421 protein-coding genes, 4 tRNA genes, 2 pseudogenes and 2 riboswitches (2 of these 429 cut by a window edge) are annotated in these 455,043 nt (G+C 57.9%); of the genes and pseudogenes, 199 read left to right on the forward strand and 228 right to left on the reverse strand.

The genetic code is table 11. The features are described 5' to 3' along the window. A protein-coding gene (locus ACIPIZ_RS00720; protein WP_401163310.1) for a LysR family transcriptional regulator crosses the window boundary here: on the reverse strand, nt 1-443 show its start. Its footprint begins 793 nt before the window's first position; 443 of the gene's 1,236 nt are visible here — the first part of the coding sequence; the start codon lies at nt 441-443; its stop codon lies off the left edge, out of view. A 155-nt stretch (nt 444-598) separates the two neighbouring features. On the opposite strand from ACIPIZ_RS00720, the gene galB reads away from it, so the two are divergent. The 6 genes from galB (at nt 599) to ACIPIZ_RS00750 (ending at nt 4,822) form a co-directional block, all read left to right on the forward strand. Then, nucleotides 599-1,333, forward strand: a complete 735-nt coding sequence (galB, locus tag ACIPIZ_RS00725; RefSeq protein ID WP_401163312.1) for a 4-oxalmesaconate hydratase — start codon at nt 599-601, stop codon at nt 1,331-1,333. Then, a complete protein-coding gene (locus tag ACIPIZ_RS00730; RefSeq protein WP_401163314.1) occupies nt 1,330-2,046 on the forward strand; it encodes a 4-carboxy-4-hydroxy-2-oxoadipate aldolase/oxaloacetate decarboxylase in 717 nt (238 codons plus the stop codon). The genes galB and ACIPIZ_RS00730 overlap by 4 nt, the downstream gene beginning before the upstream one ends. A gap of 2 nt (nt 2,047-2,048) precedes the next feature. Further along, a complete protein-coding gene (locus ACIPIZ_RS00735) occupies nt 2,049-3,176 on the forward strand; it encodes a 4-oxalomesaconate tautomerase (RefSeq protein ID WP_401163316.1) in 1,128 nt (375 codons plus the stop codon). 342 nt (nt 3,177-3,518) lie between these two features. Then, on the forward strand, nt 3,519-3,737 hold the full coding sequence (locus ACIPIZ_RS00740; RefSeq protein ID WP_241091093.1) for a hypothetical protein: 219 nt from the start codon (nt 3,519-3,521) through the stop codon (nt 3,735-3,737). A gap of 199 nt (nt 3,738-3,936) precedes the next feature. Beyond that, nucleotides 3,937-4,206 carry a hypothetical protein gene (locus ACIPIZ_RS00745; RefSeq protein WP_064389996.1) on the forward strand — a complete coding sequence of 90 codons (270 nt, stop codon included), beginning with the start codon at nt 3,937-3,939 and terminating at the stop codon, nt 4,204-4,206. A gap of 154 nt (nt 4,207-4,360) precedes the next feature. Beyond that, nucleotides 4,361-4,822 (forward strand): hypothetical protein, encoded by a 462-nt coding sequence (locus tag ACIPIZ_RS00750; RefSeq protein ID WP_401163319.1) that lies wholly within the window; start codon nt 4,361-4,363, stop codon nt 4,820-4,822. A gap of 43 nt (nt 4,823-4,865) precedes the next feature. Here the strand turns inward: ACIPIZ_RS00750 and ACIPIZ_RS00755 are convergent, their stop codons facing one another. Both ACIPIZ_RS00755 and ACIPIZ_RS00760 read right to left on the reverse strand, forming a co-directional pair. Then, entirely contained in the window at nt 4,866-5,276 is a 411-nt protein-coding gene (locus ACIPIZ_RS00755) for a hypothetical protein (RefSeq protein WP_064389998.1), read from the reverse strand. Nucleotides 5,277-5,471: 195 nt separating this feature from the next. After that, nucleotides 5,472-6,377: a LysR family transcriptional regulator gene (locus ACIPIZ_RS00760; protein ID WP_401163320.1), complete on the reverse strand. Its 906-nt coding sequence runs from the start codon at nt 6,375-6,377 to the stop codon at nt 5,472-5,474. A 94-nt stretch (nt 6,378-6,471) separates the two neighbouring features. Between ACIPIZ_RS00760 and ACIPIZ_RS00765 the strand changes: the two genes are divergently transcribed. From ACIPIZ_RS00765 to ACIPIZ_RS00785, 5 genes are all read left to right on the forward strand, one after another. Further along, nucleotides 6,472-7,638, forward strand: a complete 1,167-nt coding sequence (locus ACIPIZ_RS00765; protein ID WP_401163322.1) for an MFS transporter — start codon at nt 6,472-6,474, stop codon at nt 7,636-7,638. 58 nt (nt 7,639-7,696) lie between these two features. Next, nucleotides 7,697-8,323 carry a TetR/AcrR family transcriptional regulator gene (locus ACIPIZ_RS00770; RefSeq protein ID WP_064390001.1) on the forward strand — a complete coding sequence of 209 codons (627 nt, stop codon included), beginning with the start codon at nt 7,697-7,699 and terminating at the stop codon, nt 8,321-8,323. A 198-nt stretch (nt 8,324-8,521) separates the two neighbouring features. Then, complete coding sequence (locus tag ACIPIZ_RS00775) at nt 8,522-9,793, forward strand: OmpP1/FadL family transporter (protein ID WP_401163324.1); 1,272 nt, start codon at nt 8,522-8,524, stop codon at nt 9,791-9,793. A 136-nt stretch (nt 9,794-9,929) separates the two neighbouring features. Next, nucleotides 9,930-11,039, forward strand: a complete 1,110-nt coding sequence (locus tag ACIPIZ_RS00780; protein WP_401163326.1) for an efflux RND transporter periplasmic adaptor subunit — start codon at nt 9,930-9,932, stop codon at nt 11,037-11,039. After that, a complete protein-coding gene (locus ACIPIZ_RS00785; RefSeq protein ID WP_401163328.1) occupies nt 11,036-14,125 on the forward strand; it encodes an efflux RND transporter permease subunit in 3,090 nt (1,029 codons plus the stop codon). The genes ACIPIZ_RS00780 and ACIPIZ_RS00785 overlap by 4 nt, the downstream gene beginning before the upstream one ends. A gap of 52 nt (nt 14,126-14,177) precedes the next feature. Here the strand turns inward: ACIPIZ_RS00785 and ACIPIZ_RS00790 are convergent, their stop codons facing one another. Beyond that, nucleotides 14,178-15,092: a LysR family transcriptional regulator gene (locus ACIPIZ_RS00790; protein WP_105706429.1), complete on the reverse strand. Its 915-nt coding sequence runs from the start codon at nt 15,090-15,092 to the stop codon at nt 14,178-14,180. Nucleotides 15,093-15,305: 213 nt separating this feature from the next. Between ACIPIZ_RS00790 and ACIPIZ_RS00795 the strand changes: the two genes are divergently transcribed. After that, nucleotides 15,306-16,637 carry a nucleobase:cation symporter-2 family protein gene (locus ACIPIZ_RS00795; RefSeq protein WP_034154086.1) on the forward strand — a complete coding sequence of 444 codons (1,332 nt, stop codon included), beginning with the start codon at nt 15,306-15,308 and terminating at the stop codon, nt 16,635-16,637. Nucleotides 16,638-16,667: 30 nt separating this feature from the next. Next, entirely contained in the window at nt 16,668-17,177 is a 510-nt protein-coding gene (locus ACIPIZ_RS00800; RefSeq protein ID WP_401163330.1) for a nucleoside deaminase, read from the forward strand. A gap of 75 nt (nt 17,178-17,252) precedes the next feature. Here the strand turns inward: ACIPIZ_RS00800 and ACIPIZ_RS00805 are convergent, their stop codons facing one another. From ACIPIZ_RS00805 to ACIPIZ_RS00815, 3 genes are read right to left on the reverse strand one after another with little or no spacing between them, the layout of a single operon-like run. Next, nucleotides 17,253-18,254 (reverse strand): NAD(P)H-quinone oxidoreductase, encoded by a 1,002-nt coding sequence (locus tag ACIPIZ_RS00805; RefSeq protein WP_064390007.1) that lies wholly within the window; start codon nt 18,252-18,254, stop codon nt 17,253-17,255. Next, complete coding sequence (locus ACIPIZ_RS00810) at nt 18,255-18,587, reverse strand: carboxymuconolactone decarboxylase family protein (RefSeq protein ID WP_034154073.1); 333 nt, start codon at nt 18,585-18,587, stop codon at nt 18,255-18,257. An 11-nt stretch (nt 18,588-18,598) separates the two neighbouring features. Then, a complete protein-coding gene (locus tag ACIPIZ_RS00815; protein ID WP_401163333.1) occupies nt 18,599-19,837 on the reverse strand; it encodes an NAD-dependent succinate-semialdehyde dehydrogenase in 1,239 nt (412 codons plus the stop codon). A 221-nt stretch (nt 19,838-20,058) separates the two neighbouring features. Between ACIPIZ_RS00815 and ACIPIZ_RS00820 the strand changes: the two genes are divergently transcribed. Next, nucleotides 20,059-20,985: a LysR family transcriptional regulator gene (locus ACIPIZ_RS00820; protein ID WP_401163335.1), complete on the forward strand. Its 927-nt coding sequence runs from the start codon at nt 20,059-20,061 to the stop codon at nt 20,983-20,985. A 77-nt stretch (nt 20,986-21,062) separates the two neighbouring features. On the opposite strand, the gene ACIPIZ_RS00825 is transcribed toward ACIPIZ_RS00820, so the two are convergent. The 3 genes from ACIPIZ_RS00825 to ACIPIZ_RS00835 all read right to left on the reverse strand — a co-directional run bounded on the left by ACIPIZ_RS00825 (nt 21,063) and on the right by ACIPIZ_RS00835 (nt 24,012). Further along, complete coding sequence (locus tag ACIPIZ_RS00825) at nt 21,063-21,314, reverse strand: DUF2790 domain-containing protein (RefSeq protein ID WP_401163336.1); 252 nt, start codon at nt 21,312-21,314, stop codon at nt 21,063-21,065. A gap of 255 nt (nt 21,315-21,569) precedes the next feature. Further along, on the reverse strand, nt 21,570-22,691 hold the full coding sequence (locus ACIPIZ_RS00830) for an SMP-30/gluconolactonase/LRE family protein (protein ID WP_401163339.1): 1,122 nt from the start codon (nt 22,689-22,691) through the stop codon (nt 21,570-21,572). A gap of 187 nt (nt 22,692-22,878) precedes the next feature. Further along, nucleotides 22,879-24,012 (reverse strand): aminotransferase class V-fold PLP-dependent enzyme, encoded by a 1,134-nt coding sequence (locus ACIPIZ_RS00835; protein ID WP_401163340.1) that lies wholly within the window; start codon nt 24,010-24,012, stop codon nt 22,879-22,881. Between the two features lie 127 nt (nt 24,013-24,139). Between ACIPIZ_RS00835 and ACIPIZ_RS00840 the strand changes: the two genes are divergently transcribed. The 4 genes from ACIPIZ_RS00840 to ACIPIZ_RS00855 all read left to right on the forward strand — a co-directional run bounded on the left by ACIPIZ_RS00840 (nt 24,140) and on the right by ACIPIZ_RS00855 (nt 28,401). Further along, nucleotides 24,140-24,751, forward strand: coding sequence for a dTMP kinase (locus ACIPIZ_RS00840; protein WP_064390013.1), 612 nt, complete (start codon nt 24,140-24,142; stop codon nt 24,749-24,751). 84 nt (nt 24,752-24,835) lie between these two features. Continuing rightward, nucleotides 24,836-25,951: an aromatic ring-hydroxylating dioxygenase subunit alpha gene (locus ACIPIZ_RS00845; protein ID WP_150648039.1), complete on the forward strand. Its 1,116-nt coding sequence runs from the start codon at nt 24,836-24,838 to the stop codon at nt 25,949-25,951. A gap of 75 nt (nt 25,952-26,026) precedes the next feature. After that, nucleotides 26,027-27,598: a gamma-glutamyltransferase family protein gene (locus ACIPIZ_RS00850; protein ID WP_401163343.1), complete on the forward strand. Its 1,572-nt coding sequence runs from the start codon at nt 26,027-26,029 to the stop codon at nt 27,596-27,598. 110 nt (nt 27,599-27,708) lie between these two features. Further along, nucleotides 27,709-28,401, forward strand: a complete 693-nt coding sequence (locus tag ACIPIZ_RS00855; protein ID WP_064390016.1) for a GntR family transcriptional regulator — start codon at nt 27,709-27,711, stop codon at nt 28,399-28,401. Here ACIPIZ_RS00855 and ACIPIZ_RS00860 read toward each other — a convergent pair. The 5 genes from ACIPIZ_RS00860 to ACIPIZ_RS00880 all read right to left on the reverse strand — a co-directional run bounded on the left by ACIPIZ_RS00860 (nt 28,398) and on the right by ACIPIZ_RS00880 (nt 35,648). After that, nucleotides 28,398-29,624: an amidohydrolase family protein gene (locus ACIPIZ_RS00860; RefSeq protein WP_401163346.1), complete on the reverse strand. Its 1,227-nt coding sequence runs from the start codon at nt 29,622-29,624 to the stop codon at nt 28,398-28,400. The two genes, ACIPIZ_RS00855 and ACIPIZ_RS00860, sit on opposite strands and share 4 nt — an antisense overlap. Continuing rightward, complete coding sequence (locus ACIPIZ_RS00865) at nt 29,621-32,092, reverse strand: ATP-binding cassette domain-containing protein (protein ID WP_401163349.1); 2,472 nt, start codon at nt 32,090-32,092, stop codon at nt 29,621-29,623. Before ACIPIZ_RS00865 ends, ACIPIZ_RS00860 begins: the two co-directional genes overlap by 4 nt. Before the next feature lie 5 nt (nt 32,093-32,097). Next, on the reverse strand, nt 32,098-32,967 hold the full coding sequence (locus ACIPIZ_RS00870) for a branched-chain amino acid ABC transporter permease (protein WP_105706443.1): 870 nt from the start codon (nt 32,965-32,967) through the stop codon (nt 32,098-32,100). A 3-nt stretch (nt 32,968-32,970) separates the two neighbouring features. Then, nucleotides 32,971-34,164, reverse strand: coding sequence for an ABC transporter substrate-binding protein (locus ACIPIZ_RS00875; RefSeq protein WP_105706445.1), 1,194 nt, complete (start codon nt 34,162-34,164; stop codon nt 32,971-32,973). A gap of 149 nt (nt 34,165-34,313) precedes the next feature. Continuing rightward, nucleotides 34,314-35,648 carry an MFS transporter gene (locus tag ACIPIZ_RS00880; RefSeq protein WP_401163352.1) on the reverse strand — a complete coding sequence of 445 codons (1,335 nt, stop codon included), beginning with the start codon at nt 35,646-35,648 and terminating at the stop codon, nt 34,314-34,316. 280 nt (nt 35,649-35,928) lie between these two features. On the opposite strand from ACIPIZ_RS00880, the gene yddG reads away from it, so the two are divergent. Both yddG and ACIPIZ_RS00890 read left to right on the forward strand, forming a co-directional pair. Then, nucleotides 35,929-36,867 (forward strand): aromatic amino acid DMT transporter YddG, encoded by a 939-nt coding sequence (yddG, locus tag ACIPIZ_RS00885; RefSeq protein WP_401163354.1) that lies wholly within the window; start codon nt 35,929-35,931, stop codon nt 36,865-36,867. 188 nt (nt 36,868-37,055) lie between these two features. Further along, nucleotides 37,056-37,619, forward strand: a complete 564-nt coding sequence (locus tag ACIPIZ_RS00890) for a hypothetical protein (protein ID WP_401163356.1) — start codon at nt 37,056-37,058, stop codon at nt 37,617-37,619. Between the two features lie 8 nt (nt 37,620-37,627). Here ACIPIZ_RS00890 and ACIPIZ_RS00895 read toward each other — a convergent pair whose 3' ends face one another. The 4 genes from ACIPIZ_RS00895 to ACIPIZ_RS00910 all read right to left on the reverse strand — a co-directional run bounded on the left by ACIPIZ_RS00895 (nt 37,628) and on the right by ACIPIZ_RS00910 (nt 42,712). Beyond that, nucleotides 37,628-38,779: an MFS transporter gene (locus ACIPIZ_RS00895; RefSeq protein WP_401163358.1), complete on the reverse strand. Its 1,152-nt coding sequence runs from the start codon at nt 38,777-38,779 to the stop codon at nt 37,628-37,630. A gap of 140 nt (nt 38,780-38,919) precedes the next feature. After that, nucleotides 38,920-40,155, reverse strand: coding sequence for an aromatic ring-hydroxylating dioxygenase subunit alpha (locus ACIPIZ_RS00900; RefSeq protein ID WP_122661934.1), 1,236 nt, complete (start codon nt 40,153-40,155; stop codon nt 38,920-38,922). Nucleotides 40,156-40,264: 109 nt separating this feature from the next. Then, nucleotides 40,265-41,611 carry an MmgE/PrpD family protein gene (locus ACIPIZ_RS00905; protein ID WP_401163359.1) on the reverse strand — a complete coding sequence of 449 codons (1,347 nt, stop codon included), beginning with the start codon at nt 41,609-41,611 and terminating at the stop codon, nt 40,265-40,267. A 141-nt stretch (nt 41,612-41,752) separates the two neighbouring features. Next, nucleotides 41,753-42,712 carry a LysR family transcriptional regulator gene (locus ACIPIZ_RS00910; RefSeq protein WP_007913217.1) on the reverse strand — a complete coding sequence of 320 codons (960 nt, stop codon included), beginning with the start codon at nt 42,710-42,712 and terminating at the stop codon, nt 41,753-41,755. Between the two features lie 367 nt (nt 42,713-43,079). On the opposite strand from ACIPIZ_RS00910, the gene ACIPIZ_RS00915 reads away from it, so the two are divergent. The 8 genes from ACIPIZ_RS00915 to ACIPIZ_RS00950 all read left to right on the forward strand — a co-directional run bounded on the left by ACIPIZ_RS00915 (nt 43,080) and on the right by ACIPIZ_RS00950 (nt 51,763). Further along, nucleotides 43,080-44,114 carry a glycine betaine/L-proline ABC transporter ATP-binding protein gene (locus ACIPIZ_RS00915; protein ID WP_401163361.1) on the forward strand — a complete coding sequence of 345 codons (1,035 nt, stop codon included), beginning with the start codon at nt 43,080-43,082 and terminating at the stop codon, nt 44,112-44,114. Between the two features lie 50 nt (nt 44,115-44,164). Further along, a complete protein-coding gene (gene proW, locus ACIPIZ_RS00920) occupies nt 44,165-45,118 on the forward strand; it encodes a glycine betaine/L-proline ABC transporter permease ProW (RefSeq protein ID WP_401163364.1) in 954 nt (317 codons plus the stop codon). Between the two features lie 43 nt (nt 45,119-45,161). Continuing rightward, nucleotides 45,162-46,184 carry a glycine betaine/L-proline ABC transporter substrate-binding protein ProX gene (gene proX, locus ACIPIZ_RS00925; protein WP_163030252.1) on the forward strand — a complete coding sequence of 341 codons (1,023 nt, stop codon included), beginning with the start codon at nt 45,162-45,164 and terminating at the stop codon, nt 46,182-46,184. A gap of 88 nt (nt 46,185-46,272) precedes the next feature. Beyond that, the gene (locus ACIPIZ_RS00930) at nt 46,273-47,340 is read left to right on the forward strand and encodes a GlxA family transcriptional regulator (protein ID WP_401163366.1); all 1,068 of its coding nucleotides are present in this window, start codon (nt 46,273-46,275) and stop codon (nt 47,338-47,340) included. Between the two features lie 126 nt (nt 47,341-47,466). Further along, on the forward strand, nt 47,467-48,783 hold the full coding sequence (locus ACIPIZ_RS00935) for an NAD(P)/FAD-dependent oxidoreductase (RefSeq protein WP_401163367.1): 1,317 nt from the start codon (nt 47,467-47,469) through the stop codon (nt 48,781-48,783). A 132-nt stretch (nt 48,784-48,915) separates the two neighbouring features. Next, a complete protein-coding gene (locus ACIPIZ_RS00940) occupies nt 48,916-49,818 on the forward strand; it encodes a dihydrodipicolinate synthase family protein (RefSeq protein ID WP_401163368.1) in 903 nt (300 codons plus the stop codon). A 1-nt stretch (nt 49,819) separates the two neighbouring features. Next, nucleotides 49,820-51,310 (forward strand): aldehyde dehydrogenase, encoded by a 1,491-nt coding sequence (locus ACIPIZ_RS00945; protein ID WP_401163371.1) that lies wholly within the window; start codon nt 49,820-49,822, stop codon nt 51,308-51,310. A gap of 204 nt (nt 51,311-51,514) precedes the next feature. Further along, complete coding sequence (locus tag ACIPIZ_RS00950; RefSeq protein WP_401163373.1) at nt 51,515-51,763, forward strand: hypothetical protein; 249 nt, start codon at nt 51,515-51,517, stop codon at nt 51,761-51,763. Between the two features lie 222 nt (nt 51,764-51,985). On the opposite strand, the gene ACIPIZ_RS00955 is transcribed toward ACIPIZ_RS00950, so the two are convergent. Next, nucleotides 51,986-52,996 carry an NAD(P)-dependent alcohol dehydrogenase gene (locus ACIPIZ_RS00955; RefSeq protein ID WP_401163376.1) on the reverse strand — a complete coding sequence of 337 codons (1,011 nt, stop codon included), beginning with the start codon at nt 52,994-52,996 and terminating at the stop codon, nt 51,986-51,988. Between the two features lie 155 nt (nt 52,997-53,151). Between ACIPIZ_RS00955 and ACIPIZ_RS00960 the strand changes: the two genes are divergently transcribed. After that, nucleotides 53,152-54,078, forward strand: a complete 927-nt coding sequence (locus tag ACIPIZ_RS00960) for a LysR family transcriptional regulator (protein WP_401163377.1) — start codon at nt 53,152-53,154, stop codon at nt 54,076-54,078. Nucleotides 54,079-54,141: 63 nt separating this feature from the next. Here ACIPIZ_RS00960 and ACIPIZ_RS00965 read toward each other — a convergent pair whose 3' ends face one another. From ACIPIZ_RS00965 to ACIPIZ_RS00985, 5 genes are all read right to left on the reverse strand, one after another. Then, nucleotides 54,142-55,101, reverse strand: coding sequence for an EamA family transporter (locus tag ACIPIZ_RS00965; protein ID WP_401163380.1), 960 nt, complete (start codon nt 55,099-55,101; stop codon nt 54,142-54,144). 257 nt (nt 55,102-55,358) lie between these two features. Then, nucleotides 55,359-56,471, reverse strand: coding sequence for an alkene reductase (locus ACIPIZ_RS00970; protein WP_064390035.1), 1,113 nt, complete (start codon nt 56,469-56,471; stop codon nt 55,359-55,361). Nucleotides 56,472-56,641: 170 nt separating this feature from the next. Next, complete coding sequence (locus ACIPIZ_RS00975) at nt 56,642-58,876, reverse strand: molybdopterin cofactor-binding domain-containing protein (RefSeq protein WP_401163382.1); 2,235 nt, start codon at nt 58,874-58,876, stop codon at nt 56,642-56,644. After that, nucleotides 58,873-59,346, reverse strand: coding sequence for a (2Fe-2S)-binding protein (locus ACIPIZ_RS00980; protein WP_064390037.1), 474 nt, complete (start codon nt 59,344-59,346; stop codon nt 58,873-58,875). Before ACIPIZ_RS00980 ends, ACIPIZ_RS00975 begins: the two co-directional genes overlap by 4 nt. Then, entirely contained in the window at nt 59,343-60,581 is a 1,239-nt protein-coding gene (locus ACIPIZ_RS00985; RefSeq protein ID WP_401163385.1) for a c-type cytochrome, read from the reverse strand. Before ACIPIZ_RS00985 ends, ACIPIZ_RS00980 begins: the two co-directional genes overlap by 4 nt. 337 nt (nt 60,582-60,918) lie before the next feature. On the opposite strand from ACIPIZ_RS00985, the gene ACIPIZ_RS00990 reads away from it, so the two are divergent. Then, on the forward strand, nt 60,919-62,118 hold the full coding sequence (locus tag ACIPIZ_RS00990) for an MFS transporter (protein WP_401163387.1): 1,200 nt from the start codon (nt 60,919-60,921) through the stop codon (nt 62,116-62,118). A 94-nt stretch (nt 62,119-62,212) separates the two neighbouring features. Beyond that, nucleotides 62,213-63,136 carry a LysR family transcriptional regulator gene (locus ACIPIZ_RS00995; RefSeq protein ID WP_064390039.1) on the forward strand — a complete coding sequence of 308 codons (924 nt, stop codon included), beginning with the start codon at nt 62,213-62,215 and terminating at the stop codon, nt 63,134-63,136. Nucleotides 63,137-63,146: 10 nt separating this feature from the next. On the opposite strand, the gene ACIPIZ_RS01000 is transcribed toward ACIPIZ_RS00995, so the two are convergent. From ACIPIZ_RS01000 to xylA, 4 genes are all read right to left on the reverse strand, one after another. After that, a complete protein-coding gene (locus ACIPIZ_RS01000) occupies nt 63,147-64,283 on the reverse strand; it encodes a sugar ABC transporter permease (protein WP_016986081.1) in 1,137 nt (378 codons plus the stop codon). Continuing rightward, nucleotides 64,284-65,840, reverse strand: coding sequence for a D-xylose ABC transporter ATP-binding protein (gene xylG / locus ACIPIZ_RS01005; protein ID WP_401163390.1), 1,557 nt, complete (start codon nt 65,838-65,840; stop codon nt 64,284-64,286). A gap of 155 nt (nt 65,841-65,995) precedes the next feature. Further along, a complete protein-coding gene (gene xylF, locus ACIPIZ_RS01010; protein ID WP_064118124.1) occupies nt 65,996-66,997 on the reverse strand; it encodes a D-xylose ABC transporter substrate-binding protein in 1,002 nt (333 codons plus the stop codon). A 149-nt stretch (nt 66,998-67,146) separates the two neighbouring features. Further along, nucleotides 67,147-68,463 carry a xylose isomerase gene (gene xylA / locus ACIPIZ_RS01015; RefSeq protein WP_401163392.1) on the reverse strand — a complete coding sequence of 439 codons (1,317 nt, stop codon included), beginning with the start codon at nt 68,461-68,463 and terminating at the stop codon, nt 67,147-67,149. Nucleotides 68,464-68,638: 175 nt separating this feature from the next. On the opposite strand from xylA, the gene ACIPIZ_RS01020 reads away from it, so the two are divergent. The 8 genes from ACIPIZ_RS01020 to ACIPIZ_RS01055 all read left to right on the forward strand — a co-directional run bounded on the left by ACIPIZ_RS01020 (nt 68,639) and on the right by ACIPIZ_RS01055 (nt 82,294). Then, the gene (locus ACIPIZ_RS01020) at nt 68,639-69,826 is read left to right on the forward strand and encodes a XylR family transcriptional regulator (protein ID WP_105706474.1); all 1,188 of its coding nucleotides are present in this window, start codon (nt 68,639-68,641) and stop codon (nt 69,824-69,826) included. 171 nt (nt 69,827-69,997) lie between these two features. Next, a complete protein-coding gene (locus tag ACIPIZ_RS01025) occupies nt 69,998-71,128 on the forward strand; it encodes an alkene reductase (protein ID WP_401163393.1) in 1,131 nt (376 codons plus the stop codon). A gap of 81 nt (nt 71,129-71,209) precedes the next feature. Then, entirely contained in the window at nt 71,210-72,214 is a 1,005-nt protein-coding gene (locus ACIPIZ_RS01030; protein WP_401163395.1) for a LysR substrate-binding domain-containing protein, read from the forward strand. Nucleotides 72,215-72,282: 68 nt separating this feature from the next. Beyond that, complete coding sequence (locus tag ACIPIZ_RS01035) at nt 72,283-73,179, forward strand: serine hydrolase domain-containing protein (protein ID WP_401163397.1); 897 nt, start codon at nt 72,283-72,285, stop codon at nt 73,177-73,179. A 385-nt stretch (nt 73,180-73,564) separates the two neighbouring features. Further along, complete coding sequence (locus tag ACIPIZ_RS01040; protein WP_401163398.1) at nt 73,565-75,232, forward strand: hypothetical protein; 1,668 nt, start codon at nt 73,565-73,567, stop codon at nt 75,230-75,232. A gap of 126 nt (nt 75,233-75,358) precedes the next feature. Further along, nucleotides 75,359-77,467: a hypothetical protein gene (locus ACIPIZ_RS01045; protein WP_401163400.1), complete on the forward strand. Its 2,109-nt coding sequence runs from the start codon at nt 75,359-75,361 to the stop codon at nt 77,465-77,467. Nucleotides 77,468-78,114: 647 nt separating this feature from the next. Continuing rightward, nucleotides 78,115-81,393 carry a P-loop NTPase fold protein gene (locus ACIPIZ_RS01050; RefSeq protein WP_401163402.1) on the forward strand — a complete coding sequence of 1,093 codons (3,279 nt, stop codon included), beginning with the start codon at nt 78,115-78,117 and terminating at the stop codon, nt 81,391-81,393. A gap of 145 nt (nt 81,394-81,538) precedes the next feature. Continuing rightward, nucleotides 81,539-82,294, forward strand: a complete 756-nt coding sequence (locus ACIPIZ_RS01055) for a hypothetical protein (RefSeq protein ID WP_401163404.1) — start codon at nt 81,539-81,541, stop codon at nt 82,292-82,294. 159 nt (nt 82,295-82,453) lie between these two features. Here ACIPIZ_RS01055 and ACIPIZ_RS01060 read toward each other — a convergent pair whose 3' ends face one another. After that, nucleotides 82,454-83,980, reverse strand: a complete 1,527-nt coding sequence (locus ACIPIZ_RS01060; protein WP_401163407.1) for a TIR domain-containing protein — start codon at nt 83,978-83,980, stop codon at nt 82,454-82,456. A 451-nt stretch (nt 83,981-84,431) separates the two neighbouring features. Between ACIPIZ_RS01060 and ACIPIZ_RS01065 the strand changes: the two genes are divergently transcribed. Continuing rightward, nucleotides 84,432-84,650: a hypothetical protein gene (locus ACIPIZ_RS01065; protein WP_025109715.1), complete on the forward strand. Its 219-nt coding sequence runs from the start codon at nt 84,432-84,434 to the stop codon at nt 84,648-84,650. Between the two features lie 421 nt (nt 84,651-85,071). Here ACIPIZ_RS01065 and ACIPIZ_RS01070 read toward each other — a convergent pair whose 3' ends face one another. From ACIPIZ_RS01070 to ACIPIZ_RS01100, 7 genes are all read right to left on the reverse strand, one after another. Beyond that, nucleotides 85,072-86,490, reverse strand: coding sequence for a hypothetical protein (locus tag ACIPIZ_RS01070; protein ID WP_401163410.1), 1,419 nt, complete (start codon nt 86,488-86,490; stop codon nt 85,072-85,074). Between the two features lie 6 nt (nt 86,491-86,496). Continuing rightward, nucleotides 86,497-87,684: a caspase family protein gene (locus ACIPIZ_RS01075; protein WP_339464171.1), complete on the reverse strand. Its 1,188-nt coding sequence runs from the start codon at nt 87,682-87,684 to the stop codon at nt 86,497-86,499. A gap of 1 nt (nt 87,685) precedes the next feature. After that, entirely contained in the window at nt 87,686-88,891 is a 1,206-nt protein-coding gene (locus ACIPIZ_RS01080) for a hypothetical protein (protein WP_025109719.1), read from the reverse strand. Between the two features lie 611 nt (nt 88,892-89,502). Further along, nucleotides 89,503-90,798 (reverse strand): hypothetical protein, encoded by a 1,296-nt coding sequence (locus ACIPIZ_RS01085; RefSeq protein WP_339464170.1) that lies wholly within the window; start codon nt 90,796-90,798, stop codon nt 89,503-89,505. Between the two features lie 34 nt (nt 90,799-90,832). Then, nucleotides 90,833-91,804 carry a TniB family NTP-binding protein gene (locus ACIPIZ_RS01090; RefSeq protein WP_025109720.1) on the reverse strand — a complete coding sequence of 324 codons (972 nt, stop codon included), beginning with the start codon at nt 91,802-91,804 and terminating at the stop codon, nt 90,833-90,835. Further along, entirely contained in the window at nt 91,801-93,681 is a 1,881-nt protein-coding gene (locus tag ACIPIZ_RS01095; protein ID WP_025109721.1) for a DDE-type integrase/transposase/recombinase, read from the reverse strand. The genes ACIPIZ_RS01090 and ACIPIZ_RS01095 overlap by 4 nt, the downstream gene beginning before the upstream one ends. Continuing rightward, nucleotides 93,674-94,342: a hypothetical protein gene (locus ACIPIZ_RS01100; RefSeq protein ID WP_152974163.1), complete on the reverse strand. Its 669-nt coding sequence runs from the start codon at nt 94,340-94,342 to the stop codon at nt 93,674-93,676. The genes ACIPIZ_RS01095 and ACIPIZ_RS01100 overlap by 8 nt, the downstream gene beginning before the upstream one ends. Before the next feature lie 252 nt (nt 94,343-94,594). Here ACIPIZ_RS01100 and ACIPIZ_RS01105 point away from each other — a divergent pair, with 252 nt between their 5' ends. Both ACIPIZ_RS01105 and ACIPIZ_RS01110 read left to right on the forward strand, forming a co-directional pair. Further along, on the forward strand, nt 94,595-95,575 hold the full coding sequence (locus tag ACIPIZ_RS01105; RefSeq protein ID WP_157836059.1) for a hypothetical protein: 981 nt from the start codon (nt 94,595-94,597) through the stop codon (nt 95,573-95,575). After that, nucleotides 95,559-96,512 (forward strand): DNA-binding protein, encoded by a 954-nt coding sequence (locus ACIPIZ_RS01110; RefSeq protein ID WP_401163415.1) that lies wholly within the window; start codon nt 95,559-95,561, stop codon nt 96,510-96,512. Before ACIPIZ_RS01105 ends, ACIPIZ_RS01110 begins: the two co-directional genes overlap by 17 nt. A 142-nt stretch (nt 96,513-96,654) precedes the next feature. Here ACIPIZ_RS01110 and ACIPIZ_RS01115 read toward each other — a convergent pair whose 3' ends face one another. Further along, entirely contained in the window at nt 96,655-97,767 is a 1,113-nt protein-coding gene (locus ACIPIZ_RS01115; protein WP_339464167.1) for a site-specific integrase, read from the reverse strand. A gap of 69 nt (nt 97,768-97,836) precedes the next feature. On the opposite strand from ACIPIZ_RS01115, the gene ACIPIZ_RS01120 reads away from it, so the two are divergent. Beyond that, nucleotides 97,837-98,706, forward strand: a complete 870-nt coding sequence (locus tag ACIPIZ_RS01120) for a DNA-binding protein (RefSeq protein ID WP_401163417.1) — start codon at nt 97,837-97,839, stop codon at nt 98,704-98,706. Nucleotides 98,707-98,892: 186 nt separating this feature from the next. Continuing rightward, nucleotides 98,893-99,657 (forward strand): hypothetical protein, encoded by a 765-nt coding sequence (locus ACIPIZ_RS01125; RefSeq protein ID WP_401163418.1) that lies wholly within the window; start codon nt 98,893-98,895, stop codon nt 99,655-99,657. Between the two features lie 529 nt (nt 99,658-100,186). Here the strand turns inward: ACIPIZ_RS01125 and ACIPIZ_RS01130 are convergent. Both ACIPIZ_RS01130 and ACIPIZ_RS01135 read right to left on the reverse strand, forming a co-directional pair. Beyond that, the gene (locus ACIPIZ_RS01130) at nt 100,187-100,813 is read right to left on the reverse strand and encodes a hypothetical protein (RefSeq protein WP_401163420.1); all 627 of its coding nucleotides are present in this window, start codon (nt 100,811-100,813) and stop codon (nt 100,187-100,189) included. Between the two features lie 5 nt (nt 100,814-100,818). Then, the gene (locus ACIPIZ_RS01135; protein ID WP_401163421.1) at nt 100,819-101,292 is read right to left on the reverse strand and encodes a hypothetical protein; all 474 of its coding nucleotides are present in this window, start codon (nt 101,290-101,292) and stop codon (nt 100,819-100,821) included. 853 nt (nt 101,293-102,145) lie between these two features. On the opposite strand from ACIPIZ_RS01135, the gene ACIPIZ_RS01140 reads away from it, so the two are divergent. Further along, complete coding sequence (locus tag ACIPIZ_RS01140; RefSeq protein ID WP_401163424.1) at nt 102,146-106,111, forward strand: NACHT domain-containing protein; 3,966 nt, start codon at nt 102,146-102,148, stop codon at nt 106,109-106,111. A 180-nt stretch (nt 106,112-106,291) separates the two neighbouring features. Here the strand turns inward: ACIPIZ_RS01140 and ACIPIZ_RS01145 are convergent, their stop codons facing one another. From ACIPIZ_RS01145 to ACIPIZ_RS01160, 4 genes are all read right to left on the reverse strand, one after another. Beyond that, on the reverse strand, nt 106,292-106,816 hold the full coding sequence (locus ACIPIZ_RS01145) for a DUF3833 domain-containing protein (protein WP_401163426.1): 525 nt from the start codon (nt 106,814-106,816) through the stop codon (nt 106,292-106,294). Nucleotides 106,817-106,859: 43 nt separating this feature from the next. Then, nucleotides 106,860-107,417 carry a lipocalin family protein gene (locus ACIPIZ_RS01150; protein ID WP_401163428.1) on the reverse strand — a complete coding sequence of 186 codons (558 nt, stop codon included), beginning with the start codon at nt 107,415-107,417 and terminating at the stop codon, nt 106,860-106,862. 127 nt (nt 107,418-107,544) lie between these two features. Beyond that, complete coding sequence (gene umuC, locus ACIPIZ_RS01155; RefSeq protein ID WP_401163431.1) at nt 107,545-108,825, reverse strand: translesion error-prone DNA polymerase V subunit UmuC; 1,281 nt, start codon at nt 108,823-108,825, stop codon at nt 107,545-107,547. Beyond that, nucleotides 108,812-109,243, reverse strand: coding sequence for a LexA family transcriptional regulator (locus tag ACIPIZ_RS01160; protein WP_008077459.1), 432 nt, complete (start codon nt 109,241-109,243; stop codon nt 108,812-108,814). The genes umuC and ACIPIZ_RS01160 overlap by 14 nt, the downstream gene beginning before the upstream one ends. A 335-nt stretch (nt 109,244-109,578) precedes the next feature. On the opposite strand from ACIPIZ_RS01160, the gene ACIPIZ_RS01165 reads away from it, so the two are divergent. Together ACIPIZ_RS01165 and ACIPIZ_RS01170 are read left to right on the forward strand one after the other, a co-directional pair. Continuing rightward, nucleotides 109,579-109,878 (forward strand): hypothetical protein, encoded by a 300-nt coding sequence (locus ACIPIZ_RS01165; RefSeq protein WP_401163433.1) that lies wholly within the window; start codon nt 109,579-109,581, stop codon nt 109,876-109,878. A gap of 170 nt (nt 109,879-110,048) precedes the next feature. Continuing rightward, nucleotides 110,049-110,414, forward strand: a complete 366-nt coding sequence (locus ACIPIZ_RS01170; RefSeq protein ID WP_401163435.1) for a histone-like nucleoid-structuring protein, MvaT/MvaU family — start codon at nt 110,049-110,051, stop codon at nt 110,412-110,414. 161 nt (nt 110,415-110,575) lie between these two features. Here the strand turns inward: ACIPIZ_RS01170 and ACIPIZ_RS01175 are convergent, their stop codons facing one another. From ACIPIZ_RS01175 to ACIPIZ_RS01185, 3 genes are all read right to left on the reverse strand, one after another. After that, nucleotides 110,576-111,250 (reverse strand): HAD family hydrolase, encoded by a 675-nt coding sequence (locus tag ACIPIZ_RS01175; RefSeq protein WP_401163438.1) that lies wholly within the window; start codon nt 111,248-111,250, stop codon nt 110,576-110,578. Between the two features lie 86 nt (nt 111,251-111,336). Then, a complete protein-coding gene (locus ACIPIZ_RS01180; RefSeq protein WP_007917639.1) occupies nt 111,337-111,519 on the reverse strand; it encodes a hypothetical protein in 183 nt (60 codons plus the stop codon). A gap of 156 nt (nt 111,520-111,675) precedes the next feature. Beyond that, on the reverse strand, nt 111,676-111,996 hold the full coding sequence (locus tag ACIPIZ_RS01185) for a hypothetical protein (protein ID WP_401163440.1): 321 nt from the start codon (nt 111,994-111,996) through the stop codon (nt 111,676-111,678). A gap of 228 nt (nt 111,997-112,224) precedes the next feature. Here ACIPIZ_RS01185 and ACIPIZ_RS01190 point away from each other — a divergent pair, with 228 nt between their 5' ends. After that, complete coding sequence (locus ACIPIZ_RS01190; protein ID WP_401163442.1) at nt 112,225-112,461, forward strand: hypothetical protein; 237 nt, start codon at nt 112,225-112,227, stop codon at nt 112,459-112,461. A gap of 264 nt (nt 112,462-112,725) precedes the next feature. Here the strand turns inward: ACIPIZ_RS01190 and ACIPIZ_RS01195 are convergent, their stop codons facing one another. After that, a complete protein-coding gene (locus tag ACIPIZ_RS01195) occupies nt 112,726-113,787 on the reverse strand; it encodes an SDR family oxidoreductase (RefSeq protein WP_401163444.1) in 1,062 nt (353 codons plus the stop codon). Between the two features lie 160 nt (nt 113,788-113,947). Here ACIPIZ_RS01195 and ACIPIZ_RS01200 point away from each other — a divergent pair, with 160 nt between their 5' ends. Then, nucleotides 113,948-114,871, forward strand: coding sequence for a LysR family transcriptional regulator (locus tag ACIPIZ_RS01200; protein WP_401163446.1), 924 nt, complete (start codon nt 113,948-113,950; stop codon nt 114,869-114,871). On the opposite strand, the gene ACIPIZ_RS01205 is transcribed toward ACIPIZ_RS01200, so the two are convergent. After that, the gene (locus tag ACIPIZ_RS01205) at nt 114,868-116,007 is read right to left on the reverse strand and encodes a porin (RefSeq protein ID WP_401163448.1); all 1,140 of its coding nucleotides are present in this window, start codon (nt 116,005-116,007) and stop codon (nt 114,868-114,870) included. The genes ACIPIZ_RS01200 and ACIPIZ_RS01205 overlap by 4 nt on opposite strands. Nucleotides 116,008-116,395: 388 nt before the next feature. Here ACIPIZ_RS01205 and ACIPIZ_RS01210 point away from each other — a divergent pair, with 388 nt between their 5' ends. Genes ACIPIZ_RS01210 through glyA form a run of 3 tightly spaced genes read left to right on the forward strand, consistent with a single transcriptional unit; the run spans nt 116,396 to nt 120,203 of the window. Next, a complete protein-coding gene (locus tag ACIPIZ_RS01210) occupies nt 116,396-117,718 on the forward strand; it encodes an MFS transporter (RefSeq protein WP_401163450.1) in 1,323 nt (440 codons plus the stop codon). Between the two features lie 3 nt (nt 117,719-117,721). Next, nucleotides 117,722-118,900, forward strand: a complete 1,179-nt coding sequence (locus tag ACIPIZ_RS01215; RefSeq protein ID WP_401163452.1) for a M20 aminoacylase family protein — start codon at nt 117,722-117,724, stop codon at nt 118,898-118,900. A gap of 40 nt (nt 118,901-118,940) precedes the next feature. Beyond that, nucleotides 118,941-120,203: a serine hydroxymethyltransferase gene (gene glyA / locus ACIPIZ_RS01220; protein ID WP_401163453.1), complete on the forward strand. Its 1,263-nt coding sequence runs from the start codon at nt 118,941-118,943 to the stop codon at nt 120,201-120,203. Between the two features lie 77 nt (nt 120,204-120,280). Here glyA and ACIPIZ_RS01225 read toward each other — a convergent pair whose 3' ends face one another. Next, complete coding sequence (locus ACIPIZ_RS01225; RefSeq protein ID WP_007910382.1) at nt 120,281-121,630, reverse strand: MFS transporter; 1,350 nt, start codon at nt 121,628-121,630, stop codon at nt 120,281-120,283. Between the two features lie 100 nt (nt 121,631-121,730). Here ACIPIZ_RS01225 and ACIPIZ_RS01230 point away from each other — a divergent pair, with 100 nt between their 5' ends. After that, nucleotides 121,731-122,606, forward strand: coding sequence for a LysR family transcriptional regulator (locus ACIPIZ_RS01230; RefSeq protein WP_401163456.1), 876 nt, complete (start codon nt 121,731-121,733; stop codon nt 122,604-122,606). Between the two features lie 30 nt (nt 122,607-122,636). Here ACIPIZ_RS01230 and ACIPIZ_RS01235 read toward each other — a convergent pair whose 3' ends face one another. Beyond that, nucleotides 122,637-123,509 carry a LysR family transcriptional regulator gene (locus ACIPIZ_RS01235; RefSeq protein ID WP_305443738.1) on the reverse strand — a complete coding sequence of 291 codons (873 nt, stop codon included), beginning with the start codon at nt 123,507-123,509 and terminating at the stop codon, nt 122,637-122,639. 150 nt (nt 123,510-123,659) lie between these two features. Between ACIPIZ_RS01235 and ACIPIZ_RS01240 the strand changes: the two genes are divergently transcribed. The 7 genes from ACIPIZ_RS01240 (at nt 123,660) to ACIPIZ_RS01270 (ending at nt 131,644) form a co-directional block, all read left to right on the forward strand. After that, nucleotides 123,660-124,781, forward strand: a complete 1,122-nt coding sequence (locus ACIPIZ_RS01240) for a muconate cycloisomerase family protein (RefSeq protein WP_401163458.1) — start codon at nt 123,660-123,662, stop codon at nt 124,779-124,781. A gap of 25 nt (nt 124,782-124,806) precedes the next feature. Beyond that, nucleotides 124,807-125,097 carry a muconolactone Delta-isomerase gene (gene catC / locus ACIPIZ_RS01245; protein WP_092281235.1) on the forward strand — a complete coding sequence of 97 codons (291 nt, stop codon included), beginning with the start codon at nt 124,807-124,809 and terminating at the stop codon, nt 125,095-125,097. A gap of 49 nt (nt 125,098-125,146) precedes the next feature. Continuing rightward, nucleotides 125,147-126,082, forward strand: coding sequence for a catechol 1,2-dioxygenase (catA, locus tag ACIPIZ_RS01250; RefSeq protein ID WP_401163460.1), 936 nt, complete (start codon nt 125,147-125,149; stop codon nt 126,080-126,082). 130 nt (nt 126,083-126,212) lie between these two features. Continuing rightward, nucleotides 126,213-127,622 carry an alginate export family protein gene (locus ACIPIZ_RS01255; protein ID WP_401163461.1) on the forward strand — a complete coding sequence of 470 codons (1,410 nt, stop codon included), beginning with the start codon at nt 126,213-126,215 and terminating at the stop codon, nt 127,620-127,622. A gap of 47 nt (nt 127,623-127,669) precedes the next feature. Further along, a complete protein-coding gene (locus ACIPIZ_RS01260) occupies nt 127,670-129,376 on the forward strand; it encodes an arylsulfatase (RefSeq protein WP_401163464.1) in 1,707 nt (568 codons plus the stop codon). Then, complete coding sequence (locus tag ACIPIZ_RS01265) at nt 129,360-130,277, forward strand: formylglycine-generating enzyme family protein (protein ID WP_401163466.1); 918 nt, start codon at nt 129,360-129,362, stop codon at nt 130,275-130,277. Before ACIPIZ_RS01260 ends, ACIPIZ_RS01265 begins: the two co-directional genes overlap by 17 nt. 29 nt (nt 130,278-130,306) lie before the next feature. Continuing rightward, nucleotides 130,307-131,644 carry an MFS transporter gene (locus ACIPIZ_RS01270; protein WP_401164218.1) on the forward strand — a complete coding sequence of 446 codons (1,338 nt, stop codon included), beginning with the start codon at nt 130,307-130,309 and terminating at the stop codon, nt 131,642-131,644. 25 nt (nt 131,645-131,669) lie between these two features. Here the strand turns inward: ACIPIZ_RS01270 and ACIPIZ_RS01275 are convergent, their stop codons facing one another. The 12 genes from ACIPIZ_RS01275 to ACIPIZ_RS01330 all read right to left on the reverse strand — a co-directional run bounded on the left by ACIPIZ_RS01275 (nt 131,670) and on the right by ACIPIZ_RS01330 (nt 141,991). Beyond that, nucleotides 131,670-132,314, reverse strand: a complete 645-nt coding sequence (locus ACIPIZ_RS01275) for a trimeric intracellular cation channel family protein (protein WP_401163468.1) — start codon at nt 132,312-132,314, stop codon at nt 131,670-131,672. Nucleotides 132,315-132,320: 6 nt separating this feature from the next. Further along, the gene (locus ACIPIZ_RS01280) at nt 132,321-133,577 is read right to left on the reverse strand and encodes a M20 family metallopeptidase (RefSeq protein WP_401163471.1); all 1,257 of its coding nucleotides are present in this window, start codon (nt 133,575-133,577) and stop codon (nt 132,321-132,323) included. A 52-nt stretch (nt 133,578-133,629) separates the two neighbouring features. Further along, entirely contained in the window at nt 133,630-134,058 is a 429-nt protein-coding gene (locus ACIPIZ_RS01285; RefSeq protein WP_401163472.1) for a MarR family winged helix-turn-helix transcriptional regulator, read from the reverse strand. A gap of 151 nt (nt 134,059-134,209) precedes the next feature. After that, the gene (locus ACIPIZ_RS01290) at nt 134,210-134,851 is read right to left on the reverse strand and encodes a 3-oxoacid CoA-transferase subunit B (RefSeq protein ID WP_401163474.1); all 642 of its coding nucleotides are present in this window, start codon (nt 134,849-134,851) and stop codon (nt 134,210-134,212) included. A gap of 8 nt (nt 134,852-134,859) precedes the next feature. Then, nucleotides 134,860-135,552: a 3-oxoacid CoA-transferase subunit A gene (locus tag ACIPIZ_RS01295; RefSeq protein WP_122598243.1), complete on the reverse strand. Its 693-nt coding sequence runs from the start codon at nt 135,550-135,552 to the stop codon at nt 134,860-134,862. A gap of 252 nt (nt 135,553-135,804) precedes the next feature. Next, nucleotides 135,805-136,383 carry an S-(hydroxymethyl)glutathione synthase gene (gene gfa, locus ACIPIZ_RS01300; RefSeq protein ID WP_401163476.1) on the reverse strand — a complete coding sequence of 193 codons (579 nt, stop codon included), beginning with the start codon at nt 136,381-136,383 and terminating at the stop codon, nt 135,805-135,807. A gap of 65 nt (nt 136,384-136,448) precedes the next feature. After that, nucleotides 136,449-137,558: an S-(hydroxymethyl)glutathione dehydrogenase/class III alcohol dehydrogenase gene (locus ACIPIZ_RS01305; protein WP_007910335.1), complete on the reverse strand. Its 1,110-nt coding sequence runs from the start codon at nt 137,556-137,558 to the stop codon at nt 136,449-136,451. Between the two features lie 325 nt (nt 137,559-137,883). Next, nucleotides 137,884-138,258, reverse strand: coding sequence for a helix-turn-helix transcriptional regulator (locus ACIPIZ_RS01310; RefSeq protein ID WP_110718385.1), 375 nt, complete (start codon nt 138,256-138,258; stop codon nt 137,884-137,886). 79 nt (nt 138,259-138,337) lie between these two features. Next, nucleotides 138,338-139,321, reverse strand: coding sequence for an LLM class flavin-dependent oxidoreductase (locus ACIPIZ_RS01315; RefSeq protein WP_401163479.1), 984 nt, complete (start codon nt 139,319-139,321; stop codon nt 138,338-138,340). Nucleotides 139,322-139,363: 42 nt separating this feature from the next. Continuing rightward, nucleotides 139,364-140,170, reverse strand: coding sequence for a sugar phosphate isomerase/epimerase family protein (locus ACIPIZ_RS01320; protein WP_401163480.1), 807 nt, complete (start codon nt 140,168-140,170; stop codon nt 139,364-139,366). A 16-nt stretch (nt 140,171-140,186) separates the two neighbouring features. Continuing rightward, the gene (locus tag ACIPIZ_RS01325) at nt 140,187-140,987 is read right to left on the reverse strand and encodes a TIM barrel protein (RefSeq protein ID WP_366299563.1); all 801 of its coding nucleotides are present in this window, start codon (nt 140,985-140,987) and stop codon (nt 140,187-140,189) included. After that, nucleotides 140,984-141,991 (reverse strand): LLM class oxidoreductase, encoded by a 1,008-nt coding sequence (locus ACIPIZ_RS01330; RefSeq protein WP_401163483.1) that lies wholly within the window; start codon nt 141,989-141,991, stop codon nt 140,984-140,986. The genes ACIPIZ_RS01325 and ACIPIZ_RS01330 overlap by 4 nt, the downstream gene beginning before the upstream one ends. 167 nt (nt 141,992-142,158) lie before the next feature. Between ACIPIZ_RS01330 and ACIPIZ_RS01335 the strand changes: the two genes are divergently transcribed. Continuing rightward, complete coding sequence (locus ACIPIZ_RS01335) at nt 142,159-143,040, forward strand: LysR family transcriptional regulator (protein ID WP_401163485.1); 882 nt, start codon at nt 142,159-142,161, stop codon at nt 143,038-143,040. 81 nt (nt 143,041-143,121) lie between these two features. Here the strand turns inward: ACIPIZ_RS01335 and ACIPIZ_RS01340 are convergent, their stop codons facing one another. From ACIPIZ_RS01340 to ACIPIZ_RS01355, 4 genes are read right to left on the reverse strand one after another with little or no spacing between them, the layout of a single operon-like run. Beyond that, the gene (locus tag ACIPIZ_RS01340; protein ID WP_401163487.1) at nt 143,122-143,523 is read right to left on the reverse strand and encodes a DoxX family protein; all 402 of its coding nucleotides are present in this window, start codon (nt 143,521-143,523) and stop codon (nt 143,122-143,124) included. Nucleotides 143,524-143,541: 18 nt separating this feature from the next. Further along, complete coding sequence (locus tag ACIPIZ_RS01345; protein WP_401163489.1) at nt 143,542-144,213, reverse strand: alpha/beta hydrolase; 672 nt, start codon at nt 144,211-144,213, stop codon at nt 143,542-143,544. Continuing rightward, entirely contained in the window at nt 144,206-145,048 is an 843-nt protein-coding gene (locus tag ACIPIZ_RS01350) for a DODA-type extradiol aromatic ring-opening family dioxygenase (protein ID WP_401163491.1), read from the reverse strand. Before ACIPIZ_RS01350 ends, ACIPIZ_RS01345 begins: the two co-directional genes overlap by 8 nt. Nucleotides 145,049-145,067: 19 nt before the next feature. Next, nucleotides 145,068-145,697: an NADPH-dependent F420 reductase gene (locus ACIPIZ_RS01355; protein ID WP_007910316.1), complete on the reverse strand. Its 630-nt coding sequence runs from the start codon at nt 145,695-145,697 to the stop codon at nt 145,068-145,070. Nucleotides 145,698-145,806: 109 nt separating this feature from the next. Between ACIPIZ_RS01355 and ACIPIZ_RS01360 the strand changes: the two genes are divergently transcribed. Beyond that, complete coding sequence (locus tag ACIPIZ_RS01360; RefSeq protein ID WP_401163493.1) at nt 145,807-146,706, forward strand: LysR family transcriptional regulator; 900 nt, start codon at nt 145,807-145,809, stop codon at nt 146,704-146,706. 72 nt (nt 146,707-146,778) lie between these two features. Here ACIPIZ_RS01360 and ACIPIZ_RS01365 read toward each other — a convergent pair whose 3' ends face one another. Further along, nucleotides 146,779-147,732, reverse strand: a complete 954-nt coding sequence (locus ACIPIZ_RS01365; protein ID WP_401164220.1) for an alpha/beta fold hydrolase — start codon at nt 147,730-147,732, stop codon at nt 146,779-146,781. A 145-nt stretch (nt 147,733-147,877) separates the two neighbouring features. Here ACIPIZ_RS01365 and ACIPIZ_RS01370 point away from each other — a divergent pair, with 145 nt between their 5' ends. The 3 genes from ACIPIZ_RS01370 to ACIPIZ_RS01380 all read left to right on the forward strand — a co-directional run bounded on the left by ACIPIZ_RS01370 (nt 147,878) and on the right by ACIPIZ_RS01380 (nt 150,497). Beyond that, nucleotides 147,878-148,786, forward strand: a complete 909-nt coding sequence (locus tag ACIPIZ_RS01370) for a LysR family transcriptional regulator (protein WP_401163494.1) — start codon at nt 147,878-147,880, stop codon at nt 148,784-148,786. 140 nt (nt 148,787-148,926) lie between these two features. Further along, a complete protein-coding gene (locus ACIPIZ_RS01375; protein ID WP_401163497.1) occupies nt 148,927-149,721 on the forward strand; it encodes an SDR family NAD(P)-dependent oxidoreductase in 795 nt (264 codons plus the stop codon). Nucleotides 149,722-149,741: 20 nt separating this feature from the next. Beyond that, entirely contained in the window at nt 149,742-150,497 is a 756-nt protein-coding gene (locus ACIPIZ_RS01380; RefSeq protein ID WP_401163499.1) for a hypothetical protein, read from the forward strand. 84 nt (nt 150,498-150,581) lie between these two features. On the opposite strand, the gene ACIPIZ_RS01385 is transcribed toward ACIPIZ_RS01380, so the two are convergent. From ACIPIZ_RS01385 to ACIPIZ_RS01395, 3 genes are all read right to left on the reverse strand, one after another. Further along, nucleotides 150,582-151,196 (reverse strand): nitroreductase family protein, encoded by a 615-nt coding sequence (locus tag ACIPIZ_RS01385; protein WP_401163501.1) that lies wholly within the window; start codon nt 151,194-151,196, stop codon nt 150,582-150,584. Nucleotides 151,197-151,264: 68 nt separating this feature from the next. Next, entirely contained in the window at nt 151,265-151,618 is a 354-nt protein-coding gene (locus ACIPIZ_RS01390; protein WP_007910304.1) for a putative quinol monooxygenase, read from the reverse strand. 70 nt (nt 151,619-151,688) lie between these two features. Continuing rightward, nucleotides 151,689-151,886, reverse strand: coding sequence for a 4-oxalocrotonate tautomerase family protein (locus ACIPIZ_RS01395; RefSeq protein WP_007910302.1), 198 nt, complete (start codon nt 151,884-151,886; stop codon nt 151,689-151,691). A gap of 167 nt (nt 151,887-152,053) precedes the next feature. Here ACIPIZ_RS01395 and ACIPIZ_RS01400 point away from each other — a divergent pair, with 167 nt between their 5' ends. Further along, complete coding sequence (locus ACIPIZ_RS01400) at nt 152,054-152,956, forward strand: LysR family transcriptional regulator (protein WP_401163504.1); 903 nt, start codon at nt 152,054-152,056, stop codon at nt 152,954-152,956. 32 nt (nt 152,957-152,988) lie between these two features. Here the strand turns inward: ACIPIZ_RS01400 and ACIPIZ_RS01405 are convergent, their stop codons facing one another. Then, nucleotides 152,989-153,888 (reverse strand): LysR family transcriptional regulator, encoded by a 900-nt coding sequence (locus ACIPIZ_RS01405; protein WP_007910298.1) that lies wholly within the window; start codon nt 153,886-153,888, stop codon nt 152,989-152,991. A gap of 144 nt (nt 153,889-154,032) precedes the next feature. Here ACIPIZ_RS01405 and salA point away from each other — a divergent pair, with 144 nt between their 5' ends. The 4 genes from salA (at nt 154,033) to ACIPIZ_RS01425 (ending at nt 158,999) form a co-directional block, all read left to right on the forward strand. Next, entirely contained in the window at nt 154,033-155,316 is a 1,284-nt protein-coding gene (gene salA / locus ACIPIZ_RS01410; RefSeq protein ID WP_401163508.1) for a salicylate 1-monooxygenase, read from the forward strand. Between the two features lie 71 nt (nt 155,317-155,387). After that, entirely contained in the window at nt 155,388-156,326 is a 939-nt protein-coding gene (gene catA / locus ACIPIZ_RS01415) for a catechol 1,2-dioxygenase (RefSeq protein ID WP_401163510.1), read from the forward strand. 43 nt (nt 156,327-156,369) lie between these two features. Continuing rightward, complete coding sequence (locus tag ACIPIZ_RS01420) at nt 156,370-157,518, forward strand: NAD(P)-dependent alcohol dehydrogenase (RefSeq protein ID WP_401163512.1); 1,149 nt, start codon at nt 156,370-156,372, stop codon at nt 157,516-157,518. 29 nt (nt 157,519-157,547) lie between these two features. Continuing rightward, on the forward strand, nt 157,548-158,999 hold the full coding sequence (locus ACIPIZ_RS01425) for an aldehyde dehydrogenase (RefSeq protein WP_305443679.1): 1,452 nt from the start codon (nt 157,548-157,550) through the stop codon (nt 158,997-158,999). A 51-nt stretch (nt 159,000-159,050) separates the two neighbouring features. On the opposite strand, the gene ACIPIZ_RS01430 is transcribed toward ACIPIZ_RS01425, so the two are convergent. The 5 genes from ACIPIZ_RS01430 to ACIPIZ_RS01450 form a co-directional block, all read right to left on the reverse strand. Next, the gene (locus ACIPIZ_RS01430; RefSeq protein WP_401163513.1) at nt 159,051-159,683 is read right to left on the reverse strand and encodes a hypothetical protein; all 633 of its coding nucleotides are present in this window, start codon (nt 159,681-159,683) and stop codon (nt 159,051-159,053) included. Between the two features lie 182 nt (nt 159,684-159,865). After that, complete coding sequence (locus ACIPIZ_RS01435) at nt 159,866-161,386, reverse strand: MFS transporter (RefSeq protein WP_122598217.1); 1,521 nt, start codon at nt 161,384-161,386, stop codon at nt 159,866-159,868. An 11-nt stretch (nt 161,387-161,397) separates the two neighbouring features. After that, the gene (locus tag ACIPIZ_RS01440) at nt 161,398-162,588 is read right to left on the reverse strand and encodes an efflux RND transporter periplasmic adaptor subunit (protein WP_401163515.1); all 1,191 of its coding nucleotides are present in this window, start codon (nt 162,586-162,588) and stop codon (nt 161,398-161,400) included. Then, nucleotides 162,585-164,093, reverse strand: coding sequence for an efflux transporter outer membrane subunit (locus ACIPIZ_RS01445; RefSeq protein WP_401163516.1), 1,509 nt, complete (start codon nt 164,091-164,093; stop codon nt 162,585-162,587). Before ACIPIZ_RS01445 ends, ACIPIZ_RS01440 begins: the two co-directional genes overlap by 4 nt. 95 nt (nt 164,094-164,188) lie before the next feature. Next, the gene (locus ACIPIZ_RS01450; protein ID WP_401163518.1) at nt 164,189-164,809 is read right to left on the reverse strand and encodes a TetR/AcrR family transcriptional regulator; all 621 of its coding nucleotides are present in this window, start codon (nt 164,807-164,809) and stop codon (nt 164,189-164,191) included. 292 nt (nt 164,810-165,101) lie between these two features. On the opposite strand from ACIPIZ_RS01450, the gene ACIPIZ_RS01455 reads away from it, so the two are divergent. Continuing rightward, nucleotides 165,102-165,554, forward strand: coding sequence for a MarR family transcriptional regulator (locus ACIPIZ_RS01455; protein ID WP_401163520.1), 453 nt, complete (start codon nt 165,102-165,104; stop codon nt 165,552-165,554). A gap of 155 nt (nt 165,555-165,709) precedes the next feature. Here ACIPIZ_RS01455 and ACIPIZ_RS01460 read toward each other — a convergent pair whose 3' ends face one another. Next, nucleotides 165,710-165,994: a helix-turn-helix domain-containing protein gene (locus tag ACIPIZ_RS01460; protein ID WP_401163522.1), complete on the reverse strand. Its 285-nt coding sequence runs from the start codon at nt 165,992-165,994 to the stop codon at nt 165,710-165,712. Nucleotides 165,995-167,309: 1,315 nt separating this feature from the next. On the opposite strand from ACIPIZ_RS01460, the gene ACIPIZ_RS01465 reads away from it, so the two are divergent. Next, entirely contained in the window at nt 167,310-167,591 is a 282-nt protein-coding gene (locus tag ACIPIZ_RS01465) for a hypothetical protein (RefSeq protein ID WP_401163523.1), read from the forward strand. A 264-nt stretch (nt 167,592-167,855) separates the two neighbouring features. On the opposite strand, the gene ACIPIZ_RS01470 is transcribed toward ACIPIZ_RS01465, so the two are convergent. The 7 genes and pseudogenes from ACIPIZ_RS01470 to ACIPIZ_RS01500 form a co-directional block, all read right to left on the reverse strand. Further along, nucleotides 167,856-168,371, reverse strand: coding sequence for a cupin domain-containing protein (locus ACIPIZ_RS01470; RefSeq protein WP_105706479.1), 516 nt, complete (start codon nt 168,369-168,371; stop codon nt 167,856-167,858). 278 nt (nt 168,372-168,649) lie between these two features. Beyond that, the gene (locus ACIPIZ_RS01475; protein ID WP_064390105.1) at nt 168,650-169,036 is read right to left on the reverse strand and encodes a putative quinol monooxygenase; all 387 of its coding nucleotides are present in this window, start codon (nt 169,034-169,036) and stop codon (nt 168,650-168,652) included. An 8-nt stretch (nt 169,037-169,044) separates the two neighbouring features. Continuing rightward, nucleotides 169,045-169,173, reverse strand: a pseudogene (locus ACIPIZ_RS01480) (LysR family transcriptional regulator); the annotation flags it as partial. Nucleotides 169,174-169,343: 170 nt separating this feature from the next. Then, nucleotides 169,344-170,060 (reverse strand): SDR family oxidoreductase, encoded by a 717-nt coding sequence (locus tag ACIPIZ_RS01485; RefSeq protein ID WP_401163525.1) that lies wholly within the window; start codon nt 170,058-170,060, stop codon nt 169,344-169,346. A 309-nt stretch (nt 170,061-170,369) separates the two neighbouring features. Then, a pseudogene (locus ACIPIZ_RS01490) lies at nt 170,370-170,789 on the reverse strand (AAA family ATPase); the annotation flags it as partial. A 229-nt stretch (nt 170,790-171,018) separates the two neighbouring features. Beyond that, entirely contained in the window at nt 171,019-171,759 is a 741-nt protein-coding gene (locus ACIPIZ_RS01495) for an NAD-dependent epimerase/dehydratase family protein (protein WP_401163527.1), read from the reverse strand. 135 nt (nt 171,760-171,894) lie between these two features. Next, nucleotides 171,895-172,365: a MarR family winged helix-turn-helix transcriptional regulator gene (locus ACIPIZ_RS01500; RefSeq protein ID WP_401042016.1), complete on the reverse strand. Its 471-nt coding sequence runs from the start codon at nt 172,363-172,365 to the stop codon at nt 171,895-171,897. A 293-nt stretch (nt 172,366-172,658) separates the two neighbouring features. On the opposite strand from ACIPIZ_RS01500, the gene ACIPIZ_RS01505 reads away from it, so the two are divergent. After that, on the forward strand, nt 172,659-173,612 hold the full coding sequence (locus ACIPIZ_RS01505; RefSeq protein WP_401163529.1) for a PDR/VanB family oxidoreductase: 954 nt from the start codon (nt 172,659-172,661) through the stop codon (nt 173,610-173,612). Between the two features lie 36 nt (nt 173,613-173,648). Then, nucleotides 173,649-174,722, forward strand: a complete 1,074-nt coding sequence (locus tag ACIPIZ_RS01510) for a Rieske 2Fe-2S domain-containing protein (protein ID WP_401163531.1) — start codon at nt 173,649-173,651, stop codon at nt 174,720-174,722. Between the two features lie 59 nt (nt 174,723-174,781). Here the strand turns inward: ACIPIZ_RS01510 and ACIPIZ_RS01515 are convergent, their stop codons facing one another. The 13 genes from ACIPIZ_RS01515 to ACIPIZ_RS01575 form a co-directional block, all read right to left on the reverse strand. Continuing rightward, nucleotides 174,782-176,413, reverse strand: a complete 1,632-nt coding sequence (locus tag ACIPIZ_RS01515; protein ID WP_401163532.1) for an arylsulfatase — start codon at nt 176,411-176,413, stop codon at nt 174,782-174,784. Nucleotides 176,414-176,451: 38 nt separating this feature from the next. Further along, the gene (locus tag ACIPIZ_RS01520) at nt 176,452-177,246 is read right to left on the reverse strand and encodes a cyclase family protein (RefSeq protein ID WP_064390111.1); all 795 of its coding nucleotides are present in this window, start codon (nt 177,244-177,246) and stop codon (nt 176,452-176,454) included. Further along, the gene (locus ACIPIZ_RS01525; RefSeq protein ID WP_401163534.1) at nt 177,224-178,225 is read right to left on the reverse strand and encodes an NAD-dependent epimerase/dehydratase family protein; all 1,002 of its coding nucleotides are present in this window, start codon (nt 178,223-178,225) and stop codon (nt 177,224-177,226) included. The genes ACIPIZ_RS01520 and ACIPIZ_RS01525 overlap by 23 nt, the downstream gene beginning before the upstream one ends. Nucleotides 178,226-178,234: 9 nt before the next feature. After that, a complete protein-coding gene (locus ACIPIZ_RS01530; protein ID WP_401163536.1) occupies nt 178,235-179,218 on the reverse strand; it encodes a fumarylacetoacetate hydrolase family protein in 984 nt (327 codons plus the stop codon). Next, nucleotides 179,215-179,796 (reverse strand): cupin domain-containing protein, encoded by a 582-nt coding sequence (locus ACIPIZ_RS01535; RefSeq protein ID WP_401163539.1) that lies wholly within the window; start codon nt 179,794-179,796, stop codon nt 179,215-179,217. Before ACIPIZ_RS01535 ends, ACIPIZ_RS01530 begins: the two co-directional genes overlap by 4 nt. A gap of 13 nt (nt 179,797-179,809) precedes the next feature. Continuing rightward, nucleotides 179,810-181,057 (reverse strand): MFS transporter, encoded by a 1,248-nt coding sequence (locus ACIPIZ_RS01540; RefSeq protein ID WP_401163541.1) that lies wholly within the window; start codon nt 181,055-181,057, stop codon nt 179,810-179,812. After that, complete coding sequence (locus ACIPIZ_RS01545) at nt 181,047-183,521, reverse strand: RND family transporter (protein WP_401163544.1); 2,475 nt, start codon at nt 183,519-183,521, stop codon at nt 181,047-181,049. The genes ACIPIZ_RS01540 and ACIPIZ_RS01545 overlap by 11 nt, the downstream gene beginning before the upstream one ends. A 4-nt stretch (nt 183,522-183,525) precedes the next feature. Then, nucleotides 183,526-184,629 (reverse strand): WD40/YVTN/BNR-like repeat-containing protein, encoded by a 1,104-nt coding sequence (locus tag ACIPIZ_RS01550; protein WP_401163546.1) that lies wholly within the window; start codon nt 184,627-184,629, stop codon nt 183,526-183,528. Nucleotides 184,630-184,689: 60 nt separating this feature from the next. Beyond that, complete coding sequence (locus tag ACIPIZ_RS01555; protein WP_401163547.1) at nt 184,690-186,078, reverse strand: DUF1329 domain-containing protein; 1,389 nt, start codon at nt 186,076-186,078, stop codon at nt 184,690-184,692. Between the two features lie 12 nt (nt 186,079-186,090). Beyond that, entirely contained in the window at nt 186,091-187,788 is a 1,698-nt protein-coding gene (locus ACIPIZ_RS01560) for a DUF1302 domain-containing protein (protein ID WP_122598199.1), read from the reverse strand. A 57-nt stretch (nt 187,789-187,845) separates the two neighbouring features. Then, a complete protein-coding gene (locus tag ACIPIZ_RS01565) occupies nt 187,846-188,982 on the reverse strand; it encodes an FAD-dependent oxidoreductase (RefSeq protein WP_401163549.1) in 1,137 nt (378 codons plus the stop codon). A 134-nt stretch (nt 188,983-189,116) separates the two neighbouring features. After that, on the reverse strand, nt 189,117-189,479 hold the full coding sequence (locus ACIPIZ_RS01570; RefSeq protein ID WP_401163551.1) for a Rieske (2Fe-2S) protein: 363 nt from the start codon (nt 189,477-189,479) through the stop codon (nt 189,117-189,119). Between the two features lie 14 nt (nt 189,480-189,493). Then, a complete protein-coding gene (locus ACIPIZ_RS01575) occupies nt 189,494-190,435 on the reverse strand; it encodes a VOC family protein (protein ID WP_401163553.1) in 942 nt (313 codons plus the stop codon). A 257-nt stretch (nt 190,436-190,692) separates the two neighbouring features. On the opposite strand from ACIPIZ_RS01575, the gene ACIPIZ_RS01580 reads away from it, so the two are divergent. The 4 genes from ACIPIZ_RS01580 (at nt 190,693) to ACIPIZ_RS01595 (ending at nt 194,866) form a co-directional block, all read left to right on the forward strand. After that, a complete protein-coding gene (locus tag ACIPIZ_RS01580) occupies nt 190,693-191,655 on the forward strand; it encodes a LysR family transcriptional regulator (protein WP_150648083.1) in 963 nt (320 codons plus the stop codon). Nucleotides 191,656-191,714: 59 nt separating this feature from the next. Then, entirely contained in the window at nt 191,715-192,872 is a 1,158-nt protein-coding gene (locus ACIPIZ_RS01585) for an alpha/beta hydrolase family protein (RefSeq protein WP_401163556.1), read from the forward strand. A 186-nt stretch (nt 192,873-193,058) separates the two neighbouring features. Next, entirely contained in the window at nt 193,059-194,408 is a 1,350-nt protein-coding gene (locus ACIPIZ_RS01590; protein ID WP_401163558.1) for an amidohydrolase family protein, read from the forward strand. An 11-nt stretch (nt 194,409-194,419) separates the two neighbouring features. Beyond that, entirely contained in the window at nt 194,420-194,866 is a 447-nt protein-coding gene (locus ACIPIZ_RS01595) for a heme-binding protein (protein ID WP_401163560.1), read from the forward strand. Here the strand turns inward: ACIPIZ_RS01595 and ACIPIZ_RS01600 are convergent. Continuing rightward, on the reverse strand, nt 194,851-195,786 hold the full coding sequence (locus ACIPIZ_RS01600; protein WP_401163562.1) for a LysR family transcriptional regulator: 936 nt from the start codon (nt 195,784-195,786) through the stop codon (nt 194,851-194,853). The two genes, ACIPIZ_RS01595 and ACIPIZ_RS01600, sit on opposite strands and share 16 nt — an antisense overlap. A gap of 189 nt (nt 195,787-195,975) precedes the next feature. Beyond that, the gene (locus tag ACIPIZ_RS01605) at nt 195,976-196,224 is read right to left on the reverse strand and encodes a CsbD family protein (RefSeq protein ID WP_401163564.1); all 249 of its coding nucleotides are present in this window, start codon (nt 196,222-196,224) and stop codon (nt 195,976-195,978) included. Between the two features lie 191 nt (nt 196,225-196,415). On the opposite strand from ACIPIZ_RS01605, the gene ACIPIZ_RS01610 reads away from it, so the two are divergent. Next, nucleotides 196,416-197,228, forward strand: coding sequence for a DUF1206 domain-containing protein (locus tag ACIPIZ_RS01610; RefSeq protein ID WP_401163566.1), 813 nt, complete (start codon nt 196,416-196,418; stop codon nt 197,226-197,228). Between the two features lie 77 nt (nt 197,229-197,305). On the opposite strand, the gene ACIPIZ_RS01615 is transcribed toward ACIPIZ_RS01610, so the two are convergent. The 4 genes from ACIPIZ_RS01615 to ACIPIZ_RS01630 form a co-directional block, all read right to left on the reverse strand. Beyond that, the gene (locus ACIPIZ_RS01615) at nt 197,306-199,708 is read right to left on the reverse strand and encodes a TonB-dependent receptor (RefSeq protein ID WP_401163568.1); all 2,403 of its coding nucleotides are present in this window, start codon (nt 199,706-199,708) and stop codon (nt 197,306-197,308) included. A 67-nt stretch (nt 199,709-199,775) separates the two neighbouring features. Beyond that, nucleotides 199,776-200,726: a FecR domain-containing protein gene (locus ACIPIZ_RS01620; RefSeq protein ID WP_177430982.1), complete on the reverse strand. Its 951-nt coding sequence runs from the start codon at nt 200,724-200,726 to the stop codon at nt 199,776-199,778. Then, on the reverse strand, nt 200,723-201,232 hold the full coding sequence (locus ACIPIZ_RS01625; RefSeq protein WP_105706534.1) for a sigma-70 family RNA polymerase sigma factor: 510 nt from the start codon (nt 201,230-201,232) through the stop codon (nt 200,723-200,725). Before ACIPIZ_RS01625 ends, ACIPIZ_RS01620 begins: the two co-directional genes overlap by 4 nt. 93 nt (nt 201,233-201,325) lie before the next feature. Then, complete coding sequence (locus ACIPIZ_RS01630) at nt 201,326-202,222, reverse strand: helix-turn-helix domain-containing protein (protein ID WP_401163571.1); 897 nt, start codon at nt 202,220-202,222, stop codon at nt 201,326-201,328. A 162-nt stretch (nt 202,223-202,384) separates the two neighbouring features. Here ACIPIZ_RS01630 and ACIPIZ_RS01635 point away from each other — a divergent pair, with 162 nt between their 5' ends. From ACIPIZ_RS01635 to ACIPIZ_RS01655, 5 genes are all read left to right on the forward strand, one after another. Further along, nucleotides 202,385-203,743 (forward strand): glutamine synthetase family protein, encoded by a 1,359-nt coding sequence (locus tag ACIPIZ_RS01635; protein WP_064390134.1) that lies wholly within the window; start codon nt 202,385-202,387, stop codon nt 203,741-203,743. A gap of 160 nt (nt 203,744-203,903) precedes the next feature. Further along, nucleotides 203,904-204,992: a polyamine ABC transporter substrate-binding protein gene (locus ACIPIZ_RS01640; RefSeq protein WP_401163573.1), complete on the forward strand. Its 1,089-nt coding sequence runs from the start codon at nt 203,904-203,906 to the stop codon at nt 204,990-204,992. After that, nucleotides 204,989-206,290 carry an NAD(P)/FAD-dependent oxidoreductase gene (locus tag ACIPIZ_RS01645; RefSeq protein ID WP_401163576.1) on the forward strand — a complete coding sequence of 434 codons (1,302 nt, stop codon included), beginning with the start codon at nt 204,989-204,991 and terminating at the stop codon, nt 206,288-206,290. The genes ACIPIZ_RS01640 and ACIPIZ_RS01645 overlap by 4 nt, the downstream gene beginning before the upstream one ends. Nucleotides 206,291-206,542: 252 nt before the next feature. After that, a complete protein-coding gene (locus ACIPIZ_RS01650; RefSeq protein WP_064390137.1) occupies nt 206,543-208,198 on the forward strand; it encodes an intermembrane transport protein PqiB in 1,656 nt (551 codons plus the stop codon). A 16-nt stretch (nt 208,199-208,214) separates the two neighbouring features. Continuing rightward, entirely contained in the window at nt 208,215-208,769 is a 555-nt protein-coding gene (locus ACIPIZ_RS01655; RefSeq protein WP_064390138.1) for a membrane integrity-associated transporter subunit PqiC, read from the forward strand. Nucleotides 208,770-208,775: 6 nt separating this feature from the next. Here the strand turns inward: ACIPIZ_RS01655 and xerC (ACIPIZ_RS01660) are convergent, their stop codons facing one another. Continuing rightward, the gene (gene xerC / locus ACIPIZ_RS01660) at nt 208,776-209,621 is read right to left on the reverse strand and encodes a tyrosine recombinase XerC (RefSeq protein ID WP_236708317.1); all 846 of its coding nucleotides are present in this window, start codon (nt 209,619-209,621) and stop codon (nt 208,776-208,778) included. Nucleotides 209,622-210,067: 446 nt separating this feature from the next. Between xerC (ACIPIZ_RS01660) and arnB the strand changes: the two genes are divergently transcribed. The 12 genes from arnB (at nt 210,068) to ACIPIZ_RS01720 (ending at nt 223,737) form a co-directional block, all read left to right on the forward strand. Then, nucleotides 210,068-211,216, forward strand: coding sequence for a UDP-4-amino-4-deoxy-L-arabinose aminotransferase (arnB, locus tag ACIPIZ_RS01665; protein ID WP_401163579.1), 1,149 nt, complete (start codon nt 210,068-210,070; stop codon nt 211,214-211,216). Further along, nucleotides 211,213-212,229 carry an undecaprenyl-phosphate 4-deoxy-4-formamido-L-arabinose transferase gene (arnC, locus tag ACIPIZ_RS01670; protein ID WP_401163581.1) on the forward strand — a complete coding sequence of 339 codons (1,017 nt, stop codon included), beginning with the start codon at nt 211,213-211,215 and terminating at the stop codon, nt 212,227-212,229. The genes arnB and arnC overlap by 4 nt, the downstream gene beginning before the upstream one ends. After that, a complete protein-coding gene (gene arnA / locus ACIPIZ_RS01675) occupies nt 212,226-214,217 on the forward strand; it encodes a bifunctional UDP-4-amino-4-deoxy-L-arabinose formyltransferase/UDP-glucuronic acid oxidase ArnA (protein ID WP_401163582.1) in 1,992 nt (663 codons plus the stop codon). The genes arnC and arnA overlap by 4 nt, the downstream gene beginning before the upstream one ends. After that, nucleotides 214,217-215,101 (forward strand): 4-deoxy-4-formamido-L-arabinose-phosphoundecaprenol deformylase, encoded by an 885-nt coding sequence (gene arnD, locus ACIPIZ_RS01680; RefSeq protein WP_401163584.1) that lies wholly within the window; start codon nt 214,217-214,219, stop codon nt 215,099-215,101. Before arnA ends, arnD begins: the two co-directional genes overlap by 1 nt. Then, on the forward strand, nt 215,098-216,750 hold the full coding sequence (gene arnT / locus ACIPIZ_RS01685) for a lipid IV(A) 4-amino-4-deoxy-L-arabinosyltransferase (protein WP_150648094.1): 1,653 nt from the start codon (nt 215,098-215,100) through the stop codon (nt 216,748-216,750). Before arnD ends, arnT begins: the two co-directional genes overlap by 4 nt. Beyond that, nucleotides 216,747-217,091, forward strand: a complete 345-nt coding sequence (arnE, locus tag ACIPIZ_RS01690; protein ID WP_401163586.1) for a 4-amino-4-deoxy-L-arabinose-phosphoundecaprenol flippase subunit ArnE — start codon at nt 216,747-216,749, stop codon at nt 217,089-217,091. The genes arnT and arnE overlap by 4 nt, the downstream gene beginning before the upstream one ends. Then, complete coding sequence (arnF, locus tag ACIPIZ_RS01695) at nt 217,088-217,492, forward strand: 4-amino-4-deoxy-L-arabinose-phosphoundecaprenol flippase subunit ArnF (RefSeq protein ID WP_401163588.1); 405 nt, start codon at nt 217,088-217,090, stop codon at nt 217,490-217,492. The genes arnE and arnF overlap by 4 nt, the downstream gene beginning before the upstream one ends. Next, complete coding sequence (locus tag ACIPIZ_RS01700; protein ID WP_401163589.1) at nt 217,489-218,868, forward strand: UDP-glucose dehydrogenase family protein; 1,380 nt, start codon at nt 217,489-217,491, stop codon at nt 218,866-218,868. The genes arnF and ACIPIZ_RS01700 overlap by 4 nt, the downstream gene beginning before the upstream one ends. Nucleotides 218,869-219,220: 352 nt before the next feature. Next, the gene (locus ACIPIZ_RS01705) at nt 219,221-220,399 is read left to right on the forward strand and encodes an MFS transporter (RefSeq protein ID WP_401163591.1); all 1,179 of its coding nucleotides are present in this window, start codon (nt 219,221-219,223) and stop codon (nt 220,397-220,399) included. A gap of 156 nt (nt 220,400-220,555) precedes the next feature. Continuing rightward, nucleotides 220,556-221,242: an HPP family protein gene (locus tag ACIPIZ_RS01710; RefSeq protein ID WP_064390156.1), complete on the forward strand. Its 687-nt coding sequence runs from the start codon at nt 220,556-220,558 to the stop codon at nt 221,240-221,242. 233 nt (nt 221,243-221,475) lie between these two features. Then, entirely contained in the window at nt 221,476-222,582 is a 1,107-nt protein-coding gene (locus ACIPIZ_RS01715) for an enoyl-CoA hydratase/isomerase family protein (protein ID WP_401163593.1), read from the forward strand. A gap of 3 nt (nt 222,583-222,585) precedes the next feature. After that, nucleotides 222,586-223,737, forward strand: coding sequence for an acyl-CoA dehydrogenase family protein (locus tag ACIPIZ_RS01720; RefSeq protein ID WP_127927788.1), 1,152 nt, complete (start codon nt 222,586-222,588; stop codon nt 223,735-223,737). Nucleotides 223,738-224,128: 391 nt separating this feature from the next. Here ACIPIZ_RS01720 and ACIPIZ_RS01725 read toward each other — a convergent pair whose 3' ends face one another. The 6 genes from ACIPIZ_RS01725 to ACIPIZ_RS01750 form a co-directional block, all read right to left on the reverse strand. Then, a complete protein-coding gene (locus tag ACIPIZ_RS01725; protein ID WP_401163595.1) occupies nt 224,129-224,902 on the reverse strand; it encodes an enoyl-CoA hydratase in 774 nt (257 codons plus the stop codon). Nucleotides 224,903-224,918: 16 nt separating this feature from the next. Then, a complete protein-coding gene (locus tag ACIPIZ_RS01730; protein WP_064390162.1) occupies nt 224,919-226,046 on the reverse strand; it encodes an acyl-CoA dehydrogenase in 1,128 nt (375 codons plus the stop codon). A 142-nt stretch (nt 226,047-226,188) separates the two neighbouring features. Continuing rightward, nucleotides 226,189-227,382 (reverse strand): acetyl-CoA C-acyltransferase, encoded by a 1,194-nt coding sequence (locus ACIPIZ_RS01735; protein WP_401163597.1) that lies wholly within the window; start codon nt 227,380-227,382, stop codon nt 226,189-226,191. 12 nt (nt 227,383-227,394) lie between these two features. Continuing rightward, nucleotides 227,395-228,156: an SDR family NAD(P)-dependent oxidoreductase gene (locus ACIPIZ_RS01740; protein WP_122661857.1), complete on the reverse strand. Its 762-nt coding sequence runs from the start codon at nt 228,154-228,156 to the stop codon at nt 227,395-227,397. Between the two features lie 18 nt (nt 228,157-228,174). Continuing rightward, complete coding sequence (locus tag ACIPIZ_RS01745; RefSeq protein ID WP_122661856.1) at nt 228,175-229,839, reverse strand: AMP-binding protein; 1,665 nt, start codon at nt 229,837-229,839, stop codon at nt 228,175-228,177. Nucleotides 229,840-230,105: 266 nt separating this feature from the next. Then, nucleotides 230,106-231,122, reverse strand: coding sequence for an AraC family transcriptional regulator (locus tag ACIPIZ_RS01750; RefSeq protein ID WP_401163600.1), 1,017 nt, complete (start codon nt 231,120-231,122; stop codon nt 230,106-230,108). A 291-nt stretch (nt 231,123-231,413) separates the two neighbouring features. Here ACIPIZ_RS01750 and efeU point away from each other — a divergent pair, with 291 nt between their 5' ends. Genes efeU through efeO (ACIPIZ_RS01770) form a run of 4 tightly spaced genes read left to right on the forward strand, consistent with a single transcriptional unit; the run spans nt 231,414 to nt 235,637 of the window. Next, nucleotides 231,414-232,259, forward strand: coding sequence for an iron uptake transporter permease EfeU (efeU, locus tag ACIPIZ_RS01755; RefSeq protein WP_105706568.1), 846 nt, complete (start codon nt 231,414-231,416; stop codon nt 232,257-232,259). Nucleotides 232,260-232,267: 8 nt separating this feature from the next. Next, a complete protein-coding gene (efeO, locus tag ACIPIZ_RS01760; RefSeq protein WP_401163601.1) occupies nt 232,268-233,467 on the forward strand; it encodes an iron uptake system protein EfeO in 1,200 nt (399 codons plus the stop codon). Nucleotides 233,468-233,485: 18 nt separating this feature from the next. Beyond that, nucleotides 233,486-234,784 carry an iron uptake transporter deferrochelatase/peroxidase subunit gene (gene efeB / locus ACIPIZ_RS01765; protein ID WP_064390174.1) on the forward strand — a complete coding sequence of 433 codons (1,299 nt, stop codon included), beginning with the start codon at nt 233,486-233,488 and terminating at the stop codon, nt 234,782-234,784. Nucleotides 234,785-234,812: 28 nt separating this feature from the next. Next, on the forward strand, nt 234,813-235,637 hold the full coding sequence (efeO, locus tag ACIPIZ_RS01770) for an iron uptake system protein EfeO (RefSeq protein ID WP_122854898.1): 825 nt from the start codon (nt 234,813-234,815) through the stop codon (nt 235,635-235,637). Between the two features lie 122 nt (nt 235,638-235,759). On the opposite strand, the gene pssA is transcribed toward efeO (ACIPIZ_RS01770), so the two are convergent. Continuing rightward, nucleotides 235,760-237,103 (reverse strand): CDP-diacylglycerol--serine O-phosphatidyltransferase, encoded by a 1,344-nt coding sequence (gene pssA, locus ACIPIZ_RS01775; RefSeq protein WP_064390178.1) that lies wholly within the window; start codon nt 237,101-237,103, stop codon nt 235,760-235,762. A gap of 204 nt (nt 237,104-237,307) precedes the next feature. On the opposite strand from pssA, the gene ACIPIZ_RS01780 reads away from it, so the two are divergent. Both ACIPIZ_RS01780 and ACIPIZ_RS01785 read left to right on the forward strand, forming a co-directional pair. After that, nucleotides 237,308-237,871, forward strand: coding sequence for a TetR/AcrR family transcriptional regulator (locus ACIPIZ_RS01780; protein WP_064390180.1), 564 nt, complete (start codon nt 237,308-237,310; stop codon nt 237,869-237,871). 55 nt (nt 237,872-237,926) lie between these two features. Continuing rightward, nucleotides 237,927-238,406, forward strand: a complete 480-nt coding sequence (locus tag ACIPIZ_RS01785) for a nuclear transport factor 2 family protein (protein ID WP_105706580.1) — start codon at nt 237,927-237,929, stop codon at nt 238,404-238,406. Nucleotides 238,407-238,528: 122 nt separating this feature from the next. Here the strand turns inward: ACIPIZ_RS01785 and sfnG are convergent, their stop codons facing one another. Continuing rightward, nucleotides 238,529-239,611 carry a dimethylsulfone monooxygenase SfnG gene (sfnG, locus tag ACIPIZ_RS01790; RefSeq protein ID WP_401163606.1) on the reverse strand — a complete coding sequence of 361 codons (1,083 nt, stop codon included), beginning with the start codon at nt 239,609-239,611 and terminating at the stop codon, nt 238,529-238,531. Between the two features lie 335 nt (nt 239,612-239,946). Here sfnG and ACIPIZ_RS01795 point away from each other — a divergent pair, with 335 nt between their 5' ends. Continuing rightward, a complete protein-coding gene (locus ACIPIZ_RS01795) occupies nt 239,947-240,726 on the forward strand; it encodes a TSUP family transporter (protein ID WP_064390185.1) in 780 nt (259 codons plus the stop codon). Here the strand turns inward: ACIPIZ_RS01795 and nudC are convergent. From nudC to ACIPIZ_RS01810, 3 genes are all read right to left on the reverse strand, one after another. Next, complete coding sequence (gene nudC, locus ACIPIZ_RS01800; protein ID WP_105706589.1) at nt 240,694-241,524, reverse strand: NAD(+) diphosphatase; 831 nt, start codon at nt 241,522-241,524, stop codon at nt 240,694-240,696. The genes ACIPIZ_RS01795 and nudC overlap by 33 nt on opposite strands. Before the next feature lie 6 nt (nt 241,525-241,530). Continuing rightward, nucleotides 241,531-242,343, reverse strand: a complete 813-nt coding sequence (locus ACIPIZ_RS01805) for a crotonase/enoyl-CoA hydratase family protein (RefSeq protein WP_105706590.1) — start codon at nt 242,341-242,343, stop codon at nt 241,531-241,533. Nucleotides 242,344-242,537: 194 nt separating this feature from the next. Continuing rightward, nucleotides 242,538-243,308, reverse strand: coding sequence for a class I SAM-dependent methyltransferase (locus ACIPIZ_RS01810; protein ID WP_401163608.1), 771 nt, complete (start codon nt 243,306-243,308; stop codon nt 242,538-242,540). Nucleotides 243,309-243,467: 159 nt separating this feature from the next. On the opposite strand from ACIPIZ_RS01810, the gene ACIPIZ_RS01815 reads away from it, so the two are divergent. The 4 genes from ACIPIZ_RS01815 to pncA all read left to right on the forward strand — a co-directional run bounded on the left by ACIPIZ_RS01815 (nt 243,468) and on the right by pncA (nt 245,981). Next, entirely contained in the window at nt 243,468-244,001 is a 534-nt protein-coding gene (locus ACIPIZ_RS01815; RefSeq protein ID WP_064390192.1) for a tetratricopeptide repeat protein, read from the forward strand. Between the two features lie 62 nt (nt 244,002-244,063). Continuing rightward, the gene (locus tag ACIPIZ_RS01820) at nt 244,064-244,549 is read left to right on the forward strand and encodes a sigma-70 family RNA polymerase sigma factor (RefSeq protein WP_371920143.1); all 486 of its coding nucleotides are present in this window, start codon (nt 244,064-244,066) and stop codon (nt 244,547-244,549) included. Then, complete coding sequence (locus tag ACIPIZ_RS01825) at nt 244,546-245,304, forward strand: anti-sigma factor (protein WP_122854901.1); 759 nt, start codon at nt 244,546-244,548, stop codon at nt 245,302-245,304. Before ACIPIZ_RS01820 ends, ACIPIZ_RS01825 begins: the two co-directional genes overlap by 4 nt. 50 nt (nt 245,305-245,354) lie before the next feature. Beyond that, on the forward strand, nt 245,355-245,981 hold the full coding sequence (gene pncA, locus ACIPIZ_RS01830) for a bifunctional nicotinamidase/pyrazinamidase (protein WP_064390194.1): 627 nt from the start codon (nt 245,355-245,357) through the stop codon (nt 245,979-245,981). 88 nt (nt 245,982-246,069) lie between these two features. Here pncA and ACIPIZ_RS01835 read toward each other — a convergent pair whose 3' ends face one another. Further along, nucleotides 246,070-247,371, reverse strand: coding sequence for an ATP-binding protein (locus ACIPIZ_RS01835; RefSeq protein ID WP_064390195.1), 1,302 nt, complete (start codon nt 247,369-247,371; stop codon nt 246,070-246,072). A gap of 4 nt (nt 247,372-247,375) precedes the next feature. Then, a complete protein-coding gene (locus ACIPIZ_RS01840) occupies nt 247,376-248,077 on the reverse strand; it encodes a response regulator transcription factor (protein WP_064390196.1) in 702 nt (233 codons plus the stop codon). 202 nt (nt 248,078-248,279) lie between these two features. On the opposite strand from ACIPIZ_RS01840, the gene ACIPIZ_RS01845 reads away from it, so the two are divergent. From ACIPIZ_RS01845 to ACIPIZ_RS01860, 4 genes are all read left to right on the forward strand, one after another. After that, nucleotides 248,280-249,437 carry an efflux RND transporter periplasmic adaptor subunit gene (locus ACIPIZ_RS01845; protein WP_064390197.1) on the forward strand — a complete coding sequence of 386 codons (1,158 nt, stop codon included), beginning with the start codon at nt 248,280-248,282 and terminating at the stop codon, nt 249,435-249,437. A gap of 15 nt (nt 249,438-249,452) precedes the next feature. Continuing rightward, nucleotides 249,453-252,548 (forward strand): multidrug efflux RND transporter permease subunit, encoded by a 3,096-nt coding sequence (locus ACIPIZ_RS01850; RefSeq protein WP_401163611.1) that lies wholly within the window; start codon nt 249,453-249,455, stop codon nt 252,546-252,548. A 137-nt stretch (nt 252,549-252,685) separates the two neighbouring features. After that, nucleotides 252,686-253,327, forward strand: coding sequence for a DUF1345 domain-containing protein (locus ACIPIZ_RS01855; protein ID WP_150648106.1), 642 nt, complete (start codon nt 252,686-252,688; stop codon nt 253,325-253,327). A gap of 194 nt (nt 253,328-253,521) precedes the next feature. After that, nucleotides 253,522-253,980, forward strand: coding sequence for a hypothetical protein (locus tag ACIPIZ_RS01860; RefSeq protein ID WP_064390200.1), 459 nt, complete (start codon nt 253,522-253,524; stop codon nt 253,978-253,980). Nucleotides 253,981-254,029: 49 nt separating this feature from the next. On the opposite strand, the gene ACIPIZ_RS01865 is transcribed toward ACIPIZ_RS01860, so the two are convergent. Continuing rightward, complete coding sequence (locus ACIPIZ_RS01865; RefSeq protein ID WP_401163613.1) at nt 254,030-256,393, reverse strand: autotransporter outer membrane beta-barrel domain-containing protein; 2,364 nt, start codon at nt 256,391-256,393, stop codon at nt 254,030-254,032. Between the two features lie 334 nt (nt 256,394-256,727). After that, nucleotides 256,728-259,817, reverse strand: coding sequence for a hypothetical protein (locus tag ACIPIZ_RS01870; RefSeq protein WP_401163614.1), 3,090 nt, complete (start codon nt 259,815-259,817; stop codon nt 256,728-256,730). Nucleotides 259,818-260,051: 234 nt separating this feature from the next. Between ACIPIZ_RS01870 and ACIPIZ_RS01875 the strand changes: the two genes are divergently transcribed. The 5 genes from ACIPIZ_RS01875 (at nt 260,052) to ACIPIZ_RS01895 (ending at nt 265,371) form a co-directional block, all read left to right on the forward strand. Beyond that, the gene (locus tag ACIPIZ_RS01875) at nt 260,052-261,080 is read left to right on the forward strand and encodes a LacI family DNA-binding transcriptional regulator (protein WP_401163616.1); all 1,029 of its coding nucleotides are present in this window, start codon (nt 260,052-260,054) and stop codon (nt 261,078-261,080) included. Between the two features lie 149 nt (nt 261,081-261,229). Next, nucleotides 261,230-262,012: a sugar phosphate isomerase/epimerase gene (locus ACIPIZ_RS01880; protein WP_105706609.1), complete on the forward strand. Its 783-nt coding sequence runs from the start codon at nt 261,230-261,232 to the stop codon at nt 262,010-262,012. Then, nucleotides 262,005-262,976, forward strand: a complete 972-nt coding sequence (locus ACIPIZ_RS01885) for a sugar kinase (protein ID WP_401163619.1) — start codon at nt 262,005-262,007, stop codon at nt 262,974-262,976. Before ACIPIZ_RS01880 ends, ACIPIZ_RS01885 begins: the two co-directional genes overlap by 8 nt. 105 nt (nt 262,977-263,081) lie before the next feature. Then, the gene (locus ACIPIZ_RS01890; protein WP_401163621.1) at nt 263,082-264,380 is read left to right on the forward strand and encodes an MFS transporter; all 1,299 of its coding nucleotides are present in this window, start codon (nt 263,082-263,084) and stop codon (nt 264,378-264,380) included. Nucleotides 264,381-264,393: 13 nt separating this feature from the next. After that, nucleotides 264,394-265,371 (forward strand): 2-hydroxyacid dehydrogenase, encoded by a 978-nt coding sequence (locus ACIPIZ_RS01895; protein WP_401163623.1) that lies wholly within the window; start codon nt 264,394-264,396, stop codon nt 265,369-265,371. Between the two features lie 143 nt (nt 265,372-265,514). Here ACIPIZ_RS01895 and ACIPIZ_RS01900 read toward each other — a convergent pair whose 3' ends face one another. The 4 genes from ACIPIZ_RS01900 to ACIPIZ_RS01915 all read right to left on the reverse strand — a co-directional run bounded on the left by ACIPIZ_RS01900 (nt 265,515) and on the right by ACIPIZ_RS01915 (nt 271,139). Next, nucleotides 265,515-266,702, reverse strand: coding sequence for a pyridoxal phosphate-dependent aminotransferase (locus ACIPIZ_RS01900; RefSeq protein WP_253483627.1), 1,188 nt, complete (start codon nt 266,700-266,702; stop codon nt 265,515-265,517). A gap of 41 nt (nt 266,703-266,743) precedes the next feature. Beyond that, a complete protein-coding gene (locus tag ACIPIZ_RS01905) occupies nt 266,744-268,369 on the reverse strand; it encodes a methyl-accepting chemotaxis protein (RefSeq protein ID WP_105706622.1) in 1,626 nt (541 codons plus the stop codon). A gap of 295 nt (nt 268,370-268,664) precedes the next feature. Beyond that, a complete protein-coding gene (locus ACIPIZ_RS01910; RefSeq protein ID WP_401163626.1) occupies nt 268,665-269,804 on the reverse strand; it encodes a glycerate kinase in 1,140 nt (379 codons plus the stop codon). Between the two features lie 216 nt (nt 269,805-270,020). Next, nucleotides 270,021-271,139 (reverse strand): sugar diacid recognition domain-containing protein, encoded by a 1,119-nt coding sequence (locus tag ACIPIZ_RS01915; protein WP_064390211.1) that lies wholly within the window; start codon nt 271,137-271,139, stop codon nt 270,021-270,023. A gap of 171 nt (nt 271,140-271,310) precedes the next feature. Between ACIPIZ_RS01915 and ACIPIZ_RS01920 the strand changes: the two genes are divergently transcribed. The 3 genes from ACIPIZ_RS01920 (at nt 271,311) to rarD (ending at nt 274,888) form a co-directional block, all read left to right on the forward strand. Next, the gene (locus tag ACIPIZ_RS01920; RefSeq protein ID WP_401163628.1) at nt 271,311-272,621 is read left to right on the forward strand and encodes an MFS transporter; all 1,311 of its coding nucleotides are present in this window, start codon (nt 271,311-271,313) and stop codon (nt 272,619-272,621) included. Between the two features lie 178 nt (nt 272,622-272,799). Next, the gene (locus ACIPIZ_RS01925) at nt 272,800-273,813 is read left to right on the forward strand and encodes an aldo/keto reductase (protein WP_122854911.1); all 1,014 of its coding nucleotides are present in this window, start codon (nt 272,800-272,802) and stop codon (nt 273,811-273,813) included. A 193-nt stretch (nt 273,814-274,006) separates the two neighbouring features. Next, nucleotides 274,007-274,888: an EamA family transporter RarD gene (gene rarD, locus ACIPIZ_RS01930; protein WP_064390214.1), complete on the forward strand. Its 882-nt coding sequence runs from the start codon at nt 274,007-274,009 to the stop codon at nt 274,886-274,888. Nucleotides 274,889-275,014: 126 nt separating this feature from the next. On the opposite strand, the gene hppD is transcribed toward rarD, so the two are convergent. Next, the gene (gene hppD, locus ACIPIZ_RS01935; protein WP_016984437.1) at nt 275,015-276,091 is read right to left on the reverse strand and encodes a 4-hydroxyphenylpyruvate dioxygenase; all 1,077 of its coding nucleotides are present in this window, start codon (nt 276,089-276,091) and stop codon (nt 275,015-275,017) included. Between the two features lie 245 nt (nt 276,092-276,336). Next, nucleotides 276,337-277,284 (reverse strand): DMT family transporter, encoded by a 948-nt coding sequence (locus tag ACIPIZ_RS01940; RefSeq protein WP_401163630.1) that lies wholly within the window; start codon nt 277,282-277,284, stop codon nt 276,337-276,339. A gap of 77 nt (nt 277,285-277,361) precedes the next feature. Between ACIPIZ_RS01940 and ACIPIZ_RS01945 the strand changes: the two genes are divergently transcribed. The 3 genes from ACIPIZ_RS01945 to ACIPIZ_RS01955 all read left to right on the forward strand — a co-directional run bounded on the left by ACIPIZ_RS01945 (nt 277,362) and on the right by ACIPIZ_RS01955 (nt 280,485). Then, entirely contained in the window at nt 277,362-278,234 is an 873-nt protein-coding gene (locus tag ACIPIZ_RS01945) for a LysR family transcriptional regulator (protein WP_401163633.1), read from the forward strand. A gap of 114 nt (nt 278,235-278,348) precedes the next feature. Beyond that, entirely contained in the window at nt 278,349-279,884 is a 1,536-nt protein-coding gene (locus ACIPIZ_RS01950; RefSeq protein ID WP_105706639.1) for an EAL domain-containing protein, read from the forward strand. A 235-nt stretch (nt 279,885-280,119) separates the two neighbouring features. Further along, on the forward strand, nt 280,120-280,485 hold the full coding sequence (locus tag ACIPIZ_RS01955; protein ID WP_105706642.1) for a histone-like nucleoid-structuring protein, MvaT/MvaU family: 366 nt from the start codon (nt 280,120-280,122) through the stop codon (nt 280,483-280,485). 219 nt (nt 280,486-280,704) lie between these two features. Here ACIPIZ_RS01955 and ACIPIZ_RS01960 read toward each other — a convergent pair whose 3' ends face one another. Continuing rightward, nucleotides 280,705-281,223: a DUF4946 domain-containing protein gene (locus tag ACIPIZ_RS01960; protein WP_122661734.1), complete on the reverse strand. Its 519-nt coding sequence runs from the start codon at nt 281,221-281,223 to the stop codon at nt 280,705-280,707. A gap of 137 nt (nt 281,224-281,360) precedes the next feature. Here ACIPIZ_RS01960 and gloA point away from each other — a divergent pair, with 137 nt between their 5' ends. After that, on the forward strand, nt 281,361-281,882 hold the full coding sequence (gloA, locus tag ACIPIZ_RS01965) for a lactoylglutathione lyase (protein WP_064390220.1): 522 nt from the start codon (nt 281,361-281,363) through the stop codon (nt 281,880-281,882). Between the two features lie 267 nt (nt 281,883-282,149). Here the strand turns inward: gloA and ahpF are convergent, their stop codons facing one another. From ahpF to ACIPIZ_RS01980, 3 genes are all read right to left on the reverse strand, one after another. Beyond that, nucleotides 282,150-283,712: an alkyl hydroperoxide reductase subunit F gene (gene ahpF / locus ACIPIZ_RS01970; RefSeq protein ID WP_401163637.1), complete on the reverse strand. Its 1,563-nt coding sequence runs from the start codon at nt 283,710-283,712 to the stop codon at nt 282,150-282,152. Between the two features lie 124 nt (nt 283,713-283,836). Then, complete coding sequence (ahpC, locus tag ACIPIZ_RS01975) at nt 283,837-284,400, reverse strand: alkyl hydroperoxide reductase subunit C (protein ID WP_007912224.1); 564 nt, start codon at nt 284,398-284,400, stop codon at nt 283,837-283,839. Nucleotides 284,401-284,537: 137 nt separating this feature from the next. Further along, entirely contained in the window at nt 284,538-285,476 is a 939-nt protein-coding gene (locus ACIPIZ_RS01980) for a site-specific integrase (protein ID WP_064390222.1), read from the reverse strand. 177 nt (nt 285,477-285,653) lie between these two features. Here ACIPIZ_RS01980 and ACIPIZ_RS01985 point away from each other — a divergent pair, with 177 nt between their 5' ends. Further along, nucleotides 285,654-286,670, forward strand: a complete 1,017-nt coding sequence (locus ACIPIZ_RS01985) for a DNA-binding protein (RefSeq protein ID WP_105706645.1) — start codon at nt 285,654-285,656, stop codon at nt 286,668-286,670. On the opposite strand, the gene gorA is transcribed toward ACIPIZ_RS01985, so the two are convergent. Continuing rightward, nucleotides 286,667-288,025 (reverse strand): glutathione-disulfide reductase, encoded by a 1,359-nt coding sequence (gene gorA / locus ACIPIZ_RS01990; RefSeq protein WP_105706646.1) that lies wholly within the window; start codon nt 288,023-288,025, stop codon nt 286,667-286,669. The two genes, ACIPIZ_RS01985 and gorA, sit on opposite strands and share 4 nt — an antisense overlap. Nucleotides 288,026-288,152: 127 nt before the next feature. After that, entirely contained in the window at nt 288,153-288,992 is an 840-nt protein-coding gene (gene galU / locus ACIPIZ_RS01995; RefSeq protein ID WP_053120371.1) for a UTP--glucose-1-phosphate uridylyltransferase GalU, read from the reverse strand. A gap of 257 nt (nt 288,993-289,249) precedes the next feature. On the opposite strand from galU, the gene ACIPIZ_RS02000 reads away from it, so the two are divergent. Further along, the gene (locus ACIPIZ_RS02000) at nt 289,250-289,435 is read left to right on the forward strand and encodes a hypothetical protein (protein ID WP_401163640.1); all 186 of its coding nucleotides are present in this window, start codon (nt 289,250-289,252) and stop codon (nt 289,433-289,435) included. A gap of 145 nt (nt 289,436-289,580) precedes the next feature. Continuing rightward, on the forward strand, nt 289,581-289,862 hold the full coding sequence (locus ACIPIZ_RS02005; protein WP_205895503.1) for a hypothetical protein: 282 nt from the start codon (nt 289,581-289,583) through the stop codon (nt 289,860-289,862). Nucleotides 289,863-289,865: 3 nt separating this feature from the next. On the opposite strand, the gene ACIPIZ_RS02010 is transcribed toward ACIPIZ_RS02005, so the two are convergent. Both ACIPIZ_RS02010 and ACIPIZ_RS02015 read right to left on the reverse strand, forming a co-directional pair. Further along, complete coding sequence (locus ACIPIZ_RS02010) at nt 289,866-290,096, reverse strand: hypothetical protein (protein ID WP_064390226.1); 231 nt, start codon at nt 290,094-290,096, stop codon at nt 289,866-289,868. A gap of 71 nt (nt 290,097-290,167) precedes the next feature. Next, nucleotides 290,168-290,524, reverse strand: a complete 357-nt coding sequence (locus ACIPIZ_RS02015) for a hypothetical protein (protein WP_401163643.1) — start codon at nt 290,522-290,524, stop codon at nt 290,168-290,170. Nucleotides 290,525-290,734: 210 nt separating this feature from the next. On the opposite strand from ACIPIZ_RS02015, the gene ACIPIZ_RS02020 reads away from it, so the two are divergent. The 5 genes from ACIPIZ_RS02020 to ada all read left to right on the forward strand — a co-directional run bounded on the left by ACIPIZ_RS02020 (nt 290,735) and on the right by ada (nt 293,460). After that, a complete protein-coding gene (locus tag ACIPIZ_RS02020) occupies nt 290,735-291,037 on the forward strand; it encodes a DUF1883 domain-containing protein (protein WP_016984992.1) in 303 nt (100 codons plus the stop codon). 25 nt (nt 291,038-291,062) lie between these two features. Continuing rightward, nucleotides 291,063-291,236 (forward strand): hypothetical protein, encoded by a 174-nt coding sequence (locus ACIPIZ_RS02025; protein ID WP_401163645.1) that lies wholly within the window; start codon nt 291,063-291,065, stop codon nt 291,234-291,236. A 93-nt stretch (nt 291,237-291,329) separates the two neighbouring features. Next, nucleotides 291,330-291,521, forward strand: coding sequence for a hypothetical protein (locus tag ACIPIZ_RS02030; RefSeq protein WP_241091084.1), 192 nt, complete (start codon nt 291,330-291,332; stop codon nt 291,519-291,521). Nucleotides 291,522-291,639: 118 nt separating this feature from the next. Further along, nucleotides 291,640-292,320, forward strand: a complete 681-nt coding sequence (gene alkB / locus ACIPIZ_RS02035; RefSeq protein WP_082355456.1) for a DNA oxidative demethylase AlkB — start codon at nt 291,640-291,642, stop codon at nt 292,318-292,320. Between the two features lie 72 nt (nt 292,321-292,392). After that, a complete protein-coding gene (gene ada, locus ACIPIZ_RS02040) occupies nt 292,393-293,460 on the forward strand; it encodes a bifunctional DNA-binding transcriptional regulator/O6-methylguanine-DNA methyltransferase Ada (protein WP_122661730.1) in 1,068 nt (355 codons plus the stop codon). A gap of 48 nt (nt 293,461-293,508) precedes the next feature. Here ada and ACIPIZ_RS02045 read toward each other — a convergent pair whose 3' ends face one another. Beyond that, nucleotides 293,509-294,492, reverse strand: a complete 984-nt coding sequence (locus ACIPIZ_RS02045) for an MDR family oxidoreductase (RefSeq protein ID WP_105706650.1) — start codon at nt 294,490-294,492, stop codon at nt 293,509-293,511. Between the two features lie 187 nt (nt 294,493-294,679). Here ACIPIZ_RS02045 and ACIPIZ_RS02050 point away from each other — a divergent pair, with 187 nt between their 5' ends. The 11 genes from ACIPIZ_RS02050 (at nt 294,680) to ACIPIZ_RS02100 (ending at nt 305,072) form a co-directional block, all read left to right on the forward strand. Then, nucleotides 294,680-297,127, forward strand: coding sequence for an autotransporter (locus tag ACIPIZ_RS02050; RefSeq protein WP_401163648.1), 2,448 nt, complete (start codon nt 294,680-294,682; stop codon nt 297,125-297,127). Between the two features lie 98 nt (nt 297,128-297,225). Continuing rightward, complete coding sequence (locus ACIPIZ_RS02055) at nt 297,226-298,290, forward strand: NAD(P)H-dependent flavin oxidoreductase (RefSeq protein WP_401163650.1); 1,065 nt, start codon at nt 297,226-297,228, stop codon at nt 298,288-298,290. Nucleotides 298,291-298,461: 171 nt separating this feature from the next. Continuing rightward, nucleotides 298,462-299,229: a molybdate ABC transporter substrate-binding protein gene (gene modA, locus ACIPIZ_RS02060; RefSeq protein ID WP_236431927.1), complete on the forward strand. Its 768-nt coding sequence runs from the start codon at nt 298,462-298,464 to the stop codon at nt 299,227-299,229. A 1-nt stretch (nt 299,230) separates the two neighbouring features. Further along, nucleotides 299,231-299,911: a molybdate ABC transporter permease subunit gene (gene modB / locus ACIPIZ_RS02065; protein ID WP_064390234.1), complete on the forward strand. Its 681-nt coding sequence runs from the start codon at nt 299,231-299,233 to the stop codon at nt 299,909-299,911. Nucleotides 299,912-299,914: 3 nt separating this feature from the next. Continuing rightward, complete coding sequence (gene modC / locus ACIPIZ_RS02070) at nt 299,915-300,994, forward strand: molybdenum ABC transporter ATP-binding protein (RefSeq protein WP_064390235.1); 1,080 nt, start codon at nt 299,915-299,917, stop codon at nt 300,992-300,994. A 72-nt stretch (nt 300,995-301,066) separates the two neighbouring features. Beyond that, the gene (locus tag ACIPIZ_RS02075) at nt 301,067-302,104 is read left to right on the forward strand and encodes a DNA topoisomerase IB (RefSeq protein ID WP_064390236.1); all 1,038 of its coding nucleotides are present in this window, start codon (nt 301,067-301,069) and stop codon (nt 302,102-302,104) included. 144 nt (nt 302,105-302,248) lie between these two features. Further along, entirely contained in the window at nt 302,249-303,886 is a 1,638-nt protein-coding gene (locus tag ACIPIZ_RS02080) for an ATP-binding cassette domain-containing protein (protein WP_253483598.1), read from the forward strand. Between the two features lie 71 nt (nt 303,887-303,957). After that, nucleotides 303,958-304,188 (forward strand): hypothetical protein, encoded by a 231-nt coding sequence (locus ACIPIZ_RS02085; RefSeq protein WP_105706661.1) that lies wholly within the window; start codon nt 303,958-303,960, stop codon nt 304,186-304,188. A 120-nt stretch (nt 304,189-304,308) separates the two neighbouring features. After that, nucleotides 304,309-304,539, forward strand: a complete 231-nt coding sequence (locus ACIPIZ_RS02090) for a hypothetical protein (RefSeq protein ID WP_008082703.1) — start codon at nt 304,309-304,311, stop codon at nt 304,537-304,539. Between the two features lie 111 nt (nt 304,540-304,650). Continuing rightward, a complete protein-coding gene (locus ACIPIZ_RS02095) occupies nt 304,651-304,935 on the forward strand; it encodes a hypothetical protein (RefSeq protein ID WP_401163653.1) in 285 nt (94 codons plus the stop codon). A gap of 8 nt (nt 304,936-304,943) precedes the next feature. Further along, entirely contained in the window at nt 304,944-305,072 is a 129-nt protein-coding gene (locus ACIPIZ_RS02100) for a hypothetical protein (protein WP_268949757.1), read from the forward strand. A 52-nt stretch (nt 305,073-305,124) separates the two neighbouring features. Here ACIPIZ_RS02100 and ACIPIZ_RS02105 read toward each other — a convergent pair whose 3' ends face one another. The 5 genes from ACIPIZ_RS02105 to ACIPIZ_RS02125 all read right to left on the reverse strand — a co-directional run bounded on the left by ACIPIZ_RS02105 (nt 305,125) and on the right by ACIPIZ_RS02125 (nt 309,834). Next, entirely contained in the window at nt 305,125-307,563 is a 2,439-nt protein-coding gene (locus ACIPIZ_RS02105; protein ID WP_401163654.1) for an FAD-dependent oxidoreductase, read from the reverse strand. Then, on the reverse strand, nt 307,557-307,949 hold the full coding sequence (locus ACIPIZ_RS02110; RefSeq protein ID WP_122854929.1) for a hypothetical protein: 393 nt from the start codon (nt 307,947-307,949) through the stop codon (nt 307,557-307,559). The genes ACIPIZ_RS02105 and ACIPIZ_RS02110 overlap by 7 nt, the downstream gene beginning before the upstream one ends. A gap of 261 nt (nt 307,950-308,210) precedes the next feature. Further along, nucleotides 308,211-308,561 (reverse strand): hypothetical protein, encoded by a 351-nt coding sequence (locus ACIPIZ_RS02115; protein WP_241091083.1) that lies wholly within the window; start codon nt 308,559-308,561, stop codon nt 308,211-308,213. Between the two features lie 95 nt (nt 308,562-308,656). Beyond that, nucleotides 308,657-309,313, reverse strand: coding sequence for a hypothetical protein (locus ACIPIZ_RS02120; protein ID WP_122854930.1), 657 nt, complete (start codon nt 309,311-309,313; stop codon nt 308,657-308,659). Between the two features lie 443 nt (nt 309,314-309,756). Beyond that, nucleotides 309,757-309,834: transfer RNA gene (locus tag ACIPIZ_RS02125), tRNA-OTHER, on the reverse strand. Between the two features lie 253 nt (nt 309,835-310,087). Here ACIPIZ_RS02125 and ACIPIZ_RS02130 point away from each other — a divergent pair. The 3 genes from ACIPIZ_RS02130 (at nt 310,088) to ACIPIZ_RS02140 (ending at nt 312,281) form a co-directional block, all read left to right on the forward strand. Continuing rightward, the gene (locus tag ACIPIZ_RS02130) at nt 310,088-310,297 is read left to right on the forward strand and encodes a hypothetical protein (protein WP_016774031.1); all 210 of its coding nucleotides are present in this window, start codon (nt 310,088-310,090) and stop codon (nt 310,295-310,297) included. A gap of 161 nt (nt 310,298-310,458) precedes the next feature. Next, nucleotides 310,459-311,901: an ATPase domain-containing protein gene (locus ACIPIZ_RS02135; protein WP_401164224.1), complete on the forward strand. Its 1,443-nt coding sequence runs from the start codon at nt 310,459-310,461 to the stop codon at nt 311,899-311,901. 23 nt (nt 311,902-311,924) lie between these two features. Continuing rightward, nucleotides 311,925-312,281: a response regulator gene (locus tag ACIPIZ_RS02140; protein WP_401163657.1), complete on the forward strand. Its 357-nt coding sequence runs from the start codon at nt 311,925-311,927 to the stop codon at nt 312,279-312,281. Between the two features lie 196 nt (nt 312,282-312,477). On the opposite strand, the gene ACIPIZ_RS02145 is transcribed toward ACIPIZ_RS02140, so the two are convergent. Beyond that, nucleotides 312,478-312,888 (reverse strand): response regulator, encoded by a 411-nt coding sequence (locus tag ACIPIZ_RS02145; protein WP_401163659.1) that lies wholly within the window; start codon nt 312,886-312,888, stop codon nt 312,478-312,480. A 252-nt stretch (nt 312,889-313,140) separates the two neighbouring features. On the opposite strand from ACIPIZ_RS02145, the gene ACIPIZ_RS02150 reads away from it, so the two are divergent. Then, nucleotides 313,141-313,866, forward strand: a complete 726-nt coding sequence (locus ACIPIZ_RS02150; RefSeq protein ID WP_401163661.1) for a hypothetical protein — start codon at nt 313,141-313,143, stop codon at nt 313,864-313,866. 44 nt (nt 313,867-313,910) lie between these two features. On the opposite strand, the gene ACIPIZ_RS02155 is transcribed toward ACIPIZ_RS02150, so the two are convergent. From ACIPIZ_RS02155 to ACIPIZ_RS02200, 10 genes are all read right to left on the reverse strand, one after another. Continuing rightward, the gene (locus tag ACIPIZ_RS02155) at nt 313,911-314,141 is read right to left on the reverse strand and encodes a hypothetical protein (protein ID WP_401164225.1); all 231 of its coding nucleotides are present in this window, start codon (nt 314,139-314,141) and stop codon (nt 313,911-313,913) included. Nucleotides 314,142-314,322: 181 nt separating this feature from the next. After that, a complete protein-coding gene (locus ACIPIZ_RS02160) occupies nt 314,323-314,829 on the reverse strand; it encodes a lysis system i-spanin subunit Rz (protein WP_401163664.1) in 507 nt (168 codons plus the stop codon). Further along, entirely contained in the window at nt 314,829-315,251 is a 423-nt protein-coding gene (locus ACIPIZ_RS02165; RefSeq protein ID WP_401163666.1) for a cell wall hydrolase, read from the reverse strand. The genes ACIPIZ_RS02160 and ACIPIZ_RS02165 overlap by 1 nt, the downstream gene beginning before the upstream one ends. 51 nt (nt 315,252-315,302) lie before the next feature. Next, entirely contained in the window at nt 315,303-315,638 is a 336-nt protein-coding gene (locus ACIPIZ_RS02170; RefSeq protein ID WP_401163667.1) for a hypothetical protein, read from the reverse strand. 5 nt (nt 315,639-315,643) lie between these two features. After that, nucleotides 315,644-316,906, reverse strand: a complete 1,263-nt coding sequence (locus ACIPIZ_RS02175) for a hypothetical protein (protein ID WP_401163668.1) — start codon at nt 316,904-316,906, stop codon at nt 315,644-315,646. Nucleotides 316,907-316,929: 23 nt separating this feature from the next. After that, complete coding sequence (locus ACIPIZ_RS02180) at nt 316,930-317,610, reverse strand: hypothetical protein (RefSeq protein ID WP_401163671.1); 681 nt, start codon at nt 317,608-317,610, stop codon at nt 316,930-316,932. After that, the gene (locus ACIPIZ_RS02185; protein ID WP_401164227.1) at nt 317,610-317,915 is read right to left on the reverse strand and encodes a hypothetical protein; all 306 of its coding nucleotides are present in this window, start codon (nt 317,913-317,915) and stop codon (nt 317,610-317,612) included. The genes ACIPIZ_RS02180 and ACIPIZ_RS02185 overlap by 1 nt, the downstream gene beginning before the upstream one ends. 15 nt (nt 317,916-317,930) lie before the next feature. After that, nucleotides 317,931-321,494 carry a phage tail protein gene (locus tag ACIPIZ_RS02190; RefSeq protein ID WP_401163674.1) on the reverse strand — a complete coding sequence of 1,188 codons (3,564 nt, stop codon included), beginning with the start codon at nt 321,492-321,494 and terminating at the stop codon, nt 317,931-317,933. 206 nt (nt 321,495-321,700) lie between these two features. Then, nucleotides 321,701-322,261 (reverse strand): tail assembly protein, encoded by a 561-nt coding sequence (locus ACIPIZ_RS02195; RefSeq protein WP_401163677.1) that lies wholly within the window; start codon nt 322,259-322,261, stop codon nt 321,701-321,703. A gap of 72 nt (nt 322,262-322,333) precedes the next feature. Then, nucleotides 322,334-322,732, reverse strand: coding sequence for a hypothetical protein (locus tag ACIPIZ_RS02200; protein WP_401163679.1), 399 nt, complete (start codon nt 322,730-322,732; stop codon nt 322,334-322,336). A 116-nt stretch (nt 322,733-322,848) separates the two neighbouring features. On the opposite strand from ACIPIZ_RS02200, the gene ACIPIZ_RS02205 reads away from it, so the two are divergent. Together ACIPIZ_RS02205 and ACIPIZ_RS02210 are read left to right on the forward strand one after the other, a co-directional pair. Then, entirely contained in the window at nt 322,849-323,463 is a 615-nt protein-coding gene (locus ACIPIZ_RS02205) for a hypothetical protein (RefSeq protein ID WP_401163682.1), read from the forward strand. Between the two features lie 457 nt (nt 323,464-323,920). After that, nucleotides 323,921-324,148: a hypothetical protein gene (locus tag ACIPIZ_RS02210; protein ID WP_401163685.1), complete on the forward strand. Its 228-nt coding sequence runs from the start codon at nt 323,921-323,923 to the stop codon at nt 324,146-324,148. Between the two features lie 92 nt (nt 324,149-324,240). On the opposite strand, the gene ACIPIZ_RS02215 is transcribed toward ACIPIZ_RS02210, so the two are convergent. The 21 genes from ACIPIZ_RS02215 to ACIPIZ_RS02315 all read right to left on the reverse strand — a co-directional run bounded on the left by ACIPIZ_RS02215 (nt 324,241) and on the right by ACIPIZ_RS02315 (nt 340,985). After that, nucleotides 324,241-325,005: a C40 family peptidase gene (locus ACIPIZ_RS02215; RefSeq protein ID WP_401163688.1), complete on the reverse strand. Its 765-nt coding sequence runs from the start codon at nt 325,003-325,005 to the stop codon at nt 324,241-324,243. Nucleotide 325,006: 1 nt separating this feature from the next. Continuing rightward, the gene (locus tag ACIPIZ_RS02220; protein ID WP_401163691.1) at nt 325,007-325,756 is read right to left on the reverse strand and encodes a phage minor tail protein L; all 750 of its coding nucleotides are present in this window, start codon (nt 325,754-325,756) and stop codon (nt 325,007-325,009) included. 9 nt (nt 325,757-325,765) lie between these two features. Then, on the reverse strand, nt 325,766-326,104 hold the full coding sequence (locus ACIPIZ_RS02225) for a phage tail protein (protein WP_401163694.1): 339 nt from the start codon (nt 326,102-326,104) through the stop codon (nt 325,766-325,768). Further along, on the reverse strand, nt 326,104-329,154 hold the full coding sequence (locus ACIPIZ_RS02230) for a phage tail tape measure protein (protein ID WP_401163697.1): 3,051 nt from the start codon (nt 329,152-329,154) through the stop codon (nt 326,104-326,106). Before ACIPIZ_RS02230 ends, ACIPIZ_RS02225 begins: the two co-directional genes overlap by 1 nt. Nucleotides 329,155-329,181: 27 nt before the next feature. After that, nucleotides 329,182-329,454, reverse strand: a complete 273-nt coding sequence (locus ACIPIZ_RS02235; RefSeq protein WP_401163699.1) for a DUF1799 domain-containing protein — start codon at nt 329,452-329,454, stop codon at nt 329,182-329,184. Between the two features lie 47 nt (nt 329,455-329,501). After that, nucleotides 329,502-329,882: a phage tail assembly chaperone gene (locus tag ACIPIZ_RS02240; protein ID WP_401163700.1), complete on the reverse strand. Its 381-nt coding sequence runs from the start codon at nt 329,880-329,882 to the stop codon at nt 329,502-329,504. 3 nt (nt 329,883-329,885) lie between these two features. Then, entirely contained in the window at nt 329,886-330,542 is a 657-nt protein-coding gene (locus ACIPIZ_RS02245) for a phage tail protein (protein WP_198759866.1), read from the reverse strand. A gap of 73 nt (nt 330,543-330,615) precedes the next feature. Beyond that, entirely contained in the window at nt 330,616-331,032 is a 417-nt protein-coding gene (locus tag ACIPIZ_RS02250; RefSeq protein WP_401163703.1) for a phage tail terminator-like protein, read from the reverse strand. Then, nucleotides 331,029-331,625, reverse strand: coding sequence for a hypothetical protein (locus ACIPIZ_RS02255; RefSeq protein ID WP_401163706.1), 597 nt, complete (start codon nt 331,623-331,625; stop codon nt 331,029-331,031). The genes ACIPIZ_RS02250 and ACIPIZ_RS02255 overlap by 4 nt, the downstream gene beginning before the upstream one ends. Next, nucleotides 331,622-331,990, reverse strand: coding sequence for a hypothetical protein (locus ACIPIZ_RS02260; RefSeq protein ID WP_401163709.1), 369 nt, complete (start codon nt 331,988-331,990; stop codon nt 331,622-331,624). The genes ACIPIZ_RS02255 and ACIPIZ_RS02260 overlap by 4 nt, the downstream gene beginning before the upstream one ends. A 59-nt stretch (nt 331,991-332,049) precedes the next feature. Beyond that, nucleotides 332,050-332,379, reverse strand: a complete 330-nt coding sequence (locus ACIPIZ_RS02265; RefSeq protein WP_098963834.1) for a helix-turn-helix transcriptional regulator — start codon at nt 332,377-332,379, stop codon at nt 332,050-332,052. Nucleotides 332,380-332,472: 93 nt separating this feature from the next. Next, nucleotides 332,473-332,976 (reverse strand): DnaT-like ssDNA-binding protein, encoded by a 504-nt coding sequence (locus ACIPIZ_RS02270; protein WP_401163712.1) that lies wholly within the window; start codon nt 332,974-332,976, stop codon nt 332,473-332,475. A gap of 57 nt (nt 332,977-333,033) precedes the next feature. Then, complete coding sequence (locus ACIPIZ_RS02275) at nt 333,034-333,627, reverse strand: hypothetical protein (RefSeq protein WP_401163714.1); 594 nt, start codon at nt 333,625-333,627, stop codon at nt 333,034-333,036. 45 nt (nt 333,628-333,672) lie between these two features. Further along, entirely contained in the window at nt 333,673-334,635 is a 963-nt protein-coding gene (locus ACIPIZ_RS02280; protein WP_008076958.1) for a major capsid protein, read from the reverse strand. A 12-nt stretch (nt 334,636-334,647) separates the two neighbouring features. Then, on the reverse strand, nt 334,648-335,376 hold the full coding sequence (locus ACIPIZ_RS02285; protein ID WP_401163717.1) for a hypothetical protein: 729 nt from the start codon (nt 335,374-335,376) through the stop codon (nt 334,648-334,650). 84 nt (nt 335,377-335,460) lie between these two features. After that, complete coding sequence (locus tag ACIPIZ_RS02290) at nt 335,461-336,054, reverse strand: hypothetical protein (protein ID WP_401163719.1); 594 nt, start codon at nt 336,052-336,054, stop codon at nt 335,461-335,463. 51 nt (nt 336,055-336,105) lie between these two features. After that, nucleotides 336,106-337,191 carry a minor capsid protein gene (locus ACIPIZ_RS02295; RefSeq protein WP_401163722.1) on the reverse strand — a complete coding sequence of 362 codons (1,086 nt, stop codon included), beginning with the start codon at nt 337,189-337,191 and terminating at the stop codon, nt 336,106-336,108. Next, nucleotides 337,166-338,584, reverse strand: a complete 1,419-nt coding sequence (locus tag ACIPIZ_RS02300) for a DUF4055 domain-containing protein (RefSeq protein ID WP_401163724.1) — start codon at nt 338,582-338,584, stop codon at nt 337,166-337,168. The genes ACIPIZ_RS02295 and ACIPIZ_RS02300 overlap by 26 nt, the downstream gene beginning before the upstream one ends. Next, nucleotides 338,581-339,882, reverse strand: a complete 1,302-nt coding sequence (locus tag ACIPIZ_RS02305) for a terminase large subunit domain-containing protein (protein WP_401163726.1) — start codon at nt 339,880-339,882, stop codon at nt 338,581-338,583. The genes ACIPIZ_RS02300 and ACIPIZ_RS02305 overlap by 4 nt, the downstream gene beginning before the upstream one ends. Then, a complete protein-coding gene (locus ACIPIZ_RS02310; protein WP_401163729.1) occupies nt 339,869-340,330 on the reverse strand; it encodes a DUF2280 domain-containing protein in 462 nt (153 codons plus the stop codon). Before ACIPIZ_RS02310 ends, ACIPIZ_RS02305 begins: the two co-directional genes overlap by 14 nt. Before the next feature lie 31 nt (nt 340,331-340,361). Beyond that, a complete protein-coding gene (locus ACIPIZ_RS02315) occupies nt 340,362-340,985 on the reverse strand; it encodes a putative metallopeptidase (RefSeq protein WP_401163731.1) in 624 nt (207 codons plus the stop codon). Here ACIPIZ_RS02315 and ACIPIZ_RS02320 point away from each other — a divergent pair. After that, the gene (locus ACIPIZ_RS02320) at nt 340,971-341,543 is read left to right on the forward strand and encodes a hypothetical protein (RefSeq protein ID WP_401163733.1); all 573 of its coding nucleotides are present in this window, start codon (nt 340,971-340,973) and stop codon (nt 341,541-341,543) included. The two genes, ACIPIZ_RS02315 and ACIPIZ_RS02320, sit on opposite strands and share 15 nt — an antisense overlap. 267 nt (nt 341,544-341,810) lie before the next feature. On the opposite strand, the gene ACIPIZ_RS02325 is transcribed toward ACIPIZ_RS02320, so the two are convergent. Together ACIPIZ_RS02325 and ACIPIZ_RS02330 are read right to left on the reverse strand one after the other, a co-directional pair. After that, nucleotides 341,811-342,158 carry a hypothetical protein gene (locus ACIPIZ_RS02325; protein WP_401163735.1) on the reverse strand — a complete coding sequence of 116 codons (348 nt, stop codon included), beginning with the start codon at nt 342,156-342,158 and terminating at the stop codon, nt 341,811-341,813. After that, complete coding sequence (locus ACIPIZ_RS02330; protein ID WP_315448032.1) at nt 342,155-342,493, reverse strand: MFS transporter; 339 nt, start codon at nt 342,491-342,493, stop codon at nt 342,155-342,157. The genes ACIPIZ_RS02325 and ACIPIZ_RS02330 overlap by 4 nt, the downstream gene beginning before the upstream one ends. Between ACIPIZ_RS02330 and ACIPIZ_RS02335 the strand changes: the two genes are divergently transcribed. Beyond that, a complete protein-coding gene (locus tag ACIPIZ_RS02335) occupies nt 342,492-343,022 on the forward strand; it encodes a hypothetical protein (protein ID WP_401163738.1) in 531 nt (176 codons plus the stop codon). The two genes, ACIPIZ_RS02330 and ACIPIZ_RS02335, sit on opposite strands and share 2 nt — an antisense overlap. Before the next feature lie 54 nt (nt 343,023-343,076). Here the strand turns inward: ACIPIZ_RS02335 and ACIPIZ_RS02340 are convergent, their stop codons facing one another. The 9 genes from ACIPIZ_RS02340 to ACIPIZ_RS02380 form a co-directional block, all read right to left on the reverse strand. Continuing rightward, on the reverse strand, nt 343,077-343,337 hold the full coding sequence (locus ACIPIZ_RS02340; protein ID WP_401163740.1) for a hypothetical protein: 261 nt from the start codon (nt 343,335-343,337) through the stop codon (nt 343,077-343,079). Nucleotides 343,338-343,494: 157 nt separating this feature from the next. Further along, nucleotides 343,495-344,172, reverse strand: coding sequence for a hypothetical protein (locus ACIPIZ_RS02345; RefSeq protein ID WP_401163742.1), 678 nt, complete (start codon nt 344,170-344,172; stop codon nt 343,495-343,497). Next, nucleotides 344,169-344,753 (reverse strand): recombination protein NinG, encoded by a 585-nt coding sequence (locus ACIPIZ_RS02350; protein ID WP_401163745.1) that lies wholly within the window; start codon nt 344,751-344,753, stop codon nt 344,169-344,171. Before ACIPIZ_RS02350 ends, ACIPIZ_RS02345 begins: the two co-directional genes overlap by 4 nt. Further along, entirely contained in the window at nt 344,750-345,220 is a 471-nt protein-coding gene (locus tag ACIPIZ_RS02355) for a hypothetical protein (protein ID WP_122855066.1), read from the reverse strand. The genes ACIPIZ_RS02350 and ACIPIZ_RS02355 overlap by 4 nt, the downstream gene beginning before the upstream one ends. After that, nucleotides 345,213-345,440, reverse strand: coding sequence for a hypothetical protein (locus tag ACIPIZ_RS02360; protein WP_095111697.1), 228 nt, complete (start codon nt 345,438-345,440; stop codon nt 345,213-345,215). Before ACIPIZ_RS02360 ends, ACIPIZ_RS02355 begins: the two co-directional genes overlap by 8 nt. Continuing rightward, nucleotides 345,437-346,234 (reverse strand): hypothetical protein, encoded by a 798-nt coding sequence (locus ACIPIZ_RS02365; RefSeq protein WP_401163748.1) that lies wholly within the window; start codon nt 346,232-346,234, stop codon nt 345,437-345,439. Before ACIPIZ_RS02365 ends, ACIPIZ_RS02360 begins: the two co-directional genes overlap by 4 nt. Further along, a complete protein-coding gene (locus ACIPIZ_RS02370) occupies nt 346,221-347,192 on the reverse strand; it encodes a phage replication protein (protein ID WP_401163749.1) in 972 nt (323 codons plus the stop codon). The genes ACIPIZ_RS02365 and ACIPIZ_RS02370 overlap by 14 nt, the downstream gene beginning before the upstream one ends. 179 nt (nt 347,193-347,371) lie before the next feature. Beyond that, nucleotides 347,372-347,794 carry a phage regulatory CII family protein gene (locus tag ACIPIZ_RS02375; RefSeq protein WP_401164230.1) on the reverse strand — a complete coding sequence of 141 codons (423 nt, stop codon included), beginning with the start codon at nt 347,792-347,794 and terminating at the stop codon, nt 347,372-347,374. Nucleotides 347,795-347,876: 82 nt separating this feature from the next. Then, entirely contained in the window at nt 347,877-348,089 is a 213-nt protein-coding gene (locus ACIPIZ_RS02380; RefSeq protein WP_323150726.1) for a Cro/CI family transcriptional regulator, read from the reverse strand. Between the two features lie 52 nt (nt 348,090-348,141). Between ACIPIZ_RS02380 and ACIPIZ_RS02385 the strand changes: the two genes are divergently transcribed. Beyond that, the gene (locus tag ACIPIZ_RS02385) at nt 348,142-348,837 is read left to right on the forward strand and encodes a LexA family protein (protein ID WP_401163752.1); all 696 of its coding nucleotides are present in this window, start codon (nt 348,142-348,144) and stop codon (nt 348,835-348,837) included. 79 nt (nt 348,838-348,916) lie between these two features. Here ACIPIZ_RS02385 and ACIPIZ_RS02390 read toward each other — a convergent pair whose 3' ends face one another. Continuing rightward, nucleotides 348,917-350,023, reverse strand: a complete 1,107-nt coding sequence (locus tag ACIPIZ_RS02390) for a hypothetical protein (protein WP_401163755.1) — start codon at nt 350,021-350,023, stop codon at nt 348,917-348,919. Between the two features lie 4 nt (nt 350,024-350,027). Next, the gene (locus ACIPIZ_RS02395) at nt 350,028-351,212 is read right to left on the reverse strand and encodes a hypothetical protein (protein WP_401163757.1); all 1,185 of its coding nucleotides are present in this window, start codon (nt 351,210-351,212) and stop codon (nt 350,028-350,030) included. 289 nt (nt 351,213-351,501) lie between these two features. On the opposite strand from ACIPIZ_RS02395, the gene ACIPIZ_RS02400 reads away from it, so the two are divergent. Both ACIPIZ_RS02400 and ACIPIZ_RS02405 read left to right on the forward strand, forming a co-directional pair. Further along, nucleotides 351,502-351,753, forward strand: coding sequence for a DUF1654 domain-containing protein (locus tag ACIPIZ_RS02400; RefSeq protein ID WP_401163759.1), 252 nt, complete (start codon nt 351,502-351,504; stop codon nt 351,751-351,753). 417 nt (nt 351,754-352,170) lie between these two features. Beyond that, nucleotides 352,171-352,365 carry a hypothetical protein gene (locus tag ACIPIZ_RS02405; protein WP_401163761.1) on the forward strand — a complete coding sequence of 65 codons (195 nt, stop codon included), beginning with the start codon at nt 352,171-352,173 and terminating at the stop codon, nt 352,363-352,365. A gap of 419 nt (nt 352,366-352,784) precedes the next feature. Here the strand turns inward: ACIPIZ_RS02405 and ACIPIZ_RS02410 are convergent, their stop codons facing one another. Continuing rightward, entirely contained in the window at nt 352,785-353,123 is a 339-nt protein-coding gene (locus ACIPIZ_RS02410; RefSeq protein ID WP_073474143.1) for a hypothetical protein, read from the reverse strand. A 182-nt stretch (nt 353,124-353,305) separates the two neighbouring features. Here ACIPIZ_RS02410 and ACIPIZ_RS02415 point away from each other — a divergent pair, with 182 nt between their 5' ends. The 10 genes from ACIPIZ_RS02415 (at nt 353,306) to ACIPIZ_RS02460 (ending at nt 358,187) form a co-directional block, all read left to right on the forward strand. Further along, the gene (locus ACIPIZ_RS02415; RefSeq protein WP_122855054.1) at nt 353,306-353,542 is read left to right on the forward strand and encodes a hypothetical protein; all 237 of its coding nucleotides are present in this window, start codon (nt 353,306-353,308) and stop codon (nt 353,540-353,542) included. Further along, the gene (locus tag ACIPIZ_RS02420; protein WP_401163764.1) at nt 353,539-353,790 is read left to right on the forward strand and encodes a hypothetical protein; all 252 of its coding nucleotides are present in this window, start codon (nt 353,539-353,541) and stop codon (nt 353,788-353,790) included. Before ACIPIZ_RS02415 ends, ACIPIZ_RS02420 begins: the two co-directional genes overlap by 4 nt. Next, nucleotides 353,787-353,981: a hypothetical protein gene (locus ACIPIZ_RS02425; RefSeq protein WP_401163767.1), complete on the forward strand. Its 195-nt coding sequence runs from the start codon at nt 353,787-353,789 to the stop codon at nt 353,979-353,981. Before ACIPIZ_RS02420 ends, ACIPIZ_RS02425 begins: the two co-directional genes overlap by 4 nt. Continuing rightward, nucleotides 353,978-354,103: a hypothetical protein gene (locus ACIPIZ_RS02430; RefSeq protein WP_273915394.1), complete on the forward strand. Its 126-nt coding sequence runs from the start codon at nt 353,978-353,980 to the stop codon at nt 354,101-354,103. Before ACIPIZ_RS02425 ends, ACIPIZ_RS02430 begins: the two co-directional genes overlap by 4 nt. Nucleotides 354,104-354,259: 156 nt before the next feature. Continuing rightward, nucleotides 354,260-355,387: a hypothetical protein gene (locus ACIPIZ_RS02435; protein WP_401163770.1), complete on the forward strand. Its 1,128-nt coding sequence runs from the start codon at nt 354,260-354,262 to the stop codon at nt 355,385-355,387. Between the two features lie 55 nt (nt 355,388-355,442). Further along, nucleotides 355,443-356,432 (forward strand): RecT family recombinase, encoded by a 990-nt coding sequence (locus ACIPIZ_RS02440; RefSeq protein ID WP_401163772.1) that lies wholly within the window; start codon nt 355,443-355,445, stop codon nt 356,430-356,432. Then, on the forward strand, nt 356,432-357,094 hold the full coding sequence (locus ACIPIZ_RS02445; RefSeq protein WP_105706799.1) for a lambda exonuclease family protein: 663 nt from the start codon (nt 356,432-356,434) through the stop codon (nt 357,092-357,094). Before ACIPIZ_RS02440 ends, ACIPIZ_RS02445 begins: the two co-directional genes overlap by 1 nt. Before the next feature lie 2 nt (nt 357,095-357,096). Beyond that, nucleotides 357,097-357,339 (forward strand): hypothetical protein, encoded by a 243-nt coding sequence (locus ACIPIZ_RS02450; protein WP_401163775.1) that lies wholly within the window; start codon nt 357,097-357,099, stop codon nt 357,337-357,339. Further along, a complete protein-coding gene (locus ACIPIZ_RS02455; protein ID WP_401163777.1) occupies nt 357,336-357,800 on the forward strand; it encodes a hypothetical protein in 465 nt (154 codons plus the stop codon). The genes ACIPIZ_RS02450 and ACIPIZ_RS02455 overlap by 4 nt, the downstream gene beginning before the upstream one ends. 75 nt (nt 357,801-357,875) lie before the next feature. Further along, nucleotides 357,876-358,187: a hypothetical protein gene (locus ACIPIZ_RS02460; protein ID WP_282382033.1), complete on the forward strand. Its 312-nt coding sequence runs from the start codon at nt 357,876-357,878 to the stop codon at nt 358,185-358,187. 28 nt (nt 358,188-358,215) lie between these two features. Here ACIPIZ_RS02460 and ACIPIZ_RS02465 read toward each other — a convergent pair whose 3' ends face one another. Then, nucleotides 358,216-358,896, reverse strand: coding sequence for a hypothetical protein (locus ACIPIZ_RS02465; protein WP_401163780.1), 681 nt, complete (start codon nt 358,894-358,896; stop codon nt 358,216-358,218). Nucleotides 358,897-359,135: 239 nt separating this feature from the next. On the opposite strand from ACIPIZ_RS02465, the gene ACIPIZ_RS02470 reads away from it, so the two are divergent. Beyond that, the gene (locus ACIPIZ_RS02470) at nt 359,136-359,330 is read left to right on the forward strand and encodes a hypothetical protein (RefSeq protein ID WP_401163783.1); all 195 of its coding nucleotides are present in this window, start codon (nt 359,136-359,138) and stop codon (nt 359,328-359,330) included. Between the two features lie 51 nt (nt 359,331-359,381). Here ACIPIZ_RS02470 and ACIPIZ_RS02475 read toward each other — a convergent pair whose 3' ends face one another. Together ACIPIZ_RS02475 and ACIPIZ_RS02480 are read right to left on the reverse strand one after the other, a co-directional pair. Further along, entirely contained in the window at nt 359,382-360,080 is a 699-nt protein-coding gene (locus ACIPIZ_RS02475) for a hypothetical protein (protein WP_401163784.1), read from the reverse strand. Nucleotides 360,081-360,166: 86 nt separating this feature from the next. Beyond that, nucleotides 360,167-360,523, reverse strand: a complete 357-nt coding sequence (locus tag ACIPIZ_RS02480) for a hypothetical protein (RefSeq protein WP_401163786.1) — start codon at nt 360,521-360,523, stop codon at nt 360,167-360,169. Nucleotides 360,524-360,572: 49 nt separating this feature from the next. Between ACIPIZ_RS02480 and ACIPIZ_RS02485 the strand changes: the two genes are divergently transcribed. Next, complete coding sequence (locus tag ACIPIZ_RS02485) at nt 360,573-361,394, forward strand: hypothetical protein (RefSeq protein WP_401163788.1); 822 nt, start codon at nt 360,573-360,575, stop codon at nt 361,392-361,394. Here ACIPIZ_RS02485 and ACIPIZ_RS02490 read toward each other — a convergent pair. Beyond that, nucleotides 361,331-362,908, reverse strand: coding sequence for a hypothetical protein (locus tag ACIPIZ_RS02490; RefSeq protein WP_401163789.1), 1,578 nt, complete (start codon nt 362,906-362,908; stop codon nt 361,331-361,333). The two genes, ACIPIZ_RS02485 and ACIPIZ_RS02490, sit on opposite strands and share 64 nt — an antisense overlap. Before the next feature lie 193 nt (nt 362,909-363,101). Between ACIPIZ_RS02490 and ACIPIZ_RS02495 the strand changes: the two genes are divergently transcribed. Genes ACIPIZ_RS02495 through xerC (ACIPIZ_RS02515) form a run of 5 tightly spaced genes read left to right on the forward strand, consistent with a single transcriptional unit; the run spans nt 363,102 to nt 366,618 of the window. Further along, nucleotides 363,102-363,425: a hypothetical protein gene (locus tag ACIPIZ_RS02495; RefSeq protein ID WP_401163790.1), complete on the forward strand. Its 324-nt coding sequence runs from the start codon at nt 363,102-363,104 to the stop codon at nt 363,423-363,425. A gap of 49 nt (nt 363,426-363,474) precedes the next feature. Next, on the forward strand, nt 363,475-364,683 hold the full coding sequence (locus ACIPIZ_RS02500) for a DNA-methyltransferase (protein WP_401163793.1): 1,209 nt from the start codon (nt 363,475-363,477) through the stop codon (nt 364,681-364,683). Nucleotides 364,684-364,734: 51 nt separating this feature from the next. Beyond that, a complete protein-coding gene (locus ACIPIZ_RS02505; RefSeq protein WP_401163796.1) occupies nt 364,735-365,334 on the forward strand; it encodes a hypothetical protein in 600 nt (199 codons plus the stop codon). 44 nt (nt 365,335-365,378) lie between these two features. Beyond that, a complete protein-coding gene (locus ACIPIZ_RS02510) occupies nt 365,379-365,585 on the forward strand; it encodes a DUF4224 domain-containing protein (protein WP_056785291.1) in 207 nt (68 codons plus the stop codon). A gap of 1 nt (nt 365,586) precedes the next feature. Further along, nucleotides 365,587-366,618 carry a tyrosine recombinase XerC gene (gene xerC / locus ACIPIZ_RS02515; protein WP_158958858.1) on the forward strand — a complete coding sequence of 344 codons (1,032 nt, stop codon included), beginning with the start codon at nt 365,587-365,589 and terminating at the stop codon, nt 366,616-366,618. Nucleotides 366,619-366,700: 82 nt separating this feature from the next. Here xerC (ACIPIZ_RS02515) and ACIPIZ_RS02520 read toward each other — a convergent pair. The 8 genes from ACIPIZ_RS02520 to ACIPIZ_RS02555 all read right to left on the reverse strand — a co-directional run bounded on the left by ACIPIZ_RS02520 (nt 366,701) and on the right by ACIPIZ_RS02555 (nt 371,628). Next, a tRNA-Leu gene (locus ACIPIZ_RS02520) sits at nt 366,701-366,787 on the reverse strand. 195 nt (nt 366,788-366,982) lie between these two features. After that, nucleotides 366,983-367,056: transfer RNA gene (locus ACIPIZ_RS02525), tRNA-Cys, on the reverse strand. A 46-nt stretch (nt 367,057-367,102) separates the two neighbouring features. Beyond that, nucleotides 367,103-367,178: transfer RNA gene (locus ACIPIZ_RS02530), tRNA-Gly, on the reverse strand. Nucleotides 367,179-367,238: 60 nt separating this feature from the next. Continuing rightward, nucleotides 367,239-367,799 (reverse strand): CDP-diacylglycerol--glycerol-3-phosphate 3-phosphatidyltransferase, encoded by a 561-nt coding sequence (gene pgsA / locus ACIPIZ_RS02535; protein WP_064390243.1) that lies wholly within the window; start codon nt 367,797-367,799, stop codon nt 367,239-367,241. A 32-nt stretch (nt 367,800-367,831) separates the two neighbouring features. Then, nucleotides 367,832-369,655, reverse strand: coding sequence for an excinuclease ABC subunit UvrC (gene uvrC / locus ACIPIZ_RS02540; RefSeq protein ID WP_064390244.1), 1,824 nt, complete (start codon nt 369,653-369,655; stop codon nt 367,832-367,834). Nucleotides 369,656-369,657: 2 nt separating this feature from the next. Beyond that, nucleotides 369,658-370,299 (reverse strand): UvrY/SirA/GacA family response regulator transcription factor, encoded by a 642-nt coding sequence (gene uvrY / locus ACIPIZ_RS02545; RefSeq protein ID WP_105708999.1) that lies wholly within the window; start codon nt 370,297-370,299, stop codon nt 369,658-369,660. A gap of 127 nt (nt 370,300-370,426) precedes the next feature. Next, nucleotides 370,427-370,870, reverse strand: a complete 444-nt coding sequence (locus tag ACIPIZ_RS02550; RefSeq protein ID WP_401164232.1) for a GNAT family N-acetyltransferase — start codon at nt 370,868-370,870, stop codon at nt 370,427-370,429. Further along, nucleotides 370,867-371,628 (reverse strand): carbon-nitrogen hydrolase family protein, encoded by a 762-nt coding sequence (locus tag ACIPIZ_RS02555; protein ID WP_236431105.1) that lies wholly within the window; start codon nt 371,626-371,628, stop codon nt 370,867-370,869. Before ACIPIZ_RS02555 ends, ACIPIZ_RS02550 begins: the two co-directional genes overlap by 4 nt. Nucleotides 371,629-372,243: 615 nt before the next feature. On the opposite strand from ACIPIZ_RS02555, the gene ACIPIZ_RS02560 reads away from it, so the two are divergent. Continuing rightward, nucleotides 372,244-373,320 (forward strand): 3-deoxy-7-phosphoheptulonate synthase, encoded by a 1,077-nt coding sequence (locus tag ACIPIZ_RS02560; protein ID WP_105708996.1) that lies wholly within the window; start codon nt 372,244-372,246, stop codon nt 373,318-373,320. 67 nt (nt 373,321-373,387) lie between these two features. Here ACIPIZ_RS02560 and ACIPIZ_RS02565 read toward each other — a convergent pair whose 3' ends face one another. Continuing rightward, nucleotides 373,388-374,566: a hypothetical protein gene (locus ACIPIZ_RS02565; RefSeq protein ID WP_236708314.1), complete on the reverse strand. Its 1,179-nt coding sequence runs from the start codon at nt 374,564-374,566 to the stop codon at nt 373,388-373,390. A gap of 338 nt (nt 374,567-374,904) precedes the next feature. On the opposite strand from ACIPIZ_RS02565, the gene ACIPIZ_RS02570 reads away from it, so the two are divergent. The 10 genes from ACIPIZ_RS02570 to ACIPIZ_RS02615 all read left to right on the forward strand — a co-directional run bounded on the left by ACIPIZ_RS02570 (nt 374,905) and on the right by ACIPIZ_RS02615 (nt 387,967). Then, nucleotides 374,905-375,783: a lipase family alpha/beta hydrolase gene (locus ACIPIZ_RS02570; protein WP_401163800.1), complete on the forward strand. Its 879-nt coding sequence runs from the start codon at nt 374,905-374,907 to the stop codon at nt 375,781-375,783. 97 nt (nt 375,784-375,880) lie between these two features. Continuing rightward, on the forward strand, nt 375,881-376,162 hold the full coding sequence (locus tag ACIPIZ_RS02575; protein WP_007912303.1) for a peptidylprolyl isomerase: 282 nt from the start codon (nt 375,881-375,883) through the stop codon (nt 376,160-376,162). Between the two features lie 133 nt (nt 376,163-376,295). Next, the gene (locus tag ACIPIZ_RS02580; RefSeq protein ID WP_064390250.1) at nt 376,296-378,164 is read left to right on the forward strand and encodes an extracellular solute-binding protein; all 1,869 of its coding nucleotides are present in this window, start codon (nt 376,296-376,298) and stop codon (nt 378,162-378,164) included. Continuing rightward, on the forward strand, nt 378,164-379,225 hold the full coding sequence (locus tag ACIPIZ_RS02585) for a microcin C ABC transporter permease YejB (RefSeq protein ID WP_064390251.1): 1,062 nt from the start codon (nt 378,164-378,166) through the stop codon (nt 379,223-379,225). Before ACIPIZ_RS02580 ends, ACIPIZ_RS02585 begins: the two co-directional genes overlap by 1 nt. Beyond that, nucleotides 379,225-380,247 carry an ABC transporter permease gene (locus tag ACIPIZ_RS02590; protein WP_064390252.1) on the forward strand — a complete coding sequence of 341 codons (1,023 nt, stop codon included), beginning with the start codon at nt 379,225-379,227 and terminating at the stop codon, nt 380,245-380,247. Before ACIPIZ_RS02585 ends, ACIPIZ_RS02590 begins: the two co-directional genes overlap by 1 nt. 9 nt (nt 380,248-380,256) lie before the next feature. After that, nucleotides 380,257-381,837: an ABC transporter ATP-binding protein gene (locus ACIPIZ_RS02595; protein ID WP_105708994.1), complete on the forward strand. Its 1,581-nt coding sequence runs from the start codon at nt 380,257-380,259 to the stop codon at nt 381,835-381,837. 163 nt (nt 381,838-382,000) lie between these two features. After that, nucleotides 382,001-383,416: a sigma-54-dependent Fis family transcriptional regulator gene (locus tag ACIPIZ_RS02600; protein ID WP_064390254.1), complete on the forward strand. Its 1,416-nt coding sequence runs from the start codon at nt 382,001-382,003 to the stop codon at nt 383,414-383,416. A gap of 285 nt (nt 383,417-383,701) precedes the next feature. Further along, nucleotides 383,702-385,093, forward strand: a complete 1,392-nt coding sequence (locus tag ACIPIZ_RS02605; RefSeq protein WP_064390255.1) for a GntP family permease — start codon at nt 383,702-383,704, stop codon at nt 385,091-385,093. 7 nt (nt 385,094-385,100) lie between these two features. After that, nucleotides 385,101-385,874, forward strand: coding sequence for a 3-hydroxybutyrate dehydrogenase (gene hbdH, locus ACIPIZ_RS02610; RefSeq protein ID WP_064390256.1), 774 nt, complete (start codon nt 385,101-385,103; stop codon nt 385,872-385,874). Nucleotides 385,875-386,011: 137 nt separating this feature from the next. Next, nucleotides 386,012-387,967 (forward strand): acetoacetate--CoA ligase, encoded by a 1,956-nt coding sequence (locus ACIPIZ_RS02615; RefSeq protein ID WP_401163805.1) that lies wholly within the window; start codon nt 386,012-386,014, stop codon nt 387,965-387,967. Between the two features lie 6 nt (nt 387,968-387,973). On the opposite strand, the gene ACIPIZ_RS02620 is transcribed toward ACIPIZ_RS02615, so the two are convergent. Beyond that, nucleotides 387,974-389,080 (reverse strand): PilT/PilU family type 4a pilus ATPase, encoded by a 1,107-nt coding sequence (locus ACIPIZ_RS02620; protein ID WP_064390258.1) that lies wholly within the window; start codon nt 389,078-389,080, stop codon nt 387,974-387,976. 131 nt (nt 389,081-389,211) lie between these two features. Here ACIPIZ_RS02620 and ACIPIZ_RS02625 point away from each other — a divergent pair, with 131 nt between their 5' ends. Then, nucleotides 389,212-391,749, forward strand: a complete 2,538-nt coding sequence (locus tag ACIPIZ_RS02625) for a PAS domain-containing sensor histidine kinase (protein WP_064390259.1) — start codon at nt 389,212-389,214, stop codon at nt 391,747-391,749. A 51-nt stretch (nt 391,750-391,800) separates the two neighbouring features. Continuing rightward, nucleotides 391,801-392,076 (forward strand): peptidylprolyl isomerase, encoded by a 276-nt coding sequence (locus tag ACIPIZ_RS02630; protein WP_007912322.1) that lies wholly within the window; start codon nt 391,801-391,803, stop codon nt 392,074-392,076. 100 nt (nt 392,077-392,176) lie between these two features. Here the strand turns inward: ACIPIZ_RS02630 and ACIPIZ_RS02635 are convergent, their stop codons facing one another. From ACIPIZ_RS02635 to ACIPIZ_RS02675, 9 genes are all read right to left on the reverse strand, one after another. Beyond that, the gene (locus ACIPIZ_RS02635; protein ID WP_122660662.1) at nt 392,177-393,112 is read right to left on the reverse strand and encodes a sugar kinase; all 936 of its coding nucleotides are present in this window, start codon (nt 393,110-393,112) and stop codon (nt 392,177-392,179) included. Between the two features lie 157 nt (nt 393,113-393,269). After that, nucleotides 393,270-394,484: an amino acid deaminase gene (locus tag ACIPIZ_RS02640; protein ID WP_401163807.1), complete on the reverse strand. Its 1,215-nt coding sequence runs from the start codon at nt 394,482-394,484 to the stop codon at nt 393,270-393,272. A 42-nt stretch (nt 394,485-394,526) separates the two neighbouring features. After that, entirely contained in the window at nt 394,527-395,291 is a 765-nt protein-coding gene (locus ACIPIZ_RS02645) for an IclR family transcriptional regulator (RefSeq protein WP_105708989.1), read from the reverse strand. Nucleotides 395,292-395,447: 156 nt separating this feature from the next. Beyond that, entirely contained in the window at nt 395,448-395,837 is a 390-nt protein-coding gene (locus ACIPIZ_RS02650; protein WP_003225452.1) for a RidA family protein, read from the reverse strand. Between the two features lie 30 nt (nt 395,838-395,867). Beyond that, entirely contained in the window at nt 395,868-396,665 is a 798-nt protein-coding gene (locus ACIPIZ_RS02655) for an amino acid ABC transporter ATP-binding protein (protein ID WP_105708988.1), read from the reverse strand. Then, the gene (locus tag ACIPIZ_RS02660) at nt 396,662-397,324 is read right to left on the reverse strand and encodes an amino acid ABC transporter permease (RefSeq protein ID WP_016984341.1); all 663 of its coding nucleotides are present in this window, start codon (nt 397,322-397,324) and stop codon (nt 396,662-396,664) included. The genes ACIPIZ_RS02655 and ACIPIZ_RS02660 overlap by 4 nt, the downstream gene beginning before the upstream one ends. Before the next feature lie 9 nt (nt 397,325-397,333). Next, nucleotides 397,334-397,996 carry an amino acid ABC transporter permease gene (locus ACIPIZ_RS02665; RefSeq protein ID WP_003225455.1) on the reverse strand — a complete coding sequence of 221 codons (663 nt, stop codon included), beginning with the start codon at nt 397,994-397,996 and terminating at the stop codon, nt 397,334-397,336. 51 nt (nt 397,997-398,047) lie between these two features. Continuing rightward, nucleotides 398,048-398,896, reverse strand: a complete 849-nt coding sequence (locus tag ACIPIZ_RS02670; protein WP_253483431.1) for a transporter substrate-binding domain-containing protein — start codon at nt 398,894-398,896, stop codon at nt 398,048-398,050. Between the two features lie 381 nt (nt 398,897-399,277). Further along, entirely contained in the window at nt 399,278-399,526 is a 249-nt protein-coding gene (locus ACIPIZ_RS02675) for a type II toxin-antitoxin system Phd/YefM family antitoxin (protein ID WP_122660657.1), read from the reverse strand. A gap of 249 nt (nt 399,527-399,775) precedes the next feature. On the opposite strand from ACIPIZ_RS02675, the gene ACIPIZ_RS02680 reads away from it, so the two are divergent. From ACIPIZ_RS02680 to ACIPIZ_RS02705, 6 genes are all read left to right on the forward strand, one after another. Continuing rightward, nucleotides 399,776-400,207 (forward strand): co-chaperone YbbN, encoded by a 432-nt coding sequence (locus ACIPIZ_RS02680; RefSeq protein ID WP_105708984.1) that lies wholly within the window; start codon nt 399,776-399,778, stop codon nt 400,205-400,207. 174 nt (nt 400,208-400,381) lie between these two features. After that, nucleotides 400,382-401,536, forward strand: a complete 1,155-nt coding sequence (gene wecB, locus ACIPIZ_RS02685; RefSeq protein WP_064390267.1) for a non-hydrolyzing UDP-N-acetylglucosamine 2-epimerase — start codon at nt 400,382-400,384, stop codon at nt 401,534-401,536. Beyond that, the gene (nrfB, locus tag ACIPIZ_RS02690) at nt 401,533-403,707 is read left to right on the forward strand and encodes a cyclic di-3',5'-guanylate-activated glycosyltransferase NrfB (RefSeq protein ID WP_401163811.1); all 2,175 of its coding nucleotides are present in this window, start codon (nt 401,533-401,535) and stop codon (nt 403,705-403,707) included. Before wecB ends, nrfB begins: the two co-directional genes overlap by 4 nt. Next, nucleotides 403,704-406,865, forward strand: a complete 3,162-nt coding sequence (locus ACIPIZ_RS02695) for a phage receptor (RefSeq protein WP_401163812.1) — start codon at nt 403,704-403,706, stop codon at nt 406,863-406,865. Before nrfB ends, ACIPIZ_RS02695 begins: the two co-directional genes overlap by 4 nt. After that, complete coding sequence (locus ACIPIZ_RS02700) at nt 406,865-407,743, forward strand: DUF4434 family protein (RefSeq protein WP_401163815.1); 879 nt, start codon at nt 406,865-406,867, stop codon at nt 407,741-407,743. Before ACIPIZ_RS02695 ends, ACIPIZ_RS02700 begins: the two co-directional genes overlap by 1 nt. Beyond that, a complete protein-coding gene (locus ACIPIZ_RS02705; protein ID WP_401163817.1) occupies nt 407,727-408,803 on the forward strand; it encodes a diguanylate cyclase in 1,077 nt (358 codons plus the stop codon). Before ACIPIZ_RS02700 ends, ACIPIZ_RS02705 begins: the two co-directional genes overlap by 17 nt. A gap of 18 nt (nt 408,804-408,821) precedes the next feature. On the opposite strand, the gene ACIPIZ_RS02710 is transcribed toward ACIPIZ_RS02705, so the two are convergent. The 5 genes from ACIPIZ_RS02710 to cobW form a co-directional block, all read right to left on the reverse strand. After that, a complete protein-coding gene (locus tag ACIPIZ_RS02710; protein WP_401163820.1) occupies nt 408,822-410,381 on the reverse strand; it encodes a transporter associated domain-containing protein in 1,560 nt (519 codons plus the stop codon). A gap of 398 nt (nt 410,382-410,779) precedes the next feature. Beyond that, nucleotides 410,780-411,517, reverse strand: coding sequence for a VWA domain-containing protein (locus ACIPIZ_RS02715; RefSeq protein WP_401163821.1), 738 nt, complete (start codon nt 411,515-411,517; stop codon nt 410,780-410,782). After that, the gene (locus ACIPIZ_RS02720; RefSeq protein ID WP_401163823.1) at nt 411,436-412,446 is read right to left on the reverse strand and encodes an ATP-binding protein; all 1,011 of its coding nucleotides are present in this window, start codon (nt 412,444-412,446) and stop codon (nt 411,436-411,438) included. The genes ACIPIZ_RS02715 and ACIPIZ_RS02720 overlap by 82 nt, the downstream gene beginning before the upstream one ends. A gap of 237 nt (nt 412,447-412,683) precedes the next feature. Then, nucleotides 412,684-416,532: a cobaltochelatase subunit CobN gene (gene cobN, locus ACIPIZ_RS02725; protein ID WP_401163825.1), complete on the reverse strand. Its 3,849-nt coding sequence runs from the start codon at nt 416,530-416,532 to the stop codon at nt 412,684-412,686. 3 nt (nt 416,533-416,535) lie between these two features. Further along, a complete protein-coding gene (gene cobW, locus ACIPIZ_RS02730; protein WP_105708975.1) occupies nt 416,536-417,609 on the reverse strand; it encodes a cobalamin biosynthesis protein CobW in 1,074 nt (357 codons plus the stop codon). 98 nt (nt 417,610-417,707) lie between these two features. Continuing rightward, nucleotides 417,708-417,920, reverse strand: a riboswitch (cobalamin riboswitch). A gap of 919 nt (nt 417,921-418,839) precedes the next feature. Continuing rightward, nucleotides 418,840-419,062: riboswitch (cobalamin riboswitch) on the forward strand. Between the two features lie 121 nt (nt 419,063-419,183). On the opposite strand from cobW, the gene ACIPIZ_RS02735 reads away from it, so the two are divergent. From ACIPIZ_RS02735 to cobM, 4 genes are all read left to right on the forward strand, one after another. Beyond that, nucleotides 419,184-419,381: a CbtB domain-containing protein gene (locus ACIPIZ_RS02735; RefSeq protein ID WP_064390276.1), complete on the forward strand. Its 198-nt coding sequence runs from the start codon at nt 419,184-419,186 to the stop codon at nt 419,379-419,381. 11 nt (nt 419,382-419,392) lie between these two features. Next, nucleotides 419,393-420,094 carry a CbtA family protein gene (locus ACIPIZ_RS02740; RefSeq protein WP_064390277.1) on the forward strand — a complete coding sequence of 234 codons (702 nt, stop codon included), beginning with the start codon at nt 419,393-419,395 and terminating at the stop codon, nt 420,092-420,094. Next, nucleotides 420,091-420,504: a cobalamin biosynthesis protein gene (locus tag ACIPIZ_RS02745; RefSeq protein ID WP_105708974.1), complete on the forward strand. Its 414-nt coding sequence runs from the start codon at nt 420,091-420,093 to the stop codon at nt 420,502-420,504. Before ACIPIZ_RS02740 ends, ACIPIZ_RS02745 begins: the two co-directional genes overlap by 4 nt. An 81-nt stretch (nt 420,505-420,585) precedes the next feature. Continuing rightward, nucleotides 420,586-421,332, forward strand: a complete 747-nt coding sequence (cobM, locus tag ACIPIZ_RS02750) for a precorrin-4 C(11)-methyltransferase (RefSeq protein ID WP_401163829.1) — start codon at nt 420,586-420,588, stop codon at nt 421,330-421,332. 162 nt (nt 421,333-421,494) lie between these two features. Here cobM and nfuA read toward each other — a convergent pair whose 3' ends face one another. From nfuA to ACIPIZ_RS02765, 3 genes are all read right to left on the reverse strand, one after another. Continuing rightward, nucleotides 421,495-422,079: a Fe-S biogenesis protein NfuA gene (nfuA, locus tag ACIPIZ_RS02755; protein ID WP_007912592.1), complete on the reverse strand. Its 585-nt coding sequence runs from the start codon at nt 422,077-422,079 to the stop codon at nt 421,495-421,497. A 57-nt stretch (nt 422,080-422,136) separates the two neighbouring features. Continuing rightward, a complete protein-coding gene (locus ACIPIZ_RS02760; RefSeq protein ID WP_401163831.1) occupies nt 422,137-423,159 on the reverse strand; it encodes an acyltransferase family protein in 1,023 nt (340 codons plus the stop codon). Nucleotides 423,160-423,343: 184 nt separating this feature from the next. Next, nucleotides 423,344-425,650, reverse strand: coding sequence for a fatty acid cis/trans isomerase (locus tag ACIPIZ_RS02765; RefSeq protein WP_122660644.1), 2,307 nt, complete (start codon nt 425,648-425,650; stop codon nt 423,344-423,346). A 156-nt stretch (nt 425,651-425,806) separates the two neighbouring features. Here ACIPIZ_RS02765 and metH point away from each other — a divergent pair, with 156 nt between their 5' ends. After that, complete coding sequence (gene metH / locus ACIPIZ_RS02770; RefSeq protein ID WP_401163834.1) at nt 425,807-429,517, forward strand: methionine synthase; 3,711 nt, start codon at nt 425,807-425,809, stop codon at nt 429,515-429,517. A gap of 56 nt (nt 429,518-429,573) precedes the next feature. On the opposite strand, the gene ACIPIZ_RS02775 is transcribed toward metH, so the two are convergent. Further along, a complete protein-coding gene (locus ACIPIZ_RS02775; RefSeq protein WP_401163836.1) occupies nt 429,574-435,759 on the reverse strand; it encodes an NEL-type E3 ubiquitin ligase domain-containing protein in 6,186 nt (2,061 codons plus the stop codon). 179 nt (nt 435,760-435,938) lie between these two features. Here ACIPIZ_RS02775 and ACIPIZ_RS02780 point away from each other — a divergent pair, with 179 nt between their 5' ends. Further along, nucleotides 435,939-436,157, forward strand: coding sequence for a DUF2970 domain-containing protein (locus tag ACIPIZ_RS02780; RefSeq protein WP_105708968.1), 219 nt, complete (start codon nt 435,939-435,941; stop codon nt 436,155-436,157). 6 nt (nt 436,158-436,163) lie between these two features. On the opposite strand, the gene ACIPIZ_RS02785 is transcribed toward ACIPIZ_RS02780, so the two are convergent. Next, complete coding sequence (locus ACIPIZ_RS02785) at nt 436,164-437,237, reverse strand: ABC transporter substrate-binding protein (RefSeq protein ID WP_122854956.1); 1,074 nt, start codon at nt 437,235-437,237, stop codon at nt 436,164-436,166. 524 nt (nt 437,238-437,761) lie between these two features. On the opposite strand from ACIPIZ_RS02785, the gene ACIPIZ_RS02790 reads away from it, so the two are divergent. Together ACIPIZ_RS02790 and ACIPIZ_RS02795 are read left to right on the forward strand one after the other, a co-directional pair. Beyond that, nucleotides 437,762-439,420 carry a nitrite/sulfite reductase gene (locus ACIPIZ_RS02790; RefSeq protein ID WP_105708966.1) on the forward strand — a complete coding sequence of 553 codons (1,659 nt, stop codon included), beginning with the start codon at nt 437,762-437,764 and terminating at the stop codon, nt 439,418-439,420. Beyond that, on the forward strand, nt 439,404-439,898 hold the full coding sequence (locus ACIPIZ_RS02795; protein WP_008080464.1) for a DUF934 domain-containing protein: 495 nt from the start codon (nt 439,404-439,406) through the stop codon (nt 439,896-439,898). Before ACIPIZ_RS02790 ends, ACIPIZ_RS02795 begins: the two co-directional genes overlap by 17 nt. Before the next feature lie 62 nt (nt 439,899-439,960). On the opposite strand, the gene sohB is transcribed toward ACIPIZ_RS02795, so the two are convergent. Next, the gene (gene sohB, locus ACIPIZ_RS02800) at nt 439,961-440,992 is read right to left on the reverse strand and encodes a protease SohB (RefSeq protein ID WP_064390285.1); all 1,032 of its coding nucleotides are present in this window, start codon (nt 440,990-440,992) and stop codon (nt 439,961-439,963) included. A gap of 206 nt (nt 440,993-441,198) precedes the next feature. Here sohB and ACIPIZ_RS02805 point away from each other — a divergent pair, with 206 nt between their 5' ends. Together ACIPIZ_RS02805 and ACIPIZ_RS02810 are read left to right on the forward strand one after the other, a co-directional pair. Continuing rightward, nucleotides 441,199-441,909, forward strand: a complete 711-nt coding sequence (locus ACIPIZ_RS02805; RefSeq protein WP_064390286.1) for a histidine phosphatase family protein — start codon at nt 441,199-441,201, stop codon at nt 441,907-441,909. A 50-nt stretch (nt 441,910-441,959) separates the two neighbouring features. Then, nucleotides 441,960-442,277 carry an SCP2 sterol-binding domain-containing protein gene (locus ACIPIZ_RS02810; protein ID WP_007912567.1) on the forward strand — a complete coding sequence of 106 codons (318 nt, stop codon included), beginning with the start codon at nt 441,960-441,962 and terminating at the stop codon, nt 442,275-442,277. Nucleotides 442,278-442,436: 159 nt separating this feature from the next. On the opposite strand, the gene ACIPIZ_RS02815 is transcribed toward ACIPIZ_RS02810, so the two are convergent. From ACIPIZ_RS02815 to ACIPIZ_RS02850, 8 genes are all read right to left on the reverse strand, one after another. Next, nucleotides 442,437-444,011, reverse strand: a complete 1,575-nt coding sequence (locus tag ACIPIZ_RS02815; RefSeq protein WP_253483398.1) for an ABC transporter ATP-binding protein — start codon at nt 444,009-444,011, stop codon at nt 442,437-442,439. A 1-nt stretch (nt 444,012) separates the two neighbouring features. Further along, nucleotides 444,013-445,035, reverse strand: coding sequence for an ABC transporter permease (locus ACIPIZ_RS02820; RefSeq protein WP_064390288.1), 1,023 nt, complete (start codon nt 445,033-445,035; stop codon nt 444,013-444,015). Beyond that, a complete protein-coding gene (locus tag ACIPIZ_RS02825; RefSeq protein WP_064390289.1) occupies nt 445,035-446,099 on the reverse strand; it encodes a microcin C ABC transporter permease YejB in 1,065 nt (354 codons plus the stop codon). The genes ACIPIZ_RS02820 and ACIPIZ_RS02825 overlap by 1 nt, the downstream gene beginning before the upstream one ends. Continuing rightward, complete coding sequence (locus tag ACIPIZ_RS02830; protein WP_401163843.1) at nt 446,086-447,927, reverse strand: extracellular solute-binding protein; 1,842 nt, start codon at nt 447,925-447,927, stop codon at nt 446,086-446,088. Before ACIPIZ_RS02830 ends, ACIPIZ_RS02825 begins: the two co-directional genes overlap by 14 nt. 226 nt (nt 447,928-448,153) lie before the next feature. After that, entirely contained in the window at nt 448,154-450,808 is a 2,655-nt protein-coding gene (locus ACIPIZ_RS02835; RefSeq protein WP_064390291.1) for a TonB-dependent receptor, read from the reverse strand. 118 nt (nt 450,809-450,926) lie between these two features. Further along, nucleotides 450,927-451,430 (reverse strand): RES family NAD+ phosphorylase, encoded by a 504-nt coding sequence (locus ACIPIZ_RS02840; RefSeq protein WP_064390292.1) that lies wholly within the window; start codon nt 451,428-451,430, stop codon nt 450,927-450,929. After that, entirely contained in the window at nt 451,427-451,903 is a 477-nt protein-coding gene (locus ACIPIZ_RS02845; RefSeq protein WP_177330956.1) for an antitoxin Xre/MbcA/ParS toxin-binding domain-containing protein, read from the reverse strand. Before ACIPIZ_RS02845 ends, ACIPIZ_RS02840 begins: the two co-directional genes overlap by 4 nt. A gap of 270 nt (nt 451,904-452,173) precedes the next feature. Beyond that, nucleotides 452,174-455,043, reverse strand: partial view of a TonB-dependent receptor gene (locus ACIPIZ_RS02850; RefSeq protein WP_122660637.1) — the 3' portion only. The gene runs 52 nt beyond the window's last position; only the last 2,870 of its 2,922 coding nucleotides appear in the window; the start codon falls outside the window, past its right edge; its stop codon occupies nt 452,174-452,176.

A 455,043-nucleotide genomic window follows, 5' to 3' on the forward strand; every position in this document is an offset into this window, starting at 1 on the left:
AGCGATTGGCCGCAGCCATTTTCCAGCACTTTCAGCGTCGAACTGACCGCAGGCTGACTCAGCCCCAGCAGGTTGGCCACTGTCTGCATATGCTGGGTTTCACAGAGTTTGACGAACACTTGCAGGCGTCGCGCCTGGAACAGATAAAGCGGTTCAACCGCTGCTTTCTCACCTTGGCCGAGCAATGTCGGCACGCTCCCAAGCTCCGCCAATACCCTTCGCGCACGGGGTAGCAAGCGTTCACCGAAATCGGTCAGGCGCATACCGTTGGCGTGGCGCTCGAACAGCATCACGCCCAGCCGTTCTTCGAACTCGGAAATGGAACGGGTGACCACCGATTGCGCCCGGTACAGCGCGATTGACGCCTTGGAGACGCTGCCGTGATCAGCCACGCGGACGAAGGCGCGCACGTGCATCAGGCTCGGCGGTTCAAGGTTTTCCATGGGCAAGGGCTCTGCGGGTCGGCGAATTCGACGACTATGCCGCCGCTATTTTCGAGTGGCAATAAAAAAAACGCATACCTCGAACACTCGAACGCATTACTCCGTCGGTGGGGTGCGATGCGATGCTCTTTCGCAACGCAAGAGGAGAATCCGCAATGATCGATTCAACCAAAAACGCGCTGGTTGTCAGCGCCCACTCAGCCGATTTTGTCTGGCGTGCCGGTGGCGCCATCGCCCTGCATGCACAGCAGGGGTACCACGTTCACATCGTCTGCCTGTCGTTCGGCGAGCGCGGCGAATCCGCCAAGCTGTGGCGCAAGGGCGAGATGAGCGAAGACAAGGTCAAAGCCGCACGTCGCGAAGAGGCTCAGGCCGCCGCCGACATTCTCGGGGCCAGTGTCGAGTTCTTCGATATCGGCGATTACCCGATGCGCGCCGACAAGGAAACCTTGTTCCGTCTTGCCGATGTGTTCCGCCGGGTGCAACCGGAGTTCGTCCTCAGTCACTCGCTCAAGGACCCGTACAACTACGATCACCCGCTGGCCATGAACCTGACCCAGGAGGCGCGCATCATCGCCCAGGCCGAAGGCTATAAACCGGGTGAGAAAATCGTCGGCGCACCGCCGGTCTACAGTTTCGAGCCGCACCAGCCCGAGCAATGCGAATGGCGCCCCGATGTGCTGCTCGACATCACTGATGTCTGGGACAAGAAGTACGCGGCCATCCAGTGCATGGCCGGGCAGGAGCATTTGTGGGAGTACTACACGCGCGTCGCCCAGCAACGCGGTGTGCAAGCCAAGCGTAATGTCGGGATCACCTCAACCCGCAACATCGTCTATGGCGAGGGTTACCAGAGTATTTTTCCGCGCGTCACGGAGAATCTGGGATGAGCGAACATATCGGCAAAACTGGCGTTGTCGTGCGCAATATTCAGCGCGCCGAAGCAGCGCTAATCGATGAGTTGAAACGCTTCGGCGTGGCGACCATTCATGAAGCGCAGGGTCGCAAAGGCCTGTTCGCGACTTCGATCAGACCCATTCAGCAGGGCACAGTGATCACTGGTTCAGCCATCACGGTACTGGTCGCCCCGGGTGACAACTGGATGTTCCATGTGGCCGTCGAACAATGCCGGCCCGGCGATATTCTCGTGGTTGCACCGAGTTCGCCGTGCACCGACGGCTACTTCGGCGACCTTTTGGCCACCTCGCTCAAGGCCCACGGCGTTCGGGCGCTAGTGATTGATGCGGGCGTGCGCGACACCCACACCCTGCGCGAAATGGGCTTCCCGGTCTGGTCCCGTGCGATCAGCGCGCAAGGCACAATTAAAGAAACCCTGGGCTCGGTCAACCTGCCGCTGGTGTGCGGCGGGCAACTGGTGCACCCGGGTGATGTGGTGGTCGCTGATGACGATGGTGTGGTGGTCGTGCGACGCACCGAGCTGCAGCAAGTCGTCGAAGCCAGTCGCGCCCGCGCCGACCTGGAGGAACAGAAGGCCCTGCGCCTGGCCAAGGGCGAACTGGGTCTGGACATCTACAACATGCGCGCGCGCCTGGCGGAAAAGGGTTTGCGTTACGTCGACAGCCTTGAAGAACTGGGAGACTGAGCATGGCGCAGACCCGCATTCCCTGTCTGCTGATGCGCGGCGGTACGTCGAAAGGCGCTTACTTTCTGGCCGACGATTTACCGCACGAGCCTGCGCTGCGAGACCGCGTGCTGCTGGCGGTGATGGGCTCGCCGGATGCGCGGCAGATCGACGGCATTGGCGGCGCTGATTCACTGACCAGCAAAGTGGCGATCATCAGACCGTCGAGCCGCGCGGGTGCCGATGTCGATTACCTTTTCGCCCAGGTACTGGTGGATGAGCCGCGTGTCGATTACGGTCAGAACTGCGGAAACATCCTCGCCGGTGTTGGTCCGTTCGCCATCGAGCGCGGGTTGGTGGCAGTGACAGCCGATGTCACCCCAGTGCGGATCTACATGGAAAACACCGGACAGATCGCCATCGCCCATGTGCCAACGTCTGATGGTGAGGTGCGCTACGACGGCGACGCGCGTATCGACGGCGTGCCGGGGCAGGCCGCACCGCTGATTGTCGAATTCGAGGATGTCGCTGGCGCCAGCTGCGGCGCCATGCTGCCGACCGGCAACGCCCGGGACGTGATCGACGGCGTCGAAGTGACCTGCATCGATAACGGCATGCCCGTGGTGCTGATCAACGCGCAAGAGCTTGGTTGCAGTGGCTATGAGAGTCCCGCGCAACTCGACGTCAATGCTTCACTGAAACAGCGTCTGGAGTACATCCGCCTGCAAGCGGGGCGGCGCATGAACCTGGGTGATGTGAGTCAGCGCAACGTGCCGAAGATGTGCCTGATTGCACCGCCGCAGGTAGGTGGTGCAATCACTACACGCAGTTTCATTCCCCATCGCTGCCACACCAGCATTGGCGTGTTCGGCGCGGTCAGCGTGGCTGCCGCCTGCTTGATCAAAGGCAGTGTGGCGGCGGTCATGGCGGTGGCGGAGGAGGGCGAGGTGAAACGCCTGTCGATCGAACATCCGACGGGCGAGTTCACTGTGGAGTTGCGCTTGCAGGACGAGCGATTGCTCGGGTGCGGACTGATGCGCACGGCTCGGTTGCTGTTTGATGGCCTCGTCTGCATTCCATCATCGGTCTGGAGTGGCAAAGCCGTTGGTCAATCAGGAGAGTGCTTCTCGCAAGTACGCGTAAAGAGCTGAAAAAACGCGCAAGCCATCCACCCATGTGGAGCAGGTCGCGGGTGCCCAGAAACGACAAAGCCCTGAATAGTCAGGGCTTTGTTGTATGCAGTGGAAGCTCGGCGGGTGAGTCGCTTTGATCTGCCAGCCCCTGTGAAAGCTCGTTGATCGATCGCCACCTTCTTTCTGTCGACCATTTTTGTCGAACTCATCGGCTCCCGACACTCGACAGCCACACTCAAGCACCTGATTGTGAGTCCCGGGCTTTGGATACTGGTACCGGCAATGATTGCGACCGGTGCAAGTGGAGTGTTAATGAGTCGGAAACGACAAGGACGACTGGTCGCTTTGAAGAAGAAACGCATGCCATTCATTGCCGCCAATGGCCTGTTGGTTCTGCTGCCGTGCGCCATAGTGCTTAATCAATGGGCGTCGGCGGGAAGCCTGGATACGCGTTTTTACTTCGTGCAGGTAATCGAACTGATCGCAGGGGCCACCAATCTCGCATTAATGGGGATGAATATGCGTGACGGCCTGCGCCTCAGCGGCCGACTGCTGCGGGTTGCACCTCACAGACAGTAAGCTGAATACTTGCTTCCGTTTGTTTTAAAAGCTGGGGCGAAATCTGCCATTCGTGATCAGCTGCTATCGGCCAGAAGCAGCCTGTCATAAGCGAAATGTTTCGGCCCCGGAGCGGTCATTTGCTTTTGCCTATCCAACGTTTTGTATAACCTCGGGAAATTCGTTTCGAACCCCGCATTGCAATATCCAGGTTCCCGATATGCAGACAGACCAAAACAGACTACTCGCCCTCGCATTGCTAGAGATCAAGACTTTACTTGTTGATTATCTGGGTAGCGTTGTAGACGCCCCGACGAATGTTCGCGTGGCGGCGCATATTGCCTATGCACTTCATAACGAGGCGGAGGCTGTTTACACCAATGCTGACTTTGCGCTCGACGACGCATCCCAAAAAATCGCTGCGATCGATCAAATTTTAGGTGCCACTGACGGCGCCGCGCTATTGGGCAGATTTGATGTCGAAACCTAAGTCATTCCAGATAATGCTAAACCAGGATGACTGCTTTTGGCCGATCTCTGCCTGTCGTGAGGGCCGTAATCGGCCCAAAACGGAGCCTCCAAGCAAGAATGTTTGCGTCAGCTACGCTATTCCACCAAGCACGATACTGAAAGCGAGGATTGGGATGACAGTTGGCCGCAGAGATGATCTAGCCTATTCCATCCTGTTAATCACTCCGGTTCTCCTTTACGCCAGTATAGGTGCGAACCCGCTGTATACAGGCAGTGGTTACCTTGTTGCAGTCCCCGCAGCCGTGTTCGTACTGGGCTCGATTTTTCGAACGCCTGCCCTGTTTCTGACTGGTACGACAGCCGCGGCGGTGGCCACACTGTCGATCTACATGAACATCATCGCCAGCCTCGACCACCCCGAAGGGTTGTTTGGGCTCGGGCATGTGTTCTCAATGCCCGGCATGTTGGTTGGTGCATCAGCGTCGGCCTGGCTGTTGAGATACCGCGTGAAAGCAAGTTTGCCGTGGATCGTCGCGGGCATTGGCTTTCTGGGAACTGCCTTGGGATTCATAGTCGCCCAGATGGTTATGTGCAACACCCTGATGTGTTGCGGACCGCTTTCATTTGGGGGTTAACACAGGAACCGAACTTCCCCTTCTGGCTGAAAGCAGGCGGGTATTACCTTGTTTCAGCTACGCCAGGAGGCCAGCTTTCATAGAAAGAGCCGCCTACAGGTATCGGGTTGCCATCCATATGGTATGCGGCCCATGCCAGTAGGTGTGCCATGCGTTCGGCAGCAACTGGCGACAGTCTGCAATATCCTCTGACTTCGTCTAGCCGTACTCGGCAAACATCGAGGTGGCGTCGAACCCCGGAAAATCCGCCAAGATAGAGATAGAACTCGTCGAGAAGGATACCCACGCCTGGAACACCATAGGTGCCGGCCACACCTGGTGCCTCCTCATATATGGCCTTCACATCATGGCCTTCCAAGGTCGCGACAGCGGTTAGTACATCGCAAAAAGTATCTTTCATGCTGTTGCTGACCCAGAGGTCATAGCTGTTGCCGATAATGATGGGCGCGCCCATGAGTCTTACTCTGATTTCGATAATGGAATGCTGAAGAAGAGACGGATTCAGCCATGTCGCCAATTTTCAATAGGCCGTCTCCGCTCCGATTATTATCGTTTTGGGCTGGAAAAGGCCATGCGTGGGCGGCTGCTCTTGGCCGAAATCTGTCTTTAACGACAGCCATCAACTTCACGAGTATCCGCAAATATCAGCTTACGCCCCGGCTGACATCCGGTGATGCTCGAGCAAGAAGTCCACAAACAACCGCACCCGCGCCGGCATCGCCGCGCCACCAACGAACACCGCATGAATCGGTTCCTGGTCTCCGGGGTTCCAGGCCTCCAGCAGCGCAATCAGCTCGCCGCGCTGCAGATCCTCTTTCACGCTGAACTCTCCGATACGGGCAATGCCGGCACCGACTCGGGCGAATTGTGCCAACGCTTCACCACTGCTGCATTCGATGTTGCCGCTGACCTTCAGGGAAAACGCTTTGCCATCGCGGATAAATGGCCAGTTGGGTTCGGCACGCTTGAAATTGAAGCGCAGGCAGTTGTGCTGTAGCAGGTCTTCCGGTTCCTGCGGGACGCCGTGGCGCTGCAGATACTCGGGCGATGCCACCACGACCTGGCCGGTGGTGCCAATCCTGCGTGCGGTCAGCGGGCTGTCGGGCAGATGACCGAAGCGCACCGCGACGTCGGCCTGCCCGCCGAGAATGTCGACCACTTCGTCGCCGAGGGTGAGGTCGACGACGATGTTCGGGTAACACGCGCTGAAGGCTGCGACCAATGGAACGATGGCCAGGCGTCCATGACCAAGGGCGGCACTGACCCGCAATCGCCCCTTGGGCACGCCTTGGTCGGCGATGGCGTCTTCGACCTCGTCCATGTCGGCGAGGATACGCCGGGCGCCGCGCAGGAACGCTTCGCCCTCGGCCGTGAAGGTGATCGCTCGGGTGGTGCGCAACAGCAGGCGAGTGCCAAGCCGTTGCTCGGTACGCGCGATGATCCGGCTGACTGCCGAAGGTGTCAGGCCTAGCGCACGCGCGGCGGCCGACAGACTGCCTTCCTGCGCCACGGTAGTGAACACGCTCATTTCACCTGACCTGCCGTTGAAATCCACTTGTGCCTCCTACGCAAAGGTGATTGCCAAAAACGCTATCTACCGCCTGAAATGGCGGGATCGTAGCATTGGCAGCATAGATGAGGAGCTTTTCATGCGTATCAATCCACCACTTGTTGCACTCGCCATCGGTGCCTTCGGCATCGGCGTTACAGAATTCGCCCCCATGGGCATGTTGCCGGGTATCGCTGCGGATCTGGGCGTTTCCATTCCCGCTGCCGGTTTGCTGGTCAGTGCTTATGCGCTAGGCGTATTGCTCGGCGCACCACTGATGACCCTGACCACCGGCAAGATTCCACGGCGCTATCTGCTGATCGGGCTCATGGCGATTTTCACCCTGGGTAATCTGATGTCAGCGTTGGCCACCGATTACTACAGCCTGATGGTCGCCAGGGTCGTGACCTCACTGAACCACGGTGCTTTTTTTGGCGTTGGCTCCGTCGTCGCCGCTACCCTGGTCGCCCCGGAAAAACGCGCCGGGGCAGTGGCGGCGATGTTCATGGGCCTGACTCTGGCGACCATCGGCGGTGTGCCGCTGGCTGCCTGGTTTGGCGAACTGTTCGGTTGGCGCACGGCGTTCTGGGGGATTACCGGTCTGGGCGTGCTGACCATGGCCGCGTTGTGGTTCGCCTTGCCCAACGTGCGGGCGCCGCAGAGTGTCGGCGTCATGGCGGAAATTCGCGTATTGGGGCGAGGCCCGGTGCTGGCCGCGCTGGCCCTGACCGTGGTCGGCTCGAGCGCGATGTTCACCGTCTTCACCTACATCGCGCCGATCCTCAGCAGCGAGACCCATGCGTCCACCGCCTTCATCACCGCCATGCTGATGCTTTACGGTGTCGGGTTGACGCTGGGGAACATGTGGGGCGGCAAGGCTGCTGACCGCTCGATAGATCGCACCCTGATCGTCTCGTTGAGCGTACTGATTGTCGTCTTGTTGGCGTTCACCGTACTGATGCGATGGCCGCTGCCGGCCGCCGTGGCCATCTTGATCTGGGGTATTGCCAGCTTCGCCCTGGTGCCGCCGCTGCAGATGCGTGTCATGGAAGCGGCGAAGGACGCGCCCAATCTGGCCTCGGCGGTGAACATCGGCGCCTTCAATTTCGGCAATGCGATTGGCGCGGCGCTGGGCGGTGCGGTGATCAGCAGCGGCTTGGGTTATGCGGCGATCTCCCTGGCCGGCGCGGCAATGGCGGGCCTGGGGCTGCTGATGGTTTTGGGGTTTGCGTGGCGTTCCAGAACGGTTGAAGCTGCAGTCGTGTAACACGTTCAACAATGCTCGGCGAGTTGTCAGTATTCGAGAGGATGAGTAAGCTGCCCCCATGAATCAGCCATCCCTATCTGCCTCCTCGCCGAGCACTCGCGGCCCCGCCGAACACGACATTCGTAACCAGATTGTCGCCGCGGCCAACGAGCATTTCAGCCAATACGGCTACGGTAAAACCACGGTTTCCGACCTGGCCAAGGCCATCGGTTTTTCCAAGGCCTACATCTATAAATTCTTCGATTCCAAGCAGGCGATTGGCGAGGCCATTTGCGCCAACTGTCTTGGGCAAATCGCTGCGGCAGTCGAACAAGCGGTTAATACCGAGGCGATTTCAGCCACCGAGCGTTTGCGCAGGTTGGTGAAAACCGTGATCGCTACGGGCGTGGACCTGTTCTTCAATGATCGCAAGCTCTACGACATCGCCGCGTTTTCCGCTTCGGAGCGCTGGAACAGTGCCCAGGTGTACGAGGCGCAGATCAAGGCCTTTATCTTCGACATCGTGCGCCATGGTCGAGAAGCGGGGGAGTTCGAGCGCAAGACCCCGCTGGACGAGACCGTCGAGGCGATCAATCTGGCGCTGCGACCTTTCGTCAATCCGCTGCTGTTGCAACACAATCTGGATTTGATCGAGCAAGCGCCCACGCTGACCACCAATCTCATCCTGCGCAGCCTCATGCCTTGACCCATCGCTGAGCAAGGTTTTCAGGCGATTCGAGTCAAACGACATCCCCTCATTACGTTTCCTGCCCAACGGCACATCAGTGCCGGGAGGGCATTGAATTTAGTCTTAAGTGACCATTGACTGAATAGGTCACATGGATAATATGGTTTCGCTGTAGTGCTAGATGTTCTATTCCAGTGATCTCCATAGAGTCCAATAATGAAAAAAACAATGCTCAAGAGCCCCGTGGGCCTGGCCTTCGTACTTGCGTCTTCCAATTTGTTTGCCGGTGGCTTTGCACTCAACGAACAAAGCATCAGCGGGATGGGCTCCGGTTTTGCCGGGCGCTCTTCTTCAGCCGAAGACGCCAGTACGATCTACGGCAACCCGGCGGGCATGGCGCGGCTTAAACGAGAGCAGGTCAGCGTGGGCGCGGCGACGCTGTTCGCCAAGTCGGATATCAGCCGGACGCGCAGTACGTTCGGCGGCAATGAAGATGGCGACATGGTGCCGACGACCACCGTGCCCATGGGGTATTACGTCAAACCGATTGATGACCACTGGGCATTCGGCGTCGGATTTTATGTACCGTTCGGGCTGATCACCGACTACGGCAGTGGTTATGCCGGGCGCTATTACGCCAACAAGAGCGAAGTCACCACGCTGACTTTCCAGCCGACCATCAGCTACGCCTTTAACGAAAAAGTCTCGATCGGTTTCGGCCCGACCATTAACCGTATCAGCGGCGAGATATCGGGCATGGTCCCCAATCCACTCAGCCCGGGGCGTAATGACGGCAAGCTGAAAAGCACCGGCGATGACACCGCGCTGGGCTTCAACGCCGGCGTGCTGGTGCAGGCAACAGACCGGACCCGCCTGGGGCTGACCTATCACTCCAAAGTCAGTTACCACCTGGATGCGAAAACCAAGGTCACCGATGGCATCTTCAGCGTGCTGGGCGTCAGCGGCCGCAGCTATGACGCATCGCTGGACGTGGACACGCCGGAGTCGGTGGATTTTTCGGTCACGCATCAATTCAATAACGACTGGACGCTTTATCTGGGCAGTACCTGGACGCGCTGGAGCCGCTTCAAGGAGCTGACGATCGAGAACAGTGGCTTGCCGACGTTGCTGAGTGGCCAGTTGGGGACGATCAGCGAAGAGCAGAACTGGCACGACACCTGGGCTCACGCGATCGGTGCGGCCTATCAATTGAATAACCAATGGGTGCTTCGTGCCGGTTTCTCGGTTGATCAGTCACCGGCCAACAACACCAATCGGGGGCCGCGCATTCCGACGGGCGACCGCAAGGTGCTCAGCGTCGGGGCAGGCTGGACGCCCATGGAAAATGTCACGATCGACCTGGCTTATTCCTACCTTTGGGAGGAGAGCGTCGAGGTTAACGACACCTCGGCATCGAGAGGTGCCTACAGTGCCAGATACAAGAACAGTGCGAGCGGGCTGGGGACTTCGGTGAGCTACCGTTTTTAGTCGGGCCTGTCAGTCGATTTGCAGGCCGATATTGCTGATGGTCAGGATGCAGTTATTTCTCATATAGTGACTATTGACGATAATGGTCACAAGACTGAGAATATGATGATCATCCTATTCCTCAGTAAGGGAATCTATGCGCCGGCTCCGACCTTTCCCCATTGCCGCATGCTTGTTGCCTCTCGCCCTGAGCGCCTGTGGCGAATCTTCCAGCGTTGCAGATCCCCGCACACAGGCGCCACTGGTCAGATCCGCTGCCGTTCAAGCATCAGCCGATGTCGCTCGCTCTTTCACCGGAGTGGTCGCGGCGCGTGTTCAGGGCGACCTGGGGTTTCGCGTTTCGGGCAAGGTGCTCGAACGTTTGGTGGATACAGGGCAGGCCGTCAAGCGCGGGCAGCCGCTGATGCGTCTCGACCCGATCGACCTCGGACTGCAAGCGCGGGCGCAGCAGGCGGAGGTCATAGCGGCTCGCGCCCGCGCCAAACAGACAGCCGACGACGAGGCTCGCTATCGCAAACTGGTCGGCGTTGGCGCCATTTCGGCATCAGCCTACGACCAGTACAGAGCCGCCGCGGAGACGGCAAAGGCGCAGCTCAACGCCGCGCAAGCGCAAGCGGACGTAGCGAGTAATGCTTCAGGTTATGCGTTGCTGGTCGCTGATGCGGATGGCGTGGTGGTGGAAACGCTCGCCGAGCCAGGACAAGTGGTCAGCCCGGGACAACCGGTGGTGCGCCTGGCGCGCGCAGGTCAGCGTGAAGCCATCGTGCATTTGCCCGAAACCCTGCGTCCGGCAGCCGGCTCCACCGCACAAGCGAACCTCTACGGGGTCAATTCAGCGGCGGTGACGGCAAAACTGCGGCTGCTTTCGGACTCCGCAGACCGCACGACGCGCACATTCGAAGCGCGCTATGTGCTCGAGGGACCGCTGGCCAACGCACCAATCGGTGCGACCGTGACCCTCAGCATTGCCGACGGCGCCACTCAGACACAGGCGTTACAAGTCCCCATCGCCTCTGTTTACGACCCGGGCAAAGGACCCGGTGTATGGGTGATCGCCGGAACACCGGCAACAGTGACCTGGAGAGCGGTTCAGGTGCTGGGGTTGAGTGATGATTCGGCACGCATCGCCGGCGATCTCACTGCCGGTGAGCAGGTTGTAGCGTTGGGCGCCCATCTGCTGCGCGATGGCGAAGAAGTACGATTGCCGCAGCAGAGCGAAGCCAGCGTTGCCGGGAGTCGCCCATGAGCCAGGGGCGCTTCAACCTTTCGGCCATCGCCGTGCGCGAGCGGGCGATCACGGTGTTCCTGATTTTTCTGATCGCTGTTGCAGGGACGTTGTCGTTCTTTAAGTTGGGACGTGCGGAAGATCCACCGTTTACGGTCAAGCAGTTGACCGTGATTACCGCGTGGCCGGGCGCGACGGCGCAAGAGATGCAGGATCAGGTCGCCGAACCCCTTGAAAAGCGCCTGCAAGAACTCAAGTGGTACGACCGCTCGGAAACCTATACCCGTCCGGGACTGGCGTTCACGATGGTGTCGTTGCTCGATAGCACGCCACCCGCGCAAGTGCAGGAAGAGTTCTATCAGGCACGCAAGAAACTCGACGATGAAGCCATCAGGCTGCCGTCCGGTGTGATCGGTCCGATGGTCAACGATGAGTTTTCCGACGTGACCTTCGCGCTGTTCGCCTTGAAAGCCAAAGGCGAGCCGCAGCGCTTGCTGGTGCGTGATGCGGAAGCCATGCGCCAGCGTCTGCTGCATGTGCCGGGGGTGAAGAAGGTCAACATCATCGGTGAGCAAGCCGAGCGCATCTACGTTTCGTTTTCCCATGACCGCTTGGCGACCCTCGGCTTGTCGCCGCAGGACATCTTCGCCGCGCTGAACGGTCAGAACGTGCTGACGCCCGCCGGCTCCATCGAAACCCATGGGCCTCAGGTGTTTCTGCGTCTGGACGGTGCTTTCGACAATGTGCAGAAAATTCGCGATACGCCGGTCTCCGTGCAGGGGCGCACGCTCAAGCTCTCTGATGTGGCCACGGTTGAACGCGGTTACGAAGATCCTGCCACCTTTTTTGTGCGTAATAACGGCGAAGACGCGCTGCTGCTGGGTGTGGTGATGCGCGAGGGCTGGAACGGTCTGGATCTGGGCAAGGCGCTGGATGCGGAAACCGCGCGGATCAATGCAGAAATACCATTGGGCATGACCCTCGCCAAAGTCACCGACCAGGCAGTCAATATCGACTCGGCGGTCGGCGAGTTCATGGTCAAGTTTTTTGTCGCGCTGCTGGTGGTCATGCTCGTGTGCTTTCTGAGTATGGGCTGGCGAGTAGGCGTGGTGGTCGCCGCAGCTGTGCCGTTGACCCTGGCGATCGTGTTCGTGGTGATGGCCGCCACCGGCAAGAATTTCGATCGCATCACCCTCGGCTCATTGATCCTCGCGCTCGGGCTGTTGGTCGATGACGCGATCATCGCCATTGAAATGATGGTGGTGAAAATGGAGGAGGGCTACGACCGCATCAAAGCGTCCGCGTATGCCTGGAGCCATACGGCGGCGCCGATGCTGTCCGGTACGCTGGTGACCGCAATCGGGTTCTTGCCGAACGGTTTTGCCCAGTCCACTGCCGGCGAGTACACCAGCAACATGTTCTGGATCGTCGGCATCGCGCTGATCGCTTCCTGGGTTGTCGCGGTGGCGTTCACCCCGTATCTGGGCGTGAAGTTGTTGCCGGACATCAAGAAGGTCGAAGGTGGCCACGCGGCGATCTACAACACGCCGAATTACAACCGCTTCCGCCGGCTGCTGACTGCCGTGATCGCGCGAAAATGGCTAGTGGCAGGTACGGTGGTCACGCTGTTTTTCGTCGCCGTGCCAGGCATGGGCCTGGTGAAGAAACAGTTCTTCCCAACCTCCGACCGCCCCGAGGTGATGATCGAGGTGCAAATGCCCTATGGGACTTCGATCGAGCAGACCAGCGCCGCCGCCGCCAAGGTCGAGGCCTGGTTGCACAAACAGGATGAGGCGAAAATCGTCACGGCCTATATCGGCCAGGGTGCGCCGCGTTTCTTTTTGGCGATGGCGCCGGAATTACCCGACCCCTCGTTTGCGAAAATTGTGGTGCTTACAGACAGTCAGGAAGCACGCGAAGCCCTCAAGTTCCGGCTGCGCGAAGCGGTTGCAGAAGGGCTCGCGCCGGAGGCCCGTGTCAGGGCAACACAAATTGTTTTCGGTCCTTATTCGCCGTTCCCGGTTGCCTACCGGGTGATGGGGCCTGATCCGGCGAAGTTGCGCGACATCGCCGAGCAAGTCCGGGGCGTGCTGCAAGACAGCCCGATGATGAGAACCGTGAACACCGATTGGGGACCGCTGACCCCGACATTGCATTTCAGTCTCGATCAGGACCGTCTGCAAGCCGTGGGGTTGACCTCGAATGCGGTCGCCCAGCAATTGCAGTTTCTGCTGAGCGGAGTGCCGATCACCGCGGTGCGCGAGGATATTCGTTCTGTGCAGGTCGTCGGGCGCGCCGCTGGCAATATCAGGCTCGATCCGGCGCAAATCAAGGGTTTCACCTTGGTCGGCGCGACGGGACAACGCATTCCTTTGTCGCAGATCGGCGAGGTCGATGTACGCATGGAAGATCCGATTCTGCGGCGCCGTGACCGCACGCCGACCATCACCGTGCGTGGCGACATTGCCGAAGGCTTGCAGCCACCGGATGTATCGAGTGCGATCATCAAGCAGTTGCAGCCGATCATCGACACGCTGCCGTCCGGTTACCGCATCGAGCAGGCGGGTGCCATCGAGGAGTCCGGCAAGGCGGGCAAGGCGATCCTGCCGTTGCTGCCGATCATGATCGCCTTGACGTTGCTGATCATCATTGTGCAGGTGCGTTCGATCGCGGCGATGATCATGGTCTTCCTCACCTCTCCATTAGGCTTGATTGGCGTGGTGCCGACGCTGCTGATCTTCAATCAGCCGTTTGGCATCAATGCGCTGGTCGGGTTGATTGCGCTGTCGGGGATCCTGATGCGCAATACGCTGATTCTGATCGGGCAGATCCATCACAACACGCTGGAAGGGCTGGACCCGTTCCACGCCGTGGTCGAAGCCACGGTGCAACGTGCGCGACCGGTCCTGCTGACGGCAATGGCGGCGATCCTGGCCTTTATTCCCCTGACACACTCGGTGTTCTGGGGGACGCTGGCTTATACCCTGATCGGCGGCACGTTCGTCGGTACTATCATGACGCTGGTGTTCCTGCCGGCGATGTACTCCATCTGGTTCAAGATTCGCCCTGCTAACAAGGCTCAGACTGAAACAGTCAGATTGGCGTAGCTAAAAAAGCCCTTGATCGAGGCCCGCTTTCGCGGGCCTCTTCGTTCCCACGTCAAAGCGTGGTGATCTGCCCATTGCGATCCAGTTCATACACCTTATTGCCCTGCAATTTCTCCTTCAGCCACCGCTCCGCTTTACCCAGCGGCCGTTGCCGCGCCCAGAGCAAATCCACACCAATCTGCCAGTCGGTATGCGGATACGCCGAGAGCTGCAGTTCCACCAGTTCCCCCTTGGCCAGTTCACGCTGAACAAGCTGCCGGGGCAGGGTGGCCCAACCGAGCCCGGCGCGGACCATTTCCAATAACGCCAGATAGCTTTCCGCCTGCCACAACTGGGTCGAGCGCAGGTATTCGCTGCTCGGCAGTTTGCTCGCGTGGGCGCTGAAGGCCAGGCGCCGGTGGACGTGCAGGTCGTCGAAGCTGACGTTATCGAGTTGCGCCAATGGATGCTCGGGGTGGCAGACGTGCAGCATGATCAGTTTGCCCAGTTGCTGGAACGCCAGTTCCTTGGGGTAGCCGGGCTGCGAGAACGCCACGCCGAGTACCGCTTCGCCGCTGCTGACCAGTTCGCTGACGTCGCCGTACACCGGATGGCGGATGATCAGGTCGACGAAGGGGAACGCGGCTTCGAAGGCTTTGAGCACCGGCATGATCGGGCCGTATGGCGTTTCAATCGCCAGTGTCAGGCTGGTTTCGACGTTGTCCGAAAGGCAATCGGCGTGGGCTTCGAAGGTCATGCAGCGTTCGAGTACGGCTTCGGCCTGCACCAACAATTTGTGGCCGCTGGCGGTGAGAGCAGGGCTACGGTTGCTGCGATCGAACAGGTCGACGCCAAGGTCGGTTTCGAGGTTGGCAATCGCCGCGCTGATGGTCGATTGGGTCTTGCCCAGTTTGCGCCCGGCGGCGGAGAACGATCCGCTTTTGACCACTTGGACGAACATCAACAGTTGATCGAGTGAGAAGCGCAAGCGGTGGACTCCCGGGTCGAAGATGGGGGTTGAAAGCAGGTAACGAATGCCAGATTCGTGCCATCGAAAAAAACGATGGTTGCTAATTTGTTTCATCGTAATAAACGTTCAAATATGCCCTCGCGTCAAACGATCTCCGGGGCGGATCTATCCTTCAAACGCCCCTGAGCGCCCGCGATCTCAACAGATGCCGCACCTTCAGGAGCGTGTGAAATGACCACACAACGCATTCATCCGGTGGACGAAGTTTTGCCACTGCGACAGTTGTTCACGTTTGGCTTGCAGCATGTGCTGGTGATGTACGCGGGAGCAGTGGCGGTGCCGCTGATTCTCGGCAGTGCGATGGGGCTTACCTCGGCGCAGGTGGTATTGCTGATCAATGCCAACCTGTTGACCTCGGGTGTGGCGACGTTGATTCAGACCCTCGGCTTCTGGAAATTCGGCGCGCGGCTGCCGCTGATTCAGGGCTGCTCGTTCATTGCCCTGGCGCCGATGATCATGATCGGCAAGGAATTCGGCCTCAGTCAGATATTCGGTGCAGTGATCGCCGCTGGCTTTATCACCATTGCCCTGGCGCCGGTGTTCAGCCGTTTGCTGCGCTTTTTTCCGCCGGTGGTGATTGGCAGTCTGATCACCATTATCGGCATCTCGCTGATGCCGGCGGCGGCGATCTGGCTGGGCGGCGGCAATCCCGACTCGGCGGATTTCGGCAATCCGGCGAACTTGTTGCTGGGGCTGGCCACGGTCAGCGTGACGCTGGTGATCTATGCCAAATGCAAGGGCTTCCTCGGCAACCTCAGCGTGCTCATTGGCCTGTTCGTCGGCAGCCTGATCGCAGCGGCTTGTGGCATGACTCACTTCAACCGGGTCAGCGAAGCGGCGTGGTTTGAACTGAGTGCGCCGATGGCCTTCGGCGCCCCGGAATTCGCGCCGGTGCCGATTCTGATCATGACCCTGGCGATGCTGGTGATCATGGCCGAGACCACCGGCAACTGCCTGGCGATTGGCAAATTGACCGGCAAACCGACCACGCAACAGACCCTCGGCAACGCATTTCGCGCCGACGGCTTGTCGACCATGCTCGGTGGCTTGTTCAACAGTTTTCCTTACAACGCCTTCACCCAGAACACTGGTTTGATTGCGCTTTCCAACGTCAAAAGCCGCTTCGTCGTGGCCGCTGCCGGGGCAATCATGGTGTTGATGGGTTTGTTCCCGAAACTCGGCGCGCTGATCGCCGCGGTGCCGACGCCGGTGCTCGGTGGCTGCGCGATCGTGATGTTCGGCATGACCACGGTGGCGGGGATTCAGGAACTGTCGCGGGTGCAATTCGAGGGCACGCGCAACGGCATTATCGTCGCCGTATCGGTGAGCGTCGGCGTCCTGCCGATGTCCTTTCCGGCGCTGTTCGAACACGTCGGGCCGACCCTGAAACTGGTGCTCGACAGCGGGATATTCCTCGGAGCGATCACCGCCATCGTCCTCAACATCCTGCTCAACAACGATAAAAAATCGACCGAAACCATCGGCGCTGAACTGGCCGACTGACTTTTGTTTTCCACTGCCCAGGAGTTACCCATGAATCAATTCACTCAGCTCATCCCGGCCGGCGTCAGCGAGCTTGATCTGACGTTGCTGCGCCAGACCATCGCCTTGTCCGAGGCATCGAAGCAACGCGGTCGCCATCCGTTCGCGGCATTGGTGGCCGATCGCAACGGCAAGGTGATTGTCGAAGCGGGGAACAACTCGATGCCGCCGCAAGGTGATCCGACTCAGCACGCGGAGTTGGTGGCGGCCGCCGCTGCGGCAAAACTGCTGTCGCCGCAAGAGCTGGAACTGTGCACGCTGTACACCAGCGCCGAACCTTGCTGCATGTGCGCCGGCGCAGTTTATTGGACCGGGATCGGGCGGGTGGTTTATGCCTTGTCGGAGCATGCGTTGCTGGGGTTGACGGGCGACCACCCGGAGAACCCGACGTTCTCGCTGCCGTGCCGCGAGGTGTTCGCCAAGGGGCAGCGCAAGGTCAGTGTGGTGGGGCCGATGCTGGAGGGGGAGGCGGCTGAACCGCATAAAGGCTTCTGGTCTTAAAGAAGCATCACTTTCTCAACGGAAAAAAGGTGCCCGTCACAGGCACCTTTCAGTTTTATCTAGAGATGAGCAGCACTAAACCAGGTCATCAGGCTGCATCGTCAAAATGATTTTCCCGACGTTTTCGGAAGACTCCATCCGGCGATGCGCATCGGCAGCCCGCGCTAGCGCAAACGTGCTATCGACAACCGGCTCAAGACTGCCGGCACCCTCGAAGCGATCCAGCCAGTGCTCGCGAAAGCGTTTGATCATGGCGTGCTTCTCCGGTTGCGTGCGCGACTTCATCACCGTGCCGATGATTTGCAAGTGGCGGTAAAGAATGTCCTCCAGTGCCACGGTGACGTTGCCGCCACCGCCGAGAATTCCCACCTGAACCAAGCGGCCGCCGCGTGCAAGGGACGCGATGTTGCGGGCGAAGTAGGGCTCACCGATAAAGTCGATGATTACATCGACGCCGCGCCCCTGGGTTTTGTCGGCGATCACTTCAGCGAAGTCCTGCGTCTTGTAATCGATCGCCACGTCAGCGCCCAAATGCTCGACACGCGCCAGCTTGCTACCTTCGGTTGTCGCATACACCGTGGCGCCGGTGGCGTAAGCCAACTGCACCGCAGCAGACCCGACGCCGCCGGCGGCCGCGTGAATCAGCACCGAATCGCCAGCCTTGAGCCGAGCCAGATGCATCATCGCTTCATGGGCTGTGACGAAGACCTCGGGTATGGCTGCCGCGTGTACATAGTCAAGCTGCGCGGGGATGTGCATGGCCATGCGGTAGTCGATGCGGGCCAGCTCGGCGTAGGCACCGCCGCCGACCACGCCCATGACTCGATCTCCGACCTCGAACCCGGTCACCGCGCTACCTTTGCCGATCACTTCGCCGGCGATTTCCAGGCCGATGATCAGCGAGTCACCGAAATTCGGATGGCCGTACCCGCCGGTCCGGTGAGTCAGATCCGCACGGTTCACCCCGGCGGCATAGACACGTACCAGCAGGTCGTCAGGACGGACTTCAGGATCGGCGACCTCGACGAGTTCGAGGACGTCTGGCGCACCAAATTCTCTGATGTTGATGGCTTTCATTCAGTTGTTCTCCGTTTCGCTGAACGTGGCGTTGGCGATAGCAGACGCAGTGATGGCGCCAGGGAAGCCCACATAGAAAGCCAGGTGCGTGATCGCTGCCGCCAGTTCGTCTTGGGTTACACCGTTGCCAGCCGCGCGGCGTAAGTGAGCAGGCAACTCTTCCGAGTGACCAGCGGCAATCAATGCCGCCACGGTGATCAGGCTACGGTCGCGTGGGGACAGCGCCGGGTCACTCCAGATCTGCGGATAAAGCGTCGAGTCGACGAATTGCGACAGCTTTGGCGTGAACGCGCGCGCGGCTTCGCGAGGACTGCTGAAATTGAGCTTGGACATGGGCGAGTTCCTTAAACCTGGCTGATGAATTTGTGGGTGAGATAGTGCTCGATGCCTTCAATGCCACCTTCGGAGCCGTGACCGCTTTCTTTCATGCCGCCGAACGGGAGCTCGGTCGCGACGATGCGATATTGGTTGATCCCGATCATCCCGGCCTCCAATCCGTCGGCGACGTCAATGGCCGTGCGCGCGCTGGAGGTGAACGCGTAGGCCGAAAGTCCGTAGGGCAAGCGGTTGGCTTCTTGCAGCCCATCGGCCAGCTCATCGAACGGCATCAGTACGGCGATGGGGCCGAAGGGTTCTTCGTGCATGACGCGGGCGTTCATCGGCACATCTGCCAGAACGGTGGGCTGGAAGAAGTAGCCCTCGCCTGACAAGGCTTCGCCACCGACCAATACCCGTGCACCTTTCTCGACGGCATCGGCGACCAGTTCTTCCATTTTTGCCAATTGCCTTGGGTTGGCCAAAGGTCCGACCTGAGTATCCGGATGCAGGCCGTCACCGATTCTCAGGGCTTGGGTCGCAGCGACAAAGTGATCGACAAAGGCTTGATAGGCGCCACGCTGGATCAGAAACCGAGTGGATGAAATGCACACCTGCCCGGTGCCGCGAAAGCGGTTGGCGACGCCTTCGACGGCGGCTTTTTCAATGTCGGCATCCTCGAACACCAGCACCGGTCCGTGTCCACCGAGTTCAAGGGTGATGGGCTTCACGCCTTCGGCAGCGCGTGCAGACAGCAGGCGACCGATGGGCACTGAGCCGGTGAAGGTCACTTTGCGAATGATCGGCGAGGCGATCAGATGGCTGGACACTTGATCCGGTACGCCGAAGACCACTTGCAACACACCCTCTGGCCGGTTAGCCGGGACCACACGGCCATCGATACGCCGGGCGCTTTCGGCGAACCATTCGAAATACTCCGCCGCACGGGTCACTTCATCCAGGCTTTCATTCAGCGGCTTGCCTTCCTCCAGGGTCATCTGCGCGGCAATCTGCGGTGCACGTTCGAGGATTAGGTCGGCGGCACGCTTGAGGATCTTGGCGCGTTGGTCAGGCACGGTCTGGCGCCACTGCTCGAAGCTCAGGCGAGTCACTTCCAAGGCGTGATCAAGATCGCCTGCGGTGGCGAGCGGGACGCGGCCGATTTCCCGGCCGGTCGCAGGGTTGACGACAGCAGCGGTATTGCGCCCTTCGGCACTGATCCATTCACCACCGATGAAAAGATAAAGCGGGTCGTAGGAAGTCTTCATGATGCGCCCTTCAGTTGGTTGTCAGAGATTCGTAAGAAACTCGGCGCCGGTTCAGGCAGCCTGTGCAACCAAGTCTATGGAACGAGGGGTCATTGATTTAGACGGGCCAAAGGGAATCATTGTTGTCGCCAGAGGTAATATCGAGCCGCGGGCCGAACGTGTAGCATCCAGAAAAAGTGCGCGCTATCACGGGTAAGCGTCAGATCTACAGGAAGGTCGCGATGGATAAGCTTTCGAACATGTCGGTGTACATAAAGGTTGTCGAGATGGGCAGTTTCACGGCCGTGGCCAATCATCTGGATTCCACCGTCGGTAACGTCTCGCGTGCTGTCTCTGCGCTGGAAAACGTGCTCGATGCGCGCCTGTTGCAACGCTCGACCCGACGCCTGTCGGTCACCGATGCGGGCCGACGCTTCTATGAGCGCTGCACGAAGATTCTGGCTGATCTGGAGAGTGCCGAAGCCGAAGCCAGCAATGCCGCGCTGGAGCCTCGGGGAACACTGCGGGTGCATTGCGTACCCGGGCTGGCTCGGCATCTGGTTACGGGGGCGGTGCTGGAGTACCGCGAGCAATTCCCGGAGGTGACCGTGGATTTATTGCTCTCGCAACGCATGCCAAACCTGTTGGAAGACCAACTGGACGTCTCGATCCTGATCGCCCGCGCGCTCCCTGATTCGGCGTATGTCAGCCAGAAGATCGGTGTCAGCCATTGTGTGCTGGTGGCGTCGCCAGATTACCTGGCCCGGCATGCGCCTCCCGAGACGCCAGAAGACCTGCGTGATCACCAGTGTCTGCTGTTGGGCACCGTCGACTATGTGCGGGATGAGTGGCAGCTGAAGAGCAAGGCCGGGGACGCGACATTTGTCCCGACAGGGCCAAGTTTTAGCGTCAACGATATGGATGCAATGGCGCTGGCCATTCGAGAGGGTGCCGGGATTGGCTTGCTGGCCGGGTTTACGGCCATCGACGATTTGCGTTCCGGCAAGCTAGTGCGGGTTTTGCCTGACTACCATACCTATGAGCGTAACGTGTACGCCGTCTATACCTCTCGGCAGTTTGTCGATGCAAAAATCACCCGGTTTATTGAAACGCTGAAAGATCGGGTTGGCAGTCAGCTGGCCGCCACGGCCAAAGAACTGATCGATTGAAATACTGCGGAGCAAAAAAGCTATTTGCGCCTCGATGAAACAACGCTTCGAGGCGCAATGATCGGCGAACAGCTGACTTAGCCCTGGCTGCAACGGCCCATGACGTTATAGGCCAGTACGTGGCGTTTGCCTTGCGAATCCTGGTAGGTCATGTGCGTCGGTACCACTGCGCAAACATCCGGCACCGGTTCTTCAGAGATGACCTTGGCGACATCCAGATGGGTACCGTAGCGATATTGCTCGACATGTTGGGCCTTTGCAGAACCGTCCTGTGCTGCTACCACAGAGCTGAAGCCCAAGAGTGCGACGATAATCATTGCCGTTTTCATGATGTGATTTCCTAAAGTAAGTGTGATGTTGCTGGCAGGACGAACTTTAGGCTTGAGGGTTTTGCGCAAACAGGCGTGAATCCGGGAAAGACTTTTATCAATTCCGAACACAATCTTGGGGTGTCTGACGCTAGGGCGTTTCACCGGGTCCGGCAAGGCGGAGACAGTAACCGCGATTGAATACCGCACATCCTCGGATGCGCGGCAGACTATCGTTTCGACACTCACGAAACTATCGCGAAAGGAACCTCGCTTTTACAACGCAAACGTAGTCCCCCGAGTATTCACAAACAGCGAATAGATCGAGTGACTGCTGGCCATGAACAACCGATTGCCTTCGCGTCCCCCAAAGCACAAATTCGGGCAACGCTCAGGCAGCGAAATATGCCCGATGGCCTTGCCCTGCGGATTGAACACGCGCACGCCGTCGAGTTTTTCCAGGTCGGCCTTGGGGTCGCCATTGCCGCCCCAGCCGCACCACAGATTGCCCGCTTCGTCGCATTTGATGCCGTCGATGGCGGCATAGTCCAGCCCTTCGATGTGCTTGCGGCGTTCGCCCAGTGTGCCGTCGTCCTTCACGGCAATCGCCCAGATCAAGCGATTGGGCTTGGCGCGACCTTCGACGACGTACAGGGTTTTTTCATCGGGAGAAAAGCACAGGCCATTGGGGCCGTTGAGGTCGTCGATGACCCGCGCAACTTTCTTGCTCTCGCCGTCGATGCGGTACACGGCGTGGGGTTGGCTCGGGGTGATCTTGTGGCCTTCATAGTTGTTGCCGGTCTGGAACGGCGGGTCGGTAAACCAGATCGAGCCGTCACTTTTGCAGACGATGTCGTTGGGCGAGTTGAAGGGCTTGCCGTCGAAGCTGTCGGCCAAAACGGTGATCGTGCCATTGGCTTCGGTGCGCGTGATGCGCCGGCCTTCGCTGGTGGTGGTGGAGCCTTCGCAGACGATCAGACGTCCCTGGCGATCCCGGCACATGCCGTTGGAGAAGTTGGAGTGTTCGCGGTACACGCTGAAGGTGTCGGTGATTTCGTCCCAGCGCATGATGCGATTGTTGGGAATGTCGCTGACCAACAAATAGCGGCCATCACCGACCCAGACCGGTCCTTCGGCCCAGCGCATACCGGTGGCAAGTTTTTCAACACTGGCGTTGAAAATACGCAGCTCCAGGAAGCTGTCGTCGAGGATATGAATCAGCGGGTCAGGGTAGCGCTGACTCAAGGGTTCGGCGGCCTCGGAGATTCGGGCTAGTGCGGTGCTGCCGACGGTGGCGAGCGTGGCGGAAACAGCGAGAGACTTTTTCAGGAAGCTGCGGCGGGTATTGCCTGGCGCTCGGTCGAGGCTTGCAGGCGTGGCGGACAGGGATGAGGCCATGTAGCGATCTCCGTGGTTTTATTTTTTTTCGGGGAGACGTAGTAATACCTTGTGATAGGACATCGTACAAGTTGTTCGTTGCGCGACGCCAATGGGCGTCGGTAGCGGTGGAAAGCCAGTGAGCATCATGACCTCCACCGTAGAATTGGCATGCGATAACTTCGTGTCCTGCGGGCAAGGACAGCTTTTAGTCAACCATCACCTCATCCAGTGCCTGCTCAAGCAGGCTGACCGTGCGCTCGATATTCTGCAGCTTCTCCAGCCCGAACAGACCGAGGCGGAAGGTCTGGAAGTCGGCCGGCTCGTCGCACTGCAACGGCACGCCGGCCGCGATCTGCAGGCCGTGGTGGGCAAATTTCCTGCCGCTCTTGATGTCGGCATCATCGGTGTAGCTCACCACCACGCCAGGCGCCTGAAAGCCGACTGCGGCCACGCTTTTGAAGCCCTTGCCGGTCAACAGCGCACGCACCCGATCACCCAGCGCCTGTTGTTCATCGCGAACCTTGTCGAAGCCGTAGGCTTGCGTCTCTTTCATCACCTCGTTGAAGCGCGCGAGGGAATCGCTGGGCATGGTCGCGTGATAGGCATGTCCACCCTGTTCGTAGGCCTGCATGATCTGCAGCCACTTTTTCAGGTCGCAGGCGAAGCTGCTGCTTTGCGTCTGTTCGATACGCTCAAGCGCCGCAGAACTGAACATCACCAGCGCGCAGCAAGGGGAGGCGCTCCAGCCTTTCTGTGGTGCGCTGATCAGCAGGTCGACGGCGCATTGGTGCATATCCACCCAAATCGTGCCGGAGGCGATGCAGTCCAGCACAAACAGACCACCCACCGCATGCACGGCGTCGCCGACCGCTCGCAGGTACTCGTCGGGCAGAATAATCCCGGATGAAGTTTCAACGTGGGGCGCGAAGACCACTTTCGGTTTCTGTGCGGCGATGGCTGCCAGCACTTCGTCCAGCGGCGGCGGGGCGTAGGCTGCCTGGCGCCCCGGCTCGACCGGCCGGGCTTTGAGAACTTTAGTGTCCGCCGGGATGTTGCCCATATCCAGAATCTGGCTCCAGCGATAACTGAACCAGCCGTTGCGTATCACCAGACATTGCTGGCCAGTGGCGAACTGTCGCGCCACCGCTTCCATGCCGAAGGTGCCGCTGCCCGGAACTACCGCCACCGCTTCGGCGTGGTAGACCTGTTTCAGGGTCGTGGAAATATTCTTCATCACGCCTTGGAAGGACTGCGACATGTGGTTCAGCGAGCGGTCGGTGTAGACCACGGAGTACTCGACCAATCCTTCGGGATCGATGCTCGGATAGAGCTTTGACATGGTGACTCCTTTGGCAGAGAGGTAAATATCATTGGCAAGCAAGTGTAGGCAAAGGGCAGGGAACAGCTCATTGATTCGCGCAAATGAGGTTAGAGTGCTTGGCAATGTCTCAATCGTTGCGTGAACCATGAAGCTGCCGCTGTTTATTTCTCTGGATGGGCCCAAGGGCACCGGCAAAACCACACTGCTGGAGGCCGTTACCGCCGCGCTGCGGGCAGACCAGCATAAAGTCATCCGGCTCTGCGAGAGAAAAAGCGATCCCTACCGCGGCGAAACCATGGCCCTGGTCAACCAACTCGCCAGACATCCTTCGCGGGATCTGGAGTGGGCGGTGTGTCAGCGCCTCGCGGATAGCCGTCGCTGGATTTCTGAGCGGGTGCTGCCCAAACAGCCGCTGGACAGCATCATCCTGATCGACCGCTGGTATCCGTCAGATGCCGCATTTCGCCACAGCGTGCCGTTTGCCGAGATTCTGCAGTTGAACATGCAGCGAGGCGTGCGCGTGCCGGATCTGCACGTCGGCGTTGTCACCGCACCTGATATTTCATGGGCGCGGGCAACGGCACGCTCGCGGGGACTGGGCGGCACGGTGATCCAGAAACACGCAGAGCACGTTGTGTGTAGCGAGATGTTCGAAAAAGCGGTTGCCGATCACGGCTGGGTGTTGTGCCGTAACGAAGGAACCATCGAAGCCGCGACGACTCAGGTAGTTGCAGAGATCTATAAGGTGCTTGGCTGATTGTCGCTGCCCAGGCGCTGGTTGAATTTGAATTTCAGGTTTCTCTGATCTGAGCTAATTGTACTGACGGATCCCACGCCCCCCATGCTTACAAACCTCTGGTATGTCGTTCTCCCATCGTCACAGTTGACTGATGGACTGATGCCGGTTCGATTGCTCGGACAACCGTTCGTGGCGTTCCGCGATGACGCGGGTGTCGCTCACCTGCTCTCGGATATCTGCGTGCATCGCGGCGGCTCGCTGTCCGCCGGCAGCAAAGTGGCCAACAGCGTGCAGTGTCCCTATCACGGCTGGCGGTTTGGCGGTGATGGTGTCTGCACGCAGATACCGGCGCAGCCCGACCTGCGGATTCCCGCCAAGGCCCGCGTCGATGCGTACCCGACGCTGGAGCGCTACGGTTGGATCTGGGCGTTTTTAGGTGATCTGCCGGAGTCTGAGCGTCCACCGTTGCCGACGCTCGACTGGATCGACGATCCCGCCATCCGCGTGGTCTCGGGCCACTTTGACTGGCAGGCCAGTTGGGACCGGATTATCGAAAACGGTCTGGACTTCGCGCACGCACCGTTTGTCCATGGCTCAACCTTCGGCGATCCGGATCATCCCGAGATTGAATCATTCGAGGTCGACAGCGATGCATGGAGCGGTACCGCCCAGATGCTCATGCGCAGGCCAGCACGCAAAGGGCTGCTGCGGCGCAAATCCTCCACCGAGTTTGTCAGTGTGGTCACCGTTCCGGGTTTCCATTTGTCCGGGCCGTGCACAACGCTTGAACTTGAGTTACCCAACGGCTGGCGGATCTACATCGTCTCGGCCCACGTGCCGATTGACGCCAATCGCACGCGCACCTGGTGGATGATGGGCAGAACGTTCCTGCGCTCGCGACTGCTGGATCGTCGGTTCATTGCCAGCAATATCCGCATCTTCGAACAAGACCACGTCGTGCTTAAAAACGTGCGGCCCGAGCGCGTGCCGGACTCCTTTCAGCAGGAGGTGTCGTTGAAATCCGACGCACTGCAGATTGCATTCCGCAAAGACGTGCAGGCACTGGAACAGCGCGGCTGGCGCATCGATGAAGAGCGTCTTGCGCGAACCTTCACCGGGCGCAAGGCCTGCGCAGTGCCCAGCCCTGAACGTGGTCAGATTCGCGCTTGGGCGATCGAGCCGATTCCGCTTCTGGACATCAGCCAAGAAGAGGAATGACTGTTCCTGAGGGCATACATCTTGCTTTGCTAACAAAAACTATTCCGATAGCTAGCAAAGAGAGAGCCTGCAACCATGATCGCAACCTCCAGTCGTGCGGTGATCTGTACGCCTCATGCCGAAGCCAGCGCCGCCGGCCTGCGGATTCTTGAAGCGGGCGGCACGGCCATTGATGCCATGCTCGCGGCCAGTGCCATGCTCGCCGCAGTGTTCCCGCACATGACCGGGCTGGGCGGCGATGCCCTATGGATGATCCACGACAAACAAGTGCGCACCATCGTGGGGATTGGCCAGGCCGGGCAACGTTTGCCGGAGGGCGGAATCATCACCGTGCGCGGTCCGGCATCGGTGGCCAGCACAGCAGGCGCGCTGGCGAGTTGGCAGACCGCCGCCGACATCAGTCGTCACCAGTGGGGCTCACGACTCGGTTGGTCTGATCTGTTGACAGACGCCGCGAGCGTGGCCGATGCCGGTATCGAGGTTTCGCGATCGCAACTGTTCTGGCAAACCCTGCGGCGCCCGCTGATCGAGCAACTGCCGGACCTGCATCGGCTGTGCAAGCGCGATGGGCAGTGGCTGCGCGAGGGCGATACCCTGCGCCAACCCGAACTGGCCAACACCCTGCGGCATCTGGCCAGACATGGCGTCGAGGATTTCTATCACGGCGAACTGGCCGAAGCTTTCGGGGCAGCCTTTGATCGCTTGGGCTGCGGCTTGACGGCGGCCGATCTGGCGGCGACCCGAGCGCCGGAAGTCGCACCGGTCTCGGTACGCTATCGCGCTGGCCGCCTCTACAATGTCGCGCCGCCATCCCAAGGTTTGTACACGTTGCAGGCCATGGCCGCGCTGCAACACAAGCCGCTGGCAGACGTTGGCAACGGCAGCGCGCTTTACTATCACTATCTGGTCGAAGCCATCAAACAAGGCTTGCTGCGGCGCAATGCGCAGCTGTGCGATCCGCTGAGCCAACCGTGGGATTTCGCCGCCAGCCTGGAGGACGCGCAGATTCAGGCGTATGCCGCTGCCATCGATGACCGGCGTGCCGCGCCGTGGAACGAGCCGGGGCGACCTGCCGATACCGTGTGGATGGCCGCGACCGATGCCGAAGGGCGGACGGCCTGCCTGATCCAGAGCCTGTTCCATGACTTCGGTTCGGGCTGCATGCTCGGCGACACCGGTGTGTTGTGGCAGAACCGCGCGGCGGGTTTCAACGCCAACCCCGAACACGTCAACGGCTGGGCGCCCGGCAAGCGTCCGGCGCACACGCTCAATCCTTCCTGCTATCTGGGTGACGATGGCCGCCGCTGGTTCTTCGGCACCCAGGGCGGCGATGGCCAGCCGCAGACGCAAATGGTCCTGGCGACGCAACTGATCGACTTTCAGCAGCCTGTTGACCAGGCGCTGCTGACCCCGCGTTTTCTGCTGGGTCGCAGCTTTTTCGACAGCACGGACAATCTCAAACTGGAAGGCGATATGCGCGCCAGCACCATTGAAGGCCTCGGCCTGCTCGGGCATGCGGTGGAGATCATTCCGGTGCGCAGCCCCATGACCGGCCACGCCGGCATTATCGCTATTGATGCCGAAGGTCGGCGCAGCGCCATGCATGATCCACGGGGCGAGGGCACGGGACTCGGCCAGGTGGACTGACCTTTGCTATGGGCATTTGCCGGGCTCCGGCGGCTGGCGGATAATGCCGGCCATTGCCCGCCAACCGCAGATGTGTGGATTGGCCGGCTTTCTGGACAACAGAGGTAAGGATGGGCTTGAGCACTGTCACCGCCAAACAGCTTGAGGTGCAACGTATCGTCGATGCGCTGTTCAGCGCGATCGCCCAGCATCGACTGCCGCCGGGCACTCGACTGATCGAAGCGCAAATTGTCGAAACCCTGCAAGCCAACCGCAATCACGTGCAGGTAGCGTTGCAGCGTCTGGCGATGCAAAAAGTGGTGACCATCGAAGCCAATCGCGGCGCCATGGTCGCCCAGCCAACGGCACGTGAAGCACGAGATATTTTCAGTGCGCGTCGCGCCATCGAGCGGGCGATTGTCGAGGCGATCACACCGGCAACCATGCGCAAGCAACGGCAGCGCATCGCCACCCACATGAACAACGAACGCAAAGCCACCAACGACACTGATCGCCGCGCCATCGTCCGCGAGCTCAGCGAGTTTCACCTGCTGCTTGGCGAGATCAGTGGCAATGCCGTGCTCAGCGACATCCTCGCCAACCTGATGGTGCGCAGTTCATTGATCGTCGCGCTGTATCAGCGCAATGACGTGCCATCCTGCGCTTCCGATGAGCACCAGGAAATCATCACCGCGCTGGAAAATGGCGATAACGAAAAAGCCGTGGCGGTCATGATCGAGCATCTGGATGAACTGGAAGCGCAGTTGGCGCTGGATGAAAGTGTGCCTGCCGAGTTCAACCTCAAGCAGGCGTTGATTGATTAAGTCGCTTTCATCAACGTTGCCGCCGGCCGGCTGAACGTCTGGCGTCCGCCCTTGAAGCCCATCAGCGGTGCGCTGATTTCGGCGATCACCGCCGCTGGCGAAGGCGCGTCGAACACAATGAAATCGGCGCGGCAACCTGGGCGCACACCGTAATCCTTCAATCTGAGCAGCGCGGCCGACTCGCTGGATACCCACGCCAGGCATTGCAGCAATTCCGCCACCGTACCCATCTGGCTGACGTTGGCGAACAGGTTGGCCTGACGGATCAACGACGCATCGCCATACGGGGTGAACGGGTTGCCGATGTTGTTGGTGGAAACCGAGCACCTCACACCGCACGCGTGAAGATGCGCCAGCGGCGCCAGCCCTCGGGGTTTGTTGTGAAACGCCTCGCGGCCCAGCAAAAACAGATCGGTGCTTGGCAGGCAAGTCACCTGCACGCCAGCTTTAGCCAGATGCAGAGCCAGCACCGTCAGTGGCTCACGGGGCAGCGTCGACAGCTTGGTCGCGTGACCGATGGTGACGCGACCACCCCAGCCGTGCAGCTGCGTGCAGCGTGCCACTTCCATGACCGTCATGCCCTCGCTGTTCAGGTCGAAATCCAGGTGCAGGTCCAGGTCGCAGTCGTAGCGCACTGCCAGTTCGAACAGACGCTGGATCTGCCCATGCGGGTCGCTGTCCATGTAGGGGCAGCCGCCAAGTACGGTGGCGCCGCTTTCCAGAGCCTGGCAGAGCAGGGCTTCAGTTCCCGGATTGTTCAGCAGGCCCTCTTGCGGAAATACACAGATTTCCAGGCTGATGGCCCAGGCGTAATCCGCCTGCAAACGGCGAATCGCGTTGAATCCGGTCAGGCCAATCTGCGGGTCCAGTTCGACATGGGTGCGCATGTGCGTCGTGCCTTGCACGATCGCCTTGTCCAGCACCTGCGCACCGCGCTGATAGACATCGTCTTCGGTGAACTCGGCTTTCGCCGCGCGGGTTTGCGCGACGGCTTCGGCCAGCGTGCCTTCCTGCAGATGACAGCGCTGCATGATGCAGGCCTTGTCCAGATGAATATGGCTTTCGATCAGCCCCGGCAGGACCAACCGGCCTTGCAGGTCAAGGGTTTGCCAAGGGCTGACGGTCGCGCTGAAGCGGTCGACAAAGTAGCCGTTCTCGACGAAAAGCTCAGTCACGCGATGATCGCTACCCAGTCGCGCATTGATGATTTTCAGAGCGCTCATGCGCTGGCCCCTTCACCCAGATAAGCGGCTGCCAACGCTTTATCGGCGCGCAGTTCGGTGGAGCCGGCGGCTTTGACAATGGTCCCGGTTTCCAGGACATAAGCGCGATCTGCCACTTGCAGCGCGAGGTTGGCCATTTGATCCACCAGCAGGATGGTCACGCCCTCGTCGCGCAGGGCGGCCAGTGCGTCGTACAACTCGCCGATCATCGCGGGCGACAAACCCAGTGACGGCTCATCGAGCAGAAGAATGCTGGGCTTGGCCATCAGGCCACGACCCACGGCGACCATTTGTTGTTCGCCCCCGGAAAGCAGGCCTGCCGGGTTGTCGATGCGGTCGCGCAGGCGCGGAAAGCGTTTGAGGATGGCTTCGATTTCAGCCTCGGCATCGAAGGACTCGCGGCGCGAATAGCCACCGAGCAACAGGTTGTCGCGCACACTCAGGTGAGGGAAGACCTGACGGCCTTCCGGCACCAGGGCCAGACCTTTGGCGGCGATCGTGCTGGCGCTGGCCAGTTCGATATTTTCGTTGTCCAGCACAATGCTGCCGCTGGTGGCGCGATGCAGACCGGCCAGACACTGCAGGATGCTCGATTTGCCCGCGCCGTTAGCGCCGAGAATTGCCACCAGTTCACCGGGATTGACCAGCAGGTTGACCTTGTCGACCACGGCTGAGGCGCCGTAATCGATCACCAGATCCTGCACGTACAATCGCGCATCGCGGCTGCCGTTCCAGGCTTGCGCGCGCGGTGTGGCTTGATACTCGGTACCGCCCAGATACGCCGCGATGACCTGCGGATTTTGCCGGATTTCAGCCGGCGGCCCCGACGCAATCGGCTTGCCGGCGTCGAGCACCAACAGCTGCTCAGACACCGACATCACCAACGCCATATCGTGCTCGACCAGAATCACTGTCAGGCCAAATTCCGCCAGTTTGCGCAGCAATAAGGCGAGATCATCGGTGTCACGACGACTCAGGCCCGCTGCGGGTTCATCCAGCAACAACACCGCAGGCGCCGTGGCCAGTGCGCGGGCGATTTCCACCAGGCGACGATCGACATGAGGCAGATCCTCGGCAGCAATATTCACTTCGCCGCGATAGCCGACCAAGGCCAGTAAATCCAGGGCCAAGCTGCGTTGCTCGGTGGTGGACAGGCTGAACGGCCAGCCCATGCGTCCCTGCTGCATCGCCACCAGAAGGTTGTCCATGACCGACATTTCGCCGAACAGCAAAGTCGTCTGATAGGTGCGAGCAATCCCGGCCCGGGCGCTCTTCCAGGCAGGCAGCCCCGCCAGCGGTTGTTGCAGTTCGATCTGGCCAATGTCCGGCACATAAAAACCGCTGATCATATTGAGCACAGTGGTTTTACCGGCGCCGTTAGGGCCGATGATGCTGGTGATGCTGCCAGCCGGTGCATGCAGGCTGACGTGTTGCGCCGCCTGCACGCCACCGAAGCGAATGCCGATATCGCTGACGCGCAATCCGCAATTCGGGCCACGGCTGCGTAGATGCGCGGCAATGCGCTGCTGATTTAACTGCGTGGGTGGCAGCAAGCGAACCGGTTTGCTCCAGCGTCGGGCGAGGGCGCCCAGCAGACCGTTGGGTGCGATCCACAGCACCAACAGCAGCAAAGTGGAAAAGATCAGCAAGCGATACTCGGCAAAATCCGACAGCAACTCCGGCACCAGCACAATCAACAGCGCGCCAATCAGCGGCCCGAACAACCGGCCGCTGCCGCCAACAATCACCGCCAGCACAAACAGAATCGACTGCGAAAACGGAAAGGATTCAGGGTTGATGAACATCAGCAGCGGCGCGAGCAAGCCGCCCGCCAGTCCGGTCAAAGCCGCCGACAAGGCAAACGCCAAGGTCTTGCTGATCACCGGATTGAAGCCCAGCGAGCGCGCGGCAATTTCCGAGGCTTTCACCGCGAGCATGGCTTTGCCCCAGCGACTGTGGCTCAGGCGCTGAAAAAAGAGCAGGGCGCCAATCATCAGCGCCGCCGCCAACAAAGCAAGGAAGATTGACGGGTCGAGGCCGGCAAATTCCGGCATCGGGATGCCCATCAAACCGTTGGAGCCACCGGTGACGTCACGCCATTCGATCAGGCTGTGATGCACCACAAAGGCAAACGCAATGGTGATCATCGCCAGATACGGACCGCTAACGCGAAGGGCAGGAATTGCCAACAGCGCGCCAATCACCCCGGCCGCCACACCAGCGATCGGCAGGGCCAGCCATAACGGCCAACCCGCCAAGGTCAGCAGTGCCGAGACATAGGCACCGATCGCATAGAAGGCGATATGGCCAAAGGAAATCTGCCCGCTGAGGCCGATCAGAATATTGAGGCTCACGCCGACCACTGTCGCCAGCGCGCACAGGGTAAAAACCAGCAATGAGTAGCTGTCGAGTGTGAACGCCATGACGCCACACGCGACAGCGAGTAGGGCGATGAGCAGAGTAGGCATGCTTTTCATACTTTCACCAATGCCTGGCTGCCGAACAGACCGTTGGGACGAATCGCCAGCGCGACGATGACCAACGCAAAGGTAAAGATCTGCGTGAAGGCCGAGCCGAAATACATCGTGATCAGCGCTTCCGTCAGACCAAATAACAGGCCAGCCGTGAAGACACCGCCGGCACTGGTGATGCCGCCGAGAATGGCCACGGCAAAGGCTTTGAGGCCGAACAACATGCCCATTTCCGCGTTGACGCTGAACAGCGGCGCAATCAACAAACCGGCCACGGCTGCAAATACCGTGGAAACCGCAAAGGCAATGGCGACCACCCGATTGACGTTGATCCCCATCAGCATTGCTGCGCGGGGATTCTGCACGCAGGCTTCCAGCACTTTGCCCAGCCGGGTGTAACGCCGCACCAGATACAGCGCCAGGGCAATCGCCGCGCCTGCCAGTGGAATCAGCATTTGCAGGGCGCCGACGTTGCTGCCAAACAGCTCGACATTCAGGTTGGCCAGACTGCTTTCAAACTGGCGCGGCTCCTTGCCGAAGGTGAACAGCGCGAGGTTGTCCACCAGAATTCCTCCGGCCACCGTCGCCATCAGCCAGGCCTGTGAGCCACGACTGTGGAAGGGCCGTACCAGCCAGCGTTCAATTGCCAGGCCATAGAGCGCACAGAGCAACAATGTCAGCGGCAGGGCGAGCCACAGCGACCAGCCCCAGTTAATGCAAAAGGTGTAGCCCAGCACCGCGCCGACCATCATGGCGCTGCCTTGGGCAAAATTGACGGTGCGCGAGACGACGTAGGTCAGGTGAAACCCCAACGCCAGCAACGCGTACATGCTGCCGAGGCCAAGCCCGGAGATGATGGCGGCGGTGTACATGGCTTACTCCTCAGGCTTGAGCGGCACGATCTGGTCGTTGACGAAGTGCGTGAACAGGTAATCGTCCGGGCCTAACGCGTCATGCTTTGCTGGGGTAAAGGGTTGCTGGTAGTGCTTGATCAAGCCGGCGTAGTCGCTGATGGCGTAAAAGCCGTCGCGGATCGCCTTGCCGTCGGTACTGCCGGCTTTTGCCATCGCCAGAGCGGCGAGGTGCAGACCGTCGTACGCATTGGCAATGCCGACCGCTGGCGTCACGTCGGCCAGCGTCTTGATCTGCGGGTAAGCCGTTTTCAACGCGGCCAACAAGGCGTCGCCCTTGGCGCTGTTGTGCTCGGTGAACACGTAGGTCTGGATGAAATGCACGCGCGATGCATTCGGCCCGGCCAACTCACCAAAACGACCACCGGCCGGCCCCCAGTGCGAGACGACCGGCACGTCCCAACCCATGCGATCCAAAGACTTCACGACTTGCGCGGAAGGGCTGACGTTACCGACGAGGAGGAGGGTGTCTGCACCGGCGTTTTTCAAGCGGGTCAGTTGTGGCACGACGTCCAGATCGCTGTCCTGAATACGCTCGACACCGGCGCTGGCCATGCCACGTTTTTCCAGGGCGCGCTTGAGGCCAGCCTCGTTGGACTCGCCCCACGGGTTGTTGATGAGGATCATCCCCGGCTTCTTCATGCCGTGGTCGACGCCGTATTTCACCAGGGCTTCATCGACCAGCTCATCGACGGCGGAAACCCGGAATACGTAGTTGTCGGCGGCGCCGTTCTCGGTGATTTTCGTGCCCGCCGCCCAGATGCCCATGAACGGCACTTTCATCTGGTTGACCAATGGCACGATGGCCAGGGAAACCGGCGTATCGAGGCCACCAAACAGCACCGCGACTTTTTCGCGCTGGACCAGTTCACGAGCGGCGAGGATGCCCTTGGACGGGTTGCTTTCATCGTCGCGACGGACCAGTTCCAGCGGGCGCCCGAGCACGCCGCCACTGGCATTGACCTCATTGATGGCCATGGTCAAACCGCGAGTCAGGGCTTCACCGGACTTGGCCGACTGCCCCGAAAGCGCGGCGACCAGACCGATCTTGATCGGCGGCTCGGCCGCTTGCGCGCCACCGGACATGGCCAGGTTGAGCGTGACTGCCGCAGCCACGGGAAACAGCAGACGCTGCAGGTTTTGAAGCCGAGTAGCCATAGTTGATCCTCCTGATTGCTAGCAGTTATAAAATTATTGCTAGCAAGTAGGGTGCCACTCAGTCTGGCTATCAAAACTCCGGCTTTTGCAGCGTTGTGTGGCGAGTTGGCGCTCCAAATGGAGGCGTTCTGCACCACGCGGAAGCGCGTTTATTGCTGCGGCGCTGGCTCACCACTCAAGGCATCGACCATGGGCGGATGCTCCTGCACAGCCTGTCGCAAGTCTTCGGTCACCCGCAGCTCAGCGCCCGTCGGCGAGAACGTTGCCGCCGCTGCGAACGGCGCGGGATTGGCCGGGACCGGGCGTTTGCCACGTCGCCACAGAAAGAAAGTGACCATGCACAGATTGACCAGTGCGAAGACCCAGAACAGACCATTGGCGCCGAAGGAATTCATCACCGGCGAAATCATCATCGGACTGATCGCCGAACCCAGCGAGTTGATCAACAGCAAGCCCTGAATCATCGGCACCAATGCTTCGGCAGGCGCACGGTCGGCGGCATGGCTGACGGCAACCGGGTACAGTGCAAACACGCCGCCACCGAGCAGAAACAGCATCACCGCGAGCATTGTCGCGGACAACGGCAACAGCACGATCACCAGCGATAACACGGTGCACGCCACCGTCAGAATCGTCAGCACCTGCAGGCGATCCTTACGGTCGGACCAACGCCCGACCGGGTATTGCAGAAGCATCGCGCCGAGGATGGTCCAGGCCATCATGCTGCCGACTTCACTGACATTCAGCCCGGCGCGTTGCAGGTATAGCGGCAGCAAGGTGTAGATCGCCGCGATGGTGACACCCGAGCCGAAACAGCCGACCAGCCCGGTCGGCGTCACGCCCAACAGTTGTCGAGGCTTGAGCGGTTCCACCTGATCGAGCAGCGGCGACACGCGCGGCAGGATCACGATCGGCAGCACCGACAACGACGCGAGCATGCCGGCAACCATGAACGGTGCGCTCTCGCTCAACCCGGTGATTTTCCCCAGCGCTGCCTGGCCCAGTACACCGGCGCCGTACAAGACGATCATGTACAACGCGAGCAAGCGCCCGCGAATCTTCGCGTCGCCCGCCAACAGCAGCCAGCTTTCGATCACCAGAAACACGCCGACCGTGGCCCAGCCATTGATCAGGCGCAGCGCGAACCAGCCCCAAGTGTCATAGAACAATCCCTGCAGCAGGATGGTCACGGCGATCAGCGAAGCAAAGCTGCCGTAGGCGCGGATATGGCCGATGCGCAAAATCAAGCGGTCATTGAATACGGCACCCAGGGTCAGCCCGATGAAGTAGGCCGATGAAACGACGCCGATCATCGTCGCTGAAGCACCGGCAGCGTCCAGTCGAAGGGTGGTCAGCGAAGACAGAAAGCCGTTGCCCAGCGCAACAATGAACAGCCCGAGCAGGGGCGCCAGCGCCATGGCCAGCAAACGCGGAGACATAAAAACCTCAAGAGATCGAACAGCGCAACGTGCGCCTCTGCGCATGCGATTGCCAAGCCGGGGTGTGTGGTGCGGGTGCCCGCCGAACGGGCAGGGCGGTTGGGTACGCTGCGGTCACCAGATCCGGCGACTGCGAGAGCGCGCGGGATTCTAAGGCTTGTACGGAATTTTCCAATGGCTGTTTGCTGCGACAGTTGGACGCAGGTCAATCAAGGCTGAGTCATAACGACAGCTCATCGTTTGCAGGGCAAAAATGTTCCTTTATTGATCCTCTTTCGCTGGTTAGCTTGTGCGGTCGAGTTGCCATTTTGTGCCAGGAGTCATGATGCTGATCAAAGGTGAGCGGGCCGCCACAGCGTGTGGTTTGGTGGCGATTGTTTTGTGGAGTACCGCCGCCGGATTGATCAGGGGCGTCAGCGAGCACTTCGGCCCGCTGGGTGGCGCTGCGATGATTTATTCGCTGGGCGCCATGCTATTGCTGGTATTTCTCGGCCGCCCGCGGATTCGTTCGACATCCAGACTCTATCTGCTGCTCGGCAGCGCATTGTTCGTCGCTTATGAGGTGTGCCTGTCGTTGGCGCTGGGTTTCGCCAGTGATCGCCATCAAGCCATCGAACTGGGCGTGGTCAATTATCTGTGGCCGTGCCTGACCGTGGTGCTGGCGATCGTCATGAACGGGCAGAAAACCCGCTGGTTCATCATTCCAGGCTCCGCGCTGGCGATTTTCGGCATCTTGTGGGTGGTCAGTGGCGAGGGGTTGTCGCTGCCGGGGATTGTGCGCAATGTTCAGTCCAACCCGTTGAGCTACAGCCTTGCATTGACCTGTGCGATCACCTTTGCGCTGTATTGCAATGTCACGCGTCGCTATGCCGGCGGGCAGAATCTGGTGGTGCTGTTTTTTGTGCTGACGTCCTTCGTACTGTGGGGGAAGTGGTACGTGAGCCAGGAACTGATTCCGCCATTCACTTGGGAAAATTCCCTGGAGTTGCTGGCTGCCGGAATCGCCATGGCCGGCGGTTACGCGCTGTGGAACATAGGCATTCTGCGGGGGAACCTGACCTTGCTGGCGACCGCGTCCTACTCTGCGCCCGTGCTGTCATCGGCGTTCGCCGCACTGTGGCTGGGCGTCAGTTTGCAGATGCAATTCTGGCAGGGCGCTGTTCTGGTGACGGTGGGCTCGCTACTGTGTTGGCAGGCGACCCGGCAGCACAAGGTTTCCCAGGCAACTCCGATCAAGGTCAGCGTGGGCGAACCCCCTCACTGAAAGAGACCTTAGCGGTCACCCCTTGCCTGATGCTAAATTGCGGCTGTCACAAGTCTCCCGCAGTTGAGTCTCGACAGGCTCAGAGAAATTCAGTGTTGATGCTCTTTTATGTGCAAAAGAAGCTGGCCGAAGCAGGCCAGAAAAACGCCAGTGCAATGGCTGATCAATAGTGGGGACTGAAATTTAGAATGCGCCGCTTAATAGCTCATGGATGTGTTGTTGTCAGTGTTGCGATGCTGTGTTCAGGATGTACCTCCTATGCGACCGTGCCGACAATCAACGAGCGAGCCGGAAATGGAACACAGGAAATCATCTCCAGCTTCAGTTACGAAATAGACTCTCCCTGGAAAAACAGTCGCCTTGGCAAAGACGCCTATGCGCTGACAAAGAACATGATTCCAAATGCACAGGATCTCAGCTCCAGCCCCACAGCCTCGAGCCGCCCTGCACTGGAAATAAAAATCTCGGAATTTTCATTGGGTGGCGCTTGCACGCAAGAGTATTTGACGGGGTTGAGTTTTGGTTTGATTCCGAGTTGGTGTACAAGGCCCGACCTGTTCAAGTTTGAGTTCATTCTGAATAAAGAAAACGGCGTTTGCAGGCAAAAAACCTATTCAGTAAACGCCACAACGGTTTCACATCTCGTGGTGATTCCATTTGCACTGTCGCAGCCCGACAAGCGACCACTGACCCTTTATCAGGCTTCGCTAAAAGATTTCCTTCAAGCAGATCAATGTTCCAAAGGCTTGTGACCAGCGCATCAGGCTTTCAAAAATCTCGCGGCGTAACTGACAAACAACAGCAGCAATACCAGCCCACCCAGTGCGATAACCAGCGAACTGAGGTGCGCAACCATGCCGATAAATGCCGGCCCCATGAGAATGCCGGCATAGCCCATGGAGATGATCGCCGGGATGGCGGTGCGCTGGGGCATGCGCTGTTGCCGGCCCGCCGCGGTAAACAGCACCGGGACAATGTTCGAGCATCCGATACCGACCAAGGCATAGCCCAGCAATGACGCCTGCCAGCTCTCGAACACCAGCGAAACCAGCATACCTGCCGCCGCGCAGATCCCGCCCAGCGCCACCACGCGAACGCCACCCAGTCGGCTGACGATGGCGTCTCCGGTCAGGCGCCCGAGCGTCATCGCCGCTGCAAAACTCGCATAACCCAAGCCTGCATAGCTGGGTTCCATTTCGCGTTGCGAGGCAAGGAAAACCGCGCTCCAGTCGAGCATGGCGCCCTCAGTCAGGAACACAATGAAGCACAGGCAGCCCAACAGGAGCACGATCCCTCGTGGAATTGCCAACAACGGGCCATCTCTCTCGGTACCATAGGGCAGCAAACCTGGCGCAGCCTTGTACAGCGCGGCAAGGATGATTGCCACCAGGCACAGCACGGACAGCAGTGGATTCAGTCCCAGGCTGAGCATCGCCGTCATGGCCCCGGCACCGGCGATGCCACCGACACTGTAGAGCCCGTGGAAACCTGATTGCAGGGTTTCGCCGCTGTTCTTTTCAACAATGATCGACTGGATATTGATTGCGCAATCGAGCATGCCCATGCTCGCGCCGAACCCCAGTACGGCAAGGGCCAGCCCCGGCAGCCAGGTCAGATGGCTGAGCATCGGCAGCACCGAACACAACGCGAGCGTTGAGCAGATGATCACTGGCCGGCAGCCAAAACGTGCGGTCAGGTAACCGGCAAATGGCATGGCGACGATCGAGCCGATACCAAATCCCAGCAACAACAGGCCCAGTCCACCGTCGTCCAGCCCCGTGCGCGCTTTGACTAACGGCACGAGTGGCGCCCAGGCCGACATCACGATGCCGGTGATCAAGAATATGATGCGGGTCGACACGCGTTCGCCGTAGTTTGCATAAGTCGCCACGGATGATGTCGGGGTGTTCATTGAGGCGGACATCCTTATCGGTGTCTCCCGGTTTTTTTGGCTACAAGCCGGAATAACAGCTTTTCGAAGCAAAAGAGTCCCTTCCAGCATCCGTCGGGATGCTGGAAGGGAGGAGGAGTGGAACTGGTGAGGAGAACGGATCAGCCAACAGACTTCAAAGGGATGGGGCCTTTGAGCCGATCCATCATGGTCGCGCAGTACCAGTCATCGAACTGACAAACGCCGGTCTCGGCGGTTTCCGAATAAGGACCCGGTTCGTACGACGGCGATGTCACGCCCCGCTGGGTGCCCTCGACCAGCGTGCGGTCCTGATCGTTGGTGGCAATCCAGACTTTGGTCAGGCGATCGATATCGTAGTCAACGCCTTCCACCGCCGTGCTTGGAACCAGCCACTTGGTGGTGACCAATGTTTCCGTAGCGCTGATCGGCAGCACGCGAAAGCTCAACGCGTGGTCACCGAGGAAGTGATTCCAGGTGGAGGGGTAGTGGAAGTACAGCAGCGCGCCGATGTCCGCTTCAGAAGTCTTGTCCAGGCGCCCGGCAACGGCCGGCTTGCCATCCATGGTGTAGCTGACGGCACCGGATGACAGCGGAATACGGGTCATGCGGAACTGGCCGTTGATATCCATCACCAAACGGCTTGGCAACCCGGCGCTCTCGCACTTGGACCAGTAAGCCGAGAGTTCGGGATCATCTTCGCCACTGACGCCACCCACCGACAGGTTATCGACGAACGAGTGCAGCAGCTCCGGGTGTGAGCCGTCACAGTGGTAGCACTCGCGATTGTTTTCGAAGACCAGTTTCCAGTTGCCTTTCTCGACGATGTTCGACTCGAACGCCACTTTGCAGTTTTCAAGGTAATGCGGCGCGATGAAAGGGCTTACGGCTTTGCGGAATCCTTCGAAGTCCGGAGCCTTGGCGGCCACGCAGACGTAAATGTAGGTATCAACGATCTCGCAGTGAACGCTTTTCAGACTGTATTGGGATTTGTCGAAATCCTGGCCCATGTTGCCGGCGAACAACAGGTTGCCATCCAGCTCGTACGTCCACTTGTGATACGGGCAAACCATCTTCGCCACTTTGCCGTGATCGGCTTCGCAGATTTTCGCGCCACGGTGACGGCAGGCGTTATGGAACGCCCGGACCTCGCCGTCTTTGCCGCGTACCACTGCAACGGGATAGTCCCCGATCTGCAGGGTGAAATACTGCCCCGGTTTGGTGATTTCAAAGGTGTGGCCGGCGAAAATCCAGTCCTTGTGCCAGATCTGCTCAAGATCCTGGCGGTAAACGCTTTCACTGCTGTAAAGAGCGCCGGGCAGCGAGTGCCAGGGTTTGCGTTGTGCGATCAGGTCAAAAACGCTTTCTTTATTGTTCATTTTTATCCTCCCATAGGCGACATGGTTCTCAGCCTATATGGCCTAGGACAGACGCCACAAACGACATTTGCTGTGGGCAATTCATGCGTTGGCGTTATCGATGAGGGCCTCACCGGAGTGGCGGAACGGCGTGAAAAATCGCTTCCAGGGCAGTAATGGCACAGGGCGACTGCGCAATGTGTTGGATCGCCGCTTTCACCGCAGCGCTGCGCTCCACACCCAGGCCGCTGGCGAACAGATCAAATTTCCGCCCCAGCTCTTCAGCGCTGAGGGCCGTTTCGGGATCGCCACGCGCGGCGGTGACCGCACTCACCAGCACGGCACCGTTTTTCAGGGTGATGGTCAGTCGCGAGAGGATTTCGTCGGGGAAGCGAGCGGAGATATCAGCGGCTTCGACGACTTCGATACGGCGGCTCAGTGCCAGAATATCTTCGGCAAAAATCGCCGCCCCGGTGACTTCTTCCGGACCGACCTTGCCCCGGACAATCAGTGCGGCCAGCGGGAAGGCGAGGGCGTACTGCGCCTGGTCGGCATCACTTGGTGTATGGCCCTGCAAACACATCGACTCGTAGAACGTTTCCACGCGAACGGTTTCTATCGAGTCGGCATCGAGCTGTGGATTTTCCCGCTGCAGTTCGAGCATGGCGGTCAGCGCCGGTTGCGCCCAGCGGCAGACTGGCCAGGGTTTGAAGTACTGGCTGTCGATCTCCCAGCGTGTACCGATATCGGTCCAGTATTCAGCGACGGTGACGTCTTCAACCGTTTCTGCCGGTGCACCGGTGATGCCTTCCCGGGCCATGAGCAGGGCGTTCAAACCCGCAAATGCACCTGCGCCGTGGGCATCGCGCAGCATCGTCGGCGCGTGTATCAGGCGCATCATCGGGCAGCGTGCGCTGAAGTACTCGGCGATGCCCAAAGCGTGGCGAAACGTCGGTTCATCCAAGCCCAGCAAGCGCGCGCCAGCGCAGACAACACCGAGCGCGGAAAAACCGCCGGATGCGTGATAAGTCGGCGAGGTCGCCATCAATGCGGAACCGGCCCGCAGCGCCGTTTCATAACCGATGCACAGAGCGGTGAGCAGTTCATGGCCGCTGATCGACTGACCTCGATGATGCAGCGCATCGGCGAGGGCAAGCACCGCAGGAACAACAGTGGCACCGGCGTGGCCCTTGGATTTGAAGTGGCCTTCGTGGGCGTCGAGGCTGTCAGCACTGAAACCTCCGGCCCAGGCTGCGCCGAGTACGTTGACGCGCTGTCCGGCAAAGATCAGACGACTGCTATAAGCGCCCGCCGGGTAATGCAGTTCGGCAAAACGCCGCATGGCGCTGCTGGTGTCATTGCTGGCCGCGCCGGCCATGACGCCGACGATGTCCAGCAAACTGTTCTGCACAATTGCACGAGTCTTGAACGGGGCACCGAGGAAATCAAAGTCGCGACAGAATTCGAAGAGTGACATTCAACAATCCCTTCCTGTGAGTTGAGCCGAGCCGATCATGGTCGGCGCGGCTCAACAATGAGCCAGGGGGAGGGTGCTGCTCTAGCAACATTTTCGTCGGGCTATTGATAACCAAATCAGCCGACGCCTGTGCGGACTGAATTAACGGCGGGGAAACTTCGCCAGAATCCATTCGCGAAAACGCCGCAGCTCGTCTTCGTTTTCGGAGCTTTCGCGACAGCTCAGGTAGTGCCAGCTGTTGCGCAACTGCACCTGTTGCTCGATCGGGCGCACCAGCAAGCCTTGCTGCACCAACCCCGTGACCAGGTGATTCCAGCCCAGCGCAATGCCCTGATGGGTCAAGACCATGCTGATAAGCAGGTTGTAGTCGTTGGCGTTGAAGATCTGCGGGCTGTTCGGCGGACGATCATCGATATCGATGGCCTGAAACGCCAGCCACACGCCCCAGTCGACATGCTCGGCAACTTGCGAGCGGCCGTAGGGACTGAGGTTGAGCAATGCCGAATCACGCACGCCTTCGATCGTCGAAATTTCCGGGTGCTTCTCCAGATACTGCGGGGTGCACACCGGGTAAATCACGTCGTGGCACAACGGGTAGCTTCTATAACCGTCACGGATGCGCGAAATCTTGGTGATGAAGATGTCCGGCTGGACACCGGGTTCCATGGTCAGAAAGTTCTGCGTGGTGATCAAGTTGAGCTCGATGTCCGGGCACTGGGCGAAGAACTCCTGCAGATGATTCGACAGCCACAGCGCGGAAAAGGCCGGCGAGCAACAGACGGTCAGAACCTTCTTGGTCGACTGGCTGCTGCGGATGCGTTCGGCAGCCTGGGCGATGTTGACGAACGAAAGTTGCGCGGCATCGAAGAACACCGCGCCGGCGGCCGTCAGTTCCACCGCACGGCCGACCCGGGTAAACAGTTGCGCGCCCAGGTAGCTTTCCAGCTCACGGATCTGCCGGCTGATCGCGGCTTGGGAAACGCACAGTGCCTCCGCCGCACGGGTGAAGCTTTCGTATTTGGCCGCGGCCACAAATGCCTTCACAGCCCTCAAGGACGGCATTTTCAGCAGGATGGTGTCAGGGTCGACATGCTTGCTCATTCGTACACTCTCCTAACGATACAGCTCCCCAACGAAGCGCGAGGAGGGTAACGGAACCGTCCGCCGTGGGCTATGCCGGCGTCGCTGCGGGGATAGACCCGGTCGCTCAGGGCACGAAAGCGGCTGTTACTCGCCACCGTCGCCATCTCCGATAACCTGACGTTATCAAATTGTCCCTGTAAATGTAGTTGGATTAACCGGGGTGATGCTAATAGATTTGAAACATCCCTTTTTCCTGGGACCTCAAAAATAATAAAAGGAAGCCCGTCGTGAAGACATCTATTCATTACCGCTGCCGCTTACAATTATTTTTGCTCGTTTGCCTGTCGCTTAATGCGAAAGATGCACGATGCGAAGGAGGCAAGGTATGACAAGTTCCGACGAGATCATCTGCGTAAAGAATGTTTTCAAAGTCTTCGGTACGCAGCCAGCACTTGCCATGAAAATGGTTAAAGAAGGCGCGTCAAAAGCTGAAGTGTTTAAAAAGACCGGTCAGGCGATTGGTGTTTTTGATGCCAACTTCTCTGTTCGCCGTGGCGAGATTTTCGTCATCATGGGTTTGTCCGGCTCGGGCAAATCGACCATGGTCCGATTGTTCAACCGGCTGATCGAACCGACGTCCGGGCAGATCTTTCTCAATGGCAAGGAAATCACCGGCCTGGGCGACAAGGACTTGTTGCAAGTTCGCCGCAAGGACATGGGCATGGTTTTCCAGTCGTTTGCTTTGATGCCGCATATGAGTGTCATCGACAACGTCAGCTTCGGCCTGGAAATCAGCGGTGTCAGCGAAAAAGAACGCTATTGCCGCGCGATGGGCGCACTGGAGCAGGTCGGGCTTTCGGGGCAGGAGCTGAGCTTTCCCCACCAACTCTCCGGCGGCATGCAGCAACGCGTCGGTCTGGCCCGCGCGCTGGCCAACGATCCCGCCATTCTGCTGATGGACGAAGCCTTCTCGGCACTTGATCCGATGATTCGCAGCGAGATGCAGGGGGAGCTGATCAAGCTTCAGGCCGAGCAGGACCGCACGATCATTTTCATCTCCCACGATATCGAAGAAGCGGTTCGCATCGGTCACCGCATTGCGATCATGGAAGGCGGGCGCGTGGTGCAAATCGGTACGCCGCGTGAACTTCTGTGCAAGCCGGTGAATAAATATGTGCGTGATTTCTTTAATGGCTTCGACACCAGTCGCATTCTGAAAGCGGGCGATATAGCGCAACAGGATTGCAATGTCGCTTATATCCCTGGCGGGCAAACACCGATTAAAGCGGAAGCGTCTCTGCGCGACATCTTTCATCTTGTTGCTGCCTCGGCAACGCCCATGCCGGTTGTGGATGAAGTTGGGCTTTATAAAGGCTCTATTTCGCAAGGCCATCTTTTGAGCTGCCTGTGTAACAGCTGAACTGCGAATAACCAGAATTGATACGCCGTTTCTGAGTGCGAGGTAGCATCATGTCAGACTTCAACTTTTTAGATCCCTTTCAAAGTCTCAATATTCCTTTGGGATCCTGGGTGGAAACCGCCCTTAAATACTTGGTGCATAACTTCAGGGAAGTGTTTCGCTCGATCCGCTGGCCAGTCGATCAAGTGCTCGACGGTGTCCAGTGGGGATTACTGTCGGTTCCGCCCACGGTATTCATCATCATCGCCGGACTGATCAGTTGGCAGATTGGCGGCAAGCGCATCGCCATCTTCAGCGTCGCAACCCTCACCGGGCTCGGACTGATCGGTGTGTGGAACGATGCAATGGTCACGCTGGCCCTGGTGCTGACATCACTGCTGTTTTGCGCGGTTATCGGCATCCCGCTCGGCATCCTGTGCGCACGCAGTGATCGCACGGAAATGATCATTCGCCCAGTGCTCGACGCCATGCAAACGCTCCCCGCATTCGTCTATCTGGTGCCGGTGGTCATGCTCTTCGGCATCGGCAACGTGCCGGGTGTGATTGTCACCATCATCTTTTCCGTTGCACCGCTGGTGCGGCTGACCAACCTCGGCATTCGTCAGGTTCCGGCCGACAAGGTCGAAGCGGCGCGAGCGTTCGGCTGTACGGCCACGCAAATGCTGATGAAGGTGCAGTTGCAGTTGGCGGCGCCGACGATGATGGCCGGCCTCAATCAGACGCTGATGTTGTCGCTGTCGATGGTGGTGGTCGCCTCGATGATTTCGGTGGGCGGTCTGGGCTTGATGGTGTTGAGCGGCATCGGTCGCCTCGACATGGGCCTGGCCAGCGTCGGCGGTGCCGGGCTGGTGCTGCTCGCGGTATTCCTTGACCGACTGACCCAGGCAATGGGTGAGCGCAGCAGCGATCTGGCCAGCGGTCAGCGCTGGTATGAAAGCGGCCCGGTGGGGCTGGTCATGAAGCTGAAGAAAAAGAAGAACGTTGCACGTCCAGTGACGAATTGAGTTGGCCTGCTCACCCCATTAAAAATTCCAAGCGTGGTGAAACATGAAACTGACAAATCTCAAGAAAAGCGTGGTTGCGAGCCTGGTGGCTTCGGTGTTTGGCACCTTGCTGTGCTCGGCGGTTTACGCGGCCGATGCCAACAAACCCGGTGCCGGTGTTTCGATTACGCCGATCTTCCCGACTATCGCCGAAGAGCGCTTTCGCGGTGAAGTAGTGATCGCTGGCCTCAAGGAACTGGGCTATGACGTCAAACAGCCGAAAGAAGTCGACTACCCGGCGATGTTTCTCGCGCTGTCTTACGGCGATGCGGATTTCACCGTGCATGAATGGGAACACCTGCACCAAGCGTTTTATGAGAAGGCCGGCGGCGATGATGTGATGGTCAAGGTCGGGCAAATCATGAAGGGCGTGCTGCAGGGCTACATGATCGACAAGAAGACCGCCGAGGCTTATCAGATCAAGGATCTGTCAGACCTGAAGAAACCCGAAATCGCCAAACTCTTCGACAGCAACGGTGACGGCAAGGCTGACCTGACAGGCTGCAACCCGGGGTGGGGCTGCGAAATCATGGTTGAGCACCACATGAAAGCCTACGGTCTGGGGCCCACCGTGGTCGACAACCGCGGCTCGTACTTCGCGTTGATGGCGGACACCATTGCGCGCTTTCAGCAAGGCAAGCCCGTGCTGTTCTTCACTTGGGTTCCGCAGTGGATCGCCAGCGTATTGGTGGAAGGGCGTGATGTGGTCTGGTTGCCGGTGCCGTTCACCTCGCTGCCGGATGGCAAGGAAAGCAAGGACACTTTCCATGATGGCAAGAACCTCGGTTTCCCGGTGGACACGGTCAATGCCGTCATGAACAAAGAGTTCGCCGAGAAGAACCCGGTGGCGCGCAAATTCCTCTCTGAAGTCAGCATCCCTACAGCCGCTGAAAGTGCGCAAAACCTGCGCATGCAGAACGGTGAAAAGTCGCTGGCCGACATCAAGCGGCATGCCGCGGAATGGATCAAGGCCAATCAGCAAGCCTATGACGGCTGGTTGAGTGACGCCCGAGCGGCAGCGAAGTAATCGGTGCAACTACGGGTTGGCGGCGGGCCGTGCCAGTCGCCAAACCAACGGGTTGTCGTTTCAAGTGAAGGTGAGCGGGTGACGCAAGATGGAAACGTTCCAGAGTCCGTTGAAACAACAGAACACCGGATTTCGCCAATCCACCGTGATGTCGGGCCATGAACGTGTGGTGCGGGTGGCGTTTATCCTGCTCGATCATTTTTCGTTGACGACGCTTTCAACGTCGATGGATGCCCTGGCCACTGGAAACCTGATCAACGGCGAGACGATTTACGAGGTATCCACTTACTCCGTTCAGGGCGGGCTGGTTGAAAGTGATATCGGCGTGTCGCTGGCCTCGCAAAGGCTGGTCGCAGAAGGCTTCAGTCATGATGCAGTGATTGTCGTCGGAGGCCAGCGTGTGAGGCTTGCCACGCAGCCAGTGCTGCGCCGAGTGCTGAAGAAGTCCGCGAGCAAAGGGATCGTCGCCGGTTGCTGGAATGCCGCGTTTTATCTGGCTGATGCCGGTTTGCTAGAGACTGGGGACTTTGCTTGTCACAGCGACAGTTGCGGCCTGATTCATGAATATTTCCCGCAGTTGAACGTTTCGACTCGCGAGTTTGTTTGCACACAGCGCCGAGCCACTTGCGCCAACGCTCATTCGGCGCTGGATATGACCCTGGCGATCATGCAGGAACTGGGCGCGCGCAACGATGCGGCACTGGTCGATGAAATAAAACGGGTTCACCAACCTGGACAAGCTCACCCGAAGTTTGCGGCAAACGCCGACAGCCTTCGCTGCTCTTCGATTCCAAAGCCTTTGAATATCGCGCTCGACTTGATGGAAAAGAACATTGAGGAACCGCTGGAAATCGATGTAATCGCCAGCCAGGTCGGCGTGTCACGCCGGCAACTGGAAAGAAGGTTTGCCCGTTACCTGAATGCGGCACCGAATCGCTACTACCTGGAGCTGCGTTTGACTCGGGCTCGGCAATTGATTGTGCAAAGTGACCGCTCGTTGACGGATGTGGCACTGGCCACCGGGTTTGTCAGTTATCCGCACTTCTATAAACGCTTCAAGGACCTGTTCGGCTTACCGCCCATGACCTTCAGGGATTATTACTACGCCAACGACTATGCCAGTAGCGGACGTTATGCCGTGGCGGCCAATTTTTAGAACAAACAGTTAATCGTCACTGTTTGCGCAAGTGCCAGTTTTGCAAGTTTCCGGATCAACGCCACTGCGTGCGTTTGCTTTGTGCCGCGTGCGTTTTGCAACTTCAACGATTAACGGTTCAACACTATGAAAGTCAGTTCATTACCCGCCGATGATGATAGTTGTGGCTGGTTTCACTTGAGCAAGCCACGCAGTCCCGAGCCGGCTCACCGCGGGCACCGTTCAGCCCGCTGGGTGATCATCGGTGCCGGCTTCACGGGTCTGGCGTGCGCGCGGCAACTGGCGTTGAATTTTCCCGACGACGAAGTGCTGCTCATCGAAGCGCAGGAAGTCGGACTGGGCCCGTCGGGGCGTAATGCCGGTTTTGCCATTGATCTTCCCCATGATATTGGCGCTGAGGATTACATCGGTGACATCGCGCTTGCACGCACCAGTTTGAAACTCAATCTGGCCGGCCAATCGATACTTCGCGAGCTGGTCGATCAATACCGTATCGAATGCCAGATGAGAGCTTGCGGCAAATATCAGGCGGCGGTAGAGACCCGCGGTATTGCCGTCCTCGATGCCTATCGCCGGGGCCTGGAAAAACTCGATCAGCCTTTTCAAATGATTGATGCCGATGAGTTGCCCGAACACTTGGGCACGCGCTTTTACCGCAAGGCATTGTTCACCCCGGGGGCGGTGCTACTGCAACCGTCCGGGCTGGTGAAAGGCCTCGCCGACAATCTGCCATCGAACGTCACGCTGTATGAGCGCACGCCGATTCTGGAAGTGGAGTACGGCGCCAAGACTGTCCTCAAGCACGCTCACGGCAGCATCACTGCCGACAAGCTGATTCTGGCGAACAACTCGTTCGGCATGCGTTTCGGTTTCCTGCAAGGGCGCATGTTGCCGATCTACACCTACGCCAGCATCACGCGGCCGCTGACTGAAGAGGAACAGGCGCGCCTTGGCGGTAAACCGTTCTGGGGCGCCATTCCGGCGGATCCGTTCGGCACCACGGTGCGCCGCACCCCGGATAACCGCCTGCTGATCCGCAACAGTTTCACCTTCAACCCGGATGGTCGCAGCAACAGCAAATACAACGAACGTTTCGTGCGCCGGCACAAGGCGTCATTCGATCAGCGTTTCCCGATGTTGCCGGACGTGACGTTCGACTACACCTGGGGCGGCGCCTTGGCCATGTCCCGCAACCACAACGGCTTTTTCGGTGAACTGGCGCCCAATGTTTATGGCGCGCTCGGATGCAACGGTCTGGGCGTCACGCGCGGAACCGTCACCGGCAAGTTGCTCGCGGACTGGCTGGCGGGGCAGCGCGACCCACTGATTGATTTCCTGTTGCAGGCGCCAGGGCCCAACAGCAACCCGCCAGAACCGTTTCTTTCGCTGGGGGTGAACATGAACCTCAAGTGGGGGCAGTACCGCGCCGGGAGAGAAAGCTGAGTCTGCGTTGACTAGTCGCTGAAGCCTCGTCGCTTTGCTGCCGTCCTGAAGGCTTGCGCCGCCAATAACCACGGTCTGCCCGGCATGCCGTCGGGCGCACGGATTGAACATTGAACCACTGGAGAAAACGCTATGAACTTTGACGGAATTTTTACCCCTGCCATTACCCCGTTGTCCGCTGATGACCAGATCGACTATTCGGCGTTCTCCGAGGTGCTCGAATACCTGATCGAATCCAAGGTTCACGGCATCGTTATCGGCGGCTCCACCGGCGAGTATTACGCGCACACCGCCGAGGAGCGCGTGGCCGTGGCCGAGCGTGCCAAGGATGTAATTCGTGGGCGCTTGCCGCTGGTCATCGGCACTGGCGGCATTCGTACCGAAGACTCGGTGTACTTCGCCGAAAAAGCCAAGTCCCTCGAAGCGGACGCCATTTTGGTCGGTTCACCACCGTATGCCTTGCCGACGCAGAAGGAAATTGCCGCTCACGTGCTCGCCGTGGACAAGGCCGCCGGGCTGCCGATCATGTTGTACAACTATCCGTCGCGGATGGGCGTGGCGATGGGCGACGAGTTTTTCCAAGCGATTGCCGGCTGCAAGAACATCGCCGCCATCAAGGAAAGTTCGGGCGAGATGAGTCGCCTGCACCGTCTGGCTCATGCCCATCCGTCGATCCAGTTGTCTTGTGGCTGGGATGATCAGGCTTTGGAGTTCTTCGCCTGGGGCGCGCGCAGTTGGGTGTGCGCCGGCTCGAACTTCATCCCGCGTGAACACATTGCGCTCTACGAAGCCTGTGTCCTGGAGAAGAACTTCGATAAGGGCCGGCGGATCATGTCGGCGATGCTGCCGTTGATGGATTTCCTCGAGAGCGGCAAGTTCGTGCAATCGATCAAACATGGCAGCGAACTTAGCGGCCTGCGTGCCGGCGGGGTCCGTGCGCCACTGCAAGCGCTGGAGCCTTCCGAGAAGCAAACGCTGGAAGGCGTGATCAAAACCCTGCAGAACAACGTCGCGCGTATCGTCGAGGAGGCTTGAAATGGCAGACCTGCTGAGCAAAGAGCAATACCTCGAACTGACTGCGAAACTCGAGTTTCGCAATCAAGCGTTCATCAATGGGCAGTTCTGCGCCGCCAGATCGGGCAAGACATTCACCACAACCAACCCGGCTACCGATCAGGTGCTGACTGAGATTGCCGCGTGCAATGCCGACGATGTCGATGCAGCGGTAGCGGCGGCCAAGGAGGCCTTCGCCGACGCACGCTGGCATTCACTGGCGCCGTCGGCACGCAAATCGGTATTGCTGCGCTTTGCTCAGTTGCTGGAGGACAACGCCCACGAACTGGCGGTGCTCGAAAGCCTGGACAGTGGCAAGCCGATTCGTGAATGTCAGAACATCGACGTGCCGGAAACGATTCATACGTTGCGCTGGCACGCTGAGCTGATCGACAAGATCTACGACGCTACGGCGCCCGTCGGCTCGGGTGCAGTGACCATGGTGGTGCGCGAGCCGATCGGGGTTGTCGGCTTGGTGCTGCCGTGGAACTTCCCGCTGCTGATGCTCGCCTGGAAAATCGGCCCGTCGCTGGCAGCAGGTTGCTCGATCGTGGTCAAACCGGCCAAGGAAACCACCTTGAGCACTTTGCGCGTCGCCGAACTGGCGCATCAGGCGGGGATTCCCGCCGGTGTCTTCAACGTCGTGCCCGGGGGAGGGAAGGAGGCGGGCGAGCCGTTGGGGCGTCATCCTGACGTGGCCATGGTCAGCTTCACCGGTTCAACCGACACCGGGCGGCTGTTTCTCAAATACTCCAGCGAATCGAACCTCAAACGTATCGTGCTGGAATGTGGCGGCAAGAACCCGGCCGTGGTGATGAATGATGTCGAAGACATCGATGTCGTCGCTCAGCATGTAGTAAACGGCGCGTTCTGGAACATGGGTGAAAACTGCTCGGCCTCGTCGCGGCTGATCGTGCACGCCGACATCAAGGATGAACTGTTGCAGCGTGTGCAGGTGCATCTGGGCGATTGGAAAATGGGCGACCCACTCGATCCTGAGAACCGCTTGGGTTCGATGATCAGCAAAGCGCATTTCGAGAAAGTCCGTTCTTACCTTGACGTTGCCCGCGACGAGAACCTCAGCGTGTTGGTGGGCGGCAAGACCGCCAAAGACATCTTCGTCGAACCGACCATCGTTGATGGCGTGAGCCGCGATAGCCGTCTGTTCCAGGAAGAGATCTTCGGCCCGGTGCTGAGCGTCACCACGTTCCAGACCGTCGACGAAGCCATTGAACTGGCCAACGACACGGCCTACGGCCTGGCGGCATCGGCTTACACCGGCAACCTGCGCCATGCGCTGAAACTCTCGCGCGGGATCCGTGCCGGGATTGTCACGGTGAACTGCTTTGGCGAAGGCGACGCCTCTACGCCATTCGGCGGCTACAAGGAATCGGGGTTCGGCGGGCGCGACAAGTCGATCTGGGCGCACGACCAATACACCGAAATCAAAACCATCTGGATTGACGCATCCTGACAGCAACTTCGCCGCAAGAAGCCGGATCGCCCCGACCACTGGATTGAGTGGCGGGGCGATTGCCCCATACCGTTAACCAATCCATGAACTGGAATTGTTGGTGACCACATCAGCAGAAAGCTTTCAGTCATCCGCTTTTCGTCAGACATTTTGAACCTAACTCGAAACCGCTGGCTCAACCGGGAAATATTCGGGGTGGGCGAAATGAACGCGTTCAAGAACCAACTGACATTCGCACAAGAAACCAGATTACTCGCTTTGGCTGCCTGGCAACGTGCACTGGAAAACCTTGAACTGCGCATGGATTGCCCAGACGCCTATCACGACGAACTGGTGCGCAAGTCGGATGAAATGGATCGTTTGGGCCTGCTGAGCTGGGATGAGTGGCGCGACCTGCGCAGAGAAGCAGACGTCGCCTACCTGCGCGCAGTCGCTGGAGACGATTACCATTGAGGTTATCCAGGTCATGTCCATCGCCGTGCACAAGCGGGCGAAAAGCAAGAGTCTTGATGAGATGTCGATCATCCGGACGTGAGGAGTCGCGAGCGTCCGATTCGCGAAGACAGGGTCAATCTGTTGAAGATCTGGCGTTTCGGGCGCATTGGCGGGTACCTGTACTCGGTGGCGGTGAACACCGTCACCGAGATTTTCGGCATGTCGCTGACTGCCCGTCAGTTATGAAACCTTGATCACCACTTTACCGAAGGCGCCACGGGCCAAATGCTCGAACGCCTTGTGCGCCTCGTCGAAGGCATAGGTTTGATCGATCACTGGGCGTATTGCGTGTTTGTTCAGGAATTCGTTCATGCGATCGAACGATGAGCGAGGAGCCACCGCGATACCGCGGATTGTGGTCTGGCGGAAGATCAGCGGCATCAGACTCAACGTGGTCGTTTGTCCGGTCAGAAAGCCGATTTGGGCGATTTTCCCGGCAGCCTTGGTGGCCAGGATGGACTGGTTCAGCCCTTCACCTCCTGCGACATCCAGCAGCAGGTCAACGCCTTTGCCGTCGGTGAGCTTCAACACTTCCTCTTCCCAGCGCGGGAAGGTCCGATAGTTAACGCCGGCCACTGCGCCAAGCTGTTTCACTCGCTCAAGATTGGTCTCGCTGCTGGACGTCACAATAACCTTGGCGCCAAGGGCTGTTGCCAATTGCACAGCGAAGATCGATACGCCGCCGGTGCCTTGCACCAGGACGGTCTGGCCCGGCTGGATCTGGCCGTAATCCACTAGCGAGTACCACGCCGTCAGCGCTGCGATCGGCAGGGTCGAGGCCTCTTCGTCGGACATGTTGTCCGGCGCACGAACTGCACTTTGCTCGTGAATGATCATGTATTCGGCCAGGCCACCCGGCAGCGGCATGCCGAAGCAGTAGGCAGGCTCGTCCGGCCCCGGCTCACCGTCAATCCAGCGTGAGTACAGGTGCGAGTTGACGCGGTCGCCCACCTTGAATCGGCTGACGCCTTCACCCACAGCGATGACCGTGCCTGCCGCGTCGCTGACCGGAATCAGCGGCTTGGGCACCAGATGGGGTTCATAAAAACCATCAACGATGGCCTTGTCGCGGAAGTTGAGCGAAACCGCGCCGATCTTGACCAGTAGCTCGCCGGCCTTGGGTTCAGGCGTAGGGGTGTCGCTGAGTGCGAGGTGGTCGAGGCCGAAATCATGCAGAAGCCAGGCTTTCATGGAAGTTGTCTCCAGTGGGTGAGTTCGAGGACATTGTTCCCGGGTAGGGCGTATCGATAAATGCCCGGCACAGCACAGGATTGTTAATTCCTAAAGCAACAATTGCGCAAATACCTGATAGGGTGGCGGCAACAAAATAATCGTCAGAGGACGTTATGGAGCTGCTTCAGTCCTTGCAGGTGTTTGCCCGATTGGCCGAGCTCAGCAGTTTTACCCGGGTAGCCGATGCGATGCAGATCGGCCGGCCGCAGGTGACTCGTGCCATTCAGGAACTTGAAACCTCGATCGGCGTCCGCCTGTTTCAGCGCACCACCCGGACAGTGAGACTGACTTCCGAGGGCGAGCAATTCTACGCGCGCGTCAAAACCATTCTCGGGGAGATTTCCGATGTCACCGCGATGTTCTCGACGCCGGATTCAATCTTGCGTGGTCGATTACGCGTCGATATCCCCACTGCTTTTTCGCAGCCAGGGCTGATCGAGAGCTTACGAGCATTTTCCACTCGCTATCCCTCAATCGAACTGGCCCTGGGGGTGACAGACAGAACGGTCGATCTGGTCGCCGAGGGTGTGGACTGCGCGTTGCGCATCGGCGAGCTACCCAGTTCAAGTCTCATCGCCCGGCGCATTGGCATGGCCACCATGGTCACCTGTGCGGCGCCGCGATACCTGGAAGAGTACGGTGAGCCTGAAACCCTGGAAGATCTCGGCATGCACCGCGGCGTTACCTTTCTTTCGGGGCAGAACCAGCGCCCGCTGGCCTGGCAATTCGTGGAGGGCGGCCGCGAGCAATCACACATCTGCCGCCAAGGGATCACCGTCAACGAGTCCAATGCCTATGTCGAATGTGGCGTTGCGGGCTTCGGCATTCTCCAGGCACCTGGCATCGCTTTGGATCGTTTTCTGGCAAACGGATCATTGGTTGAGGTGCTGCGCAACTTTCGTCCGCATCCACGCCCCGTCTCAGTGTTGTACCCCAGCCGTACGCACCTGGCCCCGCAGGTTGAAGCGTTCGTCGAGTGGATTGGCGAACAGTTTCCAACGCTTTATGGACGCTGGCTGGCGCAGGACAGAGCGGGGTAGGACATTCAGCCTCAGCGGTTTTCTGCCTGTTGAAGAACAGTGAATAACCGCCGGCGGAAACCTTCACACCCCGGCTTTGACCTCAGCCTTGACGACCGACTTACGGTACGTCAGCAAAACGATGCCGGTGACCACGATCACCCCACCGAGAATCTGTCCGTTGCTGAGCATTTGGTCCAGCACGATCCAGCCCATCAGCAGCGTTGCCAATGGCTCGATGTTCATGACCGGCGCATTGCGCGGCATGTCGAGGCGAGGCACGGAAATGAACAGGACGATAAAACCGGTGCCGTACAGCACCACCAAGGTGGCGAGGGCCAGCCATCCGGTCGAGGTGGCGGGCAGGTTCAATCCGCCGGGAAGGGCGCCCGTCAGCCCTGCCAGGTTGACGCTGCTGAACACGATGAAAATGGTCAGCAGACTGCGCACCGAGCCGCGTACCTGAGACAGTTTGTGGTCGGTGATCCACAGCGCGCAGGCGAACACGCTGGCGGCGCAGAACGCGAGCGCGACGCCCGTCAGCCATTGCGCACTGACCTCTGTCGTGGTCGAAAGACGCCCGGGCACGTCCAGCACAAACACCAGGCCCAGTAGAATCAAGCCCATTAACGTCGCAGTGCGTGCGCTCGGTCGCTGGCCACCCAGCGCCCAAGTGAGCAATGCCAGCAGAATAGGGAATACGTTTGCCACCAGCAGGGCCAGCGCCACCGGCACCCGTGCGACAGCAGAGTAAAGGCACAGACTCTGCGCAGTGATCAGCAACCCCAGCAACAGTTGCCAGCGCCAGGCACCCGCCGGCAAGCGCGGGCTTTGTCGTTGCCACAGCACCAGAATCGCGAGCACCAGCAAGGTCCCGCCGGACCGCATCAAAATCGCCAGCAGCACACCCGCACCATCATCAAATGCGACTCGCGCCGCCACATGATTGCCGGCAAACGCACAGCCCATGCACAACAGAATGATCACCGCCAGATAACGGGGGTAGGGCGGCGGTACGGTTTGCGTAGCGGTAGGGCGAGGCATGGCAGATCTCAGGATTGTTAGCCGTTCGAACGACTTGGTTTTTATTAGGTTGTCGTACAACCAGCCCGTTTTATCGCATTCGGCGACGTCGGGCAATAGACCTGAAAGCGCACAGCTACGCATATGTTCGGCTTTATGCTGGATTTTTCGCGCCTTTGATTGAGTGTGGAGATCGTATGACTTGATAGAGCTGGGGCCCATCGGCCCCTGCTTCCAGGGATTTACACATTCATGAGAGGCGGGTCGTCTGCTTCTGCTCAGGCATGAAATGGATAATCGATGTAGCCACGCTGATCCCCGCCGAAAAAGCTGCCAGGGTCCGGCGTGTTGAGTGTCAGGCCATCGTGCAGTCGACGCGGCAAATCAGGGTTGGCCAGGAATGGGCGGCCAAACGCGATGATGTCGGCACGATCGGCAATCAGCGCCTGTTCGGCAGATTGCGCATCGTAGCCGCCCGCCAGGATCAGCACGCCGTTCCAGGTTTTGCGCAACTGGGCAATGATCGCGTCCCAGCGCGGGTCGAAATTTTCATCTTTGACTGTGCCGACCATCGCTGGCTCGACCAGGTGTAGATAGGCCAGGTTCCATTGGTTGAGCGCCTCGACCAAGTGGCCGAAGGTGGCTTCCGGGGTGTCATCGCCCATGCCCATGAAACGGCCCATCGGCGTCAGGCGTACGCCGACCCGCTCGGCGCCAACTTCTTCAGCCACGGCCGCGACCACTTCCAGCAGAAACCGCGCGCGATTCTCCACGCTGCCGCCATAGGCATCGTCACGCTGGTTGCTGTTGCTGTTAAGAAACTGATCGAGCAGGTAACCGTTACCGGCATGAATCTCTACACCGTCCATGCCCGCCTGCAGCGCGTTGCGCGCGGCCAAGCGGTAGTCTTCGACGATACCGGCGATTTCCGCGGTTTCCAGCGCGCGTGGCACCGGCACATCACCCCAGACGCCGTTACCGTTGTCGTCGACGATAAACGTCTTGCCCGGCACCGGCAGCGCGCTGGGTGCAACCGGCAGGCCGGCATCAGGTTGGAAACTGGGGTGGGACACCCGGCCAACGTGCCACAGCTGCATGAAGATCAACCCGCCAGCCTCATGCACCGCCGCGCTGACGTCACGCCACGCCCGCACCTGCTCAGGGCTGTAGATGCCCGGCGTCCAGGCGTAACCCTGAGCCTGCCGGGAGATTTGCGTGGCCTCGGTGATGATCAGCGCAGCACTGGCCCGTTGGCGGTAGTACTCGGCGTTCATCGGCGTTGGCACATCGCCTGGTTGGCCGGCGCGTGAGCGCGTTAACGGCGCCATGGCCACGCGATGGGCGAGGGTGTAAGGACCGAGTGCGAGGGGTTGGAACAGACGACGGGTCATGGGTAGCTCCAGATTTCAATAAGGGGAATTCAAGCGCGGCAGCGGCGCCGCGAGCCAGTGCCGCTAACTTAACCGCGCTCAGCGGGGCTGATAATCGGTGGCCGGCGCTACGCTGTTTTGCGCAGGGCGCAACGGCACCCGTGCTCATCAGCGATGAACACGGGCGTGGCTCAGGCGGGCTGGTTTGAGCGTGTGAGTGGCAGGTTCAGCCAGCGCCGGCCGGTGGCGTTGGCGACGGCGTTACCAAGGGCGGCGGCCATCGGCCCCTGGACAATTTCAGCGGCACCGAGGAACGGTTCTCCCGGTTGGTCGAGCAAATGCACATCGACTTTTTTCGGCAGTTGCGTGAAGCGCAGAATCGGATAACCGCTCCAGTCGTAGCTGCGAATGCCCCCCGCGTCGTAGGCGACTTTTTCGTACAGGGTCCAACTCGCGGACTGCATGATGCCGCCCTCGACCTGATTGCGCAGGCCGTCGGGGCTGACGATCTGGCCGACATCCACCGCCGTCACCACGTGATCGATGCGAATCTCGCCGGTCTGCGGATGCACCCGCAGCTTCACCGCGATGGCGCAGTAACCCATGATGTTTTTGTAGCGGGCGAAGGCGAAACCGATACCGGCACCGGGCTCGCTGCTTTTTTGCGGCCAAGCGATCTCATCACGCACACGTTCTACCACCGCGCGAGCACGCGGGTCGCTGAGGTGGGCCAGACGCAACGCGACCGCGTCGATGCCGGCCCTGATCGCCAGTTCGTCGATACTCGCCTCGATGGCGAAGATGTTGATGTGCGCTCCCAGCGAACGCATGGCCGAGGTGCGAAAAGGCATTTCGGTGACAAAGGTCATGTTGATGCGCGTCGAGTTGAGGTCGTACAGCGGCACCGCGTTGCGGTCACCATCGCCTTCGGGCTGGGCGATCGGCACGGAGGGCGCTGAGGTGAAGGGCCGCGCAAGCAAGCGTGCCGGCAGCAGACGCCCGGCGTTGACGATGCGTTCGTTGTGCGGTGTGGTCCAGAGTTCGTAGGCCCAGTCCTGCAGCCGACCCTGGCTGAGGCCCGCGTCGACTTCGGTGACCATCGCCGAGCTATACGGCTCCCAAAGATTTTCCTGTTCGCGCATCCATTGCACGCGCACCGGCGTACCGGGCACACGCAGAGCAATCAATGCAGCATCGGCCGCGGCATCATCGGCACCGTTATGCCCATAGCAACCTGAGCCTTCGGTATGAATACAGCGCACCCGCTCAGGTGGCAGACCGAGCATTTCGGCAATGCCGGCGCGCAGCGGATAAACACCTTGGGTGTGGGTCCAGACCGTGAGATTGCCGTCCTTGAACCAGGCCACCGCGCAAGACGGGCCGATCGAGCCGTGCATCAAATACTGCTTGGTGACCCGCGCCTGAAAACGCGTTTCGGCCGCGCCGCTCGGCGTGCCGCTGTTGCTGATCGGATAGCGCCGTGAGGGCAGGCGTTTGAGCAGACCATGAATCTCGGCCGCCTCTGGAATCGCTTCGCCCTCGCTCCATTGCGTCACCTCGCTGGCCCTGCGCATGGCTTTGATCGCTTGCCACTCATCACCGGCGGCCACCGCCAGATAGTTGCCGTCGCGGATCACCTTGACCACGCCAGCCAACGCCTCGATGGACTCCGCATCGAATGCTTGTAGCGTGCAGCCCGGACGCGGCGGGCGGATCACCCGCGCATGCAGCATGCCCGGCAGGCGCATGTCCTGGACGAACGCCGCGCCGCCGCTGACCTTCGCCGGGATGTCGAGGCGCGGCAACGAATGGCCGATCAGTTTGAAGTCAGCGGCGGCCATCGCCGGTGATTGAGCCTTGGCGTATTGGTGCACATCGACATGCTTGACCGCGTCGGCGTAACTCATCCGCTGAGCGGCCGGGCCTTCGATCACACCGTTGTGAGTGCTGAGCAGTGCAGCATCAACCTGCCAACGGCGCGCGGCGGCATCGACGAGCATTTCACGCACCTGCGCGGCGGCGTTATACAACGCGGTACCGCTGTCGAAAATGCTGTGGCTGCCGGCGGTGTAGCCTTCGTTGGGTGTCAGCGCGGTGTCGGCGGTGAGCAGGTTGATCGCGGATGCCGGTACCTGCAAACGCTCGGCGGCGATTTGCAGCAACGCGGTTTTCACCCCGGTACCCAACTCGACCTTGCCGGTGTAGACGGTGATGCCGTCAGCGCCGATGCGGATCCAGGCGTCGAGAAACGGGTTGGTGCGCAGGCTTCCGGGCAGGTCAGGCGCGAGGACCACGGTGCCGAGCGTATCGACTTCCGTATCCGCCAACACACGCCGCGCCACCGGCATCAAGGTAAACGCCATCAGCAACGCGCCGCCGCGCAGGAAGGCGCGTCGGCTCGGGTTCAAACCGTTCGACTCGCTCATGTCAGGCTCCCGTTGTGCCCGGCCACCTGTTTGATCGCCTCGATGATCCGCAAGTGCGTACCGCAGCGGCACAGGTTGCCGGCCATGTGCTCGCGAATGGTCGCGTCATCAGGGTGGCGATTACGCTCAAGCAACGCCTGCGCGCGCATCAGCATGCCGGCAATGCAGTAGCCGCATTGCGCAGCCTGTTTCTCGATGAACGCAGCTTGCAGAGGGCCGGGTTTTTCCGCGCTGCCGAGGCTTTCCACGGTGCGGATTTTTTTGCCTTCGAGGCCGGCGCAGGGCGTCAGGCAGGCGAACACTGGTCGATCATCGACGATCACCGTGCAGGCGCCGCATTGACCGAGACCGCAGCCGTATTTGGCGCCGTTGAGGTTCAAGTGATTGCGCAGCGCATACAGCAATGGCATGTCCGGCTCCAGCTCAAGCGGTTGCGCGGCTCCGTTGACGTTGAGGGTGATCTGGCTCATTTCGTCTCCTGACGTAACGCTTCAATAGTGGAAGAGAGGTCGGCCCACGGCTGATCAGGGCTGGCTTGCTGACGCAGATACGCGGCCAGTGCACCGAGTTGCGCGTTGTCCAGGCTGGCGGCGAACGCAGGCATCACCGGGCCGGGCGACCCGGCTGTGGCGGGCAACCCTTCGAGCACGGTTTTGAGAAAGTTGCGCGAACTGGCCGCTTGCAACGCCGAGGTGTTTTGCAGGCCCGGGCGACCACCGATGGTGCGCATTGGCGCCGCCGCACCATGGCAACCGGCGCAGGCGCTGCTGAAGAGCAGGGCGCCGGTCGAGTGGTCTGCCGGTTCATTGGCAGGCGTCTTCGGTGGCGTCTCTGTCACCGAAGGCGGGTTTTCCAGACTGAGCACATATTCGGCAATCGCCTCGGCTTCACTGGCGGGCAGGCGCGCCAGACTCAAGCTGACCGGACGCATCGGCCCGGCGGGTGTGCCGTGGCCATCAACGATTTCGGCGCGCAGATAGCTCACCAGTTGCTCACGACGCCACGGGTTGCTGCGTTGGCCCATACCGACCAACGCGGGCGCTTGCCAGCCATCGACGCTGCCGCCCTGCAAGTATTCCGAGGATTTTTCCGCGCCGATCAGGTTCAGCGGCGAATGGCAGCCAGCGCAATGGCCCGGGCCGTCGACCAGATAACGCCCTCGATTCCACGCCTCGCTACGCCCCGCCAGCGGCGTCAGTGGCTCACCGTGCAGGAACAGCAGGTTCCAGAACGCCACCAACGGGCGAATGTTCATCGGAAAGTTCATCTGGTTCTGCTCGGCCGGCGCGTGCACGGCGGGGCCGCTCATCAAGTAGGCGTAGGCGTCGGCGATGTCTGCTGCGCTCATGCGCCGGTAGTGCACGTAGGGGAACGCCGGATAGAGCAAGTGACCATCGCGAGCAACGCCCTGACGCATCGCCCGCTCGAAGGCCGGCAGTGACCATTGGCCGATACCGGTTTCTACGTCCGGGGTGATGTTGGTGCTGTACAACGTGCCGAACGGCGTTACCAGCGGCAGCCCGCCGGCCAGATATTCGCCACCGGGGCGGGTATGGCAGACCGCACAATCACCGGCCTCGACCACCCGCGCTCCGCGTTGCAACTGCGCAGTATCGAACAACGTCGGGCGCTCGATCGGCGCAATCGCCGGGCGCCACATCAGCCAAATGGCGCCGATCAGGCCGAGCACGGCGACGACGGCCACGCTGATCCATAGCGTTCTGGACTTCAGAAATGAGCTGTTCATGGGACGGAGAAAAACGCGGCAGGCAATGGCAGAACGGATGGGATACGGGTCATGACAACGCTCCTTGTAACAGCCGGGGAAGGGCGCCGATGGGGACGACGGCGCCAAGGGCCAAAGCGTAGAGAAACCGTCTGCGCGGGAGAATCAGCGGCGCACGCAATAGCGCGTTGCGCGAGAAGCAACGCCTGCGCCGTTGCGCAGGACGCATCAGTGCATTGCCCGCCGTGTGGATTCTGTGGATCGCCACAGGGCCGTAGCCTTGGCAGCACTTTCCTGAACTCAATGAGGTGTCATCATGCTCACGGGCAATCCGGCCGTTGCGGCGAATGCCGAACAGCCAACTTCTCTTTCCGGCCTGATGGTCGCGTTCCTGGCATTCTGCTGTGGCGCGGTCGTGGCCAATCTTTATTACGCACAGCCAATCGTCGAACTGATTGCGCCGCAGATCGGCCTGTCCAGCGCGAATGCCAGCCTGATCGTTTCGCTGACGCAGTTTGGTTACGCGCTGGGCCTGTTGCTGCTGGTGCCGCTGGCCGACCTGATGGAAAACCGCCGTCTGGTGGTCGGGTTCACCCTGGCGGCGAGCGTCACGCTGTTGTGCGCCGGCCTGACTCATTCGCCGTCGATGTTCCTGCTGTTGTCTTTGCTCATCGGTTTGACGTCGGTGGCGGTGCAGATCCTCGTGCCGCTGTCGGCACACCTGGCGCCCGAGGCCAGCCGTGGCCGCGTTGTCGGCAATATCATGAGCGGTTTGTTGCTAGGCATTCTGTTATCGCGGCCACTGTCGAGCCTGTTGGTTGAAGTGTTCGGCTGGCGCGGGGTGTTTTACAGCGCATCAGCCCTGATGGCCGTCATCGCTCTGATTACCGCTGTGGCACTGCCGCGTCGGCTGCCTTCGCATAAAGCCACCTATGCTGCGCTGATCGGTTCGGTGTTTGCCTTGGCCCGGCGCTATCCGCTGTTGCGTCAGCGCTCGCTGTATCAAGGCCTGCTGTTTGCCAGTTTCAGCCTGTTCTGGACCCTCGCACCGATTGAGCTGATGCGTCACCACGGCTTCACTCAGGCCCACGTGGCGATCTTCGCGCTGGTCGGTGCGGTGGGTGCGATTGCGGCGCCGATTGCCGGGCGTCTGGCCGATGCCGGGCATGGTCGTCGCGGCACGCTGGTCGCATTGCTGCTGGCGCCGGTTTCGCTGTTGATCGCCGCGCTTCCGGGCAGCGGCTATGTCTGGCTGGTGGTGTGCGCGGTGCTGCTGGATTTCGCCGTGCAATTGAACATGGTGCTCGGCCAGCGTGAAGTGTACGCCCTCGATCCCCACAGCCGTGCGCGTCTGAACGCCGTGTACATGACCAGCATTTTCGTCGGCGGCGCGGTGGGGTCGCTGGTCGCCAGTCCGCTGTACGAGCATTTCGGCTGGAGCCTTTCCGCCGTCGCGGTGGCGCTGCTGCCAGCGCTGGCGCTCGGCTTGTTCCTGAGTCGCAAGGCCGATGTCTGAACAGCCGGCAATTGTGTTCAAGCACGACGGTACAAGACGTCGGGGGAACAGTGATGCACAATCATCCGCGTTCCCTTTCGACCGGACCCCGCTTATGGACAAGTTGCTGGCACTGAAGATGTTTGTGGAAACCGTGCGCTGCGGGGGCTATTCCTCGGCAGCGCGCAAACTCGGGATATCAACGTCGTCAGTGACACGGCAAGTGGCCGGGCTGGAACACGAGTTGGGCGCGAGCCTGCTCAATCGCACCACGCGCAACACCAGCGTGACCGTTGCCGGCCAGACCTATTTCGAAAAAGCCGTGGCGATTCTCGACGCGATCGACGAAGCCGATGCGGTCGTCGCCGATCGTGGCGCCGAAGCGCAGGGCCGTCTGCGCATCAGCGTGCCGGTGGAGTTCGGGCGGCGTCTGATTGCACCGCACCTGAGCCGTTTGCTTGAACGGCATCCGGGGCTGGAGATCAGTCTGTCGCTGAGCGATCAGGTCAGCGACCTGCTCAGCGAGCAGATCGATGTTTCGGTGCGGCTCGGATCGTCGGTGGTCAGTGAAGACATCGTCAGCAAACGCGTGGGGCAGTTTGAACGCTGGGTGGTGGCCAGTCCGGCGTATCTGGCACGTAGCGCGGCGCTCTGTCATCCACGGGATTTGCTGGAGCACCAATGCCTGCGTTTCGATTACGGCGGCACCCACCAGCACTGGACCTTTCAGAATGAAGACGCGCCCATTCAGCTCAACGTTCACGGGCGCCTGCAAAGCAACAACGCCGACATCCTGCGCGAAGCCGCCATCGGCGGCGGCGGGGTGACACTGCTGGCTGACTGGCTGGTGCGCGACGACGTGGCAGCCGGCCGGTTGACCCGATTGCTTGAGCAGTACGAGGTCAATCCCGGCAGTGCCAGCACCTGCATCAACGCCTTGTATTTACCCAATCACCGTGGGTCCAGCCGGATCAATGTGTTTATCGATTTCCTGATGGAAATTCTCAGTCCGGCTGCCGTGACCACGCCCGCCGCGTGATCCCTGCGGCTCAACGGCGCCCGGTCCGCGTACTCACATCCACCCAAACCGCCAACACCAGAATGCTGCCCTTGACGATCATCTGCCAGTAGCTGTCGACATCGAGCATGGACATGCCGTTGTCCAGACTGGTAATGACCAGCGCGCCGAGGAGGGCGCCGTACACCGTGCCGGAGCCGCCGCGCATCGAGGTGCCGCCGATGAAGCAGGCGGCGATGGCATCGAGTTCGCCCATGCTCCCGGCCGAAGGCGAACCGGCGGCCAGGCGCGCGGTGTTGACCACGCCGGCGAGGGCGCACATCACGCCCATGATCCCGAAAATCCACAGCTTCACCGCCTGCACATTGATCCCGGACAGGCGCGTCGCTTCCATATTGCTGCCCACCGCATAGACGCGCCGACCGAACACGGTCTGACTGGTCACGTAGCTGAACACACCCAGCAAAACCAGCAGCAACAAGACCGGCACCGGAATGCCGTCGTAGCTGTTCAGCGTCTGGACGAAGCCGGCGAGCACGGCGCCGATCACCAATACACGGATGACGTCACGCACCAACGAATGCGCCGCGAGGCCGTGCAGGGCGCGATTGCGTCGTTGTTTCCAGGTGAGGAACACGGTCAGTGCGAACAACAAAATACCCAGACCGGTGCCGATCGCGTGGGGCAGGTAACCCTGGCCAATGTAAACCAGCTCCGGCGATACCGGCGCGATGGTGGTGCCGCCGGTAATCCCCAGCAAAATCCCGCGAAAAGCCAGCATGCCGCCCAGGCCGACAATGAACGAGGGGATGCGCAGGTAAGCCGTCATGTAGCCGTTGGCGAGGCCGATCATCAGCCCGCACAGGGCGACCAGACTGAGGTTGGCCAACAGCGGGATGTGATAGACCACATCGAGAATGGCCGCGAGGCCGCCGAGCAGGCCGAGCAATGAACCGACTGACAAATCGATCTCGCCGCTGATGATCACCAGCACCATGCCGCAGGCGAGAATGCCGGTAATCGACATTTGCCGCAGCAGATTGGACAGGTTGCGCGGGGTGAGGAATCCGCCCTCGGTCTGCCAGCTGAAGAACAGCCAGATCAGCACCACGGCAAACACCAGCGCGAGCATTTTGTAGCGGGTGAACAGTTGTTTGACCTGATTCATTTACGCGGATTTCCGATCATTATTGTTATGGCTGCCAGGCTGGCTGAGGGCGGCGGCGAGCACCTGTTCCTGGGTGAGTTCATGGTTGATGAAGTCGCCGCGCAACTGACCTTCGCCAATCACCAGCACGCGGTCGGAAACACCCAGCACTTCGGCCAGCTCCGACGAGACCATGATGATCGACACACCTGCTGCGGCCAGCGCGCCCATCAACTTGTAGATTTCGTATTTGGCGCCGACGTCCACGCCTCGGGTCGGCTCATCGAGAATCAGCACTCGGGGTTTGGCCAGCAGCATCTTCGCCAGTACGGCTTTTTGTTGATTGCCACCCGACAGACTGGTGATCGGCAGGAACGAACTCGCCGTCTTGAGGTGCAGGCGTGAGATTTCCCTATCGATGCTGCCCAGTTCGGCTTCGGCGTCGATGCGGGTCAGTTTTGAGTAACTGTCCAGCACGGCGAGGGTGATGTTCTGGCCGACGCCCAGGTCGGGAATGATGCCTTGGCGCTTGCGGTCCTCCGGCACCAGGCACAGGCCGGCGCGGATAGACTTGAGCGGCGTGCGCGTGTCGATGGCTTGCCCGTCGAGCCAGACTTCGCCCTCATAGCGGCCGGGGTAAGCGCCGAACAGTGCGGTCACCAGTTCGGTGCGGCCGGCACCGACCAGCCCGGCAATGCCGAGGATTTCGCCGCGCTTGAGCACGAAGGAAATGTCGTCGACCCGTTTGCGCGTGGGGTTGTCGACGTCGTAGCAGGTGATGTGGCGGGCCTCGAAAATCACTTCGCCAATGTCGTGTGGCTCGCCGGGGTAGAGGTTGCTCATTTCCCGCCCGACCATCTGCGTGATGATTTGCGTAATATCCATGTCGGCCATGGCGGTGGTGGCGATGTGTTTGCCGTCGCGGATCACCGAAATGGTGTCGCACACGGCGGCCACTTCATCGAGCTTGTGCGAGATGTAGACGCAGGCTACGCCCTTGGCTTTGAGGTCGCGGATGATGTCCAGCAACACTTCGATTTCCGAACGGCTCAAGGCCGAGGAGGGCTCGTCGAGGATCAGCAGGCGGGCCTTTTTGTTCAGAGCCTTGGCGATTTCCACCAGTTGCTGATAGCCGCCGCCGTACTGCGAAACCGGCAGCGAAACGTTCATGTCCGGGACTTTCAATTCTCGCATCAGCGCTTCGGCGCGGTGGATCATCGCCGGGTAATTCATGCGCCCGCCGGGCAGCGTCAGTTCGTGGCCCATGAAAATGTTTTCGGCCACCGACAGGTCGGGCACCAGCGTCAGTTCCTGGTGAATGATGACGATACCGGCGGCTTCCGTTTCGCTGATCGATTGCGCCTTCAGCGGTTGCCCGTCCCAGAGGATTTCACCGTCCCACGTGCCGTGGGGATAGACCGCCGAGAGGATCTTCATCAGCGTGGATTTGCCGGCGCCATTCTCGCCGCACAGGCCAACGCACTCGCCGGGTCGGACCTTGATGTCGATGCCGTTGAGTGCTTTGACACCGCCGAAGGTTTTGACGATACCGTTCATTTGCAGCAGATAGTCGGACATGGACAGGGCTCGCATATCAAAGACTCACACACCACTGAACCTGTGTGGGAGCGAGCCTGCTCGCGAAAGCGTCAGTTCAGACAATGCTTCGTTGACTGAACCACCGCATTCGCGAGCAGGCTCGCTCCCACAAGGGTTTTTCGCATTACCGGAGATCACTTCCCGGCAATTTGCGCCTTGGTGTAGAAGCCGTCCTGTTCGAGCAGGTCGATGTTGTCCTTGGTCAGCGGGGTTGGCGTGAGCAGGATGGTGTCGACTTTTTTGCTGCCGTTGTCGTACTGCGAGCTGAAGGCAGGTTTTTCGTTGCGCGCCAGTTGCACCGAGAGCTTGGCTGCTTCGCTGGCGATGAGTTTCAGCGGTTTGTACACGGTCATGGTTTGCGTGCCGGCGATCACGCGCTTGACTGCAGCAAGGTCAGCGTCCTGCCCGGAAATCGGCACCTTGCCGGCCAACTGCTGCGCCGCCAGTGCCTGGATCGCGCCACCGGCCGTGGCGTCGTTCGAGGCGACGATGCCGTCGATTTTGTTGTCGTTGCGGGTCAGGGCGTTTTCAACAATGCTCAGCGCTTCGGTCGGGTTCCATTCCTTCACCCACTGTTGGCCGACGATCTTGATATCGCCCTTGTCGATGGCTGGTTGCAGCACTTTCATCTGGCCTTCACGCAGGATCTTGGCGTTGTTGTCGGTGGGCGCACCACCGAGCAGGAAGTAATTGCCCTTGGGCGCGGCATTCAGCACGCCGCTGGCCTGCATCTCGCCGACTTTTTCGTTATCGAAGGAAATGTAGGCGTCGACATCAGCGTTGAGAATCAGTCGATCGTAGGAGACGACTTTGATCCCGGCTTTCTTCGCTTCGGCCACCGCGTTGGTCAGCACCGTGGCGTTGAACGGCACGATGACGATGACATCGACGCCCCGGGAAATCAGGTTTTCGATCTGGGAAATCTGTTTTTGCTCGTTGGCATCCGCCGACTGCACGAAGACCTTGGCGTCCATTTTTTCTGCCGCCGCAACGAAGTAGTCACGGTCACGCGACCAGCGTTCCAGGCGCAGGTCATCAATGGAGAAACCGATTTTCGGGTGGGCAGCGTCAGCCATCACCGGCAGTGACAACAGCGCCAGGGCAGTGGCCAATAGCGTGCGTTTTACGTTCTTCATAGTGGGGCGTCCTTTTATTGTTGTTGGAAAGACACGGCCTGACGATGAGTATCGGGCTGGTAAAACTGTAGAGAATCCGCAGGCGCCGCAGGCACAGATTTGTCGTAGAAATGTCACCGCGAGAATGCGCCCGCAGACTCCCTGTGTGATCAGCGATAGATAAAGCGGTTGACGATGTTCTCGAGCATTTCCTGGCGGCCGCTGACGGCTTGCGGGTTCATCTCGTTGGTGAACGCGTGCTCGGCCAACGACTCAAGGTTGAAGTCACCGGCCATCACCGCTTGCCCGAACGGCTGCTGCCAACCGGCGTAGCGTTGATCCTTGAGCCGTTGCAGTTCGTCGTTCTGCACCATGGCTGCTGCGCGCTCCAAAGACAGGGCGAGCACGTCCATCGCGCCGACGTGGCCATAGAACAGATCGATCTGATCGAGGCTTTGCCGGCGCACCTTGGAGTCGAAGTTGAAGCCGCCATTCTTGAAGCCGCCAGCCTTGAGGATTTCATAGGTGGCCAGGGTCATTTCTTCGACGCTGTTGGGGAACTGATCGGTGTCCCAGCCGTTTTGCGGATCACCCCGGTTGGCGTCGATACTGCCGAAAATCCCCAGCGAGACGGCTGTCGCGATCTCGTGATGGAAGCTATGCCCGGCGAGAGTCGCGTGGTTGGCCTCGATGTTGACCTTGATTTCGTGCTCCAGCCCGAACTGCTGAAGAAAGCCGAACACGGTGGCGCTGTCGTAATCGTATTGGTGCTTGGTCGGCTCCTGTGGTTTCGGCTCGATCAGCAGGTCGCCGGTGAAACCGATCTTGTACTTGTGTTCGACCACCATGCGCATAAAGCGGCTGAGTTGTTCGCGCTCTCGTTTCAAGTCCGTGTTGAGCAGGGTTTCATAGCCTTCGCGACCGCCCCACAACACATAGTTGGCGCCTTTCAGGCGCTGGGTTGCGTTCATGGCGCTGAACACCTGCGCTGCGGCGCAGGCGAACACTTCCGGGTCCGGGTTGCTCGCGGCGCCGGCAGCGAAACGCGGGTTGCTGAAGCAATTAGCGGTGCCCCACAGCAGCTTGATGCCGCTGGCTTCCTGATGTTGCTCCAGGTGATCAACCATTTGTGCGAAGTGGTTGCGGTACTCCTTCAGCGAACTGCCTTCCGGGGCGACATCGGTGTCATGGAAGCAGTAATAGTCGATACCCAATTTGGAGAAGAATTCGAAGGCGGCTGCCGCTTTGCCGATCGCCAATTCCATCGGTTCGCCGGCATGTTGCCAAGGCCGTTTGAACGTCCCCGCGCCGAACACATCGGAACCCGGCCAGACGAACGTGTGCCAGTAACAGGCAGCCATGCGCAGGTGTTCGCGCATGGGTTTGCCGAGGATGAGTTTGTCGGCGTCGTAGTGACGAAAGGAGAGGGGGGAATCGCTGTCCGGGCCTTCGTAGCGAATCGCATCGACATCGGGGAAATACTGCATGGACCTTGTCCTTGTTGTTCTTGGCGGTGTCTCGATACTAGCAACGGCCCTGTGCCCGCTGATTATGAAAAACATCAACACCGAGTGCGATTTTGCGTATTGAGCTTCGTCGGCCACGCGCCTAGTCTGTGCCAATCGCCTCCGTGACCAGAGGCCCGGAACAAGCATAAAAACAATGAAAACAGTCCCGCCTGTTCACCGCATCGCCCTGTTGTTCAACGGCAGCAAGATCTACGACCGTGGGATCATCAGCGGCATCGGCAACTACCTGAGCAGCACCCGTGCTTCCTGGGATCTGTTCCTGGAGGAGGATTTTCTCTGTCGTCTGAAAGGCATCGAGCGCTGGCAGGGTGACGGGATCATTGCCGACTTCGACGATCCGCTTATTGGTGAGGCGCTGGCCGATATCCAGATGCCGGTGGTCGCGGTAGGGGGCTCGTACGAGGATAAACGCGCCTACCCGAAAGCGATTCCCTACGTCGCCACCGATAACAACGCGCTGATGACCCTCGCTTACACGCACTTGATCGAGGCTGGACTGCAACGTTTTGCCTGCTTCAGCCTGCCGGAAGCGCAGGCGAATCGTTGGGCGCAGGAGCGCGAAAAAGCCTTTCGCAAACTGATGAAACGCGACGGCCTGCACGGCGAAATCTATCGCGGCATGGGCACCAGCGCACCGCTCTGGGACAGCGCCGTCGAACAACTGATCGCCTGGCTGCAAAGCCTGCCCAAGCCGATCGGCATCATCGCCGTCAGCGACGCCCGCGCGCGCCAATTGCTGCAAGCCTGCCTGACCGCCGGCATTGCCGTGCCGGAGCAGGTGGCATTGATCGGCATCGACAACGACCCGCTGACTCGCAGCCTGACCCGCGTGCCGCTGAGTTCGGTCATCCAGGGCACGGAAACCATGGGTCGTACCGCTGCGCAATTGCTTCACCAGATGCTGCACGGCATGCCATCTAACGGCACACAGATCCTGATTCCTCCGGATGCGGTCAACGTGCAGGTCTCGAGTTTGCACCAGCCATTGGGCAATCCCTACGTCATGCAAGCGCTACTGTTTATTCGCCAATATGCTTGCCAAGGCATTAAAACAGCACAGGTCGCGGCTTATGTCGGTGTGTCGCGTTCGTCACTTGAAGCGCATTTTCGTGCTGAGCGAGGGTGTAGCGTGCATGACGAGATTTTGCGTTTCAAATTGGCGGCGGCGACCAAGGGCCTGACGAGTACCGATTCGGTGATTGCCGACGTTGCGCGCAGTTGTGGGTTTAAATCTGCGCAGTATCTGCACACGGTGTTTCGGCGGGAGTTGGGTTGTACGCCTCGGGAGTATCAGCAGGCTCCGCCTAAATCTCATTGCTAAAAAAGCAATAGTCATTTGCGATTCCGGCGGATTGTTGCCGTCTATATCAGAAGTTAGCATCAATCCATTGCTGCAACTCATCAGGCCTTTGGCGCCAGTTCGGACAGTCCACATCGTTAGCCTGTCACTGCGCTGGTCGTCGTCTCAGTTGATCAACCTTGGAAAATTCTGATGTCGAAACTCTTCGAAGCACTTCGCCTGGGCGACACCACGCTCAAAAACCGCATCGTCATGGCGCCGCTGACCCGATCGCGTGCACCCAATGATGCTGCCGATGAACGCGTGGCGCTGTATTACGCGCAACGCGCTACCGCAGGCTTGATCGTCAGCGAAGGCACGCCGATTTCCCGTGAGGGGCAGGGCTATCTGTTCAATCCCGGGATCTTCACTGCCGAGCAGATTGCTGGATGGCGTCTGACCACCGACTCGGTGCATGCCGTGGGCGGCAAGATGTTTGCGCAGATATGGCACGTCGGCCGCGTCTCGCATCCGTCGATCCAGGAGGGTGGGAAACTGCCGGTGAGCGCCACGTCGAAGCAAGCTGTCGGCGCGACAGCATTCGGTTACGACGCTGACGGCAAGCCGGCACTGGTCGAGCCGCCGGCGCCCCGTCAACTGGAAACGGCTGAGGTTTCGCGCATCGTCGGTGAATTCGCCCAGGCTGCGCAAAACGCAATCGAGGCGGGTTTTGATGGCGTGGAAATTCACGGTGCCAATGGCTATCTGTTCGAGCAGTTCATGAATCCGCTGGTCAATGATCGAACCGATCAGTACTCGGCCGATCGACTGGAAAATCGTCTGCGCTTCACACTGGAAGTGATCGATGCTGTAGTCGCGCGGATTGGCGCGGGTCGGGTCGGTATCCGTATTTCGCCGTATGGTCAGCTGTTCGATATGCCGCTGTACGAGCAAATCGATGAAACCTACACCACGCTGGCTGCGGAGATTGGTGCGCGGCAATTGGCGTATGTTCATGTGATGGATCAGTCCGGTTTTCCTGCTCCAGGTACTGAGGGTGGTGGCGGCGGGCCGAAGGCAACTTTCCTTGAGTTGCTGTCGACCATCAAGTCGAAATTGCCGGCCACAGCGCTGATTCTGGCGGGCGGCATGTCGCGCCAGCGTGCGGACGATCTGATCAATGACGGCATCATCGACCTCGCCGCATTTGGCACCGCTTACATCAGCAACCCTGATCTGGTGGCGCGGCTGCAGCACAACTGGCCTCTGACCGAAGCCAAACGCGAAACCTTCTACGGCGGCGGGGCCGAGGGTTATGTCGATTACCCGCCCTATAAAGGCTAAGTAGCCGCTGAAGCACTGGCAGCCGTCACCGATATTCGGGACGGCTGCTTTTTCATGTCGGGTGCAAACAGGCCTGCAAGGATGTTGCGAGAGGACAAGCAGGCGAAGTTCTGTTTTAGTGCAAACCAACTGTTCTTGATGATCGGAAACCTTATGCACCTCAAAGCGCACCGGTACTTCGCCATGGTCGCCGTGACTGGCAGTTTCTCGGCGACGGCTCGTCACTTCCAAGTGCCGGCGTCTTCCGTTTCGCGCTTCATCGCGGCGCTTGAGCGAGAGGTGGGTCAGCAGCTTCTTTATCGAAACACCCGCGCAGTGAAACTGACAGATGCAGGCGAGCGCTATTACCTGCAGATCCGCGAAGTGCTGGAATTGCTCGATGCCGCCGATGAGGAAATAGCCGGCAAGGGTGGCGAGGTTCGTGGACTTGTACGGATCAACGCGCCAGTCGCGTTCGGCAGTCTGCACATCGTCAAACTGTTGAACGGTCTGTATGACAAGTATCCCGAGCTGACGGTCGAGTTGACGGTCACCGACGCCTTTATCGACCCGGTTCAGGAGGGCGCCGACCTCATCTTTCGGGTCGGGCACCTGGGCGACTCTGGCTTGATCGGCCGGAAAATCTGCGATCAACACTATGTTCTGTGCGCCAGTGCGGGATACATAGCAAAGCATGGCCAACCCGTGTCGCCGGCGGATCTGCAGAATCACGCCTGCCTGGTCTACAAGGGAACCGGCGGGGCGCAGCGCTGGTATTTCAGAAAGCCTGGCAGCGACAAACCCGAGATTATCGACGTCCATGGTCCGCTTAGAAGTAACAATGGGCAGGTGTTGGTGGAGGCCGCGCTGGCGGGCAGGGGGATCGTGTTTTTTCCGTCCTGGCTCTTTAGTCGCGAGAGCTTCATAAACCAGCAGCTCATTCGGCTGTTACCTGATTGGCAGGGATCGGTGGAGCAAACGCCTAGCCAGATCCATCTGCTTTCCCCTGAGAATCGCCTGCGGTCTCAGAAGGTCCGTGTGGTGTGGGACTACTTCATCAAAGCGATCGGCGCGCCTCCTTATTGGGATGATCTCAGTGATTGTTGAGGTAGAAACAGGCAGGGAATGAGCTATCTTGTCGAACTGCCGATTCGATCAACATTCCAGGGACGCCAATGCTCAGTTCACTCATATCAAATGGCCAGGCACAAACGCCTGATCAATTAGAACTGAGGGTCCCTTGGTGGAGTTTCACGAAAACAGTCCTGGCTGCGACAGCCCTGTCGTTGGTCCGAGACGGGCTGATCGGACTGGACGACCAGATTCCTGATGACCCTTTCACCTTACGTCAGCTCTTGCGGCATGAAGCAGGACTGGCCGATTACGGCGAACTTGCGGAGTATCACGCAGCCGTTACCAACGGTGAATCTGCCTGGTCGGCGGACGAAATGATGCAGCGCCTTGACGGCACTTCACTTCGATACAGTCCCGGATCCAGTTGGCGTTACTCAAATGTTGGCTACTTGCTCGTTGGCAGACTGATTGAACGGCTAACTGAACTGACGCTTGATGAGGCGGTACTTCAACGGGCGATTTCACCTCTGGGCCTGTCGAACGTTCGCTTTGCTAAAACGCGAGCTGACTTACAAGCGACCCATCCCGAATGCACCTTGAATTATGACCCTGCGTGGGTTTATCACGGCCTGTTGGTCGGCCCGGTTTCGCAAGCAGCGCTATTTCTCGATCGCCTCCTCAGCGCCGACTTGCTAACCACAGACTTGCTCCAGCAAATGCAGGCACCGCGAACATTGGGCGGCCCGATCCCCGGACGCCCATGGATCACTCCGGGCTATGGCCTTGGTGTGATGCAGGGGGCGATTGGCAGCGGGCATTCCCTCTGCGGGCACACTGGTTGCGGACCAGGCAGTGTCATCGCGGTCTACCGTATCGGCGACGCCGACGCATCAGCTTGTTGTGCAGTTTTTGAGGCAGGCGTAAATGAAGGCGCTGTCGAGGCCCGCGTTGTTGAGCGACTGATGCAAGTACTGCAGCACAGGGATGAAAACATCTGAAAACGGCAGTAGGCCGACAACGACGGCTTTGGGAACAGGTTACCGAGACACCGGGTTTGTGCAAAATCGACCGGGTTAGTGTAAGTGGACGTCGGTGATCTTCTGAATTGAGAATTCACCAACGTTAGAACGGGGGTTATAGGTTATTTGGGTTCACTAGATATGAGAAGCTTTTGCATTAGTTTTGAGAGTTAGCTCCAAACGAGTCTTCAGAATCGAGGCGTAGCGCTGGCAATAGGTCGGATAGCTGATGCGCTACCGCGCTTCAGGATCATCCAAGCGTGTATAAATCGGCAGAGCAGTGCTGGCTTTTTGCTAGTGAGCGGTGCGGCTGTGCGCTAGAGTGGCGGTGCCGTTGTCACCTTCAAAAGGATGTGTTTGATTCATGCGCGCCGCTTCGTCCATCGCCAAAGACAATTTCAAACTCGTTGAATCGACCCTCAAGGATGCCACTGAAGAGATGGCATTAGCCGTGCGACAAGCACAGGACAGACGTGATCGATTGCCGCTGGTGCAATCCACGACTGAGGTCACCGCACTCGACAATTACCTGCGGCCAGCCACGCAAGCGATGCAGCGGGCCGAACAACACCTTCTGGCCATCGAGGCTGAAAGCCGTTGGGGCAAGCCCATCGCGAAGTTTCAGGCTAAGAGGGTGGTTGCTGCGGCTGCGCAGTTTCTGGCCGAGCAGCAAGGCATCGCCGCGAGTGTCAGCGAAACGGCGCTTCGCGCGCGACAGGTCGCTATGCACAATGACCACGTTGCCGAAGTGGCGCGGCAGCGCAAGCAACTCGGTCAGACGATTGATCATGGTACACAGTGGCTGACGTCGAGCAGAAATCTACAAGCACAGTTGAGCCTGTTGAAACAGACGCTGTGGCGCCATGGCTGGGTTAGCGCTAACACCGCGGCGGTGCTTGAGCAAATGCATCATCAACTGGTGCAACACGACGTCTTTACGGCGTTCGAGGAAGGCAAAAAGCTGATTTTTCAGGTGATGCCTGCCCCGCAGACACTCGCAGAATGGGGGGGAGAAGCCCAAAGCTTTCTGAAGCAAGCGCGCAGCGAAGGCGCGGTAGGGTTCACGGCATTGGCCTCTTTCGGCGCCATCGTGAGCGATGCCACAGCGCTGGTACTGGCAGGTTGCACCTCGTCTGTTCGAAAAGCCGTGCTGCAAGACCAGGAACCGGTGGATCGCTGGTACCACCTAGCGGACCAATTAACCCGCCCTGAACAGGTCGTGCACTGGCTGCAATGGGCGGTGTACTGGGCCTGTTTTCAAACCGCTCAACGGTTTGCCAAGGACATGTCACTGGCCGAGGCGCACGAGGAGCATTCTACAGGCGCCTTTCTGCACAGCTTCCGCTCGGAAGTTGAGCGATGGGCGGGTCCGAAGATCGACGCCATGGGTTTTCCGCAGGTGACGTCTTTCATGGGAACGCTGGCGTTGGGTGGAACTGCGGCCGAAGCCCGCCTGGGGGCGGATTTCGGCATTATCGTGGAAATTAATGTCGGCGGGCTGGTAGTGCGTAAGGTCGCCTTGGTACAGGGCAAGGTCAGCAAAAACGGTATAGCGGACATTGGCAGCCCACCCAGCGGCCCGCTAAAGCTCACCCAGTTACAAAAACTGAATGACCCTCAGCGAGACTTTTATGTGTTTTACCACCGTGGATTGCGCCAAGCGAGTGTCCCCTGGCCGACGCTGAACCGTGTGAGCACATTGGTCTCGCCGGCCACTGATTTCAAAGCTGGGTCCATCAAGGTTCCGACCCGCGAACGCGGTTGGGACTGGCCCGCTTTCATTGCTTTTGGTTTGTGCAGCGATACCAGTGGTGTAGGGCGCCTGCTCAAAGACGATGAAGACGCTCTGGATGTTCTGAGCGGTGGCCATCGCCAGCTTCTCCCCAGTCGACTGATCGTGGTAGCAGCGGGGGGCGGGGACTACAGCCTGGATCTTCAGCAGCGAGTACATCAGCATTACGCCGATCTTGGTACCAACTATCAACGCGCCATGGAGAAGGATGACGGGCCTGAAATGAGAGGGCCAAGCTGACAGTTTGGGCTCACACGGAGCATACCCGACTGATTTCAGACTCATTAAACCGCCGGACTTGGGCGATCAGGGGCGAACCTGAGCATCTCAACCGGCAGACGCCACCGCGGGAACAGGGAGAGCGCCTTGGGCGTGAAGATCAGCTTCGACAATGAATTGGCCGTTGCCAGCATCCCGCTGGCCGGTTGGGCTCCGCCGCTGGTCGAGTACCTGGCACGTTACTTTGATGTGCGCGAGGGCATACTTCGGCTGGATTATGCTCACTTGTCTGCCGAGAACACCCGCGTTGAGTGGGATTGGCTGGTAACGTCGACCACCGAACGCGAGAACTTTACGGTCAAGTTCGATCACGCTGCACGGCAGGGTGCCATAACACTGACCCTTGCCATCCTCGGGCACGGCTCCACCGGGATCCAAGGTTCATCGTCCATCTTGGACAAGGATGCCTACGGGGGGGCAGGAGCGGCCTTCAGGATGGACGCGCTTGAAGTCGAATCTCGGGCCTTGCGCGAAATTATCACGGCGGCGATCGCGCCCCGTGAGATATGGGTGCGTTGGCTGCTTGATGCTCAATCCTCTGATCGGTCTCGGTTTTTGGACGATCGGGAGATCATCGCGGCCCTGGTGGCCAGTGTATCGGCGGATGATTGCTTCGGTGGCCTTCAACTGGTCGCCCCCGGTCAGGGTGAAAATGGCTGGGCTTTCGAGCAACTGGTCGAACAGCATTGGCAGTATATACGCGCCTGTCTGGAGGCCAGTGTCGATTCAGGCTCCAATGTGCCTGATGTCGTCTTCTTGCTGTATGCGCATTCACCGAAGGTGCAGGCGTCACGATGGGCCTGCGAGCTGGTTCTTAATCGAGTCGATCCAAGAGCGTTTCCTCGACTGGTCCAGCATTGCCACACGATCGTGGCGGACGACGTGCGCAGTCTGTTCCTGCGCTGGCATTTCCATCCCCATACAAAAAAGAAAAACGACGTCAGGGAATGCGTCGGCCAAGCCTACTCGACGCTGGCTAGGTTAATGACGGACGCCATGCCTTCGGACCTTGCGCTTGCCGCAGTTTGGCACGAGGTCGGAGACCCGCCGCGCGCCGGACAGCAAAGCGTTGCCGCAAGCCTCAAAGAGTTGCCATCCGGGGGGTGGGACCGCGAGGCGTTGTGGAGCCAACTGGGACCTGCCGCTCGCGAGGCCTGGCGACAGGATCTTTTCGACCAAGTGACGGGGGAGCCGGAGCTGGCTAAAGGTTTGCTCCATTTTGCCTGCCTTTGGCTCGAGCAGACGGCGTTCGGAGAAATCGAGCCGGTGCTTCTGCGATTGATGGATGACGAGGAACACCTGGCTTTTGCGGACTGGCTCGCCAGCGCCGATCCGAGGCAGTTGCAATTGAGGGCGAAGGGGCTGATACGGTCCAAGCAGCGGGCACTGGATCTGGACGGTCCAGTGGATCAAAGCGAGGACGCCACTGCGCTGCCCAGTGTCGGCGCCCGAACCTGGTTAGGCGACCCGTCCGTGGAGCGCGTCATCCATAGGGCGCTCAGCCAGATCGAGGAAAAGTTTTGCCGCGAGTATTCGGCGAGTTGGGGAGAGGACGAGGAAGCTCATACTGCGCGCCTCCTGACCCTGACCCAGGAGGCCGCTAGCAACGCCAGCCGCCAGTTGCGCCAGCTCTCGTCCACGACGCGGGCGACGTACCCGACCCTGTCGGTGACGGTGCGTCAGCCCAGCAAGCGGGAAGAAGGGGCTAGCACGGCTGCCGGTGTCCCTCTGGCGGCGGACGTGCTGTTCCTGACCCGTATTGTCGACGAGGACAAAACGGTGATCCAGCGGGCCACTCTTGTGCAAGTGAAAAAGCGCAGCGGCACTGGGTCGGGGAAGGCTTTCAGTTCGACGATAGGCATCGACCTGCGGCAATGCGAGGACATGCTCACTCAGTCAGAGCACGCCTATTACCTCTTTGCGACACCGGCTTCGCTGCGCCCAACGCTCTGGGTTGCCCCGGCCCGGCTGGTCAGAAACTTGACCCAACTGCACACGAGCAAAGCCTCGATCGTGGCGATGCAGGTGCGAGACGCTAGCTGCTCCTATGCGGATTTCTTCCTGCACGAACTGGTCGGTCTGTGGGCAGGCGACGAACTGGAGGGCATCGTCGCCGTCGCCAATGGTGATCCCCGACTTGGAAGAACGCCTCGCCACATCGTCGACATCGAGGTTCGCCGCCAACCGAATGGATAGGCCCGGCAGTGAGCCGTAGTGCCATTACATTCCGCCCCGACTCCCATAGGCCGAAAAGAACGCGGGTTGGTGATGGAAATATCCATTTGTCACAATATTCATTTTGGAGCCACCGTCGCTAAGCACTGTGTACTGAGCTCTTGATGAAGGAAATAACATACCAAACTGAGCTCACGCGAGCGAGTGTCCGTGCTCGGTTGCACTGCAATCAGACGCCCGCTGCTTGTTGAATATCTTGTGAATGGCGCTGCTGGCGGTGAGGCGGCCTTAAGGATGCTCGAACTGTCGATGAAGAGTCGCCCCAATTAAGCCTTCTCCGGGCATTAAAAAATGCTAAAGCACTTTTCCGTTCTGGGCTCCGTGGACGACTGCTTTCGGCCATTAGCGGACGTTTGCAAGCGACCAATACCAGACAAAAGCGGGCTTTCGCAAATGGTTGCTTAAACTCTGGGCTAACCGACTCTACACGAAATTTGAATCTACCCGCTGATGCTGGCATAAAGGGGCCACTATAAGTCCCAGCTACGATCCCCTTTGCATGTCTTGGGGGGCGAATCCGAGAGTCCCACTTCGTGCTAGCCGATAGGTTGGCCAAAGCCCTTTCGAGCAGTTCGGACCTTCACCTAGTCGAAACGGAATTCTTGCCAGTGATAAATTTCCATACTGAGCAACCAGCTACTCAAGACGTTTTCCCTGGTGGCAGCCATGAGAAAGTTGCAGGAGCCATGCACCGCTATATCTCCAGTACCGGATCATCCAAAGTGATAGGGTTAGACGGAGAGTTTGGTTCGGGCAAGAGCACAATCCTGAATATGCTTGGCGGGAAACTTAAAGACTCCGATCCGAAATGTCGCGTTTGGTTTTTTGACTGCGAGCAAAATTACCAAGGCTCCATAAAAAGTAATTTTATCGAGCTATTCACTGATGTTTTACTGAAGGACGTAAGAAGTGAGGCATCTGCCCGCGATTTAAGAACTGCAAGGGACAAAGCTCTGGGCAGGCTTTTCACCTATCGCAAGAAAACGACTAGTCGTGTCAGCGCTTGGGCGTTAGCACTCCTGACCAGTTTATTTTTCTCTGCAAACTCTTTCAGGGAAATTTTTGCATTAAGCCGTGGTGCAGAAAGTGCTGAAGCTTTACTTTTGTGGGTGCATTCAATTTCATTTTTGAGCCCTGGACTTGTTCTTTTGGGAGCCCAGTTTGCTCACCGTAAGATGAAAGAAGGTGATCAAAGGTGGAGCTTGCTCAGCCTATTCAAAGGTTCGAGCGATGATTACATAAATGAAAAAATTGAGGTTGCTAAGGAGGTCACCCCACTTGACCTAAAACGGACGTTAAACGACCAATTACTGGTAGTTTCTGAATATCAGTACGTCGTAATATTAGACAACCTTGATCGTCTACCCAAAGACAGTCTGAGAGCGGTATGGAGTGATCTGGAGATTTTCACTTCTGTAGCATCTGCCGCTAATCTCACTGTCATCGTCCCATTTTGCTCCACTAAGGTGGCGACGTACCTTAAAGCTGATGGGGATCGCCAATACGATGCAAAAGACTTCATTGCCAAAAAGTTTCCAATCGTCTTCCGCGCCCCTCCGGTGATAGCATCAGGCTGGAAAGGAGGTTTTCGCCATCTCTGGATGTATAGTTTTCAGGGAGAGTATTTGGATGTCGTGGAGCACTGTGCTTCTTTGCTTCAACGCCATACGCCGATGCTGAATAGTTTGGTAACACCACGGCTGCAGAAGAAGTTCATCAACGATATCGCGACGACTTCCTTGGTCGTTGGTGATCAGACTAGCTTGCTTAGCATCGCAGCGTATCTATTGCTATGTAAATACAACGATTACCCGCTCGATGAAATTTTTCGGGTAAACGGATTCTCGCTAGAATATGAACAGCAGATTGGAAAATCAGCAGCAGCGAGCGTTGCAGATACGAAACGTCTTCTCGCCTCGATTGTAGGAGAGGGCACAGAGGATGGTTGGCAGATCGAGTTTTTGCAGATCCATTTTCTCACGTCGAGCGACATTGCAATTGCTGAACTGCTTGATGGTCCTCTAGCAGAAGCTATAGCAGCAAACGACAGTGAAAAATTTATTGCGTTAACCCCTCTTTTTGGGTTCGGCGATGCCTTTAGGCGGCTGGTTGCAAAACGTCAGCCACTCACTGCGTTTCTACCTACAATACATATAGCTCATGCGAAAAGCGGTGGAGAATGGATTGCAAATGTGCTCAGTGCGCTAAATGTAGCCAAGCTACCAATAGCGAACGACGAGCATCCTTCCACTCCAGCGTTTTATGATGCTGCGAAATACTGTATTAGGCTGGGGCTGGATAGTTCGCTATTGAAACCATTTGGCAACAAGCTTGAGAAGTTTGTTTTTGAAGGATTGGACTCTCCCTTTGACGCCGAAAAAATAAATGAGTTGCGCGAATCTCTAAGCGAATTGGATATGTATCTCAATGCCTTAGACTTGGCTTGCGAACCGCACGCGCTCGACAATGCTGAATGCTTCATGCATCTACTTCCGGTTATGAGCGAATTTCAGGTAATTAGGCCTATCAATTTCTCTTTGACAAAAGCCGGACTCCATAGCGCCAATCGCCAGATGGCTTCTTGTGAAGCACAAACATTTGATGTAACACCTCTACCTCTTTCAACGGTGCCCTCTGCGCTTGTCTGGGCATACGGGCGAAGGAAGCTTGGTACCGGGATCTTTGGAGGTCTCAGTACGGCAGAAGTCGCTATTTTGATCACAGCCTGCGGTAACGACAGTGAAAATGTCAGTGCGGTATTAGGATTGGCCTTAGCGGAGAAGATCGACGCTGCGACTGTTGCTGCGGTTCAGAGCCTACTGGCAGTCGCTGATACCCCATTTGTCCGAGCGGTAGCTGCAATAGTGCTCATCCGACACGGAGCGGCAGCTAGTTTTGCCCAGATTGAGGATTTGGAGGAGACTCTTAAATCCGAACTCTTCCAAGCGCTGGGTTATGCCACCCTCACCTCGAAACTGCTATTAGCAATTTTCGACACGGAAGAGGGCGGAGCTGAGATTGTCCCTTATCTCGCAGACATGATAAAGAACGATAAAATCAGTCATTTGGAGCATGGCTGGGTAATCCGTAACTTCAGTGCTTTGATGGATAGCGTGGTAGATAGCGAGTTCGCTGCCGAAGATTTGCTTCATTGGCTAAATGGTTGGGACGTACGACTTGAGCCGGCTGGTAAAAAAGTGGTTGAAGCGGACCTAAAATTTGTGGATATGGTTTTTCAACCTAATGCTGTTATTTTTCCTGTCTTTAAAAATACGGCACTCACGCATATGAACTCAGTAGAGCGAACAGAGGAGGAGTGGTCCGCAGTTCTCCAACAAGCCTCGCCTCAGCATGTCAGCATACTCAGGTATATTGCCGCACAAAAAATTCCGATGGATAATTCAGCTAATATTACTGGGGCGATCATTAAGCTATTCAACGACGTTGGCTCAGCCACGACAGGTGTAGTACTTAATAATCCTCAACTTGCCATTATTGATGTTCTAATGGAAACGCTAGATGCGCAACAGAAAAGCACAATTGGTATTAGATTGCGCCCGTTGCTATTCGACGAATCAGTTGAACCCAAAAATCTAGCGAAAATTTTAGCTCGATACGGAAAGTTAATCCCAGATCTTCAGCCTTCAAACTCGGGTGACATCGGCCGTATTGTGCTCTTTTTACAGTTCGCTTACGATCATCCTGCAATCGCGAATGATCTGGTTGCGTTCTTTAATAGCAGGGCGGAGCAGATTGCTAATTTCAAATACTCTAAGCCGCTTAGGGACGCTATGGGCGGCGCAGTCAAACAACTTTCAGAACGCGCACCAGATCTGTACAAACGATTTGCCGAGACGAGGGGGTTCATTGGTTTGTTTAAGAGGTAATAACGAATGAGCCGTTACAGGCGGCTCAACGCAATTCGGCCATGCGAATGTGGAAAGCATCGTCGATAATAGTTTGATCCGAGACTCTAAAATTTCGGAACACCATTTCGAGCATCTAAAACTCCCGAATGATCATCGCTTTGGTATGGAATTTAACCTGAATAGCTCATGGATGGATAGCCTAGTGATTTCAAAAAAAATTATAAAATTTCGTAGATGTCTGGAAAAAAATAAGATTTTCTTTGAAATATTTTCATCTTTTCTCATCGGTGGTGCTTCGTTGGTAGTGTCGTACTCTGCCTTGAGCATAAATGACAAGATGTTAGCCGCAACTGAGGTTTCGGCGCTCCCGCACCTTTCAATAGGCTCACGTGCTCGCATTGATAAAGAAACTCAAAAGTACGCTGAAGAGGAACTATTTATATCAAATAATGGCGCGCCACTTTCCAATCTTGACTGGAGGACTAAGACATTCATTGTTGTTGAAAGCGCCGCCCTGCAGCGACCGTATATTTTATTGCCAGTCAATGGGTACTATTTTACTCAATTCAGCACTTCCAATGTTGTTGGAGAGCTTTCCTCTAAGCTTGGTCATAATAATATGCAGAAATTCGCCTCTTTCTACAGTGAGGTTGTTGATCATAATAATTTGCAGTTAAATCCCTTGGATTACTATTTTGTAAGGATAGTCACCGTGAGTAGGGTTGAGTACTTAGACCGGCTTGGTCAGCGCGGTGTTGTCTATTTTCGTGATAACACAAAAATCTCAGAGACGTCAGCTAGGCCGCTTTGGGATTACGAGGCTATCGGACGAATGCAGGATATCGACAGCTTAAGGTTTGAAGAATTGAAAGCTGCTGCCTCAGCCCCCAACGCATTGATGCTAGATGAGTTACCTTAGCCCTTAACTTGATTGTTGTTTGCATCTAATTGAATAGAAAGCCAGTTGCTTTTGACTGACGCTTGCGACCGGCAGCTTATAGCCGATTACTGCCATTCGCGAGCAGCTGCAATCGGCCAATTGCGGTCATTCAGGAAGACAGCAATCGACCCAGAGCAGTCATTTCGAGGGAGGGGAGCTAGTCAGAAGCGAGTTGCTCAGTAGGCCGCGTGGGGCATCGGATTCAGTAGTCGAAGGATTGAGAACCTTCTTTATCGCTTCACGCACCTGGCGTTGTCCTTCGGTGCATTTCTTCTTAAACTCTTTAGCCTCGGAAGCCTTCTTTCTTAAAGCAGAAGCTAATCTTTCATGGCTGTACTCAGAGTGAGGCTCAAACTTGACTGCACGCTCTAAGTATTCACACGCCTCAGTGGGCATGTCTTTATTAATCAGTAAGTTACCAATGTTAGCGGTTATCCACTGCGAAGAACTCTCTGCATTCATTAGCTTTTCTGCTCTACGATAGGAATATAGCGCTTCATCGTATAAGTCGAGTTGAAGACAGGAGTTTCCAAGATATCCCCAATATTCAATTGAGCTGGGGTCCTCATATGTCAGGCGATCGAGTAGGTGGGCCGCAATATGATCTTGGCCAAGCTCCTGAGCCAAGCGGGCGTACTTGAATCGAAGCCCCTTGTGGCTTGGATGCTTCGCGTAGCAACGCAGAACAACTGATAAAGCTTCGTTCGTGTTTTCCTCTCGCTCAAGGGTCTCAGCCAAACGGATGGCTACTTCTGGAAAATCATCCGGTCCAACACGCTGCAGTTCAGCGATTGCACTAGCACTGCCAGTTTCATCCGAATGACACAGCGCAAGTGCCATCGCAATTTCAGAATCCTTCGGCCTTTGTTCCTGGACGGCAGTCAAGAGTTCGATTGCTTTGCTGGCATTGCCTTCCCAGCGAAGGAATGTTGCGACAATGGATTGAACACCTGAGAACTCAAAGTTCTCGTTGGCGTAGTTTATTAACGCATCGATGTTGTCATCATTCCTTAGCTTGAACTCGCAATAAAGAATCCAAGCTTTTCTGGTGAGCGCCGCTTCACCCGACATGCTCTCTACTTCGCTCTGGAGCGTAGCCTTGGCTTGATCATACTTTTCTTCTACAAAGTCGAATAACCAATCGCGTCTTTCCGGATCCTCTACTATGCCGCCTTCTGTGCTTTCCTCTACGATAATTCGGCCAGGAGCAATGCCGAGCTTCTTCATCTGAAGTCGGATTTGGTAGCACACAGAGCCGGTTGCCGCCTGCATGCTGCCATCTTCGCGTGTTGACTCATATCTACCAGGCGTAACTCCTAAAAGATCAGTAGGGATATGTAGGTCACCATCCGATGGCAGAATGAAAAATACTCGCTCTCGTCCTAGTTTGCCGATGAATAGACCAAACTCAAAAAGTACATTGTCCCTAACTGCAGGTGCAGTTACATTTCTAATCCGAACTAAATCATCCGGTGAAAAAACGAATATAGCGAAGTCACTTTCCGAGAGGATTTTAGTCAGACTCTCCATCGTAGTCTGAGATAACTCAAAAACGCCTTGGTCCCAGATGGTGACTTCCGCTTCGTGCAATAAGTTCTGCTGTACCGGATAAGCGACACTGAGTCCCTCAACGGATGAGCCGATGAAGACACGAGGTTTTGACATCGTTGCTCCTATGGATGAAATCCCTTATCTGCTGGGCTCTGGATGAACTCAGATTAGCGCGACGGCGAGGAAAAACAATCCAGAAGGTGACACAGATGTAGATTGCGAAGTGAGCGTCTTACGATCCTACTTCAATCCTTGAGCGAAGCAGCATTCTTCGACGTCTGCTTTTGGCCGAAAGCGGCCATAGGCAAGATATTGGGTGAACATTGATAATCACAGGAGTTTTGGAGCAAGAGTTTCTCCTTCACCCCCACATTCAGGAAAACACAAACCTATGATTTTCCTAGAGAAAATCGGTTATTTTGGCGTCTGAAAAAGGCCATATTGGCCTGAGATGGACTGGGGTTCAATTTTGGTGCACAAATAGAGCTTACTGAATGAGTGATTTGCTTTCGCCGGCGATGTGATGAACTAGGCTTTTCCGAACCCGACTCAAAGGACGAATACCATGTCATATAAATCAGACTCAAACATTGCCACGGCAGATGCTCTGACACTCCTGCTGCACAACCAGCATGCGCTGGGGGCAGCGATAGAGGAGGTCACAAAATGGCTTTCACAGAATGGCGTACAGAGTGTTGCAGAGAGTGCATTCATGGCCATTGAGACATTGGATACAAATGCAAATGCGATTACAGACGCTATTACGCGACTCCGGCGGCTTTAGGGAGCCGTCTTGATAGGCTGCAATCGGCCAAAATCGGACGGTCGTTATCAGCCCTTTATCTCAGATGTCAGCTGGGCGTTATAGTGCTTGGAAATGGGATGTCGTTAATCCGGCTGGTTCCAGATTTCAACGGCTTTGGGAGCTGGACAGCGCGGTCGTGGCAATCCAGCGCTAGCTATGCTTCTTTTCTTGATCTATTCGGTGAGAAATCAGTATGGGCAACGCCGCGCGAGCAGAGCATGATTCAAAGGGAGCTCGGGATTTTCGTCATGCCAGCCTAAGGCCAGCCCACCTGATTACCGAACGACTGGATATCAACAGAAGACCGATTCCAATCACCGACCTTGCTCAATAGAAAATTGCAGCAACATCTACACTGAGCTGGTACAACTCGAGATGTTGGGGTGGAGTCCCCGAGGGGTCAATACTCTCCGGGGATAATGACCGCTGCGTTATTAGCGCGAACCTCGTCCAGTGATTCCGACTCCAGATTCAGCGACACGTCCACTTCAGCAGCGCCGATCTCCGGTATATTCAGCGCGATACGCGCTTCGCGGTTAATAATGTCCAGAGAAAACTGCGCGGCAATGCCTGCCCCCTGAGTGGCGATCAGCTTTTTGAACGAATCCTGCAGGGCCTTTAGTTCATCCACCCAGTCCCGGGGTGTCGATTTGGGCGAATTTTGCGAACCGTAGGTGGGGTGCGACGATGGGGTTCTAGGATTGGTGCCGTAGAAGGCAAAATAGGCACCCTGCGTACAGATCGCCCGAGCATAGGTTTTGGCCTGCAGATAATCAGCCTGGAATTCGGGTGACTCCTCCTCGCCACGATGAATGGCCGCCATGGTCTCCACCAGTAACTTCGCGCCCAGGGTGAATACAGGCAATCCGTTTTCCAGCGCCTGTTTGATACGGGCACGTATCAGCGTTTCATCCGAGACTTCATCCTGGAGCATAAAGGCTGCAGAAACGATGGCGGCGTCCGATAGGTGAGGAAATGAGGTCACTAGGTTTTCCATCCAGTCCCGACGCTGGTCCAAGAGGCGCAATTTAAGCAATACATAAGCGCCTGCCACGGCACCCACAGGGTCCTGATATTTAGCTTGCAACATCTGATCGGCGGTTTGCCATGCGTCGGCGAGGCTGCTGACTTGCTCCATGGCGCCGCGCGCCAGGTAGGACATAATCAGTTCGTTGTCCGCGTTGCGGCGTCCGATGGTGATATCCATCGAATTACCGATTTCCTTGTCACTGGGGGTCAGCGCCACACGAACCTCCCCAGCAGGTGGCAATGAAATGATTCGCCAGGCAACGTCTTCGCCGCCAATTTGCAGCAAGTGTGGCTGGTTGGGCACATCGAACCAGAATTGCTGGATATTGCCTTGTTTTTCCGTTTTCGACGGTTGGAGGTCGGCATCTATCCACTGCCCATTGTCCAGGGTCCAGACCAACATCCAGACCTGTCCGACTCCTCGAAGTGGTGCTGCGGGCGAGAATTCGACCTGCACCGTGGCGTTGAGGTGATCCAGAGAGCGAAACGGCCTGAGCCAATCCAGCCAATCGCTTGGGCTGTTGGTACTTTGCAAAAGAGTCACATGGCCTTGGCCGTTCTGCAGTTCAGCAACCTCCTGTATCTGCTTGCCGTTTGGCAGTTTCGCCAGTACGTAAACCCGCCCGGATTCCGTAACGCACCCATCGCGCAGTTCTATCCTGGCCGGTTGGGCGGGGGAGGCGGTGCCTTTGCCCAAGCGCTCCCCACGGGTTGAAAACACTTCGAAAGGTAACGTCAGGAGCCGTGAATCACTCTCCTGGCCTGCGACAAAAACGGTCAATATGTTCATGTTGTTTCACACGCTTTTGGCTGTGAGATTGTCACGAAAAATCACCCTGCTCATGTAGCGGTGTTTCGGCGTGACTTGATAACCGTCCTGATTGAATTCAGCGCCATAATGCCATTCACCTCGCGGCACTCTGAACGATGCAGGACCATCGATGAGTGTCTTGAGTTGACGAGGTGTCACCGCGTTCTCAAGGTACGCTTGGGATATCTCGCGCAGCACCGCTGGATCTATGTCCATTTCAACCAGTACGTCTGGAATTCGATCGAGGACATTCAACGCGATCAGGTGCGTTCCCTCGCTTTCAAAGGCGACATGCTGTTGCAGGTTGGGTTGCAGGAGCAGTAGGTGATTCAATAATGCGGCCGTCGCCATTTGTAGTTCCGAAGGTCTGACATCGAATACGCCTGGGGTGCTGTCGCGCTCTTCCCCGCAGTATCCACGCAGAGCCTGGAGCAGCGCTTGGGTGAAATAGGTCACACCTTCGTCGGGCGTGTAAGCCAAGCGGTTGGCGGAAGTGGAACGTAGAATTGCTGAACCGGCGCAAGTGATCTTGCCTTTTTTGGTGCCCTCGGTAAGTCCCCGGGGAATGTCCAGTTGGTCCAGGACATCGTCACTGAATTCCCGGCAAGCATCGATCACATAAACGATCCGCGCGCTCGTCGCGCGGATCGTTGCCTGATGGGTATTGGAGACGTGGAAGGTGTTGGCCCATGTGACACCGTCTTCACCGAAGTCATCAGCGATAAGAAATTGATTAACACCATCACTGACCCCATGCCCGCAGAAATAAAACACGCCGACACTCTCGGGGTTGGCTCCCAGTCGTTCATGCCACTGTCTGTAAGCCCTGCGGATATTGGCTAGCGTGGGTCGCTCGCAAGCAACATTGCCTCCTGCCGGGGTTAGAATGTTGATTGAAGGAGAGACCAGAGCCATGAGTGATCCCAGCGGTGCGTCTGGGTTAGAAAATGCTTCGTGAGGTGGTTTTTCCATACCGGCAGGCATGGCGTGTACTCCGCCCAGATACCAATTCACCATCTCCTGAACAGAGGTATGCGGTGAATCCAGCGGTTGCACACTCGAATAGTCCGTTTGTCCCATGGCCGGATATTCTCCGCAACCGACGAGTAAAACGTGGGTTGCCGTCGACTCGGGTTTGTCTTTTACCGCTTGCGAAAGAAATAGAGGTTCCATGTCATTTGCCCTTCAGGCATACGGCAAGTCGTTTATAGAAACTGGGCCTGGCGAAATAACCACCATGTGCTTCCAGGAGCCCGTAACCGGTATCGAACTTGTAATCCTTCACGCCATTGAAAACTCCTTCTGCCCGGAAGGAAAAGATGTCGTTCGTGTCGAAGATGTTGACCCACTTTTCGACATTTGCTGGCGTGTTCAAAAGGTCCTTAGGAGGGTTGGCAGGCACGCCTTGCTGGCTTGCGCGGTAGAGCGTCATTTCTTCAAACACAGCAATCTGCGAGCCAATCGTGGCAAAGAGATCGACTTTGATGTTCGTATCAAAGTACGTGAGAATGTCGTAAAGAATGACGCCGCCTAGGCTGTGGCCAATGATGATCAGTTTGTCATCGCCCGGCTTGCGATCTTCATCGGCTTTCCGCAAAGCGTCCATGACCACGTTGACAATGGCGCCCGGTGCATTGGCTCCTTGATGTGAGTTGAGGTAGACGAAGATATCGCCCAGAAACCGAGTCGCCTTGGTATGTAACGATTCGCGAGCCCGGGCCAGGGCCAGGGCAGTGACCGCGTCGTTGGGTGCCGAGCCCAGCCGATTGACAGCTTCGCCCAGTGAAGCCCACCAGTCTTTGAACCCCATTGTCTGAACCGCCAACGCACCCTGCGCGCTTAGCAGTGGGGCAATTTCCTGATTGAGCTTGTCGATGAACTGTCGATTGGTCAGTGGCGGCTGCTGGATTGCCCAAGCCGGGATATTTGCTGCATATTTGCGCGACGCCTCATAACGCTTGAGTACTTCCCGATACTCTTCTTTGGTTTGGGCGACGATTGAAGCCGCATCCCACACTAGGTCCACCGCTTTTGCAAAACCCTTGTCTTGCCGGCTGATATCGCCCAGTACCACGGGCTTTCCGCCGTTTTGTGTCTGTACTTCCTGTATCCACAGTTCGTATTCAGCAGCCTGTAAACCGGTGAGTTTGAGGCTCAGCGCCTTGACGATGGTTTTGCTCGACGGAAGCGATGCCTGATTCCAACGGAACTTCACGCCGTCACCACCCCAGTAAGGGAAGGAAACGCTCAGTACCTTCGTATCAATACCCAAGTCAGGTGCCAGGATGCTGCGCAGGGATTGCTCGATTCGAGCACGGGACGGTTCGTAGTCCACGTCCTCCTTTCGATTATTGACCCCGTGGACAAAAACAATCGGCATGTTGTCACTTCCTTGAGTCGAGGGTGTTTAAAGCACAGGCTATGGGTGAAGCTATAGTCGAACCTCAGCGTTTTGGTAGCCAAGGTCGATATTTTTTGAAAAAGGCAGGATGAACGGATCAGAGTGATTCAGGGTTTAAACACTCTTATCGGTTCGGTCACCACAAACACATATACCTATCGTTTTGTAGGCACTTGGCGCAGTCGAGCAGAGATTTCGGGATGATCGTGCGGGCGTTGGTCAGGGTGTAGCTGTAGGTGAGGAAACGCCCGTGCTGTTGTAAGACCAATGCGGTTCCTCGCCGCGGCCGTACCCACTGCTCGTGGTAAAGACTCTGGCCTCTATGAGATCACTGCTGAATCAGGCGTTGGCGGATGTCGAGCGGAAACTGCAATTTCGGCGTCAGGCAAGTCCATCGGCACGTGAAGTTACGATAATTGCAACGTGGCTTTTGCTTAAAAGTTAGGATGAATATTGGCGGAGAAACATCTCTCTTTTCGGACCTGAAATATGATGTTTTGTATTGTTAATTAAACTGCACGTGCGATTCTCACAGCCTGCCAAAGCAGTTCTTGTTTCGCCGTTTTATATCAAGAAGTCATATACTGAATCTAAGGTCGACTGAAAAATTCAGACGCGGAGGCGCGATCATAAAATTCAGGTCCTGCGGGGAAAGTGTTTTTCTGTATACAATGCGCACTCAAAAGACAGGTTATTAAACCAGTGGGCAATTTAAATATTTTGCTTAGCTCATGTAGTAGAACGTATCGATCAGCGAACTTTTCGGTTGAGGACCGATCTATGACGTCAGGAAGCTGTAGTTGAAAGGCACGAGTTGGATCAAGGTTTTTTAACCACCCTTGACTAAGTAAACCATTAACTGAGGACAGTGGACACTTTAGGAAAGCAGCTGCTTCGTCCTTGGTAAGTCCATCCGTGCTAGCGGAGCGTTCAGCGCCGGATGAATTTTCGGCATTCATCTTACGTATGATTTCGCATCGTGGCGGACGAGTAAAGTGAGAAGGGGTCTGCTGCTCCATCCAGCCTCGAACTGCAAAGTTATGAGCTTTAATTACCAGCTTCATGTCGTCAAATATTGCCGTCCTTGCATTATTGCGATCGATTGTTGCGAATCGGCAACAGTCGTCCAAGCATGGCTTGCTGTCGGTGCGCAGACGGTTTAATGCACGATCCGCAAGCCAGGCGACGGTGAAGTCGCCATAATTGTCCCAGGGAGCCCTATGTAATGACTTAATAAATCCCGGATATTTGTTCACCTGCGCGGCGACGGTCCTATCGATGTGATTGATAACCTTCAAAGGCAAATCACAGCAGTTATGATTATCATCATGCTGCCGAGCACCCCAGAGAGACGCGCAGACCTTGGCAATGGTGTACTTGTTCCGTATCTCTTCTACTACTTCCGGTGACTGGAACGGATCGAGCAAGCAGGGCACAAAATTGGATTGGGCTTGGTCGGCTGTTCTCCGCTCGAATCCACATACGCAGTGGAACAGTTTGGCACTGTGCCAGCTCTCTGTACGCATGCATTTAGGGCACCGGATGACAAGCTTCGAGCCGTGAACCGGGCACACTCCTATGTCAGCGACATCGTGAAATACAAGCGACTTTGAAGATTCAATACATACGGGGCAATACAAATAATTATCTGGGCAAGCTTTGCGAAGCAGGTAGACATTGTTCGCCTTGATAAAATTCGCACTGTCTTTCGCTACGCTGTAAAAAGCCTTGCGCAAGTCGTCGGCCAGGGATGGCGCTTGTTCAGAGACGAGTTTCAGCACAGGGGAGTGCTGACCGAGCGTGTCAATCCATCGACTCGGGCTGATAGCAAAATACCCGAACATGTTTCTCACCGTGCCGAACCCATTGTAATGCGCCATACGCATCAACAAACTTTTGGGCCCCTCAAACTCGGTCGGTTTAGGAAGATAACAAAGTTCTCGCATATCTCTTTCTCAGCGCTGCATGCAATTCTCGACTAGAGAGACGGAACGGGTTGTGGGGTCGACAGAAATCGAGATCGTCCGCGGCGCAGGCGAAGTCCTCAAGGGTGAGCGTGTCGCCCTCGCGCGCCAAGGCGTGAGTCAGGCTGTCATTCAGCAGGATGTTTAGATGGCGCAAGCTGCCGTTGGTGGCTAAGCAGAGTCCCGCGAACAGCAGATCTTCGGTAAGGAGAACTCGTTCAGCAAAGCCCGCAGGTTGAATGACTTTGAGCTCGATCAATTCAATGACTTTCCGAAATTGCGCAGTCGCCGCCTTATCGGTGAAGTTGAAATACCTGAGGTGGGCGCGATAGGGATATCGATCGCTCAGTTCTGCGATAGTGTCGATCAGCGTTTCAATTGTTGGCAGTCCTGCGAGCACGATAGGGATGGTTGCTTGGTTGAGGATCTGATTCACCCATCGGCATACCATTTTTTTTGTTGCGGCCGCGCCCTGATCAAGGATTCGATGAAATTCGTCCAGAATAATCAGCCGTGTCTGCATGGTGATCAGACGTTGCAGGATGAGCCGATTCAGAGACGCACTGCCCATTTGTTCAAGGCGGCCACGGTTCTCAAGACCCAGTTTCGTCAGGAGCTCTATCGACAAGGTTTTGATGGTGGCTTGGGGAGGCACTTCGACAAGCAGGCAGTGTTTTATGCAGCTGTGGCTGCAGTCAGTATCGTATTCTGTATCAATATTGAGCTCCCGTTCGATGCCCTCGCATAAGGTGGATTTGCCAACCCCCGTGTCGCCGATCAACATCATTGACGCAGCCGCGTGGCGATCTCTGGTCGTGGTCATGCTTTTTCGGGCAAGTTGATGGGCATGAGCAAAGCTGGGGTGCCATACCACACACTGCTTGAGCGCCTCGAGCACCTTGGCTTGGCGTTGCGAATTGGTGGTCATATGCCATCCACCCGCCACGGGCTTGTAATGTCCTCCGCCCAAGGTTCTTCAGCATTCGCGGCTGCCATGTCGGGGTAGGATACTTCAGTCCTTTCATGAGTTTTGTGGGCATTCTTACGCTTGCTTGCCATGAATCTATCGTGATCCTCGCTCATGCGTTGACGCAAATGCCGCAACGCGAGGTGCGCATCACTGTCATCGAACTGCTTGCCGTCAGCCGAAAGCTTGGCTTGGACTAGACGATGGTCAGAGAGGGTCAGCCCTTCCTGGTAGGCTCTCTTTGTTCCACTGGCGGGCACCATGTCGCGTGGTGTGTCGGGGGCCGCGACCCAAATCACTCCGAGGTCAGTCGGATCGTAGTAACAAATCGCTTTTTGATTCTTGTGAAGTTTGGCCTTCACTGCTCCCAGACCGGGGCCGGTCCACATCAGGTTGAAGAAAGCGGCGCGATTGCCACTGAGTGCGGAATATGCGATTCCGCGATACAGCTGGTCCAGCGCCTCAGAGGAAAATTTTCTCGGTGGCAACTGGTTGTGCATCGCGCGCTCCCAGGCCACCCGAGGCGGCATATTCAGCGTCTCATGCTTGGTATTGTGGTAGATGTCCTCCAGCCATTCGCGAAAATAATCCACCAGATTTTCTATGGTGTAACAGGCGTGGCGCGCCGCATCGTAATCCCGACACGCCTGCGGATTTGAGAAAGTTGTGCCGTACTGCTCATGTACCCACGACGCGAATGTCCTGAACAAACGCTCAATGCGCGGGCGGGTATTGGGGCTTCCGGGCGGTGGCAACGTCCACTTGATGTCCAGGCGATCAAGAACAGTGTGTACCATGCTGTTGGTATTCTCAGGCCCCCCGTCGCTGACCAGGTGTATCATTGCTCCGCGCTGGTATTCCTCTCCGGGAACGGCTTCAAACGCCATGCGAAGCGCTCTTAATGTCTTTTCCGCACAGGGGTACGTCAGCGAAAGTTCCCAGCCAATGACCATTTCCGAGTGCAAGTCGATGATGGCGGTGAGGTAGGCAATCGGGCCCAGGACGTTGTGCTGGTCATCAACGATCATCAGATCCACAGGGTAAGTGTCAATCTCACAGACATCCAGCGGTGCACTGGGCCGACTCTGCTCACAGCTAAACTGGTGCCTTTTGTAGGCGGCTTCGGCCCCAAGGTGCGCACGATCCGAGTGGTAGCCGGTGCGTTTGGCGATGGCGCGTACCACCGTTGAGCGGCAGGGTCGGCGTAATAGCGGCTGCAGGGACACGGCACGTTGTCGATTGAGCAATAACACGTGGCCGTCCAGCAATTGAAAGACACGTTGTACGGTAATGCGCTCGTCGCGCGCCATGTATTCGTCGTCAATGAGTGCCTTGAGCTTGATCTGAATCTCCGCGGCGAGTTTGCGTCCGCGGGGCATCGGGCTCGGCAGTTTGTACAAAGAAAACTCATCGTTGCCGTGAGCTCGGTACCGCGCAACCCAGCGGCAAAGCGTCGAGTAGCCCGGAGCATGACTGTCCTGGGTTTCGCTCGCTATCCGTTGGATGATGGCCTTAGTGGGCTTCTCGGGCAGCTGGTTGTGCAGTTCGCTCAGTGTGGTGCGGATGTAGCGAAACTTGCGTTTCGCCTCGATCACTTTCGGATCATCAGGAAAGGCAAAAGCGATGGCGTTGGAACCATGCCCAGGCTTGTCGGCAAACAAGGTGATGTTGCGACGCTTGAGATCGCTCAGGAACGAACCGAGGGCGATGCCTATAACGCGCAGGTGGGTAAGCGTCGACAGCGTGACCAGTTCGTCATCGATCTCTATGACTTCATAGACGAGGCCGTCGATCAGGTACTGAGCCCCCGTTACCGGCAGCGGTCGTTCATTAGCCACGGTCTTCAACCGTGCATGGGCCCTGGATAAGCATATCCAGGTCTAGGGCCTGGCTCAGGTCAGCCACAAGTTGCCCTGAAAATAGGCAACCGCAGAGCGCGGCGAGGCAGGGCGACGGAAGGGCGTGCAATAGCTCCCTGACAGTCGCCGGCCAAACCAACCCGGTCAAGTGCCTCAGACAAGCCGCGTATTCATCAGGGGTGGTGTCCTGACTGCGCAGGTACAGTTTCTGCAGCGTGGCAAAGCTCGGCGTGTGCACGGTGGTTTCAGCTATACGGGAAAATTGCCAGCCCCGCTCCCGGCACAATGCGTCAAAGGCGGACCGGGTGGCGCCTTGCTGCGCGGTCATGCCTGTAAGGCTTGTTTGTACTGTGCAATAGCACCCACCGCCATCATCATTCTCCACCAGGAAATGCGGGGCATAGCGAAATTTGCTCGTACCTTCCGTCCACTTGAACACGTGGGGCTGCGCCCAATATCGTCGCACGTGCACGTCCTGTTCCAGCCATACGCAAAAGTCAGCCTGCAAACGCGTCCCACAGCGAAGCGACCGTCGGTTTTTTTGAGAAGGAAAGGTCGTGGAGAAGTTTCGGTGGCCGGGGTTTGGCCAAACAATAGCAGGGAGGGGGTCACAGGGCATGGTGCAGATGCTGGCAAACATTTTCAGCCTCCTGAAGAAGCAAATGTCTGGATGGATGGCACTGTTGATATTATTTGACGGTTCGTTCTACGACGCCAGCCGACTTTATTAACCTGAGCACATCCCTTGCCGCTCTATTGCGTACGTTTCAGCCTTACAGAGGTTTGTGCATTCACCACGTAGATAAAGACGACCACCCAACTTTCGGCGAACTTCCTCGGATAGGTCCATCATGAGATACGCAGTGATGGCACATTCAGAGGCGCTTGTGCGATGTCGTATATCAAACCTGTTCGTCGACTGCGGGCCAGTTTCTTTGGCCACGCGTTGACTGTTGCCGCCGGCTGCGCGGCCACCGGGCCCGGACTTTCTCGCTGGGGAGACGCGTGGTGGGCGAAGCGAAGAGGGCGTGCGATGCCTGAGACGTTGAATCACAAGTGGCCCGACTACCTCACGGGCAGTTTTCCAAGGCAAGCGTTGCGCACGGCGCTGATTGAGGATTTTCCCTGCCTGCAGAGCGTGCTGGACGATCCACTCTGGCCATTATTGCAGCGCCTGGTTCATCCGCACGAAGACACTGGTTGTTGGGCTGCACAACTGCGTCTCAACCAATGTCCGTTTCGCTACTTTTCCGCTGCGCGCTTGATGCGCCTTTGCGGGATACCGGATTGGCGAAGGCTGGCAGGACTGCTTGCATTGATGGGCAGCGAGCGTCCATGTGACGCCCGTGCCCAGTCGTGGTTGCGTGCCGTATTCACTCATTACGTACTCTGTGTATGTCTTGATCTGCCTGGGCAGGCCGATCCACTGGGCCTCTACCGGATCCTGGAGGCGGCGAACCGTCTGGATAAGTTTGGCCCCTTGAGTGCCTGGCCAAATTCTCCGGAAGGCTTCCAGCGCAAGCTGTACCATTTGAAAAGGCTCAGGGCGCGTTTACAAGCCAGGGGATGGATGGTTGGATGGGCCTTCAGGGAGCGTTTGCTGTTTTGGCATCTATTGTGGGACCGACCCATGTTGGCCCGATTGCTCAGTAGTGCTGCGGTCGAACTCACCCGACGTGATCTCATCAGCCACACACGTCACAGGTTTCGCCAAGCCCAACGTGATCGTGTCAGCTTCACGGAGGTTTCGCCGGAGGCCTTGAGCTGGTGCGATCCCGCGCGAGGCAATACGCTGCCTTACGGGTGGAACCTATCGTGGGGCGGATTCAGCTCAGTCCGCTCAGGCAGGTTCGGCAATGATCCAGCCAAGTGATGAGGACATCTATGCCGCGGCCGATGCGGTTCTGGCCTGCGGCCGCAGTGCCACTGCCGAGCGCGTGCGCGCACACTTGGGGTGCGGGGACCCACAGCGTATTGGAGCGCTCCTCGATCGATGGTGGATCTGTCTGCTCGATCGCCTCCAGAGGAATACGCTGCCCGCCCCGATCAACCATGCCTTAAGCATGTTGTGGGAGCAAGCGACAGCGCAGGGGCGCCAGGAGGCTGAGCAGGCTTTTTCGGCACAGCGACAAGTCGGGGTCGAGAAGGCCCACAACATGGAGAAATCCTTCGCGAAGCGGCGTCAACAGCTTGAGGGGTTACTGGCCAAGGAACGGCGAGTATTCACCAATCAGCGCCAACGCTTACTGGACCGCAACGAGCGGCTGCGCGAGCAGCTTCGACAGTCACGCACAATCATCAAGGAAGCGAAGGTTGCCGTGCGGTTTGCGGAGCAAGAACTCAACAAGATGCAGCGGCATTTAGGTCTTTACGAAGTAATCGATGCGCAGCGCCGCCGGCATGCCCATAAGCAGACGCTGGAGTTTGATGCGATGACGCAGGAACTGTGTCGTCTTTTCACCTATGGTGCCGATCCCTCCGCAATATCCGCATCCGCATCCGCATCCGCATCCGCGACAAAGGACGCCGATTGTAATCTGTGGCGTGACTTTGCGCCGCTGTTGGAAGCGGCCCAGCACAGGCTGACGCCGTGGCTGGATGAGTTGCGCCGCCAGTTAAGCGTGGCGCCTGTCCAGGCGCTCGAGCCAGATGACTATCAGCGAGCCCGAAGCTTTGCTCAGGCGCAGGTGCTCAAGCAACTTCTCGACGAACTCCGCCTGCAGGCCGTTGGCTACAGCGCCGCAGTTGATGAGCTTTTTTTTCAACTCATGCCGCTGTACCTGCAGGCCAGGCAAACACTCAAGGATTGACGCGTCTGATTTCCGTGCCGTAGCCGGCGGACGTGCTAACAACACGGATGCGTGGGGTTGCTGGTGGCTCGGTCTTGCACTGCACGCTTGAAAACGTGGTTTGTCCGGTTGCCGCCTTCGCCTGTAGGCAAAGGATGTCGGGTTACTCGGGGCCGGGGGACACCTCCTGATCGTCGTCCTCCAGCAGTCGGGTGGCCCGGCTGGACAGCAAGGCGCCGGCCTGGAAATAGCCCATGACGGTGTTAACGCTGCGGTGTTCGGTCATTGCCATCACTTCACCTAACGGGACACCTTGGCGACCGGCTTCGGTGACGAAACCAGAGCGCAAGCTGTGCGCCGCCCAATCGCCCTCTAGACCGGCCAGCTTCGCCCGGCGCTTGATCATCCGGGCCACCGCATCCCCCGACAGGGCGGTCTCGGTTATCTGGCCATACTTGCGTATCCGGCGGAAAATCGGCCCGGTAGAGCAGGGCGCAGCCTTGAGCCAGGTATCCAGGGCACGTGCCGCGGCGCCACGCAACGGTTTTTCGCGGACCTGACCGCTGGTCTCGGTTTTGGTCGCGCCGAGCGCATACAGCCAGGTTTCTTCATCCAGGCGGCGCAAGTCTTCTATTCTTAAGGTCACCACTTCAGACCTTCGACGCCCGCCGCCACTCCATGCAAGTAACAGCAGGGCTTTGTCACGAAGGCCGCGTAGCCCATCGCTGCAAGTCGCCAGCAGCGCCTGCAGGGGTTCGCGAGTAAGGGCGGTTTTCTTACGGACGCGAATGCCTTGACGAACCTGAGCCTTGCCTGCCTCCCTGAGCAACGCGGCGACCGCGGGTGCGGCGCAGGGGTTGTCCCATTGCTGGAGTTTGTGCCACTTGCCCAGGACGGCCAAGCGATGGCTGACGGTGCTGAAGGCCAGTGGTCCGGGTTTGCCTTTAACCCCAGCCTTGCACAGGGCCAGGTCGGACTCGATGGGCAGCAGATGGTGCCAGGTCCCGTCAGCGGCGGGGCGCGCCAGATGGTCAACGATGAACTGCACAACGACCGGCACGGGGATGGCGTCATCGCCGAACACCCTGTCGTAGCGAAGCTGCAGCCAGGCTTGCCAATAATTCAAGGCGCTGCGGTAACTGCGCAGCGTGTTCTCGGCGGTACCGGCGGCAATAAAAGCCTCCGCGGCGGCCTGGGTGCTATGCGCCAGCACCGTGGGGTCTAAACGCGTTTTTTTGGCTGAAATCGGCTGAGCCGTTTTATTTAATACGTCCACCGTATTTTCCTATGTGCCTTAGGTCGGATAACATTTAATTATCAGATCTAATATATACGGAGGCAGGTCATGGCAGTAGGGGTGCCGGAAAATGAAGTGTTTGCGGCTGCGGATGCGGTGCTTGGCCGCGGCGAACGACCGACTGTGGAGCGGGTGCGCCTAGAACTGGGGCGAGGTAGCCCGGCGCGAGTCGGTGGACTGCTGGATATTTGGTGGGCACGTTTGGCCGAACGCTTGAACGGCGAGACCCGTTTGCCAACCTTACCTAGCGAGGTGTCACAAGCCTTCGTTTCTGTGTGGCAGCAGGCTACACATCTTGCACAAGGCGCGGCAGAGCTGACCCTAACTGAGCAGCGGCAAGTGTTGGATCTTGAGCGTGAACGACTCGCAGTAGTCGAGGATCAAGCTCGACAGGATGTGGCGAAGGGACGACAGCAGATGACAGAAGCGGTGGTGGGGCGTCAGGCCGCCGAACTGCGTCTGGCTGACCTGGAACTGCTACTGTCCCAACGTCAGACACAGATCGATGACCTGCAGCAGCAACGGGAGAGTTTGGCGCACGAGCGCCGCGAGGCCCAGCAGCACAACCTGGAATTGCAGCAGGAACTGCAGGCGTTACGACTCAAGGCCGAGCAGGAGCGTGTCGCGCAAGAAACCTATGTGCGCGGCGTTGAGGATCGGGCTCACCGCGAGATTGATCGTGCGCGAGAGGAGGGTAAGGCTGTTGCAAATCAGGTAAAAGCCGCCAGCCGAAAGAGTGACGATCTGCAGCGAAAACTGGAGTCGGCCCAGAGCGAGCTCAGCCAAGTGCAGCAGCGCGCCGCGGCTCAGTTGGCAAGAGCAGAAACCTTGGAGCAGCAGTTGATTCAGACTCGTAAGCTGCCCGAGACCAAGCGTAAGCCAAGAGCACCAAAAAACTCGGCGCTTGCCAAAACCTAAAAGCATCTTTCTTCACAAATGGCGGCTAACGGCCAGAGGCGGACGTTGGCTAACGACACGCTAGCGGCAAAAAAGGACTGTAGTAGCTAGTGTTAGACAAACCAGGCGACTAGAATTCGGACCCATCAAGAATAATCTGCCACCCGGCTCAAGAATTAACGAGGATTCCAGTAAGGCAGCTAATGAATGAATAAATGTCGTCTCTGCGGCCTAATCAAGCCGCTATTGGACTCGCACTCCATACCAAACTCATATTTCAAAGCCATCTTCAGAAAAAATAACGGGAAAGGAGTTTTACTCAGCGCACACGACGATCCAAACCACAAGTCCAGCAACAGCGGAGACTGGAAACTGCTTTGCAAAGAATGCGAGCAAGAAATAAATACTGGCTGCGAAAAATACGTAATAAACAAGTTCAGATACAAAAGAGGCGCAATAGAGTCGAGTCACTCTATTAGATTTAGCAATGTGGATTGCGCCAAGATTGTGAGATTCTGCGTTGCAATTCTCTGGCGCGCTTCCATATCCCCAGCAGATTTATTTCGTGGCTTCAAGTTGGATGGCCAATTAGAATCCATATTCAAAAACTATCTCAAAAGCAACTCAAACAATATCGATGAAAAGCTCTTCTCGATTTATATTTATAAATTATTCGACCCCAAAGATGTCCTTAATAAATTTGATAGCTCCTTTATTATGGCTCCCGTAACCCATAATAGAAAAGATTTCGATCTGCACCAGTTTGTGGTTGAAGGATTTCTTTTCAATATATCCACCCCTAGCCTTAGGCACAAAGACAGGAATAACATCAACTTAATAAAGTCAAATCACGATTTTATTATCTCTCCTCGAAGGTCTTGGTTCGAAGAAAAGGAATTGGTAAAGTTTCTCGCAGCAAGTGTCCATCGAGAGCAATCCAAGCGTGAATTAGAAGCTTTAAAATCGAACTAGTTGCTTATATTGCATCGAGAGTTAAGTAGACTCTCCATAGCCGATCAAGTTTGATCTTGTGGTTTTTGCTCATCAAACCCACCACATCACCAGACCGAAACTACAGATACTGCTTGGTCGTCTCCCTGCCGTATATGGACGAGATCAGCATCATGACTTTAACCAACGGTAGAGACAAATCAAGAGATATTTGCACTCCTGGCCGCTCTCTGCCGGTCACGATGGGCGAGAGCTGACCAGAAGCGATCTCGACCGTCCGCTTCCGTCAAAAGCGGCCATTTGCAAGCGGCCGCTTTTGACCCGAAGTTGCCGGCCAAGTGTTCACGGCCTTACTGTCAGGTCCCAATAAGGTGTCACCGACCTGGCCCCATAAGCATGGGGGGTGTTCTGCGATTCTGCACGGTCATGGCTTTTGCAAGTGGCGTAAGAAAACTAAGGGTATACGCCGCAAGGCTTCAATGATGAGGTGCTGTATTTGCTTGATGTCTACGAAGGTGAGTGGTGGTGTTCGAGAACCTGTCGACTACTGCTATTTTGGCTCCGATAAGCTCTGCTCAGTCGCTTCGCCATCCGCACTCAGTGCGCGAGCCTTATTTGCAGTTTCGATCCGCTCCAAACCTTCCGGCTGAGCTACATCAATCAAAACTCCTATCTCTTTAAAGTTATTCTTCTGTTGGCTAAGTCTCTTTTCGGCCTCTTTGGTAATTTTGACCTCTGGGTGAGTTAAAAGCAGGAGATTAACTTGAAAAGTTGGGCTTCTACTTGAGTTGGCAGCATGGTTATCTATCATGTCAGCAGAAACTGTTTTCCCGCTTTTTACATCAATTCTGATTTGGAGTTTTCCGTTCTCAGCGGCATTATCGAGAAACTCTAGGTTTTCTGGTTCGGTCGCGGTCATTGTGACGATCAATTCTTTTACTTCTTTGACACTTCCCCTCACGTCGATATCATGCCCGCCGTCTGGACAATTGGTGACGGATGGTCTCGTGACTTCCAAAGTTACGGTATTTTGAGCAAGCGTTGATAGCGCGGAAAGACATCTGTGCTCTGCTTTTCTTGCAATGTCGGCAGTCACTACAGCCGAGGCGGGGCCGATAACCAAGGTATTGTTGTCTGTAGTATTTTCTGGAGCCTCATTATTTTTAGCTGAACACATTTCTATCACCCTAGTTTCAGAACTGCATCAGGCTCGTTGACGTACTTTGTCTGCATCTCACTAAAAATATCAATGATGCTGATCAGAATTCGAAATCTTCCAATGGCCACTGACGTCGGATCCAATTCATTCTGGCTAGGAAGAATGTTAAATAAAGTAAGGTCCGAGCCTTTCAGTCGGGGGGATGCCGTATCAACTCCTAGATTTCGCAAATCATGCTCATGCTTAATCAAATCGTCGAACAAGCCTCGCAGCACGCTGATGATTTTAGGGATGTCAGTTCTGGCAAAGTGGTCTATTTCAAAAAAATCTTCTTTGGTACTGTCGTAATAAATCTTGCACTTCTGAGTAGGAAATTTTTCCCTGATAGCATTCAGCATTGAAGGGGGGATTTCCTCACACCTCGCAGTGCGCAAATCCTCTTCGATTAGATCATCACCATTACGATGATAGATCACCAAGTTTAAACTTGTAGACATTTACACTCCTTGTCTGTCAGCGAGATGAGTAGCACTGACAGAGAGTATATCCAAGAGTACCAGATCGCTAGAAGTAAAAATCGTTGATCAGACCGAAAGCGATTCCTAGTGTCGCCAGCAATTGGCCGAAAGCAATCGTTCGGGACAGACCGCTTCTGACCGAAAGTTGTCGTACCAGGTAGACCGCTTTCGGCCAGGAGCCGACTCTGCACCGTCCCCTACTCGATGAGAGGTAATTACAGCCGCTCATCAGTCCTACCGAGCTTGGTACAGGACTATTTTTGATGCCACAATGGCATCACTCCTCAATCCTAGGGTGATCTACCGTATGCGGAATGCATTAGCCGTACTAAGCACATTGTTTCTCAGTGCTTGCAGCGCGATGTCAATTGAGGAACTTAGAGAGACGACCCCGGCAGTTACACTAACCACTGACCGCTCTTCAGAGGATTTTTCTGCATGTGTCGTGGGAGCGTTCAACGAAAATGCTCGCGGATTCGAGATGATTCGGTTCGACGGCGCGAAGAGCTACCGTCGAGGCAATCGGACTACTATATCTGCGGATACAGGGACTCCGATGTATTTCCTTGATGTGACCCCAAGAAGCGATGGTGCTCCGGGGTCCAACGTTCAGGAGCGGCACGCCATCCCTGAACGTGACGCAGGGGGATACCTACAGCGCTTTCAAGGCCTAACAAGAAGCTGCTTAACTTGAAGAGATCGCATGTAGAGATTTGGTTCGGCCGCTACCGGCCAAAAGCGGTCATCGTATCTCTCTATATAGTGCTTCTCATAGGTTGGTAATCTAGTATCAGAAGGACTAAACCGCCCCCGATTGAGGCTACGTCACGACATGAATGAATGCGCAAATTTGATAGTGCATGCAGTCATCAAGCGAACACTGTGGTGTGAGACAAATGACAGTCGAATCATTCTGCCTCAGGACGACCTGCTAAAAAGAACCGAATCTCTCGTCATACTTGGTGAAGCGGGCATCGGAAAATCTCACCTGCTTGACTGGCTTGCAGCATCTCCAAATTACTCGCATTGCACCGCCCGCCAGCTGATCAACCGCCATGATCCGAATACACTACTAGGCGATGCCCAAATCCTAGTCATTGATGCACTCGATGAGGTAAGCAGCCAGAAGGATGGAGACGGGGTGGATCTTGTCCTTCGTCAACTCGGTAAGCTGGGGTACCCGCGCTTTATTCTTGCGTGCCGGGTGGCGGATTGGCGTAGCGCGACGGGTGTAGAGGCTATTCGCGAACAGTACTCTGAAAAGCCTCTAGAGCTACACATTGACCCGTTCACCGACGATGACGCTTCCGCCTTTCTCGGCGCCACACTTGGTTTAGCGGCAGCCAAAGGCGTGATTGAGCATTTCAACGCACGAGGGCTCAATGGATTGCTCGGCAACCCGCAAACTCTCGAGCTAATTGCTCGTGTTGCTGGGTCAGGGACGCTACCTGAAACGCGTAGCGAGCTTTTCGAGCGCGCCATTGAGGTTTTACGTGTCGAACATCGTGACACCAAGACCAGAAGTCAGCCAGGGAAGGAATCTGGCCTTGATGCTGCAGGCGCTGCATGCGCTGGTTTGATCCTAACTGGCAGTGAGGCCATTGTCCGGACTTCCGCAGCGAACGCTACCGAAGGTGAATTGCAACTGTCCGATGTATCTCTTCTTCCTGAAGGAAATGTCGTTGAAGCCATGTTAGGCACTCGCTTATTCAAAGCTAACGGCGTTGATCGCTTCACCTATCTTCACCGCCGGATTGGGGAGTACCTAGGGGCTCAATGGCTCTCGAAACAGGCCAATACCCCACAAAAACGCAGACGCCTCCTCTCAGTGTTTCATAACCGCGGTCTTGTGCCTTCAAGCCTACGGGGTATTCACGCCTGGCTTGCCTTAGACCCGGCTCTTACCAAAGCTGTGATCACCGCAGACCCAATGGGATTGATTGAGTATGGCGATGCAGATGTACTCACGGCGGATCAAGCTCGCTTGCTTATCAGCTCTCTGGAGCTTCTGGCAGAAGATAATCCGCGCTTTCGAGACTGGGGGCCGTATGCATTACTTGGTTTCAAGCATCCAGTGATCATCGAAGACATACGGCGATTGATCTCAACGCCTGATACGTCGTTTAACCTCAGCCTCCTGCTGCTCGAAGCAGTCAGGGGGAGTGGAATAGCATCAGCCCTGACGGATGATCTGCGAAAGATCCTCCTTGACCCGCAAGCATTTTTTGCGTGTAGGAAAATTGCTGGCGAAATTCTCGTCGAGGTTGATGACGAGACTGTCTGGCCAAACGTCCTTTACACCTTGAGCGGTTATGCAGATGAGCTGTCTGTTCGGCTGGCAATCGAAATGGCCGATGAAGTCGGCTACGAGCAATTTGATGCCAAATTGATTGTCGACCTCGTGATTTCCTATGCAACGAGTGGTAGCCGTACGGTTGGAGTATTGATGCGCTTGGAGAGGCACCTTCCAGATGGTCAGATAAAAGATGTCCTCGATCTCTTAGCTGTATCAGTTAAGAGTCTTGATGATAGGAATGAACACCCAGGGAACGACGTGTTGACCGACCTAGCTTATCATCTGATTGTTCGCGTCGTAGAGGCTGGCGGTGTCACTGCACAACAACTCTGGTCTTGGCTGGAACCTTTCCATACCCGTGATGGATATCAACGCGATGTTCATAAGAAATTACACGAGCTCATTCAGAGCGACGACAATTTGCGGCGGTCCGTTCAACGATTAGTGTTTTTAGAGCTGCTCAGTGATCACAATCCTTTTCAGCAATCTTGGCGGCTCAGCGAACGGTCGACCGGCTTTATACCGTCAGACACGGATGTAATTGCGCTACTTAATCGGCTCGACCCCAAAGATAATGGCGACGAACGCTGGCGCGATTTGGTCCAGCTTTCACGGCATGATGGTGAAGCAGGCGCGCAGGTACGTGCCGCTGCCCGAATTTTTGCTGCTCGCAGCCCTGATCTTTTGCAGTGGCTTGAAAAACTCGCAGACAAGACAATTCCCGAGTGGCAGATCAAACAGATCGAGAGCGAACGCAAGCGTCGCGTCGAGCAAGCGGTCCGTCATGCAGAGCACCGAAATCATTTTTCTTTTCACATTGAGCAAATGCGCTCTGGAGATTGGGGGGCTCTAGTCAACCCTGCTAAAGCTTATCTGAGCCTCTTCAACGACATTGAAGAAGCACCCGCTCATACGAGGATCGGACAGTGGCTTGGAGATGATATTGCTGAGGTAGCGCACGCTGGGTTCGAAACATTTCTAATGCTCAATTCTCCCGAACCTACTGCGCAGCAGATTGCAGAGAGCATTGCAGAAGGGAAGCATTACGAAGCAGCGTACATTATCGTTGCCGCACTCGCCGAGCGCCATCGTAAAGAAGTAGGGTTCGATGATCTTACTGATGAGCGCTTAATGGCTGGACTGTTTGAGCTTCGCCATAGCCGCATCGATGATCATGCAGGAATCTTGGGGCTCACTGAAGCTGTCGAGGCTTCGATCCAGATTCGCGGTGGCTGGCAAGGAGCAATGAAGCTCTACCATGAACCGCAATTACTGCTACGGCGCGAATATGTAGATGGTCTCTACTCGCTGATGCACGACCAAAGTAATATCACCATGACTACCCAACTCGCTGCAGAGTGGCTGGAGCGATTTCCAGACTTACCGATAGGTCCAGAAATAGAGCTGGTTGATAGGCTCATCCGCTCCGGCCGGTTTGACGAGTTACGCCGAATCTTAGCGCTTCGATGTGCGTCGATGGACGAAGAGCGCCGTCGTACTTGGGTTGCGATTGGCGTTATTGTTGATTTCCACGCTAGTGTTACGCAGCTTGGTGCTAGGCCGATCGAACCTGAACTGCTCTGGCACATACGAAATCGAATCAGCAATCGCAACAATGATGACACCGATGTCCACCTTAATGCTGCGCAAAGCGAGTGGATGATCAATACGTTTCGACCGCTTTGGCCAATGGTGCATCGCCCGAGTGGGACTTCGTCAGGCAATGCAAATTCTTGGGATGCAAGCAGTTTCATCGTCCAACTAATCCGTCGCCTTGGCAATGACACCAGCGATGAAGCAATCGATGCACTGGCCCGACTAAGGGACACACCTGTTGATGGTTATTCTGAAGAGGTCAAGGTTGTTATTGCTGAACAGAAGCGCATCCGCGTCGAAGCGACCTATGTTTCTCCCACGCTTGCTGTTATCAACGCGATCACACGAAATCTTGCCCCTGTGTCCCTTGTGGACCTACAAACTCTTGTAATTGAAGAGCTTGCCATCGCCCAAGCGAAGATACGGAGCGACGATGCTGAGTCCTGGCGCGGATTTTATAACGATAAAAGTAATCCGTTCGTTGAGGAGCGTTGCCGTGATCACCTTCTAGGTCTTCTCAGACAAGGGGCGTCGGGATTCGCTTTTGATCCGGAAACACATGTTGCCGCTGACAAGGAAGTTGATATCACTTGTTCCGCTGGCACACTTCGAATTCCGATTGAGATTAAAGGGCAATGGCACTCCGAGCTCTGGACAGGATCAGATAGACAGCTTGATGCGCTTTACACTCCAGATTGGCGAGCGGAAGGGTATGGTATTTATCTCGTTCTCTGGTTTGGAGAACAAGAACAAGCTACCAAGAGGTTGAAAAGTCCAGGTCGACACGACCCCCTCCCCAAAACTGCCGATGAACTGAAACAAATGCTCATTGCGAAGAGCAGGTCTGCACGAGAAAGCAGAGTCGCCGTTTTTGTTTTAGATCTTGTGCGAAGCATTCCCTGTTAGAAGTAAAGCTGATGGCAGTAATATTGACGATCGTAAGATAACGGCCTATTTCTACTGAGCTGCTTTGGAGCATCGCAAACAATTCATCCAAGTGCATTTTCGAAAGACCGCAACCAGTCAACCGAACCTCTGGTAACGAATGTCTGCTTATGGCCGATAGTGGCCTGTCCACACGCAACCTCAAGGCCGCTTGCGGAAGAACAAGGTGATCTGGCCGACCTCCACGCCGAACTTGCTCATGAACGAGCGATTTATCAGAGTGTTTTTGTCCATCAGGTACATCCAGTCGTCCAGATGAACCTCGTACTCCTTGCCATCCACCGGAAGGTTCAGCACATATTTCCAGCGCAATGCGTTGCCTGCCACCTCGCCAAGCGCATCGCCCACCACGTCGCCAGAGGTTCCGCGCCATTGGCCAGGACCAGCAGGGGTTAGCGTCCACACGCGTTTTTGCGTAGTACCGTCGCTGTAGGTAAACGCTTCATCGAGGATCAGTCTGCGGCCTTCGGAGTGACCATTGATCACCACATGAATGCGCTTCGTGACCTCGCCTGAGCGCTTTTGAAACATGCCCCACGCTTCGACCCGGCCCTCGAAGAATTCGCGCAACTCAAGCGTGGGCGATTCGTGGCTGTAGGTCTGCACATCCACCTGGCTGCAGCTTGCTAGGCCAATGCATAACAGCAGTAACCATCTCTTGAGCATGCGTACTTCCTCCAAGGTCTACGGGCTTGCCCAGCCATGCTGACTAAGGCTTGGTCGGGTCTGCCGGACGCCAGATCAGTTTGCTGGTGTCATACCCCTGTTGCTGAGCAATCTTCAGCAGCTGCTCGCGGTTGACGCCGTTAATTTCAGAGGCGCGTGAAAGCACCCACAGATATTCCCGGTTCGGGTGGCCGACCAGTGCGAACTGGTAGAACGGGTCGTGGTAAAGGACCCAATACTCGCCCTTGGTTATTCCTGGCGCGATGCGGCTGAACCAGTTATCAAACTGCACCCACAGTTTGTCTGTCTTGCCTGGCTGCTGCGATTCGGCGATTCCGCGTACCTCTTTCCATTCGCCATCCTGTTCCCTGCAACGATTGGTGACGTCAATGCGGCCATCATCACGCAGACCGTAATGCGCTTCTGACTGCTGGCAATTGCGCTGGAAGAGCATAGGCAACCTGGCCTGCTCGTACCAGGTGCCCTGGTATTTCTGCAGGTCGACTTGCATGGTGGTGGGAGGGGGCTCCTCGCGCGAGCCTGCGCACCCGGCGAGTGCCACACCCAAACAGGAAAGCAGAACGATCTTGCGTATCGACATAGAGACCTCCAGGTTGTCAGGAGAAACGCACATGTCATTGGAGGTAGGTGAGCGTGAAAAGTGCTATCGATTTGCAGTCGATACGATGGCCCGCTCATGCAGGCTGCCGTGCGCTTTCAACGACCTCTTACCTGGCCATTACCGTCCACAGCTGATCAACCTTCGTCGTGTAGCTCTGACTCATCAACTCCCGGCGCATCGCCCAATCAGGCGCCGCCGGCACGCTGGCCAGGCGAAGAACTCCCTTTCCCCAACGGCCATTAATTTCATCGAGGACGGTCATCACTTTGTCCGCCGTAACGGGCTGGGAATGTGCAAACAGGTCATCCGTGAATTCACCGGGCTGGCGCAAATCCATCAGCAGAACTTCCGCTTTGCTGTATTTGAAGCCTGGTCGGAAGAGGCGATTGATCGCTTCGGTCGCAGCCTTGGTCATAAGTCGAACGTCGTTTGTCGGGTAGGGGAGTTCGACGAGTGCGCCGTTCGCGTACTTCGCTTCTTCGGGATTGAACATGCCTGTCCTGATACTCACGCGGATCTTCTTGCACAGCGAGTTTTGCGCCCTGAGCTTTTCCGCCGCGCGCTGGGTGTAGGTGGCGACGGCCTCCTTGATCGGCTCGATCTGCGTGAGCCGGGTGCCGAACATCCGGCTACAGCAAATCTCTTGCTTGGGTAGGTCAGCTTCACCCAGTTCCAGGCAGGAGGTGCCGGCAAGCTCGCGAGCGGTCTTTTCGATTACCACGCTGAATTTCTGGCGAAGCATCCACGGATCGGCTTTCGCCAAGTCCATGGCGGTCTTGATGCCCATCGTTTCCAGGTGCGCCTTCATGCGCTTGCCAATGCCCCAGACCTCGCCGACATCGGTGTTGCGCAGCGTCCAGTCGCGTTTGAACGGGTCGCACAGATCCACCACACCACCGGTGATATCCAACAGCCGCTTGGCGGTATGATTGGCGAGCTTCGCCAGCGTCTTGGTGCGGGCAATACCCACCCCGACTGGAACCCCCGTGCGCTTGAAAAGAGTGGAACGCATATGCCGCCCAAAAGCAGACAGATCGCCTGGGACGCCGATCAGATCGGCAAACGCCTCGTCAATGCTGTAGACCTCGAGCGCTGGCACCATCGATTCGATGATCGTCATGACGCGTTCGCTCATGTCGCCATACAGTGCGTAGTTACTGCTGAAGGCCACGACTCCATGCCGGCGAAGGTGATCTTTTATTTGAAAGTACGGCTGGCCCATTTTCACGAAAGGCTTGGCGTCGTAGCTGCGCGCGATCACGCAGCCGTCATTGTTGGACAGCACCACAATAGGTGTCTTTGCCAGGTCGGGTCTGAACACTCGCTCGCAGCTCGCGTAGAAGCTGTTGCAGTCAATTAGGGCAAAGACTGGCTCAAGTGTTTTCATGATTGCGCACGCTGTATTTCACCACACCCCAGATCACCAACTCATCGCCCTCCATGACATGCCTTGCCGGGTATTTTGAATTCTCTGATAAAAGCATCACGGCGTTCTCGCGCAGAAGCAGACGCTTGCAGAAGGGCTCGGAATTGAGTGCTGCGATGACAATATCGCCGCTGACCGCATCGATGCTTCGATCAACCACCACCAGATCACCCGAATAGATGCCGGCGCCCTGCATGCTGTCGCCATCAATTCTCACCAGGTACACGTGCGGCGCGCGGATATCGAACAGTTCATCGAGGGAAATGTGTTTTTCGATGTGATCAGCCGCAGGGGAGGGGAAACCCGCCGGCACCCTGGATGAATAGAAGGGAAGCTTTATGCCGCCAGACGCGAGAGGGCCGAGGATGGTGATGCTCATGATGCAAGCCTTAAGAGGTTAACTGTACGTATATACAGTTAACGATTTGCTTCGCTTGCGGTCAATCTCATAGGTACGACAATTCGACGGGTGACACCCTGTGCGGACGCTACTCGATCTGCGAATCGATGGACCACTGTACCAAGGAGCTTGCGCTAGAGCAGATGGTGATACTTTGGCCATTAGGGCGGTACAACATTGCGCCTTCTACGATTGCCCGAGCTCGATCCGAGACGTGTTTAACCAACCTTGGCGGGTGTGAGGTGCCGACATTTGGAACGCCCCCCTGTGCCCGTAAGTCTACCTGTCTCTGCTTATTGGTAAGGTACAGCGCAATGGGTAAGACAATCACCGTCGATCAACTCGCTACCACCGACCTGAGATCAATCAACGAGATATGGCTCGGCCAGACTCATACCCAGCTATGCCTATGGCGTGGTGAACAAGTCTTCACCCACGAAATGATGAGCGAGGGCACCCACTATCAGAACGTCCGACGCCTGTGCTTGCAATTGGTCGACCCTGACGATCAAGCCGCCGTTGCCAGCGTTGAGTTGATCGTGCGCGAACAGCTAAAAAGGATGGGCAAGGAGGGCGAGTTTTATCCGGCTGAGGAGGCGGATACTCATCAATAAGAAAGGGAGCAATCGGCCATGCACAGGGAATCAACTCTGGGCCTATTGTCGCGTGGAAACAGATATTAATATCGGCTGTCCGGGTGAGAGACCTCAGGCGCTACTCCTTGTAAGTGCGGGCTGTGATTTATCGTGTAACCTTCTTGTATCACTCACATCGAGAATTTCTTATGTCTAAACTCGCCGAATTCCGTCAGCTCGAAAAACACCTCGCCGAACAACTCCAAGCGCTTGAGGCGCTCAAGGGTGATGCTGGTCTCAAGAAAGAAATTGAATTCGAAACCAAACTGCGTGATTTGCTCGGGAAATATGGCTACAGCCTTAAGGACGTGGTCAACCTTCTTGATCCGCAAGCAGGTCGTCGCGCTCCAGCCGCCGAGTCCAAAACTGGTAGTCGCAAGCCTCGTCAGTTGAAGGTCTACAAAAATCCGCACACCGGCGAAGTTGTTGAAACCAAGGGTGGTAATCACAAGACGTTGAAAGACTGGAAAGCTAAACATGGTTCTGCGACTGTCGAGTCTTGGTTGGCCAAGTGATTTTGGTTTAAATACAAAAGGGCCTGACAAGGCCTTTTTTAGTAATTCGTTTTTTAGTCAACTTGGGGGTGACTTCGTAGCTCTATTCAGGTTGTAGGCGCGGCGTCTTCTGCCCAGTACGTTGGCAGGGCGGGCGTTTGTATTAGGTGTCTAGAGAGAGCTCACTGACGTGAAGCAATCTCGTCCAGGTGCTGCAGCAGTGCCAGAGGATCCTCGTAGACTCGGAGTGCACCTGCACGTTCAAGCTCTCCTGTGTCATAACCACCTGAAAGCAGCCCTATACCGGTGGCCTTGCAGCGTCGTGCGGCAAGCATGTCCCAGATGGCGTCGCCGATCACCAGGCAATCTTCGATGGGTACATTGAGTTTGCTTGCAGCGGCGAGGAAAAGGTCTGGATCGGGCTTGCCATACTTGACGTCATCACGGGTGATGAGATTCACCTCCGAGATATTCAAGCCCAATGCCTTCAGATTTATCGCCGCAGTGTCCATGCCACCGCTGGTCGCAATACACCATTTGAGCTGATCGCGGTTCAGAGTATCGAGAAGCTCGATAGCGCCAGGCAGAGCGCTTATCTGACCCTGCAGATCCTTGTAGGCTTTATCATGTTTATCGCTGAGTCTTTTAGCCTGGTCTGGTTTGATTTCCAGGCCGGTCTCACGGGCTAGCATCTTGAGCATCAGCCCGCCGCTCATACCGATTTTTCTGTGAATTCGCCACATGGCCAACGGTATGTCTTCTGAGTCGAGCGCAGTTTTCCACGCAAAGACATTCTGGTAAACGCTATCAGTCAACGTGCCATCCAGATCAAATAAGAATGAGGTTTGCTGGCGCATACGTGACACCTCCATTAAGCAAATTTCAGGTAGTAGATATCGCGTATTCGAAATATCGGTCGCACCGAGTACCAAGGGTGCTGACGTTAATCCTTGAGTCTTTCCAAGTCGGCTGGGCCGGGTTCCACACGTGGTTCGTCGCCAAGGAACTCATCTTCCCTAACCACTCGTTCATCATCCGTTAAGCCTGTTTCTGACACGTCCGAGACGAGAGCAGAATCTTTCAGTGCTTTGCTTTTTTTTGATGAAACGGAGCTTTTTTCAGTCATAAGATTTCTCCTCGCCCCTTGAAATTCGAGGCGCTCAATTTTTCGAAAACATATGCTCTGAGTCGTTCCGTCTTTCGCAAATCTCAAAGCGGAGCAACCGCAGCGCATGAATGCCACTGCGGTTTCCATCGCCTTACTTCCGCCTTGAGCCAAGGGTTAATCAGACGCATGAAGCAATCTGAACCATTCAGCATAAGGGGAGTTAGTGACCCGGAATCGATTGAAATCAGGACTGCCATCAACCCACCAAACAGGGCCCCGCTCACCAAGCGCTACTTTGGCCAGTTGTACTTTTTCCCGAGCGCGCTTCATCTGCGATTCGTCTTCCGCATCCTTTGCTTTCTTCACCTCCCGTCGAGCTGCCATGAGTGCATCGACGAGACGCTGGCGCACGTCCTCTTGCAATGATGGATTGGAACAGCGCCACAGCTGCCCTTTGACAACGAAGTAACGACCGTCAGGTGTTACTGAATGCATTCCTCACCTCCGATCTTCAAAGGCCGCTTCTCCAGATACTTCATGATGAAGTCCTCAGATTCGCTGGTGTTGCGATAGAGGATGGGGTCTCGCGCAACGTTCCATCGAGATGACTGAAAGGCTGAATGACAGGTTGGCGACGGTCGGTAACCCAATAAATCGAACACTCGAAATACCAACCCTCTCAAAGCTACATGCCCCCACCATTGAGGGTACTGAGAGGTGTCTATGAATCACGATCCTAAGCTTCAAGGCGGTATGGGTGAGGACGACCCAATGCCCACGTCACCCGATCCATTGAGCCCGGGGCGCACTGAGGTTGACCCGATGAAGGAGGATGGCATTGACGAACTGCCGGATAACGAGGGTGAGCGTCCGCTTGATGACGACCTCGGGCTAGACCCTGAGCGTGTGCGGGAGGAGACGGATAATGCGGTGATGGATACTCAGCAGGATCCACGCTGACGGGGTGACAGCACGCTTGCTGATTGGCACGCGGAGGTCGCAGTATCAACGATGACTGGCACGTTCAAGCCATAGTGCGGAGCACATCACATAAAGACACTGATCTCTTTGTTCGGCACAAAAAAAGACCCGCGATGGGGGCACGGGTCGGGAAACTTAAACTTAAGGAGCTGTCACAACCGTACACCCGCCAATGTGAAATTATCGTGATGGGAGTAGCGCGGTTGTTTCGGTGGAAAAATCAGACAGCGTTGCTGGCAGAACCTAGGGTATCAAGCGCATCTCGCGTAGTTTGTCGAACACGTCGAAAAATGCCTGATCGCTTGCTTGATACGCAGTGAAGCCCATTGCACGGCTTTTCGACATATCCGTGACTACTTCGATGGGTCGGCCGAGATCTGCATTGGTGTGCCATGGGGACACCAGGCGACCAATATCGGATTCTTTCAAACCGTGTTCCGCAACCATTTGCGTCCATGCTGCCTGGTCGTTATCCATCTGCTTCTCGAGCGGCGAAAGTGAAGCGGGATAATCGGCAGCAGGCAAGTCGAAGTAGTCGGCAATTCGGCTCCACATCCATTTCCAACGGAATACATCGCCATTAGTGACATTGAATGCCTGATTGGCCGCAGCCGGCGCGGTGGCCGCCCACAGTTGTTGTTTCGCCAACTGCCGGGCGTCCGTCATATCGGTAAGGCTGTCCCACTGCACTTTTGATCCTGGAAACACGAAAGGACGATTGGTCTGTTTGCAAATCGAGGCATAGACGGCGAGGGTGGTTGCCATGTTCATCGCATTACCCACAGCAACCCCGGTGACGGTATGCGGGCGATGAACGCTCCAGGTGAAGCCGTCCTTTTCAGCAGCGGCGAAGAGTTCGTCCTCCTGGGCATAGTAGAAATTCTCGACATCCAGCCGACCCTGCTCTTCGCGAAACGGTGTCTGCGGAAGGCTGCCCTTACCATAGGCTTCGAATGGGCCGAGGTAGTGTTTCAGGCCAGTCACCAGTGCTACGTGCTTGACACTCTTGGCTGGGCGAATGGCGTCGAGCACATTGCGAACCATGGCGGCATTGACACGAATGTTCTCGGCCTCCGTGGCTTGCCGTGACCATGTGGTAATGAACACGTGAGTGGGTTTCAAATCCGCAAGCGCATGCTCCAGCGAGGCAGGATCCTGAAGGTCCGCCGCGACAGGAATCACGCCTTGCGCTTGCGAAGGGTGCCTCGAGAGCGCGGCGACCTGCCATTTGTTGTCGATGAGTAACTGGGTGATGGCGCTGCCGACGATACCGCTGGCGCCCACGACCAAAGCTGTCTGGGTCATACGTTTCTCCTGGATTTAGATCTGGGAGTACACGACAGCAACAGAGGTTCAACCTGAACCGAATCCGCATTAGCCTGGCGAGCTGCGCTCAGTGACAGAGTGGTAACTGGCCGGCATCTTGCTTTATGGTTGGCGCCAAATAAAAAGCGAGTTGCACACCGTGAAATTCCATCAAATCAGAGCCTTGGTCGCGATCAATCAGTGCGGCAGCATCAATGAAGCCTCGCAGATGCTGCATGTCACCCAGCCTGCGTTGAGCCGTTCCATCAAGGATCTGGAGCGCGAATTGGGCCTGACCCTGCTGCAGCGTTCCTACAAAGGCATGTCGTTGACTGACGAAGGCCGGCGGATCATCCGGCATGCGCACATGGCGGTCGAGAGCATGCGGCGCCTGCAGATCGAGGCCGATAATATCCACGACATGGCCGTGGGGGAGGTGGCTGTCGGCGTCACGTCACTGACCGCCATGCTGCCGGGTTTTGAGAAGTGCATCAGTGCCTATCAGGCGAAAAACCCACGGGTGCGGATCAAACTGATCGAGCTGCGCCCCAGCTATATTGTCCAGCGCTTGCGCGATGGGAGCCTGGACTTTGCCCTGACGTCTCAACAGAACACTCAACGCTTGAATCTTGATTGGGAAGCCCTGCACCGGATCAAAGGGACCGTGATATGCAGTCCGAACAATCCGTTGCGGCATTCACCCTCGTTGCGGCAATTACAGTACGCCAACTGGATCAGCCTGGACGAGGTAGACGACCGATCTTCGCAGTTCTACCAAATGTTCGAGGTCAACGATATTCACCCGCCGCAGAAGGTGATCGAGTGCGCCTCGCTGTTCCTGGCCTTGCGCCTGGTGGAGAATGCCGACGCGTTCATGACGCTGAGCAATCTCGCGCTGGGCAGTGCACTGCCGCCGGGACGGGTACCGGAACTGGTCCTCGTTGAAGTCGAAGAGGTCATCCCCGAATACCCGATTTATCTGGTGTGCGTTGACCGCCATTCACTGACGTCGCCGGCGAGAGATCTGTTTTACGGGCTCAAATCCAAGCTGGCCGCTGAGTCATCGGCAGAGCCGGCTTACTAGAAGTGGTAGTACATGCCGACGGCCAGGTTGCTGGGGTCGTCGCCAGTTTGCTCGAGGGGGATTCCCGCATAGCTGATGGCGGATTCCGGGCGGTTATCGATCATGGCAACACGACCGTAGATGGCCCAGTTCTTCTTCAGGAAGTGGTCGTAGCCGAGCATGATCCCGATAGCATCCTTGTCGCCGAATTCGATGTCGCGCTTGACCAGTGCCATGCGCGCCACATCGGCTTTGCCGACGGGCGCAGAAAGGCCCAACGTCCATGCGCTCATGCTCGGCGTCGCGTGGTAGTCGACGTCCTGGCGCTGCCAGGTGACATTGGCAGACAGCGGCCCGAAGTCATAAAACGCCGAAGCGCTTTTGAAATAGTTGTGGGTCTGCCGCTGACGGTCGCCGTCGTCCCACGGATCGCTCAAGTAATCATTGAATGACCCCAGCAATATCCATCGCGCATTGCTGTACTGAACACTCATGCCTTTGCCGCGCACAGTTTTTCCGGAGCTGGCGGTATCGTTCAGTCCCAGGCTGACGGCGGTGGCCACGCTGAAACCGGCGAATTTGGGCGTGGTGTAGGCGAGGGTGTGCTTGGGGCGCATATCCAGATAATAGGCACCGCGCCCGGCCGGCGGGCTGGTCAGGTAGGTATAGGGCGAACCGTAGGTGGCCAGGAACGGATCAGCAAACGTCGGCGTGCCCATGCCATAGGTTTTGCCGAACTCCAACTTGCCGTACTCCCGCGAACGCAGCGCCGCTACCGCCAGACGTAGCGTACCGACCTGCTTCCAGTGCTCGTCCAGCGCTTGGCCATTGAGGTTGAAACCTTCCTCGACGTCGAACTCCAGCACCGTGTCCGGGTTGAGTGCCTTGCGCATGTAAAGCCCGAGCTTATTGGTCCAGGCACCACCGCCCGCGAGTTTGCTACCGGAGTGATGGCCCGAGTCCTGGTAATTTACAAAAGCATCGAGCGTGCCGTAGACACTCAGCTTGTCGCTGTAACCCTTATCGACGTTGTAATAGCCAAATCCTGGCGCTACTCGAGCAATGGCAGGAAATCCCTCAGCCTGGCTGCACGTCGGCGCCCCGAGCCCCAACAGCAAAGCGGTCAATGAACAATTGCGCGCGGCGGACATAACCATTTCAGACGCTCCGTAGACGTGATGGCTGATGGATCGCAGCCTCCACGAAAATAAAAACCGGCGGAAATGGTCAATTTTGCATGGGTATGCCTACTGGTTAATTTGCTGGGGAATGACCGATGCAATGAGGGCGGCAGGCGTGTGCAAAGATCACAAAAAGAAGCCCGATTACTTCGATTTGGCGACTGCATGCGTCTGAATAATGGAAGCCATTGGTGCGATACCCGTCATCAAGCCCTCACGCGGCACCGTTGTAGGGCGCATTCAAAGGACGTGACGCAATCAAGTTAACCATTGGTTAATTGCCTGCAAAAAGCGCAAGTGATTCGTCTTCGGAGTTCCCCGATAGTTGGTCTCGCATAACGCCAATAAGAAATCGGAGCGTGCCATGACGACCCTGCATTCGGACACTTCCCTGGCCAACGGAGGAACGATGCGTTCCAATCCGGCCACATCCAACTCAAGAAAAGCCACGGTAGCGTGCGCCCTGGGCAATGCCCTGGAGATGTACGACTTCACGATCTACAGCTTTTTTGCCGTGATCATCGCCAAGAACTTTTTCCCCGCGCAGTCGCCGATAGCCTCATTGCTGATGTCGCTGACGGCGTTCGGGGTAGGCTTTCTGATGCGTCCGGTCGGGGCAATGGTGATTGGCCGTTTCGCCGATAGAAAAGGGCGCAAGGCCGCGCTAACGCTGACTATTGCACTGATGACACTGGGTACGGCGCTGATCGCATTCGCTCCCACTTATCAGCAAGCCGGGGTGTTGGGCACTGTTCTGCTGGTCATCGGCCGACTGACTCAAGGTTTTTCCGCTGGCGGCGAAATCGGCACCGCCTCGGTGTTGATGATGGAGTCCTCGTCGACGAACCATCGATGCAGCAATGTCAGCTGGCAGGCTGCGAGTCAGGGTTACGCGGCGCTGGTCGGGGCCGGGATCGGTCTTCTCCTCAGCAGTGTCATGACCACGCCCGACCTTGAAGCATGGGGTTGGCGTATCCCTTTCGTCATCGGCCTGCTGATTGGCCCGGTCGGCTGGTACATCCGCCGCTGCCTGCCAGAAACCCTTGAACAGACCACGATCAGCGCCACCCCTTCAACCGTGCGCAAACCCGGCTGGCGCGAGGTCATTGATTTGCGCAACACGGCACTCGCCACCGGCCTGATGGCGAGCGCAACCATTGGCATGTACCTGTTCATTTTCTACATGCCGGCGTACCTGGTCAGCGCGCTGCATTATCCGCAGCGCAGCGCCTTGGCGATTGCCTGCGTTGCAGCCGCGTGCCTGGCGATCATCACCCCAATTGCAGGACGTTACGCCGACCGCCACGGCCTGCGCAAAAAACTGCTGGTCTGGACGATGACCTTACCGGTTATCGCAGCATGGCCCGCACTTTGGCTGTTGTCGCATACCACTGACTTGTACGTCGCGATGTTGATCGTCGCACTGCTGGTACTGCCAGGCTGCGTGGGCTCCGGGGCGTTTTTCGCGATGATCATGGAAGCCTTCGCCAAGCCACACCGAGCCCTCGGCACGTCGGTGAGTTACAGCTTCGGCGTCACCTTGTTCGGCGGCTTCTCACCGTTGATCGCTACATGGCTGACCTCGGCACTCGACACACCCACAGCCCCGGCGTTCTACCTGCTTGTCGGCGGTGTGATCAGCCTGTGCTGTTTGAAACTGTTCCCGGAAAATATTGGACGAGACTGACCCATGCGCAACCAACAAAACCAATCAGCGTTAAGCGACACCGAACTGCAAAGCTTCATCGCCTTGCGCCGACAAATCCATGCAGCGCCTGAACTGGGCGGCGAAACCCCGAACACCGCGGAACTGGTCGCCGCCAAACTGACGCAATGGGGCTATCAGGTGCATCGCGGTATCGGAGGACATGGCCTGGTCGGCGTCCTGAAAAGAGGCGAGGGCACACGCCGTATCGGACTGCGCGCCGACATGGACGCGCTGCCCATGCAGGAAAAAAACACCTTTGCGCATGCCAGCCAGATTGCCGATCGCATGCATGCCTGCGGGCATGACGGGCACACCGCGATCCTGCTCGCGGCGGCTTATCGGCTCGCAACCCATGGCGAATTCAACGGCACCCTTAATCTGATTTTTCAACCGGATGAGGAGGGCTTGTGTGGGGCCAAGGCGATGATCGACGACGGCCTGTTTCAGCGTTTTCCCTGCGATGCGATTTTCGCTCTGCATAACATGCCCGGTTACCCCTTGGGCACGGCCGTGGTTCAGGCAGGCCCGACCATGGCATCCTCGGAACGTGTGTCGCTGCGTATCACCGGCCAAGGTGGGCACGGCGCTATGCCAGAGAAGTCGGTTGATCCACTACCCGTGGTGGCCAGCCTGATCAATGCGATCCAGACCATCAAGTCGCGCAATCTCGGCCCGGAAGAGTACGCGGTCATCAGTATTTGCATGCTCCAGGCCGGGAGTGTCTACAACATCATTCCTGACGAGGCCCGCATGCTGATCAGTGTGCGTACCGACACCCCGCAGACTCAGCAAAAGATCAATCAGCGACTGGAACAAATCGTTCGCGGTCACGAGCAATCGTTCGGCGTGAGCATTGACCTGGAATTCACTCCGTTAGCCCCGGCACTAATCAATGACGAGACCGAAACGCAACGAGTGCGCGAAAGCCTTGAACCACTTTTTGAACCTGGCCACCTGCAAAGCCGCGGACCGAAGGTCATGGCCACCGAGGACTTCGCCTGGATGCTCACAGAAGTGCCGGGGTGCTATTTCTTACTGGGTAATGGTGAGGGCGAGTTTCACGGCTGCTCCGTGCACAACCCGCACTACGACTTCAATGATGAGCTGATCCGGTTGGGCGCCGATTGCTGGGTAAAACTGGTGGAAGATTTTCTCGTCTGACCACTCTGATCAGCCTCAAAACATTGTTCAAGGAAAATTCATGTTCCAGAAAAGCCTGTCCCTCGCTGATTTCGATCCAATATTGGCCGCCGCTATTACCGACGAGTCCCGACGTCAGGAGCGACACATTGAGCTGATTGCTTCGGAGAACTATGCCAGCCCGCAGGTGATGCAGGCGCAAGGCACCTTGTTGACCAATAAGTACGCCGAAGGCTATCCCGGAAAACGCTACTACGGTGGTTGCGCCCACGTCGATGTCATCGAACAACTGGCGATTGATCGGGCCAAACAGCTGTTCGGTGCAGATTATGCCAACGTCCAGCCACACTCAGGCTCGTCGGCCAACAGTGCCGTTTACCTTGCACTTATGAAGCCCGGCGACACGTTGCTAGGTATGAGCCTGGCGCACGGCGGCCACCTGACTCACGGTGCCAAGGTGTCTGCTTCCGGCAAGCTCTACCACGCCGTACAGTACGGCACTGATGCTGGCGGATTGATTGACTATGACGAAGTCGAGCGCCTGGCCGTCGAGCATCAACCCCGCATGATCGTCGCGGGTTTCTCGGCGTATTCACGCACGCTCGACTTCCCACGCTTTCGGGCCATTGCCGATAAAGTCGGGGCGTTGCTGATGGTTGATATGGCACACGTGGCGGGGCTGGTGGCGGCGGGGTTGTACCCGAGTCCGTTGCCTTACGCTGATGTGGTGACCAGCACCACGCACAAAACGCTGCGCGGCCCACGCGGAGGGCTGATCCTGGCCAGAAGCAATCCCGAACTTGAGAAAAAACTCGACTCGGCAGTGTTCCCCGGTAGTCAGGGCGGGCCGTTGATGCAAGTTATCGCCGCTAAGGCCGTGTGCTTCAAGGAAGCGGCGCTGCCGGCCTTCAAGACCTACCAGGCAAGTGTCATCGAGAACGCCCAAGTCATGGCGCAAACCTTTATCGAGCGGGGTTATGACGTCGTCTCCGGAGGTACCGACAACCACCTGTTTCTGCTCAGCCTGATTCGCCAGGGCATTACCGGCAAGGACGCCGACGCTGCGCTGGAACGCTGCGGCATCACGGTCAACAAAAACGCAGTGCCGAATGATCCCCAGTCGCCGTTCGTGACTTCCGGGCTGCGGATAGGCACGGCGGCGGTGACGACGCGAGGCTTTACGGGGGAGGAGTGCCGGACGCTCGCCGGTTGGATCTGCGATGTGCTTGACCACTTGGGTGATGCTGACGTCGAAGCGCACGTCGCTCGGCAGGTCGCGAAGTTGTGCCAACAGTTCCCGGTTTACCAATCTACTCGCGATTGAGGATCACCTGAGGCTCGAAACCTTGAGTCCGACGGGTAAACCGATAAGCAAGTCGAATGATGGTAAGTCCCCAATGCTCAGGACGACTTTCGGTTTACCCAATGGTTGACGCAAATGCAGAAAAAAAGAGCGGCAGCCGAGACGAGCATCGAGTTGGATAAACCCCGGGCAAAAGCTTCGGGCGCGGTGCTGCTGATCAGTCCGCCAAACACCGCTACGCCGATGACTCCACCCAATTGACGTGCTGAAGCCATTAATCCAGAGGCCATGCCGGCGTCCTGCTGAGAGACTGCTGACAACATTGAATTGGTAATCGAGGGAACGGACGAGGCGCTGCCGATGCCTACGATCATCAAGGCGACGTTCAAGTACCAGAGCGATGTCTGTGCAGTGACTTGGGACAGAGCCAGGAAACCGACGATCTGAATAAGAAATCCGGTCGTGATGATTTTTGCGGCGCTCACGCGTTTGGCAATCCGGGAGGACACCATCGTAGAGAAGGTCAACACTGCGGTCAGTGGAATAAATGCCAGTCCCGTGCGGAAGGCATCGTAGTGCAGGAACAACTGAAAGTAGATGCTGAACACGAAGACCGTGCCGTAAAACGTCAGGTTGATCGCTGCCCCTGCCAGAGCGGTGGTGGCGAGGATCCTGTTTTTGGCCAATCGGGCTGGAAGCATCGGATGCTTGATCCGTCGCTCGATGAGCACGAAGGCCACTGCACACACGCCGGCGAGCAACAGGATTGAAAGGGTTTCAGTGCTCCAGCCGATAGCACCTGACTCAGTCAGTGCATAGGTCAGAGACGCCAGACAGGCAGCAATACAGATTTGGCCCAGCGCATCCACTTTCTGATCAGTACGAGGCGACTGCGGGGCATGACGCAGGATCAATACCACCGCGAGAATGCCAATCGGTACGTTAAGCAGGAAAATGCTGCGCCAGCCGAGTGACTCAATCAACAATCCACCGATCACTGGACCGGCAGCCAAGGCGATGCCGCCGCACGCGCCCCACATTGCCACGGCCGAACGCCGTTTTTCAGGGTCTTGAAAACTGACTCTGATCAACGTCAAGGAGGTTGGAACCAGCAGGGCGGCCCCGATACCTTGAACGATGCGCATACCAATGAGCATCGCCATGCTGTTTGACAGTCCGCAGCCAATCGAGGCGACTGTAAAAATTACAAACCCCACCGCGAAGATTGTCTTGGCGCCGAACTTGTCACCCCATGCACCGCCGAGAATCAGCAAGGCAGAAAAAGCCAGTGCATAGCTGTTGATCACCCATTGGAGGCCAGTGAGATTGGTGTCGAATGCTGCCTTCAACGTTCCGAGCCCAACGTTGACGACGCTGACGTCAAGCTGGACAACCAAGAAGCCGAGACAGGCTGCAATTTGAATCGCAGCTAAGGAAGTTTTGGGCATATCAGGTTCGCATCAAGAGGAATGGGCCTGAAAGTAACGGTTGACGTGACATGCGTAAATACTAGAATTTGCAGACTATCAATGCATATCTGCATGGCTTATGAACTGGGAAGATCTACGCTATTTCTTGGCGATCGCACGGGCTGGAAGTCTTTCAGGGGCTGCCAGGGCTTTGCGTGTCAATCAGGCAACCGTCAGTCGGCGCCTCGCTGCGTTGGAGTCTGAACTCAATGTTCGGCTTGTTGACAGGCTCACGCGTGAATCACCGTTGACGGCTATCGGGCAGCAGTTATTGGATGATGTCGTCGAAATCGACTCGAGGGCTTTTGCAATCGCGCGCAAGTGCATGACCGCCAGTTCTACAGTGCGATCGAAAGTAACGATCTCGGCGCCGCCTATCTTGTCGAGGCACTTCCTGACGCCGAATGTGGCAATGCTGTGTCGCATGGATCCGCCAGTGCAACTCTCAATTCTTAGCGACTCCCATGTTGTTTCACTGTCCAGGCTTGAGGCTGATCTGGCACTGCGGCTTGCATCGCCGATCGAGGACACGGACATCGTCCGCAAAGTCGGGCTCATGAAGTTTGGTCTCTATGCCGCGCCTGACTATCACAACATCCATGATGAGCACGCTTGGGAATTTGTCGGTTACAACGATCCAGACTTCGACTTTGCGCACAAACGTTGGCTCTACGAAATCATCGGATCCAGGCGCGTCGCCTGTGAGGTGACCGACTTGAGTCAGCAGTACGACGCGGCGTGCACCGGCATTGCGGTTGCGGGATTACCTTGCTTCATCGGCGATCCGGATCCTCGGCTGATCAGACTGGAAAGCGATCTGCCGATGCTCGATCTCGATATCTGGGTGGCCATGCACCCTGATCGGCGAAACGACACGGTGATACGCAGGACCGCCGATGCAATCGTGAAGTTACTGGCGCCCTGTGGTTTGGGATTGGCCACCAGTACTCGATGATCCTGTTTCGCTTGATGCCCAGCCTGATACTCAGTGGTTGATGGCCGTAATGATTGCCAGACAGCGTTGAATCATTGGGCTGATGTCACCAGCCCGACGGCTCAAAATGATCGGCGAAACCGCTTCGGAATCCTGAATAGGCGCGTAGGTGAGGTCCGCACGATGTTGCTGCTGAACAGACGCGGGTACCAGCGTGATGCCCAATCCGGCCGCCACCAGGCCCAGGGCTGTCTGCAGTTCGTTGGCCCATTGGGAAACCCGCACACCCATCCCGTGATTCGCAAACAACGCCAGAACATGATCGGCGTAGCTGGGTCTCGGGTTGGCCGGGTACAGCACGAAGGACTCGTGCGACAGGCGTTCCAGCGTAATGGTTTCACCCTGCAAACGGTGCCCGGTCGGCAGTACCGCGACCAGCGGGTCTTCATAAAGCACTTGCTGATGGATGGCGCCATCGTCGAAATGAATACGACCAAAACCTATGTCGATACGGCCGCTTTTCAGTGCCTCGATTTGCTGAAGCGTGGTCATTTCCTGCAAGCCAAGCTCAAGGTCTGAATCGCGGCGTAATTCTCGAATGAGTTCAGGCAGCAGCGCATAGAGGGTAGACGGCGCGAAGCCTATACCAAGCCATTGCCGCTGCCCTTCACCTATGCGTCGAGTGTTCTCGCAAAGCTGTTCAAGCTGCTTGAGCAGCATGCCGCTGTGCTCATGGAAGTAGCGGCCCGCTTCGGTCAATTGCACCGGACGCGTGCGCTCCAGCAGCGCGGTACCTAAATGCTCTTCGAGTTGCTGAATCTGCCGGCTGAGCGGTGGCTGGGCGATATTCAGACGCTCGGCGGCACGGGTGAAATTGAGCGTTTCAGCCACCGCTTGAAAGTAGCGGATATGTCTGAGTTCCACGATACCTCCGAGGTATGAAGAGAGACAAAATGAATATTGGACGCAGTGGATGCGTTGCGCGGATTCTAAGTTACATCAAACAAGATTCCGTGGGTATCGATGCATAGGCATCAAGACCCACATCTGAACCTCCGCACAATGGAACCAGAAATGAACGTAACCCGGATCGAGCGCCTTGAGACGATCATCGTCGACTTGCCCACCATTCGCCCGCACAAGTTGGCCATGCACACCATGCAGGGGCAAACCCTGGTCATCCTCCGCCTGCTTTGCAGTGATGGTATCGAGGGCATTGGCGAAGCCACGACGATCGGTGGACTGGCCTACGGCAATGAGAGTCCGGAGAGCATCAAGACCAACCTCGACAGCTATTTCGCGCCGTTGCTGATTGGCCAGGATGCCGAGAACATCAATGCCGCGATGCAGCGTCTGGACAAGGCCATTAAAGGCAATACGTTTGCCCGGTCCGCAGTCGAAACGGCATTGCTGGACGCCCAAGGCAAGCGTTTAGGTCTGCCTGTAAGCGAACTCCTGGGCGGGCGCGTGCGCGATGCACTCGAAGTGGCCTGGACACTGGCCAGTGGTGACACCGCCAAAGACATCCAGGAAGCCGAGCAGATGCTCGAGCTGCGTCGTCACCGCATTTTCAAACTGAAGATTGGCGCCAATGCGCTGGAGCGAGATCTTGCTCACGTGGTCGCGATCAAGAAAGCCCTTGGCGACCGCGCCAGTGTCAGGGTCGACGTGAACCAATACTGGAGCGAATCTCAAGCGATCAAGGGATGCCAGCTCTTGGGAGAGAACGGCATCGATCTGATCGAGCAGCCCATCTCCCGGATCAATCGTGGCGGACAAATTCGTCTCAACCAGCGCAGCCCGGCGCCGATCATGGCCGACGAATCCATTGAATGTGTCGAGGATGCATTCAGCCTCGCCGCCGATGGCGCGGCGAGTATTTTCGCCCTCAAAATCGCCAAGAACGGTGGCCCTCGCGCTGTCCTGCGCACCGCCCATATCGCCCAGGCGGCCGGCATTGCGCTGTATGGCGGCACGATGCTGGAGGGCACCGTCGGCACGCTGGCGTCGGCCCATGCCTTCATCACGCTTGAGCAATTGCAGTGGCAAACCGAACTGTTCGGGCCGCTGCTGCTGACCGAAGAAATTGTCACCGAAGCGCCAGTCTACCGCGACTTTCACTTGCATGTTCCGACCACACCAGGCCTGGGGCTGACGCTCGATGAAGATCGCCTGGCCCGCTTCCGTCGCCGCTAAACCTTGTTATCAGGAGATAAGAAAGATGCTCTTCCACGTAAAAATGACGGTGAAGCTTCCCGTGGACATGGACCCACAGAAAGCCGCGCGTTTGAAAGCCGACGAAAAGGAACTGGCGCAGCGTTTACAGAGTGAAGGCAAATGGCGGCACCTCTGGCGTATCGCTGGTCACTACGCCAATTTCAGCGTTTTTGACGTCGAAAGCGTTGAGGCTTTGCATGACACGCTCATGCAATTGCCGCTGTTCCCGTACATGGATATCGAAGTGACCGGGCTCTGCCGCCATCCTTCATCGATCCACGAAGACGATCGTTAAGCGTTGCTCCTTGCGACTTTGAACATAATAAAAAGATGGGAACATAATCATGACTGTCAGAATTTCCAGCTCTGATGAGATCCAGGCATTTTTCAAACAAGCTGCTGGTTTGGACAATGATCAAGGCAACGTGCGAGTCAAACAGATCCTGCTGCGTATATTGCAAGACAGCGCGCGTTTGATCGAAGACCTGCAGATTACCGATGACGAATTCTGGAGCGCAATCGACTACCTGAATCGCCTGGGCGGTCGCGGTGAAGCCGCTCTGCTCATGGCCGGACTTGGCCTTGAGCACTTCCTCGACTTGCTCAACGATGCCCGCGATGAACAGGCTGGCCACACCGGCGGCACGCCTCGCACCATCGAAGGCCCGCTGTATGTCGCCGGTGCTCCGCTGTGTGAAGGCGAAGCGCGTATGGACGATGGCAGTGAAGAGGGCGTCGCCACAACGCTGTTCATCGAAGGCCAGGTCGTCGACCTGCAAGGCCAGCCTGTCGCGGGCGCTATCGTCGACTTGTGGCAGGCCAATACCAAGGGCAACTACTCCTACTTCGATAAATCCCAATCGGCGTACAACTTGCGTCGGCGCATCGTTACGGATGCCGAGGGCCGCTATCGTGCGCGCAGTATCGTCCCGTCCGGGTATGGCTGCGATCCTCAGGGCCCGACTCAGGAATGCCTGAATCTGTTGGGTCGCCACGGTCAGCGTCCTGCGCATATTCACTATTTCATTTCAGCACCCGGTTACCGCCACCTGACCACTCAAATCAATCTGTCAGGCGAAAAGTACCTGTGGGACGACTTCGCCTACGCCACGCGAGAAGGCTTGATCGGTGAAGTGCGCTTCATTGATGACGCTCAATCGAGTGCCAAACGTGGTGTAGAAGGGCGTTTCGCCGAGCTGTCTTTCGACTTCCAATTGCAACCGGCAGAGGCCGTAACGCAAGAGCAGCGAAGCTTGCGCCCGCGCGTGCTTCAGGACTGACGCAAGGGAAGGGTGGCAACTCCACGCAAGTTGCCACCTGACTTTCTTCCAGGTGCACACAGTGATGTGAAAGGCATTGAAGGGAACTCGCAGCCTGCAAAAGTAATAATAAAAATAAGAAAGGCTACCTATGAACAGTTATTCCAAGCCCTTGTTGTGCTCGTCTCTTTTGTGTGGCGTATCACTTGCCATGGCGCAAGAAGCAACACAATTGAAGTTGCCGCCCGTCAGCACCATTGCGTGGGCCGACAACCCACTGTACCTCGCCGATGAAAAAATTCGTCGCAACGATCCGTTAGGTTCTATCCGCTACATTCCCTTGTCCGGTGATGCACGGGACTATCTCGCTATCGGTGGCGAAGTCAGATACCAGTATCAGGACTATCAACATGCCTTGCTGGGTGTGGGCGGGAAAGCCAATCCAAACAGCATGCTGCAACAGCGTCTGAGACTCAGCGCAGATCTCAATTTGAGTAATGGTCTGCGGGTATTTACCGAGCTGGGTGATAACCGCGAGTTTTTCTCCGAGCGGGTGAGTCGATTCAATCGCGACAAGACCGATCTGCAGCAAATGTTCGTCGAATATTCCATGGGAGATGATTCCTATGGAGTCTTTAACGTTCGGGGCGGACGTTTCGTGATGCCTATGGGCAGTGTGCGCCTTGCCGGACTTCGCGAGGGTGCCAACGTCCGCTACACCTATGACGGTGTGAAGCTGGGCTGGCAAACCCCGGGCAAGACCCGCTGGGAGCTGTTCTCGGTCAGTCCGACGCAGATCGATCCGCTCAAGTTCGATGACCAGCGCGATAAACATCAGGATTTTTCCGGGGTATACGGCACGGCAGTCTGGAGCCCTCTGGACAGCAATATTGATGTTTTCGCTTATACCTTCGGTCGCGACAATGCGGTCTACACCAGTGTCGCCGGCAATGAGCGGCGCAACAGTTACGGCGTACGGTTTTATCGCCAATCCACGCCGTGGGATTACGACATTGAAGCCGTGGTGCAGGGTGGCAACAGCGGCGGCCAGGACATCCGCGCCTGGGGACTGATGACGCAGGCGGGTTACACCTTCAAAGATGTACCGCTAACGCCTCGCTTGGGGTTTCGAGCCAACGCGTTCAGCGGCGACGACGATCCGAACGACAACACCCTCGGCGACTTCGTTGCGCCAGCGCTTGCATCAGGTCTGGTGTACACCGATGCCAATTGGTTTACCGCGACCAACATGATCAATGTCGCCCCCGTGGCATCGCTCAAATTGACCCAGGACGTGAAGCTCGAAGCGAACGTCGATGTCCTGATGCGTGAAAGCACCAGGGACGGCATCTATTACCTCCCGACCGCTGCTCCCTACGCGCCGAACCAGGGAAATGCGCGGCACGTCGCAACCAATACCAACTTCATCGTCGACTGGCGCGTGAACCGGTTCACGACCGTTCACGCCATGTATACCCATGTCCAGGCCGGGGCGGCCCTGGAGGATATCGGCGGTAAAGACACTGACTACTTCGGTATCTACACCCAGTTCGTTTTCTGATCCTTTGGCGATTCTTTGCCTGCTGAACAATAACAACGGAGTCCGCAATGTTCGTTAAACGCAAACCATCGATGATCTGTGCCGTTGCCCTGGCAGGAGGCATGAGCCTGCTTTCGCAACCCTACAGCCATGCAGCCTCGATAGAAAAAGACAGTCGCCCGAACATCGTGCTGATCGTGGCCGATGATATGGGCTATTCGGATCTGAGTGCGTTTGGCAGTGAAATTCAGACACCCAACCTGGACGCCATTGCGAAGGCAGGGGTGACGTTCAGCAATTACCACACGGCCCCGACATGCTCACCGACGCGCTCAATGCTCATGAGCGGCACCGACAATCACATCGCCGGTGTTGGCACCATGGCCGAACTGGTACTTCCCGAGCAGGCAGGCAAACGCGGTTACGAGGGCTATCTGACCGATCGCGTTGTGGCCTTTCCGAAGCTGCTTCAGGCCAACGGTTATCGCACGATGATGGTGGGTAAATGGCACCTTGGAAAAACGCCGGAACTGGGGCCAAAAGCGCGAGGTTTTGACCAGTCCTTTGCGCTTCTCGAGGGCTCTGCCGACCATTTCACGCAAGGGGGCACCACCGACAGGAATCCCAAGGCGAGTTATCGATTGAATGGGGAAAATATCGACCTCCCGAAAAACTTCGATTACTCGTCGGATTACTTCACGCGCTCGGCCATTGAGCAGATTGGAGCGGCTACCGACAAGCCGTTCTTCGCCTATCTGGCGTACACCGCACCGCACTGGCCACTGCAGGTACCCACGGCGTACCTCGAGCGCTATCGCGGCCTCTACGACAAAGGCTATGCAAACATCGCCGAAGCACGCCTGAAACGGATGAAGGACAGAGGACTCGTCGCACAGGATGTACAGATCAATCCCGGCCCCGGCGTATGGCCCACCTGGGAAAAGCTGTCACCCCGCGAGAGGGCGTTAGAGTCGCGACGAATGGAAGTTTATGCGGCAATGATCACTAATCTGGACGACAACGTCGGCAAGTTGGTCAAACACCTCAAAGATACCGGACAGTATGACAATACAGTGTTCGTGTTCTTTTCCGATAACGGCGCAGAAGGCAGTAATCCGGAGGACGTCACGCCGAACAACGCGAAGTGGATTGCCGAAAACTTTGACAACTCACTGGACAACATTGGCAAGCCGGGATCATTCAGTGGGTACGGTCCAAACTGGGCACGTGTCAGCTCGACGCCCTTCAGGATGTACAAGGCTTTTACCTATGAAGGAGGCATTCGTACCGCAGCGTTCATCGCCGGGCCGGGTATGCGACACGGGGAAGTTTCAGACGCTTATATGAGTGTGAAAGACCTTGCTCCCACGTTCCTGGAACTGGCTCGTGTCGAACACCCATCAACGCGCGATACCAGCGTTGAGAAAATGCAGGGAACGTCTGCGCTGAGCTTTCTGAAAGCGGCCAGCCCTGCCATTCACCCGGAAGATCAGATGCAGTGCACCGAATTGTTCGGTCGAGTTTCACTGCTGCAAGGCAAATGGAAAATGACCTTCAGCAATACGCCTTGGGGGGCGGGCAAATGGGAACTCTTCGACATTCGCAAGGACCCGACCGAGCGCGCAGATCTCGCGGATCAGAATCCTCAGATTACCCGAACCTTGCTGAATCAATGGCAAGAGTGCCAAGCGCGTAACGGTATTACATGGGATGAACAACTCGCGACGAAAATCCGTTTCGGCAACGAGATCAAGCACTATGAAACAGTCGATTGATGCGCGCTGCGAAGAGGATCACGCCGTTGTCAGACTTGCCAACTGGCGCCGGCTGAAGGGCGGGGCGTTTCTGATGGGGTCGGATCGTCATTACCCGGAAGAAGCACCAGCCCATTGGGAGCAGGTCGAGGGTTTTGAGATTCAAGACACGCCGGTCACCAATGTCATGTTTGCCGAATTCATCGCGTGCACCGGTTATGTCACGCAGGCCGAGCGTCACCTGTGCCCCGAAGACTACCCCGGTGTGCCGCCCGCGCAGCTTCAACCTGCATCGCTGGTATTCATACCGCCAACCAGCCCTGTGCTTCGGGATGATGTGAGCCGCTGGTGGTCGTTGGTTCCGGGAGCTGATTGGTCTCACCCGCAGGGACCCGGTTCGAATCTACGCAATATGGACAATCACCCGGTGGTGCACGTCGGGCTCGAAGATGCCATGGCTTATGCCCAATGGGCAGGTTGCGACCTACCTACCGAGCAGGAGTGGGAATACGCCGCCTGGGGTGGGCATCAGGCAAGCGAGTTCGTTTGGGGGCATGAGTTGGCGCCTAATGGCCAGCACCAGGCAAACACCTGGCAGGGCGCCTTTCCCCACGAGAATCTCGAAGCCGACGGCTTCGCCGGTACGTCTCCGGTAAGAACCTTTCCCGGCAATGGATTCGACCTGTTCGACATGATTGGCAATGTCTGGGAGTGGACGACTTCGGTCTTCCAGCCCACCCATGACGCGCCCCAAAAGTCATGTTGCACAAACGCGAAAATATCGGCGGGGATGAAGGTGCTCAAAGGTGGATCACACCTGTGTGCGCCTAACTATTGCCAGCGCTACCGTGCGCCAGCTCGATCGCCACAATCCGTCGATACCACCAGTTCTCACATCGGCTTCAGGTGTGTCAGGCGATGACTGAACAACAACAAAAAACGAGCGATGCCATGCGTAAAATCGATGCTTCAGCCCTGATCGACGGGGCCCGTTTCAATGCTTTTCATGCGCGAGTGCTGTTCTGGTGCGCGTTGATCATCATCTTTGATGGCTACGACCTGGTGATCTACGGTGTGGTGCTGCCGTCCTTGATGGCCGAGTGGGATCTGACTGCGTTGCAGGCTGGCGCACTCGGTAGTTGTGCACTCGTCGGTATGATGCTGGGCGCACTGTTTTTCGGTTCGCTCTCGGACAGGATCGGCCGACGCAAAACCATCATGATGTGTGTGTTGCTGTTCAGCGGAGTAACAGCGCTGAACGGCTTTGCCTCCACGCCCGAAACCTTTGCGTTATGTCGCTTCATCGCCGGTTTGGGAATAGGTGGGGTCATGCCGAATGTCGTTGCCCTGATGAATGAGTACGCGCCTCGTAAATCACGCAGTACGCTGGTCGCCATCATGTTCAGTGGGTACTCGCTGGGCGGGATGCTTTCGGCAGGGCTCGGGATGATCTTCATCCCCTTGTGGGGGTGGCAAGCGGTGTTCTATGTCGCATTGATTCCATTGTTGCTGACGCCGTTGCTGATCAAGCAACTGCCAGAGTCAATGGATTTTCTTCTGCGCAGCGGGCAAATCGAACGGGCCAAATTTTTGGTCGCCAAGGCGACGCCTGCCTATGCGCCTGAACCCGATGACCTACTGATCCATAACGTTTCGCAGGGAACGAAAGCCTCGATGGGAGAACTGTTTCGTGATGGGCGAACGATCAGTACGCTCGCTTTGTGGGTAGCGTTTTTCTGCTGCCTGTTAATGGTTTACGCATTGAGTTCCTGGTTGCCCAAGATCATGAGCAGCGCTGGATACGGGCTCAATTCAAGCCTGGCGTTTCTGTTTGTGCTCAACACGGGAGCTATCGTAGGCGCCATCGGTGGCGGATGGCTGGGTGATCGAGTCGGCATCGCCAAAGTGCTGTTGTTTTTCTTCGTCTGCGGAGCATTGTCCTTAAGTCTGTTGGCCGTGAAGGCTCCCTTGATGATGCTCTACTTGCTCATTGCGATTGCCGGAGCCTGCACAATCGGCACTCAGATTCTGGCGAACGCCTGCGCCGTTCAATATTACCCGCCACATGTCCGTTCCACCGGTTTGGGGTGGGCGATGGGGATAGGCCGCATAGGGGCAATCATCGGGCCCGTGCTTGGCGGTGTATTACACGGATCAAGCTTGCCACTGCAGGCCAGTTTCCTGGTATTTGCCGTTCCGGGCGTCATTGGTGCAGCGGCTATCCTGATATTTCTCAAGCGTCGAACGGTACAGTCGCACGAAGAAATCCGGCTACAACCCAGTGAATAATCATCGGGCCCGGTTCGCGCCGAGCCTAATGAGCGCTGTCCGGATGATTGCCAGGTTCGTCGTCGGTGGAGGGCAACCGCCAACGGTAGTGCAATGACGCCAGCCGCAGCAGGGTGCATCCTGCTGCGGTCAGCCACGAGCCCATCACGGAATCGGTGCCGTTGTAACTCAGCAAAACCTCTACTCCTGCGCCAGCCAACGCGGCAGACGCGTAGATTTCCCGCTGCAGAATGCTGGGCACGCGTGACAGCAGAATATCCCTGAGCACGCCGCCACCGACGGCGCTAACCATCCCCAGTAATATCGCGACCTCAGCACCGGCGTGGACGGCCAGTGCCTTTTTCGCGCCGGCCACTGCAAACAGTCCCAGGCCAATGGAATCGAACAGTTGCACAGGGGATTTCATTCGGCAAACCATTGGGTAAGCACACACCACCCACGCTGAAGCTATCAGCGACACGATCAGATAGCGCCAACTCGACAGCCCGGCCGGCGGCAGTGTGCCGAGACACAGATCCCGCAGAATCCCGCCACCACAGGCAACGATGAACGTGATGGTCGCAATGCCAAACAGATCAAGGCGCTGCTGCCGTGCGGCAATGGCACCGCTCACGCCAAATGCAAACGTGCCGAGCAGATCGATGACGGTGTAGATCAGGTGGGTGTCCATGCCTGGTTACTCAGCGTTGCCGAACCAGGCGAATGCTGCGCAAAGCATCGATTCGAGCCCTGTGCGCAATGTCGGGTGCAGCAAAGGTGCGAACTGCGGCGAGTGATTGCTCGGGATGCTGTTGATTTTTCCCGTGGCTTTGGCCTGTTCGTAGATCTGCGGGTCTGTGCAACCCACGAACCAGAACACGTACGGCACCTTCCACGCACGGCCGAATACACTGAAATCCTCACTCGCTGCGGCGGGCGCCGTTTCATACGCTCTGTCGCCAAACCAGGCGCCAAAGGCATCCGCCAAACGGCTGGATGCGTGCGCATCATTGACCGTCAACGGATAGCGGTTGATGGTGGTGATCTCGGGATCGCGCGGTGCATTGGAGGCCGAGCATTCAGCGCAGCAGATGCGTTTGATCGCGCCCAGCATGTGCTCGCGTACGTCTTCGTCGTAAGTGCGCATGTTGAGTTTCAACGTGGCGTTGTCCGGGATGATGTTTTCCTTGGTGCCCGCTTGCAGCGAGCCAACCGTCAGCACGGCCTGATCGAGCGGAGAAATTTCTCTGGATACGATGGTCTGCAGGCGCAGCACTGTGGATGCCGCCATGATCACCGGATCAACCGACGTTTGTGGCTGCGAGCCATGAGCTCCGCGCCCGAACATCTTGATTTTTAGGCTGTCACCGGCCGAAAGGATGGTGCCGCTGCGGTGACCCACAGTGCCGGCTGCCCCCACCATGACATGCTGACCGAGAATGATGTCCGGCTTGGGGAAGAGATTGAGCATGCCGTCATCAATCATGTTTTGAGCGCCGACACCCACTTCTTCGCCCGGCTGGAAAACAGCCAAAAGCGTCCCGCTCCAAGTGCTGCGATTCTCGGACAGAACCCGAGCCACTCCCATCAGCCAGGTGACGTGCATGTCATGTCCACAGGAGTGGCAAACAGAAACTTCAACACCGTCTTCGTCGCGGGTGACCACATCGCTGGCATAGGGCAGGCCTGTAGCCTCGGCCATAGGCAATGCGTCCATGTCAGCGCGCAGCATGACCACCGGACCGTCACCGTTACGCAGCACACCGACAACACCGGTCACGCCGATTTCGCGCGTCACCTCGTACCCATAACGCTCCAGGTAGTCGGCGGCGATTTTCGCGGTGCGATACTCGTACATCGACAGTTCAGGATGACGGTGCAAGTCCTTGTAGACGTCCTCCAGTTCAGGCAACAAGGCATCAAGATCCGGAATCAACTTTTTCAGGGACGACATGGGGTACTCCTTAGGTAAAAGAGGGCAGCAAAAAGAGGGGAGAGAGGTGGTGTCAGGAAGGCGGAAGCAGGCTTTCCATCAGTTTTGAAAGCAGACTATCCAGTGCCACGCGCTCTTTGGGCGAGAGCGCAGACACCAGTTGATCTTCAAGTTCGGAGCCGACGACAGTGGAGTCGTCAGCGATCTGCGAGCCCGCGGCAGTGGTACGCAATCCAACACTGCGGCGGTCGACCGGGTGAGGGGAGCGCGATATCAGATCACGCGATTCGAGCAGTGCAAGAGTCTTGGAGAGCAGTGTCTTTTCCAGCAAGGCCCGTGCTGAAACTTCTTTCGGGGTGATATCAGGGCACGCCTGAATCAAGCGCAGAACCCGCAATTCACGGACATCCAGATTCCAGTGCTGGAGGTAGACGGCATTCGCCCGTTCCATCAGCAGGGCACTGGCCAAATCAAGCTTGAAATTCAGAAAGTCGGAATACATGGCGGGCTCCAGTCGTATGGCTGAAGTATAGAGATATAGTTGAATTATTCAACTATATTTTCAGTGACTGGTTACAGCGGTGTGGAGGTCAAGCGTGAGTATCAGTCGCCGGACAGTGCATATCGCTGTCCGGCGCAGGGTTGAAGCCCTGTCACTTGATCAGCGGCACACCACTGAGCGATTGCAGATCTTCAAAGCTGATATCAGCCAGAATCTCCCTGACCTGCAAGCCCTCAGGCGTGACGTCGAGGATGGCCAAGTCAGTATAAATCCTCGTCACACAGCCAATGCCGGTCAGCGGGTAGGTGCATTGCGGCACCAACTTGCTTTCGCCTGTCTTGGTCAGGTGATCCATCATGACGAACACTTGGCGTGCGCCAGTCGCGAGGTCCATGGCGCCGCCCACGGCCGGAATGGAACCTTCAGCACCGGTGTGCCAGTTGGCCAGGTCACCGTTGACCGAGACCTGAAAAGCACCCAGAACTGCGATATCGATGTGTCCTCCACGCATCATTGAAAAGGAGTCGGCGTGATGAAAGTAGGCACCACCGGCCAGCAGCGTCACGTGTTGTTTGCCGGCATTGATCAGATCATCGTCTTCCTCTCCCGGCGCAGGACTCGGGCCCATGCCCAACACACCGTTTTCACTGTGCAGGAACACTTCCTTGTCACCCAGATAATTGGCCACCAGCGTCGGCACACCGATGCCGAGATTCACATAAGAGCCTTCAAGAATATCGTCGGCCACACGCTGGGCCATTTCGCTACGCGAAAGTTTATTCATAGCTGTCATGGCGAACCTCAATTGACGTTGGTTTTAGCAAGACGGGCGAGCGGCACGGCGACCACGCGCTGAACGAAGATCCCCGGTGTGACAATGTGCTCGGGGTCCAGCTCGCCCAACTCGACGATCTGGTTGACCTGAGCGATGGCTGTCGTCGCTGCCATGGCCATGATCGGCCCAAAATTGCGTGCAGCCTTGCGATAGGTGAGGTTGCCCCAGCGGTCTCCTTTCTCTGCCTTGATCAGTGCCACATCGGCGCGCAACGGCATTTCCAGCACGTAGTTGCGGCCGTCGATCACCCGCGTCTCCTTGCCTTCAGCCAGTAGCGTTCCATAGCCTGTTGGCGAATAAAACGCACCGATGCCTGAACCGGCGGCGCGAATGCGTTCAGCCAGGTTGCCCTGCGGGACGACTTCAAGCTGTACCTTTCCTGCAAGGTAAAGTTCGTCGAATACATAGGAATCGGACTGGCGTGGAAACGAACAGATGACCTTGGCAACCCGCCCAGCCTTGAGCAAGGCGGCGAGACCGATTTCACCATTGCCGGCGTTGTTGCTGATAATGGTCAGGTCGCGGGCGCCCGAGGCGATCACACCATCCACAAGTTCGGATGGCATGCCGGCGGTACCAAAACCACCGACCATGATGGTCGAGCCATCGGCTATCCCATCAAGTGCGGCAGCGATGGATTCAAACGTTTTGTTGATCAAGGCGTTCTCCTTTTATTCATCTTGATTGAACAGACCAATCAGCATGCGAACCACAGGGCTGGCGGCGCCTGCAGCGATATGCGTAGCGTGCCAAACAATGAGTAAAGGAGGGTGTCCGAGCAGGCGATGTCGTGCGATTAGCGAACGCAACCGTGAGTGATGCGAGGGGTAAAAAGACACTGCAAAAAACACCCGGACAGGCGTCACCATTCATCTGCCTGACGATGTCTGTTCGGGTGTTTAGCGGGCGCGTCAGTTGGACTTGGCGGTGCCTTTCAATTTCGCGACTTGCGTCGCCAGTACGTCCATCAAGTCAGGGGACAAGCAGTCGTAAGGTTCGAGACCTATTGATCGCAGACGTGCGCGGATCGCCTTCATGTTTTCGGGTGGCGTGCCGCTCTCGATAATGGACGAAACGAAGGCGGCGAACCCTGGAGCAGACCAACCGGTTTGCGGGGACAATTCGGTATGAACGAAGTCCAGACCATAAAACGCGTGATCCTTGTTCTCGATACGTCCGTACAGGTGTGCATGACACGCCTTGCAGGCATGGCGCTGAATAACCGCCGTATCGTCAACGATGGCGAGCTTCTCCGCGTTTGCGGTGACGCTGACATTCGCCCGTGGCACGACCGCGATCACGGCGAATTTGGCACCCTCCGGTTTCCAGCATTTACTGCAACCACAAGCGTGGTTATGAAGTGTCTGAGCATCGATGGCAATTTCGACTTTATCGGTTGGGCACAGGCATTGCAGCGTGCCTCCGGCAAAGTTCGTGGCGGCAGGGGATAGACCACGATCCAGGGAAGGATGAAGTTTTATCTCGGTCACAAGGTATCTCCAGATCGATAACGAGCATGGGAAGGCGACAGGGCCTTGCGGCCCTGAGCCTTACTTCAGTACTTGATGACAGTACGGATCGACTTGCCTTCATGCATCAGGTCGAACGCTTCATTGATGCGCTCCAACGGCATGGTGTGCGTCACAAAAGGCGCGAGCTCGATTTCACCTTTCATCGCGTCCTCAACCATTTTTGGCAGTTGAGTGCGACCTTTGACGCCGCCGAAAGCGGAGCCTTTCCAGGTACGCCCGGTGACGAGCTGGAACGGGCGGGTCGAAATTTCCTGCCCAGCGCCTGCTACACCGATGACGATCGATTGGCCCCAGCCACGGTGCGCACTTTCCAGCGCGGCGCGCATGACATGCACGTTACCGATGCATTCGAACGAGTGGTCGACACCCCATCCGGTCGCTTCGATGATGACTTGCTGGATAGGCTTATCGTGATCCTTCGGGTTGATGCAGTCAGTGGCGCCGAAAGACCGGGCGAGCTCAAATTTGCCAGGGTTGGTGTCGACGGCAATGATGCGTCCGGCTTTGGCCTGACGGGCACCTTGAATCACGGCGAGCCCGATACCACCGAGTCCGAATACCGCGACGGTGTCTCCCGGTTGCACCTTGGCTGTGTTGTGCACGGCACCAATGCCGGTGGTGACACCGCAGCCAAGCAGGCATACATGCTCATGATTGGCCTGCGGATTGATCTTTGCGACGGAGACTTCAGCCACCACGGTGTACTCGCTGAACGTCGAGCAACCCATGTAGTGGTAGAGCGGTTGACCATTGTAGGAAAACCGAGTGGTGCCATCCGGCATCACGCCTTTGCCTTGTGTTTCACGGACGGCGACGCACAGGTTGGTTTTGCCAGACTTGCAGAACAGGCACTCGCCACATTCGGCGGTATACAGTGGAATAACATGATCGCCGGGCTTGAGGCTGGTAACGCCTTCACCGACCTCAACCACCACGCCCGCACCTTCGTGCCCCAACACAACAGGGAACAGTCCCTCTGGATCATCACCCGACAGCGTGAAGGCATCGGTATGGCACACACCGGTGTCGGTAATCTTAATCAGCACTTCGCCAGCGCGTGGCGGCGCAACGTCGATCTCGACAATTTGCAGCGGCTTGCCGGGTTCAAATGCAACTGCAGCACGGGATTTCATAAAGCTTTATCTCCAAGTGGTAATACTTTCAGGCCGAGGCGTTGGTCTGGATCGAAGAGGCGTGCAAGTGATTACTTGAGCTCAGTACCCAGCAGTGCGCGTCTCGATCGATGAGTTTTCGCCAAGCGTGGCGAAAGCGGGCGGAGCGTCTCCATCAGCACCATTTGTACTGCAACGGAGTAACCGGCCAAGGGCGTCAATTACGAGAATCGGGTTACCGGAAAGCTTAGGCGTTCATCAGAAAAACAAACACGTCCTTTCTGTTTGGTGACTACGGTCGATTTGTTTCTAATCAACCGAGCGCTGACGGCTCACGGGGAAATGCTCAATCTATCTGGTGATTTACCGCACTCAGCGGGTTGGCCAGCAGGAAAGTCAGCTGATGAGTAAAGTGCTGAAGCGTGACCTCGTTTCGCGTAAAAAAATGTACAGAACCGACTCTGTGTTCCTCGATCAATTCGGCCTTCTTGAGCAATGACAAGTGCTGGGACACCGTCGATTGTGCCAGCCCGCAACGCAGGGCAATCTGGCCAGCGCACACGCCGAATTCGCGACCGTAGGCCTGCTGAGGGAAATACCGAATCGCGTCTTTCAGCCAGCCAAGTATCTTTCGTCTCAGCGGGTGTGCGATCGCATGCAGGATCAATTGAGGGGAAGGCGAAGGAGAAGCGAGCATCGCTTGCTGATCAGTATTGGACATGTCTGATCCTCGATTTCATAGCGCTGGCAAGCCTCATGTCGAGGCCTGCACAGACAGTGCACACGACATCCGACTGGCATCAGTCGAGCAGGTCGGCAATGGATTCGGCGGCAATCTGATACGAGCGGCAACGTGCCGCGGGGTCATAAATCCTCGCATCGATGATCACTTCATCCACCTGAGTGGTAGCGATGAACTGGCGCAGCCAACTGCCGACATCGTCCACGTCACCCACTGCAGTGCAAGACATGGCTTGGGCCAGGCTCTGTCGATCATAGGCGGAGATCCGCTCCATATAGCCTTCTTCCGGACGCGGTAATGGGCCTGCCTTGCCTGCGTATAAATTGCAGACCCATTGCCGGTGAGAGCTCGCGATGTAGTCAGCCTCGGCCCGGGAGGGGGCCGCGAAGACATTTGCCCCCGCGATGACATAGGGGCGCTGCAAGGCGGCTGACGGGCGGAACGTGCTGCGGTAATGGGTAATCGCTTCCATGAGAAAATGCGGGGCAAAATGTGAAGCGAATGCGTATGGCAGCCCCAGTTTTGCCGCGAGGTCAGCACTGTTGATACTGGAGCCCAGCAGCCAGAGCGGGGTGTCGTGTTGGCCCGGGATTGCCCGCACCGGCTGTTTGCCGTTGTCCGCCAGATAGTCCTGGACTTGTCGCAGGTCTTGCGCGAAGTCGCGTTCGGAGGCATCACCGCGCAGTGCCCGAATTGCCGGCCCGGCAGATCCCGGTGCTCTGCCAATGCCAAGATCGATACGCCCCGCAAATAACGTTTCCAACGTTCCGAACTGCTCCGCAACTACGAGAGGAGAGTGATTGGGCAGCATGATCCCGCCAGAGCCTACGCGCAGGGTGCGTGTTGCTGCCGCCAGATGCTGAATCAGCAGGGTGGTAGCCGAGGAGGAGATACCCGGCAGGTCGTGATGCTCGGCGATCCAGTAGCGTTTATAACCGTGAGCTTCCACGTGTTGCGCCAGCGCAACCGCATCATCAAGGGTGTCAGCGAAGGTTTTGTCTTCGCCAATCATCATCAGATCCAGTACAGAGAGGGCTGTCATTGCAGGCTCCATTTCAATTCGGGTTCACAAGGTGATGCGGTCTTACTTCAATGGGAAGTTCGCCCATTGCGGATGGGCTTCAAGGCGTCGATCAATATCGCGCAGCGTTGCGAGGCAGCGCTGGAGTTTCAGGTAGATGTCGCCACCATAATCCCAGCCGAGCACGCCAATGCTGCCGGTGTAGCCAATGCGATTCAGCGCTGCGATCAACGCGAAGTTGTCCATCTCGCCACGATCGACCGGTTCCATCGTGGCCACGCCGCCCCAGCCCAGTTGTGAAAGCGCGCTACCGGACGTCACCACTTGCATAAGCCATGGCTTCATTGCCAAGAGGCGTGCTTCAAGCGCTCCCTCCTGGCTGGCGTACCAGTGATAACCATTGAACGAGGCACCCAGGCGCGGGTGAGCAAACAGTTCGCAGATCTGCACGACTTGTTCGGTAGTCTGGGTCACATGATGCAGATGGGGATACAGCGCGATTCGCAGTCCACGCTGCTCGGCAATGGGCAGCAGCGACTCGATGAATCCAAGAATGGCTTGAGCACCATTGACGCTGGTTTGTATCGCCAGCTCGATAAGCTCGACACCTTCGACGGTTTCAACGATGCGTTGTATCAGACTGTCGTTACGCCCCTCGTGTAGCACCAGATAAAGCCCCTCGACGTGCAAGCCGTGGGTTTCCCTGACACGGGGCAATAAAGTGAGATCGGTCAGCGGTGTACCACCCCAGGCCGCGACAGTGATGCCGTCATAACCCAGTTCGGCCAACATTTCGCACTGCGTTTGAAAGGCGTAAACGCCCATCGATGAGTAGAAAAATGAATCGAGTGCATGGATACGATGAGCCATGATTTATCTCCTGGGCTCAGCGCGGTGAGTCGGTCAGAACGGACCATTCGGGATGAACCGCCAACCGGTGCTCCATGGAGCGAAACGCAGTGACCGAACGGCGCAGGTTGCCATAGACGTCACCGCCCATACTCTCCCAGCCCAGAACGCCAAAGCGTCCGTCGAAACCACGACGTTCGAGGGCGCCCAACAACACGAAGTTGTCCATTTCCCCTTCATCGAGCGGTTCGATGGTCGCCAGGCCGCCCCATCCCAGTGGCGAGCGCCGGGTGCCGGCAATATTGACCTGTTTCAGCCAAGGCCATACCGCGTCAAGACGTTGTTCAAGAGCCTGCTCCTGCATCGCATACCAGTGATAACCGTTGAAAACGATGTTGAGTAGCGGGTGGTTGAATTCTTCGCATAAGGCCACAGCTTCGGCGGTTGTCTGCATGCCGTAGCGCGCGTGGGGATAAAGATTGATCTCAAGGCCTCGACGCTCGCAGATCGGCAGCAGGTGCTCAAGCATTCTGCGGTCAGCGTCGGTGACTTCGTCGCCTGAATGCAGGGCCAGCTCAATCGTGGTGCAGCCCTCAATGGTTTCGAAGATGTTGGTTACAAACGATTCCAGACCTTGGCGATAGATTAGGTAGACGGCACCTACGTCCAGGCCCCAAGTGGGTTTGACCTGGGCAATCGACTGCAAGTCTTTACTCCAGGCAGACATCGTCATCCCTTGGTAGCCGAGTTCGGCGAGCATCTCGCACTGCGCTGCCAACGGGTAAGTGCCCAATGCGGTCTGAAAGATGAAATCCATGTGATGAAGAGGGCGATTCATGAGCGGGCCTGCATGGGTGAGGGTTCGACCGGGAGTGATGCACTGGGGAAGTGTGGGAGGAGGTGTTCGCCCAGTTCATCGATGACTTCCGAGGCATGACGTCGCTGAGGTTTGAAGTGCAGGGCAACGTGACCGACGCCCTGATCCTGTTGACGCTTCCAATGCTCGATCAATGCGTTGCGACCGGCACGCAGCACCCGACCCGCCTGCAGTGGAAAGTTCGGGTCGCGGTCCAGATCAAACAGGGTGCCGTAGCCGTAGGGCTTGTAAATCCCCTGGCCACAGACCGTGCGCCAGCGTTCGATGATTTGCGGAATCAGGATCGGATTGGAGATATACGAGAGAATGCCGTCGGTGTTTTCGCCAATCCACTCCAGCGACTGGCCGGCCTGACCCACAATAATGGTCGGCAGGCGTGGACCCACAGGCTTGGGGATGAGGTCGATATCACCATTCAACTGGCCATAAAACTTAGAGGCATGCACTGGCCAGTGGGTTTCGGTTGCAGCGCGGATGATCGCCAGCGCATCACGGAAACGCTCGGCGCGATTATTGAAATCAAGCCCGAAAGCAGGGTATTCCACCGGACGGTCGCCGGTGGCCAGCCCGAGGATAAATCGTCCCCCTAGCAACTGATCGATGCTCGCGGCCTGTTTGGCAACGATCAATGGATCGCGTAAAGGGAGAACGATGCCCGCGGTACCGATGGCGATATTACGGGTCACGCCAGCCAGAAATCCGGCGTACACCAGAGGGTCAAGAATCTGCCCCACATCACCGAAGTTAGGGTCATAGAACGGTACATCGCGAAGCCAGATGGCGGAAAAACCAGCCTCATCGACCCGGCGAGCCAACTGCGCATGATCCTGCAGAGTCGGACCCGGACTGTCGGGGTAACTTTCCAAGGGCGCGATGAAGCCAAACGTCAGATGGCCGGGCTGAAAAACCCGCGCATAACCGCGGTGCTGTTGCAGTTCCGGCGCACTCGTATAGCGAGAGGACATGATTTTCGAGGGCTCTTCTGTAATCCAGGATGGCAGAGGCTTCGCGAGGCGATACGCCTTGGGGTGAAGCCACGATTTCGGTGACTATAGGTTGTATGATGTGAAAGAAAAACAGGATGCAGTTCCGAACATTTATGAATAAAAAGCTCAAATAGATCGGAGTCGTCATGGACCATTTTGGAGCGCTCGGCGCGTTCGTTCAGGCCGCGCAAACGCGCAGCTTCACCGAGGCTGGACGGAGGATTGGCGTTTCTTCATCGGCGGTCAGCAAGGCCGTGGCACGTTTGGAGGAAGAACTCGGCGTGAGGTTGTTTCACCGCTCCACACGGGCGATAACGCTGACCTCCGAGGGCAGTGTGTTCCTTGAGCGCTGTCACCGTATTTTTGCGGAATATGAGGTCGCCAAACGGGAGATCACCGAGGCTGCTGGTAAACCCCAGGGCAAATTGCGTCTGGGCTTGCCCCAGTTGGGCATGCGTTTGATGCCTCACTTGATTGCGTTTCAACAGGCCTATCCCGACGTGGAGCTGGAGCTTGAATTCAGTGATCGGCTGGTCAACGTCATCGAGGAGGGTTTTGATGCGGTGATGCGTATCGGTGAGGTCGAAGACTCGCGCCTGACAATGCGCAAGCTCAATGGCTACAGCCATCGGCTCGTTGCATCGCCTGACTACCTTGCAACCCGTGGTACGCCTGCACGGCCGTCAGATCTCGCCGGCCATTCCTGCCTGCGTTACCGGTATCCAACCAGTGGCAAACTCGACCCTTGGCCACTGCTGACAAAAAAGGGTCAGGACAGCTATGAACCCGGGCAGTCGGCAACCGCCAATGCGATAGAGCCGCTCATGGCGATGGCTGAGGCTGGATTGGGAATCGCGTGCCTGCCGGATTTTTTTGTCGAAGATGCCATCACCGATGGAAGATTGGTTGCGCTTCTGGATCGCTACATGAGCGATCACCGTACGTTCAGCATTCTTTGGCCATCCAGTCGCCACCCTTTGCCGAAAATAAAAGCGTTCGTCAGCTTCATGACTGAGCGACTGGCGTGATGTGCCACCGTTGACCACAACGCAAAACGCCGATGCACTGGATTGCTCCAGTGCATCGGCATTCAAGTAATACGCAGCGAGTTAGGCTGTGCGGGATGCCTTCGCGGCAAAGGCGCCGTCACCCAGCAGTGCAACAACCAATGCCGTCACGGACAAATAGATCGGGTATTCCCAGCCGCCGTTGGCATTGGTGAAACTCCAGCCGTTGCCAAAGTGGACGGTTGCGGCGACGAACAGCTGAACCACCGCCAAGGCGGCCACCCAGCGTGCGTAAACACCCAATACCAACATCAAGCCGCCGATCACTTCAAATGCCATGACCGGGTAAGCGAGAAAGCCCGGAAAACCGACGGATTCAAAAAAACCTGCGGTACCTGCGGGCGTGAAAACAAACACTTTGGTCAGGCCGTGAGCGATAAACATGATGCCCAGGGCGAGGCGCATCACAAATGCAGCGTAGGGGGCGGTGCGAGAGTCAATCATGGTGTAGCTCCTTTTTGTTTAATGAGTCAGTGACAGCGTTTGGGTCAGCCATGTCGAGAAGTCAGCCAGTTCTTCAGCGACGATCTCGTGGGCCATTTCGTAGAAATGGGTTTCGTGGACGACGCCGATTCGATCCAGCCAAGCGTCAGCTTCCTTCGCCCAGTCCACCGGCAACACGCCGTCGTGGTGACCGTGGGCGATGAATGCCGACACTGACTTGAGACGCTCAGGCGAGGCGACCTTCGGGGCTATCTCGCGCAGTATTCGGCCGCTGAGAATCGCAAAACCTTGCACCAGTTCAGGCTCGGTCACGCCCAGACTCGCGCTCATGATGCCGCCCTGACTGAAGCCGGCGATGACCGTCGGCAACTGGGGCAGTGCGTCTATAAAGGTGTGCAGCAGATGCCGGCTGGCTTCTGCTTGTTCTTGATTGAACGAAGGGCCATTACTGGTGAAGTTCACCTGATACCAGGCGAAGCCCTGAGGCCCGACCTGCAGGGGAGCGCGCAGCAAAATCACTTCCAGACCTTCGGGTAGCGATTGAGCCATAGACGCAAGGTTGGCTTCATTCGAGCCCACGCCGTGCAGCAGAATCAGTCGGCCCTTGGGCGCTGAAACGCTGCAGCCCTTGCGGAAAAAGAGGCCCGATTGCGGCTCGCGGGCCGCTTCGGAAAAAGTCGTATCACGCATGATTGGTAACGCCTTGATTGAGAGGAGTGGATTCAGATCCATCTTCGTTTTTCGAGGAAAACAGGTAACTGTCCATCGCCAGCACGCCGTAGGACACGCCGCCTTCCAGCACGCGGGTGTCATAACGTTCGCCGGCGGCACCCAGAGCGATCAGCAATGGCAAAAAGTGCTCATCTGTCGGGTGAGCGCGCTCGGCAGAGGGCGCCTGTTGCCGGTAATCCAGGAGTTGATCGGTTTGCCCGGCACGCAGTGTTTGCGCGGTCCAGGCCGCGAACGCCTTCACGTAATCCGCACCCTCGCGGGTCGCTCCGCGAAACTCATATAAGTTATGAGTCAGGCTGCCGGACGCTACGATCAGCACGTTCATGTCACGCAGTGGTTTGAGCGCCTCACCGAGTTTCCAGGCCTGATGGGTATCGAGCCGCGCGGGCATCGACACCTGAACCACGGGAATGTCGGCATCGGGCGCCAAGTACATCAGCGGCACCCACGCCCCATGGTCCAGCCCGCGCTGGTGATCGAGTCGGGAGGTCCAGCCTGCTGCCTGCAGCAGTTTGACGATGTGGGCAGCCAGGATCGGAGCGCCCGGTGCCGGGTAGCGCAACTGGTACAACTCGTCGGGAAAACCGCCGAAGTCGTGAATGGTTTGCGGGGCGGTGCTCGCCGTGACATTGACTTCACCACGGGTCATCCAGTGCGGAGACAGAATGACTATGGCATCAGGTCGCGGCATTTCGCGACCGAGCTCGGCCAGACGCGGACCAGCCAGACCGGGCTCGATGGCAAACAGCGGAGCACCATGAGACACAAACAGCAGGGGGAACGAGGTGTTCATGGTGAAAGCTCCAATGTGATTACTTGTTCAGCCAGACCGGGGCGATCGAGGTGCCCAGACCGGCGCCGTAGCCGAGGTAGATATTCAGGCCGGCGAGTGGCTCCAGGTAACGTGCGTTGATCAGTCCACCGGTGTTCACCGCGTTCCAGCCCAGGCTGTAGGCGAGGGTGATAGCGGTTTGTTTGGCACGCTCACTGTCGCTGGCGACGAACACGCTGCCTTTCTGGTTATCCGCGAACGTCGGACCATCGGCGAGTACTTGAGCGAACAAGGTGTTAAAGGCTTTGACGACGTGCGCTTGAGGCACTGCTTTGGCGATTTCTTCGCCGGCGCTTGTCTCGTGACCGATGGTCAGCGACATGTAGTCGGCGCTCAGCGGGTTGGTGATGTCGATGATCACTTTGCCAATCAGATCGCCGAGGCTTTGCAGCGCAGCTACGGCATCGGGGTAGGCGGTGGCAATTACCACGACATCGCTGTCGCCCAGAGCCTCTGCTGCCGGGTAAGCTTGTGCATTTTCAAACTGAGCAGCCAGTGCCTTGGCCTTTTCCATGTCACGGCCAGTGACTCGAACGATGTGTCCGGCGGCGGACAATTGCTTGGTGAACGCCGAACCCATGTTGCCGGTACCCACGACTGTAATCTTCATAGTGACTTCATCTCCGTTGATGTTCGTTTCGATGGGCTCAGTTTATAGGTTGTAAAAATGAGATAAATAAGGCGAAATGTGATTAATAGTTCCACTTAGTGAGACAGTGATGGACAGGGCGTTAGAGATGCAGGTGTTCTGCACGGTGGTGGATAAAGGCAGCTTCGTCGGCGCAGCCGAGCCGTTGGAGATGTCGAAGGCGGCTATTTCGCGTTACGTCAGTGGGCTTGAAGAACGCCTGGGCGTGCGACTGCTGCATCGCACCACACGCAAGCTTTCATTGACGGAGGAAGGGCGTCAGTTCTATCACCAGGCACGCGATGTACTGACGCTCATGGATCAAGCGGAAGAGGCGGTTTCGTCGTCGGCACCCGAGCCGAGCGGTGTACTGCGGATCAATGCGCCGGTGAGTTTCGGGGTGCTGCACTTGGCTCCGGTGTGGGCAGACTTCATGAAGGTATACCCCAACGTTGAACTGGATATCAGCCTGAATGACCGGTTGGTGGATCTGGTGGAGGAGGGCTTTGATGCCGCCGTTCGCATTGCGCGGATGGAAAGTTCTTCTCTGGTGGGGCGACGTCTGGCGGGTACGCGAATGTGCTTGTGTGCCTCGCCCGAGTACCTGGCGAATCACCCTGAGATTCGCTCGCTGTCTGACCTGACTGAGCATGGCGTGATTGCCTACACCAACTTTGCCAGCGGCAACGAGTGGCAGTTCGAAGGGCCTCATGGAAGCGAGACTGTGCGTACGCGCTCGAGTGTGCGCTGCAACAATGGTGATACCTGTCGCAGCATCGCGCTGGCAGGTGGTGGCATTGCCTTGCAGCCCAGTTTCATGGTGGCCGAAGACCTGCGCAAAGGGGATCTGGTTGAGATTCTGCCAGCGTATCAATCGGTGGAATTGGGCATCTATGTGGTCTATCCCACGCGCAAGCATCTGGCGACCAAAGTCCGCGTGTTGATCAACTTTCTGGCTGAGCGTTTCGCTCACCCGCAATGGGAGCGCTAGAACAGGTTCAGCAAAAAATCCCGGCTGACAACAAGGGGGAGCATTCAGCCGGGCAAAAGGAGCCTGTATCAATTACGACCGTTGCAAGAAGCTGTGCAAATCTGCCGCAAACTTTTCCGGGTGCTTGAATGCCAGGAAGTGATCGCCCTGGTCCGCCTTGCTGTAGACATGCAGAACCGAGTCCGGGATCACGGCGTGCATCCATCGCTGGCTTTCCAGCCAGTCACTGTATTCGCCGGTAAAGATCGCCGTAGGCACGTCTATTTTGGTTTGAATGACATCGCGCCAATCGTTGGTAGCGTGATCGAAAAGTACCAGGCCAGTGAACGCCATGTCGTCCTTCACCACAACCTGTACCAGGCTAATCACATTGTGAAAATAAGGGGAGTCGAGCGCCATCGCCCGCTCGACAACCCGACTGCCAGAAATCAACTGGTTGGTGGGCGTCATGTTGACGTAGGACGCGATCATGCGTTCCGGCGATGTGGTGAATGCTCCGGCCTCCAGTCGCTGCTGTTCCGTCCAGTCAGCGTGGCAGTAGATTGAGGGGGCCTGGTCAATGATGCTAAGGGTGCGAATACCTTGTGTGCCGAAAAGATCAATATAAGCCCACATGATCGAGGCCCCCATCGACCAGCCACAATAGTGCGCTTGGGGCAGATCCAGATGCTGCGCAAATTCCTTCACGTCCATGGCGTAACGCGAGATGCGATTACCCTTTACGGTTTTCTCCGAAAGCCCCTGGTTGCGAACATCAAGCACGTAGACGTGATAGTGCTTGCTGAGGATTTGCATAAGGTGGAAATACATCGCGCCGTTCGCCGACCAGCCGGGAATGAAGATCAACGGCTGACCGCTACCAGCTTCCCAGTACGCCAGGCTCACGCCGTCGCCCGTAGTGAAGCTGCTGATTTTCAGCTCTTCAAAGTCCGAAGCGCGGAACGCCTGGCCAATGATTTCGTGCGGAAAGTAAAAGTCTTCGCCGAGCAATTCGGAGATCGATTGATTTTTCAGCGGGTATTTCACAGTCCTTCCCATGCCTTTAAAAGTCGTGTCTGAACAGGCGAATGCCTCGCCAGGTGCAGTGATTCGCTGCAACACCACGATAGGCCTTGGACAGTAGGGGAATAAATACTCAAAATGCCCGAACATTAGAAACGGATTGTTGGGAATGGATCGTCTGAGCAGCATGGCGGCATTTGTTAAAGCCGTGGAGATGGGGTCTTTCAGCGCCGCCGGTGACGCGTTGCAAATGTCGGCGCAACTGATTGGCAAACATGTCCATCATTTAGAGCAACACTTGGGCGTACGCTTGCTCAATCGCACGACTCGACGACAGAGCCTGACTGACTTCGGGCGTGAATTCTATGAGCGTTCCAAATTCATCCTTGCGGAAGTAGAGTCGGCTGAGAACCTGGCCGCGCACACTCAGGCTTTGCCCAGTGGGCGCTTGAGGATCAATGCTCCCGTCAGCTTCGGCATGCAGTCTCTCGCGCCGCGACTGCCTGAGTTCATGGAAGCCAATCCGTTGGTGAGCATCGAGCTGAGCCTCGCCAACCGTGCAATCGACCTCATCGATGAAGGCTTCGACGTGGTATTCAGGGTCGGGCAATTGGCTGACAGCGGCCTGGTTGCCCGAGAATTGGCGCCCTATAAACTCGTGCTCTGCGCTGCACCTTCCTACCTGCAAGGCAAGCCTGCGATCGAAACACCGTGGGACCTTCAGGACCATGAATGTCTGGGTTTCTCGCATACGGAATTGCGCACACACTGGACATTCAATGGCCCGGAAGGAACGGTGGTTGTTCCGGTTGGCAGCCGCTTCATGGCTGATCACGGCGAACCGCTGTTGTGTGCCGCATTGGCCGGCCTGGGCATATTGCTGCAGCCGGAGGAATTGGTTCGCCAATCACTAAAGGAAGGTGAGCTGGTTGCTTTACTGCCCGACTATCCACCGCCAAGTCGCCCCCTGCATGTCTTGTACGCGCCGGATCGCAGACTGACGCCAAAATTGCGCAGTTTTCTCGACTTCGCTATAGCGGCGTTTGGAGCCGACGCGATCGCGCCCGAGCGCTTTTGAAACAAACTGTTGTAGATCCCCATTCCGAATCGATATTTATCCACGCGAGGGCAGCCCATACAGTGGCAGCTTTGTTTTCTACGCCGACAGTAGAAACAGATGACGGGTAGCAATACCCGCTCATTCTTGACGGAGAAATGATGAATATCCAACTCGATAGCAAACACGCACTGGTCACCGCTTCTACCGGAGGTATTGGTTTCGCCATTGCCAAGGGTCTTGCACAGGCCGGCGCCGCGGTTGTCATAAACGGTCGCAGTGAACGCTCGGTCAACGACGCGATCGCCCGATTGCACGCGGCAGTGCCCGGCGCGACCGTCAGTGGTGTGGCTGCGGACCTGAGTTCTGCCGAAGGCGTAGAGGCCTTGCTCGCCGGTGTCAGTGGCATCGACATCCTGGTGAACAACGCAGGCATTTATGAGCCACAGGATTTCTTTGAAACAGACGACGAGGTCTGGAACAACTACTGGCAAACCAACGTGATGTCCGGCGTTCGCCTCAGTCGTGCATTGTTGCCTGGCATGGTTGAGAACGGTTGGGGTCGAGTGGTGTTTGTCGCCTCCGAGTCGGCCCGAAATATTCCCGCGGACATGATCCATTACGGTGTGTCCAAAACAGCGCAGCTGGCGCTGGCGCGTGGCCTCGCAAAACGCGTCGCCGGCAGCGGTGTCACCGTCAACAGCGTCCTGCCTGGGCCGACGCTATCCGATGGCGTGGCAGACATGATGAAGGGTGAAGTCGAGCGCACCGGCAAATCGCTGGAGACGGTCGTCGCTGATTTTGTGATGCAGCATCGCCCGAGCTCGATCATCCAGCGTGCAGCCACTGTGGAGGAGGTGGCCAACATGATCGTTTATGTGTGCTCGCCGCAAGCATCGGCCACTACGGGGGCTGCGCTCAGAGTCGATGGTGGCGTAGTCGACGACATCGTCTGATTCGAAACAATCGGAGACCCATGCCGGCCTGCGTCATGGGTCTTTTTTGTTCTTATCCTGGAGCCTTTGCGATGATGCTGCATTCAATCGCTGTCGCGGCGACTCTTTTAGTTGGAGTGGTGATGGCAAGTGATCAAAAGGCCCGCGCGTATACAGCGCCCGCTGAATATCAGCTGTCGGGCGTTTCGCTGGTCAAGACGCTTTATCAAGGGCAGCACGCCTTAGCGCTGCAAATGCCCGGTTCTTCCTATCAGGACCCGACCCGGGAACGATTGCTCGATAGAAATTTCATGGCCTGGCTGCCCATGGATTTCGGCGATGGCTCCATCGAAGTCGACGTCGCCAGTGACTTGGCGAAAGATGCCCCTGAATACGCGCGCGGATTTGTCGGTGTTGCCTTTCGAATAGACGGGGCAGGGCGCTTCGAAAGCATTTACCTGCGACCGACCAACAGTTCGGCGGATGACCAGATACGACGCAATCATTCTGTGCAATACGCAGGTTATCCAGACTTCAGATTTGATCAGCTTCGCAAAGAATCGCCGGAAAAGTACGAGACCTACGCCGACCTCCAGTTGGGTCGATGGATTCATATGAAGTTGGTGATCAAAGGCTCAAACGTTGATCTGTTCCTGGATCACAACGAGAAACCAGCGTTTATCGTACGGGATCTGAAGTACGGGGCGGCGCAGCGCGGAGGAGTGGGTATCTGGATCGAGTCCGGGACAGTCGCGCACTTCAGAAATCTGCGGATTTCCAGAAACGACAAGAGTTGAACTTCAAAGGCTTGTAATGCCTTTGAATAGATCAATACCCCGGCGAAGTCAGAGATCAATCTGACTTCGCCGGGGCGCGTGTGCTTACACGAACTGCAGAACGTCGTTGACGGCCTTGCGTGGCTTCTGCGGCCAGTTGGTCGCACCCGGGTAGCCAACGGTGACCAGCATGACCGGAATTTCCAGGTCAGACAGACCAAACTCCTTGGCCACCGCCGACTGATCGAAGCCGATCATTGGCGTAGAAACCAGGCCTTGGCCCTTCGCGGCCAGCATCAGTGTCATGGCTGCCAGTGAGCCGGAACGAATCGCCTCATCACGCTGCAGTTGTGGGTTTTCCTTGTACATGCCTTCAGCTGCACCTACCCACATGTCGTAGATAGCCTGATCAATGATGCCGGCATCCAGGGTAGGTTTAAGCGCCGACGGCAATGTCTCATGCGGATTGAGTGTGCCGCAGACGATAAATGTCACGGCAGCGTCGACGATTTTCTGCTGCCCCCACGCCAGAGGCAGGAGACGCGCTTTGGCTTCGGCGCTGCGTACGGCGAGGAATTTCCAGTTCTGCAGATTGAACGCGGAAGGTGCATGGGTAGCCAACTCGATCAGCTCGGCAAGCTGTTGATCGCTCAGGCTGCGCTCAGTGTCATAGCTGTTGGCGGAAATTCGCGATTTGATAATGTTTGCGATATCGGACATGAGGGTCTCTGTGCGGGAAGACAGTGCGCAGACCCAGTCATTGAAGTGGAGCCTGCGCCGTCTGAAAATTAGCGGCTGAAACCGTCGAATGGGGTCATGTACACAGCCCCGAACGGATCCAGACGTTTACGGATTTCGGCGTCAGGCGTGCCATACACAACCAGGCTGGTGACGGTGCACAGTTCTAGAAAACGCTGACCGAATGGTGCAAACGTGGTGTCGACGTGGCTGACCACTGCACCGACGTTGTAGCGCTCGAGAATGTGAACGACGCTGTTGTCTTCGTTGACACTATATTCGTAAACCAGTGTGCCCGGCTCAGCGCTGGTGGCTTCGACAATGTTGGCGATCAGCGCTTTGAATTCGGGGAAGTCAGCGGGTTTGACCGCGAGGGAGAACAGGCAGGAGATATGTGGATGCATGGAGGGTTTTTCCTTAGACGCTAGTGAGAATGCATCGCTGACCTAGCCGATGCAGGCGTTAACGATCGGGTCAGGATTTCTCCGGCGCCTCTCCAAACAATTTGCCGGCACCGGCCCAGTCGGAGGCGGCGACGTCTTCAAAAATGACGTAGATGTAGTTCGCATCAGTACCGGTGTGCTTGACGATGCTCGCGGTGATGTCTGCGGCAACAGCGGCTTTCTGCTCGTGTTCTTTACCTTCAAACCAGCTGACTCGTACGACAGGCATGGCAAATTCCTCTTTAGACATTGATCTGGATAATCGGTGTGCTTGCACGCTTGAAGCGCGTTGCACCGATGCTTTTCGAGGCTCAATGCTAATGTCGAATCATCTGGCGATAAACAGCCTGAAACTATAATCTGGGTAGATCCAAACTCTACAATCAGATGATTCGCATGATTCCTGTCGATTCGTTTCAGGGCGTTATCACCTTCGTGGTCGCCGCCCGATCAACCAGCTTCACTCAGGCCGCAGAACACCTCGGACTATCCAAATCGGCCGTGGGCAAATCAATTGCGCGCCTTGAGGATCGCCTGGGCACACAGCTGTTCCACCGCACCACACGACGCATCTCGCTGACTGCCGACGGCGAAGCGTATTTCACCGCGTGCTCCACAGCGCTCGAGGAAATCGGCGCAGCGGAAAGTGGCCTCGGGCCGGGGGCAGGGGAGCCATCCGGTCGCTTGCGAGTGGACATTCCTGTGGCGTTTGGACGCCGGGTCGTCGCGCCATTGCTGTTCGAGATCGCCAACAAATACCCCGCACTGCAACTGAACATGACGTTTTCCGACCACATTGTTGATCCGTTTGAGGAAGGCATTGATCTCTTGGTGCGCTTCGGTGAGCTGAAGGACACCAGCGGCTTGGTAGCACGCCGGCTTACTCGCCAACGCTGGGCGATTTGTGCGGCGCCCGGGTATCTGCAGCGCTTTGGAGTTCCACAAACACTGGAGGACTTAAGCCATCACCATTGCATCGTCGGGCATCGTCGCGGCCAGCCGTTGTCGTGGCGCGTCAGGCAAGGCGCGGAAACTGTCCGTTATGCGCCACCGTCCACGCATCAAATAGGCGACGGCGAAGCGATGATTCTTGCCGCCGTCGCCGGGACAGGCTTGTGCCAGATGCCGCGCTGCCTGTTCAGAGAAGACCTGGAGGCGGGGAGGCTGGTCGAAGTCCTGGAAGATTACGAGCCTGATCCGGTTGATGTACATGCCGTCTGGCCAAAGGTCTCGCATCTGCGGCCGAAAGTCAGGTACGTGGTAGATGAGTTGGTAAAACTTTGTGAGCATTGGCAGTGACCTGCTGCCATGGCGCCCTTAGCGTCTGAAACTCAATCGCTGAAGAGATCAAACATCAGTTGCCGGAACCATTTGTTGGCCGGATCGCGGTTGTATTTAGTGTGCCAGAACATATTGATCGCAATCTCCGGCAGCGGTAATGGCAACGGCAGGATGGTCAAACCGAACGGTCCGCTACAACTGCTGGCGAAGCGCTCAGGCACGGTCGCGACAAGATCGGTGTTCTGCAAGATATGCCCTACCGCCACAAAGTGCGGCACCTCCAGGCGTATCTGGCGTTGCAGGCCAGCCCGCTGCATGTGCGTGTCGATCTCACCATGTCCGGTACTGGCCGCAACGATTCTCACGTGCCCATATTCACAAAAACGTTCTCGCGTCATGGGTTGTTGTGTCAGCGGATGATCCTGGCGGCACAGGCACACGTACCGATGATGGAACAAACGCCGTTGATAGAAGCCTGCCTGCAAATCGGGCAGTAATCCGACCGCCAGATCCACTTCGCCGCTGGCAAGACTTTCAGACAGTCCCGCATTGCTGCGCAGCGTGCTGACCGAAATTCCGGGGGCCTGCTTGAGCAGGGCCTCAATCAATCGCGGCATGAAGTAAATCTCACCGATGTCGGTCATCGCTACGACAAAGCGTTTCTGGCTGGTGGCCGGATCGAACTCGTCCTGGCGATTGATCGCGCCGTGCAGGAGGTTGATTGCCTGAGACACCGGCTCGGCCATTTGCAACGCGTAGGGCGTTGGTTGCATGCCTTGATGGGTGCGTACAAACAATTCGTCATTGAGTGAGGTACGCAGACGCTTGAGTGCGTTGCTCACGGCCGGCTGAGTGAGGCCAAGCGTTTCAGCCGCACCGGAAACACTGTGGTCGATCAATAGTTGATGAAAGATCACCAGCAGGTTCAGGTCGAGTTCGCGTAGGTGCATTGCAGGCAGCTCGGGAGGAGTGACGAGGCTGCAAGCATACCAGTATTCAGGTTGGTGATAGGTAGTATGGGAGTGAGGCCATTTATCAATGTTTCGTGAATAGTCATGATCGAGCTATTCCAAAAACAACATAAAGGTTTCCCCATGAATAGCCCTAAATCTGTCTTGCAAGTCGCTATCGTTGGCGGTGGTATCGCAGGTGTCGCCCTCGCACTGGATCTGCACCGTCATCAACATCTGGACGTTCAACTGTTTGAAGCTGCACCGGCATTCGGCGAAGTCGGTGCAGGTGTTTCATTTGGCGCGAACGCGGTAAGGGCCATCGAAGGTCTCGGCATCGGCAAACCCTACGAGCAAATCGCCGACCGGACTGCTCAGCCCTGGCAGGACATCTGGTTTGAATGGCGTCGGGGTGTCGATGCCGGCTACCTCGGTGCAAGCATTGCTGAAGGTGTCGGTCAGTCTTCAGTACACCGCGCAGACTTTCTCGATGCGCTGGCCAGTCAATTGCCAGAGGGCATCGCCGTTTTCGGTAAACGCGCAGTCAGCGTAGATGAGACGGGTGATCGCGTCAGTGTCCAATTCACCGACGGTACGCACCATCAGTGCGATCTCTTGATTGCAGCAGATGGAATCAAATCCTCCATTCGTGATTACGTACTTCAGGGCTTGGGCCAGCCTTTGGTCGCCCCGCGCTTCAGTGGCACCTGCGCCTACCGCGGAATGATCGACAGCTCGCAACTCCGCGATGCCTATCGTGCGGCGGGCGTCGATGAGCATTTGATCAACGTTCCGCAAATGTATTTGGGCCTCGATGCCCACATCCTGACTTTCCCGGTCAAACAGGGCCGACTGATCAACGTCGTGGCATTTGTTTCGGATCGGACTGACGCCAACCCGGTATGGCCCGCCGACAAACCCTGGGTGAAAAACACCACCCAGGCCGAGATGCTCGAAGCCTTCAGCGAATGGGGAGATGCCGTTCGCGTATTGCTTGAATGCATTCCCAATCCCACCCTTTGGGCACTGCACGAACTGGACGAATTGTCGGGTTACGTCCACGGCCGTGTCGGGCTGATCGGCGACGCGGCGCACGCGATGCTGCCGCATCAAGGCGCCGGAGCCGGGCAGGGGCTGGAAGATGCCTGGTTACTGGCACGCCTGCTGGCCGATCCGCGGGTTTTGCAACGTGACGCGAAGCAGGTGCTTGAGGTGTATGACGCCATACGCCGTCCGCGTGCTTGCCGTGTTCAACGCACATCCTGGGAAGCGGGCGAACTTTACGAGTTCCGCGACGCCAAGGTAGCGGACCAGGAGCCACTGCTCTCGACAACGCTGGCCAGTCGCTTTGACTGGTTGTGGAACCACGACATGCAAGCCGACCTGGCTGAGGCGCACACCCGGCTCGGATGGGCACAAGCCGTCTGACTCCCTGCCGGCCGCTCGCCAGTTCGTTGCGACTGGCGTCGTCCGCGTCCAAGAACAAAAGGTGAATCATCATGACCGTCAGCATTTCCCAAACCGCTGAAATCCGCGAATTTTTTCAAGACGCAGCCGGGATGAAAAAAGAGGCTGGAGACCCGCGCAGCAAACAGATTGTGCTGCGAATTCTGCAGGAAACTGCGCGACTCATTGAAGAGCTTGCGATCAGCGAAGATGAGTTTTGGGCGGGGGTCGAGTACATCAATCGACTGGGTAAAAACAATGAGGCTGGGCTCTTGGTGGCAGGGTTGGGGGTCGAGCATTTCCTTGATCTTCTCAACGATGCCAAAGAGGCGGAAGCAGGGCGCAGCGGCGGAACACCGCGCACGATCGAGGGCCCCCTGTATGTGGCTGGCGCACCGCTGTGTCAGGGATTTGCGCGGATGGACGATGGTAGCGAAGACGCTATCGCCACACCGATGTTTCTAGACGGTCAGGTTCTGGACACACTAGGACAACCCATTGCAGGTGCGCTGGTTGATCTTTGGCAAGCTGACAGTAAAGGCAACTACTCCCACTTCGACAAAAGCCAATCGCCGTTCAATCTGCGTCGGCGCATCGTGACCGACGCGCAAGGGCGTTATCGCGTCAAAAGCATCGTGCCGTCAGGTTATGGCTGTAACCCTCAAGGCCCGACTCAAGAGTGCCTCAACCATCTGGGCCGGCATGGCCAGCGCCCGGCGCATATTCATTTCTTCGTCTCGGCTCCGGGTTATGAGCATTTGACCACCCAGATCAACCTTTCCAACGATAAGTATCTCTGGGACGACTTCGCCTATGCCACCCGAGATGGCTTGATTGGCGAGGTGCATTTCGTTGATGACGAAAACCAATCCATCGCTCACGAAGTGTCGGGGCGTTTTGCACAAATGACCTTTGATTTCCAGTTGCGTCACGCTGCCAGCGATCAGGCGCAACAACGCAGCAATCGCCAGCGTGCTCTGCAAGACGCGTAGGTCGCTGCCGGATAACCCATTCATTATTCAAGAGGATAAGTTCATGTCCCACACCGCGCTCATGCCTATCGAAGTCAAAGTCGCCGTCTTGCGTGAGGCAGGCGGCAAACTTCAGTTTGAACGTGCCGAGTTGGCCGTTCCGCGTCCCGACGAAGTTCGTGTACGCATTGTTGCAACGGGTGTTTGCCACACCGATATGGTCGTACGCGACCAGCTATTTCCGACACCGCTGCCTATCGTTCTGGGCCACGAGGGTGCAGGGATTGTTGAGGCCGTAGGCAGTGCTGTGACAACCATCGCTCCTGGCGATCACGTTGTCATGACTTACATGTCCTGCGGACTTTGTCTGCCATGCGAGACCGGACATCCGGCGCATTGCTCCCATATGCACCCACTGAATTTTGGTGGTGGACGCCTCGACGGCAGCACCTCCACCTGCAGTTGCGACAACGCAGCCCCGATACACGATCACTTCTTCGGCCAGTCGTCCTTTTCGACCTACGTGATCGCTAATGAGCGCAACGTGGTCAAAGTATCGAAAAAAGCACCGCTGGAACTGCTTGGCCCTTTGGGGTGCGGCATACAGACAGGCGCTGGTTCTGTGCTCAAGGCCCTACGAGTTGAAGCGGGTAGCAGCTTCGTTGCATTCGGTGCCGGCGCAGTCGGTCTGGCAGCGGTGATGGCCGCCCGGGTTGCCGGCGCGACGACCATTATCGCCGTGGACGTTACGCCGAGTCGCTTGGAACTGGCGCTTGAGGTCGGCGCCACACACGTCATCAACAGTCGGGAAGAAGACCCGGTGGAGCGCATTCGCGAGATCACTGGAGGCGGGGCAAATTACAGCCTGGAATGCTCCGGACGCGCGGAAGTTCTACGTCAGGCCATCGACGCACTCACGACGCTGGGCACCTGTGGCATCGTCGGCGCGACCAAGATGGGCACCGAAGTCGCTTTCAACATCAACGACGTGATGATCCCGGGCAAACGCATCATGGGCATCGTCCAGGGCGACGTGGTCGCCAACGCGTTTATTCCCACGCTTGTCGATCTGCACCTGCAAGGGCGTTTCCCCTTTGACAAGTTGTGCCGGTTCTACACCTTTGAGCAGGTCAACGAAGCGATGGCCGATAGCGAAAGCGGTATCACCATCAAACCGATACTTCGTATGCCGGCAGCTGCCGACCGAGCCTGATTTTTTCAAACTCATCAAAGGATTTCAAGATGACTGTTCAACTCGTAATCGACAATATCGCGCAAGCCGCCTCGGACGGTAAAACCTACCAGCGCATCGATCCGGTCAGTGGCAACGTTGTCAGCACCGGCGCGGCGTGCAGTGTGGAAGATGCCCGACGCGTCGCTGCATCGTCCCAGCAAGCATTTAAAACATGGTCGAAAGTGGGCCCGACCGAGCGTCGTCGGCTACTGCTGGCAGCGGCTGATGCGCTGGAAAGCAAGATGGAGCTTTTCTGCAGTGTCATGGCTGAAGAAATCGGCGCTTCTCGACTCTGGTCGCAGTTCAACGTCGGGGCTTCGGCCAACCTGCTTCGTGAAGCGGCATCGCTGACCACCCAAATCAAGGGTGAAACCCTTGCTACCGATAAGCCCGGCACGTTGTCAGTCACCTTGCGTCAACCCGCCGGCACGGTGTTGAGCATTGCACCGTGGAACGGTCCGGTCATTCTTGGCACCCGATCCATCGCCTACCCGTTGGCCTGCGGTAACACGGTTATTTTCAAAGGTTCAGAAAACAGCCCGCGCACTCATGAGCTGCTGGCCCAGGCGTTCTATGACGCAGGGTTCCCGGCTGGCGTGGTGAACTTTATTATTTCGGCGCCAGAAGATGCCGGCGCTGTAACTGAAGTGCTGATCGCTCACGATACGGTACGCCGGGTCAATTTCACCGGGTCGACCAACGTCGGCCGGATGATTGCCCAGACCAGCGCGAAGTACCTCAAGCGCTGTTTGCTCGAGCTGGGCGGGAAGGCACCGTTTATTGTGTTAGAGGACGCCGACCTTGAAGGCGCGGTCAACGCTGCCGTGTTTGGCGCATTTCTGTACCAAGGGCAAATCTGTATGTCGACCGAGCGCTTCGTGGTCGATGAGTCTGTCGCTGATGCTTTCGTGGCAAAGTTTGCTCAACGTATTCGAGACCTCGAACAAGGGAACCCGGTGCTTAATCCTGCCAGCGTAATCGGCCCGATGATTTCCCAAGGCTCGGTACAGCGCATCAATCAGTTGCTGGATGACGCCGTAGGGAAGGGGGCCACGATTGTGGTGGGAGGTCTGGCAGAGGAGGCGCAGATGGCGCCGACGCTGGTGGATCGAGTGTCATCGAAAATGGATATCTACGATGAAGAAACTTTCGGGCCAGTCACCACTGTGGTTCGGGTCAAAGGCGCGGAGCAGGCATTGGCTGTCGCTAACGATACGGCGTTCGGTCTGTCATCAGCCATCTTCAGTCGCAATGTCAGCCTGGCCCTTGATCTGGCTGGCCGACTGGATGCCGGTTGCGTACACATCAACGGGGCAACGGTGCAAAACGAGCCTCAAGCCCCTTACGGTGGTATGAAGAACAGTGGCTACGGTCGATTCGACGGCAGCGCGGTGATAGAGGAATTCACTGAAGTGAAATGGGTCACGGTCGAACCTTCCGACCAGCCTTATCCATTCTGATATCCAGATACGGGAACCGGCTCTGGGGAGCCGGTCTACCCAGAGTATGGATTAATGCCCTGCGGCCTCCGCAAATTTTTTCGGCGCTACAAACGCCGGCGCCAAGGTGGCTGACAGGCGATACTCGATGGTCGTCGCCAGCCACATTGAATAGGCCAACAACTCTACTCCTTCCTCGACCGTCGTCTTGGCCAAGCGCTCGTAACCTTCGCCCAACACAAGATGCCAAAAGCTGCCCATGCCGAAAACGCGTGAAAACAGCAGCACGCCAAAGCCTGTAGCGAATGCGCCAAATGCGCGGGATTGTGTGAACGCAGCGAGGTCGGCCAATGTCTGTTGGCGGTTGGCTTTGCCCAAGGCCACCGTTACGCAGACGGTCGCGATGGCCAGGAACGGCACGCACCAGGCGCTATGACTGATGGGGTCGAACAAGCCATCCAGCTCTCGCATCAACAGGCAGGCAAAGAAACCGCCGGCCAATGATTTGAATCCCGCATGACCTTTGCTCGTCGGTAGCGTCCAGAACAGTACGGCGATAATGAACAGCATCAACTCCTGGCTGATTTCGGTGAACGATATCTCGAGAATCTGAGTGTGAAAAACGGCGATGTCCAGCCAGAGCATCGCCAGTGAAAAGAAGACAAATCCGAATCTCAGCAACAATGAGAAAGAGGCCAGTTTCAACTCATGCAGAATAGGGTGCAAAACAGCTCCAAAGGGTTATGTATTTGAAATGGAAAGGTATTTGACGACAAATCGACGTCCTGTATTTATGGCATTTATGGATGAAGATTATCGATATATTCGATTTAACAGCATTAAGAGCTGCCCGCGATGCCAACGCATTGAGCATCGCAGAGCCTGAATCACTTGAAGGTTTTCTGAATCACGGAAACACCCAGCGCGATGCTGGCGATCACGATAATCACCCAGAAATACTCCATGCACGCGACCAAAGTTGCCTGCTGATGCAGGTTTTGTCCCAGCGTCATCACCGATAATTGATTGGCAGGACCAGCGCCCATAGCGGGCGTGAGCGACTGTGCCAGCAACTGCGTGTTGGCCTGGTAAATCGGATCGGATGAACTGAAGTGCCCGTTGAGGTTGCTGTACTGCAGCGTCGTGCGCCATTGCAGAAACAAGGTGGCAACGGTTGTGCCGAGCGCCATGGCGATCTGTCCGAGCATGCTTTTGATCTGATAGGCATGGGCAAACAAAGTGTCGTGATGCGTCACGTCGCGAAATGTCTGCATGGCGGCGGTCGCAAGCACCAACATCACAAAGCAGCCATTGAGTATCAGCGCGGGCAATATGTTCGCCCACATGTTTGCATCAGGGGTGAGCGATGACAAAAGCAGACCAAAGCTGATAAGCGCCGCAAACCCGGCCACAAAGAACTTTTTCGGCCCCGGATGCTTCGGTATGACAAAGGCCATTACGATCCACGTCAACAATGCACCGGCAAGACCAAACGCTTGGAATGTCCCAATCGTGTCCCACGAGTAGCCGAGGGCGGTTTGCAGGAAGTACGGCAAAATGTAGTTATTACTGCCCAGAACGATGTACGTGAAGCAGAACAAAGAAACGCCGAGGATGTAGCGCGACTGCATCAGGTCTCTGACTTTGAGAAACGGTGTGTGCTTGGCATGCTCGGCATGGAAGAAGATGTAAACACCCAAAGCCGCCAGCAACGCGAATGCCAGCAGAATCACTGTCTCGTTATAAAAGTCGTAGTAGGAACGCTGCAGCACATACAGCAGGAAGAAGGTGCTGACAGACAGCAGCAAGATGTTTGCTGGACTGGACGGCGAGCGTTCATCTTCTTCGATTGCCGTGTCAGGCAAGAACCTTGTACATAGAAAACCCGCTACCACGGCCCCCGCCATCAGCAGCCAGAAGATGGCGTGCCAGGTATCTTCGACCACCACCAGCGATGACAGAAAAGGCGCCGCAGCCGTACCGCTGGCAAGCCCCGTGGCAAACACTTTGACGCCTACGAATCTCCCTGGTCCGGGAGGTAGAAGATTGACCATCAAGCGAGCGGACGTCATGAAGGACGCCCCTCCCAACGCCATGATCACGCGGCCAACGGTGAACGAAGTCAGATCATCGCTGACGCCGCACACAAAGGCGCCCACCACATAAATGCTGATCGAGCCCAACATGAAATTGCGCCAGCCGAGTCGCTCAACCAACCAGCGCTGTTTTGAAATAACCACCACGGCGATACATGCGTAAAGCGCGGCGACCAACGTAAACTCTTCAGGGCTGGCGTCTATTTCGCCGCGAATAGGCGCTGAGGCGAAAGCAATCATGCCGGCCTGAAGATATTCGAGCGCGCATAAAAGGCCGACGGCGACCAGCAAAGCGGCGTTTTTCCGATACATGAGCTGACTCGTCAAGGTTTCAACAGTTGGGAGGAGGGGCCGCGGTCTTCGTTGGCGCTGATTATTTGTTCGACGATGTCATTTGCATCCTTGAGTTCATTCTCAAAAATATCGGTGCTGTAAGCAGGTTGCGCAGGTGTCTTTTTATTGAGTCGCTCGCCGCTGGTATCGGTGGTATCAACCGACACACGCATTGAGAGCCCCAAGCGCAATGGATTCGCGGCGATTTCGTCAGGACGTAGTGCGATACGGACCGGCACGCGCTGAGTAACTTTGATCCAGTTGCCCGTAGCGTTCTGTGCCGGCATCAACGAAAAAGCGCTGCCGGTGCCGGCGTCCAGCCCTACGATGGTTCCGTGAAACATCACCTTGCGTGCATAGGCATCGGCGTGCAGTTCCACAGGTTGGCCGATCCGCAAGTTCTCGATCTGCGACTCTTTGAAGTTGGCGTTCACCCACACCTGATCGATCGGAACGACAGACATCAGAGCAACGCCCGGACTGATGCGCTGACCGACTTGCACACTGCGCTTGGTGATCAGGCCACTGACCGGCGAGTTGATCTGCGTGCGATGCAGGGAAATAAACGCATCACGCAGATTGGCCGCGGCCACCAGCACGTCGGGGTGCGTTCTTAGCGAGGTGTTGTCGACCATGGCCAGACGCACTGCCAGGGCATGACGCGTGCCGTCGAGTCCGGCGAGGGCGTTTTTGAGCACTTCCTCGGCGTGGCTGATCTCTTCCCGAGACACAGCGCCACTTGCGGCGAGTTGACTGCGACGGCGAACGTCATCCCGAGCCTTGCGCACGTCGTTCTGCCGCTGACTGACCTCAGCTTCCAGTTGTTGCACTTGGTAATACTGGGTACGCGCCTGTCGCACGGTTCGGGCCAGGTTCGATTGAGTGCGTTGATACTGGATTTCGGCATCGACTGCATTGAGCGTGACCAACGGAGCGTGGGCATCGATATGGTCGGTGTTATCGGCGCTGATGACGGTCACCGTTCCGCCGACCTGAGAGGTCACCTGCACGATATTACCGTCCACGTAGGCATCATCGGTGGACTCACTGCCAAGCCCCAGAAAATACCAGCTCGCTAGGACGGCCAAGAGCAACACGATCGCGACAATCAGCAGCAGTTGCGGACGAAATGACTTGGGTGGACGGGAGGCGTCAGAAGAAGAGGGTGTTGGGGAGGTCATGATTTATCAACTACGGTGGAATTTGCAGGGGAGGTGACAGGGAGTTCCGGGCGATAGCCACCGCCCAATGCTCGGCTCAGGTTCGCTTGCAGCGACAGTGCGCGAGACTCCAGCGTCACCAGTTCGCGCTTCTGGGCCAGGGTCGCATTCTCCGTGGCCAGCACTTGCAGATAGGTTGCCAATCCTGCGCCGTAACGAAGGTTGACCAGATCGGAAGCGGCTTGCGCGGTATTGACCGCGTCCACTTGCTGCGCCATTCGCTCTTTCAGCCAACGAAGCGAAGACAACTGATCGGCAATATCGCGAAGCGCATCGACAACGGTCTGGTTGTAATTTTCAACGGCGAGGTCGTAAGCCGCGTTCTGTGCACTCAAATTGCCGCGCAAACGCCCACCCTCAAAGATGGGCAGACTGATAGCGGGCGACACGCCCAGAATTCGGCTGCTGTGATCGTTGAAAGTGCTGAACGCAAGGCTTTGCAAACCCACGAATGCTGTCAGATTCACATTGGGATAAAAGCGCGCTTTCGCGACTTCAATCTCATGCCCCGACGCCTCTACACGCCAGCGCTGAGCAACAACATCGGGGCGGTGTCCCACCAGTTCGGCCGGAATGTTGGTGGGCATCACCACGTTGTTGCTGGCTAGCAGGTGAGGGCGGGTGATCGAGCGACCTCGATCAGGCCCCTGGCCCAACAAAGAGGCAAGCTTGTTCTGGTTCAACTCGATCATTTCCTTCAAGGCCGCGATATTGGCGCGACTGGCGGGAAGCGATGCCTGTGATTGCTTGATATCGATCTGACTACCCAACTCAGCAGTGAATCGTTGTTGAGTGAGTTTTTCGATATCGATTTGCTGGTTCAACAAAGCCTGGGCTACGTCCAACTGCTCGTACGTATCCTGCAGGGCGATATAGGTCTGTACAACGGCCGATGACAAAATCAATGATGCCGCGCGACTATCGACTTCAAGCGCCTTTCTGCGTCCAACAGCGGCTTCAACCGCTTCGCGGTTCTTTCCCCAGAAATCCAATTCATAACCGACATTCAGCGTTGCCTGATTGACATTTTGCCAGGTGCCTTTAACCGGGGCAGGCGTGGTGCCATTTGAGCTAAATCTCTCACGGGTGGTGCTCGCTGATGCGTCGATATGCGGCAACAGCGACGCGCCTTCAATTGCTTCCATCGCGTTTGCTTGGCGCACGCGAGCGGCAGCAGAGCGCAACGTCGGGCTTTGTGCCAACGCCTCCTCAACTAGATTATCCAGTTGTTTGTCGTTGAAGCTGCTCCACCAGGTTTGAGTTGGCCAAGCAGATGGCGATAGCGTGGCCCCGCTGTCGGCTAAGGTTTCACTAGCGTTTCCGGGTTCTTGCAGGCTTGAGACTGGCTTTAAATCATTGAAGGAGCATCCGCTTAGCAGCACCACCAATGCTGCTACCGAGAATCGAGCGGCAAGGGGAAGCCCATAACGTGGGTGCGCTGACGCCTCGTTTTTACAACTGTTCATTACGTTTGTTCTCTTACGGCAAATAGAAATCAGGCCAAAGATAGGGCAGGATTAAATAAACACTGTCAGTGTCGTTATGGACAAAAAAAAGCGACTTAACGGGCTCTTAGCCCTTTAACGATTACGGAGACCGAATGGTCGATGTCATCCAGGTTATCGAGGTTCGCCGTTACCAAATGAAGCCACGACATACCGGTAAGTAGCGAGACTGCGCTTTCGACGGCTGGACCTTCATCGATGTCGCCCGACTCTACAGCGCGTGCAAAAATCTTTCTTAACGTACGCTCGCGACGTGGCAAAAACTCTTTTCTGAACTCCTCTAGAGCTTGGGGTTCGTGCTGTATCTCGGCAATCAGGCTACGCAATGTTTCGCCCGCACTTGAGGTCCGCCACCAACTCCAAAGGGAGCGCAGGTGAACGATCAAGTCTTTATTCAAATCTCCAGTGTCCGGCTGTGTCACGAATGTCAGGGCGGTACGTTCATAAACATCCCTGAGCAACGCGCTCTTGTTTTTCCACCACCGGTAGATCGTAGGCTTGCTCGAACCGGCTCGTTCCACCAGGGCATCCATAGTAAATGCTCGATACCCACGCTCCTCGAGAATCGCTGCAGCAGCCTCAAGAATGGCCTCTGTGCTCTGAGGACTGCGAACAGCCCCGATGGAGGATCTGCTACGCAGTTTGGCGGATTTCAGGTGGTCGGGCTTGGAGTCCATGCAGTGCTCTGATTGTTTTTGAGCGTGAAAACGCCAATAGAAACTGTGGGTATTTATAATTCCAAAGACATTGCTGGTCAACAAAAGAGGTTTGAATCAGGCATTCAGAACATGAATAGTGACTATGGCTTTTTGTAATAACTCATCGAGCTCGCGACTGTTAGAGTGGCTGACTTATTGCTGTCGATATGACATTTTTATCATATTTATAAAATGGCGATTACTTCTAGGGAATAGCAAACGATGTGCGGTCGTCCAGTTTTATTGTATTCACAGTGCTTAGGAGGCAGGAGTGCACACGCATTTAATTGACGCGTTTAATATTCTTGAGAACGTAAACAAAACGATGGGGCAATGGATAGAGGAGGCCGTGGCTAGCCAAAACCTGACACTCTTGGATTTTCGAATTCTTGATAGCTTGGCGCAGGGCACTGCGCTGACAACAGAGCAATGCAGTCAGAATTTGAATGCCATATCATCCAAAGTTACACAAAGGATCGATAAACTCGAAAAGTCAGGCTTTGTGCATCGTCGACGTGAGAAGCTAGATCGACGCAGAGTTATGCTGCAGTTAACTGATCAAGGTCTTGAAGTTTATGATCTCGCACTGGCCACTCTGTTAGGTCGGTGGCAAAATTCATTAAGTAATGTCGGTGCGGACGTACTACAGATTACCGCACTTTTCGCCGGCTCGAACCTCGCACCTATTGCCAGGTTAGTTAAAAACTTACTCCAAAAAAAATAGTTGAGCATCGATCGTAGTAAAAGCAACCATCTGCTGATCCCATCCCCAACATTGACAAATGTTGGGCGCTAGATATCGAGTCTGTCGCATGCAGCCATTAATACCGCACTAGACCAAGAAGCCAATAGATTTCAGTTTTCGAATCCATCTGGTCTCTAACTACGTGCGCCTAATTCCGTTTCGCGTCGTATCCGTTCAAAGAGCAAGTTCAGATCAGTATCTGGATCCAAAAGTAGAAAGCACTCAACCAAGAGAGTCAACGGATGAATGTCCATCCTTCGTGCGAGCTCTGAAGCCTTCTCTAGCGTCACATTTTTGAGGCCACGCTCGAGTGTGCTGAGATAGGTCCGGCTGCTCACGATCTCGAAGTCCTCTTGGGTCAAACCGTGTCGAACCCGGGTATTGCGTAACGCAATTGCGAAAGCTTCCTTCAGCTCCATTTTGCTTTATCCACAAAAGGAACGATGAAGCCTTTTTGAGCTCTATAGAGCTACAATCTATAGTGTTCATTTTTTTTGGAAAGCTATATGCCCGTACATCAGAATCGCGGCCACTTGTCATCGTCAGAGGGCAACGCGCCATCAACGATAGTGTTCGTAGCCGTAGCCTTCCGCGCTCAACCAGATGAGCGCGTCGGTATAGTTAGGCGTCTCTCAGGCCAGGATCTGATCGACCTTTTTCACGAAATGGATCGACCTGATTCAGACGAAGCTATCATAGGCGTCCAGCTAGCAATCTCTCCTGAGCTAAACGGCACTTCACGATGGACCGCAGAAGCCATAGTGGATTTTGCACGAGTCAAACTTCTTGGTGCTGATGCATGTGGCGTAGATACGTATGCGTACCGACTAGCGTCTGACGGATTGTTTATGGACGGCGCCAGAATTGAGCCATCTAACGTTATTGAGTGGCGATCACTCTATCAGGTAGCTAGCGCAGAAGGTCCCGACGACACTGAACTGGTTGCTCATCAGATATGGCTTTCGACCGTCATCAGTCGTATCGTGAATGAGATGCATCCGACGGAGGCTGCGGATGATTTCGGTTAACTAACTGCCCTTGCTGCGTTTGATTTGGAGGAAGGCCCGTCGCAATAATTCCAGCGCAGGTGAACACTGCATGGATGCAGCGCATGTGTACTAAAATTAGCGAGTTTATGTCCGAAGGATAATTTCCCTAATTTCGATACACATCAAAATTGTTAGATAAACAGGTAGCAGGCTTCCCGACGGCGGAAAAGTCATTCCACAGCGCACCTGGCATCCTCTCATGCCTTCCCCGCAACCATCAGAAGCGCTCTGATAGAGGAGGGAAGATACTTCGAAACCGCGACTGTCGAACTCATAGTTCGTAAGACCAAGGACATCATTCACGTGACGTTGCCAGCCGCCTTAGGCGTGGAGTGCAGGCGGTCACTCTAGTCGCCGCATCAGGTTGCGAAAGGGCTCACCTGGAGTAATAGTCATGGAGAACCCGCGGTTGTGAATCCTCTTTTTCACGGATTTCTATTCCGGGCGAAGCCTAATGATAAGGGCTGAAATTGCAAATGGTGATCACTCCTCCCCATCTCGACTAGCAAATGGGGCAGAGCTAGCATGGGAGTAGAGTTTCGGACATAAAAAAAGACCCACTATCACGGCGAGTCTGTCATATGTCTCTAGGGGGAGGCTTTTGGCCCGCGAGTCCCAGAGCAAGTCAGCATACCTTATTGCTAGAAATTCGCTGCGTCAACCGAGATGCTTGAAGGGGGTAACGATGAAAAAAACTGAAAGCGTCGAAGTCGAGCCCGTGACAGATGTCCTATGCGATGTTTGTCGTTGCTCCACTCACTTCGTTGGCGTGCCTCAGTTCGGCATACTGCATGCTCACTGGGGCTATGGCACTAGCCATGCAGGGGAACGCTATGAACTGCACCTGTGTGAGGAATGTTTCTTCCAAACTCTGGCCCATCTCAAGCAGGAGCGGAGAACTCAAAATCTGTTCAATGAGGATGGTCACGATCTCACAGGTAATCTCGGTTTGGTTACGAAGGACTAGCCGATAGATGTTTACATTGATACAGAGGGATTCAATTTCCAACCGCGTGATATTCGTTGTTCTCAATTCAGATGAAATCGCTCTCATTTTTAATGAACAGTGAGGGTGGACATGCTGCAAGGTCGCATAGCGTAATACACGATTTAACATAATATACATTACACGTAACAAGATGTTGCGAGATCAGCCCGGTTGCACAGTGGATTTCAACCTGCAGAATCGCCCTGAATCCGATCCACTGCGTTTCCTTGAATTCGACGGCGCTCAACCCTCATCACGCGTCAGCTTTTCAATCAACGTTCGATGCTGTGGAAATTGCTGCGTGAGTTTCTGCCGATCACCCATTTCCATATCGGCAAAATCAAATCCTGGCGAAACGGCTTCGCTGATCAGCCCAAATCCATTTTCGCCTTCGAGCAACCGTGAAGCTTTCCATATTCCACCCGGTACGTGTAATTGCAAAAGCTGTCCTGCCAGAATGTCGGTGCCCATTACCAATGTCTGCAATGAGCCATCAGCATGAATCAGGCTGTACTCAATGGCGTCGCCCAGGTGGAAATAATGCAGGATGTCGGATCGATTGAAATGAAACTGGCCCACCGGTGATTGCTGATCCAGCAGATAGTAAATCGAAGTCATCAGATACCGTGGGCCGCTGGGGGTTTCGAGTGGGTCGCGATGATCGGCCTGATAGGTTCTGCGGAAGTAGCCACCTTCGAGGTGAGGCTGCAGATCCAATGTTCTAATAATGTCTCCAGCCTTGGCTTCAAGCTTGATCAAGGGCTCTTCTCCGCCGAATATGCTGCTAATTTACGTTAACTCGACTAAAAGACCATTTAGTGTAGTTAAACATGATTTCTAGTGAATAAAGGTCCATGCTCGTGCCACTACTTTTGAAATTCACTACGCCGCTGGTATCTCCAAGCAATCATGACGGAGCCGCCCTACCCTCAATGCAAAACCTCATCAGATCGCCATCACCTTCAAATTTTTCATCGCTTTCCCCCATTTAAAAAACCAGCGCTGCCCAGCGCGCAAATCTCTTTCGAACTGGCCTGTTACGGCGCAGGCCGGGGGCTTAGCTCGATTGGCGTGGTTTCAATCAAGCGCTTCGACAGAATCATCGACTGCGTGATAACAGCGTACTTTTTGAAGTGCGGCGATTCGATATGGCTTCGGTATGCCGAATCGCTGGCGTAGATTTCGAAGAAATGAAACCAGTTCGGGCGGTCGACTTCGGCGACGGCGTAGATTGATATGACGCCCGGCTCTGTTCGAGTCGACTCTGTGATCTCTTCCTTGACTGCGGCTTGATAGGCCGCAACCTGTGCAGGATCGATTTCGAGTTGCGCGATGCGCACCACCAAGCCATTTTCCTCGGCGGCCAGCGCTTGTCCTGCCAGTAATCCAGCCAATGCCACCACTCCTAATAAACGTTTACCCATCAGGTTTCCCCCTCTTCATTGTGTGGCAAGGCGGAAGCACTGATGCCCACCTCTTTGCCTGCGCGATTGAAGCTCTGATGGCGGGCAATGGCGAGAAAGTAAACGAAGTCTGCGAGGTTGGCGCGGCTTACATTCATGAGGCCTCACAACTTGAATTCGGGATGGAAGCCGGACGAGCGACCACGTCAGATGATTCTACGGATCACATAAGCGTATTTTGATGAATTTTCCTCATTAAACTGTCGCATCAGACTCATCAGTTGAATTCCATGATCGGGAACGAAGGCCGGAAATCTGCTTCGTATCGCTATTTCCCACCGAGACTCCCTCCCCCATCGACGCTGATCACTTGACCGGTAACGAAGGATGCCCCCTCGCTCAGCAGGAAGGTAATCAGCGAGGCCACTTCTGATGGCGTTCCCAGTCTTTGCATCGGAATCGTGGACAGTATTTGACGCTCACCCTCACTTCCCACGGGTCGTTTTTTTCGGAAAAGCTCGGTGTCTATAGGGCCCGGTGCGACTGCATTGACGGTAATGCCAATGGGCGCCAACTCAAGTGCCCACGTACGCGTGACACCCACCAATGCGCTTTTTGCGGCAGCGTAAGCGGTTCTGTCCCGGGCTCCAAAAATGGCACGGCTGCAGACATTCACGATGCGTCCTGCAGAAGATCGCTTGAGAGACGGCAGGCAAGCCTGGGCGATTTGTACCGAGGCTCGGACATTCAGGTCAAAAACTTTCTGGAGTGTTTCAAGTTCAAGCGTTTCCAGGCTTTGCGGGGACGCGACGCCTGCGTTATTGACGACGGCATCAATAGAGGTCTGCTCCAGGAGTTTCTCAAGCACTTCTGCCGTTTGCCGAGCATCGGTTAAATCACAGAGCAACAGCTTCCCGGGAAAATCATCAACCGGATGCCTGGCGATGCCGACGACATTCCAGCCTGCCTGATTCAACTGAGTACTGAGTGCAAAACCGATCCCTTTGGTTGCACCAGTGACCAGTGCAGTTCGGCTGTTGTTCATGATTACCCTCTCATCATCCGATGCCAGACCTATTGATAACACTTTCAGAACCCTATCCGACAGAAGTGCTCCGAGGATTTTCATCCTGAGCAAAACAGAGTGGAGATTCACGCATTCGCTACCCAAGTCACGTCAAATTACGAGGTTGCTCGTCCCACAGCCGTTTATATTCCCGGCCAAATTGATCGGCGCTTTCATCGAAGCTGTTTTCGGGATGTAAAGATCTGAGGGCGACATTGCATCAACGATCACCTGCGACGCCAGAAGCAGACGTTCCAGATAACTCACTCCAAGTAATATGACGGCCCTTCAGAATCGGTGAATTTCAATCCGTATCCCCTCATTCGTATCTGGAGCACGAAAGTAGCTCGTTATCAAATCGAACTCTGCGTCGCTTGCTGTAAACTCATGCTCGGCGCGGCCATTGCGCCGATGTAGCCTGCCCCGACAGGTCTCATCATCCACTTCGATGTAGTGGAAACAGTGGGGAATTTCGGCAGCGTCCGCCAGACCGCGTAACCACTGCCGATCCTCTGGCGTGTTGGCCGGGAAATCCAGAACCACAGTCACGCCAGCCTTCAGCACATCGATGACAAGCGGGCCCACCAGTGCCCGAATCTGACGCGCCAGCCTCACGTAATCGGCCACTGATTGGATCTGATCAGGGTAGATCCTTGAGAGCCAATAATCCTCACTCATCAAAATAGCCGACCGTTCAGACGCCAAGGCATTGGTTTGGTCATGGGGACGTCTCCTTTGAGAGTGGTTTTGCCTGGGTCAGGAGCGGGCCCAGGCTTGAACGCTTGAGCAACTTTGCCAATCATTAAACCAGCACGTTTTCCCGGCGCATCACGATGACCATTCCTGGCCGAATTTCCTCCATAACGATGGGCAGCAATCGGCCATACTTCCGCCGGAACAGTTGATCACTTGTGAGATTATCAGAGGAAATGTGCGTTCAATCAGATTGAGCGCCCCCTTCCAAAATCTCAAACCCGTCATCAATGGGAGCATATCCGACAACTTTTCTGCTCTGATCAATAGAGAGGCGCTTATAGCGGTTATCTGAGACCCCATGGATAACGTGAAACCCCTTTAGCCCGGCTTCAACGCAATTATTGAGTAGCGCGACAACATCTCTAAAACTGATGAAGGCGGCGACGTCTCTGGGACTGTGGGTCTCCCCTTGTTGAAATTTGGCTACGTTGGCAATACGAACTGCGATGGTTGTCATCTGTCCATCGTTTGCATACATCGAAGCCAAAGCTTCTCCAAACGCCTTGCTGACGCCGTAAAGATTGCCTGGTTTAGGGGCCATGCATTCCTGTATCTGAACATCCGTTGGATATCCTTCGATCACTTGGGCACTGCTTGCAAATATGAAGCGCTTGCAGCCTTGTGCCTTTGCGGCGAACAGCATGTTGTAAGTGCCCACAATGTTCACTGGAAGCAGTGAGGCCATGAAATCGGCGTCTGGATTTGGGTCAGCAGCTAGATGGATGACAGTATGGATACCTTCGCAAGCTCGAAGGCAACTGGCTTGATCCGTGACATCGAGAGTGAAACGCTGTGCCGATTCCGGAAGTTGAGTTACGTCTAAATCGGCCAAACGCAAATCGGATTTATCGTTGCGCTCTTGCCAAAAAGCAGTGCCGATTTTTCCTGCCGCACCTGTGACGAGGATTTTTCCTGAGCTCATTCCGGCATGTCCTTATGGTAAATGTCACGCTAGCCTCCCAGCCTTTTGGACGGTCTACAACCTCTGATCCAATCAGCAGCGCGCCAACTCTCGTCGGGCTGCAGCCCTCAATTTCACGCTGCAGTCTGCCGCGACTCACTCCTCACTCGGGTCGTAACTGTTCACATTGGGCACTTGCAAATGCAGCCGCCCAAGCAAATCAACCAACGTATCAACCTCAGCCGGGGTCAATCCGCTGAGCAGTCGCGCTTCTCGCTCAAGTGCAACTTTCAGCACGCGGTCATGCAGTTCCTTGCCGCTGGCCGTCAATCGCACGGTATAACGCCGCGCATCCTTGGGATCCAGTTGACTGGTGATCCGCCCCGCTGCTTCCAGCGTCTGCAATGAACGGCTGACAGCGCTCTTGTCGAGACCGATCGCTTGGCAGATTCGATTGGCGGTGATGTCGGATTCAACGGCGAGCATTGAAAGCATCCGCCATTCAACAACGCCGATGCCGAAGTGTTTGCGATAGCACTGGGAGGCCCCAGTGGCGAGTTTGTTCGCCAGGAATGTCACCAGGCCAGGTACATAACGCGACAGGTTCAGTTGTGTATCGGTAGCCATCGAGAAAACACCGTAGATCGAAGATCTTGCAATTTGGTTGACACCGCAACTAAATTATCTGAGGATTCACTCAGCCTGGCATTGCGGACGATGCGCCGCATGATACGCCCTAGCACAACCTCAAAAAAATAATTAACAGGTCTTGCTTATGAACCCTCGCCAACCGTGCCCTTCCCTGGCGCCCATGATTAGTCACTCCTTCTGCTTCTTCGCGCCCGGCTGATTCGTCACCCGCTCGCCCCCCTTTTTGCCATACGTTTTTCAGCAGCCACTTCAATGTGGAGGGAGAAGTCATGCTTCAAGTCAACGTCACCCGCAAAGTCGTTGAGGCCGAGGGTATTTGCAGTTTTGAGCTGTGCGCAGCGGACGATCAGCCGTTACCACCGTTCAATGCCGGTGCTCACATCGACATCCACATTGCCGGCGGCCTCACTCGGCAATACTCGCTGTGCAATGACTCTAAAGAACGTCATCGCTACGTAATCAGTGTGCTGAAGGATCCCGCCTCTCGGGGTGGCTCCACTGCGATGCACGACACCATCAGCCAAGGACAGACACTCAGCATCAGCGAACCCCGCAACCTCTTTCCACTAGCGGACTCAGCCAACCGTCACCTGCTGTTTGGCGGTGGTATTGGCATTACCCCAATGCTGGCAATGGCTCATGAGCTGCATCATCAAGGCGCGGATTTCGAGCTGCATTACTGCTTTCGATCCAGCGGGCGTGCCGCGTTTATCCAATACCTGAGGCAAGCGCCGTTCGCCAGCCACGTGCACTTGCATGACGACAGCGGATCGCCCGCACAGAAACTCGATGCAACCGCCCTCCTCGCCGCGCCAGATACCACGACTCACCTTTACGTGTGCGGCCCTGCCGGTTTCATGAATTTCATCCTCGACACCGCGCAGATCGCTGGCTGGCCGGAAGATCGCGTGCACAGAGAGTTCTTCGCCGCCGCACCTGTCGATGCAAGCGCTGATGCGCCCTTCGAAGTTCAACTGGCGAGCACAGGGCAGATTTTTTACATCCCCGCCGATCGCACTGTTTTCGAAGTGCTCGATGAGGCCGGGATCGCCATCGAGTCATCGTGCGAGCAAGGCGTCTGCGGCACCTGTGTCACGGGCCTGCTCGAAGGCGTTGGCGATCATCGTGACCAGTTCATGACGGCTGCAGAACACGCTGCCAACGACCGTTTCACCCCGTGCTGCTCACGTGCCAAATCGCCCCGACTGGTATTGGATCTTTGACCTGAACCGAGCCTCGACCGCTCGCCGGAGAACATCATGACTACCGCTGCCCAACCCCTCGCCCATGAAATTGCCCCGGCCACTGTGCCGAGCTTCCCGCTCGATCAATGGTACGTCGCAGCCTTGAGCCGGGAGCTGAAAGACCAGCCCCTTGGCCGCACGTTACTGAACAAACCCGTGGTGCTTTTCCGCACGGCAGATAACCAGATCGCCGCGCTGGAAGACCGCTGCTGCCATCGCGCACTGCCGCTGTCCGGCGGCACGGTTGAGGAACGTGGATTGCGCTGCGGTTATCACGGACTGCTATTCAATGAAGGCGGTAAATGCATCGAAATTCCGGGCCAGGACAAGATCCCGAGCAAAGCCAAAGTCCCTGCCTACCCCGTCCGGGAGCAGGATCAGATCATCTGGATCTGGTTTGGCAGCGCTGAGCATCCAGAGCCGACATTCGCGCCACCGGTCTACGACGTGCACAGCAGCGGTAAATACCTGTTCGACGGTGATGTCTATCACTACGACGCGCCCTATCAACTCATCCACGACAATCTCATGGATCTCAGTCACCTGGGCTATGTCCATCTGCACACCATTGGCGGCAACGCCAGCATTCACATGAACGCGAAGATGAGCGTGGACGGCGATGACTCGATGGTTCGCGTGGTTCGCCACATGCCCGATTCCGTCCCGCCGCCGACCTACACCGCCGCCTACCCGTTCAAAGGCAACATCGACCGCTGGCAGGAGATCGAATTTCACTTCAATCACCTGCGCATCTGGACCGGCGCGATCAATGCAGGCACGGACGACCTGAACAACCCGGATCGAGGCGGTTTTCATATGCGCGGTTTTCACGGCGTGACGCCGGAAACAGACACCACAAGCCACTATTTCTGGACCATGGCCACTAACCCTGAACATGATCCCGAGGCCGTCACAGCCAAAGTCCTGCATCAGACGCGATTGACGTTCGACGAAGACAAAGTGGTGATCGAGGCGCAGTACCAGAACATGTGCCGGTTCGGTACGCGCCCGATGATTGATATTCATGTCGACGTCGGAGCCAATCGTGCTCGTAGAATCATCGAGCGACTGCGCAATCCGATGAATTAGAGGCCTCAAAACAGTGGCGGCGGCAAACGCCGTCCACTGTGCTCAAAGCCTCTGCCGTGCTAACGCGGCGGAAACGCTACGCCGACCCGCTCGGCATACTTGAGCCACGCGGCTTTGAGCCGTTCGACCGTCTGCGGCTGAGCGGCCGCCAGGTCATGGGTTTCACCCCGATCCTGCGCAACATCAAACAACTGCCATTGCGGCGGCTGCGCATGGTCGCCGAACCCCGTTTGCGGGCGCATGCCCAACAATTTGAGGTTGCCCTCACGATAATAAGCATTGCCGAACAACTCTCCGCCCAGACTCTCAGCGTCGTGAGGGCTGCCCTTGCCTTCGAGCATTGGCAGGATGGATCGGCCGGTAATCGGGTGTTTGTCCGCTTCGCTCGGCAAGGCGATGCCCGCCAGATCAAGGAACGTCGGCGCCAGATCATCCACCCGCGCTACGCCTCTTTCCACACCCTGACGCCGCAGTGCCTTGGGCAGTTGGATGATCGCCGGCACACTGATTCCGCCTTCGGCCGTGGTGCCCTTGAACAAGTGGAAAGGCGCGGCACTGACCTCCGCCCAGCGCAAACCATAATCGATCTGCGAGCCCGGCTGGCCCAGATTGGCCAGGGTGTTATCGGTGTTCACCCCGGGTGGATAGAACTGCGCGTGGTTTTCCGCCGCTGCGCCGTTGTCGGACATGAACACGATCATCGTGTTGTCGTACTGGCCGCTTTGGCGCAGGTAGTCGATAACCCGGCCAATGTTGTGGTCGAGGTTGTCGACCATTGCCGCGTAGATTTCCATTTTCCGCGCTTCGACTTTCTGCTGCTCAGCCGTAAGTTGCTGCCAACCGGGCAGCCGTGGGTTAACGGGCAACGGTTGCGCTGGCTGAAAGTCTTTGTCCACCAGGCCGAGCTTTTTCAGCCGATCAATGCGCGATGAGCGCACGGTGTCGTAGCCTTGATCGAAACGGCCGCGGTATTTGTCGAGGTATTCCTTGGGCGCTTGCAACGGCCAGTGCGGTGACGTGTAGGCGGCATAGGCAAAAAACGGTTTGCCTTCACGTTGGGTGTTTTGCAGATAGCCAATCAGCTTGTCGGTGTAAAAGTCTGTGGAGTAGAACGTCTCGGGAACCTCTACCGACTGGCCGTTTTCACGGTAATGCACTTGCTCCAACGGCGTCGGTGCAACGCTGGCGGGTTTGAAGTGCGTCGCCCCGCCTTCCAGCAAGGTGAATGACTGCTGGAAACCGCGCCGATCCGGGCCTTGATCGGTTTCCAGACCCAAGTGCCATTTGCCGACCATCAGCGTGTTGTATCCACCCGCTTTGAGCAGTTCGGCAACCGAGTAGGCCCGCCCGCTCAGAAACCCTTCATACCCCGGTTTACCCTGTTGAAACGGTTGCAAGGCTTCGGCCATGGTGCCCAGCCCGACGAGGTGATTGTCAGTGCCGGACAGCAACATCGATCGGGTGATGGAACAGGTCGGCGCCGCGTACATGCTGGTGAACTGCACGCCCTGTTGGGCCAGTTCATCCAGCCTCGGGGTGTGAATCTCGCCGCCATAGCTGCCCAGATCCGAATATCCGAGATCGTCCGCCACAATCAGCAGAATATTCGGTTGGCTGGCCGCCAGAGCCAAGCCGCTGCCCATACTCAGGGCGCAAAAAAGTGCCGTCAGCGGTAATCGCGATAGAGCCATCGGTTTTCTCTTATTGTCGTTGAAGGAGTGTCCGGAATTCACTCTTCGAAAATAGCCACCGCACGCACAAAACCTGCTGACGCATGGCGGATCTTGTAAGGAAAACACGAGACGGTGAAGCCGCTCGCTGGCAGGGATTCGAGGTTGGCCAGTTTTTCCATCTGCCCGTAGCCGATATCGCGCCCGGCCTTATGCCCTTCCCAGATGATCGAGGCATCGCCGCTGGCAGCAAAACGTTCACGGGTGTATTTGAACGGCGCGTCCCAGCTCCAGGCATCCGTGCCGACCACGCGCACGCCGCGTTCCAGCAGATACATCGTCGCTTCGCGCCCCATGCCGATGCCGGCATCGAGATACCCCGGCTGGCCAAACAACGCCCCGGCGCGTGTGTTGACCAGCACGATATCCAGCGGCTGCAACGCGTACTCAATACGCGCCAGTTCCGCTTCAACCTCTTCTGCCGTGACCACGTGACCGTCGGGCAAATGGCGAAAGTCCAGTTTGACCCCCGGCTGCAAGCACCAGTCCAGCGGCAACTCGTCAATGCCAAACGCCGGCTCGCCGCCATCGGTGGTCGAGGCGTAATGCCACGGCGCATCCATGTGAGTGCCGCTGTGGGTGGTGATCTGCAAGCGCTCGGCGGCCCACGATTCATTGCCGGGCATCTGCTCAAGCTGCAAACCCGGAAACATCGCGGCCATTTCCGGCCAGCCTTGCTGGTGATCCATGTAATCGATTTTCGGCAACAGCGGCGGCGGGTCTGTATACGGGTTGTTATCGAGGGTCACCGAAAGGTCGACCAGACGACGTTTACGCTGGATGGGCTGTGACATGAGGCGTATCTCCGTTCAACGGCAGAGGCCGATAAGGGGCTGGGTTGAGGGCGTTGCGAATAAGTGTGGCGACGCTGCCGTCATGGCTGAAGCCGGCAGCACGGGCCAGCGGGGTTTTCAAGGGCGGCATGCGCCCGAACAGGGTTTCAAGCTCAAGATCAGCGGCGAAACTGATCAGCGCACGGCGTTGCTCGCCGTAAGTTGCCGCCAGCGCATCGATGACCTGGGCGATGGACAAATGCAGCACCGGCAGTTGCCAGACCCGCTGTTGCGCGGCGGCGTCATCCAACTCGGCGGCGTGGATCAGGTTGTTCACGCAACAGCGCGCCGACATCCACCACGCCGTTGCTTGCGGTGATACCGGACAGCAATACTCAGCGCCCTCGGCAAAGGCACGCATCAAGTCGCTCATAAAGGCCGAGCGCAAGCCGTTGGGTTCGCGTGGGCGCGCGACAATGCCCGGCAGACGCACCGCGCGGCTGTCGACTTCACCGCGCCGACCCAGATCGATCAGCGCGCGCTCGACCATCACCTTGTGTGTGCCGTACGACAATTGCGGGTGCAGGTCAGCCTGCTCGTTCATCTTTGCCGGCAGATCAGCGCCGTACACCGCGACGCTGCTGGCATACACCAGCACCGGTGGCCGCGCCTTGTTGCGCAGTTGATCAAGCAGTTCGAGGCTGGCCAGCAGGTTGACCTGATAACCCAGTTCGTAATGCGCCTCCGCTGCTCCGCCGGGAATGCTGACCAGGTGAAACACCACGTCGATGCCATCGGCCAGGACACGGCGCATCAACGCCGCATCCGTCACGCTGCCGCTGTGCCGACGCAGGCGCGGGTCGTCGGGCAGACCTTGGACATCGGTGTCCAGCACCAGCAACGAACGAATGACTTGCCCGCGCAATCTGCCGCGCGCGAGCAGACAACGCAGCAGTTCGCGACCGACAAAGCCATTGGCTCCGGTAATCAGTACACGCATGGGCGTTCCTTAGCCGTGGGCCTTAACGACGCGTTGATCGATCGCACCAAACAGTGACTGGCCATCGCTGCCGGTGACGTCCATGCGCACGCGATCACCGAAACGCATAAAGCCTGTCACCGGTGCGCCGTGCTCGATCATCTCAATGGCCCGACGTTCGGCGATGCACGCCGAGCCGACATTGCGCTCGACGTTCGACACCGTGCCGGAACCGATCAGGGTGCCGGCGCGCAAGCGACGGGTTAAGGCCGCGTGGGCGATCAGCTCACCAAAATGAAAGTTCATCTGCGCGCCGTGCGGCTGGCCAAACCATTCGTCGTTCCACTGCACTTGCAGGGGCAAATTCACGCGGCCATCGCGCCAGGCTTCGCCGAGCTCATCCGGGGTAATCGCCAGCGGGGCAAAACTGGAGGACGGTTTGGCTTGCAGGAAACCGAACCCGGTGCGCATTTCCCGCGGTGCCAGCGCACGCAGGCTGACATCGTTGATCTGCAGGATCAGTTTGATGTGCTGCAAGGCGTTTTCCGCCGAACAGCCCATCGGCACATCATCGACCAGCACGGCAAATTCGCCTTCGAAATCGATGCCCTGGCTTTCGCTCGGCAGTTCGATGTCATCGTGTGCGCCGATAAAGTCATCACCGGCGCCCTGGTACATCAACGGCGTGCGGTCAGCGCCCTCGATCGGCTCGAGATTGAACGCCTTCTGCATCAGTGCGCCGTGGCTGAGAAACGCCGAACCGTCGCACCATTGATAAGCACGCGGCAGCGGCGCCATCGCCTGCGCGGGGTCGAAGGCCAAGGTCTGACCTTGATCGCCGTTTTCCAGTTGGTTCGCCAAGGCCTGTAAGCGCGGCTCGGTTTCAGCCCAGTTTTCGATGGCTTGCTGCAAGGTCGGCGCTACCGAACGGGCGTCAATAGCCCGAGACATGTCGCGCGAAACCACCACCAATTGGCCGTCACGGCTGCCGTTTTTCAGGGTTGCGAGCTTCATGACTTTTCTCCCGGGCAGTCTTGCAATTCAGCGGCGAAGCGCCCGTCCAGCAGGATAAACACCATGCGCGCCATGGCCTCAGTACGGTTGCTCCACGCGTGATTGGTGCCGCGTTGAACCACCACGTCGCCACGCTTGAGGTGGACCTCTTCATCGTCGAGCACCAGCCAGACTTCGCCTTCGGTGACGATGCCGTAATCGAGGGTTTCGGTGCGGTGCATCAGTTTGTGCCGCGAGTTCGCTTGGCCGGTGCCGGCATGCGCTTGGCCAATCTCGGCAAATGCGGCCGCAGCAGCGGCAGCGCTGACCTGGTTCTGCACGCTGTCTGGTGGAATGTCGACGACACGAATCACACTGCCCTGCGGGCCGGGGCTCAGCTGTAAAGGTTTGCCGGTTGGATCATCGGCATTGTCGAGCAGTGCCGGACTGCCGCTGCTGTTCCATATTTCATGAAACACCGTGCCTGGCACCGCTTGCAGTGCGAAGACGTTAGCGGTTGCGCCGAGACTGGCGACGACGGCGCGGCCGTGGGCATCATGCCCGGTGACCACGCGTTTGAAAGGGGGAAGCGCTTGCATGGAAAATCCTCGTTCAATGGCCGTTGCCGATGGAGTCGTGACCGCCGACATGGGCGCGTTTCAACAGACCACCGAGCCTCGGCACGGACAGACAAAACAGCGCCACGACCAGTTGCAGCCAACCGATCATGGCCAGTGCTTGCGGCAATGCCGTGGAAGCTCCGGATGTGATGGCGAGTACCACCAGCGGGCTGATGAATTCGCCAGCGAAAATCGCCGCGGTGAAACACCCCGCCGCGCGCCCACGCTGGTCAAAACCGACTTGCGCCATGATCCAGGTGATCAACGTCGGCAACATCAGGCCGATGCCCAGACCGTTGATCAAGACCGCGACCACCACTTGCGCGTGGCTGCCGGCAGCGGCCATCAACAGGCCGCCGATACCCGCGAGACCATAGGCAATCAGCAACACATGCTGGCTGCGCAGACCGCTCAACAAGCGAAAACTCAAGGCCCCGACGAGCACGCCGAGTTGATTGGCGCCCATGGTCATGCCGATCTGCTGCGGCGCATCCACGTGCAACAAGTTGAGCAAGTAGCCGGCCTGCACCGGCACGATGAACAGGCTCAGTCCCGCGAGCAGCGACAATGCATACAGGGGCGTCAGTGCCCGCCATGGAAATGCGCGCGGGGCTGGCACCGGCGCCGTTGTCGCCGGTTGCACGCGCGGTTGCGGCTCCCAGAGTTTCCACGCCATCAGCGGCAGGAAAATCAGCCCGACCGCGTACAGCGCAAACGGTGCGCGCCAGTCGTCCTGACCGAGAAAACCACCCAGCGCGATAAACACCGCAGCGGACAGTGAGGTCGCGACCATTTGCAAGGCGAACAAGCGCTCGCGTCGGGCGCCGCTGTAGTAGTCGCCCATCAGCGTCGTGCAACAGGTCATGATCCCCGCCTCCGCCAGACCGATCCCGGCGCGGCTGGCGACGATGGCCTGCAGCGAATCAAGCCACAGCGGTAACACACCGCAAAGCGTGTACAGGGCCATGCTCGCCAACAACAGCGGTTTGCGTCCGAGCCGATCGACGATGACCCCGGCAAACGGCGCCAGTACTGCAATCATCAATGCCGGCAAGGTCAGCACGATCGGCACCAGCACCGTGCTGCCCGCGACATCGGCAAAATGGGCCTGCATGCGCGGCAATACCGGTGCGAGCAATACCGCGCCGAGCACTGGCAGACAGCTGCCGAGCAGCAACAGCAACGATTGCGTCAAACCGGCGCGGCGGCCGCTGTTTTCCAATGAAGACTCAACGGCCATGACAGGTCTCCCGATGACGCGATTGAACAACATCTACCGCCACGGCCCGCGACGGCAGGCTCAGATTGATCGCCTCCTCCGGCGTTTCTGCGTCGGTGTTCGTCCGCCGTGCAGGCAGCAGGAAGTACGCCAGCGCTGGCAATAGCAGCAGCGCGCCGACCATGTTCCAGACGAACATGAACGCCAGCAACACGCCCATGTCAGCCTGGAATTTGATCGGCGAGAAGATCCACGTGGCCACGCCAATGGCGAGCGTGATGCCGGTGAGCATCACCACTTTGCCGGTGGACACCAGGGCGCGGTAATAGGCCTCTGACAGGCTCGCGCCCTGGCGCAGATGGCCGAGCAGGATGCTCATCACGTACAACGCATAGTCGACGCCAATGCCGACACCCAACGCGATCACCGGTAACGTCGCGACCTTTACGCCGATGTTCAGCCAGACCATCAACGCTTCGCAGAGGATCGAGGTGACCATCAGCGGAATCACCGCGCACAACGTGGCGCGCCACGAACGGAAGGTTATCAGGCACAGCACGATCACCGCGCCGTAGACCCAGAACAACATCTCGCGATTGGCTTGCTTGACCACGATATTGGTCGCCGCTTCGATGCCGGCATTGCCCGCTGCCAGCAGGAACTGCACGTCCTGGTCGTTATTGGCGGCGGCGAATTGCTCAACGTGCTCGACCAGCCGCGTCAGCGTTTCAGCCTTGTGGTCGGTGAGGTAGGCGTACAGCGTGAGCAGGCTGCAATCCTCGTTGTACAAGCCGCGTGGCGCACTGGCGGTGATCATGTTGAGCATCGCCTGATTGTTCTGCAGCTCGTACCACTTGGCGCTGCCTTCGCTAAGGCCAACCAGCATGCGCCGGTTGAGCAAGGCCAGCGAGTTGGTCGAATCCACCCCCGGCAATGCACGCAGTTGCCAGTCCAGCGCATCGACCTTGGCGAGGATGTCGTAACGCGCACATTGCCCGGCCGGGGTCTTGACCATCACTGCGAACAAATCACTGCTGGCGCCGTAATGCCGGGTCAAAAACGCATCGTCCTGGTTGTAGCGTGAGTCGGCCCGCAGCTCCGGTGCCCCGGCATCCAGATCACCGATCTTCAATTGCAGGCTGACCACAAAGCCCAATGCCGCCAACGCCAGGCTGATGGCAATGCACAGGCTGGCCCAGCGACGTCGGGTAAACAGATCGAGAAAGCGCCAGAAGCCATGACGCCGCGCGCCGGCCTGATCGTTCTGCTCGCTTTTGAGGCTCAATTGCGCCGCGCGCGGCGTTACGCCGACATAGGACAGCAACACCGGCAGCAGAATCAGGTTGGTGAAAATCAGCACCGCCACACCGATACTGGCGATCACGGCCAGATCCTGAATCACCTGGATCTTGATCAGCATCAGCACGGCAAAACCCACTGCGTCGCAGAGCAATGCCGTCAGCCCGGCCAGAAACAGTCGTCGAAAGGTGAAGCGCGCGGCCACCACCCGGTGCATGCCGCGACCGATGTCCTGCATGATGCCGTTCATTTTCTGCGCGCCGTGGCTCATGCCGATGGCGAACACCAGAAACGGCACCAGCACCGAATACGGATCCAGTTGATAGTCGAGCAACGGCAACAGGCCCAACTGCCAGACCACCGCCACCAGCGAACAGAACACCACCAGCACGGTGCTGCGCAGGCAGCGTGTGTACCAGAACAGCACGGCGGTGGTGATTAGGATTGCGACGGCGAAGAACAGCAGGATCTGCTTGAGCCCGGCAATCAGGTCGCCGACCTTTTTCGCGAAACCGGTGATGTGAATGTCGATCCTGTCGTTCTGATACTGGCTGCGCAACGCCTCCAGTTGCTCGGACAGCACCGAGTAATTCAGCGCTTGGCCGTCGGCAGTCGTGGCTAGCAACGGCACATAAATGATGCTCGAGGTTTGATCGAACGCTACCAGTTGGCCAAGCTCGTTGGAGCGCTGCACGTTGCGGCGCAAAGCCTCGAGACTGGCCGGTGTGCCGGCATAATCGTCCGGGATCACCGGGCCGCCATCCAGGCCGTCTTCAGTCACAGCGACCCAACGCGTTGCCGGCGTCCACAGCGACTTCATGTAGGCACGGTCGACGCCGGGCAGCAGGTAAAGCTTGTCGCTCAAGGCCTGCAAGGTTTTCAGATACTCAGCGTCGTAGATATCGCCCTGGCGATTGGCGACGACAATGCGCAAGGAGTTGCCCAGACCGCTGAGTTGCTTTTGATGTTGCAGATAATTGGCGATGTAGGGTTGTTGCGTGGGAATCATCTTTTCGAAACTGGCGTTCAGCTCGACGCGCGTGGCCTGATAGCCCAAGAAAAGCGTGGTCACCAGGCACACCAGCAGCACCCACAACCGGTGGTTGAACAAAGTGCGTTCCACGACCGAGCCGGAGCGCGGGTCGAAACTCGCCAGGCTGGCCGTGGCGTTGTCGAATGGTTTCATAACCTCACTCCGAAGCTGTAGCAGTGGGCGACGCCAGGCGCGTCAACCCGGTAAAACCGGCCAGCACCAGGCTGCCATCGGCGGCCTGCACGACACTGGCAATCGGTTTGCCCAGCGGTTTGCCGAAAGGCTGCAGGGTGGGTGCGGCGCCCGTGGTGCGAAACATTGCGCCCGCCTGATTGACCAACAACAGCTGGCCGTCAGCGGTGCGGATCGCTTCACTGAAGGACACGGGCATCGGTACGGGCGCGGGCAAAAAGCTGTCGCCGCCGTCGGTGGAAATGAACGCGTTGCCTTTCAATCCTGCCGCCAGCAGCGCGCCGTCATCGCGTACTTGCAGGGCGAAGAAACTGCCGCTGTAAGGGCTGTCGAGCGCAACGAAAGATTGTCCGCCGTCCTCGGAACGCGCCACATAGCCTTGCTCGCCAGCGATGAACCAACGCTCGCCTTGTTGCGCGATGGCATACAGATGCGCCCCCATCGGATTGTCGATATGGCCCATCAGCGACTGCCAGCTCACGCCGCCGTCTTCGGTGGTAAAGGCGAGGCCGTAGGCGCCGACGATCAGGCCGTGACGCGCATCGGTGAACGTGAGGCTCAGAAACGGTTTGTCCGCGCCTTCGCTGACCATCCGTTCGGCGGTTTGCACGCGCGCCGCCGCTGCGTCCGGGTCAGTGGCTGTCGGCAGTTGCTCGCGTGCGGCGTGCAACTCCAGTTGCGCAGCGCGATTGCCGTCCAGCTGCAACGCCCAGTTTTCGCCGCCGTCGTGGGAGACCAGCACCGCACCGGCATGGCCGACCGCCCAGCCGGTGTTGGCATCGACAAATTGCACCGCCGTGAGACTGACGGAGACCGGCACCTGCGCCTGCCGCCAACTGATGCCGTTGTCATCGGAGAGCAAGACGATGCCGCGTTCGCCGACTGCCACCAACCGCGCGCCCGCCCGGGCCAGATCAAGCAAGACCGCTTGCCGGGCCTGCGGCGCGTGCATCGCCGGGGTGTGCAAGACATCACCGACGGCAGCGGCCTGAGCCTGGCTTACGGGTAATACGCAAGGCAGCGCCAGCAGCGCTAACAACCGCCCGAGCACCTGACAGATTCTGTTCATACCGACCTCGAAACCACCTGTGAAACCGGATCGCCACACCGTGTGGCGATCCGGCCCGATTCAACGAACCCCGGCACCCGCCATCGCCGCCGGCGAGAATTCAGACGCCTTGTAGCGATCGACCACGCCGTATTGCTCAGGCAGACCGGTGTAGACGTTCTGGATAAACCAGGCGCCGGAGGTCAGGTCGTAGAAACCCGAAGACAGCTGCGCCTGCGCTGGCAGATCCGGCAGCACGGCCGGTAGCGACCACAAGGTTTTGGCGAGTTGGCCGTTGGCGTCCCAACGATCACCGAGCATCGCTTGCCAGGTGTCTTCGTCGAGGTAGTAACGGCCCTTCGGCAGTTGGTGACGTTTGCCCGGTGCGAGTTCGGCGTCCACCACCCACACGCGGTGCAATTCCCAGCGCACGTAATCAGGATTCATGTGATGGGCCAGAAACAAATCTTCCGGCTTGCCTGCGGTCAGGACTTTGTTGGTGTTGTAGGGGATATACATTTCCTGCTTGCCGACCAGCTTCCAGTCGAAGCGATCGATGCGCCCCTGGAACACGCTCAACTCATCGAACGACATCACCCCGGCGGTGGCCGGCGTCGGTGTGTCGCAGCAGGCATTCGGCAACTTGCGCACGCGGCGCTGGCCGGTCAGATAGACGTGGGCCTGGGACTTGTCGCCGTTGATATTGGTGCGCCCCATGATTTGCTCACCGGCACGCAACGGCGGGCCGACGTTAAGCAGACGGAACAGCCAGTAATCACCAGCGAAGCTTTCCGGCGTGCCGTCCTGGTAGTAATACGGCATGTCCTGAATCGCCTGGCCGTCGGTGGTCATCACTTGTTTGCCGTCTGCGGTCATCAGGTAATGACGAAAGTGCATGGCCAGTGACGTGCCGCGCCAGTTGAGGATGTGGTTCCACATGGCTTCGGCGCCGTTATGCGGAATCGGGAATGGAATACCGCCAAACGCACCTTCGGGCACAGGTCCGGCGCTGCTGTCGACCAGTTTGGCGCGGGTGGCATTTTTCAGGGTGTTGTCATACACCCATTGCGGGGCGGCGGCCGAGCGACGGGTCGGATAGACATCGATGCGATAGGTGTCGGGAAAACGCTTGAACATCTCCTTGGTGCCATCGCTGAGCTTGGCGGCGTATTGCGCCAGGTTTTTCGAGGTGATGCTGAACAGCGGCTTGTCAGCCGCAAACGGATCGCTACGTTTGCCGCCCCGTTTGTACGCGGGGTCGACCTTGGTGTAACCGCCCTGCCAGGCCGGAATGCTGCCGTCGGCATTGCCTGCGCGCTCGGCACCCATTGGCGTGAGACTGCTCGACAGTTTGGCCGCCTCTTCTGCGGTGGCCGCAGTTGCAACCTGACTCAGGACGGTCAGCGTTCCGAGCAAGGCAAAGCACAGGGCCTTCAGCCGTGGGAAGCGATTGTGGTGGTGAGAAGTCATGCGCAAGTCCTCTTAAAACGTGGTCTTGACGGAGAAGGCGAGGTAATCCCGATCCTTCAGCGATTGCTTGTAATTGAACTGGCTGAGGCCGTTGAGGTTGGTGTCCTCGGCGCCGTAGTAATGCGTGTAGGTCAGGCCGGCCGTGACGCGATCGAGGTAAGTGGCGGTGATACCGATGTTGATGTCGCCACCGTTGTCCGGGCCGAACGAGCTGACCACCGCGGATTTACCCAGCGGGAAATAACTGACGCCGACCGGAATGCTGATATCGATGCCGGAGAAGAACTGCCGGTACGTCGGCGTGTAGACGACTTTGAAACCGAGGCCATCATCAGTGGCGTTCGGGTCCAGCGCGGCGCGATTTTTAGTGACGCTGAGCAAGCGGTTCCACGCCACTTCGCCAACCAGTCCGGACTCGCGGGCGATGAAGTTCGGGCCAAACGACGCCAACACGTTCAGGTTGACGTGGGCGGTGCGGCCGACGGCGTAGAGCGCGTCATCATCATTGTCGGCAATGACGCCGGGCAGCACGGTCTGACCGTTTGAAACCAGCGGCATGTTCCAGCGCATCGACGCTTCACCGGCGAAGCTGTACTCGTCCACGGTGGTGGAAAAACTCGCGCCCAGCGCGCGAATATCTTCGGGGTAAACCCAGTAGTATTCGCCGATCTGTCCGGTGCTGAAGTTCGGCGCCGCCGTCGACGGTTTCAGATACAGCTTCGGCGTCTTGTCGTGGTACTGAATGGCGTAGAGGCCGTATTCGACGGTCTCAGCGCTGTATTTCAGTTGCAGACCGCCCTGCCCCGAACTGCGCGCTTCCTTGTCATTACCGTGGAAAAACGCGGCGGGACTGGCCGGGTTGCCGCCGAGGAATGCCGGGAACGGCGCACCGACGATCAGACGCTCATTGCCTTCGCCAATGGTGTCGCTGGTGGAGAAATAACTGCCGGCGGCGGGCAGTCGGGTTTCTTCCCATTCGAGTTGGTAGTACGCGCCGAGCGATACGTCGTCCGTCAGTTGGAAGGTGCCCGACAGTTGATTGACCGGACGGGTGATTTCCTTGAACTGCGTGTTAGGCACCGACTGCGCCTTGACCACGTCAACCGGGGCCATGCCACCGGCAATGCCGTTGGCGCCGAAGAACAGGCTTTCGCCCCAGATCAGGCCATGACGGCCGGCGCGCACCGACGTTGCGCGGTCGGCCAGTTCACCGTTCCAATAAACGAAGGCGTCGAGAATTTCGCCGTCACCTCCGTGCAAATGACGGGTGTCATCGGTGAACTCGTCGTAGCCGACCGAACGTGCGTTGGCGCGGGACGGATCGTTATTGTCGTTGTTGCCCTGGTACTCGCTGTCGTACCACGCTGCACCACTCAAACGCGCGCCGAAGTCCTGAAACGACAGATCCAGTTCCGAGAGAATGTCGGTGCGATTGGAGATCAGGCCTTTTTTGAAGGCACGATCGCCATCGTCCTGATTGAGCGCCACCTGACCCTCGGTCAACTTGCTGCTCGGATTCTGCGTGCGCCAGGCAGCGCTGTACTTGATCGTGTTGTCCCAGCGCAGCTTGAAATCCGGGTTGCCGGTATCGATGTCGAAAGCGTGAGCGGCCTGGCTGCACAGCACCAGCAGCGCAGCAACGCTCAAACCAAAGGGTGCAGACGAGCAGACCGGGCGACGCGCGAGCGCCGCAGTCGTAGAACTAACCATCGCGTTAACCTCTTGTTTTTATAGTGGTAACTGCTGTGGATGAGGCGCAGGTGGGGCTTAGATCGGCTCGGCGGTGCGCGCGAGCATTTGCTTGACCAGGCCAATGCGATCGAAGGCGCGGTCGTGCTGCATCTCCTTGTCACCGGCCAGCACCGAGCTTTCGCTGATGTATTTGCAACGTTCGAAGCGCCGCGCCATGAAGCGCTGCAACTGCTGCTCGACGCTGGTGGTGGCGGACTGCTCGTGAGTGAGTTCTTCGCTGAGCACAATCGCGTCTTCGATGGCCATGCCGGCGCCTTGACCAAGGTGCGGCGTGGTCGCGTGGGCTGCATCGCCGATCAGCAGGACGCGTCCGCGATGCCACGGTTCATCGACGAACACCACTTCCATCGGCTTGTAGACGACTTGGCTGTTGTCGGTGATTTTCTCGCGCAGTTCGCCGATCAGCCCGGTAAAACCTTGCAGGCGCTGGCGCATCTGCGCGGCCAGATCGGCAGGATCCATCCACGGATTGGACGGTTCGTGGGAGGTCAGAAACAGGTACATCAAGTCGCCGGCCAGCGGCACCAGCCCGGCGTTGCCGTCAGCGCTTTGATAGTTGGCCAGATGGTCGATTTGGGGCGCGCGGGGAAAGTTGTAGCGCCACACCGACTGACCAGTGAAACGCGGGGTGTACGCATCGCCAAAGACCAGGCTGCGCACTTTCGAGAACAGTCCGTCGGCACCGACCACCAGGTCGTAGTGGCCGCGATTGCCGTCGGTAAACAACACGTCGACCTCTGTGCCGTTGTCGTCCAGCGCTTCCACACTCAGGCCCAAACGCACGTTGGCGCCGAGTTGCAGAGCGGTTTCGCTGAGAACTTTATGCAGCGCCAAGCGAGAAATGCCGACGTTGGCGGGATACTGCGGGCCGGCCAGTCGCTGACCCGGAATGCGCGCCAGTTGTTGCCCGCCCGGGCCGTAGATGGCGACGTCTTCGAAGGCATAAGCGGCGTCCAGATAACCATCAAGAACGCCCAGCTTGGCCATCTCACGGACGACGTTGCTCTGCTGAATAATCCCGACGCCATAGACTGTCCATTCGGACTTGAGCTCGATCAGGTCGACCTCAATACCTTTACGTCGCAAGGCGATGGCCGCACACAAGCCACCGATACCACCGCCCACGATCAGAACGTTGTTCACTGCACTCATGGTGTTCTCTCTTTTTATTCTTGTGATCGATGCTGCGTCGGGCACGGCATCGTTGGATGAAGCTTCCCGGCAAAGCAGGGATTTGACTAATCGCGAGTAAGGATGCGATGTATCGCCGTACGCGATACCTCGATTTATCCCGGCAACGGCAACCCTTCAGGCATTCGCACCAGCAGCCAGCCCTCCTTCTCGCAGAACGGCAGCGCCTCCAGCGTCTGGCCCAGGCACGGGCCGTAGATGCATTCACCTGTCGCCGGCAGAAATTGCGCACCGTGGGCATAGCAGACGATCAGTTGGCCATCGGCAGACAAGAACTTGTCCTTGCGATACTCCAGGCGCACGTCCAGATGCGGACAACGGTTGCGATAGACCCGCACCTGATGGTCATGACGCAGGGCAAACACGCTGTCGCGGCCCTGCGCCAACGGATCGAATCCGCGCGCCCGGCCCTCCTCCAGTTCGTCCAGCCGACACAGTGGCTGCGCAATAGCGCTCATGATCAGCGCCGGCCTCAACCGAGTTTCGGCGGCGGGCCACCGGGGGCCCATTTTTCTTTGGCGCTGAACAGGAACAGCTGCGAGTTATCCGCCGACAGCGGCGCGCGACGGGCCTCCCAGGCGTCATCGTGCTTGTCCATGTCGGCGTCGTATTCGATGTGGCAACCCAACGGACTGTTGAAATACCAGAACCAGTTGGAGCCAAACAGGTGACGGCCCGGGCCCCAGAAACTGGTCCAGCCTTTTTGCTCGAAACGCGTCCCGGCCAGCAGCACTTCGGTGCCACTGCCCATGTGGAAGGTGAAGTGTTCGCAGCCTTTCATGTGCGGTGGGGTCTGGATCATGAACAGGCAATGGTGATCGTCAGAGCCTGCCGGACGCATGAACGGCCCGGCGCCAATGAAGGTGTCGGTGGTGCGAAAACCCAGGCGCTCGGCGTAAAAAGCTTCGGCTTTCGCCGCATCGGGCACGAAATACACCACGTGCGACAAAGTGCGCGGAACAGCGCCCATATCGAGGGTAATACCCGGCTGGTTAAGCGGCCGCTGTGGCGCATGGCCGGCGGCGTTGGTCAGGTCATCCGGTGCGCTGTAAGGCTTGCGTACAGTGACCTGAAAAGCGATGGCGAAACCCATGTCGTCAACGCTGTGCAGCACGCCGTTTTGATCGCGACGGACAGGGCGGTCACGGGCCAGCTCATCTTCGATGGCATCCAGATCGCTGATCGCAGCGACCCCGTAGACCGTCTCGCGAATCGACGGCGCCGGACCGATCGCCGCCGGCAAATCAGGATCGTCGGCTCGACGGATAATCACCGCGGTGCCATCCAGCGCTTCGAAACGCCCGCCGTTGCTGTCAACGCCGACCGGCGCAAGGCCGTAGTCGCGCAGGCAATCGGTGCAGGCTTGAATGTCATCGACGCCAAAAATCAGGGCATCAAGGCCAATGATGTTCATGGCTTACCACTCCATTGAAATTATGATCCGGTGACTGCCGCCATGGACGCCTTGCAGCGCGCCGGGCCTGACTGGAAACCGGTGGTGGTGTCGGCTGCAGGGCCGACTGCGGCGAAGATTGGCGCAAGGGTTGGCAGCTGACTAATCGCGAGTCGGGATGCGACCTATCGGCAAACGCGATACCTGCGACGAAGGTTGACGTGCCGATGGATTCGTTCGAATGTATTGCGAAAATAAATACAAAAACGGACCTGCCCATGCGTTTCAACCATCTGGATCTGAACCTGCTGGTCGCGCTCGATGTATTGCTCGAAGAGCAGAACATCACCCGCGCCGCTGAACGCCTGCACATGACCCAATCCGCCACCAGCGGCGTGCTCGCGCGATTGCGCACCTACTTTGAGGATGAGCTGCTGGTCCAGGTGGGCCGCAAGATGCAGCCCACGCCCTATGCCACGGAACTGGCCAGACCGGTGCGTGAAGTGCTGCTGACGATCCAGTCCTCAATCACCGCCAAACCGGTGTTCGACCCGACCACCAGCAAGCGCCATTTTCGCTTGGTGACCTCGGACTATCTGATCAGCGTGCTGTTCGCCCAGGTGATCCAGAACATTCACCAGGAAGCGCCCAACATCACCTTCGAAATGCTTGGCCCCAGCGACAATTCCGGCGAGTTGCTGGTGCGTGGCGAGGTCGATCTGATGATTGTTCCCGAGCGCTACATCATCGAAGGCCACCCTTCGCGCCTGCTGTTCGAGGAAGAACATGTGTGCGTGGTGTGGCAAGGCAATACCCAAGTCGGCGACAGCCTGACCCTTGAGCAGTACATGGAGATGGGCCATGTCTCGGTGGGCTTTGGCCGTACCCGGCACATGAGCATCGAAGAATGGTTCATGAATCAATACGGCTTCAATCGGCGCATTGAAGTGATCACCAGCGACTTCAATACCCTGCCGCAACTGATTGTCGGCACGCAGCGCATCGCCACGATGCACCAGCGCCTGGCGAACCTCTACGCGCACTATCTGCCGCTGCGTATCCTGCCGCCGCCGGTGAAAATCCCGGTCATGCGCGAGTACATGTTGTGGCACCGCAGCGTTGACGGTGACCCGATGCACCGCTGGCTGCGCGAACGCATCAGCGAATCCATCCAGCATCTGCAACATGTGCCCATCGTATCTCGCGATACCTCGTATCCGCCGTCACGATTGGCCAATTAGTCGGGTGATCCTTAACGTGCCTTGGGAATGCCAAGGCAACCATAAGGACAACAATAATCATGTTTCGCTATTTCCCGACCAACTACGTTTGGAATCTCTCTGTCGACCTGGCCATTGAAATGGGCGCCCGCATGGGTGAAATCGAAGAGATGTGCGCCCCGCTGCAAGAGGCTGCGAAACAGCCAGACGCGGCCGGCACCCGTGCCTTTCGCGAAACCTGGGCGAAAATGGCCGACAAGCTCTGCGGTCTGGCCGAAGAAGACGAAGGCAACGGCCGGATGCTCTCGGCTGGCGAAAAATACAACCGCGCCGCCACCTATTATTTGACCTGCGAGCGCCTGCAAGCCCACGGCGCACCGGGGCGTACCGAGCTGTATCAGCGTTTTCTGCAGACCTTCAAGCGCGGCATCGAACTGTCGCGTGAAAACTGCGAACGGGTGGAAATTCCGTACGAAGGCAAACATCTTTCCGGATTGCTGGTGCGCGCCGAAGGCGTCGAGGGGCCGGCACCGATACTGGTGCAGGTCAACGGTCTGGACTCGACCAAAGAAATGAAATACCGCGTGGGCCTGCCAGCCTGGCTGGCGAAACGCGGCATCTCTTCGCTGATCATCGACCAGCCCGGCACCGGCGAAGCGCTGCGCCTGCATGGCCTGACTGCACGATTCGACAGTGAACATTGGGCCAGTCGCGTGGTGGATTGGCTGGAAACCCGAAGCGACGTTGATGCCAAACGTATCGGCCTCGAAGGTGTCTCGTTGGGCGGTTATTACTGCCCGCGCGCGGTTGCCTTCGAACCACGCTTCGCCTGCGGCGTCGTATGGGGCGCCAACCATGACTGGCGTGATGTGCAAAAGCGTCGACTGGAAAAAGAAGGCAGCTTCCCGGTGCCGCACTACTGGGCGCATGTCTGCTGGGTGTGGGGCGCCAAGGACGTCGAAGAGTTCATGACCATCGCCGAAAACGTCCACCTCGACGGCGTGCTCGACCGCATCAAAGTGCCCTTCCTCGTGACCCATGGTGAGCAGGATTCGCAGATTCCGTTGAAGTGGGCGCATCGCACCTACGAGCAACTGGTCAACAGCCCTAAATGTGAACTGAAAATCTTCACCGAACGTGAAGGTGGTGTGCAGCATTCGAGCTTCGACAACAGCATCAATGCCGGGCATTACATTGCCGACTGGATCGCCGAAACCTTGGGCGGCCGTACCGCTTGATCCACTGAAAAAACACGCCATGAAAAACGCCGGACAATCTCGCGATTGTCCGGCGTTTTAGTTGATGGCTTCAGCCCGGCGCAGCTATTGACGCGATCAATGCGCAGCCATCGATGCAATCTGCTGGTGGCCCCCTCGCCTGCTCTCTAGCCTCTCTTTGCATAACAATCACATAGCGAAGACGCCATGACTGCCCTGCACCTGAAATGCCAGACCCTGTTTGACGGCACCGGACTGCAAACCCGCCAACAACAGACATTGATCGTCGAAAACGGCTTGCTCAGTTACGTCGGGCCCACCGCGTTGGCACCTGCTCCCAAGCCAGGCGATACCCAGCTGGATGCCGGTGATGATTTCGTCATGCCGGGGCTGGTGGATGTGCACACCCATCTGGCCTTCGGCAACGCTCAAAGCGAAGAAGACATTGATCTATGGACCAGTGACGAGTTTCGCGCATTGCGCGGGATGTTCTTCGCGCAACACGTGCTGGCCGCCGGCGTGACCAGCATGGTCTGCCCCGGCGACAGTGGCCAGCTCAGCATTGCGGTGCGCAATGCGGTGACCGCAGGTTTATTTGAAGGGCCGAGGATCGCAGCCAGCAGCCGCGTCATCACCAATCGGCAGAGTCTCAATGACTGGTTCCCGAGTCGGGTGGGCGCCCCGGAATACTTCACCGCGCAGTTGGTCACCAGCCGTAGCGACGCCCTCGCGGAGATCCGCAAGCAGGCCAAGGACGGCGTCGACCTGATCAAGATCGCCATGGACGGCACGCATCGTCGTCCCAATGGCGAAATCATTGCGGCCTTTACCGCCGACGAAACCTTCGAAATGGTCGAGGAAGCGCATCGTCTGGGCTGCAAGGTCGCCACCCATGCGTACGGACGCGAAGCTGTGATGTACGCGGCGCGCGCGGGAGTTGATCTGGTCTTTCATGCCTTTTACATGGACGACGCCTGCATCGAAGCGCTGCTTGAGGCCGGCAGCATCCTTGCCCCGACCATGACGTTCCCGCAGAACACCGTGGATTTCTGCCAGCCCCATGACCCTGCGATCAGCACCGGTTATGCCGGTTATTGTGCTCGCACACTGGAGGTCGGCTCGGCGGTCCTCAAACGCGCCAAAGCGGCCGGCGTACCCTTTGCCTGCGGCAGTGACAGCGGCTTTGCGGTGACGCCTTACGGAGAGTGGCATGCTCGTGAACTGGAGTTGCTGGTGACTCGGCTTGGATTCACCCCGGCCGAAGCGTTATACGCCGCGACCGCTGTCGGCGCGCGCTGCATGCCGCGCGGCGAAACCCTCGGCACGCTGGAAGTGGGCAAGCAGGCGGATTTTCTGCTGCTCGACGGTTCACCGCTAGACGACATTCGCATTCTTCAGGATCGTTCGCGCCTCAAAGCGGTGTACAAGGCCGGCCAACCGGTACGCATGGATCGCAGCCCCTACAACCCCAAGCAAGTGTCCGATTTCAATTCGCTGAAATGGACCGATCTTTACACCCGCGACCGCGTGGCCCAACTGGGCAAATGGGCCGTATGAGGACAGAGGCCATGCAACGACTTGATCTACTGACTGCGACGGACATAGCGAGCGATGCCATCCGCATCGCTCGGGAAACCGGAATCAAGCCTCTGGGCGTCGCTGTGCTGGATGCCGCCGGCCATCCATTGGCGGTTTTGCGCGACGAACACGCCACTTTCCTGCGCCCGCAAATCGCCACCGGCAAGGCACGCGGTTGCCTGGGCATGGGTTTTGGTGGGCGCGAACTGGCGCGACGCGCGCAGGCCATGCCGGCGTTTTTCGACGCGATCAACAGTTTGACCGGCGGCGAGGTGATTCCCGTAGCGGGCGGCGTGCTGATTCGTAATGCCGAGGGCATGGTGCTCGGGGCCATCGGCATCAGTGGCGATACCTCGGACAACGACGAACGCTGCGCATTGCTGGCCATCGCCAAGGCCGGATTAATGGCCGACAACGGCGATCAACCAGAGGGCTGATCGAGCAACGCGGCCTGTTCCAGAAGCAGGCCGCGAAACCACTGCATGACCGGGTCATGTTCTTGATAGGGATGCCATTGCAAGACTTGAACGGCCTCGGGAAAAGCCAACGGCGCCGGGTGGACGCGTAATGGATAGCACTGGGCGAAGCGTTGCGCCTGTCGTCGAAACACCGTGGCAATGCGTGCGGTACCGACAATGAATTGCGGCATTAGTACAAAGCTTTCCACGGTCACCGCCACTTGCCGCTCAATGCCGAGTTCATGCAGGTGCATGGCATCCATCGCCAGGTTGTGCCCGTCGGCAAACTCGCGCACCACATGCGCCGCGGTGCGATAGTCGGCCATGCTCAGTTGCTCGCTAAACTCTGGCTGCTGGGCGCAGACGATACAACAGAGCTGGTCCGTCATGAGCGGCACATAGGGATAGGCCGGGTTCAACCGTCGCTGCGGCACGACCACACAATCGCTGCGCCGATAATCCAGCGCTTCGCTGACGACATCACCGTCGCGTGGCACCGGCATGTCGCGCAGGCTCAAGCGACTATTCGGAGCGACACGCGCCAAAACACGGCTGACAGCCGGAAGCAGCACGTCGGCGACATAGTCGGAGGCTACAAGAGTGATATGCCGGTCGCAGTTCGCCGGATCAAAATTCAGCGGCGCGTCGACGACTTCCCGTGTCAGCGCCAACGCTGCACGCACTTTTGGCAGCAACGCCAGACCCAGCGCTGTGGGTTCCAGGCGGCGCCCAACTTGTACCAGTAGCGGGTCGTTGAAATGTTCACGCAATCGGCCCAGTGCCGAGCTGGCAGCTGACTGCCCCAGGCACAGACGCTCGGCCGCCCGGCTGACGCTGCATTCGCTCAGCAAAGCTTCCAGCGCAACCAATAGATTAAGGTCGAGGCGTCGATATCGCATGTCGGTTCCGCTGATGGGCGTGGGTCAGGTATTTGCCCGGAATGGCGGGCATGGTCCACACCTCAATCATGACCTTAACCAGCGGCTTACCGATGTACCAATCGCCTGTATCGCTGGCAGGTATCGTCAACAACGATACCAGGCACCAGCGAGGCGTGACTCAGGTTGGGAACTCCCTGCACCCTTGGCTCAGCGGCGCAGCAGTCGATTGACCAAGAGCAGGACGGCCGCGCCAATGGCGAGTGCGGCGACGGGTTTCTCTTTAACGAACGTTGAAACGCTGTCGAGTGTATCGCCGTAGGTTTTGGTCAGTTGGCCAGCCGCCTGACGACCAACACCTTCAGCCAGCATTGCCGAGTCCCCCATCAGTCTACCGACTGCGCTCTGCGCCTTGCCGGCCAGCTTTTCTGCTACACCTTCTACCTGTTCGCTCTTCATGATTGATCAACCCTGCGTGCATGAGTGGGGAATGCCGACAGCCCTAACCGCGTGGCTGGCAGCACGACATTAGGGGCGCACGCCGGATGATTAGTTCAAAGATGATGCGGCCCGACAGTTTTCCCCTTTGGCAATAGAACCCCTCCAAGTGAGAAGGGTCTGCTCTTGAATCACTCTCGAGAATCCATCCAATGTCCGCGCAACGCAGCCTTGTCATACTCGCCCGGGGAGGCTACGCCGCTCGAGGTGTGCTTTACCTGATCATCGGTATCTTCGCGTTGCTGGCAGCCCATGATTCGACCAAACCCAAGGACAGCCACAGGAGCCTCGAGGCCTTGCTGGCTCAGCCGTTCGGCTATTTTCTCGTTGGGATTGTCGTAGCCGGCCTGCTCGCTTTTGCCGCCTGGCGTTTCCTGCAAGCGACCCGCGATGTCGACCATCACGGCAAAAACCTCAAGGGTTTGGTGATTCGCGCCGGTCTGTTCGCCGGCGGTCTGGTCAACGGTGCGCTGGCATTCTTTGCATTGGGCCTGCTGATCAGCGGCATTAAAAGCTCGGGCGATTCCGGCGGCCAGACCAAGGACTGGCTGGCGCATTTTTTGTCTTGGGAAGACTCGAACTTATTGGTGTACCTGATCGCGCTCATTCCGCTGGGTGTTGGAATCGCTCACATCATCAAAGGCTGGAAGGCGTCATTCGAGCAATATTTCGAGGCCGACGAAGACGTCATGCGTTACGTCCGCCCGGTATCGCGGTTCGGTCTGATCGCCCGTGGCGTGGTGTTTATCGAAATTGCCGTGCTGCTGGCCATCAGCGGTTCCGCTTATAAAGCCATGGACCCACCGGGTATGAAGGAAGCCCTCGACGCCCTGCAGAACCTGCCAGCGGGATGGCTGATTCTAATGGTGATGGCCGCGGGGCTGATTGCCTTCTCGGTTTACAGTTTCTCTGAAGCGTTCTGGCGCAAGATCAATATGGATGTGCCGGGCGTCTCAAGGCACTAGAGCGCTGCGCCCTCTGTCGACGCTTGTCCAGCCCGGCGGGAGTGTGACTGCCCACGCTCGATGAGCAGTGCATTCAGTCAGAAATCCACCGTGGCCGACAGCAGATAAGTCCTCGGTGTCGACAACGTCAACCCCGGCTCACTGTCATCCGAGGCCCCGGCCGAACTCCAATAACGCTTGTCCAGCACATTCTCGATATTGCCACGCAAGGTGATGGTCTTGTCGTCAACCTTGAACGCATAGCGCGTGCCCACATCGAAGCGTTCCCACGAGTCGATCTCCTTGTCGTTGGACTGATCCAGATACTGCGAACTCGAATAGATGCCACGGGTTGTCAGCGTCAGCCCCTGCACCGTCGGCACGTCCCACTCGGCGCCAAGATTGACATTGTATTTCGGCGTCGCCGGCGCCCGGTTGCCGTCGAAGGTGCCATTCGTGGTCTTGGTCAATTCGCTGTCGATGTACATCACGCCACCGAGCAAACGGAAGCCTTTAAGCGGTTCGCCGAACACGCTCAACTCCACGCCGTCGTTCTGTCGCTTGCCGTTGGGTCCGAAGACTCGGGTCGTTGCGTTGGTTTCATAAGCGGGCTGTTTGATCCTGAACACCGCTGCCGTCAATGCATACGAGCCGGCATCGTACTTGGCACCGACTTCAACCTGACGGCTGATAAATGGCGGGAAGATCTCATCCTCGTTCACTGATGTCGAAGGCGCGATCTTGCCCTGACTCAAACCTTCCATGTAGTTGGCGTACAACGACAGTTTGTCGGTCGCCTTGAACAGAATGCCGCCCGATGGCGAAACCTTTTCCTCGTCGTAAGCCGTGTCGCCTTTAACGTCATCGCTCCAGTCATCAACTTTCACCCGCTGCCAGCGCGCACCGAGGGTCAGCAGCAAGCGATCATCGAAAAAGCCCAGGGTGTCGGACAACGCCACGCCGCTGAAGCGGTTTTCGGTGTAGACCTTGGCGTCATTGCGTGTCGGCGTGCCGGGTTTCGCCGTTTCCACCGGGTCATACAGGTTGCTGCGCCCAGCCGCGTAACGTGCGCCGCCGTTCTCGAAATCCATGTAGAAGTAGCTGGACGCCAGATTGACCTCGTGACTCACCGGCCCGGTGTGGAACCAGTTGCGCACGCCCGCCGTGGCCGTGCGCACGTTTTCGTCGCGGGTGAAGTCGCGTGGCAGAACGCTGAAATCACCGGCGTCGTTGGTCACGGAAACGGCGTGGCGCAAGAAGTCATGATTACTTTTGCGCGCACCGACGCCGCCGTACAGCATCACCGAATCATTGACGTCGAACTCAGCGTTGAGCGTGCCGAAGGTGTCCTCGGTTTTCGCCTGGCTCCAAGGTTGCGCGTAGTTGCGATGCACGCTGTTCGCGCTCGGCACCTTGGCATTGGCCGCGACCTGCACGCGCTCCTGCGGTGCGTCGGTGTCGCGTTCGGTGTGGCCGATATCGGTCGAAAGGCGCAGGCGTTCACCGCGAAAATCCAGGCCTAGAACGGCCATGTCACGGTCGACACTTTGATGATCCCACTCGGTGTCGCCGGATTGTTTGACGCCGTTGAAACGCAGGCCAAATTGATTGTCCTCGCCGAACCGCCGTCCGACATCCACCGCGCCGCCGACCTGATTGTTCGAGGCGTAATTGGCCGTCAGTGAGGTGATCGGTTTGTCGGAGGCACGCTTGGGCACCACGTTGATCCCGCCACCGACACTGCCCCGTGGCGAAATCCCGTTGATGAGTTGGCTCGGGCCTTTGAGGATGTCGACGCGATCGGCCATTTCCATGTCGATCGTGTAAGTGGGCAGCACGCCATAGAGCCCGTTATAGGCGACGTCGCTGTTGAACAGGCTGAAACCACGGATGGTGAACTGCTCGTAGCGGCCACCGGCCGGGTTGGTCGCGCGCACCGACGGATCGCTGGCAATCAGATCGCCCAAGGTGCGCGCCTGCTGATTCTTCACCGCCTCGCTGGTGTAGGTGGTCATGCTGAACGGGGTTTCCATGAAATCTTTCGACCCCAGCAAACCCTGCGAGCCACGGCGCGCGACCTGACCGCCGGCAAACACATCAGCATCACTGGAACCGGTGGCACCAAGAATCGACGTCGGCGCCAGTTGCAGGCTGCTGCCCTCGGCGACTGGAATCAGTGTGTAGGCCTGATCGCCCAGCGGTTGCAGTTGCAGACCGGAACCCAGCAACAAGCGAGCAAACCCCTCCTCCACAGCGAATTCGCCGGACAAGCCGTTGCTGTTGCGGCCACTCACCAGCGCCGGATCGACCGACAGATTGACCCCGGCCAACCCGGCAAAGCGGGTCAGTGCTGCACTCAAACTACCGGCCGGCACCTGGTAACTGCGCCGAGCGGCGTCTTCGGCCCAACTGGACTGGATCAACACAGGGCTGGCACTCAGGCTCAGCAGGAGGCTCAATTGCAACAACGGACGCAAACGACTTGGGAATACTGCGGGCATTGGAAGAAGCTCTCGATTTTGTTCACTTACCTGCAATGACCGGTGAGGCGAAAAAAAGGGACAGGCTTCAGACGATATTTTTTCGCGGCGTCAGCGTGACCCAGAAACGCGTGCGCGAATGCACCTCCAACGGCAGGCTCGCCGCCAGCAGGGCCAGGACTTTATCGGTGTCGTCGAGACGGAAACTGCCGGTGACACGCAGACCTTCCAGTGCCGGCTCCCAGCGCAAAAGGCCCGAGCGATAACGGCTCAACTCGCGCAGGAAATCCCCCAACGGCTGGTTTTGCGCCATTAACACACCGTCACGCCAACCCGGCATTTTGGCGTCGAACAGCGCGATCGGTGCGGCGCCGGAGGCCTGCAAATTGACCTGTTGCCCGGCGTTCAACTGCAGCGCCGGCCCGTGCAAGGGCTGCAATTGCACCGAGCCGCTGACCACCGAAACATCGCAATCACGCTCGTTGAGGCGCACACAGATTTCGCTGCGGCTGACGATGATCCGACCGTACGCCGCGTTGACCGTCAATGCCGTGCTACCCGGAACGTTGAGCGCCATTTCGCCGCGCACCAAGGTCAACTGACGGCTGGCCAGATCGACGTTTACCGCACTGGCGGTGTTCAGTTGCAAGGTGCTGCCGTCGGCCAACCGTGTTCGGGTGTGCTCGCCAGTGGCGGTCTGTAAATCGGCGCGCCAAACGTCGAGCGGCAACTGGCGACTGATCAACCACGCCGCAGGCACCAACGCCGCCAGACCCAGCGCTCGTTTCAGTGCCGCACGCCGCGCCAGATCCGGGCGATCGAGTGTGGCCATGGCCAATTCTGTCGGCAGACTGGAAAAGCGCTGGCGCAGCAATTGAATCTTCTGCCAGGCGTTTTCATGGCGGCTATCGCTGTCGCGCCAGTGCTTCAGCCGCACGTGATCGTCATCGGTAGCATCACCGGATTCCAGTAACGCCAGCCATTGCGCAGCGGCACGTGCAACATCGCGCGCTTGTAGGTTGGGCGCTATTCGCATCATAGATCCAACATCAAGCAATGCTCGTAAGCCGTTGACATATAACGTTTTATAGTTCGTTCAGAGACTTGTAGACGCTCGGCGATTTCACGGTAACCGAGGCCTTCCAGCTGACTCCAGAGAAATGCCCGCCGCACTGGCCGAGGCAAGCCATCGAGCAATTCATCCAGCGCTTGCAGGGTTTCCAGCAGCACCCACCGTTGCTCGGGCGACGGCACGCATTCTTCGGGCAATTGCGCGAGGGCTTCGAGATAGGCTTTTTCCAGGCTGCGGCGCGTGTAGAAATTGCTCAGCAGGCGTTTGCCCACGGTCAGCAAGTACGCGCGCGGCTCGCGCATATCGGCAATCGGCTGAGCGCTGCACAGCACGCGCAGGAAGGTGTCCTGACTCAAGTCCGCCGCATCCCACGCATTGCCCATGCGACGCCGCAGCCAGGTTTCCAGCCAGCCTCGGTGATCGCGATACAGTTCGTGCAGGTGCTGCGGCGATGGCGTGGCTGCTTCAGTCATCTCAAGAGTCCTGCGCGAAGTCAGTTTCAAATGAGAGTGATTCTATTTAACTTGCGCGCCGACACAAAGCCTTTTTATCCACGACGGCATTCATCAGCGCTTCAAGGTCTCGCTCGGCAACTCCTTGAACAACGCCCGGTAACTGCTGGAAAACCTTCCCAAATGCCAGAACGACCAGTGCATGGCGACCTCCGCCACGGTGGTCTCCGTCGGCCGGCGTTTGAGCAATTCGCGGTGTGCACTGTTCAACCGACGCAAGCGCAGCCAGTGACTCGGGGTCATCCCGGTGTAGGCCTTGAACGCTTGTTGCAATTGCCGCAAAGGTACCCCTGCCACGTGCGACAGTTCGAGCAGATTGAGGGTGTCTTCCGGCGAATCCGCCGCCCACTCCCCGACCCGTTTCATGATCATTCGTTCTTCGCTACGTTTCTGTAACCCGCCGCGATCAAGGCTGGCATGAGCGTTGTCGAGGATGAACAAACAGTCTTCGAGCAGTTGCTTTGTCAGCGAATCTTTATCAAGCGGATCAACAGCTTGCGACAACTTCGTGAGAATCGAGCTTAACCAGCGACTGAACAGGGCATTCTGTCCGCAATTGAGTTGCGTCATGAACAACCCTTCGAGTTTCGCCACATCCAGACCGTGCTGACGGACAAACTCCGGACCGAACACCACGGCGATTTCCTGATAGTTCTCCGGGGTAATCCAGATGTTGCGGCTCTCTTCATTGAGCAGGTACAGCGCGTTGTCACTGCGATCAAAACAGAACGCCAAAGCACCCGACGGCGCACTGAAATTCTGCTCGACCCGGGTGTTCATCTGCTCTTCGTAGACCTCGACGCCCTGCAGATCCAGATAGCGGATCTGCCCGGCAAAATGCCCCGGCGACATCTGTTGGTAATGCTGGACCCAGCCCGGTGTAGCACGGACTTGCTCGGCGACATCGGCGGTGTTGAACGCTTGGACTTGTAGCGGATTGCACGTTGTCATGGGGTGACCTTGCGCACTCTTTTGGTGCGCTTTGGTGCTGCTTAAAGTGGATAGATGGAACTGCAAGGCTCGCCCAAGATAGTCGTCAACGCGCCACAGGGGAAGGGGCGGAAGATGAAACCCGCCCTCCCCGGCGTCTATAAAACCAATAACGAGGTCTTTATGAATGCCCCTTTCGATCAGCTGTTCACGTGGCTGAAAGATCACAAGATTACCGAAGTCGAATGTGTGGTCAGTGACCTGACCGGCATTGCCCGCGGCAAGATCGCACCGACCAACAAGTTCCTGCATGAGCGAGGCATGCGCCTGCCGGAAAGTGTGCTGCTGCAAACGGTAACCGGGGATTTTGTCGACGACGACATCTACTACGACCTGCTCGATCCTGCCGACATCGACATGGTCTGCAAGCCAGTGGCTGACGCGGTCTATGTGATTCCGTGGGCGATCGAGCCGACCGCCATCGTCATCCACGACACTTTCGACAAGTTCGGCAATCCGATCGAACTGTCGCCGCGCAACGTGCTGAAGAAAGTCCTGCAGCTGTACACCGACAAGGGCTGGAAGCCGATTGTTGCGCCGGAAATGGAGTTCTACCTGACCCAACGTTGCGAAGACCCGGACTTGCCGCTGAAAGCACCGCTGGGCCGTTCGGGCCGTGCGGAAAGCGGTCGGCAGTCGTTCTCCATCGATGCCGCCAACGAATTCGATCCGCTGTTCGAAGACGTCTACGACTGGTGCGAACTGCAAGGTCTGGATCTCGACACACTGATCCATGAAGACGGCCCGGCGCAGATGGAAATCAATTTCCGTCACGGCGACGCGCTGGATCTGGCCGACCAGATCACCGTATTCAAACGCACCATGCGTGAGGCCGCGCTCAAGCACAACGTCGCTGCGACGTTCATGGCCAAGCCAATCGGCGATGAGCCGGGCAGCGCCATGCACATTCACCAAAGCGTGGTCGACATCGCCACCGGCAAGCCGGTCTTCGCCAATGACGATGGGCAAATGAGCGAGCTGTTCCTGCACTACATCGGCGGTTTGCAGAAGTACATCCCGAAAGTGCTGCCGATGTTCGCGCCGAACGTTAACTCGTTCCGCCGCTTCCTGCCGGACACCTCGGCACCGGTCAACGTCGAATGGGGCGAAGAAAACCGCACCGTCGGCCTGCGTGTGCCGACCTCCAGCCCTGAAGCCATGCGCGTCGAGAACCGTCTGCCGGGGGCCGACGCCAACCCGTATCTGGCGATTGCCGCCAGTTTGCTCTGCGGTTACATCGGCATGGTCGAAGGCATCGCGCCAAGCGCCGCCGTACAAGGCCGCGCCTACGAACGCCGCAACCTGCGCCTGCCGATCACCATCGAAGAAGCGCTGACGCAAATGGAAGAGTGCGAAACCGTCGCGCAATACCTTGGCGACAAGTTCGTGCGTGGCTATGTCGCGGTGAAGCGTGCCGAGCACGAAAACTTCAAGCGCGTGATCAGCTCGTGGGAGCGTGAGTTCCTGATGCTGAGCGTCTAACCCAAATCTGCACAAATCCCTGTGGGAGCGAGCCTGCTCGCGAAGGCGTCAGCACAGTCACCATTGATGTTGCCTGACCCACCGCTTTCGCGAGCAGGCTCGCTCCCACAAGGGATTAGCGAACCACCTGAGAAATCCAATAAATTTAAGAGGTGTCGAAATGCGTCTGTTGAAAACCATGGTTCCCGCCGCTCTGGCCCTGATGTGCAGCATCGGAGCCCAAGCTCAACCCCAGGTCAGCGTCTACAACTGGACCGACTACATCGGCGAAACCACCCTCGCCGACTTCCAGGCCAAAACCGGAATCAAGGTGATCTACGACGTTTTCGACTCCAACGAAACCCTGGAAGGCAAACTGCTCGCCGGTCGCACTGGCTACGACGTGGTGGTGCCGTCCAACCATTTCCTCGCCCGTCAGGTGAAAGCCGGCGCGTTCCTCAAACTGGATCGCGAGCAACTGCCGAACTTCAAGAACCTCGACCCGAAACTGCTCGAACTGCTGCAGAAAAACGATCCGGGCAACGCGCACTCGGTGCCGTACCTGTGGGGCACCAACGGCATCGGCTACAACGTCGACAAGGTCAAGCAAGTGCTGGGCATCGACCACATCGATTCCTGGGCCGTGCTGTTCGAGCCTGAGAACCTGAAAAAGCTCAGCCAGTGCGGCGTGTCGATGATGGACTCCGCTGACGAAGTCTTTCCCGCCGTGCTCAATTACATGGGCATGGACCCGCGCAGCGAGAACCCGGAAGACTTCAAGAAAGCCGAAGCCAAACTGCTGAGCATCCGTCCGTACATCACCTACTTCCACTCGTCGAAATACGTGTCGGATCTGGCCAACGGCGATATCTGCGTCGCCTTCGGTTACTCCGGCGACGTGTTCCAGGCCGCCAACCGCGCCAAGGAAGCCAAGAACGGCGTGAACATCGCTTACGCCATTCCGAAAGAAGGCGCCAACCTCTGGTTCGATCTGTTGGCCATCCCCGCTGACGCCAGCAACACCAAAGAAGCCCACGCCTTCATTAATTACCTGCTCGATCCACAAGTGATCGCCAAGGTCAGCGCGTCCGTCGGTTACGCCAACCCGAACCCGGCCGCCAAGCAGTACATGGATCAGGATTTGGTCAACAATCATGAGGTTTACCCGCCTCAAGAAGTCCTCGACAAGCTCTACATCTCTACTACCCCGCCCCAAGCGATCATGCGTCTGATGACCCGGTCCTGGAGCAAAGTGAAGTCGAACAAATGAATCAGTACACCCAGGAACATGCCCGTTCGTATTACGCAGCGTCAGCGCGGGCGACCACACCGTATCCAACGCTGGACGGTGATCTGACTGCCGATGTCTGCGTGATCGGCGGCGGGTTCACCGGGGTCAACACCGCCATCGAACTGGCTCAGCGCGGGCTCTCGGTGATTTTGCTCGAGGCGCGGCGCATCGGCTGGGGCGCCAGCGGCCGCAATGGCGGGCAGTTGATTCGCGGCATCGGTCATGACGTCGACGGATTCGCCAAGTATGTCGGTCAGGAAGGCGTGCGTTACTTGCAGCGCGCCGGCATCGATTCGGTGGAACTGGTGCGCCAGCGCATCGGCGACAACGGCATCGAGTGCGACCTGAGCTGGGGCTTCTGCGATCTGGCGAACACCAAGGCGCAGTTCGATGCTTTCAAGGACGAACGGGTTGACCTCGCTGAACTCGGCTACGCCCACGAAACCCGCCTGATCGGCCCTGAGCAGATTCGCCAGCAAGTGGTGAACTCCGACATTTATGCCGGTGGCCTGGTCGACATGGGCTCCGGCCACCTGCACCCGCTGGATCTGGTGCAAGGCGAGGCGCGTCTGGCGGCAGCGCTGGGCGTGCAGATCTTCGAGCAAAGTCAGGTGTTGGAAATTATCCACGGCGCGACGGTGCAGGTGCGCTGCGCCCATGGCACAGTGCGTGCCGGCAGCCTGGTGCTCGGCTGCAATGCGCATCTGGATGAACTCGAACAACAACTCAGTGGCAAAGTGCTGCCGGCCGGCAGTTACATCATCGCCACCGAACCGTTGTCCGAGGCGCGCGCCGCGCAATTGATTCCGCACAATCTGGCAGTGTGCGACCAGAAAGTCGGCCTCGATTATTACCGGCTCTCGGCCGATCGGCGCTTGTTGTTCGGCGGTGCCTGCCACTATTCCGGTCGCGATCCAGCGGACATCGCCGCCTACATGCGCCCGAAGATGCTCAAGGTGTTCCCGCAACTGGCCGACGTGCGCGTCGATTACCAGTGGGGCGGCAAGATCGGCATCACTGCTAACCGCTTTCCGCAGGTCGGTCGGCTCAAGCAACACCCGAACGTGTTCTACGCACAGGGCTATTCCGGGCATGGCCTGAACGTGACGCACTGGTGCGCGAAACTGCTCGGCGAGGCCATTCACGCCGGACACAGTCAAGGTATGGACGTGTTCAGCGGCGTGCCGCACATGACCTTCCCCGGCGGCACGGCCCTGCGCTCGCCACTGCTGGCACTGGGGATGTTCTGGTATCGGCTGCGGGAAATGCTCGGTTAAACCCCAAATCCCTGTAGGAGCTGCCGCAGGCTGCGATCTTTTGACCTTGTTTGGAACGCAGAGCGTCCCCGGCTGCGTTCCCACGCAGAGCGTGGGAACGATCAATCAAAAGATCGCAGCCTGCGGCAGCTCCTACAGAGGAATCACGGCGCATGCGCTATACACATTTGCTCTATCGCCAAGCACTTCTATATTGATGAGGTGCTTTTGCGTTCCTGACGCTCAGTGCCCAATCAATCGAGGAGGACATGGATGAAGTCGTCAGCCACCGACGAGCCGCGAGCACCTGGCCAGGCCCCAGTCAAAACCCGCCGTTTCGGCATTTCACTTGTATGGATCGTACCGATTGTCGCCGTGCTGGTGGGCATCTCGCTGGTGGTGCACAACATCCTCCAGGAAGGCCCGACCATCGTGGTCACCTTCAAGACCGGCAGCGGGCTGACGGCGAACAAAACCGAGGTCAAGTACCGCAACGTGGTTGTCGGCCAGGTCACGGATGTCGAGTTGAGCGATGACCAGAAAAGCGTCAACGCCACCATCAAGCTGGCCAAACAGGCCGAAACCTTCACCCGTGAAGACTCGCAATTCTGGGTCGTGCGCCCACGGATCGGCGCCGGCGGTGTTTCCGGTATCGACACCCTGCTCTCCGGCGATTACATCGGTGCCGACATCGGCCAGTCCAATGCCCGCGCCAAGCACTTCAAAGGCCTGGAAAACCCGCCCCCCATTACCTACGGCGAACCCGGCAAGCGTTTCATGCTGCATGCTTCGGACCTCGGATCGCTGGACATCGGCTCCCCCGTTTACTACCGCAAGATACCGGTTGGCCAAGTCGTCACTTACGCCTTGGACCCCGACGGCAAAGGCGTCAATATCGAAGTGTTCATCCATGCGCCGAACGATGCCTTCGTCACCGAAAACACGCGTTTCTGGAACGCCAGCGGCATCGACGTCAATGTCGGCGCCAACGGCTTTGCGGTGAAGACCGAGTCGCTCTCGACCCTGCTGGTCGGCGGCATCGCCTTCCGTGCCCCGGAATACAGCCCCAACGACGTCGCAGCAGCCGAAGACAAAGGCTTCGAACTGTTTGCCGAACAGAGCACTGCCCTCGCTCCGCCCAACGGCAAGGCGCAATACTTGAGTCTGCGCTTCGACCAATCCCTGCGCGGCCTGAAAGTTGATGCGCCGGTGGAGTTCCTTGGCATGGAGATCGGCCGGGTGGTCGGGATCAATCTGGATTTCGATGCGAAAAAACGCAGCTTCCCGCTCAACGTCGGCATCGTCATTTACCCGCAGCGCCTGGGCATGGCCTACGGCAAAATGCTCACTGCCTTCAAGCATGACCCCAACGACGAAGCGGCCGGGATTCGTCTGATCGGTACCTTTATCGACAATGGCCTGCGTGCGCAGGCCCGCAGCGGCAATCTGCTGACCGGGCAGCTGTACGTTGCCCTGGACTTCTTCCCGAAAGCCGAGAAAGTCGCGTTCGATCCGACGTTGCGCCCGGTGATGATCCCGACCGTGCCGGGCAGCCTTGAGCAACTGCAGGAAAAACTCGAAGCCGTGGTCGACAAGCTCAACAAGCTGCCAGTCGATCGCATTGCCAGCAACCTCGATAGCAACCTGGTCGAACTGCGCAAAGGCCTGACCCAGTTCAACGCGAAGACCTTGCCAGGCGTGCAAAACACCCTCGCCGACGTCAGCAAAACCCTACAGTCCGCCAGCTCGACCCTGGCCGAAGATTCACCGCAACGCGAAAAGCTCACCGAGACCCTCGACGAACTCGGGCGCATGTCGCGCTCCCTGCGTGAACTCTCGGATTACCTTGGTCGCCATCCGGAATCGCTGATTCGCGGTCGCCCAGACAACGCAGCGCCGCTGGACCTGAAAGGACCGCCACGCAATTGAGCACAGGAGCTTAACCATGGCTGTACCGCTGAAAATCACCGTGCTCGCTGCGTGCTTGTTGCTCGGCGCCTGCCGCAGCGACCCGATCAGCTTTCATACGCTGACGCCGGTGCAACTGGGCAGCGCCCGCCCCGGGGCGCAAATCCCGATTGAAGCCATCACCGTACCGCCGCAGGTCGACCGTGCGCAAATCGTTATCCGCCAGGGCAACAGCGGCCTGGCGATTCTGGAAACCGATTGGTGGGGGGCGACACTGGCGGATGAGTTGCGCGGTGCGTTGGCCGATCAACTGAGCAATACCAGTGGCCAAGGCAACGTTTCGGTGCGCATCGAAGTGCAACGCTTCGACTCGATCCCCGGTCAGTACGGCCTGATCGACGCCAAATGGCGCTTGCGGCCCGTCGGCGCCACTGACAATGGCTTGCTGACCTGCCGTTCGACCCTGCAGACACCGTCCGGCCCGACCATCGATGATCTGGTGGGCGCCCAGCAGCACAACGTCAAACGGCTGGCCGAGCAGATCAGTCGGGCGGCAACCGGCAACGCTCGCACCTGCCCTTCCCCGTCCTGACGGGGCCTACAGATCGAAGCGATCCACCGCCCGCCGCCGCTCGTTGTCATCACGCACATCGTAGTTGGCGGTGGTCTGGATGTTGCTGTGGTGCGCCAGCTTCTGCGCGATCGACAGGTCATGTTCTTCGATCACCCGGGTAATAAACGAACGACGGAAATCGTGGGGCATGATCTTCACCCCGACCTGAGTGCCACGCTGACGGGCAATGTAGTAGATCGCGTGTTTGGTGATGCGCTCACGGGTGATGTGGCTGCCACGGCGGATGCGGTTGAACAGAAAGGTGTCGTCGCGCTCGCCCTCCTTGAGCTGCCCGCGACGAAACTCCAGCCACGCGTCCAGCTTGGCGAACGCCCACTGCGGTGCGTACTTGATCAGTTGCTTGTTGCCCTTGCCGGTGACGGTCAGGCTGCGCTCACTGAAGTCGACCTGATTCAAATCCAGATCCACCGATTCCGATTTGCGCATGCCGGTGCCGTACAACAGCGCAATCACCGCTGCGTCGCGCAGTCCCTGAGGGCGCGGATCGGCGGCGCAGACTTCCATCAGTTCGTGAATCAAGGTGCGCTTCAAATTGCGCCCCTGAGACAAGCGCGTGCCGGCAATGCCTTTGACCGAACGCATCTTCAGCAGATGGTCCTGGCTGATCAGACTCATGCGCCAGGCTTCATTCATCACCCCGCGCACAGCATTGACATACAGCGAAGAGGTGTTCGGCGCATAGCCGTCAGCGCGCAACGCAGCCACCAGCGCCACGACGTCTTCGGGTTGCAATCCGTGCCAGGGGATTTCCTCGATGTCGACGTCTTCGAAACCGAGGCGGTCGGCCGCGTCCTGCAAGACATAACGCATGGTCAATTGGCTGGAAGGCGCCAGGCGTGCCAGATAAATCGTCAGCGGATTAGTGGTGGACGGGGTGGATTCAGTACTCGACAAGTCAATCAAACGAAACGGCCTTGAATAGAAAACAGTTCAACAAAACAAACTGAAAGTGCAAAGAAACTTATATAAGGAGCGACTCTTCTGTAGGACTTTTCTATTAAAAGTGCCGATAAACGGAAGAAGTCTGAACGGTGGCTGTATGGCTTACAGATAGACGAATGGCCAACCGTATTTTGATGTTCCTTTCACAAAAAGCGGCATAACCTTAATTACAACAGGTTGCCCCGAAAGGCCTACAACCTGCCGTCCGTGGACTTAAAAGTCAATCAGGCATTCCCCGGCCGGTATCCCAAACCCTTGAAATCCCGTGTTTTTCAGACAATTGGCTGAAGGATGGCTGTCGCCCCGAGGTTCTTATGAGTCAAGCGTTCCTGCCGTTTTCGCGTCCGAGTATCGGCGAAGAGGAAATAACCGCCGTTGCACAAGTATTACGTTCTGGCTGGATTACCACTGGCCCTGAATGTCAGGCACTCGAAGAACAGTTCGGCGCTTATGTCGGTTGCAAACATGCCATAGCACTTTCTTCGGCCACCGGTGGCATGCATATCGCGTTGCTCGCCTTGGGCATTGGCCCGGGCGATGAAGTTATAACGCCTTCGCAAACCTGGGTGTCGACCGCCAACATGATCTCGTTGCTCGGCGCCAAACCGGTGTTCATCGACGTCGACCGTGACACGCTGATGACCGACGCTGCGCGCATCGAAGCGGCGATCACCCCACGTACCAAAGCGATCATCCCGGTGCATTACGCCGGTGCCGCATTCGATCTCGATCCGCTGTATGCGCTGGCCGACAAGCACGGCATCGCCGTCATCGAAGACGCCGCCCACGCCGCTGGCACCCGTTACAAGGGCCGTCACGTCGGCGCGCAAGGCACGGCGATTTTCTCCTTCCACGCGATCAAGAACATGACCTGTGCCGAAGGCGCGATGTTCGTCACCGACGACGAAGCGCTGGCCAGCCGCGTGCGCATGCTCAAGTTCCATGGTCTGGGGGTTGACGCCTACGATCGCCTGACCGGTGGCCGCAAGCCGCAGGCGCAAGTGATGGAACCGGGTTTCAAATACAACCTCGCCGACATCAACGCCGCGATTGCCCTGGTGCAATTGGAGCGTCTGGACGCGATCAACGCCCGCCGCACCGAACTGGCCGCTGCCTACCGGAAAAAACTCGAAGGCCTGCCGGTGCAACCGCTGGCCCTGCCCGCCTACGCGCAACAACACGCTTGGCACCTGTTCATCCTGCGCATCGACAGCGAGCGCTGCGGCATGGACCGCGAAGCTTTCATGAAAGGCTTGCAGGACCAAGGCATCGGCACCGGCATCCATTTCATCGCCACCCACCTGCACACCTGGTATCGCCAGCGTGACCCTCACCTGTACCTGCCCAACACCGAATGGAACTCGGCGCGGCTGTGCTCGATTCCGTTGTTCCCCGACATGACCGATCAGGACCTTGATCGCGTGGTCGGGGCCATCGCCACCCTCATGGATAAACGCCTGTGAAACCCTATCCGATCCGCTGTGTGTCGATCGTCATCCCGGTCTACAACGAACAGGACAGCCTGCCGCAACTGCTGCGCCGTACCGAAGCGGCATGCCGGATGCTGCGTTACGACTATGAAATCGTCCTGATCGACGACGGGAGCCGTGATGACTCTGCCAACCTCCTTGAGGAAGCCGCGACCCGCGAAGACAGTCCATTCGTGGCGGTCATCCTTAACCGCAACTACGGTCAGCACGCGGCGATCATGGCCGGCTTCGAACAGTGCAAAGGCGACGTGGTGATCACCCTCGACGCCGACCTGCAAAACCCGCCGGAAGAAATCCCGCGTCTGGTCGCCGAAGCCGAAAAGGGTTACGACGTCGTCGGCACGGTGCGCGGCAATCGTCAGGATTCGGCATTGCGCCGCTACCCGTCGAAGCTGATCAACCTTGCGGTGCAGCGCTCCACCGGCGTTGCCATGAGCGACTACGGCTGCATGCTCCGCGCTTACCGGCGCACGATCATCGACGCGATGCTCGCCTGCCGTGAACGCAGCACCTTCATTCCGATTCTGGCCAACAGCTTCGCTCGCCACACCACGGAAATCGTCGTTGCCCACGCCGAGCGTGAACACGGCGATTCGAAGTACAGCCCGATGCGCCTGATCAATCTGATGTTCGACTTGATCACCTGCATGACTACCACCCCGTTGCGCTTGCTGAGCATTGTCGGCTTCGCCATGGCCGGGCTCGGCGTGTTGTTCGCCGCCGCCCTGATCGTGCTGCGCCTGGTGTTCGGTGCCGGCTGGGCCGGTGACGGCATGTTCGTGCTGTTCGCTGTGCTGTTCGTGTTCACCGGTGGCCAGTTCATCGGCATGGGCCTGCTCGGCGAATACCTGGGGCGCATGTACAGCGACGTGCGTGCCCGCCCGCGTTTCTTCGTTGAAAAAGTCTTGCGTGGCCAACCCGCCATGCCGCCGCGCGCCATCACCGTCGACGGCCTCTCCTCCTCCAATGATCAGGTTCTCTCATGAGCGCAAAAACTGTTGTATTCGCTTATCACGATATCGGCTGCGCCGGCATTCAAGCCCTGCTCGACAGTGGCTATGACATTGCCGCGGTATTCACTCACGCCGATGATCCGAAAGAGAACGCGTTCTACGGATCGGTTGCGCAATTGTGCGCACGCAAAGGCATTCCGGTGCACGCCCCGGAAGACGTTAACCACCCACTGTGGATCGAGCGGATTGCCAAGCTCAATCCGGACTACGTGTTCTCGTTCTACTACCGCAACCTGCTGAGCGAATCGTTGCTGGCCACCGCAAAACACGGCGCGTTCAACCTGCACGGCTCGTTGCTGCCGCGCTACCGTGGCCGTGCCCCGGCGAACTGGGTGCTGGTCAATGGCGAAAGCGAAACCGGTGTCACCCTGCACCGCATGGTCAAACGTGCCGATGCCGGCGCCATCGTTGCCCAGCAACCCGTGGCCATCGAGCGCAGCGACACCGCGCTGAGCCTGCACGGCAAACTGCGCATCGCCGCCACCGATCTGCTGCGCGACACCTTGCCAGCGATGCTGCAAGGCAAGACCAGCGAAACCCCGCAGGACGAATCGAAAGCCAGCGTATACGGTCGTCGTACGCCGGCGGACGGCAAGCTGCTTTGGTCAAAACCTGCCGAGCAGCTGTTCAATCTGGTCCGCGCCGTCACCCAACCGTATCCGGGTGCGTTCTGCGCCGCCGGCGAACACAAGTTGATCGTCTGGAGCGCGGAAGTCGTCAAAGGCAATGACAGTCAGGCGCCGGGCCGGGTGATCAGCGTCGATCCGCTGCGCATTGCTTGCGGTGAAGATTCGCTGGTAATCCTCTCCGGTCAACGCAACGACACCGGTCTGTTCCTCAGCGGCCCGCAACTGGCCAATGAGCTGGGTCTGGTCGACGGCTCGCTGCTGCGCGGCGCTGAATCCGGTCGTGCGCCGCGTCGTACCCGAGTGTTGATCCTTGGGGTCAACGGTTTTATCGGCAATCACCTGTCAGAGCGCCTGCTGCGCGATGACCGTTACGAAGTCTATGGCCTCGATATTGGCTCCGACGCCATCGACCGCTTGCGCAGTCATCCGCACTTCCACTACGTCGAAGGCGACATCAGCATTCACTCCGAGTGGATCGAGTACCACATCAAGAAGTGCGACGTGGTCCTGCCGCTGGTGGCCATCGCCACGCCGATCGAATACACCCGCAACCCGCTGCGCGTGTTCGAACTCGACTTCGAAGAAAACCTGAAACTGGTGCGTTACTGCGTCAAGTACAACAAGCGCGTGATCTTCCCGTCGACCTCGGAAGTCTATGGCATGTGCCAGGACAAGCATTTCGACGAAGACACCTCCAACCTGGTGGTCGGCCCGATCAACAAGCAGCGCTGGATTTACTCCGTCTCCAAACAATTGCTGGATCGAGTGATCTGGGCGTACGGCGCCAAGGGTTTGAATTTCACCCTGTTCCGTCCTTTCAACTGGATGGGCCCGCGCCTTGATCGTCTGGACTCGGCCCGCATCGGTAGCTCCCGCGCCATTACGCAGTTGATCCTCAATCTGGTGGAAGGCACGCCAATCCGTCTGTTTGACGGTGGCGAGCAGAAACGCTGCTTCACCGATATTGCCGACGGCGTCGAAGCACTGGCGCGGATCATCGACAACGACAACGACGTCTGCAACGGTCAGATCATCAACATTGGCAACCCGGACAACGAGGCCAGCATTCGTCAACTGGGCGAAGAGCTGTTGCGACAGTTCGAAGCGCATCCGCTGCGCAGCAACTTCCCGCCGTTCGCCGGTTTCCGCGACGTCGAGAGCAAGGCGTTCTATGGCGCCGGTTACCAGGACGTCGAGCACCGCAAGCCAAGCATCGCCAACGCCAAGCGCCTGCTCGACTGGACGCCGACCGTGGAAATGCGCGAGACCATTGGCAATACGCTGGATTTCTTCTTGCGCGAAGCCATGCTCGAAATCGCGGACAAGCATTGATGCAGGCCGGACTACGCATCGACGTCGACACCTTTCGCGGCACCCGTGAAGGTGTGCCGCGCTTGCTGGAAATGCTCGACGAGGCGCAGATCAAGGCAACGTTTTTCTTCAGTGTCGGCCCCGACAACATGGGCCGGCATCTGTGGCGCCTGGTCCGCCCGCAGTTTCTCTGGAAGATGCTCCGTTCCAACGCCGCCGGCCTGTATGGCTGGGACATTCTGCTGGCCGGCACCGCGTGGCCGGGCAAACCGATTGGCCGTGATCTCGGGCACCTGATGCGTCAGGCCCGCGATGCCGGTCATGAGGTTGGCCTGCATGCGTGGGATCACCACGGCTGGCAAGCCAACGCCGGGCGCTGGAGCAACGAACAACTGATTGAGCAGATCCGTCAGGGCGTCGACACCTTGAGCGACATTCTCGGCGCGAAAGTCGAGTGTTCGGCCGCCGCCGGCTGGCGTGCCGACGAGCGCGTGATCGAGGCCAAGCAAGCCTTCGGCTTTCGCTACAACAGCGATTGCCGGGGCTCGCGGCTGTTTCGTCCGATGCTGGCCGACGGCACGCCGGGCACGCCGCAGATTCCGGTGGACCTGCCGACCTTCGATGAAGTCGTCGGCCCCATCGTTGCGGCGCGGGATTTCAACGGTTTCATTCTCGATCACTTCCGTGCGCAACAGCTCAACGTCTACACCATTCATGCCGAGGTCGAAGGGATTCTGATGGCTGAAGAATTTCGTCAACTGCTGGCCGCTGCGCGTCAGCGCCACATCGACTTCACTCCGCTGGGCGATTTGTTGCCCGAGTTCTTCAACACCTTGCCCGTGGGCCGCGTGCAACGTGGCGCGCTCGATGGTCGTGAAGGCTGGCTGGGAGTGCAAGGCGCATGACCAAACGCTGGGCATTGCCGTTGCTCTTGCTGGGAATCGGTCTGCTGGCTTACCTGCTGCCACTGGGTACGCATGGCCTGTGGATTCCCGATGAATCTCGCTACGCGCAGATCAGCCAGGACATGCTGCTGAGCGGCAACTGGGTGTCGCCGCACTTCATGAGCCTGCGCTATTTCGAGAAGCCGATTGCCGGCTACTGGATGATTGCACTCGGGCAAGAGTTGTTCGGGCAAAACCTGTTTGGCGTACGCTTCGCCTCGGCACTGAGCACCGGGTTGAGCGTGTTGCTGTGCTATCTGATCGCCCGGCGCTTGTGGAACGAGCCGCACAAAAGCTTTGTTTGCGCGCTGCTCTACATGAGCTTCACCATCGTTGCCGGTCAGGCCGGTTACGCCAACCTCGATCCGCAATTCACCTTCTGGGTCAACCTGAGTCTGGTGGCGCTGTGGTTTGCCGTCGACAGTCAAACCAGCGGCAAGCGAATGGTTGCCTGGGCAGTGCTGGGGCTGGCCTGCGGCATGGGTTTCATGACCAAGGGTTTTCTCGCCTGGCTGCTGCCCGTGCTGATCGCCTTGCCGTGGATGCTTTGGCAAAAACGCTGGCGTGAACTGCTGATGTACGGCCCGGTGGCGATTGCCATCGCAATCGTCGTCAGCTTGCCGTGGGTGCTCTCGGTGCATGCGCAGGAGCCGGACTACTGGCGGTTCTTCTTCTGGCATGAACACATCCGCCGCTTTGCCGGTGACGATGCCCAGCATGATGCGCCGTGGTGGTTCTACTTGCCGCTGCTGGTGGCGTTCAGTTTGCCGTGGGCGGGATTGCTGCCGTCTTCATTCAAACAAGCCTGGCAGACCCGCACTCAGCCCAAAGTCGTGTTTTTGCTGCTGTGGCTGCTGATGCCGCTGCTGTTCTTCAGCCTGAGCAACGGCAAATTGCCGACCTACATCCTGCCGTGCCTGCTGCCGCTGGCGTTGCTGCTCGGCAATGCGCTGGCCGACCGCTTGCGTCTGGAACAAGGTCGGGCGCTGAGCATCAATGGTGTGCTCAATCTGCTGCTGGGCATCGTCACGCTGATTGCGCTGGTGTATCTGCAACTGACCAAACCGGTGTACGACCACGAACTGCACAGCATGGTGCTGGTGTTCATTGCCTTGATCGGCTGGATCATCGCCAACCTGCTGCAAGCCTTCCTGCCGCTGCAATGCTGGGCGGCGCCGGCGCTGGGCAGCCTGTTGCTGATCGCCGTTTTGCCGGCAGCGATGCCCAGATCAGTGGTCGCCAACAAGATGCCGGATCAGTTCATCAAGCATCACCTCACCGAGCTGGCACAGACCGACCACCTGCTGAGCAACGACCTGGGCGCGGCGTCGGCGCTGGCCTGGCGTCTGAAAACACCGCAAGTCGCGTTGTACAACACGATAGGCGAATTGAAATATGGCCTTGCCTATCCTGACGGCATTCAACAACGGGTTGACTTCGATCAAGTGCAACAGTGGATGCGTGAGGCGCGCCGCAGCGGTTCGGTCGGCGTGGTGATGCGCGTCAAGGGGCAGGACGAACTGGACGAAATCGACAAGTTGCCAAAGGACGGCGTCCGTTTTGAGCAGGGCAACCTGGTGATCATGATCCTGCCGAAGGTGGCGTCATGAGCCTGTTGCTGCTGTTGGCCGCGTGCCTGCTGACCTGCCTTGGCCAAGTGGCGCAAAAGTACGCCGTGGAGAGTTGGCGCGGGGTCGAGTCGACGTGGACCGACAAACTGCGTTCGCCGTGGTTGTGGCTGGCGCTGTTCGCCCTCGGTTCAGGCTTGCTGGTGTGGCTTGTGGTGTTGCAGCGCCTGGAAGTCGGCATCGCCTACCCGATGCTCAGCCTCAACTTTGTGCTGATCACCCTGATCGCCCGCTTCGTCTTCCGCGAACCCATCGACCGCCAGGATTGGCTCGGCGTGGCGTTGGTGATCGGCGGCGTGGTTTTGCTGGGGCAACAGACATGAACAAGCGCCGCGGAATCACTTTCACCCTCGGCAGCGTTTTGCTGGTCAGCGCCGCGCAACTCGCGATGCGCTGGAGCATGACGCGTCTGCCCGCACCAGAACAATGGCTGCACATCGACAGCCTCGACCTGCGCGCATTGGCCGTGGTCATTGCGGCGATCTTCGCCTATGCCCTGTCGATGCTCTGCTGGCTCGCCGCCCTGCGCGACCTGCCGCTGGGCCGCGCCTATTCGCTGCTGAGCATCAGCTACGCGCTGGTGTATCTGCTGGCGGCCAGCCTGCCGCTGTTCAACGAATCCTTCAGTTTCACCCAATCACTGGGCGTGGCGCTGGTCATGCTCGGGGTCATCACCATCAACACGCGTCCGGCTCGTGCGCCCGCATTCAGGAGTGCTCCATGAAAATCACAGTATTTGGCAGCGGTTACGTCGGTCTGGTGCAGGCGGCTGTGTTGGCCGAAGTCGGCCATGATGTCGTGTGCATGGACATCGACCAGAAGAAGGTCGACCTGTTGCGCCAGGGTCATGTCAGCATTTTCGAACCGGGGCTGGCCAGCCTGGTCCGCGAAGGTCTGGATTCGAAACGCCTGCAATTCACCAGCGATGAAAAACTCGCCGTGCAGCACGCTCGGGTCGCGTTTATTGCCGTCGGTACGCCGTCGCGGGAGGACGGCTCGGCGGATCTGCGCTACGTGCTTTCGGTCGGCGACGCGATTGCCCGTCATCGTGAGCAGGCGTTGATCATCGTCGAGAAATCCACGGTGCCGGTGGGCACTGGCGATACGTTGCGCACGCATATCGAAAAGGCCTTGATCAAGGTCGGCCGCCTGCTGCAGTTCGATATCGTCTCCAACCCGGAATTTCTCAAGGAAGGCTCGGCGGTTGCCGATTGCCGGCGTCCGGACCGCATCGTTATTGGTTGTGAAGGTGATGAGGTGCGCGACGTAATGCGCGACCTGTACTCGCCTTTCAACCGCAACCACGACCGCATCATGTTCATGGACCTGCGCAGCGCCGAACTGACCAAGTACGCCGCCAACTGCATGCTGGCGACCAAGATCAGCTTCATCAACCAGATCGCCGAACTCGCCGAACACTTGGGCGCCGACATCGAATCGGTACGCCAGGGCATCGGTGCCGACACGCGCATCGGTTACCACTTCATCTACCCGGGCTGCGGTTATGGCGGCTCGTGCTTCCCCAAAGACATGCGTGCGTTGATCCACAGTGCTGAACAAGCGCACTGCTCCAGCGACTTGCTGCAAGCGGTCGAGGCGATCAACCAGCGGCAGAAACACAAGTTGTTTGAACGCATCAACGCGTTCTACAAGGGTGATCTGCGCGGCAAGACTTTCGCCCTTTGGGGGCTGGCGTTCAAACCCAACACCGACGACATGCGTGATGCGCCAAGTCGTGTGCTGCTGGAAGAACTGTGGGCGGCCGGTGCCAGCGTGCGCGCCTTCGACCCGGAGGCCATGCAGGAAACACAGAACCTCTACCCGGACGAATCGAAACTGATGCTGATGGGCACGCCGGAATCGGTATTGCCCGGCGCCGACGCATTGATCATCTGCACCGAGTGGCAACAGTTCAAAGCGCCGGATTTCGAGCTGATCAAGCAACGCCTGAATACCCCGGTGATCTTCGACGGGCGCAACCTGTACGACGCCGAACGTCTGGCGCGCAACGGTTTCCAGTACTTCCCGATGGGCCGTGGCGAATCGCGCAAATTGCCGATTCCGCTGCAGCAGTGGCCGCATGAGTCCGACGTCGCTTGAAGCCTCTTGTAGGAGCTGCCGCAGGCTGCGATCTTTTGATCTTGTTTTTTTGAATTCAGATCAAACGATCGCAGCCGGCGGCAGCTCCTACATGAATATGATCATTCGCCTCGCAAGGCCCGCTGACGCGTTGGCCCTGCCCCTCTCCTGATATCAGTACAAATCCCCTGTAGGAGTGAGCCTGCTCGCGATAGCGATGGGTCAGCCTAACCTATGTTGCCTGACACTCTGCTATCGCGAGCAGGCTCACTCCTACAGAGGATTTGTGGTGTGGCGGCTTGACCGGTGATGGTTGCGCGGGGAGGATGACGCACGCCCGCCAAGCATTTGAAATAAGGACATTGACCTCTTCGTGGCCACCTATTCGCGCTTCATCCGCCGGTTGATGATCAGCTCGCTGACCGTCGTCATCAGCCGCGCCCTGATCAGCCCGCTACTGACCCTGTTCCTCAGCAACAAGCTCGGCCTCAACCCGCAAGACGTCGGTCTGCTGTTGGGCATCGCGGTATTCAGCGCCACGTTGCTGTCGCTGTACGGGGGTTACATCATCGATCGGCTGGACAAGCGTCAGTTGCTGATACTGACCATGCTCTACAGCGGCATCGGCCTGATCCTGCTGAGCTTCGCGCAGAATCTGTACCTGGTCACATTGGTGTTGATCATCAGCGAAACGGCGTCGGCGCTGTTCCTCATCTGCTCCAAAGCCATCCTCAGTGAAAACCTGCCGGTGGGCCAGCGGGTCAAGGCGTTTTCCCTCAACTACACGCTGACCAACATCGGTTACGCCGTCGGCCCGATGATCGGCGTGGTGATTGCCGGTATCCAGCCTTCGGCGCCGTTTATCGTCGCCGGCGCGATTGCCATTGGCAGCATTTTTCTGCTGGTGGGCGCAGCGAAAGAGCCTAATCCGATCGCCCCGGTCAGCCAGCCGCAAAGCTTTCTGAAAACCCTGATCATCCTGAAAAACGACCGCACGATGATCCTGTTTACCCTGGGCTGCCTGCTCAGCACGCTGGTGCACGGGCGCTTCACCCTGTACCTGTCGCAATACCTGTTGGCCACCCACACCCAGCAACAGACGCTCGACACCATGGCCGCCCTGCTCGCCTGCAACGCGATCACGGTCATCCTCTTGCAATACCAGATCGGCCGATTCCTCAAGCGCGAACACTTGCGCCAGTGGATCGCCGGCGGCACCGCGCTGTTCATCCTCGGGCTGATCGGTTTCAGCATGGCCGACAGCCTCATCGGCTGGTGCGTGGCGATGTTCATCTTCACCCTCGGCGAGATGATCATTTACCCGGCGGATTTCCTCTTCGTCGACACGCTCGCCCCCGAGGAACTGCGCGGCAGTTACTACGGCGCGCAGAATCTGGCGGCACTCGGCGGCGCTGCAAGCCCGGTAATGTGCGGGTTTCTGCTGATGCACACGCCGGCGCCGATGATGTTCTATGCCTTGAGCGCATTGGCGGCGGTCGGCGGCTATTTGTGTGTCGCCAGCGGTCGCCGCGCGGCTTCAGTGCAACAATAATGCACTCAAACTGCATTTATATGAATTTGTCAGCATCGAGATTGAACGGCACACTGTGTGCGTTCCTCCCCCAATGTTGGAACACTTCGAGGGCTTTCCGGATATGCCGGACAAGTCCTTTTTTTTGCCCGGATTTTGTAGAAGGATCAGTTTCACATGCTCGCTCGCTGGTTGCCCGCTGCCATAAACACCCGCCCAACCGAATGGAGCCGCGCCGCCATCGGCATGGCCTTGGGCACGTTGTTCAGTGTGTGGTTGTGCGCGCAGGTGTTCGGCCATGACGTCGCTTATCACCTGATCGGGCCGTTGGGCGCTTCCGCGGTGTTGCTGTTCGCCGTGTCCTCCGGCGCCCTCGCCCAGCCCTGGTCGATTCTCGGCGGGTATTTGTGTGCCGGTGTCGTGGCGCTGCTGGTCGCTCACGTACTCGGCCGAACCCTGGGCAGCGCCTGTCTGGCGGCGGGCATGGCGCTGATTCTGATGTGCTGGCTGCGTTGCCTGCACCCACCGGCGGGCGCTTTGGCGCTGACGCTGGTGCTGGCTGATCCTGCGACTATTGCCATGGACTGGAAAGCCATGGAACCGGTGATGCTCGGTGCCGCGTGCATGCTGCTCAGTGCCCTCGCCTATAACAACCTGACGCGCATTCGTTACCCGAAACGCCCCGCTGAACCGGCGCCCGCAGTAGCCCCGGTCGACAATCAGGCGATCACCGCCGAAGACCTCAAGCTGGCACTGGCCGACATGGAAGCCTTCATCGACATCACTCCCGAGGATCTGGAACAGTTGATCCACGCCAGCGAACTGCACGCCAAGCGCCGCAGCATTACCGCGACCTTCACCTGACCCCTTATGTAGGAGCTGCCGCAGGCTGCGATCTTTTGATCCTGTTTTTCAAGATCAAAAGATCGCAGCCTGCGGCAGCTCCTACATGAGTCCGCGTATATTTCGGGTAAGGTAAAAACGCAGACAGGCCCTGCACATATCCCCGTTGTACAAGGCAAATTTGCACTGTTACGATCCGGTAACGCTCGCGCGCGAGCTTCTCGAATAAAGACAATAAAAGCAGGGAGTTACTGATGACAGCTCAGGCTTCATCCCCGCGGACCCAGTCCATGGATGCCACGCAAAACGAAGTGCTGGCCGAGGTTCGCAACCGTATCGGTCACCTGACCCTCAACCGCCCCGCCGGTCTCAATGCCATCACCCTCGACATGGTGCGTTTGCTGCAACAGCAGCTCGACGCCTGGGCGACTGACGCCAATGTTCACGCGGTAGTCCTGCGCGGTGCCGGTGAAAAAGCTTTCTGCGCCGGTGGCGACATTCGCTCGCTGTACGACAGTTTCAAGAGCGGCGATACGCTGCACGAAGATTTCTTCGTCGAGGAATATGCCCTCGACCTGACGATTCATCACTACCGTAAACCGGTGCTGGCGCTGATGGATGGATTTGTCCTCGGCGGCGGCATGGGCCTGGTACAAGGCGCCGATCTGCGCGTGGTCACCGAGAAGAGCCGACTGGCGATGCCGGAAGTGGCCATCGGTTATTTCCCCGATGTCGGCGGCAGCTATTTCCTGCCGCGCATTCCCGGTGAGCTGGGGATTTATCTGGGCGTCAGCGGCGTGCAGATCCGTGCCGCCGATGCGCTGTATTGCGGCCTGGCGGACTGGTATCTGGACAGCAGCAAACTGGCGCTGCTCGACGAAAGACTCGACCAGATGGAATGGCAGGACACGCCGCTCAAGGCGCTGCAGAACCTGCTGGCCAAACACGCCGTGCAGACCCTGCCCGATGCGCCGCTTGAGGCCCTGCGTCCGGCCATCGATCATTTTTTTGCCCTGCCGGATGTGCCGAGCATGGTCGAGCAATTGCGCGCGGTGACCGTTGCCGACAGCCATGAATGGGCGACCACCACCGCCAACCTGCTGGAAACCCGTTCGCCGCTGGCCATGGCCGTGACCCTGGAAATGCTCCGGCGCGGTCGGCACCTGAGCCTGGAACATTGCTTCGCGCTGGAGCTGCATCTGGATCGCCAGTGGTTCGCCCGTGGCGACCTGATCGAAGGCGTACGCTCCCTGCTGATCGATAAAGACAAGTCACCACGCTGGAACCCGCCGACTCTTGCTGCGCTGGACGCTGCGCATGTCGCGAGTTTCTTCCACGGTTTTGATGAGAGCGGGAGCTGAGCCATGCACGATCTCGAACTGACTGAAGAACAAGTGATGATCCGCGACATGGCCCGGGACTTTGCCCGTGGCGAAATCGCACCGCACGCGCAGGCCTGGGAAAAGGCTGGCTGGATCGACGATGCGCTCGTCGCGAAAATGGGCGAACTCGGTTTGCTCGGCATGGTGGTGCCCGAGGAATGGGGCGGCACCTACGTTGACTACGTGGCCTATGCCTTGGCCGTGGAAGAAATTTCTGCGGGTGATGGCGCGACCGGCGCATTCATGAGCATTCACAACTCGGTCGGCTGCGGCCCGGTGCTCAACTACGGCAGCGAAGCACAGAAACAGACCTGGCTGGCGGATCTGGCCAGCGGGAAAACCATCGGCTGCTTCTGCCTGACCGAACCGCAGGCCGGCTCCGAAGCGCACAACCTGCGCACCCGCGCCGAACTGCGTGACGGCCAGTGGGTGATCAACGGCGCCAAACAGTTTGTCAGCAACGGTAAACGGGCGAAACTGGCGATTGTGTTTGCGGTGACCGATCCAGACCTGGGCAAGAAAGGTATTTCGGCGTTTCTGGTGCCGACCGATACCGCCGGTTTCATCGTTGATCGCACTGAACACAAGATGGGCATCCGCGCTTCCGATACTTGTGCGGTGACGCTGAGTAATTGCAGCATTCCTGAGGCCAATCTGCTCGGTGAGCGTGGTAAAGGTCTGGCGATTGCCCTGTCCAACCTTGAAGGCGGACGTATTGGCATCGCGGCGCAGGCTTTGGGTATCGCGCGCGCGGCATTTGAAGCGGCGCTGGTGTATTCGCGCGATCGCATCCAGTTCGGCAAACCTATCAATGAGCACCAGAGCATCGCCAACCTGCTGGCCGATATGCACATGCAGATCAACGCGGCGCGGCTGATGATCCTGCATGCAGCGCGGCTGCGGACGGCGGGCAAACCTTGCTTGTCCGAGGCTTCGCAGGCCAAGTTGTTTGCGTCGGAAATGGCCGAGAAGGTTTGCTCGTCGGCGATTCAGATTCATGGCGGGTATGGTTATCTGGAGGATTATCCGGTCGAGAAGTACTACCGCGATGCGCGGATTACCCAGATCTATGAAGGCTCGAGCGAGATTCAGCGGATGGTGATTGCGCGGGAGCTGAAGAACTATCAGTTGTAATGGTGTTGGCCCCTTTCCCTCACCCCAGCCCTCTCCCCGAGGGAGAGGGAGCCGACCGAGGTGTCTGGCGTTATACATCGACCTGAAAGACCGAGTCGATTACGGATTCAATAAAGCACTTTCAGGTCGGCGTACCTCCGCAGCCTTCGCTCTCCGGGAAAGGGGGCCGACCGAGGTATCTGGCGTTATGCATCGACCTGAAAGACCGCGTCGATTATCGATTGGATGAACCAGGTCGATCAGGGATTCAGTAAAGTTCTTTCAGGTCGGCGCAGATCATCAATATCCCCCAACCAGTCCCCTCTCCCTCCGGGAGAGGGTTAGGGTGAGGGGCTTTTGATTTTGATGTACATCAAGCCTGCTCGCGAAGGCGTCAGCTCAGGCACCACATTTATTTGCCTTGGAATGCAGCCTCACGCTTGGCAATAAACGCCGCCATCCCCTCCTTCTGATCCTGCGTGGCAAACGCCGCATGGAACACCCGACGCTCGAAGCGCACGCCCTCAGTCAGGTTCACTTCAAAGGCACGATTCACGCTTTCCTTGATCATCATCGCAATCGGCAGCGATTTGCTGGCGATCACCGCCGCGACCCTCAGCGCCTCATCGAGCAACTCATCGCTCGGCACAATCCGTGCGACGATGCCGCAGCGCTCGGCCTCCACCGCATCGATCAAACGCCCGCTCAGGCACATTTCCATGGCTTTGGCCTTGCCCACCGCGCGCGTCAGGCGCTGGGTGCCGCCCATGCCCGGCAGCACGCCGAGGTTGATTTCCGGTTGGCCAAATTTGGCGTTATCACCGGCCAGAATGAAGTCGCACATCAATGCCAGTTCACAGCCACCGCCCAAGGCGAAACCGTTGACCGCGGCAATGATCGGCTTGCGCCGGTTGGCCACGCGATCGCTGTCGCTGAACAGGTCGTCCATGTAGATCTGCGGGTACGTCAGCTCGGCCATTTCCTTGATGTCGGCACCGGCGGCAAAGGCCTTTTTCGAACCGGTGATCACGATGCAACCGATGTCGGCATCCGTTTCCAGGGCATCGAGAGCCTGGTTCACTTCGCTGACCAGTTGCGCATTCAGCGCGTTCAGCGCCTGCGGGCGATTGAGGGTGATCAGGCCAACGCGGCCGTGGGTTTCGAGCAGAATGGTTTCGTACGTCATGAATAAAAATTCCTTCTTAAAGATTGCGCGAAATGACCATGCGCTGAATGTCGCTGGTGCCTTCGTAGATCTGGCAGACGCGCACGTCGCGGTAGATGCGCTCCAGCGGGAAGTCGTTGAGGTAACCGTATCCACCGAGGGTTTGCAATGCCATCGAACAGACTTTCTCGGCCATTTCCGAAGCGAACAGTTTCGCCATCGATGCCTCGACCAGTGCCGGTTGCCCACTGTCTCGCAGAGCGGCGGCGTAATGGACCATTTGCCGCGCGACGGCGATCTGCGTCGCCATGTCGGCGAGGCGGAAAGCGACAGCTTGGTGTTCGATGATCGGCTTGCCGAAGGTGTCGCGCTCACGGGCGTAATCCCGCGCCGCTTCAAACGCCGCGCGGGCCATGCCCACCGATTGCGAAGCGATGCCGACGCGCCCGCCCTCGAGGTTGGCCAAGGCAATCTTGTAGCCCTCGCCCTCTTCGCCCAATCGATTGGCTACCGGCACTTTGACGTCTTCGAAGAGAATCTGGCAGGTGTCTGAGGCGTGCTGGCCGAGTTTGTCTTCGACGCGAGCAACTTTGTAGCCCGGTGAATCGGTCGGCACGATAAACGCGCTGATGCCGCGCTTGCCGGCGCTCGGATCGGTCACGGCAAAGACGATGACGATCCCGGCATTTTGCCCCGAGGTGATGAACTGTTTGCAGCCATTAAGCACGTAGTGATCGCCTTCCAGACGCGCGCGGGTTTTCAGGCTGCTGGCATCGGAACCGGCTTGCGGTTCGGTCAGCGCAAAGGCGCCGAGCATCGCGCCGCTGGCCAGCGGTTTGAGAAAGCGTTCGCGCTGATCATCGTTGCCGAACTTGAGGATCGGCACGCAGCCCACCGAGTTGTGCACGCTCATGATCGTCGAACAGGCGCCGTCGCCGGCAGCGATTTCTTCCAGGGCCATGGCGTACGCCAGGTAACCGGTGTCGCAACCGCCCCACTGTTCCGGCACGAGCATGCCGAAAAAGCCCAGCTCAGCCATCTGGCCGATGGCTTCCTTGGGGAAACGGTGCTCGCGATCCCACTCGGCGGCGAACGGCTTCAAGCGTTCCTCGGCGAACTGCCGGGCCATGTCGCGGATCTGGGTTTGGTCTTCGTTGGGAATCATGGTGAATCCTTAAATATCAGTCGCACCGTTTTCCCTGTAGGAGTGAGCCTGCTCGCGATAGCGGTGGGTCATATAAATCAGTGGTGACTGATACGACGTCATCGCGAGCAGGCTCACTCCTACAAGGGGATTGGTGTTGGGCTCAATACACGCATTCCACGGCCATGGCCGTGGCTTCGCCGCCGCCGATGCAGATCGCTGCCACGCCGCGTTTGAGGTTGCGCTGGCGCAGCGCTGAGAGCAACGTCACCAGAATCCGCGCACCCGACGCGCCAATCGGATGGCCCAGCGCGCAAGCGCCGCCATGCACGTTCAGCTTGTCATGCGGGATTTCCAGATGCGTCATCGCCGCCATGCCAACCACAGCAAACGCTTCGTTCACTTCGAACAGATCAACATCACCCAGCGACCAACCGGTTTTCTTGATCAGCTTCTTGATCGCCCCAATCGGAGCCACCGGGAACAGGCCGGGGGTGTCGGCGAACGCTGCATGACCATGGATAACGGCCAACGGTTTCAAACCCAGCTTCTGCGCCTGCGACTGACGCATCAGCACCAACGCCGCCGCCCCGTCAGAGATTGAACTGGAGTTCGCCGCCGTCACCGTGCCGCCTTCGCGGAATGCTGGTTTCAGCGAGGCAATCTTGTCCAGCTTGGCTTTCGGCGGTTGCTCGTCATGGCTGATCAGCACCTGCTCTTTGCCAACGGTCACGGTCAGCGGGACGATTTCGTCCTTAAAGCTGCCGTCCTTGATCGCCTGCTGCGCGCGGGTGGTCGAAGCGATGGCAAACGCATCCTGCGCTTCACGGCTGAAGTGGTTGGTTTCGGCGCAGTCTTCGGCGAAGGTGCCCATCAGGCGCCCTTTGTCGTAGGCGTCTTCGAGGCCGTCGAGGAACATCGAATCAAGCACGCGGCCATGGCCCATGCGGTAACCGGCGCGCGCGCGATCCAGCAGATACGGTGAGTTAGACATGCTTTCCATGCCGCCGGCAATCACCACATCGGCGCTGCCAGCGATCAGCATGTCGTGGGCCAGAATCGTGGTTTCCATGCCTGAGCCGCACATCTTGTTGACGGTGGTGCAACGGGTCGATTTATCCAGTCCGGCGCCCAAAGCGGCCTGACGCGCAGGCGCCTGACCGAGGCCCGCAGGCAATACGCAACCAAACAGCACTTCATCAACCGCGTTGCTGGCGACACCGGCGCGTTCAACCGCAGCCTTGATTGCAGCAGCACCGAGTTGCGGTGCGGTAAGGCTTTTCAGTTCGCCCTGAAAACCGCCCATTGGCGTGCGCACGGCACTGACGATAACAATCGGATCGTTGGAAATAGTCATGACAAATCCTCCTTACTTGGCGGCCATGCGCAAGGCGCCGTCGAGACGGATCACCTCGCCGTTGAGCATGCTGTTTTCGATGATATGCCGAACCAGCGCAGCGTATTCCGCAGGCTTGCCCAGGCGCGGCGGGAACGGCACGCCGGCGGCCAGCGATTCGCGAACTTCCGGGGTCATGCCGGCCATCATCGGCGTTTCGAAAATGCCTGGGGCGATGGTCATCACGCGAATGCCGAAGCGCGCCAGTTCACGGGCAGCCGGCAGGGTCAGGCTGGCGATTGCGCCTTTCGAAGCGGAATACGCCGCCTGGCCGATCTGGCCGTCGAATGCAGCGACGGATGCGGTGTTGATGATCACACCACGCTCGCCATCAGCGTTGGCCTCGGATTCGGCGATGGCCGCAGCGGCCAGACGCAGCATGTTGAAGCTGCCGATCAGGTTGACGTTGATCACTTGCGCGAAACTGCTCAGCGCATGCGGGCCGTTCTTGCCGAGAATTTTCTCGCCACGGACGATACCGGCGCAGTTGACCAGACCGTTGAGGCTGCCAAAGGCTTTGACGGTCGCTTGCACGGCGGCTTCGGCGGCGGCTTCGCTGCTGATATCGGCAACCACGCTTTGCGCGCCCAGACGCTGAGCCTGTGCGGCGACTGCTTCGGCATTCATGTCCACCAGCATCACTTTGGCGCCGGCACTCACCAGCAATTCAGCGCTGGCCGCACCGAGGCCGGATGCGCCGCCGGTGACGATAAAAACCTTGTTCTCGATCTGCATGACTGTAGTTCCTGATCTTCAAGCTGAAACGTTATGCGCCGCAGCCTCTTGAGCCTTGGCGATTTCCTGGTTGCGCAAGATAAAGCGCTGCAATTTGCCGCTGGGGGTCTTAGGCAATTCGCTGACAAATTCGATTTCACGGGGGTACGCATGCGCCGCTAGACGCTTGCGTACGTGTTGGCGCAGCTCTTCGGCCAGCTCCGGCGCGGCGCGGTATTGCGTACTCAGCACGACGAAGGCTTTGACCAGTTCGGTGCGCTCCGGGTCCGGTTTGCCGACGACCGCCGCCTCGACCACCGCCGGGTGTTCGATCAGCGCACTTTCCACATCGAACGGGCCGACGCGGTAGCCGGAGGTAGTGATCACGTCGTCGCTGCGGCCGACGAAGCTGATGCTGCCGTCCGGGTTCCACTCGACGGTGTCGCCGCTCAGGTAATAATCGCCGACAAAGGCCTTGGTTGGCGCACCCTCATAGCCGCCGAACCAGCACATCGGTGATTGCGGGCGGTCGATGGCGAGAATGCCGGGCTGGCCGACGCCGAGTTCGTTGTATTGGTCATCGAGCACGACGATGCGATGGCCCGGCGAGGCGAAACCGGCGGCGCCGACGTGCACCGCGTGGTCGAGGCCATGGTGGTTGCACAGGACCATGCCCAGTTCGGTCTGGCCGTAATGGTCATGAATGACCACGTCGAGATTGTCGGCGAACCAGCGAATCACTTCCGGGTTCAGCGGCTCGCCGGCGCTGCTGACGATGCGCAGCTTGCCTTTGATCGACTTGGCGAACTCATCGCCACCGGCAATCAACAAACGATAAGCCGTTGGCGATCCGGTGAGATTGGTGATGCCGTACTTGTTGATCACCCGGCAAGTGCTTTCGAGGGTGAACGGGCCATCGTAGAAGGTGATCGGGTGCCCCATCGACAACGGGCCGGTCACGCCGAAGTAGATGCCGTAGGCCCAGCCCGGATCGGCGACGTTCCAGAACGAATCTTCCGGGCGCAGATCCACGGCGTCCCGGGTGTAGCTCTGGAACGCGACAATGGCTTTGAGCGGTACTGACAGCGCCTTTGATGGGCCGGTGGTACCCGAGGTGAACATCAGCAGAAATGGGTCTTCACCGGTCAGCAACACCGGTTCGCAGACGCTGGAATGGTTGGCCAATTCGGCCCAGAAACTGAAATCGCCACGGACGATGCCTTGGCCCTTGGTGCCGCCGACGGTGACCAATGTCGGGCAATCAGCGACTTCAGCGAGTTTCGGCCGGTTGACCGCGTCGGTGACCACCACTTTGGCGCCTGAGCTGTTCAGGCGATGTTCGAGGGCCTTGGGGCCGAACGCGGTGAACAGCGGTTGATACACCGCGCCGATGCGCCAGGTGGCGAACACGGTGATGAGCAATTCGATGTTGCGCGGCAGCAGGCCGGCGACCTTGTCGCCCTTCTGCACGCCCTGGGCGAGAAGGAAATTGGCAAAACGCGCGGCTTTGTCCTGCAGATCACTGAAGGTGTACGTCGCACTGGCGCCATCGCGGCCTTCCCAGAACAGCGCAATACGCCCCGGCAAGGCATGGCGGTCGCAGCATTCGACGCAGGCGTTGAGCGCCTCAAGCGTACCGCTGAGCGCGGCATCCACGGTGTGCTGATAGTTGAACTGTGCGGTGGCAGACAAGTAATCGCGCATTGCCAGAATCCCTCTGTTTTTTATTAGGCTGGGAAGCGTAAACAACAGAGGGATAGTCGCGCTGTGTGGGGGTTGGGGCAATGGTCAAAGCTATCAAAGTGGCTGACTGGTTTGGCCAAGACTGCTACCACACTGATCGTTCCCACGCTCTGCGTGGGAATGCAGCCTTGGACGCTCTGCGTCCGCTCCAGAGCTGGAACGCGGAGCGTCCCTTGAGGCATTCCCACGCAGAGCGTGGGAACGATCAAGCGTCGGGATGTGTTGGATCAGACAACCTCATTCAGGATCAGCGTGCGGTAGTGGCCGGGATTCGACCCCGACCACTTGCGAAACGCCTTATAGAACGAACTCGCATCGGCAAACCCCAATCGACTGGCAATCTCGACAAAACTGATCGAAGGTTCCGCCAGCCAGATAATCGCCAATTCCTTGCGCACGCTGTCTTTGAGGCCTTGATAGGTCTGCCCTTCCTCGGCCAGGCGCCGGCGCAAGGTCGAGGCCGACATGCATAACTGTTGCGCCAGCGCCTCGGTTTCCGGCCATCGTTCAGCGGGCAATTGCCGCAGATCCTGCTTGATCCGACTGGCGAGGCTTTCCGGGTCGCGGTACTTCACCAGGATGTTGGCCGGCGCATGGGCCAGAAAGCGCTTCAACTCTTCGGCGGAACGTTTGATCGGCAGATCAAGGCAATCGGCAGAAAAGATCATCCGCGTGCGTGACCGATCGAACCGCAGGTTTTCGGAAAACATCACCCGATAGTCATCGGTGAAATCCGGCTCTGGGCAACGCAATTCAATGGCCAGAATCGGAATCCGCCGCCCCGCCAGCCAGCAGGCGACGCCGTGGACAATCATCCAATAGGTGAAATAGGTGAAAGCGCGGCGCGGTTCGGCGTCGTCCTCCAGCAGTACAATTTCCGCCAGACTTTGCTGGTGCACCAGTTGCGCCGGCATGCGCTCCAGCATCAGTGAGAGAAAACTCAACCCCGTGCTCAAACCCGCTGCCAGTGTCGGTTGCGCCATCGCACTGCGACAGAGGAATTCGAGGCTGCCGGACTTGAGCTTGCGCGGGTCCATACCGAAAAACTCGTCATCGCCGCGCCGAGCCAACAAGCGCCAGAGCTTGGCGTACTGCGAGGCCGGCACCCGGCCCTGCTCGGTTTGCAGCAACGCCGGATCAATCCCGACCTTGTTCAACACTTCTTCCGTGGCCACGCCCGGGGCACAACTCTGCAGCAGCGCTTCACGCACCAGTTGAACGGCGATGGTGTCTTTTTCCGACATGGAGCGCGGTGAACCTTGTTGTTTTTGAGTGGTGGGCATATTACCGCAGGTGGCGAATTCAACACGAACCCCCTGTAGGAGTGAGCCTGCTCGCGATAGCGCTGGGTCTGAAAAATCAGCGCTGACTGATACGACGCCATCGCGAGCAGGCTCACTCCTACAAGGATCAATGCGAGGCAAAAATTGAGGTCGTTCAGCAACTGTTCAGGTTTATGTCAATCAATGTCATGTGAGAATGACTTTCATTATGTTACAACTTGTAACCTCTTCGAATGACTTGTTGGATACCGAATGCTCGTTCCCTTCCTGATCATGCTGCGCGAAGGCATTGAAGCCGCGCTGATCGTTGGCATTATCGCCAGCTACCTGCAACAGACTGGCCGTGGCCAATGGATGCCCGCCGTGTGGATCGGCGTATTCCTCGCCGCCGCTCTCGCCCTGCTGGTCGGTGGCGGCCTGGAACTGGTCAGTGCCGAATTCCCGCAAAAGCAGCAGGAACTGTTCGAAGGCATCGTCGGCCTGGTGGCCGTGGGCATTCTCAGCTCCATGGTGTTCTGGATGCGCAAGGTCGCGCGTTCGATCAAGCATTCGCTGCAAGCCTCGCTGGATCACGCGCTGACCTCTTCGAAGCATCAGGTCATTGCGCTGATCGCCATGGTCTTCTTCGCTGTCGCTCGCGAAGGTCTGGAAACGGTGTTCTTCCTGCTCGCGGTGTTCCAGCAAAGCGAAGGCCCGGGCGCGCCGATCGGTGCCCTGCTCGGGCTGATTCTGGCGATCATCGTCGGCTTCCTGATCTACAGCGGCAGCATGCGCCTCAACCTTTCGGCGTTCTTCAAGTGGACCGGCCTGTTCATTCTGGTGGTGGCCGCCGGGATTCTCGCCAATTCCGTGCAAGCCCTGCATGAAGCCGGGCTGTGGAATCACCTGCAGACCGTGCTGTTCGACTTCAGCGCGACGCTGCCGATGGACGGCCCGCTGGGCTCGGTGCTGGCTGGCATGTTCGGTTATCAGGATGCGCCGACCGTCAGCACACTCGGGGCGTATCTGATTTACCTGGTGGTGGCGCTGGTGATGTTCTTTTATCCGGCTCCCGCCCCCAAGCCCTCCGCGCAATCGTCTTCCGTTTCCAGCCAATAAGGGCATCCATGTCAAAGCCTAATACTCCTCAGGCCTCCCCTCCCCGTGCCTTGCGCTGGGCGGTGGCCGGTTCGGTGGTCATCATGATCGCCGCCGGCGGCCTGTTCTGGTACGCCTCGAAAATGGCCGCGGCCAAACGTCAGCACAATCACGACGAAGTGGTGGTGAACATTCACCCGGGCAGTTGCGAGCCGAATGCGCTGACCGTGCCGGCCGGCCGCGCCAGTTTCCGCATCGTCAACCGCTCCGACCGCGCGGTGGAATGGGAAATCCTCGACGGTGTGCTGGTTGTCGAAGAACGCGAAAACATCGCGCCGGGCCTGAGCCAGGTGATCAACGCCAATCTGCAACCCGGCGATTACGCGATCACCTGCGGATTGCTCAGCAACCCGCGCGGCACCCTGCATGTGACGCCGACGGCAGCCTCTGACGCGGCGGCCAAGGCCAAACCATCGATGGTCGCTTTCGTCGGGCCGTTGTCGGAATTTCGTGTGTATCTGGCCAGCCAGAGCAGCGCGCTGATCAAAGCCGTGACCGCACTCAATCAAGCTATTGAAAGCGGCGATTTGAGTCAGGCTCAGGCGCTGTACCTGCCAGCACGCTCGGCGTATCAACATCTGGCCCCGGCTGCGCAGCGTCTGGCAGAACTGGACAACAGCATCAACGCCCGCGCCGATTACTTCGAAAAACGTGAGCAGGATCCAGCCTTCGTCGGCTTCCATCGCCTCGAATTCGGCCTGTTCCAGCAGCGCAAACTCGACGATCTGGCACCGGTTGCCCAGCGCCTGCTCAGCGACGTCACCACGCTCAAACAGCAACTGCTCGCGCAGAGCCTGCCACCCGAGCAACTGGTCAACATCGTCGTGCGCAACCTCAACACATTGGCCGACGTGCGCGCCGCCAGTGGTGAAGAGGAACGCTACAGCCACAGCGACCTCAACGGTTTCGCCGCCAATGCGCAAACCGCGCACAAAGTCGTCGATCTGCTGCGGCCAATGCTGAGCAAATCCGCCGCCGACCTGTTGCCAAAAATCGACAAGGCCTTGGCGGACTTCGACAGCGAACTCAACAGCTACAAGATCAAGGACGGCTACGCCAGCTACGACTCTGTCAGCGGCGAACAACGCAAGCAGATCGCCGACAAGGCCCAGGCTCTCGCCGACGCACTGGATGGCATCGATCCCGCCCTCGGCCTCTCCGGCCTGTAAGCAGAAGACGAATTAGCGATGAAAGAATCAGAAAACCTCAACCTGCAACGTCGCCGTGTCCTGATGGGCATGGGCGCCGCCGGTGTCGCCCTTGCCGGCTCAGCCCTGAGCTGCCCGGCCATGGCCGCCGCGCCGGCGCAAGTCACCGAAGCACCGAGCAGCGACAAGACCCAAGACCGCCACGATTTCCACGGTGTGCACCAGACAGGCATCGTCACCCCGCGCCCGGCCTCCGGCATGCTGGTGTCGTTCGACGTGCTGGCCAGTGATCGCGAAGACCTCGAGCGGTTGTTCCGCACGCTCAACGAGCGCATTGCGTTTCTGATGAAGGGCGGCCCGGTCGCACAGATCGACCCGAAACTGCCGCCGCCGGACTCCGGCATCCTCGGCCCGAACGTGACGCCGGACAACCTGACCATTACCGTCTCCGTCGGCGAATCCTTGTTCGATGAGCGCTTCGGTCTGGCCGAGGCCAAGCCAAAACGCCTGATCCGCATGGTCGGCTTCCCCAACGATGCGCTGGAGGCTGACTGCTGCCACGGCGACTTGAGTTTGCAGTTCTGCTCCAACACCACCGACACCAACATCCACGCCCTGCGTGACATCGTCAAAAACCTCCCCGACCTGCTGCTGGTGCGCTGGAAACAGGAAGGCAGCGTGCCGCCGCAAGCTCCGGCGAAACCCGGTGTGCCGGCGCAATCGGCGCGCAATTTCCTCGGCTTCCGTGACGGCTCGGCCAACCCGGACTCCAACGATGCCAAAGCCATGGACAGCATCGTCTGGGTGCAAGCGGGCAGCGATGAACCGGCCTGGGCCGCGCATGGCAGCTATCAAGCGGTGCGGATCATTCGCAACTTCGTTGAACGCTGGGATCGCACACCGTTGCAGGAACAGGAAAGCATCCTTGGCCGGGTGAAAACCTCCGGCGCGCCCATCGGCGGCAGCCATGAAACCGAAGTGCCGGATTACCGCAAAGACCCCGAAGGCAAACTGACCAAACTCGACGCGCACATTCGCCTGGCTAATCCGCGCACGGCTGCGACTCAGGCCAACCTGATCCTGCGCCGGCCATTCAACTATTCCAACGGCGTGAACAAGAACGGTCAGCTCGACATGGGCCTGCTGTTCATCTGTTACCAGGCCGACCTGGAAAAAGGCTTCATCACCGTGCAGACCCGCCTCAACGGCGAGCCGCTGGAGGAATACCTCAAACCGGTTGGCGGCGGTTACTTCTTCACCCTGCCGGGTGTCACGGGCGACAAGGATTTCATCGGTCGCTCGCTGCTTAACGCCACACAACCGAAAACAGCTGCATAGAACAATCCCAACACTGGAGCCGCCCCCCATGAAAAAGACGCCACTCGCGTTATTGCTAACCCTCGGTTTGCTCAACACCCCGCTGTCAGCGTTTGCCGCCACGGCACCGCTGGATCTGGTCGGACCGGTGTCGGACTACAAGATTTACGTCACCGAACAACTCGATGAGTTGGGCAGCCACACGCAGCAGTTCACCGACGCGGTGAAAAAAGGTGACCTGGCCACCGCACAAAAACTCTACGCACCGACCCGCGTTTACTACGAGTCGATCGAGCCGATTGCCGAACTGTTCAGTGACCTCGATGCCTCCATCGACTCCCGCGTCGACGACCACGAGAAAGGCGTGAAAGCTGAAGACTTCACCGGTTTCCACCGCATCGAATACACGCTGTTCTCAGAGAAAAGCACCCAAGGCTTGAACGAGTTGGCGGACAAGCTCAACAGCGACGTCAAAGACCTGCAAACCCGCGTGGCCGGCCTGACATTCCCGCCGGAAAAAGTCGTCGGTGGTGCTGCTGCACTGTTGGAAGAAGTCGCCGCGACCAAGATCTCCGGTGAAGAAGATCGCTACAGCCACACCGACCTCTACGACTTCCAGGGCAACATCGACGGTGCGAAGAAAATCGTTGATCTGTTCCGCCCGCAGATCGAGCAGCAGGACAAGGCGTTTGCAGCGAAGGTCGACAAGAACTTTGCCACCGTCGACAAGATTCTGGCCAAGTACAAGACCAAGGAGGGTGGGTTTGAAACCTATGACAAGGTGAAGGATAACGACCGTAAAGCGCTGGTTGGGCCGGTGAATACACTGGCGGAAGATCTGTCCACGTTGCGTGGCAAGTTGGGTCTGAACTAAGTTCTTTAGCGCCTGTTAAGGCCCTATCGCGAGCAGGCTCACTCCTACATTTGGAATGCGTTCCCCTGTAGGAGTGAGCCTGCTCGCGATAGCGGTTGTATGACCGCCACAAATGTAAGGCCTTACAAAATCCGGTACAGCAACCGCTCAATCCGCACCCGACTCACGCGCTTGAGAAACTTGGCCACCCCGGCCGGATACTCCGGCAGCGTCTCCAGATTCTGAAAACTGTCGATCCGCGTGGTATGGCGGAAAATCTCTTCCAGCTCCTTCGCTCGCGGCGCCAGCCACTCCCCCTTCGGATCATCAATCAACAACGCATTCTCCAGATCCAGACGGAACGCCCGTGGATTGAGGTTGTTGCCGGTCAGCAGCGTATAGCGCTGATCGACCCACATGCCCTTGAGGTGATAGGTGTTGTCACCATCACGCCACAGATGCAGGTTCAACTGGCCGCTGTCGATATTGCGCTGATGCCGTTTGGCAAAGCGGCGCAGACTGATTTCGTAGAGATACGGCAGCGCCGCGATGACCTTGAACGGCTCGCTCGGCGGGATATAGAAATCGTTGGCAGTCTTGTCACCGACCACGATGTCGATCTTCACGCCACGGGCCAACGCGCGATTGATCTCGCGGATCACGCCCAGCGGCAGATTGAAGTACGGCGTGCAAATGGTCAGCTGCTTTTGCGCGCTGGCGATCAGCTCAAGAATCGCCCGGTTCAAGGGGTTGTTCTTGCCGACGCCGAGCAACGGGGTCACGGACAAGCCGTCTCGGGCGGTGCTGCCCGTGGCGGTGTCGTATGTCGCGTATTTGAGACGGCTGCGCAAGTCGCCGATGTCGTTGCGCAGGCTGCGGGTGGTCGGCAGGTTAGGCAGATCGAGGCGATGCACGGCTTTCGACTCGATCAAGCCATGCTTGACCAGATGATGCATCGAGTCCGCCAGCTCATGGCTTTGCAGCACGTGGTAGCGGTCGAAACGGTACTTGTCGAACTTGTGCAGGTAGACGTTATTCAGGCTCGCACCGCTGTAGACCACGCAATCGTCGATCACGAAGCCCTTCAAATGCAGCACGCCGAACAGTTCGCGGGTCTGCACCGGCACGCCGTAGACCGGCACTTCGCTTTCGTGCGTGCGGGTCATTTCCTGATACCACGCCGAATTGCCCGGCTGTTTGCCGGCACCGATCAACCCGCGTTGCGCACGCAGCCAGTCGACGACCACGGCGATTTCCAGCTCGGGACGCTTGAGCTTGGCGGCGTGGAGGGCATCGAGGATTTCCTGACCGGCTTCGTCTTGCTGCAAGTACAGCGCGACGATGTAGATGCGTTGGGTCGCTGCGGCGATTTTCTCCAGCAGGCAACGACGGAACTCGGCGGCGCCGGACAGAATGGTCACAGCCTCGGCGGTCAGCGGAAAGCTGCGCAGTTTGGGCAGCAAGGAACGTTTGAAAAGCAACGGCATAGGGCTCGCAATGGGTCGAATCCGAAGAGCCTGAGAGCTTACACCATCACATCCTTCGGGTCTTGTTAGTGCCCGTAAAGAGATCAAAAGATCGCAGCCTTCGGCAGCTCCTACACGGGCCAATGTAGGAGCTGCCGAAGGCTGCGATCTGTTGACCCTAAAAAAACATTGCCAAAGGAGAACAATCGTTCTACTGTTTGCCACATGAACGAAATCACTAGCAACGACACGCGCGACATCATTCTGGACGTCACCGAAAAGCTGATCTACAAAAGTGGCATCGCTGCCACCAGCATGGATCTTCTGGTGAAAACCGCCGGTGTCTCCAGAAAAAGCATCTACCGTTACTTTGCCGACAAGGACGCACTGACCGTCGCCGCCCTGCAACGCCGCGACATCCGCTGGATGCATTGGTACAGAAGCGCCGTCGATCAGGCCGAAACCCCGGCCGATCGCCTGCTCAACCTGTTTACCGTGCTCAAAGGCTGGTTCGCCTCGGAAGGCTTTCGCGGCTGCGCCTTCATCAATACCAGCGGCGAGACCGGCGACCCGCAAGACCCCGTTCGGTTGGTTGCCAAAGAACACAAACAGAAGCTGCTCGACTACGTGTGCGAGCTGTGTACCGAACATGGTGCCGAGGATCCGCAACTGCTGGCCAAACAGTTGCTGATCCTGATTGACGGTGCCATTACCGTAGCGCTTGTGATGGGTGATCACAGTGCCGCCGATAATGCGCAATGCATGGCGCGAAAGTTATTGGACCTGTAATGCCTTAATAAGCCGGACTTGTTGTTCAATTATTAATTAGATCGGGAGACTGAACATGTCTACTGCAGCCCAGGTACGTCCGCCATTACCGCCCTTCAGCCGTGAATCGGCGATCGAGAAAGTTCGACTGGCCGAGGATGGCTGGAACTCCCGCGACCCGGAACGGGTATCGCTGGCCTACACCCTCGATACCCAATGGCGCAACCGCGCCGAATTCGCCAACAACCGTGAAGAAGCCAAGGCTTTTCTGACCCGCAAGTGGGCAAAAGAGCTGGATTACCGTTTGATCAAAGAGCTGTGGGCGTACTCCGACACGCGCATCGCCGTGCGCTATGCCTATGAATGGCACGATGACTCAGGCAACTGGTTCCGCTCCTATGGCAATGAAAACTGGGAATTCGATGAGCAGGGCCTGATGTTCCAGCGCTATGCGTGCATCAACGACATGCCGATCAAGGAAAGCGAGCGCAAGTTCCACTGGCCACTGGGCCGCCGCCCGGATGATCACCCAAGCCTGTCCGACCTCGGCCTGTAAGCCAACACAGCTCCAACTGTAGGAGTGAGCCTGCTCGCGATAGCGGTGTGTCAGTCAACCTATAAGTTGAATGTTCAGACGCCATCGCGAGCAGGCTCACTCCTACAGGGGATGTGTGGGGTTCAGGCGACGGCAGCGGTCTTTTCGGCCTCGAGCTCGCGAACGAGCGGCAACACCCGCCGACCGAAATATTCGACCTCTTCCTGAAAGTGCAGAAACCCCGCCAACACCAGATCCACCCCCACCGCCTTCAACGCGACAATCCGCTCGGCAATCTGCAACGGCGTGCCAATCAGATTGGTCTTGAAACCGTCGTTGTACTGCACCAGATCCTCGAACGTCGATTTCGCCCAGTTGCCCTCTCCCTCCGGTGACGCCCTGCCCGCCTGTTTCGCTGCGTCGCCAAAGGCATTCACCGCTTCCGGATCGGCCTGATCGATGATCTGCGCCAGTACGGCTCTGGCCTCTTCTTCAGTGTCGCGGGCGATGACAAAGGCGTTCACGCCAATTTTCACTGAATGATTGTTCGCCGCCGCTTTCTGACGAATATCGTCAACCTGCGCCTTGATCCCTTCAACGCTATTGCCATTGGTGAAATACCAATCCGAGACCCTTGCGGCCATGTCCCGCGCCGCACGCGAGCTGCCACCCTGAAAGATTTCCGGACGGCCCAGTGGTTTTGGCTTGAGGGTGTAATTGTCGAAACGGTAGAAATCGCCGCGAAAGGTGAAGTTGTCCTGACTCCACACGCCGCGCAGCGAGCGGATGAACTCCTCGGAACGGCGATAACGCTCGTCGTGCTCCAGCCAATGCTCGCCGATGGCCTGGAACTCGCCTTTGAACCAGCCGCTGACAATGTTCACCGCGATGCGGCCATTGGTGAGTTGATCGATGGTTGCCAGTTGCTTGGCCGCCAGCGCCGGTTGCCATGGCCCGGGCAGAATCGCCGCGATTACTTTAAGTTTGCTGGTCGCTGCAAGCAGTGCATGGCTGAATGCGACGGACTCGTGCTGGAACTCGGCGCCGTAACCGGCGGTAAAGCGGATCTGCGTCAGCGCGTACTCGAAACCGGCGGCTTCGGCGATTTGCGCCAGTTTGCGGTTGTAGTCGATGCCCCAATCCGTGCGCTGTTCAATCTTGCTGACCACCAGCCCACCGCTGACGTTCGGCACCCAGTAGGCAAATTTTACCGCTTGCTGACTCATTGGCGTGTCCTCGGGACATTTGAGAGATGAGAGTGGTAGAGCAGCAAGCGTGCCAGGGTTGGAATGCCTGGTTTTGTTGGTTTTTTCGATTGTGCAGATGTTTTGCACAAGGAGATTTGTTGGCGGGTTGTTGTGTGGACAACAGTTGGTTTGGGGTCGGCATGAAGAATGCCTTCGCGAGCAGGCTCGCTCCCACAGGGTGGAATGCATTTCAAAATGTGGGAGCGAGCCTGCTCGCGAAGGCGTCAGACGGGTCGCCGCAACACTTGGAAATGAGTAACATGACCGCCCTCCCCGCAGCTCACGTTCTGCGCCCTGCCGAATAAGCCGATTCCATGCCTTTCGAACTCAGCGTTGACCTCACCACTCTGGCCATTCTGGCCATCGTCGCCTTCATTGCCGGTTTCATCGACGCCATCGCCGGCGGTGGCGGCCTGCTGACCACGCCAGCGTTGCTGACTGCCGGCCTGCCGCCGCACCTGGTGCTCGGCACCAACAAGTTGAGTTCGACTTTCGGTTCGGCCACCGCCAGTTTCACCTTCTACCGCCGCAAGCTGTTTCATCCACGCCAGTGGGTGCATGCGATTGTCGGCACGCTGGTCGGTGCATTGACCGGCGCCATCGTCGCCCATTACCTGCCGGCCGAATGGCTGAACAAGATGCTCCCGGTGATCGTCTTCGCTTGCGGTCTATATCTGTTGTTCGGCGGCACGCCAAAAGCGCCGCTGGACAGCGATGCGCCGATCAAAAAGAAATGGCAGTCGACCCAAGGCTTCAGCCTCGGTTTCTATGACGGTGTGGCTGGGCCTGGCACTGGCGCATTCTGGACGGTGAGCAGCCTGCTGCTCTACCCGATCGACCTGGTCAAGGCCAGCGGTGTGGCGCGCAGCATGAACTTCGTCAGCAACATTGCGGCGCTGTCGGTGTTCGTGTTTTCCGGGCAGGTGGACTGGATCATCGGCCTGAGCATGGGCCTGTCGGTGATGGTCGGCGCGTTCTTTGGCGCGCGCACCGCAATCAGCGGCGGCGCCAAGTTCATTCGCCCGGTGTTCATCACCGTGGTGCTGGGTTTGACCGTGCGCCTAGCCTGGCAGCACTGGTTCAGCGTGGCCTAAGCGCCGCGCCACGTAGACGTCGATCAGGTAACGGGCAATCGACTTGGACGCCGGCAACGGCGGCAGGTCGTGCACGTTAAACCACTGGGCGTCTTCGATCTCGTCTTCCTGACAGACGATCTCGCCACCGGCATATTCGGCATGGAAGCCGAGCATCATCGAATGCGGGAACGGCCAGCACTGGCTGCCCAGGTACTGAATGTTCTGCACCTCGATCTGCACTTCTTCGCGCACTTCACGAATCAGGCAATCCTCGGCCGACTCGCCAGGTTCAGCGAACCCCGCCAGCGTGCTGTACACCCCGCTGACGAAACGTGGTGAACGCGCCAGCAGAATCTCGTCGCCACGGGTGATCAGCACGATCATGCTCGGCGAAATACGCGGATAACTGCGCAAGTCACACGGCTGGCAATACATCGCCCGTTCGCGCGGCACCTGCGTCATCGCCTGGCCGCAATTGCCGCAGAAACGGTGCTCGCGAGCCCAGGTGCCGATCTGCGCGGCGTAACCGAGCACTTTGTAGATCGTGTGATCGCCATCGAGCATGAACGCTCTCAGGCCTTTCCAGTTGCAACCCGGCACCTCACTGGTGCTGCGCAGTTCGAGCAGATACACCGGCTCGCCGTCGAGATGGCCAATGCCGTGCTCGGCGAGGATCGACAAGTCCTGCCGCTTGAGCCATTCGCGTGGGAACAGCGCGCCGTTGTCATCAAACAAAAAACCGTCCGGGCTGCGCGCAACCGCCCAGCCGCCCGGTTGATCGGTGTCGAGTACTGCAGTGGTCCAGCGAGCTGTCATGGTTTCTCAGTCCAGAAATTCGGGTTTCTGTTTGCTCATGTGGGCGGCCATGGCCACGCGCAAATCAGTGGATTGCAGCATGGCGGCGTTCCAGGTGGCAACGTATTCGAGGCCGTCGTCGATGCGATGGTCGCGCATGTAGCTGATCATTTCCTTGGTGCCGGTGACCGCGATCGGCGATTTCGAAGCGATCTCGCGGGCGATCTCCAGCACGCCTTCGAGCAACGCGTCCTTGTCGCTGTAGACGCGATTGACCAGGCCGATGCTGCGCGCCTCGTCAGCGCCGAAGGTGCGGCCGGTGTAAGCCAGCTCACGCAGCATGCCGTCACCGATGATCCGTGGCAACCGTTGCAAAGTGCCAACATCGGCGGCCATGCCGATATCGATTTCCTTGATCGAGAATTGTGCGTCTTCGGCGGCGTAACGCATGTCGCACGCGGCGATCAGATCGATGGCGCCACCCAGGCAGTAACCCTGAATCGCTGCGAGCACCGGTTTGCGGCAGTTATCGACGGCATTGAACGAGGCTTGCAGGGTGAGGATCTTGCGGCGCAGCAGGCGCGCGTTGCGGCCGACGTCCTTGCCCAGTTCATTGGCGACGCCGGCGAGCATCATCAGATCGATGCCAGAGGAAAAATGTTTGCCATTGCCGCTGAGCACCACTACACGCACTTCGTCGGTGTCGTCGATCCACTGGAAGATCTCGACGATCTCGCTCCAGAATGCCGCGTTCATCGAGTTGATTTTTTCCGGGCGATTGATTTGCACATGGGCGATGTTGTCGGCCAGTTCGACGCTGAAAGCGGAGTATTGAGTCATGGCAGTGATCCTTTACCGGGCTGAAAATGAGGCCCGAACTATAACAAGGCATCACAGTGGCGGTTCGGCCAAATGCGGGACTGACTTGAGGAGATGTACTGCAACATTCCACCCTGTAGGAGCTGCCGCAGGCTGCGATCTTTTGATGCTGATTTTAGAAGACCAGATCAAAAGATCGCAGCCTGCGGCAGCTCCTACAGGGATTTTCGTGTCACGAAGGCTGCGGTTTCGTAGGGGACTGTTACTACATCCTTGCCGCGCAACTCGGGCTCGGACGCGATCAGCGCGCGAATCTGCTCATCAACCTTCGTCCGTTGTGCGTCCGGCAGTGCGGCAATGAAACTGGTCGAACGCACCCGATTGAAAATCACGTCCTCCGGCGAGCCGGTATGCCCATTGTGAAACTGCTGCAACTGCAGTGGCCCGAACGCCGGGTGCGGAAACGCCTTGCGCCATTCGCCGGTGTAATAACGCGGCGTATCACCTTCCAGCGCATTAACGATGGCGTCCAGCTTCGGCACCCAGCTCACTTGGGTGTCGCGCAGGTTCCAGATAAACCCCAACTTGCCGCCAGGCTTGAGCACTCGAGCGATCTCGGTCAACGCGGCTTCGCTGGCAAACCAGTGAAACGCCTGCGCGCAGATCACCACGTCGACCGACGCATCCGGTAGCGGCAGATCGGTCGCCGTGCCATGCACGGCCAGCACCTGCGGCCAGGCATCAAAAAGTTTCTCGAGCATCTGCGCCACGGGTTCGACGGCGATAACCTGCGCGCCTGTGGCCACCAACCGACCGGTGAATTTGCCGGTGCCGGCGCCCAGATCAATCACCGTCTTGTGACCATCCAGACCTAGCGTTGTCGTCAGCCAGTCACTGACTTGCGGTGGGTAATCCGGCCGCCCTTTGACGTAGGTATCAGCGGCCGTTTTGTAGCCCCCAGTGGAATGATGCAGATGATCGTTCATGGCAGTCCCCCTTATCGCAGAGCTTCGGATCAACGGCAGACGCTTGCGAGCATAGCGCCGGAATTTGTGCCTGACTTGAACAGTCACTGAGTAAGCAATGAATAAAATTTCACCCTGTGGTGTTCAAAGTGAAACATAACCCCCTGTGGAGCCTTGCCCATGACTATCCGTTCCGTTATGTTCGCCGCCCCGCTGCTGCTGGCGGCTGCCATGTCCAGCCATCTGGCCTTCGCCAATGGTGACGAAGACGAGCCGGTGCAGAAGCCCGAATGCCCGAAAGGTCAGGTCTGGGACAGCAAAACGCAAAAATGCGTATTGCAGACCAGCAGCCTGCTGCCCGATGCCGACCGCACCGATTACGCCTATCGCCTGGCCAAGGCGGGTCGCTACGATGAAGCACTGGCGTTGCTCGACACGCTGAAACAGCCGAACACCGCCAAGGCGCTGAATTATCGCGGGTACGCCACGCGCAAACTCGGGCGTACCGACGAAGGCATCAGCTATTACCTGCAATCGGTGAAACTCGATCCGCAATACGCGCAAGTGCGCGAATACCTCGGCGAAGCCTACGTGATCAAAGGCCGCGTCGACCTCGCGCAAGAACAGTTGCGGCAGATCCAGTCGATCTGCGGCACGGCGTGCGAGGAATACCAGGACCTGGCGCAAGCCATTAACGACTCATCGAAAACCTGATATCAAAAGCGGAGGCCATCATCGTCAGCGATCAGGCATTCAGAGCAGAACTCGGACAGCATCTGGCGCGATTGTGGCGCTACGGTCTGCTGCTGTCGCGCAATCGGCATGTCGCCGAGGATCTGGTCCAGGCCACCTGCGTGCGGGCGCTGGAGCGTTCTGCTCAATATATCGCCGGTACGCGCATGGACCGCTGGCTGCTGAGCATCCTGCATTCGATCTGGCTCAATGAAGTGCGCGCGCGGCGCGTGCGTCAGGGCGCAGGACAGGTCGATGCCGACGGCCATCTGGCGTTCGATGGTGAATACGCCGCGCAAACCCATGTACTGGCTGCGCAAGTGATTCGGCGCGTCGACGTCCTGCCCGAGACCCAGCGTGAAACGGTGTATCTGGCCTATGTCGAAGGCTTGTCCTACCGCGAAGTCGCCGAGATCCTGCAAGTGCCGATCGGCACGGTGATGAGTCGCCTGGCCACCGCACGCCTGAAACTCGCCGAATACCCGCCGCTGCAAGCGGTGCCGAAAACCACCGAAGGAGACCGGTCATGAACACACCTTCGGATGAACAACTGGTCGCGTACCTGGACGACGAACTCGACCGCGAACAGCGCAGCCAATTCGACAGTGCCATCGCCGACGATCCGCTGCTCAGCCTGCGTGTGCAATGGCTGAGCCGCAGCAATCTGCCGTACAAAGCGGCCTACGATGAACTGGCGCAGCAGGCGCCACTGGAACGCTTGCAGGCTCGGCTCGACGGTATTGCGTCACCGGAACATCCGCGCCTGAGCCGACGCTGGTTTATCGCTGCGGCGGCCGCCACCCTGGTGGCTGGCGGCGTGTTGGCCGATCGGCTGTTGCTCGGCTGGCAAGCGGCGCAAGACCACTGCTGGCGCGAACGGGTCGGCGACTACATGGCGCTTTATGTCCCGCAGACGCTTGATCATCTGCCGGTAGACGAGGCGAGTCAGCGCGCGCAGTTGCGCACGGTGGACGCGCGATTGGGCTTGAGTCTGGCACCGGCCACGCTGAGGCTGCCCGGCGCGGAGCTCAAGCGCGCGCAATTGCTCGAATACGACGGCGTGCCGATCGCGCAAATCACCTATCTCGATGCCAGACATGGGCCGATGGCCCTGTGCGTCACCCGCGCCAACAGCGGCAGCCAGCCGCTGGCTCACGAACGGCGACACGCCATGAACGTGGTGTACTGGACCGCGCGCGAGCATGCGTGGATGTTGATCGGGCATAACCCGGCGCCGGAACTTGATGCTCTGGCCAGACACCTGATCGAACGATTGAGCGCATGACGGCCGTTGCTACTATCCTGTGCGCGTGATTATCCAAGGAGGACATACCGATGCAGATTTCACCGCGCAGCGCGCTGCTGGTCATCGACGTGCAGAACGACTTCACCCCAGGCGGACAGTTGGCCGTACCGGAAGGCGATCAGATCGTCCCGCTGATCAACCGTCTCGGCGGCCACTTCAAGCAGGTCATCATTGCCCAGGACTGGCACCCTGCCGGTCATGCTTCGTTCGCCTCCAGCCATCCCGGGCGCGAGCCGTACGATGTGATTGAGTTGCCTTACGGCCAACAAACGCTGTGGCCGGATCATTGCGTGCGGGCTACGCCCGGCGCCGAGTTCCATCCGGAACTGAATCTGCCTCATGCCCAACTGGTGATCCGCAAAGGTTGCAACCCGGACATCGACAGTTATTCGGCATTCCTGGAAGCCGACCGTACGACGGTCACCGGGCTCGCCGGCTATCTCAAGGAGCGTGGCATCGACACGGTCTATATGGTCGGACTGGCGCTGGATTTCTGCGTGATGTTTTCCGCGCTGGATGCACGCACGGCAGGCTTCAACGCATTTGTCGTGCTGGATGCCTGCCGGGCGATCGATCTGCAGGGATCACTGGCAGCAGCAATCGAGCGCATGCAACTGGCCGGGGTCGGTCTGATCCAGTCAAACGAACTGATCTGACCCGTGTAGGAGCTGCCGCAGGCTGCGATCTATTGAGGGTGTTTTCAAGATCAAGAGATCGCAGCCTGCGGCAGCTCCTACAGTGGTTTCAGGTGGTAGTGGGCAGCCATAGCCGGAAGCGTGCGCCACCCAACGGTGAGGATTCCACGGTCAGGGTGCCACCCTGCGCTTCCAGGGCCCGGCGACTGATGGCCAGACCCAGGCCAAAACCACCGGTGGCCCGGTCGCGGCTACGGTCCAGCCGGTAGAACGGCTCGAAAATCCGCTCGCGCTCATCGTCCGGGATGCCGATCCCGTCGTCGTCCACCCAGATCTCACAACCTTCGCCACTGACCTGCACGCCGATCTGAATGCGTTTCTCACAGTAACGCATGGCATTGCGCAGCAGATTCTGGATGGCGCGGGCGGTCAGGCGCGGATCCAGCGAGAAGCGTTCGAGCTGACCATGCAACAACACGTCGATGACGATTTCCGGCGACTCCAGCTCCTCATCGACGCTGCCGAGAATGCTGTCGATGAATTCGTCCAGTGAGACTTCAATCTGCTCCGGCAATTGCGCCGGGTTCTGCAAGCGGCTGTAGGACAGCAGCTCAAGCACCAGCTCATCGAGTTCACGAATGTGCGCGACCAGGCCCTGCAAGCGCTCGCGGCTGGCGGCCGGCAAATCGTCGGACAGCGCCAGCGCGAGGCCGAAATCGAGACGCGTCAGCGGAGTACGCAGTTCATGGGAGACAGCATTGAGAAGGTCGCGCTGCTGATTCAACAGGTTTTCGATGTCGCCGGCCATGGTGTCGAACACGTTGGCCAGACTGCCGATGTTCGAACTCTGGGCGATTTTCGTGCGCTCGCTCAAATGACCTTTACCGAAGCGTTCGGCAGTGCCCTTGAGGCGTTCGAGATCGCGCCAGTGCGGGCGCAACCACAGCAGCAGGCACGCCAGCAGGCTCGCGCCGATCAACACGTTAATGCTCCAGTACAACAGATTGACGTCCATCGGGTCCGGCGGCACGACCATTTGCACCGCCATATCGTCATTGAGCGGTGTCACTGCCAGCGTGCGCCAGCCCCAGTCGCCGATGCGCACCACGTTTTCGCCACGGCGCAGTCGTTGCTGCTCGATCGCGGTGAAATCGGCGTTATCGATGCGCGCAAGGACGATGTGCAACGGCTGGAAATCCTTGTCCATCGACGCCGCAATCGCCGGCCACTGTTCGTGCGGTGCAGCATGAAACTGCTTGGTGATCAGCGATTGCAGGCCGCGCGAATAATCCAGGTTATAGGTGACGAAGCGTTCACGGAATGCCATGACCACCAGGTCCGGTACCAGATAGATCGCCGCGCTGTACGAGATGATCGTCACCAGGTACAGGCGAAACAGGATGCGAAACATCAGCTCAGCATTCCCACTCGGAACGGCTGAACAGATAACCCTTGCCCCACACGGTCTTGATCTTGCGCGCCTCACCGGCGTGGTCGTCGAACTTGCGCCGCAGCTTGGAGATCGCAACGTCCACCGAACGGTCGGTGCCATTGAATTCAATGCCGCGCAAACGTTGCAGAATCTGGTCACGACTCAGCACTTCGCCGGCATGCCGGGCCAGCACGACCAGCAAATTGTACTCGCCGCTGGACAGTTCCACCGGTTGCTCGCGCCAGGTCACGGTACGCTCGGACAGATCAATGCACAGGTTGCCCATGACGATGCGATCGTTGACCGTCAACGGTTCGCCGAGGCTGCTGCGGCGCAACAAGGTGCGTACCCGCGCGAGCAAAACACGTGGCTCGCAGGGCTTGGTGACGTAATCGTCGGCGCCCATTTCCAGGCCCAGCACCTGATCGTGGCTGTCATCGCGGGCGGTGAGCATCAGGATCGGCAACGTCGCCGAGTCGGCCCGCAGCAAGCGGCACACCTGCAGGCCATCGAGGCCCGGCAACATCAGGTCGAGAATCACCAGGTCCGGCGGATTGACCCGCGCCCGCTCACGTACGTGATCGCCACGGCCGATGACACTGACGGAATAGCCGTTGCGTTCCAGATAGCTGGAAATCAGTTCGGCGAGGGCGGTGTCGTCTTCGACCAGGAGGATGTTGGGCATGGAGGTGTTCCAGAAAGTGCAGTGGCGACATTGCCCGCGATGACGATGCAACTGTCGCAATAAATTTCAAGGGCTAAAGGATATACGCCCTCAGCCGCCCCTGAGTAAAACCCTTACACAATTTCACACAGCGCCTACAAAGCTTCACCGCTACTCTCGGCGACTGGCCGTAGGATGCAGGCATCAATATTGGGGGTGGTAAATGTCGAACAAACTGTTGGCCGGGCTCGGCCTGATCGCAATGGCGCTGACGCTGAGTGCCTGTGACTCGTCCTCGAACGCCGAGGAACAGGCGCCACCGGCCACCGTGCGCATCGAAACCATCGAGGCCCATCCCCTGTCGATCAGCAGCGAACTCAGCGGCCGCGTCGCTGCGCCGCGCATTGCCGAAGTCCGCGCACGGGTCGCCGGCGTGGTGCTGCAGCGCACCTTCCGAGAAGGCAGCGACGTGAAAAAGGGTGACGTGCTGTTCCGCATCGATCCGGCGCCGTTCAAGGCTGACCTCGACAGCGCCGAAGCCGCGCTGCGCAAAGCCGAAGCCAATGCCTTCCAGGCAAAACTGCAGGAACAACGCTACGCGCAGCTGATCGACGACAAGGCCATCAGTGGTCAGGACTACGACAACGCGCGCGCCAACGCCCGGCAAACCGCCGCCGACGTCGCGGCCAACAAGGCCGCCGTCGAGCGGGCGAAACTGAATCTGGGTTATGCCACCGTCGTCGCACCGATTTCCGGGCGTGTGGGGCGTGCGCTGGTCACCGAAGGCGCGCTGGTCGGGCAGAACGAAACCACGCCGCTGGCATTGATTCAGCAGTTGAACCCGATTCACGCCGACGTCACGCAATCGACCCGCGAACTCAACGAACTGCGGCGTGCATTCCGCTCCGGGCAGTTGCAGGAGGTCGGTCAGGATCAGGTCAAGGTCACGCTGATTCAGGATGACGGCAGTCTCTATGCGTTGCCGGGCAAACTGCTGTTCAGCGATATCACGGTTGATCCGGGCACAGGCCAGATCATCTTGCGCAGCGAATTTCCGAACCCGGACCTCGATCTGCTGCCGGGCAGTTTCATCCGGGTGCGCATCGAACAGGCGAAGATCCAGAACGGTATTACCGTGCCGCAACGCGCCGTTCAACGTGACAGCGCCGGCATCGCGCAAGTGCTGACCGTCGACGAGCAAATGCGTGTGGCGCAGCAACCGGTGCAACTGGGCGCGGTGCAAAACGATCGCTGGATCGTCACCGGCGGTCTCAAGCCCGGCGACCGCATCGTCGTCGAAGGCGTGCAGCACGCCCGTCCTGGCGAAAAAGTGCAGATCGACGATACCCCTCTTCCACTTGCCCAGACTTCTGGTCAGTAAGCAGGACGCTTTTCCATGCCGCAATTCTTTATCGACCGTCCGGTGTTTGCCTGGGTCGTCGCGTTGTTCATCCTGCTGGCCGGTGCGCTCGCCATCCCGCAATTGCCGGTGGCGCAATACCCCGATGTCGCGCCGCCGCAGATCGAAATCTATGCCGTGTACCCTGGTGCGTCGGCGCAAACCGTCGACGAAAGCGTGGTCAGCCTGATCGAAGAAGAGCTCAACGGTGCCGATCACCTGCTGTACTTCGAATCGCAGAGCAGCCTTGGCAGTGCGACGATCAAGGCGACTTTCCAGCCTGGCACCAATCCGGAGCTGGCGCAGGTCGACGTGCAGAACCGCCTGAAAGTGGTCGAGTCGCGTCTGCCGCAAGCGGTCAATCAGCAAGGCTTGCAGGTGGAGAAAGTCTCCTCCGGTTTCCTCCTGCTGATCACCCTGACGTCCAGTGACGGCAAACTCGACGACGTCGCGCTCAGCGATTATCTGGCGCGCAACGTGATGAACGAGATCAAGCGTCTCGACGGCGTCGGCAAGGCCCAGCTGTATGGCGCCGAGCGAGCGATGCGCGTGTGGATCGATCCGCAGAAACTCATCGGTTTCAACCTGACGCCGGCTGACGTCAACGCCGCCATCGTCGCGCAGAACGCCCAGGTTTCTGCCGGTAGCATTGGCGACTTGCCAAACCCGTCCAGCCAGGAAATCACCGCAACCATTCTGGTGAAAGGTCAGTTGTCGACGCCGCAAGAGTTCGCCGACATCGTGCTCAAGGCTAATCGCGACGGCTCCACCGTGCGCATCGGTGACGTGGCGCGGGTCGAGATCGGCAGTCAGGAATACCAGTTCGGCACGCGCCTCAACGGCAAGCCGTCGACCGCCGTCGGCGTGCAGCTGTCGCCGGGGGCCAACGCGCTGAACACCGCGACGCTGGTGCGGGCGAAGATGGACGAACTGGCGCGCTATTTCCCGGTGGGGGTGGAATACAAGATCCCGTACGACACTTCACCGTTCGTCAAAGTCTCGATCACCAAAGTGGTCTACACCTTGGGCGAAGCGATGTTGCTGGTGTTCGCGGTGATGTTCCTGTTTCTGCAGAACGTGCGTTACACGCTGATCCCGACACTGGTGGTGCCGGTGGCATTGATGGGCACGTTCGCGACCATGCTGGCGCTGGGCTTCTCAATCAACGTGCTGACCATGTTCGGCATGGTCCTGGCCATTGGCATTCTGGTGGACGACGCGATTGTTGTGGTCGAAAACGTCGAACGGATCATGGCCACCGAGGGTTTGTCGCCCAAGGAAGCCACACGCAAGGCGATGACGCAGATCACTGGCGCAATCATCGGCATCACGCTGGTGCTGGTGGCGGTGTTCATTCCGATGGCCTTCATGCAGGGCTCGGTCGGGGTGATCTACCAACAGTTCTCGCTGTCGATGGCCACGTCCATTCTGTTCTCGGCGTTCCTTGCCCTGACCTTGACTCCGGCATTGTGCGCGACGCTGCTCAAGCCGATTGCCAAGGGCGAACATCACGAGAAATCCGGGTTCTTCGGCTGGTTCAACCGCCGCTTCGAGCACCTGACCGATCGTTATCAGGGCTGGGTCGGCTATGCGCTGAAACGTAGTGGCCGATACCTGCTGATTTACGTCGTCCTGCTGGTGGGGCTCGGTCTGTGCTTCGCGCGTCTGCCCTCCTCGTTCCTGCCGGTGGAAGATCAGGGTTACACCATCACCGACATTCAACTGCCACCCGGTGCGACCAAGAATCGTACGGTGGCCGTGGCTGAACAGCTCGAGGCGCATAACGCCGGCGAGCCAGGGATCAGCGACAGTGTGGTGATTCTCGGTTTCAGCTTCTCCGGTAGCGGCCAGAACGCAGCCTTGGCGTTTTCGACCTTGAAGGACTGGTCGCAGCGCGGCAGTGATGACTCCGCCAGTTCGATTGCCGACCGCGCCAATATCGCGTTGAGCGAGATCAAGGACGCCATGGCGTTCTCGGTACTGCCACCGCCCGTGGATGGCCTGGGCACATCGAGTGGTTTCGAGTTCCGTTTGCAGGATCGCGGCGGCCTCGGCCATGCGACCTTGATGCAGGCGCGCACCGAACTGCTCGCGGCAGCGGAGAAAAGCCCGGTACTGATGAACGTGCGCGAAAGCGCGCTGGCCGAAGCGCCGCAAGTGCAATTGGTCGTCGACCGCAAGCAGGCAAATGCCTTGGGCGTTTCGTTTGCCGACATTGGTAATGTGCTGTCCACCGCCGTCGGTTCCAGCTACATCAACGACTTCCCCAACCAGGGGCGCATGCAGCGTGTCGTCGTGCAAGCCGAAGGCGATCAACGCAGCCAGGTCGCCGACCTGCTGAAAATGCACGTACGCAACAACACCGGGCACATGGTGCCGCTGTCAGCGTTCGTGCAGGCCAACTGGATTCAGGGCCCGGCGCAGTTGACCCGTTACAACGGTTATCCGGCGATTGCGATTTCCGGCGAACCGTCAGCGGGGCACAGTACCGGTGAGGCCATGGCCGAAATCGAACGTCTGGTAGCGCAGGGCCCGAAAGGCCTTGGTCAGGAATGGACCGGGTTGTCGTTGCAGGAACGCCTGTCCGGCAATCAGGCGCCGATCCTCCTCGGTCTGTCCTTGCTGGTGGTGTTCCTGTGTCTGGCGGCGCTGTACGAGAGTTGGTCGATTCCAACCTCGGTGTTGCTGGTGGTGCCACTGGGCGTGCTCGGCGCGGTGCTGGCCGTGACGTTGCGCGGCATGCCCAATGATGTGTTCTTCAAGGTCGGGCTGATCACCATCATCGGCCTCTCGGCAAAGAACGCGATCCTGATCATCGAGTTTGCCAAGAGCTTGTATGACGAAGGGCATGACCTGATCGATGCGACGTTGCAGGCAGCACGTCTGCGTCTGCGTCCGATCGTGATGACGTCGCTGGCGTTCATTCTCGGTGTGGTGCCACTGGCCATCGCCACTGGCGCCAGTTCCGCAAGCCAACAAGCCATCGGGACCGGGGTGATCGGCGGCATGATCACCGCGACGCTGGCGGTGATCTTCGTCCCGGTCTTCTTCGTCGTCGTCATGAAGCTCGTACAACGATTCACCAGGCACTGATGCAAAAGTAGGAGCTGCCGCAGGCTGCGATCTTTTGATGTTGTTTTGAAGATCAAAAGATCGCAGCCTGCGGCAGCTCCTACAAAAGCAAGGTTGTGTGAGCTATGGTGCTGGGACAGTTCACCAAGTGAGTCCCCATGCGCTTTCTCGCTCGCACCCACCCTCGCCTGTCTGCCGCCGCCCTGTTCGGCCTTGCCACCGGCCTGTTGGCACCCGCCGACTCCATCGTCAGTAAAATCCTCATTGGCTGGAACGCCGGTGTCTGGACTTACCTGATCCTGATGTTCTGGCTGACCGTGCGCGCCAAGGCCCCGGACGTCAAACGCATCGCTGAAGTCGAAGACGAAAATGCCGGGCTGGTGCTGTTCGTGGTGTGCATCGCCGCGCTGGCGAGTCTGGCGACCATCACCTTCGAACTGGCGGGCAGCAAAGACCTGGAAACCACGCGCAAGCTCATGCATTACGGGTTTACCGCACTCACAGTGATCGGTTCGTGGCTACTGATCGGAGTGATTTTCTGCGTGCACTACGCCCGCCTGTTTTACACCTGGGATGGCAAGGAACCGGCGCTGCGTTTCGCCGAAGGACTGACCACGCCCAACTATTGGGACTTCTTGTACTTCTCGTTCACCATCGGCGTGGCGGTGCAAACAGCGGATGTGGGCGTGGCGACGCGGGATATCCGCAAGATTGTGCTGGCGCAATCGTTGATCGGGTTCGTATTCAACACGGCGATATTGGGCTTCTCGATCAATATTGCGGCAGGGTTGTTTGGTTGAAGGTGGCCTGGAAGACGACAATTACTTAGCAACCGGCGATGTTATCCAAGAACCATTAGTTTCACAGATTGGAGACTTCGTAAACTGTCAACAGTGACAGTATACAACCCCTATACGGACAGTATTAGATGGCTCATCCAGGATTAGGGCTAAGGCCTTTGGGTACCTCTTCTTTCGTAACGGAGACCGATTCCATGAAAGCGGTAATCAAGCGCACCAGCTTCGCAGACGGTAACTATGTCAATGCAGCAGCATTTGCTACGAAAACAGAATTTCCAGAGTTTATCGCCACTTCTCGACTGATAGACAACGTGAAATCCGGGCCACAAAAAACCGACGCCGTTCTTATTACAGCCGTACATCGACCCGCCGCAAAGACAAAGGCAAAAAGCCTGGCTGCTCGGACAGTGTACATTTCATTACCGGCCAATTTCGCCGTTGGCGATTATGAGTTGAGATCGCGCGCTGATGTGGACTTTAGTTTTAAAGATGCTGATGGGACTGTCTATGAAAGCGTCTCTGGAAATATCAAACTGGAGCCAGCGCTTGGAGACAACGTCAAAGGCAGTTTCCAGGCAGCTCTTGAGTATCCAGGTACAGAGGGCGACACGTTTACCCTGAAAGGCAATTTTCAGGTTTTGAAGGCTGGATGAATAAAAGCATTAAAAAAAAAGGAAGGCTAAGCCTCCCTTTTTTTATGACTCAAAATTGATAATGGACACCAATGCCCATACCAAAGTCTTTGCTGACATTTTCACCTTTGCTGGTATCCACCTCTGCGTACATCTGCCAACGGCCAGTCAATGTCCATGATACTCCGGCCCCCACTTCAAACTGCCCACCGGACAAATCGTTATTGAATTTATTATCGTTGATGCGCACTTCGTTGTTTTTCACAAATTCGTTGACTACCGCGGCGCGCACATGAGGCTGCACGATACTGCCATCCGCCAAGGTCGTACCTCTGCCTAGCGTGACGCCCACCTTGCCAAGCATAGAGCGTGTAGTGTCGGCGTCAGCGCGCAACCCGTTATCCAGCGTATATTCCTTGCCTTGCACAGACGCAGCCTGCCACTGAGTGAAAACTTCAGTGTAGTAATCCTCGCTGATGTCGATGTGCTTACCAAACTCCACCGACGCACTCGCGCCAAGGTTGTCGTAATCACCTTTGGTACGAGTGCCATCACTCATCGTCACTTTGGCATCGTTGCGAAAATGATTGAGCTTGGCAACAGTATCCAGGTAATAGCCACTCTCACCCAACCACGTACCATAGACACCGATCGAGGTGCTGTCGATTTCGCCTGAACTGCCGCGTTTCAAGTCCAGATCGGACTTGCTGTACCCTGCGAAAACGCCAAACAATACTGTTTCATCCGCGAGCTGGATTGGAGTGTCCACACCCATGGACAAACCATACTGATTTTGGCTGTAACCATCGCCATAAGCGTTATTGCTGATGGAATATCGATTGCCGTAAGAGCGAACCCAGCCACCGGTCAACTCGCTGTTATTGCGAAGATCGCCCATGCGGTTATTCAACGATGCCATCTCGCCGTATATCACCGTGGGAGCCGTACCAAAAATGGCCAAGACCGAGCGTGTGGGTGTACTGACAACTTCCTTGTCAGGCTGCAAATACCAGTCGTTTCCTTCCTTGATCAATTTGTAAGTGAATGCACCGGCATCCACTTTGCTGTTGACCAAACCATATTCGGCAGTACCGGCGACGCTCTGCACCACTTTTATTGACGCATCACTGACAGGGTCCAGCCCTGTACTTGAAACCAATAACTGGTGATTACCGGCTGCACTGCCCGTCACATTCAATAGATCACTGATGCCCCTGTTGAAGTCGGTGCCCATCTCGAACGTACCGCTGCCCGACAGATTGGCCACATCAAGCTGGAAATACTGTTGGCCGTCGCCCAGCTTCACCCTGCCGCCATTGGCGAGCGCCAGGTTACTCACAGATTGGCTGGCGGTCATTTGCCACAACGCCTGATTGCCGATGGCAAAGTTGGCAACATCATTGACTTGCCCTATCAGCGTGGAAGCATTGTCCAGCCGCAAGGCCGAAACGCTGTTCGCGGCACCTGAAACGTTGCCGGTCATAACGCTTTGATTGTTGATCGTGGTGTTGGCGACATTCTGCAAGTCGCCGGTCAACATGGAAGCATTGTCGATCAACATGGTAGATGCGCCTATGACGTTGCCCGTCATATTCGCCCGATTATTGAGTGTCGCGCTGGTAACGTTTTGCAAGTTGCCGCTCAAGGTTGCATTGTTTTGCAGCGTGACATTTGCCGAGCTGCCGGAAGCCACTTCGACATTCCCCTTTAGAACGCTGTCGTCCACGACAAGATTTGCGGAAGCACCAGGACCGACCTCAAGCAAGGTGCCGTTGGCGCCGATCAATGTCGAATGATTACGTACTGTGATATTGGCAATGGTAGGGAAATTCGGCGCATTGAAGCCCACCAAAATGGCGGAGCCGCCCTGACCTTCCACCCGCGTACCATCAAGCAGGATCGTTGATGGAATGATGGCCGATGCCTGAGTGTCGGTTCCGACGATCAAACCGTTGCGTCCACCCGTGAGGGTGCTTGAGGTGGCGGACAGTGTGCCTTCAAGCAATCGAATACCAAAACTGCTGCCTCCAGTGCCTTGCACAGTGGAGTTCTGGATATCGATATTGCTGAACCGATTGCCCGCGATCCCGCCTTGTAGGCCTTGAACTACAGATTGGTCACGCAAGGTCACCGTCGATCCTCCGACGCTGGCAACGCCACGAACCGCTGACATACCAATCCCGCCCGCACTGGTGACAGTAGTGCGACTCAATATGGCACTGGCGTTGGTCAGGAACATTCCTTGTGAAGCAGATGCTGAGGTAACGGTAGAGCCGGTCAAGTTGACAGTACTGCCCACCGTACCAGTGATAGCGAGAGTTTCGGCGCCAAGGCCTATCAACGAAGCATTGGTTTCAAGTTGCCAGGTATCCAATGGTGTAGTGGCATCAATATTTTGCGTGGTGCCTGCTGGAACGGTGGCGGCGTGGGACAATCCCGAATCAAATAAAATTGGAATACATGTAAGCAAACAAAAATGAAGAGTGTTTCTGGGAAACGCGGAATCTGATATTGAAGACATATTTAGGCCCTACTCGGTAACATTACCTGACGAACGCGGTTCCCCCCATGACTGATATGTGAGGGCAATCCGAGACGGCCGTCAGACTACGGTTTACCAAGCCAGTTATATGTAGGAAACATCCTCGTCGAGGTAGGACTTGTCTCATTTTCATGTACGAGGCTTCATTCGAAAGTAAAAAATCGCCAGCACTGATGAAAGAAAAGCCAGTTGACTTTCACCAGCGCTGACGAACTCATACGCCGAATCAAGGAGTTACTTCAGGCCGTTCAATGTCGCAATACACCAGACTCGTATTCAGAAGCGCCACAGGGACGATCGTTTCGGATGTAATGCCGTTGACCGTGTAGGCAATGCGGGCGTAACGGGTGGCTGGACGAGTCCCTGGTGCAGTACTCGGCAACTGGATCGTTTTGATCGCCTCATAATCGGTAAGACGGAACTCTAGATCTCCCGTTGGCGGCATCGGGGCGGAATCCGTGATAGTGGTGTTGGGAATATCCGTGCCAGCCGGAGTATTTGTGGTGCGCCCCACGAACGTCAGATCGACCGTTGCCCCAGTCGGGATATTGGCATCGCGGATAATCCGGATCCGCAAATTACGCGGCTGATACGGCGGCATTGGACCGTTCACCGTTACAGGATGATTAAGGCTAGGGCAGTTGATGCTGGTGATAATCCGCTCCGGCACAACAGTTCCACTCGCAGCTCGGAACGCTGACACGATAAGCTGAGGCGCGGGTACATTGATCACGATAGCAGTCACCTGGACATCGGTAGGTATCTTCTGCTTCATCACGTTGGCGCTGCCCGGGTACTCGATGGTGATGTACGCTTTGCGAGCGTCTGCCCCCGTACCGTTCCCCTCCAGGCGAATGGTTTCCCAAGGCAATGTCGTTTGCACGGTTGTGTCGCCCACCCGTACCGGAATGGGTTCGCCGACCTGTTTATCCTGGTAATAGAACTTGACGATTTCACGCCCGGTGACCGGACGGTTTACATCAGTCCACAAAGGCCAATTCATCGTTGCCGCAATACCAGCCTGTGCCGGACCCAGTGTGTTTGGTGCTGGCGCCGGAGTCCCAGCGCCCTGCACCACGACAGGAGAAATGTTGATGTTCGGCAAGTCGGGCAGATTCGGTTGCTCAGGCCCGGCATAGGAAAAGTCGACGATGGCAAACACAGACGCCGAAGTCGGGTTAGGCGTGATTGTTGAGCGCTCCAGTTCGTACCAGTACTCAAACTCCACCTCTTGAGTCCCATTGGCATCGCCAAAGAGCTGGGACATGATGTCAAAATCCAGTTCGAAAAGCAGAGGCCCGGCAGTACCAGCCGGCGGAATCGGTTGTTCAGGCAACGCAATCGCTGCCCCGGCCTGATCAGAGGTCAAGTACGGAATGATTCGATCACCCGGAAGCGAATTCAACGGAAAGTCGATTTCCATGATGACTTTGGTTGGATCAGCAGCAGTGGACAAGGTAATCGGAACACTGCCATTGGCGCCCGTGACAGGGATTCTTGGAACTTCCAATACCGGCGCAGGAGTCTTGACGCGCCTGAACAGCGTGGTAATAGCCGAGTTGTTGCTTACATTGCCCGGCAAATCGATCAGGTTGTAGGAATAAAAGTAAGACCCTTCATTCATCGCCGACAAATAGCTGAGCGGCACATTGATAACACCGCCGGTTGGCACTGGAAAGTCTTCGACCACCGCGCCTTCACCCTGCATCAGAGAAAACGTGGTTTGCGTCGAGATATAAAAATTGACCTTATCTTTGCTCGCTTCGAACTTCTGATAAGCCGTGGGAATGGTTAACTTCAAACCACCACTGTTGGCAGGATTGAGCAGCCAGGCATCATCGATAACTGGAGGAAACCCCGCCCCCAAGGTCAACAGCGTAGGCCGTATACCTGTGCCGTTCGGACCACCGGGTTGGCGTTGGTAAGGCGCAGTCTGATCCAGCAGGATCTCGGTGTGGGGACTGGAGGTATCGACGTTATCGAATGCATCATAAATGAAGAACGACAATTCAAAAGGTGTGTAATCACCGTTCGCATTGAAGACCTCCCTTACCCTGGCCGGGATATCGACCTCGAACACAATAGGGAATGTCCAGTCTCCACCGGGCTCGGCGGCTTTGGTTTTCGTCACAACAACAAATGTTGGGTCGAACTCGACAGGAACTGTTCCCTTGGGAAAAAGATAAAGTTCAATCCTTGCTGCCCCGTCCGGGCCCTTATCATCAATATCAGTCAAGTGCACAGTAATTTTTTTATTAACGACCAACTGCTCGTAAGTCAATCGACCATCCGGCAAATTGCCTACAATAACAGGAGGCAACGCCAGCACACCCGTCCCAAGTTTCGCCTGCATATTCATATTCGTACGCTCCATCAACATGCCATTTATTGGATAATTAACGTTATCGCCCAATAGAAAACTACGCGACTGCAGACTGCTAACTTCTTTGGCTAACATTTTGTTGCTTTCAGAAACGTCCAACACACTTGTTACCGGCCCACAAAAATTACTTTTACCAGGAACAACCCGGTCGAACTTGACCAGGCCAGTTTCTGACTTTCCCAAAGCGGTGTTATTTCGATGCAAGGTGTAGGTGGCAAGAGCAGAAGCATCTCTTGCCATCGGCTCAATATATTTGGCGTAATGTTGGGAAGTCAGCTCAAACGAGAATCCGTCAGTTGAATTAGCATCTGCCAGGGTCAATGTTTTGGAGAACCGTCCCGCCGTTCCTTTGATTGGCCTCACGCCATTGAGACTTTGAAAACCTTCCCAATCCAGAGTGACGACGTCTTTTTCGGCAAACCGTCCAGGCTGCGCAGGCACTTTGATTTGTACTGTTTTCCACACTTTGGGTACTGAATTGCAATTGAGATACCCCCAGATAGTTGCACTTGGAAATTCTGGCTCCAACAAGTTGACGGGAATTAGTCGGCTGACGATGTACCATTGCGGCAAGGACGTATCAGGATTACCAGTGTCTTGCGCAGTAACGCGATATCTGAGCCGGATATCGCCGTCACGCTGTAAATATCGAGGTGGAAGGATAAAAAAATCAGGGACGGTCACAGGTACTGGAAGGCGTTCACTGTGAAAAATCTGTTCTTCTGCCTCGGAGGCTCCGGGTTCCAGAACCATGATTTCAATCAGATCGAAGTTACCAGGAATGACCGACGGATTCGGCCACATGGGTATACGGATGATCACGCCTTTAACGGGTGCGTCAGGTGGAAGTGCACCGCCCGTGCCGACGCCATCGATCGTTAGCGGAACCGCAAAAATACCGATGTTATTTGTTTCGATAGAGAAAGAATTCATTGGCTGACGGCCCTGTAAAATTCCGTTCGCAACGCTGAGGGAATTAAGCGCTTAGCGAACAGACTTGCCTACTGTCAGATCTGACAGGTAAAGCGACCGCTCGTCGGCGAAAGACCTCTGACGCAGGTTGGCTCGTGATTAACGCACCTTGACGTACACACGCCGATTGGTGTTTCCTGAAACCGGTTTCAATGACGTTTCAAACACTCCAACAACAAGAAAGTTGCCGCCACGATGAACGACTTCTCCACCGCCCAACGCAGCCGCGTGACCATGCTCGACGTCGCCGAGCGCGCCGGGGTCTCGAAGGCCAGCGTCTCGCGCTTCATCGGCGATGACCGCGCCCTGCTCTCTGATGCCATCGCCCTGCGCATCGAGCAAGCCATCAGCGAACTCGGCTACCGCCCCAACCAAATGGCGCGCGGCCTGAAACGCGGGCGCACGCGCCTGATCGGCATGCTGGTGGCCGATATCCGTAACCCTTATTCAATTGCCGTGATGCACGGGGTGGAAACCGCCTGCCGGGCGCACGGCTACAGCCTGGTGGTATGTAACACCGACCGCGATGACGAGCAGGAGCGCCAGCACTTGGCCCTATTGCGTTCGTACAACATCGAAGGACTGATCGTGAACACCCTGGGCCATCACCGTGACGAGTTGCACGAACTGCGTCGCGAGATGCCGCTGGTGCTGGTCGATCGCAAGGTCGACGGTCTCGACAGCGACATGGTCGGGCTGAACAACCCGCAAGCCGTTGAGATGGCGCTGATGCATCTGGAGCAGCGCGGTTATCGCAATCTGGTGCTGGTGACTGAACCCTATGACGGCACCAGTTCGCGGATCGAGCGGGTCAGCAGTTTTCAGGCACAGATTGCTCAGCGCTCAGGGCTGACTGGGGTGGTGCTGGAAACCGGCGATGAGCTGGGCGCACAACTGCAAACCTTTTTAAATACGCCCGGTGCCGGACCAAAAGCGTTGTTCTGCGCCAATGGCGTGGCAGCGCTGGCCGCAACGACTGCGTTGCGCCAGATGGGTTGCCGGTTGTTCGAGGATGTCGGGTTCATCGCCCTGGATGATCTGGATTGGTATCCGTTGGTGGGCAGCGGGATTACCGCACTGGCTCAGCCGACGGCAGAGATTGGTGCGCGGGCGTTTGAGTGTTTGCTCAAGCGTTTGCGTGGGGATGATGAGGTGGCGCGGGTGGTGGATTTTGCGCCGGTGCTGGTTGAGCGTGGGTCAACCTTGGGGATTAGCGTTGTTTGAGCTGACCTATCGCGAGCAGGCTCACTCCTACATTTGGAATGCGTTCCCCTGTAGGAGTGAGCCTGCTCGCGATAGCGTCGGAAAGGACAATACAGAACACCTGATATTTTTTTGAACAAAAATGAAACCGGTTTCAGAGGTCAATAACAATGAATAAACCCGACGTTTCCATCAGTCTGTCCAGCTACGGCGCCGAGCTTGTGCGTCAGCGTGGACAAGCTTCATTCATCGATATCCTGGCTGCCGCCGGGGCCAATCGCATCGAGTGGCGCGAAGAATTGCTGACGCGCGAAGACCCTGCGCAACTGGCCGAGGCCACTCAGGCGCAGGGCCTGCAGAGCATCTATTCCTCGCCCACCGAACTGTGGCTGGCCGGTCAGGCACAACCGAATCCCGAATTGATAACCGCCCTGCAACAGGCCGAAGCGTTCGGTTCGAAATGGCTGAAAGTCTCCCTCGGCTACTTCACCGACAATAACGATCTGCAAGCCTTGGCCGAGCGTTTGCAGCACAGCCCCGTGCAGTTGCTGGTGGAAAACGACCAGACCTTGCATGGCGGGCGTATCGAACCGTTTCAACGCTTCTTCAACGCTGTCGAACAGCACAACCTGCCGATCAAGATGACTTTCGACATCGGCAACTGGCAGTGGCAGGACCAGTCCGCCACCAGCGCCGCCCGCCTGCTCGGGCGGCATGTCGGCTATGTGCACTGCAAAGCCGTGGCCCGTCGCGCCGACGGCAAACTGGTCGCGGTGCCGCCTGCCGTCAGTGACCTGCATCTGTGGGAACAACTGCTGCGGCACATGGCCCAAGGCGTTATGCGCGCCGCCGAATATCCGTTGCAGGGCGAGGATCTGTTGCAACTGACCAGCGAACACGTCGCCGCCCTCGCCCGCCTCGGCCAATCGCGTCTGGAGCCTGCTCATGTCTGAGATCGATATTCTTTCGTTCGGCGAAACCATGGCGATGCTGGTGGCTGAGCAGACGGGTGACCTGGCCTGTGTCGATCAATTCCACAAGCGCATCGCCGGGGCGGACAGCAATGTCGCCATCGGCCTTTCGCGCCTGGGTTTCAACGTCGCGTGGCTGAGTCGGGTTGGCAATGATTCGCTTGGGCGCTTTGTGGTCGAGACGTTGATTAAAGAAGGCCTGGACTGCAGCCATGTCGATGTCGATAAACAGCACCCGACCGGTTTCCAGTTCAAATCCCGCAACGACGATGGTAGCGATCCGCAGGTCGAATATTTCCGGCGCGGTTCGGCGGCCAGTCATCTGTCACCGCAGTCGATTACCGCCAACCTGCTGAGCGCGCGACACCTGCACGCCACCGGCATTCCGCCAGCGCTGTCGGCCTCAGCGCGAGAGATGTCTTTCGAACTGATGACGCGCATGCGCAACGCCGGTCGCAGCGTGTCGTTCGATCCCAACCTGCGCCCAAGCCTGTGGGCCAGCGAGCGCGAAATGATCCGCGAGATCAACCGCCTCGCCGCCCTCGCCCATTGGGTTTTGCCGGGATTGAGCGAAGGCCGCTTGCTCACCGGGCTTGAAGACCCGGCGGACATTGCGGCGTTTTATCTGGATCAAGGTGCGGAAGCGGTGGCGATCAAACTCGGGCCGGAAGGCGCCTACTACCGCACTCATCAGGCTCAGGGTTTTGTCGCCGGAGTGCCGGTGGCGAAGGTGGTCGACACGGTGGGCGCCGGTGATGGTTTTGCCGTGGGAATGATCAGCGCCTTGCTGGAACACCAGAGCTTTGCCGAGGCGGTGCAGCGGGCGAACTGGATTGGCAGTCGTGCGGTGCAGAGTCGCGGGGATATGGAGGGCCTTCCAACCCGGGCTGAACTATTTCCCGAATTCGAAGACGCCAATCGCAAGCAGGCTCACTCCTACATTTGAAATGCGTTCTCCTGTAGGAGTGAGCCTGCTCGCGATGAGGCCCTGAGAGACAACCGATTTATTGAACCTGCTGCGACAAAAACAACAAGCTCAGGAGCAACACCCATGAAAACCGCAACCCTCGCCACCCGCCGCTGGTGGTACATCATGCCGATCGTGTTCATCACCTACAGCCTGGCGTATCTTGATCGCGCCAACTATGGCTTCGCTGCCGCGTCCGGTATGGCCGCCGACTTGATGATCACTCCGGGACTGTCGTCGCTGCTCGGCGCGCTGTTCTTTCTCGGTTACTTTTTCTTCCAGGTACCCGGTGCGATCTACGCACAAAAACACAGTGTGAAAAAGCTGATTTTCGTCAGCCTGATCCTCTGGGGCGGCCTCGCCACATTGACCGGCGTGGTCTCCAACGCTTATTGGCTGATCGTCATCCGTTTCATGCTCGGCGTGGTTGAAGCAGCAGTGATGCCAGCGATGCTGGTGTATCTGTGCCACTGGTTTACCCGTGCCGAACGCTCGCGTGCCAACACCTTTCTGATCCTCGGCAACCCGGTAACGATGCTGTGGATGTCAGTGGTCTCGGGGTACCTGGTGCAGCATTTCAGCTGGCGCTGGATGTTCATCATCGAAGGTTTGCCGGCGGTGCTGTGGGCGTTTATCTGGTGGCGTCTGGCCGATGATCGTCCGTCCCAGGCGAAGTGGCTGAGCGATGAGGAAAAGCACGACCTGGAAAGTGCCTTGGCTGCCGAGCAGGTCGGTATCAAAGCCGTGAAGAACTACGCCGAGGCGTTCCGTTCGCCGAAGGTGATCATTCTGGCGCTGCAGTTTTTCTGCTGGAGCATCGGCGTCTATGGCTTTGTCTTGTGGCTGCCGTCGATCCTCAAGGCCGGCGCGCAAATGGACATGATCGAGGCTGGCTGGCTGTCGGCGCTGCCGTATCTGGCGGCGGTGATCGGCATGCTCGCCGTGTCGTGGGGCTCGGACAAACTGCAAAAGCGCAAACGCTTTGTCTGGCCACCGCTGTTGATTGCATCCATTGCCTTTTACGGCTCCTACGCCTTGGGCGCTGAACACTTCTGGTGGTCATACACGCTATTGGTGATTGCCGGCGCCTGCATGTACGCGCCTTATGGACCGTTCTTTGCGATCGTCCCGGAGATTCTCCCTGCCAACGTGGCCGGTGGCGCGATGGCGCTGATCAACAGCATGGGCGCGCTCGGTTCATTTGGCGGCTCGTATCTGGTCGGTTACCTGAACAGTTCGACCGGTTCGCCCGGCGCTTCGTACCTGTTGATGAGCGGCGCGTTGCTGCTGTCGGTGGTGCTGACCATGTTCCTCAAGCCCGGCGCCAGTGATCGCGTCGTCGCCAAAGCCGTCGCCACGCGTGCCGCGCCGGCGCATTCCTGAAGAGATTTTTGTCATGAAAAAACAAGTCGTGTTGTACAAGAAACTGTCGCCAGCGCTGATGGCGCGTCTACAGGAACAGTGCGAGGTCGCGCTGATCGAAAGCCTCGACGCCGACGGCCTCATGCAACTGCGTGACGCCCTGCCCCGCGCTCACGGCCTGCTCGGTGCCAGCCTGAAACTGGATGCCGCGTTACTCGATCTGGCGCCGCAGCTTGAGGCCATCGCCAGCGTCTCGGTCGGCGTCGACAACTACGACATCGATTACTTGACGCAGCGCAAGATCCTTCTCACCAACACGCCGGATGTACTCACTGAGACCACCGCCGACACCGGTTTCGCCCTGATCCTCGCCGCCGCCCGGCGTGTAGTCGAATTGGCGAACATGGTGCGTAGCGGTCAATGGAGCCGCAACATCGGCCCGGCGCATTTCGGCACCGATGTGCATGGCAAGACGCTGGGGATCATCGGCATGGGGCGCATCGGCGAGGCGTTGGCGCAACGTGGCCATTTCGGTTTTGGCATGCCGGTGCTCTATCACAGTCAGTCGCGCAAACCGGCGGTCGAGGCGCGGTTTGATGCGCAATATCGTAGTCTTGAGGATCTGCTTCAGCAGGCCGATTTCATTTGTCTGACCTTGCCGCTGACCGCGCAGACTGAAGGTTTGATCGGGACAGAGCAGTTTGCGTTGATGCGCCCGCAAAGCATCTTTATCAATATTTCCCGGGGCAAAGTGGTGGATGAGGCGGCGATGATCGAAGCCTTGCGCAATAACCGCATACGCGCGGCCGGGCTGGATGTGTTTGAGCGTGAGCCGTTGCAGCATGACTCGCCGTTGTTGCAGTTGAACAACGTCGTGGCGACGCCGCACATGGGTTCGGCGACGCATGAGACGCGGGAAGCGATGGCGCGGTGTGCGGTGGAGAATCTGTTGGCCGCATTGAGTGGGGAAAAACCGGCGAATCTGGTGAATCCATTGGCCTGGCAGGGCTGAGATTTTTATTGCCTGATCTGGCCCCATCGCTGGCAAGCCAGCTCCCACAGGATTTTCGAGCGGACACAAATATCATGTCCACCTCAAATCACTGTGGGAGCTGGCTTGCCAGCGATGGGGCCAATGCAGGCAACACAAAACCATCAAGCACTACGCGCCTGTAAAAGCTGCGCCGCACAGAGAGCAATCCGCGCACAGGCATCCGCCAGTTTCACCCGATCCAACACCAGCCCGATGCGAATATGCCCCGCCGCACTCGGCCCAAACGCTTCGCCGGCCAGCACCGACACGCCATAACCTTCCAGCAACTGCTCGGCAAACGCCTGAGCGCCAAGGCCCGTCTGGCGCACATCAACCATCACGAACATGCCGCCATCGGGACGGATCGGGTACAACCCCGGACACCCCTGCAAACGCTCGCACACCAGGTCACGACGCAGCCGATACTCCTCGCGCATCTGCGTCACTTCCGGCAGATCCGAGGCCAGCGCAACTTCCGCCGCTTTCTGCACAAAATCCGGCAACCCAAAGAGCATGCTCAGCGACAGGTTGACCAAATGCTCGGCCAACGATTTCGGCCCGATCATCCAGCCGATGCGCCATCCGGTCATGGCGTGGGATTTTGACAGGCTGTTGATGGTCGCCGTGCGTTCAGCCATACCCGGCAAACTCGCCGGGCTGACGTGCTGACCTTCATAAAGCAGTTCGCTGTAGACCTCGTCGCTGATCAGCCACAAGTCATGGCGCACACACAGTGCCGCCAGCTCTTGCCAGATCAACAGTGACAGGCTCGCGCCAGAAGGATTGTTCGGACTGTTGAGCAGCATGGCGCGGGTCCTCGGCGTGATACGTGCCGCGACATCCGCCGGATCGACGCGAAAACCATTTTCCGGCCGTACCGGCACTGGCACGACCGTCGCGCCACACGCCCCAAACACACCTTCGTAAGTGACGTACATCGGCTCGGCGACGATCACCTCATCGCCCGGATCGAGCAGACATTGCGCCACCGAATACACCGCGCATTGCGCACCGGGCATGACGATCACATGGTCGGCATCGACCGCCTGACCACTGTGCCGCCGATGGCGTTCGGCAATCAACTTGCGCAATGCCAGCCGACCACGGACTTCGGAGTAATGCGTGTCGCCCGCCAACAGGCTGTCGATGGCGCCGTGAATGATCGGCAGCGGTGTATCGAAATCCGGATCGCCCACACTCAACAACAGAACATCAACGCCCTCGGCGCGCAACTCCAGCGCTCGATCGTGAATCTGCCAGGCAGCGGCTCCTTCCCCGGCGATTCGTTGGGTCAAGGCTGAATAGCGCATGCACGTCTCCTGATGGCGCGGTCTCCAGTCTTCACCCTATCTCAAATCACAAAACGCGCCACCATGGCATTCAAATCTACCGCCAGACGCGACAGTTCATGAGTGGCGGCGCTGGTCTGGTTGGCCCCGGCAGCCGATTGCGTGGCCAGGTCACGAATGTTGACCAGGTTGCGATCGACCTCACGCGACACTTGCGCCTGCTCTTCCGAAGCACTGGCGATGACCAGATTGCGCTCGTTGATCTGATGAATCGACTGGGTAATCTGCTCCAGCGCGACGCCGGCCGCACGGGCCATTTCCAGGGTGGACTGGGTGCGTTGGTTGCTCTGCTGCATCGACGAAACCGCTTCGCCGGTGCCGTTTTGAATGCCGGCGACCATTTTTTCGATTTCCTGGGTCGACTGCGCGGTGCGATGGGCCAGCGCGCGTACTTCGTCCGCAACCACGGCAAAACCACGACCGGCCTCACCGGCACGCGCGGCTTCGATCGCGGCGTTGAGTGCGAGCAGGTTGGTCTGCTCGGCGATGGCGCGGATCACGTCGAGCACTTTGCCGATGTCACGACCTTGCGCAGCGAGGCCTTCGATCATTTGCGCGGTGTTCTGCACGTCATGGGTCATGGTCTGGATTGCGTCGACGGTTTTCACCACTTGATCGCGACCCTCGCGCGCGGCGTGGGTCGATTGGTTCGAGGCTTCTGAAGTCGACACCGCATTGCGTGCAACTTCTTCGACGGCAGCGGTCATCTCGTTGACGGCGGTGGCGGCTTGTTCGATCTCGTTGTTTTGCTGCTGCAGGCCACGGGAGGCTTCTTCGGTCACGGCGCTGAGCTCTTCGGCAGCGGCGCCCAGTTGCGTGGCGGAACCGGCGATCTGTTCGATGGTTTTGCGCAGGTTGGCCTGCATCGCGGCCAAGGCTTCCAGCAGGCGCGCCGGCTCGTCGTTGCCATCGATTTCGATGACCTTGGTCAGGTTGCCCTCGGCAATGGTGCGCGCAGCGGCGACGGCGCGGTTCAAGGGGGTGACGATGCTGCGGGTCAACAACCAGGCCAGCAGCACCGTGGCCAGCGCGGCAACAATGGCGACGAGGACGATGCCGAAAATCGCACTGTCGTATTTTTCACCGGCCTGCGCCGAAGCGGCTTTAGCGCCAGCGGCGTTGATCGCAATCAGCTTGTTGAGTTGCTCGCCCATTTGGTCGGTGCCGTCCTTGATCCGCGTGTTGATCAGGCTGCGCATCTCATCGATTTTGTCCTGACGTGACAGCTCCATCATCTGGTTCTGCGCTTGCAGGTAGTTGTCCAGCGTGCTGGCGAACGTCTGATACAACGCACGTTCTTCCGCGCCCGCCGGCAGTGCGGCGTAACTGGCCTGGGCACTGCGAACCTTGTCGACCAACGTGGCGATGCGGGTCTGGGCTTCCTGCAAACCGGCCGGTTCGCGATTGACCAGCACGCGGAACGACAGAATGCGCAGACGCAGGACGTTTTCCGTCACCACAGCGAGATGCGTGACGCTGGGCAGTTGCGTCGACTCCATGTCGATCGAAGCCTGGCGGATGATCGACATGCGGTTGACGGCAAACACGCCGAGCACGACCACCAGCAAGGCGATGAAGGCAAAACCGAGGAAGGCACGGGGCGCGATATTCAGGTTACGCAAGGACATGATTGGACTCTCGGAAGATAAAAACTACGAGCGTCCATGCCGTTATCACTGGCCCGCTAAGGGCTTCGGTCCGGCGTCACTGTTTTGGGGGTGTGGTGTGCGCGCCTGTTAGCTGTATCGGCCAGGCTTTAGGAAGATTGCGGGGCAAGATCAACTATTTTTCAGGGTGTTACATGAATGAAACACTGCGATTCCAATCTTGATGCAGGAACTGCCGAAGGCTGCGATCTTTGGATCTTGCTCTTAAAAACAGGATCAAAAGATCGCAGCCTTCGGCAGCTCCTACAGAGGCGGGTCAGTTTTTGCTGGCGAGTTGCCAGACACGGGCAATGTCGGTAGCGCGCTCGCGCAGCAAGCGTGGTGCTTCTGCGCAGGCCTGCTCCAGCGTCATCGGGCCGCTGGTCAGCGCAAAAGCGGCATCGATGCCGTGGTTGTAGAGTTCCTGATAACCCTCCCCCAAAGTGCCCGCGATCACGATCACCGGCACGTTGTGCTGCTTGGCGATGCGCGCCACACCAAACGGGGTTTTGCCGCGCAAGGTCTGGGCATCGAAGCGGCCTTCGCCGGTGATCACCAGATCCGCGTCTTTAACGGCTTCAGCGAGGCCGACCAGTTCGGCGACCACTTTTACCCCGGCTTTGAATTGCGCGCCGAGAAATGCCTTGGCGGCGAACCCCAAACCACCCGCTGCACCGCAGCCCGGCTCATCGCGCACATCTTTGTCCAGCGCCTCGGCACACAGGTCGGCGAAGTGCCCCAACGCCTGATCGAGTTGCTGCACCTGCGCCGGCGAGGCGCCTTTTTGCGGGCCGAAAATCGCTGACGCGCCATGGGGGCCGCACAACGGATTGTTCACATCGGCGGCGATATCAAATCGCACATGCGCCAGACGCGGATCAAGTTCGCTGATGTCCACTCGCGCCAGTTGCGCCAAGGCCAAACCGCCCGGTACCAGCGTCTGATTTTGCGCATCGAGCAATTTCACCCCCAGCGCCTGCATCGTACCGGCGCCGCCATCGTTGGTCGCACTGCCGCCAATCGCCAGAATCACCCGTTGTGCGCCGGCATCCAGCGCCGCACGAATCAGTTCGCCGGTGCCAAATGTGCTGGTGATACAGGCATCACGCTGCCCCGGTGGCACCCGTTGCAAGCCGCTGGCTTCAGCCATTTCGATGATCGCAGTGCGGTTGTGCGGCAACCAGCCCCACGCGGCGTCGACCGGCGCGCCGAGCGGGCCACGCACACGGGTGCGGCGCAACTCGCCTTCGCAGGCCGCGAGAATCGACTCGACCGTGCCTTCACCGCCGTCAGCCATTGGGCATTTGACCAGCGTGGCTTGCGGCCAGACTTGCGCCAGACCCAAAGCAATGGCCTCGGCAACGCCTTGGGCACTCAGGCTGTCCTTGAACGAATCGGGGGCGATGACGATTTTCATGCGAATTCTCCAGTTCCAATGCCCCTCATGCTGCCAGTCGGCATGCGCATTGACGCCGGTCCGCTGCACAAGCGGCGTGGGCGTTTATTGTTCATTTCCACAAAAGACTCTGCGGCGAATGTACCGCCGCCATCGCGAGCAGGCTCACTCCTACAGGGGAATGCATTCCAATTGCAGGAGTGAGCCTGCTCGCGATGGCGTCCTTGGGGACACCGATCAATTCGGGTCGATCTGCGGCAGCAACTGCACCCCAAGATACAGCGCCAACATCCCGTCCAGCCGCAACGGATCAACCCCACTCAACTCGGCAATCCGCTCCATCCGATAGCGCAAACTGTTGCGGTGAATGCCCAACGCATCCGCACACGCCTGACTCTGCCCGTCGTGTTCGCACCAACTGCGCAGCGTCGCCAGCAATTGGCCGTTGCCGTCCTTGGCGATCACCTTGCGCAGCGGCTTGAGCAATTCATCCAGCGCATCGTCATTGCGATGCCGCCACAACATCACCGGCAAGCGATAGCGATTGAGCGTCAGCAAGCGTGAATGCGGTAACACTTCACGGCCATAGGCGAGCAAATCGCCGACCCGTCGATAGCAACGTCGCAGCCCGAGCAAGCCATCCGCCTGGCCGCCGACGGCAATGCGCAAAATGTTCCAGCCCAGACCATCGAGTTTTTCCAGCAGCCGATCATGCTCGACGTTGTGACTCGCTGGCCGACACCAAAGCAGTGACGACTTGGCCGAACTTACGCACCAACTGTCGGGATAGCGCGAGGTCAGCCAGGCACTCAGCGCATCGACGGTTTGTCCCGGCCCATGCTCCAGACCCAGCTCAAACAGGTACGGCACCCGCGTCAATTGCGGCTTGAGCCCCAATTGCTGCGCCTCATCAATCAACCGCGGCGAATCTCCGGCCTCGCTCAACAGCAATGCCAACAGATCGTCGCAGCGCTGCCGCCGCCACTGCTGCTCGGCCTGCTGATTGCGCTGGCCGACGAGCATTTCGGCGGTCATGCGCACCAGCTCAGCGTAAGTGCGCAGTTGCTCCGGCTCGCCAGTGATGCCGAGTACACCGATCAGACGTTGATCGAGCAGCAGCGGCAGGTTGATCCCCGGTTGCACGCCTTTCAAATGCACAGCGGTTTGCGCATCGATTTCCACCACGCGACCGTTGGCCAGCACCAGTTGCGCACCTTCGTGACGCGTGTTGATACGCTCGGGTTCGCCGCTGCCGAGGATCAGACCCTGGCTGTCCATGACGTTGACGTTGTAGGGCAAAATGGCCATGGCCCGGTCGACGATGTCCTGGGCGAGGTCGTGATCGAGTTCAAACATAACGGCGGCAATCCTTATTTTCTGGCACTGGCGGTTGTTCACCCGCACAGGGTCTGGCGGCAAACCCTGTGCTCAGGCACAAAGACAATCCTGCCAAGGTTGGCCGAGACTCTCAGGGCGATCAACGTTACCCTTTGCATCGCAAAAAATCATAATAAAGAGAGAGCCGCTATGTCGCACAGCGCCGCAGCTACCCAGACCATCGACGACGATAAAAACGCCGTTTACAAACGCATCACCCTGCGTTTGATCCCCTTCATCTTCATCTGCTACTTGTTCAACTACCTCGACCGGGTCAACGTTGGATTCGCCAAACTGCAGATGCTCGACGCACTGAAATTCAGCGAAACCGTGTACGGCCTCGGTGCCGGCATCTTCTTCATCGGTTACGTGCTGTGCGGCGTACCGAGCAACCTGGCGTTGACCAGGTTCGGTCCTCGGCGCTGGATTGCCGTGATGATGATCACTTGGGGCACACTGTCGACCTGCCTGTTGTTCGTCACCACCCCGACCGAGTTCTACACCCTGCGCCTGTTTACCGGTGCGGCCGAAGCCGGGTTCTTCCCGGGCGTCGTGCTGTATCTCTCGCAATGGTTCCCGACCTTCCGTCGTGGCCGGATCATGGCGCTGTTCATGTCGGCGATCCCGGTATCCGGTTTGCTCGGCAGCCCGTTCTCTGGCTGGATCCTCAATCACTTCGCCGCAGGCCAGGGCGGTCTGGCCGGCTGGCAGTGGATGTTCCTGCTGCAGGGCATTCCGACGGTGATCCTTGGCGCCCTCGCCTACTTCCTGCTGAGCGACAGCTTCGCCAATGCCAAGTGGCTGACCCCGCACGAGCGCGCGGTGCTTGAAGCGGATCAGGCCGAAGACCTGGCGAACAAGCCGAAAACCAATTCCGACTCGTTGATTGCCGTGTTCAAGAACCCGGCAATCTGGGCATTCGGCCTGATCTACTTCTGTATCCAGAGTGGCGTGTATGCGATCAACTTCTGGCTGCCGTCGATCATCAAGAACCTCGGCTTCAGCGATAACCTGGTGATCGGTTGGTTGAGCGCGATTCCGTATCTGCTGGCGGCGGTGTTCATGCTCGTCGTGGGTCGCTCGGCGGATCTGCGCAAAGAACGTCGCTGGCACTTGGTGGTGCCGATGCTGATGGGCGCGATCGGCCTGGTAATCGCGGTGAACTTTGCGGGCAACCCGGCGATTGCGATTCTCGGCCTGACCATTGCGACCATGGGCGCGCTGACCGGCCTGCCAATGTTCTGGCCAGTGCCGACCGCCATGTTGAGTGCCGGCGCTGCAGCCGGTGGTCTGGCATTGATCAACTCGATGGGGCAGATGGCCGGTTTCCTCAGCCCGTACCTGGTCGGTTGGGTCAAGGACAGCACCGGCTCGACCGATGCGGCGCTGTATCTGCTGGCGGGTGTGATTGTTGGCGGGAGTCTGTTGGCGCTGCGGATGACGCGGACGTTGCGGGCTTAATTACAAGCGCAGGATCAAAAGATCGCAGCCTTCGGCAGCTCCTACCTTGGAATGTGTTCCTTGTAGGAGCTACCGCAGGCTGCGATCTTTTTGCGTTTAAACGCCGCAACAATTCACTTTGCGCCCTGTTACACATCTGTTATTTGTTGAGGTTTCCCACCGACAAAAGGATTTCGGCATGAGCTATCGCACACTGGGGCATTCAGGGTTGCAGGTGTCTACCCTCACGCTCGGTACGATGATGTTCGGCGAGCAGACCAGTACCGAAGAGTCGTTGCGCATCATCGACAAGGCCTGGGATCAGGGCATCAACTTCATCGACACCGCCGACGTATACACCAACGGTCGTTCGGAAGAGATCGTCGGTGAAGCAATTGCCGGCAATCGGCATGAGTGGGTGCTGGCGACCAAGGTCGGGTTCGGCCCGGTGGACGGTGTGCCAAACCGCAGCGGCCTTAGCCGCAAGCATATCTTCAATGGTCTGGACGCCAGCCTGACCCGTCTCGGCACCGACTACCTCGACATCTATTACCTGCACCGCGAAGACCACAACACGCCATTGGACGTCACGATTTCGGCGATTGGCGATCTGATTCGCCAGGGCAAGATCCGTTATTGGGGTTTGTCGAACTATCGCGGCTGGCGGATTGCCGAGGTGATTCGTATCGCCGACAAACTGGGCGTCGATCGGCCGGTGATCAGCCAGCCGTTGTACAACATCGTCAACCGTCAGGCCGAGACCGAGCAGATTACCGCCGCGCAAACCTACGGCCTCGGTGTGGTGCCTTACAGCCCGTTGGCCCGTGGCGTGCTCAGTGGCAAGTACGCGCCGGACGTGACACCGGATGCCAACAGCCGCGCCGGGCGTCAGGACAAACGCATTCTGGAAACCGAATGGCGCGTGGAGTCGTTGCGCATTGCCCAGCAAATTCATCAGTACACCGAACAACGTGGCGTCGGAATCGTCGAGTTCGCGATTGCCTGGGTGTTGAACAACAGCGCGGTGACGTCGGCGATTGTCGGGCCGCGTACGGAAGAACAGTGGGATGCGTACACCAAGGCGCAGGCGGTGAAGATCACCGCTGAAGATGAAGCGTTTATCGATTCGCTGGTGACACCGGGGCATGCATCGACACCGGGCTTCAACGATGTCAGTCATTTTGTGTCCGGCCGCAAAACCCACTCAGCCTGACGCCATCCATGTAGGAGCTGCCGCAGGCTGCGATCTTTTGATCTGTTTTTTTTAAAATCAAAAGATCGCAGCCTGCGGCAGCTCCTACAATTGGGGGGTGTACGTGTTGAAAATAATGAGCAGGCGGCCAATATTCAGCACAAAAACCACGTATCCTTCGCGCCCCGTTTGATCACCCACCCGCGAGGACAGTTTGTCTAAAGGTATCGCTTTATCGGTTTCGGCCTCGGTGCTGTTTGCCGTCATGTATTACTACACCTCGCTGCTCACCCCATTGAGCGGCGTGGAAATTTTCGGCTGGCGGATGCTGCTGACGGTGCCGTGCATGACCGTGTTCATGTTGGTCTCTGGCGAGTGGCGACGGGTGCTGGAGCTGGTTCGGCTGATGGCCGCGAAGCCAAAACTGATCGCCGGGCTGATCGTCTCTTCCGCTCTGCTCGGTGTGCAGTTATGGCTGTTCATGTGGGCACCGCTCAATGGCTATAGCCTCGATGTGTCGCTCGGCTACTTCCTGCTGCCGCTGGCCATGGTGCTGACCGGACGGATCGCCTACGGCGAAAGCCTGTCGTACCTGCAAAAAATCGCGGTGTTCTTCGCTTCGCTGGGTGTATTGAATGAGCTGTATCAGGTTGGCGGATTTTCCTGGGCGACACTGGTGGTCGTGGTCGGCTATCCGCTGTACTTCGTCCTGCGCAAATACCTGAAGACCGATCACCTCGGCGGGTTGTGGGTTGATATGACGCTGATGCTGCCAGTCGCGTATTGGTTCGTGCGTGGGGGTGAGCAAGGTTTGGGCGTGTTCGATCAATACCCGGGGTTGATGTGGCTGATCCCGCTACTGGGTTTGATCAGTGCCTCGGCACTGGTGGTGTACATCATTGCCAGCCGCCTGCTGCCGTTCAGTCTGTTTGGATTGTTGAGTTATGTTGAGCCGGTGCTGTTGCTCGGGGTGGCGCTGCTGCTCGGCGAGAGTATCAAGTCTGGCGAATGGCTGACTTATATTCCGATCTGGATGGCGGTTGTGGTGCTGGTCTTCGAAGGCTTCAAACACCTGATGCGCCAACGCCGTCCTTAAGCCAAACACAAAAAAATGTAGGAGTGAGCCTGCTCGCGATTGCGGTCATTCAGTCACCAGCATTGCCGGATCTGAAAACGCTATCGCGAGCAGGCTCACTCCTACAGTGTCTATCGGTGTGGCGGATTACTCGGTAGCGAGTACACCGCGACGCACCTGATCACGCTCGATCGATTCGAACAAGGCCTTGAAGTTGCCCTCGCCGAAACCATCGTCACCCTTGCGCTGAATGAACTCGAAGAACACCGGACCCATCAGGGTTTCCGAGAAGATCTGCAGCAGCAAGCGTTTGTCACCCTGCTCCGACGCGCCATCAAGCAGGATGCCCCGCGATTGCAGTTGATCGACCGGCTCGCCGTGGTTCGGCAGGCGGCCTTCGAGCATTTCGTAGTAGGTGTCCGGCGGTGCGGTCATGAAGCGCATGCCGATTTTCTTCAGTTGATCCCAAGTCTTGATCAGGTCGTCGGTGAGGAATGCAACGTGCTGGATGCCCTCGCCGTTGAACTGCATCAGGAACTCTTCGATCTGACCTGCGCCCTTGGACGATTCTTCGTTCAACGGGATACGGATCATGCCATCCGGAGCGGTCATCGCTTTCGAGGTCAGGCCGGTGTACTCGCCTTTGATGTCGAAGTAGCGGATTTCGCGGAAATTGAACAGCTTCTCGTAGAAGTTCGCCCAGTAGGCCATGCGACCGCGATACACGTTGTGCGTCAGGTGATCGATGATTTTCAGACCAGCGCCAACCGGATTGCGATCAACGCCTTCGATGAACACGAAGTCGATGTCATAGATCGAACTGCCTTCGCCGAAACGGTCGATCAGGTACAGCGGCGCGCCGCCAATGCCTTTGATCGCTGGCAGGTTCAGCTCCATCGGACCGGTTTCGATGTGGATCGGCTGAGCGCCGAGTTCCAGTGCGCGGTTATAGGCCTTTTGCGAATCCTTGACGCGGAACGCCATGCCGCAAACGGACGGGCCATGCTCGGCGGCGAAGTACGAAGCGACGCTGTTCGGTTCGTTGTTGAGGATCAGGTTGATCGCGCCCTGGCGATACAGGTGCACGTTCTTCGAGCGGTGGGTGGCGACTTTGGTGAAGCCCATGATCTCGAAGATCGGCTCCAGGGTGCCCGGCACCGGCGATGCGAGCTCGATGAATTCAAAGCCCATCAGGCCCATTGGGTTTTCGTATAAATCTGTCATGGTGACGCCTCATCATTCTTATCAAATTAACCAGGGTTATTTGTCAGTCATGCGAGGTCGGTGGGTGGCGCGCAGGAGATGCCACGCACACTGCGGGCGAGGAAGTCACCGTAGATCAGTTGAAACCCGAATATCTTCATTGTCGACCCAAGGCTCTTGCGGGCGAGGCTTCTGCTGCCAGAAGACGATTATTATTGTATGCGTAACCCGATTCTACACAGCGTAAATAGGCTTGTCTGCTCTCTCTATAAAATCCGCTTTTTTGCCGACGGCGCAAGGGGTTTATTGCACAGATAAATGCCCGCCATGATCAACGCACCGCCCAGATACATGGCTAGCGTCAGATGCTCACCGAGCAGCAGCGCGCCCAGCAACACGGCAGTCAAAGGGCTCAAGGCGATAAACACCCCTGACCGCGTCGCGCCGATTTTGCGAATGCCGTCGTAGTAACCGATGTACGCCAGCGCCGAACCGAGCACGCCTAAATAGACAAGACTCAACCACTGCGTCACGCCCAGGTCGAGCAACGCCGTCCAGCTCAGTTCGCCGCGCACCGCCGCCAGCGTCCACAGCATCAGCGTGCCGAGCAGGATCGAGTACGTCACGGTCTGCACCGGCCCGAGCGCCTGATTGAGACTGCGGGAAAACAACGAATACACGCCCCAGCCCAGCACGCAACCGAGGATCAGTACGTCACCGATCCAGGCGTCGGGCGTTGCTGCCAACAGTTGTGGATTGCGGCTGACGATTACCGCGCCAGCACCGCCAATGCACGCCACGATGCCAATGACTTTGACGCGTGCCAGACGTTCTTTGAACAACAACCACGACGCGAGGCCGATCACCGCGGGATTCAACGCAACGATCAATGAAGCACGCGAGGCGTTGATGTACTGCAAGCCATAAAAGAAACACACGTTGTAGAAGAAAATCCCGAAGAACCCCAGCAATGCCAGTTGCAGCCATTGCCGTGGCGCAGGCCGTGCCAACGGAATTCGCGCCAGCCACAGAAATCCGAGCAACGCTGCGCTGGCAAGCAGGAAGCGCAGGCTGGCGGCGAACATCGGGCTGAGGCTGCCAGCGAGAAAACGCCCGGCGACAAAAGTCCCGCCCCATACCATGGTGACTGCCGCCAACGTCAGATAGACCGGCATGTCGGTGGTTGTCGGTTGGGTTTGCTGAAGATTATGCATAAGGCTTGAATCCGGGTAACTGAAGGATGGCGTATGATCCATCTCATTCCTGTTCATCGTAAAATGAGTAAATACTCATGACTCTCACACAGCTGGAAATCTTCTCACTGGTGGCCGAGCTGCGCGGATTTACCTTGGCCGCCCATCGCTTGGGCATTTCCCAGTCAGCGGTGTCGCACGCGCTGAAATCACTGGAGCAGGAACTGGGCGTCGAACTGCTGCGTCGGCATCAGTCACAAGTAGCGCTCAGCGATATCGGCGAACAGTTGTTGCTGCGCGCCCGGGCCATGCTGGGTCTGGCCAACACGTTGCGTCAGGAGGCTGCCGATGCCCGTGGCATGAAGCGCGGCACTTTACGCATCGGTTCATTCGGCCCGACTTCGTCGGTCAAGCTGTTGCCGGCGATTTTGCAGCGCTATCGCGTCGCCTATCCAGGCATCGAAGTGCATATGGATGAAGGACCGGATCGACAGGTGATCCAGTGGCTGGAAGAGCGGCGGATCGACATCGGTTTCGTGGTACTGCCTGAAGAGCGCTTCGACACCTTTGCCGTGATCGAGGACCAGATGGTTGCCCTGCTGCCGCTTGACCATCGCTTGGCGACGCGCTCGACGGTGAACCTCAGGGAGCTGTGCGACGACCCATTCGTGCTTACAGAAGCGGGATCTTCGGAGCTGGTGTCGCGACTGTTCAGCGCTGATCGCCTGCAACCGAATATCCGTTTTCGCTGCTCGCAACTGCTCAGCACTCTCGACACGGTCAGTCGTGGCGATGCCATCACCGTCGTCGCTGAAAGCTCGCTACCGCAGGCGCAGAATCCACGGTATGTGAAAGTTGCGCTGTCGCCGCAAGTCAAACGCCAGGTCGGCCTCGCCGTCCTTGATCAGCGCCAGGCCTCACCCGCCACACTGGCCTTTATCGAGTTGGCCACGCGGATAAATCATCCCTGAGCGGCGCAAGCGGCATCTGCCATCTATCCTCCCCGATGGCTCAACTGTTTTTCAGCAGCGCGCCATTCTCCAGCCTGCATTCAAGAGTCCCCTTCATCGCGACAGGATGCGCCCATGCCATTGACCGTCAGACCTCGCCGAAAACGCAGCACCCGCCTCGTAGTGACCCTGCTCAGCGGCCTGCTTCCAGTGGCGCTCGGCGGTGTGATTCTCTACATGCAGGCCGAGCGCACTTTGCAGCAGAGCACCCGGCAGACCGCCACCGAGGCGCTGCGCCAGTTCGAGTTGATGCTCGACAACACTGCGCAGGCGGCCAAAGACCTACTGCCACTGGCCGGAAAAACCTGCGAAGAGGTGAAACTGGCGTTGCGCGAGCAGGTCACTCGCCGACCGTTTGTACGCTCGACCAATCTGGTCTGGGACAACAATCTCTATTGCAGTTCGCTGTTCGGTGACTACAAGGAAGCGGTCAACTCCGGCGATTACCACGAGGGCAAGTTGTGGCTTATGAACGGCAACCCGGTGACGCCCGATACCGCGCTGCTGGTTTACCGCTTGGGTGAGGGTCGTGGCGGCGCATTGACCACGCTTGACGGTTATCACTTGAGCAACATTCTGCGCTTGATTGGCCGGCAAACCCTGTTGCTGCTGCAGGTCGGCGACAACTGGCTGTCCGCCGACGGCAAAGTGCACCAAGGCAGCCTTCCCGCGCTGCCGATTGCCCAAAGCATGCTGCAGTCGTCGCGCTATGCCTTCAGTGTCGCCGCCGGTTACCCGCAAGGCGAAACGTGGCGTTACATGGCGGACGAATATCCGCCGCTGTTCAGCTTGTTGATGTTCTTTGGAATAGTCTCCGGTGCGATTGGTCATGTCTTGCAAAAACGCTCGACGTCTCCCAGCCATGAAATGCTCCGTGCGCTGGAAGCTGGCGAGTTCATCCCCTACTTCCAGCCCGTCGTGCACGGCGACAGCAAAAAATGGTCTGGCGCAGAGGTGCTGATGCGATGGGATCATCCCAAAGAAGGCCTGGTACGCCCGGACCTGTTCATTCCGTTTGCCGAACACTCCGGATTGATCGTGCCGATGACCCGTTCGTTGATGCAGCAGACCGCCGCCGTACTGGGGCCACTGTCATCAAGCTTCGCCACGCCCTTCCACCTCGGCATCAACATCACCGCAAGTCATTGTCGGGACCTGGAACTGGTTGACGAATGCCGCCAGTTTCTCGCAGCGTTCGCGCCTGGCAGCATTAGCCTGATCCTGGAATTGACCGAGCGCGAACTGATTGAACCGACCGACATCACTCACCAACTGTTCGAACAGTTGCATACCTTGGGGGTGAAGATCGCCATCGACGATTTCGGTACCGGCCATTCCAGCCTTGGCTATTTGCGCAAGTTCAATGTCGATTTTCTCAAGATCGACCAGAGTTTCGTTGCCATGATCGGGATCGACGCGCTGTCACGGCATATTCTCGACACGATTATCGAACTCTCGGCCAAGCTTGATCTGGGGATTGTTGCCGAAGGTGTCGAAACTCAAGCGCAGGCGGACTACCTGACCGCGCACCAGGTCAACTTTCTGCAAGGCTATCTCTTCGGAAAACCAATGCCTGCCGCCGACTTCATCAGCGCATTAAGTCAACATTAACTTACTGGCGTTAAGCTTGACACGCCGATCAGGCGCACCAAATTGATACAAAAGACCGCTGTTGTTACATGAAGACAACATCAGGATTTACTCTGGACGCATTAACTACTACAATTTTTTCAACCTGAGCAAAAATTCGCAGGTGAGCCATTTATCACGGAGTCGTTTCAAGGCTCTTGGCTTATAGCTTTGTTTGCGGTTGGTATCAGCCAAACACACTATTGGAGTAAAGATATTGTCCAGACTCGCTGAATTTCGTGCAGCTGAAAAGGCCCTTCAGGAACAGCTCAAGCAGCTGGAATCGCTGAAGAACGATGCCGGGTTGAAGAAAGAAATCGAATTCGAAGAAAAGCTCCAGGGGCTGATGAAAACCTACGGCAAAGGCCTGAAAGACATCATCTCCATTCTCGATCCGAATCCGGCAAAATCCGCTCTGCAAACCTCGGCAGCACCGAAAACCCGCCGCGCACGCGTGGTCAAGGTTTATCACAACCCGCACACCGGTGAACTGATCGAGACCAAGGGTGGTAACCACCGCGGCCTGAAAGCCTGGAAAGAACAATACGGTGCCGCCACCGTTGATTCCTGGTTGCGCGGTTAATCTCACGCCAACAAAAAAAGCCCTGCTCTATGCAGGGCTTTTTTATTGACAATATCTAACAAATGAAATTAATTTCATCGAGCAAGTTAGGAATAGTCTGTAACGCTGCTGAGAAAAACCTTAAACGTTTCGCCGCGTGATGTTGCCATTCGCGGTCTACGTTTAACTTTGTGCTTAATCCGTTCGGGTATCTAGTCGAGTCACGCATAGAACAGATGACTAAAGTTTCAGGCTGTTTTTTACCGCCACTATTTCATCGGCACTTGCCTTATACACCTCGGCCTGTCCTGCGTAGGAAAGAACATAGGCCTTGTCCGCCTCGACTGCGGCGACCAGGGTTTGCGACAACACGTGTCGACCGTTTTCAGTGATCGTGCAAGTCGTCTCCAGCGCGGACAAAGAACCGAGCGTTGCCGGATGGATTTTGTTACAAACACTCTGGTAGCCGTCCTGAAAGAAACCCTTCTGGATGGACTTGCGCATTTCCAGCAGCACCCCCTCCAAGTTGACCTGATGGCCAGTCTCGACCTGCGTCATGGTCAACTCCATCACCATCACCTGATTGCCCTCGGCATCGTTCTTTACCGCCCGCTGCCGGGAAACCTGCGGCGACGCTTGCGGCAGCGCTTCAACCTCCCAGCCTGCAGGCCAGGTGACGTCCGGTGCATCCGCCAGCACGCAAGTTGCGCCAAGGGACAAAGCGGAAAAAACAAACAGGGATTTGAACAGTCGGATCATTGCCAGACGCACTCGCTAATTGAGCCGTAAAGTCTGAGCCTCGCTCACTTTCAGGGCAAGCCCGCCTTTCATTTGGCGATGCCGGCGGGCATGCGTATCATTGCGCCCATCACTCGCCCATAGTTATTGGAGGGCCCATGAGCCTGCACGAACTGAACACCTTTCCCGGCGTCACCGCCACACCAGACAGCGCAACCCAACACTTTGTCTTCAACCACACCATGTTGCGCGTGAAGGACATCACCAAATCCCTGGACTTCTATACTCGCGTGCTGGGTTTCTCGCTGGTCGAAAAACGTGACTTCGCCGAAGCCGAGTTCAGCCTGTACTTCCTCGCACTGGTCGACAAGGCGCAGATCCCGGCCGACGCCGCTGCACGTACCCAGTGGATGAAATCGATCCCGGGCATTCTCGAACTGACGCACAACCACGGCACCGAGAACGACGCGGACTTCGCTTATCACAACGGTAATACCGATCCACGTGGTTTTGGCCACATCTGCATTTCGGTACCGGATATCGTTGCTGCGTGTGCACGCTTTGAAGAGCTGGGCTGTGATTTCCAGAAGCGCCTGAGCGATGGCCGCATGAAAAGCCTGGCGTTCATCAAGGATCCGGATGGTTACTGGGTCGAGATCATTCAGCCTGCGCCGCTGTAAAAGCTGAAAAGCCCCTCAGCCTAACCCTCCCGAAACGTCGGACCGCCCATAGGGAGAGGGAGCTGATTGGGGGATATTCAAGAATTCCGCCGACGTGAAAGATCTTTACCGAATCCATAATCGACTCGGTCATTCAGGTCGATGGAAAACGCCAGCCCCCTCGGTTGGCTCCCTCTCCCTCGGGAGAGGGCTGGGGTGAGGGGCAACGTTTCACACGCAATAAAAAACCCGTGATCACTCACGGGTTTTTCATTTCTGGCCGGACGTTTAAGCCGGGGCCGACGTGCGGATCAAGTGATCAAAAGCACTCAACGAAGCCTTGGCGCCCTCGCCCACCGCAATCACGATCTGCTTGTATGGCACAGTCGTCACGTCACCGGCAGCGAAGATCCCCGGGATCGAAGTCTCGCCACGGTTATCGACAATGATCTCGCCACGCGGCGACAGCTCGATAGTGCCCTTCAGCCAGTCAGTGTTCGGCAGCAAACCGATCTGCACGAAAATCCCTTCCAGCTCGACCGTGCGCAGCTCATCAGTATTGCGATCCTTATAGCGCAGGCCGTTGACCTTCTCGCCATTACCGGTGACTTCAGTGGTTTGCGCACTGGTGATCACGGTGACGTTCGGCAGGCTGTGCAGCTTACGTTGCAGCACGGCGTCAGCACGCAACTGCACGTCGAACTCCAGCAGGGTTACGTGGGACACAATACCGGCCAGGTCGATGGCCGCTTCAACGCCGGAGTTACCGCCGCCGATCACCGCCACGCGCTTGCCTTTGAACAGCGGGCCATCGCAGTGCGGGCAGTACGCCACGCCTTTGTTGCGGTAGTCCTGCTCGCCCGGCACGTTCATTTCACGCCAGCGCGCACCGGTCGCCAGGATCACGCTCTTGGCTTTGAGGGTTGCGCCGCTGGCGAAGCGCACTTCATGCAATTCGCCGTTCTTGCCAGGGATCAGCTTGTCGGCGCGCTGCAGGTTCATGATGTCGACGTCGTATTGCTTGACGTGTTCTTCCAGCGCCGTGGCCAGTTTCGGCCCTTCGGTTTCCTGCACGGAAATGAAGTTCTCGATGGCCATGGTGTCCAGCACCTGACCGCCGAAACGCTCAGCTGCTACACCGGTGCGGATGCCTTTACGGGCGGCATAGATCGCTGCCGAAGCACCGGCGGGCCCACCGCCGACCACCAATACGTCAAAGGCTTCTTTTGCGCTGATTTTCTCGGCCTGACGCTCGATGGCGCCGGTGTCGAGTTTGGCGAGAATTTCTTCCAGCCCCATGCGGCCCTGACCGAAGTTTTCACCATTGAGGTAGATGCTCGGCACAGCCATGATCTTGCGATCATTGACTTCGTCCTGGAACAGCGCGCCATCGATGGCGACGTGGCGGATACTCGGGTTGAGCACGGCCATCAGGTTCAGCGCCTGGACCACGTCCGGGCAGTTCTGGCAGGACAGCGAGAAGTAAGTCTCGAAGCTGAACTGGCCTTTGAGCGAACGGATCTGCTCGATCACTTCAACACTGGCTTTCGAAGGGTGGCCGCCGACTTGCAGCAAGGCCAGTACCAGCGAAGTGAATTCGTGGCCCATCGGGATGCCGGCGAAACGCAGACTGATGTCGGCGCCCGGGCGGTTGATCGAGAACGATGGCTTGCGCGCGTCGTCACCGCTGTCGATCAAGGTAATCTGGCTCGAAAGACTGGCAACGTCTTTCAGCAGTTCGAGCATTTCACGGGATTTCGCACCGTCGTCGAGGGAAGCAACGATCTCGATCGGCTGGGTGACCCGTTCCAGGTACGATTTCAACTGGGCTTTAAGATTGGCGTCCAACATACGGGCGATTTCCTTTATTTGAGGCGAAAAAAAGCCCGAGCGAATCTCGCCCGGGCATTTTTATTGGGCGGTGCAGCGTACTTAAGAAGGTGCGGCGTACCGCCCTGAGTTGCGTGTCACAGACTTAGATCTTGCCGACCAGGTCCAGGGACGGTGCCAGAGTGGCCTCGCCTTCTTTCCACTTGGCTGGGCAAACTTCGCCTGGGTGAGCAGCAACGTACTGAGCAGCCTTGATCTTGCGCAGCAGCTCGGAAGCGTCACGGCCAACGCCGCCATCGTTCAGTTCAACGATTTTGATCTGGCCTTCAGGGTTGATCACGAAAGTGCCACGGTCAGCCAGGCCAACTTCTTCGATCAGTACGTCGAAGTTGCGGGAGATGGCGTGGGTCGGATCGCCGATCATGGTGTATTCGATTTTGCCGATGGCTGGCGAAGTGTTGTGCCAGGCAGCGTGGGCAAAGTGGGTGTCGGTGGAAACGCTGTAGATCTCTACGCCCAGTTTCTGGAAAGCAGCGTAGTTGTCAGCCAGGTCTTCCAGCTCGGTTGGGCAAACGAAGGTGAAGTCGGCTGGGTAGAAGAACACGACCGACCACTTGCCTTTCAGGTCAGCGTCCGAGACTTGAACGAAGTCGCCGTTTTTGAACGCGGTAGCTTTGAACGGTTTTACTTGGCTGTTGATGATAGGCATTGATGACTCTCCGTCAGTGGTTGTGAATTCGATGGGTGAATCCTACCCACTCACTCGACGGATGGCTCATTGGCAAACCTGATGCTGCTGATTTGTTTTCGCTATTAGCTGACTGTATTAATAGAAGAAAACGATATCTACGACGAAGCCGGGTTATCCGTAATCCGAGCCATCCCCTGGAATGGGCTGGCTTCAACATAGCGCATCGCGGACTTCATATCCTTCCAACCGACGTAACTCATCAGGGATTTCAGATCCCAGCCGCTTTGATGGGCCCAAGTTGCGAAGCCTCGACGCAGGGAATGGCTGGTGTAGTTTTCGGCAGCAATGCCGGCGCGCTGCAAAGCCTGACGCAGCAGAGGAATGATGCTGTTGGCATGCAGACCTTCTTCGTTGAGATTGCCCCAGCGGTCGATGCTGCGAAAAACCGGGCCACGCACCAGCGCGGCTTCGGTGATCCAGTCGATGTAAGCCTGTACCGGGCAGAGCTTGAGCAGCGCCGGGGCTTGATAGGTCTGGCCGAGATTTTCCCGATCGCCCTTGCTGCGTGGCAGGTACAAGGTGATGCCTTTGCCGGCGTGTGCCTGCACGTGCTCGATTTGCAAGCGACATAGTTCATCGCTGCGGAAGCCGCGCCAGAATCCCAGCAGAATCAGTGCGCGATCACGATAGGCCTTGAGCAGTAACGGCCGATCCTGCTGCTCTCTCGCAGTTTGCGCCTCGTGCTCCAGCCAATCGATGACGCGCTGCAGATCCTGCAGCTGCAACGGCTCGGCCTGTTTCTCCTGCGCCGGATGCAATGCCCGGATGCCTTTGAAGACTTTGCGCACCACCGGCGCTTTGGTCGGATCGGCAAAGCCCTGACTGTTATGCCATTGCGCCAGCGCTGACAGACGCAGCTTCAACGTATTGATCGACAGCTCGCCGGCGTGAGCCACCAGATATCGCGCCACGCTGTCAGCCGTGGCCGGCAGAAACCCGCCCCACTTCACTTCAAAATGTTCAATGGCTGCGCGATAGCTGCGGCGGGTGTTATCGCGCGTGGCGGCTTGCAGATAGCGATCCAGATCGCTCATGGGCTGTTTTCTCGCTGGCGTACTGAGACTGGGATGCAGAAACGCATTTTGCCGCCTGACACTGGGTAATACCAGTATATCCCGCGTCTTTTTTATCAAAGGTTTACCTTTATTTTCTGGATGGTACACTGCGTACTTTAGTGGCATGTACCACAGTACGTAACCGTAGGAGTTCACATGGCCCGTGGCGGCATTACCAAAGCACTGGTGCAGATCGCGCGCACAGCGATCCTCGCCCGTGGCGAACACCCGAGCATCGATGCAGTACGCATTGAAATGGGCAACACCGGCTCGAAAACCACGATCCATCGTTACCTGAAAGAGCTGGACGACGGCGCACAGCCCGTTGAAGCGTCGTCAGAGCCCATCGATGACGAGTTGAGCGCCCTCGTCTCGCGCCTCGCCCAACGCCTCAAAGAACAGGCACAAGAGCCTATCGAGCAGGCTCGCGAGCAGTTCGAGGAGCAGCGCGAGGCGCTGGAGTCGGAGCTGAAACAGACCCGCCAGGCTCTGGAAAAGCTCGAGCAAGAACACGACATTCAAGGCGCCGCGCTGGAGCGCGAGTCCGAAGCGCTTGGCAACACGCGCTCGATGCTGCAAACCGAACAGACCCGCAACGCGGGCCTGAATCAGGCGCTGGCCGATTTTGAGTTGCGCCTGCAAGACAAGGACGAGCAGATCCGTTCGCTGGAAGAAAAACACCTGCACGCCCGTGACGCACTGGAGCACTACCGCAACGCCACCAAAGAACAGCGCGAGCAGGAACAGAGCCGTCACGAAGCGCAAGTGCAGCAGATTCAGGCCGAACTGCGTCAGGCGCAGCAAAGTGCGCTGATCCGTCAGGATGAGATCACGCAACTGCACCGCGACAACGAACGCCTGCTCACGGAAAACCGTGGCACGCAGCGTGAGCTGAGCCTGATGCAGGATCAGCTCAAACAGAGCAATCAGCGTCAGGATCAACTGCTGGAGCAAGCGGCCCGCGTTGACAGCGAACGCACCCTCCTCCAGGAACGCCTGCGCGTTGCGACACTGGAAAGCCAGGCACTCAAACAGAGCGTCGAGGAGCAGACACTGCTCAACCAGTCATTGGAAAAGGAATTGAATAAGGCTCAGACGAGCCTGGAGGAAAGCCAGCGCCTGGCAGCTACCGTTGCAGCAGCGCCAGACACCAGCAAAGCGAAAGACGCTTAAGCGCCGACCGGCGTACGCATGGTGACAAACTCTTCGGCGGCCGTCGGGTGCACCCCGATCGTGTCGTCGAAGTCGCGTTTGGTCGCGCCAGCCTTCAAGGCAATCGCCAAACCCTGAACGATCTCGCCAGCGTCCGGGCCGACCATGTGACAGCCGAGGACTTTGTCGGTCTTGCCATCGACCACCAGCTTCATCAGGGTTTTCTCCTGGCACTCGGTCAGGGTCAGCTTCATCGGTCGGAAACGGCTTTCAAAGATCACCACATCGTGGCCCGCCTCGCGCGCTTCTTCCTCGGTCAAACCGACCGTGCCGATGTTCGGCAGGCTGAACACTGCAGTCGGGATCATCTTGTAATCCACCGGACGGTATTGCTCAGGTTTGAACAGACGACGCGCCACGGCCATGCCTTCAGCCAATGCCACTGGCGTCAGTTGCACACGACCAATGACATCGCCCAGCGCCAGAATCGATGGCTCGCTGGTCTGGTACTGCTCGTCGACTTTGATGAAGCCTTTGTCGGTGAGCTGCACATCGGTGTTTTCCAGACCAAGATTGTCCAGCATCGGACGCCGGCCGGTTGCATAGAAAATGCAATCCGCTTCCAGCTCGCGACCATCTTTAAGCGTGGCTTTCAAACTACCGTCAGCCTGCTTGTCGATACGCGCGATGTCAGCATTGAATTGCAGATCCAGACCACGCTTGGTCAGCTCTTCCTGCAAATGCTTGCGTACCGAACCGTCGAAACCGCGCAGGAACAGATCGCCGCGATACAACAGCGTAGTGTTTGCGCCGAGGCCATGGAAAATCCCGGCGAACTCAACGGCGATGTAACCGCCGCCAACCACCAATACACGCTTTGGCAGCTCCTTAAGGAAAAACGCCTCATTGGAACCGATCGCATGCTCGCGCCCCGGAATCTCCGGAATCTGCGGCCAGCCACCGGTCGCGATCAGAATGTTTTTCGCGGTGTAGCGCTGGCCGTTCACTTCAACCTCGTGCGGGCCAACGATCTTCGCGTGCGCCTCGTGCAGGGTCACACCGCTGTTGACCAGAAGATTGCGATAAATGCCGTTGAGGCGATTGATCTCGCGATCCTTGTTGGCGATCAGGGTCGCCCAGTCGAAATTCGCCTCACCCAGACTCCAGCCAAAACCGGATGCCTGCTCAAAGTCTTCGGCGAAATGCGCGCCGTACACCAGCAGCTTTTTCGGCACGCAGCCAACGTTGACACAGGTCCCGCCCAGATAACGGCTCTCCGCCACCGCCACTTTCGCACCGAACCCGGCCGCAAAACGCGCAGCGCGCACACCGCCGGAACCGGCACCAATCACATAAAGGTCAAAATCGTAGGCCATTTCTATCTCCTCGGCAGGGGATCAGCATACCTGCAGATGCTCGTTGGGCAAGCACTGCCAATCATATGGGGCGCAAAATGAAAAAACCCGCCGAAGCGGGTTTTTCTTACAGACAAATCAAGCGCTCTTAGTAAGCCTTGCCAGTCTTGTAGAAGTTCTCGAAGCAGAAGTTGGTCGCTTCGATGTAGCCTTCAGCGCCACCGCAGTCGAAACGCTTGCCTTTGAACTTGTAGGCCATGACGCAGCCGTTCTGGGCTTGTTTCATCAGCGCATCGGTGATCTGGATTTCGCCGCCCTTGCCTGGCTCGGTTTGTTCGATCAGGTCGAAGATGTCCGGGGTCAGGATGTAACGACCGATGATTGCCAGGTTCGACGGCGCGTCTTCCGGCTTTGGCTTCTCGACCATGCTGTGCACGCGATAGATGTCGTCGCGGATCATCTCGCCGGCAATCACGCCGTACTTGCTGGTTTCCTGCGGATCGACTTCCTGGATGGCGATGATCGAGCAGCGGAACTGTTTGTACAGCTTGACCATCTGGGTCAGTACGCCGTCGCCGTCGAGGTTGACGCACAGGTCGTCCGCCAGGACCACGGCGAACGGTTCGTCACCGATCAGCGGGCGACCGGTCAGGATCGCGTGGCCCAGACCTTTCATTTCGGTCTGACGGGTGTAGGAGAACGAGCACTCGTCGAGCAGTTTGCGGATACCGACCAGATATTTCTCTTTGTCGGTGCCTTTGATCTGGTTTTCCAACTCGTAGCTGATGTCGAAGTGGTCTTCCAGAGCGCGCTTGCCACGACCGGTGACGATGGAGATTTCCGTCAGGCCAGCATCCAGAGCTTCTTCAACGCCGTACTGGATCAGTGGCTTGTTTACCACCGGCAGCATTTCTTTGGGCATGGCTTTAGTCGCTGGCAGGAAGCGAGTACCGTAACCGGCTGCTGGGAACAAGCATTTCTTGATCATATAAGTCCTTGAAAAGGCGGTGTGTACGAGTTTCGGCGCAGTCTAATCAGGCGGCGTGCACCTTACAATGCCCCGCACTGGCTAACCGATGCCATCATAGAGAAATATTCTCGCCGATAGTTCCGTTGACGTCTTCAGGCAGCGCACTCAGCTTAGCCCAAAGATGCCGATCAACTCGACCACCATACGCGCATCGCCCCCAATGCGAGCATTTGCCGGTATCATGGCGCCTTTGAACCAGCGAACGAGACAGATAGATGGCCGCGGTAAAAATCGTCAACGGGTATGTGATCGACAAGAAGGACGGCAAGTGGACGCTGACCACGACCAACGGCGAACAGATCGCCGGTCCCTTCGACAGCGAGCAGATGGCGACTGATGTGGCGTCGGTGTTCACCGACACGCCTGCATCGGCAAAGCGTCGTGGCAAAGATCAGGACTGATCGACTGCAACATGCCCCAAGCCCTGCCCTTGCGCAGGGCTTTTTTGTACCCGCGTGCAAACAAGTGGCCAATCGCTATAACCTTTTCACACCGGCGCTGTCAGAGCGTCTAGACCCCCATGCTGAAGACGACATAACCATGAATATGAACAGATTGCTGCCCCTTCTTGCGGTATTGACGCTGAGCGGCTGCGCCACGTCCGAAACCACGTATCTGAATAATGGCGAACAGGGCCTGTCCATCGATTGCTCCGGTGAGGCCAATTCCTGGGCCACCTGCTACGAAAAAGCGGATGCTTCTTGCGCGGGCACCGGTTATCGCATCGTTGGCACTGACGGCACGCCTCAACCCAAGGAAAGCGAAAAGACCTTGGGTGTCGACGTCGGCAACTACAAAAACCGCAGTGTGGTGGTGGTCTGCAAGTGAGCCTTACATGTGAATTTCGGCGAACTTGATCCCGAGGCCGCGCACCACTTCGATCAAATCGTCGAGCCGGCCGAAAGATTCGACCTCATCGTTGTCATCCACCAGGAAATAACTGCGCCCGGCGCTTTTCTTGAAAAACACGATCCACTCGCCCGGATTCGCCGGGTTCTGGATAACATGGGTGGCAGAGATCAGGCCCTCTGCGTGGCGTTCCCGTACTTGCTCTCGCTTCATCGCGACTCCAGAAATGAAAATGCCGTCACAGCAAGACTGCGACGGCATTGGTGCTGATGACTGTCAGTCTATCAGCCGGAAATACACGCATTGGCCGCCTTTTGCACGTCGCGGGGACGTACCGGCACATTCGACATGCGTTCATGCAATTTGATGCTGCTGCCGCCGGAGCGGTCTTCGATATCAAATATGGCGGCAGGGCCTGAGGACAATTTCCCCGGAACGATCACTTGAACGCCATCCTTGTGCGGTTGCACCTGCAATGCGCCACGGCTGTCCGCGAGTTTTTCTGCCAGGCACTGAGCATATTCATGGGGCTTCTTGCCGGAGATCACGCTCATGGTCGGCAATGTTTCATTGATTTCGGAAACATTCGCACAACCAGCCATAGCCAAAACCAACGGCACACACACCACACCCCACTTCATACAAAACCTCCGTTAAAGACCGTCCGACAGCACAAATGCCGTTTTTCTCCGGGGCCTTCTGCATTTAACCCGCATCCGACTGCGAATATCTGTTCAAAATTGTCAAACCAACGCCCGACGGCCAGATAATAACCCGTGCGGGCTGATAAACTGCGCTCATCGACAAGCTATCGTTTTGATTTTGTAGAAAAAGCCCTTCTGGAGGCGCCCATGAAATTTATTCACCAGCGCGAGCACCTCAATGAAGACGACATCGTCGTCATCCAATGCTCGCAAATGTGCAACATCCGTCTGATGAACGACGCCAACTTCCGTAGCTTCAAAAACGGCGGTCGTCATACCTATCACGGCGGCGCCTTTGACACCTTCCCGGCCCGAATCACAGCGCCGAGCACCGGTTTCTGGAACATTACCATCGACACCGTCAACCGTCGGCCGATCAGCGTCACCCGCAAACCGACCCTGACCCACTCGATCAAGATCATCCGCCGCTCCAGCACCAAACTCAGCTGAAACGCTCTGCCCAAACAAGGAAAGCATGACCGTGGCCCAAACGACCAAGTACGTCATTAAATACAAACTCAACGGTGAACGCCGTTTTGAGTTCGCTCAGTTGGAAAACGGCACTGAAGAGGAAGCCAAGGCTGAACTGGACAAGCTTCATGACCAGAAAGACTTGATCAGCGACATCGCCGTCAGCAAAGCGCTGTAAGCATCGACAGGAATTTCACCGCAAGCGGTGGAGTGTTCTGCGGCAGGGCCCTGCCTGGACTGACGTTCTTCGGCCATGAGTCAAGGAGTCAGCATGTCGATGTCATCTTCCCGGCTGGAATCGCTCGACAGGGCAAGCCTTGTGCAGCGACTGGATCAGGGCGGCGGTGCGATCCTCCGTTCGCTGCTGCAGACCGAACCGTTTTGCGCGCAGGTGATCATGGCCCGCCACGGTTTCGGTCGTGGCGAGTACACATACTTGCGCTGCCCCTGCCAACACCAGTAGCACGCCTGTCTTGCGCGTTGCCCTCGCGTTTCGGGTGACCGTACGTCACGGTGTCATTCGCCTGCACAGTGGAAACGGCATACCCTAGGTATCACCTTCACGACGCGTCATGACCTTCATGCAACCGAGCAATTTCGATTTGTTCGCCGACCACGAACCCGAACAGCATCCACGCGCCGAACAAATTGGCGAACAGTCATGGCTGCTTCGCGGTTTTGCCCTGCCGGTCATCGATCAACTGCTGAAGGAGCTGGACGGGATTCTACTTGCGGCCCCTTTGCGGCACATGCTTACGCCCGGCGGCTTCAGCATGTCGGTGGGCACCAGCAGTTGCGGAGCATTGGGCTGGATCACCGATCGCAGCGGTTATCGCTATTCCAGCGCCGATCCGCTCAGCGGCTTGCCATGGCCCTCGATGCCAGCGGTGTTTGCCGATCTGGCACATTCGGCGGCAGCGCGAGCGGGGTTTGCAGATTTCACGGCAGATTCCTGCCTGATCAACCAATATGTTCCCGGCGCCAAGATGTCATTGCATCAGGACAAAGACGAAAAATCCTACGCGGCACCGATTGTTTCGCTGTCACTCGGGTTACCGGCAATGTTTCTGTTCGGTGGTTTCAATCGCAGTGACAAAAGCCAACGGATCGCGCTGTTGCATGGCGACATGGTGATCTGGGGCGGCGTTGATCGGCTGCGCTTTCATGGCGTCTTGCCGATCAAGCACGGTCACCATTCACGTCTGGGTGAACAACGGATCAACCTGACCTTTCGCGTAGCGGGCGAAACAGCCAAAATTTGACCGCAAGGCCCGGAGTGTTGCGCTTGCTGGCTCTGGTTAACCTGAATCAAACAGGTCAACGGATCAACCCACATGAAAACGCTTGCACCTCCTCTCGACATCGAAACCGATCCACGCTGGATCGCCGTGGTTGCGCGTGATCCACGAGCAGACGGGCTGTTTGTCTATGCGGTGAAAACCACCGGCATCTATTGCCGCCCGAGCAGCCTTGCGCGGTTGCCGAAACCGCAGAATGTCGAATTTTTCGAGAACGCCGAGCAGGCCGAAGCGGCAGGCTATCGGCCGAGCAAACGCGCCAGCAAGGACCGAACCGACGTCAGCGCTCAACATGCCGCCACAGTGGCGACAGCCTGTCGGCAGATTGAAGTCGCCGACACGCCTCCGGCGCTGAATGAACTTGCCGAGACCGCCGGCTTGAGCCCTTTCCATTTTCATCGGGTTTTCAAAGCCGCTACCGGCCTGACCCCAAAAGGCTATGCCGCCGCCCATCGTTCGCGTCGGGTGCGGGAGCGCCTGGCAGACGGTGGTTCGGTCACCGACGCGCTGTACGATGCCGGTTTCAACTCCAACAGCCGTTTCTATGAATCAGCCGATCAAGTGCTAGGCATGAAGCCCGGCGATTTCCGCGCGGCCGGGCAGAACAACGACATTCGTTTTGCCGTTGGGCAATGCTCGCTCGGGGCGATTCTGGTGGCGCAAAGCCAACGTGGCGTCTGCGCGATTCTGTTGGGTGACGACCCGCACCAACTGGTCTGTGATCTGCAGGATCAATTTCGCAAAGCCAACCTGATCGGTGCCGATAGCGGCTTTGAGCAACTGATCGCCAAGGTCGTGGGATTTATAGAAGCGCCGGCGATTGGCCTGGATTTGCCCCTGGACGTCAGAGGCACGGCTTTTCAGGAACGCGTCTGGCAAGCGTTGCGCGAAATCCCGGCAGGCAGCACGGCCAGTTACGCTGACATTGCCCAACGCATCGGCGCCCCCACTTCCATGCGCGCCGTAGCCCAGGCTTGCGGCGCCAATCGTCTGGCAGTAGCGATCCCGTGCCATCGTGTCGTGCGCAGCGATGGCAATCTCTCGGGTTATCGCTGGGGCGTCGAACGCAAACGCCAGTTGCTTGAGCGCGAGACGCTGGCCTGATGGACGCCGATGTAGAGCGCTACTGACTCGGGGCCGACGCTTACAGGGTCAGCGATTGACGTCCACCACAACCCGCCCGCGAAGCTGTCCGGCGAGTAACTTCGGCGCTACGTCAATGGCCTCACTCAGGCCGATTTCATGACTGATCAATGCCAGCAAGGAGAAATCCAGATCCCTGGCCAAACGCTCCCATGCTTGCACACGGCGTGCCTTGGGTTGCGTCACGCTGTTGATACCGGCCAGGGTCACGCCACGCAAAATGAACGGCGCCACCGAAGCCGGGAAATCCATGCCTTGCGCCAGACCACAAGCGGCGACGGTGCCTTCGGAGCGAGTGCTGGCGCAGGCATTGGCCAAGGTGTGACTGCCGACCGAATCGATCACCGCTGCCCAGCGTTCCTTGGCCAAGGGCTTGCCAGGCGCTGACAACGTTGCACGATCGATGATTTCGCCGGCGCCCAGTTGCTTGAGATACTCGTGCTCGGAGACGCGCCCGGTAGACGCGACAATTCGATAGCCAAGTTTATTCAGCAGTGCGATGGCAAAACTGCCAACACCGCCATTGGCCCCCGTTACCAACACTTCACCCTGCTCTGGCGTCACGCCGTTGCGCTCAAGCGCCAGAATGCACAGCATCGCCGTATAACCGGCCGTACCAATGGCCATGGCTTGCGCCGCAGTAAAAGCTTTGGGCAATGGGATCAACCAATCGCCATTGAGCCGCGCCTTCTGCGCCAGACCGCCCCAGTGATTTTCGCCGACACCCCAGCCATTGAGCAGCACCTGATCGGCGACTTTATAGTCGGCGTGGGAACTGGCTTCGACAGTCCCCGCCAGGTCGATCCCCGGCACCATCGGAAACTTTCGCACCACCGGGCTGCTGCCCGTAATTGCCAAGCCATCCTTGAAATTCAGCGTGCTGTAAGCGATGCGCACGGTAACATCGCCTTCGGGCAATTGATCATCGTTGACCTGTTGCAGGTTGGCGCGATAACCGCTGTCGTCTTTGTCGATCAGAATGGCGTTGAACATGACGGCCTCTCTTGGCTGGTTTCAAGATCTCGCCCCTTGAAATACCACATCGCAACACGTTGCCACACTCGACTTTCCGCCAATCCATGAATCCGCCAGGTATTTCCATGGCGGGCGGCTATGCTTTTTCGACGGTCGTAATTTCGCCGTCATTTGTTTTGAGACCGGCCTGTCGATGGAGCTGACGATGTCTTGCCCGCGTTCGTTGTTCGTGATGTTGATCCTCTGCCTGCCGGCCTTCGGCAACGCGTGGGCGGCCCCCAACGCTACGCAGCCGCAAGCCGCGCCAATGGTGCCGTCGTGGCCGCAGGTCATTACCGGCGACAAGGCCAGATTGACGGTCTATCAACCACAACTCGACAGTTGGGATGGCTACACCCTCAACGCCCGCGCGGCAGTCGAAGCCACCGGCAATGATGGCAAGTCCACTTACGGCATCGTCCGGTTCAGCGCGCACACCCTGGTCGACAAGGCCACACGCTGGGTCGCTCTCGATCAATACAAAATCATCAAGGCAGATTTTCCGGCCGATGCCAGTCAGGCCGACACCTGGCTCGCAGCGCTGCAAAAAGATGCCGAAAGCCGCAAGAAAACCATTTCACTCGATCAACTGGAAGCTGCTGTCGGCGTGCTCTCGGCCGAACGGAAAGCCGACAGCGCACCACTGGAAAACACGCCGCCGACCATCATCAGTTCCGAGGTTCCGGCACTGCTCGTCTATATCGATGGCGACGCCGCGTATCGCCCTGTAGAAGGCACCTCGCTGCAACGTGTAATCAATACTCGCCCGTTATTGTTGAAGGATGAACAGGGCAAGCACTACCTGCATGTCTTCGATGGCTGGATGGTCGCTGACCAGTTGAACGGTGATTACACGCGCCTGCCCTCGCCGCCTGCCGACCTGGAGAAAGCCAAGCAGGCCGCCATCAAGAGCCGACAAGTCGATCTGCTGACCGGGCAGAGCGATCCGAAAGACAAGATTCCCAGCCTCGCTAAGCCGCCACAGCCGAGGATCGTTGTCGCCACGACGCCCACCGAGTTGCTGGTCACCGATGGCGCGCCGCAGTGGCTGCCCATTCAAGGCACAGGCCTGTTGTACGTGAGCAATACCACCGGGCACATTTTCAAGGAGATCGGCGACCAGAACAGCTACGTGCTGATTTCCGGTCGCTGGTTTCGCGCCAGTGACATGAACGGCCCGTGGACGTTTGCCCCCGCAGACAAGCTGCCGGCAGATTTCGCCAACATCCCCGATGACAGCGCGAAAGAGAACGTCAAGGCTTCCGTTGCCGGCACCCCTCAAGCCAAGGAAGCGGCGATTGCCGCAACCATTCCACAGACCTCGGCAATCAAGAAAAGCGCGGTGAAAATGACTGCGCCACAGTTCGACGGCGAACCACAACTCAAGGCGATCGACAGTACGCCGCTGCAGTATGTGGCCAACAGCGCCACGCCGATCATCCGGGTCGACAACAACAGTTGGTGGGCGGTGGAAAACGGTGTCTGGTTCACAGCAACAATGGTGAATGGCCCGTGGACCGTGGCCAGTTCGGTGCCGGCGGTGATCTATTCGATCCCGCCGAACTCGCCGATGCATTACCTCACTTACGTCAAAGTCTATGAGTCCAGCGGCGATACCGTCGTCGTCGGTTATACGCCGGGCTACCAGGGATCAAACCTCGATCCTGCGACAGGCGTCGTGGTCTACGGCACCGGATATCCCTATACGCCGTGGGTCGGCAGTGTCTGGTACGGTCCGCCAGTCACCTACGGTTTTGGTGTCGCCATCCGCTATACCCCCTGGACCGGCTGGACCTTCGGTTTCGGCTTCGGCTGGAGCTGGGGCGGCAGCACTGTCGCGATGGGCTGGGGCTGGGGCGCCTATCCGTGGTGGGGCAATTACGGCTGGGGCTACGCCTGGGGGCCGCACTTGTATCCAGCACCTTTGGCCTGGGGCGGCGCCGCTTACGGTTATCACGGCGGCGCGGTAGCCTGGGGGCCCGGTGGCTGGGCCGGAACCACCGGCAACATTTATCATCAGTGGGGCGACCGGGCCACAGTCAGCCGCTACGGCGCCGGTTACAACGCCTGGACCGGCAATCGCTGGGCCGGACAGGTCGGCGCTTCCTACAACTCACGCACCGGCGTCGCGGCTGCCGGTCAACGCGGCGCAGTCCACAATGTCTACAACGGCAATTACGCCGCTGGACGCAGTGGCGTGGCGGTCGGACCGAACGGTGGCGCAATTGCCGGCGAACGGGTCACCGCCGGCAATGCGCGCAACGGCACGCAGGTCACCGCCAATCGTGGCGCCGTGTATAACCCCAATACTGGCAACACCACCCAATATGGCGGCATTCGCGCACGCAACGGCGGCGCTGCACGTGTTGGCGACAACGTTTACGCAGGCCACGATGGCAACGTGTATAAAAAGACCGACAACGGCTGGCAGTCGATGGTTGGCGGCGGCGCGACCCGCAGCGCCCCCATCAACAACAATGCGCAATTGCAGAACCTCAACCGCGACTCTGCGGCGCGCAACTTCGGCAACCAACGGACCAACAATTTCCACAACTCCTCGCAATTCATGAACCACTCGTTTGGCGGCGGTGGCGGCGGGTTTCACCGACGCTGAAAAACTGCATGGGTTGTTCTGAATTTCGCACTGGCTGCTGATCCGCTTTTACTGTTAAAAAACCGGCTCTGCCTTTCACCGTTCGGAGAACAGCCTTCATGAGCCAATGGCCAGACACGCGCATTCTTGATCTGCTTGGTATCGAACTGCCGATCATCCAGGGCCCGATGGCCGGCGCGACGAATTCGTCCATGGTTATCGCCGTGTGCAATGCCGGTGGCTTGGGTTCAATGCCCGCAGCAATGCTGAGCATCGAGCAATTGCGCGACGAGCTGAAAACCATCCGCCAACACACCGACAAGCCCTTTAACGTGAACTTCTTCTGCCATCAGCCACCGGCGGCGGATGAGCAACGCGCCCGTGAATGGAAGCATCTGCTGGAGCCGTATTACCGCGAACTACATGCCGATTTCGACGCAGCGACGCCGGTGTCCAATCGCGCGCCGTTCGATGCGGCAGCGTGCGAAGTGCTGGAAGAATTTCGACCTGAGGTTGTGAGTTTCCACTTCGGTCTGCCAGAGCAATCCCTGCTCGATCGGGTCAAGGCAACCGGGGCAAAAATTCTTTCCTCGGCCACCACTGTCGATGAAGCAATCTGGCTGGAACAGAACGGCTGCGACGCGATCATTGCCATGGGGTATGAGGCGGGTGGCCATCGCGGCATGTTTCTCAGTGATGACCTGAGTAGTCAGGTCGGTACGTTTGCCTTGGTACCTCAGGTGGTCGATGCGGTGAACGTACCGGTGATTGCCGCCGGAGCCATTGCCGATGCTCGCGGCGTGGCGGCAGCGTTCGTATTGGGGGCGTCAGCGGTACAGGTCGGTACCGCGTATCTGTTCACACCGGAAGCGAAAGTCAGCGCCTCGCACCACAAGGCGCTGCGCACGGCCAAGGAAAGCGAAACCGCGATCACCAATCTCTTCACCGGACGTCCGGCGCGCGGCATTCTCAATCGGGTCATGCGTGAGCTCGGCCCGATGTCGCCAAAGGCGCCGGCATTTCCCTTGGCCGGCGGTGCGTTGATGCCATTGAGAGCGATCAACGAAGCAGAGTTTGCCAACCTCTGGGCCGGTCAGGCATTCACTTTGGGCCGGGACTTGGACAGCGCGCAATTGACCCGGCAATTGGCACAAGACGCACTGGCGAAACTCACACGCCAGTAATGTCGAGTTGAGTGGGGAGTCGAGCGCCCCCCACTCTGGCTTTAATCAGCACTTCCTGTTTGGCGGCATTTCGCTATATATTTATTTATATAGCGAACTTACCCCTCGCATCGGCGCAGTCCACTTCCAACAATAGCTGCCCTATGCACTCGCCAACCACGGAGCTGTTACATGACCATTCGTGTCTCTCGTTTTGCCCCTGCCGGCCTGGTTTCCTTGCTCGCGGTCTGCGCCGCCAGTGCTGCTCAGGCGGATGAAGTACAGGTAGCTGTTGCCGCCAACTTCACCGCACCGATCCAGGCGATCGCGGCCGATTTCGAAAAAGACACTGGGCACAAACTGGTCGCAGCCTATGGCGCCACTGGCCAGTTCTACACTCAGATCAAGAACGGCGCACCGTTCGAAGTGTTCCTCTCGGCTGACGACACGACCCCGGAAAAACTTGAAAAAGAAGGCGATACCGTTAAAGGCTCGCGCTTCACCTACGCCATCGGCACCCTGGCACTGTGGTCGGCCAAAGAAGGTTATGTCGACTCTAAAGGCGAGGTGTTGAAGAAGAACGAATACCAACACCTGTCCATCGCCAACCCGAAAGCCGCACCCTATGGCCTGGCCGCCACCCAGGTACTGGAAAAGCTCAAGCTGACCGAAGCGACCAAAACCAAGATCGTTGAAGGTCAGAACATCACTCAGGCGTACCAGTTCGTGTCTACCGGCAACGCCGAGCTAGGCTTCGTCGCCCTGTCGCAGATTTTCAAGGACGGCAAAGTCACCAGCGGTTCGGCGTGGATCGTGCCTGCCAGCATGCACGACCCGATCAAACAGGACGCTGTGATCCTCAACAAAGGCAAGGACAATGCTGCCGCCAAGGCACTGGTTGAATACCTCAAAGGCCCGAAAGCCGCTGCGGTGATCAAGTCTTACGGCTACCAGCTTTAAAATGTCGCTGACGAGTGCCGATTTCGCGGCGATCTGGCTGACCCTGAAACTGGCGTCCCTGACCACTGTCATCCTGCTGGTTGTCGGCACTCCGATTGCCCTGTGGTTGTCGCGCAGCCGTTCGTGGTTGCGCGGCCCGATCGGGGCGATCGTCGCCCTGCCCCTCGTGCTGCCACCCACCGTGATCGGTTTCTATCTGTTGCTGATGATGGGCCCGCACGGCTTTCTCGGTCAGTTCACACAATGGCTGGGGCTGGGCACGCTGACGTTCAGCTTCACTGGGCTGGTAATCGGTTCGGTTATTTACTCCATGCCGTTCGTGGTGCAACCGTTGCAAAACGCGTTCTCGGCGATCGGTACCCGCCCACTGGAAGTGGCCGCAACACTGCGTGCCAATCCTTGGGACACTTTTTTCAGCGTGATTGTGCCGCTGGCGCGTCCCGGTTTTGTCACCGCGGCGATCCTCGGGTTCGCGCACACCGTCGGTGAATTCGGCGTGGTACTGATGATCGGCGGCAACATTCCCGATAAGACCCGCGTGGTCTCGGTGCAGATCTACGACCATGTCGAAGCGATGGAATACGCTCAGGCCCACTGGCTCGCCGGAGCGATGCTGGTGTTCTCGTTCCTCGTATTGCTGGCGTTGTACTCCAGCCGCAAGACCCGCACAGACTGGAGCTGACCGATGATTGATGCACGTTTGCAACTCGCCTACTCAGGCTTCAGCCTCGACGTCGATCTGCATTTGCCGGGACGCGGTGTCAGCGCGCTGTTCGGTCATTCCGGTTCGGGCAAAACCACTTGCCTGCGCTGTATCGCCGGGCTGGAGCGCGCCGAACGAGGGTTCGTGCAGATCAACGACGAAGTCTGGCAGGACAGCGACAACGGCCTATTCGTGCCACCGCACAAGCGCGCCATCGGTTATGTGTTTCAAGAAGCCAGCCTGTTTGCGCATCTGTCAGTGCTGGCCAATCTGCAATTCGGTCTCAAGCGCATCGCCAGGTCTCAACGCCGGGTCGACATGGCACAGGCCACCGAACTGCTCGGCATCGGGCATCTGCTGGAGCGTCATCCGCAGCACCTGTCCGGCGGCGAACGCCAACGTGTCGGCATCGCCCGCGCCTTGTTGACCAGCCCGAAACTGCTGCTGATGGATGAACCGCTGGCCGCGCTCGACAGCCAGCGTAAAAACGAAATCCTGCCGTACCTGCAACGCCTGCATGACGAACTGGATATTCCTCTGCTGTACGTCAGCCATGCGCAGGACGAAGTCGCACGGCTCGCCGACTACCTGGTGCTGCTCAGCGAAGGCAAGGCATTGGCCAGCGGACCGATCGGCGAAACTCTGGCACGCCTGGACTTGCCGATGGCGCTGGGCGACGACGCCGGGGTGATCATTGAAGGTAAGGTCAGCGGCTACGATGCCGATTATCAATTGCTCAGCCTGCAACTGCCGGCCACCGAAATAGCCATACGAGTGACACACGCACCGATGGCATTGGGGCAGGCCTTGCGCTGCAAAGTACATGCGCGGGACATCAGCCTCGCGCTGCACAACGATGAGTTCAGCAGCATCCTCAATCGTCTGCCGGTGACGGTGGTCAGCGAGCAGGCCGCCGACAACGCTGCGCATGTGCTGATTCGTCTCGACGCTGCCGGTACGCCGCTGCTGGCACGGATCACGCGGTTTTCGCGGGATCAGTTAGGCGTGCATCCAGGGCAGCAGCTCTGGGCGCAGATCAAGGCCGTCGCCGTCCTCGCCTAAATCATTCGGCACGACGGCCACCGCGCGCGGTCAATCGTTCTACAGACCGCCGCGCCACCGAAGGAAGCCGCCATGCCCGACACCGCGCTGAATGACGCACTGCCATCCGACCTGCATTATGTCGATGACATCCAGCCCGGCATTACACGCAAGAAGCTGCGCGGCAAGTTCAGCTATTTCACGCCGTCGGGCCAGCGCATCATCGCTCCCGATGAAATCGCACGCATCAACGCCCTGGCCGTGCCGCCGGCCTATACCGATGTGTGGATCTGCCCCGACCCGCGCGGTCATCTGCAAGCCACCGGCCGCGACGCCCGGGGCCGCAAGCAATATCGCTATCACCCGCGCTGGCGCGAAGTGCGCGATGCTGACAAGTATTCGCGCCTGCGTGAATTTGGTGTGGCGTTGCCGAAACTGCGCAAACAGCTGGAAACACTGTTGGCCGCACCCGGTTTCAGCCGGGACAAGGTCATGGCCACGGTGATCACGTTGCTCGACGCCACGTTGATTCGGGTCGGCAACACACAGTACGCCCGGGATAACCGCTCCTATGGCCTGACTACGTTGCGCAGCCGCCATGTCGAGATCAACGGCAGCGCGATCCTCTTCCAGTTCCGGGGCAAGAGCGGCATCGAACATCAGATCACCGTCAAGGATCGGCGTCTGGCGCGGATCATCAAGCGTTGCCTGGAAATTCCCGGGCAGAACCTGTTCCAGTACCTTGATGAAAATGGTCAACGACACACGGTCAGCTCGTCCGACGTCAACACCTACCTGCAAACCCTGACCGGCGCCGACTTTACCGCCAAGGACTATCGCACCTGGGCGGGCAGTGCACTGGCTTTGGCGGTGCTACGCAAGCTGACTCACGAAACGGAAACCGAAGCCAAGCGCCATGTCGTCGAGATGGTCAAAGGTGTGGCCAAACAGTTGGGCAACACGCCGGCGGTGTGTCGCAAGTGCTATATCCACCCTGCCGTGGTGGAAAAATTCATGCTCGGCGCCCTTGCCGATCTGCCGCGACCACGTATGCGCAAAGGGCTGCGAGCCGAGGAAGTAGCGCTGGCGATGTTTCTCGAACAGATGAGCGAGATGACGGGCGCGCCTTGATTATCGCTGTAAGGTTCTCTAGGCTAGCCATCTTCCTCTCTTCAGGACGACCGCAGACGTGAACAACCCAGCCTTCTAAAAATGCCCTCGCGACACGCCTTTTTTGGCGCGTGTCTGTTTTCACGAGATTTTTTGGAGGTGCCGATGACTCACGTCTCGCGTACGCGCGCACTCGTCTCCCTGAATCAATCGAGCTTTCATTTTGCCAATGGCGGGATGATTTTCGACGCCCTGAATCTGAAGTTCGATCAACTGCCAACCGCTATCGTTGGCCGCAACGGTGTCGGCAAAAGCGTGCTCGCACGCCTGATTGCCGGATATTTGCGCCCTACTGCCGGCACGGTCACACGCTGTGCAACCGTGCATTACGTTGCACAATCGTTCATCGCCCAACCAGGGCAGACCGTTGCCGAGGCGACAGGCAGCGCCACGGTACTGGCAGCACTGCAAAGGATAAATGAAGGTCGGGCCTCGGCTGCCGATTTCGACCTTGCCGCAGAGCGCTGGGATCTGCCGGACCGCCTGCGCAACAGTCTCGACGAAGCCGGCCTCGGCGATATCGCAACCACCGATCTGACGGAGCGCCTCAGCGGTGGCCAACAGGCGAAAGTCGCCCTGATCGGCGCGCTGGTGAGCGACGCACAATTGCTGGTGCTGGATGAGCCGAGCAATCACCTCGACAGCAGCGGTCGCGAATGGCTGATGCGCCGGCTTGAACAATGGCGTGGCGGCTTGATTATCGTCAGCCATGACCGACAGCTGCTCGAGCGGATGCAGCGCATCGTCGAACTCACGCCGTTGGGCGCGAACGTTTTCAGCGGCGGCTATACCCAATTCGTCGAGCAGCGTCGAATCCATCAAGCCGCGGCGCAGGCTCAGCTTGATCAGGCGCGCAACCAGCGCCAGCGTGAGCGATCACGGCTGCAACGCGAACACGACACGATCCAGCGCCACGCTGCCGGCAGTCGGCGTAACGCCGACACCGCTAACGTTTCCGGCTTCGAACGAGCGGCGCTCAAAGCCGCCGCGAAAGAGATCATGGGACAGGTAAAAGTCGGCCATCAAGCACGCAAATCCGATCTCGACGCGCGCGTTCGCGAGGCCTACGCGAAAGTCCTGCCCGAGGAAGGCGTACTGATCAACCTGCCAGGAAGCGCGGTACCGAGTACCCGACAGGTCTGCACGTTGATCGATGCCTGTCTGCCGTGGTTACCTGTCGACGCACCGACAGCCCGCCTGAACCTTGCCCTTCATGGGCCAATGCGCATTGCCGTCAGCGGGCCGAACGGTTGCGGCAAATCGAGCCTGTTGCGAATGCTTGCCGGCGAACTGCGCCCGGCGAGCGGCGAATGCGTCACCCATGTGCCTTTGGCCTTTCTCGATCAGCAATTGCGCCTGCTCGATGGACGAACTGCAATTGTCGAGCAGTTGCAGGCGCAACGGACGCCGTTAGACGAAGGCACCTTGCGCAGCTACCTCGCGCACCTGCAACTGGATGCACGGCGGGCAACTTTGCCCTGCGCGTCACTGAGTGGCGGCGAACGCCTGAAAGCGGCGCTTGCACTGGCGTTGTGGCGCCAGGTGCCAGCGCAATTGCTGTTGCTTGATGAGCCGAGCAATCACCTCGACCTGAGGTCGGTGGAAGCGTTCGAACACGCCTTGCAGACTTTTCCAGGGGCAATTGTCGCGGTTTCCCACGACCCGGCATTTCTGAAGGCGTTGAATCCCAGCCATGTCCTGAGTTGGCACCCCACTGGCTGGCAGTGGCAACCGACGAGCTGAACTGTGTATTTTTTGCACGATTGCCGCGGCCTTCTATAGTTGATCTGACACGAATCAGCTGCGGTGACGCCATGGAAGACATTTTCGTCGTGAAGCGTTGCAACAAGATCATCATTCACGGTCGACGTGCCGGAGAAAGCCAGCATGATCCTGCCGAAGCCCTTGGCTGGTTCCGCATCTGCGACACGCGTACCGGCGGGTTCATCGGTGACGGCTATGACGCGCAAGAGGATGCCCAGCGCGAATGCCAGCGCCTCAACAAAGTCAGTTCGCCACTACCGGCCCGCCAGTCCTCCGGCTGATGCCGAGCAAAAGCGGGTCTATACTCAAACCAGCTGACGGAGCAGCGCCCCAACGGCAGAAGGCTCGCGACTCGCGGGCTTTTTGCTGCAGCTCAGGTTTCGTAAAAACGGAGGTGTTTCATGTCCGAAAAAGAGTCCATCACCACCCTCCTCACCCTGCTCGACGCCCGGCAGGCACGCCTCGCGGCTGCTTGCAAAGAGATCGCCGACTGGGTCGATCACCAAGGCGGGCACCCGACCGCCCTGCGCATCCGCGATCGTCTGAACGACATCGAGAAAGACGCACCATTGATCCGCAATACGCTGTCGGCGCTCAAGCCTGTCGATCGACCGCTGCCACGGTTCAGGTAAGCGCTTTCACGCGCCAGAGTTACTTGCGGGTGTTCTACCGGTGTTTCATTTTGATGAACACCTGCTGTCGTGCGTGGTCGAAAAAGATACACGTCACGAAGGAGGCGTCTGATGGTTATTCATTTCAATGTAGATGGACATCTGGCCTGTGGTCACAAGGGCCAACACCTCACGGCGAGCCGCGAACTCAATCGCGTCAAGTGCCGCAGCTGCCGCAATACCGATGCGTATAAACAAGCCCGCAAGGATCAACGTAATGCGGCACGCCGAGCGTCGCGCCAGACCAACACCAGCCACAGCCTGGTGAACTGGCGTACCGAGTGGCAGGAACGTCTCACGGCAATGGGCGGCCGCCAGCGTTTACCGCGCGGCTTTGCTCAACAACGCTTCGTTTGACGCATAAGATGACTGAACTGTTCTGGCAGCAAGGTGCGCAGATAGACAGGCAACACATCCACTGCGCGCACTCGCCGCAACTGACGTTATCGATGGTGGATGCACGGTTGTTTGATACGTTGGAACGCCTGGTCTGAAGGCGCCCGCCTGCTCGCCTTCAGCCAGATTCAAGTCCTGTTCCGGGACTGTTCAGAGCGCCTGCTCTCCCTGCTTCATGTTATCCAGCAGAAAACGGGCTGCCCGAATGCCGCTATACCAGGCGCCATGCGCTGTGCCGTGGGGGTCGGGCCATAGAGCTTCCCCGGCAAATACCAGCCGCTGATGCAGGCAAGTGCTGTAAAGCAGTTCACGCGAACCGGCACCTCCCACATTCATGTAGGAGTAAGCGCCTTGGGAATACCTGTCGGCACTCCAGTTGCTGGTGAGTGCAGTGCCATTCAGATCCCTGTTGATTGCAGCCTGCCAATCATCACCCAACGCAGCCTGCAACACGAGCTTCGCCTCGGCTGCTGCGATGTCGACGCTTTCGGAATCGAGCTCCCTTGCACGTTTTCCGCCACAGAAAAACACCAGCATGCGCTTGGCGCTGCGATAGAGGATCTTCCACGGGATGTCGTTGTGCAGGGTGATCAGGCTGATGTCGTGCACCGCTGGGGTGGGCTCGGGATCGAGTTCCGCTTCTGGCTCTGGCTGCCGGGCTTCCGTCACGAGCAATCCCAATCGTTCCTTGAATTGGGTAACTTCATGCTGGTGAATCGTCATCATGTCCACCGGTGCTATCCCGTTCTGCGCCAGCTCGTCGAGATGTTGAGCCAGTGAACCTTCATTCAATCTGAAAATTATTTTCTTGTAGTGCCCCAAGGGCAAGGCAGTGAAAGCGTTCCGTACTTCGAGCTCCAGCGGTGGCTCAAAAGCGAGCATCGGCTCGGTATGGTCGGGCACCCCGGCAATGATCGGCGTCGGCACGGCGATGACAGACGCCAAGGCAAGTATCTGTTTTGTTTCTTCTCCAGCGGTGACTTCAAGTATCAAACAGGTCGGACGCCCCTCGCCGCTAACGCTGGTGATACGGCTGACTTGGTGGTTCAGGTGGACTTTGAATTTTTCGCGATTGCGAGTTTCCAGCGACGAGGCAAATCTTCTGATCCTTTCTCCATACCCCTCTTCCGGCAGGTAGTTAGTCTCTTGAATATCGTCATTCTCCTCAACTATCTCCTCATCCGTCGGCGGCACGAGCACTAACGCTTCGCCGATCACCGCTTGATTGCCTACCGCTTCGTCCGGTTCGGCGTGGGTAAACCGGAACGCCTCGATCGACTCTTCCAGTTCACACTCCTTACCCAGTGCCAGCAATATTTGCGGGGATGCCTTCGCCCGAACGCAGCGCGCTTCCAAACGATCGGCTCTGCTCAAGCCAAGAGTCCTTATGATTTCCCCACGCATTTGACGACTGCGATTTTCGATATTTCTGAATTCATTTTTTATCCAGGCCATTCGCAGCAGTGGTAAAAACTGTTGATCCTCTTTCCAATTGTCAGTGGAGAAATAAATTTCTCTCGCCGCTCTGAGCGCATCAGGATCGTTGACCATACGGTCGAATCTGGGGTGTTTTTTCTGGTGGGATTTTGCGTGTTCACCGTCATAGGCCGCTTCACACAACAACTCAGGATTCTCCGGGATAACCCAATCGCGCAATTTTTCAACCAGTACTTTCAGCTCTGTAAGCTGAAGGGCATTGGCATTGATTTGTGCGTTGATCTTGTCCTCTGACTCCAATTGCCCCTCGATAACATCATCGGGAGCGTCATCCAGAGCTGTTTGTACCGATGTGTCGTTGTTACTCGCGCCTAACGCATACTCAACAAGTATTTCACTACAGGCCACACCCACTACAGCGCCTGCCATGAGACTCAAAGACGTCTGGTCGTGCTCGATATTGGTCTCGCCGAGGTTCAGCAATGGATTGCTGTTGGCGTTGTGCAGCCATTGGCAGCCAAGGTCAATAGGTTCTTCCGAGTCAGGAAAGGTGACCGTGTGCGCGCGACCACCGGGACGGTTGCGGGCTTCCAACAGATGTACCAACGTGTTGCGGTCCTCCAGCAAGGTGTTGGCCGCACTGAGACCGGCAGCTCCGGCCCCGATGATCACCACTGGTGCCAAGTCGAAGTACAGCCGTCGCGGCTGGACCGTCCCGATCTGGATATCCGCCATGTAGGGCCCGCCCTCTACTGTCAGGGTGCCAACGGGCAACAAGACTCTGTCGTCTTCGCGCAGATCAATCCCCGTCAACACGCCGTCCCATGCTAACGAACCCTCGGCGCAAGTAATGATACGGCGCAGAACAGGACGGCTGCTGCCGCGCCGGTAAATGTGCAGATGCGCTTGAGCTTCAGGACCCCAGCCGTTGATTTTCCAGCGAAAGTTGAGCGTGGGCTTGACTACCGCGCGCAACAGGTAACGTCCGGGATCGGCGGGGTTCAATTCAACATGCTCCGCCACATGGCCCGAGTGCACTTTACCGACCAAGCCAAATTCAACTATTTCAAACGGGTCAAGTGCACATTTGGCGACAGATACTGGAAGGCCGGAATAGTCCGGAATCCAATCCGAATAGTTGATCTTCAGCATGGCTGACTCCCTGTCGCTATGGAAAACGTTCGGGCTGAGAGTTCTTGCTGCACCTTGTCTATCGGCAATTGCAGAACGTTGTAAATACGCAGACTGGGGGCCATCGTCAAATCCCCCAACAACTCGAACACGCAGGGAGCTTCATCGAAGTGCGCAGAGAACCTTCTGGTCGCAGAGAAGAACTCCAGCACATCAATACTTTGGCTGAAGCCATAGCACCGCGCTTTTTCTACAACGACAGACAACACCCGCGCCAATTGCTCGTCGTTGATTTGACTGCAAAGACCAGGGTCATCCCTGCGCAGCCGTTCCGCCAGGCTTCGGGTGTAAGCAGAATCCTGCCCACGCAAAAGTGCCGCCATTTGCGCATCGCGAATGATCAGCATGGTTAATTCCCCCGATACAGAAACCAGAAATTGAAAGGCAACTGCGGGGCATAGATCAGGATTGCGCGAGAAGGGGGCATAAAACGTCCTTCCATGGAGAACGACAAACGCAGCGGTGCCGGTTGCACAGGTGCAACGACAGTGACTTGCGAGAACCCTAGGCAATGGCTGTTACTTCGTCAATGCTTCAGGTTCAGACTTATCACCTCAAAGGTGCACCGCGATACGCAGACTGTCCGCGTATCGTCGATACCGAAATCGTCACGCGCCGTAACACATCCGGCGCTTACACAGGAATCCTTCGCGCCAGAACGCGTCGGGATCAACCTGCAAGGGAAACGCCACCAACACCGTCGACGGCGCAGAAAAACTGCTCAACCCGGCGCCGGCCAAGATCAACGCAAGCCCCAGCGCCGTAGCGCCAAACCATGCGGTCAACCCTGCCGGATTGAACGTTGCCACCTCCTCAAGCGTTGCAACATCGTTGCGTCCGTAGAGAATCTGCGCTAAAGCCACACCAACCCAAGCGACGACGAAAATCCCCTGATAGGCCAGCGCCCTGATCAGGCAGGAATAAAAAATCCTGCGTTGACTTGGGATAACTGAAAACAAAAAGCCCCGAGAGAATCAGGGCTTCTAGCATCTTGATATTAAACAATGTTCGAGCTGGCCCGGTTTTACTTAGGCATCCAAGAATCTCTACTGCGTTATTTCTTTTTCTCCAGCTCACGCTGTTTAGCTTGCAACTCAAGCATACGATCCTCCTGTGCCTTCAGTCGTGCATCCATAGCTTTTTGTTGGTCATCAAATGTTTTTTGCTGCGCTGCTGAGTTCTGCGCTTTCATATAGCCCTCAACGGATGAAGGAAAACTACAACTGGTCGATGCTCTAGCAGCTGCGTCGGAGCGCTCTTGAAACGGCTTGTTAACGTCCAAAGCTAATCTCATGTCATCGCGAACTGCAGCCCCAACTGCTAATAATCCCTCAACTGATGATGCAGGGCCGATGCCAAAATTATTTGCATTGTTGACCGCCGCAACCGATGCGCCGCCGAACCCACTAAAACCTGCAATCCAAGGAGCATTGGCAGCGGCGTTTGCCGCAGTTAGCGCCGGTGCAATAACGGCCCCGGAGATAATCCCTGCTAGTGTCCATCTCCAAGCACTCTTCGCCTTCCTTTCAGCTTCTGCGGATTTCACACCAAAAAAATCGTAACAGCTTTGAAGGCCTTCCTTGATCATCTCATTCTGTCGTTCCAGGCTGATTTGATCTGCGTGTTCAACGTTCCCTGTAAACCTCATGAGATCCGGGCTGGAACAGGCTGTAAGTACAGTGCACAAGCACAAAATCGCGATCCTATTCATGTGACTCTCCCTTTCGGCGAAGCGCCGATCATGTAGGGATAGCTGATAGCCACTACTATGCAAAAAAAACCTGCATATTGACCGGAGGTCTGGAAACAGAATCAGCAAATGTAAATTGATCGTGATGGATAACGGCCCACCAAGGATCAGCAGCATGTTGCGAGAGAGGTTTGACGCGGCGCGCGAGGCTGCACGAGTAGAGAAAAAACGTTTGTAAGATCTTCGTGGCTGGGCCGGCGCTGACAAAAGCAGAAACAAGCGGCGACATCATGCAGGCCAAGTACCAGCTCAGGGACTTCCGCAGTAATGAGCGAGAATTACATCTGGAAAGGATCGGCACAAAAATCAGCCCGACCAATTAGGTCGCGGAGCAGACTCAAAAATTGCGGAAAACAAATAATAAGGGCCTGCATGAGAAACCTCACGCAAGCCCTTGATATTCATGGTGCCCGAAGCCGGAATCGAACCGGCACGCCCTTACGAGCGGGGGATTTTAAGTCCCGAGTGAAAATCAATCAGGCCGCACCTTGCGATAGGTTTTCTGGTCCGCAATCAACCTTGAAAGGCTGCCATACAGCCCAATGTTTCCGCATTCCGTAAAACGATTGCGGCCCGAATAAAAGCTCTTAAATCCGCGTAGAATTTCTTATCTAATCGGCTACTGTAAACTCGTAGTATGCCGATTCTGCATGATTCAGCGGTTTGCCCTCCTCCGGCGTTCTGCCGACAATGAATCCCCCTGCTACTCTGGTTTCTTCCACGGAGGAAACCAAAATGCCGAACTCAGATCTGCTCCCTTCCCTGCTCTTCAAGATCAACGAAAATCAGCTTGCCCTCGAAGCCGCCATCATGGAGCTATCGAACTGGGTCGAGCAGCGCGGATCGGCCGACGTCGCCGAGAACGTCCGCGGCGCCCTCTGGGCAATCGACAAAAATGAGGAGTTCATCAAGATGACGCTTGCGGTTTTGATGACGCCCGACTGACCGCTATCGGCCAAAAGCAGCCGCTCCTGGGGCAGCTTTTATGACCCCAGAGTGTGATATCGCCCCACCTTTATACTCAGCCAGAATGGCTCTGAAGCAGAATTGGCGTTAGCATTCTGTCCACTCGGCTTAAACAGCCTGTTTTTTCAGATCAGGGTCGCATTGTGGAAAAGCTAAAACGCCTCGAAAGTGGAATCGAAGGGCTCGACGCTCTGCTCAAGGGCGGACTGGTCGCAGGCTCTTCATACATAATACAAGGGCGCCCAGGGTCTGGAAAAACGATTCTGGCTAACCAGCTTGGGTTTCATCATGCGAGCAATGGAGGCCGTGTTCTGGTCGCCACGCTGCTGGCCGAATCGCACGACCGTCTCTTTCAGTTCCTTTCTACACTGAGCTTTTTCGACTCTTCCAAGGTTGGCGCCGAAATTCAGTTTGTCAGCGCGTTTGACACTCTGGAAAACGAAGGACTGGACGAGGTAGTAAAGCTGCTTCGACGCGAAATAAGCCGTCAGAAAGCCACAGTGATGGTGGTAGACGGCCTGCTCAATGCGCGTTCAAAAGCCGAATCGCACATCGATACCAAGAAATTCATTTCTGAACTGCAAGGGCACGCCGCTTTTGCTGGTTGCACGGTGCTGTTCCTTACCAGCTCCCGCCTCGACGACGGCAGTCCTGAGCACACCATGGTTGATGGCGTCATAGAGATGGGCGAAGAGTTATATGGCACTCGCTCAGTGCGTCGAATTCAGCTACGTAAAACTCGTGGCAGCGGCGCCATGACCGGTCTTCACGAGTGTGAAATTACCGATAATGGCTTGGTGGTTTATCCGCGACTCGAAAGTCTCTACAGCCACCCGTCTTCTCCCGATAGCGCCGATATGACACGCATCGCCAGTGGCATTGAATCACTGGACGGTATATTAGGCGGAGGCCTGCACAGTTCCAGTGTATCTCTGGTCATAGGCCCCTCTGGGATTGGTAAAACGACGCTTGGCCTTAAGTTCCTGGCCGAGTCGACTGTGGAAGCGCCGGGCCTACATTTCGGCTTCTACGAGAGTCCACAACGGTTGCGACTCAAAGGTCTATCACTGGGTATCGATATCAAGGGTATGGAAGATAGTGGCGCGTTGAACATTGCCTGGCAGCCCACCACAGAGGGGCTTCTGGATGGGCTGGGTGCACGGCTGTTGAGTATCGTTGAAGAAAAGGGCATCAAGCGTTTGTTTATCGATAGCCTAAGCGGTATGACGCGAGTCACGACGAATCCAGCGCGGATTACTGACTTCTTCAGTGCTCTGATGAACGAACTGCGATCCAGGGGGGTGACGGTATTCGCATCCTGGGAAATGCGCGATCTATTCGGCTCGGAGGTCAGCGCACCGAACTCTGACCTGTCCAGCATCGTCGACAACCTGATGCTGATGCGATTCTATGAGAATCACTCTGAACTAAGCAGGACGCTTTCCATTCTTAAAGTACGAGACAGCTCTTACGACCCTTCGCGATTCGAGGTCGTCATTCGTGATCAAGACGTTTTTCTGAAAAAGGCTTCGAGACATGAACCTTCAGTCCACGCTGAGACATCGTCCGGTTCAAAATCTTAAGCCTTTGCGCGGGTTGAATTAACATGACCACCATTCTGGTCGTCGACGACGAGTATTTGATCGCTGACATTCTCAGCTTTGCGCTGGAGGATGAGGGGTTCATGGTGGTGACGGCCAGTAACGGTCAAAAGGGCCTCGAAGTGCTGGATAGAGAGCGGCCAGCCTTGATCATTACTGACTTTATGATGCCGGTGATGGACGGCTTGGAATTCGCAACAGCCGTCCGAGCCCTTCCATCCGTCAAGCATTTGCCGATCATCCTGATGAGCGGTGCTCAAGCACACATTGGTATGGAGAGATCGGATCTTTTTGATGCGGTTTTGGCAAAGCCGTTCAATATAGACTTGATCATTGCCGAAGTTAAAAAGCTCTTGGTCTAAGGCCAGCGCCGAACTCACTAGGTGATTAGTGTGCGCTGGCCATGGTGAAGTCCCCCGATTGCAATTGATGACGCCAGCTCTGCTGACGAGGTTGCCGGCGCCTTCTCCGGCCGAGGGCTGTAACCGCCCACACCGATTTTTGAGAAAGGATACTTAGGGAGTTAAAACCTAAGGAAAAGGTATGGCAAAGACGCATTCACATCTTACGAAGCGGGGGATCGGCTTGAAGTGAACTTGCCACCGCTGTCACCAGCTCGTCCATCGACCACGGCTTTTCCAAGTACGTTGTAGAGGGCGGTACGATGGTAGGATCCAATGAGTATCCCGAGGTAAGAATCGTGGCAGTGTTAGGCCATCTCGCCTTCACCACCGCGATAAAATCCGAACCTTTGAGCTTGCCGGGCAAACCGTGATCTGCGATCACCAGTGGGTACGTGCGCGGCGTGCTGAGCATATGAATTAAAGCACCATCAGCGTTACCAAAGCTCTGCGAGCGCAAACCTATTTCGGACAAAATATCTATCATCAGGCCGCGAAGTATAGAGTCGTCCTCAACGACGATTACCGGCTCAGCCAGATGCCAAGATTTTTCGTAATCCTCATTCATGACATCGTTCCTGACTCGACCAATTCTGCTACAGATTGATGTGTGGAGCTTATTATAAGCCTCACTGAAGATTAGGTATTGTTGAGGTGAAATAAGTCCAAAGTCCGCTATTGGCCGGTAGCGGGCGCTTCCAAACTTCCGCTCATGGCCGAAAGCAGCCGCACCGCTACAGTTCGTCGCCTCACCCTCGCCCACCTTTCTCGCCTAGATTACTGTACGCGCATACAGTATTTGTACAGCGAACCCCGCAGCATGAATTTCGACCAGGCAAAAACCCTACGGCTCCAGCGATGGCGCGCGACTCTCGACGATCAGGACTTCCGTATGCAAAACCCAGAGGGGCATCGGGAAACCCTCCACGAGATGGCAGCTACGCTTCGCGATGAGGGCCTGATCGACCAGCTTGAGCAATTCGATATGAACGAAATGGCAAACGCCGCGTACTGGCACGCCGTCGAGGAGCTGCAGAACTCGCCCGGGCACTACCGCGGCGCCTCTACCTATGATGTCGTTCAGATCGACAACGGGAATCTGCTGGGCACCATCAGCCGGTCAATCTTCAACTTCGAAAGCGATGAACCGCGCGGCGCTTCCTTCGCCTACGACGGCAAGGTCTATTCTGATGCTGATGGTATGCGGCTGACTCTGAATCTTTCTCGGAAAATTGGGCGGATTTCAGGCTTGGTGCTGGAAATGAATGGCCGCCGATATCAGTTGGTAGAGACCGAACGAATGATCGCTGGCGTAACGCACCGACCACTATCCGATGCCGATGCTTACCGGGCGCTTATAGATGCAGCACAGGTCGCACAGGAGGAGCGGAATCTACGCGCTTTTGAAAAAGTGCGACCTCACATTGAATCGGCAGCTTTCTGTATTTGCCCGGATTGTCTCGACAACTTTAGTGCGCGGGATGACTGCTCGACCTGCGCCGGAAAGGGTTTTGTGACAAAGCTAGCTCCTGCAGGTCCACGCTGAAGGAGCCGTGCTAGGAATTGGCGGCCTGACCAATAAAGCATTGATTAACTACGTGCCAACGTTTTCAGGCGCTCCACCAGTGCGGCTTCGAAAATGATGTACAGCCTTTCAGCATCGCCGGAGCGCAAAGCCCCGCCGGTTTCCAGTCCAAGCACGAAGCCATCGGCCCGCGCCCCCGCCTTCACAGCGATAATCATTGAATCTGCCCGGACAATCTGCGCAAGCAGCCGATCCGCTTCTTTCTGCATCCTCTCGCTCAGCACCACGCCTTCCACGTCAGCCACCTATTACCTTCACTACGACATCCAATACATGACAGAAAGAACAACTGAAACCCAGATAATCGTCATCACAATTGAGTAGCCAGCCAGTTGCTTTTCCATGTCTACCAATCATCCAGTTCGAATCTAAATGATGGTTCACGGCTGGTGACCTCGCAAGAATGGCGCGGCGCCATCACTGCTGCAGATTCTTCACATATGCCTGGCACGCTTGAAGCGCAATCAGTCCGCGGTCGCCGTTGTCGGTGATGGCGATAATTCGTTGAGCATGCGCCGGGTCAAGTCGGGCGCGTACGGCTGCATGATCCACGCCGCCGGCGCCGGCGGTGCCTGGCACGTTGCAGCCTTTCGCAACGTCGGCTGCGTCAAGGAGGACTGACAGGCGGACATCAGCAGTGGCAAGGCGATCGCGCAGGCGAGCCTGGTCATTTTGCGCATTGGTCATTTTCTCGAAGTGGGTTTGTTCGCTGGCCGCCAGCCGCTGCTCGAGCGCTAGGCGCTTGTCCTGCTCGGACTGCTGAACGGTGGCGGCGGCCTGCGTCAGTTGATTGAGGGTTTCGGCGTGCAGTCGCGCCTGCTCCGCCAGTTGCTCCCCGTAGCGCCAGTCCTGAAACTGCCAGGCACTGCCGGCGCCGATCAGCACCAGTGCCATCGCGCCCACCGCTTTCCACGGAACGACCATCACGGCACATCCTTGAAGAAAACGTGGCCGCCCAACTTGAGCGTCTGCTTGGCCTTCGCCGCCCAGGCCGGCGCCTTGATGCGGGTGGCGTAGTAATGCGTGGCGCCGCCGGTAGGATCCGGCACCTTGCCGTCGATCACCTGGTCAGCAGCGATTCGGCACTGCGCCAGCTCGCGGAACGGGATCTGTATCACGCCGATCAGGAACTGATAGTTTGGGTCGGTCTTGTTCCAGCAACTGAATTGGTACTTCGCCTGGCACACACCGGCATAGCCCTCTCCCCACCACGACTTCTCTTTACCGTCGAACACACGATTGCGAATCGTCCAGGCCACGGCGATCTGGCCGGCGGTTCCTTCGCCGCGGGCCTCGCCCCAAATCGTACGGGCGAGGATGTCTCGATCTTTCTCGGTTACTGGCATTTCTTTTCTCCAGGCAAAAAAATACCCGCTCAATGGCGGGTTTCGGTTGGCTTATGCGGCTGGGCGCCACGGTCTATTGGCTGGCTCGGGGAATCCCTCTGCACCTTCCTTCCAGTTCCTTACTCGGGTTCGGTACGCCAGCCATTGTTCACGCGTACCCGGGAGCGCCTCAGCCCCCTCTTCCAGCGCCATCAACTGGTCGTTGATCTCCAAAATCTCGGTAGCTCGCCATTCCTCCTCGATGCGAGATCCTTCGCGCAGCGCATCCGCAGCAGCACTCGCATCGGCCAGCCACTGAGGGATCTCTTCGGCGAATGTCTCCCCTTCCTGCAATTCCATGTTGGGGTTGATCGCTCTCCAGCCGGTAGCTGTAATTGCATAAGGCATATTCGTCACCTGTCGAAGTAGTAGCCAAGCGTGTAGATGTAGGCGAGGTTCGAAGAAGACGTCCAATAGGTAATGGTCCTATCGTCAGCGATACGGCAGGTTCCGTTCTGCACCGTGCCCGCTGAAACGAATACCTGCCACCCTACCGATGCCGCAGTACCAGCGTCGGATGGCGTGAATTGCGCGATACCGCCCGAGTTTGTCTGGAACGATCCCACCAGCGTATGCGCTGTTATCGGGCAGCTTGCTGAAGTACTTACACTGCCGATCCCTGTTACCCCATTGAGAATTCGGAATGGTGCTATGGATGGGTTGCCGAAGGTATAACTCATCGACGAATCGAGCGGATGGTGGTGAAATTTGTAGATGTTGTTCGCCGCTCCTACCAGCAGCGAGCCGATGTAACGGCGTGAGTTGTCCCCTGTTTTCTGGTGTGCTTGGTTGTAGTAGCGCAACGGCACGGTCGCGGCCTGCTCAATGTCACCAGCAGCGGTCAGGTAAACGTGAATGAAGCTGTTAGCCGCCCCCGATGGCGTGAAAGTGCCGCCGGCGTAACTGACAACCTTGTTGACCGAAGAAATGTACGCACTGCCAGCGCCTACGCTGATCGACGTGGCCGAGACCCAGCTGAGCGTCAAACCGTCGATATAACCGCGGCCTACGCCGAGTGCTGCGGCTGTACCGGCCGAAGCAGCGGCGCTGAGTGCTGAGTTTGCCGCAGCGTCCTTGTAACCAAGCGCAGCCTGTTCCGATTGCCCGGCATTGGTTGCGGACGTCCCGGCAGCATTCTTATAGTTAAGCGATGCCGCTTCGGACTGCGCCGCCGCGTTTGCCGAAAGACCCGCCGCATTTTTATAATCCAACGATGCAGTTTCGGATTGACCAGCAGCGGCTGCCGACTGAGCTGCCGTGTTTTTGGAAGAAAGCGCGGCCGCGGCCGACTCAGCCGCCGACTGCACGCTCTCCTCCATACCGTCCAGTGCGTCACCCACCTCGAGCGATGCCTGACGGAGCGCGTCGGCGGTGGCTTTCAAATAGCCCTGCATCGGTGCGAGGGCGTAGGTTCCGCCCGAGTCGGTCTGGCCTTTATACGGCGGCGAAATTGAAAGTGCGCTATCGCTCGCGATGTTGGTGACTTCATACAATCCATTGTCTGGACCGATCCAGGCATCACCAACACGGGAATTCGCGATGAAAGCCGTACCGACGCCGATCACCGCGTTGGAATTTCGGGTAACAGAAACCGTTCCTGATTTGTACCAGGTCATGGACTTTCCCTATGAGTGAGAAGTTAGGCGGCTTGTTTTGCGAATACGGCCGGCAGGAAAAAATTAAATGGATTGTTTGGGGCGACTGTTACTGCGTAGAGAGTTCCCGCTGAAAAATCCCAGGTGCAGTAGAGCTGCCTCGGAATGTTTCCGCCGGAAACCATTGTCATGCCAAAATTGTTGATCAGCATGAACTCGTTTTGAGGGAAACTGAAAGGCACCGAGTAGTAGTTGCGGTACATCCCCTGATCCGTCTGCTCCGACTTCACATAGCTCCAGTTTTGGAAGCTACGAGTAAACGTAGCGTTCGGCGTGCCTGAGTCGAACAGCATTTTGCCAGTGCCATCCCACAGCCGCATTCCGTACTGAGCTACTGCCTGCGCCGCAAAAGCCGCCACAAAATAGCGGCCATTTGGCTGAGCCGTGGCGGTGCTGTAGGCCCGAACATAAAAACCGACCCAGTTGCCCGCTGAGCCTATCAACCTCACGTTGCTCAACCCGGCGATTCCGGCGACTGTGTCAGGACGCACAAAGACAAGTGGCGGCTCCTGTGACGCTACCGGCCTTACAAAATAAGTCGTCGAGCCCATGCCGCCTTCTTCTGTCGGCGCATACCTGCCACTCGAGATAACCACCAACCTCGCAAACTCTGAATCGATGGTCACAACGTTGTTGTTGTTTCTGAATTGAAGACCGTAGGCCATCAGTCGAACCTCATGACGATAAGTCGCATCGTGCCTGTAGCGACATAACTCGCGGCGTAGCCTCTTGTGTGGCTATAAACCCTGGCCACGTTGTCGATTAGCTCTGTTTCAAACTGCTGTTGTTGGTCGGTGTAAGCGCCAATGGGAACAACAATTGCGCAACCGTTCGAGGGGCCTACACCGGGGACCGAAAAGTCCTGATTGGACTTTCCGGCGGCGAACGTAACCAGTGTCGAAAGAACCACGCGAATGGTGAAAGAGTTCTCATCGACCTGGAGCACGCCATCGGCGCCCCAGATCCTCATTCCATAAGCCATAGTTCACCCCAGATATCCAAGACGCACGCGCAGCATGTTATTGGCGTCGTAGACCGAGACGTTCAGCGAGTTGATGACCAGCCGACCCTGACCAGGCACGATGCCGTTGATCTCAAGCGTCCCGTCTTTATTGAGAATCCAGCCCTGCACGCCGGCGATGTAATTGTTCGAACTGATGAAGTTGCCGATCTTGGCATTGGTGATGCTGCCGTCCTGTAGGAAAGCTGACCGCATGAACACTTGGCCGCCCTGCACTGCAAACGGCACCGAGATCGCGCCGCCGGCAATCGTGTTGACGATCGCGAACCGATCAGCAGCCACCAGGAACTGGCTCTGGAAAACGCCGTCCACGTTCTCAATGCCCAAGCCGATGCCCGCCGCCACGTACTGACCATTGGCAGTTACCGACATCTTCACCGACCACATCGTCTTGAGGTTGCCGTCGAGATCGGCAAACGCTTCAGCCGTCTCCTGAATGGCTGACGTGTTGTCGCCGACCGTTGCGGTCAGCTGAGTGATTTTGGTGGCGGTGGCTTCTTCGTTTGTGGCGACCGTCTGTTCCAGCTCAGTCAAGTTGGCCGAGTTCTCGCCCACTTCCGCATCAAGCGTTGTGACCCGCTGCGTCAGTGCGCTGTTTTGGGTTGCCCTCACCTTCACTTCTTCGGCAAAGCTGGTCGTGGCATTCCAGCCGCGCAGAGCATCCTGCGCTTCACCCTCGCCATCTTCGTCGCGATAGGAAGCCCGCAGCGCCTGAAACGCTGTTGCCTGGGCAGTTACCACGCCGTCGAGCTCAGTGATATCCGACGTGTTCGTTGCGACCTGCTGAGCCAGGCCGTTTGCGGTTTGCACGGTCTGACCCACGTCGAGCCAGTAAGCAGGATTCGGCGGCGGCGTATCGATTGGCACTGGACCAATGGCTTGATAGATCCGCTTGCCGACGACCACAAGGTCGTACTCCTCATAGGTCGCTTCCGGGTCGTAACCTTTCAGCCCATCCAGCGCATCGATCTGCTCTTGCAGGCCCGGAATCTTGTCGATCTCGTCGAGGATGTCTTGCCCCAACTCGGTACGGCCGATCTCGCCTGCGATCATTTCCAGAATCGCGGCAGCGTCAGAGCTGGATTGCCCCTGCACGCCGATGCCGATCGGATACCACGGGCCGATGTTGCCGATCTTGTCGACGATCCGGCCCCAGAAGTAGAACGTCACGCCAGCCCGCAGGCCGAGCATGGAGAAGTCGCTCTGCGGGTAAGCCAGGTCGGTCAGTTTGGTAGCCATGTCGAGCTGGGTGGTTTGGCTGTACCAGATTTCAGTCCTTTGGCTATCCTCCGCGCCAGCCGGGAAACCCCACTTCAGGTAGATGCCGAATAGCAGTGGCGTGGCATTCAGGTAGCTGAGCGCCGGCGGCAGTCCCTGCTTGCCTTTGAGATTGGTCAGGATCGAATTGCGCCAGATCGACGTGATATCGAACGCACTCACCGCTCGTACCCGGGCCACGTAGGCGCCCGCGTAAATCCCAACTACATCGACGTTGGTCATGCCGGTGCGCTGCAGCTTGATCCAGTTGCCGCTGTCTTTGCGCCACTCGATGTCGTAGCCGACGGCGCCAGGCACGGCAGGCCAACTGATGGTCATGGTGGCCACAGCCAACCCTTGGACAACCGCCGAAGTGGATACCAGCGTTACGCTCGCCGGCGCCGGCACTACAGTGATCGGGATCACGCTGATTGGGCGCTCTTCAAGCCTAGCGCCGGTGTCGATGTAGGCGAACTTGCTTGGCTCGTATTGCAGCGCACTGATTTCGAAGTCGCCTTCGGTGGTGCGCTTGGTGCGCAGCACGCGGTACAGCGGAATCGCCAAATCGTCGGCATCGAGCGCCCATTGCAACTGCGCGATCGGTGGTTCACTGTAGTTCGTGGTAACGGTCACGTCGCGCCCGATAACCTTCTGCACGGTGCGACCTTCTGCGCGGCCGCCCGGCAGGTTGATGATCAACCGATCACCGACCTTGGCCTGGGTGTCACGGTCGAGCGTCACCACGCGGCCAGACGCGGCCGAGATGCGCCCCCCTACCTCCCGCCCCGCCAGCAGGGAATCAGCCACCGGAATGATGTGTCCTGGCAGAGGGATTACGCCTTCCATGCCGGTCTTGAACGACACGGTGCGATCTTGGTTGTTGCTCAAGATCGCCCACTTACCGCGCCGCTGCGCCTCAGATGCGCGTGTGCAGCCAATGGCGCTCAGCTCGGTCGGGCGATCACCGTAACGGCGTTGCAGTTCGAGGTCGGCGAACGGAATGACGTCGGTGTCGTAGTTGTTCGCCGGGTTGTCGTAGCTGACCAGCGCCCGGGTGTACCGCGTTTTTGCCGAAGCGCTGCCGTAGGAGAACTTGCCGTCGATGACGTTGGCCCGAGTGAAGACGTAGTCGAAGTCTTGCGCGCGCGGCATGTCGGCTTGCATCACCAACTGGCCCTGAGCCCAGTAGGTCATGCCACGGTAGATGCCAGCGATATCGCGCAGCAGCGACCAGGCATCGGCCTTGCCTTGCAGGTTCATATCACACAAGAAACGCGGCTCGACGCCATTCAATCCATTCGGCACCAGTTGATCGCAGTACTGCGCGATCCGGTAAAGCTCCCACTTGTCGACCATGAAAGGCTTGATACGCTTGCCCAGGCCGAACCGGTCTTCGGTGCACACGCCGTAGGTGATCCACGCCGGGTTATTGGTCCAGGCCGATTTCATCGAACCATCCCACGTCCCGGTGTAAGTGCGCTGGATCGGGTCGTAGTTGCTCGGCACCATCCAGCGGCGCGCTTTGCACTTCACGGTCACGGCCGGAATGTTGGTGAACTGCTCGGCGTCGAATTCGATGTAGAGCAGTGCGGTATTCGGGTAGCGTAGCTTGGCGTCGATGACTTCTGTGTAGCCGGCTACCAGCATGGTGTCTGCGATCTTGTTGCTGTTCTGGTTTGGCGTCAGGCGGCGCACGCGGATCTGCCAGCCGGTTGTGGCGTCCGGCAGATCGATGCGGCGAGAGCGCTCATAGCGCGTGGTGGTCTTACCATCAACGGCGTCCACCAGCACCTGCTGATAGGCGCCCCCATCAGTGGCCACGTCGATGGCGTATTCGATGCGATAGCCACCGACGTTGCCTTCATCGTCGGCACGCTGCAGGGCCGGCCACGCCAGGCGCATGCGCACGGCCGAAAGCTGGGTGTTGGTGATGGAGCGCACCCACGCCGCATCGCTGCGCAGTTCGACGTTCAACGAGGTTTCATTCTCGACCGAAGGAATGCCGGGAATGTAGCTCTGATTCACCGAGCCCGACCGCCAGTCCCACTTCACGCCCGGAAAGTTGTAGTTGCCGCTGGCATCGCGGATCGGCGTATTGTCGAGATAGATGTCGTACTCGGTCGGTACCGCGTCGAACTCGCCCTCGCCCACGGCGATCAGCAGCTTTGCCAAGTTGGTCGAGCGCAGGCTATCGCTTGCTTCTACTGGCGACTTCGACTTACTGCTGCCGCCCTTCTCGCCGTGGATCTCGATCTGTGCTGCTGCGCCCATGCTTTCCTCCAGGCATAAAAAAACCGCCTCGCGGGCGGTTGGGTCACAAGCCATGAAGGCTCGCGTAGAGTTTCATCGCATAAATAGCAATGAGGATTAAATTCCGAGTAAATGCGCGAACCAGTGGAAACCATTTTTTCATCAGCAAAGCCCTCATCTGTGGCAGAAGACCAATCCTTCTCCCGTGTATGTGAGGGTTTTTGCTTTTAAGACTTATCTTCTGCCAGGATCGAGGCCGAGATGATCATTCCGCCCCACCGGCGCTCACCGATGCAGATCGGCACCGGGTTTCCGCTGGCGGTAGTGTTCTTGGCGCTGCCGAAGGCGTAGGACGGGGAGTTTTCGGGGGAGGCGCTTTGCTTCAGTCCTGATGCCTGTGGGCTGAGCATCTGAATAACACCACCAGCCGCCAGCCCGACGCCCAATTGCACGGCCCAAGGCTGCCCAAAGTACGATCCGGCCACGACCAGAACCGCACCAATGATGGTTTGAAGCAGGCCCGCTCGCTTGCTTCCGGAAATGACGGGGACAATGCGAATCTCCTGAGCTCCACCAAGGCCAAAATCTTTTTCAGCCACGTTTTTCCGGTTTCTGAAAATCGCGAAACACATCCCTCTGCGCTCAAGATCTTTAATGGCGCCTTCGAATCCTTTGATCGTGCACTTCAGTGCCTTGAATGCCTCGCCAACGGACTTGCTGCCAAGTTCGCGGTGGTGAACGCGACCAAACAGCTTGATAAGCGGGCCTGAAAGAAGAATGGTTGTCATGACTGGGTTGTTACTTGTCGTCGCTGCCACAGCTTTCTCCGGTCATAAAAAAACCGCCCTTGGGCGGCTTTGTCATTGCATGGTGGGTGATAGGTCCATGCTCATTGATGAGTCGATGGATATCCTGAATTTCTTGGTGGCACCAGCCTTTATGTTGGCTTCCCGCTCTTTCAAGCCGCTGCCGCATGCTGACGCGCCGATGATGTGCTCGCCGGCGGCAACGTAGAACTTTGCGGTTTCACCAGAACCAACCTCGGCAGCTTTTCGCCCGTCAATGCTCACGAAGGTATTGCAGCCGCCACCAACAAAGCCGGAATCACGGGTAACGATCAAAACAGCGCCATCGGTACCCGGCTTCTGATATGCGAACAGACGCGAGCTCGGCACAGGGTCAGCCTTTCCGGACGGCACCGGTGAAGTCGCACACCCAGCCAACAGCGCTACCGCCAACGCTCCTAAGATCAGTTTCATGCAGGTCACTCCTGTGGAAATGCGGGCAATGTAGCAGTACGTCGATTGTTCTAAAACCAGCAGCGTGGCATATGCTACTTTTTTCGAAGTCACATTCTTATGATGGAAGACGCCATATGCCAGAGCAAAACCCGGATGTAGATCTCCAAAAATTCGTCCGAATGATTGGCCTTAATACAGCTGCACCGGGCCGTTACAGCACCCTTCTCGCCCTGCAATTACTCGGTGGAGCGTTATCTGGCCACCAGAATCCCGCAAAAATCATCAGAGAGATCGAGGAACTTGAAGCTGGTAAACCCAGCCGGCTAAAACCGCCTATTCAAAATCGTCACCCACCGCTGAAAGGTCTATGGCACAAGCACTATATGCAGGATGGTCTTGCCTCCATGGCCCAGAACATTCAGAAGGGGCTAACCCGGTTTAAAAGCCCCCTATTCAAGCAGATGATTCGGGACGCAGAGGATGCTGGCGAAGAGCGATTCATCGAACCACACCACGTGCCTGCGCTGGTTGAAGACATTGTTAGCGGGAATTGGCAGAGGCTCGCAGAGCGGCAAGCTTTAAGCGGAGAATGGATTGTCTTCGCTCAGCATGAAGGCCAAAACTATTACCTTACGATAGCTACACATGACAGCGCTACGCATCAACATGTGCGCGAACAAATCGATCAAGTCTGTTGCATTGAATTTCCTTTCTTAACGAAACTTTTGACCGATGCGGAGAAACCGTGACTACTTGTCGTCAGATCGAGGTTGCCGTACCAGAACCTACCCTCACCTTCAAACACCTTGGACACACCAAGCGAGAAGACGGTTTGATTGGGCGCTACCACCTCGAAGTCACTGACGCCCGGAGTGGCAAAACCGCGACGATCTCCGTGGAGCCAAGGCATCTCGCTTCTGCAAAAAGCATGAAAAGAATTCTGCTGGATAGGTGCATGTTCTACAGAGCATCACGCGCAGAGCATGACCAGATGCTGCTTGAAATTCTTGATCCGCAGAATTTCGCACTCCATGATTAGCCCGGCCCAGCCGGGCTTTTTCTCGCCTGTACGAATCCCCAGTAACGCCCCGCCGATCTCCAATAGTAGCCTCTTGCCCTCACGCACGGATTCCCCCAGTCCTTTGCCTGCAAGCCCAAGGACTGGGATTGCGCCAATCTCGGCGCGTTTATGACCTGGAGGTCAATGTGTCAGAAGCAGACAATCAAGCAATTCAGGATCCTTTCAAGCTCGGCGTGCTTTCTGCGCTCGTTGTGATCGGTAAGGCTCTCAGAGCAAGTGATGCCGTAAACACTGAGGCCGTCATGGGCGATGCGCTGCGAACCATCTCGAAACTGCCGAGCGGAGATCGGCCGCCAGAAGAGCAAGACGAGAACACGCTCGCTTTGCGGTGGTTGGTCGCCGGCCTTCGTTAACGACCTCGCAGACAGCCCGCAAGACGCTGTCTGCGTCCATTTTTTTGGGGTCAATTTTCCCGTTCAATATTTTCTCCTGCGGCTCCGCCATGTCATGTGGTTGGTGTTACGTTCTTGTGCCTGAGAATCAGGCGTGTTCTGTCGAGCCACGGACCGCCCCAAATGATGATTTCGCTGGGCCTACCGTACAGGTGATGCAGGAGAAACGGGCCGGGGCCGAACGTCGCGGCATCCTCGCCCGGCAACGCCGGGTCAGCGCCGAGGAATATCCCGGCGTGGTTCGGGTAAACCGTACGCCCCACTTCCATAACGATCATGTCGCCGCGCTGTGGCTGGTCGACGCGGTAGAAGCCGGCGGCCTCGTAGTTCGCCTCGTACAGGCTGGTGTTGTCCTTGCTCTCCCACCAGCCATCGGCGCGCTTGAAAGCGTCGAACTCAAGCCCCCACTCGCGCTTGTACCAATCAGCGCAGACCTGCCAGCAGTCCCAAGCCCCGTGCACAAATGGACGTTTGAGCAGCGGCACATCCCCGGTGGGCAAAATCGTTCTGAGGTCCCCTTCCGGCCAACTCAGGATGTGCCATGGCAGCGCGGTGGCCTCGCACATGGCGAGGTCGCGCGGTGACGGCCGGCTGGTTGCGTCCGGATGCGAATGCACTACACCGATTACTTCGCCGACATCTTCGGCAGTCGCGTATTGCTCTGGATCGATTCGAAACTCCTCGTTCGGCTCGGTCGAGACATTGATGCAGGGGAAGTATTGTTGCTTGCGCCCGATCGCCAGCAGCAGCCCGCAGCACTCTTTCGGGTACTCGGCGGCCGCGTGCGCCCGGATCGCGTTCAAGATGTGCTTTCGCATGTCAGCTCCGTGCGATCAAGGAAACAGCAGGGAAGCCACCGAACGGCAGCGGGTTGCCTTCGCCAAAGCGCGGGATGCAGCCTTTGCCGAGCGTGGCGTCGCACTCGTCCAGTTCGGGGTTGTCGGTCACCACCCCGTCCTTCGTGACATACGGCCCGGTGTAGCCGCAGTTCGGCCCTCGGTAACCGCCGGTGAGGCACCAGTGGCACAGCGTCGTAGCCTGCCGGCCGATTGACTCGTTGCCTACGTCGCCAGGGCTGGCCAATTCCCAACTGACATTCTCCCCGTCCTCGTTCGTCTTCTGGTCGATGTACCAGACCTCGATCGTTTCTTGGGTTGGATCTGCCGTCGGGTTTCCGGTCGGGAAGTTCGCCGCGTCGAGGTAAGTGCCGAGCGTGTGACGCATCGTCAGCTTGAACTCGAGCAGATCCTCGAACGCCAGACAGAGCGCAGTGATGCGCCCGTTGACGTTGCCAACCGAGAGCGTAGGGCGAACGGCAGTACCGTCGCCGTTCGCCTCGATGCCGTCGATCTGCATCGGCCAGGCGCTGTATTCGTTACCCTGCCAGTAGATTGCCTTCGCCGGCAGTTGATCTGCATTGTCGCCGGCGGCGATCAGTTCGGCCGCCGTGTGCGGTATCGCGTGCCCGTGGAAACGCAGTACATCCGCGCCGTAGTCCGTGCCGTCCAATTCAAAGAGCAGCACTTCGCTGCCAGGTTCAAGCACCTGGATGTCACTGATCAGCGGCATGATTGCCCCTTATGGTTGGAATGCCCGCTCGAACGTGGCGGTGAGTTTGAAGACGCCGCCGCCCATTGGTGTAGGAGCGGGATTTTTACAGGTGAATAGCCCGAGCTCGCCGAGCGGCGTTGTCCATAGGAACGCCTTTGCCCCGGCATGCCGGTCGAGGAACGCCATGATCTCCAGCACCTTGGACTTCTGACCGGCGTAGGTGATGGGATAGGAGTCCTCTTTGTTGTTCGGGCCGTCGCCGACGTTCTGCGCATAGCCATTGCCGAACTTTGAGGTGCGTACCCGATAATTGATATCGGGTGTCTCCCCGCGCTCGGTTGGCCAAGTGAATTTCTCGATGGCCATCAGGCCCTCCCATTTGCATTTCGGAAGCTGGTACCGCCCGCGCGCCAAGAGTCGGCGACGGCTCTTTCGGCCACCGCCTGCATCTGCGACTGTAGGTTTCTCGACAGGGCTTGCTGATCGATCTGCATGCCTTCGGAGCTGCGATCCTCGGTCACTACCGTGACCGGTGCATTGATGCTGATCGCAGTGCCCGAGCCTCCCCCGGCGGCGATAACGCCCAGCTTGCCGCTGGAAGTCCGGGTCAGCGGCATGATCGCCTCCGGCCCCGCCTCACCCATGACGCCCGCCCGGCCGCCGGCCATGCCGAACGCGGTCGGCGCGCTGACGATGCTGTTGGTGAAGGCGCCGCCGTTGGCGAACATTTGCACGCCCGACGACCAGGCACCACCGAGCGCCTGCGGGAAGTAACTGCTGGAATAACCCGCCGAAGACGCGCCGAGATTCGACGACGTTGCACCCGCTGATCCAGCCGCCAGCCCATTACCGCCACCACCGCCAGTGAAGTAGCTGGTGGCAGCGCCGACGAGACTGCTCAGCAACGCCGAGCTCGCCTGACGGGTCGCGATCCGCGCCATGTCCGCGAGAATCGACTTGGTGAAGTCAGCAAACGACAGCTTGCCGGTCATGGCGAAGTTGACGATCGCGTCCTCCATCGAACTAAAAGCGTTACCGAACAAGGTTTTCGTCTGGCCGGCAATGTTGCTCGCCGAATCCAGGTAATTGGCCCAGGCCGATGTTGCGCCTTTCGTCCAGTCACCCTGTGCAGCCTCAACGTCCGCGTAGTTCTGGCGGATTTGGTCGGTGGCAGCCTTGTTCGCATCGGCGAGAGCCTGCGACTTCCGGGCGAACTCCTCCTCCGACATGTTCCGCGACGGATCGGATTTCTGGTTTGCCAGTTCCAGCGACTGCTGAGCAAACCGATCCTGCTGGCTGTTCAGTTCACTGTTGAGCGCGTTCAGGCGATCACCCTGCCCGACGCCAAGAACTGCGCGCTGCCCTGCGAGTTCCAGAGCTCGCTGCTGCTGAGCCAAGGCCTGAACGTAGGTCGTTATCGCGCGCTCTTGTCGAGCGAGGCGGCCAGTTTCGTTTGTGGCCAGAACATCGAGCTGGCTATCGGCGCCCTTCTGCGCTTTGACCATGCCCGCGCGCGCGTCGGCGATCTTCTGGTCCAGCTGGATGTCTTGCGCGGCAGAGGTGGTCTTCTTCGCCTTCGCGACTTCCAGCGCGGCAATCTCCGCCTCGTAAGCCGCAGTCACTTCGTCGCGTTCGTTGCCGATCAGCGCTTCGCGCTTCAGGGCGTAGTCGCCCTGAGAAACGAGCCCAGCCTTCTGCGCCGCATCCAGTTCCTTCTGGGCGTTTTTGTATTCCTCGCTGATTGCAGCCAGAATGTTTTTGGCACTGTTGAAGCTGGTCAGATCGACCTGCGAACCGGCTGCCTTCGAATCCTTGAACTGGTCGTTGATGTTCGCCAGGTTCTTGTCGATGGCGGCCTGATTCAGGCGCGGATCGTTCGGCGCTACCTTGCGGATGTCTTCGAGCTGCCGCTTGTACTCCTTGATCGCTTCGTTGCGTTTTTGCTCATTGGTCAATGCAGATTTGGTCAGCGCATCAATCTTTACCATTGCCTGCTGAGACGCCAGTTCGGCCTTTGAACGATCACCGTCGTATTTGGCGATGTCGGCTTCCGCGGCTTTCTGGTCCTCTAGCATGTTGAGTCGATTCTGGTAGAACTCGATCATCTCCTGCTTGTTTTGGAACAGGCCGATATCGCCAGCTTGAGCGCCCGCCAAGTCACGACGAGCTTGCTCGATATCCGTGCCGATATCGCTGCGCCCGATGTTCTTCAGTCCATCAGCAGCGCGAGCCACCGCGTTGTAGCCCTTCTCCCAGAAACTCAGGTTCTCGAGAATTCGCGGCGTACGCTCGTTGATAGCATCGGCGAACGATTCGGTAGCCAGCTTCACAGCACCCGCATGGTCGCCTTGTTTTTCCAGCGCGGTGATTTGCGAGTAAACCGATGCGGTTAGATAGTGGTACTGCTCGTTGAGCGCGGCAGACGCCTTGACCGGGTCGTCGGCGAGCTTGGCGAACTCCGCTACTGTCTCGCTTACGGCCTTGCCGGTTGCTTCCTGCATCGAGACAGCGGCTTGGGTGATTCCGGTAAAGCTCTCGCCAGCAATCTTCCCGTTACCCGCCAGCAGCGCTAAAACCTCAGCCGCTTGCCCGGTGGTGCCGACCGTAGCGCTGACCTGACGGGCCATTTCGCCCAATTGCCCAGCACTCACACCGGCGTAGTTGCCGGTCAGGATGAGCGATTTGTTGTAGTTGTCCTGCTCTTCGCTGCCCTTGTAGAAGGCGTAGGCCAACACGCCAACCGCCGCAGTGGCTAGCGCAAGCGGCGCCAGCATCGCGAGTAAGCCGGCGGCGCCCTCGCCGGCACCGGCACCCAATTGCGCAACCGCACGTACGCCACTTCCCCAGTCTCCCGAGGACAGCGCATTCCCCAGCTGAACGACGTTTTCCTGTGCCTGGCGAGTGCCGAGGCGCAACTTGTCGAAGCCGGTGGAGGTTTTGTTGAGCTTGTCGTAATCCTTGTCGATCTTGCTGAGGGCGGTGTTGTACTCGTCCTGGCTGATCCGGCCGGCATCCAGATGTTTGCCCAGTTGCTCGACCTGAGTATCGAGTTTCGCCAGCGCGGCACGGGCCGGGTCAATGGCGCCCAGCAGGCTATTCAATGCCTTCTGTTCATCCATGGCCGACTTGGCCAGCGCCACCTGCTGTTTGTCGAGCTGCGCCGAGATCTTCGCGGCCTCAGCCTCGCCATAGGCACCGGTCTTGGTCAGTTTCGCCAACGCATCGCGCTGTTTGGCAAGGTCCTGCGTAGTCTTGGCGTTGGTAGAGAGTGACTTCTCCAGCGCCTGCATTTCGTTCATCAGCGAAACGGCAGACTGCTCGGCCCGACCGCCAGCTTTCGCCATCTCATCCAGGCTCGTTTTGGCCTCGATCGCATCGGCCGAGTCGATCTTGACGCCGAGTTCTGCAATGTTCATCGACTCACCTTGAATAAGTGCCCGTGCTTACGGGCTGTTTTCCCTTTCCTCCGCCATGACGCGCAGGGCTTCGCCTTCCAGCACCTGAAGGTCAGGGAAGATTTCAGCGAGTTTCTTTTTCTTGATGCCGAGGAATCCGGCGACGCCGCGGATGCAGTTGTAATCAAGGCCGGTGGCGCCACCGGTGCCGACCCGCCACTGCGTGGACATTCGGTTGAACAGGAGAAAGGCCGGCCAGTTGCATGGCCAGACCTCCGTTTCCTCCTCAAGATCACCTGGCGAGAGGCCGAACATACCCATCAACTCAACCGGCGCCGCGGGCGCATACAGGGCGCGCGCGGCATCCGTCAGTTTCCCAAGCGGGCCTGGTTGTATGCGCCCTGATAGGCTTCGACTACCGCCTCGGTTGCGCCTTGGCACGACTTCACCAGCGCAGTGATGCTCTTCTCATCGAACTTGTCGTCGAAGGCCCAGCCAGCCACCAGATCCTTGATTTGCTGAACCTGCTGGGCTGCATCAGCAGCAACCACTTCAGAAAGCGATGGTTGATCCCCGAGCACGGCCAAGGCTTCCTTGCGATTCTTGTTCCACTCATCGAAAAGCGCGGCCAGTTCCAGCCGGTCGCGATACTTGAACGTGAACTCGATCTTTTCGGGCGCGCTGCCAACGATCGGGATCAGCACCATTGCTTGGAACGTCGGGTTCTGGGCGATTCGGATTTTTGCCATCGGTTACACCACCGCGGTCAGGTAGCGGGTCGGCTCAGCCTGAAGCGCCAGGTTCACAGTGCGAGTCAGCAGGTTGTTGCGGGACACTGCTGGCTGCTTGGAGAACGATGTGTAAGCGCCGTAGAGCAGCGTGTCATTACCCGGCAGGTTCAGACGTGCAGCCTCGACCTGTTTGCCGGCGTCGGCCTTCATCAGCACCTTGTTGAAGTCCTGCGCCGGGTCATCCGCCAGGGTCAGCACCATGCTGGCCGCCGATTTGTCGGTCGGAATTTGCTTGCCCTGGTCATCCTCGAGGAAAACCACGTCGAGGTAGTTCTGTTCACCGCCGGAGAAGGCAACGTCGGAGATTTGCGGAATCTGCACCCAAGTCAAAACCTTGCGCATGGTGCCCGCGCCGCCGCCGGCCGGAAAGATCTGGGTGTCAGTGGTGTCGATGCCCTCGAGCGTGATTGCCGTGGCGGTTGCCGCCTTCACTCGAACCACCTTGCTGTCCAGCTTGCTCCAGCCCGAAGTCAGCAACACGATATCGCCGGCGCTCAGCGTACCGCCCACAACGGTTGCCACAGCTTCAGTAGCGTTGGTGATGGAAGCGAACGCCAGTGCAGTGGCATAGGTTGCAGCGTGCTGGAAAGTGCCGCCGTTCGGGATCTTGTAGCCCATGGGTGTTTCCTCTTTGCAGATATGAAAAAACCCGCTCAGTGGCGGGTTTCGTAGGGTTGCCCAATGGGCGGGATCAGTTGGTATCGGCTCGATAGGAGAACGAGACCGGGACGGTGTACGCGGAATCGCCGGTGATGCCTGGACCGGGATCAACTGGGGACATAGTCACCACAGTGACCGCCCCTTTCGTGTCCCGAGCGTACAGAGGGAACAGGCCCGCCAGTTCATCGACGATCGGATTCGTCTTCGTTTTCCCGGTACCGGCCGGTGCAATAACGCTTACCTGAAACACGCCGGTAAACAGCCGATGATCGCCGCCGAGCGTGTTGCTCGCGGTATCGCCCAGGATCGTGAACGATCGCAGATACGTTTCATCCGCTACCGGCGTATATGCCATGTTCTCGAAGACGATCTTCAACTTCTGCGGCCTGGCATTATTCCAAGTGATGAGCTTTGCCTCGTAGATAGAGGCGATGATCGCGTGACTCATACCTGATTGTTCCTGATTGCCTCCTGCACGATCTGCTGGAAGCGAGCCACGGTTACCCGGACCATGCCGCCGGGGGCCTGGGTCGAATGACCGAACTCCAGCGGAATCGCGTAGGGCAAGTTGTTGATGATGTAGGCCATCTGGCCGGCGGTGAAGTCGCTCATCGCAGCAACCAGCGCTGCAGTGGTTTCGGCGCCGCTCGGGTCCACCTCGTCGAAGGTGACGCTTTCGACCACGCCGAGGGACATGTGCCAGTTCGCGCGGAACCGGCCGCCGACGTAACCTTCGGGCGCCTTGATGTCCATGCCGTCGTTGAGCTTGCGGCCTTTCTTGAGGCTGCCGCCCTTGGTGAGGTTGGCCGGATCGCTGCGCAGCGCGCTGTTGTGTTCGTCGACGGCCTTGTTGTACTGGGTCGCGACTGCGTTCTGAGCCCAGATCTCCGGGTTACCCACTGGAGACATGCGGATCAGGCTGCTGCCGACCTCGATGATGATCTCGCGCACACTGGCGTCGATGGCTTCGCTGGTCTGTGCGGCAAACTCGGCGAGACTCAGCGCGAAGCTGCCGGATTGACCGGCGCCCGCCCGGCTCATGCCCTCACCTGCAGTTCGTAAAGGATCGGCGTCCCGGCGGGATTCACCTCTTTCAACGGCGGCACAATTGACCAGGTGCGCCCCTGAATGATCACCTTGTTCAGCAGATCCGGCACCCATTCCAGCCCCTGCGCGGCGATCTTGAGCTTCTTGTCGCCCTGCTTGATGAGGCTGTTGTTCTGGAATTCCTGACCGGTGAAGTCGAGCAGGATGCCTTGGGCGGTCTGCTCGGTTGTGGCGCCCGGTGACTCGCCACCGGTCTCAGGGTCGTACTCGCCAGGCTCCGTCTTGCTGATGGTCACGGGCTGGCCGAACTCTGTGATCATCTCCAGAGCCATCACGGCCATTTCGTCGTAGAAGGCCATGTCCCACCTCCAAAAAAAGAAAAACCCGCCGAAGCGGGTCTATTTAAGCCAGTTTTTTATCAGGCCGTGCCCAGCGTTACCTTGGCAAAACCACGGCGCTTAAGCTCCTCAAGAATCTCTTCGACGGTTGCACCCGTCAGACTGACTGCATCTTCAAAGTCATCTATAACCTCTGCCGATGGCGCTACCAGCTCAGAGTGAGGAAAGAGAATCTTATTCAGTTTAAGCCAGCTATCTGGTTCTGGTACGTGGACGCGGCGCTCATACAAACCAACCATTCCTTCAAAGAAGCCTGCTGCCAGCGACAGTTCTTTTTGAGTCATGTTGGCAGCCTTGCGTGCGGAGCGCAGGCTTTCGGTGAAATTCTTTGCGTTTGGATTAGGGAGCATTTGGTTGAGCCTCTTTAGTGGGTGCGACACGGATCATACCCACTTTTTAGATAGCGTCAACTGTGAATACACTGCCCTTTTTGTGAAAAAACACTAAACACGCACTGCAAAAAACCCTCTTTTCATCAGATAGTCTGCGAATTGCGTTGCGCTTGGTCGATCAGGTGCCGCAGGCAACAGTCGGCCGCTGGTGTTCGGGATCGTTGCGTACTCGCGAGTTACCGCGCCCTCGACACGCTCCAGAGTTACCGCGCCTTTGCGCTTCTCGATCGGGTCAACGTCGTCGGCATGGATCTCGGCAGCGAGCGCCATCTGCCCGTAATGGATTCGCGCAGGCAGGTAGTTGTCGGGCTTGATCTCGTAATCGAGTTCGACTCCGCGGCGCGGCCAGGACAGAGCCTGCTCGCTGTTGAACTTTCGCCCTTTCCACTTCATGCCGTCCATCGCCAGCGAGGCTCGGCGCAGCAGCGCTTCCTGCGCTGGAACCTCCGCCGGGATGGTCACGCCGAACTTCACGGCGTACATGGCCAAGTCCTCGGCGGATGCGTAGCTTTCGGCGTCAGGCTTACTGGTACCGTCCTCAATGATGAGAGTCATGAATCAGCTCGCTGTGGTGTTCTGGATCGGATGCTACGTTACCGGGCACCCGGGTTATTACGCCTGCTGCAGATCAGCAACTGCCTTTTCCAGCGACTCTACAGAAGCGTTCGCCCGATACTGCACTTTGGCAGCGTCGAGCTGCGCTTTGAGGCCTGCGATTTTCTCGGCGTTTTCGTCAGGCTGATTCGCCGCCGCTTTCAGGCGCTCGATCTCGGCGTTCAGCGATTGAACTTCGCCCGCCAAATTATCACGCTCGCCCTCAAGGTTGACGACACCTTCGTGAATGGCCTTGAGTGCATCGAACAGGCGGATAGGTAGCTCGCCGGCGCCAGGGTGTTCCAGTTCAGTCAGACCTTCGGCGGCGGCGATCAGCAACACGATGCCGTCGCGCTCGGCGCGCAGCGTGGCGTTCTCTCGTTCCAGGCCGGCAATGGCGTCAGCGTCACCCGAATCAACCGGTGGGTTGATCAAAGGCTTCAACACCGAGACTTCGACGCCCTGCGCCTCATAGGCGTCGACCACCTTCGGCCAGTCGCCAATCACGACCGCATGGGTCACACCCGCTTCAGGCCGATCAAAGTGCGCTGGATTGCGGTAACGCTTTTCCGGATCGAAGTCCGAGTTCTGAGTGGAGTAAACCAGTTCCATAAAAATCTCCGTAGCGGCCATCGCTGGCCGCTGTCAGGGTCAGTATCAGCCGCCGGCTGGTGGCGTAGTGGTCAGAGTGATCAGCACGCCAGCAGTCACCTTGTTGCTGTTGGAATGCTTTACCCAGTTCGCAGCCGAACCCACAGCGGCAAGCGTAGGGTTCGCGCCGCCCGCGGTTTCCTTCCAGCTGTAGCCGAGAACATCGATGTTGACGGTGCCTTCAGCGCGGTAGCCGATGCCGAGGTTCTCTTCGTCGTTCACCGCGTACGAACGGAAACCAGGCGCCTGAGACTCAGTGATCACCACGGCATTTGGCAGCAGGCCGAAGATCACATCAGCCGGCGCGGTGTCGGTCACCAGCACTGGCTTGCCGAGAGTGCCCGGCAAGCCGCCGTAGATGACGACGCCCGCCTCTTCGTAGACCTTGTTTGCGATCGCCTCGTCGACAATGTCGAAGTAAGCACTGGAGTGCATGACCCACAGCGCGATACGACCGAACTTATCACCGAACTTGCGCATGCCGCGGGTCAGTGTCTTCTTGCCGTCGGTTTCAATGTTGGCCGAAACCACCATGTCAGCGTTGGAGCTGATCGAGGCGCGCAGTGCAGCAGTGGCGTACTGGATGAAACCTTCCAGAGTGGCGTCGGCAACGTCGGCACCAATGATCTGGGAGAACTCATCGACCGGACGACCGCGGCGTTTGAAGGCTTCTTCGGTGGTCTGGTACGGGCCGTACTTCCACGGTGCTTTGACGCCAACGGCTTCACCCGCGCCGATCTTCTTCGCGGTCACCTTACCGGTAGAGTTGACGTCGCGATGCTCCAGCGAGCCGCCGATCTTGTAGAACGAGCGCTTGCGAAAGTCGCCTTCGATCAGCTCGTTGTCGAGAACGATCGCGCCATTGGACGATGCGTTGAACACATCGAGGTTGTCCTGGACACGCTCCAGGTATGCGGTTTGCGCCTCATCGTTGTAGATGATCAGGTCGCTGTTCACAGTCGTTGCCATGGGTGAATCCCCTTACTTGGGCAGTTGCAGGTATGCGGTTTGGCCGTGCTTGCGCTGGTAATCGCGCTTTTGCTCGGCAGTCATTTCGGAGCGCTTGAATGCAGCCTGGCCGCCACCCCCGCCCGGGGCTTGTGTGCCTGAGGCCCTTGGCCACAGATGAGGTGCGCTTTCGCGCAGTGATTCCGCCCATTCGAGCGGAGTCAGAGGGGTCTTGCCGTCTTTGCCGAGGACGACCTGGCCGGATTCATCAACGGCGACCGCTTCCCCCTCCTCGTTCAGCGAGAACACGCCTTTGGCGCGTAGGATGATGTCGTCGGTTGCTTCCGGCAGTGCGCCGGCTTTCAAAGCTGCGCCGCGAACCGAATCGCCCAGGACTTTGCCCTGGAACTTCGCGGCGAATGCTTCGGCCTTCTCGGCGCGCGCTGTGACGGTCTTCAACTGCTTGTCGTAGTCGCCACGCAGGCGCTCGGTGCGGCGGTTGAATACCTCGTCCACCTTGCCCTCAGTCAGCAGCTTGGTTTCCTCGTCTTGGCCGGCCCGGCTGAGCAGGCCTTTGACGGCGTCGATATCGATGCCTTCGAATTGCGTCTCGAACTGGTTCAGCTTCGTGGTGGCGTCTTTCAGCTTGCCGTGAAGCTCGGAGTTTTTACCCTTCAACCCAGCAACAGAGGTCTCAACGGCAGTCGCGATAGCGGCCTTGATTGCCGGATTGTCCAGATCGATTTCGTTTTCTTCTGCCACGTTGATGCACCCTTGAGTTTGTGACGCCCGTTTCGCAGGCATAAAAAAACCCGCAAAAGCGGGTTATTCTGAAAAATAAAAAACCTAGTAAGTCAGAATTTCGATTAGTTGCAGTTCTTTCTTCCCGTATGGCGCCGACCACAATGAGTTAGAAGCGACGTCCAAGATCCAAAGCCACGGATTTGGATTGCTCACTGAGTTACTCTTACGACCGCTATTTACTTTCTTCGCGACAAACTCTACCCACTCATTAAAACTGTTTTCTCGAATATCGCAAATAACCCCGATTGTTTTAGATAAATCGCCTGCGCTCATAGCGTCCTTCAAGAGCAAAAGAGCACAATCGATCCTCGTATAGTTACTGCGATTTACTCTGCTAAAAACCGTAAACATCTCTAGACAATTCATCTTGGAGAAGAAACTTTTTCGCAAAGCGGGAGCACGCCTTATTAAAAATACAAAAAAGAGGAAATCGTCACGCCTATTTATATCGAAAGAACCATCGGATGTCAGCAATGCGAGTTGCTCATCAATTTCAGCAACAACAGCCGCATCAGAGAGCTCATACGAAAACTCAAGCGTTCCTTTCCTTTGTTTTCGGAAACGCGTGCATCTTTTTAAACATTCCGTAAGTGATTTCGTTGTTTTCCTAAGCATTCCTTTACCTTCGTCAGCCACATTTCAGGAGGGAAAGCTTAACTTATCGCATTACCAAGAGCATTTTTGACTTTATAAGCCAGCCGAGTGAAATGCTATAGGTTCTAGCTTTTTCATTTGCGCAAGTGAAAGTGGCGCGAAATTGCGATCAAGCTGTAGTTCTGCGAAACGCTCAATGCTCAATCCGCCCTCGCGCAACAGCTTTGCCCGCATCGGCCCGATTGCCACATCCTGAAATGACGCAGGCTGCTGCTGAAGCCAGTGGTAATAGTCGAGGCTTGCACTGACCTGCCCGGCTCCATCTGCGCCCACCGAAGCCCGGGTAGCGCCCTTGGCGAACATCTCGCTGAGCTTGGTAAGCAGGACGAACGTGGTCCGGCAATTCGGGTGAAACGGTGGGCGCGGCCCGGAATCGACCGGAAATCGGCGCTTATCCATCGACCGACACTGCTGGCTGGTCTTGCTGTCCAGCGTGGCGACCATCTCAACCTCGGACACGATGTCGGTGTTGGCCTTGGCCACCTCCATTCGCGCCTGTGACGACACATGCTGAATCGCTGTGTGCACCACCGTGCTGGCATTGCGGCTGGTGGTGGCGAGAATCCCGTCCTTGTACCCGGCTGCCTTGGTGCCGCGAATGTTGCGGATGATCTGGAAGTTCGTCTGCCCTTCGAAGAAACCCTGCCGTATCGTGCCGGTGACGCGCTCGCGCTCGGCACTGGTCCAGCCCTTGATGAACGACTTCAGCAGCTTGCCGCCGCCGGTGCCGCGCACACTGAGGGGATTGGTCAGCACTGCGGTGCGGATAGCCGCTGCCGTTGGCGCGACCACATCCAGCGAGACACCTACCGGCGCTGATCGAGCTAGGCTCGACGCTTCAAACTCAGCCTCGTAGTTGGCGATGTCGATCAGGTCGAGGTCCAGTTGCGCTCTGTAGCGATCAAAGATACCCAGCAGCAGACTGTCGACTTCTTTCAGCAACGCTTCCAGCCGCTTGACGTTGTACTCGGTCAGATCCGACTGGGTGAGCCGATCGCGAATCGAGCGGTCGATCTCCTTCAGGAAGGGAGCGAACTTGCCGACCTCCCCTGCCTTCAGCTTTTCGAGGAAGACCGCGTGCCGAATCGTGGCGTCAAGGATTGCTTGGTTTGCCGCCATCTACTTTGTCCTCGTCGTCCAGGCCCAAGCCGTCACCCTGCTCTGCCAACTCGCCATCGATCTGCTGGTCTGTGCGCTCAGGCGCGATCAGGCCAAGTTTGCGAAGGTAGGCACGCAAATCCGCTTTGGCGAATCCACCGTTCTGCCAGAGTCCAACCAATGCAGTGATCATCTGCGGATCGGCCGTCAGCTCCACGAATTCCTGGTTGATCTGATAGGCGACCTTCGCGTCGTCGACGCCCATGTAGGTGCAGCACCACATGATCGCCCGGGTATAGGCCTCACTGACGTTGGCAACGCAGCCGGCGAGCACCGACGTCGATGCGGACTGATCACCACGTGCTTCGGTCGCCGTCTTGGACGAGAGAGAAGCCACTACCATCCGTGCACCCAGCTCAATCATCATCTGGTTCTTGTCGGCCATCGCCTCCTTGACCAGTGTGTTCGGCAGTGGTTGGGCGTAACCGAAGGTGCCACCTGTTGGCAGCATCATCGGGGCGCGGGAGCCGACGTAAACGCCGTTCTTCTCCATCCAGTCGCGCCACTGTTCATCCAGACCGGAAATCCATGGCTGGGCTTGGCCGCACCAGAAGACGCTGTCCTCGTAGTCGGCGCTGTTCCGGTAGTGGCCCAGGTTGATCATGGCGATATCGTAGAGCGGTGATTCGTCGATGCTCGGATCATTGTTTTGCGCGCCGACGAAGGTGAACGGGATCTCTTTCAGGCGGCCGGCGGCGCCGGTGGGCTTGAACTCCTGAACAACGGCCAGCGGCCCGCCACCTTTCGGCCCGGACCTGCGCCAAACGCGGCAGACAAAGCCATCATCCTCGAGCGCCAATTCCCGGTATTGCTCTATCACCTTGAAACCGAAGCCGTCTTCGATCTCTGGCGACTCGCGCAGCACCACAAGAGTCAACACGCTGTGACCGCTCACCATGCCAGTGCGCCAGTTGATGATGTCTTCGGCGCAGTACGACAGGATGACCGAGTGGCCACCGGTGCCGGCGTCTTGGTGATAGTCGACATACAAACCGTGGCGACCAGCCTCAAGCACCTTTTCCAGCGTACCTTGCGAGTGCTGGTAAATGCTCACGCCTGACCCATTGGCATTGTCTTGCAGGTACTCCATCTTCTTTGCAACAGCCAGAGTCGGGTCTTTGTGAAACGCCAAACCGAGCAAGCCATTTCGCGTATGACCGGTGGCGTTCTTGAACACCGCCCGTTCGCGATACGCCTTGTTTCGATCTACGTTCTCCGGCGACTTGTCGTGAGCGTTGATGTAAGGCAGTCGGTCGACAACCCGGTGCTGGCCGGCGCAAACATCACGAACGGTTGACCAGCGATCCAATACTTCGATGTAGTCCGCCCGCTTGAAGGAGACGTCGTTGCTCATCGGGCGTATCCCATTTTGATAGCGGTGACCGGTTTGATGATCGGGTACTCGCGGTGAATGAAGTAACCGCCGCCGTCGTTGGCGTGGTCGTTGCCTTGGCTCTTGTCGGGCTCGCCATTGGGCGCCCAGATCTGCTGTTCGAGACCGTCGGCGTAGGTCGGGCATGTAAACGGGTTAACCAGGTACCGCCGTTCGCCCTGCGCATTGCAGAACATGGCATTCATGGCGTTTATCCGATCTTTTACCGGTGGGTTGGCCGCCGGCGCGATGACCGTAAAGCCTGCCTGCTTGAGCATGGCGATATCGGTGAGGCTGGCATTGACTGACTTGCGCGAATCGCCAGAGGCGTCGGGGTAGATCCGGATCTCGCAGGTCTTCTTGTAGTCGTTGCCGGTGTGCTCCCAGTACCGCTCTTTGATCCGGCGGATCATGTCCGGCGTGTCGTAACCCTCCATCAGCTCATCCACGGCGCGCGGTAGGCCTTGATCACGTTTGACGTGGGTGATTGCAGCCATCTTGCCGACGTTGAAGTCCATGCCGATAAACAGCGGCTCGCCGGGCTGCACAGTGTCGAAGCACTGGTTCAGCTTGCGGTCGTAGGCGTGATAGATCGATCCGGATGTCAGGTTGACGAACTGGCCATTCAGGTACGCGCGGATCAGTTGCTCAGGGTACGACTCCATCAGTGATGCGATGTAGTCGTCAGGCAGGTTCAGTTCGTTGTCGAAGGTGCTGGCCTGGATAAGGCCATACATCTCCTTCAGCGCTGGCTTGTCGCGCAACTGCTTCACGAATTGGAGAAAGACGAACTTGAAGCCTTCCGGCGTCGTGGTCACGTCAACGCCGTTTTTCAGCCCGGGCAGGTTGTAACGCATCCGGGCAATGATCTTGCGCCAGGCTTGCTGAGCCTTGATCGACGTCAGCACGTCCAGCTCATCCACCAGGGCGTGACCGATCTTGAAGCCGACGATTGTTTGCGGCTTCTCCATCGACCGGCAAATGACAGTACCGCGATACTGCCGACCGCTGTAAATGTGAACCTCATGGTTCGCCTGATTGATCTTGGTCTTCAGCCCCCAGTCGTAAGCCACCTCCTCCATCGTGGGGTAGAAGATGTCGCGGATCTGCGGGTAAGTCGGAGCGAAGTAACCGGCGTTGACGCCAGGCCACTCCATGAAATGCTTGCTCAGCGCCGAGCATCCGACCCAGGTCTTCCCGGAGCCGAAACCAGCAACGAATGCGCGAAACTTGTGAGGCAACAGGAGGAACTGCGACTGCGGAACGTTAAGGCTCGGCATTCGGCTTCCTCGCATCCACTACGTCGACCTGAATGCGCGTCGGGATTGCCGGCTCATCGTTGGGTTCGTCCTTCCGGTTGCGGTTGACGTAGACGTCGCCGACTTCCTTGGCGGCCTGCTCGAGGATCTGCATGGCCAGGCCGATGTTCTTCAGCGACTCGGCCCGCTCAACAAACCGGTTCATAGCGCGAAGCCGGAACGCTCGGTTGGCGATCGGGATCTCGGCGGTTTCTTCGCGGAAGCGCTTGCGCGCATCTTCAAACATCGTCACCCAGCGCTTGGCCAAGCCTTTCCCTGATGTCTTTGTCGGGTCGTGTGTCTCCACCTGTTGGCGGGTCACCAATATCCCGTATTCCTTTTGGACGGCTTCAACGACCTGTGAGGGCGTGTCGAAGCACGCCAAGGCCTGAACGATAAAGGCCTTCACGTCGTTTTGAAGGGCTGCCATAGATTTTCATCCGTCCAGAGCCTGTCCAGAATCAGGCCGACTTGAGCAGACAGGTTCCGCAGGCCCTCGATATGTTCATTTTCCCTACCTCAGCAGGATTGTTTGCAGCGTCCACCAGCTCTTGCACTTGAGCGCTTGCCCCATACCGACGCACCACACCGACGAACTCTTCAACGTCGTGTCCGCGCATCTCAAGCTTGGGCAATCCTTCCTGGGTGAACTTGGGTGCGCCGTACTGATCGGTCGCTTGAGCGATGTGGTAAAGCTCATGCTCCACCAGCGCGCAGAAGTCAGCATCTGAGCACTGGGCGCAGTAATCGGCAGCCAGAGTGATGATGTAGGCCGGCACATCGCCGAACCAATCCAGCATCTGCTGTTCCATCCGGGCTTTCTGCCAGCCACCAGCGCGGAATGCTACTTGCTCGGCTTGACCGACTACCGTGCGCCCCTTCTTCGTGAAGGCAGCAGACGCCCACATGACTCTCACGTCAGCATCGATCAGATGGGCATGGTCTTCGTTGTGGATGCTGCCGGTGTCGGCAAGGATTTCCGTTTGCAGCCAGTCCCAAACCTCTGGGGCAGGAGTCAGGCGGATGCCAAACTCGCAAAGACCGGACAAACCTAGCAGTGATGCTGATGGATGCGGTCTGCCCATTGTTTTTTCTCTCATAAAATCAGAGCAGCGAGCGTCATTTCAGGAGAACAATCTGGCCGCTCCCAGCTTGTAGGCATAGATCATCAAAGTGTAGTGTTGCTCGTTTATCTCACGGGGGGGAAAAGAGTGAACAGCACTACAAAATGGATAATCAGTACGGTTGTAGGGGTTGTGGTTGGAAGTGGAGGCGGCGCATTTGCTTTCCTTCAATATTCGTCGCAGCAATCGCGAGAGATAGGTCGCATTGAGGCTGAAAACAGTTATTTGAGGGATCAAATCGCTCAACTCAAACTAGAAAAAGAAAAGCTCATCGTCGATTTGAAAGATTGGGATTCGGCGTACCGTAAAATTGGCACAGAGTTTTCGAATGCCAGGTCGAGGCTAGCTGCTTTACAAAACGATGAATGCGAAACTATCTGGCTCGAGGTCCTAAGCCTAGAAAATACTGCTAGTAGAGCCGATACTTTGGAGTCCAGTTCGGAGCGCAAGCAGGAAATACAGAATCAGATTTCAGAAACTAAAAAAACCCATCAGGTTTGCCTTTCTTCCCGAAAATAAAGCTCGAAGCAGGAGTTTCACCAATGAGGGTCAGGTTTGAAGTACAAATGGATAAAGGCGTCAAAAACGGAAAATGGACAGGAAAGGTCGTGTACACCGTACTAGATATGCAAGATCTCCGCGCACCCAAAACCGTTCTTTCTCACGAAACCGAAGAGGCAGCCCGGTTACATTGTGAACGCCTTAATAGTACCGTTAGCTAGGTACTCAGCGAGCGACGCTAATATGTTGTGACACAATTTGCCAATTCGCGAAACGTGTCGCGACTTACTTGGTTCGACGCTCTATACCACCCGGCGCCTTATCGCACTGCATGCAATGCTCACAGTTCAGCATCCGGCAAAGCCAGGCTTTCACCCGCTGCCACCAGATGACCATGAAGATGTGGCGCATGCCGGCAAGAGCCAGCGAGACGTGCAGCGTGATCCCGGCAGTGGTCGGCCCCATCATGAAGATGTTCTGCTCCCGGCTCATCACAACGAAACCGCTGATGGCGATCGCCGAATAGATCAGCTTGCCGATGACACCGTCCCGCACTCGACCGCTCAGAACACACCAGGTCGCCCACAAGGCAATCAAGCCGCAGGCGATGGAGTTGATCAGTTCAAGATTCATGGTGGATTGCCTCCCCCGAACCGCTGGCGAATAAGCGCCCAGAGGTCAGCGGCTTTGATGGCTCGGTTGATGGCTGCGAGCAGCGATCCGCCGAAGGTTCCGAGCAAGAAGCCAATGCCCGCGACGATCTTCGGCTCGGTCACACCCAAGTAGGTGCTGACCATGCTCGTCAGGTACAGAGAGCAGGCAATGCCGGTGACTAGAAAGATCATCCAGGCACGCCAGTCCGCAAGATCGTCTTTGTGCCACCAGCTTGCGACGACAGCGCCGACCAGTCCTGCGATCAGCAATTCAAACCTGTCGATCTTGTCGAGCAGGCGCTGTAGATACTCCATGCGCTCGACTCCGTGGGCTGGGCATGAAAAAGCCCAAGTCATTGCTTGGGCTTGGAAAAATAACACTCAGGTGCTATCACTACGGTTTCAAAAAATCAGAGAACCCATAATGGCAAATGAAAAGGACGTCGGCGCTAGAATATTTTACTTCGCCCCCTACGCGCCGGAGATTGCAGAGATGTCTCCGCAAGCCCAAAACGAATTTATGTACAATTTCAATCGATCAACATCAAATGAAAAAGTCACCGTTGCCAATAAGATCCTGAAAGGGGCATTGATACCTGGCAACTCCGACAAGACACTGGAAGAGAAGATAGAAAGCGCCCTTAATACCAATCTTGGTCGGAAAATTGATCACCTTGTAGATGAGTCAATCCCTTATGGCCAAGCTGGCCGATGCACCTACGGGATCGTCATTTGCCTGGAATGCCTTCCCGATGGCCTGGGAATAGGAGCACAGTGGGTGGAAGTACCTGCCGAAAAAATTCCGCAGTATGACCAAGACATAATTTGTGTTTCAAAGCACTGACAACAAAAAACCCGGCGCGGCGGCCGGGTTTTTCATGTGAGGTCTTACCTCGTATCAAACGGGGATCTTACCGTTGGCCATGCATCCACACCAAATGGCGGCAATCATTGTGGCTACTGGCTGTACATATTGCATCATGGTTTCTTTCATCATCAGACTACCCTCATTCGCAAATTGGACTGTTGCGATCAGCAATTCAGGTGTGGCGTAAAGAACGGCCATCAAGACCGTAAGTACGAACAGAATTGCCATTTGAGCAGCCGACATGGCCGGATTTGAACCTTTCGATCCCCAGAAACTGGGCGCCAGATGCATGAGTCCTGGCTATGTGCTGATTTTACACGGTTAAAGCACGCGACTAAACATTGAAATGAAAACCCGGCGCTTGGCCGGGCTCAGGGTTTCGTGTGCGTTTCGCGTTACTTGTGCACTATGGGAAAAGTACGCGCAAAACCCCGTCATGTCAATATGATTATGCCGCCTCTTGATCTTTTTCCGCGTGGATCACCTGCCATAGTGGTTGCTGAGCCTGAGTATCCACTTCCTTTATCACTTCTTTCAGGGATTCCCAAAGGCCCAACCAGTCTCGAGTCCAGTTCTTCGGGTCGATGGTGACGCCGAAGAAAGTCAGCATCTCTGCGGCAACACGCGCCGGTCCCCATTCAGCAGCGCCTTGCACTTCGCCCTTGTACGACTGCAGAGCCAGAGTAACCAGGTACTGCGCCTTCACGCGCTTGGCCGAAGTCAGGTCAGGCAATGCCGCCTTGGCGGTGATCAGCAGCACAGCATTCAACAGGTGCCGCATGTTCATCGCCGGGTGGTATAGGTAGTGACCAAACTGCTGCACCTGGAACGGCAGCGTGTCGATCGCGCGCAGCACTTTGCCGATCATCGCCAGGTGCGCGGCGCGGGCGGTAGAGCGGCCAACTGGCGTGCGACGCGTCTCGCTGATACTGATCCTCTCGCGCACGACTTGGATGCGCTCTTCCTTGTCATCGCCCAGTGCGGCGAACACAGCTTCGTGCCGGCGCATGCGGGCGCCCTTCTTCACCGGTGCCGACTCGGCCCGTTCGATGGCCGCAGCGCTGATCGACGCGTTCGATTCGTGCTGCGCTTCAGTCCACACCTGTCTTGCGTTGATCAGCTTCATGCGGCTTCCCCTTTTTTCAGCTCTCTTGCCTTGGCTCGGTATTCGGCCTTGATGGTTTTGATTTCTTCGACGGTGTACTTGCGGGGCTCATGAGGCCCTTCGAGCCACTCGACTTGTTCCACCCCTATCAGCTGCAGGAGCGAAATCCGGTAATTCACCAGGTTGCCGGACAGATGCGTGTTGCACGGCGCGCACTGCTTCCAAACGTTCAGCGGTTCGAATCGCAGCTCGGGGTTCGCGCCTACAGAACGGTAGTGCCCGGCATGGTATTGGCCTTCGTGATGACGACCGCAGCTCACGCAAGGGCGATCGGCATCACGCAGGCGGATCCACTCGTTGAACGCGGCCTGGGCTTCGCGCATGTGTTCCGCCCTGCTCTTCAGTTTCTCCTTACGAACTTTGATCTCGCGGCGCTCGCACTGGTCGATTGCTTTGCGAGCCTTCTCTTGATGACGCGGGGCATCCATTGCTGCACAGGCTGGACTGCATACGGCCTGCCCGATACGCGAAGGGATGAAAGATTTCCCACACGATACGACACAGCATTTCTTCGGCTTCGACTGCTTCCTTGCGATCGTCATGCAGCCTCCTGACTCAGCAGATCATCGAAGTACACGCCCTGCTGAGCGAAGCGCCCCACGATGCGGTCGGTGTAGGCCACGCCCTGGGCTCGATTGAACAGGCTGGTCACCGGGAAGCCATCCGGTCCGAACAGATGGCAGCCCCCCATCATGGCCAGCTTCGTCTCGTACGGGAGGTGGCGCATGACGCGATACCACTCGGCCTGAAAACCGGCATCCTCGTTCAGCAGGATCTGCACGCCGACGTGCAACTTGCAGTACCGGCGAGCGTCGGCCTCATCGCCAATCTGGGTCATCTCTGCGATGCGCTTGTACATCGCGAACCACAGCCGGTTTTGGTCGAGCGTGCGGTCCTTTCCCGGGCGCAGCGATACGACTACGAACTTCTTGTCGCGGTACATAGCGCTAAGCTTCGTGATGGCCTCAGAGAGTTTCGCCTGACAGTTCACGGAGATTTTGTCAGCCATGGGTGGCCACCTTGTTCGGCAATCCGTTGATCAGCTCGCCGAGTTGCCGTGTCAGTCGCTCGTTCTCGGCCAGCAACTCCAGCGCCACCTCTTCCACTGTTTTCTCCCCGAGAAAGTCTTGCAGCGCCTCGGTGTTGCGCTTCCAGTCTGCACAATCGGTACGGTACGACGCCGCCTCGGCCCACAGCAGCTTCTGGAGTTTTTGTTTGTCGATGGTCATTGAGCAGCGCTCCTTGCTTTCAATTGTTCGGTCTGCTGAATAAGCAGCGCCCGGCGATCCGCCAGTTCATTGGCTGCCAGAATTCGCAGTTCTGTTTTTTCCTCGGCCGATGCTTGGCGCATGGCGAGCATCGAATCCTTTACCGCGGCGAGCTTCTCGCGCAGTTTTGGCGAAGGCCGTGCTACATCACCGGTCAGCAGCGCAACGACGGCCCGGCCGTCTTCGGTAACCGGCGCGACACTCAAGTCGGCCAAGTACAGCTGCCCGCGTTCATGTGGGATCCGTTGCATCTGCACGGCTTTGGTGATCGCCTGTGTGCGGCGGTTGGCGTCGAATCCGACCGACACGTGCCAATTGACGTTTTTGTTGTCCTCCCGAGCCTGCCCCACCAAACGCTCGTAAGCGCTGTTGAACGCCATGCGTGCACCGACCTTGTCGCCGGCGTCGAGGACAGGCTTCGCCGCAGCCAAGGCGAGCTGGATTTCGTCAGTCAGCACCACCGTTTCAAACTCATCGTTGGTGGTCATGGCGATTGCCCATGCTTCGTCCTTGCCCGGGCGGCCGTCAGCGGCCTGCACGCGCTGGAGGATATCGGCCATCGCCAGCTTTCCTTTCACCTCGAAGCGGCAGGCCTTCAGCGCGGCTTTCACGGCGGACACCGAGTAGGCGCAGAGGTCTTCGGCCATCATCGCCGCGGTGCCTGGGTTCATTTCCTGACCCATGGCCTCGGCGGTGGCGCAGATCGCTGCAGCAAGCCCGGCAACCTGCTGGTCGTTCATTTCAAAGGTATTCATTGCGCTCACCTGCTTGGCGCTTAGCCAAGACCATTTGCGCGGCCTGCTCGGCGGCGGAGACGTTCGCTTCGGTCCGTTCCATCTGGCGTGCTGTTGTGCCGTTGATGCGCTGACCGGTCACCCACTGGGTGTGGTAGCTCTCTGCGTTGGCCAGCAGCTCGTTGAGGCTGTGGCATTTGCGAAGAACAGCGGCATCGCTGGTTTTCAGGAAGTGAGCTGCGACGTGATGAGCGACATCGGCGCCGAGGCGGTCGACCAGTCGGCCGAGCTGGCCACCGACCTTTGCGTTCCACACCGGCCAAGTGGTGTAGCGCTTGCGGTAGGCCATGGCGTAGTTCGCCCAGACCTTGAAGGTTTTGCAGGACTGGTCTTTCGGGCCCGGCATGTCAGCGGGAATCTCAACCCGTGGCGTATCGGTGCGATCAACCACCAGCACCAGATTGCGGGCCGGCTTGCCCGGGCTGCCTTGCAAGTCCTGACTGGTATCCTGATTGGTACCCTGATGATTGGTATCCTGATTTGTCGGAGATTTTTCCGACCCTTGCTCGGATTTTTCTCCGACCTTGATCGGATTTTTTTCCGAGGTAGATCGGATTTTTTTCCGACCTTCGTTCTTTGGTGGGGTCGGATATTTTTCCGACCCATCCAGTTTCTGATTCCACTCGATCGCCTTCTCGGTCAGGCGAAACAGCGTGATGTTCGAAGTGCTGGAAAGCTGAATCAAACCCGCCTCTTCCAGGGCCTTCAGCATGCGATAAGCAGTGTCTGGCTTGTCAGTGAGCAGCGGCAGCTCCTCGATGATCTTGGCCTTGCTCAGCGCGAAGAAGATCCCGTCGTCAGTCTTGATTGGCTTTGTCCAGCTCGGGCAGCCATAGACGAAGGCGAACAGCAGAGCCTGCTGAGAATTCAGCCCCCACTCCAACGCCTTCACCTGATTGATCGTGACGGTGAACTGCATGTCAGGTGTTCCTGACGCTAGGAGCAAAGAAATAGATGCGCGACACGTTTTTCGAATTTTGAAAACGTGTCGCGACATTGTTCGGGGTATTGCTCGAATTGTGTTGGCTCTGCATAATCGGGCCTCTCTAGTTTTGCGAATCAGCCGACCTTCTCCGTCGGCTTTTTTGTGCCCGGAATTCAGGCGGCCTTTACCGAGGCATCCATCACGTCCAAGCTCTGCCGAACGTGGTTGATTTCCTGACGGATCAGGTTTTTTTCGAATGCGCTGACGTGGTTGTCATCCAATGCCTGGTGCACCGCGATGGTCAGATCGGCGACCTCTTTGCCGACGTTGATCAATGATTTGGTCAGCGCTTGTGGTTCCGGTGCTGCTTTCGCTACGAGGTCGAAACCAAACTCACTCGCCAGTACAGCCAGAGGTCGCATGTCGCCGGTGTGCAACAAAATCCCGAACAAATGCTCCACGGTCAGGCGGTGTGCGTCGTTGTCAGGATTGGCGCGCTGAAGCAGGCCAACGTGAGGAACGCCCATCTTTGCAGCAAGGGGCTTGGCTTCGTTGTCTAGGACAGCGCTCTGGCAGGCCCGCAGAAAATCTTCCATTCGTAAAATCTCAAATTTGTTTCCGTGGCGCCCTGCTAAGCATTGGGCGAACATTTGCTCAATCGGTTGCTGGGTGAGCATCTCAAGCTGCGGACTGCTGATCCCTTCCGCGCGTACAAAGATCACGAGCTGTAATTTTTCCGCCCGTTAGCTCCTCTGCTTTAAATGCTTTTTCAGCACCCATTGTGTGAATGCCGGCAACCCAGTACGAAACCGCAGCTTGTGACACATCGAGGGCCAAAGCTGTTTTGGTTTGCCCTCCAAAAAAGTCGACGAGTTTTTCTATCGGGGTCATGAAAGAACCCTCCAAATAAGCATGCTTATATCCTAAATAGAAGGACACTTATTTGCAAGCTGATAAGGGAACTTATAAATTCCAGCGCATGAGCACACTCGCCGAACGAATCAAATCCGCACGAAATCACGCAAAGCTGACACAAAAGGCCCTCGCACTAAAAGTGGGCGTTGAGCAGCCAGTGATCTCGCAGCTAGAAACAGGAAAAAACCTGCAAAGCGCACATCTGCCCAAAATTGCACATGTGTGCGGGGTCAATGCGATATGGCTTTCTGAAAACATCGGACCGATGATTGGCGGGAAAATCAAAGACACGAACATTGGTGATACACGCCAACCTGTCGAGTCTTTCCGTTACCCAGTGATCAGTTGGGTTGCGGCTGGCGCCTGGGCCGAGGCAGTCGAGCCCTACCCTGCCGGTTTCTCTGATAGGTATGAGTTCTCTGAATACGATTCAAAGGGGCCGGCTTTCTGGCTAACAGTCAAAGGTGACTCAATGACGGCGCCTGCAGGGCAGAGCATCACTGAAGGAACCCTCATCCTTGTCGATACCGAGGCCGAAGTTTCCCCAGGAAAATTGGTTGTGGCAAAACTGCCTGACAGCAACGAAGCAACTTTTAAGAAGCTCGTTAATGACGGAGGAAGGTTGTTCCTGAAACCGCTGAACCCTAGTTATCCGATTGAACCGTTCGACGAGCGGTGCCGGATCGTAGGTGTTGTTGTGAGAGCATTACAGAAATTCTATTAACCTTTAGCTTTTTTATACAACACGACCGATGTACTAAGTCGTGACCGTTATATTATTGCTCCCAAAGCCCCCACAAAAATCAGACTGCGCCAATGACAGCCGCAGTCTTACGCGCCCCTCTTTCCTTTCTCCGGGTGGAATATTCAGTAAACGCATCTCTCAAGAAAACCAGAAGAGACAACGTTAAGCGATGAAGTTCCTCGGAAGAAATGGCAATTGATCTAAAGTCTTGGTGCGTTAAAGAGTGTCGCACCGCTGTCATCTTTTCTGCGGCACGCTCTTTGAAGCTCACATCAGATTGGGTAGAGCAATAAGTTTCTTCAAGGCATATTTCTGCAAATGACACCGTAGCGTAGGCTAGAGCAGATCTAGCGCCCCGCTGATGATTTACATTCCAACTTAAAGCTCCGCGACAGTGCCCCAAAAGCTCAAGTTCGGACTCATAAAAATCCAGTCTTTCCGCAAGCTTAAAAATACTATCAAGTGGAAAAAAGAACTCAAAAATCTTGTAAAGCTCAAGATAAAAACTTACCAACCTGCTGGATTGAACCGCAGTCAATAGTTGCTCAAAAATCCAATCATGCCCATCAGCAGGGACTGCAAGTGAAACTTCTACAATTTGATCATAAAAATCAAAGATAAAACTATGCTGACGCTCTAACAAAAGCGATGATTTTAGACACACGACCCACTTATCATCATACCGAGCACTATCCTTAAGTTCAAATACGTAGGTTTTTGGGTAATATGGAAGAAGGTCATCCTCAAAAACTGGAAGATTAGAAACAAGAGAGTGAGGAATCTTTCTGAAAGCCGGAATATGGAATTTTGACACCAAATACGAGAGCTGCAAAAAATGCAGCTCACCATCAACAAACTCCGCTCCATCGTCTGCAACTATGAAATCCGGCAACACTCCAGAGGAATGGCTTATAAAAATTTTCCTGCCAACAGCATCATCTAATATCACATAAAGCAATGAATCGTGATTTAAACTATCAATGATTCTAGTGCTTGCGATGCGACTTATCCCCTCACCAACTAGAGCCTTAAATTCCGGATCACTTTCTTCCACAGGATTTACCCAAAAGTTCTGGGCAATTTCAACCCCCTCGGGGGCAACCATTTCAGAAGAAATCCAATCCCGGAGATTTACACTTATCAGTTCCTTGATATTTATTGACAAGAGACTATCTCGCCTTCCAGCAGGGTGACAGCGACCCTTGAGAAATTAACTGTGGAGTTTTGGAGAGCATCAAAAGAAATGCACGCTTATACAAATTTCGCTCATACTCACCGATACGGCTAGATTTCGCCGTAAGCATCTGGTTTAAGGTATCCAAATCAACGAATTCTGCGAGAGCCTTTTGAGACAGAGACGCCATATGCTTAGTTAAATCATTCGCACTTTGTTTGACCTGCTGCATTTCGACTGCCGCTGCATCTAGATCATAATCAAAGCCAGGAGTACCTAAAAGTCGCTCAGCGATAGCGACTACAAAACCAATCGATGCAGGAGCAGAAGTGAAAATATCTCGACCAGATTTAACTTTCGCATCTTCAGAGACGACAAGCTCTCTAACAACGCGATCAAATTGCATGTCGACTTGAGCCATTATTTTTATCGTATCTACGAACAGCGGAAAGAACGCATCATTCGAAGTTGCCTCCGTAATATCGATTTTTGCAAACTCCTCAGCAACACGCTCTCTGATATCAACATCAATAGATCGAGATGTATATGCCAAAAACAACTCAATAATTCTAGTACTTCTATACTCGCGAGCCTGAGACCTACGATTATTCTCATCAAGCCCGATGACTCTGATATTCCTTACATCCGAAGAAATCTTGGCTACAATAGGACGATAAAGAGTTTCTAACTGCCTCTTAAGATCCCAAGGGACCTGACCAGTATTAAGAACCAACATTCTATAAATCAGGCTTTCAACCTTCCTAGCGAGCCAAATCTCGACTCTCACCATCGGTTCAATGCCGCCCTCCTCTTTGGCCTCTAGCAATGCAGTCGTGCGCTGCATTCCATCGATAATAGAAAGATCAACTTTTGAGGCGACGAGTTCCGCAATCAATTCAGAAGATGTTTTAAGCTTCTTGAGTCGCCTAAGAACCGCCGGCTTACTCACTGCACCGACGACTATTGGGGGAATCACAGCTCCTTTTTTGAGGTCCTCTACAAGCCTGCTTCGGATTTTTAAACCCGTTTTGGTTCGAATAGGGGCTCTCTGGCCTTTCAACCCACCTTGATCGCTATACGCAGCTTCTATAAGAGCCAAATACTTTGAAAGGGTCATCGTACCCATAATTGAGATACAATCGCTATTTTTGTCTTCGAGCGTGATTAGTGGGAATGGCATGAGCTTCTCGAAATTCACTTTTCGATTAAAATTTAATTATCTATAAATAACCGCCGAGAGTAAATAGCGATCGCGATGATAAAGACGCTCCAAATCTGCGCTCAAACTCTGTGAAAGCTTACCCCCCCTCCTCCAGCGTCATTATCGAAGCGCCTACGCGGTCAGCTCAGGCGTCAAAAACGCCTTTACTCAGCAACCTAGCTGCTGCGCACTAGGCCTGCGACGCGTATTGCCAAATCATTACAATCGCAATACTGTACATAACCACAGTATAAGTAAGGAAGCATCGATGCCCTCTACCGCCACGCCTGCGATCTACTCCCAAGAATCCTACAAACTTGTGGTTCGCCGAATTCAGCGCCTTATCACATCTCTGGACGTACAAAAGGTCCAGATCGTAACCGTGAACCGCAAGGACTATGAAAGCCTCGAAGCCTGGCATCAGGTCATTCAAGAGATCGGAGAGACAAGCGGTGTTGACATCCAGCATTTGGACGGAGGTGCCGTGAGGATTGGATGGCGAGGGTATTACGAAGTTTGAAACGAGCCCGCCGTTGAGCGGGCTTTTCATTGCGCAAAGGAAATAATATAAGCGTGCTTATTGACACAAATAATAAGCAGCCTTATATTCGCTTCCATGCCGACACTGGCCCAGCAGCGAAAGCTGCGCCGCTCTTTAACAACCAGCGCCATGAACGACTACCCGGCCCGTCCGGTTAGGTCACTCCCGGCTCCATCGGTGGGAGGTCAGTAAACCGATGAACAAAACCGCACTTGCCTCTACCGGCGACCGGCGATCCGACAGGCCCGAAAGCCTGCCCACGCGCAGCCCACTGCGACGGCGGACGAGGTGTTGACCTAACTGAGTGAATGACCTGGTAAGCGGGTGCGAAGAAAAACAGATTTCACTGGCTGGCCTTGGCGACAGGGCCAGACGGGAAATCAACCGGAGACGGATATGGGAAACAACGACCTGAAGGACGCAGAGCAAACTCTGCAGCGCCTCGCTGCCGCCTTAAACAAAGCGGTCCGGGAGTATGCGAACCACGGGATGACGGTAGAGATGGATATCGTGAGCAGTTCAATAATCGGATGTGTTTCGGTGCCTTCGGTTTTGCTGAACTGCAGCATCGCCATCCGCAACCTCGACTGAACAACCAGCGCCACGACAGCCCTGTCGTTAACTGCCCGATCCTCTCTATGAGAGCGCATCGGGGTGTGATCTGGATTGATCCCCGAGCAGCCTAATCGTGAGCTTGGGTAATAGCATTCAGATCACACCCCGATGCGGACGAAACTGCGGCCTATAACCGCCCACCTGCATCGCAACCAACTACCGAGGAGTGATCGGGAGTTGCCTTCAATCAGAGGAATGGCAGCCATGTAAAACTGAGCGATTTACCTGCGCGGCACGGCAAGCCTGAAGGCCGGCGCCCACCACTCATACAGGCAGCGGACAGTAGGCCGTCGGTGTCCACCGCGCATCGGCCGAATGAGGTAGGCCACCCCCACGCACGTCGACAATTTGATGCTAGAAACCCAGGCCGTCGCCAGTAGCGGGCCTGGGACAGATTACTTGCTAGCTTTCGGCGCATAGCTCGGGCAGAAATGTTTTGCTGCCGACGGATCCCCTGCGGCCTGCACTTGAACTGCCTTGATTTCATCCTGAAATGCCGGATTGGTATCTACTGCAAGAATCTCCTTCTTTAGATCTGCGTTTGCCGCTATGTCTGGAAGGGAAAAGATGTTCTGCAGCGAATAATTCATTCCAGGCTCTTGTTCTGCACACATGCGCCCCATAGCCACCATGGTTATAGCGATGTCGTGATCCTCGGTAGCCGCTTGGGTCTGCCCCAAATTACTGAGCGCGACCAAAGCAACTAGACATACGGCCTTCGAAATAACACGCATGGGAATTCATCCTTAGAAGTTCTGTGCTTTATCGGCAGTGAAATCAAAAAATTCAACTCGCCACTTTGCAAATCGTTCGACACCACCCGAATGCACTCCCCTCCGCGCCCAACGGCAACCAGCGGAGCGAATGAGTGCATCCGAGTTTTGTTGGATCAACACCCGCCAACACGGAGGCGATCATGGCAACCAGCTATGCAGACAGTGCGCAGGCCCGAGAGTGGGACAGGCGCTACGACGACTGGGGGCGCCCGAAAGCGCCGCAGGTCGAAGACTTCCACGACTACGAGGCTGCTGCGCTTCAGCGCAGTCAGCACCAGGAGCTGATGGCAGCTCAGGAGTTGGTCGACCGCAAGGCGCGGGCCACGCGAATTGCATCAGCAGTAGTCGCCTACGGCAAATTCTGGGGGCTGAAATGAGCGCTCAGCAGAGCCCGGAGAACGCCGGCCTCCCCGGTACGGGCAATCACGATCTGGCCGTAGGGATGCTCGAAGGCTACATCCAGAGCATGTCCGACCCAGATTGCAGCGCACTCGCGGTCAGGTCCTCTTCAAACACGGCCCTCATGATCTTCCGCGCACTCAACATCATCAGCGCGACAGAAAACGTCACCTACACCGAGCGCCTGAACCGTGCATACGAATTCCGAAAAGGGAGAGCCGCATGACAACGCCACCGGTAAAAACGCTGGTTGATGAACAGCTCGACGACATCGAGCGCCGCATCGCAATCCTCGGCTTCGGTCTCCCTTTCAACGAGGTGATCGGCCGCAAACGCGAGGACCTGGTCGACAACCTCCCGCAGCGCCTGTCGGTGACCATGAAAGGCGGTCGCATCGCGGTGAGGGTTCGGCCATGAAGCTAGCCTACTGGATCCTCGCTACCGTCCTCGTTGCAGGCCTGGCCGCTTACACCACGGCGCGCGATTCGTCTGGCATCTGTGAAGTGCCGCACTCGACCACCTACCGGGTTTTCCGGTGACCAGTCTTCAGCGAGCGCGCCGGCTGTTGATACGGCGCGGTTCGTTCTCCGCCATCGGCGTTTTCACCTTCCTGATGCTGCTCAGCGCCCTCGCCGATCGCGTCACTCAATAAACAACACCACCACACGCTGCGCTCGGCGCGGCAAGGAATCGTTATGTCCGCAAACGCCAAACAAGCCCTCGGATCGGCCGACCTCGATCTGAGTGAAACCGGTAGCACAAAGAACGCTATTGCTCCTGCAGTTGCCGTCACCGACATCGCCGAGTATCGGCCGCATGAGGAACAGATCGTCCGTTTGGAAACCAGCTACGCGAAGCTCGTCGTTGACTGCTCGACTAGTGAGGGGCTGGCGAACGCCAAGGAAGTGCGCGTCGACATCCGCGACGTGCGCTACGCCTTGGCAAACACCACCAAAACTGCACTCGTTCCTTACCAGCAGAAGGTCAAAGAAGCCCAGGCCCGCGTCAACCAGGTAAAGGAGTTTGGCGAAGCGCTGAAGGATCGAGTTCTAGCGATTGAAGCGCCTGTCGACGAAGCCATCAAGGCCGAAGAAAAGCGCATTGCAGACGCTAAAGCCGAACGCGAGCGCGTCGAAGCTGAGCGCGTCGAAGCTATCCGAGCAAAAATCACCCGATTCAGCTCCGTCGCTGCGGCATACGCAAGCCGTAGCGCTGCCGATGTTGTGAACGTGCTGCTGAACCTCAAGGAGTCGGTAATCCTGCCAGAGGAATACGCCGAGTTTGAAGCTGAAGGCACCATCGCCCGGGACAACGCTATTGAGCAGCTCGAAACACTGCACAGATCTGCCGTCGAGCGCGAAGAGGCTGCCGCAAAACTGGCGGCCCAGCAGAAAGAGCTCGACGAGTTGCGCGAGAAGCAACGAATTGCCGATGAAAACGCAGAGAAAGAACGCCAACGGATCGCAGCGGAAGACCGCCAGCGCATTGCTGATCAGCAGGCAGAACTCAACCGGCAGCGCGAGCAACTGCAGCGTGATCAAGACGCCCAGCGCTTGAAGGACGAGCAGAACCAACGTGACCAGGAAGAACTGGCTCGCCTGCGCGCCCAAGCTGCCGCACCGGCCCCGATCATTGCAGCGATAGCGCCGCTGATCGAAGAGAAAGTCGAGGTCGAACCTATCAACACTCCGGCGATCGCCGCTGAATTCGACGACGTGACCACCACCGCGCCCGAGGTTGAAGACATCGTCGAGGTCGTCGCACTGGGCTTCGACGTAAGCGTCGACACGGCTCGCGCCTGGCTTCGTGCAATTCGCTTCTAACCCTTCCCTTCCCCTCTAAAGGTCGATGAACAAATCGTCGGCCAAGGAGAGCGCAATGAACGACTCAGACACTCAAGCAGCGACCGGCCTTGCCACTTACCAAGATCCGTCCCACAACGCGGCTGCCCTCATTCTCGACCCGGGCACCATGAAGTCGATGAGCGACCTCGCACTGATGATGTCGAAGGGCGTGACAACTGTGCCCAAACATTTGAAGGGCAATCAAGCTGACTGCATGGCGGTCGTCCTGCAGGCCATGCAGTGGCAGATGAACCCGTTTGCGGTTGCTCAGAAGACATTCATCGTGAACGGCGGTGCACTCAGTTATGAGGCGCAGCTCGTAAACGCAGTGATCACCGCCAAAGCACCTGTCAAAGGACGCCTCAACTTCGAATGGTTCGGCAACTGGGAAAACGTCATCGGAAAGATGCGCGAAGTGACCAGCCGAACCAAGAAGGACGAGGACACTGGCGAATTCAAAAAATACCGCGTTCCGGGGTGGAGCTTCGACGACGAGAAAGGACTCGGTATCAAGGTCTGGGCAACATTCAAAGGCGAAGAAGAGCCGCGTACCTTGGAGCTTCTGCTAACCCAAGTTCGCACTCGCAACTCGACACTTTGGGCGGAAGATCCGAAGCAGCAAATCGCCTACCTGGTAACGAAAAAATGGGCGCGGCTCTTTTGCCCGGACGTCATCCTTGGGGTCTACACGCCCGATGAGTTCGAAGACTCCTACGGTGGCGAAATCGATATCACACCTACGAAGCAAGCCTCAAACACCGCTGCCGCAGCCGAAGTGTCTTTTGGCCCAAAATCCCCATCACCGGAAATCGACGGTGTATTCGCTGACCTGCTGGTCGTTGCGAAGCGACAGGACATCGATGCATATGCAGCGGCTTGGGCAGGTCTCAAGCCTAAGCAGCGTGCAGCGATCGGCTTGGAGTGCCACGAAGCACTCAAGAGCATGGCGGCAACTGTTGATGCTGACTTCACGGACATGACTGGCCCCGGCGAAGACCTGTCGCAGGTCGAGGAAGCGGCGTAGTGAGAACGGAACTGCAAGGTACTGAAAAGTGGCATTCAGACCGATCCGGTCGAGTGACGGCCAGCCGCTTCAAAGACGTAATGGCTTGGGGAAAACCTGACAAGCATGGGAAGCGCGAGCCGATGGGGGCGCGGACCTCCTACATGCGTGAGCTGTGCTTCGAACGACTGGCAAAGAAGTCCAAGCACAACGTCAGCAGCGCTTCCATGAAGTGGGGTCACACAGAAGAGCAAAAGGCTCAGGACGCCTACGAGATGCTGACCGGCAACATTGTCGTGCCGTCGGAATTCATCGTTCACCCGAAGTATGACTGGCTCGGCTGCTCGCCAGACGGCCTGATCAACGATGACGGTGGCACCGAGTCAAAGTGTCCTTTCAACGAGGCGATCCACGTCAGGACTTGGCTGGAGGGCATGCCCGAGGAACATATGCCGCAGATTCAGGGCTGCATGTTCGTGACGGGCAGGCAATGGTGGGACTTTCTGTCCTTCGATTCCCGCCAAGACGAGGAGTGTCAGCTCTATATCGAAACGATTTACCGCGACGAAGACTACATCGCCAACCTGCACAGAGAGCTCGTCCAATTCAACCTGGAGCTGAATCGCATGGTGGATGAGGTCGCGGACAAAGCACGGGCACAAGCCCATAGATTAGGAGCTTGAGCATGATCAGCCTGAATCTCAACGCAGTTCGAACGAAACAAGGTGAGTCTGACCGGATCGCGGCGGCGACAGCTGACTTCTGGAGTCGGCCCGGCAGCAGCTTTAAGGAGCTGCCGCCAGCTCGAATGAAGCCGAAGCCTGAGCGGCGCGATTGGGTAGACCCTGAAACGGTACTCAAGCGGCGCCCGAAACCGATATCGGCGGCTGACCGCAAAGCTCTGCGAAAAATGGCGGACTCGCTATGAAGTCGAAACGCAAACCCAACAACGGTTTCGCCCGAGCTGAACGCAGTTGCAGGGCGCTGCTGCGCACCAACCACGTCGCAGTGGTGAACATTGACCCCAGCGGCAGCCAGATCATGGCGAACTGGAAGAGCTGCAAGCAGATCCGAAGTGTGGCGATCGCCAACGCGATCTTCGACTTCTCCTACCGCTGGACGATTTACATCGGCGCCATGTGTCGCGACGAACGCGGCGCCGAGTACATCAAGTCCGTGGAGATCTCGCCGGATGGCATCTACAAGGTCGAGCGCCTGACCGACGCCATCGAGCATTACTACCTGGAGCTGCGCAACAGCGCGAACCCGGCCCATCTGGTCGCATCAGGCTGGATCGCGATTCCGGACGAGGTTTCGATGGATGAAGCCGAAGCCGCGAAGCTGTTCTACGCCGCCGGCGCCTGGCATCAGGTGAAGGTAGCTGCGTGAGACGTTCCAGACCCCAACAACGCAAACGACAGACCTGGCTGGACTTGCCAGCCAGCGGAATTGAAGAGGTAGGCCATGGCCAAGACTGGCAAAGAGCGATCAGCGAAGGCTGCCGAAAAGCGGATCGAGTACGACGAGAAGGAGTTGCGGCACCGGGTCAGGCTCGGCACCCGGCAGAAGCTTGATGAACTGATGGCCTGGAACGGCATCACGGAAATCAACGAGGCGGTGCAGAACCTGATTCTGAATGCTCATGCGCTCGGGCCGACCCTTTCCTACCAGGCGATGGAAAGTCCGCGCCACAAAGTGCAGATAAGCGAAAACGTGGCGCGGATGTTTCGGGAAGAAAGCCTAGCAGAGTTAAAGCGCGACCCTGGGGATGAATAGCGGACTAGCTACCACTCCAAAGCTTTACTTATGCAGGATTTGCTCGATCAAAACTTATTTTTGCAATGCCTCCTGCCCCTCTAACATCTTTAACCCTCATAATAAAATTATCGACAACTTCTTTTCCCATCCCATATGAGTACGTGATCGAAAAACTATAATCTTTACTTTCTGCATCCAAGGGCACACGAAACTCAACGGACTTACCAGCAGCAATTGCACTACCACTATAAACCTGGGCCTTACCGATAGAGACCGACACACCTTCGGCATTCTTCCCAATATTTTCTATTTTAATAAAAACGTCCATCACCCGGTCTGATGCAGTGGGGACCCGAGCAGAGAACTTCATATTAGGCCGGTTTTCGTACTCGGCTATTTGCCTGCTGTATTTTACATTTTCCAGCTCATTTTCTAGTTGCCTACCAGCGATGCCAACCATTTCTTTTTGCTGGTCTACCGAATTTTTCAACTCCTGCGCCTGTAATTGCAACGCCTCCGAGCTTAATTTTAATTCGCGTCCCTGCTGAATATATCCGAGCACCAACCAGAGAAAAGCTATCGGCCCAAATACTCCCGCGAGAAAATCACCTATTGCGTTAAGCTCAAGAGTTGGAAGAGTTGTACGCTTCCAATACACAAGAACGGCTACGCACACTAGATAAACGCCCGTTGCTACCCCACCGACAACTTCTGATTTTACCTTCATATCTCGCTCCATCGAATGATCGCGAGATAATAAACGCAGCACCAACTCTTTGGAAGCATTTTGCCATCATTCGTGGCACTTCCAGCCACCGAGGGCAAGCCTGACTGGATCTAAAGGCGCACGGAATTGAAGAGGTAGGCCATGGCCAAGAGCAATGCAGATCGCTCAGCGAAAGCCGCGGCGATGAGGAAATCAGGCTGCACTGCCTCCCCGGTACACGCCAAGCACTTGCCAAGCTGATGGCCTGGAGCGGCATCGAGGAACAGGGCGAAGCCATCACGCTGATGATTCACCACCTGCACTGCCTTGGCCCGGGCGCCGCCCTGCCCCTGCTCACTCCGCCGCGACACGAATACGTGATACCCGAAAACGTGCCGCGGAAATTGAAGCTCGCCCACGACCGCGAAGCTCTTCGTATTTGTCACAGCGAATAACCATCACAGCGTTGCATCCGTTCACGGATCTCGATGCTGAAACAGAATGAGCTACCTAAGAAGCTTTACGCCTAAAAGCGAAGATATGGGAGAAAACATATTTTCGATCCTGAGAGTTGCTTGATCGGAGTTCGCCTCAGGACCAAAATCAATTTTCTTCCAATTCATATCAAAAGTGCCTTTCGCTGATGCAACTGAAAGCGCGTTACTAGTCGGTGATACGAACCGAATACATGAGCTTACACAACCTTCGCAAATCGATGAAAAGATGAACAATGCGTTAAGATCCTTTTCCAACAGCACATCCCACATAGCCTTACACTCTAAAGCAACCGCCTTGAGCTCACCGCGTGAACTATTTAATTTATTCAAACTGCCCGAGAATCTCTCGACAATCATTTCAGCTAATTTACCCTCAACCCGCTCTTCATCCAATACAAGACTCGCGGCTATCCTGGCGTCGGCCCAAACATTGTTAACTTCTGTTTTGTACTTTTCTAATGAGATCGCCATTCTTCTTGCAAGCTCATGATCAGCAGTACTCTTTACCTGGCTTTTCCAAGTATTGAGGCCTGATGCCGCGACTATGACAGCTGCACATGTAGCGATCACGCCAACAATGTCGAAAAAGTCATGAATATTGGACGCTTTGAAAAAATCAGTACCAAGAGGGGCTTGCCCTATAAGAACCCCTACAAATACAAGCAATACGCAACCAAACCAAACAATCAAATCCTTGCTCAAACCCATCCCCTTATTCCATCCGTCAGCACACGCTGTCGCCTGCATAAACAAATACCCCACTTCTACGAATCACGCCAGCCGGCGAGGACTGCTCAGTCGATCTCGTCAGTTGTCGCCATTACAGAAGTCGTGCGCTTTCGAATGTGAATACTCCACATCCCATCGTCCTTACCAGTTGAGAGTTTGATTCTGGAGTCGTGACTGCAGACGAATCGCACCCGATCCTCTGTGAGGTTGTTATGGCTTGCAATAGCCCGTGTCGACCGGAATGGCTCCTTCTCCCTGTCACTGTTGGCTTGTAGCCATTCATAAATGCTCTGCGCATCCCGGTGAGTTTTCCAAGCAGCGCTTATCCCTTGCACCGCCAGCACTACCAGAGCTGCAACCGCGCCGCCCGCTGCGCCTCCAACGGAAGTGGAGATTATGTCGTTAAGCAGTTCCTGCTCCATTTGAAACCCTCACTAATTAATACGCTGAATATACCGGCGAGGATCCCCTATGTCCGCACAACAACCCCGAATCGTCTGCCAGTTCAGCTGCGGCGCTGCCTCGGCAGTGGCTACCAAGCTGGCATTGGCACAGTACAGCGCGACACACGACGTACAGATCATCAACGCTTTCCTGGCAAACGAGCATGAAGACAACCGGCGCTTCCTTCTGGACTGCGAAGAATGGTTCGGACAAAGAGTCGTGCAACTACGTGACGAGAAGTACGGCGCCGACATCATCCAGGTGTTCCGGCGCGAGAGATTCATGAAAGGCCGGAACGGCGCGCCATGCACCAAGTTACTGAAGCGTCGTCTGCTCGATACCTGGAAGCAACCGGGCGACATAATGGTGTTTGGCTATACCGCCGAAGAAGTCGACCGTCTGGAAGACTTCCGCGAGCGTACCCCCAATCGCCCTGTCATCGCGCCCCTGATAGACGCCGGCCTTGGTAAAGAGGACTGCAAGGCAATGGTCGAGCGTGCAGGGATCGAGTTACCGCTGATGTACCGCCTGGGCTACGACAACGCTAACTGCATCGGCTGCGTGAAAGGTGGCGAAGGCTACTTTCGAGCGATCCGCGAAGACTTCCCGAAGCAATTTGAAGAGCTTTGCCGTGTTCAGGATGAACTTGGTCCAGGCTCGTACCTGCATCGCGACCGCAAGACCAATATCCGATTCTCTCTACGTGACCTTCCGCCTGGTAAACCCCGCCGAAACGAGGCGTTACCAGCTTGCTCTTTCTTTTGCGAGATAGCTGAAGCCGACTATCAACCAAGCGGTGCGGGCATAACGTCGGGCAGAGCGTTAGTCGGTATACGGTCAACAATCTGAGCCTTCAATTTGCGATGCAGAACACGATGACAGTTGGCGCACAGGCATCGCAATTGATCCAGGGTTGTCTTGTGCTGCTCGCCCATATCTGCGACCTGGATCGCTTCATGATGAACCTCAATACAAGCCACCCCAAAATCGCCGTACGCTTCGACAGGATCTGTTCCGCACTCCTCGCAGAATAGCCGGCCATGTTTCTTGATAAATGAAGCTTTCTTGGCCTTAGAAAGACCCGGTGAGCGTTCACGTTTCAGGTGGTACACCAGCTTGACTTGGCCCTCGGCCCACTCCCTATCCTCAGTGTCTATGGGTATTTCAAGCGTCTCGCCTTGCTCACCTTTGGGGACGACTTTGTAACCCGCAGCTTCCAACAGCTCGAAACAGACGGTCCCCTTTCCCGCAGTGAAATGCTTGGGCATTACCTTGAATCCCAACGCTTCCGTTGCAGCGAGGCCGAAGACCTGCTTGGGAGCTAGTCTGGCATTAGCATCAACTAACAGGTCGTAGTCGATAGAGGGTCCAAAATCCTCTGCCAGGACACCTTGAAGGAGATATTGGACTGCTTTCCAAATGTACTCAGCAGTGACCTTACGTAATTCTTCCGCCGGCAAGCGAGCGTTACCTGCCAGCCCAGTCCCGTCTACGAAAACTAAGGCTTGTGTTGCAATTACCGCTTCCAAATCAGGGGCGTCCAAGAAGCCAAAAATTACGCTACCCAATGCAACTGAAATGGCCGCCAGGTAGCAGCCCTGGTTACCGTTACCATTTGACTGGAGAGGTGAGTTTTTCTTCGGCAGAAGTTTTAGGATTTTGTCGATATGAGCCTTCGGCGAAATCGAAGTCGATAATGCGATCCAGTTGATCGACACCAAAAATCCTGTAGCAGCCCAGCTTGCGCCAATCGCTCCAAATTCTTCTGGCTTTGGAGCTTCTGCGTAATTATTGATTGCGATGCCAATAGCTTTGATCCGTCCATTAGCGTAGGACACCACTACATCCCCAGGCTCCACCTGGGTTAAATTTTCATAAGTTTTGTTGCGAGCGCCATTTTTATTGGTTTTCGGCGACCAAATATAGCCACCGTCAAACTCGGCCTTAAAGGTCTGCTTATGGTTTACCCACCAAAATTTATACCGGGCGGTTAACGTGTCCTCAAAGTCGCGTAGGCGTGCTGCCGAATGCTCTACTGCCTCTGGGGAAAAAATATCAGGATGCCTAACCACAACGGCTTCAAATGCGAAATCCTGTAAACCAAGGCTGAGTAGAGCTCTGTAGCCTTGTGTTTCTGCCTCACGGATAACCACTCTCTCGACGCCCGAAACGATCCCGTGTTTTTCGAGCATGCGCCACGTATAAGCAGCAGGCTGTCGCTTCCCATGCTTCTGGAGCAGCGTCTGCTCGTAAGACAACACAGCGAGAATCGACTCAATCTCCGCCGATGAAGTTGCACCAAACCGCTCAAGAGCAATGCGTTCCGCTTCTAGCTTCAGGGTTTCAATCTTGTGTGCGTCCATGTTTGCTCTCTCCGATGAGGAGCAGATTCTAAAGCAGGTGGATGGCATTTCGACATATCTACATTTCACTACCTACCGACGTTCTGCTTACACAGTGCAAATTGAGTATTTGCAGAATTACAGACTGATCTAATAGCTCTGAAACCCCTCCCCTTCAAAGTCAGCCGCTATAGCGGCAAGGACGAACTCGCCCATGGAAACGATAAAACTGATTCAGCCGGTGCCGGTTGTGCGCGATGAAAACGGCATGTTCTGGCACCCGGAACTGCCGCCATTTGATGAAGGTGATGGCGAGAAGTGCAAGAAGTGGCTTGCCGAGCAGTGCCTGGCCGTGAAGATGACCAGCATCGAGGACGCGCCGGACGAGATCTCGGAGCGCTACTTCGACTCCCATGATCCGGATTGCAGCTACTGGGATCCGGACAAACCGGAAGGCGAAGACTGGTTCTGCCTGTCGATTCACGACACCGACGATGGCCCGGTCTGCTGGTGGGCACGACGCGAGGTGACGCCATGATCCTCGCCCCGCTCTACATGGCCTACCTCATCTACAAGGGGCCGTGGCGATGAATAGTTACCAGATCCTGATTGGCGACTGTCTCGAGCTGCTGCGGTGGATGCCCGATTGCAGCGTCGACAGCGTCGTCACCGACCCTCCGTACGGACTGTCCTTCATGGGAAAAAAATGGGACTACGACGTGCCGGCGACTGAGGTCTGGGCCGAATGTCTGCGAGTACTCAAGCCGGGCGGCCACCTGCTGGCTTTCGCCGGCACTCGCACTCAGCACCGCATGGCTGTCCGCATCGAGGATGCCGGGTTCGAGATCCGCGACATGATTGCTTGGGTTTATGGCTCTGGGTTTCCCAAGTCGCACAACCTCGATGGTGAGCACGAAGGCTGGGGAACTGCACTCAAGCCGGCGCTGGAGCCAATCACCGTGGCGCGCAAGCCATTCGCCGGCACGGTTGCTGCAAACGTCCAAGCCCACGGCACCGGTGCTCTGAACATTGACGGGTGTCGCGTGCGCGCAATCGACGCTGAGGCCTTGGCAAAGAACTGGACGAGACTGACCACCGTTGATATGCGAGGTGGGAACTACGTCGGGGGCAAGTCCGGAAAACTCCTGATGACGGCCGAGGCTTCGGATCTCGGCCGGTGGCCGGCAAACCTGATTCACGACGGAAGCGCGGAAGTCATCGAAGCATTTCCGGATGCGCCAGGGCAACTCGCGGCGGCCAGCACCAGCGATACCCAGCGGGCCGGGCAGAACTGCTACGGAAATATGAAGCGCGGGCGAGGTACCGAGGCGAGCGCTGACAGCGCGAACTCCGGTGTAGTTGGTTTTCAGATGAAGCCCGGGGCTCGTCGCCTGGACAGCGGCAGCGCCGCCCGCTTTTTCTACTGCGCAAAGACCAGCCGCACAGACCGACACGAAGGCCTGCTGAACCCTGGCCCGCAGTTCCAGCAAGGCACCATGCTGCGCAAGGTGGAAACCACGGAGACGACGGGCAATAACCACCCCACGGTCAAGCCCACTGACCTGATGGCCTACCTGCTGCGCCTGGTGACACCCGCCGGCGGCGTCGCTCTCGATCCATTCATGGGCAGCGGAAGCACCGGCAAGGCCGCAATGCGCGAAGGCTTCCAGTTCATCGGCTGTGAGATCGACGAGCGATACGCGGCGATTGCCCGGGCGCGGATCGATCACGAAATCTCTCGACAGCAAGAGCTGCAAGCCGAATCTGATCAGCTCGATCTATTCGGCACCGCCTAACCCCTCCCCCAACTCAACAGCCTGCCGGTGTACGGCGGGCGAGGAATTCGTATGTCCGAAATTGAACGTGTCATCGAAGCCATGATGGCGCCAGCGACCCCGGCCACCGAGGTCATCACGCTCGACCGAAACATTGTCGAGCGAGCGTTGAGCTTGATGGAGAGCCACCCAGATGTCGCACAGGGCGGGCCTTCGCTTTGCAATGAAGTCTCCGTGTTTCGCCAAGCCTTGGCCGAACCCACCGTAAAACTCTGGGCGATCCACAGCGTTGGCCCTGGCGAAGAGTACCCGTGCCTAAACAAAGAAGACGCCGAGCGGCGCGCGAAAGAGTTGCGCGATCTCGGTGAGCGTATGAAGCAGGAGCGTATCGCGCGCGGTGAAAGCGTTGAGCTTTGGAATGACTGGGTGACGAACGTTATCCCTTCCCCGTGGGAGCCGGCCGAGCATTTCGAAATCATGGCTGAGGAATGGACGGATCACGCCGAGCAGCTTCACGAAGAGGTGATCAAGCTGACCGAAGAAAAAGGAAACCTGCGTAAAGCCCTCGCGGGAATGCTTTTCGCTTTCGACGAAGGCGTCGGCCTCGACTGGTCCGCTGATCTGCTCGATTACGCGCGGAAGCTGTGCGCCGCCGAAGAATTCAAACCCTGAACCATCCCCACCTTCTGCCGCCACGCGCGGCATGGAGCATCACAATGACCATCCAGTTTCTGTCACACGAGGAGGTTTGCGAGCTCACCGGCGCGCGGACCAAGGCAGGTCAGATCCTCAACCTGAAAAAGAATGGCGTTCGCCATACGATTAAAGTGAACGGCTGGCCGAGTGTCACCGCGATGGCGGTCACCGCCGTCGGCGCATTTGAATCAGAAAAGCCCGTCTGGAAATCACGTAAGGCCAGCTGACATGGGAAGACGACCAAGTAAACCCGGCTCGATCGCCAGGCTGCGGGAACGCAAGAAAGCCAGCGGCCGGGTGTTCTACTACTACGACACGGGCGGAAAAGACCGAAAGGAAATTCCCCTGGGCAGCGACTACGGCTTGGCGATCATGGAATACGCGAAGCTAGAGCGTGATCGCACCGCAACCGATCTGGTCGCCAAGGTCATCACGTTCCGCTACGTCGCCGAAAAATACATGGTCGACATCGTCCCAACCAAAGGAACAGCCACCCAGGCTGACAACAAGCGCGAGCTGAAAAACCTGATCGCTTTCTTTGACGATCCACCGGCACCGTTGGAAACGATCGAGCCATTGCACGTTCGCCAATACCTCACTTGGCGCAAGTCCGCGCCAGTGCGCGCGAACCGCGAAAAGGCTCTGCTCAGCGCGATCTGGAATTACGCCCGGGATAAGGGCTACACATCGCTTGCCAATCCATGCGCGGGCATCAAGGGCAACAAAGAGACCGGCCGGGACACATATGTCGAAGATGCGCTGTTCAAGCGCGTGCACGACAAGGCGGACGCGGGCCTACAAGACGCAATGGACCTCGCTTATTTGACCGGTCAAAGAGTGACCGATACCCGGTTGATGGACGAGCGCGATGTGCGCGACGGGCAAATTTGGGTGTTGCAGGGAAAGACCAAGGCAAAGCGTAGGATCGAGATCACTGGCGAGCTTAAGGTTTTGATTGATCGAATCATGTCCCGAAAGTCAGAACACAAGGTCCGCTCGACGCGGCTGATCGTTACAGAGGATGGCACACCAATGACGGTGGCGATGTTGCGCAGGAGGTTTGACTTGGCCAGGGAGGCGGCCGGGGTGGAGAAATCTGAATTTCAGATGCGGGATTTACGCGCCAAGGCAGGCACGGACAAAGCCGAATCCAGCGGTGACATCATGCAGGCGAGAGATCAACTTGGGCATACGACCGTTGTGATGACTGAGCAATACATACGCAATCGTATGGGCAAGAAAGTTACTCCAACCAAGTGAATTGCGGACCAACATCAAAATAGCGGACCAGAAACAAACAAGGGCTTGCATCAGCTTTCGCTCGCAAACCCTTGATTTAATATGGTGCCCGAAGCCGGAATCGAACCGGCACGCCCTTACGAGCGGGGGATTTTAAGTCCCATGCGTCTACCAGTTTCGCCATTCGGGCGGTAGCGCGGTGTTGCTCTTTCCAGCTGTTGAGTCGCGATCCTGGCAGGATGCAGGCTTAAACAGCCGAGCGGGAAATATATACATCACGTCCCGGTGAAGCAAGTTCGCAGTGGCTGATTTCAAGACTAAATCTTGCTGCTCACTGGAAATAAAAAAGCTCCGTAAATCATGGATCTACGGAGCTTGTTTATAGTGGAGGCCGAGGTCGGAATCGAACCGGCGTAGGTGGATTTGCAATCCACTGCATAACCATTTTGCTACTCGGCCTCAAAACGTCTGTTATCAGTAGCACAACAACAAACGCGTTTTAACTTGGAGCGGGAAACGAGACTCGAACTCGCGACCCCGACCTTGGCAAGGTCGTGCTCTACCAACTGAGCTATTCCCGCTTGGTGATGCGCATTCTATAGAATTAAGAAGCTCCGTCAACCCCTTGATTCAAAAAAGTTTTATTTCTTTTCAACATCGGTCTTCAGATGCGGCCAGGCAGCGCGCAGGTACTGAACCATCGACCACAGCGTCAGGCCGGCGGAGACCATCAGCAAGGCGTAACCGAGAACGACCCAGAAGGTGAAGTCCCGTGGATTGGCCAGCAGGATCACCAGCGCGAGCATTTGCGCAGCGGTTTTCCATTTGCCCAGGTTCGATACGGCAACGTGTGCACGGGCACCGAGTTCGGCCATCCATTCACGCAATGCCGAAACGACGATCTCGCGACCAATGATGACAGCCGCTGGCAGTGTCAGCCAGAGATTGCCGTGTTCCTGCACCAGCAGGACCAGTGCGACGGCGACCATCAGCTTGTCGGCAACCGGATCGAGAAACGCTCCGAACGGCGTGCTTTGCTCCAGTCGGCGAGCCAGATAACCATCCAGCCAGTCCGTTGCTGCCGCGAAGGCAAACACCGAGGCGGAGGCCATGTAACTCCATTGGTAAGGCAGATAGAACAGCAAAATGAAGATCGGAATGAGCAGGACGCGTAGAACGGTAATCAGATTAGGGATATTCATCGGCACAACTGGCTACGAGGTGAAGGGGCATTCTACTCGCTATGCAGGTTTGCATAAATCGACTCTGCGAGCTTTTTACTGATCCCCGGGGCTTTGGCGATCTCTTCGATGCTTGCACGAGTCAGCTCCTGCAATCCACCAAAATGTTTCAACAAATCGCGTCGACGGGTCGGCCCTACTCCCGCAACACCTTCCAGCGTTGACGTACGGCGGGTTTTGCCACGACGCGCGCGGTGTCCGGTAATTGCAAAACGGTGAGCCTCGTCGCGGATCTGCTGAATCAGATGCAGTGCCGGCGAGTCGCCGCGCAAGGTGAACTCGTGCGCTGCATCATTCAGATACAGAGTTTCGAAACCAGCCTTGCGCGTCGCACCCTTTGCCACGCCGAGCAGGATCAGATCCGGCACGGCCAGTTCGTTAAGCACGTCGCGGGCCATCGACAACTGCCCCTTGCCACCGTCCACCAGCAGAATATCCGGCAACTTGCCCTCGCCGTCTTTCAACTTGCTGAAGCGTCGGGTCAAGGCCTGGTGCATGGCAGCGTAATCGTCGCCTGCTGTAACACCTTCAATGTTATAGCGACGATAATCGGATTTGATCGCACCTTCCGGGCCGAACACCACGCAGGACGCGACGGTCGCTTCGCCGCTGGAATGACTGATGTCGTAACACTCCAGGCGTTGTGGCGGTTCCTCCAGGTTCAGCACTTCTGCCAAAGCCTCGAAACGCGCAGCCGTGTGCTGACGGTTGGCCAGACGTGCGCCCAGTGCCTGCTCGGCATTGGTTACAGCCAGTTGCTGCCAGCGAGCTCGCGTTCCGCGCACCCGGTGACTGATGGTCAGTTCGCGGCCACGCAACTCGTGAATCGCCTCGACCAGTGTCGGAAAATCTTCGTGGACGACGTTGACGATCAATTCGCTTGGCAGGTCGCGCTCCGGACTGCTGATGAAGTATTGGCCAAGAAACGCCGCCATGACCTGCGAGACATCTTCTTCAATACCCACCTGCGGGAAGAAATTCTTGCTGCCCAGCACCCGTCCGCCGCGCACGCTGATCAAATGAACGCAGGCACCGCCCGGGTTGACGAACGCCGCAATGACGTCGATATCGCCGGTGCCGCCTTCCATGCTCTGTTGATCCTGAACCCGACGCAGCAGTGCAATCTGGTCACGCAATTCAGCGGCGCGCTCGAATTCAAGGTTGATCGCCGCCTCTTCCATCGCCGTTGACAGCTCGTTGGTCAGTGCATGACTGCGTCCTTCGAGGAACATCACCGAGTGACGTACATCCTCGGCATAGACCTCAGGCTCGACCAGTCCCACACAGGGTGCCTTGCAGCGTTTGATCTGATATTGCAGGCATGGCCGGGTACGGTTCTTGTAGTAGCTGTCTTCACACTGCCGAACAAAAAAGGTTTTTTGCAGCAGGCTGAGGCTTTCGCGAATGGCACCGGCACTCGGATACGGGCCGAAGTATTTGCCTTTGGCTTTCTTGGCGCCGCGATGGATGCTCAGACGTGGGAATTGTCCGTCGGAGAGAAACACGTAAGGGTAGGACTTATCGTCGCGCAACAGAATGTTGTACGGCGGTCGCCATTCCTTGATCAGCGTTTGCTCAAGCAAGAGCGCTTCGGTTTCATTGGCAGTGATGGTCGTCTCGACCTGGGCGATACGCCCGACCAGTGCTGCCGTTTTCGGTGCCAGCCCGGTCTTGCGAAAATAGCTGGCCAGACGCTTCTTGAGATTCTTGGCTTTGCCGACATACAGCAGACGCGCGTCGCTGTCGAACATGCGATAAACGCCAGGGCGCCCGCTGACGGTCGACAGAAAGGCGCCGGAATCGAATGCTTCAGTCATGATCAGGCGCTGGCATCAACCATGCCGTGACGCACCGCCAGAAGCGTCAACTCGACGTCACTGCTGATCGAGAGTTTCTCGAAAATGCGATAACGGTAAGTGTTGACGGTTTTCGGCGACAGACACAACTTGTCGGAAATGATCTGTACCTTCTGACAGCTGACAATCATCAATGCGATCTGAATCTCCCGTTCGGACAAGGCATCGAACGGCGAATCGTTGGTCGGCTGGAAGGATTTGATCGCCAACTGCTGAGCGATCTGCGGGCTTATATAGCGCTGGCCGGCGAATACCAGGCGAATGGCCTGAACCATCTCCGGCAACCCTGCGCCTTTGGTCAGATAACCCGCCGCGCCTGCCTGCAACAACCTTGTAGGAAAAGGATCCTCTTCACACACGGTAACGGCAACCACCTTGATATCCGGCTGACTGCGCAACAGTTTGCGTGTGGCTTCCAGACCGCCGATGCCGGGCATCTTGACGTCCATCAGGACCACGTCGGGTTTCAATTCCCGCGCCTTGATCAGGGACTCTTCACCTGACTCGGCCTGACCCACCACCTGCAAGCCATCGATATCGGCCAGCATCCGTGTAATGCCTGTACGAACGAGATCGTGGTCATCGACCACTAGCACCCTAATCAAGCAGACACCTCGCGATATGGTCTTATTGGGATGCCGGATACCTTAGCAAAAACTGCCAGACAGACCTAGCGGCAAGCAGCATTTAAAAAGTTTCAATTCATCATTGAGGGCTTGCCAGCCGTGGGTTTCAGAGCACAGGTGTACCGATATCGAGCTGCATCCTCAGGAAACACTCGTCCTCACCCTGTACTGCAAAGCCTTTTCTCAGATACAAGTTTTTCGCCAGATTATTTTTGAATACCGTTAGACGCACAGCGGGGTTGCCGTCGCGGCGAGCCATGGCAATAACCTGATCAATCGCCCAGGAACCCTCGCCCTGGCGCTGAAACGCCCGCGTCACCTGCAGTTCACGGATATACAGCGCCCGCGCATCGCGGCTGAGGCTGAAAAACCCCAAGGGCGCCTCCTCACGGATCATCAACCAGTTCTCACGTCCGGCCCAGGCAACGTCGAACGCCTCATCCTGCCACAACAAATCGTAATCATTGTAATAGCGCAGCATGTTCTCGCAGGTCAAAGTTCGCACAAATGCCAGGTCATCCTGCGTGGCCCGGCGCATTTGAAAGGTCATACAGCCCCCGCGAGACTGACGACCTGCCCCTGCCATGAGCCACCTTCGCGACGAGCGATCACCAATTCATCGCCAGCACCGGGAGCGGCAATGATCAACATGCCGTCTTCAGACCACACGGCGCTGCGCCCGGCCGATTGCCAGCCTCCGGTGAGACCGCCATGGTTGGCCATCAATACCACCATCGAGTGTTGCCGGGCATATCCCTGCAGCATCGCGGTGTCAGGTTCGTAGCCCTTCTCGCCGATCAATACGCCCGCAGCGTACAGACCGGCGCCCAACTCGGCAGCGGCCGCCGCATGGCTGGCGTGAGAAAAATCGGCACAGACAGCCAGGGCCACCGTGTCCGCGCCGATTTGCAGGGCTGCGCCACCGTTCCCGGCGGCGTAAATGAGCTCTTCACCGCAATGCAGATGCTGTTTGCTGTACACCCCAAGCGTGCCATTGGCGCCCAATACCAAGGCACCAATCAATACTGCCGAGCTGCCCTCCTGACGAATCGGCATGCCGACGACAGCCGTGATGCCGCGCTTTTGTGCCAGATCCCTTAACGGTTGAAGCACGGCGTCTTGCGGATCAATGGCCAATGCCGCCGCCACTTCACCCTCATAACCGGTCAGCGACAACTCGGGAAACACCAGCAACTCGACACCGTGTAGCGCCGCCAATTCGATGAATTCCATGTGCCGGACAATGTTTGCGGCGGGATCGCCGGCAATGGAAACCGATTGAGCAGCAGCGATGGTCAGAGTTGTCATGTTTCGTCCTTGGTTTCAGGCAAAGCGCAGAGTGTGTCACAACTGTTGCGGCGCTCAAGCGATAGGCATTGTCCTGTGCAATCGATAGCATTTTCTGATTGCTGATGCGTATCTGCCTCTAGTAAGCTCGGCGCATTCATCGGAGACAGACCATGTTCAACACCCTTTCACAGCTACGTACCGCAAGCGCCTCGCGCTCGGTTTCGTCTGCCCGGGTGAATGACGTCTGCGCTCCCGCAAGCTTTTATTTTGGGTATTGGTTTAGCCACTAGCGCGCCTGATACCCCACACGGCGCCCATGAAGACGGGTCGCCACCTGAGAAATCTCAACCCCCGGTCGGCCTCCCGACCGGGGGTTTTGTTTTTTCAGGCACAAATTTTCCAGCAACACACCAGACACTTTGAGGATTACGACATGACCTACGCCACTTATTACCGTTACGACCGTTTTTTCGCCTGGCGATTTACCAGCCTCCGCTCGGGACAGCCTGCCGCCTCCGATCGGTCACCTACAGGTGGCAAGCACACACACGTAGCCAATACGGCCAACTGTCGAACACCCCAATAGGGCCGAGCGAGCGGGAAACACCCGCCGCCTGCCCAGGAAGACCGAATATGAACTCGTCCGTTTCTGCCCTGCCACTTTCCACTCTTGATTCTGCCAACGAAGCACTGACTCTGCGCTTGCCCAGCTCGTTGCAACTCAAACAGCAATTGCCTCTGACCAGCGCCCTGAGTCAGCAGATTGCCGCCCACCGCCAAGCGGTCCGGGCCATTCTTGATGGCGACGACCAGCGCCTGCTGGTGATCGTCGGACCTTGCTCGATCCACGACTCGCAATCCGCCATTGAATACGCAGACAAACTCGCACGCCTCGCCGACGAAGTCAGCGATATGATGTTGCTGGTCATGCGCGCCTATGTCGAAAAGCCGCGCACCACCATCGGTTGGAAAGGCCTGGCCTACGATCCACATCTGGACGGCAGTGACGACATGGCCGGTGGTCTGACGCTGTCCCGCGAGCTGATGATCGAAATGATCCGCCGCGGGCTGCCAATCGCCACTGAAATACTGCAACCCATGGCAGCCGGATACTTTGACGATTTGCTCAGCTGGGTCGCGATCGGTGCACGCACTACCGAATCGCAGATCCACCGCGAGATGGCCAGCGGCCTGAGCATGCCGGTCGGTTTCAAAAACGGCACCGATGGCGGCGTGACCGTGGCAGTCGATGCGATGCGCTCCGCTTCCCACCCGCACCGACACTTCGGCGTTGATAGCCAGGGACATCCAGCCATTGTCCAGACCACAGGCAATCCTGATACCCATCTGGTACTGCGTGGCGGCCATCAAGGGCCAAACTTCGACCGCGAAAGTGTCGCCCGGATCCATGCCGACTTGACCCGCCTGAAGATTCCGAGCCGGATCATGGTCGATTGCAGTCACGCCAACAGCGGTAAAGACCCGTTGCGCCAGCCTGATGTATTCAACGATGTAGTGGAGCAACGCCTGCACGGTGACCGTTCGCTGATCGGCATGATGATCGAGTCTCACCTGTTCGAAGGTTGCCAGCCACTCAGTACCTCTTTGCGTTATGGCGTCTCGGTTACCGACGGTTGCCTGGGTTTCGCCGCAACGGAGCGCTTGCTGCTGAACGCCGCCGAACGCCTTCGCGCGCAATCTCAGGCCTGACCTCGCCAACAGCCTTTGCGGACACCTGGTCCGCAAAGGCTGAAAGGCTGATCAGCCCGCACGGAAATTACGCACGAACACGTATGCGGGTAGCGCTGGAAGCCTGACTGACATCATCCAGTCGCTCCACCGTATACGACACCTGCACCACCGTTTCCCGGTGCTCCCGCCAGAATCGGTGCGGCACAATAAACACCAGAGGCTCCCCGGCGGTTTCCCGGGTGATGTCGCGATCATCACGGTGATTGAAATACTCACCATCACAGCGCAGGTACACCAACTCGCCCTCCTCTGCCTGAGCATCGACGATGACCACCGTCACGCCATCAATGGAATCGGCGACATCAAGTTCGCCACCCTCCGCATCCAGAACCTGCGGTGCCGCCAGCTCGCCTCGAACGAGGGGAGCGATCAGGATTCTCAAGATCGCCGACTGCCTCAATTCACCCTCTGCCGATATGACCTGATAGCTGAGGCTTACCGTTTGTCCGGTGTGCGAGGCCAAGTGTTCGTGGGTAATCCAGAAAGAAAGCTCTTCGCGAACGGCAAAAGCTTCGACCATCAACTCATCACTGAACGTCTCTTCACTTTTTGCACCTTGCCAGCCAAGCAGGATCCGGTCCCCGACGGCCATCCGTGCATACGGACGCACAATCACGTTTGTACCTTTCTCGACACGCGCCGGATCGAGTGTCCCGCCTACGGTCTCTTCGATAAGTGGTGCCAGCAGATCAGGTTCGGGATCACCTACGTTCAATTGCAAGCGATCAGATGAAATCGGCTCAGGCAGGTTGACGCTGAACAGCGTCCAGTGAATTTCCACCGACCCGCGTTCCAGCATGGCGATGTGCACACCCTTGATGACGAACACGACCTCGTGCCCCACTTGCGCGGCACTGACAAAACGCGAAGTTACAGATTCGTAGGACAGTCCATCAGCATCGAGACCGCACCAATTCAAGACCAGCTTGTCACCACATTTCATCTGCGGGTAAGGCGCAACCCGAACAAAGGCCTTGTTCAGTGAGGGATCGATCATTCCGCCCTCCAGAACTTCGAGAGCCGGCGCAGGCAAATGCCGGACGGTCGCAGCCTCCGTAACAGGCCATGGCCGATAGCTGAATTCGAGTGTCTCGCCTTGCACCCGGAAACTCAGTTTTGGCTGCAGGGCTGAATGGGTATCCAGCAATGAGGTATCTGTTGCGAGCGTCTTGCAAGCATCGGTATTAGCGTCATACATGGTCATTCGTGGCTCCATTCCCTGGATAAAACGTCGCTGATCACAACAACGTCGAATGAGAGCCATTAAATAGCAACGCTTGCGCTGTCGATGTCAGCCTCGACAACTCCATAGCGGAGGGAAATGCGTCTGAAGGCGTAAGGCACAGGTATTGAACCTGTCAAAATAGCGCTAAAGATTGCTGAATGTTCCGACCATGCCCGCAAACAGAGCTGAAATGTCGTACAGCTTTTAGTCCTTTTTCACTTCAATACTGCGGTATTTTCGGACACCGACTGCATGACAACGTGATTTACAGTGATCCGGCGGAATCACCTATGAACGTCTGTAAAAGAGGTAGGAACATGCAACGGAATGCAACAACTCGCTATCCCATCCTGTTGGTCCACGGCCTGTTCGGTTTTGAGCGGATAGGCCGTTTCGAGCTGTTCCAAGATGTCAAGCAGGCATTGCAGGGTGCGGGCAACCGAGTGTTTGTGCCGCAGCTATCGGCCACCCATGACAACGAAGTTCGTGGCCAGCAATTACTCATGCAGATCGCGCGGGTGTTGAAAGACACAGGAGCAGGCAAGGTCAATTTGATCGGGCACAGTCAGGGTGCCCTGGCATGCCGTTACGCTGCCGCACTGGCATCCAGCAGCGTCGCATCCGTCACTTCGGTCAGCGGCCCAAATCATGGCTCGGAACTGGCTGACCTGTTGCGCAAAGCGCTGGTTCCCGGACAGATACCGGAACATCTCGCCGAGGAAATCGCCACGCAGTTCGCGAACTTCCTGTCGTTGCTCAGCGGTCAACTCGCGTTGCCGCAGAACGCCATAGCAGCACTCAACGCGTTGACCACCGAAGGTGTTGCGCGTTTCAATCGTAAATACCCGCAAGGTCTGCCTCCTGTCTGGGGAGGGCAAGGTGCGGAACAGGTCAATGGCGTTCGGTACTATTCGTGGAGCGGCACACTGCCAGAAAATCCGCTGGCCAATCCTCGTCCGCTCGACCCGTTACATGCCGTGTGCAGGGCCTTTTCCGGACACTTTTGCACCGAAGCCTGGCAGAACGACGGACTCGTCGGTCGCTACAGTTCGCATCTGGGCAGCGTGATCCGTTCGGACTATCCTTTCGATCACCTCGACAGCCTGCGCAGGCCCAAGGTCTTGCGATCACTCATACCTGATCCGATCGACCTCTATATAGAGCACGCCATGCGCCTGCAGGCCGTGCACTTGTAAACCGGGGGCGAACCCACTGAATGGAACTTTGCCGAGAATTCACCCACTGAATCCGGTAGGCTCCACACTTTACTGAAATAGATCGGAGATTTTCCCCATGGCTAAAGCCACTGCCCGCCACATCCTGGTTTCCAGCGAAGACAAGTGCAACGAACTCAAGGCCCAGATCGAAGGCGGCGCTGATTTCGCCGAAGTCGCCAAGGCCAACTCCACTTGCCCATCCAGCCGTCAGGGCGGCGACCTGGGTTCGTTCGGTCCTGGCCAGATGGTCAAGGAATTCGACACCGTGGTCTTCAGTGCACCGATCAACGTCGTGCAAGGCCCGGTGAAGACCCAGTTCGGTTATCACCTGCTGGAAGTCACCAGCCGTCAGGACTGATTCGTCGTCCGATTGCTCTGCAACGGCCCGCCTTTTGGTGGGCCGTTGTGTTTCAGTTACACATACGGCTGGCGACTGGCGCGCCTCTCGCGTACAACTTGCGCTTATCGATTACCCGGTTCCAAGGCTGACAATGCGACTGGTTTTCCCAACATTGATCCTTACCGCCCTCGCCCTGCTGTCGGGCGCCTGCGGTGTGAATGCAGCACCGCAACACGCGCTGACCGTGTATGGCGAACCCGCCAAGTATCCTGCCGGTTTCAGCCATTTCGACTACACCAACCCGCAAGCACCGAAAGGCGGGACAATGCGCCGCTCGGCAATAGAAATCGGTCACTTCGACCATTTGCTGCCGTATATCGACAAAGGCATCGGCGTCACGCAGATCGACGGCCTGCTGTATTCGCCGCTGGCCCAGCGCTCGATGGACGAGCCTTACACCGTCTATGGTCTGGTGGCACAAAAGATCGAGCGTTCGGATGACGGGCTTTCACTACGCTTCTTCATCAATCCCAAGGCACGCTTCGCCGACGGTAAACCGATCACCGCCGAAGACGTGCGCTATACCTACGATCTGCTGATGACACAGGGCAGTCTGCGTTATCGCACTCAGTTTGCCGACGTCAAAGGCGTCGAAGTGGAAGCACCGTTGACCGTGCGTTTCGACTTCAAGAACAACGAAAACCGTACCCTGCCGCTGGATATCGCGACCCTGCCGGTGTTCCCCGAGCATTGGTGGAAGAGTCGCGACTTCGCCGGCGGTGGCGGTTATGAACCGCCGCTGGGCAGCGGACCGTATCGCGTCGGCAAGGTCGATTCCGGGCGCAGCATCACCTTCGAACGCAATGCCGACTGGTGGGGCAAGGACTTGCCGGTCAGTCGTGGCCTGTACAACTTCGACCATTTCAGCATCGAGTACTTCGGCGATACCGACGTTGCCCGCCAGGTGTTGCGCGGCGGCGCCTACGACTACAACCGCGAGTTCTCCGCCACCGGATACTCGATCGGCTACGACAGCCCGGCGTTGAGCGACGGACGTCTGCAGAAAGCTCACCTGGCCACCGAGGCCCCGCAATCGGCCCAGGGTTTTGTGTTCAATCTGCAAAAACCGATGTTCCAGGACCGTCGTGTGCGTCAGGCGCTGGCCATGCTTTGGGATTTCGAATGGAGCAATCGGCAGATGATGCGCAACCTGTACATCCGTCAGCAAAGCTACTTCTCCAACACCGACCTCGCCGCGGGAAATTTACCCGATGCCGCCGAGTTGAAAATCCTTGAACCGCTGCGTGGACAGATCCCCGACGAAGTCTTCACGAAAGTCTTCCAAGCGCCGAAAACCGATGGCAGCGGCATCATCCGCGACAAACAACTGCAAGCCCTCGAACTGCTTGAACAGGCCGGCTGGAAACCGGACGGCGATCAACTGGTGAATGCTGAAGGTGAGCCCCTGAGTTTCACGTTTCTGGTCAGTCAGAACGGCATGGATCGCCTGCTGCTTCCGTACAAGCGCACATTGAAGCAGATCGGCATCGACCTCAACATCCGCCGGATCGACTCCTCGCAGTACGTCAATCGCCTGATGAGCCGCGACTACGACATGATCGTCACCGGCTATCCGGTCACCACCGCGCCTGGAGGCGAGCTGCTCAACTACTTCGGTTCCGCGTCGGCCAACGATCCGGGGGCCAACAACTACATGGTCCTGAAAAACCCGGCAGTCGACACGTTGATCAACGGACTGATCCGCGCCTCTACCCAATCGGACATGCTGCATTACGCGCACGCCCTCGACCGGGTGTTGCAATGGAATTACTACTGGATTCCCAATTACTACCCGCCAGGCACGTCGACCGTCTGGTGGAACCGCTTTGGCATACCGACAGTTCAAGCCAGCAATGACGAAGCCATCGATAGCTGGTGGGAGATCAGCAGCACGGCGCTGACCAATCAACAGATGACCGCTGAAAAAATCAGTCGAAGCAGACCCGGAGGGCCGCACTGATGTGGGCTTACATATTACGGCGCCTGCTGCTGATCATTCCGACGCTGGTGATTATCCTGCTGGTCAATTTCGTCATCATCCAGGCCGCGCCGGGTGGCCCGGTGGAGCAGGCCATTGCGCACCTGCAAGGGATCGGCGGTGGCAATGTCGGCGGCGGTTCCAGCGAAACCATGAGCAGTACCTCTCGGGCGAGTCGTGGCCTCGATCCGCAACTGATCAAGGATATCGAAAAACAGTACGGTTTCGACAAGCCGGCCCATGAACGCTTGTGGCTGATGCTGAAAAACTACGCGCAGCTGGACTTCGGCAAAAGCTTCTTCAGAGGTGCCACGGTCACCGACCTGATTCTCGAAAAAATGCCGGTAACCCTTTCACTCGGACTCTGGGCCACGCTGATCACCTATCTGGTGTCGATCCCGCTGGGCATTCGCAAAGCCGTGCACCACGGCAGCCATTTCGATATCTGGAGCAGCACGGCAATCATCATCGGTTATGCGATGCCGGCGTTTCTGTTTGCGATGTTCCTGATCGTGGTGTTTGCCGGTGGTACGTCGTTGAACTGGTTCCCGGTGCGCGGACTGGTCTCGGACAACTTTGATTCGCTGTCGACCCTGGGCAAGATCGCCGACTACTTCTGGCACCTGGTACTGCCGGTGACTGCGCTGGTCATCGGCGGCTTTGCAACGTTGACGATCCTCACCAAAAACTCGTTCCTCAATGAAATCACGCGTCAGTATGTGGTCACCGCTCGCGCCAAAGGCTTGAGCGAACGCCGCGTGCTGTACGGGCATGTGTTTCGTAACGCAATGCTGCTGGTGGTCTCGGGCATTCCCCAGGCGTTCATCAGCGTGTTCTTTGCCGGCTCGTTGCTGATTGAAGTGATCTTCTCTCTCGACGGTCTCGGCCGCATGAGTTACGAGGCGGCAGTATCGCGGGACTATCCGGTGGTGTTCGGTTCGCTGTTCATCTTCACCCTGTTCGGCCTGCTGATAAAACTGATCGGCGACCTCTGCTACACCTTGGTCGACCCGCGTATCGACTTCGCCGCGAGGAATGCCTGATGTTCAAGCTCTCGCCGCTGGGTCGCCGGCGTTTCGAACGTTTCAAGAAAAACCGCCGGGGCTGGTGGTCGTTGTGGCTGTTTATCGGTCTGTTTGTGCTGACGCTGGGCGGCGAACTGATCGCCAACGACAAGCCGTTGGTGGTCAGTTATCAGGGCCAGTGGTACTTCCCGGTATTCAAGCGCCACACCGAACAGGAGTTCGGTGGCCAATTGCCGTTTCAGGCCGATTACCGCAGTGACTATGTGCAGAACCTGATTCGCAAGGACGGCGGCTGGCTGCTGTTTCCACCGATTCCGTTCAGTGACGACACGCCAAACTACGACCTCAACAAACCGGCACCAAGCCCACCGACGGGCGTCAACTGGCTGGGCACCGACGATCAGGCGCGAGACGTGTTGGCGCGGGTGATTTTCGGTGCGCGCGTATCGATTCTGTTCGCTTTGATGCTGACATTCGTCAGTGCGCTGATTGGCATTGCGGCCGGTGCGTTACAGGGCTATTACGGTGGCTGGGTCGACCTGCTCGGACAGCGTTTGCTCGAGGTCTGGTCAGGGTTGCCGGTGCTGTACCTGCTGATCATCCTCTCGGGCTTCGTCGAGCCGAACTTCTGGTGGCTGCTGGGGATCATGGCGCTGTTTTCATGGTTGGCGCTGGTCGATGTGGTGCGTGCCGAGTTTCTCCGTGGGCGCAATCTGGAATACGTCAAAGCTGCGCGCGCATTGGGCCTGACTGACCGCAAAGTGATTGTCCGGCACATTCTGCCGAATGCCATGAACGCGACGCTGAGTTATCTGCCGTTCATTCTGACGGGGGCAATCTCGACACTGACCGCACTGGATTTCCTTGGTTTCGGCATGCCTGCCGGCAGCGCTTCGCTGGGCGAACTGATCGGTCAGGGCAAGCAGAACCTGCAGGCGCCCTGGCTGGGGTTGACGGCGTTTTTCACCCTGGCGCTGATCCTTTCCTTACTGGTGTTCATCGGCGAAGCGCTGCGTGACGCGTTCGACCCACGATCCTGAAGCGTGACCATGACTGACAACCTGATTGAAATTCGTAACCTCAATGTCGCTTTCCATGGCCAGAACGTGGTGCGCGACCTGTGCCTGGATATTCGTCCCGGCGAGTGCCTGGCACTGGTCGGCGAATCAGGCTCGGGCAAATCGGTGACCGCGCATTCGATTCTGCAACTACTGCCTGAAGGCGATGCACAAACCACTGGCAGCATTCGTTATCGTGGCCAGGAACTGGTGGGGGCCGATCCGAAGGTGTTGCGTGAACTGCGCGGCAACCGCATCGCGATGATCTTTCAAGAGCCGATGACCTCGCTCAATCCGCTGCATACCATCGAAAAACAGATAGGCGAAACCCTGTTGCTCCACCGTGGCCTTGGCGGCAAGGCGGCACGGTTACGCATCCTTGAATTGCTCGGCCTGGTCGGCATCCAGAAACCCGAGGAGCGGCTCAAGGCTTATCCGCATCAGTTGTCCGGCGGCCAACGGCAACGCGTCATGATCGCCATGGCGTTGGCCTGCGAACCGGAACTGTTGATTGCCGACGAGCCAACCACCGCACTCGATGTGACGGTGCAGCGCAAGATCCTGCTGCTGCTCAAATCCCTGCAACAACGTTTGGGCATGTCCCTGCTGTTGATCAGTCACGACCTCAATCTGGTGCGCAGCATCGCTCAGCGCGTCTGCGTAATGAAGGCCGGGCAGATTGTCGAGCAGGCACCGTGCGAAACGCTGTTTACCGAGCCGAAACACCCTTACAGTTGCGTGCTGCTCAACGCCGAACCCGACGGCCAAGCGTTGCCCCGTGATGAGCGTGAGAATGTTCTGCAAGTCGAAGACCTTAAAGTCGAGTTTGTCATCGGTGGCGGGCTGTTTCAGCGTAAGCAATACCTGCGTGCAGTGGACGGCATCAGCCTGAGTATCCAGCGCGGCAAGACTCTGGGCATCGTCGGTGAATCCGGTTCGGGAAAATCGACATTGGGTCAGGCGATCCTGCGCCTGCTCGATTCCGAGGGCAGTATCCGTTTCCAGGGCACCGCGCTCGATGGTTTGGACCAGAAGCAACTGCGGCCTTGGCGGCGACAGATGCAGGTGGTGTTTCAGGACCCGTTCGGTAGTCTCAGCCCGCGCATGTCGGTGGCGCAAATCATCAGCGAAGGGCTTGAGGTGCATTGCGAGTCAACGGCCAATGAGTGTGATGAGCAAGTGATCCGCGTACTCAAGGAAGTCGGCCTCGACCCCGAAAGCCGCCATCGCTACCCACACGAGTTTTCCGGCGGTCAGCGACAACGCATTGCGATCGCTCGGGCGCTGGTACTGAAACCGGCGCTGATCCTGCTCGACGAACCAACGTCGGCACTCGATCGCACGGTGCAGAAACAAGTGGTCGCCCTGCTCCGTGATCTTCAGGAAAAGCATGGCCTGACGTATCTGTTCATCAGTCATGACCTGGCGGTGGTACGCGCCCTCGCCCACGACATGATCGTGATCAAGGATGGCCAAGTGGTCGAACGCGGTGCCAGTCATGAGGTGTTCGATGCGCCACAGCATCCGTATACCCGAGAGCTGTTGGCGGCGGCACATCCGCGCCAGGCATGATCGGCGCCAGACGTAAAACCGAGTCGCGGCCATCGCGGGCAAGCCCGCTCCCACAGGTTTCACGGGTGCGCACCCCATCTGTGAACAATCGCGAACCTTATGGGAGCTGGCTTGCCAGCGATGAGGCCGCCATTAACAACCCGAATTCCGGATCTGCCTGCACATGAACTCCACCGAAAGCCTCAAGGACTACCAACGGGTGCGCACCCTGGCGATCCGCTCGCTGTTCGAGATCATCGAGCAATCGAGCGAAGGTACGGTGATTGTCGATCGTGATGCCAATATCGTCTGGATGAACGAGCGTTACGCCCGTCGCTTTGGCCTCGAGTCCGCTGCCGGAGCCATCGGCAAACCCTGCGAAAGTGTGATCCCCGGCAGCCTGCTGCGCGAAGTGGTGCGCACCGGGCGGCCAATCCTGCTGGACATGCAGGACACCCCGAAAGAGCCGCTGGTGGTGATGCGTCTGCCGATCCACGATGATGCCGGCAGCGTCATCGGCGCCATCGGTTTTGCCCTGTTCGATGAATTACGCACCTTGTCGCCGATGCTCAAGCGCTACCTGAGCATGCAGGAAGAACTGGCCTCGACGCGTTCGCTGCTGCGCGCCCGCCAGACCAAATACAACTTCGCCCACTTCATCGGCACCAGCGCGGCCAGCCTTGAAGTCAAACGTCGTGCGCGACGCAGTGCCAGCGCCGATTCGCCGGTATTGCTGCTCGGCGAAACCGGCACCGGCAAGGAGTTGCTCGCGCAAGCGATCCACAGTGCTTCGCCACGGGCGCACAAGGCGTTCGTCAGCATCAACAGCGCGGCGATTCCCGAGGCATTACTGGAAGCGGAATTTTTCGGCACCGCACCGGGCGCGTTTACCGGCGCCGACCGCAAGGGCCGCACCGGTAAACTGCAGATTGCCCAGGGTGGCACACTGTTTCTCGACGAGATCGGTGACATGCCGCTGCCGTTGCAAAGCAAGCTGCTGCGCGTACTGCAGGAAAAAGAGTTTGAACCGGTCGGCTCCAACGAGGTGATCCAGAGCGATGTGCGAGTGATTGCCGCGACGTCGACGGATCTGCAAGCGGCGATCAAACGCGGCGAGTTCCGCGCCGACTTGTATTACCGCCTCAACGTACTGCCGATCCAGGTGCCGCCATTGCGCGAGCGTCTTGATGATCTGCCGGCACTGAGCGAAGCGATTCTGGAAGAACTGCGCAGCCAGCACGAATTGCACCACGATGCGCTGCAACTGCTCGGCCAGCATGCCTGGCCGGGAAACATTCGCGAACTGCGCAATGTATTGGAACGGGCGGCGTTGCTTAGCGATGACCTGATGCTGACAGAGAGCGATATTCGCGCCGCCATCGGCACGTTGACTCAGGTTGAGCGCAGCTCTGCGCCTACGATTGAAACGCTGCCCGTGGAAACCTATGCGCAGGCTCGCGAGCGCTTTGATCGGCAGTTGATCCAGTCAACGCTGGCGCAGTGCGCGGGGAAAGTGCCGGCAGCGGCGGCAAGGTTGGGGCTTGGGCGGTCGACGTTGTATAAGAAAATGGTTGCGTTGGGGATTGCCGAGTCTCAATAACGAGACTTGATCTCCGATTTGAGATTATCCATATAAAGATCAAAAGATCGCAGCCTTCGGCAGCTCCTACGGAGGTTCATCCAATCCAGTGTAGGAGCTGCCGAAGGCTGCGATCTTTTGATCTGCCGAAAAAGTCTCCAAACGGAGACAACCCATTGAAACACGCCCCACAAAAACACCTAATATCTTTATATTTCAATAACTTATATATCTGGCACAAATCTCGCTTTAGCCTCTCCTACACCCGTTTCAACCACAAAAATAACAATTCTGGAGAGACACACCATGAGTGTGATCATTGCCTTGGCAGCCCTCGCGCTGCTGATGCTCGCGGCCTACCGTGGCTACAGCGTTATTCTCTTTGCACCGATCGCCGCCCTCGGCGCCGTGCTGCTGACCGATCCTTCTGCCGTCGCCCCAGCCTTTACCGGGGTGTTCATGGAGAAAATGGTCGGCTTCATCAAATTGTATTTCCCGGTATTCCTGCTCGGTGCGGTGTTCGGCAAACTCATTGAGCTGTCGGGCTTCTCACGCTCGATTGTCGCTGCCGCCATTCGTCTGCTCGGGACCAAACAGGCGATGCTGGTGATCGTACTGGTCTGCGCCCTGCTCACCTACGGTGGTGTGTCGTTGTTTGTCGTGGTGTTTGCGGTGTATCCGTTTGCCGCCGAGATGTTCCGCCAGAGCAATATCCCCAAACGCCTGATCCCGGCGACCATCGCTCTCGGAGCATTTTCGTTCACCATGGATGCCCTGCCCGGCACCCCGCAGATCCAGAACATCATCCCCAGCACGTTCTTCAATACCACCGCTTGGGCGGCGCCGTGGCTGGGCGTGATCGGCACGATTTTCGTCTTCTGCACCGGCATGCTGTTTCTGCAACGTCAGCGCAACAAGGCGCAGCGCGCCGGTGAAGGCTACGGGACCGAGCTGCGCAACGAACCGGAAACAGCCGAAGACCTGAAGCTGCCGAACCCATGGATTGCGCTGTCGCCGCTGCTGGCAGTGGGCATCATGAACCTGCTGTTCACCCAGTGGATTCCGCAGTGGTACGGCAAGACCCACAGCCTCGCGCTACCGGGCATGGCTACGCCGGTTACCACCGAAATCGCCAAGCTGACGGCAATCTGGGCGGTGCAGGCGGCTTTGCTGGTGGGCATTCTGATGGTGTTGGCGTTCGGCTTTCAGGCGATTCGCAGCAAGCTCGCCGAGGGCAGCAAAAGCGCAGTGAGTGGCGCGTTGCTGGCGGCGATGAACACTGCGTCGGAATATGGTTTCGGTGCGGTGATCGCTTCGCTGCCGGGCTTTCTGGTCTTGGCTGACTGGCTCAAGCAGATTCCCAATCCGCTGGTCAACGAAGCCATCACCGTGACGTTACTGGCAGGGATCACCGGTTCGGCGTCGGGCGGCATGAGTATCGCGCTGGCCGCGATGTCCGAGCAGTTCATCAGCGCCGCGCACGCGGCGAACATTCCACTGGAAGTGCTGCACCGTGTAGCGGCGATGGCCAGTGGAGGCATGGATACCTTGCCGCACAACGGCGCGGTGATCACCCTGCTCGCGGTCACCGGCCTGACCCACCGCGAAGCCTATAAAGACATTTTCTGTATTACGCTGATCAAGACCCTTGCGGTTTTCGTCGTGATCGGCACTTTCTACGCCACTGGCATTGTGTGAGGTACTCATGACCACTCTTTCCGGCAAGACCGCACTGGTTACCGGCTCCACCAGCGGCATCGGCCTGGGTATTGCGTTAAGTCTGGCCAAGGCTGGGGCCAACCTGATCCTCAACGGTTTTGGTGATGCCACGAGCGTCATCGCCGAAGTCGGCCAATTCGGCGGCCGGGTTGGCCATCATCCGGCCGATGTCAGCGACCCGGCGCAGATCGCCGAGATGATCGCCTACGCCGAGCGTGAGTTCGGCGGCGTCGACATTCTGGTCAATAACGCTGGCATCCAGCATGTCGCCGCTGTCGAGGAATTTCCGGTCGAGCGCTGGGATTCGATCATTGCGATCAACCTGTCGTCGGTATTTCACAGCACGCGCTTGAGCCTGCCGGGCATGCGCACGAAAGGTTGGGGGCGGATCATCAATATTGCCTCCGTGCACGGTCAGGTCGGTTCGACCGGCAAGGCTGCGTATGTCGCGGCCAAACACGGGGTGATCGGTTTGACCAAAGTGGTTGGCCTGGAAACCGCGACCAGCAATGTCACCTGCAATGCAATCTGCCCGGGCTGGGTGTTGACGCCGCTGGTGCAGAAGCAGATCGATGATCGCGCCGCCAAGGGTGTCGATCCGCAACAGGCGCAGCATGACCTGCTCGCTGAAAAGCAGCCGTCGCTGGAGTTCGTCACACCGCAGCATTTGGGCGAGTTGGTGTTGTTTCTGTGCAGTGAGGCGGGTAGCCAGGTAAGGGGCGCGGCGTGGAATATTGATGGTGGGTGGTTGGCGCAGTAGTCGGTTGAAAGACCGCGTTAACGTTCATCGCGGGCCAGCCACGTTCCCACAGGTGCAGGGTGAAATTGGAATCTGCTGACTACCTGTGGAGTGTGTCTGCCCGTGTCTGGATCTGAAGCTAAAACAAGAGGCAAACAATGTCCGACATCCTTTGGCAACCCGACGCCAACCGTATCGCCCAATCGCGCATGGACACCTTCCGGCGCGCGGTCAATCAGCGTCATGCGCTGAATCTCGACGACTACCCTGCTCTGCACCAATGGAGCATCGAGCAGCGTCCACAATTCTGGCAGGACATCGTCGATTTCTTCGACATCCGTTTTCACACTCAACCTGATGCGGTGCTGCGTGAAGGTGCACAAATGCCCAGCGCCGAATGGTTTCCCGGTGCCACCCTGAACTTCGCTGAACACCTGCTGCGCCGCCGTGACGATGCCGTGGCGGTCGTGGCAGTGGCGGAAAACGGCCAGCGCGAGCAACTGAGCTGGGCCGAACTGGCCGAGCATGTCGCCGGCTTCCAGGCCAGTTTGCAGGCTTGCGGCGTCGGCCTCGGCGATCGGGTGGCCGCGTGCATGCCGAATACCTGGCAGACGCTGGTGGCGATGCTTGCGACCACCAGCCTCGGCGCCATCTGGTCGTGCTCTTCGCCGGATTTCGGCACGCACGGCGTCATCGACCGTTTCGGCCAGATCGAGCCGAAGGTGCTGATCACCTGCGCCGGCTATCGCTATGCAGGTAAAGAGATCGACCAAACCACCAAGCTCAATGAAATTCTCCAACGGCTGCCAACACTGAAGCAGCTTATTGTCGTGCCTTACGCACGCCCGCAAGCGCGCCTCGCGGATTACCGGACACGCGCCGAAGTGACGCTCTGGGATGACTTTTATCAACCCGGCGGCGATCCGGATTTCGTCGCGGTGGCGTTCGATCATCCGCTCTACGTGCTGTATTCCAGTGGCACCACCGGCGTGCCGAAATGCATTGTGCATAGCACCGGCGGCGTGTTGCTGCAACACGTCAAGGAACATGGCCTGCATTGTGATCTTGGCCCCGGCGAGCGTTTGTTCTACTACACCACCTGCGGCTGGATGATGTGGAACTGGCTGGTATCGGCCCTCGCGGTCGGCAGCGCAGTAGTCCTGTACGACGGCTCGCCGTTCTATCCGGATCATCAGCGGTTGCTCGATCTGATCGACGATGAACGCATCAGCGTGTTCGGCACCAGCCCAAAGTTTCTCGCGACCCTGCAAAGCGATGGCAGCAAACCGCGCGACAGCCATGATCTGCGCAGCCTGAAAACCCTGCTGTGCACCGGCTCGGCGCTGTCGCCGCAAAGTTATGACTTCGTCTACCGCGACTTCAAAACCGACGTGTGCCTGGCGTCGATGTCCGGCGGCACCGATATTGTCTCGTGCTTCGTCAATGGCAATCCGCTGTCAGCGGTGCGTCGTGGCGAAATCATGGGCAAGAGCCTGGGCATGGCCGTTGAAGTCTGGAACGACGCCGGTCAACCGGTGACTGGCGAGAAAGGTGAACTGGTCTGTACCCGGCATTTCCCGGCGATGCCGATCGGCCTGTGGAATGACCCGGATGGCAGCAAACTGCAGCAATCCTATTTCAGTCTGTTTCCCGGCGTCTGGGCGCAGGGTGATTACGCCGAACAATTGCCCAACGGCAGCATGATGATTCATGGCCGCTCGGATGCCGTACTCAACCCCGGCGGCGTACGTATCGGCACCGCGGAAATCTATCGTCAGGTGGACAAAGTCCCGCAAGTGCTCGACAGCGTCGCCATCGGTCAGCGATGGCAAGACGACGTGCGCGTGGTGTTGTTTGTGCGTCTGGCAGACGGCGTAACACTCGACGACCCTCTGCAACAGCAGATTCGGCAGGTGATCCGCGCCAATACCACACCACGGCATGTGCCGGCGAAGATAGTCGCGGTCAGCGATATTCCACGCACGATCAGCGGCAAGGTCGTCGAACTGGCCGTGCGTAATGTGGTGCACGGCGAAAAGGTCAAGAACACCGACGCGCTGGCCAATCCCGAGGCGCTGGAGCAGTTTCGCCAGCGCCCTGAACTCGACAACTGAATCCGCTCATTCCATCAAGCCCCACTCACCCGAGGTGGGTGGCGCCGGTGCAGCATCGGCCTGCAATTTCAAGCGCAGGCGCAGGTTGTTCACCGAGTCGGCATGCTTAAGCGCCTCGTCTTCGCTGATTGCACCTTCCAGCACCAGTGCGTGCAGCGCGCCATCGAACGTCTGCATGCCCAGCTCGGTGGATTTTTCCATGATGCCCTTGAGCTCGCCCAACTGATTACGCCGGATCAGGTCGCCGATGGTCGGCGTCCCCAGCAGCAACTCGACCGCAGCCCGCCGCTGGCCGTCCAGCGTGCGCACCAATCGCTGAGAAACAAAGGCCTTGAGGTTGTTGCCCAAAGCATGCAGCAACTGCGGCCGGCGCTCCTCGGCAAACAGGTTGATGATTCGCTCAAGCGCCTGATTGGCGTTGTTCGCGTGCAGGGTCGACAGCACCAGATGCCCGGTTTCGGCAAATGCCAGCGCATGCTCCAGGGTGTCGCGGTCGCGGATTTCACCGATCAGCACCACGTCAGGTGCCTGGCGCAGGGTGTTTTTCAGTGCGGCATGAAAACTGCGCGTGTCGACACCGACTTCGCGTTGATTGATGATCGACCGTTGGTGCCGGTGGATGTACTCGATCGGGTCTTCAATGGTCACGATATGCCCGCTACTGTGACGATTGCGATGATCGATCAACGCCGCCAGTGACGTCGATTTACCGGAATCGGTGGCGCCGACGAACAGGATCAGCCCCTGTTTGAGCATCACCGCTTCGAGCAGCACCGGCGGCAGCTTGAGGTCTTCAAAACGTGGAATGTCGAGTTTGACGTTACGGATTACAATCGACACCTCATTGCGTTGTTTGAACAGGTTGACCCGAAAACGTCCGATACCGGCGCGCGAGATCGCCAGATTCATTTCCAGATCGCGGTCGAACTCCTGACGCTGTTCGGCGTCCATCAGGGAATTGGCGATGGTCGCGACCTCGCCGGGTCTGAACGGCTGCGCACTCAGCGCCGTCAGCACCCCCTGAAAACGCGCACTGGGTGGCGCTCCCGTAGACAAGAACAAGTCCGAGCCGTGCTCCCGGGCAAAACGTGTTAACAGTGCATCGATTTCCATGGCCACCAGTACCCGCGAAGCTTCCAATATTCAGACATGCCCTGCTGCCGTGACGCAGCGGTACATTGAGCGTCTACCGTCCCTGAAGAATAGTAGACGCCGCTTAACGAACGACACGCAGGACTGACGCGATGAATGCCGTACCCACCCACGACGATGCTCAGGCGCTGATCGCCCGCACCGATTGGAGCCGCAGCCCGCTGGGCGATGCCAGTGCCTGGCCACAAAGCCTGCGCACCGCCGTGGACATCGTGCTCCACTCGCCGATGCCGATGCTGTTGCTCTGGGGCCCGCAGCTCACGCAGATCTACAACAACGGCTTCGCCATGCTCGCCGGCAACAAGCATCCGCACGCTTTCGGACAACCGGCGCATCTGGTATGGCCTGAACTTCGAGACTTTACCGACCCGATCTACAGCGCCGTCCTGCAAGGCCAGGTGCGCACCTACAGCGAGCGACGCTTTACCCTGCAACGTGAAGGGCAGGAATCCGACTTCTGGCTGGATTTGACCTACAGCCCGATCCGCGATGAAACCGCGCAAGTGGCGGGCATTCTGGTCACCGCCATCGAAACCAATGAACGGCGGCGGATCGCCCTCGAACTCAAACAACGCTCGGAAGAAAGCCTCAAGGCCCAGCGCGAATCCGAGGAACGTCTGCAATTGGCGCTGGCCGCCACTGACGCTGTCGGCACTTGGGACTGGGACATCGGCGAAGACCGCTTCATCGCCGACAGCCACTTTGCGCAGTTGCACGGCGTCGATCCGGCCCGAGCCGATCAGCTGCCGATTAGCGCTTATCTGCAAGGCGTGCACCCTGAAGACCGCGCCATGATCGCGCGCAGCATCAAGCACTGCATCACCCACGGCACCGAGTACGCCGAGGAATATCGCCTGTTGCAGCCCGATGGCGAGTTGCGCTGGGTGTTTGCCCGGGGCCGCTGCTACAAGGACCATCACGGTCGGCCAGTGCGTTTTCTCGGCGCCGCGCTGGACCTGACTGAGCGCAAACACACCGAGCAGGCGTTGCGCCAGAGCCAGACGGAATTGCAGCTGATCATCAACGCCATGCCGATCCTGATCAGCTATGTCGATCGCGAAGAACGCTTCAGGCTCAACAACGCGGCGTATCTGGACTGGTATGGCCTGACACCGCAAGAACTCTATGGTCGAACCATTCGCGACGTTATCGGCGAGGAAGCCTACTTCCTGCGCGCGCCGTACATTGCCGAAGCACTGGCTGGCAGGTCTTGTTCCTTCAGCCTGTACACCACGCACCGCGACGGCAGCAACCGCCACGCCTTGATGAACTACTTGCCTCGTCACGGTGCGGACGGCGCGGTCAACGGTTTCTACATTTTCGTGATCGATGAAACCGAGCGCAAGAAAACCGAAGAAGCCCTGCGTAACCTCAATGAAACGCTCGAGGAACGGGTCAGCGCCCGCACCGAACAACTGGCGCAGGCCAACCAGCGTCTGCAGAACGAAATGTTCGAACGCGAGCGTGCCGAGGATGCGTTGCGCCATGCGCAAAAAATGGAAGCGGTCGGTCAGCTCACCGGCGGCATTGCCCATGACTTCAACAACATGCTCACCGGAATCATCGGCAGCCTCGATTTGATGCAGCGCTATATTGCCGATGGCCGCGCCAACGAGATCGGGCGTTTTACCGAAGCAGCGGTGTCTTCGGCCAATCGTGCAGCAGCCTTGACCCATCGCCTGCTGGCGTTTTCGCGACGCCAGTCACTGGATCGCAAGCAGCTCAACGTCAATGAGCTGATTCATTCCCTGGAAGATCTGATCCGCCGGACCAAAGGTGATCCGATCGAACTCAAGTTGCAGCTAGCCGATGACCTCTGGCCTGTCAGCACCGACGTCAGCCAGTTGGAAAACGCCTTGCTCAACCTGGTGATCAATGCGCGCGATGCAATGCCTGACGGCGGCGAGTTGCTGATCGAAACCGCCAACGTCTACCTCGATGGCAGCGACATCACCACGCTGGAGCCGGTCAAGGCCGGTGATTACCTGATGCTCGCGGTCAGCGATAACGGCTCGGGCATGACGGCGTCGGTCAGGTCCAAGGCGTTCGATCCGTTCTTCACTACCAAACCGATTGGTCAGGGTACCGGGCTTGGGCTGTCGATGATTTACGGGTTCGCTCAGCAATCGGGCGGGCATGTGAGCCTCGACAGCCTCCCGGGGCAAGGCACATGTGTGCGCCTGTACTTGCCACGCCTGCAGGGCTTGGAGCTGGAACGCCCGGCCAGTGCGCCGATCCAGCAGCCGGCGCCGGCTGCAACCGGCGAAACCGTGGTGGTGGTCGAGGACGATCCGGCGGTGCGCATGCTGGTGCTCGACCTGCTGCGCGAGCTGGGTTATCAGGCCTTTGAGGCCGAAGACGCGAAAACCGCTTTGCCGCTGTTGGAGTCTGATCTGCGGGTCGACCTGCTGGTCACGGATGTCGGCCTGCCTGGCATGAACGGCCGGCAACTGGCGGAGATCGCCCGCCAGCATCGCCCAGGGCTGAAAATATTGTTCATGACCGGTTACGCGCAAAAGGCTGCCGAGCGGCAAGGGTTTCTCGAGGACGGTATGGACATGGTCGCCAAACCCTTTGCCATTGAGCTGCTGGCGAACAAGATCCGCACGATGATCAGTCAAAATCCGTGACTTGAGGCATAATCCGCGCCCCGCCGTCACCCCGTTATCAGGTATCGCAAGATGAAAGCCCAAGCCCGCCACATTCTGGTAAAAACCGCCGAAGAGGCCGAACAGCTCAAGCAACGCATCGCCAAAGGTGAAGCGTTCGATGTACTGGCCAAGAAATTTTCGACCTGCCCGTCCGGCAAGCGCGGCGGCGATCTGGGTGAAGTGCGGCCTGGGCAGATGGTCGGCGCGATTGACGCGGTGATTTTCAAAAAACCACTGCGTACGGTGCATGGGCCGATCAAGAGCAAGTTCGGCTATCACCTGGTGCAGGTGTTTTACCGGGATTAAATATCGCTTTCCTGTAGGAGCTGTCGAGTGAAACGAGGCTGCGATCTTTTGATCTGGTTTTTAAGATCGCAGCCTTCGGCAGTTCCTACAGGGATTGCATTCAGGTTCTGGGAATCAATGCCCCGGGCACCTGAATCACCCGGCTGGCCAACTGATGCCCCGCCTCGGCAGCCTCTTCCGTACTCCCGCCGAGCAGTCGACTGGCCAGATACGCCGCACTGAACGAATCCCCCGCTGCGGTGGTGTCCACCACCTTCGCGACTTTCTGCGCCGGCACTTCAAAGGCCTCGCCATCACAACGAATCAGGCACGCCTCGGCGCCGCGCTTGAGCACCACTTCCGGGGTGCCGAACTGCGCGTAAGCATCAAACACCGCATCGCAATCGGCAAAACCAAACAGTGCCTGTTCGTCATCCACCGTCAACAATGCCAGATCAACGTACGGCAATACGCTGCGATAGGCCTCACGCGCCTCGTCCACCGAAGCCCACAAGCGCGGGCGGTAGTTGTTGTCGAAGACAATCCGCGCATCGCGCTGACGCGCTTCGATCAGGCTATGGATCAATCGCTCACGGCCCTTCGTACCGAGCACCGCCAGGGTGATACCACTGAAATACAACACGTCGTAATCCGGCAACGCCGCCAGAATCGGTTCGGCTGCCGGGGTGGTGAAACAATCGCGCACTGCCGCTTCGTTGCGCCAGTAAAGGAAACGACGCTCGCCGTTGGCGTCGGTCTGGATGCAATACAGGCCCGGCAAGCGACCCGGCAGGCGTTGAACCAGATCGAGGCCGATACCTTCGCTGGTCCAGATCTGGCACATGGCATCGCTGAAGCTGTCGTCGCCCAGCGCGGTGACGTAGTCGACCCGGGCCTTGTCGCCCATTGCACGGGACAAGTACACCGCAGTGTTGAGCGTGTCGCCGCCGAAGCTTTGCTGCAGGCTGCCGTCGGCGCGTTGCTGCAGTTCGATCATGCATTCGCCGATCAGGGCGATGCGCGGGGTGTTCGGGCCCAAGGGGCTCAGGGTGTTCATCTTGTGCTGTCTCCGTTGATGCGCGGATGTCTGGGCGGGCCTCATCGCTGGCAAGCCAGCTCCCACAAGGATTCATGTCGCTCACAAATTTTTTAATCAACACTGAACCCTGTGGGAGCTGGCTAGCCAGCGATTGGCCGCGACTCGGTCTCGAGCCTTAGAAACAAGTCTCCATGCGCTCGATCACCGACAACTGCTCATCCACCAACAACCCCACACGCCACTTGTCGAACGTCAGACACGGGTGCGACGTACCGAAGGAAATGATGTCACCCACACGCAATTCAACGCCCGGCGCCACCGTCATGAACGCGTGTTGATCCATCACCGCCGTGACCTTGCAGGCACTGACATCATCGCCCACGGCTGGCACGACGCCCGTCTTGTAACGCAACAACGGCACCGGCAAACCGGCGTCAAACGCGACGTCACGCTTGCCCAGTGCAATCACTGCAAAACCCTGTTCCGGCAGCGACTGCACATGCGCCCAGACTTCCAGCGCCGGGCGCAAACCTTCGTGCAAATCACTGCGACGGTCGAGCACGCAGCACTGCGCCTCCTTATAGATCCCATGGTCATGCGCCACATAACTGCCCGGTCGCAACACGCTGAGAAAACGCCCTGCCGCGTTCTGCGTTTCGAACGATTCGGCAATCAGGTCGTACCACGCCGAGCCCGAAGCGGTGATGATCGGCTTGGCGATCGCGAACGCGCCGCTGTCCTGCAACTGCACCGCCAGACGCACCAGCGACGCGGCAAACTGCCGAATGCCACTGACTGCGTGATCGCCGTGAATCACCCCTTCGTAGCCCTCGATGCCGGTCAGGGCCAGCGCCGGTTGGGCGTTGATCGCCTTGGCCAGTTCGATGACTTCCTGCTCGCTGCGGCAACCGCAACGCCCGCCGATCACGCCGTATTCGATCATCACGTTGAGTTTCACCCCGCGCGAAGCGAAGTAGGCACCGAGATCGGCGACGTTGTCCGGGTGATCGACCATGCAATGGAAATCGAACGCGGGATCGGCGAGCAGATCGGCAATCAGCGCCATGTTCGGCGCGCCGACCAATTGGTTGGCCATCAGCACGCGGCGTACGCCATGGGCGTAAGCGGCACGAGTCTGGGTCGCGCTGGCGAGGGTGATGCCCCACGCGCCGGCGTCGAGCTGACGCTTGAACAGTGCCGGGGTCATGCTGGTTTTGCCATGAGGCGCAAGTTGCGCGCCGCTGTCGCTGACGAACTTCTGCATCCAGCGAATGTTGTGCTCCAGCGCCTCGCGATGCAGCACCAGCGCTGGCAGGCTGACGTCACGCGTCAGGTGCGCGCCAATGGCCGCGTCGCCCTTTTCCACAGCAGTATTGATGGCAGTCGTCATGGTCGAACTCCTCACTTTTTACGCGGCCGCAGGCAGCCGCGGTTATTCGTTGATACGCCGGGCGAGGCTGTTGGCGCTCTCGATCAGAACCCGGCGATAGTCGTTGTAATTGTTCTTCGCATCGGCCCGTGGAGCGACGATGCACAAGGTGCAAATCGCGATGCCATTGCGGTCTTTGACCGGCGCGGCGAAGCAATGGGTGAAGGTGTCGGCGACGCTGTCGAAGGAGAAAAATCCATCGATACCCGCCTGCCGGATTTCCGCGAGAAAACGTTCCAGAGGCAAACGCTCGCCATCGGGCAGGATGTAGTCGTCTTCGTCGATCAGGTCGATGATCTGTTGATCGCTCAAGTGCGCGAGCAGCAGGCGTCCGGAAGCCGTCCACGGGATCGGCGCGTTTTCGCCGATGTCGGAGGAAATGCGGAAATGCCGCTCGCCCTCCTTCATCAACGCCACCGTGTATTTGCGCCCGTTGAGCAAGCACATCTGCGCGGTTTCACGGGTCTGGCTGACGATCTCCTGCAGGGCGTGATCGGCCTCGCGACTGAGGTCGAAATGGCGCAAATGCGCTTGACCGAGAAAGTACAGTTGCCGTCCCAGATAGACATGACCGTCCTTGCCTACCGGCTCGAGAATCCGTCGTTCCAGCAGCGAAGCGACCAGTTCGTAGACCGTGGATTTCGGGCTGCCGATGCCGTTGGCGATGTCGTTCGGGCGCAGCGGCTGGCCGACTTCCTTGAGGAAATCGAGGATATCGAACGCCCGGTCCAGACCGCGGGCCCGGCGCTTGATGGTGTCTTCGGTCATTTCAGTGGTTCCCATTCAAAGTCGCCGGGAGTTTACCGCTAATGATCGTTCCCATGCTCCGCGTGGGAATGCAGCCCGGGACGCTCTGCGTCCTTGGAACGCGGAGCGTTCCGAGAGGCATTCCCACGCAGAGCGTAGGAACGATCCGCGTATTGGTCAGGGTTTCTTCTTGTACGCAATGCAATCAATCTCGACCTTGCAATCAACCATCATGCTCGCCTGCACACAGGCCCGCGCCGGTGCATGTTCGGGCTTGAAGTACTCGCCGAAAACCTTGTTGAAGCTGCTGAAATCACGCGGATCGTCCAGCCACACCCCGGCGCGTACTACGTCTTCCAGGCCATAACCGGCCTCTTCAAGAATCGCGATCAGGTTCTTCATGGTCTGGTGGGTCTGCTCGACAATGCCACCAACAATGATCTCGCCATCCACCGCCGGCACCTGACCGGACACATGCAGCCAGCCATCCGCCTCAACAGCGCGCGCGAATGGGCGTGGCTGGCCGCCAGCGGCGGTGCTGCCGGTGCCGTAACGAGTAATGCTCATGGGTATTTCTCCTGATTACAAAACGAAAGATTAAAACCGCGTGCTTTTCAGAAATTCAGCCAGACGCGGTGATTGCGGGCGTTCGAACAGCTCCTTGGGAGGCCCCTGCTCTTCGATTCGCCCCTGATTCATGAAAACGATCTTGTCCGAGACCTCAAACGCAAAACGCATCTCGTGGGTCACCAGCAGCATGGTCATGCCGTCTTCGGCCAGGCCCTTGATCACGTTGAGTACTTCGCCGACCAGCTCCGGGTCGAGGGCTGAAGTCACTTCGTCGAACAGCATCAGGCTCGGGTTCATCGCGATAGCACGGGCAATCGCCACGCGCTGCTGCTGACCACCGGACAACTGGCCGGGGAAGTGATTGCGCCGCTCCAGTAAACCGACGCGCTCCAGCCATTTTTCGGCCAGCACTACGGCTTCGTCTTTGTGCATCTTCTTCACCTTGAGCAGGCCCAGGGTGACGTTTTGCAACGCGGTCAGATGCGGGAACAGATTGAATTGCTGGAACGCCATGCCGGTCATTGCGCGATGGCGGGCAATCACTTTTTCAGCGTGCCTGATGCGTTTGCCGTTGGTTTCGTCATAGCCGATCGATTCGCCGTCGAGCAGGATCTGCCCGCCCTGAAACTCTTCGAGCATGTTCACGCAGCGCAGCAGCGTGGTTTTACCCGAACCGCTGGAGCCGATCAGCGTGACCACGTTGCCGCGCTGCATGCTCAAGTCGACCCCCTTAAGGACTTCGACCGCACCGTACTGCTTGTGCAAACCACGGATGTCCAGCAGCGGCTGGCCGTTTTGAACGTTGGAAACTTGAGCTTCAGTCATGGCAAGGCCACCCGCTTTTCAATGTGCCGGCCGAGTAATTCGATGCCGTAGTTGATGACGAAGAACAGAAAACCGGCGAACAGGTAAAACTCCAGGGTCATGAAGTTTCGGGCGATGATCTGTTGGGTGCTGAGGAGCAATTCGGCGACGCCGATCACTGAGAGCAAGGTCGAGGCCTTGACGATTTCGGTGGATGAGTTGACCCAGGTCGGCAGGATCTGCCGCAGTGCCTGAGGCAACAACACGTAGCCGAGGGATTGGTAGAACGTCAGGCCGATGGCCTGGCTCGCTTCCATCTGTCCGCGGGGCAAGGCTTGCAGCGCGCCACGGACAATTTCAGCGACGTGAGAGCCACAAAACAGCGTCAAGCCCAAGGCGCCGGCCTGGAACGCGCTGATCTGCCAGCCGAGCGCCGGCGCCATGTAGAAGCAGGCCAGCACCAGCACAAACACCGGCGTGCCACGAATCAGATCGACGTAAAAACGAAACGGCGCGCGCATCCAGAATTTGCCGTAGGTCAGCACCAGACCGGCGACCACGCCAAGCATCGTGCCGAGCAGAATTGCCAGCGCCGACACTTGCACACTGGTCAGGAAGCCCTGCCACAGCGGTTCGCGCGCGATCCACAATTCATGTAACCAACTGGGAGATTCGTACATCGCAGCCTCCTATCGGCGGATTGCCAAACGCTGCTCCAGGTATCGCAGCAGCATGGCAATGAGGTAACAGGCCGCGACATACAACGCCGTGGTCACCAGCCAGGTTTCAATCACCCGGTAGCTTTCGACGTTGATCTTGCGCGCGTAATAGGTCAGCTCCGGCACCGCAATCGCGGCGGCCAGCGAGGTGTCCTTGAACAGCGAGATGAAGTTGTTCGACAACGCCGGTAAAACATTGCGCAGCATCACCGGCACGGTGACATAGGCCTTGACCTGCCACTCGCCAAGACCGATCGCCAGTCCGGCTTCGCGCTGCCCTTTGGGAATGCTCAGCAAACCGCCGCGGAACACTTCAGTCAGATATGCGCCGGCATACAGCGACAACGTAATGATGAACGAAGGGATCTTGTCCAGACGGATCCCAAGGCTCGGCAGTGCAAAGTAGATCAACAGAATCAACACCAGAATCGGCGTGTTACGCACCACCGTGACGTACACCGAAGCCAGCACCCGCAGGGCGCGATGCTTTGACAGCAGCGCAAACGCCATCAGCAGGCCGATCACGCAGCCGATGGCGATCGACACCAGTGCCAGTTCGAGGCCCAGACCGAGCCCCGCCAGCAAGGTGTCGAAATCGCGCCACACGGCGGCAAAGTTCAACTGATAGTTCATAGTCAGCAGTACCTTGAGCGGGGCGACGTGAATCGCCCCACTCTCACGGGATCATTTGAATTCGACTGGGAAACCGATGGCGGGCGACGGCAGATCTACGCCGAACCATTGCTTGAACGACGCCGCGTAAGTCGGGAATTCAACACCGGTCATGGCCTCATGCAACGCGGTGTTGACGAAATTCAACCAATCCTGATCGCCGCGTTTAACCGCACACGCGTAGGTTTGCGGGCTCCAGGCATAGGTCGGACTGCGGTAGCGGCCAGGGTTCTGCACCATCAGGTATTTGACCGAGGACTGGTCGGTGGCGGCGGCATCGGCGCGGCCGGAGTTCACCGCCTGATACATCAAGTCGACGCTGTCGTACTGATCGACCTTGGCTTTGGGCAGTGCCTGGTGCACCAGTTCTTCGGCGTAGACGTTCTGCAGCACCGCCACGGTGACGCTGTCGCCAGCGCCTTGCAGGTCTTCGATTTCCTTGTACTTGCTGTTGTTCGGCAGCAACAGGCCGACGCCTTCGCGGTAGTACGGCAGCGTGAATGCGACTTGCTGCGCACGACTGGCGGTGACGGTGATGAACTGGCAGCTCATGTCGACCTTGTCGGTCAGCAGATTGGGAATCCGCGCATCGGACGACTGCACCACGAACTCGACCTTGCTCGGATCGTTGAACAGACCTTTGGCGACGATCCGCGCAATGTCGATATCAAAACCCTGCAACTTGCCGTCCGCGCCCTGGAAATGCCACGGCGCATTGGTGCTGCCGGTGCCGACAATCAATTTCCCCCGGGCCAGCACACTGTCGAGCTTGCCGTCGGCTGCCTGGGCCATACCCATGACAGCGGACGAAGCCGCGAAAACAAAAACACACGCTTTGAACAACGAAGGACGGCGATGCATGGCAAGCACTCCAGATTTGTGTTTATTCCGCTATACCGGAACACGGTTTGTTACTACGGAATAGACAGCAGAAAGTGTGCCACAGGATTCAGTCAGAATCTGCAATGGATTGAAATGTTTCTGGAATCAATGGGATGCAGCAAGCAGGGAAGTTATCGCGAGACGCAACTTGGATTGAAGGCGCTACTGTGGGCTACACACCGCGAGTAGGAGGTTCCCATTTGGGGCTTGGGTGATCCGGTTCGGTGCAAACCATAGAGACATGGATTCAGCTTTTAAAAGCAATTCAGCGTTTGGCGGCTTCTTTATAAACGTCGCGCCGTTCTCGTTTACCGACAGCTATAACGGTGACGATAAGGATTTCATCCTTGACACTCCACTTCATAAGTCATCTATCGAGACCTTGATAGTCGGGTCATTTTCCCGCTCCTTGCAGAGCGCTATCAACTCCAGGTCCTCCAGGCGCGCCATCATCGTCTCGTACTCTTTGGCGGGTACACAGTAAAACGCTGGCTCATTTCGGTTGAGAATCGCGACTGACTGCCCACCCCCAGCGGCGACGGTTCCCATCGGGTTTTTTTTCAATTCGGAAATACTCGCAACTACGTGAGAAAGAATGATGTGTGCCATGACGGTACTCCTTAAGGGGCTTTGAGTGGCACCCAAAATAGCACTCCAAACGAGTCATGACTCCAATGCGACTGAAGATATCATGCGTTCTTTTCCGACGTTTCTGTCTTGCTCGTCGGGTAGCTCTCGTAAATTCGTAGGAAAAAACTCACGGTTTTTACGCGCACCTGTAATTTCTGACAGTAGACCTTCTTGCCCCCTCTCCTTTAACGTCATTGAACCTACAAGGTCATTGAAAAGGAGATTTCAATGAAAGCCATCGCATCGAATACCGATCTGGCTCCGGTTTATTGCAAAGCCCTGAAAACCTGGCGCCCAGTGATTCTTTATTTCGCCAACGAACACTGCCCGGCCTGCGAATGGGCCGGGCCGATCTTTCGTCAGACAGCCGAGCCGTACCGGCAGCGCGCCGACATTTATATGCTCAACACCAGCGAGTCGCCCCGCCATCCGCAAGTGACCGGCACGCCGACAGTGCTGTTCTACAAGAACGGCAGGCTGGTGAAAAAGCTCAAAGGCATCGGCACCGAAGAAACGCTTGCACGGGATTTCGCCGAGCATATCGGCAGGACCAAAGCCCCCTCCGCCCCCCGCAAACCCTCGCATGATCTGACCTGGCTTCGGCAGACCCTGCGCACCCTCTGTACGATCCCACGCGCAAGCCGATGGGACTTTTCCTGAAGTTGCCATCCAAAAAGCCATCAACTGATGGCACTTTCTTCCTGAATCATCGGTAACAAACAAGCCCCAAACCTGATTGGACAAGCTCCCATCCGGCTGCTTTTCTTTATTTCTCAGTAAGAGAACACGCGAACGGCGTTTCGCCCCAGCGTTGCAAAGTCCAGGAGGGGGTCAATGTCTTTTAAAGTCATGATGGTTTTCGGTACTCGCCCGGAGGCCATCAAAATGGCCCCGCTCGCTCGGGTTCTGCGTCACTGGCCTGACATCCAACTGAACATCTGCTCCACCGGCCAGCATCGCGAGATGCTCACTCAGGTGCTGGACGCCTTCGAGCTGACGGTGGATGAAGACCTGCACGTGATGACCCAGGGCCAGACCCTCAACGGTTTGTCGCAGCATTTGCTGGCACAGCTTGATCAGGCCTACGAAAGGGTCAAACCGGATATCGTGCTGGTCCACGGTGACACCACCACCAGCTTCATCGCCGCCCTCGCCGCGTTCAATCGGCAACTGCCCATCGGCCACGTTGAAGCCGGCCTGCGCACCGGCAATCTGCGCGCACCGTGGCCTGAAGAGGCCAATCGACGCCTGACCGGCGTCATCGCCGACCTGCACTTCCCACCGACATCGAAATCCGCCGCCAATCTGCTGCGCGAAGGCGTGCCCGAAGACAACATCGAAATCACCGGCAACACGGTGATCGATGCCTTGTTGTGGATGCGTGCCCACCAGCAACAAACCGATTGGCAGCCAGCAGCTGATTCACCTTTGGCAGTGCTTGATGATCAGCGCAGGATGATTCTGGTCACCAGCCATCGTCGGGAAAACCTCGGCGATGGTTTTCAGAATATTTGTCAGGCCTTGGCAGAACTCGCCGAGCGTTACCCGGACGTGCAATTCGTTTATCCGGTACACCTCAATCCGCTGGTGCAGGAGGTGGTGTACGGCATGCTCGCCAACAAACCCAACATCTATCTGGTCGCACCACAGGATTATCCGAATTTCGTCTGGCTCATGGGCCGTGCGCACTTCATCCTCACCGACTCCGGCGGCGTGCAGGAAGAAGCCCCCGCCATCGGCAAACCGCTGCTGGTGTTGCGCGACGTCACCGAACGGCCCTCGGTGCTGGAAAGCGGCACCATGCTGCTGGTCGGCACCGACAAGGCCCGCATCATCAAGGAAGCCGCGCAACTGCTCGACGACGAAGAGACCTATACGCGCATGAGCCGTGTGCATTTCCCTTATGGCGATGGTCACGCCAGCGAATTGATTGCCTCCCGCCTGCACGCCTGGTTGAGCGCACGCTCGGCGGCGGGTAACGGGGTATGAGTCTGGGTTGGGTCGATTTCTTTGCGTATGTGTTGTTTGCTCTCAAATATGTGGCGATTGTCCTCGCCTTGTTGATGTTCATCCTGGGTCTGGATGACCTGTTCATCGACCTTGTGTACTGGGGCCGCAGGCTGATCCGGCGCTGGCGAATCTACGAAAAATTCGAGCGCGCCGATGAGGAGCGTCTGTACGCGATCCCGGAAAAACCGCTGGCGATCATGGTCCCGGCATGGAATGAAGTCGGTGTGGTCGGCGAAATGGCGCGCCTTGCTGCCTCGACCATCGACTATGAGAACTATCAGATTTTTGTCGGCACCTACCCCAACGACGGCGAAACTCAAGCCGACGTCGATGCGGTTTGCCAGCATTACCCCAACGTGCACAAAGTGGTCTGCGCCCGCCCTGGCCCGACCAGCAAGGCCGACTGCCTGAACAACATCATCGACGCGATCCTGCGCTTTGAAAGCGAGGCAAAAATCCAGTTCGCCGGGTTCATCCTGCACGACGCCGAAGACGTGATTTCGCCGATGGAATTGCGTCTGTACAACTATCTTCTGCCTAACAAGGACCTGATCCAGATCCCGGTCTACCCCTATGCACCGGAATGGAAAGGCTTCACTGCCGGTCACTATGTCGATGAGTTCGCCGAGAACCACGGCAAGGACGTCATCGTCCGCGAGGCCTTGACCGGTCAGGTGCCCAGCGCCGGCGTCGGCACCTGCTTCAGCCGCAAGGCCATCAGCGCCCTGCTCGAAGACGGCGACGGTATCGCTTTCGATGTACAGAGTCTCACCGAAGACTACGACATCGGCTTCCGCCTCAAGCAGAAAGGCATGAAGTGCATTTTCGCCCGCTACTCGGTCAGCAATCCGAAACTGGCGCTGGAGCAACCGTGGGTGTTCGGCATGAACCGCGAGTTCTCCCAAGTGATCTGTGTCCGTGAACATTTTCCTCGGGATTTGCAGCACGCGATCCGCCAGAAATCGCGCTGGATCGTCGGCATCGTGTTTCAGGGCACCAAGAACCTTGGCTGGAGCCGCAAGGGCCTGCTCAACTATTTCCTCTGGCGCGACCGACGCGGCCTGATCGCCTACATGCTGAGCTTCCTCGTCAACCTGCTGCTCGTAGTCTTGATGGTCATGTGGCTGGTCACGGTGATTTCCCCCGAGTCCTGGCGCTATCCGTCGATTCTTTCCGACAGCTCTCTGCTACCGGTATTGCTCTGGCTGAACGGTTTCATGCTGCTCAACCGCCTGTTCCAGCGCGGCTGGTTCGTCACCCGTTATTACGGACTGGGCGAGGGCCTGCTGTCGGCACCACGAATGATGTGGAGCAACTTCGTGAACTTCTTCGCCAATCTGCGCGCGCTTAAACAGGTCATGGAAATGGGCGACTCCCGCCGCGTGGCGTGGGACAAGACCACCCATGAGTTCCCCGCCCTGACCAAAGCCCAACGCACACCGCTGGGCCATCGTCTGGTGGAAAAAGGCTTGCTGACCGAGGAACAACTGGAAGCGGCGATCACCAGTCCGGTACGTCGACGTCTGGGACGTGAATTGTTGTTGCGCGAGTACATCGACAGTACGCAACTGGTGCAGGCGCTGGCTGAACAACTCGACCTGGAGTGGGCGCCGCTCAATCCATTCAAACTCGACAAACGCCTGATTGATGCCGTGCCGCGCCGCGTGGCCTCGCACTATGGCGTGCTGCCGGTCGCTGAAGATGGCGAAACCCTCGTGCTGGCGTCGGAAGGCCCGGTCAGTCAGGTGTCGCTCGGCGCGATCAGCCGTCAATTGAAACGCCCGGTACGCTGCCGACTGGCACCGCAGGGCCGGGTGACTTTGGGGATTCGTCACTGGTACGCGAGCCCCCGTCAGAATGCGCAAGTGCGTCATATGCTTGAAGTGCTGGAGCGTCACCAGGACGATGAAGCCTTGCTGGAACGCGTCAGCCGCCATCAGGTGTTGCTGGGCAATTTGCTGCAGGTACGCGGGATGGTGCCCCCCACCCTGTTCAATCAGGCGTTGATCGACTTCGACGCCGAGAAGATGTCGCTCGGCGAACACCTGATCTCCCGGGGCATGATCACCCAGGAAGTACTCGATCAGGCACTGGCCGACCAGGCCAGCGAACAACAAGCCGCCTACCGCATCGTCCGGGAGGTCGCATGAGGCCTGTTCAGCGTCACACCCTGTTGCTGGGCAGCCTGTTGCTCGGCCTGAGCACAGCGTACCCATTGCAAGCCGCACCGCTGAGTGATTTCGAGCAGTTTCGCAGCTATCCCTACATGGATCGCAGCTATCGCGAGGCGAAAAAGGGCAACTGGAAAGAAGTTGAACGCTTGATGCGGCACTTGCTGGAGAAGGTGCCGAAAAACGATGAGGCAAGGGCCTTGCTCGTCGAGTCATTGGCCAAACAGCGTCGCTACAAGGATGCGATTCAGGCATTGCCAAAGGACAACAGTGAAGCAGTGCTCGACTTGCGTCTGACCTGGATCGAGCAGGATCCGCCGAGCAGCACGCAAGTCGAACAATGGATGGCCACCAGCGACCTCAACGACCGCGTACGGCTTTGGCAGGCTTACAGCTTGAGCCTGGCCAAGTTCGGCGGTGCGGCCAAGGCCCACGACTGGCTGGCGCAACTTTCGCCCAAGGGCGATGAAAACATTCTGCGTCTGGCCCGCGCCAACTGGTCGGAACAATTGCGCGACTGGAGCGGCACCATCGGCGAACTGGCGCCGCTTGCGGCCCGCAAACAGCTGGACGCCGAAGGCTGGCAGCGGCTGGCCAATGCCTACGTGCAACGTCTCGATGAAAAACCCTTGCAACAGCTGTTGCAGCAGGCACCTGACCCGCAAGCGGCGCGCAAGGTGCGTCTGGCGATGGTCGATCGCGCCATCGCCATGGGCCACGACCAACAGGCGCAGCGCTGGCTGCAATCGCTGCCCGCCGCCGACCTGGCCGACCCGGCGCAACGCCAGCGCCTGTGGGAACTGGCGCGGCAAACCGACGACGTCCCCACCGTGCAACGTCTGAGCAACGATTTACAGCGTCCGTGCCTGGAAACCACCGAGTGGCTATCGCGCCATGACCCCGAAGCCGCTTTGACGCAACTACGCCAGTGCCAGCCATCAGAGGATCCGCAAGCCTGGCTGGTTCTCGCTCAGCGCCTGCAAGCGACGGACTTGCTGCAGAGCACGCGTTTGCCCGAGCCGTGGGACAGTCGTCGCCAGGCGCAACTGGTCGATGTCTGGCAGGAACAGGGCGAGAGCAGCAAAGTCATGGTCTGGCTCGCGGGCCAGACGCAGACCCCGGCGGTGGTCAAGCGCAGGGCCGAACTGGCCCAACGCATGGGGCGCCGTACGGAAGAGCAAACGCTGTGGGAATACCACTATCGGCAAACCGGCAACCTGGCGTCACTGAATCAGGCCAGTTTCCTCGCACTGCAAAGCGGTGATCGCGCCCACGCCCGGCAACTGCTGGAAAATGCTTATGACCGTCACGGCGCGCGCCTGCCGCCTGTAGCTCTGCAACGTTTGGCGGGGCTTTACGCGTCGTCGAAAGACATCACGCCCGCGCAACAACGGCGTATGGCCTCTTTGATCAGTCATATCGACGGTGCTACCCGTGGCCAACTGCTCGCACAACTCGCCGAAACCGGGCAATGCGATGCGGTACAACAAGCCATCGGCAGTCACCCGCAAGCGGCTGGCGACTATCGCGCCCTCGCCCGCTGTGCGATGCCTGATCGTCCCGGCGAAGCCGTGGTGTATTACCAGCAGGCAGAAAAACTGGGCGATCGCAGCAGTCGCTTGCCGTTGGCCTATGCGCTGGAGGCGGCGGGCGACTCCACCGGCGCACTGGCCATCTGGCGCAGCATTCCGGCCGCCGAACTCACCGACAATGCACGCCTGACTGCAAGCCGAAGTGCATTGAATGCCGGTGACAATCAAGCGGCCGAGCGCTTCTGGCAACAAAGCAGCACTCGCGGCGCCAATGAATGGTCGCTTGGCGCGGCCATCGCCGACGCTCGCGGCAATCATGCCGAGGCGCTGCAACGGCAACGCCGAGCCTTGCAAATCGCTCCGGACGCCGGGCATTTTTATGCCGCTTCGGTTTCCGCGCAAAAGGCTGGCGACCTGGCGCAAAGCAATGCCTGGCTTGCCGAAGCGGTGCGCCGCGATCCAGCCAATCCGCGTTATCGCGCCGACTACGGCATGCGCCTGTCCGGTGCGCCAAGCCGCGAAGAACGCGCAACGGCCATTCCCTATCTGCAACAGGCGACCCGCGATTTTCCCGAGGACTATCACCTTGGCGAAACCCTGGCCTGGCGTTACGACGAAATCGAGGACAGTGCCTCGGCACGTAAAGAGCTGCGTCGGGTTATCGATCTGGAACAGAACCCGGTGGCCGCCGACGATGAGGACGGCAGCATGGAGGCCCGGCGTTATCGTCAGCGCCGCGCCCATGAAACGCTGTCCCGGCGCGACAATTTTACTATCGCCAGTACCTGGTCACCCGCCGGCGTATCGACTAACGACTTTCTGCGTGACGACGACAGCCAGGGTTCAAATCGCAGCCCCAACTCGCAAAACGTCCAGGTTGCGATGTGGGATCACGCTCTGGGTGAGGAACCAAGCCGCGCTGGCAGCTCGCTTTCGGTTTATGGTCGCGTGTTGCTCGGCGGGCAAAGCCGCACCCGCTACGCCGAATCCGTGGCGGCAGGCGTGGGCTTGCGTTACAAGCCGTGGGGTACGCAAAACATCAACTTCTACGGCGAGATCTACAAGCAAAGCCAGTTCGACGACAAGGACAACCACGGCCTGAGCCTCGGCCAGTTGATCAATCCCGACAAACTCTCGGACCAACTCGATGACCACCGCCAGGACGGCCACACCACTACCGACTACCTGCTGCGCGCCACCGCGTCGTTCCTCGATCAGGGCAAATACCGCAACGACTGGCGCGTTGACGAAAGCGAATGGGATGAGCGCTTCCTCTACCTCGACGCTGCATGGTGGACCAAGGCTGGCGATCACCAATGGCTGTCCCGTTTCCAGCAAGGTCATACCTGGAAGCTGCCGTTAAATGGCGCGCAGACCATCATGCCGTATGGTTTCCTCGAGTTCGCCAGCCAGGATCCGAGCAACGATTGGCGGCAAGACCTGCGCACCGGTGTCGGCCTGCGATGGCAGTGGTGGTACGACGATGATCGCTACAACGCCTACCGTTCTAAACTGACGGTGCGCACCGAATATCAACAGTCCCTGGGCGGCAATCTGTATGAAGGTGGCAACGGTGTGCTGCTGGGCGTGGAGTGGAATTTCTGATGGCGCGCTGGATGCTGTGTTTCTGCCTGATGTTTGGCTCACTCTTCGCACGAGCCGATGAGCGTGTGTTCTATCAACCGCTGAATGTCGATGCCAGCCTCAGTCAGGCGCAGTGGCAGAAAATCTGGCAGGACACCGCCAGACAGGGCGCGCGAACCCTGATTGTGCAATGGACCGCCTATGGCGACTCCAATTTCGGCGGCGCCAACGGCTGGCTCGCCAACAGCCTCAAGCTCGCCCAACAGCAAGGTTTGCAATTGGTGTTGGGATTGAAGATGGACCCGGCCTATTACCAACGCATCGACGAACTGGACAGCGCCGCCCTCGGCAAATATTGGCAAGCGCAATTGGGTCAGTCGCTGGCTCAGCAGCGCCGACTGCGCGAAGACTGGAAACTCACGGTACAAGGCTGGTACTTGCCGCTGGAGCTGGATGACTTCCACTTTCTCGCGGCGGACCGTCGTATGACGCTGCAAAAGCAGCTCAAGGATTTCGCCGCAAAAATCGATGCGCCGCTGCATGTCAGCGCATTCAGTGCTGGCAAACTGGCCCCAACGGTAAACGGGCAGTGGCTGGGCGATTTGAGCGCAATGGGCATTCAGGTGTGGTGGCAGGACGGCGCCGGCACAGGTCGCTTGCCGGTGGTCGTGCGTGACGGTTATGCCAGCGCGCTGCCCTGCTCCGTCGGCATTGTGCGTGAAGCGTTTCGTCAGGTCAGCCGTGAAGGCCAGCCCTTCCACGCCGAACCCGTCGCCCCGGATGCGACATCGACCGGGTGTCATCCCGGCGCAGTGTTTTCACTGCGCTATCGTCCATGGGGCCGAGTGATTCTCGACAACCAGCGCAACCATCAGGGCGGCAATGTACAAAACCATTGAAGAGCAGGTACTGAAGAAAACTGCGCCCGCCGAATTGCGGGCGGAGTTCATCCAGCATGAATACGAGCGCATGCAGTCGTTCAGCCTGCTGATCTACATCGTCAGCATTGGCATGTGGCTGTTATTCGACCTGATCGTAAGTTTCCTCGGCGGTCAGGGATTCACTTGGCGCTCGATGATTTTCCTGGCGCTGTTTGCGGTGTTGACCGTGGTGCTGGCCTTCACCCGCAAGGCTCGCCACTTCAATGTCATCACCGTGCTGTTCGTGCTGGGACTGACCGTTGGCATACGTTTTATCGTCAACGGTCTGCCACCCGCCGTACACAGTTCCTGGCTGGTGCTCGCGGCCGCCAGCATGCTCTACAGCATCTCGGTGCTGCCGCTGAGTCGCTGGTCATTCTTTGTCGTTCAGGTGCTGATCTGGGTACTGCTCAACCCCTTCATCAATACCACTATCAGCCTGATCGAATTGAGGGGTGTACTGACCGCGTGCTACAGCGTGTTTCTCTGCGCACTGACCATCTACACCTTTCTGAAATTGCGCGAAGCCAAGCTCTACAACTACATCATGTCCAGGCTGCTGCTGGATCAGGCCTATAACGACCCCCTCACGGAAATCCCCAACCGTCGCTCATTCATGACCGTCGCCGAACAACATCTGCACGCCGTGCCTCGTGAGCATGACCATTACCTGGCAATGATCGACATCGACAACTTCAAGAAAGTGAATGACACCTATGGCCACGACATCGGCGATGAGGTGTTGAAGCGCATTGCCGCCGATATCAAAACCGTCATGCTGCCGTTCGATTACGCCCGGCTGGGCGGTGAAGAGTTTGCGATTTATCTGGCCGGCGTGCGGCGCGAAGACGTTGAAGCCCTCGCGACCGAACTGTGCCGATTGGTGCGCGAGCAACCCACACGGCACCCAGTGACCATCAGCATCGGCTTGACCTGCGTGGAGGACAACGACACGTTGAACCAGGCGCTGATCAAGGCGGATGCGGCACTGTATGAGTCAAAGCATACCGGCAAGGATCGGTACACTTTTCATCAGTAGATTTAGCTGGCTTCGGTATTACGCGGCCTCGGGAACCAACAACACCCGCGTCACCCGCCGCTCCTCAACCGCCAGAACGGTCATTTGCCAACCTTCATGCGTCAGACAATCACCTTTCATCGGCAAGCGGTCCAGCAGGCTCATCACCAACCCGGCCATGGTCTGGTAATCCTCGGTCGGCTCAGCGCCAAAACCGGTGCGCTGGCGAACCCGCGTCAGGTTCAATGCACCGCTGACCATAAATCCGCCCTGCTCTTCGACGACGTCCGGGCCTTCGATTTCACTGGCATCGGGTAGCTCACCGGCAATCGATTCAAGGATGTCGGTCATGGTCAACACACCGACAAAATCACCGAATTCATTGACCACGAAGGCGATGTGCGTCGACGCACCGCGCATTTGCTCCAGCGCGTTCAGAATCGAGTAGCTGTCGAGCAGATTGACGGTCTTGCGGGCCAAATGCTCCAGATTCGGTTCATTACCGGCCAAGTATTCCTTGAGCAATTCTTTCTTGTGCACGAAACCCAAGGGTTCATCCACCGCACCGTCACGAATCAACGGCAGGCGCGAGTAGGACGAATGCATCAACTTCGTACGAATCGCCTCCGCGTCATCAGCCAGATCGATGCTGTCGACATCGGCGCGCACGGTCATCAGGGCGCGGATCGGGCGCTCCGCCAGTTGCAGCACGCCACTGATCATCACTCGTTCGCGGCGATCAAACAGCTCGGCAGTCGGTGCCTCGCCATCATCCAGCAGGTCGGAAATCTCCTCGCCAACCTCTTCCACCGCCAACTTGCGCCCACCGAGCAAGCGCATGACCGCGTGGGCCGTGCGCTCGCGCATCGGGCGCAGGCCCTGCATCGAACGCTTGCGTCGGGCGCGGGCAATCTGGTTGAACACCTCGATCAGGATCGAGAAACCGATGGCCGCGTACAGATAACCTTTCGGGATGTGGAAGCCCAAACCTTCAGCGGTCAGGGCAAAACCGATCATCATCAAGAAGCCCAGACACAGCATGATCACCGTCGGGTGGGCGTTGACGAAGCGCGTCAACGGTTTGCTGGCAACGATCATCAGGCCAATGGAAATGATCACCGCGATCATCATCACCGCGAGCTCATCGACCATGCCCACGGCGGTAATCACCGCGTCGAGAGAGAACACTGCATCGAGCACCACGATCTGCGCGACGATCGGCCAGAACAAGGCATACGCGGTATTCGTCGACCGTTCGCCAATGTGACCCTCCAAGCGTTCGTGCAATTCCATCGTTGCTTTGAACAACAGGAACACACCACCGAACAGCATGATCAAGTCACGGCCGGAGAAGCTCTTGTCGAAGACTTCGAACAACGGCTGCGTGAGGGTGACCAGCCAGGAAATGCTCGCCAACAGGCCCAGACGCATAATCAGTGCCAACGACAGGCCGATGATCCGCGCGCGGTCACGTTGATGCGGTGGCAGTTTGTCCGCAAGGATTGCGATGAACACCAGGTTGTCGATACCCAGCACCAGTTCCAGCACGATCAATGTCAACAGGCCTAACCAGGCCGTGGGATCCGCTAACCATTCCATAAAACGTCTCGATCTCTCTTCAGTGAATTCAGGCTGCCGGACACGGCAAAGCGCAACGCGAAGGCTCAAGAGCCGCGTTAACAACGATAGTCGGGTGTCGGAAAACCGGATGCTGCGAGTGCGTCAAGACCGCGCAATGGCGCGTGGGGGAACTACAACTGGGAGGTTCCAAGAGGGTGTTCATGCAAATCCTGAATGAAAAATGGCCTTGGAGCGTACAGGCTTTGGGAACATTTCCTACAGCGGCAAATCATTTCAAAATCTGTATCAAGCTGAAAAGCTTCGCGAGCAGGCTCGCTCTCACAGAAGTCTCAGATGTGAATGTGATGCTTGGTTTGACATCGAACCCTGTGGGAGCGGGCTTGCCCGCGAAGAGGCCCGCTCAGACACCGCAACCTTCAAAGTTCGTCGATATGCCGATAATCCGCCTCGAGCGCCGCCGCCAGTTCCTTGGCCCGCCCTAGTCGAATCGGCCCGCGCTCAATGTCGATCAACAGCCCCGGACAGGCTACTGCCGACATCGCACCGAGATCCTTCAAGCGCCCATCGGTGACCACCAGCAATCGCTGTTGTTCGGCAGGAAAGCGCTTGCGCCGAACCGTCAACCATTGCTGTGCCTGCGCCAGCGCCGCCAGCAACGGTGTGCCGCCACCCGCGCCTAACTGATCAAGCCAGACGAGCAGTCCGCTGGACGCTTTCAAACCCTGCACCTGCCATTTCGGCGTGGTGCCACTGGCGGTCAACAATGCCAACCGCGCACGCTGTCGATAGGCGTCATCGAACAACTGCGCGAGCAAGCCCTTGGCGTCCCTCAAGGCATGATGACGACGAGTCGAAGCCGACGCATCGACGATCACCAGCCACAGTTCATGGGGCGAACGCGTGCGCAATTGGAACAGCAGATCTTCACGCACTCGAGGACGCCCATTGAGCAAGGTGCCCGGCCAGTTCACCGTACCGCTGCGGGCCGCATGGCGTTTGCCCTGACGTCCACCGTCCAGTTGTCCGGCCCGGGGTTTGGCATTCGCCCCCGCTGCGGATCGGGGGCGAATGCTTACGGCTTTTTTGGTAGCGGCCAGCTCGGCACTTCGCGGCGGGCGCCAGTGGCTAAGGCGGGCGCAGGCATGTCGCCCCACTCGCCCTGCCCTTCGCTCGGCTTTGTGGCCTGAGTCTCGGCCGGCGACTGTGCAGACTGTTGCGGAGCCGTTGGCGGTTGCTCACGACGACGATGGCGCAGGGCAAACTCGGCCACGGCGTCGATGTCTTCTTCGCCAATCTCCGCTGCCCCGCGCCATGCCGCGTGGGCACGGGCCGCACGCAGCCAAACCAGATCAGCGCGCAGGCCATCCACCCCGGCAGCAAAACAACGTTCGGTGATCTGTGCCAACGCAGTATCGTCCAGCGCAATGTTGGTCAAGGCCGCGCGAGCGTGTTCACAACGAGTGCGCAAAGCTTGTTGTTCGCCTTGCCATTGCCCACAGAAGCCTTGCGGATCACTGTCGAAATCGAGTCGACGCCGGATGATCTGGCCCCGTTCGATGGGCGCGGTGTGGCCGCTGAGGGCAACGTTCAGACCGAAGCGGTCGAGCAATTGCGGGCGCAATTCGCCTTCTTCCGGGTTCATCGTGCCGATGAGGACGAACTTCGCCGAGTGCCGATGGGAAATACCGTCACGCTCGATCAGGTTGGTGCCGCTGGCGGCGACGTCGAGCAGCAGATCGACCAAGTGATCGGCCAGCAGATTGACCTCGTCGACGTAGAGCACGCCGCCGTCCGCCTTGGCCAGCACACCGGGAGAAAACTGCGCGCGACCTTCGCTCAGTGCGGCATCGAGGTCCAGCGTGCCGACCAGGCGCTCTTCGGTGGCGCCCAACGGCAAGGTGACGAACTGGCCGCTGGCAAGCAGATCGGCCAGGCCTCGGGCCAACGTGGATTTGGCCATGCCGCGCGGGCCTTCGATCAGCACACCGCCGATTTTCGGGTCGATGGCGGTGAGGCACAGAGCAAGTTTCAGGTCATTGGCGCCGACCACGGCGGAGAGCGGGAAATGCGGGGTGTCGGTCATTTGGGTTTTCTCTGTCGTGGTCGTGGGTGTTCTTGGGTGGTGGTGTGTCAGTCGGGGTGGCCCTCACCCTAGCCCTCTCCCAGAGGGAAAGGGAACTGACCGAGGTGTTCTTTCAAGGTACGCCGACCTGAGTTATCGAGTTGACTTCGATTCTGAACAGCACACAAATCGGCTCCCTTTTCCCCTCGCCCCCTTGGGGGAGAGGGCTGGGGTGAGGGGGTGACTTTCCTGAGGACGCTACATATCTTCCTCAATATCCAACAGCAGATTCTCCAGCGCCTCTTTATAAGCCCCCGGTTCCTGCCACATCCCGCGCTGCTGTGCTTCCAGCATCCGTTCGGTCATATCGCGCAGGGCATGGGGATTGTGTTCGCGAACAAACTCCCGAGTCGCCGGATCCAGCAGATAAGCATCGGCGAGCAGCGCGTATTGATGATCGTCGATCAACTGCGTGGTCGCATCAAACGCAAACAGGTTATCGACCGTCGCCGCCATTTCGAACGCGCCTTTATAGCCGTGGCGTTTGACGCCATCGATCCATTTCGGATTGGCTGCCCGCGAGCGGATCACGCGGTTCAGCTCTTCTTTCAAGGTGCGAATCTTCGGCAGATCCGGCTGGCTGTGATCACCGTGATAACTGGCCGCTGCTTCGCCGCGCAGGCTTTCGACGGCAGCCAGCATGCCGCCCTGGAACTGGTAATAGTCGTTGGAATCGAGCAAGTCGTGCTCGCGGTTATCCTGATTCTGCAGCACCGCTTGCACTTGGCTCAGGCGCTGGACGAATTGCTCGCGGGCAGCCGTGCCTTCATCCGAACCGCCATAGGCGTAAGCGCCCCAGTTCAGATAGACCTCGGCGAGATCCTCGCGGGTTTGCCACAGGCGCCCGTCGATCGCGCCCTGCACGCCGGCCCCGTAAGCGCAGGGTTTGGCGCCGAAGATTCGCCATCCGGCCTGACGCCGCGCGGTGTCTTCATCGAGACCCGATTGCAGCAGCGCCTCGCGTTCGGCGCGTACTTTGGCGGCGAGTGGATTGAGATCATCCGGCTCGTCCAGCGCTGCCACGGCTTGCACGGCGGCATCGAACAGGCGAATCAGGTTGGCGAAGGCGTCGCGGAAGAATCCCGAGACACGCAAGGTCACATCGACACGCGGACGGTCGAGCAGACTCAGCGGCAAAATCTCGAAGTCATCGACGCGCTGACTGCCTGTCGCCCATACCGGACGTACGCCCATCAGGGCCATGGCCTGGGCGATGTCGTCGCCGCCGGTGCGCATGGTCGCCGTCCCCCAGACAGACAGCCCGAGTTGACGCAGGTGATCGCCGTGATCCTGCAAGTGCCGTTCGAGAATCAGCGTGGCCGACTGGAAACCGATGCGCCACGCCGTCGTAGTCGGCAGGTTGCGCACGTCGACCGAGTAGAAGTTGCGCCCGGTGGGCAGGACGTCGAGGCGGCCACGACTCGGTGCGCCGCTGGGGCCGGCGGGGACAAAACGACCGCCGAGGGCGTCGAGCAGACCGCGCATTTCAGCCGGGCCGCAGGCGTCCAGGCGTGGGGCGACGACGTCGCGCAGATTCTGAATGATTGCACTGACCTCCGCCCAACGCGGTCCCTGTAGGAGTGAGCCTGCTCGCGATAGCGGTGGATCAGGTAAATCTTCAGCGACTGACACTCCGCTATCGCGAGCAGGCTCACTCCTACAAGGGGATTGCAGTGTCTGGGAGATCAGTTGAGTGGCGAACAGTTCGAGGCGTTCGCGGGTGTCGCCGGCGGTGCGCCAGGATTCGTTGCTTTGCGCTTGCAGCGCTTCGGGGCACGGGCCGGTCCATGGCTCGGCCAACGCGCAGTCGAGCGGATCGAAACCCAGTTCAAACGCCTTGGCCAATGCCCGCAGCAGGCTCGATTGCGCGCCTTTTCCGTCCCCTCGCGGAATCCGCAGCAAGGCCAACAACGTATCAATGCGCAGTCGCCCCGTCGGTGACTCGCCAAAAATGTGCAGACCATCGCGAATCTGCGATTCCTTCAGATCACACAAATACGTGTCCAGACGCGGCAGCCAGATCGCCGCATCGGCGTCGCTGTCCAGGCCCGCATCCAGTTGCAGTTCACGATCAATCTGCGTGTCGCGCACCAGTTGCAGGATGTCGCGCTGCAACTCACGGGCACGGCGCGGATCGAGCAGTTGCGCCTCGTAATATTCGTCGGCCAACAGCTCCAGATTGCGCAACGGCCCGTAGGTTTCGGCGCGGGTCAGCGGCGGCATCAAGTGATCGATGATCACCGCTTGCGTGCGTCGTTTGGCCTGAGCGCCCTCGCCCGGGTCGTTGACGATGAACGGATAGATATTCGGCAGCGGCCCGAGCAGTGCATCCGGCCAGCAATTCTCCGAGAGGCCGACGCCTTTGCCCGGCAACCACTCGAGATTGCCGTGCTTGCCGACGTGAATAACGCCGTGCGCGCCGTAGGTGTTGCGCAACCAGAAATAGAACGCCAGATAGCCGTGTGGCGGCACCAGATCCGGATCGTGATAGACCGCGCTCGGATCGACCTGATAACCACGCGCCGGTTGAATGCCGACGAAGGTCAGACCGAAGCGCAGACCGGCGACCATCATCCGCCCGTCGCGGCACATCGGATCGTTTTGCGGCGATCCCCAACGCTCAATCACGGCAGTGCGATTGGCTTCGGGCAGCGCATTGAACATGGCCAAATAAGCGTCCATCGCCAGACTTTGCTGGCACGGGCGCAGGTCCATTGTGTCGAGATCGTTGCTGACGCCACCGAGCAATCGCTGGATCAACTCAGTGCCACTGTCCGGCAACTCTGCCGTGATCGGATAGCCCTCGGCTTGCAATGCTCGCAGGATGTTCAGCGCTGCCGCCGGCGTGTCGAGACCGACGCCGTTACCGATGCGCCCATCGCGGGTCGGGTAGTTGGCGAGAATCAACGCGATGCGTTTTTCGCCATTCGGCACCCGCGCCAGATCGATCCAGCGCCGCGCCAGTTCAGCGACAAAATCCATGCGCTCAGGCTGCGCGCGATAGCAGACCACATCGGACTGACTGCGCTCGCTGCGCCAGGCCAGATCCTTGAAGCTGATCGGCCGGCTGATGATGCGCCCGTCGAGTTCCGGCAAGGCAATGTGCATGGCCAGATCGCGCGGGCCCAGACCCTGCTCGCTGTCGCGCCAGCCGGGCTCGTTGTCCTGCGCGCAGATCGCCTGAATAACCGGAATGTTGCGGCGAAACGGCCGCAGATGCGGCGCTTCGGGGCTGGACTGGGCGAAACCGGTGGTGTTGAGGATCACCCCCGCCTCGACTTCATCCAGCCAATCCTCGACCACCGCCAGGCAGCCGGGTTCTTTCAAACTGGCCACCGCAATCGGCAGCGGATTAAGCCCCGCTGCCTGCAAGCGCTGGCAGAAAACATCGATGAACGCGGTGTTCGCCGCTTGCAGATGCGAGCGGTAAAACAACACTGCCGCAACCGGTTGCTCAGGCAGCCATTCGGCTTGCCAGTCACTCAATGCAGCGGTGTTTTTAGTCGGGTGGTAAATCGCCGTGCGCGGCAGGGTTTGCGGTTCTTCCCAGACGTAATCGCGGCCGAGCCAACGGCTGGCCATGCAACGGAAGAAATCCAGCGCATTGCCCATGCCGCCCTGACGCAAAAACTGCCAGAGCCGGTCGCGATCTTCGGCGTTGACGGTGCTCAGGTCGCTGAGTTCCGGATCGGGCCGATCATCGCCCGGCACCAGAATCACCTGCACGCCACGATCGCTCAGTTCAACCAAACGCTCGACGCCATAACGCCAATAGGCAATGCCGCCGTGCAGCGAAATCAGGATCACCTTGGCATGCCGCAGCACTTCGTCGACGTACAGATCGACCGAAGCGTGATTCTGCACCTGCATCGGGTTGGCCAGACGCAGGCTCGGGTAATCTTCCGGCAACTGCTGCGCGGCTTCGGCGAGCAGCGCCAGGCTTGAGTCGCCGCTGCACAGGATCACCAGCTCGGCGGGGGTTTGGCCTAGGTCGGCAATGTTGTCATCCGAGACGAATCCGCCGGGCTGAGTCCTGAGCAGGTGCATGATTTAAACGCTGAGCGCGGCGCGCAATTGCGCTTCGAGTTGCGCGGCGTCGAGTTGCTGACCGATCAAAACCAGGCGCGTGACGCGCGCTTCATCAGCGCCCCACTGGCGGTCGAAATGTTTGTCGAAACGCGTGCCAACGCCCTGGATCAGCAAACGCATTGGCTTGTTTGGAATGGCGGCGAAACCTTTGACACGGAGGATGCCGTGCTTGACCACCAGTTGCGTCAGGGCGTCGAGCAGCAGGCTTTCATCGGCTTGCGGCAGTTCGATGGAGATCGAATCGAAGGCGTCGTGATCGTGGTCATCGTGATCGTCATCGCCTTCACCGTGGTGGTGATCGTGATGGCTGTGGCGGCTGTCGATGTGCTCTTCGGAACCGGCGCCAAGGCCGATGAGCACGTCCAGCGGCAGACGACCGTTGCTGGCTTCGATGATTTTCACCGCCGGTGGCAGCTCTTCGGCGACTTCAGCGCGCACGCGAGCGAGGTCTTCCGGGCTGGTCTGGTCGGCCTTGTTGAGAATCACCAGATCGGCGCTGGCCAATTGGTCGGCAAACAGTTCGTGCAGCGGCGACTCGTGATCCAGGTTCGGGTCGAGTTTGCGCTGGGCATCGACCTGATCCGGGAATGCTGCGAAGGTTCCAGCGGCTACGGCCGGACTGTCGACCACGGTGATCACCGCGTCAACGGTGCAGGCGCTGCGGATTTCCGGCCACTGAAAGGCTTGCACCAGCGGTTTCGGCAAGGCCAGGCCCGAGGTTTCGATGAGGATGTGGTCGAGATCGCCGCGACGTGCGACCAGTTCGCGCATCACCGGGAAGAATTCTTCCTGAACGGTGCAGCACAGGCAGCCGTTGGCCAGTTCGTAAACGCGACCGGTGGCTTCTTCTTCGGTGCAACCGATGGTGCATTGCTTGAGGATTTCACCGTCGATGCCCAACTCGCCGAACTCGTTGACGATCACCGCGATGCGACGGCCCTGGGCGTTGTCGAGCATATGGCGCAGCAGCGTGGTTTTGCCCGAGCCGAGAAAGCCGGTGACGATAGTGACGGGGAGTTTGGCCAGTGTTTTCATCGGTATGCCCTTTGGCAAGCGGCGGGCATACGGGACGAGAACCGGCAACGCACGCGCATGCCTGGAGAGTTCGCCACCGGATCACCCCGCCCGGTTGTAGTGAGAATCTGTGACGAGGCAGGTCTCCTGGCTGACGGCGTTCAGGCGCAGGGCCTGGCGTTTGCTGCGCCTTCCCGCGGGCTCATCGGTTGAGCTGGCAGTGGCGTGGCAGCGAACATCGCCGTTCACAGTTGCGGGGGCAGCCGCGGCATTGACCGCGTTCCCTTCTTAGCTTCGGCAGCGGCCGAAGAACCTCGAAAGCGCAAGGCTACGCATCGTCTAAGGGTGGGTCAATGGGCGTTGAGTTTTGGTTTTTGGGGCGTATCCGTTGCTGTGGGTGCTGCCGCTGGCGGTTTCGCTCTTACAGCGAGTCCCTTTTTCAAACGCCAAAAAGGAACCAAAAGGCTTTGCCCCGGCGTACGGCACTTCGCTGAGGCTCAGTGTTCCCTCGCTACGGTGTCCATCCGGGGGCATCGCCTACGGTTTGCTTCGCTGCACCTCCTCTCGATGAATGCGGCTGCGCCGCACGGCGCTGCGCGCCTACCCCCGGATGAACACCTCCGCTCGGCCTGCCGAAGGGGCAAAAAAGCCAGATCAAAAGCCAGATCAAGAGCCAAAGCCAGATCACGAGCCCCTCACCCTAGCCCTCTCCCGGAGGGAGAGGGGACTGATCGAGTTGTTTGGGCGAGGTACGCCGACGTGCGATACCGCGTCGAACGCGCATTTTGAAAAGCCCAAAAATCGGCTCCCTCTCCCTCGGGAGAGGGCTGGGGTGAGGGGCGAATCCACCACAAAACCAAAGCCGACCACGCTGTGCTCTTTACCACTCAACAGGATGAGCGTTAGCTCGGCTGCAGCTCTTGATCTGTAAGGCGACGTCGGAAGGCTGAGTGGAGGGATTGATCCGGGCGTGGGAGCGCAGCAACCGTTTGGCGCAGCCAAACACAGCGAGAGGAGGTGCAGCGAAGCAAACCGTAGGCGCTGCGCCCGGATCGATCCCGGAGCGAAGGGACCCCGAGCCCCAGCGAGCGGGCCGCACGTAGGAGCAAGCCTTTTTGGTTACTTTTTTCTGGGCCGGCATTCCGGGCGTCTGGAAAAAGTGACCCGCCGTAAGGGCGGAACCCTAATCAGCAACACCCGCAGCAACGGATATACACCCAAAAATTGACCAAAACCCCACCCCCATGCTCTCCTACACACCTTGTTACGGGTGCCCTTCACAGGGTGAAACGGGAAACCGGTGAATCATGTGCTTTACTCAAGCCCATGTCAGTCCGGTGCTGCCCCCGCAACGGTAAGCGAGCGAAGCGTCAGATCCACTGTGCCAGTACGGTATGGGAAGGTGACGCTTGCAGGTAGGCCAGATGCCAACCCCTCGTGAGCCCGGAGACCGGCCCGCAACGCACAGTACGCATTTTGCGTCGCTGAACATAACAAACCCGCGGTGGGCGGGCGCTGTTCGAACCCCTGCGTGCTCGACCCGCAGGGGTTTTATGCGCTCTGAATCACCCGCTGACACTCCAGAGGGAAGCGCCATGTCGATCATCAGCAGCACCGGCAGCAACACGGACAAAATCGCCAGCACCACCACCCTGAGCCAACGCCTGACCGCCGCTGTCTTCGCGTCGATTCTGGGTGCCAGCCTGGTCTATTTCGCCGGTTTCTCGCATATCGAAGCAGTGCACAACGCCGCGCACGATACCCGCCACAGCGCCGCGTTCCCGTGCCACTGAGACCTGCCGACATGATCAAGCGAATTGCTCAAACTGCAGGTTTCACTGGCTTGCTGGCCGCCCTGCTCCTCACCCTGCTGCAAAGCTTCTGGGTTTCACCGCTGATTCTCCAGGCGGAAACCTTTGAGAAGGCCGAACCGGTTGCCGAAGTCCACGAACACGCCGCTGGCACTGCTGCGCACACTCATGATACCGAGGCCTGGGAGCCGGCAGACGGCTGGCAGCGCGTGGTTTCGACCACTGGCGGCAACCTGGTGGTGGCCGTGGGTTTCGCCCTGATGCTTGCGGGTCTGTACACCCTGCGCGCGCCGACCAAAACTTCGCAAGGCCTGCTCTGGGGGCTGGCCGGTTACGCAACATTCGTGCTGGCGCCCACTCTGGGCCTGCCACCTGAATTGCCGGGCACCGCTGCAGCCGATCTGGCCTCGCGACAGATGTGGTGGATCGGTACTGCCGCGTCGACCGCTGTCGGCCTGTCGTTGATCGCATTCAGCCGGCACTGGTTGATGAAAATCCTCGGCGTGGCGATCCTCGCCGTGCCGCACGTGATCGGCGCGCCTCAGCCGCAAGTGCATTCGATGCTCGCCCCTGAAGCATTGGAAGCGCAGTTCAAAATCGCTTCGCAGCTGACCAACGTAGTGTTCTGGCTGGCCCTGGGCCTGATCAGCGCCTGGTTGTTCCGCCGCAAAATCGATGGTCAATACCACGCATGACGAGTGACAGCGCAGCGCCGACCTTCGTGGTCGGCCTGGGCTGCCAGCGCGGCTGCCCGGCCAGCACGCTGCGCGCGTTACTGGATCAGGCGTTACAGGCACATCGCATTGAGCTTCATGCGGTGAAGGCTTTGGCCAGTATCGACCTGAAACGCGATGAACCCGGTTTACAGGAACTCGCCGCACAACTGGCGCTGCCATTGCTGTACTTCAGCAGCGAGGAGTTGGCCAGTTACCAAGAGCGACTCAGCCACCGTTCCGAGATCGCTTACGAACGCACCGGTTGCTACGGCGTTGCCGAAAGTGCTGCGCTGGCCCTTGCCGAACAGTTGATTCAGGCACCGGCAAAACTGCTGATTTCCCGGCAGAAATACGCCCAGGCCACCTTCGCATTGGCCGGCGCCGCGTAAAAACCCGATAATCCCCGCCATCGATCATGAGCAATCTTCATCTGAAGCGATTGCTGCGCCTCTTTTTCACAGGATTCTACGATGACCGTCTACTTCATCGGCGCCGGCCCCGGCGACCCGGAACTGATCACCGTCAAAGGCCAGCGGCTGATCCGCAGTTGCCCGGTGATCATTTATGCAGGCTCGCTGGTACCGGCGACGGTGCTCGAAGGTCATCAGGCTGACACGGTAGTCAACAGCGCCGAATTGCATCTGGAACAGATCATCGAACTGATCAAAACCGCCCACGCAAAGGGTCAGGATGTGGCGCGGGTACATTCCGGCGATCCTAGTCTGTATGGCGCGATTGGTGAGCAGATTCGTTATCTGCGCGAGCTGAATATTCCGTTCGAGATCATCCCTGGCGTGACCGCGGCGGCCGCGTGCGCGGCGTTGCTGGGCGCGGAGCTCACGCTGCCGGACATTTCACAAAGCGTGATTCTGACGCGTTATGCCGATAAGACCGCGATGCCAGCGGGTGAGGAACTCGGCAGTCTGGCGCAGCATGGTGCGACCATGGCGATTCATTTGGGCGTTAATCATCTGGACAAGATTCTGACGGAACTGCTGCCGCATTACGGCGCTGATTGCCCGATTGCAGTGATTCACCGGGCGACGTGGCCGGATCAGGATTGGGTGGTGGGGACGCTGGCGGATATTGCCGGGAAGGTTGAGGCCAAGGGGTTTCGGCGTACGGCGTTGATTCTCGTCGGGCGGGTATTAGGGAGTGAGGTGTTTAGCGAGTCATCGCTGTACCGCGCGGGGCATGCACACCTTTACAGACCCTGAAAGCAAAAGATCGCAGCCTTCGGCAGCTCCTACATTGGAATGTGTTTCCCTGTAGGAGCTGCCGAAGGCTGCGATCTTTTGATCTTGTGGCACCAGACAAATGCACTCATCACGGGAAAATGCATTGCCTGGTTTGTGACGGCTTCGCAGTGAACACCTTACTTAGTAGTAGGCGTTTTCTTTCTGCGTGTGGTCGGTCACGTCACGAACGCCTTTCAGCTCCGGAATGCGCTCAAGCAAAGTACGCTCGATGCCTTCCTTCAAGGTCACGTCCGCCTGGCCGCAGCCCTGGCAACCGCCACCGAACTGCAGCACGGCGATGCCGTCTTCAACCACATCGATCAGGCTGACCTGGCCACCGTGGCTGGCCAGCCCCGGGTTGATTTCGGTTTGCAGGTAATAGTTGATGCGCTCGTTGACCGGGCTGTCGGCGTTGACCATCGGTACTTTGGCGTTTGGCGCCTTGATGGTCAGCTGGCCACCCATGCGGTCGGTGGCGTAATCGACAACGGCGTCATCGAGAAACGCTTCGCTGAAGTGATCGATATAAGCGGTGAAGCTTTTCAGCCCCAGCGCGGTGTCTTCAGGTTTTTCTTCGCCCGGCTTGCAGTAGGCAATGCAGGTTTCGGCGTACTGAGTGCCAGGCTGGGTGATGAAGACGCGGATGCCGATGCCCGGGGTGTTCTGCTTGGAGAGCAGATCAGCCAGGTAATCGTGGGCGGCGTCGGTAATGGTAATAGCGGTCATGGAAACTCCTCGCAGGCTTGGGCGCAGTTTACGCCAATCGTTGCGCCGGACAAAGTCCTAGTATTTTTGTCGGGAAAGATTCTCGTCGGGCGCGCCGTCGATTCGCGCCTTGAGCCAGCGATAGCTGCGTTTTTCTACCCATTCGTAGCTCAGCCATGAGCCGACGCCGATCGCCAGCGCGCACACGACAAACATCAAATACGGGTTGATGCCATAGCGTCGCGCGATGAAACCGCCCGCCGACAGCACCAGAACATGCATCAGATACACCGAATACGAACAATCACCGAGCAGCTTGAGCACACGGCTGCGCTCGACATAACGCTCAAGCGAGATACACGCCATCACCAGAACCGCACTCGGTACACCCCAATTGAGCAGCCTCGGCGCCGGTGCCAAATGATAAATCGCCAGCAACGCCGCGACGATGGCCGTCAGTGGCAGCCACAGTCCCGCACCGATCCAGCCCCGGCGATAGAGCATGCCGATGCCGATCCCCAGCAGAAACTCATAGACAATGTCCGAACGGTAAAACTCGCTTATCCAGCCAAACCCGGTCCACGCCTGACTCACAGCAAACAGCAACGCCGTGACTACCAGCAGGCGCACCTGCAGGCGGAACAGCAACGCCCAGGCAAACAGCACGTAAAACAGGATTTCGTAATTCAGCGTCCAGCCGACATTCAGCGTCGGATAGAAGCCGTAGCCGCCGGGGTTTTCCGTGGGAATGAACAGCAACGACAACAGCAGATGGTTCCAGTCCACCGTCTGATCCGGCAACAGCGGCTGGGCGAACACCACCAGCAGCGCCATCAGCAGGGTGTACAGCCAATACGCCGGGACGATGCGAAACAGGCGGTACAGCAGAAAGCGCGCCGGTGGCAGCGGTTTGTTTTCGGTCGAGAGGAAAATCACCAGACCGCTGATGACGAAGAAGATATCGACGCCCACCGCGCCCTTGTCGATGAACAGCTGCCCGATGGGCCCACGCGCCTGAAAGTCGAAGAAGATCTGCATGAAGTGATGGCAGACCACCGTCCACGCGGCAAGCGCACGCAGGGCCTGCACTGAAATCAACATTGCCCGCTCCCGATCACAAGTCCTGAAACCACCGCAGATCCCTTGCAGGAGTGAGCCTGCTCGCGATGGCGGCGGCACATTCAACATCTCCAGTGCCTTATTCTCCGCTATCGCGAGCAGGCTCACTCCTACAGGGGTTTTGCGGTGTCGCTTGAAGTTGGGACAGCAAGCCTGTCTCAAACGATCAAAGATTCTCGTAGCGGTTCATGTCCAGCACGCCCTCTTCCACCGGGTCGGTTTCGTGGATGTACTGAGTCAAATCGTGGAAATAGAACCAGAATTGCGGATGACTGCGGCGAATTCCCCAGCGTTCGACGATTTTCTCGAAACGGTTGGCATCTTTGGCGTTTTCCATTGCATCGACAAATTCAGACACCTGATCGGCAGGGATGTTGAAGATGAAGTTCGGATAACTGCTGAGCACGCCCGGGAAAATGGTGATCGTGTCCAGTCCAGGCTGATAGCGCAGCGACTCACCGAGCAGGAACGCCACGTTGCTGTGTGCACGATTGCGCAGCAGGCTGTAGACCTCGCGTTTGCCGCTGGCGGTTTCGACGCGCAGCATCGTCGCTTCCGGCAACTGATCAATCACCTTCAAACCGGCCGCCGGGCGTGAAGTCAGGCGACTCAAGGCCTGTTCGGCATTTTGCAACGCCGGGTCGATATTCGGCCGCGAGCAGTAAGCGCCGTCGCAGCGATTGATCGGATCCGGCCGCGCATTGAGATCGCCGTAACGCGCCAGCAATTGCATGGCGAAGTCGTATTTCGGGTCTTTTTCGTCGAGCTTCAGCGCAGTCGGCTTATCGTCGTCAATCGCTTCGTAATCGAGCCACATCTTGAACTGGCCACTGTTCTGGTACCAATCGTCCAGATAGTCCTCGCGCGAATCGGCCGGCATCAGGCGCAGGAAATTCTGCTCGGCGCCGTTGCGGATCAAGTCGAAATACAGGCGAGTCTGCGCCTGGTGGGAGACGTTACCGAACACGTCGAAGTTGACCGCCAACTGGTAATAGGTGCGTTCAAGCAGCGGGTAGTCGAACAACCACATCGTCTGCGGCACTTCGCCGATCAAGCCCTTGGTCACCGAAGCACTGTCAAAGTGGCGGAAAATGCTCAGCAACGCGTTGTCGTTGCCCGCCCACAGCGTCGACCAACTTGGCGCAGGGACTTCGGCATAGCTGTCGCGACGCAACGCCTCGTATTCATTACGTTTGTCGCGATAGTTGTGCCACAGGCTCAACACGCTGCCGACGTCGTCGTTCTGCCCCGGCATCGCCAGCAACGGCGTGGCCTGGCCACGATAGTTCGGATCGGTGATGTACAAGTCGTGTTCCGGCGCCTGGAACAGCGCCCAGAAGTTGTCGCGGATTACGTCGGTCGCGATCTGCCCACGGCACACGGGTCCACGAATAAAGGTGCGGACAAAATATTCGGCGTTATCGAGCATGAACTGATAACGCGCCTGCGCCGGAATCGCTTCAAACGTGGCGAACGGATTGGCGCGGCTCTGCGGGCCGTAGCCCGGCAAGGCATTGACCTGCCAGTTGCCGCTGTAAAACAGGCTTTTGACCCGCGCCATCTTCGCCGCGCTCAGCGGGTAGGTGATGTGGGTTTTGTGCACGATCACCCCTTGCACCGGCCACAAGCGGTAATACACCTGCGTACCCGGATCGTCGTTCGGGCGGCGGGTGGCGATCAGGTCGATTGGCTGGCCAGTCGGCGTGCGCGAACGCACCCATTGGAAGTAATGCCCCGGCTCGCCGTCCTTGAAATAAAGGTGCGCGAGGAACAGGTGTTCGTACAACCAACGGCCAACCAGGCTTTCGCGGGCACCGGGGCTGTTGAACAGATTTTCCCACTGGACGATTTGCAGGGATTCTTTAGCGCTCGGCGCCAGGCCTTGTTCGTCAATCGGCGCACCAGAGGCGAGCCAGCGTTGCAAGGTCTGGTATTGCTGATCGGTCAGGCCAGTGACTGCCAGCGGCATGCCTTCTTTCGGGTGCGCCCCGGCGTAACCCTCGAATTCGGCGGGCATGGCGCACTGGTTTGCCCGATTCAGACCCAAGACGATGTCTTCGGGAAGTTTCGCGTTGGGCGTCAGCGGCGTCTTGTGCCCCAACTCCAGCATCCGCGCCATCAACGCCGCTTGGCTGCCTTGGGCGTCGAGTACCGAATAGAAGTCCTTTTGCTGCCAGGCGCGCTTGCCGAAGGCGTCGTAAAACAATCGGGTGGTCGGCGCCGCGACAGTGCGCTCGCCGTCATACACCGGCATTTTGCTCGCACCACGGGCTGCGCCCTCGCCACTGCCGAGATTGAGCTGGCAGGCGGAGTCGTAGCAGGCGTGGCAGGCCACGCACTTCTCGGTGAAGATTGGCTGGATGTCGCGGACGTACGAAATAGAAGGGGAAATTGCAGGAGCAACCGCTGGCTCTTGCGCCATGGCGCTCCAGCTGAGAAACAGCAACACAAAACCAATGACGCGGTAAGACATGCTGCTGATCCCGAATTTTTAAAAAAACGCCGCGATTCTACATTATGACGCCCGTACCATCATGAGCGATATTCATGCAAAAGCGCCACATGCTCTAAAACCGCACAGGTTTGTTATGATCCCGCTCCTTCGTAATGGTCTTTCCGAGTAGTCCAAATGTCCGATCGCAGCGTCCGTCTTCAAGCTCTCAAGCAAGCTCTCAAAGAGCGCATCCTGATACTCGACGGCGGTATGGGCACGATGATCCAGAGCTACAAGCTCGAAGAGCAGGATTATCGGGGCAAACGCTTTGCTGACTGGCCAAGTGACGTCAAGGGCAACAACGACCTGTTGGTGATCACTCGTCCCGATGTCATCGGTGGCATCGAGAAAGCCTATCTGGATGCCGGCGCCGACATTCTCGAAACCAACACCTTCAACGCCACGCGTATTTCCATGGCCGACTACGGCATGGAAGAACTGGCCTACGAGTTAAACGTAGAAGGCGCACGTCTGGCGCGCAAGATTGCCGACGCCAAGACCGCCGAGAACCCAGCCAAGCCGCGTTTCGTTGCCGGCGTGCTCGGCCCGACCAGCCGTACTTGCTCGCTGTCGCCGGACGTCAACAACCCGGGCTACCGCAACGTCACCTTTGATGAGCTGGTGGAAAACTACACCGAAGCCACCAAAGGCCTGATCGAGGGCGGCGCCGACCTGATCCTGATCGAAACCATTTTCGACACCCTCAACGCCAAAGCGGCGATCTTCGCCGTGCAAGGCGTGTTCGAAGAGCTGCACATCGAACTGCCGATCATGATTTCCGGGACCATCACCGATGCCTCCGGCCGCACCTTGTCGGGCCAGACCACCGAAGCGTTCTGGAACTCGGTGGCGCACGCCAAGCCAATCTCCGTCGGCCTCAACTGCGCGCTCGGCGCCAGTGAGTTGCGTCCATACCTGGAAGAACTGTCGAACAAGGCCAGCACCCACGTTTCCGCGCACCCGAACGCCGGCCTGCCGAACGAATTCGGCGAGTACGACGAACTGCCGTCGGAAACCGCCAAGGTCATTGAAGAATTCGCCCAGAGCGGTTTCCTCAATATCGTTGGCGGCTGCTGCGGCACCACGCCGGGGCACATCGAAGCCATCGCCAAAGCCGTCGCCGGTTATGCGCCGCGGCAGATTCCGGACATCCCCAAGGCTTGCCGCCTCTCGGGTCTGGAGCCGTTCACCATCGATCGCAGCTCGTTGTTCGTCAACGTTGGCGAGCGTACCAACATCACCGGTTCTGCAAAATTCGCCCGTCTGATCCGTGAAGACAACTACACCGAAGCCCTGGAAGTCGCCCTGCAACAGGTAGAAGCCGGCGCGCAGGTGATCGACATCAACATGGACGAGGGCATGCTCGATTCGAAGAAGGCCATGGTGACCTTCCTCAATCTGATCGCCGGTGAGCCGGACATCTCGCGCGTACCGATCATGATCGACTCGTCGAAATGGGAAGTGATTGAAGCCGGCCTGAAATGCATTCAGGGCAAGGGCATCGTCAACTCGATCAGCATGAAAGAAGGCGTCGAGCAGTTCATCCACCACGCCAAACTGTGCAAGCGCTATGGCGCCGCAGTGGTGGTGATGGCGTTCGACGAAGCCGGCCAGGCCGACACCGAAGCGCGCAAGAAAGAAATCTGCAAACGCTCCTACGACATTCTGGTCAACGAAGTCGGCTTCCCGCCGGAAGACATCATCTTCGACCCGAACATCTTCGCCGTCGCCACCGGTATCGAAGAGCACAACAACTACGCGGTCGATTTCATCAACGCCTGCGCCTACATCCGCGACGAACTGCCGTATGCGCTAACCTCGGGCGGCGTGTCCAACGTGTCGTTCTCGTTCCGTGGCAACAACCCGGTGCGTGAGGCGATCCACTCGGTGTTCCTGCTGTACGCGATCCGCGCCGGTCTGACCATGGGCATCGTCAACGCCGGTCAACTGGAGATCTACGACCAGTTCCCGCAGGAACTGCGCGACGCCGTTGAAGACGTGATCCTCAACCGCACGCCGGAAGGCACCGACGCCCTCCTCGCCATCGCCGACAAGTACAAGGGCGACGGCAGCGTCAAGGAAGCCGAGACCGAAGAGTGGCGCAGCTGGGAGGTCAACAAGCGTCTTGAGCATGCGCTGGTCAAGGGCATCACCACGCACATCGTTGAAGACACCGAAGAGTCGCGCCAGTCGTTCGCCCGCCCGATCGAAGTGATCGAAGGCCCGCTGATGTCCGGCATGAACATCGTCGGTGACCTGTTCGGCGCCGGCAAAATGTTCCTGCCGCAAGTGGTGAAATCCGCCCGTGTGATGAAGCAGGCCGTGGCCCACTTGATCCCGTTCATCGAACTGGAAAAAGGCGACAAACCGGAAGCCAAGGGCAAGATTCTGATGGCAACCGTGAAAGGCGACGTGCACGACATCGGCAAGAACATTGTTGGTGTAGTGCTCGGTTGCAACGGCTACGACATCGTCGACCTCGGTGTGATGGTCCCGGCGGAGAAGATTCTGCAAGTGGCCAAAGAGCAGAAGTGCGACATCATCGGCCTGTCCGGTCTGATCACGCCATCCCTTGACGAGATGGTCCATGTTGCTCGCGAGATGCAGCGTCAGGATTTCCACCTGCCGCTGATGATTGGTGGCGCGACCACCTCCAAGGCGCACACGGCAGTGAAGATCGAGCCGAAGTACAGCAACGATGCGGTGGTCTACGTGACCGACGCCTCGCGTGCGGTCGGCGTCGCGACACAGCTGCTGTCCAAGGAACTGAAGGCCGGTTTCGTCGAGAAGACGCGCCTGGAATACGTCGATGTGCGCGAACGCACCTCGAACCGCAGCGCGCGCACCGAACGCCTGAGCTATGCCGCCGCGATCGCCAAGAAGCCACAGTTCGACTGGGCGTCTTACCAGCCGGTCAAGCCGACATTCACCGGCAGCAAGGTTCTGGACAACATCGACCTGAAAGTCCTCGCTGAATACATCGACTGGACGCCTTTCTTCATTTCCTGGGACCTGGCCGGCAAATTCCCGCGCATCCTCGAAGACGAAGTGGTCGGTGAAGCCGCGACTTCGCTGTACAAAGACGCGCAGGAAATGCTCGCCAAGTTGATCGACGAGAAGCTGATCAGCGCCCGCGCCGTATTCGGCTTCTGGCCGGCCAATCAGGTGCATGACGACGATATCGAGTTGTACGGCGATGATGGCCAGCCATTGGCAAAACTGCATCACCTGCGCCAGCAGATCATCAAGACCGACGGCAAGCCGAACTTCTCGCTGGCCGACTTCGTTGCACCGAAGGACAGCGAAGTGACCGACTACGTCGGTGGTTTCATCACCACCGCTGGCATCGGCGCCGAAGAAGTGGCCAAGGCCTATCAGGACGCTGGCGACGACTACAACTCGATCATGGTCAAAGCCCTCGCCGACCGTCTCGCCGAGGCTTGCGCCGAATGGTTGCACCAGCAAGTGCGCAAAGAGCACTGGGGTTACGCCAAGGACGAAACCCTCGACAACGAAGCGCTGATCAAAGAGCAGTACAGCGGTATTCGCCCTGCGCCGGGTTATCCGGCCTGCCCGGATCACACCGAGAAAGCCGCACTGTTTACCCTGCTCGACCCTGAAGCCGCCGAAATGCGCGCAGGACGCAGCGGTGTGTTCCTCACCGAGCACTACGCGATGTTCCCGGCCGCAGCAGTCAGTGGCTGGTACTTCGCCCATCCGCAAGCGCAATACTTCGCCGTGGGCAAGGTCGACAAGGATCAAGTGCAAAGTTACACCTCGCGCAAAGGCCAGGAGCTGAGCGTAACCGAGCGCTGGCTGGCACCGAACCTCGGTTACGACAACTGATCACTCGGCTCAATCCCGGCGCCGGTTTAACCGGCGTCGGGAGCGGCGCATGCAGTTCATGCGCTGGATGGATGACTTGAAGCGCCGGATACAGGTGTTCTTGCGGCATTGACTGCGTCGATCTCCTGCTGCGAAAGCTCGATCATCTTCACGTTGCGTTCGGCCGTACGGTCGAACAACCGGCTCAAGTACTCGGGATCGTCGGCGCTCAGGCCGTCATCTTTGCCGTCGTCAAGCAAGTGTGACTCTTCCAGTTTCCTGAAGTCCTCGGGGAACTTCTCCTGAAGGTACTCCACCCAGTAATCGCGCTGAATCAGATCTTCGAGAAACTTGTCGGACCGCTCGGCGTTGCTGACTTCGGTTCGCACCTCCACCAGTTGTTGCGGGCTGACGCCCGAAGCATAGGTCATGTTTTTCGGCTGCCCCGGCAACTCCAGGCCATCCTCCCAGCCGGTAGTCAAACCGATTCGATAACCCAGGCGCACTTCGGCCTCATCGAAACCACTGCGTGCTGCCGCCGCTTTTGCCAATTCGTCGACTTTGTCCAGGCGAAACAGTCGTCGCGACAGACTCAACAACACCCCACCTTTTGCGTCTGATCGACCTGACGGTAAATCCAGCAACGCGTTATGGGTGAACACCTTGGTTTCCAGCCCGCTGAAGGTAAGGATGCGTCCATCGACGCAGGTTCCGTGGGTGGTAGCCCCGGCGAAAATCACTTCCCTGAGTTCGGTATCAGCCGCGGCCGCTTCCATGACGGTCCATACCCGCCGCGTCAGATCCGCGTTGGCCACCCTGAACTCTCGGGTGTCCTGCAGTCGCTCAAGCAGATGAAAGAACGCCGCGCTGTCCGGTTCAGCAGCCAGTTGCTCCCAGAGCGTATCCCGAGCCGCCAGTTGTTCAGGAGGCAGATTGGCAAGCCATGGGGCTTTGTATTGCGCCTGCGACGGATCGATAGGTAGGGTTTCGTCGGATTCAATGCTGTCAGACGTTTCGGTCAAGCCGCCGGCGGCGTCGTCAACCATCTCTTCGAGATCCGTGCGTGAAAAACCCAGCACCCGATGGCGCTCACCTTCCGCCTGATAGGCCCTGAGCCGCACGAGGCTTTCTTCGGACAAGTTGTAGTTGTCAGTCAAGTCCGTACCGTTCATCAATTGTTCGTGGCTACCGTCAAGTGCGTCGTCGGGCAGCGTAGTGATGTCGTTACGGCTCAAATTGAGCGTGCGCAGATGCTCCGACTCCAGCGCACCTTCCGGCCATGCGTACAGATTGTTGTTGCGCAAATCGAGAGCTTCCAGCCGCCCGAAATAGTTGACATCGAAGGACTCGAGGTTGTTGTAGCTCACATCCAGCCAGGTCAGTTGAGCCAGATCTTCAGCGCCCGCAGGCCACGCTTGCAGATCGACGTTGCGCAGATTGAGCGCTTTCAAGCGCGACAAGCCACCGACGTTCAACCCGGTTAACGGGTTGTTATGCAGGTCCAGCTGTTCAAGCGCCGGGAACGCCTCCAGGCTTGACTGCAACTGCTCAGTGTTCACCAACAGATTGTCGGAAAGGTCCAGCCGGTTCAGCCTTGCCAGGCTGCCAGGTTCAATCGGCAACGCGTGCAGGGCGTTGTCACTCAGGTCGAGCGTTTGCACTTCTTGAAAGGCGCTGACGAAATCGCGCAGTTGCAAGGCATCGACGCGCTGGCCCAGCAGAAGCAAGGTACGCACATGAGAAAACGCATCGGCAGGCAATTTCGGCAGCTCGCTTAGCATCAATCCCGATAAATCAAGGGTCGAAGCGGAAACCGTCGAACCGTATCGCTTGAAAAGCCCTTTGCGCCAATTGCTCCTGATGGCATGGATGGCGTTGGATCGCCCGATTACTTCCCTGAGCGTTTCCTGATAGGCCATGCCCTTTTGCAGCCACTCGCCGAGCTGTTTGTCGAGCGTTGCAAACTGCTCGCTCAGGGCTTCGATTGCGGCGTAGCGCTGTTGTTCATCAGGCCATTGCTGGAAAAACCGCTCGAAGATACTTTGCGCCGCCTGGCTCAGGCCTTCGCCCAAACGCTGCAACTCGCCTTTGCAGTAATCGCGGACCATCGCTTCGCGGTCTATAAAGTGCGCGGGCAGTGTCCTGGCGTACTCGTAGGCGACCTTGAAGTTTTCGCGGGAAAATCTCGACCAGTCCAGTGACAATCCGGACCATAACTTTTCGTGCCCCTTGAGCAACCCCTCAGGCAAGTTACTGATCCCGGTATCCTTGAGACTCAGTCGTTCGAGCTCCGGCAGTTCAAGCACGCCGGTCGGCCACTCCAGCAAGGCGTAGGCGACGATCTCCAGCTTGCGCAGCTTTTGCAGGTGACTGACGTCGAATGTGATCGGCTGGTAGCTTGCAGAACACACGGTCAGTTCTTCAATCCGGACCAACATGCCCAACCGTGCAGGCATGTCAGCGGCAAACGGGACGGCGCTGTAAAGCGTCAGACTTTTCAACGCCGGCATCCCCTGCAAGATTTGCGGCACATTGCTGAACAGTTCGCTCGTCGCATTGATGCGCAAATTTTCCAGGTTCGGGAAAACAGCCAGCAGTGAGTCGGCATTCGCATCCGTGATGCAGCGGCCGCGTACGCTCAACTCACGCACATGCGAAAAGTCCGCAGTCAAGGCTGGTAACGGTTCATCACAGATCAATTCCAGCTGTGCATAACGCGGATGGTCCTGCGCCAGCGGTGACTCGCGCCAACTCTGTTTGATATTGCGCACGACGCTCGCTCTGCCACCGATCAACGATTGCAGCGAGAGTTCTGGCGTCGACTCGCCCTGCCATTCGGCGAGTGTCGAGTCGAGCTCTTGCCATTCACGCATGCGCCTTTGCAGAAGCTCGTAGATCTGCAGGTCAGTCTTTCCCGACGCCAGCTGCTGAAGAATGAAGCCGCCCGCTTGTTGATCGGTGAGGCCCGGATAAACATTCTGCACCCGTGTCACCAGCAGTGGATTGACGCCCTGCCCGCGTCCACTGGCGTAGTAACCGAGGCCATGACCGGGCACTCGCAGCGCCGGTTTGAAGCGTTTGCCGGCGCCATGACGCTTGCCGGCCAAGTGAGCCAGTTCAGCACGATACTGATGCACGTGATCTATCACCAGACGACGCAGGGATGCACTCTGACTGACGTCAGCAAGCCCCAAGGCCTGACGGGATTTGTCGGGCAAGGCATGCATGACCGAAGAAAAAAAATTATCGCCTTGCCGAGCAATGCCATTGAGCTCCTCTGCGCGTTCGTTGAAGGCCTGATAGGAGGGGCCCTGCTTGACCAGGTATTTCAGTTGCCGCGAAGATTCGCTGCCGACACTATCGATCAAGGGTCCGTGAGTGCTGCCCTCGCGGACTTCGAGACGCACATCGTCTGACCAGCCAGGCAGTCTTTCGAGTACGCGCAAAGCGAGCCACTGACTCCCGGATGCGGCCAGGTTCTCCATGTGTAACCCGACGACCGCATGATCGAAGCGCCTGCCTTGAGCGTACCCGCGCGACTCTTCAAGCAACCGCAACGGCAACCGCCCGCCTGTTTCCAATCGCGCAAGCTCTTCGGCATTGGCCTGCATGCATACCCTGATCGCTGCAGAACTGCCGAGCCCGGGCGTGGCCTTTTGTAGCCGGCTGATCCACGGTGCCTGCAATGTCGGTTCGGCATAGAGCTGCTCGAACATTGTCGGTTGACGGGTTTTCAGGAAGTCCACCAATTGCGCTCTGAACTCGACGGGCCGGTTTGCGCTGATGCGGGCCGCTTCAGATCCCAGCAGGCCGACTATTTCCTGCTCGTCAAGCGCCTCAAGAAGGATGGCGGGCATTTGAGCAGTCAGCACATCGGCGCGGGCGATCTGAATCGGTGCCTTGATAGCGTCACCTGGAAAAAGTGACGCGTCACCATGCTTGACACTCGCGCCTGACAAACCCGGGCCGTCGAAAACCTCAAGCACGCGTCCGGTGGGCCATCGAGGCATTTGTGGCAGCAATGACAATGTCAGCAGGAAAGGTTCATCAACGGTGGAACCGTCCTCAATGTTCTCGATGATCCGGCTCACGGCCTGGTCAGCCTCGAACAGGCGCAATGTATCGGCCAACGCCAGTGGCGCAGGCGAATGGTCCAGATGCATCTGGCGCAGAGCATCATCACTGACACCGCTGAGATCCGCGATGTTGAGCAATTGCTCATCGGAAAAGGCCTCGGTGCAATGGCCGATACGCCGCAGCAGCGTCAATCGATCCCAGGTCAGCGGTCGCTCGAAGGTATGTCGCCAGGCGCCCAGCCGGTTGTGTTCGAGAATGGGCCGATAGGCTGACGCGTCAGTCGGATGGAGAATGCGCCATTGTTTCAGTTGTTCATCAAAGGCCGTTTGATACACCTTGCCCTGCTGACGAATGTAGGTCTTGCCATTAAGTCGATGCAGGCCTTGCGCATCAGGGACAGACGCGGCGGACGGCCCGTCTGTGCTTTCATAAGGCGCAAGATCAGGTGCCCACAAACGTGGCTTGCCGTCGAGACGTTCAATGGGCTCGGCCTTCTCGATCACCGGCACCGATTTGGCCGCAGTCAATCTGCCCAGGCCCTTGCCTGCACCTGCCATTACTCCGATCAGCGCGAGGTTTTCTGCAACATCGACCAAGTGTCCCTTGGCCGCCTGGCGATCACCTTCAGTCCATTCGATAGCGCCCTCGAACGACTCATACAGCAATTGCCCGGCCATCACCGTCATCATGATCTCGCCCAGCACCGGTACGAACATCGACACCATGTTCAACGCGAGCATGCCGAATTCCAGCAAGTGATTGAGCCGTTTCGCCCGCACGTTCGCGTCGACATCCGCGGTCGGTACGGCGCGGGCACGCGCATCGGCGATGAATTTGCCGCAATGCTGTTCAAAAAGGTACTGCCACAGATCGGTATTGGCGGCCCAAATGCCTGCCACGCCGTTGCGCACGATACCGAACGGATTGAGATAAGGATCCTCCTCTGGTTCACGCTTGCCCTGGTGCTCGGGCGGCAGTTCCTTGATCTGCGTGAAAACCGAGACCGGCGGGAACATCTGGACGACTTTTACCCAGATCGAACGTAACGGGTCTACCGGTGCATCCGCCGCAGGCCGGGTGAATTGACTGAAGTAATAAGGGCGGTCGGCATAGGTGAAGAACTGACTGAAAAAACGCTGGTAGGCCGTTGCCGGCTCACTCGACGGCGAAGCGTCCCGTGCAGTGAACTTGCGTTTGAAGACTTCGCGCATCTGCGCTGAGGTGTAGCGTTTGAGGGGATGTTCCGGGTCATGGGGGATGTAGACGATGAACTCGTTGGTGTATCGGTACTGTTCGCTGATGCTGAACACCACGCAGCCGGTCATCCTGTGTTTCATCAGACTGAGATCACGAAACCATACGGATTTCTTGCCCAGGCGCGGGTGGACTTCACCATCGACGACAGACAGGAGCATTCGATAGTCGTCTGGCTCGATGTCCTTCTTAAGCAACGCCAGTTCAGCGGCTGCGCGCATCGCGGTTTTCTGGCTGCTGATGAATTGCTCACGCAATGTTCCGCTCGACTGGAAAAACGCTTTCACACGCGTCTGATAGAGCGCGCCGATATCCAGTGTTCGACACAGCGAGAGAAACTGGCTGACAGTGATATTGAGTGTCACCGCCTGGAACGTATCGGCGGTCGAAGCGGCGACGAAAAATCCGGATTCGCGATGAAAGGCCCCCTCCTCGCATTCAGCCGCTTCGAAATTGTGCAGGGCGGCTTGCAGCATGGAGAGCTTCAACACTTCGAAGGTCGACACTTCGATTTCCAGCACGCTGACTTGCAACGGATGCCGGAGACACAGCAGGGTTTTGTTGACGTCGAGCTCGACGCTGAATCGGTCCTTGAGCGCTTTGAGCAGCTGAGCCTCGGCGAATGCTTCGATGCTTTCAAGCGCTGCCATGCTCTTGTCCAGTCGCGACTGGGCAAGAAAGCCTTCGGTGATGTGCGCTTGCAGATTGCGCCGTTGCTCGTCGGACAGCGCCTGGTACCAGTCTGGTAGTTGCGTGTCCGCGCTCTTGATATGAGCGCGGCGCTCGGGGCTGGCGTCGATCAACCAATCGGGGACCATCTGCTCGATACGCTTGCCGTGAAGACTGGCGCTGGCCAGCGTCTGCTTATCGAGGCTCAACGGAGGGTTGGAAGACTGCGCAGCTGCGGGCAGCGTCGGGGGATGAATGGTCATTCTGTCGCTCCTGAAAAGTGGAACGACAGGACACCATTCCTGCCGGGGCGAACTGCGGTACATAGTTATCGCATCGGCGATGAGTTGTTACCAATCGCTTCAGCTGAGCAGCGCACGGCAAGGGCACTCTTCGGTGAATTGACTATGCTGTCTGGGACACACACGCAGACGGGGGATTTATGGACGATCCAGTCGACAACAAGCCACCCAGCTTCTGGCAGATGCTGCACAGCGTCATGGCCGCGGCGTTCGGGGTGCAGAGCGGAAAAAACCGGGCGAGGGATTTCACCCATGGCAAACCCGGCCATTTCGTCATTCTGGGCATTCTGTTCACGGCGGTATTTGCCTTGACGCTGTTGGTCATCGTCAAAGTGGTGCTGCATTTCGCCGGGGTTTGAAGCGTCTCAGTGCATCAGGGTTTGCAGGTTGAACGGATAGCGATATGAGGCTGGTCGGCCCTTCGCCGAGAGTTGGCGGAAGTTCACGCCATAGTTCGGCGACTTGCCCATGACCAGCATTTGTCGAGCGTGAGACTTGTCGACAAGTTGCAGCAATGGAATCTGCCGATCACGGCCGCCGTACTGATCGAGATCGACGCCAAGCTCATGATCATGCAACTCGACCAGCGCCCAGCCACCGAGGGTGAAATGGCCACCCACCAACGCGCTCAACCGCCCGTCGACGACAGCCTGCAACGCGGCAGGTGACGTGTTGACTGCGCTGAACAGCGCATCCTTGCCGGGGGTTTTACCGGCCTCGGCAAAAGCGCGCATGGCACCGAAGGCCATTTCATCGTTGGCCGACCACACCAGCGAAACCTCGGGATAACGCTTGACCAGTTGCCTGGCCTGCTCATATGCGCGTTGCTGGGTCCAGCCGCTGTAAACCAGTTGCCGCAAGCGCACCTGCGGATGTTCGGCCAAGGCTCGCTGCATACCGTGCTCGCGCAACTGCGCCGACGGCGTGATCTTCAGACCGGAGAACGCCAGCAACTCGATCTGTTGATCCTTGGCAACCGGGGGGTGCAGACGAATCAGTTCCTTCATCATCAGGTAACCGCCTTCCTCGTCATTCGGCACCAGGCTGCCGATGCGGTCCGCACGCTCGCCCACCAGCGCTTGCTGATTGGCAGTCAATGCTGCGTTGACCATGAACAACTTCACGCCGCTGCCCTGCGCCAGACGCAGAATCTGTGGCGCGATGTACTGTTCGTTGACGAACATCAGGTAGTCGGGACGGTTGGGCCCCTGCAGGGCGATTCTGGCCTGGGCGAGGGTCAGTTCCGGCTGGCGCTGGGAATAGAGGATCTGCAGATCGATGCCCAGATTGCGCGCAGCCGACTGCATGAACTGCGAGTAACTGATCCAGAACGCTTCTTCGGTCGAGCCCGGATTCAAAAACAGCACCGATTCTGCTCGCGCACTGCTGCCCAAGGCTGTGCCCAGCAAAAGAAGACCGATATGGAGAAACTTGAACATGAAGCATCCGGGCCCAAGGAAATATGGCCGCGCATTATAGCCATCGATCAATCGGCTATTGACGCTTGATCCCGTTTTTTGTCCGACAATCGTCGGGAGCGGGCCCGGATGGGTCGTTTACTGATGACTGACCCAGAATACCGCTGTTCCTACAACCAGAATGATCAGGAACAAAATGGCCCATGCATCGACACTGCTATCGCTTTTTCTTGCCTTGGTCGGATTGCTCATTGCATCGCCTCTTATCGGTTTTATCGGTGATTGCAGAAAGACTCGACCACAGTTAAGACGATGATTGTCCGCACGACAAATGTGGGTTAGTTGACAGCTATTCTCGTTAGGCGATTTGGTTCTTTACATATACTCAAACATCACTTTTGCGCATAACTGCAAACGGGTATATTGCCCCGGCTCCCTTAGGGAGTGCGCGGCCGTGCGCGCAGAATTGCAGAGGCACCATCGGACTCCAGCAAGCGAAAACGCAGCGTTTTCCGAGTGGCCCAAAGCCTGAGAACAGGACTTATATGTACGTATACGACGAGTACGATCAGCGGATCATCGAGGACCGCGTCAAGCAGTTCCGTGATCAGACCCGACGCTATCTGGCAGGTGAGCTGAGCGAAGAAGAATTCCGCCCTCTGCGCCTGCAAAATGGCCTGTACATCCAGCGCTTCGCGCCGATGTTGCGGGTGGCGGTGCCTTACGGCCAACTGACTTCGCGTCAGACTCGCATGATGGCCAAGATTGCCCGCGACTACGACAAGGGCTACGCCCACATCAGTACGCGGCAGAACGTGCAGTTCAACTGGCCGGCGGTGGAAGACATCCCGGACATCCTCGCTGAACTGGCCACCGTGCAGATGCACGCGATCCAGACCAGCGGCAACTGCCTGCGCAACGTCACCACCGACCAGTTTGCCGGTGTGGCCGCCGACGAAGTGATCGACCCGCGCCCATGGTGCGAGATCGTCCGTCAGTGGACTACGTTCCACCCGGAATTCGCCTACCTGCCGCGTAAATTCAAAATTGCCGTCAACGGTTCGACCGCTGACCGCGCCGCGATTGAAGTCCACGACATCGGCCTGGAGCCGGTGCACAACGCCGCTGGCGAACTGGGCTTCCGCGTACTGGTCGGCGGTGGCCTCGGTCGTACCCCGGTGGTTGGCGCGTTCATCAACGAGTTCCTGCCGTGGCAGGATCTGTTGAGCTACCTCGACGCGATCCTGCGGGTCTATAACCGCTACGGCCGTCGCGACAACAAATACAAGGCGCGGATCAAGATCCTCGTCAAAGCCCTCACGCCAGAAGTGTTTGCGCAGAAAGTCGATGCGGAAATGGAACACCTGCGCGGTGGCCAGACCACACTGACCGACGCCGAACTGCAGCGTGTGGCCAAGCACTTCGTCGACCCGGATTACAAGGCGCTGGAAAACCAGACCGCGCAACTGGCCGATCTCGACAAAGAGCATCCGGGTTTCGCTCGCTGGCGTACCCGCAACACCCTGGCGCACAAGAAGCCGGGGTATGTCGCCGTGACCCTGTCGCTGAAACCGACCGGCGTGGCGCCTGGCGACATCACCGACAAGCAGCTCGATGCCGTCGCCGATCTGGCCGATCGCTACAGCTTCGGTCAACTGCGCACCTCGCACGAGCAGAACATCATTCTGGCCGACGTCGAGCAAAGCCAACTGTTCACCCTGTGGGGCGAACTGCGTGAAGGCGGTTTCGCCACACCGAACATCGGCCTGCTGACCGACATCATCTGCTGCCCTGGCGGTGACTTCTGCTCACTGGCCAACGCCAAGTCGATCCCGATCGCCGAATCGATCCAGCGCCGTTTCGACGACCTCGACTATCTGTTCGACATCGGCGAACTGGATCTGAACATCTCCGGCTGCATGAACGCTTGCGGCCACCACCACGTCGGCCACATCGGCATCCTCGGTGTGGACAAGAAAGGCGAAGAGTTCTACCAGGTTTCCCTCGGCGGCAGTGCCAGCCGTGACGCAAGTCTGGGCAAGATCCTCGGCCCGTCCTTCGCTCAGGAAGCCATGCCTGACGTGATCTCGAAGCTGATCGACGTGTACGTTGAACAACGTACCGAAGACGAGCGCTTCATCGACACTTATCAGCGTATTGGCATCGACCTCTTCAAGGAACGCGTCTATGCAGCGAATCATTAAGAACAACGAGGTCGTCGACGAAACCTGGCACTTGCTGCCCAAGGATTTCAACATCGACGAGATCAGCAACTGCGACGACCTGATCGTGCCACTGCAGCTGTGGCGCGAACACAGCCGCATGCTCAAGGCCCGCGACGGCGGTCTGGGTGTGTGGCTGGACGCTGACGAAGAAGCCGAGGAAATCGGTGAAGACGTCGCCGAGTTTCAGGTGATCGCCCTGAACTTCCCGGCATTCACTGACGGCCGCAACTACTCCAATGCCCGCCTGCTGCGCGACCGTTATGGTTTCAAAGGCGAACTGCGGGCGATTGGCGACGTGCTGCGCGATCAGCTGTTCTACATGCACCGCTGCGGTTTTGACGCCTTTGCCGTGCGCCCGGATAAAGACCCGTACGAAGCCCTTGAAGGTCTGAAGGATTTCTCGGTGACCTATCAGGCTGCCACTGACGAACCGCTGCCGCTGTTCCGTCGCCGCTGAAGGTTTAGCGCAGACAAAAAAACGCCGGTCATGTGACCGGCGTTTTTTTATGCCCGTTCGATTTACCAGAAGCGTTGCTGGGTCAGGCGACTCCACCAGCTCAGCAGTACGCGGTCGACCGAGCCGCTGGCGGCCATGCCGATCCGCTCCTGCAGACTTTTGCGCTCGGCGTAGTGCAGGTGATAGACCTCGGCCTTTTTCGCCCGGTCTGCCAGATATTCATCACTGGTCTTGAGTTCGTCGACCAGTTGCTTATCCAGCGCCGCGACGCCGAGCCAGACTTCACCAGTAGCGACATCGTCAATCGCCAGTTGCGGGCGATAGCGAGCGACGAAGTTCTTGAACAGTTGATGGGTGATGTCCAGGTCTTCCTGAAACTTCTCCCGGCCCTTCTCGGTGTTTTCGCCAAACACGGTCAGGGTGCGCTTGTACTCACCGGCGGTGAGCACCTCAAAATCGATGTCGTGCTTTTTCAGCAGGCGGTTGACGTTGGGCAACTGCGCCACCACACCGATCGAGCCAAGAATCGCGAACGGCGCACTGATGATCTTCTCACCGATGCAAGCCATCATGTAGCCGCCGCTGGCGGCGACCTTGTCGATGCAGACAGTCAACGGCACACCTGCTTCACGGATACGCGCCAGTTGCGATGACGCCAGACCATAGCTGTGCACCATGCCGCCGCCGCTTTCGAGTCGCAGCACGACTTCGTCCTTCGGTGTGGCAAGGGTCAGCAGCGCAGTGATTTCGTGACGCAGGCTCTCGGTAGCCGAGGCCTTGATGTCACCGTCGAAATCCAGCACGAACACGCGAGGTTTGGCCTCGGGTTTGTTCTTCTGCTTCTTCTCGCTTTTCTCGGACTTGGCTTCGCCCTTGCGCAAAGCCTTGAGCTGATCCTTGTCGAGCAAGGTCTGCTCCAGACGCTCACGCAGGCCTTTGTAGAAATCATTGAGCTTGCTGACCTGCAACTGCCCCGCCGACTTGCGCCGGCCCTTGCTGCGCAATGCGGCAAAACTGGCGAGCACCACCAGAATGGCGATCACCAGGGTGACGGTCTTGGCCAGAAAACTGGCGTACTCGGTGAAAAACTCCACAGCGACTCCTTAAAACAATGCGCGGGTGCAAAACACACGCTCGGGATAAGTCCAGCATACCCATGCGCCGGCTCGTCGGCCAGCCGTGAAACCTCTGGCAACACCCCTGTAACGGGCATTTCAAACAAGCGTATGTTTTTTCATTGACAGCTCGACGGCATCCTCATAACCTCGCCAAACCTTCAACGTACCGGGATGACGCGGACGTGGGCAGCATCTATTTGATTCGACATGGCCAGGCCTCCTTTGGTGCAGACGACTATGACGTCCTGTCGCCGACCGGTGTGCGTCAGGCAGAAATCCTCGGTCAGCACCTCGCTGAACTGGGGATCAGCTTCGATCGCTGCCTCGCCGGAGACCTGCGCCGTCAGCAGCACACGGCCACCAGCGCCCTGGAGCAATTTACTGCCAAAGGCCTGCCGGTGCCGATCCTGGAAACCGATTCCGCGTTCAACGAATTCGATGCCGACGCGGTGATTCGCGCCCTGCTCCCGGCGATGCTGCCGGACGAGCCGGAAGCCCTCGACATCCTGCGCAACGCCGCGCAGAACCGCGGCGAGTTCCAACGCATTTTTGCCCTGATCATCGAACGCTGGCTGGCCGGCACCTACGACACGCCGGGGCTGGAAAGCTGGCTGGGTTTCGTCGAACGCGTCCAGGCCGGGCTGCACCGGATCCTTGATCTGGCCGATAAAAACCAGAAAATCGCCGTGTTCACTTCCGGCGGCACCATCACTGCCCTGCTCCACCTCATTACCCAAATGCCTGCCCGACAGGCCTTTGAATTGAACTGGCAAATCGTCAACACCTCGCTCAACCAGCTGAAGTTTCGCGGTCGTGAGGTGGCTTTGGCTTCCTTCAACAGTCATGCACACCTGCAACTGCTGAAGGCTCCGGAACTCATCACTTTCCGCTGAGTCCGGATAACTGTGAACCTTGCTGTAATCAACCTAATAAGGATCGAACCATGACCTCCGTAGCCGATGCCGTAAAAGCAATGCAAGCCAAGTTCAACCCAGCCGCTGCTGCCGGCCTGGATCTGGTCTTCGGTTTCAACATCACCGACGAAGACAAGCAGTACTCGCTGATCGTAAAAGACGGCACTTGCGACATCCAGGAAGGTGAAAACCCGGACGCCAACTGCACACTGGTGCTGGACAGCGAAACCCTGAAAGGTATCGTCAGCGGCGAAACCGACGGCATGCAGGCTTTCATGGGCGGCAAGCTGCGCGTTGAAGGCGACATGATGCTGTCGATGAAACTGTCCGAGCTGTTCCCGTCGTAACAGCGACGTTCAGTGACACAAGAATCCCGCCCCCTGTGGCGGGATTCTTGCGTTTCGGCCCTGTAGGAGCTGCGGCACGCTGCGATCTTTTGACCCTGTTTTTTTAGAACGCAAAGTCAAAAGATCGCAGCCTCGTTTCACTCGACAGCTCCTACAGGGTTACCCGGTGAACGAAGCGGCCAGTAACTCTCGGGTATACGGATGCTGCGCTGCATGAAACAGCGTATTCGTCTCGCCACGCTCCACCACCTCACCGTCCTTCATCACGATCAAGTCATGCGCCAGTGCTCGCACCACCGCCAGATCGTGGCTGATGAACAGATAGGTCAAGCCATACTCCGCCTGCAAACGCCGCAACAGCGCGACAATCTGCTTCTGCACCGTGCGATCCAGTGCCGACGTCGGTTCATCCAGCAGGATCAAGTCGGGCTTGAGCACCAGCGCCCGGGCGATGGCGATGCGTTGCCGCTGACCACCGGAAAACTCGTGGGGATAGCGATGGCGAGTAGCCGGGTCGAGGCCGACTTCACGCAGCACATCGATCACTGCCCGTTCGCGCTCAGCGGCATTCAAATCGCTATGCACCTGTAGACCTTCGGCGATGATCTGCTCCACGCACAGGCGCGGACTCAGACTGCCGAACGGATCCTGAAACACCACTTGCAGGCGTTTGCGCAGCGGCCTGAGTTGCTTGCCGCTCAACTGCTCCAGCGCCTCGCCCTGAAAGCGGATGCTGCCCTGGGCATCCAGCAAACGCAGAATCGCCTGGCCCAGCGTCGACTTGCCGGAACCGGATTCGCCGACGATCCCCAAGGTCTTGCCGCGCTGAAGATTCAAATCAATGCCATTGACCGCGTGCAAGTACGACTTCGCGCGCAGCCATCCGCCGCCCAAACGGAAGCGCACATTGAGATCACGCACCTCCAGCACGTCCTCCGCAGGCTCCCGGCACAACGCTTCGCCACCCGGTTCAGCGTTGAGCAATTCGATGCTGTAAGGATGTTGCGGCGCACTGAACAACTGTTCACACGACGCCTGTTCGACGATCAGACCGCCGCGCATGACCGCCACCCGCTGAGCGATGTTTCGCACCAGATTCAGGTCATGACTGATGATCAGCAGCGCCATGCCCAGCCGTTCTTGCAGCTCCTTGAGCAACAGCAGAATCTTGCGTTGCACGGTCACGTCCAGCGCGGTAGTCGGTTCGTCGGCGATCAGTAACTGCGGCTCGCAGGCCAGCGCCATGGCGATCATCACCCGTTGTCGCTGACCGCCCGAGAGTTGATGTGGATAGGCCTTGAGCCGCTCGCGCGGATGTTGAATGCCGACCAATTCCAGCAGTTCCAAAATCCGTTGGCGCGCCGCCGCCCCGGCCAACCCCTTGTGCAGCGCAAGGCTTTCACCCAGTTGCCGCTCAATCGTGTGCAAAGGGTTCAGTGAGCTCATCGGCTCCTGAAAAATCATCGCGATGCGGTTGCCACGCAATTGCCGCAAGTAGCGCTCATGCACGCCTAGCAGCTCCTCGCCGGCATAACGGATGCTGCCGTCGATCCGCGTGATGGTCGGGTCAAGCAATTGCAGAATGCTGTGCGCCGTCACCGATTTACCGGAGCCGGATTCCCCAACCAGAGCAACGCACTCACCGGGGCGAATGTCGAGGTCGATGCCGTGCACCACGGGCTGGCCATCGAAGGCGACGCGCAGGTCACGTATTTCGATCAGATGTTCAGGCATATCAAGTCCTCGGATCAAACGCATCGCGGCAGGCTTCGCCGATGAAAACCAGCAGTGAAAGGATCAGCGCCAAGGCAAAGAACGCGGTCAAGCCCAGCCACGGTGCTTGCAGATTGCTCTTGCCCTGACCGATCAACTCCCCCAGCGAAGCACTGCCGGCCGGCATGCCGAAACCGAGAAAATCCAGCGCTGACAAGGTCGCAATCGCGCCGGTGAGAATGAACGGCAGATAGGTCAGCGTGGCGCTCATGGCATTGGGCAGAATGTGTCGAACGATTACCTGCGCATCGCCCACACCCAGCGCGCGTGCCGCTTTCACATATTCCAGGCCACGGCTGCGCAGGAACTCGGCCCGCACCACATCGACCAGACTCAACCAGGAAAACAGCGCCATGATCCCCAGCAACCACCAGAAATTCGGCTCGACAAACCCGGACAGAATGATCAGCAGATACAACACCGGCAGCCCCGACCAAACCTCCAGCAAGCGCTGACCGATCAAATCGACCCAACCGCCGTAGTAGCCCTGCAACGCCCCGGCGGCGATGCCGATCAGCGCACTCGCCGCGGTCAGCGCCAAGGCAAACAACAGCGACACGCGCGTGCCGAAAATCACCCGCGCCAGCACGTCGCGCGCCTGATCGTCGGTGCCCAGCCAGTTGTCGCCACTGGGCGGACTTGGCGCCGGCTCCGTGAGGTCGTAATTGACCGTGTCGAACGCGAACGGAATCGGCGCAAACCACATTCGCCCGCCCTGCCCCTCGATCAATTGCCGCACCTGAGCACTGCGATAGTCCGGTTGAAACGGCAACTCACCGCCAAAGTCCTGCTCGGTGTAGCGCTTGAACGCCGGGAAATACCAGTCGCCCTGATACGTCACCAGCAGCGGTTTGTCATTGGCCACCAGCTCACCGCCGAGGCTCAGGCCGAACAGTGCGAGGAACAGCCACAACGACCACCAGCCACGCCGATGTGCTTTGAAACGCGCCCAACGACGCTGGCCTATTGGAGATAACGTCAGCATCAGGCAGCCCTCGCGGTGAAGTCGATACGCGGGTCAACCAGCGTGTAACAAAGGTCGCCGAGCAGTTTTATCAGCAGGCCGAACAAGGTGAAGATGAACAGCGAACCGAACACTACCGGATAGTCGCGCGCGACCGCCGCTTCGTAACTGAGACGGCCGAGGCCATCGAGAGAAAAGATCACTTCGATCAGCAACGAGCCGCCGAAAAACACCGTCACCAACGCTTGCGGCAAACCGGCGACGACCAGCAGCATCGCATTGCGAAACACATGGCCGTACAACACCTGCCTTTGACTCAGCCCTTTGGCGCGCGCGGTCACCACGTACAGTCGCGAGATCTCGTTGAGAAAGCTGTTCTTGGTGAGGATCGTCAAGGTCGCAAAACCGCCGATGACCAAGGCAGTCACCGGCAGCACCAAGTGCCAGAAATAGTCGGCCACCTTGGCCCACGGCGACAGTTCGGCGAAGTTGTCCGAGACCAGTCCGCGCACCGGAAACCAGTCCAGCGCCGTGCCACCGGCAAACACCACGATCAGCAGCAGCGCAAAGAGAAATCCCGGCAGCGCATAACCGATGATGATCGCCACACTGCTCCAGACATCGAACGCCGAGCCGTTGTGTACGGCTTTGCGAATGCCCAGCGGAATCGACACCAGATAGGTGATCAGCGTCGCCCACAGGCCCAGCGACACGGTCACCGGCAGTTTCTGCCAGATCAATTCGGTGACGCTGGCACCGCGAAAGAAACTCTGGCCGAAATCCAGTTGCGCATAGCTTTTGAGCATCAGCCACAAGCGCTCGCTAGCAGGTTTATCGAAGCCGTACTGACGCTCGATATCAGCCACCAGTTTCGGGTCCAGCCCCCGGGTGGCGCGAGACTCGCCGCCGACGGTTTCGACATGGCTGGAACCCACCGCGGCCCCCACGCCAATCCCCTGCAAGCGCGCAATGGCCTGCTCGACCGGGCCACCGGGTGCGGCTTGCACGATAACGAAGTTGACCAGCAGGATCGCGAGCAAGGTCGGCACGATCAGCAGTAAACGCCGCAGGCTATAACCCCACATGGCCGTACTCCTTGTGCATCTGCGTTGCGGTCAGTGCGGTCGGGCTGATTTCCCACCATGTGTCGAGGCCGGCGTCATACAGCGGCGCAATCGCCGGACGGCCGAAGCGGTTCCACCACACCGTGGAAATTCCCGGTGGGTAATAGTTGGGCACCCAGTAATAGCCCCACTGCAACACCCGATCCAGCGCATGAGCATGGCGCAGCAGACTCTCGCGATTGTCGGCCTGCACCAGCCCTTCGAGCAGCGCATCGACGGCCGGATCGCGCAACACCATGTAATTGTTCGAGCCGGGATCGTCGGCGCCGTCGGAGCCGAAGTAATTGAACATCTCCCGGCCCGGTGCCTGACTCACCGGGTAACCGGCGACGATCATGTCGTAGTCGCGATTGCGCACGCGGTTGGTGTATTGCGCGGTGTCGACCTGGCGGATGTCGAAGCCGATGCCGATCTGCGCCAGGTTGCGTTTGAACGGTAACAACAGCCGTTCGAAACCTTTCTGGCCGTTGAGAAACGTGAAGTGCAGAGGCTCGCCATTGGCGTTCACCAACTGATCGCCCTGGGGTTTCCAGCCAGCGGCCTCCAGCAGGTTCAGTGCCTGCAATTGTTCGGCGCGGATATTGCCACTGCCGTCGGTTTTCGGTGCTTCAAACACCGTGGTGAAGACTTCATCGGGAATCTGGCCGCGCAACGGCTCAAGAATCTTCAGCTCTTCGGCATCCGGCAATGCAGTGGCCGCCAGTGCGCTGTGGGAGAAGAAGCTGCGCTGACGCAGGTACATGCTGCGCATCATTTGCCGGTTGCTCCATTCGAAATCCCAGAGCATGGCGATCGCCTGGCGCACGCGACGATCCTGAAACGGCGGTTTCTGCAGGTTGAACACAAAGCCCTGTGCGCCTTGCGCAGCACCCGGTGCGAGATGCTCACGGAGCAATTTGCCTTGTTCCAGCGCAGCCCCCGCGTAGCCGATGGTGAAACTGGTGGCAGAGAATTCGCGGTTGTAATCGAAGCCGCCGGCCTTGAGCACCTGCCGTGACACGTCGGTGTCGGCGAAAAACTCCACGCTCAGTTGATCGAAGTTGTACAGCCCGCGTGTGATCGGCAGATCCTTGGCCCACCAATCCTGCACACGCTGGAATTTCACGCTGCGCCCGGCATCCACCGCGCTGATGCGATACGGGCCGCTGCCCGGCGGAATCTCGAAACCGCCGCCCTCGGCGAAATCGCGGGTGCGCCACCAATGTTCGGGCAGCACCGGCAGTGTCGCCAGGTCCAGCGGCAAGGTGCGGCTGTCGTTGTTCTTGAAGAGGAAGCGCACTTGCGTCGGCGACTCCACGACGACTTCAGCGACATCGCGAAACTGCTGACGGTATTTGAGGCTGCCCTGGGTGGTGAACAGCTCGAAGGTGTAACGCACGTCTTCGGCGGTGATCGGTGTGCCGTCGTCGAAACGCGCCTTCGGGTTCAGGTAGAAGCGTATCCAGCGGCGATCCGGATCCAGCTCCATCTGCTGCGCCACCAGACCGTAGACGCTGTAGGGTTCATCCTTGCTGCGATAGGCCAGAGGCGCGTAGAGCCAGCCATCGATGTCGGCCACGCCGGTGCCTTTGTCGGTGTAAGGAATCAGGTGGTCGAACGGGCCACTTTCCAAGGAAGACCGGCGCAGGCTGCCGCCCTTCGGCGCGTCGGGGTTGGCGTAGGCCAGGTGCTGGAAGTCGGGGGCATATTTGGCGGGTTCGCCGTACACCGTTAACGCTGGTTGCAGGGCGGCCCAACTGAACGGAGTCAAAAGCGCGAAAGCGCTGAATAAAATGAGCCTTGAGAACATGGGCAGATCCTTTTACACGGTGTTGCTACTGGCCTCTTCGCGAGCAGGCTCACTCCTACAAAGGTCTGCGGTGAATACAAATCCAATGTAGGAGTGAGCCTGCTCGCGATAACGCCGGAACAGTCACCACACATCCTGCCTACCTGTGATGTGCAACAGGCCGGCGATTTTTATAGGGCAGGCTTTAGATCAATCGGTGACTAAAAACCGCCATCTCTGAGAATTTTCAGAACTTGTAACTGACCCGCGTGTAAAGCGTCCGGCCAAACGGGTCGCTGTATTTCGGGTCGTAGCCGCTCTGGAACGTGTACGTCTGGTTGCTGAACGGTGGTTCGCGGTCAAACAGGTTTTTCGCGCCGAGGGTCACGCTCAGGGTCTTGCGCCAGGTGTAGGTGCCGGCCAAGTCCCAGACGTTGTACGAGCCGACGTAATCGTGGGTGTCGCGATCGGAGTCGTGGTAACCGCTGGTGTAGCGGTTGGTCAGGGCCGCGCCGAACGGGCCGTAGTTCCAGCTGCCGGTCAGGCTGTGACGCCAGCGCGCCACGGCACCCGCCGACGCAAAGTCACCGCCACGGAAATCGCCGAGCTTGTCGATGTAGTCGCCCTTGAGTTGTTGCTGGTAGTCATAGCGGGTGACGTAAGTGCCTTGCAGGCCGATGCCGAAATTGCCGTACGGCGTGCTCGGCAAGCGGTAATCGAAGCTGACATCGACACCATTGGTCTTGATCTTGCCGAGGTTGGCCAGGCCGGTGACGATATGATCGATGGAGCCATCCGGCTTGCGCACCAGGCGATCCGGGTACAACTCAGGGTTCTCGAACACCGCCGATTCCGGAAACTCGGCAATCTGGTTGGCGATGTCGATCCACCAGAAATCCAGCCCGGCGCTCAGGCGTTCGAACGGCTGGTAGACAAAGCCAAGGGTGACGTTGCGTGCGGTTTCCGGGCTCAGATCGGTATTGCCACCGCTGGTGCGATTGAACTGCTGCGCGCAGTCACGGTTGGCGATGCCGCCATTGCTCGGATTGCCGCCAGCGCACAAGCGCGGATCGTTGTAGTTGGCATTGGTGAAACTGGTAAAGGTCGGGTTGTACAGCTCATACAACGACGGTGCGCGGAACCCTTCGCTGTAGGCACCGCGCACCACCAGTTCCTTGAACGGCTGGAAGCGGAACGAGTATTTCGGATTGGTGGTGCTGCCGAAGTCGCTGTACTTGTCGTGGCGTACGGCGGCGGACAGTTCGAGGCTGTCGAGCACCGGCACATTGACCTCGGCGTACTCGGCGGAAACGCTGCGATCCCCGGCAACGCTGCCGTTCGGATCAACACCAAGGCTTTGCACGTCGCCGGCAAATTGCGCGAAATCCTGATGGAAGTCTTCCTTGCGATACTCGCCGCCCAGTGCCAATGCCGAAGGGCCGGCGCCGAACCAGTCGCCGATTTCACGACTGATGCGCCCGTCGATGGCCTTCACTCGCCCTACCGCCGTGGCGTAATCACCGTCCACCGCGTTGGCCGCCAACAGCGCGGAACCGGCAGCCGTCTGCGGACCGAACGGGTTGATCACGCCATTGGCAATACCGGCACTGACGGCGCGGTCGTTGACGTAACCGTCCTGAATGCTGTTGACCACTTTGTTCTGGTTGTACGAGGCGCCGAGGTTGTAATCCCAGCCGACCAGCGTGCCGTCGAAACTCAGCAGCAAGCGCTGACTGGTGTTGTCGTCTTCGTGCTGACGCGCGCCAACGGCGGTTTCGCGCCAGTTCACATCGACCGGTTGCGTCGGGTCGAGGGCAAAACCGTTCGGCCCTGGGGTGATGCCGTTGCCCGGATAGAACGCCGTGCCGGGGTTGACCTGATTACCCATCAACGTGCCTGGGCCGATTTGCGTGCGGTTTTCGTTTTGCGCCCAGAAGTATTCGAGGCTGACGTTGTGATCGTCCGACAGCTTGCCGGTGGCTTTGGCGAAGGCCGAAGTCTTCTCCGTTTCCGGCACCAGATCGAGGTAGTTCCACAGGCTCTGCCGGCAGATGCCGTTGCGCGCCAGCAAACCCGGTGCGTTGCAACCGGAACCGGCCAAAGGGTTGGTGGCGTTACTGCCCTGGCTCCAGTTGGCCGGCGAGGCGGTGCCGGAGGTGTAATCAAGTCCGCGGTTGGGCTGATAGTTGTAGGTGTAGCCGCGATCCTCAGCGGCCAGGCGTTGCTGCTTGTCGTAGCTGACCACACCAAACACGTTGAAGCGATCCTCCTGCAAATCACCGAAGCCCCAACTGCCGCTGAAGTTGCGGCTTTCACCGCCCCCCGAATGGGTTGGCGTGTCGTAGTTGGTGCTGATCTGCCCTTCGGTAAGGCTGGTCTTGGTGATGAAGTTGATCACCCCGCCAATCGCGTCGGTGCCGTACAACGCCGAGGCGCCATCACGCAGCACTTCGACACGGTCAATGGCGGCGAACGGGATGGTGTTGAGATCGACACCCGAGCCGTTGATCGCATTGGTGGCGTTGTTGCTCAGACGCCGGCCGTTGAGCAGCACCAGGGTTTTATTCGGGCCAATGCCACGCAAATCCGCATACGACGCGCCGCCACTGCTCGACCCTACCGAGCGACCGGAACCAACCGAAGACTGGTTGGCGGATATCCGGCTGACCAGCTCCTCGGTGGTGGTGACGCCCTGCTCGCGCAACTCTTCGACGCGCAGGATGGTCACCGGCACTGCGGTTTCGGCATCGACGCGGCGGATTGCCGTGCCGGTGACTTCCACCCGTTGCAGCTGGGTCGTGGGTTCGTTTGCCGAACTGTCAGCGGCGATGGCCGGCAGCGTGTTGATAGCCAGCAGCAAGGCCAGGCTCAAAGGCGATTTGACGGGTGAAAACTGAATCATGAACAGCCATCCCTGCGTTTTGGTTTATGCAGGGATGTGCAATGACGAATAAGGATTTATAGAGGGCGACTTAGACTGTTGGGTGCTGAGGTTATGCAAAGAATGCCATGCCTCCGTATCAAGCCGATGCCATCTCCCGCAGCAACCGTGTATCCAGGCCAAAACGTTCTTGAGAGACCATCTTGAACTGCCCCGCTGCCAGGTCGCAGCTCACCAGCAGATTCCACGAGTGGCGGGTTGCCGCCGAGGGAATCAGGACAAACGGATGCTCATCCAGTAAAGCGTCGGCAAACCGCTGTTGATTGGGCGACGGCCACGCGGGACTCAACCAGTAAGGATTCGGTACCTCTTCAGGCTGAACGACTTTGACCCGTGCATCGCGGATGACTTCAAAGCACGTCAGCACATATGGCTCTCTGTCCAGTGCATCAAAACTATTATTGGCCGCCACCTCCAGAATGGCCGAGGACGGGTCGACAGATGCATAGACGACTCGCCGGCCAGGCGCATTCCATCGACCGCCCTTCAGTTTTGAACCCATCCCGCTGTCCCACGTATCTCCATAGGCCTCCTGATCCAGGCGCCAGCCATACCAGTGACCGTCCCAGGGCAAAGGATTCATGGGTAACCCCCATACAGAACCCGACACAAGTATTGCTCGACCATCTGGAAACCCAGCGGATGGTGAGTCAACGCCAACGGCACGTAGCCGTTAAGGTAAGGGATGGATTTCTGCATCCATATTTCCGCCTGTGACAGCCCCCCGAACGCACGAGTGGCCATCTCCAGCACCAGCGCATATTGGTAGGCGACAACACTCTGCTGTGAGTCGAGCCGTATCGATTTGCCTTCCTTCAACAGCCGCTGCACGGTTCTGACAGACCTGCCGGTGATGCGTTTGACCATGTCTTCGCGCAGGTACATTTCGGAAGTTGAAAGCATGTTGACGACGTCGCTCAGCTCAAAGCCCTCCTCGGTAAGGCGGACAATCAGCATGGCGTCGTCACCGAGGTCCTGGCCGTTCACGAGTAGCTCGACAGGCTTGCCCGCGACCTTCTTCAGCCCCGTCAGCCGGGGCACTTTTGCTGTGGACATCGCGACATCCTCCATGGGGCATCTGGCGCGATCGTCGATCCAGAAGTTGCGCAGGGAATAAACAGAGGTTTCATGCTCAATGAGTGGGGTACGCATAATCGATCCTTTATCTGGGAGCCTGAGCGTTCAAGCTGCTCAGCGACTTCAATGTCAGATCCAATGCTATAGATCGCGCTTCCGACGACCAACCTGAAAAGGTCGTCGGAAATATCCCCTGCTTGCCGCAAAACCCGCCATTTTCCGTAGGACGTAAACGCGAGATACCTGCCCTCAGCCGCCGAAGTGATAACTCACGTCCAGCCACCATTGCCGCCCGTACGGGTCATAGTTGCCGGTCGGGTAGTACGGCCAGCCTGCCGACTCATCGTGTTTAACCTGATTGAGCAGGTTGTTCACGGTCAGCCCGACACTCGCCCGATCATTGAGTTTGTAACGTGCGCTGGCGTTGAACACCGTCCAGGGCGACAAACGCCCGTCCCCTGCGCCATTGGTGACCGAACCGTAGCGAATGCCCATCAGCGTCGCCGTGGCTTTTTGATAATCCCAGGTCAGGCTGGCGTTGACCTTGCTGCGCCAGTCGTAGTTGGTGCGCGAGGTGCGCCAATCCTGGGTCGGTGCTTCGTCCGACTCCTTGTAGTAATGCGACAGCACCAGGGTGTAACCCAGCGCCGAACTGAAGGCGCCGTATTGCCCGGCGCCCCAGCGGATGTTGCTCTTGAAGTCCAGGCCACTGACACGTTCGCTGGCAGCGTTGATGGCATTCACTCGCACGCGCTGCAACTGGTTCGGATCAATGGCCGCGTTGCCGGCGTTGCGATCGATGCGTGCCAGGGTCGATTGGCAATTGGCCGAGTTGATGTCCTGGATGCCATTGCGACATTCGTTTTCTTCTTGCAGCAAACGGTTTTCGTCGACGGTGGTCAGCAAATCGTCGATCTCCACACGCCAGAAATCAGTAGAGAAATCGAAGTTGCGCGACGGCGACCAGACAAACCCGTACGTCCAGGATTTACCCCGTTCAGACTCCAGATTCGCGGTGCCGCTCTGGGTGTAATCGACCCGCCCGCGATCACAGGCGCCCTCCACGCCCTGGCTGCAACCGTAGTAGTCGATCTGCGCCGGGTAGTAACCGTTGCTGTCGGATTGATAGATGTAGTTGAGGTCCGGCGCGCGGAAACTGGTGCCGTAACTGCCGCGCAGCAACAGGCTGGTCACCGGACGCCACTCCAGACCGAGGTTGTAGGTTTTCTGTTGCTCGGTGCGACCGCTGAACTTGTACTGATCCCAACGCCCCGCCGCCGTGGCCAGCACGGTGTCGGTGACCGGAATGCTGAACTCGCCGCCCGCCGCATAACGCTTGCGCGAGCCACCGGAGCTTTGCGCCGGGCTGACGCCGTAGAAACTGCCATCGTTGAGGCCGTCATCCGGGTCGACGCGGTATTCCTGCTTGCCCGCCTCCAGCACACCGGCAAACCCCACCGGGCCGGCCGGCAGATCAAACAGATCGCCATTGACCGAAGCGTTGTAACTGGTCGACACCGATTTGCTGCTCTGGGTCAGGTTGCCGCGAAACTGCTGCCATTCCTGCGGCGTCAGCGGCCGGTCGAGCCGCGAGGCATCCGGGGCGAACACCGGATAACCGCCGCTCACGCCCAACTGCGGACCGAGGTAAAAATCCTGGATCGATGATAGCGGCGTATAACGGGTGGTCCTGACGCTGCGATATTCCGAGCGATTGGCTGCCAGATCGTAACTCCAGCCGGTGTCGGCGATCTTGTCGGAGAGACCGAGGGTGCCGGTCCACGACGTGTCGCGCCACTTGCTGTTATTGCTGGTGCGCCCGCCGATTTCCTCTTCGCCGAAGCGCCGATACCAGCGCTCAAGATTGCCGCTGTTCTGATTGATGAAGTCCGGCGAGGTGAAGGTCGGGCCACGGGTGTTGTTCTGGATATGGTCAAGGCCGTACATCAAGTCGGCGAAGACCTGGCCGCTGTCGCTGAAATGCCAGGTGCCACGCGTGTAGCCGTCGTAGTTTTCCTTCTGGGTCTGCACGGTCCAGTAATCGTTGTACATCTGATCGGTGCGGCAACGCCCGCCACTGTTGAACAACTTGTTGTCGAACGTGCCCTGATAGGCGCCGCAACCCGGGCCGAGATAGCGACTGTTGCTCAGATCGCGGCGGTAGCCGACATCCGCCAACGGGCCGCTTTGCATGAAGCCACGGTCATCGGCCCAGATCGGGTCACGATTGGTCAGCTCGAGGCCGAACAGGCCGTCGAAATCCCCCCAACTGCCGCCGCCGCTGATCTGCAAGCGCTGGTTGTCGCCGCCACCGCGCTCGCTGGTGCCGCCCTTGAGGTTGACGTCGACACCGTTGATCTTGTCTTTGAGGATGATGTTGACCACCCCGGCGATCGCATCCGAACCGTAGATCGCCGAGGCGCCGCTGCTGAGAATTTCGATGCGTTCGATCACCGCTGAAGGAATATTCGCCAGGTTGGTGAAATTGACCTTGCCGTCGTACGGCGTGGGGTAATCCGCCACACGCCGGCCGTTGATCAGCACCAGCGTATGGTTGGGGCCGAGGCCGCGCAGGTTCAGCGCGCTGGCGGCCGGTTGCCAGGTGTTGCCGTAGTCTTCGCCTTGGGTCATGCCGGTGTTTTGCGTCTGGGTGGCCAAGGCGTCGTAGACGTTCTTGTAGCCGCGCGCTTCCATTTCTTCATGGGTGATGACGTTGACGGGCGTCGCGCCGTCGCTCTGTGCTCGGGCGATGCGCGAGCCGGTGACGGTGACTTTTTCCATGCGGTAATCGGCGTTGGTGACGGGCGCCACGGCAGTGACTTTGGCTGGCACTGGTGCGGCAGCGTCAGCTTCACGAATGCTCAAACCCTGATTGCTTTGCTCGACTTGCAGGCCGCTGCCGAGCAAGGCCTTTTCCACCGCTTGCCGGCCCCCCAAGGCACCCCGCACCGCCGGGCTGCGCTTGCCTTGCACGAGATCCTGACTGAAGGAAATCGGCACGCCGGTCTGCCGCGAGATATCCAGCAGCACTTCGTCGAGCGGGCCGCTGGCGATGTCGAACGTGAACACCGCCGCAACGGCTTCCTGCGCCAGTGCTGGCAACGGCGCAACACCCATGG

The organism is Pseudomonas sp. NPDC087690 (genome assembly GCF_044743175.1).
GTDB lineage: Bacteria > Pseudomonadota > Gammaproteobacteria > Pseudomonadales > Pseudomonadaceae > Aquipseudomonas.

Coding starts and splice junctions, on each gene's coding strand:
- ACIPIZ_RS02180 (WP_401163671.1), bottom strand. CDS start 317,610: ATGGCCTACGGTCTTCAATTCAGAAACAACAACAACGTTGTGACCATC.
- ACIPIZ_RS01275 (WP_401163468.1), bottom strand. CDS start 132,314: ATGGACACCCACCTGATCTACACCGTCATCGATCTGCTCGGCACGTTT.
- ACIPIZ_RS01880 (WP_105706609.1), top strand. CDS start 261,230: ATGAATAAACCCGACGTTTCCATCAGTCTGTCCAGCTACGGCGCCGAG.
- ACIPIZ_RS00970 (WP_064390035.1), bottom strand. CDS start 56,471: ATGACCCGTCGTCTGTTCCAACCCCTCGCACTCGGTCCTTACACCCTC.
- ACIPIZ_RS02080 (WP_253483598.1), top strand. CDS start 302,249: ATGACTCACGTCTCGCGTACGCGCGCACTCGTCTCCCTGAATCAATCG.
- ACIPIZ_RS01635 (WP_064390134.1), top strand. CDS start 202,385: ATGAATGCCCCTTTCGATCAGCTGTTCACGTGGCTGAAAGATCACAAG.
- ACIPIZ_RS02485 (WP_401163788.1), top strand. CDS start 360,573: ATGTCCGCACAACAACCCCGAATCGTCTGCCAGTTCAGCTGCGGCGCT.
- ACIPIZ_RS02170 (WP_401163667.1), bottom strand. CDS start 315,638: ATGCCTTATGCAATTACAGCTACCGGCTGGAGAGCGATCAACCCCAAC.
- hbdH (WP_064390256.1), top strand. CDS start 385,101: ATGACCACTCTTTCCGGCAAGACCGCACTGGTTACCGGCTCCACCAGC.
- ACIPIZ_RS02505 (WP_401163796.1), top strand. CDS start 364,735: ATGTCCGAAATTGAACGTGTCATCGAAGCCATGATGGCGCCAGCGACC.
- ACIPIZ_RS02625 (WP_064390259.1), top strand. CDS start 389,212: ATGAATGCCGTACCCACCCACGACGATGCTCAGGCGCTGATCGCCCGC.
- ACIPIZ_RS01370 (WP_401163494.1), top strand. CDS start 147,878: ATGGATCGTCTGAGCAGCATGGCGGCATTTGTTAAAGCCGTGGAGATG.
- ACIPIZ_RS01555 (WP_401163547.1), bottom strand. CDS start 186,078: ATGACTTCTCACCACCACAATCGCTTCCCACGGCTGAAGGCCCTGTGC.
- ACIPIZ_RS02120 (WP_122854930.1), bottom strand. CDS start 309,313: ATGAATAGGATCGCGATTTTGTGCTTGTGCACTGTACTTACAGCCTGT.
- ACIPIZ_RS01655 (WP_064390138.1), top strand. CDS start 208,215: ATGGCTGTACCGCTGAAAATCACCGTGCTCGCTGCGTGCTTGTTGCTC.
- ahpF (WP_401163637.1), bottom strand. CDS start 283,712: ATGTTGGACGCCAATCTTAAAGCCCAGTTGAAATCGTACCTGGAACGG.
- ACIPIZ_RS02085 (WP_105706661.1), top strand. CDS start 303,958: ATGGAAGACATTTTCGTCGTGAAGCGTTGCAACAAGATCATCATTCAC.
- efeB (WP_064390174.1), top strand. CDS start 233,486: ATGAAAGAATCAGAAAACCTCAACCTGCAACGTCGCCGTGTCCTGATG.
- arnB (WP_401163579.1), top strand. CDS start 210,068: ATGAGTCAAGCGTTCCTGCCGTTTTCGCGTCCGAGTATCGGCGAAGAG.
- ACIPIZ_RS01280 (WP_401163471.1), bottom strand. CDS start 133,577: ATGTCGTCCCTGAAAAAGTTGATTCCGGATCTTGATGCCTTGTTGCCT.
- ahpC (WP_007912224.1), bottom strand. CDS start 284,400: ATGCCTATCATCAACAGCCAAGTAAAACCGTTCAAAGCTACCGCGTTC.
- ACIPIZ_RS02105 (WP_401163654.1), bottom strand. CDS start 307,563: ATGCTGAAGATCAACTATTCGGATTGGATTCCGGACTATTCCGGCCTT.
- ACIPIZ_RS01210 (WP_401163450.1), top strand. CDS start 116,396: ATGACGACCCTGCATTCGGACACTTCCCTGGCCAACGGAGGAACGATG.
- ACIPIZ_RS01620 (WP_177430982.1), bottom strand. CDS start 200,726: ATGATGCGAATAGCGCCCAACCTACAAGCGCGCGATGTTGCACGTGCC.
- ACIPIZ_RS02160 (WP_401163664.1), bottom strand. CDS start 314,829: ATGGTCGTTCCGTGGAAAGCGGTGGGCGCGATGGCACTGGTGCTGATC.
- ACIPIZ_RS02830 (WP_401163843.1), bottom strand. CDS start 447,927: ATGTTCTCAAGGCTCATTTTATTCAGCGCTTTCGCGCTTTTGACTCCG.
- ACIPIZ_RS02360 (WP_095111697.1), bottom strand. CDS start 345,440: ATGACCATCGACAAACAAAAACTCCAGAAGCTGCTGTGGGCCGAGGCG.
- ACIPIZ_RS00740 (WP_241091093.1), top strand. CDS start 3,519: ATGCCATTCATTGCCGCCAATGGCCTGTTGGTTCTGCTGCCGTGCGCC.
- ACIPIZ_RS02635 (WP_122660662.1), bottom strand. CDS start 393,112: ATGAACACCCTGAGCCCCTTGGGCCCGAACACCCCGCGCATCGCCCTG.
- ACIPIZ_RS01540 (WP_401163541.1), bottom strand. CDS start 181,057: ATGGCCGTTGAGTCTTCATTGGAAAACAGCGGCCGCCGCGCCGGTTTG.
- ACIPIZ_RS01875 (WP_401163616.1), top strand. CDS start 260,052: ATGAACGACTTCTCCACCGCCCAACGCAGCCGCGTGACCATGCTCGAC.
- ACIPIZ_RS01105 (WP_157836059.1), top strand. CDS start 94,595: ATGTCGTATATCAAACCTGTTCGTCGACTGCGGGCCAGTTTCTTTGGC.
- ACIPIZ_RS00915 (WP_401163361.1), top strand. CDS start 43,080: ATGACAAGTTCCGACGAGATCATCTGCGTAAAGAATGTTTTCAAAGTC.
- ACIPIZ_RS02410 (WP_073474143.1), bottom strand. CDS start 353,123: ATGCGTGTTATTTCGAAGGCCGTATGTCTAGTTGCTTTGGTCGCGCTC.
- ACIPIZ_RS02375 (WP_401164230.1), bottom strand. CDS start 347,794: ATGGAAGATTTTCTGCGGGCCTGCCAGAGCGCTGTCCTAGACAACGAA.
- ACIPIZ_RS01645 (WP_401163576.1), top strand. CDS start 204,989: ATGAATCAGTACACCCAGGAACATGCCCGTTCGTATTACGCAGCGTCA.
- ACIPIZ_RS01270 (WP_401164218.1), top strand. CDS start 130,307: ATGCGTAAAATCGATGCTTCAGCCCTGATCGACGGGGCCCGTTTCAAT.
- ACIPIZ_RS02195 (WP_401163677.1), bottom strand. CDS start 322,261: ATGACAACCATTCTTCTTTCAGGCCCGCTTATCAAGCTGTTTGGTCGC.
- ACIPIZ_RS01720 (WP_127927788.1), top strand. CDS start 222,586: ATGCACGATCTCGAACTGACTGAAGAACAAGTGATGATCCGCGACATG.
- pncA (WP_064390194.1), top strand. CDS start 245,355: ATGCAGATTTCACCGCGCAGCGCGCTGCTGGTCATCGACGTGCAGAAC.
- catA (WP_401163460.1), top strand. CDS start 125,147: ATGACTGTCAGAATTTCCAGCTCTGATGAGATCCAGGCATTTTTCAAA.
- ACIPIZ_RS01740 (WP_122661857.1), bottom strand. CDS start 228,156: ATGCAGATCGAGAACAAGGTTTTTATCGTCACCGGCGGCGCATCCGGC.
- ACIPIZ_RS02340 (WP_401163740.1), bottom strand. CDS start 343,337: ATGCATCTGGCGCCCAGTTTCTGGGGATCGAAAGGTTCAAATCCGGCC.
- ACIPIZ_RS01375 (WP_401163497.1), top strand. CDS start 148,927: ATGAATATCCAACTCGATAGCAAACACGCACTGGTCACCGCTTCTACC.
- ACIPIZ_RS02760 (WP_401163831.1), bottom strand. CDS start 423,159: ATGTTGATTTCAGTGCAGGCCCTGCGTGCGCTTGCCGCGTGGACGGTG.
- ACIPIZ_RS00735 (WP_401163316.1), top strand. CDS start 2,049: ATGGCGCAGACCCGCATTCCCTGTCTGCTGATGCGCGGCGGTACGTCG.
- ACIPIZ_RS00830 (WP_401163339.1), bottom strand. CDS start 22,691: ATGGCCTCATCCCTGTCCGCCACGCCTGCAAGCCTCGACCGAGCGCCA.
- ACIPIZ_RS01565 (WP_401163549.1), bottom strand. CDS start 188,982: ATGAGTGCAGTGAACAACGTTCTGATCGTGGGCGGTGGTATCGGTGGC.
- ACIPIZ_RS02055 (WP_401163650.1), top strand. CDS start 297,226: ATGAGCCAATGGCCAGACACGCGCATTCTTGATCTGCTTGGTATCGAA.
- ACIPIZ_RS01495 (WP_401163527.1), bottom strand. CDS start 171,759: ATGAGCTCAGGAAAAATCCTCGTCACAGGTGCGGCAGGAAAAATCGGC.
- ACIPIZ_RS01780 (WP_064390180.1), top strand. CDS start 237,308: ATGAACGAAATCACTAGCAACGACACGCGCGACATCATTCTGGACGTC.
- ACIPIZ_RS02140 (WP_401163657.1), top strand. CDS start 311,925: ATGACCACCATTCTGGTCGTCGACGACGAGTATTTGATCGCTGACATT.
- ACIPIZ_RS02565 (WP_236708314.1), bottom strand. CDS start 374,566: ATGACCATGTATGACGCTAATACCGATGCTTGCAAGACGCTCGCAACA.
- ACIPIZ_RS02795 (WP_008080464.1), top strand. CDS start 439,404: ATGCAGCGAATCATTAAGAACAACGAGGTCGTCGACGAAACCTGGCAC.
- ACIPIZ_RS01055 (WP_401163404.1), top strand. CDS start 81,539: ATGGAATTTAACCTGAATAGCTCATGGATGGATAGCCTAGTGATTTCA.
- umuC (WP_401163431.1), bottom strand. CDS start 108,825: ATGAAAACACTTGAGCCAGTCTTTGCCCTAATTGACTGCAACAGCTTC.
- ACIPIZ_RS01895 (WP_401163623.1), top strand. CDS start 264,394: ATGAAAAAACAAGTCGTGTTGTACAAGAAACTGTCGCCAGCGCTGATG.
- ACIPIZ_RS01325 (WP_366299563.1), bottom strand. CDS start 140,987: ATGAATCGCCCTCTTCATCACATGGATTTCATCTTTCAGACCGCATTG.
- nrfB (WP_401163811.1), top strand. CDS start 401,533: ATGAGTCTGGGTTGGGTCGATTTCTTTGCGTATGTGTTGTTTGCTCTC.
- ACIPIZ_RS02630 (WP_007912322.1), top strand. CDS start 391,801: ATGAAAGCCCAAGCCCGCCACATTCTGGTAAAAACCGCCGAAGAGGCC.
- ACIPIZ_RS01805 (WP_105706590.1), bottom strand. CDS start 242,343: ATGACTCAATACTCCGCTTTCAGCGTCGAACTGGCCGACAACATCGCC.
- ACIPIZ_RS02100 (WP_268949757.1), top strand. CDS start 304,944: ATGACTGAACTGTTCTGGCAGCAAGGTGCGCAGATAGACAGGCAACAC.
- ACIPIZ_RS02165 (WP_401163666.1), bottom strand. CDS start 315,251: ATGCCAGTAACCGAGAAAGATCGAGACATCCTCGCCCGTACGATTTGG.
- cobM (WP_401163829.1), top strand. CDS start 420,586: ATGACCGTCTACTTCATCGGCGCCGGCCCCGGCGACCCGGAACTGATC.
- ACIPIZ_RS00800 (WP_401163330.1), top strand. CDS start 16,668: ATGAATCAATTCACTCAGCTCATCCCGGCCGGCGTCAGCGAGCTTGAT.
- ACIPIZ_RS02650 (WP_003225452.1), bottom strand. CDS start 395,837: ATGAGCATTACTCGTTACGGCACCGGCAGCACCGCCGCTGGCGGCCAG.
- ACIPIZ_RS02675 (WP_122660657.1), bottom strand. CDS start 399,526: ATGGCACACATCATTCTTTCTCACGTAGTTGCGAGTATTTCCGAATTG.
- ACIPIZ_RS02735 (WP_064390276.1), top strand. CDS start 419,184: ATGTCGATCATCAGCAGCACCGGCAGCAACACGGACAAAATCGCCAGC.
- ACIPIZ_RS02555 (WP_236431105.1), bottom strand. CDS start 371,628: ATGACAACTCTGACCATCGCTGCTGCTCAATCGGTTTCCATTGCCGGC.
- yddG (WP_401163354.1), top strand. CDS start 35,929: ATGCTGATCAAAGGTGAGCGGGCCGCCACAGCGTGTGGTTTGGTGGCG.
- pssA (WP_064390178.1), bottom strand. CDS start 237,103: ATGCCGTTGCTTTTCAAACGTTCCTTGCTGCCCAAACTGCGCAGCTTT.
- ACIPIZ_RS01845 (WP_064390197.1), top strand. CDS start 248,280: ATGTCGAACAAACTGTTGGCCGGGCTCGGCCTGATCGCAATGGCGCTG.
- ACIPIZ_RS01745 (WP_122661856.1), bottom strand. CDS start 229,839: ATGCGCGATTACTTGTCTGCCACCGCACAGTTCAACTATCAGCACACC.
- ACIPIZ_RS01605 (WP_401163564.1), bottom strand. CDS start 196,224: ATGAAGAGCGAACAGGTAGAAGGTGTAGCAGAAAAGCTGGCCGGCAAG.
- ACIPIZ_RS01945 (WP_401163633.1), top strand. CDS start 277,362: ATGACTCTCACACAGCTGGAAATCTTCTCACTGGTGGCCGAGCTGCGC.
- ACIPIZ_RS02615 (WP_401163805.1), top strand. CDS start 386,012: ATGTCCGACATCCTTTGGCAACCCGACGCCAACCGTATCGCCCAATCG.
- ACIPIZ_RS01900 (WP_253483627.1), bottom strand. CDS start 266,702: ATGCGCTATTCAGCCTTGACCCAACGAATCGCCGGGGAAGGAGCCGCT.
- ACIPIZ_RS02580 (WP_064390250.1), top strand. CDS start 376,296: ATGCGACTGGTTTTCCCAACATTGATCCTTACCGCCCTCGCCCTGCTG.
- ACIPIZ_RS02465 (WP_401163780.1), bottom strand. CDS start 358,896: ATGAAGGTAAAATCAGAAGTTGTCGGTGGGGTAGCAACGGGCGTTTAT.
- ACIPIZ_RS00825 (WP_401163336.1), bottom strand. CDS start 21,314: ATGAAAACGGCAATGATTATCGTCGCACTCTTGGGCTTCAGCTCTGTG.
- ACIPIZ_RS01725 (WP_401163595.1), bottom strand. CDS start 224,902: ATGACGTACGAAACCATTCTGCTCGAAACCCACGGCCGCGTTGGCCTG.
- ACIPIZ_RS01205 (WP_401163448.1), bottom strand. CDS start 116,007: ATGGTTATGTCCGCCGCGCGCAATTGTTCATTGACCGCTTTGCTGTTG.
- ACIPIZ_RS01560 (WP_122598199.1), bottom strand. CDS start 187,788: ATGGTTAGTTCTACGACTGCGGCGCTCGCGCGTCGCCCGGTCTGCTCG.
- sfnG (WP_401163606.1), bottom strand. CDS start 239,611: ATGAGTCAGCAAGCGGTAAAATTTGCCTACTGGGTGCCGAACGTCAGC.
- ACIPIZ_RS01195 (WP_401163444.1), bottom strand. CDS start 113,787: ATGACCCAGACAGCTTTGGTCGTGGGCGCCAGCGGTATCGTCGGCAGC.
- ACIPIZ_RS01180 (WP_007917639.1), bottom strand. CDS start 111,519: ATGACTGAAAAAAGCTCCGTTTCATCAAAAAAAAGCAAAGCACTGAAA.
- ACIPIZ_RS02495 (WP_401163790.1), top strand. CDS start 363,102: ATGGAAACGATAAAACTGATTCAGCCGGTGCCGGTTGTGCGCGATGAA.
- efeO (WP_122854898.1), top strand. CDS start 234,813: ATGAAAAAGACGCCACTCGCGTTATTGCTAACCCTCGGTTTGCTCAAC.
- ACIPIZ_RS00900 (WP_122661934.1), bottom strand. CDS start 40,155: ATGAACAATAAAGAAAGCGTTTTTGACCTGATCGCACAACGCAAACCC.
- ACIPIZ_RS01390 (WP_007910304.1), bottom strand. CDS start 151,618: ATGCATCCACATATCTCCTGCCTGTTCTCCCTCGCGGTCAAACCCGCT.
- ACIPIZ_RS01240 (WP_401163458.1), top strand. CDS start 123,660: ATGAACGTAACCCGGATCGAGCGCCTTGAGACGATCATCGTCGACTTG.
- ACIPIZ_RS01465 (WP_401163523.1), top strand. CDS start 167,310: ATGAAAAAAACTGAAAGCGTCGAAGTCGAGCCCGTGACAGATGTCCTA.
- ACIPIZ_RS00980 (WP_064390037.1), bottom strand. CDS start 59,346: ATGAGCCAGATCACCCTCAACGTCAACGGAGCCGCGCAACCGCTTGAG.
- ACIPIZ_RS01435 (WP_122598217.1), bottom strand. CDS start 161,386: ATGTATCGGAAAAACGCCGCTTTGCTGGTCGCCGTCGGCCTTTTATGC.
- ACIPIZ_RS01035 (WP_401163397.1), top strand. CDS start 72,283: ATGCTCAGTTCACTCATATCAAATGGCCAGGCACAAACGCCTGATCAA.
- ACIPIZ_RS01290 (WP_401163474.1), bottom strand. CDS start 134,851: ATGACAGCTATGAATAAACTTTCGCGTAGCGAAATGGCCCAGCGTGTG.
- ACIPIZ_RS02400 (WP_401163759.1), top strand. CDS start 351,502: ATGCCCTCTACCGCCACGCCTGCGATCTACTCCCAAGAATCCTACAAA.
- ACIPIZ_RS01130 (WP_401163420.1), bottom strand. CDS start 100,813: ATGTGTTCAGCTAAAAATAATGAGGCTCCAGAAAATACTACAGACAAC.
- ACIPIZ_RS01350 (WP_401163491.1), bottom strand. CDS start 145,048: ATGAACACCTCGTTCCCCCTGCTGTTTGTGTCTCATGGTGCTCCGCTG.
- ACIPIZ_RS01850 (WP_401163611.1), top strand. CDS start 249,453: ATGCCGCAATTCTTTATCGACCGTCCGGTGTTTGCCTGGGTCGTCGCG.
- ACIPIZ_RS01070 (WP_401163410.1), bottom strand. CDS start 86,490: ATGAACATATTGACCGTTTTTGTCGCAGGCCAGGAGAGTGATTCACGG.
- ACIPIZ_RS00940 (WP_401163368.1), top strand. CDS start 48,916: ATGAACTTTGACGGAATTTTTACCCCTGCCATTACCCCGTTGTCCGCT.
- ACIPIZ_RS01715 (WP_401163593.1), top strand. CDS start 221,476: ATGACAGCTCAGGCTTCATCCCCGCGGACCCAGTCCATGGATGCCACG.
- ACIPIZ_RS01835 (WP_064390195.1), bottom strand. CDS start 247,371: ATGTTTCGCATCCTGTTTCGCCTGTACCTGGTGACGATCATCTCGTAC.
- ACIPIZ_RS01890 (WP_401163621.1), top strand. CDS start 263,082: ATGAAAACCGCAACCCTCGCCACCCGCCGCTGGTGGTACATCATGCCG.
- ACIPIZ_RS00850 (WP_401163343.1), top strand. CDS start 26,027: ATGATCGCAACCTCCAGTCGTGCGGTGATCTGTACGCCTCATGCCGAA.
- ACIPIZ_RS00945 (WP_401163371.1), top strand. CDS start 49,820: ATGGCAGACCTGCTGAGCAAAGAGCAATACCTCGAACTGACTGCGAAA.
- ACIPIZ_RS01500 (WP_401042016.1), bottom strand. CDS start 172,365: ATGGCTACCGATACACAACTGAACCTGTCGCGTTATGTACCTGGCCTG.
- ACIPIZ_RS01485 (WP_401163525.1), bottom strand. CDS start 170,060: ATGAACAACAGCCGAACTGCACTGGTCACTGGTGCAACCAAAGGGATC.
- ACIPIZ_RS01915 (WP_064390211.1), bottom strand. CDS start 271,139: ATGTTTGAACTCGATCACGACCTCGCCCAGGACATCGTCGACCGGGCC.
- ACIPIZ_RS00910 (WP_007913217.1), bottom strand. CDS start 42,712: ATGAGCAAGCATGTCGACCCTGACACCATCCTGCTGAAAATGCCGTCC.
- ACIPIZ_RS02075 (WP_064390236.1), top strand. CDS start 301,067: ATGCCCGACACCGCGCTGAATGACGCACTGCCATCCGACCTGCATTAT.
- wecB (WP_064390267.1), top strand. CDS start 400,382: ATGTCTTTTAAAGTCATGATGGTTTTCGGTACTCGCCCGGAGGCCATC.
- ACIPIZ_RS01510 (WP_401163531.1), top strand. CDS start 173,649: ATGACTACCGCTGCCCAACCCCTCGCCCATGAAATTGCCCCGGCCACT.
- ACIPIZ_RS02500 (WP_401163793.1), top strand. CDS start 363,475: ATGAATAGTTACCAGATCCTGATTGGCGACTGTCTCGAGCTGCTGCGG.
- ACIPIZ_RS01815 (WP_064390192.1), top strand. CDS start 243,468: ATGACTATCCGTTCCGTTATGTTCGCCGCCCCGCTGCTGCTGGCGGCT.
- ACIPIZ_RS00890 (WP_401163356.1), top strand. CDS start 37,056: ATGCGCCGCTTAATAGCTCATGGATGTGTTGTTGTCAGTGTTGCGATG.
- ACIPIZ_RS01080 (WP_025109719.1), bottom strand. CDS start 88,891: ATGCCGATTGTTTTTGTCCACGGGGTCAATAATCGAAAGGAGGACGTG.
- ACIPIZ_RS01840 (WP_064390196.1), bottom strand. CDS start 248,077: ATGCCCAACATCCTCCTGGTCGAAGACGACACCGCCCTCGCCGAACTG.
- ACIPIZ_RS01255 (WP_401163461.1), top strand. CDS start 126,213: ATGAACAGTTATTCCAAGCCCTTGTTGTGCTCGTCTCTTTTGTGTGGC.
- ACIPIZ_RS02470 (WP_401163783.1), top strand. CDS start 359,136: ATGGCCTGGAGCGGCATCGAGGAACAGGGCGAAGCCATCACGCTGATG.
- ACIPIZ_RS02295 (WP_401163722.1), bottom strand. CDS start 337,191: ATGGCGGCAAACCAAGCAATCCTTGACGCCACGATTCGGCACGCGGTC.
- ACIPIZ_RS01545 (WP_401163544.1), bottom strand. CDS start 183,521: ATGAAACCATTCGACAACGCCACGGCCAGCCTGGCGAGTTTCGACCCG.
- ACIPIZ_RS01810 (WP_401163608.1), bottom strand. CDS start 243,308: ATGAACGATCATCTGCATCATTCCACTGGGGGCTACAAAACGGCCGCT.
- ACIPIZ_RS01520 (WP_064390111.1), bottom strand. CDS start 177,246: ATGTCACAGCCCATCCAGCGTAAACGTCGTCTGGTCGACCTTTCGGTG.
- ACIPIZ_RS00975 (WP_401163382.1), bottom strand. CDS start 58,876: ATGAGCGAGTCGAACGGTTTGAACCCGAGCCGACGCGCCTTCCTGCGC.
- ACIPIZ_RS02720 (WP_401163823.1), bottom strand. CDS start 412,446: ATGACCGACACCCCGCATTTCCCGCTCTCCGCCGTGGTCGGCGCCAAT.
- ACIPIZ_RS02660 (WP_016984341.1), bottom strand. CDS start 397,324: ATGTACGAATCTCCCAGTTGGTTACATGAATTGTGGATCGCGCGCGAA.
- ACIPIZ_RS02325 (WP_401163735.1), bottom strand. CDS start 342,158: ATGAATCTTGAACTGATCAACTCCATCGCCTGCGGCTTGATTGCCTTG.
- ACIPIZ_RS00930 (WP_401163366.1), top strand. CDS start 46,273: ATGGAAACGTTCCAGAGTCCGTTGAAACAACAGAACACCGGATTTCGC.
- ACIPIZ_RS01120 (WP_401163417.1), top strand. CDS start 97,837: ATGGCAGTAGGGGTGCCGGAAAATGAAGTGTTTGCGGCTGCGGATGCG.
- ACIPIZ_RS02665 (WP_003225455.1), bottom strand. CDS start 397,996: ATGAACTATCAGTTGAACTTTGCCGCCGTGTGGCGCGATTTCGACACC.
- ACIPIZ_RS00860 (WP_401163346.1), bottom strand. CDS start 29,624: ATGAGCGCTCTGAAAATCATCAATGCGCGACTGGGTAGCGATCATCGC.
- ACIPIZ_RS01860 (WP_064390200.1), top strand. CDS start 253,522: ATGAAAGCGGTAATCAAGCGCACCAGCTTCGCAGACGGTAACTATGTC.
- glyA (WP_401163453.1), top strand. CDS start 118,941: ATGTTCCAGAAAAGCCTGTCCCTCGCTGATTTCGATCCAATATTGGCC.
- ACIPIZ_RS02655 (WP_105708988.1), bottom strand. CDS start 396,665: ATGACTGAAGCTCAAGTTTCCAACGTTCAAAACGGCCAGCCGCTGCTG.
- ACIPIZ_RS01150 (WP_401163428.1), bottom strand. CDS start 107,417: ATGTCGATACGCAAGATCGTTCTGCTTTCCTGTTTGGGTGTGGCACTC.
- ACIPIZ_RS00750 (WP_401163319.1), top strand. CDS start 4,361: ATGACAGTTGGCCGCAGAGATGATCTAGCCTATTCCATCCTGTTAATC.
- ACIPIZ_RS01190 (WP_401163442.1), top strand. CDS start 112,225: ATGAATCACGATCCTAAGCTTCAAGGCGGTATGGGTGAGGACGACCCA.
- ACIPIZ_RS02005 (WP_205895503.1), top strand. CDS start 289,581: ATGAACAGATTGCTGCCCCTTCTTGCGGTATTGACGCTGAGCGGCTGC.
- ACIPIZ_RS02050 (WP_401163648.1), top strand. CDS start 294,680: ATGTCTTGCCCGCGTTCGTTGTTCGTGATGTTGATCCTCTGCCTGCCG.
- ACIPIZ_RS02255 (WP_401163706.1), bottom strand. CDS start 331,625: ATGAGCCGGGCGGGCGCCGGTCAATCCGGCAGCTTCGCGCTGAGTCTC.
- ACIPIZ_RS01785 (WP_105706580.1), top strand. CDS start 237,927: ATGTCTACTGCAGCCCAGGTACGTCCGCCATTACCGCCCTTCAGCCGT.
- ACIPIZ_RS01580 (WP_150648083.1), top strand. CDS start 190,693: ATGCGTTTCAACCATCTGGATCTGAACCTGCTGGTCGCGCTCGATGTA.
- xylF (WP_064118124.1), bottom strand. CDS start 66,997: ATGAAGAACGTAAAACGCACGCTATTGGCCACTGCCCTGGCGCTGTTG.
- ACIPIZ_RS02605 (WP_064390255.1), top strand. CDS start 383,702: ATGAGTGTGATCATTGCCTTGGCAGCCCTCGCGCTGCTGATGCTCGCG.
- arnT (WP_150648094.1), top strand. CDS start 215,098: ATGACCAAACGCTGGGCATTGCCGTTGCTCTTGCTGGGAATCGGTCTG.
- gorA (WP_105706646.1), bottom strand. CDS start 288,025: ATGGCCTACGATTTTGACCTTTATGTGATTGGTGCCGGTTCCGGCGGT.
- ACIPIZ_RS01125 (WP_401163418.1), top strand. CDS start 98,893: ATGAATAAATGTCGTCTCTGCGGCCTAATCAAGCCGCTATTGGACTCG.
- ACIPIZ_RS02835 (WP_064390291.1), bottom strand. CDS start 450,808: ATGATTCAGTTTTCACCCGTCAAATCGCCTTTGAGCCTGGCCTTGCTG.
- ACIPIZ_RS02020 (WP_016984992.1), top strand. CDS start 290,735: ATGAAATTTATTCACCAGCGCGAGCACCTCAATGAAGACGACATCGTC.
- galU (WP_053120371.1), bottom strand. CDS start 288,992: ATGATCAAGAAATGCTTGTTCCCAGCAGCCGGTTACGGTACTCGCTTC.
- ACIPIZ_RS01985 (WP_105706645.1), top strand. CDS start 285,654: ATGGCCCGTGGCGGCATTACCAAAGCACTGGTGCAGATCGCGCGCACA.
- ACIPIZ_RS00795 (WP_034154086.1), top strand. CDS start 15,306: ATGACCACACAACGCATTCATCCGGTGGACGAAGTTTTGCCACTGCGA.
- ACIPIZ_RS02585 (WP_064390251.1), top strand. CDS start 378,164: ATGTGGGCTTACATATTACGGCGCCTGCTGCTGATCATTCCGACGCTG.
- ACIPIZ_RS00835 (WP_401163340.1), bottom strand. CDS start 24,012: ATGTCAAAGCTCTATCCGAGCATCGATCCCGAAGGATTGGTCGAGTAC.
- ACIPIZ_RS01650 (WP_064390137.1), top strand. CDS start 206,543: ATGAAGTCGTCAGCCACCGACGAGCCGCGAGCACCTGGCCAGGCCCCA.
- ACIPIZ_RS01000 (WP_016986081.1), bottom strand. CDS start 64,283: ATGAATCAGGTCAAACAACTGTTCACCCGCTACAAAATGCTCGCGCTG.
- ACIPIZ_RS01165 (WP_401163433.1), top strand. CDS start 109,579: ATGGGTAAGACAATCACCGTCGATCAACTCGCTACCACCGACCTGAGA.
- ACIPIZ_RS01450 (WP_401163518.1), bottom strand. CDS start 164,809: ATGGACTCCAAGCCCGACCACCTGAAATCCGCCAAACTGCGTAGCAGA.
- ACIPIZ_RS01575 (WP_401163553.1), bottom strand. CDS start 190,435: ATGAACATCATTGGCCTTGATGCCCTGATTTTTGGCGTCGATGACATT.
- ACIPIZ_RS02475 (WP_401163784.1), bottom strand. CDS start 360,080: ATGGGTTTGAGCAAGGATTTGATTGTTTGGTTTGGTTGCGTATTGCTT.
- ACIPIZ_RS01085 (WP_339464170.1), bottom strand. CDS start 90,798: ATGCGTATGGCGCATTACAATGGGTTCGGCACGGTGAGAAACATGTTC.
- ACIPIZ_RS02000 (WP_401163640.1), top strand. CDS start 289,250: ATGGCCGCGGTAAAAATCGTCAACGGGTATGTGATCGACAAGAAGGAC.
- uvrC (WP_064390244.1), bottom strand. CDS start 369,655: ATGACTGAAGCATTCGATTCCGGCGCCTTTCTGTCGACCGTCAGCGGG.
- ACIPIZ_RS01525 (WP_401163534.1), bottom strand. CDS start 178,225: ATGCGTGTACTGATTACCGGAGCCAATGGCTTTGTCGGTCGCGAACTG.
- ACIPIZ_RS00810 (WP_034154073.1), bottom strand. CDS start 18,587: ATGTCCAAGCTCAATTTCAGCAGTCCTCGCGAAGCCGCGCGCGCGTTC.
- ACIPIZ_RS01445 (WP_401163516.1), bottom strand. CDS start 164,093: ATGAACAGTTGTAAAAACGAGGCGTCAGCGCACCCACGTTATGGGCTT.
- ACIPIZ_RS02235 (WP_401163699.1), bottom strand. CDS start 329,454: ATGGGTATGTTCGGCCTCTCGCCAGGTGATCTTGAGGAGGAAACGGAG.
- ACIPIZ_RS02415 (WP_122855054.1), top strand. CDS start 353,306: ATGGCAACCAGCTATGCAGACAGTGCGCAGGCCCGAGAGTGGGACAGG.
- ACIPIZ_RS01140 (WP_401163424.1), top strand. CDS start 102,146: ATGAATGAATGCGCAAATTTGATAGTGCATGCAGTCATCAAGCGAACA.
- ACIPIZ_RS02045 (WP_105706650.1), bottom strand. CDS start 294,492: ATGTTCAACGCCATTCTGATCGACAAAGACGACAGCGGTTATCGCGCC.
- xylA (WP_401163392.1), bottom strand. CDS start 68,463: ATGCAGTATTTCCCCGATGTCGATGCGATTCGCTACGAAGGCCCGGAC.
- ACIPIZ_RS02320 (WP_401163733.1), top strand. CDS start 340,971: ATGCGGTCTGCCCATTGTTTTTTCTCTCATAAAATCAGAGCAGCGAGC.
- cobN (WP_401163825.1), bottom strand. CDS start 416,532: ATGCACCTGCTCAGGACTCAGCCCGGCGGATTCGTCTCGGATGACAAC.
- ACIPIZ_RS02200 (WP_401163679.1), bottom strand. CDS start 322,732: ATGAAACTGATCTTAGGAGCGTTGGCGGTAGCGCTGTTGGCTGGGTGT.
- ACIPIZ_RS02600 (WP_064390254.1), top strand. CDS start 382,001: ATGAACTCCACCGAAAGCCTCAAGGACTACCAACGGGTGCGCACCCTG.
- ada (WP_122661730.1), top strand. CDS start 292,393: ATGAAAACGCTTGCACCTCCTCTCGACATCGAAACCGATCCACGCTGG.
- ACIPIZ_RS00905 (WP_401163359.1), bottom strand. CDS start 41,611: ATGTCACTCTTCGAATTCTGTCGCGACTTTGATTTCCTCGGTGCCCCG.
- ACIPIZ_RS02365 (WP_401163748.1), bottom strand. CDS start 346,234: ATGAATACCTTTGAAATGAACGACCAGCAGGTTGCCGGGCTTGCTGCA.
- ACIPIZ_RS00765 (WP_401163322.1), top strand. CDS start 6,472: ATGCGTATCAATCCACCACTTGTTGCACTCGCCATCGGTGCCTTCGGC.
- ACIPIZ_RS02090 (WP_008082703.1), top strand. CDS start 304,309: ATGTCCGAAAAAGAGTCCATCACCACCCTCCTCACCCTGCTCGACGCC.
- ACIPIZ_RS02460 (WP_282382033.1), top strand. CDS start 357,876: ATGGCCAAGACTGGCAAAGAGCGATCAGCGAAGGCTGCCGAAAAGCGG.
- ACIPIZ_RS02205 (WP_401163682.1), top strand. CDS start 322,849: ATGCCAGAGCAAAACCCGGATGTAGATCTCCAAAAATTCGTCCGAATG.
- nudC (WP_105706589.1), bottom strand. CDS start 241,524: ATGACAGCTCGCTGGACCACTGCAGTACTCGACACCGATCAACCGGGC.
- ACIPIZ_RS02270 (WP_401163712.1), bottom strand. CDS start 332,976: ATGACTCTCATCATTGAGGACGGTACCAGTAAGCCTGACGCCGAAAGC.
- ACIPIZ_RS00950 (WP_401163373.1), top strand. CDS start 51,515: ATGAACGCGTTCAAGAACCAACTGACATTCGCACAAGAAACCAGATTA.
- ACIPIZ_RS00960 (WP_401163377.1), top strand. CDS start 53,152: ATGGAGCTGCTTCAGTCCTTGCAGGTGTTTGCCCGATTGGCCGAGCTC.
- ACIPIZ_RS02740 (WP_064390277.1), top strand. CDS start 419,393: ATGATCAAGCGAATTGCTCAAACTGCAGGTTTCACTGGCTTGCTGGCC.
- ACIPIZ_RS01425 (WP_305443679.1), top strand. CDS start 157,548: ATGACTGTTCAACTCGTAATCGACAATATCGCGCAAGCCGCCTCGGAC.
- ACIPIZ_RS02595 (WP_105708994.1), top strand. CDS start 380,257: ATGACTGACAACCTGATTGAAATTCGTAACCTCAATGTCGCTTTCCAT.
- ACIPIZ_RS00875 (WP_105706445.1), bottom strand. CDS start 34,164: ATGGCTACTCGGCTTCAAAACCTGCAGCGTCTGCTGTTTCCCGTGGCT.
- ACIPIZ_RS02820 (WP_064390288.1), bottom strand. CDS start 445,035: ATGCTGACGTTATCTCCAATAGGCCAGCGTCGTTGGGCGCGTTTCAAA.
- ACIPIZ_RS01060 (WP_401163407.1), bottom strand. CDS start 83,980: ATGTCAAAACCTCGTGTCTTCATCGGCTCATCCGTTGAGGGACTCAGT.
- ACIPIZ_RS00870 (WP_105706443.1), bottom strand. CDS start 32,967: ATGTACACCGCCGCCATCATCTCCGGGCTTGGCCTCGGCAGCATGTAC.
- ACIPIZ_RS01110 (WP_401163415.1), top strand. CDS start 95,559: ATGATCCAGCCAAGTGATGAGGACATCTATGCCGCGGCCGATGCGGTT.
- ACIPIZ_RS01795 (WP_064390185.1), top strand. CDS start 239,947: ATGCCTTTCGAACTCAGCGTTGACCTCACCACTCTGGCCATTCTGGCC.
- ACIPIZ_RS00855 (WP_064390016.1), top strand. CDS start 27,709: ATGGGCTTGAGCACTGTCACCGCCAAACAGCTTGAGGTGCAACGTATC.
- cobW (WP_105708975.1), bottom strand. CDS start 417,609: ATGAAAACACTGGCCAAACTCCCCGTCACTATCGTCACCGGCTTTCTC.
- ACIPIZ_RS00865 (WP_401163349.1), bottom strand. CDS start 32,092: ATGCCTACTCTGCTCATCGCCCTACTCGCTGTCGCGTGTGGCGTCATG.
- ACIPIZ_RS01630 (WP_401163571.1), bottom strand. CDS start 202,222: ATGACAACGTGCAATCCGCTACAAGTCCAAGCGTTCAACACCGCCGAT.
- ACIPIZ_RS01460 (WP_401163522.1), bottom strand. CDS start 165,994: ATGGAGCTGAAGGAAGCTTTCGCAATTGCGTTACGCAATACCCGGGTT.
- ACIPIZ_RS02845 (WP_177330956.1), bottom strand. CDS start 451,903: ATGTCCACAGCAAAAGTGCCCCGGCTGACGGGGCTGAAGAAGGTCGCG.
- efeU (WP_105706568.1), top strand. CDS start 231,414: ATGCTCGTTCCCTTCCTGATCATGCTGCGCGAAGGCATTGAAGCCGCG.
- ACIPIZ_RS02335 (WP_401163738.1), top strand. CDS start 342,492: ATGCGCTCGACTCCGTGGGCTGGGCATGAAAAAGCCCAAGTCATTGCT.
- ACIPIZ_RS02150 (WP_401163661.1), top strand. CDS start 313,141: ATGAATTTCGACCAGGCAAAAACCCTACGGCTCCAGCGATGGCGCGCG.
- ACIPIZ_RS01310 (WP_110718385.1), bottom strand. CDS start 138,258: ATGTCCAATACTGATCAGCAAGCGATGCTCGCTTCTCCTTCGCCTTCC.
- ACIPIZ_RS02030 (WP_241091084.1), top strand. CDS start 291,330: ATGTCGATGTCATCTTCCCGGCTGGAATCGCTCGACAGGGCAAGCCTT.
- ACIPIZ_RS01570 (WP_401163551.1), bottom strand. CDS start 189,479: ATGAGCGCTATTGCGCAGCCACTGTGTCGGCTGGACGAACTGGAGGAG.
- galB (WP_401163312.1), top strand. CDS start 599: ATGATCGATTCAACCAAAAACGCGCTGGTTGTCAGCGCCCACTCAGCC.
- ACIPIZ_RS01590 (WP_401163558.1), top strand. CDS start 193,059: ATGACTGCCCTGCACCTGAAATGCCAGACCCTGTTTGACGGCACCGGA.
- ACIPIZ_RS02185 (WP_401164227.1), bottom strand. CDS start 317,915: ATGAGGATCTGGGGCGCCGATGGCGTGCTCCAGGTCGATGAGAACTCT.
- ACIPIZ_RS01640 (WP_401163573.1), top strand. CDS start 203,904: ATGCGTCTGTTGAAAACCATGGTTCCCGCCGCTCTGGCCCTGATGTGC.
- ACIPIZ_RS02405 (WP_401163761.1), top strand. CDS start 352,171: ATGGGAAACAACGACCTGAAGGACGCAGAGCAAACTCTGCAGCGCCTC.
- ACIPIZ_RS02355 (WP_122855066.1), bottom strand. CDS start 345,220: ATGGCTGACAAAATCTCCGTGAACTGTCAGGCGAAACTCTCTGAGGCC.
- ACIPIZ_RS02330 (WP_315448032.1), bottom strand. CDS start 342,493: ATGGAGTATCTACAGCGCCTGCTCGACAAGATCGACAGGTTTGAATTG.
- ACIPIZ_RS01420 (WP_401163512.1), top strand. CDS start 156,370: ATGTCCCACACCGCGCTCATGCCTATCGAAGTCAAAGTCGCCGTCTTG.
- ACIPIZ_RS00845 (WP_150648039.1), top strand. CDS start 24,836: ATGCTTACAAACCTCTGGTATGTCGTTCTCCCATCGTCACAGTTGACT.
- ACIPIZ_RS02345 (WP_401163742.1), bottom strand. CDS start 344,172: ATGAAGCTGATCAACGCAAGACAGGTGTGGACTGAAGCGCAGCACGAA.
- arnA (WP_401163582.1), top strand. CDS start 212,226: ATGAGCGCAAAAACTGTTGTATTCGCTTATCACGATATCGGCTGCGCC.
- ACIPIZ_RS01530 (WP_401163536.1), bottom strand. CDS start 179,218: ATGAAGCTCGCAACCCTGAAAAACGGCAGCCGTGACGGCCAATTGGTG.
- xerC (WP_236708317.1), bottom strand. CDS start 209,621: ATGCGTTATGTCTTGCAGGACGCGGCCGACCGCCTCGGTTTCGAAGAC.
- ACIPIZ_RS01585 (WP_401163556.1), top strand. CDS start 191,715: ATGTTTCGCTATTTCCCGACCAACTACGTTTGGAATCTCTCTGTCGAC.
- ACIPIZ_RS01735 (WP_401163597.1), bottom strand. CDS start 227,382: ATGACTATTTCCAACGATCCGATTGTTATCGTCAGTGCCGTGCGCACG.
- ACIPIZ_RS01170 (WP_401163435.1), top strand. CDS start 110,049: ATGTCTAAACTCGCCGAATTCCGTCAGCTCGAAAAACACCTCGCCGAA.
- ACIPIZ_RS00895 (WP_401163358.1), bottom strand. CDS start 38,779: ATGAACACCCCGACATCATCCGTGGCGACTTATGCAAACTACGGCGAA.
- ACIPIZ_RS02775 (WP_401163836.1), bottom strand. CDS start 435,759: ATGACCATTCATCCCCCGACGCTGCCCGCAGCTGCGCAGTCTTCCAAC.
- ACIPIZ_RS01380 (WP_401163499.1), top strand. CDS start 149,742: ATGCCGGCCTGCGTCATGGGTCTTTTTTGTTCTTATCCTGGAGCCTTT.
- ACIPIZ_RS02560 (WP_105708996.1), top strand. CDS start 372,244: ATGAACTCGTCCGTTTCTGCCCTGCCACTTTCCACTCTTGATTCTGCC.
- ACIPIZ_RS00840 (WP_064390013.1), top strand. CDS start 24,140: ATGAAGCTGCCGCTGTTTATTTCTCTGGATGGGCCCAAGGGCACCGGC.
- ACIPIZ_RS02745 (WP_105708974.1), top strand. CDS start 420,091: ATGACGAGTGACAGCGCAGCGCCGACCTTCGTGGTCGGCCTGGGCTGC.
- ACIPIZ_RS01185 (WP_401163440.1), bottom strand. CDS start 111,996: ATGCATTCAGTAACACCTGACGGTCGTTACTTCGTTGTCAAAGGGCAG.
- ACIPIZ_RS01710 (WP_064390156.1), top strand. CDS start 220,556: ATGCTCGCTCGCTGGTTGCCCGCTGCCATAAACACCCGCCCAACCGAA.
- ACIPIZ_RS02815 (WP_253483398.1), bottom strand. CDS start 444,011: ATGCCTGAACATCTGATCGAAATACGTGACCTGCGCGTCGCCTTCGAT.
- ACIPIZ_RS02010 (WP_064390226.1), bottom strand. CDS start 290,096: ATGAAGCGAGAGCAAGTACGGGAACGCCACGCAGAGGGCCTGATCTCT.
- ACIPIZ_RS02790 (WP_105708966.1), top strand. CDS start 437,762: ATGTACGTATACGACGAGTACGATCAGCGGATCATCGAGGACCGCGTC.
- arnD (WP_401163584.1), top strand. CDS start 214,217: ATGCAGGCCGGACTACGCATCGACGTCGACACCTTTCGCGGCACCCGT.
- ACIPIZ_RS02645 (WP_105708989.1), bottom strand. CDS start 395,291: ATGACCGAAGACACCATCAAGCGCCGGGCCCGCGGTCTGGACCGGGCG.
- ACIPIZ_RS01400 (WP_401163504.1), top strand. CDS start 152,054: ATGATTCCTGTCGATTCGTTTCAGGGCGTTATCACCTTCGTGGTCGCC.
- ACIPIZ_RS02430 (WP_273915394.1), top strand. CDS start 353,978: ATGAAGCTAGCCTACTGGATCCTCGCTACCGTCCTCGTTGCAGGCCTG.
- modB (WP_064390234.1), top strand. CDS start 299,231: ATGTCGCTGACGAGTGCCGATTTCGCGGCGATCTGGCTGACCCTGAAA.
- ACIPIZ_RS00730 (WP_401163314.1), top strand. CDS start 1,330: ATGAGCGAACATATCGGCAAAACTGGCGTTGTCGTGCGCAATATTCAG.
- modC (WP_064390235.1), top strand. CDS start 299,915: ATGATTGATGCACGTTTGCAACTCGCCTACTCAGGCTTCAGCCTCGAC.
- ACIPIZ_RS01075 (WP_339464171.1), bottom strand. CDS start 87,684: ATGGAACCTCTATTTCTTTCGCAAGCGGTAAAAGACAAACCCGAGTCG.
- ACIPIZ_RS01515 (WP_401163532.1), bottom strand. CDS start 176,413: ATGGCTCTATCGCGATTACCGCTGACGGCACTTTTTTGCGCCCTGAGT.
- ACIPIZ_RS01305 (WP_007910335.1), bottom strand. CDS start 137,558: ATGAAATCCCGTGCTGCAGTTGCATTTGAACCCGGCAAGCCGCTGCAA.
- ACIPIZ_RS01315 (WP_401163479.1), bottom strand. CDS start 139,321: ATGACAGCCCTCTCTGTACTGGATCTGATGATGATTGGCGAAGACAAA.
- ACIPIZ_RS02640 (WP_401163807.1), bottom strand. CDS start 394,484: ATGACGACTGCCATCAATACTGCTGTGGAAAAGGGCGACGCGGCCATT.
- ACIPIZ_RS02490 (WP_401163789.1), bottom strand. CDS start 362,908: ATGGACGCACACAAGATTGAAACCCTGAAGCTAGAAGCGGAACGCATT.
- ACIPIZ_RS01135 (WP_401163421.1), bottom strand. CDS start 101,292: ATGTCTACAAGTTTAAACTTGGTGATCTATCATCGTAATGGTGATGAT.
- hppD (WP_016984437.1), bottom strand. CDS start 276,091: ATGACAGATTTATACGAAAACCCAATGGGCCTGATGGGCTTTGAATTC.
- efeO (WP_401163601.1), top strand. CDS start 232,268: ATGTCAAAGCCTAATACTCCTCAGGCCTCCCCTCCCCGTGCCTTGCGC.
- ACIPIZ_RS02025 (WP_401163645.1), top strand. CDS start 291,063: ATGACCGTGGCCCAAACGACCAAGTACGTCATTAAATACAAACTCAAC.
- ACIPIZ_RS02705 (WP_401163817.1), top strand. CDS start 407,727: ATGTACAAAACCATTGAAGAGCAGGTACTGAAGAAAACTGCGCCCGCC.
- ACIPIZ_RS02840 (WP_064390292.1), bottom strand. CDS start 451,430: ATGAATCCTTTGCCCTGGGACGGTCACTGGTATGGCTGGCGCCTGGAT.
- ACIPIZ_RS02315 (WP_401163731.1), bottom strand. CDS start 340,985: ATGGGCAGACCGCATCCATCAGCATCACTGCTAGGTTTGTCCGGTCTT.
- ACIPIZ_RS01175 (WP_401163438.1), bottom strand. CDS start 111,250: ATGCGCCAGCAAACCTCATTCTTATTTGATCTGGATGGCACGTTGACT.
- ACIPIZ_RS01905 (WP_105706622.1), bottom strand. CDS start 268,369: ATGTCCTTGCGTAACCTGAATATCGCGCCCCGTGCCTTCCTCGGTTTT.
- ACIPIZ_RS01885 (WP_401163619.1), top strand. CDS start 262,005: ATGTCTGAGATCGATATTCTTTCGTTCGGCGAAACCATGGCGATGCTG.
- ACIPIZ_RS01355 (WP_007910316.1), bottom strand. CDS start 145,697: ATGAAGATTACAGTCGTGGGTACCGGCAACATGGGTTCGGCGTTCACC.
- ACIPIZ_RS02480 (WP_401163786.1), bottom strand. CDS start 360,523: ATGGAGCAGGAACTGCTTAACGACATAATCTCCACTTCCGTTGGAGGC.
- ACIPIZ_RS02550 (WP_401164232.1), bottom strand. CDS start 370,870: ATGACCTTTCAAATGCGCCGGGCCACGCAGGATGACCTGGCATTTGTG.
- ACIPIZ_RS01940 (WP_401163630.1), bottom strand. CDS start 277,284: ATGCATAATCTTCAGCAAACCCAACCGACAACCACCGACATGCCGGTC.
- arnE (WP_401163586.1), top strand. CDS start 216,747: ATGAGCCTGTTGCTGCTGTTGGCCGCGTGCCTGCTGACCTGCCTTGGC.
- ACIPIZ_RS02395 (WP_401163757.1), bottom strand. CDS start 351,212: ATGCCATTCCCACTAATCACGCTCGAAGACAAAAATAGCGATTGTATC.
- ACIPIZ_RS02440 (WP_401163772.1), top strand. CDS start 355,443: ATGAACGACTCAGACACTCAAGCAGCGACCGGCCTTGCCACTTACCAA.
- ACIPIZ_RS02420 (WP_401163764.1), top strand. CDS start 353,539: ATGAGCGCTCAGCAGAGCCCGGAGAACGCCGGCCTCCCCGGTACGGGC.
- ACIPIZ_RS01440 (WP_401163515.1), bottom strand. CDS start 162,588: ATGACCTCCCCAACACCCTCTTCTTCTGACGCCTCCCGTCCACCCAAG.
- ACIPIZ_RS00955 (WP_401163376.1), bottom strand. CDS start 52,996: ATGAAAGCCTGGCTTCTGCATGATTTCGGCCTCGACCACCTCGCACTC.
- xylG (WP_401163390.1), bottom strand. CDS start 65,840: ATGTCCGACTATCTGCTGCAAATGAACGGTATCGTCAAAACCTTCGGC.
- ACIPIZ_RS02300 (WP_401163724.1), bottom strand. CDS start 338,584: ATGAGCAACGACGTCTCCTTCAAGCGGGCGGACTACATCGAAGTATTG.
- ACIPIZ_RS01910 (WP_401163626.1), bottom strand. CDS start 269,804: ATGAAAATCGTCATCGCCCCCGATTCGTTCAAGGACAGCCTGAGTGCC.
- ACIPIZ_RS01505 (WP_401163529.1), top strand. CDS start 172,659: ATGCTTCAAGTCAACGTCACCCGCAAAGTCGTTGAGGCCGAGGGTATT.
- ACIPIZ_RS02215 (WP_401163688.1), bottom strand. CDS start 325,005: ATGCGAAAGCACATCTTGAACGCGATCCGGGCGCACGCGGCCGCCGAG.
- ACIPIZ_RS01980 (WP_064390222.1), bottom strand. CDS start 285,476: ATGAGCGATCTGGATCGCTATCTGCAAGCCGCCACGCGCGATAACACC.
- ACIPIZ_RS00965 (WP_401163380.1), bottom strand. CDS start 55,101: ATGCCTCGCCCTACCGCTACGCAAACCGTACCGCCGCCCTACCCCCGT.
- salA (WP_401163508.1), top strand. CDS start 154,033: ATGAATAGCCCTAAATCTGTCTTGCAAGTCGCTATCGTTGGCGGTGGT.
- metH (WP_401163834.1), top strand. CDS start 425,807: ATGTCCGATCGCAGCGTCCGTCTTCAAGCTCTCAAGCAAGCTCTCAAA.
- ACIPIZ_RS02825 (WP_064390289.1), bottom strand. CDS start 446,099: ATGTGGGGTTATAGCCTGCGGCGTTTACTGCTGATCGTGCCGACCTTG.
- ACIPIZ_RS02765 (WP_122660644.1), bottom strand. CDS start 425,650: ATGTCTTACCGCGTCATTGGTTTTGTGTTGCTGTTTCTCAGCTGGAGC.
- proW (WP_401163364.1), top strand. CDS start 44,165: ATGTCAGACTTCAACTTTTTAGATCCCTTTCAAAGTCTCAATATTCCT.
- ACIPIZ_RS01020 (WP_105706474.1), top strand. CDS start 68,639: ATGAAAACAGTCCCGCCTGTTCACCGCATCGCCCTGTTGTTCAACGGC.
- ACIPIZ_RS01145 (WP_401163426.1), bottom strand. CDS start 106,816: ATGCTCAAGAGATGGTTACTGCTGTTATGCATTGGCCTAGCAAGCTGC.
- ACIPIZ_RS02570 (WP_401163800.1), top strand. CDS start 374,905: ATGCAACGGAATGCAACAACTCGCTATCCCATCCTGTTGGTCCACGGC.
- ACIPIZ_RS01535 (WP_401163539.1), bottom strand. CDS start 179,796: ATGCAAGCGCTTCCCCCTTTCAAACGCGTGGTCACCGGGCATGATGCC.
- ACIPIZ_RS02230 (WP_401163697.1), bottom strand. CDS start 329,154: ATGAACATTGCAGAACTCGGCGTCAAGATCGACTCGGCCGATGCGATC.
- ACIPIZ_RS01700 (WP_401163589.1), top strand. CDS start 217,489: ATGAAAATCACAGTATTTGGCAGCGGTTACGTCGGTCTGGTGCAGGCG.
- ACIPIZ_RS01260 (WP_401163464.1), top strand. CDS start 127,670: ATGTTCGTTAAACGCAAACCATCGATGATCTGTGCCGTTGCCCTGGCA.
- ACIPIZ_RS01600 (WP_401163562.1), bottom strand. CDS start 195,786: ATGCGATATCGACGCCTCGACCTTAATCTATTGGTTGCGCTGGAAGCT.
- ACIPIZ_RS01330 (WP_401163483.1), bottom strand. CDS start 141,991: ATGTCCTCTCGCTATACGAGTGCGCCGGAACTGCAACAGCACCGCGGT.
- ACIPIZ_RS02620 (WP_064390258.1), bottom strand. CDS start 389,080: ATGGAAATCGATGCACTGTTAACACGTTTTGCCCGGGAGCACGGCTCG.
- ACIPIZ_RS02780 (WP_105708968.1), top strand. CDS start 435,939: ATGGACGATCCAGTCGACAACAAGCCACCCAGCTTCTGGCAGATGCTG.
- ACIPIZ_RS01040 (WP_401163398.1), top strand. CDS start 73,565: ATGCGCGCCGCTTCGTCCATCGCCAAAGACAATTTCAAACTCGTTGAA.
- ACIPIZ_RS00805 (WP_064390007.1), bottom strand. CDS start 18,254: ATGAAAGCCATCAACATCAGAGAATTTGGTGCGCCAGACGTCCTCGAA.
- ACIPIZ_RS02370 (WP_401163749.1), bottom strand. CDS start 347,192: ATGCAGTTCACCGTCACGATCAATCAGGTGAAGGCGTTGGAGTGGGGG.
- ACIPIZ_RS02700 (WP_401163815.1), top strand. CDS start 406,865: ATGGCGCGCTGGATGCTGTGTTTCTGCCTGATGTTTGGCTCACTCTTC.
- ACIPIZ_RS01160 (WP_008077459.1), bottom strand. CDS start 109,243: ATGAGCATCACCATCCTCGGCCCTCTCGCGTCTGGCGGCATAAAGCTT.
- ACIPIZ_RS01960 (WP_122661734.1), bottom strand. CDS start 281,223: ATGATCCGACTGTTCAAATCCCTGTTTGTTTTTTCCGCTTTGTCCCTT.
- ACIPIZ_RS02590 (WP_064390252.1), top strand. CDS start 379,225: ATGTTCAAGCTCTCGCCGCTGGGTCGCCGGCGTTTCGAACGTTTCAAG.
- pgsA (WP_064390243.1), bottom strand. CDS start 367,799: ATGAATATCCCTAATCTGATTACCGTTCTACGCGTCCTGCTCATTCCG.
- ACIPIZ_RS01405 (WP_007910298.1), bottom strand. CDS start 153,888: ATGCACCTACGCGAACTCGACCTGAACCTGCTGGTGATCTTTCATCAA.
- ACIPIZ_RS01335 (WP_401163485.1), top strand. CDS start 142,159: ATGGACCATTTTGGAGCGCTCGGCGCGTTCGTTCAGGCCGCGCAAACG.
- ACIPIZ_RS01920 (WP_401163628.1), top strand. CDS start 271,311: ATGTCGCACAGCGCCGCAGCTACCCAGACCATCGACGACGATAAAAAC.
- ACIPIZ_RS02250 (WP_401163703.1), bottom strand. CDS start 331,032: ATGAGTCACGCGATCATCGCCTCTATCTACGAGGCAAAGCTCATCACT.
- ACIPIZ_RS01610 (WP_401163566.1), top strand. CDS start 196,416: ATGTCCGCGCAACGCAGCCTTGTCATACTCGCCCGGGGAGGCTACGCC.
- ACIPIZ_RS01030 (WP_401163395.1), top strand. CDS start 71,210: ATGTTGCGAGAGGACAAGCAGGCGAAGTTCTGTTTTAGTGCAAACCAA.
- ACIPIZ_RS02260 (WP_401163709.1), bottom strand. CDS start 331,990: ATGGCCTTCTACGACGAAATGGCCGTGATGGCTCTGGAGATGATCACA.
- ACIPIZ_RS02190 (WP_401163674.1), bottom strand. CDS start 321,494: ATGGGCGCAGCAGCACAGATCGAGATCCACGGCGAGAAGGGCGGCAGC.
- ACIPIZ_RS02310 (WP_401163729.1), bottom strand. CDS start 340,330: ATGGCAGCCCTTCAAAACGACGTGAAGGCCTTTATCGTTCAGGCCTTG.
- ACIPIZ_RS00775 (WP_401163324.1), top strand. CDS start 8,522: ATGAAAAAAACAATGCTCAAGAGCCCCGTGGGCCTGGCCTTCGTACTT.
- ACIPIZ_RS01340 (WP_401163487.1), bottom strand. CDS start 143,523: ATGATTGACTCTCGCACCGCCCCCTACGCTGCATTTGTGATGCGCCTC.
- ACIPIZ_RS01225 (WP_007910382.1), bottom strand. CDS start 121,630: ATGCCCAAAACTTCCTTAGCTGCGATTCAAATTGCAGCCTGTCTCGGC.
- ACIPIZ_RS01345 (WP_401163489.1), bottom strand. CDS start 144,213: ATGCGTGATACGACTTTTTCCGAAGCGGCCCGCGAGCCGCAATCGGGC.
- ACIPIZ_RS00755 (WP_064389998.1), bottom strand. CDS start 5,276: ATGGGCGCGCCCATCATTATCGGCAACAGCTATGACCTCTGGGTCAGC.
- ACIPIZ_RS02680 (WP_105708984.1), top strand. CDS start 399,776: ATGAAAGCCATCGCATCGAATACCGATCTGGCTCCGGTTTATTGCAAA.
- ACIPIZ_RS02695 (WP_401163812.1), top strand. CDS start 403,704: ATGAGGCCTGTTCAGCGTCACACCCTGTTGCTGGGCAGCCTGTTGCTC.
- ACIPIZ_RS01265 (WP_401163466.1), top strand. CDS start 129,360: ATGAAACAGTCGATTGATGCGCGCTGCGAAGAGGATCACGCCGTTGTC.
- ACIPIZ_RS01750 (WP_401163600.1), bottom strand. CDS start 231,122: ATGTCGGAAAAAGACACCATCGCCGTTCAACTGGTGCGTGAAGCGCTG.
- xerC (WP_158958858.1), top strand. CDS start 365,587: ATGGGAAGACGACCAAGTAAACCCGGCTCGATCGCCAGGCTGCGGGAA.
- ACIPIZ_RS02305 (WP_401163726.1), bottom strand. CDS start 339,882: ATGCCGAGCCTTAACGTTCCGCAGTCGCAGTTCCTCCTGTTGCCTCAC.
- ACIPIZ_RS01385 (WP_401163501.1), bottom strand. CDS start 151,196: ATGTCCGATATCGCAAACATTATCAAATCGCGAATTTCCGCCAACAGC.
- ACIPIZ_RS00745 (WP_064389996.1), top strand. CDS start 3,937: ATGCAGACAGACCAAAACAGACTACTCGCCCTCGCATTGCTAGAGATC.
- ACIPIZ_RS01855 (WP_150648106.1), top strand. CDS start 252,686: ATGCGCTTTCTCGCTCGCACCCACCCTCGCCTGTCTGCCGCCGCCCTG.
- proX (WP_163030252.1), top strand. CDS start 45,162: ATGAAACTGACAAATCTCAAGAAAAGCGTGGTTGCGAGCCTGGTGGCT.
- gloA (WP_064390220.1), top strand. CDS start 281,361: ATGAGCCTGCACGAACTGAACACCTTTCCCGGCGTCACCGCCACACCA.
- ACIPIZ_RS02240 (WP_401163700.1), bottom strand. CDS start 329,882: ATGGCAAAAATCCGAATCGCCCAGAACCCGACGTTCCAAGCAATGGTG.
- ACIPIZ_RS02015 (WP_401163643.1), bottom strand. CDS start 290,524: ATGAAGTGGGGTGTGGTGTGTGTGCCGTTGGTTTTGGCTATGGCTGGT.
- ACIPIZ_RS00820 (WP_401163335.1), top strand. CDS start 20,059: ATGGATAAGCTTTCGAACATGTCGGTGTACATAAAGGTTGTCGAGATG.
- ACIPIZ_RS02275 (WP_401163714.1), bottom strand. CDS start 333,627: ATGGAACTGGTTTACTCCACTCAGAACTCGGACTTCGATCCGGAAAAG.
- ACIPIZ_RS02450 (WP_401163775.1), top strand. CDS start 357,097: ATGATCAGCCTGAATCTCAACGCAGTTCGAACGAAACAAGGTGAGTCT.
- ACIPIZ_RS02095 (WP_401163653.1), top strand. CDS start 304,651: ATGGTTATTCATTTCAATGTAGATGGACATCTGGCCTGTGGTCACAAG.
- ACIPIZ_RS00780 (WP_401163326.1), top strand. CDS start 9,930: ATGCGCCGGCTCCGACCTTTCCCCATTGCCGCATGCTTGTTGCCTCTC.
- ACIPIZ_RS02145 (WP_401163659.1), bottom strand. CDS start 312,888: ATGAATGAGGATTACGAAAAATCTTGGCATCTGGCTGAGCCGGTAATC.
- ACIPIZ_RS00785 (WP_401163328.1), top strand. CDS start 11,036: ATGAGCCAGGGGCGCTTCAACCTTTCGGCCATCGCCGTGCGCGAGCGG.
- ACIPIZ_RS01395 (WP_007910302.1), bottom strand. CDS start 151,886: ATGCCTGTCGTACGAGTCAGCTGGTTTGAAGGTAAAGAACACGAGCAG.
- ACIPIZ_RS00935 (WP_401163367.1), top strand. CDS start 47,467: ATGAAAGTCAGTTCATTACCCGCCGATGATGATAGTTGTGGCTGGTTT.
- ACIPIZ_RS01215 (WP_401163452.1), top strand. CDS start 117,722: ATGCGCAACCAACAAAACCAATCAGCGTTAAGCGACACCGAACTGCAA.
- ACIPIZ_RS02175 (WP_401163668.1), bottom strand. CDS start 316,906: ATGACCTGGTACAAATCAGGAACGGTTTCTGTTACCCGAAATTCCAAC.
- nfuA (WP_007912592.1), bottom strand. CDS start 422,079: ATGACCGCTATTACCATTACCGACGCCGCCCACGATTACCTGGCTGAT.
- ACIPIZ_RS01025 (WP_401163393.1), top strand. CDS start 69,998: ATGTCGAAACTCTTCGAAGCACTTCGCCTGGGCGACACCACGCTCAAA.
- ACIPIZ_RS02110 (WP_122854929.1), bottom strand. CDS start 307,949: ATGCTGATCATTCGCGATGCGCAAATGGCGGCACTTTTGCGTGGGCAG.
- ACIPIZ_RS01595 (WP_401163560.1), top strand. CDS start 194,420: ATGCAACGACTTGATCTACTGACTGCGACGGACATAGCGAGCGATGCC.
- ACIPIZ_RS02280 (WP_008076958.1), bottom strand. CDS start 334,635: ATGGCAACGACTGTGAACAGCGACCTGATCATCTACAACGATGAGGCG.
- ACIPIZ_RS02810 (WP_007912567.1), top strand. CDS start 441,960: ATGACCTCCGTAGCCGATGCCGTAAAAGCAATGCAAGCCAAGTTCAAC.
- catC (WP_092281235.1), top strand. CDS start 124,807: ATGCTCTTCCACGTAAAAATGACGGTGAAGCTTCCCGTGGACATGGAC.
- ACIPIZ_RS00770 (WP_064390001.1), top strand. CDS start 7,697: ATGAATCAGCCATCCCTATCTGCCTCCTCGCCGAGCACTCGCGGCCCC.
- ACIPIZ_RS00995 (WP_064390039.1), top strand. CDS start 62,213: ATGGACAAGTTGCTGGCACTGAAGATGTTTGTGGAAACCGTGCGCTGC.
- ACIPIZ_RS02380 (WP_323150726.1), bottom strand. CDS start 348,089: ATGACCCCGATAGAAAAACTCGTCGACTTTTTTGGAGGGCAAACCAAA.
- ACIPIZ_RS02425 (WP_401163767.1), top strand. CDS start 353,787: ATGACAACGCCACCGGTAAAAACGCTGGTTGATGAACAGCTCGACGAC.
- ACIPIZ_RS01615 (WP_401163568.1), bottom strand. CDS start 199,708: ATGCCCGCAGTATTCCCAAGTCGTTTGCGTCCGTTGTTGCAATTGAGC.
- ACIPIZ_RS01625 (WP_105706534.1), bottom strand. CDS start 201,232: ATGACTGAAGCAGCCACGCCATCGCCGCAGCACCTGCACGAACTGTAT.
- catA (WP_401163510.1), top strand. CDS start 155,388: ATGACCGTCAGCATTTCCCAAACCGCTGAAATCCGCGAATTTTTTCAA.
- ACIPIZ_RS01475 (WP_064390105.1), bottom strand. CDS start 169,036: ATGGGTAAACGTTTATTAGGAGTGGTGGCATTGGCTGGATTACTGGCA.
- ACIPIZ_RS01550 (WP_401163546.1), bottom strand. CDS start 184,629: ATGAACAGAATCTGTCAGGTGCTCGGGCGGTTGTTAGCGCTGCTGGCG.
- ACIPIZ_RS01870 (WP_401163614.1), bottom strand. CDS start 259,817: ATGAATTCTTTCTCTATCGAAACAAATAACATCGGTATTTTTGCGGTT.
- arnF (WP_401163588.1), top strand. CDS start 217,088: ATGAACAAGCGCCGCGGAATCACTTTCACCCTCGGCAGCGTTTTGCTG.
- ACIPIZ_RS00880 (WP_401163352.1), bottom strand. CDS start 35,648: ATGCGCAGAGGCGCACGTTGCGCTGTTCGATCTCTTGAGGTTTTTATG.
- ACIPIZ_RS02710 (WP_401163820.1), bottom strand. CDS start 410,381: ATGGAATGGTTAGCGGATCCCACGGCCTGGTTAGGCCTGTTGACATTG.
- ACIPIZ_RS00815 (WP_401163333.1), bottom strand. CDS start 19,837: ATGAAGACTTCCTACGACCCGCTTTATCTTTTCATCGGTGGTGAATGG.
- ACIPIZ_RS02245 (WP_198759866.1), bottom strand. CDS start 330,542: ATGGGCTACAAGATCCCGAACGGCGGCACTTTCCAGCACGCTGCAACC.
- ACIPIZ_RS02220 (WP_401163691.1), bottom strand. CDS start 325,756: ATGCCGCTGATCAGTGACATCCAGGTGCTTGAACCTGGCAGCGAAGTG.
- ACIPIZ_RS01320 (WP_401163480.1), bottom strand. CDS start 140,170: ATGGCTCATCGTATCCATGCACTCGATTCATTTTTCTACTCATCGATG.
- ACIPIZ_RS02265 (WP_098963834.1), bottom strand. CDS start 332,379: ATGCTCCCTAATCCAAACGCAAAGAATTTCACCGAAAGCCTGCGCTCC.
- ACIPIZ_RS02455 (WP_401163777.1), top strand. CDS start 357,336: ATGAAGTCGAAACGCAAACCCAACAACGGTTTCGCCCGAGCTGAACGC.
- ACIPIZ_RS01360 (WP_401163493.1), top strand. CDS start 145,807: ATGGACAGGGCGTTAGAGATGCAGGTGTTCTGCACGGTGGTGGATAAA.
- ACIPIZ_RS01925 (WP_122854911.1), top strand. CDS start 272,800: ATGAGCTATCGCACACTGGGGCATTCAGGGTTGCAGGTGTCTACCCTC.
- ACIPIZ_RS01065 (WP_025109715.1), top strand. CDS start 84,432: ATGTCATATAAATCAGACTCAAACATTGCCACGGCAGATGCTCTGACA.
- ACIPIZ_RS01825 (WP_122854901.1), top strand. CDS start 244,546: ATGAACACACCTTCGGATGAACAACTGGTCGCGTACCTGGACGACGAA.
- modA (WP_236431927.1), top strand. CDS start 298,462: ATGACCATTCGTGTCTCTCGTTTTGCCCCTGCCGGCCTGGTTTCCTTG.
- ACIPIZ_RS02350 (WP_401163745.1), bottom strand. CDS start 344,753: ATGACGATCGCAAGGAAGCAGTCGAAGCCGAAGAAATGCTGTGTCGTA.
- ACIPIZ_RS01100 (WP_152974163.1), bottom strand. CDS start 94,342: ATGTTTGCCAGCATCTGCACCATGCCCTGTGACCCCCTCCCTGCTATT.
- ACIPIZ_RS00990 (WP_401163387.1), top strand. CDS start 60,919: ATGCTCACGGGCAATCCGGCCGTTGCGGCGAATGCCGAACAGCCAACT.
- ACIPIZ_RS02785 (WP_122854956.1), bottom strand. CDS start 437,237: ATGTTCAAGTTTCTCCATATCGGTCTTCTTTTGCTGGGCACAGCCTTG.
- ACIPIZ_RS02575 (WP_007912303.1), top strand. CDS start 375,881: ATGGCTAAAGCCACTGCCCGCCACATCCTGGTTTCCAGCGAAGACAAG.
- ACIPIZ_RS02225 (WP_401163694.1), bottom strand. CDS start 326,104: ATGGCCATCGAGAAATTCACTTGGCCAACCGAGCGCGGGGAGACACCC.
- ACIPIZ_RS02435 (WP_401163770.1), top strand. CDS start 354,260: ATGTCCGCAAACGCCAAACAAGCCCTCGGATCGGCCGACCTCGATCTG.
- ACIPIZ_RS01950 (WP_105706639.1), top strand. CDS start 278,349: ATGCCATTGACCGTCAGACCTCGCCGAAAACGCAGCACCCGCCTCGTA.
- ACIPIZ_RS01730 (WP_064390162.1), bottom strand. CDS start 226,046: ATGATTCCCAACGAAGACCAAACCCAGATCCGCGACATGGCCCGGCAG.
- ACIPIZ_RS01285 (WP_401163472.1), bottom strand. CDS start 134,058: ATGTATTCCGACTTTCTGAATTTCAAGCTTGATTTGGCCAGTGCCCTG.
- ACIPIZ_RS02130 (WP_016774031.1), top strand. CDS start 310,088: ATGCCGAACTCAGATCTGCTCCCTTCCCTGCTCTTCAAGATCAACGAA.
- ACIPIZ_RS02510 (WP_056785291.1), top strand. CDS start 365,379: ATGACCATCCAGTTTCTGTCACACGAGGAGGTTTGCGAGCTCACCGGC.
- ACIPIZ_RS01090 (WP_025109720.1), bottom strand. CDS start 91,804: ATGACCACCAATTCGCAACGCCAAGCCAAGGTGCTCGAGGCGCTCAAG.
- ACIPIZ_RS02670 (WP_253483431.1), bottom strand. CDS start 398,896: ATGCATCGCCGTCCTTCGTTGTTCAAAGCGTGTGTTTTTGTTTTCGCG.
- ACIPIZ_RS01230 (WP_401163456.1), top strand. CDS start 121,731: ATGAACTGGGAAGATCTACGCTATTTCTTGGCGATCGCACGGGCTGGA.
- alkB (WP_082355456.1), top strand. CDS start 291,640: ATGCAACCGAGCAATTTCGATTTGTTCGCCGACCACGAACCCGAACAG.